This is a genomic window from Paraburkholderia sp. TE9906, assembly GCF_056279605.1.
Map to the genome: position 1 here is coordinate 342694 of NZ_JBWCCT010000001.1, position 459728 is coordinate 802421.

Genomic DNA, 459728 nt, shown 5'->3' on the forward strand with positions numbered 1-459728 from the left:
CGGCGCACCGGTGTCGTATTGGGCCGGCTGGCGCGGCAAGAATCCGATGCGCTATTCCGGCGGACTGCTCGGCGGTTCATGGCTCACCGCGCTGACCGGCGACCTCGGCGCCGGCCGCTTCGACGGAGCGTGGCTGGTGCAGAACTTCGAGAACATGAACCCGGCCAACACGCTGTGGCACAAGCAGTACAACCTCTACGCGAACATCGACAGCGAAGCGCAGCGCTATCTCGGCTTCGAGAAGTACTGGGGCGGCCATGTGTTCCTGAACGCGGCGGAAATGCAGTACATCGTCGATAACCTGTTCGTCGGCAACCGGCTCGTTCAGGGGGAAATCGTGACCTCGGACGGGATTCGCCTCGATCTGCGCAATATCCGTTCGCCGATCGTCGTGTTCTGCTCGTACGGCGACAACATCACGCCGCCGCCGCAAGCGCTCGGCTGGATCACCGACCTGTATCGCGACGACGCCGACGTCTTCGCCCACGACCAGACGATCGTGTATGCCACGCACGACAGCATCGGGCACCTCGGCATCTTTGTGTCCAGCAGCACGGGGCGCAAGGAGCATCACGAGTTCGTCAGCAATATCGATCTGATCGATATGCTTCCGTCGGGTGTGTATCAAGCGCAGATGGGCAAGAAAGCCGCCGCCACCCGTCACGCGGAACTCGTCGAAGGCGAGCATGTGCTGGCCGTCACGCGGCGCAGCGTCGACGACGTCCGCGCGATCGTGCAGCCCGACCCGGCGAGCGACCGCCGCTTCGCAACGGCCGCTTACGTGTCCAACCTCAATCTCGGCCTGTACCGCAGCTTCGTGCAGCCATGGCTGCACGCCTGCACGACGCCGTGGTCCGCCGATCTGGCCAGCCGGTTCCACCCGCTGCGTGTGCCCTACGAGTCCTGGTCCGACCGCAATCCGCTCGCATCGAGCGTCGCTCATCTCGCCGACAGCGTGAAGCAGGAGCGCAAGAGCGTCGCCGCCGACAATCCGTTCTGGCAGATGCAGACGTTGATGTCGAATGCGATCGAAGCCTCGCTCGATTACTACCGCGACATGCGCGACGCGGCGGTCGAGCAGACGTTCGAGACGATCTACGGCGCGCCCTGGCTACAGGCGATGGCGGGCCTTCCCGACGCGGGCGGCAAGGAAAATGCCGCCGCCGCGTCGTCGCCGGACACGGCACAGGAGCCCGACGCGGCGAGCGTGGCCGAGCACCAGCGCTTGCGCGCGGCGATGACGGCGGGCGGACTGATCGAAGCGAGCGTGCGCGCGTTGCTGTTCGTGCGCCGCACGCATGGGGAAGCCGACGAGCGGCGCTTCAATCTCGCGCGGGCGCTGCTCGGCACGCTCTCCGATCGCGGGATTCTGGCGTTCAAAAAGGTGGTGCGCGAGCAGGCCGCGTTGCTGCGCTTCGACAGCGAAGCCGCTATCGACGCGCTGCCCGGTATGCTGAAAGGCGCGCCATCGGCCAAAGTACGCTCCGCCGCCCGCCACCTCGAGCAGCTCTCCGCGACGCTCGTCCTCGATGAACACGAACGCGCGGACCTCGATCGTGTGCTGGCGATTTTCAGAGCCGCGGAGAAAGCGAAAACGACGCAGCCTGGCGAGGTTCGTCAGAAGGTCGAATGACGCGCGTCACTGTCTGTTCGCCCGGCGCCGCATCGTCGCCGGGCGCCTATCACGTTGAGACATCGAGGGTCCGTCATATGGAACACAAGCGCGAGAAATACGAGCGGCTCGTCTCGTTTGCCGCAACGCTGCCGCCTACGCCGACCGCGGTCGCGCATCCGGTCGATCACGATTCGCTGTCGGCGCTGATCGAAGCGGCGCGGCTGGGGCTGATCGCACCGATTCTCGTCGGACCGCGCGCGAAGATCATGGCCGCGGCGCAAGCCGGCGCTCTCGATCTCGGCGATCTGCCGATCGTCGATGCGCCGCACAGCCACGCCGCCGCGGCCGCCGCCGTGCAACTCGTGCACGAAGGCCAGGCACAGGCGCTGATGAAGGGCTCGCTGCACACCGACGAACTAATGGCCGAAGTGGTCGCGCGTGGCACCGGTCTGCGCACCGAACGCCGCGTGAGCCATTGCTTCGTGATGGACGTGCCGGGCCGCGAAGACGCGCTCATCATCACCGACGCGGCCGTCAACATCTCGCCGACGCTCGACGACAAGCGCGACATCGTGCAGAACGCGATCGACCTGGCCCACGCGCTGCGCTTTCCCGAGGCACGCGTCGCGATTCTCTCGGCGATGGAAACCATCAACTCGAAAGTGCCGTCGACCCTCGACGCGGCCGCGCTGTGCAAGATGGCCGACCGGCACCAGATCACCGGTGGCATCCTCGACGGCCCGCTCGCGCTCGATAACGCGATCAGCGTCGAGGCCGCGAAAATCAAGGGCATCGTGTCGCCGGTCGCGGGGCGCGCGAACGTCCTCGTGGTGCCGGATCTCGAAGCGGGCAACCTGCTCGCCAAGAGCCTGTCGTTTCTCGCGGGCGCGGACGCCGCCGGCATCGTGCTCGGCGCTAAAGTACCGATCATTCTGACGAGTCGCGCCGACTCGGTGATCACGCGGCTCGCGTCCTGCGCGGTGGCATCGCTCGTCGCGCTCGCGCGGCGCGAGGCGCTAGCCGCCGCCGTCGTCTGAGGCGGCGGCATGGACGTCATACTGGTCATCAACTCCGGCTCGTCGAGCATCAAGTTCCAGGCGTTCTCGGTGAACGGCGCCACGCTCGATCCGATCGCGGGCGGCAAGCTTGAAGAGCTTTACACGGCGCCGCGCCTGCTGGTGAAGCGGCAAGACGGCGAAGTGATCGACGATCGGCGCTGGCCGGCAGGCGAACTTCTCGCCCACGACGACGCGATCGCGTTCCTGTTCGACTGGCTGCGTGCGCACGCCGGCGCCTCGACTTTGGTGGCCGTCGGCCATCGCGTCGTGCATGGCGGCGACCGTTATGCCGAGCCGGTGCGAGTCGACCCGGAGGTGCTGGCCGCGCTCGAAGCGCTCGTGCCGCTCGCGCCGCTTCATCAACCGCACAATCTCGCGGCGATCCGGTCGATCACGGCGCGCAATCCTCTCGTGCCGCAGATCGCGTGCTTCGACACCGCGTTCCACCACACGCAACCGGCCGTCGCGACACGCTATGCGCTGCCGCCTGACATCACGAGCCGCGGCGTGCGGCGCTATGGCTTCCATGGTTTGTCGTACGAGTACGTGGCGAGCGTGCTGCCGCAATTCAGCGAGCGCGCGGCGCGAGGCAAGACGGTCGTGCTGCATCTGGGCAACGGCGCGAGCATGACGGCACTGGATCAAGGCAGGAGTGTCGCGAGCACGATGGGCTTCACCGCCGTCGAAGGACTCGTGATGGGTACCCGCTCGGGCAGTCTCGACCCCGGTGTCGTGTTGTGGATGATCGAAGAAGCGCGGATGGATGCGCAGGCGATCAGTTCGCTGCTGTACAAGCGCTCGGGACTGCTCGGCGTCTCCGGCATTTCGAGCGACATGCGCACGCTGCTCGCGAGCGACGCGCCCGCCGCGGCCGAAGCGGTCGATCTTTTCTGCTACCGGATTTCGCGCGAACTCGGGTCGCTCGCGGCCGCGCTCGGCGGACTCGATGCGATCGTGTTCACCGCGGGCATCGGCGAATATGCAGCGCCGGTGCGAGAACGCGTGTGCCGCGCGGCCGCGTGGCTCGGCGTGTCGCTCGATGCGGGCGCGAATGCGCGGCACGGACCGCGTATCAGCGATGCGCACAGCGCCGTCGACGTTTGGGTCATTCCGACCAACGAGGAACTGATGATTGCCCGGCACACGCTCGAACGACTGGAGGCATAAGTATGGACAAGCCATCCGCGCAGCTATTCGCGCAACGCAAGGTGCTGATCGTCGGCATCGCCAACGAACACTCGATCGCCTATGGCTGTGCGCGCGCATTCCGCGAGCTGGGTGCGGACCTCGCGATCACCTATCTGAACGACAAGGCGAAGGCCTACGTCGAGCCGCTCGCCGAAGAACTCGGCGCGTCGCTCCTGCTGCCGCTCGACGTCTCGAAGCCGGGCGAACTCGACAGCGTGTTCGACACGATCCGCGAACGCTGGGGGCGGCTCGACGTCGCCGTGCATTCGATCGCGTTTGCACCGAAGGAGGATCTGCAGGGCGGCCTGCTCAACAGTTCCGCCGAAGGATTCGCGAAGGCGATGGATATCTCGTGTCACTCGTTCATCCGGATGGCGCGGCTCGCGGCGCCGCTGATGAACGAAGGCGGCTCACTGTTCGCGATGAGCTACCTGGGCGCGACGCGCGTCGTGCCCAACTATGACTTGATGGGCCCGGTCAAGGCGGCGCTCGAAGCGTCGTGCCGCTATCTCGCGCACGAACTCGGGCCGAAGCACATTCGCGTGCATCCGATCTCGCCGGGGCCGTTGAAGACACGCGCGGCGTCGGGGCTCAAGGACTTCGATCTGCTGCTCAATGAGGCGGCGGAACGGGCGCCAATTGGCGAACTCGTGGATATCATGGACGTCGGCCATACCTGCGCGTTTCTTGCGACGCCTTATGCGCGGAGGATGACGGGCAATACGATTTTTGTCGACGGGGGCGTTAGCATCATGAATGGGTAGGGTCGTCAGAAAACGCGTCCGGGGAAAGACGCGCTGCGGGCCGGCGGGGCTTGTCGTTCCGGTCGCGCCACAAACCGCCGTTCACCACTGTCGGTCAAATCGCCGGCAATCGCACCACCTCCCTGACGTTAGCGCCGGGAACCCGGTAGTCGGCCCGCCCGACCGACCGCCCGGCCGACCGAGTCGAGCCTCCACCGAAGAGCCCATTGCAGATCGAGCAAGCGCGGCTAGGCGGAATGTTCCCGGCATCGGCGAACATGGCGCCAATCACACGATCCAGACCATGCAAGCTCACTCCGACGCCACGACCGTCTACGCGAAGCGCTTCGACGCCGTACTCGCGCATATCGACGCGAACCTCGAAGGCGATCTGTCGGTGGATGCGTTGAGCCGCATTGCGAACTTCTCGAAGTTCCATTTTCATCGACAGTTCGCCGCCTATGTGGGCGTGCCGGTCGCGCGCTACGTGCAACTGATGCGCTTGCGCCAGGCGGCCCGGCGCCTCGCCTCGCGCGAGTCCTGCTCGGTGCTCGATGCCGCGCTCGACGCGGGCTTCGACAGCCCCGAAGCCTTCAGCCGGGCGTTCAAGCGCTCGTTCGGCACGGCGCCCAGTTCGTTCCGGCAGCATCCGAGATGGCAGATCTGGAGTGCGACCTTCGTTGTCCCCTATCTTTCGAGGAAACTGACCATGCAAGTGAAAATTGTCGACTTTTCTGAAACCCGCGTCGCCGCGCTCGAACACTGCGGCCCGATTGGACTCGTCAACGGGAGCGTGCGCAAGTTCATCGACTGGCGCACGCAAAGCGGACAGTCTCCGCTGCCATCGAGCAGAACCTTCGGTATTCCGCACGGCAATCCGGATACGACACCGGCGGAGGAATTCCGCTTCGACATTTGCGGCGAGATCGACGAAGCTGTCGCGCCAAATAGCTACGGGGTCCGGGAACTCGTCATTGCGGGCGCTCGATGTGCCGTGGTTCGGCATACGGGTTCGACCGACCATATCGGCGAGACCATCTACCCGATCTATCGCGACTGGCTTCCCGCGAGCGGAGAGGAGCTACGGGACCAGCCGTTGTTCTTCCACTACCTGAGCGTCTTTCCGGAGACTGCGCAGGACCAGTGGCAGACCGATATCTACATTCCCCTGGTGTGACACGACGGATCCGGCGCGGCGTGATGCACACGCGCGTCGCACCCACGCGTCGAACCGCATCTCGACCGGTCGCGGGCTTTCAGCCCTGGCCCCTCGGCTTCACGCCTCGCAATCGTTAGCGTCCTGCGCGACGCGCCCCACAGCCGACATTGCGGCACAGCGCCCGCCGAACGCATCCGCCGCTTCGGCCTGACTAGCATTATGCTGTCGAAAATTTCGGCGTAAAATGCGCCTGCCGCCGCGATGCACCGGCGTGAAAGAGCCTTTACGTCAGCGATGCATGTCGATCTCATTACCCTTTATCTCCTAGCGATCGGAACGCTTCTCGCCAGTTCCGGGATGACGCTGTGGGAGAGTCGCACGCATCCCAAGCGCAGCAAGGAATTGAAAATACTGGCAGCGGGCTACGCCACGCTCGCCATCGGCTGTGTGGCGGCGCTGTTCCGGCGCGGCCTGCCCGGCTCGACGGGCTCTGCGTTGAGCAATCTCGTCATCGTCAGCGGCTATCTGTTGATCCTGCACGGCGTCGCACTGCTGAACCGGCGGCAATACCGCACCGGCTCGATCGTCATGCTCGGCATGCTGGCACTCGCGTGGGCGGTGGCGGGCACGCGGTGGCAAGGCATCATGTGGGACTACGTGAGTTCGATCCCGATCGTGGTGGCTTGCGGCATGACGTCTCTCGAACTGCTGCGCAACGACAGCATGAAGTCGCTGCAATCGCGGTATATCGCCGTGGTGGTGTCCGGGGTCCATGCGCTCTTTTATGCGTTCCGAGCCTTCATCCTGCCGTGGCTGGCGATGACCTACGGGCGAGACATACCGACGGTCGTCGGCAAGATCACGATGTACGAAGGCGTCCTGTACTCGGTCATTCTGCCGATGACCTTGCTCACGCTCGTGCGCGAGGAAGCCCACGGTCAGCTGTTGCGGGAATCGCAGACGGATTATCTGACCGGCCTCGGTAATCGCCGATGGTTTTTCGAACAGGGTGCGCGCGTCCTTCGCGACAGCGACGCGTCCCGGCCCGTTTCACTGCTTGCCTTCGACCTCGATCACTTCAAGACGATCAACGATCGATACGGTCACGAAACCGGGGACCAGGTCCTCAAGTCGTTCGGGGAAGTTGCTCGCGGCGCGTTGGGGCCCGACGCGATTCTCTCGCGCATCGGCGGAGAAGAATTTGCCGCCCTGCTGCCCGGTCATGACGGCCTGCATGCCAGAGAAACGGGCGAGGCGCTGCTCAGGCGGTTCGCCGAGACGGTCTCATACCGGACTGACGGAGCCGGGATACAGGCCACGGTCAGCATCGGCCTCGCGCATTCTGAAAGCGAAGCGACCACGCTTGCCGACCTGCTGGCCGCCGCCGATCAGGCGTTGTACAGCGCGAAATCGCTGGGCGGCAATCGGCTTGAATTGGCGCGGAGCGCTTCAGGCGGGCAGTCGCCGGATCAGAGCGTTGGCCGTCGCGATAGAAGCGCCGTGTAAGCGCGCGGGCGGCGTCGTGCATCCCGGCAAAGCGGCCATGCGCGACGCCTATTCATTGATCACAAAGCGTGGCTTGCTGCGCCGAGGTCGAGGGGTCGCGCGGTCTTCCCAGTCAGTGGGCCAGCTTGAACGCAGAGACCACCTGCTCCATCCGACGCGCCTGCTCCTTCAGAGACTCGCTTGCCGCCGCGGCTTCTTCAACGAGCGCCGCGTTCTGTTGAGTCACCTGGTCAAGCTGATTCACAGCGATATTGACCTGCTCGATGCCCTCGCCCTGCTGGGTGGATGCGCCGGCAATCTCATTGACGATCGTGTCGACGCCTGAAATCGAGTCGATCACGCTTCGGATGACCGAGTCCACGTCCTTGAACAGCCGTGCTCCCCCGTCGACACTGTCCGACGAGCGCTCGATCATCCCCTTCACGTCCTTGGCGGCAGTGGAAGTCCGGTGGGCAAGCGTGCGTACTTCACCCGCAACGACGGCAAATCCTTTTCCCTGCTCACCGGCTCGTGCGGCCTCGACGGCGGCATTCAGCGCCAGGATATTCGTTTGAAATGCAATGCTCTCGATGGTCGATATCATGTCGGCCATCTCTGCCGAGCGCTTGCCGATTTCATCCATCACCGTCGCCGCACGTGCGATGACCTGCCCGCTGTGACCGGCCTGTTCCGACGCCTCACGACTCAGAACGCTCGCGCGTTTCGCGTTGTCGGCGTTATGGCGCACGGTCGACGTCAACTCTTCCATGCTGGCCGCTGTCTGCTCGAGCGAAGCCGCCTGCGCCTCGGTTCTTCGGGAAAGATCGAGATTGCCTGAGGCAATCTCCTCGCTGCCGACAAGCACGGCCTCGGCGCTCGATCGGGTTGACGCGATGGCGGCGCTCAACGACGCGAGCAGCCTGTTCATCTGATCGCGCACGGACGCCAGTTCGTCGCGGCCGTCCACTGTCAGGCGACGTCGAAGGTCGCCGGCGCTCGCGAGGTTCATGCTTTCCGCGATCTCGGTAACGTCCCGGTTCGTCTGGTAAGCGAACGCGATGAACAGATAGAGCGCAAGGAACACGGACGTCGCACTGACGACGCACATGAGCGCGAAATGCGCCGCGTCGGACTTCGCTCGTTCCGTCAAAAGACTGCGCAACATCACGGCAAGCTTTTCGTGGGCCGCATAGATCGAGTCGACGGCGCGCGTTCCCATGGCGAAATAGCTTGCGGCGTCGAGAGACTCGGTATCGTGACCGTTGGCAGCGAGGTCGGCGAGCGCCTTTCCGAAGTCATCGAAGTCGCTAAAGTTCAGCGCCCGGACGTCCGCAGCCTGCGCTGTACTGCCCAATGCGCGTTGCGCGCGTTGCAGATCGCGCCGTACCGTTTCCATCTGATCGCGCAGAGAACCGGCATGCACACTGAGCGCGCCCTGGTCGGCCGGCCCCGGCTTTCCTTGACTGAGGGCCATGGCGCCTTTGCCGCGCGCGATCGCTGCCATCTCCGCTGCGTTGGGCAGCGAGAATACGACCGTGTTCATCAGATAGTAGGTGGCCGCTTTGGGATCGAGCGCCAGTTGGGACGCGTCGGCAAGATCGCCTGTGAAAGCGAAGACCGCGCGCACGAACGCCGTGTGTGCATCGAAGACGTCCTTGCCTGCGCCGGATAGCGGCATAGCCACGAGCTTCGCGTATTGCTCCGCGAGTGCATCGACCTGCTCATTGACCGAGAATGTTTTCGTCGACTTCGCCTGTTCTCGCAAGGCGGTCATCAACCGCGCCGAATCCGCGTTGGCCGCATCGAACGTCGGGCGCATGGCTTCATTGCCTGCGATCAAGGCGCCGCTCGCGCCACGCCGTTTCTGCACCGCCTTGATCAAGGCCTGACCTGTCTCGAGCAATGACACGCCCTCGAGTTCCTGCTCCGTCGAGCGGTGGGCGCTGGCATCTTCGCGCAGAATGGAGACGAGGCACACTGAGAGAGGCAGCAGGAAGAGAAGAGCAAGGACGACGAGCTTCCTCGACATCTTCATCCGACTCATCAGAGCCATGCCCGGGACAAACAATCGCATTTTTCTAAAATCCTTCGTTCAGCCAACGCGCCGGCGCGCCATCGTTTGGATCGTCTCGAACCTGAGACCCGAAGTACATATCGGCGCGCTCATGCGAATCTGAAGGATTCTTCGAAGATTGCTTGAAAATGCACTTTTGTGCAGCAAGAATTGCCCGACATCAGTGCATTAAATTTCTTTAACGCCAGGTTGGGGCACAATATTGGCGCTGTTCTTTTTTCGATAATGCACGCGGCGCGCAGGCCACATTTTCAACATGGATTCGGTGGCTGACGATGTCGACTGCTCGGACGCGATGCGCAATCCCGACTGACGTCAAAAGTCCTATGACCGCCGAAACTGGCGCAGTCGTTGTGAGAAAATCTTGATCTCACGTAAGTGAAGATAGCCTTTGGCCGATAGAACCTCTATTCGATCCTCGGCGCACTTACCGGCATTGCGTGTACGAGCGCAACATAGGACTTTGAATCGGGCCATTTGCCGCTACTGTACGGTGTCGCTCGAATGGAGGGAGACATGATATGAAGACCCCACCGATGAAGTGGCCGATGCTTGCCGCGTTGGTTTTACTGCAGGCCGGCTGCGCAGCGAGCGGCACGCCGGCAAGCACGACACACTTGAGCGCAGCGCAATGCCGCGACCTGGCCGCGCTCAGGAACAACGCGCCACCGACCGCGGAGCGAAACCGCAGCGAACTGGCGGCTTTAAGGCAGGCGGGCTACGACCCATCCAGGTGGTTCGACCCGAACTACCCGGAAGATCTGCAGGCGGCACAGCGTCAGGTCGACCGTTGGTTTGTGGCGGAATGCCAGCAGGTGCCGCCCGGTTGACGGCAAACTCATTTGAGCTGTAGCCCGCATGTCGCTTTTGCTCCGCCGGCCTGGCAGGGTGAAAAGTCTGGTGTGCCCTTTCGGTCGTTCACCTGAATCCACCGCCACTCACTTGCCGGCAAGCAGGAATGTCAAAGCCTGTCGTTCAGGAAGCTGCCGAGGGCGGACAACACCTCGTTTGGCGCATCCTCAGGCAGCAGATGACCGCCGGGCATTCCTCTGCCCGTCACATTCGCCGCCCACCTGGACCACGCGTCGAGGGGCGAGATATGCCTCCCTTTCTGTTCTCGCTCACTCCAAAGCACGAGCACCGGACAGGCAAGCGTTCGGCCCGCTGCAAAGTCGTTCGCGTCGTGTTCGAGATCCTTCGCCCAGGTGACCTGTGAGCCACATTAGCTCAACATTGCGTTGGCATTCACGCTCCAGGCGGCGACTCGACTGAACCCGGTTCAGATAGCCATAGATATATATCTTTAATAGCACGTTGGATGATAAGACGGGCGACCTGTAATCGATGGCATCGCTCCATTGAAGCCCAGCGATTCAAGGTCAAGGTCTTCAACGAACGCCTCGATGATCCTGACAGGATTGTCCTTGCCAACGAGTTCATCGAGGCATTCGGGAAGCAGCGTCACCTGCTTGCGATCCTCACCTTCTATGAATCGCTTCATCCGGTCACCCATGCTGAATGAGCTAATCCAGTTTAGGCGACCTACGCGTTTTCACACAGCCGTATATGGACACCGCCCGGTTTGGCAAGTTGATCTTATGTGATGCGTGAACGAGGTATTGGCTGCGGTCTTATATCCGGCCTTTTGCAGGCCGAAGTTGCGGCCCCTGATGGAATTCGCGAGGAACGTCCTCATCTCGGCCACGTGCTTGAAGCACAAGACTGTGCTCAGGTTTGCGTTTCTGCGGTCCGACCTGTCGCGCCATCACATTGAAATCAACCCAGGCCACCTACCAGTTCCTCAACGCTTCAAAGTGCTCATCCTGCTATGCACGTCTGTTGCTCACATGATGCGCTTCGTACGAAGTCCCGTGAGTAAGGATCGCCCAGGCGATTCTCGCCATTTCGTTAGCCAAGGGTGTGCGCCAGCGACAGACCGCGCTCAGGACGACCACTTCGCGATCTAAGTGGCAACCGTTGAGCAATCCGTGAATGTCTTCCAGCTTACGCATTGGCTCCTGCCCGTCGAAAACGCGAGCCTGACAGACCGGCGTATCCGAATTGCGCCACAACCATCGGACTCACCAGCAGGCACTGGCCGTAATCCAGGCGAGTCGGGCGTTTCGTCGTGCCCCCGACATCACGAAACTTGGCGTTGCTTCGGGCTTACGTCGCTTCGTAACAATCCGTTTGCGCGCTCAGGCGTGGCTTTTTGCGCAAGTCCTGGAGTCAATACACGGCGCAAGGTACTCCGAAGCGGCGCGACGAGTCTTTCCTGGAACACTATAGACGCAACGAGAATCATGGCCAGATAGACCGGATAGACCGACAAATGCGTTGGCACCCGGCTTGCCGCCGCGGCGCACACATGCAGTCTATGAACGCAGGACAAAAGTGGATAGGGAATGCCAAGCAACTTCTGTACTTTTAAAAACGCAATAAAGAGCGGGATTTGTAGAGCGAAAATCGACAGCGAAGCGTTACCGAACCGCCTCGTCCAACGGACGACTCGCGGTGACGCGCGTTGAAGCAAGCTCGCTGAAACAAATATCACCGCCACTTGGGCGGGCAACATCGCACCGTTGTGAAGAAGGACTTCCCAGAATGGCGGCCCGTGTGCGAACTGATAAGCAGCGCCGACGAAAAACGCTAGTAGCGTTCCTATCAGGATTCGCCGATGACGCCCGACGAATCCGGTGATTTGTTGAGCGTGCCCCGCGAATATGCCGTAGGCGAGAATGCCTGCCAAAAATTCCGGCAGCCGTATCAGCGGATTGATATGGAGCATGCCTATCGTCCAGACGTCATACCAGCCATTTGCGACGACGATGACCGCCGGGAGAAGACTTGCGACCCACATCGCAGTCAGCATCGACCACTTGCGGCGCATGGACAGCAAGCGAGGGGCGGCGGCTGGAAATAGCAGATAGAAAAAGAACAGCGTCGACAGCGACCACGTTGGAACATTGAACGACAGGTAAAAAGGATTCCACGCCTGAAGCAGCAGGATTTGCAAAATCGCATTGACTGCCACTTCCTCCACGCTCATCGTGTGGATTTTCTCCGCTGCGGAATCGAGATTACTTAGTTCGACATCAAATGGACGGGAACTAACGGTCATCAATGCCACCGTCAACACTAGCGTGATAATGTGGATCGGATAAAGATTGGTGAATCGGCTAATAAAGAATCTGGATGCCGAAACATTTTTCCGTTCCCCAGGCGTCATTTCCACCGAAACATGCGACAGAATAAATCCGGACAATATAAAGAAAATACTGGTCGCGCCGCACCCCAACTTGAATATGTCAGCCCAAAACATTGCCTGTGCTGCCGGATAGTAGACCAGCGTGTGGTAAATGACCAGATAGCAGGCCAGCAAAAACCGCAGAACGTCCAGACCCGGAAGCATGCCTTTCATTGTTATTTCTCGCCGCTTACGAAAAGTTATAAATCTCTACACTTCATTGATTTTCGTGATACATATTTCAGAAATGAAGGACTCGACGTCCACGAGAGATTTATCGATCATAAGCAGGCTGTATGTGCAGCTTCGCACCCTCCCAAATTGAAAACAGGATTGCATCGACCGGCTGAAGCAGGACATGACTGGCTGTCCCTTGAGAGGCGTTCGCACACATCGCCTGCAGCCGCTTCGATTGCGCGCCGGGTAGACTTCGGTGGCGGACGCACGACGCCCCTTCCGCTGTGCGAACCGGAGACGAGGCGCAACGAGTATTCCGTTCTGTTGTTAACCAATCTATGGTCACGTAGCATGTTGGAATCGCCAAGGCCACTGTTACTACATTTGCTGGACGTCGCAACTGTATTGCCTTTTGCCATGCAGTTGGTACCGCGCTGTGACACAGAACAGAGCGCGCCCCATGTATCAGCGCATACCGGGTTGCTGCACGGCGGTCCAGATTGCCCGGGCGTCCGCCGCGTCGGTCTGGTTCGTTTGCACGAAAGGTCGAATGAATTGAGCGTGTAATAGCACCGCCTCGTGCCCGAGCGCGCGGATCTTACGCGCCCACCCGTGAGCACTTCCGCACGCCTCGAGGGCGACGCGACCAGCGGGGCGCTGGGCCAGAAACGCAATTAAATCGTCGCGTCCGAACTTTCGATTCGCGACCTCGCCGGGCGGCGTGTGACACTGGCACCTGATTGTCTGCGCCGATAGTCGGTGTCCCGCGACGCGAGCCAGTAATACAGCGGCGATGTCAGAAGTAACCCGATGACCCATGAGAGATCCGCGCCGTCGAGATACTTCGGCACGGGACCCGTATACATCGGCGTGCTCATGAACGGAATCTGCACGACGATGCCGATCCCATAGGCAATCAGCGCCTGTGGATTGAAGCGGCCGTAGATGCCGCCGTCCACCTGGAAAATCGACTGGATGTCGTATTTCCCCTTGTGGATCACATAGAAGTCGATCAGGTTGATCGCGGTCCACGGCACAAGCACGACCAGCAGCGCGAGCACGAGATCGATCAGATTGCCGACGAAATTCGTCGAAGCGCCGATCGCTCCGTAGCAGGATGCGAGAAGAATCGCAGTCGACAGCACGGCACGCGCCTTCGCCGTGGGAATCCAGCGATAGGCGAATGTCTGCAGCGACGTGATGGCCGCGAGCACCGCGCCGTAAAGATTCAGCGCGTTATGGCTGATCACGCTCAGCAGGAAGAGGACGAGCATCGGCAGCCCGAGCGGTCCGGTGGCCTGCTTGACGGCGTCCATCGCGTCGGCGCCGGGCGGCACCGCGAGCACGGCTACCGCGCCGAAGACGAACGCGAGCGTCGAGCCGATCGTGCAGCCGAGGTAGGTCGCCCAGAACGTCGATGCGACGCGCACGTTCTCCGGCAGATAGCGCGAATAGTCGGAAACGTATGGGCGAAAGCAATTTGCCAGAGCGCCGACAGCGAAACGGTCGCGAGCCAGCCGGCGAAGTTGAACCCGCCGCGCGTCAGGAAATCGTCCGTGGAGATATGCGTGAGGATATAGCCGAAACCGATGAGAATGCCGATTCCGAGCACCCAGGTTCCGATGCGGTTCAGAATATGAATGAGCCGGTAACCGACAATCCCGATCAGCCCTGATCCCATCGCGCCGATCACGATGCCGACAGGAACCGGGATGCCATGTTCGATGCCATGAAGAGACTTGCCGGCAAGCACGATATTGGACGCGAAGAAGCCCACGTACATTACGCCTGCGATTACGGTGACGAGCAGCGCACCCCATGAACCGAACTGCGCGCGGCTCTGAATCATCTGCGGGACGCCCATCTGGGGGCCCTGCGCCGAATGCAACGCCATCAGCACGCCGCCGACGGCTTGACCGACGATGATCGCGAGGATGCCCCAGAGCAAGTTCAGGTGGAAGATCTGCACGCCGAGCGCACCCGTGACGATGGGCAATGGAGCGATGTTGCCGCCGAACCATAGCGTGAACAGATCGCGCACCGTGCCATGGCGATCCTCGGGCGGCACATAACCGATGGTGTGTTTCTCGATCAACGCCGAGGCGTCGCGTTCGGAAGTATTCAAGTTCGTCTCCTATGTCGGCGGAAGTTAGCGCTTCAGCGCCATACTCCGGTCCCATATGTGATCAGGCGTGTTCGGTCCACCGAATCGCCATGCCTGGCATTCGAAAGTATTTGAGTTGCGTGGTCTTGCAGATCAGCCAACTTTGGCGCGAGACAGTGGCCTCGCTATATAGGTCTCACGACGTGGCCGAAATGTAATCTCCCAGGCGAGCCAGCATCGCATCGCACTGGTGCAATTGCTCGAGGGTGACGAATTCGTCCGGCTTATGCCCTTGGTCCATGCTGCCGGGTCCGCAGACCACCGTTGGAATGCCCGCCTGATCGAAAAGCCCGCCCTCGGTGCCGAATGCGACCGTGCCGAACTCAATGGAACCGCTCAGCAGCGCCAAAAGACACGCCGCTTCGCTATCGGGCGAGGTGGCCAATCCCGGATAGGTGGAGAGCGGCTGAAGGCGGATGTCGGTGTCGGACTGCGCTGCGCGCATTTTCGGCAGCAGCTCAGCCTCGGCGTAGGTCAGCAACTCGTCGGCTACCTGGTTTGCGTCGAAGCCAGGCAGCGCGCGCACTTCGAAGTCGAATTCGCATTCGGCCGGCACGATGTTGAGCGCGCGGCCGCCTTTGATCACGCCCGTCTGCACGGTCGAGAACGGCGGATCGAATCGCTCATCGTGATGCTCGGGCTGCGCCAACTGCTCGCCGATCTCTTCCAGGCGGCCGATCATCCGCGCCGCGTATTGAATGGCGTTGACGCCATACGGCGCATAGGCCGAATGGCAAGGCGCGCCTTTCACCCGACAGCGCATCGCCAGCTTGCCCTTGTGACCCAGCACCGGCTTAAGCTCGGTCGGCTCGCCGATCAGGCACAGGGCCGGCTTGTGCGCACGCCGCTCCAGTTCCGCCAGCATCGGCCGCACGCCGAGGCAGCCGACTTCCTCGTCGTACGAAAAAGCGAGATGCACCGGCTGCGTCAGCTCGCGTTCGAGAAACCCGGGCACCGCCGCCAGCGCCGAAGCGATAAAGCCCTTCATGTCGGCCGTGCCGCGGCCATACAGCCGCCCGTTGCGTTCGGTGAGACGGAATGGATCGACGGTCCACGCCTGACCATCGACGGGCACGACGTCGGTGTGGCCGGACAGCACGATGCCGCCGTGCTCACGCGGACCAATGGTCGCGAACAGATTCGCCTTGGTGCGCTCAGCGTTATAGAACAACTCGCTCGCGACGCCGAGTCCCTCCAGGTAAAGCCGAATGAATTCGATCATGTCCAGATTGGAGTCCCGGCTGACCGTGGCGAAGCCGATCAGCCGCTCGAGCAGCGCACGGCTGGAACTGTCATTCATTGCCGGGCACTCCGTAGCTGGGCGCGGCGGTCGGATTCAACGCCCGGGTCAGGTAGTCCTGCATCTGCGGGCGATACGCCTGCCATAGACCGTCGAGCTGGTCGATGGGGTCGTCATCAACCCAATCGACCCGCAAATCGACAATCGGCCAGCTCACGTCGCCCACAATCTTGAGCGCCGCCGAATGCACGGGCCCCGCTTCGCCGCCGGCAGCCATCGCGGCATGCATAGCCGCGAGCAGGCGATCGGCAAGCGTGCCGGATGCCTGCTCGAACGCCGGAAGCATGGCCTCGATCACTTCGATGCCGGCCAGCATGTTGCCTGCGGCTACGCACTGCTTGCCGGCGACAGCGTGATACGTGCCGAGTGCTTCCTTGCCGCTGAAGAACGCCGTGCGCCCCTGGACATCGACCACCGTCACCTGGCGGTACTCGCTCCACTCGCTCGCGCCGAGCACACGGTCCAATGCGACGGCGGGGTCGAGTTGCCCGTTTTCCAGCAGATCGAGAATCTGCGGGCCGAGCGCGGGCAGGGTGACGTTCTGCGTCGCCACCGCGCCCACGCCGGCGCGCAACCATGGGCATCGAGCGCCTACCGCGATGCTGGACGAACTGATCGCGATTCCAAGCTGCCCGGATTCCGGGCAACGTCCTACGATAGAGAACGTCATATCTCGCTCCTCAGGCCTTCGGCGGGGTCCATCCATCCGGAATGACCGCGACAACGTCTATCTCCATCAACCACTGCGGCTGACCCAACGCGACAACGACCAGGCCGGTCGAAATAGGAAACACGCCCTTCAACCACTTGCCGACTTCCTGATAGACCGGCTCGCGGTAGCGGATGTCAGTCAGGAACGTCGTGGTCTTGACGATGTGCGACAGGTCGCTGCCCGCTTCTTCCAGCAATTGCTTGACGTTCTTCATCGCCTGCTCGGCCTGGGCACGCGGATCGCCGATGCCGACCAGGCGGCCTTCGAAATCCGTGCCCACCTGACCGCGCACATAGACCGTGTTGCCGGCGCGCACGGCCTGACAAAGATCGTTGTCGAGCGTCTGGTTCGGATATGTATCCTTCGTATTGAACATGCGGATACGGGTATGCGTAGGTTGGCTCATCAATGCACCTTAACGTTAGGAAGAAATGGATCGTGGATTAGAAAGGCGTACGCATCAATTCACGCCCATCTCGCTGACTTTGTGGACGCGTGAATCGGGGGATGTGTTTTCAACGCTTTCAATGCTGTTCGCGCGATGACTCTGTGCCGGATGTTGCGCGCCATCGTAATAAGCCAGGTATTTACGCTGCGTGACGATGTGGTCGGCGATGTGCTTCGCGTCGTGCCACACGCCCCAGATGAATGCTGAGCCACGGCGCGATAGCCAGGGCAGACCGAGAAAATAGATGCCCGGCTCCTTCGATACGCCGCGTTGATGTTTCGGCTTACCTTTTTCATCGAAGGCGTTGACGTGCAGCCAGCCGAAATCGACCGCATACCCGGTCGCCCAGACAATCGAGGTCACGCCGGCTTTCTCCAGATCGAGATCGTGCAACGGCTGCGTCACGCACTCCGGATCTGCGGGAATGATGCGGGCTTCGGGCTCTTCGGGAAGATCGAGGCCGTTGCGCTCGGCGTACGCGTCGGCCGCGTCCAGCAGCGACAGATAGTTCTCGTCGCCGCGAGCGATGTTCGCCGCGAGATCCGCTTCGAAGGTCACCACGCCGTCATCGAACGATTTCGTCAAACCCACGAGCGTGATGCCCTGATTCGCGAGACGCCGGAAATCCACCGTATGGCCGCCACGCGAGCCGCTTACCGCAATGGTGACGTGCTCCCTGCCGGGCTTCATGACCTCCGCATCCCATTCGCCGAGCACGCCGAGCCACCAGCAGAAGTCGCGGCCGCGATAGGCGCGCGGCGGACGATCGTGCGCTCCCACCGACAGGTAGACGCGTTTGCCCGCACGTTGCAACTCGTCCGCGATTTGCACGCCCGACGATCCCGCGCCCACCACAAGCACGCCCCCTTCGGGCAATTGAGCGGGATTGCGATAGTCGGCGGAGTGAATCTGCGCAAGGCTCGAAACTTGCGGCGCGATTGGCGGAATGACGGGACGCTGAAAGGGCCCGGTTGCGACCACCACGCGATTGGCCTCGATCGTGCCCTCCGATGTTTCGATCGTGAAGCCCTGCCGCCCCGCATTGCGCACGACCTTCTTCACTTCCACGCCGGTGCGGATCGGCGCTTCAAACTTCTTCGCATAAGCGACGAAATAGTCCGCGACTTGCTCCTTCGAAGCGAATGCATCGGGGTCGAAGTCCGCGAACTCCAGATTGGGGAAACGATCGTGCCACGCGGGGCCATTGGCAACCAGCGAATCCCAGCGTCCCGTGCGCCAGCGCTCGGCGATACGTGCGCGTTCCAGCACGAGATGCGGCACGCCAAGCTTGCTCAAATGTTCGCTCATGGCGACGCCGGCCTGACCGGCGCCGACTACGAGCGTGTCGATTGACGTTGTTTCCAGTGTCATGGCTGTGTCCTTCTGAAAAGGCGGAATGTTTCGATTCGATCGGGCCGTCGCAGCCTTTGAGCGCTCGCGATCGTTGCGGACCCGGTAGTGTTTTCCGACAGCGCGTCGCCGTCTGGTCCGTTCGTCTGCGTGAAAATCTACGCGCCCCTTGAGAATTTGAAAAATATATTTAAAAAATGCATGGCATCGGATTTACCTATGCAAGCCTTTTTGACCGCTTCACAATGCCGCCCATTGAAGGCCTTGAACACGGAGCGTCGTCGATGGAGAGTCAACCGTTACGCTACTCGTTGCGCCAGTTGCGTTACTTCGTGGTCACTGCGGAAGCACTGTCCTTCACCGCCGCCGCGAAGCGTCTGCACATCTCACAGCCGTCGATCTCGACGGCGCTCGCCGATCTCGAGGTGTCGTTCGGCGTGCAACTCTTCATACGACATCACGCGAGCGGTCTCTCGCTTACGCAAGCCGGTCGCGATCTGCTCGGCCAGGCGCGCAATCTTCTGAAGTTCGCGGAGGAATTGCAGACCACTGCGAAGGAAATGGACGGCGGCGTGACGGGGGCCATCGCGCTCGGCTGCCTCGTCTCGCTCGCGCCGCCGCTCATGCCAAGGCTGATCAGCCGATTCACGGGCGAGAACGCGGGCATCTCGTTTCGCACTGTCGAGGCGCATCAGGATGGCCTGCTGCGCGGCCTGCACGACGGCTCGCTCGACATTGCCCTCACCTACAGCCTCGACTTGACGGAGGACATCGCCTTCACGCCGCTGCTCTCGCTGCCGCCTTATGCGATCCTGCCGCGGACGCATCGTCTGGCACGTGCGCGCAAGATATCGCTCGCGGACCTCCTGCCAGAGCCGTATGTGATGCTGGACCTGCCGCACAGCCGCGAGTATTTCGCCGCACTCTTCGATGCGGTGGGCAGCCGTCCCGTGCCCGCATTCCGTTCGTCGCAGCCGGAGGTCGTGCGCGGCATGGTGGCCAACGGCCTCGGCTATAGCCTCCTGAACTTTCCGCTCAAATCGAATCGCACCGTGGATGGGGAAGAGTTCGTTATTAAACGCTTCAAAGACAACGTTAACGCAACGACACTCGGCATCGCGCAATCGCGCACAATGAAGCCGCGCCAGGTCGTGCATCGCTTCGCGACGTTCTGCGAGACCTATATCCGGCGGCTGCATATCGACGCATGATCAGGAAAGCGCGATCGTCTGCTTTAAGCCCGCGCACGCTGCATAGGCAAAAGCTTTACTTTGTATCTGAAAACAATATTTTGGCTTGCAATTTGGCTTGATAGATTGATGCCATGTTGAACGCCGCGCCGCAAAGCCTTGCGTCGCCGCGCTCTCACCGTGACGAATCAAGGGGACACCATGGCCAACCCGGTAAGGACGATCGCAGTGCAAGCACTTGTCGACGAACTGCAGACGGGTTGCGAACGGCCATTCGGCGACGCGCATGCGATGCCGCCCGGCGTCTATACGTCGCCCGAATTCCTCGCACTGGAAGAGCGCGCTATCTTCGAGCGTGAATGGCAATGCGTCGGCCGGGCCAGTGCGCTCAAAGTGCCCGGCGATTACGTAACGGCGCGGATCGGAGCGCAACCGATCGTCGTATTGCGCGACGAACAGATGCAACTCAAGGCGATGTCGAACGTGTGCCTGCATCGCATGTCGGTTCTGCTCGAAGGACGCGGCAACGTGCGTCGCATCGTCTGCCCTTATCACGCGTGGAACTATTCGCTGGACGGCACGCTGCAAGGCGCGCCGCTCATGGATCGGCAAGAGGGCTTCTGCAAGGAAAGCTACAAGCTGCCCGCCGTGCGCTGCGAAGAATGGCAAGGCTGGATCTATGTGACACTCGACGAAAACCCGCCGCCCGTTCACACGCAGCTCGCCGAACTGAGCGAGCTCATCGGCGCATACGGCATGTCGGACTACATCGAAACTTTCTATGAAGAGCACGTGTGGGACACGAACTGGAAGATCCTCGCGGAAAACTTCATGGAAAGCTACCACCTGCCCATGCTGCATCGCGCGACGGTAGGACCGCATTCACGGCTCGAGGAGATGGAATGCCCGCCCGGCTATCCCGCCTTCAACTATCACTGGATCACGAAGGAAGCGTCCTTGCCCATCGGCAACGCGCATCCGGACAACACGCGCCTCACGGGACATTGGCGCAAGACCACGGCGCTGCTCGCGATCTACCCGACGCATCTCGTCACACTTACGCCGGGTTACTTCTGGTATCTCGTGCTGCAGCCTCAAGGCGTGGAGCGCGTGCATATCCGCTTCGGCGGCGGGCTTGCACCGGAGTTCATCGCCGATCCCGAGGCCAATGCGCATATGACGACGTTGAAGAAGCTGCTTGACGAAGTCAACGCGGAAGACAAACGCGGCGTGCAAGCCGTGTTTCGCGGCGTGCACGCGCCGCTCGCGAAGCCCGGTCACTTGAGCCCTCTCGAACGCCCCAATTATGACTTCGCCCGCTATGTCGCTAGCAAAATCGCCGCAACGCAGCTCGGCGCGCATTGATTACGACGCATCATCGACAGGACGCGATCACGATGTCAAACCCTTCCTTCATTTCGTTCTCGGGCGTGAGCAAATCGTACGACGGCGCCCAATACGTCGTCGATGACTTGAACCTCGACGTGCGCAAGGGAGAATTCCTGTCGCTGCTGGGTCCGTCCGGCTCGGGCAAGACGACGACGCTCATGATGCTCGCGGGATTCGAATCGCCCACGCGCGGCGAGATACGCCTCGACGGACAGCGGCTCGACGACAAGCCGCCGCATCAGCGCGACATCGGCATGGTGTTTCAGAACTACGCGCTCTTTCCGCATCTGACGATTGCGGAGAACGTCGCGTTTCCGCTGTCCGTGCGGCGCGTGAGCCGCGCTGAGCAGAAGACGCGCGTGAAGCGTGCGCTCGAGATGATCGAACTGCCGCATCTGGCAAACCGGCGTCCCGCGCAGCTCTCCGGCGGACAGCAGCAGCGCGTGGCGCTCGCGCGCGCGCTCGTGTTCGAGCCGAGCGTCGTGCTGATGGACGAGCCGCTCGGCGCGCTCGACAAGCGCCTGCGCGAAACCATGCAATACGAAATCATGCGCCTGCATCGCGAGCTGTCGCTCACGATCGTTTACGTGACGCACGATCAGGCCGAAGCGCTGACGATGTCGGACCGCGTCGCCGTGTTCTCCGATGGCCGTATTCAGCAAGCCGCCACGCCCAGCGAACTCTACGAGAACGCGCAGAACGCCTTCGTCGCGAACTTCGTCGGCGAGAATAACGGTTTGACCGGGCGCGTTGTCACTGCCGGCGAGGAGTGGGCGACGCTTGCGCTCTCGGATGGCAGCGTCATTCGTGGCCGCTGCGAACCCGGCCTGCGCGTGGGCGACGAAGCAATGCTCGCGCTGCGCCCCGAACGCGCGCATATCCCGAGCGCCGAAGGCGCGTCCGTCGACGAACACAGCAACGTGGTGCGCGCACACGTCCAGGAACTGGTGTATTGCGGCGATCACCATCGCGTGCACCTCGCGCTCGGTTCGCGCGATTCCTTTGTCGTGAAAGTGCCTAATACGCAGCGCCATGCACTGCCTTCGCCGGGCAGCGCGATCGAGATCGCGTGGCGCCACGACGACTGCAAGATTCTCGCGATGAGCGCGCCGCGCAGCGCGCCCGTGATCCACGCTTCCACACCGCTCTCACCTTCCATCATCACGACCGCACCCGCAGGAGCCAACTGACATGCGCACCCTCATCAAAACACAAAGCGTCGCACTCGCAGTACTCGTCGCAGCCGCTTTCACCACCGTGACCACCCAGGCAGCGGAGACGCTCTCCGTCGTGACCTTCGGCGGTGCATACGAAGCCGCGGCCAAGAAAGCCTATTTCGAACCGTTCACGCAAGCCACCGGCATCGGCTTCTCGACCGAATCGTATGACGGCGGCCTCGCGAAGCTCTCCGCGATGGAGCAGGCGAAGAACACCACGTGGGACCTGATCGACCTCGAAACGAACGATGCGATCACCGCCTGCGACGAGGGCCTGCTGCAGAAGTTCGACAAGAAGACGCTCGGCAAGACGAGCGACTTCATCCCCGGCACGATCAGCGATTGTGCGGTTGCGAGCATGGTCTGGTCCACGGTCTATGCGTACGACACGAGCAAGCTGAAGACCGCTCCGACCACCGTCAACGACTTCTTCGATCTGCAGAAATTCCCCGGTAAGCGCGGCTTACGCAAGTCGCCGAAGGTCACGATGGAATGGGCGTTGATTGCGGACGGCGTCGCTCCGAAAGATGTCTACAAGGTGCTCGCTACGCCCGCCGGCGTGGATCGCGCGTTCAAAAAGCTCGACACGATCAAGCAGAACATCGTGTGGTGGGAGTCGGGTGCCCAGGCACCGCAGTTGCTCGCAGACGGCGCGGTCGTGATGACGCAGGCCTACAACGGCCGCATTTCCGACGCCGCGAAGAAGGACAACAAGCCATTCAAGACCGTCTGGGACGCGCAAGTTTACGACTTCGACTGGTGGGCCGTTCCGACGGGCGCGAAGCACGCCGACGCCGCCGCGAAATTCATCGTCTCCGCTTCGCAGCCGAAGGCGTATGCGGACTTGTCGAAATACATCGCCTACGCGCCGCCGCGCAAGGACGCCATCGCGCTTATCGACAAGCAACGCCTCGCCGATCTGCCGACCGCACCCGAGAACTTCAAGCGCGCCTTGCAGATCAACGCGAACTTCTGGGCCGACAACGCGGACCAGATCAATAAGCGCTTCCAGGTGTGGCTGACGCAGTAACACCATCGTCCGACGAGAGCCCAACTTGACTAGTCACATGCCCGCTTCGGCCCGAGCCACGGCCTCGGGCTCTCCGACGAGAGCCGACGGCCGCGCGTCGTTTCAAAAGGCGCGCCGCCGAGCGTCGGTGCAGGCGCTTTTGCTTGCGCTGCCGCTGATCGTGTTTCTGCTTTCGACGTTCATCGCGCCGATCGCGCTCCTGCTCGCGCGCAGCGTGGAAAATCACGAGGTGCCCGACAGCATGCCCGCGCTCACGCGCGCGCTCGATGCATGGGACGGGCGCGGCGTGCCGGACGAGCGCATGTTCGCCCTGCTCGCCGCGGGGCTCAGGGAGGCGCAGCAAAGCGGGCAACTCGGCACCGTCGCGCGGCGGCTGAACTTCGATCAGGCTGAGTTCCGCAGCCTGTTGATGCGCACCGCGCGCCAGCTGCCCGCCGATGCGCCGCCCGCGTGGAAACCGGCGCTCGTTGAACTCGACGAACGCTGGAATTCGCCGGAGACCTGGCGTCTGCTGAAGCGCGCCGCCATGTCGCCGACGCCGGACTATCTGCTCGCGGCCGTCGATGCGCACGTGACACCGCAAGGCTCAGTCGCGTTCGTGCCGGACAACGCTTCCGTCTATCGGCAGGCGTTCGTGCGCACGATCTCTATCAGCGCCACGGTCACGCTGCTGTGCCTTGTGCTCGGCTATCCGGTCGCATGGCTGCTCGCGAACCTGCCCGCGAGAACCAGCAACCGCTTGATGCTCCTGGTGATCGTGCCGTTCTGGACTTCGGTGCTCGTTCGCACAACCGCGTGGTACGTTTTGCTGCAACCGGGCGGCGTCATCAACAGCCTGCTGATGGGTCTCGGTCTCGCCACCCATCCGCTGCCGCTCATCTTCAACCGCGCGGGCGTGCTCATCGGCATGACGCATGTGCTCCTGCCCTACATGATTCTCGCGATCTATTCGGTGATGAAAAGCGTATCGCCCGTGTACGTACGGGCCGCCCAATCGCTTGGGGCGCACCCGTTCATCGCGTTCGTCCGGATCTACATGCCGCAGACACTGCCCGGCGTGGGGGCGGGCTGCTTCCTCGTGTTCGTGCTCGCGCTCGGCTACTACATCACGCCCGCGCTGCTCGGCGGCGCAGGCGACGAGATGATCAGCCAGCTCATCGCGATACAGACCAACACGCAACTCAACTGGGGCCTCGCCGGTGCGCTCTCAGCCTATCTCGTGATCTTCACGGCGATCTTTTATTTCCTGTTCAACCGCATCGTCGGCATCGACCGCTTGCGCTTCGGTTGAAACTCGATTGAAACACGCGGACACGACGAGGAAACGACATGCCAGATCAACGCAACAAGGTGCTGACGGAGCGTATCGCCGGCCGCTGGGTGCGGCTGCATACGGCGCTTGTACTGTTCTTCCTGATCGCGCCGATTCTCGCGATCATCCCGCTCTCGTTCAATTCAGGCTCGTACTTCTCCTACCCGTTGCAGGGCTTTTCGCTGCGCTGGTATGAACAGGCACTCACGAGCGCGGACTGGCGGCGCTCGCTTCTGAATAGCATCGGCATCGGCACGGCGTCGACGCTGATCGCCACGTGTCTCGGCACGCTCGCCGCGCTGGGCATTTCGCGCACGCAGTTTCCGCTACGCTCGCTGATCATGCCGATCATCATCTCGCCGATGATCGTGCCGATCGTCGTCGTTGCCGCGGGCTTCTATCTGATCTTCGCGCCGCTTGGCCTTGTGAACTCGTATCCCGGCGTGGTGCTGGCGCATGCGGCGCTCGGCACGCCATTCGTCGTGATCACCGTGACGGCGTCACTGCTTTCGTTCGATCAGAGTCTGTTGCGCGCCGCTTCCGGGCTCGGCGCGACGCCTTGGGTCACATTCAGGCGTGTGACCTTGCCGCTCATCACGCCGGCGGTCGCGACCGGCAGCGTCTTCGCTTTCGCGACCTCGTTCGACGAAGTCATCGTCATTCTGTTCATTGGCGGCCCGGATCAAACAACCGTGCCGCGGCAGATGTGGAGCGGCATTCGCGACTCGATCGACCCGTCGATCCTCGCCGTGGCGACGATGCTGATCGTGTTTGCAGTGCTGCTCTTTGCGAGCATTAACTGGCTGCGCGGCCGCACGGCCGCGGCCAGCAACGCTCTTATCTGACGCATCAAGGCCACCCCGGGCCGAGCTCTATAAGCTTCGCTTCGCGAGCGGGCTGCGTTCTCGGGCAGGAATTTGTCTTTACATCAGACAAGCGCACACGCTAGAGAAACGACATGTCTTGCTCGCGCTCAATGTCTTTCCAATGAGCAAGGGACGTTCGAGCGCACATTGGGTACACGAACCCAACGGCCGTAATTGGCCGGGTAGCGCCTGATGCAATGGGCGTGCGCTGCTTCAATCCTCGCCAAGCTGCGATCGGCAGCACGCCACTGCGGATTCAACCAGTCGTCGTCGGGCTCAGTTCGGCCATCAAGCGACACTCACCCCGTCACAATGAATGGGCGAAGACGAACGCAAAGCGGTCACTGTAGCTGGCCAGCTAACGTCACGCTTCATGCACATGTGGAGCCATTCCTTGCGGTGATCCGGGGGTGTGCTCTTCGTCGGTGAGTGACGTCTGCCCCATCCGCAGCGTGCTGTACTCGATAGAGCGGCCAAAAGCACGCGAGCACTTCATTGCTTCAGACTCGCTCGCCGCCCCACATCACCACCAATCTCCGTGGCGTCACTGCTTTAGACGCGGTAAGCGATGACTTCAAATGCCTCGTTCACGCCACCGTTGAAGCGTCGGGGTGCCTGCGGAGATCGACTACCACCGCTGACCGTACGCAGTTGGCCGGGGTTCTCTTCGGGCGCTAGTCGCCGCCGCACGCCATCGACTCTCCATGCGATTCGCGATCTCTGGGCCTGCTGCGTCGTCCGTTGCACTTAGGGACCACTCCGTCCATCAAAACAATGACGCTTTTTTCACGGAGAAAAAGCTTGCATTTTCTTTAGAAAAAACTACCTTCATTAAAACAAAACAATTCTTCGCTCGGCACCGGAGGAGACCCATGCCGGCTACTCGTACGATGATTGCGCGTCGGGCTGGCGTCAGCGTGGCCACGGTCGATCGTGTCCTGCGCGACGATCAGGCTGTGCGTCCGGAAACTGCTGAACGCGTGCATCTTGCACTCGCGAATCTGCGTGATGAGCGGGCGAGCCGCGGCCGGCCGGTAAAGGTCAGCTCATTCCGGGTCGCGTTCGTGCTACCGCAGGTGAACTCCCGTTTCCTCGATCACGTCGAGCGCGATATCGCGCTGTCCGCCAGCTTCTTTCGCGAGCACCGCATCACCCCTTCGTTTTACCGCTGCGATTTTTCCAGCCAACGCGAGACCGCGGCTTTCGCCGCTGAAGTGATCGACCACGACGCGCTCGTTCTCGCACCTCTCGACTATCCGTGGGTTGAGCGTCTCATCGAAGAGATGAGCGACGCTCACGTGCCGGTCGTCACAGTGTTCTCCGATTTACCCGCGAGCCGGCGCGCCGCGTACGTGGGTGTCGACAACCGGATTGCCGGACGCACGGCAGGACTACTGATGGGACGCTTCCTTTGCGCGAAGCTCGGCACTGTTGCCGTGCTATCGGGATCGTCGCGTCTGCATGATCAGGTGGAACGGCGCACCGGCTTCTCGCAAGTGTTGGAGGAGGACTTCCGCAACCTGCGCTGGGTCGCCGAACCGGACTTCACTGAAGACGACGACGGCGCCGGTCTTGCCGTGCAGGGCTTAAGTGCACGCCATGCGGACCTGGTCGGCGTGTATGTGACGGGCGGCGGCATTTCCGGCATTGCAGCGGCACTGCAGGAGTCCGGCGACAAGGCTCACCTCGTCCTGATCGGCCACGAATGCACTGCGGAGACCCGCGCCCAACTGTCGGAACGTGCGATCGACGTGATACTCGATCAGGACGTGCGCGGCATTGTTCATTGGGCCGGGCTCGCCGCGATTAATTTTCTTAACGACGTCCGGGGAGCGCTTGCCATCCCCACGCCGGAAACCCGGATTTATCTTCGTGAGAATGCGCATGCCTGACGCTCGCGACACGCGGACCGACTTCTGATCTGCCAGAGCCGAAATGCGGTGCCCGGCGCATGGGCGCTGAATGTCATCAGGTTGGAGACCCGAGAAAGACAAGGAGAAGAGACATGGTACGTCTAACGTCAGCGAGGGTAGTGGCGGCCACCCTCATATCGCTGGGGCTCGGCACTGCAACGGGCGCGCACGCACAGGACAAGCAGTTGACACTCTGCTGGGCGGCATGGGATCCCGCCAATGCACTGGTCGAACTGTCGAAGGATTTCACGGTCAAGACCGGCATCAAAATGAAGTTCGAGTTCGTACCGTGGACCAGCTATGCCGACCGCTTCCTCAATGAACTCAATTCGCACGGCAAGCTGTGTGACCTGATCATTGGCGACAGTCAGTGGATCGGCGGCGCAGCGGTCAATGGACATTACGTCAAGCTCAACGACTTCTTCACCAAGAACAAGATCTCGATGGACGACTTCGTGCCGGCAACCGTGGTGGGATATTCGGAGTGGCCGAAGAATACGCCGAACTATTGGGCCTTACCCGCGATGGCTGACGCGGTCGGATGGACCTACCGTAAGGATTGGTTTGCGCGTCCAGAGTTGCGCGCGGAATTCAAGCAGAAATACAACCGTGAGCTCGCGCCGCCCACTACGCTCGATGAACTCAAGCAGACTGCGCAATTCTTCCAGGGTCGAAAGATCGACGGCAAGACGGTCTATGGCGTGTATATCTTCACGGAGCGTGGATCCGAGGGGATCACGATGGGCGTGACCAACGCCCTGTACAACTTCGGCTTTGAGTATCAGGATCCCAGGAAGCCCTATCACCTCGATGGCTTCGTGAACTCGCCAGGCGCGGTGAAAGGGCTGGAATACTACAAAGCGCTCTACAAATGCTGCACGGCGCCGGGCATGACCAACGCCTACATGCAGGAAGGGCTCGACGCGTTCAAGTCGGGTCAGGTGGCGATGCAGATGAACTGGTTCGCGTTCTTTCCGGGGCTTTATAAAGACCCGAATGTCGGTGGCGACAAAATCGGCTTCTTCGTCAATCCGCGAGAGATGAAGCAATACACGCAGTTGGGTGGACAAGGCATCTCGGTCGTCTCCTACTCGGACCACAAAGAAGACGCGCTCGAATATATCAAGTGGTTTGCGCAGCCTGACGTGCAGAAGAAATGGTGGCAACTGGGCGGCTATTCGGCGGCCAAATCAGTGGTCGACGCACCGGACTTTCCGAACAGCGCGCCGTTCGCACCCGCGTTCCTGAAGTCGATGGCAATCGTCAAAGACTTCTGGGCAGAGCCCGCATATGCCGAACTGTTGCTCGACATGCAGAAGCGCGTGCACGACTACGTGGTGGCCGATAAGGGCACGGCCAAAGATGCATTGGATCTGCTGGTGAAAGACTGGACCAAGGTCTTCAAGCAAGAAGGAAAGTATTAGCTTTTAGCTGGACTTGACTGGACCGGCGACGGCTGAACCGGCTGTCTCCGGTCCGCTTAAAGGAGCCAGGCATGTTGGCAGATAAGCCTTTTTCTCCCGCGAGTCTCGAAGCGGGTGCGTCAACGCGCATCGCGAAGCGGCTAAGTGGACTGTCGGATCGAGCCATCGCGTGGCTCTTCATTCTTCCGACCATTCTGCTGCTGCTCGCGATCAACATCTTCCCGTTGATCTGGGCGCTTCGACTGTCGTTCACCAACTTCAAGTCGAACATGCCGAGTGTGCCGGCGCGTTTTGTCGGCATCGACAACTATGTCGACATCCTGACCGACGAAGACATCTGGTACGCGATGCAGGTGACGGCGCGCTTCGTATTCTGGTCGGTCGGGTTGGAAGTGTTGCTGGGTTTCGGCCTTGCATTGCTGATCAACCGGCAGTTCCGCGGACATAGCTTCTGGACCACGCTAATTCTGCTGCCGATGATGCTGTCGCCTGCGGTAGTGGGCAACTTCTGGACGTTCCTGCTGCAACCGCAGACGGGGCTTTTCAACGATATCGTCAGCTTCTTCACCGGCATCCCGCCGGGGTCGTTCCAGATGATCGGCGACGTAGCGCTCGCGCCGTGGACCATCGTGATCGTCGACACGTGGATGTGGACACCGTACGTCATGCTCATCTGCCTGGCGGGCTTGCGTTCAATTCCCGACTATATCTACGAAGCAGCGGAAGTGGACCGCGCGACGCCGTGGCGTCAGTTCTGGTCGATCACGTTGCCCATGACCATGCCGTTCCTGATGCTGGCGGTACTGTTTCGCGGCATCGAAAACTTCAAGATGTTCGATATGGTGAACCTGCTGACATCGGGCGGCCCAGGCTCGGTAACAGAAACGGTATCGATCACGCTCAAGCGTGCCGCGTTCGAAAAGTGGCAGACCGGTTATTCGTCCGCGCTTGCAATCATCCTGTTCGTGACGGTATTCGGTGCGGCGAATATTTACGTGAAGGCGCTTAACCGGATGAAACAGCGATGAGAGCGACTACGACACAACATTCCGTGGTGGCATCGTCTCCGCGCGCCAGGCGCTTCGCGGCTGCGATCGTTATCACGTATGCACTGATTGCTACGTTACCGATGGTCTGGATCTTCCTGACGAGCTTCAAAACGCAGGAAGATGCGATAGCGTATCCGCCCGTCGTGCTGTTTCAGCCTTCCATGGAAGGCTATGTGAACCTGTTGACGATCCGCTCGCGGCAGACACCTGAGTTTATTGCGAGCCTGCCACCCGCGCGGACCTGGTATGAACGTGAGGTACGCAAGCGCAACATGGTGATCGCCGGACCTTCGAAGGTTTTGCCGCGCTTCATGAATTCGCTTGTCATTGGATTCGGTTCGACGTTTCTAGCGGTATTTCTCGGCACGCTGGCGGCATACGCGTTTTCGCGTTTCAAGGTGCCGCTGTCCGACGATCTGCTGTTCTTCATTCTCTCCACACGGATGATGCCGCCCATTGCAGTCGCCATTCCGATCTACCTGATGTATCGCGCTCTGGGCTTGAGCGACAGCTATGTCGGCATGATCGTGCTGTACACAGCGGTGAATGTCTCGCTAGCGGTGTGGCTGCTCAAAGGTTTTATGGACGAGATCCCGCGCGAGTATGAAGAGGCTGCGCTGGTGGACGGTTACACGCGTTTGCAGGCCTTCGTGAAGGTGGTATTGCCGCAAGCGATGACGGGCATTGCCGCCACAGCGATCTTCTGCCTGATCTTTGCATGGAACGAGTACGCGTTTGCTTCGCTGCTGACAAGCGGCGATGCGCAGACCATGCCGCCATTCATTCCGTTCATCATCGGAGAAGGCGGTCAGGACTGGCCGGCCGTTGCGGCAGCGACAACATTATTCGTGCTGCCGATTCTCTTTTTCACCGTTCTGCTGCGCAAGCATCTGTTGCGGGGCATCACCTTCGGAGCCGTGCGCAAATGAACCGCGAAGTCATTCCGACGCACCGCCGGCTGTTTCGTCGCACTTACAGCGAGGGTGCGTCGACGGTACTGATCGGCTTAGGTGTGGCGATGCTTGTGCAGCCGTTTTCGTTGACGCTCTTCACCTGGTCGTTTCCGGTCCTTCTGGTCGGCGCGCTCGCGTTCGTCGTCACCAGCCATTTTCCGGACTGAACCATGTCCACGATCGTTCTCGCTCATCTCCACAAGCGCTTCGACGATTTTGTCGCGGTGCGCGACACCAGCCTGACCATCGGCGCGGGACGCTTCGTCGTGCTGCTCGGACCGTCAGGCTGCGGCAAGACCACAACGCTGCGGATGATTGCGGGGCTGGAGCTGCCGACTTCCGGGCAGATCCTGATCGATGGTGAGGACGTCACTGCGTTGCGCGCGCGGCAACGCGATATTGCCTTCGTGTTCCAAATGTTTGCGCTGTATCCACATATGACGGTGCGCAATAACATCGCGTTTCCGCTAAAGAACGAACACGTATCGCGCAGCGAGATTGCCGCCCGGGTCGATGCGGCGGCACATATGTTGCGCATCGAGAACATTCTCGATCGCAAGACCGGCGGCCTGTCCGGTGGCGACCGGCAACGCGTGGCGCTCGGCCGCGCGATCGTGCGGCAACCGAAAGCATTCTTGATGGACGAACCGCTGGGCACGCTCGATGCGGACTTTCGTGAACTGATGTGTCTGGAACTGCGCAAGCTGCACAACGCGCTCGCCGCCACGACGGTGTACGTCACACACGACCAGAGTGAGGCGATGGCCATGGCGGACGATATCGTCGTGATGAATCAGGGTGAAGTGCTGCAGGCGGCCTCACCCCATGAGATTTATCACTTCCCCGCGACAGTGTTCGTCGGCAACTTCATCGGCAGTCCACCCATGAATTTCCTGCGCGTCGACGGGGCGGTGATGGCGGGCCAGGAGCAGGTGAGCCTGCATGGCGCGGCGGTGTCCGTGCCGCGTTGCGACGCCGGTGCCGCGCGCGTGTTGCTGGGAATCAGACCGGAGCACGTCGTGATCGGCGAGCACGGTCCGCTGCGCGGTCACGTGATCGCCGACGAATACCTTGGCTCGCACCAGGTATTGGCGGTTGAAACCGCGCTCGGCGTCGTGCGCGTGCGCGCCAGCAAAGACGATGGTGTTGCCGCGGGCACGAGCGTCGGTCTGTCGTTTCGGAAAGAACGCACGCTGCTTTATGACGCCACTACTGAGCGCCTGCTGCCGGGCGCTGCTTCCACGCTTTCTGTCAACGGAGTCGGTCATGGCTGAAGTCCAGCTACGCAATGTATCGAAGCGCTTCGGCAACATCGTAGCGGTGGACGATCTGTCGATCGACGTGAAAGACGGCGAATTCGTCGTGCTGCTCGGACCGAGCGGCGCGGGCAAAACCACTACGCTACGGCTGATCGCGGGACTGGAACGCCCCGATGCCGGCGACGTGCTGATCGACGGAGCGCTCGCCACCGGCATGCATCCCTCCGATCGCGACGTCGCGTTTATCTTCCAGCAATACTCTTTGTATCCGCATCTGACTGTGTTCGGCAATCTGGCGTTTCCGCTTCGTTCGCCACGTCGTCGCAGCAGCGAGGAACAGGTCCGCGCGCGCGTGCATGCGGTCGCGCAGATGCTGCATATGGAAGCGAAGCTCGACAACATGGCAACGCATCTGTCGGGCGGCGAAATGCAGCGCGTCGCGATCGGGCGCGCGCTCGTGCGCGAGCCGAAAGTGTTTCTGATGGACGAGCCGCTGTCGTCGCTCGATGCAAAACTGCGTGAGGAATTGCGTATCGAGTTGAAGCGGCTGCATCGTACGATTGGCGCGACCATTCTCTATGTCACGCATGATCAGGTGGAGGCCACCACCCTGGCCGACCGCATCGGCATTCTTGAACACGGCCGTCTGGTGCAGCTCGGCACGCCACGCGAGGTCTACGGCAATCCGGTTTCATTGAGCGCGGCGCAGCGGCTCGGCTCGCCGCCGATCAACCTGCTGCCGCCCACGCTGTTCGATTCGGCAGCGGTGCCGGCCGGCACCGCGACCGTGGCGATTCGTCCTGAAGACGTGGTGCTGCACGAGGGCGACGCGCGTGATGCACCCGGCACCCATCATGCACGCGATGCACTCGAGCTGAACGTGCTCGAATACTCACCGCTGCGTCATCTGCTGATTCTGGAGCGCGCTGGAACCCCGGTTGTGGCGACCACGATGGCCGAGCGCAACTTCAGCCCCGGGCAGTCGGTGGGCGTGTCGCTGCCCGCTCGCAGCCTTTTATATTTCCGTGCAGACGGCAGGAGGATCCCGACATGAACGGCAAAACGGTCATGGAGTGTATCGACGCCGCATATGCAGCGCTGAAAGAGCACATGGACGAAATCGCCGTACTCGACCAGCAGATTGGCGATGGCGATCACATCTTCAATCTGCTGCGCGGCATGGAGGCCTTGCTCGCAGTGCGTGCGGACATCGAAGCGGAAACATTAGGGGCCGCGTTGGAACTCGCAGCGAACAAGGTGCTGTCGACGGTCGGCGGATCATCCGGGCCGCTATTCTTTTCGTTGCTGAACGGGATGGCGAAAGCATCGGCAAACAATCCGCTGGATGTAGCTGGCACCGCGCTCATGTTCGCAGCGGGCGTCGAAGCGGTCGGACAGCGAGGTAAGACGGGCGTAGGCAGCAAGACAATGATGGACGTGCTGATTCCCGTTGCCGCGCGCTTTAAGGAGCTCGCGACCATCGCATCGCCTACGTTGCGAACAACCGTGCTGGAGGAATTGCCGCAGGTGGCCGAGCGGAACATGCTCGCCACCCGCGATATGCTCGCGACCAAAGGGCGGGCATCGTTTCTGGGCGAACGCTCGCGCGGTCATATCGACCCTGGTGCGCGTTCGAGTCAGATCATGATCACCGCCGTATGCGCGCATCTGGCGCGCAACTGGGCGTGAAGGGAGACCAGGCCATGAAAAAATTCATCAACCACGTCGACGATTTCCTCACTGAAAGTCTGGCGGGATTTGCATCCGCGCATAGCGACCTGGTCGTACTCTACAACGAACCATTGTATGTGCGTCGCAAGACGCTCCAACCGGGCAAAGTGGCATTGATATCGGGAGGCGGGTCGGGGCATGAGCCGTTGCACTCCGGTTTTGTGGGCTATGGAATGCTCGACGCAGCCTGTCCCGGTCAAGTTTTCACATCACCTACGCCGGATCAGATGATGGCCGCCGCCGACGCTGTCGATACCGGTGCGGGTGTGATATTCATCGTGAAGAATTATTCAGGTGATCTGATGAACTTCGAAATGGCATCGGAGATGTCGGAGATCCCGAACGCGATGGTGCTGATCAACGATGACGTGGCGGTGGAAAACTCCAGCTACACGACCGGACGGCGTGGTGTAGCCGGCGCGGTGATCGTTGAGAAGCTGGTAGGCAGCATGGCCGAAAGCGGCGCCGACCTTGAACAGTGCAAGGCGTTCGGTGACCGGATCAACAAGCGCACCGCGTCGATGGGTGTAGCGTTCAGCAGTTGCACCGTGCCGGCCGCGGGAACGCTGACGTTCAAGATTGGCGACGACGAAATCGAAGTGGGCGTGGGCATTCACGGTGAACCGGGCCGGCGCCGCGCAAAGTTCGCAGGCGCCGATGCGATTGCGGGAGAGCTGCTCAAAGCGATCGTCGACGACCTCAAGCCCCAAGCCGGAGCTGAATTGCTGGTGCTGATCAACGGCCTTGGTGGAACACCGCTTGGCGAGCTTTACCTGCTCTTCAATTCGACGCACGCATGGCTTCAGCAACGCGACCTGAAGGTCGGCCGGGCCCAGGTGGGTGCGCTGACGACTTCACTCGAGATGGCGGGCGCGTCGATTACATTATGTGTGCTGGACGACGAAATGGCACGCCACTGGGACAGCCCGGTCCATACGCCGTCGTTGCGTTGGGGGATGTAGGACGCGCTGGCTGCGAGAAACGCGCGGGTGCCGTGATGGACTGTCGCTACTGTGATGGTTCGGTCACGCTACCGGCGTGGTCGGTGTTTTGTGCCCGGATCAGCAGTATGCAGCTGGCGTTCATCCCGCGTGTGTTCATCCGGCGGAGTTGGGATCGTGAGGCCGCGCGAAATCCTGACTCGTAACGCGGCGGCCCGCGCCGTTGCGAGTGGCTTGCCGCCCTCGATGCAATGAAGCAACTGGCTTCCACGACCGACTTTCCGCCTGGCGCAAAGTTGCGGCATTCGTCCCACTCGGTGTGCTAGCGCAAATTCACGTCGCGGCGGTTGAGATTTGCCGTTCGTGGCGTGCTTGCCTGAGGCACGAACAATGGAACACGCCGTGTTACTCCAGGATCGTGCGTGACAGGCTGCGAACGGCATGCATGAACTGGCGGATTTGTGCCTCGTCCTGCGGTGCGTGCTGCAGCAGCTCCGCTTCGAGGCGCTCGAGATTCGAGTAGATGTGCAGACTATTTCCGTCTTCGCTTTCTACACGCATCCATTCTTCCGGGTAGACGAAATGCAGGCGGTCGATATCGAACACTTCGCGCCATAATGCGTGCGTGGGGTCGTGCAAATTCGACCCGAGCAGCCAGTGCAGACAAGCGTCGAACGTATAGACGCCACGCTGCCAGCTGGTGGCGAGTCCGCCGGGACGTTCGTGCTGCTCTAACACGGTGACAGCGTATCCGCACTTGCGCGCATGAACCGCGGCGCACAGGCCAGCAATGCCGGCGCCGATGATGACGACCTTTCGGGGAATGGGGTTCATGGCTGCGACTCCAGCGGGATGAGGCGAGCGTATGGCGCGTATTACGACGCGTACGGTCCGTATGGAAACGTGTGGGACGTTGGATGGACGCGCGCCACACACATCAACTAATGTGCTGCGCGGTGCGGTACTGCTATTGATCTGTATCAAGTGTGGAGCGAACGACACCACGATCTGGCCGGCCGATGCAGTGCTCGTGTTGCACAGGCTGATTGCGCTCTTTATCGTCGGTGCGCTCGTCGCGATCTGGGTGGGCGTGGCGCTGGGCTGGCGGTGGGTGCATGAGCCGATCCTCCGGCTCATGCACCTTGGTCGCCATCGGCATGGCGGGCGGCTCATTACCTGCGGTCCTGATGGTGGCGCTCATCGGCGCGACCCGGTTGATCGTACCGGCCTTCATCCCTCAAACCGTACCGGTACTGTACCGGCCCACCTCGCTAGAATGTACTCCACCGTCCTCTCGCCGACACCGGAGCCATCATGTCTTACTTCACTCTCAGTGCGCTGCCCGCCGGCATTCTGTTCGCGCTCGTCACCACCATCACGCCCGGCCCGAACAACACCATGCTGCTCGCCTCGGGCGTCAACTTCGGCTTTCGCCGCACGCTGCCGCATCTTTCCGGCATCAGTCTCGGCGTCGTGCTCTTGATGCTGTCGGTCGGCATCGGTCTCGGCGAAGCCTTCGTCCATTTCCCCGTGCTGTACACGGTGCTCGAAGTCGCGAGCGTCGCGTATCTGCTGTACCTCGCGTGGAAAATCGGCACGTCGGGTGAATTGAAGGTGAAATCGGGCGAGCGCCGGCCGATGCGCTTTCACGAGGCGATCGCGTTCCAGTGGGTCAATCCGAAGGCATGGATGATGGTGCTGACCGCCGCCACGACGATCCATCTCAGCGAGAGCTACAGCATGAACGCCGTCGCGATGGCGGTGATCTTCTACGTGATCGGCTTTCCGTGCATCTGCCTGTGGGCCGGCTTCGGCACCGCGATGCGCGAGGTGCTGGCGGACCCGAAGCGCTTGCGCATCTTCAACGTGGCGATGGCGCTGTTGCTCGTGTTCTCGCTGTATCCGATCGCGCTGCGCCTGATCGGCGTCAGCGCCTGATCGGGCTAAACGGACCATCCTAGAGCATCCCTCGCCCGACTCGTTCGATGAAGCGCCACAGCGCGTCGTCGAGCGAGTATGGCGCATTGAAACGGAACCAGGCGCTCGGCGCATCGTCGGGACGGAAGTAGGAGCCCGGCGCGAGCCAGATGCCGTGCGACAGGGCGGCCGTCGCCACTTCGCCGGCCCGTTCGGCCTCGATCGGCAGACGCGCCCACAGAAAGAGCCCGGCGCGCGGCCGGTGGAACACCTCGAGACCGAGCGAATCGAGCCGCTCCTCGACGCTCGCGTGCGCGAGCTTGAGCCGCTCGTTGACCGCTTCGACATGACGCGCATAGCGCCCTTCGAGCAGCACCTTGTCGACGATCCGCTCGATCGCCTCCGACGACGTCAGCCCCACCGCCATTTTCGTGCGCGCCAGTTCGCGCAGCACGGCCTGTTCGGCAACCACGTAGCCGCAGCGCAGCCCCGGCGTCACCGTCTTCGAAAAACCGCCCACGTAGAGCACGCGCTGCAGGCCTTCCATCGCGGCAAAGAGCGGCGCGCCGGACGGCGCGAGTTCGCGGCTCACGTCGTCCTCGATCACCCACATGCGCTGGTGTTCAGCGATCTGCAGCAGCCGGAACGCCGCCGACATGCCGAACGTGGCGCCGGTCGGATTCTGCAGCGTGGTGTTCACGAAGATCGCCTTAGGCTTGTGCTCCGCGACCAGCGCTTCGAGCACGTCCGTATCGACGCCCGCCGGCGTGCGCGGCACGCCGTGCACGACCAGTCCCGCCAGCTTCAGAATCTGCAGCAGGTTGCAGTATCCAGGGTCTTCGACGATCACGACGTCGCCCGCGCGCAGCAACGTGCGCACGATCAGATCGAGCCCCTGGGTCGCACCCTGCGTGAGCAGCACATTCGAGACGTCGACGGGCAGGCCGCGCCGGTCGAGCTGTTCGGCGATCCGCTCGCGCAGCGGCGCGAAACCGTACGGATGCCCGTAATCGCCGAGACGCGCCGCCGGTACCCGGCTCGTCGCGCGCAACGCGTGCTGCAAGCCGGTCTCGTTGATCCACTCGTTCGGCAGCCACCCGCCGCCCGCCTTGATCGGCACCGAATGGTCGGCGAACACGTCGGACAGCAGCCAGGTCGCGGTGAGGCTCGGCGGCTGCCAGTCGGTGGCCGCCGTGCGCGTGGACGGCGCTCGCGCCGCCACGCGGTAGCCGGAGCCGCGCCGCGCGACCACGAGGCCCATCGACACCAGCCGGTTATACGCCTCGGTGACCGTGAAGGTGCTCAGTTGATGGCTCTGCGCGAGCTGCCGCACCGACGGCAACAACGCGCCAGCGCGCAGCGACTGCGCCTCGATGGCGCGCGCGAAGCCTTGCACCACCTGCTCGACGAGCGTGGGAGCGGCGCGCCGGTCGCGCGCAAGTTCTAGTTCGATCATGGTCAGCACGAAATAGGGGCGAAGAAGCGGGTCGCGGCAAGCATTCAGGCGGTCGACGGGGCGCCTTGCTGCCGTCGACACAGTTGGCGCCAATCCGCCAACACAGTTGGCATCACACCACGTCAACTGTTTATGCCGCCATTAAACCGCGAACGCTACAGTTTCGCTATGCCCCAACGGAAATCCCCCTGGGGGAGACCACTTCGAGGAGATGCTCCCATGACTTCGCGCCCCGTCATCGACGATCTGTCGTCCTTCTGGATGCCCTTCACCGCCAACCGCCAGTTCAAGGCCGCGCCGCGCCTGCTGGAATCGGCCAAGGGCATGTACTACCGCAGCACGGACGGCCGCGAAGTGCTCGACGGCTGCGCGGGTCTGTGGTGTGTGAACGCCGGCCACGGCCGCGACGAGATCGTCGCCGCGATCACTCAGCAACTGTCGACGCTCGACTTCGCGCCAACGTTCCAGATGGGCCACCCGCTCGCCTTCGAAGCGGCCACCAGGGTCGCAGAGCTGATGCCGGCCGGGCTCGACCGCATCTTCTTCACGAACTCGGGTTCGGAGTCGGTCGATACCGCGCTGAAAATCGCGCTCGCCTACCATCGTTCGCGCGGCGAAGCGCAGCGCACCCGGCTGATCGGACGCGAACGCGGCTATCACGGCGTGGGCTTCGGCGGCATTTCGGTCGGCGGCATCGCGCCGAATCGCAAGACCTTCTCCGGTGCGCTGCTGCCGGCGGTCGATCATCTGCCGCACACGCACAACCTCGAACACAACGCGTTCTCGAAGGGCCAGCCCGCGTGGGGCGCGCATCTGGCCGAGGAACTGGAGCGCATCGTCACGCTGCACGATGCGTCGACGATCGCCGCGGTGATCGTCGAACCGGTGGCCGGCTCGACCGGCGTGCTGATTCCGCCGCAAGGCTATCTGCAGAAGCTGCGTGAAATCTGCACGAAGCACGGCATCCTGCTGATTTTCGACGAAGTGATTACCGGTTTCGGCCGCGTCGGCAAGGCGACCGCCAGCGAATACTTCGGCGTCACACCCGACCTGATTACGATGGCGAAGGCCATCAACAACGCGTCGATTCCGATGGGCGCGGTCGCGGCCAGCCGCACGATCCACGACACGATCGTCAACAGCGGCGCGCAAGGCGCGATCGAGCTGTTTCACGGCTACACGTATTCGGCTCACCCGGCCGCAGCGGCCGCAGCGGTGGCGACGCTCGACCTGTATCGCCGCGAAGGCCTGTTCGAGCGGGCGGCCACGCTGGCCCCGACCTTCGAAGCGGCCGCTCATTCGCTGCGCGGCGCGAAGTACGTGAAGGACGTGCGCAACCTCGGCATGATCGCGGGTATCGAACTCGAATCACGCGACGGCGCACCGGGCGCGCGGGCTTACGAAGCGTTCGTCAAATGCTTCGAGGCGGGTGTGCTGGTGCGCTTTACGGGCGACATCCTCGCGTTTTCGCCGCCGCTCATCATCAACGAAGAGCAGATCGCGCATATCTTCAAGACCGTGGGTGACGTGCTGGCGACGGTGCAGTAAGCAGCGACCGCGCAGTATGCCCGGGGCTGGTATGAAAACGGGCGCACGCGTTTGCATGCGTCCGTTTTCTTTTGAAGGGACGCGCGGGCTTGCCGGCGGCTAGCACGTTGTGCACCCGAGCGAGCGTGCGTGAACGACGCGCGAGCGAAACCCGCGTATGCGTCGCATTCTTCAGCGATGCATGCGCAGCTCGCCCCTGCGCCGCCTTCTCAAGTGAGGCGCTGTCGAAGCCCGCCTCTTGCCCCACCTTCCTCAATGATGCGCCCGCGAAGCCCGCGTATGCGCCGCCTTCTTCGCCGCCGCCGAGCGACCCGCCGCACCCTTCGTCGCAGCAGCCTTCTTCGCCGCCGCTGACCGGCTTGCCGCCGGGCGTTTGGCCGCCGCCGATTTCGCCTGCTTCGACATCGCCGCCGGCGACGCCCCGGCGCTGCTTTCGCGCTTCAGCGCATTGGCGGAGGCGCGTGAGCGCTTCGCGCTCGGCTCCGTGCTCGCGCTCTTTCGCGCCGTGCTCTTGTGCTGCCCGGCGGCGTTGTCCTTGTCCGCTTTCTTGCGGGTCGCCTCGCTCGCCGCGCCTTTCTTCGGCGACTTCACGCTGACACCCGCGCGACGCGCTTCCGACAGGCCGATCGCGATCGCCTGCTTCGCCGACCTGACGCCGTGCTTGCCGGCGCGCACCTTGTCGACCTGCTCCTTGACGAACTCTCCTGCCTGGGTGCTCGCTGACTTGCCGGCGCGTTTGTCGGCGGCGGCACGCTTGAGGGTTTTCTGTTCCGGCATGACCGTTCTCCAGTTGGCTGTGGCATCCGTCATGCAGCAACCGCTGTGCCGGGGGCGGCGGATCTGCCGGTCGGATCGGCCGAATGCCCAAACTCCGGCATTTCAACCAGCGGGGCTCGCGCCCGTCAGCGGGACGGCGTATGGTGTCAGCAAGGGTTGGCGCCATGGTCCGGCCCGACGGGAGACGTCCATGAAGATACCTACCGTTCGCGCGGGAGCGCATATCGAAGGCGTGCACTGGGTCGCCGAATACGCGGAAGACGTTCACGAGATTCGCGTGTTCCGCGAAGGCCAGGAAGTGGATGTGCACAACGCGCCATCCACCCTCTTCGGCGATGAAGAGAATGCAGGGTCCAAGAGCACCGCCGATCATCGCGCAGTCGAAGCCGCGGTGCTGGCTTATCTGCGACGCTTCGTCATCGAGCACGACGCGGAGGAGTAGCGCCGTCGCTCGCATGCCGAGCGGCATGGTTTGGCTTTTTGCATGAGACGGAAGGGATAACCATGCCGTACGCGGCAATCATTTCCCTGCGCATGTCTCATGACGCGGCAAGGGGCGCGGCTTAGCCGCAAACACCCGCTCGCACCTTGTCCAAACGACATGTACTTCGCTGCGCATTGGTCGCCTCGCCCAACCGGCCACATCTGCACCTTCGACATGGCCGGCTAAATCATTGACAATCGATCGCCCGGCCCTGTGTCCTGCACGGTTTAACCGGTGGCTCTCAAACTGAACGAAGCCCGAATGGCCCTGGGGCGATGCTGCATAGGAAATTACATGAACCCAGTTAGCGATCTTTCTGTTCTATTAAAAACGTTGGAGCCTGCGCTTAACCCTGGCGTGTTTGTGTTTGCTTCGGTCAAGCACGGTCATGCCATTGACCCGGCCGTCATCGTCGCGTCAATCCGCGAGCCGGAGGGCTTGTCAGTCATTACGAGTGAGACGGATGCGGCGCTCAACGGTTTGAAACCGTTGTTCAAATGCGCCTGGATTACGTTGACCGTGAATTCAGCCTTGGATGCAGTGGGGTTGACCGCCGCGTTCGCCAGTGCATTGGGTCATTCCGGTATCAGTTGCAACGTGGTGGCGGGCGCGTATCACGATCATATTTTTGTTCCCCTCGAATCGGCACGGACGGCGATGCACGTACTTCATCAGTTGCAGACCGATGGAGGCATCGAATAACGACTGGCAAATGGTGTTGTTTTTTCGAATAGAGAATCAGGAAGGTCACCGACAGACGCAGACCGGCCGTTCGACACATCACAAAGAATCGCTGACAATCGACTGATCGCGGACTCAATGGACCGTTCAGCCCTATGAAGATAGCAGCCCTCTCGGACATTCACGGCAACCTGGCGGCATTGGATGCTGTTTTGAATGACGCGCATCGGCACGGCGTCGACGTGATCGTCAATCTCGGCGATATCCTTTCCGGCGCTCTCTATCCATGTCAAACAGCCGATCGGCTGAAGCCTCTCGGACTGCCTACGATCAGGGGCAACCATGAAAGACAAATCCTTTGCGGCGATCCGTCTCGAATGGGACTGTCAGACCGCTTTGCCCACCTCGCGCTACGGGATGATCAACTGGCCTGGATACGCGACTTGCCGGCAACACTGAGACTCGTCGAAGACGTCTTACTCGTGCACGGCACGCCGGAAAGCGATCTGGGCTACTTCCTCGAGACTGTGACGGAACAGGGTTGCAGGGTGGCTACGTACGATGAGGTCGAAAGCCGTGCCGGCGATACCAACGCTACCTTGATTCTCTGTGGACACACGCATCTGCAACGATCGATGCGACTCGACGATGGGCGTCTGATCGTGAACCCCGGCAGTGTCGGACTGCAAGCATACGAAGACCGTCTCCCGTTTCCACATCGTATGGAAACGGGATCACCGCACGCTCGTTATGCCCTGGTCACAAGGACAGTGTCGGGATGGGACGTCAAGTTTCGAGCGGTCGAATATGACTGGCATGAGGCTGCGAATGTCGCCGCACTGAACGGGCGGCCCGATTGGGAGGTGGCCCTTCGAAGCGGATATTGCTGAGCGTGTCCCCGCCGGTTTCGTGGCGCAATGACCGCTTTCGGCAGACGCCACGGTCGAGCCAACGGTGCCGTGGCGAAACTGCTCTACAGGGGTAGTCGCTCCATGACTAACACTGTGCACGCAACACGGTCGGAGCAAGTCGGATCGCGTTCTTCGTGCTCGTGCCGTCACTCAACATCGGCATTGCCGCGCTGACCAACGCGTAGCCGATCGGCATTGCCGAGGCCATCGGTTTCGCGTTCATCGACCTGGTGCAGTACGGCGCGCAGCGCAAAGACTGGGTTGCCTATGCGTTGTCGCAGTTCGCGGGGCTTAACGACAACGCCGCGGTCGATGCCAACACTAATCGAACTCGTCGCCTGCGTCGCCGTGCGCCGCTGACTGCCGATGCGACCTCTGACTCCGACATCGCTGCGCGTCCTGACCGACGCGCAGCGTCCGCTCGCTCGCTTTGCGTGCGCATGGACCCATCGAACGCACGGCTCACAGACTTGCCACAGCGGCATAAGTTACCTATAACTTGGTCACTGGCCAAGTCGAAGGCGAGGAATTTCCGGTCGGGTTGAACGCTCGCCAGCCATCGTTTGCATGGTTCGCCGTAACGAATACCAGGAGGTGGGGGAAACGCTCCTGGGGAATTTGAGCGTCGTCGATGTCGGCAAGGAGAACGTAATGAAACACCTGGGTGCTGCAGTGCTGAGCGGTTTGCTTGCCACGTTGAATGCTCCCTTGGCCTCGGCGCAGGGCAATACCGCAAGTAGCTCACCAGCCACAGAACATTCTGATCCGATAGTGAGAATGCACCGCCAGGTCGCCGCGGCTAATCGCGTATACGACCAGAAGGTTGCGGCCGCGAAAAAGGTCTACGACCACAAGAAGGCGGAAGCCAGAAAAGAACGCGACGCGGCTATCAAGGCCGCGCACGACGCAGCGGGCCAATAGAAGCTGCACTTCGTATGGTGAGCGTCCCGATCGCACAGGACGAACAGATGGGATAGAGGCGCTGTTGCCGCGGTACCTCCAGGGCTCTGCTGTTACACGGATGCGACCGGAATCGCACGTGCAATCTACGCATGACAACGTAGTAGGCGTTGACTACGTCTTTGGGCATTGTGACGAGAGATTGATTACAGCGAGTCCGCCAACAGGTGCGACGCTGCTGCCCGACAAATCTGCAATGGTGACCACGCAGCCAGTCGACGCAATCCTCGTACTCGGGATGAGGCTACATGTTCGGGAGACGTTGCTATGGGCCAGCGTTCCATTTCAGGTGCTGCACACCAGGACACAGTCGATTCCGATAAACCTGGACTGATCGACGCCCGGCGGCGCGCGTGGGATTACCTCCCGGTCGACATGATCTATCTGGTAGACAACCCCTGGTCGAAGGAGCTGCTGAAGGTTGAGCAGGTGAAGCAGCGTCTGCTTGGGCATTTGGGCGCGAGCCCAGCGCTTTTGTTTGTAAGGGCGCATCTGAATCGCGTCGTCAAGCGCGACGACCTCGACGTCATCTTGGTGGCCGGCCCCGGCCATGGCGCTCCCGGCGTGCTCGGCCCCGCCTGTCTGGAAGGCGCCTATTCGAAGGTGTATCCGGATCAGGGCGAAGACGCTGCGGGCATGCGGAAATGCTTCAAGCGGTGCTCGTTTCCAGGCCACATCGGCTCACATGTCACACCGGAGACGCCCGGCTCGATTCACGAAGGCGGCGAACCGGGCTATTGGAGCAAGGTACCTGATCGCGACAGCCGGAAATCTAGCCGCCTGGAGAATCCAATGATGGCTCACGTATCGCGCATTTCCTTTACCGCTACCGATCGCGTTTTTGAGGGTTCTGATGTGATGGCCGATACCCGGCCCTCGGGGTTCGGCATAGGCCAAAGTGAAGGAGTGGCGACCTCCACGGCAAAGGAGCGGATTCTGTCGCGATAACGCCCTGGGCGAAATTTCTTCTGTGGTAAGGATTCCTTAAACCAGAAAAAATTGGAGGCATGCGCATGACGTGCCTGAACGAACGGATAGTCGGCGCGATGTTTTTTTCGCTGAGCGGTCTTGCGTTTGCAGGCGACCTTGTCATCGACTCGCCCGTCGCGATGACGGTGACGAACATCGCGCCTCAGCCCTTGGAGGTTGTTTCATCCATTCCGGAACCGCAACGCTATTTGCAGCGCTATGAAATGGAATATCAATCGAGTCATGCAGCGCCAGCGCCGATTTATACCCAAATCGACAACTTCTACACCGCACGGCTGAATCATGACTTCCAGCCCGGCGCCGGGAAGGTCGCACCGGCGCTCGAACTCGCGCCGCAGCCGACAGCGAATTATCTCCATCTGGGCCCGTCCACGGCGCCGCAACTATCACTCGTCGATTTGAAGAACACGACATTAGCGCTCGGCACTCAACCGCAGCGAAGGCTTTCGTTGACTGTCGACGAGTGGGTGTTTTCCGCAACGGCGCGGGTCGCGATTTTACATTCACACAGTACGGGAGCAACGGTTTCTGTCCGGCGCGGATTTTAGTCCAGTGTCCGGCTTGGCTCAATCAAACGCACCGATTCATTCGGTATGGGAACGCTACAACATAATTTCACGGAAGGCGATGCGCTCCGCGGTCTGAATAAGACCAAGGCCCGGCGCCGATATCCGAACTGGTCGTCTAGTCTATTTTTTGGCACGAACGTCACGGCATCGAGTTGCGAAGGCGTTTAGCCGGCACTGCGCGTCCCTCGTCCTGCTGGGGCTCGCGCGGCAATATCCGGCGCTGGGGGCTTGACCTGTCGTCGAACGACCGGTTCGTCGATCTTGCAGAGAATGATTTCGATCTAGCCATCCGCACCGGCGATCTGAAGGATAAGGCTGGGGTGATAGCGCGTCGCGTCGCGTCACGCGCCTGCACATGGTCGTCTGCGCGTCGCCAACCTATCTCGATACGCCTCGTCGGCCGCATTGCCCAACTTCATGACGCGAGCGGTGGCAACGTCACCGGCGCATGCCCCGGTCCAGCTTGAGCTTGCCGAAGGACGGCCGCTTCGCAACCCGAGGAGCCTCAGATCGGTTGGCCGTTCCATTGCACTCCCCGAACTCAGGCCAACGATGCCCCAACGGACAATTGATTTCCGGGTTCGCCGGGAAGCGTCATTCGCTCGCGCTGTTGTGTGCGCCTTCTGACACGCGCAGGAGCGGCATTACAGACTCTTTAGTCAAGTGCCTCCAAGCAATTTCACCGATGAAATCCGTGTGATGCCCCAGCATTCTTTTTTTGTCAGTAGAATGCTGCAATCGCAAAGGTCCGGACTGTTCCGAAACCGGCGTTCAGGCCCACCAGGCTAACGCGTCTCGCTAAAACCGTGATGCAATTAGCATAGGTGCTGTCGCAAGGTGACGGGGATAAGCCAAATGCATAACTTGTCTGGCCGATGCGGTTCGGGGGGAAGCGGTACGCCGCCCAGAAAGAACGGGTTGCCATCAGGGCAACTGAAATACCGATGGCAACGCTTCGTCACCTGGACCAGGGAAACCATCGACGCTGAACTGGCCGACCTGCTGACCCGGGTACGGCACCAGATTTCAAACCCACTTGTCGTGGTACTTACCTAGCCACAATACTGTGTATTCCAAAACGCAAATCGATCCGGTAGTGAGCTTCCGCAACTCGCAGGGCGAGCAGGTGCGGGGCACGATCATCAATCTCCAGCGAAAGTCCCTGGTGATGGAGGTCTATAACCCGTACTCGATTGTCCAGGTCAGTGAGGTGTTGAACGACCTCTCGGTCAAGATGGGTGTGGAACACGCCTATTCGGGCAAGGCGGTTGTCATCAGTATGGTCAATACCGGCCTGACAGCCATTGTCTCGGTGACGCTGATCGCCGAGTGGCGGGAACTGAGTGGCGGGACCCTGGAAGCGCGCACGGTGGGGGAAGAAGCCCGCCGTTTCGCACAGGACTGGACCGAGCGTTTCCAGATCCGCCGTGACTACCAGATCGCGGTCAACCAGATCCGGGCTTTCCTCTCAGACATGTCGCGCTGGGTCGAACAGGCGGACCTGGCCGACACCATGCCGAAGGAAGGCAAAAGCCTGCGTGAGGACTTCTTCCTCGAACTGGCGTCGCCACTGATGGAAAGGACCAAGCTCTACTTCGACGAGTTCGAAGGCGAGGCGCGCCTGGTCGACGAAGAGCTGGCGCCGGCACACCGTGCCTTTGCCCAGGCTGCGCTCCATCCGCTGCTGCTGCGCTCGCCGTTCGTCTTCCGCACCTTCACGAAGCCGCTGGGTTATGCCGGTGACTACCAGATGGTCAACCAGATGCTCGACGATCCCCGCCAGGGCCCGAGCACGTATTTCCAGATCGTCAACGCGGCCTTCCTGCAGACGGCCGTGGCACGCGCGCACCGCAATCGCGTCGAACTGCTGGTGGACTACCTGACCCGGCTGGCCAATGAAGCGCGCGCCGCGCGGCGGCCGTTCCGGGTGCTGAACGTGGGTTGCGGCCCCGCTCAGGAAATCCAGCGTTTCATGCACGAATACGACGAACCGGAATGGCTGACGTTCGAACTGCTCGACTTCAGCCAGGAGACACTGGACTGGACGCGCGACCGTCTGGCGTCCATCGCACAGAAAACGGCCAGGCGCATGACCATTAGCTACACGCATGATTCGGTCCACCATCTGCTCAAGCGCCGGATGGATGCGGATGCACCGGACGTCCGCGAGTTCGACGCGGTCTATTGCGCGGGCCTCTTCGACTACCTGTCCGACAAGGTCTGTGCCCGGCTGAACCAGCATTTCGCGAGCCGCACCAGAGTAGGCGGCCGCCTGCTGGTCACCAATGTCCACGCCGACAACCCGGAGCGCTTCAGCATGGAGCACGTGCTGGAGTGGTACCTGATCTATCGCAACGAGGCACAGATGGCGGAAATCATGCCGGAGAACTGCGGCGAGCCGCGCCTGTACACGGACTCGACCGGGGTCAACGTGTTCGCCGAGGTGGTGATCGGCCAGCAACAAGTAGCCTGAGATGATGACATCCCTGGCTGGGCTACATTCGAACTATCGTGAAGAGTTGCGCGACTACCGGTTGCTCTGCAGCAAGGCCGGCGGCCTGACCGTGATCGCGCTCGTGCTGATGGGCGTGGCGCTGGACTATGTCGTGTATCCGGCTGAGCAGGAACGTTTTGCCATCGTTCGGGTGCTGACCAGCGCAGCGATCGGCCTCGCATTGCTCTCGCTTTACACGAAAACGGGCAAACGCCAGGTGCAGGTCATCACCTTCCTCTGGCTGCTGCTGCCGCAGGCAATGATCTCGTGGATGATTTATGTCACGCAGGGCGAGGAGTCGCTGTTCTATGCCGGGCTGATGCTGACGATCTTCGCGGTCGGGATCCTGTTCCCCTCCGGCTACCGGCAGACGCTGGCATTCGGCGTGGCCACGGTCGGCCTCTACTACATCGCCTGCATGGCACATCCGGGCGGCATACAGAACCCAAGCAAGTTTCAGTTCCAGCTGATTCTGATCTTCTTCTGCGCGTTGGCCAGCTCCATTTACACCTTCTTCAACGAGAAGGGCCGTTTCCAGCTTTTCCGGCTAAAGGATGAGCTGGCGCACAAGAACGACCAGCTCGCGCGCACCAATGAAAGCCTGGCGCAGATCAAGGGCCAGTTGCTGCAGCAGGAGAAGATGGCTGCAATTGGTACGTTGTCCGCAGGGCTGCTCCACGAAGTCAACAACCCGGTGAACTTCAGCCTGATGGCCATCGAAATAGCCATGGAGGAACCGCAGGCCCAGGACAGCCCGTCGATGCTGGAGTGCCTGACGGATGTCAAGCAGGGCATGCAGCGCATTCAGCATATCGTGTCGGACCTGAAGACCTTTGCGTACCGCAAACCCGGCGCGGCGGCAGACGATGTGCCGTTCCTGTTCGAGAAGGCGCTCGACTCGTCGACCCGGCTGAGCGCACATGAGCTGCGCGGCGTGAAGCTCACGCGCGAGCTGCCCGGCGACACCCTTGTGCTCGGCGACGAAGCCGCCATCATCGGCGTGCTCATCAACCTGTTCTCGAATGCCGCTCTGGCCATGCACAAGGCCGGCACCGTATCGCCGCAGGTTCATGTCACGGCGCAATGGCACGACGACCGGCTGCACGTGACAGTGCGCGACAACGGCCCGGGAATCGCCGCGGCGAATCTGGCGCGTGTGTTCGAACCATTCTTCACTACCCGCGAAGTCGGCCAGGGCCTCGGCCTTGGCCTGTCCATCAGCTATGCGGTGGTGGAGCGGCACGGCGGCACACTGTTTGCCGAAAGCGAGTTGGGCAAGTGGACCGCGTTCAACTTCGACCTGCCGCGTGTCGAGTGATGTCGAGATGAGAGAGATCCAGCAAGTACGGCAGACTGTCGTCTATGTCGATGATGAGGAATTGGCCCGCAAGTACTTTGCGCGTGCGGCCGGCAGCGACTATGAGGTGCTGCTCGCCGGCGGCGCGGACGAGGCCCTGTCGATCCTGCGCAGTGAAGGTGCACGGGTGGCCATACTGGTGACCGACTTCCGCATGCCGGGCCGGCATGGCGACGACCTGCTGCAGCAGGTCTCCGAGGAGTATCCGCATATCGTGCGGATTCTGGTGACAGCCTACGCGGACAACAACGCGCTGCTGGGAGCGGTCAATTCTGGCGAGGTGTTTCGAATCCTGGAGAAGCCGCTAGGCGTGGGCACAGTCCGCGAGGTGCTGGCGTCAGCAGCGACAGCTCCGCTATTGCGCCCGAGGTGATGCAGCGCTTGCTGGTCGCCCCAGTTATCACGACCGCCGGCATGAGCGGCTTCGGCATGATTTTCTGCAACCGCGTCATGCAGTCCTTCGGCAAGAGTATCAGGATTGCATCCGGCGCCGACAGGACCGTGACGCTGGAATTCCCAAATTTCAAGAATCGAATGCACAGGAGTGACCAATGAGCAATACGATTGCCGACCAGACGCCGGCCCCGGCGATTCTGTTCGTTGATGACGAAGCCACCGCGCTCAAATACTTCGAGCGCGCCATCGGCGCGATCGCGCCGGTGGTGACGGGCGCCTCCGTGGAGGACGGCAAGGCAATGCTGGATGCCCACGCCGCCAGCCTGGCCGTGCTGGTGTCCGACCAGCGTATGCCGGGCGAATATGGGAATGAACTTCTGCGCTATGCGCGCGAGCGCTATCCCCACATCGTCCGGATCCTGACGACGGCCTATTCGGAGCTGGACCAGACCGTCGAGGCCGTCAATCAAGGCCAGATACATCGCTATATCAAGAAGCCGTGGGACATCACCGCGCTGCGTATGGAGATGAAGCAGGCGCTGGAACTGTCGGGACTGCGCAAGGAACGCGACCAACTCGTGCGCGAGAAGCTGGGGGTGCTGCAGACGCAGACCGTCGCCACCCGCATCGGCATAGTGCACACACTGTGCGCCAGCCTGATCGGCCCGGGCCGCTTCCAACCGGTGGAAACCTACCTGGCCGGCACCGAGCTGGCCGGTGCGCGCAACGTGGAGCCGGACTGGCAGCGTATGGACTACGCCGACCTGGTGCGCGCCGAGAGCGAATGCAGCGGCAGCTTCGGCCACGCGGTCAGCACGCGCCTCGCGGCGCTGCGTACGCAGAATGCGGGACGCAGCGCTGCCGATGCGGTGCAGGTCTTCACTGAAGTCCTCGGCGCCACAGTACGCGGCGGTGGCGACGCGCTGATCTGGACTTCGCCGACCATACTGAACGAGTTCCTCACCCGGCCGGTGGGTCAGGCCGTATCGGCCGAGCACGCTGCCTGGCTGGCCTGCCTACTGTGGCTGGAAGAAGCGGGCGGTGCACTGCAGTTTGTGCGCGAAGGTGACACCATCGTCTGCCGCGGCGGCACACGCGCTGCCAGTTTTGCGGCCGACCGCCTGGCAGTCTGGATCGAGCGGTTCTCGGAGCGGGCGTTCGACTAGGCGAACGAGACGATCCGCGCCCAAAACGGGCGCAACGGCGGTGCTCGGCTCGTCGGGCCGCAGGGCGAGCGACCGCTGTACCTGAAGAAAAGACGTCGGGCCAGGCGAGACCCGACGGTTGCCGATACGGACGTTTCTGCCTGCGTGCCCGCGCCTGCTGCTAGCGGAGGCCCATTTCACGACACACCTATTGGCGCAGCATCGGCAACGAACCGGCCAGCCAGGTGCCGTGTGCGCTGAAATCCCACGTCGGGCCGTAGCTCGCCGGGTTCCTCAATTGTGCTTCCGTGAGTCCGCTCGCCGCGGCCACCGACGTGCCCGAGCCGACGCCCGCCGACGCCCCTGACGTCTCGCTGTTCCAGAACACGTCCGCGGCAATCGAGCCGCTGTTCGTGCCCGCGATGCCGCCCGTCGTCGAGTTCGCGCCAACCGGGAGATGCGACCAGGCATACGACTCGTTGATGGAGCCCGTATTGCTGCCAACCAGTCCACCGATGGTCGTCGCACCGCCGGTCAGAGGTTCCTGCGCATACGACCGGGAGATCGCGCCGTTGTTCGTACCGACGAGGCCGCCGACTGTGCTTTGCGCACCGGCTGTCACCGAACCGAGCGCATAAGACTTGTCGATGGACCCATCGTTGAGGCCGACGAGCCCACCAACCTGGCCCGCGCCGTGGATGTTCACGCCAGCCCACGCCTGCTCGATGCGTCCGAAGTTCTCGCCGACGAGCCCGCCGACCACCGTGCCCGTGTTGCCGATGGAATTGATGGTGCCCGTGGCACCGACATTGACCATGTACCCCCAGTTAATCCCGGCTAGCAGTCCGACCACTCCTCCCGAGGAGGTCGCGGTGCTATCTGCGAGCGTGAAATTTCTCACGACACCGGTTTTGCCGATTGCGCCAAAGAGTCCGGTATTGGCCGAAAGAGTCAAATCCGCAGGGAGGTGCCCCATGCCGTCGAACTGGCCGGTGAACGGATTCGCTGCGGTGCCGATGCCGCTGAAAGCTGGCGCCGCCGCGAACTCCAGCCCCCCGGCGCCCAATGCGTAATTGCCAGCGAGGTTGTTGTTCACCGCGATCAGGTCTCCCATGGAGTTGACAAGCTGATAAGCCGTGAACTGCGTGACGAGCCCGCTGAACGGCGCAGGGCTCCATGATGCGTTGGTGCGGACATCGCCACGCGTGTAGCTGCCGTTCCTGTCATAAAGCGCCGCGACGATACCCGTGCTACGCGACCAGTCGATCGTGCCGAGATTGACCACGCTGCCGCCGTTGTCAAACCCGTGACTATCGGCGGATAGCGTGAGAGAGCCGGTGCCCGTATTGGCGATGTTCGCATGCGGCGCGATAGTCAGCGAGTGCGCCGCATTGAGCGTCAGTGACGCCGCCCCTTGCCAGCGCACGCTCGACTGGACCGCAATGTCGCCCTCGCCGTTCGCACCATATTTGCCGTCGGCGCCGATCGCTTCCACGGTGATGGATGCGCCACGGCTCAGACTTGCGGCGAAGGTATTGGCCGTGCCGGCATCGGCAGTGAAATCGCCGCTGGTGATATTCCACGCTTTCGCCCGAACGTCTGCGCCACCGACCTTGACGCTCCCGGCGGACATATCGACGATGCCGCCGCTGCCGTCCGCATTGCGCGCACTGATCTGCGCCCCGCTCGCATCGACATGGCCGGCGACGCGGTTGCCGGTTTGGTCGAAGGTGCTCGCGACGAGCCACACGTGGCCGTCGCGCGTGGCAGTGCCGGTGGCCCGCAGCGCGGCCGAACGGCCCGCGAGCGCAAAGATGTTGCCGTCGGCCGCCTGCAGGTTGATCAGCGCCGCCTGCACGGCGCCACTGTTCGTCACCGTGCCGCCGCTTCCTACCCTCACGAAGACTTGCTGATACTTGCCATCCAGTAACGACACGCTACGACCCACGGCAAGTTCTGCATTGCCGTTCGGCGCATCGATTTTCCCTGCGTTCGTGACCTGGTTGGCCGATATGAGAAACACGTCCCCGCCCGACGAACTGATCTTGCCGAGATTGACCACATTCGCCGTGGAACTACCTGTGAACAACGCGCCACCGTACACAGGGGGATTGAGAAAATCATTGTTGGAAACATCCAGTGTCGAAGCGACGAAGCGCATGCCCGTCGACACCACGCCGCGTGGTCCGATAAGCACGCCATTCGGATTGACAAGATAGATGCTGCCGGTGCCCGTCAGTGAGCCATAGATTGCCGAGAGATCGGTACCGGTCACGCGATTCAGTGTGGCGCCCGTGCCGTTGTTGATCGACACCTTCTGGCCCTGTCCGATCGAAAAGCTGTTCCACTCGATGATGCCCCGCGAGCCAGATTGCGTGATGCTCAGGTCCGCACCGTGCTGAGCGATGCTTCCCGAACCGGCCACATAATGGCCGCCTTGTGGCAGGACGCCCGCCGCGAAACTCAGCTGTTCGGCGAAGAGCCCTGTCAACGAGAGGCCTATGACGAACCACGTGTTTCGGATCGGGCGACGGCGGCGGGGTGCGCGCTTAACGCGCACCGATCTGGCAGCATGGCTCATAGGTCACCTTTCTGCGTGAGTGCAAAGTGATGGGCCAACATATGCGAGGCAAACCGGGCCCGACCGCGTGCGCCCGTGTATGAAAAGTAGCACGCGGCGATGTCGAGACACGTCTAAATCTAGACGTATGGCGACCAAATACAAGCGCCCCCAAGAACCGGCCGCACGCACAACTGATCGTTTTGCGAGGCACGTCGAAGCGTTCGACCGCCTTTTGCCGCTGCCGCCAGCGGCGCATTTTCAAGATGTGCAGGTTGCTTCCTTGAAGGCTTGTTTACTGTGCGGTAACGCACACTCCCAGGCTTCCTTTATTTAAAGCCTCATTGCAAGTAACCCACCTTCCCTTGTAAAGCTGGACAAATCTCACGGTGCCCTGACAGGAAAGGCTCGCACCTTCCGAGGTCGAATTTGTGTACCCCGTTGTGTACCAACGTCCAACGAGCGCCGATGATCGCCCCTTAGCACGGAGCAGGTTGGACACTAGATGCCGCAGAAAGCGGCAGCTCGAGTTGGGCCATAAGTACGGCTTCTGCCGCTGCAGAATCATCATCAACATACGGCCGGCCAAGGGGTCACTCGCTGGCGCCTTATCGCCGCGACCCTTTGACGAGAAAAAAGGCCCGCACGGAGCGATCTGTGCGGGCCTTCTGGTGCGGTCAGGGCGGTGAGCCTATCGGTATTCGTCAATCTCGATGGTGCCGCCCATCGCTTCCATCAGCGCCCTAATGTCGTCAGGAACATCGGGGACGCGGTCGCCGCTCTCGTTATACCAATAGCAAAAGAAGCGCATATGCGCGTTGGTGCGCCTGAGTAGCTCGGGCAAGTCTGAGCGAGGAAGGGCCAGACGCTCGACCAGATACCGGAGATGAGGCTCCAGGAGATCGCTTTGGATATGCGGTTTGCTGCGTATGCCCCATACGCCGGTCCGGCGCGCCAACGCGCGGTTTTGCCCGGTAGGATCGGGAATAGGATCACCTTTACAAACGGCCGTATCGGGCCGGATGTTGAAATAGTTCGTCCAGAATTCAGGTGGCTCCGCGTCTTGATAGATGGAAAACGAGACATGGGCCATTTGATGTTCGTATGTCATGTGTTTTCTCAGGGTGCCCAACTGTGCATGTTGTCGATAATGCCGCCGTTAAAAGATACGTCGCCGTTGTCGTGCCAAATGACGTTGTCATCGCCCCGCAGCTTGTTGTAATCCTTCATCGCGTGGATCATGTCGCCGAAGGTCTTGCGGTCATAGCCGAGCATCTTGGCCGCGTAGTTCTCGTTGTTCGTGCTGGCTGCGAACTCTTCAACGTCGCCACCCACCGCATCCGGTATGTACTCGAACGGCTGCGCATCGCCGAGCGGCGTAGCGGTTTCCGTCAGATCACTCGCGGTGTCGGCCAGTGCGGACGCGGCCGTGTTCGCGGATCGTGCCAGCGCCGCATTGATGCGATCGACCGAAGCGTTGTAGCGCTCGATGTAGTCCGTCGCCGCATCGTATGACATCCCGTAGCTGGTCATTAACGATTCACGGAAGCTGGGAAGCCTTTCGGGTTCAGGTGCCGCATCAATCCCGGCGCCGCCTGTGCGCGATTGCTCGGCAATGAGTACCACGCTCTCACCACGAATCATCGACTGCAAGGTTTCTAACACCTCAAGGTCGGCGCCGGTCTTCACAAGCCGGTCGTGCCAGTAGAAGTGCTGCCCAAGGAACGTCCGCACGCGCTTGACCAGATGTGCGTCCTTGGCCCACACATCGGCATACGCGCGTTGGGCGAACTTCTTGCCCTCTTCAACTGCCTGTTTCTGCCCGGTAGTAAGAAAGATGCGCCCGCCTCCGTAGGCGTCCTTGCTGTACATCATCCACCGTTGCAGCGAATCCGTCTTCAGTTCAGTTCCACGCATTGCCAGATCCTTCGCTTGTGACGGCGTAAACCTAGCAGATCGCCCGGAGGCTATGTTTTTGGGATATCCATCAGCAACGAAAAAAACGACCATCGGGGGTCGGCTTCTTCGTGCCGGTCTTTCCCGGCTGTTCGTTCGTGCTACTGGGTGCGCCAGTATTTCCGGCCTGGCCGTCACCGACTGTCATCGACTGGTTGAATCCGCACTCGAATTCGAACCCGCAACGTTGCGTCCGAATGCAACAAAGCCGACTTGACGTCGGCTCTGTTGTAAAGCATATCCGTACAGTCGATGCAAAAAGACGCCTCCTGTTGCACGCATGCTGGCGGCGTCGAACGCCGCGAGACGCGGCACGCAAAAACACCGCGCCGCTCACGCAAGCCGTTCAGTCAGCGGGCCGCAGCTTCTTGACCTCGGCGTCCGGCGGCTGCACGCTCGCGCCGTCGATATACCGGTACGACGTCATCACGCCCTTGCCGTCCTTCATCCCCGTCACACCGACATATGCGCCCATGGTCGACTGATTGTCCTGCGCGCGATAGCTGATCGGCCCGAACGGCGTCTGCACGTTGAGGCCCTTGAACGCGGCGGCGAGCTTGTCGGAATCGACCGAGCCGGCTTTCTTGATGCCCTCGGCAATCGACATCAGCGCCGAGTAACCCACGACCGAGCCGAGCCGCGGATAGTCGTGATATTTGGCCTTATACGCATCGACGAACGTCTTGTTCGCCGCCGTATCGATCGAATACCACGGGTAGCCCGTGACGATCCAGCCGGTCGGCGCTTCCGCGCCCAGCGGATCGAGATAGTCCGGCTCGCCGGTCAGCAGCGACACCACGCTGCGGTCCTTGAAGAGTCCGCGCGTATTGCCCTCGCGCACGAACTTGCCGAGGTCCGCGCCGAACAGCACGTTGAAGATCGCGTCGGGCTTCGCATCGGCGATCGCCTGGGTGACGGCGCCCGCGTCGACGTTGCCGAGCGGGGTCGCCTGTTCGGCGACGAACTGCACGTCGGGCTGCGCGGCGCTCAGCAGCTTCTTGAACGTCGCCACCGCCGATTGCCCGTACTCATAGTTCGGATACACCAGCGCCCAGCGCTTCTTCTTCAGTTTGGCCGCTTCCGGCACCAGCATCGCGACCTGCATGTACGTGGAAGGACGCAGACGGTACGTGTATTTGTTGCCGTCGGCCCAGACGATCTTGTCGGTCAACGGCTCGGCGGCCAGGAAGAAAATCTTCTTCTGCTTCGCGAAGTCGGTCAATGCAAGACCGGTGTTCGACAGGAACCCGCCGAACAGCAGCTGCACCTGCTCACGCGCGATCAACTCCTGCGCGACGCGGATCGTGTCGCCGGGATTGCCGTTGTCGTCGCGCGACACGACTTCGAGCTGCTTGCCGAGCACGCCGCCCGCCGCGTTCACCTGCTCGAGCGCGAGATTCCAGCCGTTCTTGTAAGGCCCGAGAAAGGCGGGCTGCGCCTTGTAGCTGTTGATCTCGCCGATCTTGATGGTCTGCTCTGCGCTCGCGCCCAACGCGGCAAGCGAGCACACCGTCGACACCATCAGGCGAGAAATCCATCCTGCGCGCGTGGTCATGCGTTTCTCCGTTATCAGTGGGATTGTGTGAATGCTATTTCTCAGGCGTCCCGGCGTTCGGGCAGCCCGCGTGTCAATTTGCCTGTGACATCGTGCGGATGCGGGCCACGCTCGCCGCGACGTCCTGCCATGCCGGCTTGCCGCCTGCGAACTGCCGACGCAGATACGACACGAGTTCGGCGACCTGGGCGTCGTTGAAACTGTCGCGGTAAGCCGGCATCGTACCGAGTTCGGGCCGCGCAGGCGAGCCGATGCCGTCGAGAATCACGCGAATCAGGTTGTCCGGGCTCGCGCTGTGCAGATTCGTGTTGAGTGCGAGCGACGGATGCGCGCCGAACAGTTGCGGCCCGCTGCCGGTGTGATGACAGGCCGCGCAGGCGCCGTCGAAGAGCCGCGCGCCGAGCCCCGCCGGCGCACCCGTGATCGTGCTGGCCTGCTCGACCTGCCGCGCCATCGCGGCCGGATCGGCGTTGGGCTCCAGCGGATTGAGCGATGCCAGATACGCCGCCATCGCGCGGATATCGCTATCGGGCAGCGCCGCCAGATCGCTGACGACGGGCGCCATCGGCCCCGCCGCGACGCCATGCAACGGCGCGTGACCGAAGCGCAGATAGCCGAACAGTTCGTCCTCGCTCCAGGGCACCGGCGCATTCGACAAGGTGGAAAGCGCGGGCGCTTCCCAACCTTCCGCAACGCCGCCGCCCATGAAGGCCGCGCCGGTTTTCTCGGCGCCGAATGCGTTGCGCGGCGTGTGGCAGGCGCTGCAATGGCCGAGGCTGTTCACCAGATACGCACCGCGATTCCATTGCGCGCTTTGCGTCGCACTGGGCGTGAACGTGTTGCGGCCGAGAAAGAGACCATTCCACGCGGCCATCAGCGGACGCACGCTGAACGGAAACGCGAGCTTCGTTTCCGGCGCGCGCGAACGGACCGGCGTTTGCGACATCAGGTAGGCGTAAAGCGCTTTGAGATCGTCGTCGGAGGCGTTCCTGAACGACGTGTACGGGAACGCCGGATAAAGCCGATGACCGTCGCGGCTGATGCCTTGCCGCATCGCGCGAACGAACGCTTCCAGCGACCAGTTGCCGATTCCCGTCAGCCCATCGGGTGTGATGTTGGTGCTGTAGACGGTGCCGAACGGCGTATCGAGCGGCTTGCCGCCGGCGTTCGGCACACCGTTGTGCGCGGTATGGCAAACCGCGCAATTGCCGAGCGAGGCCAACAGCTTGCCGCGCGCGACGAGCTCGGGCGCGAACGCGCTGGCGAGCGGCGGCGTGATCGGCGCGAGCGCGGGCGGCGCGAAAGACAATGCGCCAAGCCAGCCGGCCGCGCCCGCGGCAAACGCGCCGAGAAATCCCAGGCGCCAGCGCTTCCTTTTGCGCGCCGCCGCGTCTTCGGCCTGCGCGTCGGCCAGCGCGGCGCGGATCGTCTCAGGCGTGAACGGCGGCCGCCGAAAGCGCACACCGGTCGCGTCGAACAGCGCATTGGCAATGGCGGCCGCGCCGGGGAGCGACGCAGATTCGCCCACGCCCATCGGCGGCTCGCCGTGGCGCGGCATCATCACCACGTCGATCACAGGCACTTCACGGAAGGTCAGGATCGGATACGCGCCCCACTCCTGGCTCGTCACCGCATTCCCGCCGAACGTCACGCGCTCTTTCAGCGCGCGGCTGGTCGCCTGGATCACGTTGCCGTGAATCTGATGACGCACGCCGTCGGGGTTCACCATCGTGCCGCTGTCCTGGCCGACCACCACGCGCGTCACCGCGAGTTCGCCGCTCTTTCGATTGACTTCGACGTCGGCGATCCACGCGGACCATGCCGCGCCGAAGCCGGGAAATTTGCTGTGCACGTAGCGTGCGTACGCGACGCCGCGGCCACGCGCGATGTCGCCGTCCTGCTGAGGTTGCGCTTGAGCTTCTTCTTGCGCGGCGCGGCGAGGCTCCCAGCCGGCCTTGTCGGCGACGGCCTTGAGCAGTTCGATCGCGCGCGGATCGGTAAGATGCTTCAGGCGGAATTCGACAGGATCGACGCCCGCTTGCGCCGCGAGTTCGTCGATGAAGGACTCGTGCGCGAACGTGTTCGGCAATGCGGACACGCCGCGCAGCCACGAGGCCCGCACGATCGGCGGCGTGTCGTCGCAGACGATGCGCATGCTGCGGTAGTCGTACGGCGGTACGGCCGTGCGGTCGCCCATCTCGAACACCTGCGGCTGCGCGGGAATCGTACCGGTCAACAGCAGTGCCAGCGTAGGCGCGTCGTTCGATGGATAGCGTGTCGCAAAGTCGTACGCGGCCAGCTCGCCCTCCGCGTTCAACGCGCCACGCACGTCCATCAGTTGCGCGGCGCCCTTCGGCTCCCACGCATGTTCATCTTCGCGCGAGAGCTGCACGCGCACCGGGGCACCCGTCGCACGCGAGAGCAGCGCGGCGTCGGCGGCGACATCGTCCGCGCAATTGCGGCCATAGCAGCCCGCCGCATCCATCCGCACGATCTCGATGTGCGCCTCTTCCATCGACATCAGCAGCGCGAGGTCGGCGCGCAGCGAATGCGGATTCTGCGTGCCCGACCAGACCTTCAACGCGCCGTCGCGATAGTCGGCCACCGCGCACGACGGTCCGATCGACGCATGCATCTGGAACGGCCACACGTAGGTGCGTTCGAGCGTGCGAGCGGGGTCCTGCGCGAGCGCCGCGTCCACGTCGCCGTCGATCACCAGGTCTCGCCGCGTGGCGGGATTCGCGCGCAACGCCGCTTCCACTTCGTCGCTGGTCTCCAGCGGCGGCAAGCCTTCGACCGCTTTCCATCGCACGTCGAGCCGTTTCACCGCTTGCTGCGCGACCTCCTCACGCTCCGCGACGATGCCGACAAAGTCGCGAATCACCACCGCCTTGACGATGCCGGGCAAATCGCCAATGGAGTCTTCGTCGACGTGCAGCAGGCTGTTGCCCATGAAGTCACCCTGCGCGATGCCTGCATAGGGCGGGCGCACCACGCGGCCATGCAGCATGCCGGGCACGCGCACGTCATGCACGAAACTCAGTTCGCCCGTCGCCTTCGCGGGAATATCGATGCGTGGTGCGCTCCTGCCGACGACCCGGTAGTCGTCCGGGGACTTCAACGGCGCATCGGTGGCGAGCTTCAATTCGACGCGCCGCCCTTTGATCAGGTCATCGTATTGAACGTGGTTTGCCGGATCGCCGCCGCTCTGGAACACGCGGCCGTCCTGCACCTCCAGTTGCTCGACGCCGACCTTGAAACGCGCCGCCGCCTCCGCGAGCAAATAGTGACGCGCTTGCGCCGCCGCATGCCGCAGCGGCACCGCCGAAATCTGGATCGTCGCGCTCGCGATCGTCGGTCCCTGGTTCGGCGCTTCGCCGGTGTGGCCGAGCACGATCGACACGCGCGTCAACGGCACGTCCAGTTCTTCCGCGACGATCTGCGCGAGCGCGGTGCCGATGCCGGTGCCGAGATCGACGTGACCGTTGAACGCGACCACGCTGCCGTCGTCGCGCACGACGAGAAACAGGTCAGCTTCGGTCGGCACGAACGACGAGCGCGAGCCCGGCTGACCGATCGCGGCCTTCACCGGCGCTTGCGGCGGCCGCGTGACGATCAGCACGCTCTGCGCGTCATAGAGCTGTTTGCGCGACGGCGGCGCAGCGCGTCGATCGACGCTGAAATCCGGCCCCGTCATGCGCGCGCTCCTTCTTGCGCGGCGAGCAATTCAGCGGCGCGCTGCACCGCGCGCACGATCTCAACATGCGTGCCGCAGCGGCACAGGTTGTGCGACAACTCGCGCTGGATCGTCGCGACGCTCGGCTGCGGATCGCGATCGAGCAAGGCCTTGGCCGTCATGATCATGCCATTCAGGCAATAGCCGCACTGCGCGGCCTGTTCCTCGATGAACGCCTGCTGCACCGGATGCAGCGCGGCGCGCGTGCCCAGTCCTTCGAGCGTCGTGATCTCGCGGCCCATCGCGACCCGCGCGGTGGTCACACAGGCGCGCGTCGGCATGCCGTCGAGCAATACGGTGCACGCGCCGCATTCGCCTAGCCCGCAGCCGAACTTCGGCCCATTCAGCGCGAGGTCGTTGCGCAGCAGGTAGAGCAGCGGCGTGTCGGCGGCGGCGCTGACCAGATGGGTCGCACCGTTCACCTTCAGCGCAAGCGGTGCCGTGCGGTTGATCACGATCCGTGCGCGCTCAGAACACGACCGGCACTTCCGTGGCCGGCGGCGTATTGCGGCTGCGGCGGCAGCGGATCAAACCGTCGATCATCACCATGCCCACACCCGGAATGTCGCCGAGTTGCACGCTTTCGAGCAGCGTATCGGCCGCCGTGTGTTGCGCGCGGTCCATGAATACGAGGTCGGCGGGACGGCCCACTTCGATCAACCCCTGGCGCAGGTTGCGTTGCCGCGCGGTGTTGCCGGTCGCGAAGCAGAACGCGATTTCGGCGGGCACGTCGGCGAGGCTCGCAATCAGCGCGATCATCCGTAGAATACCGAGCGGCTGCACGCCGGAACCGGCGGGGCTGTCCGTGCCGAGAATGATCCGGTGCGGACACTTCAGTTCGATCGCATGACGCGCTGTCAGCAAGGCGATCCGTTCGTTGCCGTTGTGGACGATCTCCAGCGCGCGGCTCGACTGCTCGCACAGATCGCACACATGCCGGTACGACAGCGACGTATGCCCGCCGTTGATGTGGCCGATCACGTCGGCGTCGGCGGCGAGCACCACGTCGCGATCGATCAGACCCGATCCGGGAATCGACGGCCCACCCGTGTGAATCGTGCTTTGAATGCCGTACTTGCGCGCCCACGCGACCATCTGCGCGGCTTCCTCGCCGCCCTTCACACTGCCGAGACCGACTTCGCCGAGCAGCTTCACGCCCGCTTCCGACAGCTCCTTGAAGTCCTGTTCCACCATGCCCTTCTCGATCACGGGCGCGCCCGCCATCACCTTCACGCCGCCGCCGACACCCGCGCCGCGCATCCCTTCGAACGACCGTTGCGCGGTAATTGCCAGCGCCTTCACGCCGAGCACATCTTTCGGACGGCCAGGCAAATGCACTTCGCCGGCGGAGATCATGGTCGTCACGCCGCCGTTCAGATTCGATTCGATCCAGCCCATCTGATTCTGGCGCGGCGTCCAGTCGCCGAATACCGGATGCACATGCGAGTCGATCAGGCCGGGCGCGACTGTCGTGCCTTTGCAATCGACCGTGGTGCGCGCGCCTTCGAGGTCGCAGTCCTTCTCCTTGCCGAGCGCGACGATCACGCCATCGTCGATCACCAGTGTGTTCGCGTCGAGAATCGGCTGGTCGATATCGCCGGATAACAGCAGCCCGATGTTCGTTACCGCGACCTTGCCCGACAAGCCTGTCAACGTCTCTGCTGCCATCTGCCTCTCCTTTCGCAACAATTGCCCGGCCACACGGACGTGCCTGACGCACGCCCCGCGCGCCGCTGGAATCACACGCTCAGATAAGCGCGCCTGACTGTTTCGTTCTGTGCGAGTTCGCCGATCGTGCCGCTGAAACGGATCTGCCCTTTTTCGAGCACGTACGCGCGGTCGCTGACCAGCTCGGCAAAGTGCAGGTTCTGTTCGGACAACAGAATCGACAGCCCTTCGCGCTTGAGTTCGAGAATCATGTTCGCCATCTGTTCGACGATCACGGGTGCCACGCCCTCCGACGGTTCGTCGAGCAACACCAGGTACGGATTACCCATCAAAGTGCGCGACACGGTCAGCATCTGCTGCTCGCCGCCGCTCATCTGGCCGCCTGGGCGACGCGGCATTTCGCCAAGGTTGGGAAACAGGCGAAACAGCTTGTCCGGCGTCCATTGCGGCGCGCCTTCGCGCGGCGGCTGGCGGCCGGTGTCGAGGTTCTCCATCACGGTGAGATCGGCGAATACGCGACGGTCTTCGGGCACGAAGCCCATGCCTATTCGCGCGATTTTGTACGGCGGCAACGCGGCGATGTTCTGCCCGCGAAACGTCACCTCGCCGTGACGGCGCGGCAGTAGGCCCATCACCGCTTTCATCGTCGTCGATTTGCCCGCGCCGTTGCGGCCCATCAGCGCGACGACTTCGCCTCGGCCGACTTCGAGACCGACGTCGAACAGGATATGGGCGCGGCCATAGAACGCATTGAGACCGGAGACTTTCAGCATCGGCTCGCTCATTGCTGTGCTCCTTGTCCTGCCTGTCTTGCCTCGCCACTCGCCGTGTCATGCAGCGGCGCGTGCGGGCGGAAAGTCTTGCCCGTGCCGAAATAGACTTCCTGCACGCGCGGGTCGTTGCGGATCGTGCCGGCATCGCCCTCGGCGATCAGCTTGCCGCGCGCGAGCACGATCATGCGATCGGCGTACGCGAATACGACGTCCATGCTGTGCTCGGTAAACAGCACGCCGATCCTGTGTTCGGTGACGAGCCGTTTGGTGAGCGCCATCAACTCGTTGCGCTCCTTCGGCGCCATCCCGGCGGTGGGTTCGTCCATCAGCAGCAGCTTCGGACGGTTGGCCAATGCAATGGCCAGTTCGACACGCTTCACGTCGCCATACGCGAGCACGCCGCACGCACGATACGCATCGGCGCCCATGCCGACCTGTTCGAGCAGCGCGAAGGCTTCGTCGGCGTAACGCGAGCCGGCGGACTTCCAGAGTCCGAAGGTTTTGCGTTCGCGCGAGACCAGCGCCGTCTGCACGTTTTCCAGCACGGTCATCGAATTAAACGTGGCGGCAATCTGGAACGTGCGGCCGACGCCGAGCCGCCAGATGTCGCGCGGACGCATGCCGACCAGTTCTTGACCGTCGAGGCGGATCGATCCTGAAGACGGTGGCAGTTGCCCGTTGACCATGTTGAAACAGGTCGACTTGCCTGCGCCGTTCGGGCCGAGCAGCGCGAGCAGCTGACCGGCTTCGAGATCGAACGAGACGTTGTCGACCGCCTTCAGGCCGCCGAACGATCGTGAGAGACCGGAGACGCGCAGCAGGCTCATAGCCCCTCCTTGATCGCGGCTGCGCGTTGCGACGGCTGCGCGGCGCCTGTATCTGCGGCGTCGGCGCTGTCGTCGCCGAAACGCTCGCGGATAAATCCGACGATTCCCTGCGGAAACGCGATCACCAGCAGCAGGATCGCGACGCCGAGCAGCGCCTGCCAGTAGTCGGTTTGCCGCGCGACGGTGTCCTGCAGCCACGTGAATACGGCCGCGCCGACGATCGGTCCGCTCAGGGTCTGCAAGCCGCCGAGCAGCACCATCACGAGGCCGTCTACCGAACGGCTCACGCTGATCACTTCCGGCGAGATCGTCCCCTTGGAAAACGCGTACAGCGAGCCGGCGAGCCCGCAGAACAGCGACGCGATCACGAATGCCGCCCACTGCACGCGCTTCACGTCGATGCCGATCGCCTCGGCGCGCAACACGGAATCGCGCGACGCGCGCATCGCATAACCCAGCGGCGAGAACAGCATCTTGCGCAGCAGCCACACGCCGATCACCGCGCACACGAGCGTCAAATAGTAAAACGCCACCGGCGACGACAACCAGTTGGACGGCCACAAGCCCAGCACACCATTGCTGCCGCCAGTCACATCGTCCCATTGAAAGACGACCGACCAGACGATCTGCGCGAATGCGAGCGTCAGCATCGCGAGGTAGACGCCCGAGAGGCGCACGCAGAACCAGCCGAACACCAGCGCGCCGCCGACCGCCAATAACGGGCCGAGCAGCAAGGCGGCCTCCATCGGCAGATTCAGCACTTTGAGGAACAACGCGGCGCCGTATGCACCGAGACCGAAGTAAGCCGCGTGGCCGAACGAATGCATGCCGCCCGGTCCCATGATGAAATGCAGGCTCGTCGCGAACAGCACGGCAATGAGTATCTCGACCAGCAGCACGGGCATGTAGGGAAACGCGTTAGCCGCGAGCGGCGCGAGCACGAGAAGCAGCAACACGAGCGCGGCCAGCCATTTGAGCCGTTTGCCCGCCGGACGCAATGGCGTTTCCGGCGCCGCCATGCCGCGCACCGCGGCGCCCGCACGGCCCAGCAGACCCCAGGGCCGCACCACCAGCACGACCGCCATCACGACGAATTCGGCCACCAGCGTAAAGCGGCTCAATGACAAGCCGACGCCGAAGATCGTCACGTGACCGATGCCGATGCACAGCGCCTTGATCTCCGCGATGATCAACGCGGCGACGAACGCACCCGGAATCGACCCCATGCCGCCGACCACCACCACCACGAACGCATTGCCGATCGTCTCCAGGTCCAGCGACAGATTCGCCGACATGCGCGGCCCTTGCAGCGCGCCGCCGAGACCCGCGAGAAACGCGCCGACAAAGAACACGCCGGTAAACAACCACGCCTGGTTGATGCCGAGCGCGCCGAGCATCTCGCGATCCTGAGTCGCGGCACGCACCAGCGTGCCCCAGCGCGTGCGCGTCAACGCATACCAGAGCAGCAGCAACACCACCGGCCCAATCACGATCAAGGCGATGTCGTAAGTCGGCAGCGGATGGCCGAGGAAATCGACCGCGCCGGCCAGATGCGGTGCGCGTGGCCCGAACAGGTCTTCCGGGCCCCACAGCCATAGCGCGGCGTCGCGAAAAATCAGCACCAGCGCGAAGGTGGCGAGCAGGTGGAACAACTCGGGCGCCTGGTAGATGCGCCGCAGTACGATCATCTCGACCAGCGCGCCGAGCACCGCGACCACCAGCGCGGCGGCCAGCACCGACAGCCAGAAGCCGGCCGCCGTCTGTCCGAAGCGGCTTGCGATGCTATACGCGACATAGATGCCGAACATATAGAACGAGCCATGCGCAAAATTGACGATGCGCGTCACGCCGAAGATCAGCGACAAACCAGCGGCGACGAGAAACAGCGTCGACGCATCGGCGAGTCCGTTGACCAGCTGTACCAGCAAATTCGAAAACATCGCGACCCTCGGCAGCTCGCCGGACGGCGCGTATGCGGCAAGCGCATTCGGCACGACCGGCAGACGTTGCAGCGCATGCGGCCCCATGCGCGCACACGTCAACGGCATCACACCCGTAGAAAGTCCCCTTCGGGGCCTGCGAAAATAACCGAAAGCAAAACTCAGCGCAAACCGTTCAGCGCAAACCGTCCTCGCCTTTGATCTCACTCACCTGCAATCCGCCGATGCGCGGCAGCGGCCGGCCCGACGCCGTCACCGCGACCGCCACGACGATTTCGTTGGCGCGCGGCGCGTCCGAAACACGCGCTTCGATCGCATCGAAATGACTGCGCACGAAAGCAGCGTCCTTGTGGCCGAGCGGCACGTCGATCGCGGTGCCAAGCGTGCCCATCTTTTTCGCCGACGGCACCAGCGCCGCGCCCTTCTCTACCGCCGCCCGCAGCGGTGCGCCGAGTTTCGGATGCAAAATCGCGGCGGCGTGCTCCAACTCCCCCGCTTCGCCGACGATCGCGGCCTTGCCATAGCTCTGCGCCTCGCCGGGCGCGATACCGAGCGCTTCGACGCAGCGCTTGCCGAGCAGCGCGCCCAACGCTTCACCGGCTTCGATCAGCGCGTCGAGTTTGGCCTCGTAGCGGCCCGCATACGGATTGTCGATCACCGCGATCGCGACCGCGCGACGCGCGGGCGGATCGATGCTCTGGCCCATTTCAATGCGTGTTTCGTCCACCTGCACGACCAGCTTGCGAAGCTTGATTGCCATTTCGCTCTCCGAGTTTCGATATTGCGGCGTTTTGCTGTGTGGATGCAATGCTTCAGCGCAAACCGTCCTGACCCACGATCGCCTCTTTCGCGAGACCGCCGACGCGCGCATGCACGCGCTGCCCGGTGCTCATCACGAGGATGTAGACCAGTTCGTCCGCGGCGGGCGCGCCCGGCACGCGCACTTCGATCGCATCGAAATGGCTGCGCACGTAGCTCGCGTTGACGTGCGTGAGCGGCACGTCGAGCGCGGTGGACGGCGCGCCGACTTTTTTCGTCGACGGCACGATGGCGTTGGTCGGCACGCCGTGCTTCTCCAGCAACTCGCGCATCGCATAGCCGCCGGGCACATGCCACAGCGCGCCATGCTCGAGTTCGCCCCGCGAGCCGACAATCGCGCCCTTGCCATAACTTTCGATCGACGCATGCGGCACATCCATCGCCGCCAGCAACCGCTGCGCCATATCGAAGCCGATCGGTTTGAGCGCTTCCATGGCGGGCTGGATGTTCGCTTCGTAGCGGCCGGCGAACGGGTTCGTCATCACCACGGCAATCGCGCCGCGTCTGAGCGGCTGCGCGGGCGCGGGGCCGAACTCGTGGAAGATATCTTCGACGTGCGTCAGCACGCGGCGTATTTCGAACACGGAGCCTCCGTTGTTGTAGGCGCGCGCGACGTGAGCCACGCGCCGGTCTCGTGAATCCCGGCGACGCGCGCCCGCCCTTGCAGGAACAGCGCGGCGCCTTCGATCAAGCCTTGCGCGCGCAGACGCTGCGCGGCCTCCACGCCGCGCGCGAGCGCGAGGTCGATCAGCGGCGCCGGCAATGCGGGGACGTCGACGGTGACGAGTTTGTCGCCGAGATCGCTATCGTCTTTCAACGACGAAGCAGGACGACGCACGATTCCAACGTATGTCAGGCCGTGCGTCAGTTCGTCGTCCAGATTCACGGCATTGGCGATCATCGTCGCGGCGGCGTCGGCGGTGGCGGCGTTGCGAGCGAGCACGGTCACGCTGTCGGCGATGCCGAGACTGAAGCTGCGGCCGCGCCAGCCGCTGGTCGCGACGCCGCGCACCGGCAGACCAGCGTCGAGCGTCAGTTCCGCGTCGAGCGCGTGATCGCGCGAGAGATGCGCGCCCGAGCAGTTCGCGAGATCGGCGAATACGCCGACGCGGTACTGCTGGCCTTGAGCCAGATGGAGCGCGATGTCGCCGCCGTTGTTGATGAACGCGCGCGCGATGCCTTCGCGCGCAAACGCCGCGATCAGTTCATCGGCGACGCTGCCCGCCACGGCCGCCATCGGCGTGATGTACCGCGCGCGATGAGGGTGGCACGCTGACCACATGCGGCGCGCCACCGGGCCATCCAATACGGTGTCGTTCAGTGCGTCATCGATGTGTATGGGCTGCCGAAGCAGCTTCAATTCGCCGACCAGTTCCGGTAAGACGTCGGAAAAACGCGCCCAGCACGCCTGATACGCAGCCTGCACCGCCGCGGGCTCGCCGTCCGCGCCGAGGATCAGATCGATCGGCCCGTGCTGCCAATGCCAGCGGCTTGCATCGAGCCGGGTGCGGGTGGGGGTCATCGGATGGATCGCGTTCTCGTGTGGGCGGAGTTCGTGTGATTCGTGCCGTTAGCCGAGCATCGGCGGCATCGCCGGCGGCCACGGATTGTCGGGATGGCGCGCCAGCGTGCGGCGCGAGAGCGGCGCCCCATCCGTGTGTTGCGGCCCGTTCGCGAGGACGCTCTCCAGTGAGCGCACCGCATCGAGATGGCCGCCGAGGTCGCGATACGCGTCATACGTCATCGTGAATTCGATCGGCGCGACGATCGCGGGCGTCGGCACCGTGCCGAACGAGTGGTCGGGCATGCGCGAGACATCCACCATCACGGTGATGCCCCCGCCTGGCCATACATAGGCCGGCGCGCCGCCACACGTCACGTTCACCAGCTTCTGTTTGATTGCGCGTGTGAGCAGCACCGGATTCTCGGTCGCACCCGCGCGCAGACTGCCGCCCGCGCCGCCGAGAAACAGCACGGTGGCGAGCGACGGCTCGCAGTTCTCGCCAATCCGCTCGACCGTGCGGCGCACCGCGTCCGGCATCGGTGCGATGCGCGGCACGAGATCCTGGTCGAGTTCGTACCATTGCGCGTGTTCGCCGGTTGTCGACACCATCAGCAAACGCAGGCCCGGCTTCGCAACGGCGGGATCGAAACCTTCGACGATCGCCAGCGGGTCCTGAATGTCGGTGCCGCCCCAGCCCGTGCCGGGATTCGCCACCTGAAAATAGCGGCCGGGCGTCGATTTGCGTCCGCGAATCTTCAGACCCGAACGCGTCATGCCGAGGCATCGGCCTGCCTGGTGTTCGGTGAGCACGCCGGTAATGTGATCGTCGACGACCACCACTTCATCGGCATGACCAAACCATTGCTTGGCGAAGATGCCGATGGTCGCGGAACCGCAACCCACGCGCATGCGCTGCTCCTCCACGCCGTCGACCATCGGCGCCGCGCCCGCGCGAATCACGAGACTCGCGCCGCCGTCGATGCTCAGCTCCACCGCTTCCTTGTTGCCGAGCGCGAGCATCATGTCGCACGTCACGCGGCCTTCCTTCTTGCTGCCGCCGGTCAGATGGTGCACGCCGCCCAGGCTCAGCATCTGCGAGCCGTACTCCGCCGTGCTCACGTGGCCGACAATCTCACCGTGGCAACGCACGTTCGATTGCTCCGGTCCGAGAAAGCGGTCGGTGTCGATCTTCACCTTGAAGCTGCAGTAGCTGAAAATGCCTTCGGTGACGACGGTGATCATATCGACGTCGTCGAGTTTCGAGGCGACGATGAAAGGCGCGGGCTTATAGTCGGGATAGGTGGACGAAGCGCCGACGCCCGTCACGAACAGGGCCTGTTCGGCGCCGGGATCATGCGCGGCGGACGAGGCGCCGAACTCGACCTCGGTTTCCTGCTTCTGATCCGCTTCGTCAGTTGATGGCGAGCGAGCGAGAAACACGACGGGATCGACGCGAATCAGCCGCCCGTCCGCATTCGCATAACGATCACACGCGCCGGTGCGTCCTTCGGAGATCTGGCACAGCACTGGGCATGCATTGCATTCGATCTTGTTCGACGCCATCCGCTCGCTGCGCGGCGCCGTCTTCTCGAGCACGGTCGGACCAGGCGTCGACGCGGTTTCGCCATCGACACCGTCCGCACCGAAATCGACCTTCGTATGTTCTGTCATGGTGGGGTTCCCATACGACGACATTACAAGCGGTCCTGCCCGGCCGACGAATCACCCTTGTTTCAGGGGACTTTCGTGTGACTCGCCAATTTTCATGTTGCGGTCACTCACCGTTCATGTAGTATCTTCTACACCAAACTTGATTGAAATCTACTCGATCAAAATTGAGTGTGCAACGAGTTTCCGGTCGGGTCGCGAATGCTGCAACGCGGCATCGTCACGCGAATCACGCTTCAATCTACGCCGATGCACGAGAAACGCGCAGCACGTGCGGCGGCGGCCACAGCGGGCTTATGATGGAGATGCGCCGCGCCCGGGCAGACTTGCCCGAACGGCCCGCGCGCACGCCGTTCGACAGACGCCAACAACGAGATTCGAGACCACCATGAGTCCCACCGCCGCCCGCAAGCCGGGCGCCACCGGCATCCGAGCGAAACAGGCGCAAGACACGCGCGCCAAGCTTCTGAAAGCGGCCATCAAGGTGTTCGCGAAACAAGGCTATGCCAGCGGCCGGGTCGAGAGTATTTCGAAGGCCGCGCGCTCGCACGACCGCATGATCTATTACTACTTCGGTAGCAAGGAGCAACTGTTCGTCGAAGTGCTGGAAACGATTTACACGCAATTCAACGAAGCGGAAAGCAAACTCGATCTCGATCTGGACGATCCGGTGCATGGTCTCGAACAGATGGTCGAATTCGTCTGGCAGTACTACCTCGATCATCCCGAGTTCGTCACGCTGCTGTCGAGCGAAAACCTGCACCAGGGCAAGCATGCGAAAAAATCGCTGAAGCTCAAGGAGATTTCGGGCTACGCGATTTCCGTCGTGCAAAAGTTATTGGACGCGGGGCATGCGCAAAACGTATTTCGTGCCGATATCAAGGCGCGCGACGTGTACCTGATGATCGCGTCGCTCGGCTATTTTTATAACGCCAATCAGTACACCCTGGGCGCGTTTCTCGGCGAGCCGTTGATGGAGAAGGCGGCGCTCGAACATTGGCGCGAGGTTATCAAGGATACGGTGTTGCGGGCGGTGCGGGTGGAGTTGTCGGTGAATGCGGTGGATAGCCGCGAACTCGGACGCAGCCCCGTGTGAAAACGCCCGCGGGGCGGCGGGCGTGGGCAGGCATAGTCGGGACAACGCGAAACGGTATCGATATCTTACTCGTCCTTTATTGGACCCCGTTGCAGCCCCTCGCTCGAAGTGGGAATACACTCTCCGCTGGCGGCTTGGGGCAAACGGACTTCGCTATAACGCATCCGGTTCAAGTTCCCAACCGACTCGATCAATCCTCTCGCGACCATCAACTTGATACGCTGCGCGTAAAAGACATCGATAATGTCCGGATAAAAACTTGTATCGGAACCCATACCGAGGGAAACGATCAGCGCAACCTTCCGGTAATTGCCGGTCAAATTCCGCAAAAGTGCGGCATCGATCGTTCGCAGATCGGCCTCGCTTAGACGATCTGCTGCCGCCTGTTGTGCGGCGGTCAGAGGCGGGTCGTCTGCATCGTCATCATCGAAATTGTCGTCGTGTTCGTCGGTCGATTCGTTCACTTAATTACCTCTTGCAGTTTTTTCAATGTAACCGTTAGACATCGGATGGCCTTCGCTCAGTTTCACGCTAACAGACTTCTGATGCATCGGAATAGCACCATGCTCTAGGATCCTGCGAAACCTTGATACGGATTGCCTCCACATCGGGCAGGCAAACAGCCAGCAAAACACTTATTAAAATTTCGATACCATATGTTTGGTTTTCTGAAATCTCCAGCGGCGTCGGAGCACGTGACCTTACAGGCTGCGCGCTCCGCGGCACATCCGTCGTCATGGCATTTGACGATTCCGCCATCTGTAGACGAATTCGAACCCAAAGGCGAATTCAATAGCGAGGACGAATAGACCACGGGCAGGCTGAGCAGCGATTGAACTGAAATATCCATCGGTCCGCCGGCCGTCAAGACGCCGGTTTGCGGATTGTAGAGTGCGCGAGGGTCCGGGCCAAGTACAGGCCACGCCTTGGCGAACACGTAACAGTCCATGCACACCGGTTCAACGTCCGTCTGGGAGCCGGTCGTTTGCGATCCCGCCACGCCAGCGGCTGGGACGATAGGTGTGACACCGTTTTCGTAATTATTCAACCATAGGTCGACGGCGTCGCTACTTATCGCGGTGGCCGTGCCGTTGTCCGTCTTCAAAGTACCAGTACGCGAAATCACCTTCCCATCCGGCGAGTAGCCGTATTCGACCTGGAGCGTACGTTTGACGTTACCGCTTTCAGGTACTGCGTTGGCGAAAATCCTGAAAGTGGTAACGCGTCCTCGAGCGTCATAAGCAGCGTCCGCGCTGAACTCATTCAGTGTTACGCCCGCAATCCGGTGCGCAGCGTCGCGCGCGATCACTGGCTGCACCCAGCCTGGGAAACGACTGGATACCGATCGAATATTGCCACTGTTGTCGAAGATCGTTCCCCACGCCCATCAACTTGATACACGGTGCGTAAAACGCGTCAATAATATCCAGACAAAGGCTCGTATCGGAACCCGTGCCGAGGGGAACGATCATCGCAAGCTCCCGCGAATGGCCAGTCGAATTCCGAAGAAGTACGGCATCGATCGTTCGCAGATCACTTCGCTTAGATGACCTGCTGCCGCCTGTTGTGCGGCGGTAAGAGGCGGGTCGTCCGCTTCGCCATCGAAACCTTCGTCGTTACGGAATTTCGGCCGACGGAGGATGGCACTGATTGCCAACGGGCGGCAAGCAGACTTCGCTGTATCCCATCCGGTTCAAGTCGCCCACCGCCAAAAGCAGCCCCTTCTCAACCATCAGCTTGATACGTTGGGCGTAGAACACGTCAACAAGGTCGGGATATAGCTTCTTGTCGGCATACGCGTTCATGGTCGTCCCTACGATCCGGGCCACTTTGCGCCAGTTATCGACGACGTTTGCGAGAATCGCTGCGTCGATGGCTTGCAAATCGGCCTCTGTCAGCCGGTCAACCGCTTGTTGTTGAGCAGCGGTGAGCGGCGGGTTGTCGGCCGCGGGGTCGTAATTGGCCGGATACTCGTGAACTGACTTGACCATTCGTTTAATCCCTCCAGATGCTGAGTAAAGTATTTTGGATCATTTGGCTAACGGTGTAGTACGAGCCCGGAACATCTCGCGATATTCCTTTGCAATCAAAAACCGCCACACCGAGCTGGCATGCAACTTCGCATACAGGTCGAAAATTTTCCGGTCCACACGTGCGGCTGGTTGAAATCGGTAGCGGCTCGAGCGCACGTTTCTGTGCAGGCCGCCTTTTCGGCCGCACATCCGTTGTCGTTGCACTTCACCATTCCCCCGGTGTTGCGCTTCACACTTGAAACCGCCCATCTAAAGCCGAATAGGCTGGCGGGGTATTTACCAAAGCCCAATTATCAATGCCCACTGGGCCGCCACCCGTCAACTGCCCCGTGCGTGGACTGTAAAGTGCGCGAGCATCAGGGCCGCCTGCCCGGGAGGAGCGTGCCGAACCCACAGGGGTGAGTGCGACGGGCGGTGACCGACAGATATCTTATCGACGGTCCTCATCACGGCCTATCGTACCGGTCCGGAAACGGGATTCAGTCCGCATCAACTTCATTGCGCTCGTTACTTTCGACAAGCCACTTGTCACGCGGATGGACTGACATCGGTTTCGCAAATGAAAACGCCCGCGCAGGGCGGGCGTCGCACGAACGTGCATATCAAGCCCACTTCCATCCGGGGCGATTACGGTTTTGACTCGTCAGCAGCGCCCTGATGCGGGTATCGCGTAAGAGTCATATATTGCTTGATTTCCGGCTGACCTAGCGCGAGCATGTTTAACATCGTTGCTCCAATCCCTTGGGCGCACAAGTCGTCAATCTTGAAATCTTGCATCTCCAGCGGAAGCGGCACCGCGAATTTCCCTGCCAATATTGGCTCCAACTTGCGGCGATCAATAGCTTGCAAAGCAAACTCCTGACTGTCTTCCAGGTAGCTTAGAACAATACAGTACGGCCGATGAGCCATCAGTAACCTCTGCAAGATTGATAGTTTTGAAAGGCTTTCTGCCTACACAAGGCCAGGCCGCTTGTCAGATTAAGCATGCAATATCCTGTCAACCTCACCGTTGGAGAAGCTGCGCGATAGCCTGGAATGGGTTTCGCAAATGAAAACGCCCGCGCAGGGCAGGCGTAGAACGAACGTGCATATCAAGTCCACATCCATCCGGAGCGATTACGGTGTAGTTTGGCGCTCACCGAACCCCTCTCCGTGAGCGCAACAACCGGTAGTCATTCTTCTGACGGTCTCTCAATTGGATGTTGAGTCAGCTTCAGATGCTTTTTGACTTCCGGTCGACCTGCTGCAATCAGATTCAGCATTGCAACTCCAAGCTGCCTCGCTATTTCGTCATCAAAACCGAATTCCTCGTCATCAAGAAAAAAAGGCACAGCCATTTTTCCCGCGACCAGCGGGGCTATTAACGCTGAATCGACTGCTTGTATTGATAACTGCCGTGGTTCATCGGAGTACGTCAGAACCACCGTGTAGGGCGGATGATTGACCATTAATATCCCCTGCATTGTTGATATCTGTCGAAGGCGTTGCTTTTACACAGCGCGTAGTTCCTATCTCCTCGGGGCTTCGCCACGAGTCTACAAAAATCCAAATCTGCCTCGTATTGGTCATGACATTGTGATTCGTGCTTCTCCCGCGAACTACACTTCACCATTCCACCGTCACCATTCCCGCTCCCGAAGACATTGCTGTAAAGCATTGACTTCTTGGCCGAGGCGGTCACGTCCGGTACAAGGGTCGGATAAGGAACCTGCGACTGATCACTCAGCATCAGCTCCGTTGTCTCGCCCCACTGCGGAAGTATATCGGTCAGTTCGCTACCAAATAGCTTGCCTGTCAGGTTGGCTTTCCACGCCATGTAGCACTCGACGCAGAGTGCCGGAGGCGAAGCAGTGGGGGCGGACTGTAGCCCGGTCAGGTTAGCGGGCGGCGAAACCGGATCATTACCCAATTCCCAGTTGGTAAGCCATACGTTCAGTTCGGCATCACTGATCGGTTGCCACCATGCGCCATTCGTTGACACCTGTCCAGTGCGCGTCGATACCGCACCGCCCGGACCATACTTGTAATCGACCTGCAACGTGCGGGCGAGACCGCCGTTAATAACTCCTGCCGGTTCACTATAGGTAAATTTCGATACGCGTCCGCGCTCATCGTAAGCAATGCCCGCCTGACCACTATTGCCTGCAATAGTTTGCGCACGACCTTCGTTGCTACGATCCACCGTCCGCATTTGCCAACCCGACACGGCATCCCGCGTCAATGCAATATCGCCCCTTAGGTCATACGTGTAGGTCCAGTCTTCAAGCGTCTTGCCATCCTGGGTGACGGTGGCTGACAGAAGGCGGCCAGCTCCGTCGTAGCTCGCGCCAACGGCGAGCTGGCTGCCTGTTCCGACCGCCTGCATCCCCTGTTCGCCTGTCAGGTCAGTCGTTTGCCGCTCTGCATAACCCGTGACGTTACCGCTTGAGTCATAGACGAACGCGCGGATTTTTCCGGGTGTAGCGACCAGATGAGGACGCAGGGAGCTGCTATCGGCATACTCAACTGTCGTGACCGTTTTGGTGCCGGAGACCGTGGCAAACGCTTTGGTTGGCCGGTTGACGCTGTCCCACGTGTACTGGATGTTTCCGGCGGGCGAGGTCCTCTGCTGCAGATTGCCGGCTGTATCCCACGTGCGCGATACCGTGCCCCCCGGTGTGGCAATCGAACGGGGGCGCAACGTGTCCGCGGCATCAAAGCTGAATGTACTGGTGCCGGACATGTCACTGACTGTCGTCGCGCCGGAACCGTAGCTCAGCGACGTATTCCGGGTGGTGTCGGGATGCGTGACTGAGGCTATGCGACCGCTGGCATCGTAACTCCACGTTGCAATCCGGGATCCAGACTCATCCTTTACGCCTGTCAATGCACTGGGGAAGCGCGCGTCCTCATACAGATATTGACGAACATACGCGATCGGTAGTGTTACCGAAGCAAGATTCCCTGTCGTGTCATACGCATAATGGACGGCATTCCCGCTAGGGGGCACCACAGAAAGGATGTGACCGCTACTGTCGTAAGTCAGGCTGAGCACCGTCCTGTTCTGTGCTGTGCTTGCTGTGCTATCGACCGGCCGCTGGGCAATCTGCGTTATCCGCTGCCCGACGTAAGTAACCTGGCGAAGCATACCCGTGCGTGTTTTCTCGGTATAGAACATACCCGTGGTGTCCGAATAGCTCTCGGTCGTTCCACGTTGCTCATCTCTCAGGTAGTAGAATCCATCACCCGCTTTCGTGAGGGTGAGACCAGGATTTCCTGATACAACCCACGCCCCGCCGCTCAACCTGAACGTCACCGGTTGCCAGAATCCCCGATAAGCGACAATTTGCGGCACACCCGCATTGACGCCCGTCAGATCAATCCGTCGCTGCCAGTTGTTGATCCAGTTGGTCCCCATCAACTTCTGGGTCGTGTCGTAGGGCTTCGACAGATAGACCCGTGTAAAGACGAGTGGCGACGCGTCACCGCTCTGAAAATCGGTTTCGGAAAGCGCGACAATCCCCTTTGCTGGCAGCACAGGATCCGCCACCGGACAGGAGTCATCCGGTGTAGCGTCGTCAGACGGGGTTGTCGGGGTGTTACACCACTGATCAATCTGCGCAAGGTCATTGATGCAGGCGTAATTGCCGAGACCACCTGGCGTGTTGCTGGCCACGGTAAGCTTGCAGCTCGGCGTACCCGGCGTTGCACCGGACTGCGCGTATAGCGAGAAGCAGTCAGTCGCATTTGCTCCGAACGCGAACATGAGAAGCATTAATGCAGCCAGCAGTCGGGTCACACCACCTGCTACCACGACTGTGGTTCCGTCTCTTTTCATAGTTATCCCTAATAGTTGTACTTAGTAATTTTCCAAGTACCTTATAGGGCACGCTCTATAACCCCGGCTATCAGGCAACTCCTAAAATTGCAAATCCCCTGCGGTCTACACCACCCGTCGCCTGTGTACCTGCACCCGTGACGGCGCGTTCACGTCCTCGTCCGCGGCCAGATGCGCGACATGCAGCGCAAGATACTGGAACGCCTCCACGACATGGCTCGTGGGTCCCTTGACTGGCTCGTTTGCATATTCCTGCGCGCCTGCCGTGGACACCACGCGCAGGCGACGGTGCACGTAGCTACGGCCCAGCCCGTCAATGAGCATCGTGCAGGCCGGGTCGATCACGCAGCCGTGACGACGGTTCAGCAGCCGAGCGACGGCCACCTTGCGCAGTGCGAAGCGGTTCGTCGCAGCGGGTAGCGCATTGATCTGGTAACGCTGCAGGAGCTGCACGGGCGTCAGACCCGTACGCGCATCACGCGGGTTCGACGGATCGCACACCGCCAGCAGCGGACAGCTGTGGTAACGCTTCGCGATCACCGGCAGCAGCACGTCCTGGATGAACTGTTCGAACGCCATGTCGGACGCGTAGCCTTCATCCATGACGGTGAGCGTACCGGCAGCGGCCTGAGCGAACACCGCACCGGGATGCAGGCCCGAGGTGTCGATGCCGACCAGCACGTCGGCCGCGCACGGGCGTGGTACGCAGCTTCCCCACATGGGCCGGTGCGGAGAACTCCGGATGCACGAGCTTGCCCAGGGCCGTGGGTGTCCAGCGCATCAACAGGTAGGAGCGGATTTCCGGCCACGTGAAGGTGGCGAGCTGGTTCGCGTAGTAGCCTTCGGGCAGATTGTGCAGGTTCTCCGCTTCGGAACTCAGACGGAAGCGCGGCGGCGCGCCATCGGCTTCCACGCTTTCCTCGTTGTCGCACACGACGGCGGCAGGCTGCAGGAACAGCGCCAGCTCCGGCTCGAAGGTGCGCCCGTCCGGCAGCTCGATCACGGGGAAAGGCTCGCGCTCCACGAACCGCCTGTAGAGCCAGTGCGAGGTGTCGGGCAGGTTGAAGTCCATCACGACGCCGGGTTCCGCGCAGGCCACGCCATGCTTCATCGACGGATAGCGCCCGACGCGCTGCACGGCGATACGCAGGATCGCCTCGGACAGTTCGGTGGCTTCATGCAGCCAGAAGGCCGACACCTCAAGAGACCTCATGTTCTCGATGTCCTTCTCGTCCTCCAGCGCAATGAACAGCAGCTCCAGGCGCACGTGCGTGCCGTCCGGCAGCGGGAACCTGAACAGACCTTCCATCGGCGCGGTGAGCTTCACGTCCCCGAGCGCGGAGGGCATCCAGTCCTGCACGGTTTTCAGCGTCGTGGTCTTGAGCTTCGGGTAGGTGGCACGCGCGATGCCGAGCCGCCAGCGCCGCACGCCGTCGCGACCCGGAGGCTGGCGCATGGCACGCAGGAGACCCCCATCCATGAATGCGCCCACGCTCTTACCGCCGCCCGGAGGACCGGCCACCGCCTTGATGAAGGCGCAGGAATTATGGACAGCGAGGATGGTCGGAGAGGGGCGGTAGTCGAGCGCCGCGCCTGCTGAAACATCAGGCATACTGTGGATTCCTCGAACAATCGGAATGGAGGCGTGTATGGTTAGTGAAGAACGAATTGCTACCCTTAACGAGCTTGCGACCGCGTTGCAGCCACTTTTCCCCGCTGACGCCAAGTTCTCACGTCATCCACAATCCGATTTCAATTTCTGCGTGCAGTCACAGGCCAGGATTTGGCGTTCATGTAACACTCCACGCATATCGGGTGTGCATCTGCCGATAACTCGATGCCGTTGCTTGACTTAGCCAGAGTGGCACCGGGGACAACAGGTGTCACGCCGTTTCATAATTATTCAACCATAGGTCGATTGTGTCGCTACTTATCGCTGTGGCCGCCCCATTGTTCGTCTCCAACGTACCAGTACGCGAAATCACCTTCCCATCTGGCGAGTATCCATATTGGACCTTGAGCGTACGCTTGACGTTGCCGCTTTCAGGTACTGCGTTGGCGAAAATTCTGAAACCGGTAACTCGCCCTCGAACGTCATAAGCAGCGTCCGCGCTAAACTCATTGACGCTTATGCCCGCAATTCGGTGCGCAGCGTCTCGCGCAATGATCACCGGCTGCACCCAGCCTGGAAAACGACTGGATACCGATCGAATATTGCCGCTGTTGTCGAAAATTGTCCCCCATGCTCCGGTCATTGCGTCGTTCCGGTACATCTCAAGATAGGAAAGGTTGTTGCCTACGTAGTACGCGCCGTATGTGGTTTTCTGGCCGTCAGTCGTATGCGCGTCAAAGCCGTTCTCCCCGGTCTGATCATCTGTTGTGAGGTCGCTGATACCGGTGACATTACCTTGCCCGTCATATGCGAACGCACGCATTTTTCCAGGCGAAGCAATCATGTACGGACGCAAGGTGGTCGCGTCCGCATAGCGCATGGATGTGACGGTCGTACCGTTGATACCACTTACGACAAGACGCACCGGTCGGCCCATCTCGTCGTAGGTGTAGCTGGAAGTGCCAACAGGATTTGTCTGTGTCAGCAAATTGCCCGACGCATCCCACGTCACACTGTTGGCTCCTTTGGGGGAGCTTCCGCTCAACGGGCGAAGCCTGTCCGCAAGCCAGGAATAATTCAACGTGTTCGAGCCTGTGCCATCAGTCACCGTAGTGATTCCACTGCTGTAGGACAACTGCACGTTACGCGTAGTGTCGGGATGCGTGACCGTGGTTGCACGACCCATTGCGTCATACATCCATGTCGCGATTCTCTTTCCCGTCTCGTCAATGACCCCAGTGAGTGCTCCGCCAAAACGAGAGTCGTCATAGACATAACGGCGCACATTGCCGTCTGGCCAGGTCACGGATACGAGGTTATTCAGCATGTCGTACGCGTATTTTGTGATTCCTCCGGTCGGGTCGGTCATCTGCGTAACGCGTCGCTTATGGTCATAGGCCAATTGAATGGCTATGTCGCCTGCCGGGTTGTAATCGACCGCATGCTCTGAAATCGCAACCAGCAAACCGACGACTGGGGAAACTGTCGATGGCGTTGTTGCATCGCTATAGGTCAGGGTGAACGTGCGTCCGTTATGTGTATTGACCGAAAGCAATACACCCTGCGGAGAGTATGACTCCGTAGTTTGGGTAGAGAGGTCAACGAGCGTCCAACCCGATCCATCCTGCGTAAGCGCTAGACTGCTAAAGCCGGCCGTGCGCCACGCGCCCGATGTTTTATTGAACGTGATGCGGCTGCCGTCCGCACGGTAGGCAAAGACCTGCGGCATGCTGCTGCCCGCACTCGCCACTCCGAGCTTCAACTGCCAATTATGAAGCCAAAGCGAACCGATGCCGGCGTCGTTGCGGGTCATTGGCTGTGCGTGGTAGGTGCGCCGGAACATCAAAGGTACGTCGTCACCGCTCACAAAATCGGTTTCGGTGAGCGTCATCGCGCCAGTAGCCGGATATACGGGATCGGCTACCGGACAAGTATCTTCAGGCGTTCCATCAGGCGGCGAATTGCACCACTGAGTAATCAGGTCAAGGTTTGCGGTGCATGAATAACTTCCGAGGCCGACCGGGGTGTTGGACGCAGCCGTAAGCCTGCATGACGAAGTACCTTGTACTGCTCCAGATTTCGGATAGAGCGATAGACATGTCGAGTCGCCACCATCCGCGTGGGCTGCATTAGCAAAGAAAAGCAATGCCGACAACACCAGGAACCGATCCAGTCTTCCGAATCGCCACTTTTTTGGTGCGAAGTTCTTCATACTTTCCTTCGGTAGACTTATTAATTTTTTTAATAGTCTGAACCAAGGTGCGTCTTTTACTGCTCAGAAATATCCCCTCAAAACTTGGAAATTTCCGCCAGTAGAAAAATCTTCGCTCGCTTGTGATTCAAGCGTTCGTACATACGATACCGAGATTGGCAGCACTGTCTGCTATTAAGCCTGCTAGGTACAGAAGCGTATCGGCGGACGTGGCCTAACGTCACAAATCGTTGCTGCCTCTATGACTCACGCTTTCATGAAACGACAGTTTGCTTTGTCCATCCTCGCTGTGAGGGCCAAGCGAATGATTGCCGGAGCAATTCCGACCTGCAACGTGTTTTGCGTGAGGGACGCCCCAAATAAAACACCCTACTGCGATACCCGCATGTAGGGTGGTGGGAAGTGTCAATCATCAAACGCGCCGATCGCTGGCGCGCGTTTTTTCATCGCAACATACACGAGAGCAGTCTTACGACTTCACCTCAGCCGCCGCATCATCCTCACGAAACAGCTTATCCGCGAGGTGAAACGCGGAATTAGCCGCCGGCACACCGCAATAGATCGCGGTTTGCAGCAGCACTTCCTTGATCTGCTCACGCGTCACACCGTTGTTCTTCGCGGCGCGCAGGTGCAGCGCGAGTTCTTCGCTGCGATTGAGGGCGACCATCATCGCGATGGTCAGCAGGCTGCGTGTGTGGCGCGGCAAGCCGTCGCGCGTCCAGATTTCACCCCACGCATAACGCGTGATGAGATTCTGGAATTCGTCCGTCAGCTCGGTGCGGTTCGCCAGCGAGCGATCGACGTGCGCGCTGCCCAGCACCGCGCGGCGTACGCCGAGTCCGGCTTCGTAGCGGTCTTCGTCGTTCATTTCGTCTCCGTCAGGAAGTCGAGCACGGTCTTCGTGAAAGCGTCGGCCTTCTCGATGTTCGAGATATGGGAGGCGTCGAGTTCGACATAACGCGCGCCGGGAATCGACTGCGCGAGCTCGCGGCCTTGCGCGGGCGTCGCGGCCAGATCGTGCGTGCCGCTGATCACCAGCGCGGGCACCTTGATGCCGGCGGTTTCAGGACGCAGATCGGTTGCGTCGATCGCGTCGCAATTCGATGCGTAGCCTTCTTTGTCCGTATGCACGAACACGTCGCGGATCATCGCCAGCACGACCGGTTCGCGGTCGAAGTAGTCGGCCGTGAACCAGCGCGGCAACACCGCATCGGCCAGCGCGAGCATGCCTTCGCTGCGAGCCTTCGCGGCGCGCGGCACCCACACTTCCGGCGACCCGATGCGCGCGGCCGTGTTGCAGAGCACGACACGTTCGAAACGGTCGCCGTGACGCGCGGCGAGTGCGACGCCGGTCAGGCCGCCCATCGACAGTCCGCAGAAATTCGCGCGGGCGATCTTCAGTGTATCCATCAGGCCGAGCACGTCGCCGGTCAGTTGATCGATCGTGTACGGACCCTTCGGTGCCTCCGAATGGCCGTGACCGCGTGTGTCGTAACGCAGCACGCGGAAATGTTTGGACAGCGCCGCGACTTGCGGCGTCCACATGGACAGATCGCTGCCGAGCGAATTCGACAACACGATCCACGGCGCGTTGCCGTGACGGTTGCCGTCGATTCGATAATGAAGCTCGGTGCCGTTGACTGCGGCGTAGGGCATGCCGGTTACTCCTTGGAATGGGCGCGCTCAGCGCGCGAGTTGTGAAGTGCCAGCGCGGCGTCCACATAAGCGTGTGCCTGGCCGACGTATTGAGCGGGATCGAGCAACTGCTTCAGGCGCTCGAGCGGCAGATGTTCGGTGACGGCGGCGTCGGCGGCGAGCACCTCGAAGAGCGTCTGCCCGTCGCGGATGGCGGCCTTCGACGCGCGTTCGACCAGATGATGCGCGTCGAGCCGGCCGATGCTGTCGCCGAGCGCGAGCATCACCGCTTCGCCGAGAATCAGGCCGTGCGTGACGTCGAGATTCGCGGCGAGGCGCGCCACGTTCACGTTCAACCCGGCGGCGATCTGTTCGATATTGGCGAGCGCGCCGCCCGCGAGTCGCGCGAGGTCCGGCAGCGCGTCCCACTCGGCCTGCCAGCCGCCGAGCGCGCGCTCGTGCTCCTGGACCATGCCGGCGAACACCGTGGCGACCAGCCCCGGCGCGCGCGTGGCGGCGGTCAGCACGGCCGCGCAGCCGACCGGATTGCGCTTGTGCGGCATTGTCGAGGAACCGCCCTTGCCGGCTGCGGCAGGCTCGGCGAGTTCATCGATTTCGGTTTGCATCTGCAACGAGATGTCGCGCGCGATCTTGCCGAGCGTGCCGATCAGCATGCCGAATGCCGCCGCCGTTTCGGCGATACGGTCTCGCTGCGTGTGCCACGGCAACGTGGGCACGGCAAGGCCGAGCTCCTTCGCGAGCGACTGGGTGACTTGCGGCGCGGCATCGCGCAGACTCGCGAGCGTGCCCGCCGCGCCGCCGAATTGCAGCACCAGCACGCGAGCGCGCAGCGCATCGAGCCGCTCGCGATGGCGCAGCAGCGCATCGAGCCATTGTGCGAATTTCAGGCCGAGCGTGATGGGCAGCGCCTGCTGCAACCAGGTGCGGCCGATCATCGGCGTCGCGCGATGCGCCGCCGCGAGTGTCGCCACGGCGTCGCAGGTGGCTTGCAGGCCGTTGTCGAGCAGATCGAAGGTGTCGCGCAGTTGCAGCACCGTCGCCGTGTCGATGATGTCCTGGCTCGTCGCGCCCCAATGCACGTATTTCGATGCTTCGGCGTCGGCCGCCTTGACGCGCGCGGTGAGTTGTTTGACGAGCGGAATCGCGAGGTTGCCGCCGAGCGCGGCGTCGCGCGCGAGCGCGTCGGCGTCGAGCTGGTCGGCGTGGCAGGCCGCTTCGATCGCGGGTACGGCGGATCGGGGAATCACCTGATGCGCAGCCGATGCGCGCGCGAGCGCCGCTTCCACGTCGAGCATCCGCTGCAGCGTCGCACGCGGCGCCCAGATGTCGTTCATCGGCTGTGTGCCGCAAAGAAGGCCGGTTAGACGGGCGCTGGAGTCGAGCATGATGACGTCGAGAGTCGAGGGAAACGGGAATGAAGGTTGGGCGCGGCTTGCCGAACATGCCGCGACATGCTGCGTTGGACGCAAGCGTCGAGTCGAGGCTCAACGCGACACATACCGCTCAGCGCCGCATGAACCGTAAACAACGTCGCGCGCACAGCGTTGCGGCGTATTGTGCGCCAAACGCGGCCGGCATGTCGTTCAAGTTGGCATGCCGGCGGGGATGAGGCTCTTGATTCATCCCCGTCTGGCGTCGTCCTGAGACGACGTCGTGGGCCGCGCCGCGTCGAGCCTGCGCGTTACCGCCCACTCGCCGTGGTGGCGCGCCGACAGCTTGCGGCGTACAACGCCCACGCGTTTCGCGTCAGGCCGCGCGAGCCGCTTGGGTGCCGTCGATCAGGGGCACGCCGGTCAGCTTGTGCAGCGCATCGAAATCGATGTCCGAGAAGATCTCGCGCACCACGAGGCCCTGCCCGGTGACGTCGATCATCGCGAGGTCGGTGTAGATGCGGTCGACGCAAGCCACACCCGTCACCGGATACGTACACTCGGCGGCGATCTTGCTTTCGCCCTGCTTGGTCAGGTGCTCCATCATCACATAAACCTGCTTCGCGCCGATCGCCAGATCCATCGCGCCGCCGACCGCCGGAATCGCGTCGGGCGCGCCGGTGTGCCAGTTCGCCAGATCGCCCTTGGCCGACACCTGGAACGCGCCGAGCACGCAGAAGTCCAGATGGCCGCCGCGCATCATCGCGAACGAATCCGCGTGATGGAAGTAAGCGCCGCCCGTGAGCAGCGTGACGTGCTGCTTGCCGGCGTTGATCAGTTCGTCGTCTTCCTCGCCTTTGGCCGGCGCGGGGCCCATGCCGAGCAGGCCGTTTTCGCTGTGCAGGAAGATTTCCTTGTCGGCGCCGAGGTGGTTGGCCACCAGCGTCGGCACGCCGATGCCGAGGTTCACGTAAGCGCCTTCGGGGATGTCGAGCGCAACGCGCTTGGCCATTTCATCGCGGGTCAGTTTTTTCATGTCGGGTCTCCGGTTCAGGCGGCAGCGTCGTGAGGATTGGGCATCGGCGCGTGTGCCGCTTGCGGCACTTCAATCACGCGTTGCACGAAAATGCCCGGCGTCACGATGTTTTCCGGGTCGAGCGCGCCGAGCGGCACCACTTGCGACACCTGCACGATCGCGGTTTTCGCCGCGCTCGCCATGATCGGGCCGAAGTTGCGCGCCGTCTTGCGATAAACCAGGTTGCCCCAGCGATCGCCCTTATACGCCTTGATCAGCGCGAAGTCCGCATGCAGCGGCGACTCCAGCACGTAATGCCGGCCGTCGATCAGACGGGTTTCCTTGCCTTCGGCGAGCTTGGTGCCGTAAGCGGTGGGCGTGAAGAAACCGCCGATGCCCGCGCCCGCCGCACGGATGCGTTCCGCGAGGTTGCCTTGCGGCACCAGTTCGAGTTCGATCTCTCCCGCGCGATACAGCGCGTCGAATACGTACGAGTCGGTCTGGCGCGGGAACGAGCAGATGATCTTGCGCACGCGCTTCGCCTTGAGCAGCGCCGCGAGGCCGATGTCGCCGTTGCCCGCATTGTTGTTGACGATGGTGAGGTCGCGCGCGCCCTGCTCGATGAGCGCGTCGATCAGCTCCGACGGCATGCCGGCCGTGCCGAAGCCGCCGATCATGACGGTCGCGCCGTCGTGGACATCGGCGACGGCCGATTGAAGTGACTCGAAAATCTTGTTGATCATGTCGAATTTCCTTTTGGGGCGCTGCGTGCCGCCGAGCTGGCCGCCGTGGAATGGCAGGGCTTGCGGGACGGTCTCCGGGCCAATGCTGGCGGCGGCTCGCCGATAGGGATGCGGGCTGGCGCCTTCGGTTGGTTCACTGCCGATTTGTTCGTTGTATGAACATGGATTCGTTTAGCGAACGCTCAGGCGATTATGGTTGCCCTTCGGGCGGGTTGTCAAGGCAGGGAAATCCCCTTAATCATAGGTTCTTGTCCGCGATATGGGCGGGTTCGCTGTATTCGGCGAACGTGTTCCCTGAGCGAGACGCGTGCCGCCGCTCGCCCCTCGGCGCGGAGGTAAAAGTAAAATCGCACTATCCGCAAAGTCGATTTTTCAACTACCCTTTATGCCAACGGCAGATAGCCACCCGCCAGCCCCCTCCGCACCGCCAGCCAAATAAAAGCATGTCCGAGACACATCTGGATCTGAACCTGATCCCTTATCTGGTCGCAATGGAAGACGCCCGCAACGTGAGCCGCGCCGCCGAGCAGCTCGGCGTCAGCCAGCCGCGCGTGAGCACCGCGCTGGGCCGCCTGCGCGAATACTTCGACGACCCGCTGTTCGTGCGCACGTCCAAAGGCATGGAGCCCACGCCGCGCGCGCTCGCGATCCTGCCTGCCGCGCGCGACGCGCTGCTGCGCATCGAGAAGGGCATGCTCGACGTGCAGGAGTTCGACCCCGCCACCAGCACCCATACCTTTTCGATCGCGCTGTCCGACGTCGGCGAAATCGTCTTCCTGCCGCGGCTTCTGCAACTCTTCGCCGAACGCGCGCCGTCCGCGAATCTGCGCTCGGTAACGCTGTCGCCCTCGCAGGTGGAGCGCGGGCTCGAATCGGGCGACGTCGATCTCGCGGTCGGCTATTTCCCGGACCTGGCGGGCAATAATTTCTTTCAGCAGCGGCTCTTCACCCACCGGTTCATCTGCCTGATGCGCTCGGGTCATCCGCTTTCGAAAGCGCCGCTCACGCTTGCCCAATACGTGGCGTCGGGCCATGCGGTCGTGCGCGCCGAGGGCCGCAGCCAGGAAGTCCTCGAACAGTACCTGGAGAAGAAGCGCATCAAGCGCCGCGCGGTGCTGGAAACGCCGCACTTCATGAGCCTGCCGTTCATCCTCGCGCGCAGCGATCTGATCGCGACTGTGCCGCACGCGATCGGCTTCGCGTATGTGACCGAGCATGCGTCGATCACGCTGGTCGAGCCGCCGCTGCCGTTGCCGCGCTTCGATCTGCGCCAGCACTGGCATCGCAAGTTTCATAACGATCCGCGCTTGAGCTGGCTGCGCGGCGTGGTCGCCGAACTCTTCAACGACGCGATGGACGAGTGGCCGAAGTAAAGCGCGCCCGCAGCAGCCCTGCTTCGGGCTGCTTCGCGCCAACGGCGGCCGCCGCCGGCGCGCCCCGACAGCTAAAGGGGACATCGGCACGATTGAACGCAAAACATGGAACAATGGCCGCACTCATTGACCCCGCGCGCCCGTGAGCGTCGACGCGCGATCCCGGAGGAACAACGCATGACCAGCAGCAAGGCAAACCAAACCAAATCCGCAGTGGAACGCCCGAGCCGCGACGAAGCCGAAGCCGCGGTGCGCGTGCTGTTGCGCTGGGCCGGCGACGATCCGCAACGCGAAGGCCTGCTCGACACCCCGGCGCGCGTGGTGCGCTCCTACGAGGAGTTCTACGCGGGCTACCAGGTCGACCCGCGCGAGATCCTTGCCCGCACTTTTTCCGAAGTGGACGGCTACGACGAAATGATCGTGCTGAAGGACATCCGCTTCGAAAGCTATTGCGAACACCACATGGTGCCGATCATCGGGCGCGCGCACGTCGCGTATCTGCCGCAGCATCGGGTGGTCGGCATCTCGAAGCTGGCGCGTCTCGTCGACGCGTTCGCGAAACGGCTGCAGATCCAGGAAAAGATGACAGTGCAGATCGCCGATACGTTGAACGAAGTACTGCAACCGGCCGGCGTCGGCGTGATCCTCGAAGCCGCGCATCAGTGCATGTCGACGCGCGGCGTGCACAAGGCCGGCGTCACGATGGTCACCTCGCGCATGCTCGGCACGTTTCGCTCGGACCCGTCGACGCGGCGCGAATTTCTGTCGATCGTCGGCAATCCGGGCGCGGTGGCAATCGCCAATACCTGAGCGCGGCGGCGTAGTCGCAACGGCCGAACGCGCGGCCGCTCACGCCGTGCCGCGCGGCATGCGCCTGCGGCCGAACGTGGCGAGCAGCACCGCGCCCAGCACGCACGCGACGCCCACGAGTTGCGCCACACGCACCGGCTCGCGCAGCACGAGCGCGGCAAACGCCACAGCGCTCACCGGCACGAGCGCGGTCGTCAGTCCGGCTTCCGCGCCGCTGATGCGCGCGGCGCCCGCATACCAGAGCAAGAAGCCCAGCACGGTCGGCACGAGCGCGTAATACAGCACGCCGCGCAACGCGGGCGCATCGACGGGCACACGCCACGGCGTTTCGAAGCAGGCCGGCACCAGCGCCACCGCGAGGCCGATCCCGCACATCAGCGCCGACAGCGGCAGCGGCGCGACCGGCGTGCGCAGCTTGCGATTGAGCAGGATAAACAGCGCCTCGCAGACCACCGCCGCGAACACCAGCGCGTTGCCTGTCAGTGAGCCGCCCGTGTGCGGCGCGGCGACCTCGCCGCCAGGCACGGTACACACCAGCACACCCGCGCTCGCGAGCACGATCGCGCCGAGCAGCGCGGGCGCGGGCCGCTCGCCGAGCGCGAGCATCGCGACGCCCGCCGATACGGCGGGCAAGGTGCCGGCGATCACACCGGCATCGGCGGCCGACGCGAGCCTCATCCCGCTGATGAGCAACACCGTATAGCCGACGCTGCCCGCGCCGGCCTGCGCGATCACGAGCAAGGTATCGCGCCGGTCGAGGCGCGGCCAGCGCACGCCGCGCCAGCGCATGATCAGCACGAACAGCGGAAATGCAATCGCGAAGCGCAGCGCGGTTGCGCTGAACGGCGGCAGTCCAGCCGCGATCGCCTTGCTGACCGCCACCGTGCTGCCGACGCCGAGCATCGCCAGCGCGCAAAACAGGTATCCCGCGTAGCGCGAGTTCATAGTGTTGTCCTGTCGGTTGAGAAGGTCGAGACGAGTCCAGATTAGGTGGCCTGGCGCCCACGGTCTTGAACGAAATTGCAGCGCCGCCCTGGGCTAACGGGCCGGCATGCGCCCGCAGCATCGCGTTCGAACGATGGCGGCAAGCTCGCTCTCCCCGCGCGCCGGCCTGCACAGAGCCTGGCTGGGCGGAATTGCCGGGCCGCCGCCAACGGCATCCCGCCGCGCGATCCATCGGGTATCCTCATCAGGGGACGCTTCGGGAACGTACTTTGCATCTACGCTACGCAGTCCTCGCAGCACGCCGGCCAACCGCACTAACAGGAGCGCCTCAATTGGTAGCATTTCCGTCTTCGGCGGTTTCAACCTGGGGCGGCGCAGTCGTATTCCTCAATGTCCTGCTGACGCGCCTCGGCGTGCCGATTCCGGCGGTTCCCGTGCTGCTGTTCGCGGGTTCGGCAATCGCTGCCGGTACCCTGTCCTTCTGGCCGATTCTCGGCGCGGCGGTGCTGGGCGCAGTGCTCGGCGACGGTGCCTGGTTCACCGCCGGCCGGCTCTATGGCCGCAAGCTGCTCGCCCTGCTTGGGCGTCTGTCGCCTGCGGTCGATTTCAGAGTCGAGACCGCGCGCTCGCTGTTCGAGCGCTTCGGCGTCCCGCTCGTGTCGATCTCGAAGTTCGTCCCCGGGCTCGGCTTCATCACGCCGCCGCTGATGGGCACGACCGCCGTCGACATTCGCATTTACGCGGTCTGGGATCTGGCCAGCGCGCTCGCCTGGGCGACTTTCTGGCTGCTCGGCGGCGCCGCCGCGCAGCGGGAACTGCACATGCTGCACGACTTCGTCGAATCACGCGGCGGGACGATCGCCGACATCCTCGTGGGCGCGGCGCTGATTTTTCTGCTCTACCGTCTGTATCAGCGACGCCGCGAACGGCGCCGGCTCGCAGACGCCGCATCGGCACACCACGCCGCCGGAGGGTGGCGTCGCATCGCGCCGTCGCGCGTGCTCGACGCGCGCCCGGACACCCCCGCGTTCGAGCCGCGCCGCATCCCCGGCGCGCTGGCGCTCGACCCCCACTCCCCCGAGCAGATCGACGGCGCACTGCGCGCGCATGACATGGTGATTTACTGCATCTGCCCGGATAGCGCGACCGCCGTCGAGGTCACGCAGCATATGCGCAGCAACGGCTATACGCGGATTCGCGCGCTGCGCGGCGGGCTCGATGCGTGGGAGCGGCGCGGCTTTCCCGTCGAGCCGCTCACGCCGGCTGACGAACCGGGTATCGGCAAACGAGCGCCGCCGCGCGGGGACGCACGTGGTGCGATCACGCTGCGCGGGTTTGCGCCGCGCAGCACTGCGGGGACGTGAAGGTCATGCAACGGTAGGCGCGGCCTCCCGCCTCCCGCCTCCCGCCACGAATGCCAGGCCAGGCCAACCTCACGCCGACGAGTCCTGCGCCATCGAAGGCGCCATCCCCTGTGCCGAACTGACGCGGTTGCGCCCGCCCGCTTTGGCCGCGTAAAGCTGCCGGTCGGCGGCGGCCAGCAGATCGAGTGCGCTCTCGCCCGCCGTCGGCACGCAGGTCGCGCAGCCGACGCTCACGGTCACCGTCACCCCTTCGCCGTGGCTTTGCACCACATGCAGGCCCTGCACCTTGCGGCGGATTTTCTCGGCGACACTCAGCGCGCCCTCGGCCGACGTCTGCGGCAACACCACCGCGAACTCCTCGCCGCCGTAGCGCGCCACCACGTCGACCGAACGCCGCACCGCCGCCGAGATGCACTCGGCCACCGTGGTCAACGCTTCGTCGCCACTTGCGTGACCGTACGCGTCATTGAAGTGCTTGAAGTGATCGATGTCGATGAACAGCACCGACAACGGCTGCCCGCTGCGCCGCGCGCGCCGCCACTCTTCGTCGAGCCGGTTGTCGAGCACGCGGCGATTGCCGAGGCCGGTCAGCGGATCGGTCGCCGCGAGGCGCATCAGCGCGGCCTGCGCACGCAGCTTGTCGCGCAACGCGAACGCCAGCAGCCACGAGACCATCACGAAGACCGCGCCGAATGCCAGCGTCAGCGCGCCGGCGATACGGCTGCGATGCCACCACAGTTCGAGCATTTCATCGACGGCGGGTGCCACCGCCGCGATCAGCGGCGTACCCGGCACGCGAGCGTAGGTGTACATGCGGCGCACACCGTCCATCGCCGACACCGCCTCGTACGTGCCGGCATCGTGCGCGGACATCCGTTCGAACGTCGGCCACTTCGCTATGCTCGAGCCGATATCACGCGCGGAAAACGGCTTGCGCGCGAGCAAGGTGCCGTCGTCCATCACGACGAACACCGAGCCCTGTTTGCCGGTATCGATGCGGTCCAGCAGATGCTGGAAATACTCGATGCGAATAGCCAGCAGCGCGACGCCGGCGAATGCGCCGTCGGCGCCGTCGATGCGCCGCGTGAGACCGATCGACAGTTTCCCGTCGCGCAGCCGCGAATGGAACGGGTGCGAGAAATACAGGCCGACGCTCGGGTTGCGCTGATGCGCCTGGAAATAGTCGCGATCGGCGAGGCGGACGGTGGCATTGACCTCGTCTTTCTGTGACGCGAGTATCTCGCCGTTGCGGCCGACCAGATAGGCGCCGCCGAGATAGGCCGCGGTGGTCGCGCGGTCGAACAGCACCTCGCGGCGCACCTCCGGGGGAAGCGCCAGCGCGGCCTCGTCGCGAGCGCCGTCCACCATCGACTGCAGCGACAAATCGTCGATTTCGACATTGCGTTCGAGGTCGCTGGAAATGATCGAAACGAGGTTCTGCGACGTTTGCCGCGCATGGTCGAGCGCATCGGCGCGGCCCATGCCGAGCGTGAGCAGCGTCAAGCCCGCCATCGCCACCGCGACCAGCGTGCCGGTCATCCCGACGACCAGCGGATGGTTGCCCACATACCGCATCACGCCGGCTCCGGCCGCGCGCAGTCTCTTGCGCAGCCGACCACGCAGCGAAAGCGTTTGACGTGCCACGTACGCAGCGCCTCCTTGACAAGTGATCCGCACGGCCTGGCGGGTGCGGGTGCACTGCCCATATCGTTTATTCAAGTTGCAAGGCACGTGCCGACGTCGCCCCGCTCTTCAGTCCTTCATCGTTTGCGCAGCAAGGCCGCCGCCGCGCGCATGCGGCGTTTGCGCTCCTGTCCGAGCCAATTCAGCACCGCTTCAGTATCGCCGGACCCGCCGAGCGACGCGGCATACTCTCGCAGCAGCCCCTCGCTTGCGACGACATCGTTCAGCGCACCGAAGCGTTTCTGAATCCGCTTCACACGCCTGGCGGTGCTTTTACAGCTGCCCTTCAGAACCGGTTCGAAAAAATCGAGCAGATAGCGCAGCTTCTTGCCCGCCTTCCTCACGTCGTGGTACGCGGTGTAATCGGAGCGCCTCGCACGGTTCGCGCGTTTCATGCGCTTCTTCAACGAGCGCTTCGCCGCGTCCACGCGCCGAGTGACGAATTTGCGCAACGGCATGCGCTCGTGCGCGGTGTTCAATTCTCTGGACGCACCGGCCAGCGCTTCGCGCAGCAGATGTTTGACGTCGGCGTTCGACAGCGTTTCGCGGCTGACCGCCAATGCGCTGCCGCGCGCTTCCTGGAGGCTGGGCATGAGGCCGTGTGCGCCACTGTCCTCCTGCGCCAGCAATTCGATCAGGATGTCCCAGTCGCGCGTCTTGCCGGCCGCCGTCGCGAGATATTTGAACAGCGCCCGCTGGTGGATGTTCTCGTCCTTCCCGAGCAAAGGCGCGAAGGCCCACCACAACGAGCGCAAGCGCCGCAGCGAGACGCGCAGTTTGTGCAGCGCTTCGGGCGACGCGTCTTCGCGCACCGCGCTCGCGAATTCGAGCGCATCAGCGACGAGCGGGGCCGCATACGAGGCGAAGGCCGCTTGCGCCGAGGGTGCCGTGCTGGCTGGATTGCCGGGCGGATCGCCGGTGGCGGATCGTTTGTCCATCTTCCCGCTGTCTCGCTTCATCGATGCTCCTTGAATCGGCTTTACTGGGGACGCCACTGTCAGCGTAGCAAAAATAGTTCCCTGGCGGCATCCGGAATTTTCTCTGCAAAGCCTGCGGCGGGAAAGCCGCGTGACGCGTTGCCGCTCGCCGCAGAGACCTTTTTCGCAATCGATGGCGTGCCGGGACCTGAGCCACTATGCTGAATATGCGGGTCCGTCATCCCTGCCTTACAGTGAGCGGACGCGTTTCCCCGTCAGGAGGATGTATGCGAGTACTTATCGTCGGTGCAACGGGTCTGCTCGGCGGCGAAGTCGTGAAGCTGCTTTCGCCCGAGCACGACATCGTCACCGCCAGCCGCAAGGGTTCCGATCTGCATGTGGATCTGTCGGACAAGGCAACGATCGAGTCGATGTACCGCCAGGCCGGCACGCTCGACGCCGTGATCTGCACGGCGGGCTCGGCGAAATTCGCGCCGTTCGCGTCGCTCTCCGACGACGACTTCTCGTTTAGTCTTGCCAACAAACTGATGGGGCAGATCAACCTGGTGCGTTGTGGCGCGGCCCACGTGTCGCAAGGGGGCTGCTTCACGCTGACGAGCGGGGTGCTCGCGCAACAGCCGATGGAAGGCAGCGCGGCGGTAAGCGTCGTCAATGCGGGTGTGGAAGCCTTCGTGCGTGCCGCGGCACTCGAATTGCGCGGCAAGGCTCGCGTCAATGCGGTGAGCCCGGGATGGGTCGCCGAAACGCTGGAGTCGATGGGCCGCGATCCGTCGCAAGGCGTGCCGGCCGCGATGGTCGCGCAAGCGTACAAACGCACGCTGGGGGGCAGTGAGAGCGGGGAAGTGATCGCGGCTTCGTAGCCGCGTTGTGCGCTCGCTTGATAACCGCTCCTGGCCGCTGCTTCGCAAAAGCTGAAATCCGGTAGCGCTTTTCGGCTATCCAACCACTGTTATCCGCCATCCGGCAAGCGTTCAACCGATACGGCGCGCCGCCAGAACCCGCGCCATTCCCCGCGCTGACGTCTCGCGCCGCGCGCTCACGCCCCTGTCATCATTGCGACACACCGCCCCCGCAGCATCGGAAGTTCCGCGACAAACTTCAGGGCTTACGTCATGCCGGAACTTTCGTATCCGCAGCCAGCCGCTGCAAGCGGTAAAGGGCGCAATCTCAGCCTGTTCATCTTCCTCGCCGTCATCGCGGTCGGCGCCGTCTACTGCGCCATACATTTACTGGACGATTTGCAGCCGGTCCGCGAAAGCTCGTTTCTTCCCTACCTGCTGCTCGGCGTCGCGCTGCTGATCGCGCTCGGCTTCGAATTCGTCAACGGCTTCCATGACACCGCCAACGCGGTCGCCACCGTCATCTACACGCACTCGCTGACGCCGAATCTCGCGGTCGTGTGGTCCGGCGCGTGGAATTTCCTCGGCGTGCTGACGTCGAGCGGCGCGGTCGCCTTCGGCATCCTGCAGTTGCTGCCGGTCGAACTGATTCTGCAGGTGGGCAGCAGCGCCGGTTTCGCGATGGTGTTCGCGCTGCTGATCGCCGCGATCATCTGGAATCTCGGCACCTGGTACTTCGGACTGCCGTCGTCGAGCTCGCATACGCTGATCGGCTCGATCATCGGCGTAGGGTTGATGAACCAGCTGATGCACGGCACCGACGGGACGAGCGGGGTCGACTGGACTCAGGCGCTCGGCGTCGGCAAGTCCTTGCTGTTTTCGCCGCTGGTGGGCTTTCTTGCGGCCGGTTTGCTGCTGCTGATCCTGAAAGCCGTGGTGCGCGTGCCCGCGCTCTATGCCGAACCGAAAGGCAAGGAACCGCCGCCGTTCTGGATTCGCTGCCTGCTGATTCTGACCTGTACGGGCGTGTCGTTCGCGCACGGCTCGAACGACGGCCAGAAAGGCATGGGCCTCATCATGCTGATCCTGATCGGCACGGTGCCGACCGCTTATGCGCTGAACAAGGCGGTCACGCCCGCCGAAACGCAAACCTTCGTCGCGGTCGCGCAGCAAACTGCGGCGACCCTCGCCCACTACACGCAGGGCGCCGCGCCTTCCACGAATCCGCGCGCCGATGTCGAAGCGTTCGTGCGCACGCGCCAGCTGACGCCCGCCACGCTGCCGGCGTTGCAGCAATTGACCGAACAGATCGGCTCCCAGGTCGGCGCGTCGGGTTCGATGGCCGCCGTGCCGCAAGGCAGCGTCGATAACGTGCGCAACAACATGTATGTCGCGTCCGAAGCGATCCGTCTGATGCTGAAAGCGCAACAGCCGGCTTTCGCGCCGGAGCACGCCAAAATCATCGGCAACTTCAAGACACAAACCGATCACGCGACCAAGTTCATCCCGACGTGGGTCAAGGTCGCGGTGGCCATCGCGCTGGGGCTGGGCACGATGGTCGGCTGGAAACGCATCGTCGTCACGGTCGGCGAAAAGATCGGCAAGCAGCATCTGACGTATGGACAGGGCGCCTCGGCCGAACTGGTCGCGATGGTCACGATCGGCGCCGCCGACATGTACGGCATGCCGGTCTCCACGACGCACGTGCTGTCCTCAGGCGTGGCGGGCACGATGGCCGCTAACGGCTCAGGCCTGCAATGGGCCACCGTGCGCAGCCTGATCCTCGCGTGGGTGCTGACGCTGCCGGTGTCGATCGCCCTGGCGGCGGGCTTGTACTGGGTGTTCCGGGCGGTGTTCTAGATTCGCCGAGCCGGGTGGCCAGTCTCGCGGCTGGCCGCCCGGAACGAAAAAAGCGCGGCCCAGCCGCGCTTTTTTCATTGAACCGGAGAGGGTCCGCTCAATACACCTCGGGCACGATCATCGATTCGGGCACGGGCTGACGGCTGTACTCGTCGTGATAAACGCGCGCCGGCAATTCGATGCCCGGATGCTCGATCTCGTGATACGGCACCTGGCTCAACAGATGTTGAATACAGTTCAGCCGCGCACGCTTCTTGTCGACGGCCTGCACGACCCACCACGGCGCCTCGGGAATATGCGAGCGCTGCAGCATCACCTCTTTCGCCTGCGTATAGGCTTCCCAGCGGCGCCGGCTCTCCAGATCCATCGGGCTCAGCTTCCACTGCTTCAGCGGATCGTGAATGCGGTTCTGAAAGCGGATTTCCTGCTCTTCGTCGGTAATCGAAAACCAGTACTTGAGAATCTGCACGCCGCTGCGCGCCAGCATCTTTTCGAATTCCGGCACCGAGCGGAAAAACTCTTCGTACTCTTCGTCGCTGCAAAAATTCATCACGCGTTCGACGCCCGCGCGGTTGTACCAGCTACGGTCGAACAGCACCATTTCGCCGCCCGCCGGCAGATGCGACACGTAGCGCTGGAAGTACCACTGCGTGCGCTCGCGATTGTTCGGCGCGGGCAGCGCCGCCACGCGGCACACACGCGGATTGAGCCGCTGCGTGATGCGCTTGATCGCGCCGCCCTTGCCCGCCGCGTCGCGTCCTTCGAAAATGACCACGAGCCGATGACCGGTTTGCACGATCCAGTCCTGCAGTTTGACCAGTTCGCCCTGCAGGCGGAACAGCTCGCGGAAGTACATCTTGCGCGCTTCGCGATGCTCGGGCGTGAAGCCGTCCGCCCCGTCGATGATGCGGTCGTCGACCTCCATCTCGAGTTCCTCGTCGTACGCATCGATGAGATCTTCCTCGAAACGGCGTTGCCGCTCTGCCAGCCATTCGGCTTCAGGTCTCGGGTCCTGCTCTTTCATTGCGGCTCTCCTGGCAACAGAAATGGTTAGGCGCGCGGCGGCACTCGCGACGCGGACGCGTTCGATTATCGAAGCGCCAGGTGTCAGCCGTGTTACCGCTGCGGCCATCCGGACGGCTGCGCGGCGGCGGGCGCGTGCGCTGCACGCGTGCGATCGGCACGCGTCATGGATAGTGACGATGATAGCGAGTTTCGCGCGCGCACCCGGCGCTAACGCAGGGGCCGCGCGAAGCTGAGCTCGTGGCCGTCCGGATCGGTGAGATGGAAATAGCGCTCGCCCCACGGCGCGTCGGATGGTTCGAGCGACGGCCTCAGGCCTGCGGCCAGTGCCTTGCGGTAAAGCGCATCGACGTCGGAGACGTAGAAGATCACGCGTCCCCACCAGTTGACCGGCGCGCGCGTATCGACGATCAGGTTCAGGTACGCGCCGCCGAACGCGAAAGATGTAAACGCCTCCTGCGGACCGCCGTATTTCATCGGGAAACCGAGCGCTTCATAGAACGCTACGGCACGCGGCATATCGCCGGTGGCGAGCGTGATGGCGCTGAGCGATTCGATGCGCGGTTCTGTCGGCGCGTCGGACGAGGATGAGGGTGTGGATGCGGGCATACGTGTCTCCTTCTCGGCGTAGTCGGAACGCGGGCGGCGGCTGATGACGCGGCGCCGGTGGGCGGTGGCGCCGGCAGCATCGACGGCAGCCGCCACGTTGATCACGTCGGCTCGCCACGCGCGTCGTCCGCCGCATCGCTCACCCCACCCACGCACGAGGGAAGTGTCTCACAGCGGGCCGACCACCCCGCCCCCGCGCGCGCCCTTGAAAACCCCAATCGCGCCCTGCATGTGCGATTCCGTTTATCCGGAGCATCGCCATGGGAAGCCGTCCACGCTTCATCGATGACCTGTCGCGCGCCGCATCCGACGCCCCCGGGCCCCACTCGCTCAACCCCTTATCCGACGACGCCCTGCTCGACGCCTATTCCCGCACCGTGATCGCTGCCCTGGAACGCGTCCAGCAGGCGGTCGCCTTCATCTCCGTCGAACGCCGGCTGCCCGGCGAGCCGTCCGGGCGCGGCCGAGGCGCGCGCGGCGGCACCGGCTCGGGTTTTCTGTTCACGCCCGACGGCTATCTGCTCACCAACAGCCACGTCGTCCACGGCGCCACACATATTCGGGTGACGCTCGCCGACGGTGCGAAGTTCGACGCCGATCTGGTCGGCGACGACCCCGGCAGCGATCTGGCCGTGCTGCGGATCGGCTCGCCGGAGCCGCTGCCGCACGTCGAACTCGGTGAATCGTCGAAGCTGCGCGTCGGGCAGATAGCGATCGCCGTCGGCAATCCGCTCGGCCTCGCGCAAACGGTGACGACCGGCGTGGTGTCGGCGCTCGGCCGCTCGCTGCGCTCGAACTCCGGCCGCATGATCTACGACGTGATCCAGACCGACGCCGCGCTCAATCCCGGTAACTCAGGCGGTCCGCTGATCAATTCGACGGGCCAGGTGATCGGCGTGAATACCGCGATCATCCCCGGCGCGCAGGCGATCTGCTTCGCGACCGCTATCGATACGGCCAAGTGGGTGATCATGCAGATCTTCGCGCACGGCCGCGTGCGGCGCGCGTATGTCGGGGTGGCGGGCACCACGACGCCGCTGTCGCGGCGCGTGCAGCGGTATTTCGGCTTGAATTCGGAGAGCGGCGTGCACGTGATGGAGATCGTCAAAGGCAGCCCGGCCGCGCTCGGCGGTCTGCGCACCGACGATACGATCGTCGCGATCGATGGGCTGAGCGTGCAGGATGTGGATGGCCTGCAACGCACGCTCGACGCTTCGCGGATCGACAAGCCGGTCGGCGTGACCGTGCTGCGCGGTGCGCAGCGGCTCGAACTGACGTTGACGCCGGTCGAGCAGGTGAGTTGAGGAAAGCGGCCGCCGCCAACACCCGGCGGCCCCAAACCCCAACGCTTACTGAATCACCCGCGTCACCCCACGGCCACGCGGATCAGCAGCCGCTTGCGGCGTATCGCCGTTGACCTTGATCGCCTGGATGTCGCCGCTGAAATCCTGCCCCTTCAGCGTGTAGCCCTTCGCTTCGATCTGCTGCGCGAGTTCACCGTCGATCGGCTTGTACGGCTCCCAGAAGATCGTGTTCGGCGGCAACAGCTGATGATGAAAGCGCATCGCGCCGACGGCTTCCGGCAACGGCATGTCGTAGTCGTACACGTTGTTGATCACCTGGAAGATCGACGTGAAGATGCGCGAGCCGCCCGGCGTGCCGATCACGAGCGCGACCTTGCCGTCCTTCGTCAGAATCGTCGGGCTCATTGACGAGAGCGGGCGCTTTTTCGGTTCGATCGAATTCGCGTCGCTGCCCACCACACCGAACATGTTCGCGACGCCCGGCTTCGCGGAGAAGTCGTCCATCTCGTCGTTCAGCACGATGCCAGTGCGGTCCGCCACCACGCCCGAGCCGAAATAGCCGTTGATGGTGTACGTGTTCGAGACCGCGTTGCCCCACTTGTCGATCACCGAAAAGTGCGTGGTCTCCGCTTTCTCCGGCATGTTGGTGCCGAGACCCGGCTGCACGCTCTTCGTGTCCGACGGTGCGTTCGGATTGACTTCGGCGGCGCGCCGGGCGATGTACGCGTCGCTCGTCAATTGCGCGACCGGCACCTTGTAGAAGTCGGGGTCGCCGAGATACTGCGCGCGGTCGGCGAACACGCGCTTCTCGATCTCGGCGATCAAGTGCACGTATTGCGGCGAATTGAGCGGCACGTCCTTGAAGTCGGGCGCGAGGTCGGCCTTCATCTTCAACAGTTGCACGAGGCCGATGCCGCCCGAACTCGGCGGCGGCGCGGTGTACACGCGATAGCCGTTCCAGTCGGCCTGGATCGGTTCACGCCACACGGCTTTGTACTGCTGCAGATCGGCCTTCGTGATGAGCCCATGACCGCGCATCGACGCGGCTATCAGATCGGCCGTCTTGCCCGAGTAGAAATCCTTCGCGCCCTGATCCGAAATGCGCTGCAGCACCGCGGCGAGATCCGGCTGCTTGAAGTTGACGCCCTGTTTCAGATTGGCGAAGTACGTGTCGAAGTTGGTCTTGCCCGCGAAGTCTTTCGCGGCCGCGTCACGACGCTCCTGCAATTGCTCGCTGACTTCGAAGCCGTCGCGCGCGTAGTGAATCGCCGGCGCGAGCACCTGCTTCCACTTGAGCTTGCCGAAGCGGCGCTGCGCCTGCCACATGCCATCGACGGTGCCCGGCACGCCCACCGCGCGATAGCCGAACAGGCTCATGCCCTTGATGACCTCACCCTTATCGTCGAGGTACATGTTCTTCGTCGCGGCGAGCGGCGCGCGCTCGCGATAGTCGAGGAAGTACGGTTTGCCGTCGACATAGAGCGTCATGAAACCGCCGCCGCCGATGTTGCCCGCTTCCGGATACGTCACGGCAAGCGTGAAGGCGATCGCGACGGCTGCGTCGACGGCATTGCCGCCTTGCTTGAAGATCTGCTCGGCGGCGTCGGCGCTGTACTTGTCGGCCACCGCGATCGCGGAGGCGGTGAGAATAGCGGGCTGCGCTTTCTCGGGCGCCTTCGCAATGGCCGGCGTGGCCTCGAGGAAACCAGCCGATACGGTAACGAGTGCGACCAGCGCGAATCCGCTGGCTGAAGCTTTGGCGTTGCGGAACAACCTCATTGAATACCCCCAGGACGACTGTTTCATCTGACGACGATTCAAGCTGCCTTGGGCTTATAACATGCGAAGTGACGCTTTGCGAAGTCGCAACAATTCGTAGGGCGCATGTTGCGGTACACAAAAAAGGGATACCGCGAGCGCATCGCAGGGGGTGACGGCGGCGTGACTCCGGGAGAGACGAAGTAGCGGACGCATCGATCATCGGCGGCAACGCTGAGGCGTCGATGCGGCCGGAAACGCAACGCCATCGCCAATGACCACGTCACCCGTTCACCCTTCACGCACGCCCGCGACTACCCCGTGCGATTTCATCGCCGGCATCTCGCGGCAAACGCGCGGTGACCGGAATCGACATGACCGAGAACAGGCCGACCACGAGAAACGCTGGCCAGAAGTCCGAGAACACGATGCTCGAATGGCCCTGCACGTTGTGCGAAATCTGCAGCACGATACCCGCAATCGTCACGCCGAGTCCCAATGAAATCTGCTGGATCACGCTCGCCACACTCGTCGCGCGGCCGACGTCGCTGCTCGGAATATCCGCATACGCCAACGTGTTCAGCGACGTGAACTGCAACGACGGAAAGAAGCCGCCGAACAGCACGACACACCAGATCAGCCAGTGCGGCGTGCCGGGAAAGAACAACCCGTACACGGCGATGGCTGCGCCCGCGCAAGCCGCGTTGAACATCAGCACGGTGCGAAAGCCGAAACGTCCGAGAATGCGCGACGCCGCCGCCTTCATGAAAATCGATCCGAACGCGGATGCGCAGGTGATCGACCCCGCTCTGAACGCGGTCATGCCCAGACCTTCCTGCAACGCGAGCGGCAATAGAAACGGCACCGCCCCGAGCCCGATGCGAAACAGCGAACCGCCCAGCACGCTTGCATGAAAACTCGGAATGCGCAGCAGCCGCAGATCGAGCACCGGCAATTCGACACGGCTCGCGTATAGCGCGTACAGCAACAGCAGCACCACACCGGCCACGCACATGCCGATCGACGCGCTCGTCGGCACCAGTTCGCCGCCCACCAGCGAGAGCCCCAGCATGAACAGCGACGCGCCGCTCGCGGACAGCAGGAAGCCGGTCCAGTCGAGCCGGCCCGGATGCGCTTCGCGCACGTTGGCGATGTGCCTGTTCGCGAGCCAGATGCCCAGCAGACCGATTGGAATATTGATGACGAAGATCAGACGCCAGTGCAGATACGTCGTGATGAAGCCGCCGAGCGGCGGTCCGACCACCGGCCCGAGCAAGGCCGGCACCGTCAGATAGTTGACCGCGCGAATGAACTCGGACTTCGGCACCGAACGAAAAATGATGATGCGGCCCACCGGCACCATCATCGCGCCGCCGATACCCTGCACGAAGCGCGCGACCACGAAGGTGCCGAGCGACGTGGAGGCCGCGCACATCAGCGAGCCGGCCATGAAAACGCCGATCGCCGTGCGAAACACCGTGCGCGAACCGAAGCGGTCGGCCACCCAGCCGCAGATCGGGATGAACACGCCGAGGCCGATCACATAGGCCGTGACCGCGAGCTTGAGGGTGATGGGATCCTGGCCGAGATCGCGCGCCAGAACCGGCAGCGACGTCACGATGACCGTGCCGTCCACGTTTTCCATGAACATCGCGCACGCAACGATCAGCGGAACGATGAAGGCGCCTAAAGCGAGAGGCATTGGCATGACGACGGGCTGCTAGGCCGTCGAGGTAAAGCGTCGATTATGGCATTGCAGCGGCGACATGGGGTGGTGCGCGAGGGCTTTCGTGCAGTTACGCAGCGCACGTGCGCAACTGCGTCGTGCGTCCTGCGGCGGGTGGGCACAACGCAACGAAGGTGAAGCGGCGTACAGCCGGTTCACCTTCGCGATACAGCGGGATGCAGCGGGCTACCGGCGCAAGCCGCTTAGCGCGACGCGCTGACGAGCGGTTGCAGTTGCGGCAGGATCTCAGTGCCCGCGCGGGCAACATCGTTCGGGAAGTCGATTTCGATCCACGGCGCGCCGGTCACGTCGGCGGTATCGAACACCTGGCTGCGCTCCAGCAACAGGTCGCGCACGGCTTCCTCGTGCGGCATGTTGGCCCGGCCGCTGTCGATATAGCCCGCGACGATCTCGGCGAAACGTTGCGCGGTTTCCTGGCGGAAGCGGAAGAAGCCGACCGACTCGCCGATCGTGTCGTACTCGAGATTGACCGCGAGCTGCTTGCGCAATTCGACCGGCACGCCGTCTTTCAGACACAGCTTGACGGGCTCGTCGCCAGCCTCGAAATCACGGTCGATCAGCAGGCGGTTGACCGTTTCTCCCGCCACCAGCGCGCTCAGAATGCGTTCGTCGTAGAGCACGTCGGCGTCCATCAGCAGCACGTCGCCACCGCGCGTGAGCGCGTCGGCCACCGTATGCACCGTCAGCACGCTGCCCAGATCGAAGCGCGGGTTCAGCACGGTTTCCACCTTGTGCGGCCAGTTGATGCGCTCCAGTTCCGCCTGCACCGATTCCGGCTGAAAGCCGAGCGCCAGCACGACGTCGGTCACGCCGGCGGTTTCGAGCATCTGCAGATGCCGTTCGAGCAGGCTCATGCCGTCGAACTGCAACAGACACTTCGGGAACTGAGCTTGCGGCGGTTGCTGAAGACGCAGGCCGAGGCCCGCCGCGAGGATGATGGCACGCATGCGCGGTCCTTTGAAAAAATACGGAGATTAATCGGCAACCGGCACGCGCGCCGTGGCGCGCCGCCGTTGCCAGCTTCTTTCGCTGAAGTGCAAAACCACCAGCCCCGGCAAGCCGAGCAGGATTTCGCGCGCACGCTTGGCGAGCGACAACGCCAGCGCCGCATCCGGCGGCAATCCGACCAGCGGCGCGAGCAGGAGATAGCCGCCCTCCTGCACGCCGAGCGAGCCCGGAATCATGAACGCCGCGCCGCGAATCGCCTGCCCGATGCTCTCGAGCAACAGCGCGTCGATCCAGTCGACCGGATGGCCGAGAAAGCGCAGCGCGAGCCACACTTCGACCGTGCCGACGATCCAGCCCACGAGACTCAACGCGAAACTCGCCGCCACCTTGCAACGCTCGCGGTACAACGCCTGCACGGCGGCGTCGACGGCTTCCGCGCGCGTCATCAGCGAGGACCAGTCGCGCTTGCCGAAGACCTTCGAGACCACGCCGAGCAGCCGGCCGAACAGGCCGCGCCGCTGCGCATAGTAGAAGCCGGCGATCATCGCGCCGAGCACGCCGGTGGCGATCAGCGTCGCGGTTTGCAGGTCGTGCAGCGCGCCGTTCGCGGCATACGCGCCGAACAGCAGCAGCCCGCCCAGTGCGAAGACGATTTGCGCGAGCGCCTGCGCGGTCGTGCTGACAGTGATCGCTGCGGCGGCATCGCGCATGCGCATGCCGCGTTGCGAGAGTTGCCGCACCATGACGACCGGGCCGCCGATCTGTCCGGCCGGCAACAGGCTATTCACCGATTCGCCGATCCAGCGCGCGAACAGCGCGTCGCCCAACGACAGATCGCGATGCGCGCCATCGCGGCGGCGCTCGAACAACACGGAGATCGCGGCGGCGTCGAGCACCAGCGGCACGACGTGGAACGCCGCGACGAGCGCGAGCCCCCAGCCGGCCGCGAGCAGCGTCGAGGCCACTGAGCCGAAGCCCTGCCAGGCGAGCAGGCCGACGAACAGCGCCGTGCCGATCGACAGCAGAAGCAGGGCCGCGCGGCTCATGCGCGGTCCTTGCCGCGCGCGGCGAGTTGACGGAACACCTGGCGGAAACCGAAGTACGCGATGGCGTCCTTCATGTTCGAGATGAAGCGGCGCCACGGCCGCATGTTCGGGTCCGTGACGTATTCGAACGTAAGCGACACGCGCATCTCGTTCGCGCCGGCCGGCGTGACGCGGTGGCGCAGCTTGTCGCCGTCGAAAAACACGAGGCCGCCCGGCGGAATCTGCACCGAGCCCGGCTGATCCGGCACGTCCGGATTGCGCGTGTGCAATTCGTAGTCGAGCCGGCAGGACGAGTCGTCGATCACGCCGAGCAGCAGCGTGTAGCGGCGGCCGTCATAGTACGAAGTATCGTAGTGCCAGCCGATGTGGTCGCCCGGCCGCGTGTAGTAGTACAGCGCGTACGCATGCGGGTCGTCGAGCGGCGAGACCTGCAGCTTGTCGCCGCTCAGTTGTTCGAGCCAGCCGATCAGCTCCTTCGAGCGATACAACTCGGCGATGAACGGCGCGAGGCGGTCGATCGTGTGCCGGCTGACGCTGCCGCCCTGCTTGTGACCCGGCAGGTAGTTGCGGTTCACCTCGTCGAGCAGCGCACGCGCGCTGTGGATGAGCTGCGCCGTGACTTCCGGCGCGAGAAAGTCTTCCAGATAGAGGAACGCGTCCTGAGCGGCGAAGTCTTTGCGCAGACGCGGGGTGTCGAACGTGCGCGTGCGGTTCGCGACCGCGCGGTCGGCATTCGGCGCGCCCGGCGCCGCAGCGCAAGCAGCGTCGGCGGAGACCGCTGCGATCACGTCGTCTTCGGCGTGCGTACTCATTCGCTAGCCCACATTTGACTGGTTTCGGAAGCCCCCGCGGTGCGGCGCGCAACGCGCCAGTAGTCGATCACGACCCACGCGGCGAAGAGCGGCGCGCCGATCGAGGCAACCACCACGAAGGGCATCACGACGTTCGTCAGGGTGACGATCGGCAGCAGGTACAGCACGTCTTCCGTTTCGAAGCCGCCGGCCGATGCCTGCCTGGTGCCCGCCTTGCCCGCCATTTCCTCGATGCGCATGCGCAGGAAAAAGATCAGCGCGACCGCCACGCCGGCCACGGCACCGAGCACACCCGGCGCGACCTTCAACCCACCGATCTGCGAGGCGCCCACGCCGACGCCCATGCCGACAAACAGCATGACGGTGACGAGCGCGTCGCACGCGAGGTCGTAAAAATGACCGATCCGGCTCGACTTGCCGCCGATGCGCGCGAGTTCGCCGTCCGTGTGATCGACGAAATTCGACAACACGATCAGCAGCGCGCCCGCATTCGCCCACGCGAATTCGCCATGAGCGAGGCACAGCGCGCCTGCCACGCCGATCAGCAGACGCAGCGTGGTAAGGTGATTCGGCGTAACCCAGGTGTTCACCAGCGGAGTCACGAGCCGGCGGGCGAGCCGGGCGTCCCACGTGCGAGGCGGCGGGACGTTATTTGGAGTTTGGGGTTGCGAAGTCATAACCCGGAAATATATACGGGATCATAAAATATTGCTTTCATCCCGTACGTTTCTTTGAGACGCGTTCGTTACCGGCGTGTGTCCAACGCAAAGCAAGATTTGCCGAATCGCGATACAGTGCGAATCCAGTTGCGCCTGTCACGCGGAATCCCTTCGATACGCAACGTCTTTCGGTCTAAACCCCGCGCCGCCCCGCGTTGCAAAACCACGACATCGAACCCGGCGCGACTCACCGCTTATGAAACGTTTTATTTCTTCTGCACTTCTGCTTCTGGCGGCCGCGCTGCCGATGCGCGGTTTCGCGGCGTCGCTCGACACCGCGCTCACCTGCAATCAGAGCGGCCATCAGTTCATCGCCGACCTCGCGCAGCAGGAACTCATCGACCCGAAACCAACGCGCGTTGAACCGAATTCGATCAACGCATTCTCGCCGGCGTCCGGCGCCGATCTGAGCGCGTTCGGTTTTCATGTGTTCGCGGTGGTCGGCTTCGAAAAGGACGATCCGCTGTTTCGCGTCGGCGATGGCGAGCCGCTCGCACGCTCGGCCTACGGCGTCGTGGTGTTCGGCAGCGAAGCCAAAGTGCGCAACGCGCTGGCCGGAACCGGCAGCACGGCGATCGTGCATCACGTGGCGCCGCTCATCACGGCGATTTTCTGCAAGCGGAGTTGAGGTTCGAGCGCGGCAACCGCGGCCGAACCGCGCGCCCCTAGCCCGGACGACGAAACTCGTTTTCGACCCACGCCGCCGCGCTCGCCTTGCTGAGCTTGAAGTTGGGCGCGACCTGCACCTGCGCGAGCTGTTCGCCGAACGCATCGAGCGCGGTCAGCAGCGCGTACGGCTCGAGTTCATCGGGGACGATGTCCAGCGTGATGTCGAGTTCGTCATTCCCGTCGGCGCTCGCGACCCGCACTTCTTTATGCAATTGCGCGCGCAGTTGCTGCTCATGACGGCGCAGCACTTCCGACGCGGTCTTCACTAGCGTGTTGAACGCCGAGGTGTCGAGCGGCTTCGGATCTTTCTTGTTGCGGCCCATCGTCCACGGTCCGACGAGCGCGGGTTCCGCTTCGCCGTCCTTGATCATTTCGACGGCCCAGCCTTCGTCGTCTTCATTCTTGATGACGCGCGCGGTCCAGCCGTCGTCGCGCCACAGACGCGCTTCATGGACGCTTTCGTCCAGCCCGGGCGAGCCTTCCGTCGTGAAATCGGCAGCGGCGTCGGACGATGGAAGGGGTGTATCGGTCATTACAGGTTCACTCAGGTTCGCGGGGCAAAAACACATCTCAAGCACGCGATTCTACCTGCCCTGCGCGCGCTGGCCGCGCCCCTCTGACGAACGGACAAGTCGTGGCGAACCCATTGTCCAGCGAAATACATTACTTCCTTATTCGCCGGACCTTATTAAGCCATTATAAAAAGCTTATAAAAAAAGACGCGACCCGAAAGCCGCGCGTAGAAATGAAAAAAGACACCCTTGGTCAGAGGGATACGGAATTGTAGAGCCGCAATCGATCAAGATAGACCATGCAATCCGGAAGAGTTCATTGCAGAAAAAGGAATAAATCATCATTCATTCGGCAATACGTTGTAATACCCGCCAGGACAGGCTGAGCGGACGCGTCGCGAGCCAGCAACACCACTGCTATTGACCTGCCCATTTCAATTTCCTAAACAGGAAGTTTTTCTTTTATTTTTCCCGCACTTATGCAAATCCAGATCGGCCATTACGGATTTGAGAATTCATTGTTGTGTCTTATGAGATTAAAGATCTGAATGGCAGGAATACACTTCGCTGCGAATCGTCAGGCAGCCGGCGCCATCGGCTGTAAGTACTCGAATGCGATTCTCCACGCACTGTCCCGGAGTTATCTGAACATGAAAAAAACCCTCATCGCAGCCGGCCTCATGGGCGCGTTCGCGGTCACCGCGCACGCACAGAGCAGCGTCACGTTGTATGGCTCGCTGGACGCCGGCCTCGTGTATTCGAACAACCAGGGCGGCCACAGCAATTGGCAACAAGGCAGCAGCTCGATGTCGAACACCTATTTCGGTCTGCGCGGCAGCGAAGACCTCGGCGGCGGTCTGCACGCGATCTTCACCTTGGAAAGCGGCTTCAATCTGAACAACGGCCAGAACTCGGAAAGCGGCACGCTGTTCAATCGCAAGGCTTTCGTTGGGCTGCAGAGCGATCAGTACGGCACGCTGACACTCGGCCGTCAATATGATTCGATGGTCGACTACCTGTCGCCGCTGTCCGCTACGGGCGCGGGCTACGGCAACAACCTCGCCGCTCACCCGTTCGACAACGACAATCTGGACGCGTCCTTCTCGGTCAAGAACGCGGTGAAATACACGAGCGCGAATTACGCGGGGCTGACGTTCGGCGGCCTGTATGGCTTCAGCAATGCGGCTGGCCAGTTCGCGAACAACCGTGCATGGAGCGCCGGCGCTTCGTACGACAACGGCCCGTTGAACTTCGCGGCCTCGTACCTGCAACTGAACAATTCGGGCAGCTCGAACCTGGGCGGCGCCGTATCGCAAGGCAACGGCACCGCGGCGATCGCCGCGAACCTGCAGCGCTCGTTCGGCGCGGGCCTCAACTATACGTACGGCCCGGCCACCGCCGGCTTCGTGTACACGCACACGCAACTGGACGGCATCAGCGGCGTGAATGTGGGCGGCGTCACGCTGCCGGGCGTAGCGGGCACCAACCTGCGCCTCGACAACTACGAGTTGAACGGCCGTTATGCACTGACGCCGGCGCTGAGCCTCGCGGCGGCGTACACGTTCACCGACGGTAGAATGACGGGCTCGAACGGCACCGGCGATCCGAAGTGGCACACGGTGTCGCTGCAAAGCGACTACGCGCTGAGCAAGCGTACCGACGTGTATGTGGAAGGCGTGTACCAGCATGCGTCGGGCGAGCTCGGCAACTTCGGCGCGAACGTCGCGGCAATCAATACGCTGGCGCCGTCGTCGACGGGCAATCAGGTCGCCGCGGCCGTCGGTCTGCGTCACCGCTTCTAAGTTCTCCACGCAGTACCCGCGGCGCGAATCTATCCTTTCCCGCTGCATTTCGACCCGCGCGTGACACGATCACATCGCGGGTTTTTTTATCGCACTAACGATTCGACATCGTGGCGATCAACGGGTCTCGCCACCGCGCGAAATGACGACGCCGGCGCGCGGTGGGTATACTGGCGCACGCCGCCCCGGCCACCGCGATGTCGCTGCGGTAGCCCGGCGGCTTCGTCGCGAAGCATCACGTTGTGCTGAAAATGCATGGCGCTTCGCCCGCGCCTCAAGTCCCCACGAACGACCGGGGACGCCGACGATCGGACCATGAAAAGACTTCTCCTGTTAGCACCCGCTGTTGCCGTCATTGCTGCTCTCGCCGCTTGCGGTACGTCCAGGGGCCCTGCCCGCGACGCATCCGTGCCGCTGCTGTACGTGTCGTCGCAACGCGCCCCCGCCTCTATCGCCCAATGCCTCAAGGACCGTTTGCCGCGCGTGCGCGTGTCGCAAGTCGGCTCGGCGACTGAGCTCGCCGTCGGCTCGGATTCGAACAACTCGTATTTCGTCACACTGACGCCGCTCAACGCGGGTTCGGTCATCAAGGTGATGCGCCCCGCGAACGCGCCGGACGATCCGCCGGAAGAAGAGATGCGCTTCGACATCGCACGCTGCGCCACCTGACATTCCGCTCACGCATTCGGGTTGTGAAGGCCACGCCGCCACGCGAATTTTTTATCTCGCGCGGCGGCTATTTTTTTGTCGGCTCATCTGCGAACATAGCCGCCCTTCGTCTTTGACGCGGCGCGGCGCGCCGCGAGTTTCATGGCCTCCAGCAACGCACATCACGCGACCGGTTTTGCAGCCGGTGTCATCGCGGCGGCAATCGTCGCGCACATCGGCGAGGGTGATCCGTATCATCTCGGCGTGCTGTCGAGCTTCCTCGCCGGGCTCGCCGGCAGCACCGCGCCGGACTGGCTGGAGGTGGCGTGGTGGTCGCGCGCGCGGCGTCTGTGGATCACGCATCGCACGTTGACGCATTGGGGTGTGGGGTGGCTCGCGCTGCTCGCGATTTCCTATCATTGGCTCGGACATTCGATCTATGCCGCGCCCGCATTCGGCTTCGCGTGCGGCGGCCTCATGCATCTGCTGGCCGACTGGCCGAATCCGCTAGGCGTGCCGTGGATTGCCGGACGGCATTCGCTGAATCTGTGGAAGAGCGGGCACTGCGACCTGATCGTGGTAGCGGCTTCGTGGGCCGCGGCCTGGTTTATCGGCGAGCATGTCTGGTGGCATGGCGCGCATGAGCTGTCACTGCTGCGCTATCTGCGCACGGGCTAAGCGTCACCGCATCGCAGCCGCATAGTTCGCGGGCGTCACGCCCAGCAGGCGCACAAAGGCCCGCGTCATGTGGCTCTGATCGGCAAAGCCGGCCGCTGCCGCCGCATCGGCGAGCGTCGCGCCCCGCGCGATCGAGCGCCTCGCGAGCGCGATGCGCCGCTGCATCCGGTAAGCGTGCGGCGGCAAGCCCATCTCGTGCGCGAAGCCACGCAACAACTGGAAACGGCTCAGGCCGGTGTCGGCGGCAAGGTCGGCCAAGGTGAGCGTGGCAGCAGGATCATCGTCGATGCGCGCTTTCGCTCGCGCAATCGGCCCGTGCGCATGAACGGCGGGCGTATGCGCCGGCCGGGTCGCGTGGGTGTGGACCAGATACCCGAGGAGTTCGAGCAACGCCTCTTCCGTCAGCAGATTGTCGGGCGCCGACTGCGCCTGCACCGACACCGCAAATAACCGCTCGAACAAATGCCTGAGCAGCGGATCGTGAACCACCGGCTGCGTGAGTTCGATCTCACGCGCCGCTGCGCCCGTCAACTCGGTCGCGGCGCACGTCAGCATCGACGGTTCGAAATACAACATGCGCCACGCGCGGCCACGCTCGTCGAGGGGGCTGCCGTCGTGGACCTCGCCTGGATTGACCGTGATCGCGTCGTTCGCGCGCGCTTCGACGACGCCGCGCCCGCTCGCCGACCGATGTCCGCCACGCACGATCACGCCGACGCCGAAGCGGTCGTGCGAATGGCGCGGAAACGAATGCGCCGTATCGGCCAGCGTCGCTTCGACGCCGGCAATCGCGCAGCGAGGCATGTGAACGCGGCCGCGCGGCATGAGTCGTGCCTCAGTTGTTGTGGCTGGAGCCGCACGAGCCGCAGGGGCCATCCCCCGCGCGCATCATCGCCGGCTCTCGTCGGTGCGCTCGCCTTCACGCACTTTGCCTTGCGACACGCTGCTGCCCGGCGGCACGCTGTGCGTGAGCCACACATTGCCGCCGATCACCGAGCCGCGTCCGATCGTCACCCGCCCGAGGATGGTCGCGCCGGCGTAGATCACGACGTCGTCCTCGACGATCGGATGGCGCGCATTGCCCTTGATCAGCGCGCCGTCGCCATCGGCGGCGAAGCTCTTCGCGCCGAGCGTGACCGCCTGATACACCCGCACACGCTCGCCGATGATCGCGGTCTCGCCGATCACCACGCCCGTGCCGTGGTCGATGAAGAAGCTCGGCCCGATCGTGGCGCCCGGGTGAATGTCGATACCGGTCGCCGAGTGCGCGATCTCGTTGATGAAACGCGCCAGCAACGGCACGCCGAGCCGATGCAGCGCATGCGCGAGCCGGTGGTGAGTCATCGCCCACACGCCCGGATAGCACAGCAGAATTTCGGTGATGTGCTGCGCGGCCGGGTCGCCGGTGAAGGCTGCCTGAATGTCGCTGACCAGCAGCGCGCGAATCCCCGGTAACTGCGTGCCGAATTCGCGCGCGACACCGAACGCTTGCTCCCGCAGCTCCGCATCGGAGGTTGCGGCGTACTCTGGCAGAAATCGCAGCGCGCGGCGAATCTGTTCGGCGAGCAAACGCAAGGTGCTCTCGAGCGTGTGGCCGACGTAGTAATCGACGGTTTCATCGGTCAGATCGGGCGCGCCGTAGTGCGTGGGGAACAGCGACGCGCGCAGGCCGGCGACGATGTTGACCACCGCGTCGCGCGAAGGCAGCTCGCGAATGCCGAGCGGATGCCGCGTGCGATGCAATTGTTCACGCGAGGCGCGCAGGTCCGCGACGATCTGTTCGAGACCCCAGTTGTGGGAAGGCACGTTAGGCATAGAAGAACGACGCCATGCGGCGAGCACGGTTCGAGGTGATGGATTATGCCGAGAGATTACCGCGTTTTGCCGCGGCCCGCGCAGCGTGGCGCGCTGGCTGGCATGCGGCTCGCGTGCGCTCATGCCGCGCGGTGCCGTGCCATGCATGCGCTTCTTCAGATGGTCACGCTGCTCGCGTCGATCCAGCGCACCGCCCAGTCGCGCGCATGGGCGATGGCGGCGCCTTCGTCGGGGAAGCGCAGCTCGTTAGGGAAGAATCGGTTGGCGACCAGCTCGCCGTCGCTCGACCGCGAGATCACCACATACGGTTGCCAAGTGCCATCGCCGGCGCGCGCAGGCGCGCAATTCAACAAGTAGCCGCGATGTGTGAATGCAGCATCGAAGTGCATGAGTCACCCGCCCTGACGCCCCGTAAAAATGTTTTGAATAGCGCGGCCTTTCATTCGTTGTTTCCGACCATGAAGAGTTAGTCGGGGCCCTTTCGTCAATTTAACCGCGCTTCGCTCGTCGGAGTAAGATCATACTCTGTAGAAAATACGCGTCCATTAAAAAAAACGAAAAGAATCGCCGACGCAATCGCCAGGTGAAATGTCCTCACATGCATCGCCTTGCAAGCGTGGCGTATGCGCATTGCAAGTCACGTGCACACAGGCGTCGTGCCGGGCGGTATGGGTTTTGCTGACCTTCAACCATGTCCTCTTCAAGGAGAACGCATGATGAACAGCGATATCGACAAGCCAGCAGACGTCGCGAAGCAAGCGGCCGCAAGCGGCCCGAGCTCGGCGGAATTGCACAACGACCGTACGCACGACAGCACGGTCGACACCGACGGCAAAAACCTCGAAGCCGCGCGCATCGCGGGTTACCGCCCGATTTCGCCCGACGAGATCACCACCAGTAACGCATCGCTGGACAATAGCGTGCCCGAGGCGCTCGACGGCATGGCCGGCTTCGACAGCCGGGTTGGCGGCAACCACCTGCTGCTCGCGCTCGAACCCGGCTACACCGTGATCGACAAAGGCATGATCGAACCACAAGGCGCCTACTCGGCCGATCATCAATTCGACGATCCACGTCCCGTGGGCAGCCGCCAGGATCGCGGCCGCATCCATTACGCGCTGAATCATTTTCGGCCCACACGCGTGATCGAATTGCATCGGGTGAAATAAACGCGGGCAGGGAGTCCCCTGGCGTTTGAATCCACGCGCTTATTCCTATTAATCATTGAATATCATCGCGCGCACCGTTTGAAATAATGGTGCGCGCCTTGCTTTACGTCGATTCGAAACTCAGGGTTGCGGGACCTGGGCGCCAGCGCAGCTTTTTCTCCACGCCGATCCCCGCCACAATCGAGCCACATCAACCACGCTCAACGGAGCAGCAGATGAAAAAAATCGTCGTGATCGGTGCGACCGGCACGCTGGGCCAAGCCGTCAGCGCGGCGTTGCAGGCGCGTCACCGGGTGATCGAAGTGGGCGCGACGCGCGGGCAGTATCGCGCCGACATCACGGACCCGGCGAGCGTCGAGCGGCTCTTTCGCGAAATCGGCAAGGTGGACGGCGTGGTCACCGCGACCGGCAAGGTGCACTTCGGGCCGCTGCCGGATATGAGCATCGAACAGTTCTGGGTCGGTCTGCGCGACAAGCTGATGGGCCAGATCAACGTGGTGCTGGCCGCACAGCAATACGTGAACGACGGCGGCTCGTTCACGCTGACGAGCGGCATCATCGCCGACGAACCGATTCGCCTCGGCGCCAGCGCGACCACGGTCAACATGGCGCTCGAAGGATTCGTGCGCGGCGCGGCGATCGAATTGCCGCGCGGCATCCGCATCAACGTGGTGAGCCCGACCGTGCTGACCGAAGCCATGGACGCTTACGCGCCCTACTTCCGCGGCTTCGAGCCGGTGACGGCACAACGCGCCGCGCTCGCCTACGTGCGCAGCGTGGAAGGCGCGCAGACGGGGCGGGTGTATCGCGTGGGGTATTGAACGTCGGGGGAATCACGCGATGCGGTCTCGCCGCATCGCGCGTCCCTCTCGAAGTGTTGCCGCTCTGTGGCGGCTGCACTGCTCTGCCGACAGCCCTCGATAAAGCCGTTGCATTGCGACCCGCCTGCCAGATCCTCAGTGAATCTCCGGCTCGCCCGGCTTGTCCGCTTGCGGCGCGGCAAGCGCGCCGCCGCGTTGCAGGAAGTCGAAGTCGCAGCCCTGATTCGCCTGCATTACATGCACCTGATACATCGCGCCATAGCCGCGCGTGAAACGCGGCGCGGGTCTGACCCACGCGGCCTGGCGGCGCGCCAGTTCCTCGTCCGACACCAGCAGGTTGAGTCTGCGCCCGGGCACGTCCAGCTCGATCGTGTCGCCGTTTTGCACCAGCGCAAACGGCCCGCCGACGAACGACTCCGGCGCGACGTGCAACACGCACGCGCCGTAACTCGTGCCGCTCATCCGCGCATCCGAGATGCGCACCATGTCGCGTACGCCCTTTTGCAGCAGCTTGCGCGGGATCGGCAGTTGCCCCCACTCGGGCATGCCCGGCGCGCCCACCGGCCCCGCATGCTGGAGCACGATCACACAGGTCTCGTCGATGTCGAGCGCTTCGTCGTCGATGCGTGCGGCCAGGTCGTTATAGTCCTGGAACACCACCGCGCGGCCGGTATGCACGAGCAGATGCGGCTCGGCCGCGCCGGGTTTGATCACCGCGCCGTCGGGCGCGATATTGCCGCGCAGCACCGCGAGTCCGCTGTCAGGCAGGAGCGGCTTGTCGCGGCGGCGAATCACTTCGTCGTTGAAAATCCGCGCGCCTGCGAGGTTCTCGCCGAGCGTGCGGCCGTTCACGGTTCTCTGCGAACCGTCGATCAGCTCGCCCAGCTCCGCGAGCAGCGCCCGCAGACCGCCCGCGTAGAAAAAGTCCTCCATCAGATACGCGCCGGTCGGCCGGATGTTGGCCAATACCGGCGTGCGGCGCGAGATGTCGTCGTAGCGATCGAGCGTCAGCGCGATGCCCGCGCGGCGCGCGAGCGCGATCATGTGGACGATCGCGTTGGTCGAACCGGACAGCGCGAGACAGGTGGTCACGGCGTTATCGACCGAGCCGGCTGTGATGAGGTCGGAAGGCTTGAGATCCTCCCACACCATGTCGACGATGCGCATGCCGGTCTGCACCGCCATCTGCGCATGACGCGAATCCGCTGCGGGAATCGACGCGAAACCGGGCAGCGTGAAGCCGAGCGCCTCGGCCGCGCTCGTCATCGTCGAGGCGGTGCCCATCGTCATGCAATGCCCCGGCGAGCGCGCAATGCCGCCTTCGATGCCCTGCCAGTCGTCCTGCGTGATCGTCCCGGCACGCAGTTCGGCCCAGTACTTCCAGACGTCCGAGCCGGAGCCGAGCGTCACGCCATGCCAGTTGCCGCGCAGCATCGGGCCGGCGGGCAGGAAGATCGCGGGCAGGTCCATCGAGATCGCGCCCATCAGCAAAGCGGGCGTGGTCTTGTCGCAGCCGCCCATCAGCACGACGCCGTCGGCGGGATAGGAGCGCAACGTCTCCTCGGCTTCCATCGCGAGGAAGTTGCGGTACAGCATCGTGGTGGGCTTCTGGAACGGCTCGGACAGCGTCTGCACCGGCAGCTCGATCGGAAAGCCGCCGGCCTGCCAGATGCCGCGCTTCACTTCCTCGACGCGCTGCTTGAAATGCGTGTGGCACGCGTTGATCTCGCTCCACGTGTTGAGAATCGCGATGACCGGCTTGCCCGCGTATTCCTCCCGGTTGTAGCCCATCTGCGCGGTGCGCGAGCGGTGACCGAACGAACGCATATCGTTCGCGCCGTACCAGCGGTGGCTGCGCAGCTCCTCGGGGGTCTTTCTCTTCGTCAACGTCGGCTCCACGAATAGCGTCGGGAGTGCTTCAGCGCTTCTGCTCCTTCACGCGCGACACGATTTGCGTCGGACTGACAAATTGCAGCGCGATCAGCACCCAGATCAGCGTGATCGCCATGTAGATCATCGCCATCGCATCGATCGATTGCGGAGCGCGCACGCCGGTTGAAAATACAGCGTAGTACAACGCGACCACCAGCGTCTGCGTAGCGGGCCCCGCGGTGAAGAAAGTCAGTTCGAACATGCCGATGGTGCGCACCAGCACCAGCAACCCCGCTGCGAGCATGCCGGGCACCAGCAGCGGCAGCAGTACGTAGCGGAAGTAGCGGAACGTGTTGGCGCCGAAAATGCGCGCCGCCGCTTCAAGATTGGGGTCGATCTGCTCGATGAACGGTGTCATCACCAGAATCACGAACGGCAGCGCAGGCACCAGGTTCGCGAGAATCACGCCGCTCAGCGTACCGGCGAGACCGATCTTGTACATCACGGTCGCCATCGGAATGCCGTAGGTGACGGGCGGCACCATCAACGGCAGCAGGAAGATCAGCATCACGAGGCGCTTGCCGCGAAACTGCACGCGGGCGAGCGCGTATGCCGCCGGCACGCCTAGCAGCACCGACAGCAGCACGACCGCGCCGACCACCTCGACGGTCACCCACAGCACGCTCGCGAGCTGGAAATCGCTCCACGCCTGGGCATACCAGTGCAGCGTGAAGCCTTGTGGCAACAGGGTGCCGAACCAGCGCGTCGCCACCGAATTGACCGCGACGGTCGCGATCAGCAGCACCACGTTGAGCAGGAAAAACACCATCACGGCCCACACCAGCACCCGCCACACGCGGCCCGCCACGCCGGCGCGCTGCGTTGCGCGCTTGACGGGCTCGCGCGCGCCGTCGCCGTGGTCTTTCGAAGCGGAGCCGGACCACGCGGGCTGTGCCGCACGACGTTCGCTCGTCATCAGCCTTTGCCTCCGCTTGCCGGTCCGCTGTAGAAGAAGCGGCGCGCGCCCAGCAGCGCGGCGACCACCAGCAATTGCACGAAGCCCATCACCATCGCGATCGCGGAGGCGAGCGAATAGTCGTAGCTTTCGAACGCGGCTTCGGCGGCGGCGATCGACATCACGCGCGTCGGACCCGCGGGCGCGCCGAGCAGCACCGCCGACGGAAACACCGAGAACGCCTGCACGAACGACAGACACGCCGCCATTGTCAGCCCCGGCACCAGCAGCGGCAGATAGATGCGGCGAAACTGCTGCCACGGACTCGCGCCGAGCGTCGCCGCCGCGCTCGCGAGCGTCGGGTCGATGCCGGTCACGTACGACAGCGTCAACAGAAACGCGAACGGAAAGCCCGAGACGATCAGCGAGATCAGCACGCCCCAGAAGTTGTGCGTGAGGCGCACTTCGCGCGTGTACAGATGCAGGCCTTGCAGCGCTTGCGGGAACCAGCCGTTGGGGCCGAAGTAGGTCAACATGCCGTCGGCGATCAGCACGGTGCCGAGCGTGACGGGAATCACCAGCAGCGTCGTGACGATCTTCTGATAGCGCGAGTAGCGGCGCAGTGCAAACGCTACCGGCACCGACACGCCGACGTTGATCAGCGTCGCGGGCACCGCGAGCTTGAGGGTGACGAGAATCGTCGGCCACATCGACGTGTCGGTGAAGAACGTCAGATAGTTGGCCCATAAGCCGCCGCCGTTCATCGGCCGGAACGACAGCACGAGGCCGTACGCGAACGGATAGATGAACATCGCGACGATGAACAGCAACGCCGGCGTAACCAGCCATGCCTTGGCGTCGCGCGACGCGAGCGGCGGCGAAGCAGGCGGCGACAACGTCGGCGTGTTCATGCGGCCTCGGCGTCGTACACCAGCACACGCGACGGCGCCACGCGCAAACTGATGTGCTCGCCCGCCACGAATTCGCCGACGATGCGCGCCCACACGTCGCCGAATGCGGTCTTCACACGCAGCAGCGAATCGTGGCCGCCGTATTCGACCGCGTCGACCAGCGCGTCGAACGCGTTGTCCGCGCCGGGCGCGGCGCGCTCCATATCCTCGGGACGCAGCGCGACGCTTACGCGTTTGCTGTCGAAGCCCGACATCGGCGTGCCGATCAGACGCACGCCGTTCGCGCTCACCGCGACGCCCTCGCCCTGCGTGCCTTCGAGCGTGAATTCGGCCACGTTGCGATAACCCATGAAACGCGCGACATGCAGATTGTGCGGCCGCGTGTAGACCTCTTTCGGTGTGGCGACCTGCTGCACCACGCCCTCCTTCATCACGACGATGCGGTCCGCCATCGACAGCGCTTCGTCCTGATCGTGCGTCACGTAGAGCGTCGCGCGGTCGAGCTGGCTATGAATGCGGCGAATTTCAGCGCGCATCTCGATGCGCAGTTTCGTGTCGAGATTCGACAGCGGTTCGTCCATCAGGATCAGGGGCGGCTCGATCACGATCGCGCGCGCAATCGCCACGCGCTGTTGCTGGCCGCCGGACAGTTGGCCGGGCAGCTTGTGCTCGTGCCCGACCAGTTGCACGAGCTGCAATGCCTCGCGCACGCGGCGCGTCGTTTCGCTTCTGCCGACGCCGCGCATCTTCAAACCGAAACCGACGTTGTCGAGCACGCTCATGTGCGGAAACAGCGCGTAGTTCTGAAACACCATGCCGAAGCCGCGCTTTTCCGGCGGCAGCACGTCGATGCGTTTGTCGTCGAGCCAGATGCCGCCGCCCGTCAACGGCTGCAAGCCGGCAATGCAATTGAGCGCCGTCGATTTACCGCAGCCGGATGGCCCGAGCAATGCGATAAATTCGCCACGCTGGATCGTCAGATCGAGTTCCTGAAGCGCCGCGATCGCGTGGCCTTGCGCATTCGTGAAACTGCGGCTCACCGAGTCGAGCCGCAACCGCTCAAAGTGATGCTTCATGGAGGTTTCCTGGTACACGTGACGTGTCGGTGAATGCTCCTCCCGACATGTCACGCGCGAATCGCGACGGCATGCATGGCTGGATGCGCGGACTACTTGGTCTTCTGTGCGCCGACCTCGGCATCCCACTTCCTGAAGGCCGCAACCATCGCGGACGCATTCAACGGCAACGCATGCGGACGGTCAGCCAGCAGCTTCGCGTATTCCGGGCGGCCGTACTTCTTCAGCACCTCCTGGCTGTGCGCGGGCGCCTGTTCGATGCTCACGCCCTTGATCGCCGGGCCGGGATAGAAATAGCCGTCGTCATAGGTCATGGCCTGCTGCGCCGGTTCGAGCATGAAGTTCATCATCTTGTAGATGACGTCGAGCTTTTCCTTCGGCACGCCCTTCGGAATCACCATGTAGTGCGCGTCGTTCACCCATGTCATGTTGTCGAACGCCTGCACGCGGAATTCAGCCGGCACGATGCCGAGCGCACGTGGGTTGATGTCCCAGCCCGTCACCGTGACGGTCATGTCGCGCGTACCCTCGCCGAGTTCCTTCATCACCGCCGAGGTGCCGCCAGGATAGTAAGGAATGCAATCGTTCAGCTGCTTGAGAAAGGCCCACGTCTTGTCCCAGCCGTGAATCGGGTCCTGCGGGTCCTTGTCGCCGAGGACGTATGGCAAGCCCATCAGGAACGTACGGCCCGGACCGGAGTTCGCCGGCCGTGCGTAGATCAGCTTGTCCGGATGCGCCTTGCACCATTGGAGAAGCTGCTCGGGCGTCTTCGGCGGATCGCTGACTTTGGCGGGGTTGTATTCGAGCAGCGGACCGGCCGGCATATACGCGACCGTGAGGCCATAGCCTTGGGCGAGGTCCTGCATCTTGCGCGGACCCGGCGCGTATTTGTCGAGCACGCCGGGAAACTGCGCCGCGTTGTCGGGCAGCAGCTTGATCCACAGATTCTGTTCGATGCCGGCCGCGAGCGCGTCGGTGCCGGTCAGTACGAGATCGATATCGGAGCGGCCCGCGCCCTGCATCGCCTTGATCTTGCCGGGCAATTGCGGAGCGGGCGCGTTGGTGAACGTGAGATTGGCGACGAGGTTCGGATACTTCGCCTTGAAGGCCTCGAAACCCTTTTGCGTGAGTTGGAGATCGCCGGCCACGTCGACGATGTTGATCGTGACGGGATCGGCCGCGTGCGCGGCGGATGCGAATGCGGCGCTAGCCGCGAGACATACGGACACCAGCTTGAGCGACAACCCGTGCGAAACAGTCATTGCGTCTCCTCGCTTCTTGGTATGGAAGTCCGCCCGTCAGGTGCGCCGCGGGCGGTGTCTCTCTACCAACGCAACATAGCGAAGCGGAACAGCCGATGTCAAGCAAATACTCGCGAGGGCGCGCAGTGCGTGAAAACCGCCGTTTTTGCGGGGAATCCTTATCGATTAAAGCAGAGCGCGCCGCATCCAGGGGCAAACCCGAAGCCGGTGACGAGATCGGACGATTCGTTGTCAAGCAACCGGAGAATGCGTGGCGCGCTCGCCGGCGCCCACGCGCGTCTGCTCACACCGATTCGCACTCAGCCGCCTTGCACGCCCTGCGTATTCACATAGAGCGAATACAGGCCGTGGCTCGCCGCCATGAACAGCCGGTTGCGATGACGCCCGCCGAAGCACACGTTCGCGCAACGCTCCGGCAACGCAATGTGGCCGAGCGGCTCGCCTTGCGCGGTGAAGACACGTACGCCGTCGAGTTCGTCGATGCCCATGCCCCAGCCGCACCACAGATTGCCGTGGACGTCGACGCGAAAGCCGTCCGGCGTGCCTGGACCCGCGTCGATCAGCACACGGTTGTTCGACAGTGCAGCGCCATCGACGCCCACATCGAACGCGCGAATCTTGCGCGGCTCGCCGCGCGATTCGACGATGTACAGCACCGCCTCGTCCGGCGAGAACGCGAGGCCGTTTGGGCCGAGCACGCCGTCGGCGACCATCGACACCTCACCGGACTGGCCGTCGACGCGGTACACGCACGTCGGCAGCTCCGACGTCTGACGCTCGCCTTCGTAGAAGCCGTCGATGCCGAAGGTCGGATCGGTAAACCAGATCGAGCCGTCCGACTTCACGATCACGTCGTTCGGCGAATTGAAACGCTTGCCTTGATAACGGTCGGCGAGCACGGTGATCGAGCCGTCGTATTCGGTGCGCGTCACGCGGCGCGTGAGGTGCTCGCAACTGACGAGGCGTCCCTCGCGATCGCGCGTGTGGCCGTTCGCATTGTTCGACGACTGCCGGAACGTGCTGACGGTGCCGCTCGATTCGTCCCAGCGCAGGATGCGATCGTTGGGAATGTCGCTCCACAGCAGATAGCGGCCATCGCCGAACCAGACCGGGCCTTCCGACCAGCGCGCGCCCTGGTACAGACACTCGACTGAAGCGGAGGCAAGAATCAACGACTTGAAGCGCGGATCGAATACGCGGATGGAAGGATCGGGATAGCGTCGGCTGTTGTCGGTCATGCTGGTGAGTGGGGTTCGGAGATTGATGAAGGGGGTTGGGCAAACTCGCGCTCCAGCGCAAGCAGTGCTCGCGCGCCAGCGTCGATCTTCGCATGATGTTGGGGCGGCGTCGAACTTAGCAGTGGCAGGATCGGGCCCATGTCGGCGATTTGCGCGAACGTGACGGCATCGTGAAGCACGCGGATCAGCGAGATGTCGTCGCGCAGGGTTTCGAGCGGCAAGAGGGCGTCGTATAGCCGTTGCGCGGTCTCGTGAGCGCCGCCTCGACGCCCTCGGGCGTCGTGAAGCCGCCGAACGGCAGCACCATCGCGGTCCGATACCGGGTTTGCGCGAGGATGCGCGCCTGATCGAGCATTTTCCCGAAGTCTGGGCCGATGGCCGGGATCACGCGCGTGCGGGGGCTCGCGGCGTCGGCAAGTAGGTCCAGCAGGTCCCGCTATTCGCTGACGGCGGTGTGATAGAGGTTCGCGTTGCCGCCATATAGCAAGTGCGCACGCCGCCGGCTTCTATATGGCGCGGATGAGCGAGAGATTCGCAGCAGGATCGAGCGTATAGTCCGCGCGGCGCGCCAGCGGCGGCACCGCCATGACCGAGGCGGCGAATTCGGCGTCAAGCAGAGAGGCTACGTTCATGACGCCTCCTGCCTGGCGAGCGCAATGGGGCGCTCACGGTAGCATCGGCCTCGCCATGTTGTCAAACAACTTGAACCGACGACGCCCGACCGAACTTGCCGCTCGTGTCTCGAAATCACTGCGAACTGTCACTTTTATATGACAATGGAGCCTGATGGATCGATGCCCCACCTTGCCCGATCGTGGACAGTCGCGCGTCATTGCGGACGAATGCGCGGTTGGATCCGCCAGTCGCGGCCTCGTGCTTATTAAAATCAGCGGGGTAATAATATTGCCAATGAAAGGCTTCAAAATGGCGACGACGAGGGAATTACCTATTTCGGGAGCCAGCAACTCTCAATCGGGCTAAACAGACTTAGATGGCAGTTCGCTCGTTTTCTTCGCAGTGGCGCCCGTCATGCCGTTCGACAGCGTTCGGCGCTGCGCAAGTTTTTTTAGTGTTAGATTGTGACGATTAAAACCGCCGGGCGGATTACCGTTCCGCGACGAAACGCAACGGGATGTTTGCGAGCCTGAGAGAGTTAAGCAATTGTCGCTACATTTTATCGAGCAGATGGCACCGCTACTGGACGCCGCCGACGAAGCGGAATGGTTCCGTGCGATTGCGGGCCTTGCCGAGACATGGGGCTTCGACAGAATTTTGATCGCCATGCTACCGCGCCCGACCATGCGTCTGGAAGATGCGTACATACGCAGCACCTACGCGCCGGCATGGCGACAGACGTATGACAAAGAGGGATTGGTTCACATCGACCCGACCGTCGAACATTGCATGGCGCGCGCCGCACCGCTGATCTGGTCGCCGGCAATCTTCTCGACGACAGCGCAGCAATCCTTGTACGAAGAAGCGCGCTCATACGGGCTGCGCGCCGGGGTGACGGTACCGATTCACGGACCGAACCAGGAAGCCGGCATGATGTGCTTCGTCAATGACAACAGTTCGAGCGAAGATTTCCAGCGCCACGTCAACGCAGCGCTGCCGAATCTGGCGTTATTGCGCGACCTGGTTATCGATACCAGCCAGCGCCATCTGGATACGCACGCTCAGACCGTCTTGCCCAAGCTCACGCCGCGCGAACGCGAGTGCCTGAAATGGACCGCACGCGGCAAATCCACTTGGGAAATCTCCCATATCCTGAACTGTTCGGAAGCCGTAGTGAACTTCCACATGAAAAACATCAGGACGAAATTCGGTGTGAATTCGCGGCGTGCGGCAGCCGTGATCGCGGCGCAACTCGGGCTTATTGACCCGGGTTGAGAAACGCGGCGGCGTCGCGGCTATAGAGCACCCGCTCGGCACGGCCCAGATCGGCATCGGAAACGGTTTTCGTGAAGTACAAGCCCAACAGGATCGACACCGGCGCCGGGATTTCGGCACCGGATTCGAACCGGCTGCCGCGCGACTGAGTGACGCCGAACCGTGCCCAGAAGCGGCGCTGGCTTTCTTTTTTCTTCTTGCGGTACGCAATGATCAGCACACGATCCACCGCCGTGGAGGCCTCCGCCGGGCGCGTTTGGAGGCCAGTCTGCGGTTGCCAGTGATTTTCGAGAAGTTCCATTTTCGTGCCTTGTCGGTTGGATGCGGATACGTGTCTCGAATTCTGCGTTACCCGATAAGCATGCACACCTATCCAGGTAGGTAGGTGGCAGAACAATTCAATATGCATAAGTTTTCCTGGTATTGGTTTCTCAACTCGTTCAGGAGAACGGCATGCAAACAGCGATCCGGATTGGAATGCGGCAGGATTTCGACAACTCGGACATCAACGAGATGTACCGCCTGCGGGCACGGGTGTTTCACGGGCGGCTCGGCTGGGATGTCCCAACCATAGCGGGCATGGAGATCGACGGCTACGACGCCCTCGGGCCGTACTACATGCTGATTCAGAGCGAAGACCGGAAGTTGCGCGGCTGTTGGCGCATGATGCCGACCGAAGGTCCCAACATGCTGAAAGACACCTTCCCCCAGCTGCTGCACGGCGAGCAGGCGCCGGTCGGGCGGCACATCTGGGAGTTGAGCCGGTTTGCGATCGAAACCGGTGGCGAGGAGCAGTCGTTCGGCTTCACGGACATGACGATCCAGGCGATTCAGGAAGTCATGAAATTCGCGCAGCGGATGGGTATCACGCGGTACGTCACCGTGACCACCACGCCGATCGAGCGGCTCCTGCGCAGGACCGGCATCGACATCAGCCGGCTCGGCGCGCCGGTGCAAATCGGCGTGGAGCGGGCGGTGGCGCTGAATGTCGCGGTGAGTCCGAAGACCCTTACGGCCTTGTTCGGCCCGATTGCGGTTGCGGCTTAGTCCGGACGCTCGTTCGCGCCTGGCGTCGGTTCAGGGAAATTTGTCCCGGTTTGATTGCGGGCCATGGGGGGCCGGGACAAGCGCTTTCCCGTGGCTGGGCCGTGTTGAGTCGCTACGCGGAACTCAGGAGCCGAACATCCGTTCGAGCGCATTCTCGAGATGCGCGCGCATCGCCGCGCCGGCAGCTGCGGCGTCCTTGCGGCGAATCGCATCGAGCACCGCCATGTGCTCGGCCTGGACAAGCCGCTGACGCTCCACCGTCTTGACGAGCGACAGGTTGCGCGACAGGTTCATGCTGAACAGTATCTGTTCCTCGATGAACGACATGACCGTGATGAAAAACGGGTTTTTCGACGCGCGCGCCACGGCCAGATGGAACAGGAAGTCGTCCTGCGCGCCGATCCCGCGGGTTTCGATGATGCGCTCCAGTTCGTCCCAGGCGTGCTGAATCGCGGCGATGTCGTCGGCATCGGCTTTGAGCGCCGCCTGCGCGGCCGCGCCGGCTTCGGTCACGATGCGAAATTCGTAGCATCGGCGAATATCGGACAGCGTTTCGAGCGGCGCGAAACGGCGCACGTCCGGATCGGGCCGCCGCGCGACCGTGGTACCCGACCCGTGCCGCGTCATGATGATGCCGTCCGCCCGCAGACGCGCCAGTGCTTCGCGCACGGTCGGCCGCGAGGTCGCAAAACGTTCGGCCAGCGCGTGCTCGGTTGGCAAGCGCTCACCTTCCTTGTACTCGCCTTCGAGAATGCGATTGAGGATGTCGCCGTAGATCTTCTCGGGCAGGCCCGTGGTTTTGCGCTCGTTCATCGGCGGGCTGAAACAGCTTGTCTGAATATCATTTAATTGTAAGGCCAACTTTGGCCGTTCCTTACGGAAATATGCGCCCTGAATCGAGCAGCGGGGCGCCGCCCCGCGCGCTATCAAGCTTGGCGACAAGGACACCGGACCCATGAATTTGATAAGAGTTTGATTTACATCCCGGTTGAGTGCATCTTTTTCGGCCATCATCTAAGCTTCGTTGGTATAAAAGACCAAGGAGCCGGGCCGTGAGAACGGCTACGGCATACGGATTTTTCAGACGCGGAGTCGCCATGTACACACGCATCCTGGTAGCGGTCGACGGCAGCAACACTTCCCGCCGTGCATTCGAGGCAGCCCTCGCGCTCGCCAAATCCAACGGCGCCGTTCTGCGGCCTTTCTACGTTGTCGAAAACACGCCCATGTACTTCGAAGCGCCCGGCTACGACCCGTCGATCCTGCGCAACCGGTTGATCGAAGAAGGCAGGGAGTTGCGCGCGGAATTCGCGCAGACGATGGCCGAACAAGGCGTCAAGGGGGACCCGGCCGTCAGCGAAGCATCGTCGCTCGGCGATGTTTCGGACATCGTGCTGAAGGCCGCCGCCGAATTCGACGCCGACCTGCTGGTAATGGGCACACATGGCCGGCGCGGTTTTCAACGGCTGATTCTCGGCAGCGTCGCCGAGCGTTGCGTGCGCCAGGCGACCATCCCCGTGTTGCTGATTCCGTCCGCCGCGGGCCAGGACAAGGAAGCCGCCGCCCAATAACAGCGCTTCGCGCGACCGCCGTTTGCCATGTGTGGAACGGCGTCGCGCAATGGCGGCTCATTCGTGGGCCCCGCACCGATGGAAGCGCTCAGGAAATACCTGGCAGTCCAGCCACCCACGACCGTGCCACAACGCTCAAGATGCCTCACCGACTGAACGCGTCACTTTGCCGCCAAATCGCGTCCAGGGTGGGTGGGACAATCGCCACTACTCTGACAATCGGCTGCAGAACATGCTCACTCCTTCCGCTATAACGCACTCCACCGGCATCGACGGCCCCTCCGCAAGTTCGTTGCCGGCGCGCAGCGGCCGCCGGGCTGCACCGGTGCGGGCGACCGCGCGCACCGCCGCCCGCTGTTCGAGTTGTTCGATGCGGCAACTCTGCATGCCTCAAGGCCTGTCCGCCGAGGAACTCGCGAAACTGGAAACGCTCATCTGCTCTGCGCGCCCGGTGCAGCGCGGTGAAGCGCTCTATCGCAGCGGCGACCGTTTCGACAACGTCTACGCCGTCCGTTCCGGGTCGATGAAAACCGTGATGGCGCACCGCGACGGCCGCGAGCAGGTCACCGGCCTGCGGCTCGCCGGCGAGGCGCTCGGGCTAGACGGCATCAGCGAAGACGTCCACGCGTGCAGCGCCGTCGCGCTCGAGGACAGCACCGTTTGCATCGTCCCCTACAGCGCGCTCAAACGCCTGTGCCGCGAAATCAGTTCGATGCAGGAGCGCATGCACAAACTGCTGGGCGCGCAAATCGTTCGCGAAGCCACGCAGATGATGATGCTCGGCTCACTGTCCGCGGACGAACGCGTCGCCGCCTTCTTGCTGGACGTGTCGGAGCGCAATGCGCAACGCGGCTATTCGTCGGCGGAATTCAACCTGCGCATGACGCGAGAGGACATGGGCAGCTACCTCGGCATGACGCTCGAAACCGTGAGCCGCACCTTGTCAAGATTTCAAAAGCGCGGCCTGATCGACACACAGGGGAAGCACATCCGCATCGTCGATCTGGCCGGACTGCGCCAGGTCTGAGCCGTTTGCCGGGGCTGGCCGGCGCCCGCCTACGCTCGTTCGGCGCGCTTTCGCCTTGGCATGGCTCCTGCGACCGGGTACAGTCTTTAGTCCCTCCCCCGCAAGGAGACCCGGCGAAATGAATCGCGACCCCGCCCCACGTCACCCGCTCGTCCAGCGTCTGATCGACGCGCGTCAGGTCACTGACGCATTGTTTGCCATCGTCAAACCCGAATTTCTGTATGAACGGCCGATCCGTGAACGCCACCGGATCGTGTTTTACATCGGCCATCTGGAAGCGTTCGATCGCAATCTCTTCGATCGGCGTGTATGCGACCTGCCCGCGTTCGCCCCGGAACTCGACCAGCTCTTTGCTTTCGGCATCGATCCGGTCGACGGCGGCTTTCCGACCGATCAACCCGGCGACTGGCCGTCGCTCGACGCCGTACGCGCGTATGTCGCGCGTGCGCGCAGGCAGATCGACGACGCGCTCGCCGGTCTCGCGGACGCCGCCAGGTTCGGCCGCGACGGCGCGCAAGCCGACACCTGCCGGCAGTTGCTGAACGTCGCGATCGAGCATCGGCTGATGCATGCCGAAACGCTCGCGTACATGCTCCATCAGTTGCCGCTTGCACAAAAGGTCACCGAACTGCGCGAGTCCGTGGTCACGCATCCCGAACGCCCGGACGCGTTGGCGTCGATGGTCCGGGTGCCGGCCGGGTCGGCGGTGCTCGGCATGCCGCGCGACGCCGGCCAGTTCGGTTGGGACAACGAGTTCGGCGAATTACGCGTGGACGTGCCCGCCTTCGAGATAGACCGGTACATGGTGACGAACAGCGCGTTTGGCGAGTTCATCGAGGCCGGCGGCTATCGCGAATCCGAATGGTGGTCGGAGAAAGATTGGGCATGGAAGGAAGCCGAGCACATCGAGCACCCGGCCTGCTGGTCGCGACGCGAGGCGAGCGGCGAAACAGGCGGCAACGCGAGTGAATGGATGCTACGCACGATGTTCGACGAAGTGCCGCTGCCGCTCGACTGGCCCGCCTATGTGAGCCACGCCGAAGCCAGCGCTTACGCGCGCTGGGCCGGCAAGTCGCTGCCCACCGAAGCGCAATGGCAACGTGCGGCGCAAGGTGTGCCGCACGCCGGGTCAGGCAACTTCGATTTCCGCAGTTGGGACCCGAAGCCGGTTGATGCGTATCCGCAGAACGTCAGCACGTTTGGCGTCGAAGGTCAGTTCGGCAATGGCTGGGAATGGACTTCGACGGTATTCGATGCGCTGCCGGGCTTCGAAGCGTTTCCGTTCTATCTGGGTTACTCGGCCAATTTCTTCGATGGGCAGCATTACGTGCTCAAAGGCGGCTCGGCACGCACCGCGCAGTGCATGCTGCGGCCCGCTTTCCGCAACTGGTTTCAAGCGCATTATCAGTACGTGTATGCGGGGTTTCGCTGTGTGAGGGCGACAAATAAAGAATAAGTTGACGCGAAATATCGCCTTAGCCCACGCCTCCTGGCCCAACACCGCGTTCCGCCGGCGCGGGTGGAAGAAATGGCTTCATTTACGATGACATGGGGCACGTCGTCGCTTGCAACGAAGATCCGGCGCGGCGGCACATGACGGTGCCCGATTCCTTCAGCAGGAACCGTCAGGACTGGGCACTCCGCGTCGCAGGCGAGAGTGACAGGTCCGCCGCAATCCGACATCAACTGGTTCGTGCAGGGCGAAGGCGACGCCGGAGCGGATACCACGCTCGGCGACTTCCGGCGTTTTCCGACGTGGATGTGGCGCAATCGTGAAATGCGCGACTTCATCGTCTGGCTGCGTGCACACAGCGCCGGACTGCCGCCCGAAGAGCGAGTCGGTGTTTATGGACTCGACCTGTACAGCATGCACCAGTCGGCAGATGCAGCGATCCGCTATCTGGAGCAGCTCGATCCCCAGCGGGCCGCGATGGCGCGTGAGCGTTACGCTGCGCTCGACCATGTTCGCGAGCCTCAAGCCTATGGCTATGCCACTGCAGTTGGCGCCCGCCCTGACGCGCGCGAAGGCGTCGTCGCGCAATTGCTGCCACTGCGCACCGACGCGCTGCTCCACCTCGCGCAAGATGGCCTCGCGGCACTCGACGCACAGTTCTTCGCACAACAAAACGCCAAAGTCGTCGTGAATGCGGAAAACTATTACCGCTCGATGTTCGGGCGACGCCTGAACACATGGAATTTGCGTGACGCGCACATGTACCGCACGTTAGCCGCCCAGCGGGAGGTGGTCGAAATGACTTATGTGATAATATCATTACCATAATCTGCAAATCAGGTTAGCCATGCAACATGGCTGCCGGCCGAGCGGAAGCGGAGCGAAGGCGCTCCCGATTATCACGAGGCTGAAGAGCCAGACATACACGCTGCCCAGGCAACTGCATGGATCACTCGCACGCGTCCTTCAACGCCTATATGAAGTTTCTTGCCGGGCCGCCCGCGGACGGTACGCCCGTTGTGCTGGAAACGGCCAATGCGCTGTCGCTGCACTTCGATCTACTGGCCACGCAGAGCTTCATGTCCCGACGCGATCCGCACAAGCTGATGCTCGGCTATACCCGGACAATGATGGGCTTCCTTTTGCTGAAGCCCACGCCCAGCAGAATTTCCATGATCGGTCTGGGTGGAGGGTCGCTGGCCAAGTTCTGTTACCGGCATCTTCCGCACACACGGATCGTGGCCATCGAAATCGACCCGGCAGTCATCGCGCTGCGCAACACATTCCATATTCCGCCGGATGACGAGCGATTCGAGGTGATCTGTGCGGACGGAGCGGAATACGTCAAGCGCGACGACGCGCCTCCTGACGTGATTCTGGTGGATGGCTTTCTGGCACACGGCATGCCCGTGCAGTTGGGTAACGCAGCGTTTTACGCGGCTTGCCACGCGCAGCTCGCGGACGATGGAGTGCTTGTCGCCAATTTCGTCGAGGACGATCCGCTTATTCCCTATTATCTGGAAGAGGCGCGTTCGGCGTTCGGTAACTCGCTCTCCATTCTTATGGCAGAGGATAGTTGTAACTACACGATGTTTGCATGGAAAGGTGCGCCAAAGCTTCCGTCCCGGGATGCGCTACTCACACGCGCACGCACACTTGCAATGACGCATCCGCTGAACTTGCTCGCGACCGCGCGTCGACTGAAGCAAGGCACGAGCTTCGCCATGAATTGGAGATCTGAACAGAATCCGGAGCCGGGCGAGAGCTGACAGCAATTGTGCAGCCGCCACCCGCGTGCAACGACGCGCAGCAACTCTCAAGGACTAGGGTGGGGACTTGAAAACTGCCCTGGTTCAGGCAGTTTTGCGGCGCGGACGCGCACCAATGGCGCTCTTTGTCTTGTAGCTGACGCCGTGCTGCTCAAGGTAATCGCGGATCAATTGCCGAACCACCTGTGAGGGCGTCAGGTCCTGCGCTGCGCACAGTTTCTCGAACGCTTCCTTCTTCACAGGATCGATTAAAATCGTGAGCCGAGCGCTTTTCGTTTCCATGACGGGCAGAGTCCAGATATGTTAATTTGATTATAATACATGGCGGCTCCCGAGTCATCCTCGCGCCATCAATGCGCCACCCTCGTTGCGCATTCTGCCGTCGCCTTCCTTCCTCGCGTGCACACCCGCTCGAACCGTCCGGTCCATAGAGATGAAACCGTCTGCAGATAGCGGACCACTTCACTCAATCCGTCCATATCGGCTCCAGTTCAATTTTTTGCCGTATTCAATGCGCGTGGCCGTGGCGTGGAGACTGACCGCGTGCCGCGCCTGAAGCGCGCGCGCCCGATCGAGCATCGCTGTGAATGACGGAAGTCCGCCCGCTCCTTTCCACGCAAAAACGGTGACGTTGTGCTCACTACCTTCCGACCGCGCCAGCGCAACCGCGCCGGCAAAAATTTCCCGGAGCGAGCAGAGGTAGCGGTGGAAGTCAGGTTCGTCCGTCATCAGATCGGCACGAGCATGGTCCGCGTATGGCCCAGTGCGAGCGCATAAGGATCGTGCCGCAACATCGTGCTCTAAACGCCACGCGCGTCGAAGTACAACGACACCACCTGGTCGTTTTCAATCACCAACGGCTTGTTCGGATTTCTCTTTCCTATGTTGAGCATGATCGGGGGCGAGTCGTGGCGTGATCAGTTGGCGAGTGCGCGTAGAGTGGGGTGCCCTGCCTGAAGCGGATCAGGAGGACACCTGCGCATGCAGAACCGCCGACAGGGCATCCATCGCGGCGCTTTCGTCGGGCCCCGTAATCAGGATGCGTACGAGCGTACCTCGCCTCACCCGAAGGGACATGACAGACATGACGTCCTTGGCGTTAACGGACCGGCCGTTCGCGATGCAGACGATATCGCTCCCAAAGCGGGCAGCACTCACCGCAAGCCTCGCCGATTCGTGCCCGTTCAGCCCCCACCGGCCATTTATCTGAATCAATGCCTCGACCAACCCACTCCCCTTTGCACGTAAATCGTCACAGCGGCGCGCTACGCCCGGACATAGCCACACAGCACTCAATGCATGGAACTTGCGGCCCTCTGCGCAAGGAAAGCGCGTAATTGCCGGTCCCATTCGTCAACCCGCACCGCAATGTCGACCGTGCCGAGTCGCTTCATATCCTGATCCAGATGAACCGCCCTAAGCGATTTTGGACGCAGTGGAGCACGAAAGAACTTCCCGTCGTCGTCCAGAAACAGACAGGGCCGCTGCCGGTATCGCGCCCCGAAAAGCGAGGTTGTGTCGTGGACATGGCGGGCCGATTCCTTCTGATAGACGAAGATGACATTGATCCCGCAGTCTTCCAGGCTGTCGCAGATGTCGGAGAACCGGTACAGCATCTGGAATCCCCGCTCGCCCGCCCTGCCCACACCGATGACAATCAGTCCGTGACGGCCCATCAGGTCTCGCAAGAACCGGTGCGTGTAGTCATGGGACAAAAGCGAAATACTGGTGTCAATCACGTCAATCTCCCGTCCAACGCAGCTCCCCCGTTTCGCACGATCCCCGAATTCAGGTTCGGAAACACCAAGGGCGCCGGTCAATAACCTTCGTTATCATTGAAGCGACTCAAATGATGGTCTTATTATCATACTATGTGCGTCTACGTCAGGCAGACCGTTTCCACCCTGACGGTGACTTCGGGCGCGGCGAGCGGGGGCGTCAGGCAGCCGCAGCCAGCTACTGCCCTAGCGGTCGAGCCGGCAGATCCGTCCGCGCAGATCGTCGATCAGCGGCACGATCGCCAGCGCGATCAACAGTGCCGCGAGTGGAGTTGTCGCCTCGTACCCGACATGACGGAAACCAACCGCGCCCGTTAGTCCACCAACAAGGAACAGGGCCAGCATGGTCCCGTGCACTTTCAGCTTCGCACGATTGGCCAGCACGCCGGGCGCGGCGATGTCATCGCGCGAGGAATTCCAGTAGAAGAGCTTGCCGAGCTCGATGCCGATATCGGTCACGATTCCCGTCATGTGGGTGGTACGGATTTCCGCACCGGACAGTTTGGTGATCATGGCGTTTTGCAAACCCATGATGAAGCAAAGGAGTACGACCGTTGCCGGCACAAACAGCGTTTCCCACAAGGCGAGGTGACTGCCAAGCAGGCCGAAACACAGGAGCAGGCAGGCTTCGACCAGCAGCGGCAAAGCATACTGGCTATTCAGCCGCTTGCGCCGGCCCCAGTTGACGAGCACCGCCGAACAGGCGGCACCCAACAGGAACGAGGTCAGCGATCCGGCGCCTGCGAGGACCAGTGAAAAGTCGCCCAGCGCAGTCTGGTCGGCAATCGCGGATACCACGCCGCTCATATGCGACGTGTATTGCTTGACCGCGAGAAAACCGCCGGCATTCGTCGCGCCTGCCACGAACGCAAGCGAAAAACCGAGCTGCCGGTCGCCCCTGACAGTCCGGTCCTTCCCCGTGAGGGTCCGGAAATAGTCTGCTGGCATCAGGTATCGACTCCTGTGTTTGCATGCGCCGCGCCGGCGCATGCAGGAGCCGGTGCGGCAAGCAGTTTCTGGAATTCCATGCGTTATGTGAGGCTCGCGTTGCCAATGCCCCGGAAGGACGCGGCGCCGTCTTTCCGCGGATGTCGCCGGAGCGGCATCAGTGGAACCATCTCGATAAAGCTGCCAGGATGATAACGCCATTATCATAAACTGGTAACTCGATGCACCTTCCGGTCTGGCAGGTTCAATGCACACACACCCGGCCCAGGCAGTTTCCGGAGACGATTGATTTGTCGGCCAATCACCATCATTTCAGGCAGGCGCTGGCGGAACTGTTGAAAGGGCCGCCCGGAAATCCCGCGCCCGTGGTAAGCGACAGGTTGCGTACACGGTCGCTGCGCTTCGGTCCATTGGGCATACAAAGCTCGATGCGCACATGCGATCCGTTCGAGCTCGACCTCCCGTACACACGGGCCATGATGACCTTCGGGCTCTTCCACCACGCCCCACGAGGCATCCTGATCGTGGGGCTGGGCGGAGGATCGTTGCCGAAATACTGCTTCCAGAGGTTTCCATCGGCGCGGGTCACTACGGTCGAAATCGACGCGAATGTGATCGCGTGAGCACGGGCGTGAGCGCGTTCTCCGCCGGCTATTTCCGCAAGGGTGAAGGCACGCCGCCCGGCTTACTCTGCTTCGAATATCACGTGTGCCTGGCGAGCATGGCGACACTGTTACTCGCGGACGATGCATACAGCTTCATGGTCGCATGGGAAACGATGACCGTGTCGGCAGTTTTTCTTGTTATGACCAATCACCGCATCGCGGAGATCCGTCGAGCCGCTTACCTCTACTTCCTGATCTCCCATGTCGGCGCGCTGGCGCTCCTGTTGTGTTTCGGCCTGCTGCAAGCCAATACCGGCGACTACGTTTGCCAACATGCGCCAACAGCATCTCGACGTATTCTGAGCCTCCGCCGCATTCCTGCTTGCGCTATTCGGCTTCGGCGCAAAGGCGGGTGTCTTCCCCTTGCATGTGTGGCTGCCCGAAGCCCATCCGGCTGCGCCGTCACCCGTGTCCGCCCTCATGAGCGGCTTTGTCCTGAAGGCGGGTCTGTACGGCATTCTGCGCACGGTGTTCGACTTGCTGCATGTCCAGTTGTGGTGGCGGGAAGTCTTCGTGCTGGCGCTCGGACTCTTCACCGCCCTGTTCGGCGTCGTGTTCAGCGCGATCCAGACAGACATGAAACGGCTGCTCGCGTATTCGTCGATCGACAACCTCGGGCTGATGTTCGTCAGCATGGGACTGGCGATCCTGTTTCGCGCGTACGGCATGAACACGCTCGCCGCGCTCTCGTTGACCGCGCTGTTCTACCAGATGGCAAGCCACGCGACGTTCAAAAGCCTGTTGTTTCTCGGCACGGGTTCCGTGCTGCATGCCACCGGCGAACGCAATCTCGGCCGTCTGGGCGGATTGATCCGCGTGATGCCGTGGACCGCCGGGGCGGCGCTCGTGGGCGCATTTGCGAGCGCCGGACTGCCGCCGTTGAGCGGGTTCGTCTCCGAATGGCTGTTGCTGCAGAGCTTTCTGTTCACGCCGGGCTTGCCGAACCCGTTCCTGAATATGGTGGTGCCGCTGGTCGCAGCGCTGATCGCGCTGGTGGCCGCGCTGGCGGGCTATACGATGGTGAAGTTCTTCGGCATCGTCTTTCTGGGTTAGCCGTGCGCGACTGAATGTCAGCTGGTGGCAGCGGACATTCGAGGGATGAGATCGCTGACGGATTCTCGGCCGAACCTCAATTTGGACACCGAAGGACAGCGGGCGGCATTTCCGCTGCGGCTATCGACGCGCTGATCGACGAGGATCGAGCAGGTGTCGCCATAGCTACCCGACGATTTTCCGATGGACGTGGCCGGCGCGGTGTTCGTCAGGACACGCCGCCCGAAGAGCAAACTCGCGGAGTAAGCCGTCAGTGAAAGTTGGCGATGAAATTGCGCAGTAAAAGTTGTCAGTGAAGGTAAGCACCAAAAAAGCCGCGCATTCAATGGGCTATGCTTACCTCGATGCGACTCAAGTTTCTTGCAAAATAATGAATAACTTCGATTCTTCTATTGAAACATATCTGTCCAACTTACAGTTGGGTCATTTCGCGGCCCAATCCATAGAAATCATCGCCGACCTCTACACCTTCAAAGGCCTCGTACTCATTCCCGTGCTGTGGTGGATGTGGTTTCAGCAGGACGAGCGCCGCGAATGGCGGCGAGAAATGGTTCTCGCGACGCTTCTCAGTGGCCTCGTGGCCCTCTTCGTCGGAAGACTGCTGACTCACTGGTTGCCGTTCAGAGTGCGCCCCGTCTATAGCGCCGACCTGCATCTGCACTTTGCAGGTAGCGATATCAAGGACGCACTGCTGACAAGTTGGAGTTCCTTCCCAAGCGATCACGCGATGCTATGGATGGCGGTCGCCACCGGCATCTTCCTGGTGTGGCGGGGTATCGGTGTGCTGGCGATTCTCTATACCGTGCTGTTCATTTGCGTTCCGCGCGCCTATCTCGGCTTTCACTATCCAACCGATTTGCTGGTGGGCGCCGCTGCGGGAACCGGAATCGCCTATGTCATGACGCGACCGGCGATCCGCGTGCGCTACGCGACTCCGGCGCTGCAATGGATCGAACGCTGCCCGGGGCCTTCAGCGATGCTGGCCTTTATTCTGTGCCTCGAACTCGTTACGCAGTTCGACGAACTGCGCAAGGTAGCGAGCGGTGTGCTCAAACTTCTATGAACCACGCGTTGCGGTGCGGCGCTGGGAGCGTGTCGGTGGTGGCGCCGCCCGAGCGAGTGATTTTATCGAAGCCACGTTCATCGCCGCGACACGCGTCATTGTGACCGAAAGGGCCGCTCAGAAAACGGAGCAGTCGCACGAATGTCCATGTGACGTTCTGGCTGAACGTCGCTTCCTGGGCCGTGCACTGCCTCATCTGACCGGCAGAGCGCGACCCGAACCCGTTCTGCGGCCGCTCTAATTCGAATGGCCGCTTCGCGTCGCGTACAGCGCTCACTTACGCCTTCGAATTGCACAGCAGGCCCTCTTCCGTTGTGGGCGCACAAACCCGCTGAAAACGACCATCCGTGATTGACTGCTTTCATAACAGCGCCGACCACAACTCGATCGATGCACGCCGGAACAGACCTGTTCCGCACTCGTCGTCTGTATTTTCGAGACGAAACAGCGATTGACGCGATCTGACCGGAGTCCTCCACTGCGTGAGCACTTACGGGGCCGCTTCGGTCACTGACACATTTTGTGCACCGCACCTGGAGCGCGAGCAAAAAGTATCAGCGTCTTCCGCCTTTTGCAGTGGCTGGCCATTGGCCGCGACCACTACAGTTCTCGTCACCGTACGCTTGGTCTGCTCTCAATCGCAGCGCCCCGTATGGCAATGCCAAAGAACATTCCAAAAGCGGAGACGAGAGTGAAACCAATTCAATTGTTGACAGTTTGCACGGCCCTGGGCGCAAGCCTCCCCATGCTGGCGACGGCACAGACCTGCAACGTTCCCGCGCTTAAAGTGCTTGCCCAGAAGAGCCTCGGCCTGACAGTCATGGAGAAGTCACTGCCCGACTATGAAAAGCGCAGCGGCACCAGGATTGAAATCAACTACTTCGGTGAAAACGACCGTCGCTCGAAATCGCGACTCGACGCGTCAACGGGCGCGGGATCCTATCAAATTTATTATGTCGATGAGGCGAACGTCGCGGAGTTTGCATCGGCAGGCTGGGTCGTACCGCTGCTGAAGTACTACCCCAAAGACGCCGACTACGACGACTTCCTGCCGGGCCGACGCGCGGTGGCGAGCTATAAGGGCGTCGCGTATTTTGCCCCGCTGATTGGCGGCGGCGACTTCCTGTTCTACCGTCGCGACTTGCTCGAGAAGGCCCATCTCCCGGTGCCGAAAACGCTCGACGAACTCGTTGCGGACATCAAGAAGCTCAATGCCCCGCCCAACATGTACGGCTGGGTTGCACGCGGACAGCGCGGCTCCGGTATGAACGTGTGGCGCTGGGCGCCGTTCATGCTCGCCGAGGGCGGCACCTGGACCGACAAGAGCCAGGCGCCGGACTTCAATTCGCCGGCCGCGGTGAAGGCGACGCAACTGTATCGTGACCTCTTCAAATACGCGCCTCCCGGTTCGGCGACGTACGACTGGAGCAACGCGCTCGAAGCGTTCCGTTCCGGCAAGGTCGCGTTCATGATCGAATCGACGCCGTTCGCCGACTGGATGGAAGATCCGACCAAGTCGAGCGTCGCTGACAAAGTCGGATACGTCAGGCCGCCGGCCCCGTTGCCCTCGGCTGCCTATGGTCATGGCCTTGCGATTTCCTCGGTCGGCGCCAAGGACGAATGCACGCGTCAAGCAGCAGGGAAGTTCATTGCCTGGGCGACGGGCAAGGATCAGGAGCAGGCCCGCCTGCGCGACAACGTCTTTAGCGACTACAACCGCTCGAGCACGATCAAGAGCGATTACTTTCAGAAGCACGTCAAGCCGCAGATTCTTGCCGGCCTGAACGATACCAACCCGGTGACGAAGGTCACGATCTGGTCAAGCCCACAGTGGCCGGACATTGGCGACAACCTTGGTATCGCGCTGGAGGAAGTGTTCACGGGTACGCAGCCCGATGTTCAGGCCACGCTGAACGACGCCGTTCAGTACGCCCAGGACGCGATGGAGCACGGCGCGAAGAAGTAGTGCGCACGCCCCTTGCAGCACGGGTTGTGCTGCAAGGGGCGCCGCCGGTTCATTCGTGCTCTCACAGGAACACTGAGTTCGCGGATTCTAAGTTGTTGGAGAAGTCAATGTTCAATCGGGGTAAAACCAGTCTTCCGTTCGTATTTCTTGGACCGCCTCTCGCCTTGATGGCGGTCCTCGGTCTAGTTCCCACTATCGCCGCAATCAACCTCGCATTGAAAAATCGCGTACTGCGCTACCCGGATAGCGAGTACGTCTGGCTGCGCAATTTCGTCCGGTTGTTCTCGGACAGACGGTTTCTCAATTCCATCGAGGTATCGGCGATCTGGGAAATCACGACGGTGGTCGGTGCGGTCGTGGTCGGCGTTCTGGTTGCGACGTATCTCTTCGAGCAGATACACGGCAGGATGCGCAGCGTCATTTCGCTGTTGCTAATCGTGCCCGTGCTTCTACCGCGAGTCTCGGCGGCCTTCATCTGGAAGTTCATGTATTCGCCTCTGACGGGCATTCTCAGCTGGTTTCTCGGTCTGCTGGGAGTCGAGAACACGGCTTTTCTGTCCGATCCGCACCTGGCGTTGTATGCGGTGGCGCTCGTCGATATCTGGCAGTGGGGATTGTTCTTCGCGGTCGTCATATTGAAACTGCTCGAAACGCTGCCGCCCGAGCCGCTCGAAGCCGCGCGTCTCGACTACGCGCGCACCTGGCAGGTCTACGCCTATATCGCATTGCCGATGCTGAAAGTGCCGATCATGAGTCTGGTGTTCATCAAGATGGTCGAGTCGCTGCGCTCATTCGATCTGGTCTATGTGATGACCAAGGGCGGCCCCGGGATCACGACTGAAACGCTCGACATGTATGCGTATTCGCAAGGCATCGGGTTGTCCGGGAAGGTCTCGTATGCCTCGAGCATGGCCGTGCTGATGATGGTCGCGACCACACTGATTTTCACCTTCATCTGGAAGCGGGTGAACAAATGGGAAGACTGATCTCGCGAAGCGCCAGTTGGTCGTTCGGCACGGTGCTCGCCATAGTGGCCGTGTTTCCGATCTTCTGGGCGTTTCTCAATTCGTTGAAAAACCTGCTCGACATCGTTACGCCGACGCCGCGCTTCTTTTTTACGCCGACACTCGACAACTACCGGCAGGTCGTGTCGAGCCCCGAGGTACTTACCGGACTCGCCAACAGCCTTTCTATCGTCGGTTCTGCCGTCGTGCTGGGCGCGCTGCTCGGCGTACCTGCGGCCTATGTCATCGCGCGCTATCACCTGCCGGCCAAGCGCGACATCCAGTTCTTTCTGTTGTCGCTGCGGTTTCTGCCACCGGTCGCAATCGCCGTCCCGTTGATCGCTATCTGGGTCGATGTCGGGCTGTACGACACGAAGCTGTCGATGGTGGTGACCTATCTGCTGGTCACGCTGTCGACCATCACATGGTTGTCCATTCCGGTATTTCAGCGCCTGCCGCGTGAAGTCGAAGAAGCCGCGACGCTGGACGGGTACGGCCCGTACGGGGTGTTCTGGCGGATTGCATTGCCGCTCAGCGCAACCACGCTGATGGGCGGCATCGTGTTCAGCTTCGTACTGGTCTGGAACGAACTGATGATCGCACTCGCCCTGACGTCGTCGAGAAGCGCGACGCTGCCGGTCGTTGCCTCAGCGTTCACTTCGCTCGGGCAGGAGGTGCCGTGGGGCGTGATCAACGCGTCCACGGTCCTGCTCGCGCTTCCTCCGATTATCTTCGTCGGCATCCTGAGCCGGCTGTTGAATTCAATGCTCAAAGGCAAGTAAGGAGATCGTTTTGAAAGCCCTCGTACTCGAAGAAGCGCGCCAACTTGCACTGCGCGATATCGACTTGCCGCTCGAAGTCGGCCCTCGCGACGTCAAGATCAAGATTCATACGGTTGGCGTTTGCGGTAGCGACATCCATTACTACACGCACGGACGCATCGGACCATTCAAGGTCGACGCGCCGATGGTGCTCGGTCACGAAGCGTCCGGCACGGTGGTCGAAACCGGCAGCGAGATCACCCACCTGCGTGTGGGCGACCGCGTTTGCATGGAGCCGGGCATTCCGCAATTCGACTCACCGGCAACGATGCGCGGCCTGTACAACCTCGACCCTGCAGTGCGCTTCTGGGCAACGCCGCCCATTCACGGTTGCCTGACGCCTTACGTCGTGCATCCGGCGGCATTCACCTTCCGGCTTCCCGACAATGTGTCCTTCGCGGAGGGTGCGATTGTCGAGCCGCTATCGATCGGGCTACAGGCCGCCAAGAAAGCTGCGATGAAACCCGGGGATGTCGCGGTCGTGATCGGTGCGGGGACAATCGGCGCGATGACCGCCCTGGCTGCACTGGCGGGCGGCGCATCGCGCGTCATTCTGGCCGACATGGTCAAGGAAAAACTGGCGCTCTTTGCCAACAATCCCGCGGTGACAACCGTAGATGTGCGCGAGCAACGGCTCGCCGATGTCGTTCGTGAAATCACCACGGGCTGGGGCGCCGACGTCGTATTCGAAGCGAGCGGCAGCGCGAAGGTCTACGATGACCTGTTCGACCTGCTTTGCCCAGGTGGCTGCGCGGTCCTCGTCGGCATGCCGGTCGACCGCGTGCCGCTCGATGTTGTCGCCATGCAGGCGAAGGAAGCGCGCCTCGAATCGGTGTTCCGCTACGCGAATGTGTTCCCGCGCGCGCTGGCGCTGATCAGCTCGGGCATGATCGACGTCAAGCCGTTCATCTCGCGCAAGTTCGCGTTCGCTGACGGCCTCACGGCGTTCGAAGAGGCTGCAGCAGGTCGCCCGAACGATGTCAAAATCCAGATAGAGATGGACTGAGCCATGGCCAAAATCGTCTGCAGAGGTCTCACGAAACGTTACGACGGCGGTCCACCGGTGTTGCACCCACTCGATATGGAAATTACCAATGGTGAGTTCGTGGTGTTGCTCGGCCCATCCGGATGTGGCAAGTCCACGATGCTTCGCATGATTGCGGGTCTCGAAGGCATCACCGGCGGTGACCTCGCGATCGGCGACACCATCGTGAACGACTTGCCGGCACGCGAGCGCAACGTCGCGATGGTGTTTCAGAACTACGCTCTGTACCCGCATATGACCGTGTATGACAACATCGCGTTTGGTTTGCGCCGATTGAAGGTACCGGCTGCGGAGATCGATCGCCGCGTGCGAGAAGTTGCCGCGCTGCTGAACCTCGACGCGTTGCTCGATCGCAAACCGCGCGCCATGTCCGGCGGCCAGCAGCAGCGCGCGGCGATCGCCCGGGCGATGATCAAGACACCTGAGGTGTTCCTCTTCGATGAGCCGCTGTCCAACCTCGACGCGAAACTGCGGGCGCAACTACGAGGCGATATCAAGCGGCTACACCTGCGCCTGAAGACCACGACGGTCTATGTGACGCACGACCAGCTCGAGGCCATGACGCTCGCCGACCGCGTGATCCTGATGCGAGGGGGGCGGATTGAGCAGGCCGGCACGCCATCTGATCTCTACCATTTCCCGCAGACGCTGTTCGCCGCAGGTTTCATTGGTACACCCGCCATGAATTTACTGTCCGGGACAGCCGAGCGAACCGGTGAAGCCTGTTTCGTGAAGGTACAGGACCAGCGCTGGGCGCTCGCCGGGCCGCGTTTCGCAGGACTGCAGGCCGGTCAGGCGGTGAAGCTTGCAATCCGGCCGAACTATCTGAAGCTGGCGTCTGCAGACAACGAGACCGGCTCGCTAAGGTTTCGCGGCAAAGTGGAGCTGATCGAACTGCTGGGCGCGGAGGCGCTGGTCACGTTCGAATTCGCCGGCGAACGCCTGGCCGCCCTGGTGCCGGCGGAGGACCTGCCCGAACTGGATAGCGTGGTAACTTTCCAGTTCAAAACCGCCGACCTGCACGTCTTCGATGCCCAGACGGAGCAAAACGTTTCATTGCCCGTTCCTCCGAGCAGCAGAACGACACTCGCCAACTCGCCACATCAAGGCGCAGGCGTACAGGGAGCGGCTTTGCATTAACACAAGAGGCGGCGTCGAGACAGCCGGGAAGGAGAAGCGGTATGAATCCAGATCTGGAATTGGTGCACACACGACGGGACGAGTCGTTCCGAGCTTGGGCGCACGACTATCCGCATACAGTGGCGAAATGGCACTTTCATCCGGAGTATGAGATTCACGTCATCCGGGCGTCTTCCGGCAAGTTTTTTGTCGGCGATTTCATCGGCGACTTCACGCCGGGCAACCTGGTCATCACCGGGCCGAATTTACCGCACAACTGGATCAGCGAAATCGGCGAGCGCGAAACCGTGCCGTCACGCGACGTGGTTCTGCAGTTTTCGCGCGACGCGGTTGAACGCATGGTGGCCGCGTTCACCGAGTTGCACGCGATTGTCGGTCTGATCGACGACGCGGCGCGCGGGATACAGTTTCCGGACTCGGTGGGTCTGGCCATCGCGCCCATGATGCTCGAGCTTGTCGTGTCACACGGTTGCCGCCGCGTCGAGTTGTTGATGTCGATCTTCGACAGGTTGTCATCGTGCACCGAGCGCACTTTGCTGGCGGGACCCGCATACGATGTCAATGCGCACCGCTATATGCAATCCACGATCAACCAGGTGCTCTCGTACATTCAGCAGAATCTTCCGGGTACATTGCGCGAAGCTGACGTCGCCGAACTTGCCGGCATGAGCGTGAGCACGTTCACACGTTTTTTCCGGCGACATACGGGGTGTACGTTCGTGCAGTACCAGAACCGGCTCCGGATTAACGAAGCGTGTGAACTGTTGATGTGCTCGACGCTTAGCGTAACGGAGATCTGCTATCGCGTTGGCTTTAACAATCTGTCGAACTTCAATCGTCAATTCCTTTCAACGAAGGCAATGCCGCCCTCGAAGTTTCGCGCGCTGCATCAGCTTAACGAACACATGATCGCGGCTTGACGGTTTGCTTCGGCAAGACGAGCAGGCCGCAAGAACCAGGACGACATCTTGACTTTCCTTGGAATCGACCTTGGGACCTCCGAGGTCAAAGCGTTACTGACAGACGACGAATCGCACACAATTGCCACCGGCAGCGCGCGACTCGAAGTCGAGAAAATTCATCCCCACTGGTCCGAACAGAGCCCGCAGGCATGGTGGCACGCCACGCTAGACGCAATCGCTCAAGTGCGAGCGTCTCATCCCGCCGGCTTCTCGGCGCTGCGCGGCATTGGGTTATCTGGACAGATGCATGGTGCGACGCTGCTCGATCGCGCAGGCCAGGTGTTACGCCCGGCGATCCTGTGGAACGACACCCGGGCGGCTGCCGAATGTGTGGAACTCGAAGCGCTGGTTCCAGAGTCGCGCTCGATTACCGGCAACCTGGCGATGCCGGGTTTCACCGCGCCGAAACTGCTCTGGCTGTCCAAATACGAACCGGCCGTGTTCCGCGCGGCGCACAAGGTGCTGTTGCCGAAGGACTACGTGGCGTGGCGGCTAACTGGCGAGTTCGTCTCCGACATGTCCGATGCGTCGGGCACCCTGTGGCTCGACGTCGCGAAGCGTGACTGGTCGGACAGGATGCTCTCCGCGACCGGCCTTTCGCGTGAACATATGCCGAGGCTGGTGGAAGGCAGTGAGGCTGCCGCACAGTTGACCGAACCATTGCGGCGCGAATGGGGCATTGCTGGCCCTGTGCTTCTGTGCGGCGGTGCGGGGGATAACGCGGCCAGTGCAATCGGCATGGGTGTCGCCGAGGCCGGGAGCGCGTTCCTGTCATTGGGTACGTCCGGCGTGCTGTTCGCCGGGACCGACCGGTTCGCACCGAATCCCGCGCAGGCGGTGCACGCGTTCTGCCATTGCTTGCCCGAGCGCTGGCACCAGATGAGCGTCATCCTGTCCGCGGCTTCCAGTCTCGCGTGGCTGTCCGACGTGCTCAAGACAAATGTCGCCGAGCTTGCCGGCCTTGCCGAGACGGCCGACGCGCAGCGTGCGCCGCTGTTCCTGCCGTACCTGAGCGGTGAGCGTACGCCTCACAATGACGCGAATGCAAAGGGTGTGTTCTGGGGGCTCACCGGCGCTCACGATCAGGCCGACCTTGCATACAGTGTGATGGAAGGCGTCGCTTTCGCGATGGCCGACGGCTATGCGGCGCTACAAGGTGCCGGGACGACACTGGACACCGCGTCTTTCATTGGAGGCGGCTCGCGTAGCCGTTTCTGGGCGAAGCTTTGTGCAACAGCCACTGGCGTTGCAATGCGCCGCCATCATGGTGGAGATGTCGGCGCCGCTTTGGGCGCTGCACGGCTCGCGCGGTTGGCCGTTGCAAAGGAGCACGTCTCGCAGGTATGCACGTCTGCGGCAACGATCGAAGTATGCGAGCCCGACGTAGCGCAACGGACCGTGACCGGGGACCGGCTGGCACGCTATCGCAGAATATACGCGGCGCTTAAAGACGAATTTCCCAGATAGCTGTTCATCCAGATCCGCGTATCCCGGAGTTCCGAATTGAGATTGTGATGTCTTGGGCCGCCTTCCCGTCGCGCTGTTGCTTCTTTCCGTGTCCATGGCCAGGATTGCTGGCGACGGTGCGCGAGGCGTCGTGAAGATCGCGGCGTGCGATCCCAATTTGCCTGCGGGATATCAGGACGAGCCTTGCACCTGACTGTGGGCGGATTACGTCAGGCCGTATGCAGTCGTCTGGACAACCTCGGTCCGACGATACTCGCGATTGCTAGCGGACATTCACAGACGCCCACTTCTTTGTCCGGCTGTCGGACCTGGCTGACGATCTGCCTGCGGTCACGCCCCAACGAATGACCGCTGTCTGGGAGCGACGCAGACGTTCAAACGTCCGCTCCACGCAGTGGCTGAACGGCCGGAAATGGCCGGTAGTACGTGTTCGCGGAAACCACAGGTAAAGAGCCGCCGAGGATTCCAATGCCCGGTCCTGGGACGATCCTCGAACTGGTGCCATCGGCCAGGACCGGTCGCTCGCACTCCACTGGCGAACGCCCGCTGACGAGTGACGAACCGTCATTCGGTAAGGCGGCGACCGATGTTTCGTCGAACGATCCGGCTCCAATCTCATGTGCTGCGTGCAGCGGCTAAGCCGCCGGATTCAGCGAAAAGATTTCGTCACGAAGCCGTATCGCCCGGCATTGCGGCGTGGGATCTCACCGGGAACACCCGTCTACCACCCGGCGGTGCATATAACGGTTCAAGCGTATGATCGGAGCACGACTGGCGCGCTGACGGTCGTGAGCTCTTCGTTGCAGGCAGGTGGAGCACATACCCCACGATCTTGGTAGTGTCGGCCGCAATGAATTCAAAGCAGTCAGTTTGTTCCGACGGAGCTGTAGTGGCGTTATAGGCTGAACGCTTCCACAATCATGGTCTGTGACAAATCGGCTTCGCTATCGAGATAGGTGGGAGAACAACGGCGCTTTGAATTCCAACTCGTCGTACGCGTATTTCACACACCGTCTGCTCAGATAACTCAGTCGCTACAGATGCAAAGTGGCCCGCTAGCGCGGCCACTTTGCTCATGCCGTTTGCGAAAATCCCAATGACCTGGTTTCGGAGTCCGGGAAGAAATTAGGGATCACAGAAGTATTCTGAAAGACATCCATCTGGCCGCCAGAAAGCGTCTTGCCGGATGTCGAAACGAAGTTTGATGTACCGTTTTCAAAAGCCTGCGCACTTTTGGCGAACAGCAGAAAGCCAGCTGCGGTGGTCGGATCCTGACCGAGATCCATCTTGCTCCCATCCGCCAACTTGTAATCGCCGTCCTTCATCTGATATTTCTGCGCATCCTGCCCAAGCGACTTGAAAAGCGACATGAAACCCCCAAGCCCGTCCGCTTTCTGGCTAACCGCATCTGACTGCGATGCGGTTAGCGGCGTTCCATCCGCTTCCGACCACTTCGCATAGCCGCCGACGGCGTCATCATGAAAAGCCTTTACAGAGGCGACGAGTGAAGTATTGCCGTTCAGCTTACCTTGAAGCCACGATATATCGCTTGCACTCAGGTCTTTCGATGTGACCTGAATCGAGCCGTTGCTCGAATGGAAATCAAAATGTGCATTGGCGAGGTCCGGCCGCTCGGACACTACTGACTGCATTGTGGAAGTTAAGGCGTTAGCGATGTTTCGCGCGTCGTTCCCCATCTTCAACGGTGCGCCTAGAGCATCCAGATACTTTGCGACGCGAGCCGCTGTCGCAGACGGGTCGGCGACGCTCACCGTGGCTTGCGCCGGCGACGCTTCCTTAGCTGGCACAGACTGCATCAACCCGGCAGAACTCAGCGCGAACGGGTTCAATGTCGCCGCGTTTGAACTTGTCGAACCGATTGATGGGCTCATTCGTTCCTCTCTCTTTGTCCCCTAAGCTGACTGACGGCTATTTTCCGAAAAACTTGAGTTTGAAAGCGTCGAATGAACGTTTTGAGTTGAATGGAGCCCCGACAGGATGCTGGCACCGGTCCGCATGGGCAGGCCTTCCCCGGCTGGCCGGGTAGCGTTATCACGATACGCGTCGAGCCTCGCTCTTGGGGGGCTTCAATGCCCGATGCATCCGTTCGCAAAAGGTCGGCCGCCTAACTGGCCATAAAGCTGATCTCCGCAGGCGGCCTCCTGCTGTGGCTGCTTTTGAGCGCCGTGATGACATTTGAAGAAACTAACCGAAGGGCAGAAACGGGTCGAAAGTACGCGTTCGCCGATATCACAGTGGCTGTTCCGTGACTGCCGCTGTCGAAGGACTGCTGTGATGCAGTGAGCGGGCATGCGAACGGCGGCTTAGGCCCGAACAACCGGCCGATCGGCCACCTGCATAGCCAAGGCCTCCCGTCTCAACTTCTACTTAATCCAACGCCGCGCACCATCTCCAAGCGATTTCTATAGGGCAGGAATTCAACTTTTTCTTTATTCCGCCAACCTTCTCGCGCCACACCTCAATACAATCAATGAATTATCGGCAGCTGAAATTAAATTCAACTTCCGGCTTACTGCGGCGAAATTCCATCGCCTTTTGGTTTAAACAAACGCACTACAACGAAGATCTAGCCGCAGCTTACGGTTCACCTCTTCCTTTATTTTTCTCCAACTTATACCTTATTCGACAGGCGTTGGAAATTAACGCAAAAGATGAGTCGACAGGTCGTCTTCTGCGCTAACGAAAGCGACGAACGGCTATTGCTTTAACATGCCGGCGTAAGCTGCTCTCACGCCGACAACTGATTTTGCACGAATGCTCTCATAGAGTGCCTCAACCTTCTACCACCCTATTTGCAGTCCGAAGTATCTATCCGGGTTGTTCTTATTGAACAACACAGTCGGCTCGACCGGTCCATCGCCGTCAGTGGCTCTCCTGGTGGCAGAACTGCTGATACAACAACTGCCAGAGGACCGACCGCCGTGCATCCGCCTGTTGCTTCGACGACCCTTTACTTGCCCTGCGCGTTGAACCAGCCCGGACCTATCGGTGCGTATCCCCCGCTGCCCGCAGCGGCAGCCGCTGCCATCGCGCCGAAATTAGGCCATGCGGGGTAGTACTGACTCGACGGCGCGTGAGAACTCCCAGCGATCTTCGCCGCACCCTGGTTGCCCGTCGAGCCGGTCGTCGAACTCATCGTCACGATGCCGAAGTACGGTTCGTAGACGTTGGTGCTGCTCGGTAACCACAATGCCTGGTCTGAATAGCTGTACACGTAGACCGGACCGTACATCCCCTTCGGCTGGCGCCCAACCCAGGCCATCAGTGCACTGTATTCGCGTGCCTGGTTGGCCTGCGTCAGGTAATACGAGAGGTCCGTCCAGACTTGAAAATTGGCGTTCGTGTACGTGGTCGGGTCGTCGCCTAAATAACCCGTGAAATTTGTCGCGCCATCCGAACCCGTGGTCGGCACGCCGAACTCGGTAAGGGCGATCGCCTTCGCTCCGTCGCCGTGCGCGCTCATCTGCTCGCGCAGGCTCGTGCCCGTATAGCTCGCGAATGTATTTCCTCCGTCGCTTTCCGGCCAACCGTACGATGGCGACGAAAACGTATGCCACATCACGTTGAACGCATTCGAGTATTGCGGGAACATCGAGTTGAGCGTCGTACTCGGGCACTGATCGGGCGCCGACTGCCAGTCGTCACTGTAACAGTAGGGGTGGTGGGCAAGCGCATCGAAATATCCCTGGGCGCCCTTCGCGTACATCACTGCCAGCCAGTCACGCGGGTTCCACTGCATTGGCGCCGGGTAGCTTGGGTTGGTCGAATTGACGAGGCCCGCGATGCCAGTCGACGGCAGAGCACCGGTCGTGTTATTCGGCCACGTAGTACAGCCTGAACTACCGCCAGCGTATACATAGGCGCCCGGATTTGCCTGCTTGATAGCCGGGTAGACGCTCTTCAGGATCGTCGTGTAGAGGGCGGGATCATGAGGCATGAAATCATCGCCGCAGTTGGGCTCGTTCCAGATCTCCCATGCATCGACCTGGCCACCGTAACTATCGCTGCTGTAATGCTTGGCCGCGGCCCGCGCAAAATTGGTATAGAGAGTGGGATCCGGCGCGCACAGCCAGAATGGAACGTAGTTCGTTTGCTGATAGCTGCTGGAACACGCTGAACTTCCTGCCCATGGAGGGGTCAGCAAAATGACGCCCAGCACCCTCAAGCCGTTGTTGCGGGCGGCCCGGATAATCGTGTCCGCTACTCCCCAGGTCAACCCACTGCTTGCGCCCGGATTAGGATCGCTGTCATTGATCGTCGTTGGCGAGGGTTGGGTTTGCTCCCAGTTGATGACAATCCGAATCCAGTGGGCTTTTGTCGCCGCCAGGCCGGCCATGTAATTGTTGATTGCCTGAGTCGGATTGTCGGGGTTCCGGTAGATGATGTCGCTGATTTCGCTGCCCAGGTTAATGCCAGGCACGGGCGTATTGGTCTGCCCGAGTGCAACCCGGCACCCGAACAGCGCCATAATGAGCACACTCCAGCCGAGCCCGACCCTTGCTAGATTCAATGGAGTGAACAGGAATTTTTCCACGATGGACCGTATCTGGCCGCAGAGAAATCTGGATTGTATTCCAATCGTTACGCGTACTGCGTTTATCTTTTGCCAGGCAAAAATAGCACTATATTTTTATGCAGTACGTGAGATTTTTAAGTAAATAACGACATTTGACTATTAAGGAAACCGTAGTAGTTCGGCGGTTACCGCCAGTATGAAGGGCTTGGCCTAAAGACCTTGCGCGGCCGAACGCGACCGGATGCCGCGCGCGCCGGAACTCTCGAACCGCGCATCACGCAGAGGATCGTCTACCTTTCGGCCTCTCTATTATTTGTCCCGAATTCTGCTTTATTCGCCAGGGCGTGACAAATAAGGCGGAATTTGAAACCCGATTCCGGCTTCCGCTTTGACGCAACCTCATTCGAGCAAATGCGTTAAAGAATCATTGAGGCGGCGCAGCGATGCGCCATCTCACTACAGGCATGAATGAGTGAGATTCATCAGGGACGGTCATTGTCATTCAACCCTATGGCCTGTATTCGCTGAAAGTCTTCCCCACCTGAAAGCAGGCGGGCATCCATCGCATCGATGCACGCCCGCCGCCGCGCCCCATCCGCTGCCGCCGATCAAGCGCAATGCCCCACTACCGTTAATGATCCAGCTGCTGAATGCCGGCCAGTCGCCATGCCGGGTCGCCATGCGCGGCGCGAACGATGTTCCAGACCTCCTGGAACGGCTGGGCGGTCTGAGCGCCGTCTTCCCGCATCTGACCGTAAAAGCGCACGCTGACCAGCGTCTCATCCGCATGGGTCTCCACGCCCAGCACCTCGGCATCGAGTTGCGGTACCTCCGTGCGGCTCGGCTGGCTGCCTCGAACTTCCAGATCCTGCTTGATTCGCGCGAACATCTCGGGCGTGGTCAATTCGAACAGGTCACCCTGCTCGTTGCGGTCCCATGCGCCCTGAAGACGCATGAACATGGTCTTCGCAGATGCCAGCAACGCGGCTTGATCCAACCCGAGCGCAGTGGCCGGGGTTTTCACGCTGCCCGCAGTTCCGGCCGGATCCATCGCAGCGCGCTGCGAGCCGAAGAAATTTGTTTCGGGCCGCGCCTGGCCTGTCTGACTACCGAACGGCGAGCCGTTCGTCTGCCCTCGGTTCGCGGCACCATGCCCATAAGCCAGATCCGGACGACGCCGGTTGGCGATGAAACGAAATAGCAGCACGCCCGCAAAAATCACGAGGCCGATCAGCAACGCATTCGACAGCATTTGCGCAAGGCCAGCACCCAGACCCAGAGAAGACAGCAGCGCGGCAATGCCGAGGCCGGCTGCAAGACCGGCGAGCGGCCCCATCCAGCCGTTGCGCGCCGGTGCGGCAGCAGGCGCTTGCGCGGCCTGCTGCGCAGGTTGAGCTTGCTGGCTTCGTTGTCCTTGACCCGACGGCGACGCCATCTGCGACTGGCGTCCGATACTTTGGCTTCCGCCCATCCGCTTCGCTTCGGCGTCGTTCGACGCCACTGCGCCAAGGGCGAGCACGCCCGCGAGACCCAGCGCCGCACCCCCGCGCGTAACCTTTCCGGCAGCCCATCGCAGCTGATTGATGATTTGCGTGTACATATGAAACCTCTCTTGATGACTCAGGGGCCGCCCGCACCGCGCGTCCGGCATTTCGCACTGAAACATTACGGACAGTAATATTTTACGGCCGTCAAATCTGCCATCGGTCAGCCTGTAATCGGTCGCGCGCGGCCTGCAAACCATTGCCGTGGATGTAATGCTCCAGTTGCTGGATCGTGTGTTCCTGCTCCGACATCTGGTTCTTGATCAGATCGCCGATCGACACCATTCCGATCAGTTGCCCCGCGGTAATCACCGGCAGATAACGTATCCGGTGCGCGGTCATGAGCGCCATGCATTCCTCCGTCGTCTGCTCCGGGCCCACGTAGCGCACCGCCGTCGACATGATGTCCCGCACCGGCGTATCCCGCGAAGAACGGTCCATCAGCACGACTTTGCGGGCGTAGTCGCGTTCGGTAACGATGCCGACGATGCGCCCCTCGTGTGCCACGATGAGTGCCCCTACCTGCCGGTGCGCCATGATCGCTATCGCGTCGTACACCGACGCCGATGCCTGAGTCGACCACACGGTCTGGGAAGTCTTCGAACGCAGAAACTGTGCAACCGATGTCATTTGTCACCTCTGTCAGCTGTCATGAGACGCCCGCTGACGCCTCGGGCCGAGGTTTGAATCTAACTGAACTTGAGACAACGGAAAATTCGAATTTTCATTGCTGATATTTCGAGAAAAACGTAACGTGGGAGGGTCGACGGAGGCACAGTGAACTTCAAGCATCTGTATTACTTCTGGGTCGCGGCGCATGCGGGCGGAATCGTCCGCGCCGGCGAGCAACTGCACATCACGCCGCAAACGCTGAGCGGCCAGATCAAGCTGCTCGAAGAAGCGCTGGATAAGAAGCTGCTCAAGAAGAGCGGCCGCTCTACCGAACTCACCGATGCGGGCCGGCTGGCGCTCGATTACGCCGACGAAATCTTCTCGCTCGGCTCGGAGCTCGAAAGCGCGGTGCGGCGCGAAAAAGAAGTCGGCACGCAGTCGCGGTTTCGCGTCGGCATCGCGGATTCGGTGCCGAAGGCGATCGCGTACCGGCTGCTGGAACCGGCACTAGGCGCGCCCGTGTCGCTGCGCGTGATCTGTCATGAAGGCAAGCTACACGCGTTGCTCGCGCAACTGGCCGTGCACCGCCTCGACCTCATCATCGCGGACGCCCCGATTCCGGCCGACGTCAACATCAAGGCTTTCAATCACCGGCTCGGCCGTTCGACGCTGAGTTGCTTCGGCGCAGAGGCGCTGCTGCAAGGCGGGCTGAAACGCTTTCCGATGTCGCTTAGCCAATTGCCTCTGCTGCTGCCGGGCACGGAATCAGCGGTGCGCCGCAAGCTCGATCATTGGCTGGCGTCGCGCGCAATCTCGCCGCGCATCGTCGGCGAATTCGACGATGGAGCCATGGCCCTGGCGTTCGGCCGTGAAGGCCGCGGGCTGCTGTTCGCCCCAACCGTGCTGGCGGACCAGTTACAGGCGGAGCATAAGCTGACGATGGTCGGGCAGATCAACACCATCGTCGAGGAGTTCTTTGCGATCTCCATCGAACGTCGTATCAGTCATCCCGCGGTCGCAACGATCATCGACGCGGCACGTAGTGAACTGTTCAACGCTTAGACGATTCCGGCTTCTTCGTTGCAAGCCGATGTGCGCGTAGTCGAAAGCGCGTTCGGCGTGGCATGGCTTAACGGCGACGGATACGTTTACCGCACACGGCCGTTGTCATCGGGGCCACGGCGCGTGCACCCAGGCCGGCTCACGAACCGCGTGGGCGCGTGGCCGCGGCAAGGAGTTGCCGCACAGGCCGGCTCAGGCGCCAGAACAGAGACTCCTGCAAACTGGCAAGTTGCTGCCGGACGTTCGCGAGCGCCGTCCGTGTCACAGCGAGTTCGCTTGCCACCGCCGTATCGATATCCGCTCCATCGATCAGCGCTACGTTGACGATGCGAACGCCGTGGTGCAATGCCGCCTGCGCCTGCGGCCAGTTCACCTCGGCGCCGAACGCCAGAACCTGCGTGGCCTGCGCAAGCTTGCTGGCCCACAATGAATAGGTATCCGGATGCGCGGCGCCGCTCCTGACGAGCTCTTTGCACAGGTGCATGGCTTCAAGATGAATCTTCAATCCCTGCACCGCGTCGAAGCCGCTGTGACGTTCCTCCGTCTTTGCGCGCCGTGACGTGCCGAACGACGGCGTCAATCCGGTGAGATCGGCAACCCATCCTTCCGCGGCCAGCGCATACGCGGACGAGTGAACGGCGAGATCGCAGTCGAACACCGCATGCGCGTGCGTGGCGGCATGTCGCAACGTGAGCAGCCAATGCGCGAGAAACGCGCGATACATCATGGTCGGCGCAATCTCCCCCACGTACTGCTTGAAAAACGCGAGGCGCCGCTCGAACGGCTGCTCCGCCAGTTCCGTCGGCAGGTGCGGAAGCTCGACGCGAAGCGCCTCGAGAACGCGGGCCACCGTCGGCACATGGCGGTTCGATACCAGCACGGCGTAGGGAATCGCTACGAAATGCGCATTGCCATGTAACGCAAACAGATCCCAACAGGATTGCCACTGGGAGATCGGGTTCTTCTCAACCACGATATGCACCGCGTCAGCGAAGGTGCTGCGAAACCACGGAAGCCGCCCTAGCGAGCGGCAGAACTTGAAGACAGGCACCTTGCCCCGCGCGTGCGCCGAGTCGATGAGACGGCGCACATAGCCTTCGATCCGATCCGCGTCGTCCGGTGCTTCGCCCGTGAAGCTGTCGATGGCAAAGCGCTCGTCAAATCCCGCGATCCCTCGCCCGCCGGGTTCGAGCAGCGCGGCGTATTCCGCAAAATAGGGCCGCTCCAGTTCGGGATGGCCCGAAGGCCAGCTATCCGCCGTGCTTTTTTCGAGCGTGTCGGAATCGATGCTTGCCAGCATCTCGTGCAACGGTTCGTAGTACGCAACGACTTCCTCGATACGGCGAAAGCGCGACCATAACCACGTGCCTGCGGTCCGGTATCCGCTGTGCAGGAACACCGCGTTCGGTTTTGATGTCATGAGATGGGGAGAAGCCTGGTTGGTCAACGGGTCGTCGGATTCACACTGCGCGGCGCGCTCGTCGCGCTGGAGTCATCCTGCTTCGCACTCGCGAACCATCCGATGGAATCCAGCAAGTACCCGGGCGCAAGTGAGCGTTTGCCGCCAGAGCTTTTCCTTCAGCCATGCGCCGGGCACCCATTGCCACGGCAGAACGACATGGCCGGCGCCCCACCCTGGTCGCCAACGCTGCGCGACGCGCCGCCGCCTGAACAGGCTGAGCGTAGGAATACCGAGGTTCGACGCCAGATGCCCGACCCCCGAGTCGTTGCCGATGAACCAGCCCGATTCATACAGCCAGCACGCGAGTTCGTGCAGGTCATGGAACGTCGCTGCGTGAAGCGCTGACGTCCCGAGTTCTTTCCAACGCTCACGCTCGTGAGGGGCAACGACGAAGTGCACGTCGTAACCGTGCTCGCGCAACCGGTGCGCCAGTTTGATGAACCGCGCGCGCCGCCAGCGTTTGTCGTCGGTGCTCGCTTCGGGATGTATCGCAACGCGACGCCGATGCCGCCGGTGTTGCAATGAAGGCGGAGGCGTAATGCCGTTATCTGTCCCCACGTGAGATAGCCCCAGCTCGTCACGGCAGAAGCCGGCGAAGCGTTCGGCCATACAACCGGGCCGATCGCCGAGTTCGACGCTATCCAGGTACAGGACATTCGGGTGAGCCGCCGTCAGATCCGGCACTGGCTGATGCCGGTGCATCTGGATAACGACGTCGTAGCACACCAGCCATGCCGCGCCATGTTCGTGGTGCGGTATCGGGTGAATCGTTACGCCGGGAAACCAGCGCCGCAATGCGCAGGCTTGCCGTCCGAACACCGTGATGTCGATGCCGTTACGCAGACAGTTCTGAACGGCGACCATCAGAACGAGTGTGTCACCGAGGGCATTCGACATCACGACGGCAACGCGTGGAGAACGGCCATCGACGGTGGCGCTCAGCGGCATCGGCGTCATGTGAAACTCGCGCGCAGTTGCTCGAATGCCCGAGCCACTTTGCCGACCGACAGCATGTATTTCCAGTAGCGCTCTTTCAGACGTCCGGTCGGTAGATAGGTACTGCCGATCAACACCTGCCCCGCGCCCCAGCCTGGCCGCCAGGTATGCGCGAGTCCGCGCCGCATGAACAGGGAAAGCGTAGGAATCTGCAGGCTCGAAGCGAGATGGCCGATACCCGAATCATTGCCGATGAACCAGCCCGATTCGAAAAGCCATGCGGCGACGTTGTCCAGCGAGCCGAGACTGACCGATGTCAGGCCCAGACGCTCCACGTGCGTCCAGTCGTCGCGCTCTTCCGGCGCAACGACGAACTGCGGATCGAACCCGCGATCGCGCAAGGTGACGGCTAGCCGGACATAGCGCGAAGCCAGCCAGCACTTGTCAATCGTACTCGCTGTCGGGTGTATCGCGACGCGCAGGGGATGCCTACGATGCACGAGCCCTGCCGGCGCGGTGATGCCGTTGCTTTTGTCGGCATTCGTCAGATTCAGCTCATCACGACAGAATCGCGCGAGCCTGACTGCCATTGAATCGGGAGAGCGCGCCCGGCAGACGCGATCGAGCAGAACGACTCGGGGGTGCAATCGGTGCAGCCCGTCGAACGGCCTGTCCGAATGCATCTGGATGACGAGGTCGAACCTGGCCAGATTGTCCGCAAGACCCGCTTCGCCCAGGTTCGCCCGGATATCGACTCCGGGAAACCACCCGTGAAGCGCGCTCGCATGACGGCCGAACACCGTGACCGCGATGCGTTCGAGGCAGAGATTGCGCGCGATCGTCATCATCAGTAACGAGTCGCCGACTGCCGGCGAAAGAATCAACGCGACGTGCTTTATCGGCTTTAGTAACTGTGGCATAAGTCGCCCCCGCTGACACGCCTTCGAATGGCAAGGCGCTGACCCCGCTCATTGACGAGCGTTCTCCGCTAAAACGATTCGGAGTCTAGGCGGGGGCGGCATTATTTGCGTTACAGCGCGAATTACCACGCCTTACGCGGATAAAGTGGCGGACCGTTGGCAACATGAACCGCGTACGCATGCCTGTACAAAGCCTGTTCCTGTCGGCGGCGAATTCCGTAAAAATTCCGGAAGCGCATGACACGATAGCGACGCATTCGCTATTCGGAACCTCTCCGTCTGATCAATCAACGTGATGATGTTGCTCGATAAGATCGAGAAAAAGGTTGAGCGCACGCGTTCTCGGTCTTGAGATCTCGGTGATCGCGCTGATCGTATTTTCATAGACCGGACCGGAGCGCACCTTCACGAGTGCCCGCCGTTTTGCGAAAGACGCCGCGTAATATTGCGGCAACAAGCCCACATAATGCCCGGAGAGCACCAGCATCGCGACGGCCTCCAGCCCTGATGCCGTCGGACCTCGCTGCATGCCGAGCGTGTTCAAGACTTCATAGACGAACGGCTGCGGACGATAGACGAGCGGCAACTTCGACGCTTCACGTATCCGATGACCCGCGACATACAGCCCTTGCCGCTCGATGAAAAGCGGCAGGTATTGGAATCCCGCTTCGCGACGGTACATGCCTCGAATCGCAACGTGAACCTGACGCTCCCGTAACGCCGAGTTGAGTTCGCTGAAGGTCATGACCCTCAGCTCGACGTTCACGTCGGGCGCCAGTTCCTTGAACGCGGCCAGGACCTCGGGCAAATGACAGCCTTCGTCGCTGACGATGTGCTCCACCATTCCGATCGATAACGAGCCCGACAGCACGCCGCGTACGGCGTCGATCTCCGGCCGAATCCGCTCAAGCGATCTGAGCGCGTCGCGTGCCAGATCGAGCGCCACCTTGCCCGCATGCGTCAGCACGAATCCCGCTGGACCGCGCTCGCACAGCCGTGCGCCGAGCGTGTCCTCGACTTCGCGGATGTGCCGGCTGATCGACGTCTTCGACATATTCAACTGCTTCTCGGCCGCGGCAAATCCGTTCGCCTGCGCGACCGCGCAGAAGATGCGCAGCGAGCGCAGGCCGCGTTCATCGAAATCGGGGCGGCTCATGGAGGCGGTCCTCGGCGTGGGGTGGTCGGTCATGGTCGGCGCTTGAAAGGTTTCATTTTCCGGAACCATACCGCTAAAAAAATCATTTTTCACGATCTTTATGGCGGCATACATTCGGTCGCCAGGGTCATCGTGCGAAGCCGTAGCGTGCACGATGCACCGGTCCATCACCCACACGTCCCCTCACGCGGAGAGCGCAATGCAAAACTGGACCCGACGATCCTTCATCAAGACCACGCTCGCCTCGGGCGCAGCATTGGCGCTGCCGCGGCTCGCACTCGCGGAGGGCGGCACGCTCGCCGACATCAAGAAACGCGGCAAGCTGACGGTCGGCACGGAAGCCGCCTATGAGCCGTTCGAATTCGTCGAGAACGGGCAGATTACCGGCTATGGCCACGACGTGCTGGAGTTGATGGCGGCCAAACTGGGCGTGCAGCTCGAACAGATGAACCTGCCGTTCCAGGGCCTGCTGCCCGGCCTGATGTCGCACAAGTTCGACTTCGTCGCGACCAGCGTCGGCATCACGCCGGAGCGCGCCAAGCGTTTCGCCTTCAGTGAGCCGGTAGGTGTGGTGCGCTCGGTGCTGATGGTGCGCGCCGACGACGGGTCGATCAAACGCGATCTCGACATCGCCGGCAAGACCATCGGTACGCAGATGGGCTCGTCGTCCCAGCCGGTCGCCACCGAGTTCGAAAAGGAACTCAAGGAAAAGGCCGGCAAAGGCTACGCGGATACCAAACTGTTCCAGGCGTATCCGGACGTGTCCAATGCGCTCGCGAACAAGACGATCGACGTGGCGCTGATGCCGTCGAACATCGCCGCCGTTCAGATGCGCAAACAGCCGGGCGCGTTTCGTATTGCCGGCACGATCGGGCAACCGAAACTGCTCGCCTGGGTGGCGAATCCGAACGACCTCGAAATCCGCAAGTTCATCAACGACTCGCTCGACGAATTCAGGGCGAACGGCAAACTGGCCGCATTGCAGACGAAATGGTTCGGTGCACCGATGGATACGCCGCGCATGAACTATCTGCCGACCGGCTCGATCTGACGCCCCCGCCATGCTCGACTGGATCGACAAAGGTGGCGTCATCGCGCCGTTTCTCGATGGCGTCGTCTCGGGCACCGCGCTCACGCTGGTCGCCTCCGCGTGCGCGTTCGCGATCGGCCTCGCGCTCGGCATCGTCTTGCTGCTCGCGCGCATCTCGCCGATCGGCCCCTTGCGCGCGCTGGTGGTGCTGTGGGTGAGCCTGATTCGCGGCACGCCGGCGCTGATTCACATGTTGATCGCGTATTACCTGGTGCCGGCGTTACTCGACATTTCCATTTCGCCGATCACCGCCGGCATCGCCGCGCTCGCCTTCAACACGAGCGCGTACATCGTCGAGATCCTGCGCGGCGCGCTCGGCACGATTTCGTGGGGGCAGCGCGCCGCCGCGTATGCGATGGGTATGCGCACGTCGCAGGTCTGGCGGCACGTGCTGCTGCCCCAGGTCATCTATCGGGCGATTCCGCCGCTCACGAGCGAATTTACGATTCTGCTGAAGGCGTCGTCGCTGATGTCGATCATCGCCGTGCCCGAACTCGCAACGGTGGCACGCAACGCGACGCTGCAAACGGATCTGCCATTGCAGGTCTTCACGATCACCGCGGCCGTCTACTTCGTGATCCTGTTCTGCATCTCGGCTGCATCGCGACTCTGCGAGCGCCGGGTCTCGAGGATGCTTCCCCATGGCCATTGACTTCTCGATCGTCCGCGAAGCGATCCCTGTGCTGATCGAGGGATTGCGCATCACCGCGCTCGTCAGTGCGATCGGCATTCCGGTCGGTATCGTCGCGGGCATCGTCGCGGCTTACGCGGCACAGTCGCGCACCTGGCTGCGGCCAGTGGCGCTCACATACGTCGAACTCGTCCGCAACATCCCGTACCTGATCCTCGTCTATCTGTCGTTCTTCGGCTTGCCGAAGCTCGGCGTGAGCGCCTCGGCGATGACGGTCGCAGTGGGTTGCACGGCCTTCTACACGGGCGGCTACTTCTGCGAAATTCTGCGCGCCGCGCTGCGCAGCGTGGCGCGTGGCCAGACGCATGCCGCTTTTTCGCTGGGCATGACCTTCTGGCAGGCGCAGCGCCACGTGATCGCGCCACAACTGTTCGGCTTCATCACACCGCCGACGACGAGCCTCGTCATCATGATGTTCAAGGACTCGGCGATTTTTTCCGTGATGAGCCTGCCGGAAATGACGTACCAGAGCAATCTGCTTACAGCCAACACGTTTGCCTATGTCGAAGTGCTAGGCACGACGGCGTTGATCTACTGGGTCTGCAGCGTCCTGCTGGCCGGCGTCGGCCGCCGTCTCGAAACGGCGATCGGACGCCGCGGCCGTCACGCGTGACACGCCTCCCCCCCATCCAACTGAGGACACCCGCATGAGTCACTACACCGTTGCGCCGCGTACCGGCCACCCCACGCTGCTGTATTCGGAACTCGACCTCGACATCGACAATCTTAAGGCCGACATCGCGGTGCTCGGCATGCCTTACGGTGCACCGTATTCGCCCTCCGATTTCAGCAACGACCAGACCAATGCGCCGTCCGCGATCCGCCAGGCCACGGACCGCGTCGCGCGCAAACCGCACCACTACGATTTCGATATCGATGGCCCGCTGCTGCAAGGCCGCACGGATATCCGCTTCGTCGATTGCGGCGACATCCTTCCCGATCTGACCCAACCCGGTGAGCACTACGCCCGCGCCGAAGCGGCCGTGCGCCGCATTGCGGCCGGTGGTGCGATGCCGATCGTGCTGGGCGGCGATCACGGCATCACGACGCCCGTGCTGCGCGGTCTCGACCAGAAAGGTCCGATTACGCTCGTGCATATCGACGCGCACCTCGACTGGCGCGATGAAGTGAACGGCGTACGCGAAGGCCTGTCGAGCCCGATTCGCCGCGCGTCGGAGATGGCGCACGTCGAGCGGATCATCCAGATCGGCCTGCGCGCACAAGGCAGCGGCCGCGCCGAGGAATTGACCGTGGCGCGCGCGTATGGCGCAGAGCTGATCACCGCCTATGAACTGCACGACATCGGTATGGACGCCGTGCTCGAACGCATCCCCGATGGCGGTAACTACTACCTCACGATCGACGCCGACGGTCTCGATCCGTCGACGATGCCGGCCGTCGCAGGTCCGGCGCCCGGCGGCGTCACCTTCGTGCAGGCGCGCAAACTGATTCACGGTCTGGTCCGCAAGGGCCGCGTTGTCGGCATGGACATCGTCGAGATCCAGCCGGAAAAGGACGATGCCAATCTGATCTCGTGCGTGACCGCCGGCCGGCTGATTCTCAACCTGATCGGTGCGTCGATTCGCGCGGGCTACTTCGACAAATGAGCGCGGACATGAGCGCAACGCAGATCGTCATCGACATTCGCGGCATCGACAAATGGTACGGCAGCCATCACGTGCTCAAGCAGTGCTCGACGCAAGTGAGCAAGGGCGAGATCGTCGTCGTGTGCGGGCCGTCGGGTTCCGGCAAGTCGACGCTGATCAAGACCGTCAACGCGCTGGAGCCCTTCCAGAACGGCGACATTCTGGTCGACGGCACCTCGCTTGGCGCGAAATCCACGAACCTGCCGAAGCTGCGCAGCCGCGTCGGCATGGTGTTCCAGCACTTCGAGCTGTTCCCGCATCTCGATCTGACGCGCAACCTCACGCTGGCGCAGCGCATCGTGCTCGGCCGTGACGAAGGCAGCGCGCGCAACAAGGCGCGCGAACTGCTCGATCGCGTCGGTCTGTCGGCGCACGCGCACAAGTATCCCGGGCAGTTGTCGGGCGGGCAGCAGCAACGCGTGGCGATTGCGCGAGCGTTGTCGATGGACCCGGCGGCGATGCTGTTCGACGAGCCGACGTCGGCGCTCGACCCCGAAATGGTCAATGAAGTGCTCGACGTGATGGTCGAACTCGCACGCGAAGGCATGACGATGATGGTGGTGACCCACGAAATGGGATTCGCGAAGCGTGTTGCGCATCGCGTGGTCTTCATGGAAGACGGCGCGATCATCGAAGACAGTCCGACCGGCGAGTTCTTTCAGGACGCGGCAAGCCCCTCGGCCAAGCGCTTCCTTTCCAGGATTCTTGCTCATTGAACCTGCGCCGGTGCGCGCTCGCACGCATCGGCCGCTCACACTTTCCGGAGATCCCAACGCCATGACGACCCACACGCGCATCCGCAAATTCAACACGCGCGAAACCTATCCCGAGCAAAAGCTCGACAATGACCTGTGCCAGGCAGTGATCGCCGGCGATACGGTCTACCTGCGCGGCCAGATCGGCCAGGATCTCGACACGCGCGAATCGGTAGGCATCGGCGACGTCACTGCGCAGGCCGAAAAAGCGATGGCCAACGTCGCGATGCTGCTCGAAGAATGCGGCAGCAAGCTCGAGGACATCTGCAAGGTCACGGTCTATCTCATCGACCCGCGCTATCGCGAGGCGGTCTATAACGTGATGGGCCGCTGGCTCAAAGGCGTGTTTCCCGTCTCGACCGGTCTCGTCGTGCAGGCACTCGCGCGCCCGGAATGGCTGGTGGAAATCGACGTCATTGCCGTCAAGCCGCGTGCGTAAGCTGCGTTGCATAATGTCACCGGGCGGCCCCGGTGTGCGTTAATGGAGTCCGCTGCAGTCACCGCAATGCCGATCTGGACGAACATTCTCAAAGGGATTTCCTATCACTATGCCGCTCAGTCGCAGTGCCGAACTGCTGAAGGCGCTGATCGCCTTCCCCACCGTTTCACGCACGCCGAATCTCGCCCTGATCGAACACGTCGCCCGCTTGCTCGGCGCGGCGGGAATTGCCTGCACGCTCGTCAAGGACGAAGCGGGAACCTGTGCCAACCTGTTCGCCAGCACGGGGCCGGCGAACGTGCCCGGCGTCCTGCTGTCGGGACATACCGATGTCGTGCCGGTCGACGGGCAACCGTGGACGATGCCGCCGTTCGAAGCGACACTGCGCGACGAGCGGCTGTACGGACGCGGCACCGCCGACATGAAGGGCTTCGTCGCCTGCGCGGTCGTCGCCATGATCGACGCTTCGGCGCGTACGCTGCGCAAGCCGCTGCAATTGGCGCTGTCGTATGACGAGGAGATCGGATGCGTCGGCGTGCGGCGTCTGATCGACGTGCTGGAGATCGCGCCGGTACGGCCGGAGTTGTGTGTCGTCGGCGAGCCCACGATGATGCAGATCGCCACCGGACATAAGGGCAAGGCCGCGTATCGTGCGTTCTGTTGCGGACAGGAAGGACACTCGGCGCTCGCGCCGAAGTACCTGAACGCGATTCACGTCGCCGCCGACTGGATCGCGGGAATCCGCGCGGCACAGCAGCGCCTCGCACAAACCGGCGCGCGCGACGACGACTACGACGTTCCCTATTCGACGATTCACGTCGGCACGATTCGCGGCGGCAAAGCACTCAACATCGTGCCGAACGAATGCACGCTCGATTTCGAAATCCGTACGCTTGCGGCGGATCGTGCCCAGCCTATCCTCGATGACATCCGTCGCCATGCCGAGACGGCGAGCGCGGCAGGTCACGGCGGACCGGTGTATCTGCCCCGGGTCGAAGAAGTCAACGCCTACCCCGGGCTCGACACGCATGTGGCGAGCGATGCCGTGCAGTTTCTCGAATCCTTGCTGCCGTCGGAGACGTCAAAACGAAAGGTCGCGTTCGGCACGGAAGGCGGCCTGTTCTCAACGCGACTCTCGGTGCCGACGCTGGTATGCGGTCCCGGCGATATCGACGTCGCACACAAGCCGGATGAATACGTTGCGTTGGCGCAGCTAGACGCGTGCGATGCGTTTCTTGCGCGGCTGGTCGATTGTTTGCACTGACAGCCACGAGTCTGCCAGGCATCCTCAACGACTAGGGCACCATCAGCTCATCCACTCTCGTCAGAAAGAACGCCAGCGTAGGTGAAGCGTTTGAGCGGCTATAACCGATAACGAGATCGACGGTCGGCGCCTCGCCTTCCAGCGGCCGGCTCACCACCGACCACGGCAGCAGATTGTTCGCGTACTCCGGCATCAGCGCGAGCCCACGCGTGGAGGCCACGAGCGACATCGCCATCGCGAGATTGTCGACGTGGTGCTCGGCGGCGATATCGACATGATTGATCAGCAGATATTGCTCGATCACGTCGTGCAGCACCTTGGCCTTGTTCGAGGCCAGGATGAATGGCTCGCCGATCAGATCCTGCGCGCGGATCGCCGCGCGCCCGGTCAGCCGGTGATCGCTCGGCATCAACACCAGCAGCTTCTCGCGGCTCACCACACGATATTCCAGATCGAAGCCCGGCTCGGCGCGCAGAAATGCGAGGTCGAGCTTGCCGCGCGCCAGCGCGTCGGCCAGGTCGGGCGAATAGTGGCTCGAGACCGTTACGTCGACGTTTGGCAGTTCTTCGCGCAGGACCTGCATTGCCCGCGGCAGCCACGTCATTTCTTGCCCTGTCAGGAAGCCTAGCGCGAACACCTTCCTCGCCGGCGTCGACGCGCGCCGGGCGGCTTCCTTTGCCGCGTCGACCTGCGCGAGCGCGAGCCGCGCGTGGTCGAGAAACGCCTTGCCCGCAGCCGTCAATTCGACGCCGCGCGCGCTGCGGCTGAAAAGCTCCGCGCCGACTTCGTCCTCCAGATCGCGGATCTGGCGGCTCAGCGAAGGCTGAGACGTATGCAGCCGCTGCTCGGCCGCCACCGTCAGGCTGCCGGTCTCGGCGACCGCCACGAAGTACTTCAGGTGACGCAACTCCATTCGCTCCTCCTGCTGCCCCATGCTTCTGAGGCATGCCCATCAGCCTACAAAGTCTTTTTCGTCCGTGCAAGTGCCATCTACATTGCTGAACAGGCAAGGACGAAACGCAACAACCGTTTGAGCCATACCTTACATCTATATCTGAAGGAGTTTGAAAATGGACAAGCCAGTCATCCTGATCACCGGCGCGCTGACCGGAATAGGCCGCGCCACCGCGTTCGCATTCGCCGAAAGCGGCGCGCGTCTGGTCGTCTCGGGCCGCCGTGAAGCCGAAGGCCGCGCGCTCGAAGCCGAACTGCGCCAACGCGGCGCCGATGCCGTCTTCATTCGCGCCGACGTCCGTCACGACGACGAAGTGCGCGACCTGGTCGATGCGGCGGTCGCACGCTTCGGCCGTATCGACGCGGCGGTCAACAACGCGGGGACCGAAGGCCAACCGGGCTCGATTCTCGACCAGAGCGCCGAGAGCTACGCAGCGACCTTCGACACCAACGTTCTCGGCACGTTGCTGAGCCTCAAGCACGAGTTGCGGGTCATGCAGGCGCAGAAGCACGGCAGCATCGTCAACGTGTCGTCGACATATGGACATGAAGGCGCGGCGTATGCGTCGGTCTATGCGGGCAGCAAGCACGCGGTGGAAGGCATCACGAAGTCGGCGGCGCTTGAAGTCGCTTCGTCGGGCGTGCGCGTGAACGCCGTCGCGCCGGGACCGACCGACACCGGCATGCTCGAGCGCTTCACCGGCACCGCCGAGCGCAAGGCCGCGCTTGCCGCGTCCGTGCCACTCGGTCGGGTCGGGCAGCCCAACGACATCGCCCGCGCGATCACGTTTCTCGCTTCCGACGCAGCGTCGTTCGTGACGGGTCAGATCGTCACCGTCGACGGCGGCAAGACTGCCGGCTAAGCGCAACACTGCCCCTGCGGAGAAAAGGCCATGACCCACCACACCCACCAGAACGCGCCGACGCAATTCGTCGAAACGAACGGCATTCGCTTCGCGTACCGCCGCTTCGGCAAGCGCGATACCGTTCCGCTCGTGTTTAACATTCACTTCACCGGCACCATGGATCACTGGGATCCCGCCATCACCGACGGTTTTGCCAGGGACCGCGAAGTGATTCTCTTCAACAACGCGGGCATCGCCAGTTCGTCGGGCGAGGTGCCGGAGTCCATCGAGGAGATGGCCGCCAACGCCGCAGCGTTCATCAAGGCACTCAGGTTGCAGCAGGTCGACGTCCTCGGCTTTTCGATGGGCGGCTTGATCGCCCAGACGCTCGCGCTCGCCGAACCCGAGCTGGTGCGCCGCGTGGTGCTCGTCGGAACGGGACCGCGCAGCGGCGAAGGCATGGCAACGCTCACGCCCGAGGCGCAGCAGATCTTCGGCGCGACCTACGACGAACCCGACGAGTTATGGCTGAAGGTGCACTTCTCGCCGTCGGCGCAAAGCCAGACGGCCGGACGCCGGTTTCTCGAACGATTCCGCCTGCGCCAGGAGAACCGCGATCCGCAAGCCGGCGAGAAGGTCGCGCCCGCTCAGCTCGCGGCCCTCGCGAAGTGGGGCGCGCCGCGCGCGAACCCGTACGCGTATCTGCACGCGCTGGAACAGCCGACGCTCGTGGTCAACGGCGACAACGACGTGATCATCTATTCGATCAACTCGTGGATCCTGCAGCAGAACATCCCCAACGCGCAGCTGATCCTGTATCCCGATGCCAACCACGGCTCGCTTTATCAATACCCGGAGCGGTTCGTCTCGCACGTCACACAGTTTCTTTCGGAATGCCAGGCGCATCACGAACAGAAATGACCTTTCTCATCACTTCTGGAGTCTCGTCATGAACAACCTTACTGGAAAGACCGCGCTCGTTACGGGCGCATCGCGCGGCATCGGCCGCGCCAGCGCGCTCGCACTCGCTCGCGCAGGTGCTCAGGTGCTCGTCCACTACAGCACCGGCGAAAAGGAAGCGGAGGCCGTCGTTGCGGAGATTCGCGCGGCAGGCGGCACCGCGCAGAAAGTCGCAGCCGACCTGCGTGACGCGGACGGTGCGCATCTGCTCGCGAAACGCGTGCGCGAAGTGATCGGCCATCGTCTGGACATTCTCGTGGCGAACGCGGGCGTTTCCCGAGCCGCGAGCATCGAAGAGACCACCGTCGAAGCCTTCGACACGCTGTTTGCCGTGAACGTGCGCGCGCCCTATTTTCTCGTCCAGCAACTGCTGCCGGTGATGTGCAAGGGCAGCAGCATCGTCATGATCTCGTCGCTTGCGGCACGCGCGGCGGTTGGCACGCTATCGGCCTATGCGGCGACCAAGGGTGCGGTCGATACCCTCGTCACGCATTTCGCCTCGGCGCTCGGAGAACGGGGCATCCGGGTGAATGCCGTCGCGCCGGGCGTCGTTGAAACCGATATGTCGAACTTCACGAAAACCGACGAAGGACGCGCGGCCACGCTCGGCATGCAGGCGCTGAAGCGTCTCGCCCAGCCCGATGAAATCGGCGATGCGGTCGCTTTTCTTGCATCCGACGCCGCACGCTGGATCACGGGCGAAACGCTACGAGTCGATGGAGGCTCGAAGCTCTGACGCATCGCGCGAAGCGCCGAATTCTCGCCGCCTTTGCAACATCGGCCAACGCCAGATTCCGGAGTTCAATGTCGTTCGTTGATTGTCAAGCGCGTCGCCTTGCAGGCATCAGGCCACACATGCCTGCTCGCGCGCCGTGCGCGACGCCTTCACTGTCGCTGTCGCATAGCGTCATTGGACGACCCGAGCGATGCGCCAGGATGAACCTCTCACCCCGCAAAACCCACTACTGCTGCACGCCCCATCTCCGCACCGTGACACGCTCCAGCGTATCGAACACCAGATGTTCGATCAGCAAACCGATTACGATCACTGCCGCCAGCCCCGCGAAAACCCGGTCGGTGTATAGCTCATTGCGATTCTGGAAGATATACCAGCCAAGTCCGCCGTTGCCTGAACTCGCGCCGAACACCAGTTCCGCCGCGATCAGCGTCCGCCACGCAAACGCCCAGCCCACCCGCAAACCCGCCAGAATCGACGGCAGCGCCGCGGGCACCAGAATCAGCAGCACGTGGCGCAGGCCTGTCAGGCCGTAGTTGCGGCCAGTCATCCGCAGCGTCGCCGGCACGGACTGAAAGCCGGAGTAGGTGTTGAGCGCGAGCGGCCACAGCACCGCATGCACCAGCACGAACAGCAGGCTGCCGGTGCCGAGACCGAACCACAGCAACGCGAGCGGCAAGAGCGCGATCGACGGCAACGGGTTGAACATCGCGGTCAGCATCGACAGAAAATCGCGCCCTACGCGCGTCGACACGGCAAGCGAGGTCAGCACGAAGGCGAGTGCCGCGCCGAGCAGATAACCGCGCAGCAGCACCGACATCGATACCGCGGTTTTTTGCAGCAATTCGCCGGACCAGATGCCTTGCACGAACGCGCTGAACGTCGCACCGAACGTCGGCAGCAGCAAATCGTTGTCGACCATGCGCGCGGCGACCTCCCATCCGGCGATCAGCACAAGCGCAATCAGCGTCTTGCGCAACCAGCCCTGCGCAAAGACACGTTTGGCGAGCGGCAACGGCGCTTCGAGAACGAGTTCGCCGAGTGGTTCGAGCGAGCGTTCGTACTCCTCGCGAACCGGCGGCAGCAATGTGACAGGCGAGCTCATTGAACGGTCTCCGTCTGCTCGAACAACAGGTGATGAATACGCGCGACACTGCGCTGAAAATCGCTGCGCCCGAAACTGTCCTGCGAATACTGATGGCTGTTGAGTTCGGCGCGTACGCGGCCGGGATGCGGCGACAGCAGCAGAATCCGGTTGCCGACCACCAACGCTTCCTCGATCGAATGCGTGACGAAGAGCAGCGTGAAGTTCACCTCTTCCCATAGCCGCAGCAGTTCCTCCTGCATCTTGCGGCGCGTAAGCGCATCGAGCGCGGCAAACGGTTCGTCCATCAGCAGCACGCGTGGCTGCATCGCCAACGCGCGGGCAATCGCAACCCGCTGCTTCATGCCGCCTGACAGCGTATGCGGATAAGCATTCGCAAACGAAGCCAGTCCGACCTTCTCCAGATAGTGCAGCGCGCGCTCGTTCGCTTCCGCGCGAGAGAGCTTCTTCGCGACGCGCAGCGGGAACGCAACGTTCTGCAGCACCGTCTTCCACGGCGGCAACTGATCGAACTCCTGGAACACGACGATGCGATCGGCGCCGGGGCCGCGCACGGCCTGCCCGTCGAGCGAAATGCTGCCCGAGGTCGGCTGGATGAAGCCGGCCACCGCTTTGAGCAACGTCGACTTGCCGCAGCCCGACGGCCCGAGCAGTACGAAGCGATCGCCGCCGTAGACGTCGAAGCTGACGTCGTGCGTCGCGCGCACGATGCGCTCACGTGTGCGGTATTCGAGGTTGACGTTTTCGACCGCGAGCAGTCGTTCGCTGGTCGCCGCGCCGGTCTGCCCGTCGCGGTTCGGAAACAGAAGCGTGGGATTGGCCACCATCAGATTGCTCCGTGTGTGCGGACTAAACGCGCCGGCAAATGTCGCGCAATGCTGAACATGTTCAACTCCCCGTCGCCGTCGCGGGGTCGTCGAAGAAGTAGTCCTTCCACGACTTCGGCTCGTTCCTGATCACGCCGACGCGATACATGAACTGCGCGAGCCCGAACGTGTTCTGCGGCGCGACCTTGAATTGCACCTGCGGATTCTTGATGACCTTCACGAGCAGAGTGCGGTCGATCTTCGATTGATTCGTGCGGATGTAGATATCGGCAGCGGCTTCTGGATTGGCCGTGACGAAACGCGCGGCGTCGGCCAATGCATCGACGAATGCGCGATACGTCTTCGGATTGTTGTCGCGGAATTTTTCGGTGGCGTAAAGCACGGTCGCCGAACTCGGTCCACCGAGCACATCGTAGGAATTCAGCACGATATGCGCTTTCGGATTGCCCGCCAGTTCCTGCTCCTGAAACGGCGGATTGCCGAAGTGCCCGGTGATTTCCGTGCCGCCCGCAATGATCGCAGCGGCCGCATCGGGATGCGGCAACGCCTGGGTGAATTTGTCGAGACGGTTGTAATCCTTGTCGCCCCAGCGCTTGGCCGCCGCGTATTGCAGCACGCGCGATTGCACCGACACGTTGACGGCGGGCACCGCGATGCGGTCCTTCTCGGTGAAGTCGGCAATCGTCTTCACGTTGGGATCGTTGCTGACGAGGTAGTACGGCAGATTGCCGAGCGACGCAACGCCCTTGACGTTCTGCTTGCCGTGCGTGCGGTCCCAGATCGTCAGCAGCGGACCGACGCCGGCACCCGCGATGTCCACGGCACCGGACAGCAGCGCGTCGTTGACCGCGGCGCCGCCCGAGAGCTTCACCCAATCCACCTTGATATCGAGCCCCTGCTTACGCCCTTCTTTCTCGACGAATTGCTGGTCACGCGCCACGTTCAGCAGCAGATAGACAATGCCGAACTGCTCGGCGACGCGAATCTGCCCCTCGGCGTGCGCGGGCGCGATGGCGGCAAAGCCCGCGACGCCCATCGATACGGTCAGCAGAGTCGCGGTAAAACGGCGGGCAAACGACGGCCGCGCGGCGGTCGGGCGAAACCTGGCAAGCATTGGAACTCCGGTCAGCGTGTAGTGTGGTCTAAGCGGGCAACGGTGCCGTCAGAACGGCGCGTCGCCTTCGATCGTCGTGCGATACAGTTTGCGGCGCAGATGGTCCGGCGTGCCGGCCGCGAGATGCATCAGCGAGCGGTTGTCCCAGAACACCATGTCGTGCTCTTGCCACTGATGCCGGTACAGATGTTCTGGGCGAACGCTATGGGCGAATATTTCGTCGAGCAGCGCCTTGCTCTCGTCTTCCGGCAAACCGATCACGCGGGTCGTGAAATGCTCGCTGACGAACAGCGCCTTGCGGCCGGTCTCGGGATGCGTGCGTACGATCGGCTGCACGACGGGTTTCACCGAGGCGATCTGTTCAGCGGACAGATTGGGCCGCCACGGACTGCGCTTCTGCAGTTCCGCGTACTTGGCGAGATACGTGTGCTCGGCCTGACGCCCTTCCACGGCGGCGCGCAAATGCGCGGGCAAGGTGTCCCACGCGAGGTGCATGTTGGCGAACAGCGTGTCGCCGCCTTCGGCGGGCAATTCCTGCGCATGCAGCAGCGAACCGAGACTCGGCTTTTCCTTGTACGACAGATCGGAATGCCAGTAATGACCCGCATCGCCGAGACCGATCGGCTTGCCGTTCTCGACGATGTTCGAGACCACCAGCACTTCCGGATAGCCCGTCAACTGGAATTGATGCAGCACATGAATCTGCAGCGGGCCGAATCGGCGGCTGAAGGCAATCTGCTGATCCGGCGTGATGCGTTGGTCGCGGAACACGAGCACATGGTGATCGAGGTGAGCGCGATGAATGCGCGCGAAATCGTCCTGGCTAAGCGGCTTGCCGAGATCGAGTCCGAGGACTTCCGCGCCGACGGGACCGTCGAACGCGCGAATCTCGAAGGGCTGGGCTTCAATGGCGTGGCCGTCATGGCCGGCAGCAGTGGGGGCAAAGGCAGTCGTCACAGGAAACTCGTCGTTGATCTGTTCGGAGAACGCCGTCGAGGGCGCAGTCCGACGAATGTACCGGCGCAGGCGCGCGGCGACAACGAAGCAAATCCGATACGTTTATCTGCTGGAGTGATAAACCCGATGCTTTAACGCATTCCGGGCGGCCGCGACGCTTTACTCGCGTGTGCCGCTTCGGCCTTCGTGTCGGCGAACCTGCGCGTCATAGCCGTCCGGGGCGCGGATCGGCCACGAAACCCTGCCGGTTGGGCATCACCACTCGCGGCAGGGACGCCGCGTCGAGGCGCGCATCGGCTGCAACGATGCCGTTCTGGTTCAGCAGGAACGCGCTGAGCGCATAGACCTCGTCGGCGGACAGCGATTCGGGCGCGTTGTAGGGCATCGCGCGGCGGATATAGTCGAACAGCGTCGTCGCATAGGGCCAGTAACTGCCCACGGTGCGCTTCGGCTTTGCGCTGGTCAGCGTGCCCTGCCCGCCGACCAGCGGATCGCCAAGCCCGCCCTGGCCTTGCGCGCCGTGGCACGCGGCGCACTTCGCGGCGAACAGATGCGCGCCCGTGGCGACGTCGCCGCTGCCCGCGGGCAAACCGCGGCCATCCGGCGCGATGTCGATGTTCCAGGCGGCCAGCTCCTGCTCGGTGAGCGGCGTGCCGATGCCGTGGCCGGGCGCCACGCTCTGAACGATGGACGCGTCCGGTGCGATCGACGAACAGGAGACCAGCGCGCATAGCGAGAGCCCTGCGGCCAACGCCGTGCGCACTCGCCAGCGTGTCGAACAGGCGTCACGCATTACGCACCTCGCCGCTCGCGTCGACCCGCCATTGCTGGATCGCGTTGTAGTGGTACTGCGAGTTCAGCCCGCGAGCGGCAACGAGTTCCGCGCGAGTGGGTTGCACGTAGCCGGTCGAATCGGTCGCGCGCGAGAGAATCGCGGCGGGGCCGCCGTCCCAGCGCCAGTCCGCCTGAAAGCGCGTGAGCGCGCGATCGTGAATGGCGCCATCGAGACGCGCAAGACGCCAGGTCGCGCCGCCATCGGTCGATACTTCGACCTTGCGAACGGTGCCGCGCCCGGACCAGGCAAGCCCGGTAATCGGGTAGTAACCGTGTGTGGTGAGGCGATGCCCCGGCGAGGGCCGCGTGATTACCGACTTCGCATCCATCTCGAACGCGAACTGACGGGCGGTGCCGTTCGCGAGCAGGCTCGTGTACTTCGAAGTTTCCTCGCGCGTTTGCAAGGGCGCATCGACTACCTTCAGACGACGCAGCCACTTGACGTTCGTATTGCCCTCGAAGCCGGGGACGATCAAACGCAACGGATAACCGTTCTCCGGCCGCAGACGTTCGCCGTTTTGCGCGTACACGACGAGCGCGCGTTCGAGTATCCGTTCGAGCGGCAAACTGCGCGTCATCACGGCGGCATCCGCGCCTTCGGCGAGCAGCCAGCCACGCGCCGGATCGATCTGATTCGACAGACCGCCCACCTCTTCCAGCAAGGTCGACAAGCGCACGCCGGTCCATTCACAGCATGAGAGCAGGCCATGCGTGAGTTGCACCGGCAGGCCGCTCGGCCCGTTCCACTCGTTGCCGGTATTGCCCGAGCATTCGAGAAAATGGATGCGCGATTCGGACGGCAGGCGCAGCAGATCGTCCATCGTGAACAGCTTCGGCGTACGCACCAGTCCGTGAATCGCGAGCCGATGCTGAGCCGGGTCGATGTCGGGTACGCCACCGTGATGACGTTCGTAGACCAGACCGTTCGGCGTGAGCGTGCCGTGCAGATCGGCGAGCGGGGTCATCGATGAAGCCGCGCCGGGCAGCGGCCACGCCCGCGCGCTGCGCCGCACGACATCCACCTCGTGCGGCGACGGCACGCCGTACGGATGCTCGAGTATGGGCGCGCCTGGCACGCGGCTCGACGGCGCGATGTCGAGCGGCTTGAGCAGTTCGGCGGCCGCCGCTGCGTGCGAGGCAACGAGGCCGCCCGCGGCGAGACGCCTGAGCAGGCGGCGGCGAGTGCGCGATGGCGGCGGATGCAGCGGCTGGGTGCGGGCATTCATGATGGCGGCGGCGCTTTGTCGTACTGGTGGGCTCGTGGGCAAGCCTGCGATGCTAGCAACGGCGCGCACGCTCGCCAAACAATCAATCGTGATATCGATCGCAGCATGGCTGATGCGGGCGCGTCATACGCAACACAGCACGCGGCCCCGACGAAGGCCGGCTATCGAGCGCGATGCGCAGGCCGCCGCAGCCCGAGGTTTTCGCGCAACGTGCGCCCTTCGTACTCGCTGCGGAACAAGCCGCGTCTGCGCAACTCGGGCAACACGAGTTCGACGAAATCGGTCAGGCCGTTCGGCAACACCGGCGGCATGACATTGAAACCGTCTGCGCCGTAGTTCACGAAGCGCTCTTCGAGTTGATCGACGATCTGCTCCGGAGTTCCGACGAGTTGCCAGTGACCGCGCGCACCCGCTACCCGCAAATAGAGTTGGCGGATCGTCAGGTTCTCGCGACGCGCCAACTCGATCGTCAACGACTGCCGGCTCTTGCTTGCATTCGTTTCCGGCAACTCGGGAATCGGCCCGTCGAGCGGATAGTCCGACAGATCGAAGCCGCCGGTGAGTCCGGACACCAGCGCGAGCCCCACTTTCGGATCGAGGAGCGACTGCAACTGGTCGAACTTTTCGTTCGCCTCGCTCGCGGTGCGTCCGACAATCGGGAACACACCCGGCATGATCTTCAGATCGTCGGGCTCGCGGCCATAAGCCCGCATGCGTCCCTTCACGTCGGCGTAAAAGGCCACTGCGTCCGCGAGCGTTTGCTGCGCGGTGAAGATCACCTCGGCCGTGCTGGCCGCCAATTCCCTGCCCGCTTCCGACGATCCCGCCTGCACGACGACCGGATGCCCTTGCGGAGAACGCGCGACGTTCAGCGGGCCTCGGACCTGAAAGAAACGTCCCTTATGGTCGAGCACATGCCGCTTTTGCGGGTCGAAGAAACGGCCGTTGGGTTTGTCGCGGACAAACGCATCGTCTTCCCAACTGTCCCAGAGCCCTTGCGTGACTTGCGCAAACTCGGTCGCGCGTGCGTAACGCTCGGCGTGATCGAAATGTTTGTCGCGATTGAAGTTCTTCGCCTCGTGCTCGCTCGACGACGTGACCAGATTCCAGCCGGCACGTCCGCCGCTGATGTGATCGAGCGACGCAAACTTGCGCGCGATGTGATACGGCTCGTTGAAGCTCGTCGAGGCCGTTCCGACCAGGCCGATGCGCTCGGTCACCGCCGCCAGCGCCGACAGCAGCGTGATGGGCTCGAACTGCGCGACATAGCTGTGTGCGGTGCGGCTCAGAAAGTCGACGTTGTCGCCGCGCGTACCCACACCGTCGGCCAGAAACACCAGGTCGAACTTCGCGGCTTCGGCCCCCTGGGCAAGCTGTACGTAATGGCGGAAATTGACGCCGGCATCCGCCTGCGCCTCGGCATGCCGCCATGCCGCGATGTGATGTCCCGACGGATAAAGAAAGGCGCCGAGGTGCAAGTGCCCGCTACGTCTGCTCATAGAGGTCCGCGAAAGAGGGTTAGCGAGGTGAGCGTGCCGCGGCGGCTCTGAATCTGCTGGAGCCAAGGTGCTCGCGGGTGATCTGGATGGCTAAAGAGCCGACGTTAGCGGTGCGGGCGACGAATGGCAACGAAGCGAAACTCATAACGTTATGAGCACGGCGTGTTCGCCATGCTTACGCTCTGCGCGCGAGGAACCGTCGAATTGATCGCATCAGGAATCAGCTAAGAATAGCAATTATTGTTCGTTGTCCGTCTTCAATCTTCTTCGCATAATTTTTGACGTTTCCGACACCTCGAAGCAGCGAGTCGCGCTTCATGAGCGCCGATATTGCTGTTCAACACGATCCCGAGCGGATCGCTCCGGAGCCCTTAATGCCCACTCAAACGTCGAACGCCGCGTTCGCCGACCCTGCCGCGCCCCGCTCCAACAAACCGGCTCACGCCATCAAGTCCGACGCCGAGGCGATCGCCACCGCGCAGCACCTCGCCAGCCGCTTCGCCGCCGATGCCGCGCGCCGCGACAGAGACCGCAGCCTGCCGCACGAAGAACTCGATGCCGCATCGAACGCCGGCCTGTGGGCGATGACCGTACCTGAAGCGTACGGTGGTGCGCAGGTTTCCTACGTGACGGTCGGGCGGGTCTTCGCCATCCTCGCCGCGGCCGATCCGTCGATCGCGCAGATCCAGCAGAACCATAACAGCGCCGTATTCTGGCTCTGGAAAACCGGCACGGAGCAGCAACGCGCGTTCTTCCTCGGCGAGATTCTGCGCGGCGCACGCTTTGGCAACGCCAACGTCGACGTCGGTGGGCGACGCCCCGCCGGCTCCGCCATGACCATCGCCGCCGACGACGGCGGCTTCCGGCTGTCCGGCCGCAAGATCTATTCGACCGGCGCGCTGTTTGCCGACTACGTCTCGACCATCGGCCAGGACACGCAGGGGCGCCGCGTCGTGGCAATTGTGCCCACGGGGCACCCGGGCATGAAAATCGTTGACGACTGGGAGAGCTTCGGCCAGAAAACCACCGCGAGCGGCACGGTGATCTTCGACAACGTGTGGGTGCCCGCGCTAAATGTCTTGCCGATCTACCGCAGCTACGAAGAATGGCCGCAAAACGCCATTTCGCAGATCAGTCACGTCGGCATCGACGCGGGCATTGCGCGCGGCGCAATCGACGCGACGATCGCTTTCATCCGGCAGCGTGACGCCGACTCCGCGCCGTCCACGGCTGCCCTCGGCGCCGACCCTTACGTGATCTACCAGCTAGGCGAACTGAAAACGCGCCTGCATGCGGCCGAAGCCATGATGGACCGCGCCGGCCACGCGATCGACGGTTGCCTCGCCGCCCCAAGCGAGGACACGATTGCCGAGGCGTCGATCGCGGTCGCCGAAGCCAAAGCATTGACGACCGAAATCGCCATCGAAGCCAGCAACAAGCTATTCGAACTCGCAGGCACGCGGTCCACGCATCCGTCGTTCAATCTCGACCGGTATTGGCGCAATGCTCGCGTACATACATTGCACGACGCCGCGCGCTGGAAATACGCGGCAGTCGGCAACTTCTATCTCAACGGCGAACGGCCACCCACTAGCGGGCAGACCTGAGGTGGCTGCCGTGCCCCTTAACCGTGTGACATCCCCCGCTTCACCATCCACCCATTCTCCAGGAGATGCCTGCATGCCAGGACGTCGTCAATTTCTCGCCGCCGGCGCTGCGGCACTCGCCGGCGCGGCCTTCGCCACGTCGACGCGCAAAGCCTCGGCGGCGACATCCGATACGATCAGTCTAGGCTTTCAGAAGACCGGCATTCCCCTCGTTGCGCGGCAACTCAAGGTATTCGAAAAGCGCTTCGAGCCACGCGGCATTCGCGTCAAATGGATCGAGTTCCCCTCCGGACTGACGCTATTGCAGGCGCTCGATATGGGCGTGATTGCATTCGGCAATTCCGGCAACGTCGGCTGTATCTTCTTGCAGGCGTCGGGAGGTCATGTCAACTACATCGCCGCGCAGCCGACAGGTGCGAAAAGCGAAGGCATTCTGGTCAAGGCAGACTCCGGCATACACACGCTCGCCGATCTGCGCGGCAAGAAAGTCGGCTATGCAAAAGGCTCCAGTTCGCACGATCTGATCGCCGCCGCACTCGAAAAGGCCGGGGTGAAATTGTCGGAGATCGAAACCTTCTCGCTCAGCGCCGCAGATGCCGCGTTCGCGTACGAAGGCGGAAATATCGACGCGTGGGTGATCTGGGACCCGTATTTCACGCTCGCGCAAAAGCACACGCCTTCGCGTGTGCTTGCCTATAGCGGCGACATCGAATCGAGTTCCGGCTTTCTGCTGGCGAACAGCACGTTTGCCGCGGCGCATCCCGAGCTGGTCAACGAGTACATCGAAGGATCGAAACAAGCGGCCGAGTGGGCCAAAGCACACCCGGGGGACGTGACTGAAGTACTGGCGAGCGCCACCGGCATCGCGCCCGATGTGATGGCGGCCGTGAACCGCAATGCGAGCTTCGACGTGACAGCACTCAGCGCGCGGCTGCTCGACAACCAGCAGGCGACAGCAGACCGCCTGTTCGCACTCGGGCTAATTCCGAAGAAGGTCGATGTGCGCGACATCGTCTGGAAAGCATAGAACGCAAACCATGCTCATGCGTGGAAACAGGCCGCTAAAGCGGCACTTTCACGCATCGCCTGGCACTTCAGATTAAAAGCAGTTTTCGTTGTTTGGCGTTCCGGATAACGACGTGCTTTACTGTTTGCACCCCCAGGTTTTGCCGCCGCGCCGCGTGCGATCTCGCGGACAACGCGTACGTTCATACTTGCATCGCAAGGAATTTCACCGTGCCCGAATCAGTCGTTACCCCACCATCACGCACATCGGCACCTCCTGCCGACGGTGCCCGCGATGCGTCGCCTTTCGTCGCAGTCCGTTCGCCCACCGCCTTTACGGATAGTCCGGTTTCGCGCGCCTTTGAACAGCCCTTGCTGCTTGGCCTGTTCCTGCCGATTCAGGCCGGCGGCTGGAGCGCATCCACCTTGCCCCGCACGACGGACTGGAACTTCGAGTACAACCTGGAGCTGGTGCAGAAAGCGGAATCGTTCGGCTTCGACCTGGTCTTCGCCCTGTCGCAATGGTTGCCCAAGGGCGGCTACGGCGGCGTATTCAACGGAGAAGCACTCGATTCGTTCATGTCGCTCGCGGCGATGACCGCGCGCACCGAACGCATCATCCTTGTCGCCACCAGTCACGTGTTGTATGGCCCGTGGCATCCTCTGCATTTCGCCAAATTCACCGCGACGCTCGATCACATCTCGAAGGGGCGCTGGGGCATCAACGTCGTCACCGGTCATCGTGCGATCGAGCACGAGATGTTCGGCTGGCATCGCATCGATCACGACCGGCGCTATCAACTGGCGGCCGAATTTCTCGACGCCGTACAGCAATTGTGGTCGCAGCCCGATAACTTCAGTTTCGCGCCCGAACTGTCGAGCTGGAAACTGGACAAGGCCTTCGTCACGCCGAAGCCGCGCTACGGACGCCCGCTCCTCGTCAACGCGACCGGCTCGGACGCGGGCATCGACTTCGCCGCGCGCTATTCCGATGTGGTGTTCATCACGAGCCCGGCCGGTTCGGAAATCGAAGCGGCGCTCGCCGCGCTGCCGGCGCACACCGCTCGCGTGAAAGCCGCCGCCCAGGCACATGGCCGCAAGATTCGTACGTTGCTCAACCCGATGGTGATCTGCCGCGAGACGCCCGCTGAAGCACGCGCCTACCACGATGCGATCGTCGCACACGGCGACGAAGGCAGTTTCCATCGCTTCGACAGCGACGCGCACGCGTGGCGCGGAGGCGCCGAGCAACGCAATTCGGCGGCAGCGCGCGCGGTGGGCGGCAACATTTCGATCGTCGGCTCGCCGCAGCAGATTGCCGACTACATCGTGCGACTGCATCGCGCCGGTGTCGACGGCGTGCAACTGAGCTTCTTCGATTTCAAACCCGACCTCGAATTTTTCGGCGAGTGCGTGCTGCCGTTACTGCGCGAAGCCGGCTTGCGCTATTGATTGCGTCAGCGCGCCGCGTTCGTCGAACGCGGCAACCATCCCAACAAAATTCCACTCAACCACGCAGGTGATCCGCATGAGCCGAATCTGGTACACGCGCTGCCCGGCACCGACCCCGTTCGGCATCGCGGCGCAAAAAGGCTGGCTGCAACAGGAATTCGCAGCCGACGGTATCGACGTCAAAGCACTGCAGGATGCCGACGATGTGCTGATCCGCCGCTCGCACTTCACCCATAGCCAGCCATGGTCGTTTCGCCAGGGCGGCAATATTCCGGCACTGTGGGCGCGCGCTCAGGGCAGCGACACACGCCTGATCGGTCTGAGCTGGGTCGACGAGTTCCAGGCGCTGATCACGCTCGACCGGCAACTCGACGCCACACCGCACGCGCTCGCCGGGCGTCGCTTCGGTTTGCCGCGTAATACGCGTGCGAACGTGGTCGATTTCCATCGCGCCACCGCGCTGCGCGGGTTTTCGTCGCTGCTCGATGTGGTCGGCGCGCAGTTCGAGGATATCGATCTGGTCGAACTGCCGCACACGCCTCGCGGACTCGAAGACGCGAAGCCCGCTAGCGGCGCCCCGCTCGGCGTGTGGCTCGACGCGCAACGTTCGCACGAATTCGCCCGCGAAGCAGAGGCGCTTCTGCGCGGCGAGGCCGATGTCGTGTTCGTCAAAGGTGCGACCGGACTCGATATCGCGAATCTTCTCGGTGCGAAAGTCCTCGTGGAGATCGGCGCGCAATCCAATCGCGCGCTGCACGCGAACAATGGCACACCGCGTCCGTTGACCGTGGACGCGCAACTGCTGCGCGAGCGTCCCGACCTTGTGGAACGCGTGCTGGCTCGCACCCTCGCCGCCGGCGACTGGGCCGAGACGCACGCGGCCGAAGTGGCGAGTTACGTCGCCCGCGAGGTTCGCAGCGCCGAGCATTGGGTCGAACGCGCGTATCCGGGTGGCCTGCACCGGCAGTTGGCGATCGGCCTCGATCCGCAGGCGCTTGCCGCGCTCGCCGATTTCAAGCAGTTCCTGTTCAAGTGGGGCTTCGTTGCGACGGATTTCGACTTCGACGCATGGGTCGATCCGGTTCCGCTCGCCGCGGCACTCGAGCGACGCAATGCGCTCGCCGGATCGGCAGTCTGACCCGTCTCCGCTTTCTCCTTCTCTCCTCTTCTCCCATAACAAAAGATGGCACATGTCACCACGCAGGCCACACTGCGTCGCTACGGCAAGCGGGTCTTCAGCGGAGCGTTCGCATTTGCAGTGACACTCGCCGTCGCGCTCAACGCCCACACGGCGCAAGCGCAGACGCGCGGCGGTACGCTCAATTTCATCGTCACGCCGGAGCCGACCGCCCTCGTCGATCTGGCGACCACCGCGACCAACGTGCTGAAGGTCAGCGGCAAAGTCACCGAAGGTCTGCTGGAATACGACTTCAAGTTCGAGCCGAAACCCTCGCTCGCGACCTCATGGGAAATCAGCGACGACAGCCGCAAATACGTTTTCCATTTGCGCCACGGCGTGAAATGGCACGACGGCAAACCCTTCACGTCAGCCGACGTCGCGTACTCGATCCAGACGCTCAGGCAAGTCCACCCGCGTGCGAAAACCACCTTCGCCAATGTCACCGATATTTCGACGCCCGATCCGTACACGGTCGTCATTACGTTGTCGAGATCTGCGCCGTGGCTGATCAAAGCGTTTTCGTCGTCGGAAACGCCGATCGTGCCGAAGCATATCTACGACGGCACCGACGTCCTCACCAATCCGGCCAACAACGCGCCGATCGGCACGGGCCCCTTCCGGTTCATCAAGTGGGTGCGCGGCAGCTACATCGAATACGCGCGCAATGACGACTACTGGGACAAAGGCAAGCCCTGGCTCGACAGGATCGTCGTCAAGGTCATCAACGATCCGGCTGCGCGCACCGTCGCGTTCGAAGACGGCTCGGTCGATCTAAGCGGCGATACGCCGGTGCCGCTGTCCGACCTTGCGCGGCTGAAGGCCAACCCGAAGCTCGGAATCGAGTCGCGCGGCTACGAATTCCAGGCGGGCGTGGCGCGCATCGAATTCAATCTCGACAATCCGGTGCTGAAGAATCCGAAAGTGCGCCAGGCTATCGCATCGGCGCTCGATCGCGAGGTGATCCGCAAAGTCATCTATTACGGCTACGCCACGCCGCTCGCGAGTCCGATCATTCCGTCGAGTCCGTATCACGATCCGGCGCCTACGCCCTATCCGTTCAACGTCGAGCACGCGAACGCATTGCTCGACCAAGCCGGCTATCCGCGCAATGCCGACGGCACCCGCTTTGCGCTGACAGTCGATCCGCTGCCGATCGGCGATCTGCCCGCGCGCACCGCCGCCTACGTCAAGTCCGCGTTAGCGCGCACGGGCATTGCCGTGACGGTTCGCAGTCAGGATTTGCCGGCCTACCTGAAGCGAATCTATACCGACCGCGATTTCGACTTCAGCATCAACGGCATGAGCAATCTGTTCGATCCGGTGGTCGGCGTCGCGCGGCTCTATACGACCGGCAACTTCCGGCGCGGCGTGCCGTTCACCAACGGCTCGCACTATAGCAATCCAGAGATCGACCAGTTGTTCTCGCGCGTGGCCGAAGAAACCGACGAAGCCACGCGCAAGCAGCTGTTCTCGCAGATCCAGCGCATCCTCGCGCGCGACCTCCCGGACATCAATCTGGTGTCGCCGCAATACATCACGGTGTACTCGCGCGCGGTGCACAACCATACGACGTCGCCCGACGGCGTATCGGCGAGTTTCGCCGATCTCTGGCTGCAGCGTTGAACCGCCTCACCCTCTACACTTTCACGGAATCCGTAAAACATGGAATACAGACAGCTCGGCCGCAGCGGCATCAAGGTCTCGACACTGACGCTCGGCACGATGATGTTCGGCGGCCCCACCGACGAGGCCACTGCGGCCCGCATCATCGATCTGGCTCAGGAACAGGGCATCAATTCGATCGACACCGCCGACGTCTACGTCAAAGGCGAATCGGAACGCGTGGTGGGCCGCAGCATTGCCGCGCAGCGCGAGCGCTGGGTGCTTGCGACCAAGTTCGCCAATCCGCTGCAAGACGGCGACGTCAATGCAAGCGGCGCGTCGCGCAAACATATCGTGCGTGCGGTAGACGCAAGTCTGAAGCGCCTGAACACCGATTACATCGATCTGCTCTACATTCATCGCGAAGATCACCAGACGCCGGTGGAGGAAACGGTGCGTGCGCTGAACGATCTGATCCGGGCAGGCAAGCTGCGCTACTACGGGTTGTCGAATCATCGCGCGTGGAAGATAGCCGAATTCAGCCATACAGCGCAGGCGCTCGGGCTGGATGCGCCGGTCGCGAGTCAGCCGCTCTACAACATCGCCAATCGCCAGGCTGAGGCAGAACAGTTGGGCGCGGCGCACCGCTATGGGCTCGGCGTGATTTCGTACAGCCCGCTTGCGCGCGGCGTGCTGACCGGCAAGTACGAACCGGGCGCGACGCCCGCCGCCGACTCGCGCGCGGGCCGCAGCGACCGGCGCATGCAGCAGACCGAATGGCGGCCGGAATCGCTGGAACTGGCGCGGCGCGTACGCGAGCACGCCGAAGCGCGCGGCCTCACAGCCGGGCAATTCGCGCTCGCGTGGGTGCTCAATAGCCGTTATATCAGTTCGACTATTGCGGGGCCGCGCACCGAAACGCAATGGCGTGACTACCTGCCGGCGTTGCGCTATCGACTCACTTCCGAAGACGAAGCGTTTGTCGATTCCCTCGTGACGAGCGGCCATCCGTCCACGCCGGGCTTCAACGATCCGGGCCATCCGTTCTTCGGCCGGATTGCACGCCACGGGTCGCCGCAGGACTGAGTTGGGTCGAGCCAGACGGCTATAAAGACGAACCATCGGAAAGAGGCGGCGCAAGCCGCCTCTTTCCGCATCGCTTTAAGCCGCTTGCGCGTCGAAACGTCTGCCGGGAATCGCGTCGAGCAGCGTACGCGTGTAGGCATGCTGCGGCGCGCGCCAGATCTCGCGATGATCGCCGCTTTCGACGATGCGCCCCGCCTGCATCACATGCACGCGGTCCGCGATATAGCGCACCACGGAAAGATCGTGCGAGATGAACAGATAGGCAAGCCCGAGATCGCGTTTGAGTTCCACCAGCAGATTGAGGATTTGCGCCTGGATCGACACATCCAGAGCGGACACCGGTTCGTCGCAGATCAGCAGGTCCGGTTCGAGCACCAGCGCCCGCGCGATGCCGATGCGCTGACGTTGCCCGCCCGAGAATTCATGCGGAAAGCGCTGTGGTGCGGAACTGGGCAGTCCAACGCGGTCCAGTATCGCGGCGATGCGCGAGCGGCGTTGCCGCGCGTCGTTCACACCGTCGACCACCAGCACCGTATCCAGAATCTCGCCAACCGTACGGCGCGGATTGAGCGACGCATAGGGATCCTGAAACACCATCTGTACGTGACGGCGCAACGGCCGCAACTCGTGCTCGCGCAGCGGCACCAGATCAGTGCCGCGCAGGCGAATCTGGCCGCCCGCAGCCGGTACGAGCCGCAGGATCGCTTTCGACAGAGTCGATTTCCCACAACCGGATTCGCCGACAAGGCCAACCGTTTCGCCACGCGCGATCTGCAGCGACACACCGTCGACCGCGCGTAGCGTCGTCTTGCCATCACGATGCGGATAGTCGATGCGCAGGTCGTGCAGCGCGAGCAGCGGCGCGTCGTCTGTTGCGCGTCGCGCGGCAGCCGGTTCGTCGTGCTGTCCGGTACGCGGCGAAAGGGGGACGACCGCAAAGTTCGGCTGGCCGTCATCGTCGATACCGTGGCGGATTTCCGGCAGTTTCCAGCCTCGATAGTGCAGGTCGTCGGCGAGATTCAACGACGCGCCGAGCAGGCCGCGCGTGTATGCGTGCCTCGGTTGCGTGAAGAGTTGCGCGACCGGCGCCTGCTCCACCATCTCGCCCGCCAGCATCACCGCGACGCGGTCCGCGTGTTGCGCGACCACGCCGAGATCGTGCGTGATCAGCAGCAGTGACATCGACAACTCGCGCCGCAGACCATCGAGCAGTTCGAGAATCCGCGCCTGAATCGTGACGTCGAGCGCCGTGGTCGGCTCGTCCGCGATCAGCAGACGCGGCCGGCACGCGACCGCCATTGCGATCATCACGCGTTGCCGCTGGCCGCCGGACAGCTCGTGCGGATAATCGAACACGCGCCGCTGCGGTTCGGGAATGCGCACCAACTCAAGCAGTTCGATTGCGCGCTTCCACGCGGCAACTTTGGAAAGACTCTCGTGCTGGCGCAACGTCTCGACGATCTGCGCGCCTATTGACAGCACCGGGTTCAGCGAGGTCATCGGCTCCTGGAAAATCATCGACATCTGCCGGCCGCGCACCGCGCGCATGTCCCGCTCCGACAAATCGAGGAGTTCGCGGCCGTCGAAACGCAGGCTGCCACTCACGCGCCCCGGCACCGGCACGAGCCGCATCAGCGACAGCGCGGTGGCGGATTTGCCGCACCCCGATTCACCGACCAGCGCCAGCGTCTCGCCTTGCGCAACATCGAAATTCAGCCCGCGCACCGCTTCATGCGCGCCGAAACTGACGCGCAGATCGCGCACTTCCAGCAGGTTTGCCGATCTAGTCACTTCGTGAGTCCCCGGTTTCATGATCAGGTGCGTTCCCGCAGACGCGGGTTAAGCGCGTCGTTCAGGCCGTCGCCGAGCAGATTCAGCGCCAGCACCGCGACGACGATCGCGGCGCCGGGAATGGCGGTCAGATACCAGGCGGTGCGCAGCGAATCGCGTCCCGCGCCGATCATGCCGCCCCAACTGACGACGTTCGGGTCGCCCATGCCGAGAAACGACAGTGACGACTCGATCAGAATCGCGCTCGCCACCATCACCGACGCGGTGACGATCACCGGCGGCAGCGCATTCGGCAAAATCTCGCCGAAGATGATGCGCGCATTGCTGAACCCCTGGCTGCGCGCCGCGAGCACGAAGTCCGCCTCGCGTAGCGTGCGAAATTCGGCGCGCACGATTCGCGCGACGGTCGGCCACGACGCGATGCCGATCGCCAGCGCAATCACCGTGACGCTCGGCCGGCCAATCGCGACAATCACGATCACCAGCAGAAACGACGGAATGGTTTGAAAGAGTTCGGTCACGCGCACCAGCACGTTGTCGATGACACCACCGAAGAAGCCGCCCGCCGCGCCGACCAGCGTGCCGATCACGAGACCGATTCCCGCCGCCGCCGCGCCAATCATCAAGGACACGCGCGTGCCGTGCGCAATGCCGGCAGCGACATCGCGTCCGAGCGAATCGGTGCCGAGCCGGTACTGCGGATCGGCGCCCGGCCACTCGAAAGGAGCGGCGACCATGTCGAGCGGATCGCCGGGAAACAGATGTCCCGCACCGAAGGCGAGCGCGATGAACCCGGCGAGCAGCACGAGTCCGGTCAGCGCCGACGGATTGCGCAGCAGCGCCCGCCACACGCCGCGCCCGCTGCGCGGCGCAGCGGGCGCGGTGCCGGTGCGGCCCTGGCCGAACAGCGCACCGGCCAGTTGACGGCGCCACGTTGAAACCGCCGGTTCGGGCGAGGTGGAGATCAGATTGGAAGAGTCGGAAGCCATTGCATCTCTCTGGTGAACAACGGGTCGGCGCAAGCGTGAAGAGTCACGCAATACGTGGATCGAGCCAGGCCTGAAGCAGATCGACCAGCACGTTGGCGACGATCACAAGCAGCGACGACAGCAGCAGAACGCCGAGCAACACGCTGAAATCACGCGCCATTACGGCGTCGAGCGCGAGCCGCCCGAGACCGGGCCAACTGAACACGGTCTCCGTCACCGCCGCGCCGCCGAGCAGCGTGCCGAAATGAATGCCGACCATTGTCGTCAGCGGCATCAGCGCGTTGCGCAACACATGCCGCACCGTCACGCGCCACGGATGCAGGCCCTTCGCTTGCGCGGTTCGCACGAAGTCCTGGCGTTGCACTTCGAGCATCGCGGCGCGGGTGAGCCGCGCATAGATCGCGATAAAGAACGTCGCCAGCGTCGCGGCGGGCAGCAGCACGTGCTGCGCCGCGTCGGCGAATAACGCAAAGCCATGCAGTTGCACGCCGAGCGTCACGTTGCCGCCGCTCGGCAACCAGCCGAGGTGCACCGAGAACAGCACGATGGCGAGCAAGCCGATCCAGAAGCCCGGCGTCGAATAGAACAGCAATGCGAGCACCGACAACACGCGGTCCGGCCACTTGCCGGCCCAATGCGCCATCACCGCACCGAGCGTCACGCCGATCACGATCGCCAGTGTCAACGCCACGCCCATGAGCAGCAACGTATTCGGCAAACGCGACAGGATCAACTGCATGACAGGCATGTCGTAACGCGGCGAATAGCCAAGGCTGAAGTGAGCCAGATGCGTCAGGTACGACCACAATTGATGCAGCAGCGGCTGGTCGAGGCCGAACTTCGCGCGCAGCACTTGCATCGTTTCCGCCGTGGCCGAGCCCGATTCTCCAGCGAGCACGTCGGCGGCATCGCCCGGCATCAGTTTCAGCAGAAAGAAGTTCAGGATCACGATGCCAACCACCGTCGGCAGGACCTGCCATGCGGTGCGCCGCGCTATCGCGCCGAAACCCAGACTTCGGCTCATCGTCGATCTCCTGTCAGGCGCTCAGATAGACATCCGCGAGATTGCCTTCGAGGCCCTGCGCGGACACGGTGTGGTTGTGCACGCGCCGGTTCGCCAACGTGACCATGCGCGGCGCGACGAGGTTGAGAATCGGCAGATCGCGATAGACGATCTGCTGGAACTGCTGATACAACGCGACGCGTTTGCTTTCGTCGATTTCGACAGAGGCGCTTTCGAGCAGGCGGTCGACTTCGGCGTTGCTGTAGTGCGGCGCATTCGAAAACGGCACGCCTGGGCGAATGTTCTTCGACCAGTAGAGACGCTGGACGCCGACGCTCGGATCGAACAGCGTGTTCACGCCGATGCTCGTGAAGTCGAACTGGCGGTCCGCGTAGACGCGCTTCAGGAACGCGGGCAGGTCTTGCGAGCGCACGGTGACGTCGATGCCCACGCGCGCAAGTGCCGACTTCACGTAGTCGGCCTGACGGCGGTACAGGTCGCCATAGGGCAGGAAATCGTGCGTCAGCTGGAAGCGCACGCCGCCGTCCTTGCGCGGGTAGCCCGCTGCGTCGAGCAGCTTTTCCGCGCTTGCGATATCGAATGCGTAGGCTGCGAGCTTCGCATCGTGATACGGCGAGCCCGGCGTGATCGGCGTGGGCGACAGATCGGCGTAGCCGTACGCAATCGTGCGTTGCACGACTTGCGGATTGATCGCGTGGGCAATCGCCTGACGCACTCGCAAGTCCTTGAGAATCGGGTGATCGAGATTGAAGTCGATCTCGGACAACGGTTCCAGAAAACGGTAGCCGCGCGTTTCGACGGCCAGTTGCGGCAATTGCGTGAGGCGCTGCAGATCGGTCAACGGCACCGGGTTTTCACCGCCCAGATCGAGCGCGCCGGTTTCGAAGGCCGCCGAGCGAGCGGCCGCGTCGGGGATCACCTTGAATACCAGGGCGTCGATATAGGGCTTGCCCGCGTCCCAGTAGTCGGGGTTGCGCTCGTAGACGATATTGGCGCCGCGCGTCCATGACTTGAAACGGAACGGCCCCGTTCCGATTGGGGCGTTGTTGTGCGGGTTCGTCAGCGGATCGCCGGACGCGTACAGATGCTTCGGCACGATCGGCGATTCGCCGGCCGACCACGCCTTCAGCAGATACGGCGCCGGTTTCGACAATTCGATGATCGCGGTGCGTGCGTCGGGTGTGCTGACGCGCGTCACGTTGGCGAACGTGCTGCGTCCACGCGGATGCACCGCTTTGAGCAGGTCGATCGAAAACGCGACATCCGCCGATGTGAACGGCTGGCCGTCATGCCACTTGACGTTCTGGCGCAGCGTAAAGGTGTATTTCAAGCCGTCCGGGCTGACCGTCCACGCCGTGGCAAGCTGCGGCTTCGGCCGCAAATCGAAGTCGTACGCGAGCAGACCTTCGAGCACTTTCGAACTCGCGACGAGCGCAGGCCCCGTGGTCTGGAAGATCGACACGAGTACCGGCGGCTCCGGGTTGATCAGCATGTTCAAGGTGCCGCCTCGTTTCGGCACGGCGGCGTCGCCCTGTGCGAGCGCCAATGCCGGCATGCCCGTCGCGGCGAGCGCTGCGCCCGTTGAAATCAGAAAGTCGCGTCGATTCAGTCCTGCCATGTGATCCAGACCCTGGTTGCCGACGACCCGGCCGGCGTGAGTTGCCTGTCGAGTCGTCGTGATGTCGTCGTGATGTCGTCGTGATGTCGTCGTGGTGTCGTCGTGGTGTCGTCGTGGTGTCGCGGTCGTGTCGCCGGCCGTGCTGCTGCCGCAACGCTCACGATAAAGCCGCTGCGGCGCCAAAAGAACCAATGGTTCCGCATATGCAAAGCACGAGACGGACGAAAGACCCCGCAGCACCGGCCATCTCCCGAGTCACGCGATGAACACGTCGGCGAGATTGCCGTCCAGGCCGTCGGCGGTCACGGTATGGTTGTGCACGCGGCGGTTGTAGAGCGTGACCTGTTTCAGCGTGACGAGATCGATGATCGGCAGATCGCGTCCCACCACCTGCTGGAATTGCCGGAAGTATTTGACGCGCGTCGCGGGATCGTTCTCCACCGCCGCCGCTTCGAGCAGACGATCGACCTCCGGGTTGTCGTAGTGCGACGCGTTGGAGAACGGCACGCCTTTTCTGAAATTGCGCGACCAGTAGAGCCGCTGCACGCCCACGGTGGGATCGAACGTATTGCCGAGGAAGTTGGCGTCGAGGTCGAAATCACGGTCGGTATAGATACGCTTCACGTAGGCGCCGAAATCCTGCGAACGCACAGTCGATTCGATCCCGATGCGGCGCAGTGTTTGCCGCAGATATTCGGCGAGCCGCGCGAACGTCGGGTCGTAGGGGTTGTAGTCGATCGTCAGCGGAAAACGGAAGCCGTTGGATTGACGCGGCAACCCGGCCTCGTCGAGCAGCCGCCCGGCTTGGGCGAGATCGAATGGCGACGACGGCGCCTGCGGATCGTAGAACTGCGTGAGCAGCGGACTGATCGGCGACGGCGCAACGATCCCGTAGCCGTACCACACCGATTGCAGAATGGCCTTCCGGTCGATGCTGTGGGCAATCGCCTGGCGCACCTTTAGTTGCGACAGATACCGGTTGTCGAGATTGAACTGCAACTGCGTCTGCGCTGCGTCGTAGCTGTATCCGCGCGTTTCCAGTGCAAGATGGGGCAATGCCTGCAGCCGTTGTATATCGACGAGCGGCACCGGGTTCTCGCCGGCCAGATCCAGCTCACCTGTTTCAAGCGCGACCGCGCGAGCCGCCGCATCGCCGATGAAACGCACGACCAGTTCGTCGACATACGGCTTCGGTGCATCCCAGTAGTCCGGATTGCGCACAAACACCGCATGACTGCCGCGCTCCCAGCTTTTGAAGCGATAAGGACCGGTCCCTATCGGTTCGATATTGTGAGGATTGTTAAGGGGATCGCCACTGCCATAAAGATGCGCGGGCACGATCGGCGACTCGGACGCGGCGAGCGCATAGATCAGATACGGTGCGGGCTTCGATAGCTTCAGCACCGCCGTATGCACATCGGGCGTGCGCACTTCGACCACGTTGGCAAATGTCGAACGGCCGCGCGAGTGATACTGCTTCAGCAATCCGATCGACACTGCCACGTCTTTCGACGTGAACGGTTGACCGTCGTGCCAGCGTACGCCGTCGCGCAACCTGAACGTGTACTGCAGACCATCTCCGCTGATCGACCAACCGGTCGCGAGTTGCGCACGCGGTTGCACGTTGAAGTCGTAGCTCAGCAACCCTTCGGTCACTTTCGGACTGATCTTCTGTTCCGCACCTGCCGTCGTGGCGAAATTGACTAGCACGTTCGGCTCGGGATTCACGAGCAAGGTCAACCGGCCACCGTGACGCGGCGCCACGGTGCCGTTCTGCACAGCCGCGTGCGCCAGCGATCCGAACGCGCCGAATGTCAGGCCGGCCGCACTTCCCGCAAGCCCGATCAACGCACTGCGACGTCCCGAATCAAACTCGTTGCGATCACTCATGCCCGCTCCTTTTGAATCCGCCTGACACGGCAGACGATGCTTATCGGAAGCGTCGCAAGATATCAATCAACGGCATGAACAAGAACGAATTAATTGAGGATTGCATAGATAAATCGTGCGCCTTGGTGCTATCGCTTTCAGATCAGCAACGCAACGTCTGTTCGCTTGAATCGTCGATATATATATCGAGTTTGGTTGGTTTGCCGTTCGGTTCGCGTTGCTTATCTTTACTGGCCTTTTCACTTCTCTGCACTGGCAACCATCCCTCTTACATTCAAACAATCCGCTTCAATAGAACATGAAAAAACTGATTTTATTTTTTGGCCTTTCGCCTTTTCTCACCGCTGCAGTCCATGCTCAAAGCAGCGTGACGTTATACGGCATCGTGACTGGCAACGTAACGTATTCGAACAACGCTCAAACCGCCGCCACGGCAAATGGCGGGCGGCCGGCAGGCGGCGCACAAGTCGCGCAGTTCGACAGCGGCACGTCGGGTCTTGCATCGAGCCGCTGGGGACTGAAAGGCACCGAGGATCTCGGCGGCGGGTTGAAGGCGATCTTCCAACTGGAAAGCGGCTTCAGCGTGAATAACGGCGCGCTCGGACAAGGCGGTACGGAGTTCGGCCGCCAGGCATGGGTCGGCATCAACGCGGACCGTTACGGCACCCTCACGTTGGGACGTCAGGGCGACACCTCGGTCGAGTTCGTGTCGGCATTGTCGTACGGATGGTATTGGGGCAATCTCGCGATCCATCCCGCCGATTACGATAATCTGAACTTCACACACCGCATCAACAACTCGATCAAGTATCTGTCGGATTCGTTCAGGGGATTCCGCTTCGGCGGCCTGTATAGCGTCGGCGGCGTGGCCGGCAATGTCACGCAGAATCAGGTGTGGTCGACGGGTATCAGCTATACCGGTGGCGCGTTCGCCATCGCGGCGTCGATCATCAACGCGCGCAACCCGAACACGTCGCTATACGGCACCAATGCGAACGCGAGCGCGACCGGCAACAATCTGGGCTCCGCCGGATCAGCCACCGCACCGGAGTCGAATCCGGTCATTGCCGGATTCGCATCGGCACGCACTCAGCAGACCGTCTCCGTTGCAACCACATACACGACGGGCGGGGCGATCTTCGGCGTAGCCTATTCGAATACACAGTTCCGCGGACTCGGCTCGAACCCCTCGCTCAACACGTTCAACTATAGCGGTTCGACGACACTCAGCACGGTGGGCGCGAGCTTGCGCTACCAGGCCACACCTTTCCTGCGCTTCGGCACGTCGTTCGACTATACGGAAGGTGGCAGCGTCGGCAACAAAGGCGGCGCGAAATACGAGCAGCTCAATCTCGGTACTGCGTATTCGCTATCGAAATCGACCGAGGTGTACGTGACGGGCGCCTACCAGCACGCCAGCGGCACGGACTCGCTGGGACGTCCGGCGGTTGCCGCAATCGGTTACCTGACGCCTTCCACGACCAACAAGCAGGTCGCGGTATCGGCGGGCGTCAAGCATCTGTTCTGATGCGAGGGAGCTGCCTGGCTCCTTCAGAGCGCGCCAGTTGCACGAGCAGCGGGCGCGGCGCTCGACATCACGCCGCGCCGCTGCATTCAATGTACTTTTGGAAAACCGTGACGCTGGGCCAGCAGATCGAGTATCCGACGCGTATCGGTCACGAAGCGCTTTTCTCCCAACACCTCAGCATCAGCAGGCGCCAGTTGTTCATCGCCGAAAATCAGCACCGGCAAACTCTGATGTTCGGCGTCCAGCGCTTCGACGACCGCCGCGCGTGGACGCGCAAACGGCAGACGGCGGATGTCCAGACGTGCATTGAGCGCCACGTCGCTCGCCAGCAAGCCCTCAATCGGCGCGCCGTCCGGGCAGATGAAACGCTCGCCTGGATGGTTCGGATCGGTGAAGCCCGGCTCCAGCAACAACAGCAGATCTCGTCGGCCCATAATTTTCCGTGATGGATGGTGAGGGAATGGATGGATGGCGCGGTACTGGTCAGAACACGCGTCCTTCGGTGAGATGCGTCGTCGCTCCGTTCAACTCGTAGTCGCCGATTACGCGCGCCTTGTGCAGCAGCGGGTTGTGACTGAAGATGGTGCGTAGATTGCGCCAATGGCGATCGAAATTGTGCGAGCGTGCAGTCGCCGACGCGCCGCCGATCTCGAACAGCCGCTCGCCCGCATGCAGCGCCAATTTGCTGACCACCAGTTGTGTCTTGGCGGTTGCAAGCGCGCCTTGGAGCACCAGATCTTCGGCATTCGCCGCGCCGTTGCGAATCGCAACCGCCGAGCGATCGAGGGTCCGAGCGTTCTGCTGCACCAATGCGTCGATCGAAAGGCTATGTGCGGCGAGATCGCCCACCACCTGCTGCACGAAGCCATCTTCGCGCGCGGACGGCGCCGGGCTGTGCAGTACCGGGCGGCCGTGTTGAACCACGTAACGCCGCGCGTCCGCGAGAATATTGCGTACGATGCCAGCCGCTACGGCGACCAGATGCAATTGCCGCACCGCGCTGCCGTGACGGCCTGCCAGACTCGTATAGCCGCGCGTCGCGACTTCGTGTGCGAAAACCTGCACGTTGTCGAGCACGAGACTGCCGCTCGCCGTCATGCGCTGGCCCATGCCGTCCCAGTCGTCGAGTACTTGCAGACCCTCACGAGCCACCGGAATCACGATGGAAACCTTCTCGTCGTTCTCATCCTGCACGTTGATTCGCGCATAGTCCGAAAAGGCCGTGCCGGTCGAATAGTACTTCTTGCCTGTGACTCGAAAGTGCTCGCCGTCACGCACGAGTTGCGTGACGATTTCTCCCGGACGCGAAGTGCCGAGTTCCGTCGACGCGCCACCAAATATCGCCCCCTGGCGCACACGCTCGATCTGCGTATCGTTGAAATCCGAGCGAGGCGATAACAGCAATTGCTCGGTCAGGTCGTAATGAATCCGCAGAGCGTGGGCTACATTCGATTCATGGGCAGCCAGCGTCGCGACGACATGAAAGAGATCGTCGAGCGACCCGCCAAGGCCGCCCCACTCGACGGGAAAGCGCAGTAAGCCGAGCCCCGACTCGCGGAACAACGCAAAGCGGTCGAACGGCAATTCGCGTCGTGCCTCTCGTTGCGCGGCGTCTTCGCCGATTGCCTGGGCCAGCGCCGGCAAGCCAGCCAGCGCTGCATCGAGCGTCGCGGGCGCCGCTGTGTCGAGAGATACCTGCATGCCAATATTCCTTTTTGAATGCGTGCGGATCGAAGCGACCCGGCTGTTTAAGTTGTTTTGAGCTGGATGAGTCGTGAGTGAGGACTGGCCGCGCCGGGCCCCCGCACCGCCGAGCGTCACGCAGTCAGCACGTTCGAGAAGACCCGATCCGCGAGACGATTCGAATCGGTCCCGTTGTTGAGCACGCCAACTGCCTTCAGATCGTCGGCGTACAGCGAGATCTCTTTCTTGAACGCGTCACCCACCGGATGATGATGGTCCGTATGGCTCTTGAGCATTGCGGCCAGTTGGCCCACGTCCGCCGACGGCGTATGCACCGAGAAGATCGCGGCCGCCTCCTCCGGATGATTGGCGGTCCACTCGGTCGCTTCGAGCAACGCCTGCGTCAGCTTCTGCGCGCTCGCGCGATCCTTGCGCACCAGCGAGCCGCGCACGCCCAGCACGCAGCATGAACGCGTCTGGTACTCGCCGCACAGATTGTTCGACACCTCATGCAGATGATCCGATTCGCGGATCGACCAGATGGTCGGGTCGCCGTCCGCGATGGCCTGAACTTCGCCCTTCTTCAGCGCCGCGCCCAGCAGGTTCGCCGGATACTGGCGCCAATTCACGTCGCGCTCGGGATCGACGCCGATCTTCTTCAATACGATCGCAAAGAAGTTCTTGGTGGGACTCGCCATATCGCTGACGCCGATCGTGCGGCCCTTCAGACCGGCCACGTCGACGATGCCCGACGCGCGCGTGGCCAGCAAGCGCATGCAGCCGCCGTGAATGCCGGCAGTCAGTTTCACATCGAAGCCCTGCTCCAGTGGTTTGATCCAGCGCAGCGCCATGCCGACGCCCGCGTCGGACTTGCCTGTCGCAATCGCCTCGAGCAGTTGATCGGTCGAGCCCGAGAAGTTCACGAGTTCGACCTGCAAGCCGTGCTGCTCGAAAAAGCCCTGCTTCACCGCGACGGCCACGGGCGCGGTGCAAATCGATCCCGCGTTCCACGAGAGCTTGAGCTGCTTCAAAGGCGCGGACGGCGTTTGCGCGAACGCGAGCGAGCCCGGCAGGCTCAGCGCCGCGCCACCGAGTGCGGCGGCGCCCGCGCTCCAGGCCGTCTTGCGCAGCCATGCGCGGCGGGCCGGGCTTAGCGGCGCTTCATCATAGGGATTCATGGTTGATTGCTCCTCAGGTCGCGATGGATTGTTCTAGTCGTTCAGGTGTCGAGTCCGAGTTGCGCGAGTACCTCGCGGCGCAGCGCCACTAGTTTCGGATCGTCGCGATGACGCGGATACGGCGCGTCGTTACGCACCTCGGCGACGACTCGCGCCGGGCGCTCGCTGAAAACGATTACGCGATTCGCGAGCAGCAGCGCCTCTTCCACGTCGTGCGTCACCAGCAGTACGGAAAAACGCGCGTCCTGCCACAGTCGCGCGAGCTCGCCCTGCATGCGGATGCGCGTGAGCGAATCGAGCTTGCCGAACGGTTCGTCCAGCACCAATAGCGCCGGATCGTTGACGAGCGCGCGGGCCAACGCCACGCGCTGCGCCATGCCGCCCGACAGTTGATGCGGAAACGCTTCGGCGAATTCGCTCAAGCCGACCAGTTCCAGCGCGGCGTCGATTCTGTTCTGCGCCTGTTCTTCCTGTGCCGGGTCGCGTCGCGCAAGGCGTCGCCGCTGCGCCTGCGGACCGATCGCAACGTTGCCGCGCACCGTTCGCCACGGATACAGCGTCGGGTCCTGGAACACAACCACGCGCGAAGGATCAGGACCCGCGATCGCAGCGCCGTCCGCATTCAGGCTGCCTTCGGTCGGCGCATCGAGCCCCGCCACGAGCCGCAGCAAGGTGGACTTGCCGCAACCGCTCGGGCCGAGCAGCGCGACGAATTCGCCTGGTTCGACCGAGAAGCTGACGTCCTGCAACACCGGCAACGCGGCGCCGTGCAATGCAAATCGATGGCTCACGTGACGCACGTCGATACGCGCGCCGTTGCGGACCCGCGCTTGATCGGCGGCTTGATTCAGCACTTCGGGTACGGCTACCATTTGAGCAATCCTTTTTGCCAGGCCAGCAGACGGTCACGCACACGGAACAGCAAGGTAATCAGACCGGAGCACATCAGCGCCATCACAAGCAACGCGGCATACATGTTCGAATACGCCGCCCACCCCTGGGCCCACTGCAGATACCAGCCAAGCCCTGCTTTGACGCCCATCATCTCCGCGACGATCAGCACCGAGAACGACGCGCCAAGTCCCATGAACAGTCCGACGAACACCGACGGCAGCGCCGCCGGAATCGCGACGCGCAGAATGAGAAAGGCGGGCCGCGCGCCGAGCGTGCGCGCGATGTCGTAATAGGCCGGATTGACGCCGGCGACACCGGACCACGTCAGCACGGCGACCGGAAAGGCCGTCGCCAGAGCAATCAGGAACACGCTCGCGCTGAAGCTCGACGGAAAGAAGAAGAACGCGAGCGGCAACCATGCGGTGGCCGGCAACGGTCCGATGAGACGCAGCACCGGATGGACCCAGTAACTCACGGCCTGCGACCAGCCGATGCTCACGCCCGTCACGAAGCCAGCCAGCGCGCCGAGCACGTACCCATAGGCAAGCAGTCCGAACGAGTGCACGACACTCGTGCCGAGCCTCGGATAGTCTTCGGCAAAGACGCCGATCAGCGCTTGCGGTGGCGCAAAGAACGGCCGTGGCAGCCACTCCAGTTGCGCGGTGACGGCCTCCCATGCGCTGACGCCAAATGCCAACGCCAGCAGCCAGGGCATCGCGCGTAGACCTGCGCTCGTGCGCGAAGGCATGTTCGACGCAGCTGACGTGCTGCGCCATCCCGCGACACCTGCTGCGACGGCGAAAACTGCGAGCACCAGCTTGAGCGCGATGAATTCCCGCGTGTACGGCCAGTCATCGAGACTCGGCCACCATGCGGTCTGCGCGGCACTCGCGAGCCAGGCGATCGCGGCGAGCCCGGCGATCGGCACACCGCGAGAAAGCCCGCGCCGGGAGGCGACACGTGTGCCGTCGCCGGGGTCCGCGCCGCTCGCCGGAGCGCGGGTTGCGATCGATTCAAATTGACTGGACATATCGATTTCGTCCTCCTGACTGATTGAGTTGACGTGAGCGCGTGCGTGAAAAAGCCGTTACGCGACGTCGGCCTTATCGTGTTGCCAGACGCTGTGTGCGTAGAACGAAACGTCGAAGTCGGCGGCGATGTCGCCGTTGATGCGCGCTTCATGCGCAGGCAGATCGGCGAGAAAGAGATCGCGGCTGATGCGCTGGACGACAGCGGGAATATCGCGCTTCATACTCGGCACGTCGCCGACCGGCAGGCCGAAACTCACGAACGCGCCCGGGTTGTAGACGTGGATATGTTTCAAATAAGGCGCATCCGCGTCCGTCTTTTCCAGGTATTCGAGCGCGGCGCCGAGATAAGGATGCGCGCCAAGCGCATCGTCGTGATCGTTTTCAGCAGGCACGTATTGATCACGCCATAGACGGATATGCTGGGCGACCTGCTTAAGCTCGGGCCGCAGCGCCGGGTCGACAACGTAGCCCGTTGCGGCGATCACGAAGTCGAATGCAAACGACTCGCCCGCCACGCTGGCTTCGACACGTTCGCTCCTGACGCTCGCATCGGTCCACGACGCACCCAGGTGCAGATGAAAATTCGGAAAACGGGTGACACGCTCGACCGCGTCGACGGGCGGCGTCGAACCGGCCCGGCGAAAACGCCGCGCCTGGGCCCAGCGAATCGCGTCGGGCAGATGAAAGTAGTTGTCGTAGGCGCCGGGATAAGCACGCGCACGCGTCACCGGTACGGACGCGATACGCTCGCGCCGCGCGAATAGATGGACCTCCGCGGCGCCGGCTTCGAGCGCCGTTGCCGCAGCGTCGAACGCAGACGCCGCGCCGCCGATCACCGCCACCGATTTGCCGCGCAGGGCCGCGAAATCGATCGCGTCGGCAGTGTGTGCAAGATGGCCAGGCGGCAGGCTCTTGAGCACGGCAGGAACGAAAGGCGCGCCATTGCCCGCGACGCCGTTGCCAAGCACGATCTTGCGCGCCGTCTCGACGACGCTGCGCACCGTACCGCCGTCGCGCACTTCCAGATGCAAACGGAAATGCTCGCCCACCGGCTCGATCAGCGTGAGGCGTGTGCCGTAGCGAATCGGAATGTCGAGAAAATGCCGGTACCACGCGAGATATTCCGCCCAGCGCGTGCGTGGAATCCGGTCTATTTCCGCGTACGAGACAGCGCCAAAACGCGCTTCGTACCACGCCTGAAAGCTCAACCCCGGCAGCCCCGCTTCGGGGCCGGCCAGCGTCTTCGGCGTACGCAACCTGTTCATGCGCGCGCGATTCAACCACACCCCCGCGTGCGCTTCATCGGGCGCGGCGTCGATCACGCTCACCTGACCGATGCCGGCGCGCCGCAGTGCAAAGGCGAACGCCGCACCGGTCTGCCCACCGCCGACGATCACCACGTTGTGATCGATACCGTCTCGCGGTGGCACCCAGTTTTCCGGCGCGGGGCCAATCAGGCGCAACGTGTCGAGTGCCTGCTGATCGGGGTGAGTCGATTGCGTCATGGTGTGGGGCTCGGCCAGGTAGTTGAACGGCGGGCGAATACGTCGGCAGCGAATCGCGCTTTCATTAGGGAAACCAGTATCGCGGCGCGGGAGTTCCAGCCAAACCAACAAATTTCGCTTTACTTATTTGTCTGTCCGCACACGGCGTTTGCGCTCTCCTCGATTGCACGCGCCGAGGTTCGCACGTGCGCTGATTTTCTTATGTGCAAAGATTGGTTGGATTCGAGCACCGGCGAATTTAACGTGAGAGCCGACGGCCTGTGAGCCGGCATCGGACACGTTTCTTTTCGCGAGGAGCCTTGCATGAGCGCAGCCGCATTGCATGAAGCACAGTCGATTGAAGTCAAGCCGCTTTCGGCGCATATCGGCGCCGAGATTCACGGTGTCGATCTGACGCGCAAACTGGACCCGAGCGAGGTCGCGCAGATTCGCGCGGCATTGCTGAAGTGGCGGGTCGTGTTCTTTCGCGAGCAGTTTCTGACGCACGAGCAGCACGTCGCGTTCTCCGCTCAATTCGGCGAATTGACGCTGGGGCATCCGGTGTTCGGTCATGTCGACGGACATCCCGAGGTCTATTCCATTTCGAAGTACCGCAAGGCGACGCGTTTCGAGGGCCAGGCATTGCTGCGTCCATGGACCGGTTGGCATACGGATGTGACCGCTGCGGTCAATCCGCCGTGGGCGTCGATTCTGCGTGGCGTGACGATTCCGCCGTACGGCGGCGATACGCAGTGGACCAATCTGGTGAGCGCCTATCAGAAGCTCTCCGCGCCGTTGCGCGCTTTCGTCGATGGCTTGCGCGGCATTCACCGATTCACGCCGCCGGCCGGCGCGAGCGGCACGCAGGAGTTCGTCAAAGCCGTCGAACAGCGCGCGCTCGTCACCGAGCATCCGCTCGTCAGGGTCCATCCGGAAACGGGCGAACGTGCGCTCTACGTGAGCCCGAGCTTTCTGAAATCGATTGTCGACGTGACGCCGCGTGAGAGCCAGGCGCTGCTCGAACTGCTCTGGGAACACGTGACGCGGCCGGAATTCACGGTGCGTTTCAAGTGGGAAGCGGGCAGCGTCGCGTTCTGGGACAACCGCGCGACCGCGCATCTCGCGCCCACCGATATCTTCGATCTCGACTTCGACCGCCAGTTGTATCGCACGACGCTCGTCGGCGATGTGCCGGTCGGGCCGGATGGGCGGCAATCGGTGGCGGTGGAAGGGTCGCCGGTGAGCGCGGCGGCAGCGGTGGCATTGAACTGAGTGTGGGGCGCGCGGGTCTCGCTCACAGCGTCCAGACCCGCCCTTACCGCCGTGCGTCGAGTGCCGGTCCGGTTCGATGCGATCCCGTACAATGAACCGTTTCTCATTCGTCGACAGATCGCATTCCGCGCCGCATTCCTCGCCATGAATCACGCCATTGAACTCACGCTCGCCGCCGCGCAAAAGAGCTTTAACGCCGGTCAATTCGACGAGGCCGCCAGTCTGCTGCACAGCATTCTGGCGAGCGTTCCCGATCACGGCGAAGCGCTGGCAGGTCTCGGCGCCATCGCCGCGAGACAGGGCGATCATATACGCGCAGCGGAGTATCTGACGCAACCATCGGCGACCACATCCATGTCCGTGGATCAACTGAATTTCGCCGCGCAAGTGTGCCAGTCGGCGCAACGTCACGATGATGCGATAGCGCTGTTCGAACGCAGCCTCGCTCAATTTCCGAACCATGCCGCTTCGTTGTATGGCGCCGCCATGTCGCTGATCCAGCGTGGCGAATTGCAGCGGGCACTTGCGATGCTCGACCATCTGTGCAAAATCCAGCCGCTGTCCGCCGAAGCGCATTACAACCGGGGCGCACTGCTCGGCACGATGGAGCGCTATGACGACGAACTCGCTGCCTACCGGCAGGCGATCGCGCTCAAGCCGCGTTTCGTGCGCGCCTACGTCAATCTCGGCGTGGCGTTGCGAGACCTGTCGCGTTTCGATGAGGCCTTGCTGCAGTTCAAGAAGGCGCTTTCGCTCGATCCGAACGATGCCGGCGCGCGCACCAATCGCGCTCAGACCAACCTGCTGCTCGGCGAATTCGAACACGGCTGGCGCGAGTACGAATGGCGCTGGCGCGATGGCACCGGCAGCCATGGCTTTGCGCAGAACACGCTGTGGACCGGCGCCCAACCGATAGCCGGCAAGACCGTGTTCGTTCATCACGAGCAGGGCTTCGGCGACACGCTGCAATTCGTGCGCTTCGTGGATCGACTCGGCGCAACCGGTGCTCACGTCGTGTTGCGTGTTCAGGATGCTTTGCTGCCGCTGCTGCAACATTATCGCGGCGCAGCCGAAGTCATCGGTGAAGCAGCGCCGGTACCGCATTTCGATTATCACATTCCGATCATGAGCCTGCCGTTCGCGCTCAAGCTTCGCGCGGCCGATCTCGCTGTGCTCGCACCGTATGTGCATGCGGACGACGCGCTTACCCGTGAGTGGGACAATCTTTTTGACGACTCCGATCGCCAACTCAAGATTGGAATCGTGTGGTCGGGCAGTACGACGCATCTGAATGATCGCAACCGCTCCATACCACTCGAACAATTGAAGCCGCTGCTGGATGCCGACGCCAGATTCTTCGCGCTGCAACAGGAAGTGCGGGAAAGTGACCGTGCTTGCTTCGCACAACTGGAACAGCGCGGGCGGTTGCACGATGTTTCCGCGCGGCTCACCACGTTCGCGCAGACTGCTGCGCTGATCGCGCGCCTCGATCTCGTCATCAGCGTCGACACGGCTGTCGCGCATCTGGCGGGCGCGCTCGGGAAACCCGTATGGGTTGCTCTGCCGTTCATGCCGGATTGGCGATGGCAACTCGAACGAAACGATAGTCCATGGTACGCACAGGCGCGGCTCTTCCGACAAACCACACGAGGTGATTGGACCGGCGTCGCAGCCGCGCTTCGCACGGAAATCGACGCTTTGCGGAACGCCTGAACCCCGCGTGCCGTACAGCGGGCGCGTCGCGGCGTCCCCGTGCGCGCTGCGGGTTCGAGCCACAAGCGTGATCTTGGCGCATTGAAAACATGCGCCAGGGTTCGTCCCGATGCATGTTCGGTGGCACGCTGAACTAATCTTCACCGGCCGACCGCGCAAATTCGACGCGCATCGCCCCCACCATCCGGCTGCTCGAATGACGCACGCAAACTCGCGTGCGTCAACACGGCGAGGTGAAGCATGGCTACCACCAGGAAGAAGGCATCCTCACGGAACGATCTGCTGATGGGCCCGGTGCTCGGCTTGCGGCCCGCCACCGCTGATGCGCCCACTCTGTGGCGCATCACCGTGCTGATCGTCATTCGCGCGGACGCCGCGCAGCCCACGCTCACAGTCGACGGCAAGGCCGACCCGGCCGCACCACGCGTGCTGCGCAAGACGAACGACGCGCAAGTGTTGCGCTACGCGATGCCGGTCAAGCAATCGGCGGAAGAACAGGTCATCACGTATTCGTTCGGCGACAACGCGCAGTGGCGCTTTATCGTGCCTGCCGCCGGTCAGACGCCGCGCTTCACGTATGTGTCGTGCAATGGGTTTTCGTCGGTGAAGGTCATCAAGGATCTTCAGCACGACGCGAGCAATGTCTGGTCCGATCTGATCACGAATCACGACGGCGCCCTGCTTAAAGCCCATGAATCCGACTGGGACGAGCATCAGGCGTGGGTCGATTCCACGCTCTTTCAGAAGGGCACCCCGCTGCGATTTCACGCGATGCTGATGGGCGGCGACCAGATCTACATGGATTCGATCTGGGAAGACATGGAAGCGCTCAAGACCTGGAGCAATCTGCCGGTGGCGGACCAGCCGGGCGTCGCCGTCAGCGCGACACTCGCCGACGAGATCGAGCGCTACTACTTCGGGCTATACATCGACCGCTGGCGCTATGCGCGCGGCAAAGCACCGTGGCCCGCGAACGCGTACGACGGCACACTCGACGACGCCTGCGCGTTCGCGACGATCCCCTCGCTGATCATGTGGGACGACCACGATATCTTCGACGGCTGGGGCTCCTATAGCCCCGAATTGCAGGCGAGTCCCGTGTTTCGCGCACTGTTTGCCGCGGCGCGCCGCAACTTCTGGGTGTATCAGTTGCAGATGCCGGAGGAACTGCTGCCGCCGCAAACGCTGCCCGATCAGCCGACCCGTCTGCCGCGTTTCGATCCGATCGACTGGGATGCGCTGGTGAAGCAAGACCCGCTTGCGCCAGCGTTCCTGCCCCACCAGCCCGGGTTTTCGCATGCGGGCGTGTTCGGGTCGCTCGCCATTCTCATACCGGACTTGCGCAGCGAGCGCTCGCAATTGCAGGTGATCGGCGAAGCAACATGGGACGCGATGACGCAATGGCTCACGACGCTGCCCGACACCGTCGAACATCTGCTGTTCATCAGCAGCGTGCCGGTTGCGCATCCGAAAATCCGCATCGCCGAGGCGGTCTATAGTTTTGGCCTGCTGCGCGAGCACGTCACCAAAAGCCTGTCCGACGACATCCACGATCACTGGTCCAACGACGATCACGAAGGCCAGCGCAAACGCCTCGTTCGCAACCTCGTCGCTTTCGCGGACGGCCCGCGCAAGCGCCGCGTAACCATGGTGTCCGGCGACGTGCACGTGGCCGCGTGGGGCATCATCGAAGCGAACGGCGCCGCCGGGAATAACGCCCGCAGACTCAATCAGCTGACGAGTTCGGCTGTCGTCCATCCGGCGCCGTCAGGCGTGGCGGATTTCTTCTTTCTGTTCTACATGGAGCAGAACGCAAAAGCCGGCGAAACGATCGACACCGAGCATCGGCTGCAAATGATGGAACTGCCCGGTGCGGGCATGCGCCTCGCGCCACGCCGTAACTGGCTCGCCATCGAACTCGACGAGCCGGCCAGGCGTCTATGGGCGACGTGGCGGCTCGAACAGGACAAGGGGTTTTCGAGCCACATGCTGGCGGTTCATCCCGCGCAGGCGGCGGCCGCCGATGACGGCGCGCCCTGATGCGACCGGCTCGTATATCGCTTGTCTTGCCTGAACCGGCCGGTCTCTGAGCTTGCCCTCATGACGACGCCGAACGGCTGGACGTCGTCAACGACCGGTGCGTTTCACGAATTGGCCTGCCCGGCGTTGCGACAGGCAAACCAGCGCCGCGACGTCTTCGGCGCATCGACGGTCTCGACGACCTTGCGCCACCAGCGCTCGCCTCGATGCGGCGCGCCGAGGTCCAACCGCTCGCCCATGCGCGGCGTCGACAGGGTGATGCCGCGCGCGGCGGCCAAGCCGATCACGCGTTCGAACGGCTCGTGCCAATGGTGCATCGCCAGATCGAAGGTGCCGTTGTGAATCGGTATGAGCCAGTCACCGCGTAAATCGACATGTGCCTGCACGGTGTCTTCGGGCTGCATGTGCACGTACGGCCATTGCGCGTCGTAAGCGCCTGTCTCGATGAGCGTTATGTCGAACGGACCGAGCCGCTCGCCGATTGCCTTGAAACCATCGAAGTAGCCCGTATCGCCGCTGAAAAACACGCGCAGATCGTCATCGACGATCACCCACGATGCCCACAACGTACTGTTGCCGTCGAACAGGCTGCGTCCGGAGAAATGCTGGCCGGGGGTCGCCGTGAATTCCAGTCCGTCGATCTGCACGCCCTGCCACCAATCGAACTGGCGCACCTTGCGCGCGTCGATACCCCATTCGATCAACCGGTCACCCACACCGAGCGGCGTGAGAAACACGGCCGTGCTCGCGGCAAGCGCGAGCACGGTGTCGCGATCGAGGTGGTCGTAATGGTCGTGCGAGAGAATCACGCCGCGCAGCGGCGGCAAATCGGCGAGCGCGATGGGCGGCGCATGAAATCGCTTGGGGCCGAAATTCCGGAACGGCGAGGCGCGTTCGGCGAACACCGGATCGGTCAGCCAGAACTGGCCGCGCAGCTTGAGCAGCATCGTCGAATGCCCGAGCCGATACAGACTGCGATCGGGCGCGGCGTCGAGCTGTTCGCGGGTCAGCGCATCGACGGGCAGCGCGCCGGACGGCACCGTGCCCGAAGGCTTGTTGAGCACGACGTTCCACGCAATGCGCAGGGTCTTGCCGAACCCTTCCGCGGGACGCGGCTTGACGTTGCGAAAGCGCTCGCCGTCATGCTGCGCCGACGAACCGGACAACTCGCGCCCGCGTTTCGCCGCGGTGAGACCCAAAGCACGGCTGATGGAACCGATGAACGATGTCATAGGAAATGCCTGGATGCAGAAAGTAGACTGGATAGTGTAGTTTATTATCCTGAAAAGTAAACTACCCGGTGTAAAATTCTGCGATGGACCCGAATGTCACGCCCCAACGCCTCACCGATCGCAAGCGCCTCGCCGTCATCAGCGCGGCCATCGAAGAATTTCTCGCAGCCGGTTTCGATGCGACCAGCATGGACCGCATTGCCGCTCGCGCAGGCGTTTCCAAGCGCACGGTCTACAACCATTTCCCCAGCAAGGAAGCGCTGTTCGCGGAGATCCTGCGGCAGTTGTGGGACGCCAGTCATATGGGACCCGCGCCGGCTTATCGCGCCGACCAGCCGTTGCGCGCGCAGTTGCTCGAACTGCTGTCGCGCAAGCTGACGCTGATGAACGACGAAGCATTCCTGTCGCTCGCACGCGTGGCCATCGCGGCGGGCATTCATTCGCCGGAGCGTGCGCGGGACATGGTGACGCGCCTGGGCGAACGCGAGGAAGACCTGACCGTATGGGTGCGCGCGGCCGCCGCCGACGGACGTCTCAGCACATCGGACCCGGTGTTCGCCGCACATCAGTTGCAAGGTCTCGTGAAGGCGTTCGCGTTCTGGCCGCAGGTGACGATGGGGCAGCCTTCTCTCAGTCAGGACGAACAGAAGCAGGTGGCGGAGTCGGCGGCGGATATGTTTCTGGCGCGTTATGCGAGGGCTGGGGCGGGTTGAGGGCGGTTATCTTGTGTGCGGCCGGTGAGCGTGTCGAGCGGCCTTACGGTCTGTGCAGAGATTGCGCCGTGCTAATGAGATTTTGCGGCACGACACGGATGATGCCGTTGCGCGGAGTATCGATGTCCGCAATCAACATGAACGAGATAGACACGGTCAACGGCATGATCATCAGGAAGCGGGCTTTGCCGCTCCGGTTTTTCGCCCCATAGCCCACCAGTACGTTGGCGAACACGCCGATCAGCATCATCATTATCCAGGCCGCCACGGGGATGCGATTCGACCATGCCGCCTGGGTATAGCCCTGGGTGTTGATCACGTCGTTCATGCCCGCAACGGCGAGCGCGACGACGGGGTTCGGCTGGGCGACGGCGCCACTCCTCGCTGCGGACCACAACTTGTCTTGCAGTTCAGAGGTGGCGGCATTGATCTTCTCGACGCGTTGCGTGTCGCGAGTCTGGTAGTACTCGATGCGCAATTCGACATACCTGGCGAGGTCCGAGCGGATCGCGGCGGCCGCCGCTTCCGGCAAGAGATCCGCGCGAATGAACTCTGTGCCGATCGCGTTGGCTTCTTCCTCTTCGTAGTTCTTTCGCTGATCGTAACGACCTACCGCCATCGACAAGCTGAAACCGATGACCAGCGCGAGCAGCGTCAACGTGGCTCCCTGAACGGTTTTGAAGTCGTCGCGCGTGTCTTCATCGAGCGCCATACGTTTTCGCAGAACCGAGTGCCCGAACCAGGCCGCCAGCGACATGATCACGAACGAAACGACCAGCAGGACAAGGGGATGCCTGATGACTTGATGCATGTATCGCTCCCTATGAAGGCACACGCTGGCCACGTGGCAGCCACGACGCGAAACGGCGGATGCACGACATTGAACCCGTGGCACCTCGCAAGTTGCTAATCATGAGGTATCCGCACCGGACCGAAAAACAGGGTCCTGAACCTGTGACGGCTGATCAATGTTGCCCGCTCGGCGATCACACAATACCTGAGGACCCTGTGTCACGGGCCCGCAAGCACGGGCAGTTTGTTGCCGGACTCAGGGCGTGCTTCGTGGCGATCAGTTCATTACACATGGTGCGTTCCGCCCTGCTCGCGCAGGGATCAATGTAGCGGTCATCCGCGCGAAAGAAAAGGGCCAAATCTTGTATTGCCCTCAAGGGTCCAGGGCGCCGTACCCGCTCCCATACAAATAAAATGAGCGGTAGCCCAGGCATGGCTACCGCTCAAGGACGCATCCGCCCACCACACGCGCTATTTGCGCCCGCTAGCGAGCCATGCTCGCCAGCCGCCGAACTCCGTAATGTCGGTCCCGACTTCCAGGCCATAACCTTCGCACACAAAGCCGGTCACCCACGTACCATTCGCCAGTTCGACCTTCCCTAGCGCAAGCGGAGAGGGAATCGTCGTGAGGAACGAGCCCAATTCCAGACTGGGCATCTCCCAGACTTCGATCGCGATCGCCGCGCCGCCGTCCGGCACGCGCCGCATGCCGGGCCGCCTCGTGCCATCCGGCGTGGCCGCCAGCGCGGACAAGCGATAGCGCGGCGCGGTTTGCGTCGCCTCTACGAGGCGTGCGCCGCGGCAGACCAGATCGCGATTGAGCGGCAAACCCTGCATGTGGGCGCCGCACACCGCGACACGTACCCGATCGTTGGCCGCCGTCGTCGGTCGCTCGCTCGCCTCGGGTTTGCCGCCCCCGACACATTCGACACCGCTTGCTCGCTGCAGCAGATCGGCCACACTCAACAGATACTGATCCGTGAACGCGCGGCCGAACACGGTTACGCCCCATGGCAGGCCATTCGTCATGAACGCGGTCGGTGTCGCGACGGCCGCGTAGTCGAGCAGATTCACGAAGTTGGTGTAGTAGCCAAGCAACGAGTTCGGCCCGATGGGGTCGCGCTCCAACTCTGCCAGCGTGACGGGACGCGGATAAGTCGGCGTGAGAACGAAGTCCAGTGATTCGAGCGCGGCGTCGCAGACGGCCTTCAGCGCTTGCAGCCGGTATTGCGCGCGAAACAGTTCGACTGCCGTGGCGCCCGGCGCCTTCGCCAGCACGTCGCGGATGACCGGCAACACGGCCTCCTTGTTCGCTTCCATCAACTCGCCCGCCACGCTGTAGCGCTCCGCGACCCATGGGCCTTGATAAAGCAGGTTCGCCGCTTCGCCGAACGGCGCGAAGTCGATCTCGACCGCCTCGCCGCCCGCCGCTTGGAGCAGCGCACGGGCCTTCGCAAACAACGCCGGACTTTCGGCACAGCCCGCGAATTCGAGTTGCGACGGCACGCCGAAGCGGAAAGCCGCGAGCTTGCCGAATGCACGCGCGTCGTTCCATTGCGGGTTCTCGCGGCTGTATGCATCGCGGGGATCGGCTTGCGCTGTGAGTGCGAGCAGGTCGCTCGCTTCGCGCGCGGTCGCCGTGAAGTAGGTCACGCAATCGAGCGTGCGGCAGGCCGGCACGACGCCGCCGGTGGACAGCACACCTTTGGTCGCCTTGAGTCCTACGAGGTTATTGAGCCCTGCCGGCACGCGGCCGGAGCCCGCCGTGTCGGTGCCGAGCGCAAAGCTCGCGACGCCCAGCGCGACGGCCAGAGACGACCCGGCACTCGATCCGCCCGACGGATAGTCGGGATGCACGCTGTTGCGGCACTTGCCGTACGGTGAACGCGTGCCGTTCAGGCCGGTGGCGAACTGGTCGAGATTGGTCTTGCCGAGCGGCACGGCGCCCAGCGCGATCAGCCGCGCGACGAGCGTCGCCGACTCGCCTGGCGTATAGGCGAACGCGGGACAGGCGGCGGTGGTCGGAATCCCGGCCAGGTCGATGTTGTCCTTGATCGCGAACGGTATGCCATACAGCGGCAATGCTTCGATATCCTGTGTTTCCAGCCAGTCCAGATACGGCGCGACTTCCGCTTCGCCCAGAAGGTGGATGAACAGATGAAACTCGGGATTCAGTGCAGCGGCTTTTTCCCGCAGCTCGCCAACCAACTGGCGCGGCGTGAGCGTCCCGGCACGGTAAGCGGCGCGTAGCGTAGACAAACGCAGATCGAATGAAGACATGGATGTTTTCCCCGGAAAATCAAAGACGTTCGATGACGGCAACGCGCTGCCCCGCGCGCACCGCGGAGCCAGGCGCCACGTGAATTTCGCCGACGGTTCCCGCACACGGCGCGCATACGGAGATTTCCATCTTCATCGACTCGATGACAAGCAGCACGTCGCCTGCCTCGACCGTGTCGCCAGAGTTCACGCGCACTTGCCAAAGGCTGCCGGCAATCTCGCTGTCTACCGCTATTTCGCCATCTTTCAGCGGCGCCAGTTCCGCGTCCTCGGCAACCGGCGCATCAAAGCTCTCTTCCACCGTGCCCGCTGCGCGCCAGCGCTCACGTTCGGCCTGAAACGCGGCCTGCTGACGCGCGCGGAATTGCTCGATGCCCGCCGATTCGCGCGTGAGGAACGTTTGATAGTCGGCCAGCGACAACTCGGTTTCCTCGATCTTCAACGGATAGCGCCCCAGCGGAAAGTCCGCGCGAATCCGCAGCAACTCGTCGGCAGGGACTTCATAGAAGCGAATCTGATCGAAGAAGCGCAACAGGTAGGGCCGTCCCGCGAAATCCGCGACTTCGCGATAGCGGTTCCACATCTGCAACGTGCGGCCGACGAACTGATAACCGCCTGGCCCCTCCATCCCATACACGCACAGATACGCGCCGCCGATGCCGACCGAGTTTTCCGCCGTCCACGTGCGCGCCGGGTTGTATTTGGTCGTCACGAGCCGATGGCGCGGGTCGAGCGGCGTCGCGACGGGCGCACCGAGATACACGTCGCCGAGCCCCATCACGAGATAGCTGGCATCGAACACGATCTGTTTGACGGCATCGATCGAGTCGAGATCGTTGATGCGGCGGATGAACTCGAGATTGCTCGGGCACCACGGCGCATCCTTGCGCACCGTGGTCATGTATTTGTCGATCGCCAGCCGGCACGCGGGATCGTCCCACGACAGCGGCAAATGCACGATCCGCGACGGCGCGCGCAAGTCCTTCTCCAACAGGACGTGCTGCCACGCGCGCTCGACGATTGCAAGCAACTGCGACAGCGGTAGCGTCTCCGGCTGATAGTGAATCTGCAGCGAGCGGATGCCGGGCGTCAGATCGATTACGCCAGGCAGCGCCATCGATTCGAGCGACTGCATGAGCGCATGGCCGCGAAAGCGCAGCACGAGATCGAGTTCCGCCGGGCCGATTTCGAGCAATAGATGCGTGTCGCCGGAAACACGCGCGACGAGCCGTTCGCGATCCGCACCGGTATCGAGAACGATCGGCGAGACAAGCGCGGCGGGCTCGGTGAATTGCGGTGTTGCGTCGAATTCGAGCGTCTGCAATTCACGCAGACGTTGACGCGCCGCCTCACGCGCCGCATCGATGTGCACCGGCACGAAGCGCACCTTGTCGCCCGCTTTTAACTGGCCGATCTGCCACAGATCCGCCTCGATGATCGTCACCGGACAAACGAAGCCGCCCAGGCTCGGGCCATCGGGTCCGAGAATCACAGGCATGTCGCCGGTGAAATCGACGGCGCCGACCGCATACGGGTTATCGTGAATGTTCGACGGATGCAGCCCCGCCTCGCCGCCGTCCTCGCGCGCCCATTCCGGCTTCGGTCCGATCAGACGCACCCCGGTGCGGCTGGAGTTGAAATGGATCTCCCATTCGGTGTCGAAAAACTGCTCGATATAACGCGGGCTGAAGTACTCCGGCGAGCCGTGCGGACCATAAATCACGCGCAGCGTCCGCACCGTTTCCAGCTCGGGCACGTTGGCGAGCGCCGCGCCCGCTTCCTCGTCCTGCAGCGGGTGAAGATGCAGGACATCGCCCGCGCGCAGCGCCCGCCCGCCATGTCCGCCGAACTGGCCGAGCGTGAAGGTGCTACGGCTGCCAAGATACACGGCGACATCGAAGCCGCCGCGCACGCACAGATAGGCACGCGCACCCGCGCCGCGAATCGTGCCGAGCGCGAGCGTCGAACCGGCGGCGACAAAGAGCGTCGTGTCCAACGGCTGTTCGATATCGTCGAGCAGCACCGACAGACGCGCGCCCGTCACCGTGACGACCGCATCCGTGTTGAAGCGCAAGGTCGGCCCGCTCATGGTGATTTCGAGCGCGGCGGCGTCTGCGGCATTGCCGAGCAGCCGGTTGCCGAGCCGCAACGCGCGGTCATCCATCGGACCGGAAGGCGGAATGCCGACCGCCCAGTAGCCGAGACGGCCCGGATGATCCTGCACGGTCGTCTGCGTGCCGCCGCTGACCACTTCGATCGTGCTCGCGCGATACTTGAGCCCTTCGAGACAGCGCGTCCACGGTTCGCCCGACGCAAACGGGTGATCGTCGAGAATCTGCCGCAAGTAGTCGCGGTTCGTCTCCACGCCGTAGATGCGCGTGTTCCGCAGCGCGTCGTTGAGCGCCTGGCGCGCCGCGTCGCGCGTCGGCGACCATGCAATCACTTTCGCCAGCATCGGGTCGAAGTAAGGCGGCACTTCGCAGCCCGCTTCCACCCACGTATCGATGCGCAGTGCGCGGCCGTCCGCGTGCGCAAACGCGACATCGGTCAGCAAGCCGGGACTCGGCTTGAAATCGCGGCCCGGGTCTTCGGCATAGAGCCGTGCCTGAATCGCGTGTCCCCGCGGCTGCAAACCCGCGGCGAGTTCCTGCAACGGCGCGAGCGAGCCCGCCGCCAGTTCGATCATCCAACGCACGAGATCGACGCCCCAGACCTGCTCGGTCACGCCATGCTCGACCTGCAGGCGCGTATTCACCTCGAGGAAATAGAACTGCTGCGCGGCGCTGTCGTAGACGAATTCGACGGTGCCGGCCGAGCGGTAATTCACCGCCTTCGCGAGTCTCACGGCGGCGGCGCACAAGGCGGCCGACATGCCGTCGGGCAAACAGGGCGCCGGGGTTTCTTCGAGCACCTTCTGGTTGCGCCGCTGCACCGAGCAATCGCGCACGCCGAGCGCAATCGCATCGCCCTGGCCGTCGCCGAAAACTTGCACTTCCAGATGCCGTGCCCGCTCGATGTACTTTTCGAGGAACACGCCGGCGTCGCTGAAGTTGTTCTGGCCCAGACGCTTGACCACGTCGAAATGCGCGCCCAGTTCCTCGACGCTCCAGCACACCCGCATGCCAATGCCGCCGCCGCCCGCCGTGCTTTTCAGCATCACCGGATAGCCGATCGCGGCTGCCGCATCGAGCGCGGCGGCGAGGTCATCGAGCAAGCCGGTGCCTTCGAGCATCGGCACGCCCTCTTGCGCCGCGATGGCACGCGCCGTGTGCTTCAGACCGAAGGCGCGCAATTGCGCCGGCGTCGGTCCGATGAACGCAATGCCCGCCGCTTCGCACGCTTCGCCGAAACTGGCGTTCTCCGACAAAAACCCGTAACCCGGATGGATCGCCTGCACGTTCTCGCGGCGGGCGATCGCCAGAATCTTTTCCGTATCGAGGTAGGTGGCCGACGCGGCGCCATCGCCGAGACCGTGCGCGATGGGCGCCTCGCTCACATGAAGGCTCGCGCGATCCGCTTCCGCGTAAACAGCCACACCGGTAACGTCGAGTTCGCGCAGCGTTCTAAGGATGCGGCACGCAATCGCGCCGCGATTGGCGATCAGGATTTTCTCGAACATGAAAGGGATCTTGATTCATGGGCGGGCCGTCCCGCCACGTGGGAATGCATGCCGCGGTCGTCCGCGGCAGAGGTCCGTGTCAGCGATCTGCGTGAGTCAGTTGTTCGCGCGTGCAGGTGCAGCAGCGTCCCGAGCGAACCAGCATAACGAAGTAAAACCAGTTGCGGATACGCTTCAGTTCCATATCAGCAACTCCGCGGGCGTCGGGTTGTAGGCATTGCACGGATTGTTCAGCTGCGGGCAGTTGGAGATCAGCACGATCACGTCCATTTCCGCGCGCAATTCGACGTACTTGCCCGGTGCCGAAATGCCGTCTTCGAAAGTCAGGCCCCCTTCGGACGTCACCGGCACGTTCATGAAGAAGTTGATGTTCGCGCCGATGTCCTGCTTCGACAAACGTCCGTCGTGTGCACAGGCGCGCAGGTAGTTATCGCGGCAGCTATGCATGTAGCGCTTTTCCAGCGCGTAGCGCACGGTGTTGCTCTCCTGCGCGCACGCGCCGCCGAGCGTGTCGTGACGCCCGCAGGTGTCGGCGACGATCGTCAGCATCGGCTTGCCGAGGTTCGAATAGAGCACGGTGCCCGTCGTCAGGTACAGGCTTTTCTGCCGGCGCAGCGTGCGTTGCGGGTCGAAACGCTCACGCGGATCGGCGAGGCTGAAGAACAGCGTGTCGACGGCCTGATTGCCTTCCAGATCGAGAATGCGCAGCGTCTGGCCGGCCTTCAGTTCGTGCAGCCACGGTTCACCGGCCGCGAGTGTCTCGCGAAAGACCGCGTGTTCGGCGCGTTTGTCGCTAGCTGTCAGCGTCGTTGTCATGATGTCGGGCTCCGCTCAAAGAAAGAAGCGATCGGTGTTGATGAAACCGCGCACGTTTTCCTCACATGCGGTTCGGCACAGTTCGGCGACGTCGCGCTCCGCGTGGCTCAAAGCAAGCTTGACCGGCTTGGGCGCATATTCAGGATTCGGATCGAGCGGATGCTGGATCGCGGTGAGCACGACGAGCGTGTTCATCGGCGCATACAGGTCGACGTAGTCGCCGGCCTTCGAATTGCCGGGCACGAAATTCAGCGCGCCTGCGTCCGTGACGTCGACACGGCTGAAGAGGTTGAGCGTCATCAGCAGGTCCGAGATGCCGAGCCCCCACTTGCCCATCTCGACGAGCAGATTGTCGGTGCCGTTGCGATAGAACGCGTTGCGCAGTTCCTGATAGCGGCCCGCTCCGTAGCGTTCGTGCACTTCTTCCGCGTTCGATACGCCGCCGATGCTGTCGTGCCAGCCGCAGGTGTCCGCCACGATCGCGGCCAGCACACGGCCCATATCGGAGTACAGGCAATGACCGGCCGTGAGTTTCGCCGTGTGCTGGCACTTCAGCGTGTCGGGCAGGTTGAGCCGTTCGCTCTTCTCGTTTGCGTTGATCAGCATCACGCTGACGTTCGCGCCGCCGCGCAGGTCGGTAATGCGCAGCGACTGGCCGCGCTTGACGATCAGTGAGGCATGGCCGCCGCCGGGGACGGTTTCTTCGAGTAGCAGATCCATGAGGTTAAGACTCCTGTCAGGCTGAGACCGCTTCGACACGGGACGCGCCTTCCACCACGGCCTGGGCCATGTGAAGGGACGACGCGGAACCGCGGCTATGGTCGAGCGGAATGTTGTAGGTGATGCGCGCGCCGTAGGCGCCGGGTGCTTGCGGATCGACACGGACCTTGTCGAACACCAGCACGCGGCTGCCCAGCGTGAAGCCTTCCTTCAGGTCGTGTGTGACCATGAAGATCGTCAGCTTCGATTCGCGCCACAGGCTCAGCAGCAATTCGTGCATGTCCTTGCGGATACCGGGATCGAGCGCGCCGAATGGCTCATCGAGCAACAGGACGCGCGGCTTCATCATCAGCGCCTGAGCAATCGCGAGGCGCTGTTGCATGCCGCCCGAGAGTTGCTGCGGATATTTGTCCAAGGCCGCGCCGAGCCCCACGCGCTCCAGCATCGCGGCGGCCTCGTCGCGCGCCGCACGGCGTCGCGCACCGAACAGACGGCCCGTGAATTTCGCGCGCGGCAATTCGAGTCCCAGCATCACGTTGCGAATCACCGTGAGATGGTCGAACACCGAATAGCGCTGAAACACCACGCCGCGATGCTCATCGGGTTCGCCGGGCAACGGTTCGCCGTCCAGCAGAATCTCGCCGCGCGTCGCGCGCTCCTGGCCGAGCAGCAGCCGCAGGAACGTGGACTTGCCGCAGCCCGATGCGCCGACCATCGAACAGAACTCGCCTTCTTCGATGCGCAGGTTCAATCGTTCGAGCACGACCTGATCGCCGTATTCCTTCCAGACGTTGCGAACTTCGATCATCGTGCGCCTCCGCCATACCAGGGAAACGACCATTGCGTGAGGCGGCGCAGCAGTTCGTCGGTAAGCCACGCAAGCAGCGTGATCCACGCCACGTACGGCAGGATCACATCCATTGCGAGGTAGCGGCGCACCAGAAAGATGCGGTAGCCGAGGCCGTCCGTCGAAGCAATCGCCTCCGCCGCGATCAGAAAGAGCCACGCCGCGCCGAGCGACAGACGCATCGCCACCAATAGACGCGGCAGCAATTGCGGCAGCACGAGACGCAGAATCAACGTCCAACTGGTCGCACCGAGCGTCTGCGCCTTGACCCATAACTCGGTGGGGATTTCACGGGCCCGCGAATGCAGATCGCGGATGATCATCGGCGTAATGCCGACCACGATCAGCACCACCTTCGACAATTCGTCGAGCCCGAACACGATGAACAGAATCGGCAGCACCGCGAGCGGCGGGATCATCGAGATCACCGTGATGAACGGTGAAAACGTTGCGCTCACCAGCGGAAACGAGCCGGTCGCGATAGCCGCCACGAGAGCAATCACCGCACTCACGACGAGGCCGATGCCGAGCCGCCGCAAGCTCGATACCGTATCGGCCCACAGCAGATACTCGCCCGTGCGCTTGTCCTCGGTAAAGGCGACCTGCTTGATGGCGTCGCTCATTTGCGTCGCGCCCGGCAGCAGCTTGTCGTCGGGGTTGAGCTGAAGCCGCATCGACGACCCGGTGAAATAAATCGCTATCAGCACGATGAACGGCAGCAACAGCAGCATCAAGCCGCCGCTTCGGCTGGGATATCGATTGATGAGTCGCATGGCTGCCCGCCTTGTGAAATGCGTGGGTGTGTGCGTCAGAGCTTGCCCGCCGCCGCCATCTCGACGTAGGTCGGATCGAAACGCAGCTTGACGTTGCTCTTGTTGCCGATCACGACGCCCTTGTCGAACGCCATGCCGACCACGTCCGCGCTTTTGGCATCCTGTCCGAGCAGACCGTGATCGAACGAGAATTTCGCGACGCGCGTCATGATCTTCGGCATGTCGGGGCTGGTGACGAAATCGAGTGCGGCTTGCGGCGTGTAGAAAAGCGCGGTGGTCGACAGTTGGCCCTTGAAGCCCGCGAGATCGGTGCCCGATGCCTTGGCCATCGCAGTGAGCGCGGTGGTGCTGTCGGCGTTATTGGCGTGCATCAATGCGACCATTTCGAACCATGCGCCCGTCAGCGCTTTGCCGAGTGCGGGGTTGTCGTGCAGGGTCTTGGTGTTGACCACCATCATGTCCATGATCTCGCCGGGGATCTTGCTCGAATCGAAGACTTCGGTGACGTTCGGCTGTGCCTTCAGGTCGGCAAGCATCGGGTTCCACGTCACCGCGTTGTGGACCGCGGGCGTCGCGAACGCGCCGGCGATGTCGGCATCGGACGTGTTCACCACTTTGAGGTCGCGCTCGCTCATATGGGCGCTTTCGAGCGCGCGCGCCAGCAGATAGTGCGAAACGGAGAACTGAACCAGATTGATCTGCTGGCCCTTCAGGTCGGCGAGCTGCTTGCCCTTGCCCTTGATGAGCACGCCGTCGTTGCCGTTCGAATAGTCGCTGACGATCAGCGCCGTCGAATCCACGCCGCCCGAGGCGGGGATGGTCAACGCATCCATATTGGTCATCGCGCAGCCATCGAACTTGCCGGCGGTGTACTGGTTGATGGATTCGACGTAGTCGTTCAGTTGCACGACATCGACGTTGATGCCGTATTTCTTCGCCCACTTCGAGACGATGCCCTGGGTTTTGGCCTGCCCCCACGGCATCCAGCCCGCGTAGATGGTCCAGCAAACCTTGAAGTCGGTACGGCCCGCGGCAAACGCGGAGGTGGAGGCGAACGTGGCGAGGGAAACGGCGGCGATGCCGAGAAAGCGAACGAGCTTGCGCATGAGGTTGACCTCGGAAGGGACAGTTAGCGACGGCAGGGAGCAGCGCAAACATCGCGTTCTCTCCCGGGCTTTTGTCCCGCCGTGTAACCTCGCCTGAGGTCGACAGCTCTCGGACCAGCGCCTGCGTGAAGCAGGCCGGAACCCTAGCCATCCATTTCCAGATTGTGTTTTGAACCGGATGATGCGCCGGCTCCTTGCCCTTTCTGTTAAGCGAGAAGTGTGCCAAATAGGAACAGGTGCGTTTTCTGCACGGCGCTGCGGGTGCCTGCCCCGCCTGGGTGACGGCGTGCACGTTGGCGTGCTGAACTGGCACCTTATTCGTGCATGGCTATTGGGCCTTCAGCATGATTGATGCGCGCTGGATTGGGAAATGGTCGTGCTTCTGACGCCGCAGGTGGTCCGATTCAAAGATAAGCATACCGAAGAAATTACCGTGAAACCCACCGCCCTCGTCTCGGGCGCCACCGGCTCGACCGGCAGCGCCGCCGCAAATCGCGGCAATCGTCAGTCAAACGCTCGGCAAGAAAGTCCGCTACAGGCAGATCACGCCCGAAGAGTGGGTGCAGACCGTATTCGGTAGTGAGTTTCCGTTCGGCGCGCAGCACCTCCATGGCATTGTCCAGGCGCATGCGGCAGGCCACATGGCCGGCATCAATGGGACACGATGGAGAAGCTCACGGCCCACAGGCCGGAGTCCGTAGCGGAATTCGTCGAGAGGAACCGCGACGCTTTCAAATAAGGTCGGCAACAGCTCGCCACAATAACGTGGTCTCGCTTGCTGCCGCTCCCGTTCACCGGCCGATTAGCTGGACCGGTGTCAAGTGGGCGGAGGACGGCGGCCAACCGCCGCCGGTTTTCAATTGGATACTGTGGTCCGCAAGGGCGCCGGCCGGGCATCCCCGCTGGCTGCCCTCAGCTGTCATTCATCCAGACATTCAGGCTCGATCTGGATGTTCTTTTCGCCCGCGGCCTTCTTTTCCCAGTAACGTCTGACCCAGTTTTCGAAGGTCTTTCCGGCCGCCGTGTCCTTGCCGGTGAAGGCGATGGAGCCGATCTCCGCGTACGGGATCACGTCTTTGGTCTGCTTGCCGGTCGGAATGATCCGAACGAAGCAATCCTTGAAGGCCGCGCCGTATTGGCGGTCGTACAGATAGCCGGCGACAGTCGAGCCATCTTTGCGGGTGATCGTGACGTCGCCACGATAATCGAAGGCCTTTTCCATCGCCTCTCGAACGGCCGCTTCAGTCGTTAGTTCCGGCGTCCAGCCCTCGAGATGCTCGTGCTCGGTACCAGCGGCCGTCTCCATCTGATCCGGAGCGACTGCAGCGGCCGTCGGCGCGGCGGCGTGGGCCGCTTCGCCCTTCGCGGCTTCCGCGCGCGGCGCCGTGGGGACGAACACCATCGGCACTTCGTGCGACGTCTTCTTCCATCCTGCGAGTATTTCGGTGGCCTCGCGATCCTCATAGCGATCGAACAGCATCGCCTTGACCGTCTGGAACAGGCCCTTGAACGAGCCAAACGTGTAATTCACGCCGCTCGCCTCGTAGCCCGAGTGCACCATGCAGTTCGCGCACTTCGGATTGCCGCTCTCGGTGCCGTACTCGGACCACTTCACGCTTTCCATCAGTTCGTCGAAGCTGTCGGCGTAGCCATCCTGGAGCAGATAGCACGGCTTTTGCCAACCGAAGATGCTGTAGGTGGGCATGCCCCACGGCGTGCAGGTGAGGTCCTTCTTGCCCATCAGGAATTCCATGAAGATCGGCGACGCGTTGAAGCGCCAGCTCTTCTTCCGGTTCGACAGGATCGAGCGGAACAGTTTCTTCGAACGCGCGCGGCCAAGGAAGTGCTTCTGGTCGGGCGCCTTGTCGTACGTATAGCCGGGAGACACCATCATGCTTTCGACGCCCGCTTCCATCATTTCATCGAAGTGCAGGCGGACGCTGTTCGGGTCTGCGCCGTCGAACAGCGTCGTGTTGGTGGTGACGCGAAACCCTGCCGCGACTGCGGCCCGCACGCCTTCCATCGCGATGTCGTAGCCGCCTTCACGGCACACCGCAAAATCGTGGTGCTCGCGCTGGCCGTCCACGTGCACCGAGAAGGACAGATACTTGCTGGGCTTGAAAAGGTGCAGGTTCTTGGCAAGCAGCAAGGCGTTCGTGCACATATAGACATACTTCTTGCGCGCGACGAGGCCGGCGACGATCTCCGGCATCTGCGGATGCAAAAGCGGCTCACCGCCCGGAATCGCGACCATCGGCGTGCCGCATTCCTCGACCGCCCGGAAGCATTGCTCAGGCGTAAGCTCCGACTTCAGCACGTGCGCCGGATATTGAATTTTCCCGCACCCGGCACACGCCAGATTGCAGCGCATGAGCGGCTCAAGCATGAGGACGAGCGGATAACGGCTTCGCCGCATCAGCTTCTGTTTCAGAACGTAGGTAGCGACTGTCCACGCCTGCGAAATTGGGACTCCCATGCTGCAAATACTCCTAGATAACCGGGTTACCGTGCGGCCGACCCGCACTGTGCTCAAGAAAAAGCTGAATGTTTGATTCGGAAGCGATCATGTGCCGAATCATGTCGAACGCGTCCGCGCGCTCAGCGTCGGTGCCGGCCGGGATAAGTTCGACTTTGCGCGCAATGATCGCACAAACTGCGCCGCCGGGTTGGAAGCGGCCGCAGACGGCTTGTAACGCCCGCGGGCACCCGAAGCGACCCGGCGCGGCAGTGAGGTTGAATGGGCCCGCTCCGGAGCGTTGCGACCGGCGCATGCGGGTCGATCTTTGAGCCGTGGTCGTGCGGCTCATATCAGCCGGGAATGACGCTTCGACCCTATGCCCCGCGTCGCCGCAAGCGGATTCCGCATCGGGCGGCATGCCGACAGGATTGCCGCGTGGTCAGGCCGGTTCCGCCAACAGCCGCCGCGCGACGTAGCCGACTGCGCGGCCGAACCGACAGCTGACCGCCCGCCTCGAGCCTTCAAGTCGCGGGGGATAGCACGAACTTCACCACCGCGTCGACGAATTCCTGCGGAAACTCGATGTTCGAGAGATGGACCGCGGGCAGCACGAGCAATTGCGCGCCTGGAATCGTCTTTGCCATCTCCACGCCGTAGCTCGCCGCCGTCACCGTATCGTGCTCGCCCGCGATGACCAGCGTAGGCCGTGTGATGCGCGCGATATCCTGGCGCATGTCGGCTTCCTGCACGGCGCGCCATGACCCAACCAGACCATGACGGTTGGTCGCGAGCAGCATCGCACGGAATGTCCCCACCGTCGCGCCAGGCGCCTCTAGCATGCTCGCCGGAAACCAGTTGCGCAGGAATGCCTCGGCCGTGGCGGTCATGTCTTCGCCCTGGAGTGCCTCGGCGATCGGTGCCTCGAATCTGTCCGCAGGCCCGAGATAGGACGCTGTATTGCTGAGCACGAGCCGGTCAATCCGTGTCGGCGCGTGTATGCCCAGCCACTGCCCGACAATGCCTCCCAGCGAGAGCCCCAGGAAATGCGCCTGCCCGATGCCAAGCGTATCCATCAGTTCGAGAACATCCTGCCCCAGCCGCGCAAGCGGATACGCTCCGCCAGGAACGCTCGACGCGCCATGTCCGCGGGCGTCGTAGCGCAGCACTGAGAAATGACGGCTCAGTTCGGCAATTTGCCCGTCCCACATGCGCATCGTCGTACCGATGGAATTCGACAGCACCAGCACCGGCTTGTTGTCGCGCCTCTCCATCCGGTAGGCAATGCATGCGCCATCGGAGGCCGGGAAATAAGAGAAATTGTCCATCAAGCTCTCGCAAAAGAAACGCCGCGTTACGCGGCCACCCCGGCCGCGGGCCGTCACGGCGCAGGCCCAAGCGCTGGAGTATGGGCAAGGTCGGGATCCGATAAAATTACAAAGTCCGGATATTCTTTGTCAGGAAAAGTGATATGTCCGATTTCGCCCTGCACGATCTCAAATGCTTCGATGCCGTCATTCGTACGGGCAGCTTCCAGGCTGCGGCGGCCGCCTTGCATCGATCCCATCCGGCAGTGTTCGCTGCGGTGGCGAGGCTCGAACACCAGGCGGGGCTGAACCTGCTCGATCGAGGCGGCTACCGCGTGAAGCTAAGCGATGCGGGGCGCTCATTCCACGAACGCATGAAGCGACTTCTGTGCGAAGCCGAGGGTTTGCGTCAATACGCGACACAACTGGCCATGGGCGAGGAGAGCGAACTGCATGTGGTGTTGGGCGACCTGTGCCCACGCCCGGCCGTGCTCGGGCTGCTTGCGCGCTTCTTCTCGACGTGCCGGCACACGCGACTGAATCTGCATTTCGAGACGGTCGGCGGTCCGCTCGAACGCCTCAAGGCACGCGACGCCGACCTCATGTTTCACCGCGTCGACACCACAGACCCGTTACTGGAGTGGATCGCGCTTTGCAAAGTCCGGCTGATTCCCGTGGCCGCTCCGAGCCTGTTACCGGCGTCGCTAGCCAGAGCGCTACGCCCAGAAGATCTTCGCGACTACACGCAATGTGTCATGCGCGATTCGGCCCGCGCGCCACGTGACGAGCATTTTCTGGTCATCGAGGGAGCGCACCAGATCACGGTTGCGGACCAGTTCATGAAGAAGGATGTGATTCTGCAGGGCCTCGCCTGGGGGCATTTGCCGGATTTCCTGATCGGTGAGGAAATCCGTAGCGGCGCACTGAAGTCCATTGCCGGCCGGTCCTTTCCCGGTCATACGGAAACGGTCGTTGCTGCTCGACGCAGCGACGGGATTCACGGTCCGGTCGCCGAGCGACTGTGGGCTTATTTGCAGGCGAATGCGCCGATTGCCGCCTCTGCGCCATGAACGAGTGCAATGGTGAACGGACTGCCGATGAGCGGGCAATGGGCCGATGGCCGTTCAACGGACGTCTTTGGTGAGTTCGGCTGCCACGGGGCAACCGCCGAACACTGAGTCGGCGCGCTATATGACGATCCACGAAAAATTGCCGCGCGCATGCCCGTTGATCAACTTTGTTAATGGCTCGAACGGTCTACCTGAGCCGGTCGTGTCCGGCTCGTTGCAGCCATGAAGCGCCCATGGCGAAAAAGGATCGAAAGTCTGCATCGGGTTGAACAGAAGACTGACACGCACATCCTCTGGCGCACCTGGACAAGTTGACTCGACTCGATCAGCGGCGGTCCAACTCTTAGTGGCTATGTCGGTGGTGTATGTCAGGAAAGTGCGCGTGCGAATGGGTAATCGCTGTATGTTGATGAGGGTGCGTGTGAGGCTCGACGCCGTCCCACTCGAAATCGTGCGTATGCTGGTGATGTTCGTCGTGCTTGTGGGGATGGTTGTGAGCAAGAGGCTCGTGCGTGTGCGTGTGCTGGTGCCGCTCGCGGATATGAAGCCAGATACCCACGGCCATGAGCGCGGCAGCAATCCAGAAGTTCAGCGACGGCAATTCAGGCCAGATGAACAGCGATAGCATCACGCCAAATATCGGAGCGACGGAGAAATACGCACCGGTGCGAGCAGTACCCAGATTCCGCAGAGCGACGACGAACAGAACGAGACTCACGCCGTAGCCCGCGAAGCCGGTCAGCATCGCCGTCAGCGTTGTGCCGAAGGCCGGCAAATGTGCGCCCAGCAGCAGAGCGATGATGAGGTTGACCGATCCTGCGACCAGACCTTTCAGACAGGCAATGACCATCGCATCATTCGTCGACACTTTCCGCGTCAGATTGTTATCGATGGCCCACGCAGCACAGGCCGCTACGACAAGGAGTGCGCCTGGTGCAACGCCTCCATTGCCGGCTTGCCACGACAGCAGCCCCCCTCCTGCAACGATCGCGACCATTCCGAGAAATATTTGAACATCGACGTTTTCGCGGAATACGACCCATGCGAGCACTGCGGTGAATACGCCTTCGAGGTTCAGCAACAGCGAACTCGTGGCAGCGGCGGTTGTGCCAAGGCCGACCATGAGAAGCGCGGGACCTGCGACGCCGCCCGCTACGATTGCGCCGAGAAGCCAGGGAATCTCTTCCCTCTTGATCCTGCTTTCATTTTTGCGCTCACCGGCAGACTGCAACAATCGTCGAACGATGATTGCGATGGCAAGCCCGACGCCACTTCCAAGGTAAAACAGGCCAGCAACCATGAAAGGGGAAACGCTGCCGAGGAGCGTCTTCGCGAGCGGCGTCGTGACACCGAAAAGCGCGGCAGCGAGAAGCGCCGTAGAGGCCGCGTTGTGACGAGCGTGCATGAGAAAGGAAAGTTGTGGGTTGGGTCGCAGTCTGTTTGCAACGGGCAGGCTGTTCGGCTGGCGCGGGAAACGGGAAATAGCGAACCATCTATCCTAGCAGCCTCCCGGTAAACGGAAGGCGAGCCACCCGTCCCGGGCGCACTTCCCCTTGTTTCAGCAATGCCGAAGTGACCATCTCGACGTGACCATGGCAATCGAAAAGCGGCTGCGATAACCTCCAGCGTGCGCGCCGGATCGACCGTCGCTGCCGAACAGGTTTGGGAATATAACGAGGGGACCGTTTCACGATGTCGGACCAAACCGGTAGCCAATCTGTCACGGTCCCTGACCGAGCTGGCGGTAGATCCGCATTGCGCCAGGTTGCAGCGTCGAGGTTTTTTCTCGGCGCAACGATTGCCATGTTTCTGTCGGGCCTCGGCACATCAGCCGCCGCACCGCAGATCGTTCTGTTCCTCGTGAAGGAACTCGGCGCCTCGCTGCCGTTGGCGGGATTTTATTACCTGACCAGCCTTGCAGCTCCAGTCGCGGGTTATCTGATCGGCCGCTACTCCGATCGCACAGGCAATCGCCTCGGTCTTTTTCGCCTGTGTGCCGTGGCCGGCTTTCTGGGCTGGGCGGGGTTGGCCCTCTCCGCACTGCGACCGCCCTCACAAGGACCAGCGTTGGCGACGGCCTGAACCTGCGTGACGGTCTCGCTGTCCTTCACCCGCAGCCTGCCGTGGTGTCCATAAGCTGTTGCCCGTCAGTTGTTGTGCCGGATGATCACGAGCGGTCCGTAGGCCGAGATCGCGATACCGGCATACACCACGTCGCCGGCAGCGGCTGCGCTGACGGCCTCACCTGCCGTAGTGCGGATCAGTACGCCGTGTGACTTGCCCGCTACAAACGGGCTGATGACACTTCCCTGCGCAGACCAGATGAAATCTGTCGGTTCTGGTTTTGCGGGCACACCCTGCCTCCTGTTACGTTCATCCCCTCACGATCGCATTTCAGGCGCTTGCCAGACTTCTTCGAACGCTCGAGGGTCACGCACAGCGGACACCGGCAACCTCCAAGCTCGATCAAGGGCTTCGTTGACCAGATATGTCCGAGCCGGCACTGCCACTCCAGCGGATGCTTCGCTGCCCTGTACACATCCGACAGACAGCGGCCGCCGCGGCTACCCATCCAATGCCTTATTGCTGGATCGACGCATTCTTCATCTGGTTTCCCGTGAACTGCGCGGCGGCCTTCTCCATCTCCAGCGTTTCCAGCTGTTTGCGCATTGCATCCTTCGCCGGGTCGAACGGCGGCACCTGCGTTGGACGCTTCGCATCGAGCTTCACGATCGTCCAGACATTCCCCACCTGAACTGGCTGCGGCGTCATGCCGCCGACCGGCAACTGCGAGATAGTCTTCGCCAGCACCGCCGGCAAACCTTGCGTCCGGCCCTCGGTCACCGGCACGGGGAAGCTGAGCCATGGCATCTCGCCACCGCTTGCCTTGCTAGGTGCGATGCTGTATTCCTTCGCCAATGCCTCGAACGCACCGCCCGCTTTCGCCTTGTCCAGCACCTGCTTCGCCGTCACCTCATCGCCCACGGTGATGATGCGCGGCTTGAACTCGTCCTTGCCGAGCGAAGAGACAATGTCGTCATAACGTGCCTTCACCTGCGCGTCGGTGACCGGCTCCGGATGAATGCTGTCCTTCAGGTACAACTGGATTTCGGTGCCGACCTTCGCAGCAGCAGGCGCCTGCTGTACTTCCGGCTTCTGATCGTAGTGGGCCTTCTCTGCGCTCTGCCGCAGTACCTCGCGTGCAACCAGGCCGCTTCTGAGCATCTGGCGCAACTGCGGTGTGTCTGGCTGGCCGGTCTTTGCCGTCACCATCCGCACGGCATCGTCGAGCTGCTTCTGCAGCACCGTCACGCCATTGACGACGGCCACCGCCCCGGTAGGCAGGCTCGACGCGGACACGTCGGCGGCGTGTGCGAACGACGACGTGAACGTGCTGAGCGCAACTGAGGCAAATGCGGTCACACACGCGGCGCGAATCATGCTGTTGAGTCGGAACATTGGGTACACCCTTTGATAAAAATTGCTAGAAAGTCCAGTTGATCGTGCCAAGCGCGAGCGTCGACTTTGGCCCGATGGCTGCGGGCCGGCAGAGCTGCCGCCCGACCAGCCCTTCGGCCGAGAACTGCTGACGGTGCCACTGCCATTGCGCACGCAGGCCCGCGCCCATACCTGCCAGCGCGGCAAAGCCCGGCACCGCGATGAGATTGGCCTTGCCCGCGTCGAGGAAGACATAGGGTTCAATGCGCCCGTCATGCCATACCGGCACGTTCACCCACGCCAGTTCGTTGCGAGAATAGATGCCCCGATCGCCCGCGATGTCACCCGAGCGGAAACCTCGGATCGTGTCCATACCGCCAAGATAGAGCTGGTCGGTGCCGTAGAGCGCGACGTTCGTGTACTGGCCGCCGAGCGCACCGCGATAGGCCAGCGCGGCGCGGCCCAGCTTCGGCAGTGGGACGGTCCAGGTCGCCGTCGCGTCGAACTTGGTGAACTGGGCGTGCGCGTCAGTGCGCTGTGTATCCGCGCCGTCATGATTCGCGCCGAACCACGGCAGGCCCTGCGAGATACCCGTGTCGAGCGTGACGTTGCCCTGCGCATCGTTCAGTACGAAGCGGTGTAGCCAGTTTCCACCCACGCGCAAAACCGCTACACGCTGGGGATCGAGATCGTTGTTGTTGATGTCCCGGTCGGTGCGTCGCCACCAGAGCGTTGCGTCGAGCGCCGTGAGGTCGGATGCAGTACGTCCGAGCTGATAGTTCCAGCCAAAAATATGACTGAGCGTGCGGCCGTATTCGAGCGCCGTCGTGCCGGCAAGCTGCTGGTATTCGGAGTCCGACAGCGTGTAGCTGAACGTGTTGCGGCCCCACGGAATCGCAAACGAGCCGACGAGCGCATTGCTCTCGAGGCTGTCGATATAGTTCAGGCTCAGGGACTCTTGCAGACCAATCAGGTTGTCCACCTCGAAGCCCGCGCGGTAGCGCGTGACACCCGTCGATTCGGCGCCATAGTTGTCCACGCCCAGCGTGTAGTAGGTGCGGTCGCCGGGCGCATTGTTGATCGCGATCACCGAGTCGCCCACGGCCTGTCCCGGCAGCACCTGCACGCTCGCCTGGTTGCGCCGCAGGCGGTTGATCTGCGCGACGCCCTGGTCGATGTCGGAGAGCCGCAGCGGATCGCCTGGGCCCGTCGGGAATGCGTTCTGGTAGCCAGCATCGGTCAACCACCCGCCTCCAGCGGATTGCTCGTTCATGGCCAGTCGGCGAATGGGCTTGCCGTTGACCGTGAAGGCTTCAATCATCCCTGTCTGGATCACGACCGTCAGCGTGCCTGAACCGATGTTCTGCGGCCCGAGCACTGCGCGGGTCGTCACGTATCCGGCGGATACATATGCGTCGGTGAGACGTCGTAGCAGCAAGTTCAGGCGGTGCGAACCGATCTCGCGACCGGCAAACGCCGCCGTGATTGCGTCCAGCGTGGACTGCGATACGGTGGTTTGAACAAACGGTCTGCCTTCCGGTCCCGTCAGAACGATATGCCTGACCTGGAATGCCGGACCGGGTTCGGGAATCTGGTCGACCGGCGTGTCTAGCGGGATGTTCAGCGAGGTGTCGCTGCCGGACGGCGCGACACTGATCTGTGACGGCGGCTCGGCAAGCTGTCGCTGGCGCGCGGCCTCGCGCTGCTGGTCGATCAGTTGCTGCGCGGGGTCCTGCACCGGGCGCGGCGCGACCGGTGGCGGCGTCTGCGCACAGACGTTCGTTACAACGGCGATCGTCGCAGGTAGTGCGGCGAGCCGCCAGGCATTCTTCATCTGCATCTTCAGTACCACAGCCACGTCATCAGGCCCAGGTGCTGGCCAATCTGCACCGGCGTTCTCGACGGCGCACGCAGGGTCGTGATCTGACCGCTAACACTCTGGCCCTGGCCGCCCGAGATATAGCCACCGTTGATAATCGCGTCGCCCGTGAGGGTCACGAGCCCGTCCGCCGTGAAGCCTCCGCCGATATCCATCGCGATCAGCTGTGCCCAGGTCGAGCCGAAGAACGCCTTGAAGCCACGGTCCTGGTTGATCGACGAGTAGCCCGTCACGCCCGTGGCGTAGGTGAGTGGCGCGTCAACGGACAGGTCGCCATGTGCGTAGACGTTCCCCCCGATGTTGGCCGCGCTCGAGCCGGCATTGATCGCAACGTTGCCGCCTGCCTGGATCGTGCCGCCCCACGGCGTCACGGTGCTCGACGCACTGCCGTGGCAGAAAATGAAGCAGCTATGCGAGTAGCTGGCCTGACCCGAAAACACCGCCGCGTTAGTGAAGGTGTCCTGTGCGGTGATGTTCACATCGCCATCGTTGGACTGGACGACGCCTCCCGAATTGGTGACGTTGCGGCCGGTGATCGTCACGTTGCCGCCGCTCGAGGCGATCGTCGCGAGTTGATCCGCTTCGGTGACCGTGCCGTAGTCAACGTTAAAACCGCTCGACGTATGCTGGAAGAACAGGAAGCGGCCGCCCTCATCGGAGTACGCTACCGGCGTGCCGCCGTTGACGCCGCCGGTATGGTCGATCACGTTGTTCACGTCGCCGTGGGCCGCGAGCGTCACGTTGCCGTTGGCGAGAATGCGCGCGTTGTCGTTGGTGATATCGCCTTTCGCGCTAAGGAGCGCCTGGCCGTTGGCTGAAAACAGGATGCCGGGATTGGCGGCGTCCGAGCGGTTCGTGATGCTGCCGCCCGCGTTCAGGGACAGGTCTCCACCCGAAAGCGTGCCGTCCGGCTGTACGAGGCCCGCCTGGATCAGGCTGCCGGTGTTGCTGATATCACCCGCGGCAGTCAGCGTGACCGCGTTGCCCGCGGCGATCGTCGCTGGACTGGCGGCACCGTCCGACATCGCCATACTGCCGGCGTTGATGCTGACGTCGTCATTCGCAACGATATTCGCGCCCTGAACCGATACGGCGCCGGGCGTCGTCATCGTCACGTCATTGGCCGCCATCACCGAGCCGCCCGCGACCGTGATGTCGCCATCGGCCTGTATCACCGCATCGCCCGCTGTGGCGTTGAGCGTACCGGTGCTGCGCACGCCGGCCCCCTGATCCGTGACGATGAGCTGCACGCGGCCCGCGGTGAGACCGCCCACCTGCGTGATATCGACCGCATAGCCCGTTCCCTGCCCACCGGGCGAAGTCAGGCCAGCGAGCCAGTCGTGGCCGTTGTCCGAGGGCGACAGGCCCGGGTCCCACGTTGTCGTGCTGCTGCCGGTGATCACGCGGATGCCGCCGGTCGAACTCGAAAAGTCGTTTGTGACCGGGCCGTTGACCGCGAGCTGCTTCGAGACGAGGTCAAGGTTGATAAGCGTGCCCGTGAGTCCGCCTGCGCCGATAGTGATTGCACCGCCGTTTGTGGTCAGCACGACGTTGCGCTGGATCTGTCCCGGCGCGAGTGTGATGTCACTGAAGCTGACCTGACCGGTGGACAGCACGACGTGGCCCGCGTTCACGAACGAACCGCCATCGACGGTGATGCCGTTGGGGTTCGCCAGGATCACGTTTGCACGAGGACCCAGCACATTGACTGCGCCTTGGATCAGAGAGGGATTCGTGCTCGTGACCTGGTTGACGATCGTGCGCGCATTGATGCCCGCGTTGTTCAGGTCTGCTCCCGCCGTCGATACGTTGAAGGAGCGGTACGTGTTGTTCGACACGCCACCCACGGCAGGGGCGATGGCGACCGTCTGGTGGCCGTTGCCAGCGGTCGAGACAGTTGTCGCTGTGCCTCCATCGACGACAATGTTTGCGGCGAACACGATGCCACGCCACGTGAAGCCTGCCATCATTAGGAGTATTGAAATAGACGAAGCGCGCACGAACCAGCTGAATTTAGTCAATTCTTTCACGGGATTTTATAAATTGTTACTTTTGACCGTCGCCAAGTGATTGAGCCACTCCTCTGCCTGCCAGCAATGCAGAGTGAAACTGTGGCACAAAGCTGAGTAGTGTTTCGTCAAGCCCTTGAATGGCATGAGGCAAATCGTTTATAAGATCAGAATAAAACTGATAGCTGTAAGGATCCGGGCGTTTGTCATCCCGACCGGACCGAGATGTCATATTTACACCGTCGTCCCTGTTTCCGATTGGATTGACATGGCAAGGAGCGTTGTAAAAAAAATTCTGGGAAAAGATAGGCTTGAACGTGTCTGATGCGAAAATTCGAATCTGGCTGTTGATCGCCCGGACATAGGGGCAACCCACTCCGTTCGCACCGTAGCCGGTATTAACAGGGGCAATCATGATCGCGTCAGCCGCCGTAAAGGCTTGACCTTTCAGAACTGGCTGAAACCGGTCACCTGAAATTTTCGGCATGTCGTCCTGATCGAGATTGATTTCCTTCACCTGATAGCCCTGATCTCGTAATTCCTTTTCAAGACTATCGACATATCTACGATTCAACCCGGTGTCGCCTAAGCGATCTCTGACCAGGCCGTCGAAATCATTGTTGGTCCGGTTCGATGCCGCTGCCGTTCCTCCTGCGATGGCTCCTCCAATAGCTGCCGCCAATACACCCGCCCCCGGAATGGGAACGAAAATCGGGCCGCCTGCGGTGACAGCGGAATACCTCGTTGGCTTTGGAACCGCAACTGCAATAGTCTTGATCGAAGTCATTTTTTGCGTGTCGACTTCGATCAAAGGTGTCGATGTGCATGCGCTCAGTAGCGCCAATAGACAAAGTAGTGCAGCTCTTTCTATAGTATCCATACTTTCCTCAATGGCACTTTGTTTCTCCTCTTAATTTTCTGAGCAAGTCAATCACTAAATCTGCAATCGCGTGGCGATTGATCGCGTGCCCATTCCCAATCCACTCTGCAGCCAGTTGGCTATAAAGTCGTGCTAGCGGCGGCATCCGCTGTACTGTCCACGCCGCGTTCGTAATATCTTGCGGACTCCATGTAGCTGGAAACTCCAATTTTCCCGGGTTACCGACTCCTGAGACGTGACCACCAGAAGTTGGCCCATCGCCATAGAGCACATGGTTCTCCGCCTTGGGATCGAGGAGTGAGTTGCTTCCAGTGTCTGTGGCAACACTACATTTTGACGAAGACTACAAAATCAACCCCAAGTTCTCTTTGCAATTGCTCGGCGAGCTCGACTCCCTTTTCTTTGAAAGCGGTCTCTGCTTCCGAGCCTTAAAACCAGAGCTTGCGGAATTTGTGCTGGCGACACGCCCATGTGTCGCGAACTCCGGGCCATGTTCTTCGATGATGTGTTGCAAGCCAGCGCTTGAACTGCCAGTTTCAAGGCACACAAATTCCGCAGTTGACTAACGCTGCTCGATCCAGCTCCGGGCCGTCGATGTGCATGCCATTCAATATGAGCTGATTGCCGCTCTGCGTCATTTCTGTTACGACAGACAAGTCCCCGTTCGCCCCAGGTATATTGAACTGGTAGATGTTCCCATCCTGCTCCACAAGCTTGACGCTGTTTGTGGCAACAAATTCTTAAGACACGACCAGCCGTCCGTCCTCCCCAATCCACATCACGCGTTCGGCAACTGCTTCAATGGCGAGAAATCAACCTTCCATATATCAAGCTCGTAGAGATCGCCATGCTCGTCCAAGTTGATGGCAACCATAATTGGTATGCCATCGCTATCGATGAATTCCTTTTCGACCAACTGCACGCCGAGACGGCGAGGCCTCGCATCGGTGGCGCAAAAGCGCAGGCTCCCCATTCCACCGTCGTTCATTTCTTCAACGCGGGCGCCAACAAGAGAGTCGAGAAGCTGCGCTGCTTGGGGCTTCCCCGCGATCAGCGCAGTTAGCAGCGCCCTCTCATCATCTTTCAACGATCTCACAGTGCCCATGTTCATCTCGGTGGCGTAATTCGCCCTACGTTAATCGTGCCGTTGGGGAGCTTGTAGGCACTGTAGTTGAAGGTCGTCCCATTCACAACGACAGTGCCTGTGTACTGCCCCTGAGGCAACGATGCTCCAATATTGTTTAGGTCGCCTGTCACGGCATTTTGAACCGCGGTTGCGTCGTAGCCGCCGCTGATTACGTGGCGGAAGGTATGGCTGCTCTGGTTGTCGTTGGCCCCGAACTGAATGGTTGGATTGCCCTCTGCTGCCGTGTTTGTGGCAGCCCCTTGACCAGTCGAAGTGCTTTCGCTGTCATTACCCCCGCCCCCACTCGACAGGATTGGTGCGCCCGGAACCACTACTGGCGGGATGGTCGCCATCGCGCCACCGGGCAACGGAACGGAAATACTTGGTGTCACCACGGCGCCGGCCGTCCCGCTCGGCGTATCGTTCCCTTCGTTTGACTCGAGTTGCTTGTTCGGGTCAGAAGGAGGCTGTTGTTGACGATTGCCATTGGCGACAAGTGCAAACTGGTTGACCAGCCACGCCCCGCCCTGATCAGCCAGTCCAGCCGCCACTACAGCGAGGTTCCACGCCGCGCCCGCAACGCCACCGTTTTTGACAGCCGCAGCCGTGTGCCCTGGACTTCCTGCGTCATTGTTCAACGCCTCGTTCTGTGCAGCACTCGTCGCCCCCTGGACGTTCAGCCCGGTCAGTGCCGCTGAACCACCGCCCATCGCCGTTGCGAATGCCGCCAGTACAGCCAGTTGCCCCGGGTCGAGTGGAGCTCCGGACGGATCGATTCTGCTGATGAAGTCAGGAGAGAACGCGGCGCTCGCAGCCGCACCGACTGCCCCGGCAGCGCATCCGGTGCCCACCGCCGCTGAAGCCGCACATCCAAGTGCCGCATGCGCCGCGATGTACTCGCCTTCATTGAGATACCCGGCTTCGCCGGCATTGCCGATCGCGAATGCCCCGGCTGCAGCCAGATTGGCTATCCCGTCGTTGCGCAGATCGGTCAGGAAGCTACTGCCCTCGATGAGGCTCTGTGTGCCGGCCTGGATGCCCGTAATCGCCGCCAGCGCCAGTACTGTTTGCAGCGTGTTGCCCGTGGCCGCCGTTGCACCCGGCAGGATGACGTTGCCCACAGCCTGCACGCCCGCGAGCGCCGCCAGGCTGTTCGACGATGCTGTGGTCGTGAAGCCAAGCGCGCCATTCGCATAGGTGATGCCGTTGGTCAGCCCCGCCGTCACGAACGCCGTCGCCCCCGCCTCGAACATATGGCCCAGATTGAACCCGTCGCCGGACAGCGACTGGCCCATCGCGCTGTTCACCATTCCGCCCACGGCCGCCGCCAAGGCAGCATTACCGACACCCGCACCCAGTGCACCTGCTGTCGTACCCGCAGCCGCAAATGTCGCCCCCGAGCCAGCCGCCGCGCCCGCCATCGCACCGATCGCCGCTGAGGCCGCACCCGCCGACCCGATCGAGATGATCACCATGTCCACCATCATGAACACGGTGCCCCATGTGCTCATGCTCTGGTCAGCCACGACCGAGGTCTGCAGGTTGTCGCTCACTGAAGACTGAGTGAAGTTGCCGCCGAGCTGGTCCTTCAGGTTTGCCAGCAGCTGTGCGGTCGCCGCATCATTTGCACTTCCGTCCGCGTTGACCTGTTGCAACGCACCGCCGATCTGGTTGAGCGTATCGACGTTGAGCTGGTAGTTCGCAGCGCTCATCAGGCCGCCCTGCTGCACCACCGTACCAGTCGTCTCCGTCACGCCGGCGCCGCCGGCCAGTTTTGCGTAGATGTCGCCGACGTTGGTCGATCGTTGTTCGTTGGTCAGCGAGCCGGTATTGACGGTCAGGTTTTCCGCGTTGACCGATCCTGTATTGAGAATGCTGTTCGCGTAGTTCAGTGCGACGTTCGTGCCAGTAATGGTGCCGTCTGCATTCACGGTCGCGAAATTCTGCGGCAGCAGCACTTCAGGCATCAGCGCCTGCACGGTCGGGCATGCGCCGTTACCCGTTGCCGTACAGCCCGGCTCGGGCACCGTCTCCTCGACGTACCAGAGCATCGGCGCATTGATCTGCGCAAGCTGCGACTGGCTCAGCTGCGTGCCGAGCGCGATGTTGTTCTGCTCGGCATACTGCAGCGCCGCGCCATACAGCGCCGCCGTGTCCAGGTTGTTGACCGTCTGCTGGGTCTGGCTGTCGGTCTGCGCTGGCAGCGCATAGAAGCTCGACTGGCCCGTCGCCTGGAGCGCCGCCTGCTCGACCTGCTGCGCCTGCGTGTACGGGTCGTAGTAGAACTGCGTGGTATCCGGTTGCAGGCTCGCGGGCAACTGCGCGAGCAACGCTGCAGGCGACAGATCGCCCGTTACAGCCGACGCGGGGCTATTGAGCAGATACGTTACGTTCAGCGTCTGGCCACCCACCGTCGTCACGGTCGTGCCCGCCGGAGCGCTGGCACTGCCAACGGACGGCGCAACCGGCCTGCCCACGGTCGTCACGCCAATGGGCGAGTTCGACGGCAGACCTGCGGCACCCGTCACCGAGACCGGCTGACCCGCCAGATTGGTCACCAGCCCTGCCGCGTTGACGGCCGTCGTCGCGGTCGAAGGCACGGAGGGTGGTCCGAGCGTAATCACCTGGCCCGCGACGGCGGGCGGCGGCGTATAGGCGTTCGGGTTCGTCAGGCCATTGACGAGCGTCGAACCCGTGAGATTCACCGTCTGTCCAATCACGTTACCCGTGTTAGTCAGCGTCGGCGAGTTCACTGCCAGCGTGTTTCCCGCCTGGATCGTGCCTGCCACAAAGTCGGGGAGACCCACTGCGTCAAGCAACCCGGCCGGACCCTGAGCCTGCGCGCTCTGATAAGCGCTACCGTAAAGCGACGCGCACTGCGCGGCATTGCCCGCGCATCCCCATGCCGGGAAGTTCGCATCGTAGTACGACAGGTTGGCGTGCCAGTACGCGTTCAGGTACTGGTTATCGCTCGACGCGCTTGCCGTCGCATTGATCGTGACGTTGTTCAGGCCGGTCACGAGACTGCCCGTATTCGCGAACGTACCCGCTTTCAGGTTGACATCATGATTCGCCGTGATCGTGGAAGGGCTCGCCGACTGCACATCGACATACGCCTCGCAGTTCGACGAGCAGCCGGTAAACGGTGTTGAACTGCCGTAGTTCTCATGCACCTGCACGGGCGCCGCGATGGTATTCACGAGGTTCGACGCATTGATATCCATGTCGTTGCCCGCCGCGATCGCGCCCGAGGTGTTCGTCACGCTCGCGGCCTGCGTCAGGTTCGTGGGCGTGACCGAACCATCGCTCGCGCTCGTACCCGCACCGCCGATCACGACGTTGCGTCCCGCCACCAGGTTGCCGTAGGTATTGCTGACCGCGTTTGCGGCGATGACGATATCGTTGCCCGCCGTGACGTTCGCATTGATCTGCTGGTAGCTGTACGTCTGCGAGTTGTTGCTGCTCGTGGCGCCTGCGGTGCAGCCGCTATAACCGGCCGCGCAGCCCGCCGTGGTCGTCATCGTCCCGCTATTGATGCCCTGGTTCGTGAAGCTGTTCGCGGTGATGTTCACGTCGTTCGCGGCAGCAATGGTGCCCGCGTTCGTGAGGTCGCCACCCGCGAGATTCACGTTATGACCGGCAACGATCTGACCGGTCGCGCCTTGCACCGCCATCGACGAAGAAGTGGAAACCGGCGTAACGGTGCCTGGCGAGTCCAGCCTGATGCCTGGTGGGGCAATGTAGGTGCCCACCGTATAAGGCCCGACCGCCATATCCCCGTAGTAGTTGTTCCAGATCGAAATCGTCGACGGCGCAGCCGCGAGAAACCCATTCAGTGAGGTGAGATCGACACCGTCCGTCACCGTCGAGGTATACGTCGAGCCGCTGTTGTTGAGCGACTGCACGTTGAGGTTGGCGTCGTTGCCGGCGCTGACCGTGCCGCCCTGATTATTCAGGCTGCCCGTGGTCAGGCTGAGATCACGGCCTGCTGCAATCACCGAACTGGCACCCGCTGCGCCGCCAGCCGTGGTCGTCGTTTCGGTCACCGTGGGCAACGCGATGGTCTTTCTGGCGATGGCCTGGCTTGCGTTATCCGACGTCTCGACAAACCACAGCTTCTGCGTGCCGCCCGATGCCGTGGGAACCGCAACCTCGACGAACGTCACCGTGCCCGATGTTGTCACCGGCGGACTGCCCGGCAGCAGGGTAAGGACGCCCTCCGTGACGCCTGCCGCCGTACCGTCAGGCGATAGTGCATCCGCGAGCGTCACTTTCTGCGACGTCGAGGTGATGTCGCAGCAGAAGCCATTCTCAGCGCCATAAATCGTCGCGGTGTCAAGCGTGTCGGTGCCGACCAGCAGCGCCATGAGCAGGGCCGGATTGTCGATGACGGTGGTCGTGGTGGTGGTCGCGCCGGAACCCGACGCGCCCGAGTTGATCACGTTCGCCGCGCTCAGCGTGAGGTCATTGGTCGCCGTGATCGTGCCACCCGCATTCGTGAGATCGCCCGACAGGTTGATCGCCATGTTGCCGATGCCTGCCGAGCCGGTACCGGCCTTCGTGGTGCCGTTCGAATTGTCGTAGCTCGTGCCGGTGATCGTGAGGTTGTTCAGCGCCTCGACGGTGCCCGCATTCGTGGCCGAGCCGTTCAACGTGAAGGCGTCTCCCGCCTGTACGGTCGCCCCCACCTGATTGGCAAGACTTCCATTGACCGTGAGGTCCTGCGCGGCGATCGTGCCGCTGTTGGTGACGGCGCCGTTGAACGCTAGCGAGCCTGCCGCCTGCCCCATTGTGCCGGTGTTCGTGATCCCCTGGGATGCCGAAACAGTCACATTCGTGCCCGGCAGCGTCCAGGTTCCGCTGTTGGTGATGGCCGCCGCCAACAGGTTCAGCGCATGGCCGCCGTTGACCGTCCCGAATGCGGGCGACGACGGATCAATCGTCTGCTGCGGCAGATTCAGCGTCACGCTGTTCTGCCCAAGGATCTTCCCGTTCGCGTTGCGGAAGCTGCCGTCGGCGCCCGTCACGTTGACCGTCGCGTCACCCGTGGCCGCTGTCGGATCGTTCACGTCGCCCGCGAAGATCACACCGTTGCCGTTGTCCAGCGCGCCTGTCGTCAGTGTGAACGCACGGGTTGCCATCAGCGCGCCGCTGTTGGTCGTGCTGTTCGCGACCGACACGTTCTCGGTCTGCCCATACACCGTACCGCTGTTGACGAGGTCCGCTGCATTGATGTTCGCCGCGGTCAACCCTGAGAGGGCGCCGGAATTCGTCACTGTCGAGCCCGAGATGGTCAGCGTACCCGCAGCCATCTGCTTGCCGCTGGAAGTCACCGCACCGCCCGCGAGGGTCGCATCGCCGAGATAGGCCCCCGTGCCAGTGGTGGTGAGGCTTTGCGAGCCGCTGGCGCTGTACGTGCCACCGATGAGCGCATTGCCAGTCGTCACCGTCGCGCCAGTGAGCGTCGCGGTACCGTTCACGCTGAGGGTACCTGACGAGGTGTCGAGGTTCTGCGTCGCAGTAGCCGTGAAATTGCCGCCCACGCCTACATCCTGCGTCGTGATGTTCGTGCCCGTGAGCGCCGCGTTACCCGACACGCTGGTCTGGCCGTTGAGCGCGAGATTCTGTCCCGCGTTCAGCGTCGCGTTACCTCCGGCCGACACCGGGCCGCTGGCCGTCAGGTTGCCACCCTGTGCGTTCAGATTCAGATCGCCCAACGCCGTGACACTGCCCGGCGCATTCACATCGGTACCGGCGATCACGCCCAGGTTGCCGCCCGTGAGTACATCTCCGCCGAGTGTCGCGCTGCCATTCGTAGCCGTCACGCTCGCATTGCCCACCGCGGTGACCGCAGCCGTCGTCACGTTCTGCGCCGCCGTGGCGCTGAGGTCGTTGCCGGTCTGGAGCGCGCCGGTCAGTGTGATGCTGTTGCCCGCAGTCAGCGTGGTGGTGTTGGCGACATTGAGCGCTCCGCTCCCCGTGATGTTTCCACCCGCCGTCACGCTCGCGTTGCCGCTGCCGTCGGCTTCGAGGCCGCCATTCAGCGCCACGTTGCCGCCGGCGTCGACGGTCGTGTCGCTGCCGCTGTGGACCGCGCCCGCAACTGTCGCATCCTGCGCCGCGTTCACCGTGATTGCGCCGGGGCTCGATACGGTCCCACCTACCGTCACCGCGCCGGCGCCCGAGCGGATCGACGCGTTGCCCTGACTGTAGACGGTGCCACCCAGATTCACGCCCTGCTGGCCGCTCGCGTTGAGCGTGCCGAGGCTGACCACATCACCCGTCGTAGCAAGCGTGCCTGCCGCCGCCGACAACGCCATGTTGCCGAGCGATGCCACCGTACCATCAATCGAAGCATGACGGCCTGCGCTAACAGTGAGAGCCGTACCCGAGGTCGCCGCACCGGCCAGCGTGGCGTCCTGCCCCGCCGTCACGGTGACTGCGCCCGGCGCCGTCACCGTACCGACAAGCGTCGCGTCGGCGCCCGCGCGTACGCTCAGGTCTGTGCCCGCCTGCAGGCTGCCACCCGTCTGCACATTCTGGCCCGCTGTGAGCGACACCGCCTCGTTCGACGAGGCGACATTGCCCTGCCCAACAATGGAGCCGTTCGTTGCGGTAACCGACACCGGCCCCTGCGCCTGCACGGTGCCGCCGAGGGCCACGTCCTGGCCTGCCGTCGCCGTGAGCGCCCCGTTGCTCTGCGCATTGCCCGAGACGGATACGAAACCGGTCCGGGCCGTGATCGTCGTGTCGCCGACCGCCGTCACCGCTCCGTTGACCGTCACGTTACGCGCGCCCGTGAGCGCCACCGTACTGCCGCCCTGCACCGTTCCGTTGATCGTCACGTCACGGCCGGCAGCCGCCGCAATCGTGCCCGGTGCGGAGAGCGCCGAATTGACGGTCAGGTCGCCGGTTCCCGTCTGCAGGTTGATCGCATTGGCCGAGAGCGAACCGAGAGTGATTGAGTTGCCCGCCACAAGGCTCGCCTGCCCGTTTGCGGCCACCGACGCCGCATTCAGGTTGTTACTCGCCGTGAGCGAAACATCCTGTCCGGCCGACACGCTGCCGGTCGCATTGATGTCGCCTGCGGCGTTGACGGTGTAGTTCTGGTTCGCCTGGCCGGTATCGGCGACCGAGACCTTACCGGCACTGGTAAGGGCGACGTTCTGATTCGCGTAGGTTTGTCCAACGGTGATATCGCCGTTCGAATTCACGGTCAGGTTGCCAGCCGTCGCCGCCAGCGGCCCCTGCATATTGACGCCCTGCCCCGCCGCGGTTGAGACGATATAGACCTGGCCGGCCGTGACGGAGCCATACTGGCTCGCATCGACCGCGATCGCACCCGGCGTACCAGCCGCCACGTTCGAGACACCGTAGGTCGTGCCCGAGGCACCTGTAGAGGTGGGCGTGACGCTCTGGTTGCCCGTGATGACGTTGACGGCCTGGTTCGCATAGAGAGGCGCGGCCAGATTCACTGAGTGGCCAATCAGGTCGATATTTCCGACCGTCCCCTCGATACCCGCGCCGGGGCCGTTCACGCCTGCGGGGCCGTTGATCGTGATGTTGCCCGACGAGACGGCGTACGAGACGGCACCAGCATTGGCAAAGGCCGTCGGCGTTCCGCCTGGTCCGGTGATGAACTGCGGCTCGCCAGTAGTTAGCACGAGGTTTGACGCGTTCGTCAACGAAAGACCATTAACGCTGATTCCATTTGGATTGCTGATGATGACGGCGGCCGGAGACCCGAACACCTCGAGCGGACCCGCGAGCGTCGAGGGCGCGGTCGAGGTGACCTGATTGAGAATCGTGGTGGCTGCCCGTCCGTTAAGGTTCGGGTTCGCGCCGAGCGTGCCACCGAGCAGCGGCGTGCCCGCGATGAGGCTGTTATTGAGCTCGAGACCCGTGCTGTCAACATTGAATGAGCTGTACTGGTTCGCGCTGAGGCCGTTTGCATTCGCTGGCGCTATATTGACGACCGGAACTCCGGTCCTGGTCTGCGTGACCGTCGGCTGGAAGGTCACCGGTGCGCGTGGATCGACGATCGGTGCGGCGTGTGCGGTCTGGTCGACGAGCAGCACCGCAGGCGCGAAATACATCACCACCGTCATCACCACAGCGGTCACGCGCATCCATAGCGGACGGTCAGCTGCCGCCCGTTCCCCGAACAGGCGGATGAAGCGGCGGCGTGCAATTGCTGCTTGGTGCGTGGTGAGTTGTTGCGAAAAGCCTGTGGTTCTTGCCATCGTTTTTGTAGCTGCACCGGATCGTCCGGTCCGAAATCTATCACCGCTGGCAATCCCTTTCTTTCAATGATCGTCAAATATGCGTTTCGATTTTTTGAGATGGACTGCGAAATAATGCAATGTGAAACCGCCCGTAGAAACAGATTCATCGCGAGTGGTACAAAGCGGCGCGACCGGCTCGCGCGACACAGCCCCGATTGGAGAGCGCCCCTCAAAACTGACGCTGCCGAATCCTGAGATCCGCTAGCGACCTTACGGCACCGGTTGGTCGCCATCCGTTCGGCGCGAACACGCGACGGTCTCCTGAAAGCCCTATCTCAGCCTTGCGAGCAGTCAAGGAGAAAGTGCAGTAGATCCGAGAATACCCATTAGCGTCCGCGCGTTCCGCGGCCCCTGATCCTCGAAATTGTTGATCTATACACCGACAGCAGTTACCGGCGACAGCGAAGGTCCGAGGTCGACCCGAAGCAGGCCTTCGTACATGGCCCGAAGCGGCCCTTCAATTCACTTGTGCGCGGGTATTATTGAGACGCACCTAACTTTGTCGCGCAGAGCTTTTCTCTTACGATGAGGTCTCTCAAGAAAGTGGACTTTCTTTTCGTAAAGGTTCGGAGATCCTTGCGGAGTCTGTAAAGTAGCGCGTGCCTGATCAACTGGCACGAGCCGTGGGAGCCAGGGGCGCGGTATGTCCGCCGCTGGTGATTCCAAGGGGCTACTGATGAAGCGCTTGGTCGATCGAACGCGGCAACCCTCACGAGTTATAGCTATGTGCAGGTTTTTCACGAGTCGGAGTGAGTTTGTCTCGACTCTCACAACTGCGCTGCATTTTCTTTCCTGTATTTCTTTTGTAGCATGGGCCGCTTTGAGTTTTGTCATCTACGTTTTTGGCGTTCCTCGCACAATAGATGCAGATCGGGTAGCGCTCATGGGTCTTCCAGCGATCGGTGGAATCTCGTTTTTTCACGCGTTGCGCATACGACTGCTGCGGCGGCCATGTAGAACACGATACGGAACAATCGCTCCACTCGAACCCGGTTTGGTCAACTTTTGTGAACGCCCAACTATTTGCAGGCGTCGTCCTCTTCGCGTTCGGGATAATCGTAATTCTTTGAGCAAAGAACTACAGCGTCACGGACCAAATCGGCCTTGCCCAGATAGGCTAACGCATCCGTTTGTACTCGCGAACGTCCTTTACCAGTTGATAAGTAATCGCAAGGAACAACGTGACGTACAGGGGCATTCCTGCCAAGGCGGGCCTCCAGTCGGCTCCCTGCATTTCCGACACAAGTACGACGGCACCCACGACACTGATCGCGAAAACGTACGCTTTCAGGTAGCGCCGAACAATACCAATCTTGTCGTCCATTTGTCGTCTGATTACAAGGCTTCTACTGGATTCGGCAAAAGGTCGAGTATTTACAAAATATCGGGCCGATTGTCACATTTGAATGATGCGCCGTACTCCATGCCCGCGCTAGTCCGATGCCCCCGCAGCGCCCCAGCCCGCGCAGCACCGACCGCCGTCGAAGCCCCTGCAATCCAACGGCGGCCCTTCCCTATCGAGGACCAAGCTTCAACCCTCAATGCGTCGCGGTATTCCCCACCATCTGCGCATCGCTATCGTTCAAGGTCTTGAGGAACGCGATCACGTCGCGAATATCGCCTTCCGACCAGACCGGCTTGCCACCCTTGTGATTCGTCATCGGCGCATTGATATGGTCAACGTTCCTCTGGTACTTCACTGGCAGGTCGTCAAACTGCTGCTTGCCGCCCGGATGCGGATACCACTTCTGCGGGTTAGTGTCCCGTTGCACATAAAAACGCAAGGAGTCTTCCAGCGTGTGGAAGCGGCCGTTGTGAAAGAACGCCCGGCGCGTCGCGACATTGCGCAGAGTAGGTGTCCTGAACATACCGCAATACCAGTCGGTGGCGGTCTTGTCGGTCCGGATCGGGCCGCACAATCCCATGTCGTAGTACTTCGGATCCGCGTTCGCCGGGATCTCCGGATTGCGCGGCACGCCGAGCGTCTGAAAGTTGTAGTCGGTGAAGGTCGGATGCGCACCTGCAGCGCCCTTTTCGACGAGGTGGCAGGATGCGCAGTTGCCGCGATCGGGGTCGTTGAAAAGCGCGAAGCCACGCGCCTCCTGGGTGCTGAACTGCGCCTTGCCGTCCAGTACCTTGTCGAACTTGCTGTCGAATGGCTGGAAGCTGGGATCGTCGAACTGAAAGCGCTCGAGCGCCTTGCCTAGTGCGGCGAGCGCATCGGCAGGGCGGGAGAAAATATCCCGGCCGAACACTGCGCTAAAACGCGCGGCATAAGCACTCCTGCTCAATTTAGCCGTGACGTCGGCAGCGTCCGTATTGGCCATCTCGTCGGGGTTCAACAGAGGGAAGGCCGCCTGGGCGGCAGGGCTGTCGAAGCGCCCGTCCCAGGTGTAGCCGCCGGACGGCATGTTGTCGCCGTCCTCGAGACGTTCTTTGAAGCTGCTCGCGTACGTGTGTGTCCAGATCGGCACGCGGCGCAGATAGCGCAACGAAGGCACAGCGCGTGTGCCGTGATGCGTCATATCGGCGCCGCCCAGTTGCACGGCGAGGCCGTTGGGTGGCCCGTAGGCGTTCGTTGGGCTGTGACAGCTCGCGCACGACTGTTTGCCGGAAGCCGACAGCGACGGATCGAAAAAAGCCAGCTTGCCGATCTCGGCCATATCCTTATTGGAAGGCGCCGCGGAAACCGTAGTGACGGCGGGGGCGCCGAGGGCTTCTTCCTGGCGGCCGCATGCCGTCAGCAAGAGACTTGAAATGAAAAAAAGGGCCGCCCCCCGGGCGGTCCCTTTAGTACAGAGAAAAAGCATCTATCTTTATTGGTTGAAGATGTCGGAACCGAAAGTCGCGAGGTTCGAATCGTCCGCATAACCCAGATACTCGGGAATACCGAAACGGTTCTCCAGGCTCTTGAGTAGCGAGTAGTGGTTGTAGCCGGTATCGGAGGTGGTGCCCGCCTTGATGAACGGCGACAGCAGCACTGCACCCGTGCGGTCGCCGCCAACACCGTCGTAATGCATGCCGATCTGGATCAGCTGAACGGTCGACGGAAGCAGCGCGGTGTTGATACCCAGCGTCGATGCGTAGGCAATCGGGAGCGTCGACATGACCTGATCTTCAGGACGCTTGACGTTCGGACCAACCTGCTGCGTGCAGCACGAAGCGCCCGTCAGATTGATCGTGAGATTCATCTGCGAGTAGCTGGCGTTGAACGACGTGGTCATCGGCGAGCTGGCCGCATTCGATTCGTCGAAGTTGATGATGATGAGACCGTCCTGCTTGTAAGCTGCCGAAGCCTGGATAATCGGAACCCATTTCTTCAGGAACGCGTCGATCGACGTCAGGCCGCCGGGCGCACCGCTCTTGCAACCCTTGCCTGCCGCTCCAGTGCCGTCGCCGTCGTGGCCGTCATCGCACAGGTTCGGCGTGATGAACACGAAGTTCGGCGTGGTATCGATCGACTTCAGATCGTTGACCAGGTTGTCGTCGAGATTCACGACGTGCTGGTCGCAATAGTTGATGTCGTCGATGATCGAGTGGAAGTACACGAACGGATTGTGACGGGTCGCGTAGGCATCGCCCTTGACGTCGCCGGACGCGGAACCCGCCTGGGCAGACTGCGTACCGTCGACCGTCTTCGCCGGATCCGAGCCTGCCAGCTTCGCGGTACGGGTCGGGAAGCTGCACGTCTTCGTGCCGTCGCGGTTCAGGTCATTGCCCATATCGCCCATGTAACCCTTCCAGGTGAACTTGGCGTTATCGAGCTGGTTGGCCAGCGTCTTGACGCGGGCCGGATACACACATCCGCCGCCGGCATGGCCGTTCGCATCCGTACCGGCCTTGAGGACCTTCGAATTGCTGCTGTCGTTGCCTGCGTCGACGATGTCGGACCATACGCTGAAGCAGTCGGTCTCGGTGTCGACCGTCGAAGGCTGGCCGCTCATCATCGAGATGTAGTTGTCCAGGCTGACGTGGCCGGTGCCGTAGTAGTTGGTCAGCAGCGCGCCTTGCGGAGCGAGCGACTTGAGATACGGGTCCTGGCCGCTAGTCGCCGAACCCGTACCAAAGGATTCGTCGTAGTTCTTGTTCTCGAGCGTGATCACGAAGACGTGACGCACAGCCTTCGAACCGACGACCGTCTTGATGTAGTCGTCGCTGGCCGCCTTCACGCTGGCAAGGCTGCTGTCGGTGTTGAAGTCGCCCAGCAGCTTGTCGGCGGACACTCCGCCGTATTTGGCTGCCAGCGTGTTCTTTGCGTCGCTCAGCGCCGCGCCGCCTGTCACCAGTTGAGCCAATTGCGTGGTGATGGCGCTCACCGTGCCGCTCGCGCCCTTGGGCGCGAGAAAGAACGCGCCGGAACCGAACGTGGTGCCCATGTCTTTGCCGTTGGCGTCGTTTTCGCGGGCGTTGGTCAGATCGGCGACCACATTCTTCCAGCTGCCGTTGTTCTTGTCGCCGATGGAGAATTTGCCTTTGGCGTCGCTCACTGTATACGGCTCGTCGCTGTCGCACTTGCCGTTGTCATTGAGGTCGAGACAGACCTTGGCGTTCTGGATGTAGCTGCCGAGCACCTGCCCGGAAACCTGGGGCGTCGTGTCCTGAGGAGTACTGTCAACGTTCCCACCACAGGCGCTCAAACCCGCCGCGAGGCCGATACTGGCCAGTAGGGCTAATGCACCTTTCCGACATATCAGGTTCTTGTTTATCGAAAAAATCACGTGGGGGCTCCCGTCGCACGCCGGGCAGGCAGCATCTTCACGCCGGCTCGCCCGATTGTTGGATTTATTACATCGGCGCAGGAGCTTAAGATAGTTATGTGAAAGTTCAGTTACATCGGTGTAATGAACTGGGCTGAGCGCGGCGCCGCGAAGTTCACGCACGCTGGAAGCAGACGTCGTGAGTTTGCAGGCGCCATTGCTCGCACATCGTTGGGCTGGAGCAAGTGGATCGTCGAGAGTGCCGCGCGGACATTCGGATGGCTGCTATATCGACTTTCTTCTTCGTGGGAAGGTGATTGGCTCGAGGCATACGCGCCGATTGTGTGCAAATCGCGTACGCGTATCCGTGGTAGCGGATGGGGGTGAAGACAACAGCAAAAGCACCTCAGTGCTCTTGCACCCTACGAAGCGCCATCCATGCCAGCCAAGGCCTGCTTATTCCTGTTGAAAATCCGTCACACGCGGCGTGAACGGCAAGTCCGTTGCGTGTGCCCTATCTGCAAGATGCGCCAGCGCATGGCTCCCGTCGGCGCGCGCGGCCGCTTCGAGCGAAAAAGAGCTTTCGCTGAAGGCAATCAGTTTGAATCCGCTTCCCGCCACGCGCGGGACGGTGATACCCCAATGCCAACCTCCCTCCTGCTCGAAAACGTGCAATTCAGGGACGGTTGGGCGGTGTGAAGCCGGGAAAGTCGGCATGTCGCTCTCCGTCGTATCAAAGCAAACCTTATGGCTGTAGACGTTCATGACCTAGTCTATACGTAAATTGCTGCAATGCAATATCAAACTCCGAGAAAAAGGAACATCGCTGACCGGCAGGTTCTGAAAAACGCACGCCTGCGACGGCGCCCGATTCGGTTTCACCCTCATGACACGAAAGTTACCCACACTTTCGATGGCTCTGCGTAAGCCCATGAAAGCCGCCTTTTGCGGCTACCTGACGATGCTCTGTCGAAACAACTGAAAGGAGATATCCGTGCTGAAATTTAGACCGCTCGTGCTCACCGTGATTGCATCATCGCTCTTCGCGATGGCGAACGCTCACGCTACCGTCGATCTAATCGCCAAAGGTCAGATTAGCGGCACGATCTCCGACCTGTCCCGCGAGACGGCGGCGCCGCTCGAAAACGGTGCGCCGGGTAATCTGCTCGGCGGTATCGGCTCCGGCATGAGCTTCGCGGGCTGCAACACTTTCGTCGCGTTGCCTGATCGCGGCCCCAACGCAATTTCGTATAACGCGGCGATCGACGATACGGTGTCGTACATCAACCGCTTCCAGACGTTCCAACTGTCGCTCGTCGCCGCACCCACAGGTTCGGCTCTGCCTTACTCACTCACGCCGAAGCTGGTCGACACGACGCTCCTGCACACCGCCGAGCGGCTCGTGTACGGCAACGGCGCAGCGGCCGGCGTGGCGGACGGTGCGCCCGACTTGAACCGCCAGAACCACACGCACTACTTCACGGGGCGCTCGGATAACTTCGACCCGACGCACCTTTCGACGAATCCCCTCGATGCACGCCTCGATCCTGAAAGCATCCGGGTGACCAATGATGGACAGAGCGTATTCATTTCCGATGAATACGGTCCGTACATCTATCGTTTCGATCGCCGCACGGGGCGTCGGCTCGATGTGATCAAGCTGCCTGACTCGTTCGCCGTGTCGATGCTCAGTTCGGTAGGCAACACCGAAATCAGTGCGAACACGTCCGGTCGCGTGGCTAACAAGGGTATGGAAGGGCTGGCGATCTCGCCCGACGGCAAAACACTGTTCGGCGCGATGCAGAGTCCGCTGCTGCAGGACGGCGGTACCAGCGGCGGCTTCAGCCGCATCATCCGTATCGACCTGCGCACCGGCAAGACCCAGCAGTTTGCGTATCCGCTGACGAACATTGGGACTTCATCGAAGCCGAACTATCCGACCATCAGCGACGTCGTGGCGGTCAACGACCGCGTGCTCCTGATGGATGAGCGCGATGGCAAAGGCCTCGGCGATGATTCGACCGCGGCGTTCAAGAAAGTGTTTCGCGTCGACCTCGACGGCGCGCAGGACGTCAGCCAGGCAAGCGGCGAATCCGGCCTCGCACCTTATGCTCTCCAGAAGTCGCTCTTTCTCGATGTGGTTGCCGTGCTGACCGCTCACGGCTTCAGTGCGCAAGACATTCCCGCGAAACTCGAAAGCCTGACGTTCGGCCCTGACATCGTGATGAACGGCGTGCACAAGCACACCTTCCTCATCGCGAACGACAATGACTTTATCGGCAATGTCACCGACTCGAATCACCCGGCCGGCATGGCGAATCCGAACCAGTTCTTTGTCTTCGCAATGGACAAGGACGATCTGCCCGATTACGTGCCTCAGCAGTTCGCCGGTGTTCAGCGGCTTTCAGGCCATGCCGGCGAGTGCAGCTTCGTGAAAGATGACCGGGACGAGCATGGGCATTCGGGACATCGGCCTTTCGGATTCTGATTGGTTGTCTGTGATTGGTCGGTGTTCTGGAGATGAAGTCTGCGTGTGTTGCGCTTACCGGTGCAATATACGCAGGCGCGAGCGGCGGAGTCTCAGATAGTCGAACCAGGTCTATGTGGTTATCTCTCCGCGGTGGGCCAAGGTCGTTTCGCGTCGGGTCGAATTCGGGCCGAGAGGGCCATTCGTTCGTTGAATCGCTCGGGCATTCAGAGGATCACTCTATGTGATGGACTGCGTCGAAACGGAGGCCGTCACACAAGTCGTCGACCTGCGTCATCAGCAGTCATTTCGAAGCCTCGCCCAATTGAATACCAATCGCACTCCTGATTAAATACGCACTTGATCGATTTTTTACCGCATACCTTACTTTCTGGATCAGTTACATTCCCTGAATATCAACGACCCTTCTTTGGTGATCTCAATAGGCAACAGAACATCATCTCGCGCCCCCCATTTTAAACGGTGCGTACCGTTGGCTCGTATGGCACCGGTTACAAACCGTATTGGAATAGTAATCGTTAGAGGAAAATTGGATTCGACATCTTCTCGCTTTATCAGCGACATATACAACGATTCAGCATCCCTTTTTGTCGCGCGATATGCGTGCAGGCCCATCAAGATAGAGTCCCAAAGTTGGCAAATTTCGATCAAATCTTCCAGGAGCGAAAGATTTCCAAGCTCAAAGACTGCGGGTTCCGACAGGAGGCGCAGCAGCGCTACGCCCAAGTCAATAGTCGGTGAAAAATATGGCGCCTCATAGCATAGGCGGTCTAGGAAAATACGTAGTCGCTGTGGATTCGGAAATCCAGAAGGCTCAAAATTCAAGAGAAGTGTGGCAAATAGCGCTTCGGGAGCCGTCGACAAAGCGACAGCAACGGCCACAGGAGCGGGGTTAATTTCGAAGTAATCTGCAAGGGCTTTGTTTGATGGCTCCCTTGTTATGTATTCTGCGCACAGAAACTCCTGGAGCGACAAATGAGAGAATTCGACTGCCTCCAGGGAAGAACGCAGTAAGAGACCCGTATGTGCTTCAAGTTCGCGCAGCACTTCCTCCGCCTCGGCGGCAGGTAAGCGAAAGCGCCGACGAACTCGCTCGTACGAGTCTTGAATCATGCGTCGCTCGAATACCTTCGCCTTGTGCCTGTACGTAAGCTGATAGGCCATTGACGCCAAAAAACGCAATTTGGCGTCGACCCCGAACGAGCCGTACTTTGACCGTCGCAGTATCCCTTGATCCTTCGCCCATAGCTCTATGCTCAAACGCACAACTCGCTCGTACACCAAAATTGCCGACGACGGCAGATCTTGCTCCGCCAAATAAATCAGAAGCAGTTGAGTGATGAACAATGGCCGATTGGCAAGATCGTGGTAAGGCTTCTCCTTGAGCATTTTTATAAAGACAGATCCGTCTCCGAGCCAGCAATTGCAGATAAGTGTTATCCCATCCCAATCAAGCGGCCTTACTTCCAACGCAATAATATTTTCAAATGTTCGATCATAATCCCCCTTTCGCAAGGACACGATCACCTTACTTTGTTTCAGCATGTAGAGGAGCTTCTGTATTTCACCATCGAGCTTGGCTCTCAGTTTCCCGTCGGCTTCGTCTAAACCGTCGATAAACAGTACTGCCTGGCTAGCATCCAACACTGCCGCTACGGCGTCCAGTAAAGGCATCCCCCCGGACTCGAGGAGATGTTCTTTCACTCCGCCAACCAAAGTCTCTTTAAGCTCATATTTGATTCCGATTTGATCTGCGATGACGGCGGCAAGAGGCATAGGCCGTGAAATGTCGCGGACTCTCACGAGAATTGGATATTGATATGCAGGACTGCCGTCTACCGCAACAGGTGCTTCCGAAGTTAGCAGGTGATAGCAAAGCCGCTTGACAGTCGTAGTTTTTCCCGCGCCTGGACTTCCTAAAATCAGAAAATTCCCCCAGGTAGTGAGCAAGGACTTTTCAGTATAGTCAAACTGACTATTTTCAAGTTCCGCCATGCGTACATCTTTGGCTCGCGAAAGGGCGCGACCAGGGACGAAAGACGCCGGTTGCATGGAGTCAAGATTGGGGCGTCTGTCGATAAACTTTAACGGTATTGTCCCCGACTCAATGCTGCGAGGGCTGTTCATCCCGAGAATCTGAAACGTTTGGCACCAGCCACTCACGAAATCAAGGTGACTAGCCAATTTCTCGCTACTCCAGTCGGTCTCAGCGTCACTGATCTCTAATGCCGATGATATCCGTTTGCTCGCAATGTCAACGGTCGCCTTTACCAACGCTGCAATCACGGCTTCAGAAATCGGCATAGGTCTCTCCCAGTGCTCGCCGGTCACCCAAAGGGCACTTGTTGCACTGTAGCGCCCAAGTATTTTTCAGCCAAACCGATTGCCAAATTGGCCGGAAGCGAGGTTGCATTCAAGCTCCAGACAGAAACGTGGCTCACTTTCGCCACTTTTGGTGGCCAAATTCATTATTGCGCCATGCGAAAGCATCCACAAGTCGAAGACAGGGTTTTCTGTGCGACAGGCGGAGGGAACGGCACCCGACAGCCCATAGTGGCGCATGGAATGACCGTGTACGTTGCGAATGACCATCGCGATCACGTTCGCTCCAAAAGCCGATGTGGATCGAAAGTAAGCATCTAGTGGATGTCCCATCGGCCGTTCGCTACCGATTGAGAATGATCGTCAGTAGCCTGCAACTGCCCCCCTCGACTCATTTGAGCGAGCAGCAGGTCAGGCCGAAGCGTGTCGACGGTCGACGACGGGTCGACTCAGGTAAGCGGCAAAGGCCTCACCCTCAAGCGCAGCAAAGCAGTCGACGGCACCCTCCGCATCATCGACAATTGACCTTCCCTCCACGCACGACCAATGACTCATGCTGCGAAGAAAAGTCTCCATCGCACTTCTATGCATCGCTTTATCAGCAGGCTCTGCAGCTTCAGAACAGCCAACGCGGCCCCCAGGCCCCGTCATGATGGTCCATTTCGACTACTACCCCAAAGACCTGGCGGGCATTCATGTTCTCGAACATCGGTTGGAAAGCGCAATAAAGCGTGCGGGTGTCGGCGAACTCGGCGAGACCGAATTTCACATCGATGGCAACGACGGCTATCTATACATGTACGGCCCCGATCCCGACCGACTGTATGCGGCGGTGGCTCCCATCCTCAAGTCGTCAAAACTGATGACCGAAGCCGAAGTCACGAAGCACTATGGTTCCCGCACCGAAACGTTCGTGATGCACCACAACGGTGTCCGATAACGACCAGGCCTGCGCTTACGCACGAGATTCACCCTCCAGAATCTCGTGCCGCAGCTTCCCCGCGACACGACAAGCGGCAAGCGCCCCGCTCCCTTCGCAAAGCACCTGCCGCACGTCTTGATTAACGACTCAAACCGCCGCGGTCACAATAATCTCCACGCGAATGTCCGGCGAAGCCAACGCCGCTTCGCAGGTCGCGCGAGCGGGCGTCGCGTCGGCCGGAACCCATGCTTCCCATGCGGCGTTCATCGGCCCGAAGTCGCGCGCCATATCGGCCACCCAGATCTGCACGGAAAGCAAACGGGTTTTATCGGTGCCGGCGGTTTTCAGATGCCCATCCAGCTTGCTCAGGATTTCTTCGGTTTGCGCCTTGGCATCACCGTCGCGCGAAGTCGCGGTCAGGCCGGCGACGTACACCGTGCCGTTGTGAATGACGATGCGCGAGAGGCGCGGATTGGTTTCGAAACGCTGAATATCGCTCATGGTTCGTATGTCGAGTGAGTGGGTGAAAGAAGTAACGAAAGAGTCAGTGAGTTGCACGAGGCAGATGAGTCGCGCCCGCGAAGCGCCCAATTCGAAATGCGTCGATGTCATGCGTGCTGCGGCCGTCGCAAACCAGTTCGGCGACCACGCTGCCGACAATCGGTCCCAACTCGAACCCATGCGCCGAAAAGCCGAACGCGTGCACGAGACCATCGTGTACGCCGCTGCGGCCAATAACCGGAATGCCATCCGGCATGAAGCCTTCAATACCGGCCCATGCACGATTGACTACTACGTGCTGCAAATGCGGAAACAGGTCCGTGACCGTGCGGGCGCTTCTGCCCAATTGCGCGAAGTCGAGCCGGCATTGCCGCGCGTCCATATCGGCCGCACATTCGAGCGCGCCGCCGATCACCACCGTGCCGTTGCTGAACTGCTTGAACGACAGCGGCCGGCCCGTTGCCCCGAGCACGGGATTCACAAACGCGGGTACGGCTTGCGTCACCATCAACATCAGGCCGCGCGGTTCGACCGGAACGGGTTCGCCGACCTGCCGCGCGAATTCCCCGCCCCATGCGCCCGCCGCATTCACCACATGGGGTGCGCGCCAGCGGCGCCCGGCAGTCTCGATGTCCCACTGTCCGTCACGGCGCGCAACATTACGGACCGCGCATTGCTCGTGAATCCCGACGCCCGCGCGTTGCGCCGCGCGCCGGAACGCCGTCACCGCGCGAAACGGCAACGCGTGACCATCGTGCTCGACCCACACACCGCCGGTGACGTGCCGCGCAAGACTCGGCACCAACTCGCGAACGGCGCGCGCGTCGATCATCACCTCGTGTGTAAAGCCAAGCGTGTTCAAATACGCGACGCGCGCGCGGCACTCACCGAGTTCCGCTTCGTTCTCCGCGATTTTCAACTGACCGGACGGGACGAAGCCCGCATCGTCGTCGACGAGTTCGTGAAGCTTGAACCACAGTTCGCGCGATGCAAGCGACAACGCAATCTCCGCATCGTGCCGTCCCAGGGTGCGGACTCCCCCTGCATTGACGCCCGATGCATGCCGTCCGCACACGTCGCGCTCCAGCACGGCCACACGCGCACCGCGTCGCGCGAGATGCAGCGCGCTCGACAGGCCGTGCAAGCCCCCGCCGATCACGACGACATCGGCGCCCGCCGGTTCGTTGACGCCGCTCATCGCGCGGCGGTGTCGTGCGATTCGGCAACGGCTTGGACAGGCTGCTGCGTGTCGTCGCGCCGCAACGCCGCTTCGTGCGCTGCCGCAAGCTCGGCCAGCGTCACCGGCTTGATCGGCGGACGCACACGGTAATAACCGACTTCGGCAGGCGGCACACCGCGCGCATCGGCGATCACCTCGGTGACGGTCAAGCCGCACAGACGTCCCTGGCACGGCCCCATGCCGCAACGGCCGAACGACTTCGCCTGATTCGGCCCGAGGCAACCGAGCTTCACGAACTCGCGCAACTGCCCAGCGGTGACTTCTTCGCAGCGGCACACGGTGACGCCGTCCGCGGGAATACGGTTGGCGTCTTTCGGCCGGTACAGCGCATCGAGAAACGGCCGGATGTGCAGCATCTCGCGCAACGCGCGATGCACCGGCGCCGCCAGCGTGTCACGCATGGCCCGGTCGATACGGCCGGCGCGATGCACGATCTCCAGCGCGGCGAGCCGGCCCTGTTCGGCGGCGGCCTGCGCGCCGCCGATACCACGGCTGTCGCCCGCAACGTAGATGTCCGCCACGTCGAGTTCGCCCCACGCATCGGTCTCGGGCACCCAGCACAATTGCGCGTCGTCCCAGCGATGCCGCGCGCGCAACGACCAGCTGACCTGCGTATTCGGCACCACACCCTGATGCAGCAGCACGAGCGTAGCCGGCAAACGCTGCACGCGGCCAGCGACGCTGAAGCGGATTGCCTCGAGCGCGTCCGTGCCTTCGAGCGCGAGGTCCGTTGCGCCCTGATGAAACGGCACGCCCGCGCGCTTTAACGCACGCATGAGCTTCAGCCCCTTCGCGAGTTGCCGCCAGCCCTTGAGCGCACCGCCCAGATGCGTGAGTGCACGGCGATAGTCGGCGCTGTCCGTCGTATCGACGATCGCGCGGATCGGCACACCCGCTCGCAAATACTGCCAGCCGAGCAGGTACAGCAGCGGCCCGCAGCCCGCGAGCACCACCGGCTGCGACGGCACCACCTCGGCACTCTTCAACAGGATCTGCGCGGCCCCGGCGGTCAAGACGCCGGGCAGCGTCCAGCCCGGAATCGGAAACGGCCGCTCCATCGCGCCGCTGCACAGGATGATGGAACCCGCCCGCAGCGACTTCACCACACCGTCCTGCACATAGTCGACGGTACGCTCCGCCGTCACCTGCCACACCGACGCGCCGCGTTCGTGCTTCGCGCCGCTCGCCGCAAAGGCGCGCGCCAGTTCGCCGCCCGCCGCATAGTCGGGGCCGAGAATCTGCAGACGCCGCGCACTGGTCTGCGTGATCGCGCGATAAATCTGTCCGCCCGGCGCGGCCTGCTCGTCGAGCACGGTCACGCTCAGGCCGCGTTGCGCCGCGACGTTCGCCGCCGCCATGCCCGCCGGTCCCGCGCCGACGATCACCACATCCACTCGATTAGCGTTCATCGCGTGCGTCTCCTGCAAGCGTGGCGGGTTCGTGCAGCTCGCGCATGCCAAGCTGCGAGCGGATCGTCATGCCTTCGGCAACCGGCACGAGACAACTTTGCCGGTTCGCCACGCCGTCGATTTCGACGAGACACTCGAAGCAGACGCCCATCATGCAGAACGGCGCACGCGACGCGCCGCTGACCGGCGTGGTCCGAAACCGCTGCACGCCGGCAGCGAGCAACGCGGCGGCGACGCTCGCTCCGCGCGGCACGCGCAGCGCACGCCCATCGAACGTGATGGCGACGGTCGCCGCGTTCCCTTGCACGCCGTCCGGCGGCAATACCTTGAAAAGAGTGTCAGTGGCCATGCGTCAATACCTTGTCGGTCTGCAAGAAGCGCTCGCCGGAAAAATGTTCGATGCCGGCGGGCGCGAGATCCTTTGCGATCCACGGTGCGACGCGCAGCGCGTGCGCGGCCGCGAGCGTGACGCCGCTATGGCAGGTCACGACGTACGCGCCGGGACAGGTCGCCGATTGCTGATAGATCGGAAAGCCGTCCGGGCTCATCACGCGCAATGCGCCCCATGCGCGCACCAGCTTCACGTCGCCGAGCGCCGGAAAACTGCGCACGCCCCGCCACGCGATGTGGCTCACGACATCGGCGGTCACGCCGTCGTCAAAGCCGACGTCTTCCATCGAATCGCCGATCTGCACGGTGCCTTCGTCGGTTTGCCTGACGTACGTGGTCGGGTAGTCGAGGAAGTGCGCGACGCGTTCGGCGATCAGCACCTGTCCGCGATTCGGCGCAACCGGCGCATGAATGCCGACCTGTTCGGCGAGCGCCCGGTTGCCGAGCCCCGCGGCGAGCACCACACGTCCCGCGTGAAAACGCTGACCGCCCGCCTCGACCACGAAGCCGCTACCGCTGCGTTCGATGCGCTGTGCGCGCATGCCCGCGCTCATCTGCACGCCGCGTTTGCGGCACGCGGTATGCAGCGCACGCAGCAGCTTCAGCGGATTCGCGTGGCCGTCCATCGGCGAATAGCTTGCGCCGATCACCTGTGGGCCGACGCCGGGCAGACGCCGCTTCACCTCCGCGTGGTCGATCATCTCGAACGGATAGTCGCCGTTCAGATCGTCGCGGATCGCCTGCAAACGCGTGGCACGCTCGTGCCACTCCGTTTCGCTGAAGCAGAAATGGAAGCCGCCCGGCTGCGTTAGCTGCACGTCGATATCGGTCTCGCTCAGCAGGTGGTCGCGCAGCATCGGCCAGCGCGTGGCGGAGCCGCGCGTCCACGTCGCATACGGCGTCTTGCCGTAGCCCTTGCCCTGCACCCACACGAGGCCGAAGTTGCCGCGCGACGCGCGAAACGCGTCGTCGCCTTCGTCGAGCACGCCGACCTTCAGCCCCTCACGGGCGAGTCCATAGGCGACGGCGGTGCCGACCAGGCCGCCGCCGATCACGAGTACATCGGAAGAGTTCATCATCTGTTTCAGTTTTTGCCGATCAACACGCGATCGAGTCCGACGATGCGGTCCATCACCACCATCAGGATCGCCGTGCCGATGATCAGCACCGTCGACACCGACGCGACGAGCGGATCGATGGTTTGCGCAATCTGGTTGTACATCGCCACGGGCAGCGTGGTGGTGCCAGGTGTCGCGACGAAGACGGTCATCGTTAGTTCGTCGAAGCTCTGGATGAATGCGAGCATCCAGCCGGCGGCAACGCCTGGCAGGATCATCGGCAGAATCACGCGTCGGAACGTGGTGAAGCGTTTCGCGCCGAGCGACAAGGCCGCGCGTTCGGCGTCGCGGTCGAGCCCGGTGGCCGCCGCCAGCGTCAAACGCAATGCGTACGGAAAAATCACCGTGACGTGCGTCAGCGTGAGCCAGAAGAACGAGCCCGACATGCCGGCCGTGGTGAAGAAACGCAGGAACGCGACGCCGAGCACCACGTTCGGAATCATCAGCGGCGACAGGAAGAACGCCGACACCGCGCCACGGCCCGGAAAGCGATAGCGTGTGAGCGCCAATGCGCCGGGCACCGCGAACAGCACTGCCACGCTCGCCGATGCGACGCCGAGACGCAACGACAGCCAGAACGCGTCGATGATGTCCGGCGCGTCGGCGATCGCGCGGAACCAGCGCAACGACAAACCGTTGGTGGGCATCGAGATGTAGCCCTTGTCGGTGAACGACACGGCGATTACGACCAGCAGCGGCGCCACGATGAAGATCACGAACAGCGTGTGGTAACACAGCGCGAGCCAATTGTTTTTTCGCATGACGTCAGCCCTCGAAGACCGCGCGGAAGCGCCGTTCGATCCAGCGGTTGCAGCCGAGAATGATCGCGATGTTCGCGATCAGCAGCAGCACGGCGATGGTCGCGCCGAGCGGCCAGTTCAACGTGTTCAGAAACTCGTCGTAGGCAGCGGTGGCGGCGACTTTCAAACGCCGGCCGCCGAGCAGCGCGGGCGTTGCGAACGCGGAGGCGGCCAGCGCGAACACGATGATCGAACCGGACAGCACGCCCGGCAGCAATTGCGGCAACACTACGCGGCGAAACACCGCGAACGGGTGCGCGCCGAGCGAGCGCGCGGCGTTTTCCACTTGCAGATCGAGCTTTTGCAGCGTGGCCCACACCGAGATCACCATGAACGGCACCAGTACATGCGTGAGACCGATGATCACGCCGGTCATCGTGAACACGAGTTTGATCGGCTCGCTCGTCACGCCGAGCGCCTGCAACGCATCGTTGAGCAGACCGTTATTGCCGAGCAGGATCGCCCAGCCGAGCGTGCGCACCACCACCGAAATCAGCAGCGGCCCGAGAATCACGATCAGAAAGATCGAGCGCCACGGGCTTTTCATGCGCGCGAGGATGATCGTCTCCGGCACGCCGAGCACCACGCACAGCAGCGTGACCGCGAGCGCCATGCCGGCCGTGCGCAGAAAGATCTCGTGGTAATAGCCGTCGCTCAATACTTCGACGTAGTTGGACAGCGTGAACGTCGGCAACACGCCTTGCGTGCCGTCGAACGCATGAAACGACAGCACGGCGGTCAACAGCAGCGGCACCAGCAGCAGCCCGCAAAACAGCAGCAGCGCGGGGCCGGCGAGCAGCCACGGCGCGGCGCTCGCACGCGTGTCACTCGTGCGGGGTGCTGCATGGGACGGTACGGGCAGCGGGGAAGGAGAAGACTCAGCCATGTGCGCTCTCCGCGAGAATCCGTACCGCGTCGTCGGACCAATGCACGCCGACCGTGTCGCCTTCACGCGGCGGCGTCGTGCCGAGATTGGGCAGGCTCGCGCGGACCATGCCGAGCGGCGTGTCGATCTGCAGCATCCAGTGATTGCCGAGAAAGAGGCACGTCGACACCCGTCCTTGCAGCGTTGCGTCGGCGGCGGACGAATCCGTCAGCGAGACCCGTTCGGGCCGCACGTAAAGCTGCACGTCGCCATCGAAACGGCGGCCGCCATGAGGCACCTTCATCACGCTCGCGCCGACCCGCACTTCCGCGCACCGCTCGTTCAACCGTTCGACGGTGCCGCGCAACGCATTGGTCTTGCCGAGAAAGCCCGACGCGAATACCGACTCGGGCTTCTCGTAAGCATCGAACGGCGAACCTGTCTGCACGATATGGCCGCCGTGCATCACCGCGATGCGGTCGCTCATCGTCATCGCCTCGACCTGATCGTGCGTGACGAGGATCGTCGTGATGCCGAGCTTCTTCTGGATCGCGCGCAATTCGACGTGCATGTCCTCGCGCAGCTTCGCGTCGAGATTCGACATCGGCTCGTCGAGCAACAGCACTTGCGGACGGATTGCGAGCGCACGCGCAATCGCCACACGCTGCCGCTGACCACCGGACAGTTCGCGCGGGTAGCGCTTGTCGAGGCCCGTGAGCCGCACCATCTCCAGCACTTCGGCAATGCGCGTGGCGCGTTCGCCGCGCGTCACGTTGCGCATGTCGAGGCCGAAGCCGACGTTATTGCCGACCGTCATGTGCGGGAATAGCGCGTAGCTCTGGAACACGATGCCCATGCCACGCTTCTCGGGCCGCTCGCGTGTAATGTCCGCACCATTGAGCAGTATGCGGCCGCGCGTCGGTTCGACGAAGCCCGCGACCATCTGCAGCGTGGTGGTTTTGCCGCAGCCTGACGGACCGAGCAGCGAGACGAATTCTCCGCGTTCGATCGACAGGTTGATGCTCTCGACCGCATTGAATTCGCCGTAGGCCTTGCCGAGGCCATCCAGTGTGAGGAAGCTCATGTTGTAGTGTCCTGATGCACGACCAATGGCAACGCATAGATACAGGCCGCCGCGCAACACGGCGGCGCCGATCAACGTTCGACGGTGCGGTTCCAGCGGTTGGTCCAGTCGGAGCGCTTGTCGTTGACGAAGGTCCAATCGGTCTTCACGAGCCGGTTGATCTGATCCGGCGTGTACGGCACGGTCGCGGCGACGGCCGGCGAGAGCTTCGTATTCTTGTTGACCGGCCCCCAGCCCTGCCCTTCGGCAAGCCATGCCTGCACTTGCGGCGACAGCAGGAATTGCACGAACTGTTGCGATAGCGCGGCGACGTCGCTATGCACGACCGGACACGCGGCGGTGAACATTGCCGGAGCGCCCTCTTTCGGATAGATGAACTCGACCGGGAAACCGGTCGCCTTCAGTGCCGCGACGCGGCCGCTGCCCCACACGGCGAGCGTCACGTCGCCGTTCTGGAACATCTCCGTCATCTTGCCCGGCGACGGTTCCCACGCCAGCACGTTCGGGCCGACTTCCTTCGCAAGCGCCGTCATGCCGGGATCGATGTTGTGATCGCTGCCGTGGCGCAGCCGCGCGTAGGTCAGCAGCGTTTGCAGGCCATACGTGTTGTTGATCGGCGGAATCGCGATCTTCTGGCGCAGGCGTTTGTCGGTCAGCACTTCCCACGAGTCGGGCTTCGGCAGGCCGGCCTTTTTGAACGCCTCCGTGTTGTAGACGAGACCCGTCGCCACCACGCCCACCGAGGTCGCGTTCGCGTTCATCTTGCCGATGTCGTACACGTCCTTGTAGACCGGGCCGTCCTGCAGCTTGTCGCAGAAGCCGAACTGGGTCGCCTGGTACATCGGGCCGTCGTCGAGCAGCACCACGTCGAGTTCTTCCTTCGCCTTCTGCGCTTGCAGCTTCGCGAGCGTGTCCGTGGAATTGCCCGGCACGTAGACGATTTTCACGTCGTGATTCGCTTCGAACGCGGGAATGATCTTCTTCTGAAACAGGTCCTGCGTCGAACCGCCATATGAGCCGAGATACAGCGTCGGCGCCGCCAGTGCCGGCAACGCGCAGCCGGCGGCCAGCACGCCGGCTGCACCCAGTAACCACCTCGAACGTCCAGCCATCTTCGTCTCTCCTCGAGAAGCGCCCCGCAGCGCGGTTGAGTCAATGAGGGATATCACCCGGTTATTGGCATGTATCGTAAACAATGCGCCGCATATCCCGCAGTAAAGTCAGCTTATTTGGAAAAAAAAGCAGCGGATAATCGAATTTTTTTGGTGTCGTATAACATTCGCTTATACCAATTGGAGAGACCCGCCGTGAAGATCCGTCAGCTCGAAGCCTTCAACGCCGTGATGGTGTGCCGCACGGTCACGCGCGCGGCGCAAATGCTGCACATCTCGCAGCCCGCGGTGACGCGGCTCATCAACGACCTCGAAGAGAACACCGGGTTCGCGCTGTTCGACCGCACGCTGGGCCGTCTTCAGCCGACACCGGAGGCCTTCGCGCTGCATGAGGAAGTGCAGCGCTCGCTGGTCGGCGTCGAGCGGATCGAACGGGCGGCGCTGGAGATTCGCGCGTCGCAGCGCGGCATGTTGCAGATCGCGAGTGCCCCGGCGCTGGCGCTGTCGTTCCTGCCGCGCGCGATCGCCGGGTTCAGCGCGCTGCATACGGGGGTGGAGATATCGCTGGCGTCGCACGCGTCGCGCACCGTGCTCGACATGGTCGTCGAGCATCGCTGCGATGTCGGGTTCGTGATTCTGGCGCTGACCACACCGAGCGCACACGGCGAGTTGCTGATGTCCACGCGGATGGTGTGCGCGGTGCCGGCCGCGCATCCGCTGGCGGCCAAAAGCACACTCGTGCCGGAGGATTTGCGCAATGAGCCGTTCGTGTCTCATTGGCGCGGCTTGCAGTCGCGTTATGAAATCGACGCGCTGTTCGCGTCGCACGGTATCGAGCGCAAGCTGATGGTGGAGACGCAGACGTCGGCGGGCATTTGTTCGTTCGTCGCCGCGGGCATGGGCATCGCGATTATCGATCCGGTCGCCGCGCTCGAATATCGCGGCAAGGACGTGGTGTTTCGCCGTTTCGAGCCGGCCATCGGAACGGATTTTTCGGTGCTGCTGCCGTCGCAGCGGCCGCCTTCATTGCTGGTGAAGAAATTCGTACAGCACGTGCGGGCGTTTGCGCATGCGCAGTTGCCGGAGGATGCGTGGCTTCGATGAGGATGAGGTCAATGGCGCGAATCGGCTAAACCGTCGCATCAGAAAAAGATGCGCGAGCCTGCGCCTATGGTTTGAAGTCGGCCAGCTGCACGCCTTCACGAATGCGTTCGAGCGCATTGGCCACGTAGTCGACGGTCGGCGCGGGAGGGTTGTCCAGTTTCGCCCATACGAAGCCGGCGCATTTGTGCGGCTCCATGTTGGTCAGGACGCCTTGCCATGCCCGGCACGACAGAAAGAAGCTGATGCGGTTCTGTTCCGAATCGCGCCTCATCACCAGCGAGAATTCAAGCGTCCCTGGTGCAATCGTGACGCCCGCTTCTTCCTTCGATTCGCGGATCGCACACGCCTCGATGGATTCGCCCGGTTCAAGGTGGCCGGCCACCAGCGAGTACTGCCCGTCTCGATGTCCGGTATTGGCTCTCTGGATGAAGAGGCATTCGTCGTTGTCGTTCAGGAACAGAACATGCACATCGACGACACTTTGCATTCGGGTCATTTTGTCGGGCCCCGGGGACCAATGGCGAGAGTAGCCGGATGCGGTATTTCATGCCGGGAGGTTCCGGCTTCAAATAAATGCACCGATGCCGGCCAATGCATGGGCGCAACCCCGTCAATACACACGCAAAACACGGTCTCCGGCGCGACACCCATCCAGTATCGCGCCTGCTCTTTCAAAGAGACCTCAACCAGCCATAGCCCGTTAATCGCGCAACTTCACAGGCGTCATCCGCGGCATCAACAAATGAATGATGCCGAGCGCCACCAGATAAGCCGACGCCCCCACAGCGAAGAGCGCCCAATACTGACCGGTGCGCTGCAACGTCTCGCCGATCACGCCCGAGAAGAAGAACGAACCGATCATCCCCGCCACGCCGCCGATACCGACCACCGTGCCCACCATCCGGCGCGGAAACACATCGCCAACGGTAGTGACGAGATTCGCCGACCACCCCTGGTGAGCCGCCGCGGCCAGACCGACAGCGAAAACCGCGTACCAGAGGCTCTGAAAATGCGACAGCGTGGCAATCGGCAGCACGCACAGCGCGCAGATACCCATCGTGACCTTGCGCGCGATATTGGGTTTGTGGGCACGCTGCATCAGTCGCGATGACAGCCAGCCGCCCGCCACGCTGCCGACGGATGCCATCGTGTAAATGGCGATCAACGGCAGGCCCATATTGCTGATGTCGATATGCCGCGATTCATTGAGCCATTTGGGCAGCCAGAACAGATAGAACCACCACACCGGATCGGTCAGCAGCTTGCCAAAGACGAACGCCCACGTTTCGCGGTACTTCAGCACCGAAAGCCAGCTCACGGGTTGCTCGACGCTTTCGTCGCGGTCCGAATTGATGTAATCCAGCTCAGCCTTCGATACCGACGCATGCTCCGCGGGAGGACGGTACACCAGCATCCACACCGCCAGCCACACGAAACCTGCCGCCCCGCCCGCAATGAACGTCGCGCGCCAACCCCACGTGACGGCGGCGATCGGTACGAATGCAGGTGCCACGATCCCGCCGATGGTAGCGCCCATGTTCCATAAGCCCGTGGCCAACGCGCGCTCCTTCTTCGGGAACCAGGTGGCCGTGGTGCGGATAGCGACCGGGAAATTGGCCGCCTCGCCGAACCCGAGCAAACCACGCACGGCCGCGAAGCCCGGGACGCTCGCCGCCACCGCATGCAGCATCGCGGCGAGGCTCCACATCGCCATCGCACTGCCGTAGACCACCTTGGTGCTGATCTTGTCCGCGATGCGCCCGAACGTCGCGAGACCTACTGCATAGGCGACCGTGAACACCATCACGGTTTGCGCGTACTGGACCTGCGTCCAGCCAATGTCTTTTTGCAGCAGCGGCGCGAGCAGCCCGAGCATCTGACGATCCATGTAGTTGATCGTCGTCGCGAAGAAGATCAGCGCGCAGATCGTCCATCGGTATCGTCCGACTGCCGTTTGATCGGCGGCGGATTGGGTTCCTATCATTTTCATCGTGTGTCCCCAACGTTGGTATGAATGGCCGCGATATCCTCGTGAATACGACGGACACCGGGACCTGAATGTCAATATGAAATGCCCGGCAAAGCGATCCGTACGCCGTCTATAGCGCGAGGGCGCGCCGGCCCTCGCGAGGCGTCATGCGGGCAAAGAAAACCACCCCGGCGGCCACCACCGACATCACGGCCAGCCCCGTGAGCCCGCCTTCGATCGAGCCGGTCTTCTGCTCGAGCAAGCCGAAGGTCGCCGGCGCGACGAAGCCGCCCAGGTTGCCGATCGAATTGATCAGCGCCAGCACCGCCGCGGAAATCCGCGCGTCCAGATAGCCCTGCGGAATCGGCCAGAACAGGGCGGATGCGGCTTTGAAACCGATCGCCGCAAAGCAGATCGCGACGAACGAGAATGTCGGGCTGCCCTTGCCTGCTGCATACATGCCGAGCGCGGCGATCAACAGCACGCACGCAACCCATGCCTGCTGGAACTTGAAGCGCGCGGCGAGCATGGCGAAGAAGTACATCGCCACGATCGAGATCAGCCACGGGATCGAATTGAAGAGCCCGACCTGGAAGTCGTTGAAGTGGCCCATCTTGCGAATGATGCTGGGCAGCCAGAAGGTCGCACCGTAGATCGTCAGCGAAACCGAGAAATAGATCAGGCAGAAGATCAGGATCTGCGGGTCGCGCAGCAGGCTCCACGCCGACGGCGCGACCGCGTGCGCCGCATCGCGCCGGCGCTGCTCGTCCTCGATCTCGGCAACGACCGCATCCTGCTCGGCACGGCTCAGCCATCGGGCGTCGCGCGGATTCGAGTCGAGCCAGAACCAGATGAAGCCGGCCAGCACCACCGAGGCCATGCCTTCGATCACGAACATCCACTGCCAGCCGTGCAAGCCGCCGCCGCTGATCAGCATCAGCGCGCCGGAGATCGGCCCGGAGAGCACCGAGGCGAGCGCCGAGCCGCTGAGAAAGATCGCCATTGCCTTGCCGCGCTCGTCGCGCGGCAGCCATTTGGTGAAATAGAACACCACGCCGGGAAAGAAGCCGGCCTCTGCCGCGCCGAGCACGAGCCGCATCGCGTAGAACGACATCTCGCCGCGCACGAAGGCCATGCCGACCGCGGCCAGCCCCCACGTGAACATGATGCGCGTGAGCCACGCCTTCGCGCCGTAGCGTTGCAACAGCATGTTCGACGGCACTTCGAAGACCGCATAGCTGACGAAGAAAAGCCCCGCGCCGAGCCCGTACGCCGCCGCGCCGATGCCAAGATCGGCGCTCAGGTGCTGGCGGACGAAGCCAATATTCACGCGGTCGATGTAGTTGACGATGAACATCACGACGAAGAGCGGCAACACATGCCACTTGATCTTCCGGACGGCAGTTGCCAGCGCGTCGACTCGGTCCACGCCGGCCGTGGCCGGATTGGATCTGCTCATGGGTTGTCTCCTTGGTTGGCAATGCGCGTTGCGGATCCGCTGTCCGCGCGGTTCAGAAGCGCGGGTTCTTGCCGGTGAAGCTGGGGTCGTACTTTTGCATCTGCTTCAGGTCGTCGCGATTGCGCACACCGCATGACAGATACTGGGCATGCAATTCGGCCAGCCGGTCGCGGTCGAGCTCGACGCCAAGGCCCGGCGTGGCCGGCACGCGCACCGCACCGTTATCGAAGCTCACGCGGCCGCCCTTGATGACTTCTTCCTCCTGCCACGGGTAGTGGGTGTCGCAGGCGTAGGTCAGATTGGGGATGCTCGCCGCGACGTGCGTCATCGCCATCAGGCTGATGCCGAGGTGCGAGTTGGAGTGCATCGACATGCCCAGGTCCCACAGCTTGCACATGCGTGCGAGAGTCTGGGTCGCGCGCAGGCCGCCCCAGTAATGGTGATCCGAGAGCAAGACCTTGACCGAACCCATCTCGGCGCCGCGGCGGAAGTCGTCCATGGTCGTGATCACCATGTTGGTCGCGAGCGGCAGGCGGGTGTGCTTCGCCAGCTCGGCCATACCGGCCAGCCCCGGACACGGGTCTTCGTAGTACTCGAGCAGTTCGTCGAGTTCTGGCGCGGCCTTGATGCTCGTTTCGAGCGTCCAGTTGGCGTTCGGATCGAGGCGCAGCGGCACACCGGGGAAGGCCTGATGCAACGCGCGCATGCACGCGATTTCGTGCGCCGGCTCGAACACGCCGCCCTTGAGCTTGATGCTCTGGAAGCCGTACAGCTCGATCATGCGGCGCGCCTGCGCGACGATCTGCTCAGCGCTCAGGCCTTCGCCCCAGGCATCAGGCGCATACGGCTTGTCGACGTGCTCCGCGTACTTGAAGAAGAGGTAAGCGCTGTAGGGCACCGCGTCGCGAACCTTGCCGCCGAGCAGGTCGACGATCGGCGCGCCGACGATTTGCCCCTGCAAATCGAGCATCGCGACTTCGAGCGTGCTGATGACTTTCGGCGCGTTCTTCGCCGCGTGCGAGCCGGGCGCGAGTTCGAATTCGACCGCGCCTGGCGCCGCCTTGATCGACGCGCGCACGCGCTCTTCCATCCGGTTGAGATCGAACGGCGACAGGCCGATCACCAGCGCCTTGGCCTGTTCGAGCACGCGCAGCATCGGTTCGTCGCCGTAAGTCTCGGAGATGCCGACGCGGCCGTCGCTCGTCTCCAGTTCCACAATCGCGCGCAAGGCCCACGGCTCGTGGATGCCGGCTGCGTTGAGGAGCGGGCCGTCGCGGAAAGCGATCGGAGTAATTCGCACTTGGGTGACGGTGATGTCCCGAGTCATGGTGGCAATCCGGCAGATAAGGGGGTGGAAATTGATGGACGCATAGTAAAGCACTAATGTATTAGTGCGTTAGTGGGGTAAATACCCACCTCCGCCTGGCCGGAAAATGGTTGCACGATCGCAGAAGGCGTGCGGGCGTCGGCTATAGTATTAATATTTCAGCGGGTCGGATCAGCCTTTCCGTCCGCGTCCACGCATTGCGCTCCGCCATGAAAACCAACGCTTCCCCGCCGACGGCGTGCCGGCTCGACCGGTCCCGCCACGCCGCGCCGCAAGTATTCGAACGACTGCGCGAAATGATCCTGTCGCTCGAACTGGCGCCCGGCACGGTGCTCTCGCGCGCCGATCTGGCCACGCAGTACGGCCTGAGCCAGACGCCCGTGCGCGATGCGTTGATGAAGCTCGGCGAGGAAGGCCTCGTCGACATCTTTCCGCAACACGCCACCGTCGTGAGCCAGATCAGCGTGACGTCGGCGTTGCAGGCGCACTTCCTGCGTCGTTCGATCGAACTGGAGGTCGTGCGCACGCTCACGGAGCAGCGCGATGCCGCATTGATCGCCCAGTTGCGCGCCACGATCGCGGGGCAGATGGAACTGCGTGATCTCAAGAACTACGAGCAGTTCTCGCTGCTCGACCAGCGCTTTCATCGACAGATGTACGAGGCGGCGGGCGTGCCGCAACTGTGGGATCTGGTGCGCAGACTGAGCGGCCACATCGATCGGCTGCGGCGCCTGCACCTGCCGGTGGAGGGTAAGACGATGGCGGTGGTGCGCGATCACACCGAGATCGTCGATGCGATCGACAAGGGCGACGTCGCGGCCGCGCAGGCGGCGCTGCGCAAGCATCTGTCCGGTACGCTCAATCAGGTGGATCAGATCCGCACGAGTCATCCGAACTTCCTCTCGGACGACTGAAGACGCCTGGTGACATGTGGGCGACCGCCGTTGTTGCAAGCCGCCCCACATCGCGTGAATGGCGTACCGGCAACCGACCTGATCCGCCCTCACCACCTGACAAAGAAACTGCTTCAACCGCGCACTGCGAGGATGATCGAACACCGCCCGCGGCGTGACGGTCTCGATGATCTCGCCCTGATCCATAAACACCACGCGGTCCGCAACCTGCCTCGCGATTCCCATCTCGTGGGTCACGCAGATCATCGTCATGCCGGAGTCCGCCAGCCTGATCATGGTTTCAAGCACTTCTTTGATCATTTCGGGATCGAGCGCCGAAGTCGGCTCGTCGAACAGCATGATCTGCGGCTCCATGGTCGACGAGCCGGTCTATAACGACCTCAACGACAAGATCGGCAGCATCGATGACGTGATCGTTTCGCCGGACCGTCAGGCGACTTTCGCGGTCGTGTCGGTCGGCGGCTTTCTCGGCATGGGCAAGCATTATGTCGCGATCCCGATCGATCACTTCGAGATTCGCGACGGCAATCTGTTCCTCGCGGGCGCCACGAAGGAAGCGTTGAAGTCGGTGCCCAGTTTCGTGTACAACAAGCTCGAAAAGGCGACCAAGTCGCGCAAGGTGAAGGCGGAATAGACAAAGGGCCGGCGAGCGCCGGCGCTCAATGACCTGCGGCGGTGACGAGTTGCAGCGGCGTTTCGATCAGTCTCGACAGTTCTTTCTGCTTCTTGTGCTCGGTCACCGCCTTTAACGCCACATCGATTCCGAAGATGGCTTGCCGGTCGGCAAACTGATTGATCGTCGCGAGCACGCGGCCGTCGGCGAGAAGCGGTTTGATGGCTTCGACTGCGTTATAGCCGGTGACATACACGCCGCCGCTTCGGCCCGCGTCGCGAATCGCATCGACCGCGCCCATCGCCATGTTGTCGTTGCCGCACAGCAGCGCGCGAATCTGCGGATGCTCGTTGAGCATGTTCGTGGCCACGTCGCGGCCCTTGCCGTAGTCCCAGTTGCCGGCCTGAATCGCGACGACCTTGATACCGGCGGCGTCCATGGCGTCCTTGCTGCCGGCCGTGCGTTGCTGCGCATTGCGATCCACCGCGATGCCTTCGATGATCCCCACCTGATCGCCCGCCTTCAGCCGCCCGGCCAGATAGTGGCCCACTTGCGCGGCGCCTTTGCGATTGTTCGGACCGACGAACGGCACCGAAATGCCGGCGGCCACCTGCGAGGCATCGTCGAGTGGATTGTCGATCGTGATCATGATGATGCCGGCCCTGATGCCACGCGCCACCACCGCCGTGAGCGCCTTCGAATCGGTGGGCGCAATCACGATCGCGTCCATCTTCGCCTTGATCATCTCCTCGACCATCCGGATCTGCGCGGCCGTGTCGGTCTCTCTCGCCGTGCCCCGAACAGTCAGCGCGAATTGCGCTGCGTAATGCTGCTGATGATTGCGCGCGGCGTCGGCCATCGCCACCGTGAACGGATCGGCGAGCGACTTCAGCACGAGCGCGACCTTCGGCTTGCCGCCTTGCGCGTCGACACGGGCTGCCCCGCTCAGTCCGGCAGCGGCGAGCGCGCCGGCAAACAGTACGCGGCGGCGCATGGTCTGCTTCATCGGTTCTCTCCTTGCGGGCCGGCTCGGCGCATCGGCGCGCCGCGTTCGAACGAAAGCGGATCGCGACGCCGACAACGTGCGGAGCCGTGCATGCGGTTCATTGATCGCCCTTCAACGCGAGCACACAGGCCGCGATTTCGTCGAACAGCGGACGGCTGCCGACCGCTTCGGTGAGGCAGGCATCCTTCAATGCGGTGAGCTTCGCCGCGATGTCCGTGTGTGCATCCAGAGCGTCGCAGCGTTCGATCAATTCTTCGAGCAGGCAGCCATACGCCCTGATTTCCACGCGCTGCAACGCGGCGCCGGAGTCGCGATCGTCCGCGGCATAGAACGACGCTGCGCCGAAATCGCCCAATAGCGCGCGCCCCGTGCCGTCATACAAAATATTGTGCGCATAGAGATCGCCGTGCATCACGCCACGCCGATGCAAATGATTTGCCGCCGCTGCAATCCCGTATGCGATATCCAATGCCGAGTCGAGATCGAAGCGCGTGCCGGCGACGTAGATGTCGCGCGTGCAGGACGCGAGGCTCGGCGGACCGGCGAGGTTCCTGAATTGCGGATCGATCAGTTCCATCACGAGACCATGCGTGTCCGCCGGATGGTCCTGCACTTTTCCCGCCACGGGGATCAGGTTCGCATGGTCGCCGCCTCGAATGCAAGCGGCCATTTCGCAGTCGGGCAAACCGTCGCTGGTCACGGCGCCCTTGAACAGCTTCACGGCGACGGCACGCGACGCGTGCTCCGGGTCCGCGAAAAGCTGCGCGCGATAGATGACACCGGAAGCGCCTTCGCCCAATGGCTGTTCGAGTGTCAACCGATCCCATCGAATCCCGGCGATCGGCGTGTCGCGCAATGCCGCCGCTTCCAGCGCCTCGCTGAACGGATTGCCCGCATAAGCCAGCCATGCGAGCCGCGGCAGACGCAGCAGCCAGCCCGGCAATCCGTCGAGCCGGTTCGCCGCGAGACGCAGCAATTCGAGCCGCGAGCACGCGGCCAGTTGGTCGGGAAGCGTGCGCAAACGGTTGCCGGCCAGCATCAGCTTCTGCAATTGCGTACAGCCGCCTATCTCCGGCGGCAACGCTTCGATCTCGTTGTCGGTCAGGATCAGCCAACGCAATTGCGGTGCGAGCGCGTTCCCCGGCACCGTCCGAATGCGGTTCGCCTTGAAGCCGACCATGCTCAATTGCGAGCATTCGCCCAGCACTTCCGGCAGTTCGGTGAACGGGTTGTCGGACGCGAAAAGAATGCGCAGATTGCGCAGTCGCGGCAAATCGTCGGGCAACGAGGTGAGCGCATTGCCCGAGAGGTCGAGTACTTCCAGCGTGTCGGCGAGATCGAAAATTTCGCGCGGGAATTCGTTCAGGCCGCATGTCAGTTTGAGCTGGCGTGCGCCCGTGAGTTGCCCGGCCCGCAGTTGTTCTAGTGTCGTCGTCACAGTGAGGAGAAGGCGGTGAGCATCGTATCGAAGGTATCGATTCTACTGAGTCGCGGGCCGGATGCGCGCGCGGGCCATTCGCCGGAGCTTGTCGATGCGGTGCGGGCTGAGCGTGTCCGATCGGATGGCAATGCCCGCGACCTGCTATGAAGAGACGCGCAAAGAGCGGTACAGTGACAGCCCTGCGTGCTTTCCCGCCAAGGTGCGGGAACATCGATGCCGGGCACGAATCAGATAGCAAGATCTGGAGCGTCTTCAGAAGCAGCGAGGCTCACACTGTCGAATATAGGCGCGCTTTCAGCGCGGATTCGCCGGCCGGCCTCGTTTGCCTCGGCCTCCAACCAGTCAGGAGCAAGCAAAGTGACGTACGCATACAAGTTGATGGATTCGCCTGTCGGTCAGTTGAAGCTCGTCGCCAACGGCGAGCGCCTGGCCGCGATTCTGTGGGAAAACGACAAGCCGAACCGGGTGCGTCTCGGCGAGCTCATCGAAGCGAATGACCGTGGCGTGCTGATCGAAACCGAGCGGCAATTGCAGGAGTATTTCGCCGGCACGCGCCACGCGTTCGACCTCGCGCTCGATTTTCAAGGCACCGAGTTCCAGAAGAAAGTCTGGCACGCACTGTTGACGATCCCGTTCGGCCAGACGCGCAGCTACGCGGAAATCGCGCAGCAGATCGGCAACGTCAATGCGGTGCGGGCAGTCGGCGCGGCAAACGGCAGGAACCCGATCTCGATCGTCGCGCCGTGCCATCGCGTGATCGGCGCGTCCGGCGAGCTGACCGGTTTTGCGGGCGGGCTGGCCAACAAGATGCTGCTGCTGTCGCTCGAAGCCGGGCAGACTTCGCTGGAGGCGGCGGCCGATACGCAAGGAAAGACGCAAGCGCACGCGCCGGCAATCGCCGGCACGGAGCGCAAGGCTCAGGCGAAGCCCGCACGCTATGCGCCGAGCCACGGAACGCAAGCATCGCTGTTCGGCAACTGAGCGCAAGTGCGGACTAGTAGCGGCGCATAAAGCACCTATCCTTAAGAAGCCTTTGGACTTCAACCAGGAGGATGACATGCGCATGCTTCTCAACATACGAATCCCGCACGAACCGTTCAACACGATGGTGCGCGACGGCAGCATCGGCGAAGTCATGGCGAAGATACTCGACGAGACGAAACCGGAGACGGTCTACTTCACCGAACAGAGCGGGCACCGCGGAGCGGTGCTCGCGGTGAACATCGACGACGCGTCCGCGATTCCGTCGCTCGCGGAACCCTGGTTCCTGAAGTTCAACGCCGACTGCGAATTGCGCATTGCGATGTTGCCGGAAGACCTGATGAAAGCCGGATTGGACAAGCTCGGCTCGAAATGGAAATAGTGCCTGCGGCGCGCGTGGCGCGTGAAGCGTCGTGGCGGTTCATCTGACGTAACGCCACGGCGCCCGTGCGCGTCACGCATGCTTCGTCCACTGTTCCCGCAAGATAGCGGCGGCCGCCGTGGCCGCGACCTGGCAACCGAGGACGATGTGCTCCTCGGCCGTATCTTCGATGAAGTCGTGGCTCACGCCGCCGATGCTCGGCACGAACATCATGCAGGCCGGCATGCAGCGCGCAATCACCTGCGCGTCGTGCGCCGCCCCGCTCGGCATGCGAATCCATTGCCGTGGCGCGATCGCGTCGGCGGCCTGGGCGAGATGCTCCGCGAGCGCCGACGACATGCTGACCGGTTCCATCGGCTCGTCGATGGCCGTCAATTCCACGTGCACGCCGTTTCGCGCATTGAATTCCCGTACCAGCCCGGCGAGTCTGCTTTCCATCGCCTGCAAGCGCGCGGCATTGGCATCGCGGAATTGCAGATACATATCGGCCGCGCCCGGCACGACGCTCAGCGAGCCCGGGTCGAGATCGATGCGGCCCACGGTCCAGACGGTGTCGGCATCCGCGAGTTGCGCGAACGCGTCGTTCATCGTGGCAATAAAGGCGACCAGCGCCGCGCCGGCATCGCGCCGGATCGCCATCGGCGTGGTGCCGGCATGGTTGCGCTGGCCCGTGAAGCGCAGACGCAACTCGCGCAGCCCAACGATCGTCGTGACGACGCCGATCGATTTCGCCGCCGCTTCCAGCCGGCCGCCCTGTTCGATGTGCGGCTCCAGATAGGCGACCTGACGGCCGGGCTCGAAGCGCGCACGCGGCCGTCCCGCGAGACCCGCGGCTTCGAGCACGTCTTCGAGGCGCTCGCCTTGCCGGTTCGTCGCACCGTGAATCGCGTCGTCGACAGCATCGCCCACGAAGCTGCGGCTGCCGAGCAAGCCGGAAAACGTGCCCTCTTCGTCGATCCACGAAGCCACGTCCACGGCGAGATGCTTCGTATCGTCGTGTTCCGCCAGCGCGCGGGCAATCTCCAGACCGTAGATCACGCCCATCGCGCCGTCGAGCCAGCCGCCGGTCGGTTGCGTGTCGGTATGTGAGCCGATCACGAGCGCGGGACCGCTGTTGCGCGAGCGCCCGAACACCGTACCCACTCCGTCGATGCGCGCGTCGAGTCCCGCCTCCGTCATGCGTGCCGCGAGCCACTCGCGCGACGCCAGATCCACCGGCGAGAGCGCAAGCCGGACCACACCCGGTCCAGTCGCGCCGAAACTGCGCAGCCGCTTGAGGTCGGCCAGCAACCGGTCCGGATTGATCTTCACCACGTTTTGCTCTCCTTTGATTGATTACCCACGCTGCGTGGGTTCGGTTGCGACGCGCGTTCATGCCACGCGAGCGCTAAGCATGCCATAAGCTTGGGCCGCTAATATCGGTCGGCACAACTCAACTGAAACGCACTGCCCCGAAAAACTCACGGCATGAATACACTCGAAGCGTTCAATCAGACGCTCTTCCTGGCGATCAACGCCACGCCTTCGACATCGGCATCGCTGCTCGACGTCGCGCGTTTGATCGCCGATTACGTGATCTATCTCGTGCCGCTGTCGTTGACCGCGATGTGGTTATCGGGCGACGCGCATCGCCGCGAAACCGCGTTGCATGCGTGCTGCGCGGCCCTGCTCGCGCTCGGCATCAATCAGGTGATCGGCTTGCTCTGGCCGCATCCACGGCCGTTCGTGCTGGGCATCGGCTACACCTTTCTCGATCATGCGCCTGATTCGTCTTTTCCCAGCGACCACGGGACGATATTCGCTTGCGTCGCGCTGACGTTGCTGCTGAACGGGGTGAGGCGCCTTGGCGTCGCTATCGTGCTGGCAGGTCTCGCGGTGGCGTGGGCGCGCGTCTTTGTCGGCGTCCATTTTCCACTCGACATGGTGGGCGCCGTCGTCGTGGCGAGCGTGGCCATTTGCCTGCTCGCGCCGTTCTGGCAGTTGCTTGGCACGAGCGCGACGCGCGGGTTGGTCGCGGTGTATCGCAGGCTGCTGGCGTGGCCGATCGGGCGGGGCTGGGTACCCCTGTAGTGCGGCATGACGCGCGCGGTTTGGCCGGCGCGCAACGCGCCTAACGCGTCAGCGCACGGAAATCGCTCGGCGACATGTCATACGCGCGACGAAACGCGCGATTGAAATCCGACGCGCTATTGAAGCCCCAACCATAAGCGACTTCGATAACCGCCTTGTGCGGGTAGCGGCGCAGTTCATCGGCCGCTTCGCGCAAACGGCGGTTGCGAATATAAGCGGCGAGGCCGCCCTCGGATTCGAACAGCCGGTACAGCGTGGGCCGCGAAAGTTGCGAGACGGCAAGTACGTTATCGAGCGTGAGATCCAGTTGCCCGAGATTGGTGTCGATGTAACGGCGCGCCGTCGCGAACATCGCGGCGCGCGCCGCCGCACGCGCACTGCCGCTAAGTCCGGTCTGCTTGCCGAAGGCCGCCGCGATCAGCATCGCGCAGGTGTGCATTGCGTCGTGGGCTTCGGGCCCGCTCATCGTCGGCAGTCTCGTGCACAGGTGGGCAAGATGCGTCGGAATCATTCGCGCGAGCGGCGAATGATAGTCGATCACGCGGCCATGGATCGACTCCGCCTCGGGCAGGACGGATTCCACCAGTTCGCGCGACAGGAAAAACGCGAGTACGCGGCAGGCGCTGCGCGTCATCTGCATCGGCTGATTCATATCGAGCGCGAGGATGCCCGGCTCGGACTGGACTGCGATGCGTTTCGGGTACAGCCCCGAGCCGGTTTCGATCGTGCCTTCGACGGCGACGTGAAACACCAGTTGGCGTACCGAATCCGTGGAAATACGCGCCACCGATCGCGATTGCGAAATCGGATCGGTCCTGCAGTCCATAAAAGTCAGATTGCCGGCGCGGTAGCTGTCGATACTGCCGCTGAAGCCATCGGCCAGTTGCCGGCGCGAGATCGGCACATCGAGAAAGTGACCCAGCCGGTCTCGCCATGCGAGTAGTTGCGCGCGTGGTGCTTCGTGATGCGTATCGAAGTGGCTATAGACGCAAGGCGTGGCGGCATGCGTCGTCAAGGAGTCGGTCCTCAAGATTTTTTCCGCCGGTCGCAATTTGCGAATCATAGCCGCACACGGCGAAAACTTCACGACCGGGCGAGGCGGCGGCGCAACACTCGCACTCGAATGCGAAAGCGGGCGAACGGCCCCGCCACGGCGAGAGGAGTATCGGCCGACGCGCTGACCTCAACGGACCATCGTATAACCTGCCGCCCTGCCGCTTACTTCCACATCGTGCGGCCAAAGAAGGTCAGCGTGCGGTCCCACGCAAGCTGCGACCACGCCGGATCGAACTGCGTCTTCGCGATACGGCCCGGGCCCACCGCCGTTTCGTTCGCGAACGCGTGATGCGCCAGGTAACGATGGAACTCGAAATCGACGTTGGCGTCGGTCAGTTTCTTCTCCAACGCGTCGACCGTTTCGGCGGGGAAGAATTCGTCCTGCGATGCCCAGTGGCCGATCACCGGCACCTTGATCTTCGACGCGTCGATGTAGTCGAGCGGCGGGAAGCCATACCACACTACACCGGCCGCCACGTCAGGAACATTGCACAGCGAGAGCCAGGTGAGCGCGCCACCCATGCAATAGCCGGTCACGGCGACCTTCGCCGCATGCTGCTTCAGATACTGGACCGCGCCGTGCACGTCCTGAGTGGCGGCGTCGCCGAAATCGAGTCCGCTCATCAGGTGGTGCGCCTCTTCTTCCTCGACCGTCGTTTTGCCGCGGTAGAGATCGGGCACGAGCGCCAGATAACCGGCCTGCGCGAGCCGGTCGGCCACGCCGCGAATCTGCTCGTTCACACCCCACCATTCCTGAATTACGACAATGGCGGGCGCGCCTTCCAGCTTCTGCGGTTTGGCCAGATAGCCCTGGAGCTGCTGGCCATCGGGGCGGCTAAAAGTGATCATCGATCCTGCTGGGTTTTTCATCGCTTGCTCCTCGGGTTAGACGAAGCTGCTAGCATAAACCCAGCGCAGCTGGTTCTGCGAAGGCCGACGCCGATCGCGGACGACACGCACGACGCTAGCCGGCACAGACACGCGGAGCGCGCACTGCCTGCGGCACAATCAATACGACTTGTAAGGCAGGAACTTGCCGCTGAGCACCACCTGCACGCGGTCGCCATTCGCGTTCGGCTCGCGCTGGATATCCATCGAGAAATCGATTGCGCTCATGATGCCGTCGCCGAACTCCTCGTGAATCAACTCCTTGATCGTGGTCCCATACACGTTCACGATTTCGTACCAGCGATAGATCAGCGGATCGGTCGGCACCGCGCCCGGCAGCGAGCCCTTGTACGGAACGATTTGCAGCCATGCGGTTTCTTCGTCGGTCAGATCGAACAGCTCGCGGGCGACGCCGGCCTGCTTCGCATCGAGCGTCATCTGACCGAGCAGCGCCGCGGTCGTCCACTCCTTGCTTTTGCCGATCTTGCCGGCAATCTCGGTCCACGTCAGCTTGCGGGCCACCTTGGCGGCGACAATTTTCTTCGTGACTTCATTGCGGTCCATAATCGCGTCCTTTTGAAAAGTCGGGCAACAAACGTTGCATGGCATGTACGGATAGTATCCGGAATCGGATCGATCAAAAAAACAGTCTGGCGCCCTCTCACCACTGATTCGTGACTCAATCCGGCATCGCGCCTTCTTTAATAGGGATTGATCAAGGTCATACAAATACTATAAATACTTCTGAATTTTCTGATCATTAACAAGAATTGTTCGGCTGACAAAGTTTATAGAACTGGTTATGCTTCGATCCATGCTGTTTGGTTTAAAGTGACGATCACGAAGGCGACCATTCTGCGCTGCCGCCTGACTGCCGTCGTTAGAAGCTACTCCGCGTGATAACCGCGAATTCCGGTATCAGGCAAACAGTCCCGCATACTGAAGGCTAATTGCAAGATTAGCCTGACTCAATGTCTCTCAGGTTCTGGCAAGCAATCCTCGGACGCCAGAATCTTTAGGCCGACACATCGTGTCGGCCTTTTTTATTGGCGAATTCTTACAAAATAGAACCATACGGCGCCGAATCAAAAAACCGGCATCCAAATGTCAAATTAATATCACCATTGCCGCGGGAGATTGATGAGCCGCGTCTGAACCCGGTTATCGGATTGAATCCCCGGCGCAATCGGATTACGAAAAAATCAATTGACTTTTGGGGGAGATATTGGCGGACGGTTCGGTCGTCATCGCCACGGCGTTGACGCCGCGCGGCGTCGAGCGAGGGGTCTGCTTCGAACGCCCGCAGTCAAACAGGCCGATAATCGCGAGACCGACAGCAGGAGACAAGACGGTCATGCGCAATCTCGACGAGGACACGATCACCGACGCAGTACTGGCGCGCCACGCCCACGCCGATGACGAACGACTGAAGACCATCGTCACGAGCCTCGTGCGGCATCTGCATGCGTTCGCCCGCGAGGAGACAGATTCGCCTTCGGCTCGCCCCTGATCGCAGAACCACGCCGAGTCCCCAAGCCCTTCTTTTTACGACTTCACTCTCATGGAAAAACGAGCACTCATCATTGGCGCAAGCGGCATTGTCGGCAGCAATCTCGCGGACCGGCTGCTCTCGAGCGGCTGGCAGGTAGCGGGACTCTCGCGCGGCCGCACGCCGGTCTCACCGGCAGTCGAATCGATCACCGCCGACCTGGGTTCGGCCGACTCCGTCAGCGGCGCGTTAAGCGGCAAGTCGTTCAGTCACGTCTTCTTCACCGCGTGGTCGCGCCAGGCCACGGAGAAGGAGAACATTCGCGTGAACGGCGCGATGGTTCGTCACGTGATGGACGCCGTGGGTCCGGCGGGCACGCTCACGCATGCCGCGCTCGTGACCGGCCTGAAGCATTACCTCGGCCCCTTCGAAGCGTATGCGACCGGCGCGGTGCCGATCACGCCGTTTCGCGAGGAGCAAGGCCGCCAGCCCGTCGACAACTTCTACTATGAACAGGAAGACCGTCTGTTCGAAGCGGCGCAGCGCTATGGGTTCGGTTGGAGCGTGCATCGTCCGCATACGATCATCGGCTATGCGCTCGGCAACGCGATGAACATGGGCGTGACGCTCGCAGTTTATGCAACGCTCTGCAAACAGACCGGCCAGCCGTTTGTCTTCCCGGGCTCGGCCGCGCAGTGGAACAGCCTCACCGACATGACCGATGCCCGCCTGCTCGCGCGCCATCTCGAATGGGCCGCCACCTCCGCGACTGCGCGTAACGAGGACTTCAACGTGGTGAACGGCGACGTGTTCCGCTGGAAGTGGATGTGGTCGCGCATCGCCGGGTACTTCGGCATCGAAGCCGCGCCGTTCGATGGCGAACTGCGTCCGCTGGAAGGGCGGATGCAGGACGCCGGGCAGACATGGGCCGCGATCGCGGCGCGCTTCGATCTGAAGGAAGCGGACATCGGCAGGCTCGCCTCGTGGTGGCACACCGACGCGGACCTCGGCCGTCCGATGGAAGTGCTGACGGACATGACGAAGAGCCGCCAGGCGGGCTTCCTCGATTATCAAAGCACGCCCGATGCGTTCTTCGCGCTATTCGACCGGCTGAAGGCGGAGCGGGTCATTCCGCAATGAGCGGGGGCGCGGACAGCCGCTTCCTTCGGCCTTCGATCTTCTCGCTCGCGGGCGGCTAACGCCCGCGATTGAACAACGGCGACGCGTGACTCGCGGCGGCGAGTTCCGCGGCCGCCGCGAGCAGCGTCGGGCCCAGTGTCTCCATGCGTTTTTCGTCGAGCCGCACGAGGGGACCAGCGATACTGATCACCCCCATCGCGGCATAGCCGCGCCGCTGCAAGGGCGCGGCCATCGCCGTCATGCCGGGCGCGAACACCTCGTTGATAGTCGCGTAGCCTCGCTCACGCGCGGCATGCACGAACTTCAACAAGCCGTTGATCGTGGTCGGCGCGTTCGGCCCGTATTGTTTCGGCTGTCCAAAGCCTTGCCGCGAGACGAGTTCGAGCGCGCGTTCGTCGGTCATCGTCATCATCCACGCGTGGCCTGTTGCGCTGCACGAGAGGATCGTGTCCATGCCCATGTCCGGGTCGTAGCGCAATCCCTTTAGCGCGCCTTGCGACTTTGCGACCCATGTCAGTCTGTCGCCGTCCACGATCGCGAGCCGCACCAGTTCGCCGGACTTCTCGGCGACCCGGTCGAGTATCGTCTGCGCGATATCGACGATGCCCGACGTCGCGAGAAAGCCGAGGCCCAGCCCGACGAGCTTGGTGGTGAGCACGTAGTCGCCGTGTTCGCGCAACTGCCGCACATAGCCGCATTGCTTCAGATCGACCAGCAGCCGATGACACGCGCTGCGCGGAATATCGAGCTGGTCGGCGATCATCGCGAGCGGCGTGCCCTCCATCTGCGTGGCGAGAAATTCGAGTACCGCGAGGGTGCGTTCGGTGACGCCGGGCATATCCGTCTCCCACGAAAAGCTGCCTTTTTTTCCTGTGCCGCAAACGCGGCAGCAGCCCGCAGCTTTGCACATTGTGAGATCAAATTCCACCCTGGAATGGCATCCCACCTTCGGATGCTAAGCTGTTTTCAAGGCTGCGATGCCGGATGCCGACAGCGCAATCGCCGAGTCAAGCGATCAGACAAGAGAGCGAAAGCGAGGGCATGGCAAGGCGTCAGGACTCCGCCCTCCCCAGCATTTCGCACGACAGACGGACAAAAGGAGACAACATGATTCAGGATGCACAAGCCGGCGCGCACGCCGCGATGCGCACGCGAGCGGTGACCGCCGCCGCCATCGGCACGGCGCTCGAATGGTTCGATTTCACGCTGTACGGCGCGCTCGCCGCGACGATTTTGCCGCGGCTGTTTTTCCCCTCGATGGACCCGACCTCCGCGCTGCTCGCCTCGCTCGCGACCTTCGGCGTAGGGCTCGCCGCGCGCCCGCTCGGCGCGATCATCTGCGGGCATCTGGGCGACAAGCTTGGGCGCCGCAACCTGATGCTGGGCACCGTCACGGTGATGGGCCTCGCGTCGATGGCGATGGGTCTGTTGCCGACCTACGCGAGCATCGGCGTATGGGCGCCGGTCATCCTCGTGCTGCTGCGCATTCTGCAGGGCTTCGCGCTGGGCGGCGAATCGACCGGCGCGCAATTGATGGCGATCGAACATGCGAGCGCCGATAAACGCGGCAAGTACTCGGGCCTGCTCGGGCTGTGCTCGCCGCTCAGCCAGATCATGGCCAACGGCGTGCTGCTTCTGCTGTCGTCCGTGATGTCGGCGCAGGCATTCGATTCGTACGGCTGGCGCATCCCCTTCGTGCTGAGCTTTATTCTCGTGATCGTGGGCGTCTATATCCGTTTGCGCGTCAGCGAAACGCCCGCGTTCGAGGCGCTGCGTAAAACGGAAGTCGTGCACGTAGGTAGCCCGTTGCGCGATGCGCTGCGTCTGCACTGGCGCACCGTGCTGCGCTGGATGCTGTTCTTTTGCGGCCCGGCGGCGATCTTCTATCTGATCGTGGTGTTCTCGCTCAGCTACATCACGAAGACGCTCGCCATTCCGAAGCAAACCGGTTTCCTGCTGCTGATGGGCGCCAATGTCTGCGCGATCGTCGGCGCGCTCGCGGGCGGCATGTTGAGCGACCGCATCGGCCGCAAGAAGGCGCTCGCGATCGGCTCGACGGCGACCCTGCTGATGCTGTTCTTCTACTTCCAGATTCTCGATACCAAAAGCTTCCTGCCGATGCTGGCCGCGATGGGGTTTTTTCTCGGCTTCACGCAGTTTCAAAGCGGCATTCAACCGGTGGCTTTCGCGGAAGCGTTTCCGACCAACGTCCGCTACTCCGGCTCAGCGCTCGCCTACACGGGTGCGAACCTGGTCGCGGGCGGCCCGATGCCGGTACTGGCCGTGTGGCTGTTCGCCGTATGCAACGGCTCGCCGTGGGGAGTCGTCGCGGTGTGCGTGGTCTTCAACGTGATCTCGCTCGTGATGATTCTGACGGCACGCGAGACGCGCGGCATCGACATGAATCGCACGGATTCGGCCGCGGCCGTGACCGGCGAAGCAGACTTTGCGGCGGCCGGCGTGGGTAACGGCCACCGCACGTGAACACCAATGTGAGCACCGACGTAGGCACGACGGCATGCCGGCGACAGACTGAATTTTGCAAACAGGCGACTGAATAATGACTGAACTCGTTTATGTATTGAATGGCTCGAATCTCAACATGCTCGGTAAGCGCGAGCCGCATCTGTACGGCACGACCACGCTCGCGCAAATCGAACAACAGGTGCAAGCGCTAGCGACGAAGCTCGAACTCACCTGCGAGTTCCGCCAGACCAACAGCGAGGCGGCCATGGTCGACTGGCTGCAGGAAGCGTTCGAACGCGATGCCGCGGTGATCATCAACCCGGCGGGCTTTTCGTTCGCGTCGGTGCCGGTGTTCGATGCGGTTAAGCTGATCGAGCGTCCGTTGATCGAGCTGCACGTCACCAACATTCACAAGCGCGATGAAACCTACCGCCATTCGTTGATCTCACGCGCGGCGACCGGCGTGATCTGCGGGCTCGGCGCGAACGGCTATCTGGTCGCGTTGCAGGCCATGGCGATGGCGCTCGGCAAGAGCCCGCATTTCGGCTGACGTGTGATGTGCCCGGAGGGCGGCAGAGATCGTACGTCCCCCTCCCCCAGCATGCCGTGCCCGCGTGGCGCGGCATTTTTTTGCCTGCCAATCGCAAGAAATTGTTTTGCCTAGGGGAAAACCCGTATAATTCCCACCAAGAGGTCAGACAACTAGAGGATGTAGCCGTCAAGACCCTGGCCCGCGCTCCAGCGCGCGACGCCCACCCTGAACAGCCCTTTGCCAGCTCCGTGAATCCGACTGCCACTGCACTGCCTTTCCGAAACGCCCTCTTTGCGATGCTCGGCATCGGTCTCGTCAACATGCTGGTCGCGCTCGACCAGACGGTCGTCAGCACCGCGCTGCCGTCCATCGTCGCCGAATTGCACGGCTTTGAATATTTCGCGTGGATCGCCAGCGCGTACCTGCTGGCGTCGGTGGTGACGGTGCCGGTGTTCGGGCGGCTCGGCGACTACTTCGGCCGCAAGCGTTTCGTGATCGCCGCCGTGATCACGTTCACCGTCGCGTCGGTGCTGTGCGGCCTCGCCAACGACATGCTGTTTCTCGTCATCGCGCGCGGCCTCCAAGGCGTCGGCGGCGGGATGATGGTCGGCACGGCGTTCGCATCGATACCGGATCTGTTTCCCGATGCCCGCACCCGCGTGCGCTGGCAAGTGGTGCTGGCCGCCGCGTATGGCATCGGCACGGCCGCGGGCCCGTCGCTGGGCGGCTGGATGAGCGAGCACTGGGGCTGGCGCTCGACCTTCCTCGTCAACCTGCCGGTCGGCGCCGCCGCGCTGTATTTCATCTGGGCGCATCTGCCGAGTTTCCGTCGTCCGCAAGAGGGCGAGGTCAAGATCGACTGGCTCGGCGCGGCACTCGTCGCGGCGGTGCTCGCCGGCTTGCAGACGTTCATCGAAGCGGTGCCGAAAAGCGGGCTGACCACCGGCAACGTCGTATTGGCGGTGTGCGTGGTCGCCGGCGCGATTGCGTTGTTCATCTGCGAAAAGCGCGCCACGCATCCGATCATTCCACTTGACCTGTTCAAGGACGCGCAGCTCGTGACGCTGTTTACGCTCGGCATGTTGTCCGGCTTCGTGATGTTCTCGCTGATCTTCTTCGCGCCGCTTTTGCTGCAAGGCGGCTTTGGCCTGTCGCCCCAACAGGCCGGCCTGCTCGCGACGCCGATCGCCGCGTGCATCGCGCTCGGCAGTCTGCTGAACACGCGCATCGTGATTCACATGAAGAAGCCCACGCGGATTCTGACGATCGGCTTCGCGCTGCTGATGTTCGCCTCGATCGCACTGGCGTTCGCGAATCCCGATACGCCGCATCTGCGCATCGTCGTGCCGATGGCGGCGGTCGGCATCGGTCTCGGGTTCATCCTCAACAATCTGAATGTGTTCGCGCAGGAAATCGCCGGGCGGGAGCGCTTCGGCATCACGACCGCGCTGCTGCAGTCCACGCGGATGGTGGGCGGCATGCTCGGCACGAGCATCGTCGCGACCGTCGTGTCGCATCACTACCGCAACGTCGTCACGCGCACGATCAGCGTGCTCGGCGAACCGGCCGCGTCGCAATGGCGGCCGCGCTTCGTCGACCTGCGCATTCTCATCGACGAAGCGTCGAGAACGAAGCTGATCGCGGATATGAAAACGTCAGGGCTCGATACGCTCGCGCTGCTCGATACGGCGCGCGATGCGCTGGTGCAGTCGATTCATATCGGTGTGTGGTTGACGGCGGTGGCGTCGCTGGCGGCGGCATTGCTGGTGCAGCGGATTTCGCACGTGGTGTTTCGGCGCAGCTGATGCTGCTGTGGGGTCGCCTGTGGCAGCGGTCGCAGTTGGCGTGGTGAACGACGCGCGGACTTTCTTGATGGTGCCGCCATGGCGCGCAGTCACTCGGTCCAGCGATCCGCTACGCGTCGTAGTTTGCTGATCGGCGCCGTGGATGGCGCGATCTCGTGGTCGGCGTCATGCTACGCGGGCCGCGACGGCATCGTGATGATCACTGCCTAACCTGCGCAATGATTGGTATTGCCACGTGCGCGTTGAAGCGAAGCACGCACGCGGCGTCGAACAACGGCAGGCGCCGCGCGGTTTCCCGCCCCGCCGCCCGCTTCAGTCAAGCTTTATTCAAGCATCAACGCACGAGGCACGGACGCTTGTTGTCGAACTTCCAGTTCGGGATCAGGTATTGCATCGCCACGCCGTCGTCACGCGCGCCGAGACCATGCTGCTGATACAGCGCGTGCGCCTTCTCGATCTCGTCCATATCCAGCTCGACACCCAGCCCCGGCGCTTGCGGCACCTTCACCTTGCCGCCGACGATCTGCAACGGATCGCGCGTCAGACGCTGGCCGTCCTGCCAGATCCAGTGCGTGTCGATCGCGGTGATCTTGCCCGGTGCCGCGGCGGCCACGTGCGTGAACATCGCGAGAGAAATGTCGAAGTGATTGTTCGAATGTGAGCCCCATGTCAGGCCCCAGTCGTTGCACATCTGCGCGACGCGCACCGAGCCCTGCATGGTCCAGAAATGCGGATCGGCGAGCGGAATGTCCACCGACTGCAACTGGATCGCGTGACCCATCTGGCGCCAGTCGGTGGCGATCATGTTGGTCGCCGTGGGCAGGCCGGTCGCGCGGCGGAATTCGGCCATCACCTCGCGGCCCGAGTAGCCGTTTTCCGCGCCGCACGGGTCTTCCGCGTAGGCGAGCACGTCATGCTGGTCGCGGCACAGACGGATCGCTTCGGCAAGCGACCATGCGCCGTTCGGGTCGAGCGTCACGCGTGCATGGGGGAAGCGCTCGGCGAGCGCGGTGACCGCTTCGATTTCGGCGTCGCCGGGCAGCACGCCGCCCTTCAGCTTGAAGTCGTTGAAGCCATAGCGCGCCTGGGCGGCTTCGGCGAGACGCACGACGGCTTCGGGCGTCATCGCTTCTTCGGTGCGCACGCGGTCCCAGTCGTCGCGGCCATCGGCGCCGCTCGCGTACGGCAGATCGGTTTTGTTGCGATCGCCGATGTAGAACAGATAGCCGAGCATCTCCACTTCGTCGCGCTGCTGGCCTTCGCCGAGCAACGCCGCAACCGGCACGTTCAGATGCTGGCCGAGCAGATCGAGCAATGCGGCTTCGAGCGCGGTCACCGCGTGAATCGTGGTGCGCAGATCGAAAGTCTGCAAGCCACGGCCACCCGCGTCACGGTCGGCGAACTGCGTGCGCGCCTTGTTCAGGATCGCCTGCAGATTGCCGATCGACTGGCCGACGACGAACGGACGCGCGTCGTCGATCGTCTTGCGGATGCTCTCGCCGCCCGGCACTTCGCCGACACCGGTATGGCCGGCGCTGTCACGCAGAATGACGATGTTGCGGGTGAAGAACGGACCATGTGCGCCGCTCAGATTCATCAACATGCTGTCGCGGCCGGCGACCGGCACGACGCGCAGCTCGGTGACGATCGGCGTGGCGTTCGATTCAGAGAGATTCGTGGACATGTAAATAGGATCTGTTGAGTGAGTAAAGCCGGCGGGTGGAAATCATCGCGACTCGAGATCGCGTTCGACACCGATACCGGGTGGAAATTGAAAACCACGTGAGCAGCCCGTGGTTCGTCATTCGTGATTGAAAGTAGTGAACGTCAGTGTAGTCAATGTACTTCGCTGCGCAACGCCTCGGGCCGCTCGCTGTGAGCGCCCCGGCGATTGCGCGTCAGGAAGCCGGCGGCCGCCGCGATCAGCGAGGCCACACCCAGCGCATACAGGCCGCCGGTGATCGAACCGGTGTGCTGCTGCAGATAACCGAACGTGGCCGGCGCGAAAAAGCCGCCGAGATTGCCCACCGAGTTGATCAGCGCGATCACGCCGGCCGCCACGCGGGCGTCCAGATAGCCCTGCGGAATCGGCCAGAACAGCGAAGACGCCGCCTTGAAACCGATCGCCGAAAAGCAGATCGCCACGAACGACAGCACCGGATTGCCCGAAGTCGACGCAAATAGGCCGCACGCCGCGATGACGAGCGCTACCGCGAGCCATGCCTGCTGGAAGCGCCATTTCGCCGACAGCACCGCGAAGCAGTACATCGCGACCATCGCGATCAGCCACGGAATCGCGTTGAGCATGCCGACCTGGAAGTCGGACAGGCCGCCCATCTTGCGGATGATCGTCGGCAGCCAGAAGGTGGCCGCGTAAATGGTCAACTGGATCGCGAAGTAGAGGAAGCAGAACAGCAGAATCTGCGGGTCCTTCAACAGTTTTATCGTTGGCAGATGCGCGCCGCCTTGCGCTTCGCGTTCGGCCTGTTCCGCCGCGATCGAGCGTTCGAGCACGCTCTGCTCCTCCCGGGTGAGCCACGTCGCGTCGCGGATATGCGACTTCAGCAACATCCAGCTGACCCCGCACAGCACGATCGAAAAGCCGCCTTCGATCAGGAACATCCACTGCCAGCCTTGCAGGCCGAAGCCGCGAATGGACAGCAGGCTGCCCGTGATCGGACCGGACAACACCGACGCGAGCGCCGAGCCGGACAGGAAAACCGCCACGGCCTTGCCGCGCTCTTTCTGCGGCAGCCATTGCGTGAAGTAATAGACCACGCCCGGGAAAAAGCCCGCTTCGGCCACGCCGAGCAGGAAACGCAACACGTAGAACGAGGTGTCGTTCCACACGAACGCCATGGCCCCCGCGACCAGCCCCCACGTGCCCATGATGCGGGTCAGCCACGCGCGTGCGCCGTACTTCTGCATCAACACGTTCGACGGCACCTCGAACAGCGCATAGCCGATGAAGAACAGCCCGCTACCCAGCCCGTACGCCGCGGCGCCGATGCCCAGGTCCGTCTGCATGTGCGAATTGACGAAGCCGATGTTCACGCGATCGATGTAGTTCGCGATGAACATGATCAGAAAGAGCGGCAGCACGTGTCGCTTGACCTTTGAAACCGCGGAATCCAGCGGGTTGACTGCGGTGGTGAGGGCTGATGTCAAGGTTGTCTCCGGGATCGGCCACGCGCTGGCAGCCTGCTCGAACAAAACATCGCGCAGCGCGCATTCGGGCAGAGTAAAACTATCCTATCACGCGTGATACGTTGTCTGATGACAGTCTACCTTGCAGCGCGCAGGTTTGAATTGGGTGTTTACCCTGTTTTCTCGCTTGCGACAAGCTCGAAGGCGGTGATCATTCCACCGTTTGGCGGTGGCAAAATGGCAAGGCGCAACTGAACTAGGACGTCTGATGACAAGGTAGCGCGGCCCCTTAAACGGCAATCGACACTCGCTCGCCCAACTGATAAACATTGGAGCAGCGAGTCCATGAAAGCGCGCCAATCCGGCATGCATCGTCGGCAAAATAGCCGACGCCGGGGCCGCCGGGCGCGCGAGAATCGAGTAAAGTCCTGTGCGATACTTTGCAGCAAGTCCAGCCACGGCGTCGCTCCCGATGCCGGCCGGCTCCATGATGATGGCCGGTCGGTCCGAACCGTCCGACGCCGTCACTCGCTCCCGCGAGCGTGCGCATTCCAGCCGATTAGTCAACGACCCACAAAAATGAGCAGCCTAACTGAGAAGGTGGTGGCCACCCTTTCCGATGAAATTCGTCGCGGCGCCCTGAGGCCGGGAGACCGCATTCCCACCGAAGTCGCGATGATGAAGCAGCTCTCCGTGAGCCGCTCCGTGGTGCGCGAAGCCATCTCACGCCTGCAGGCGGCCAAGGTGGTCGAGACGCGTCACGGCATCGGCACATTCGTGCTCGCGCCCGCCGCCGAAAAGCCGATGCAACTGCCCGCCGCCGATCTGTCGAGCATGCTCGACGTCATGGCGATCATCGAATTCCGCATCGACGTCGAGGCTGCCTCGGCCGCGCTCGCCGCCGCAAGGCGCACCGAGCAGAATCTCAAGCAGATTCGTGCGGCGCTGGAGCGCTTCGAGTCCGAACTCGAACGAGGCAGCACGGATACGCTCGCGCACGACATCGAGTTCCATCTGCAGATCGCGCGCGCCAGCGGCAATCGCTATTTCTTCGACGTGCTCAGCCAGCTCGGCCGCGCGGTGAGCCCGCGCACGCGGCTCGGTTCCGCCGAGATCGCGGAACTCGACCATATCGAGCATCTGCGCAACGTGCTCGGGGAACATCAACTAATTTATCGTGCGATCGAGCGGCAGGACGCGGACGACGCGCGCGCGGCGATGCGCATGCACTTGAGCAATAGCCGCGAACGGCTACGGCGTGCGCATGAGTTGAGTAAAGCGGGCGGATGAGTTTTTTCCGCTCGAATCGACGAGCGGGGGGTTGAGCGCTGCGTATTGATCAGGCGCGTGCCGCGTGCCGCGCGAGGCTCGCTCAACGCCCCATGACGGCCTCAAAAACGGGACGCTACACCGCGTACTCCCCGACTCGATGAGACCGACCGATATCCCAGCCCCAAGGACGCGAAGCCGAACACATCGCGCTCATCTTCGTGACGCCATGAATACGATCATGCGTAGCGAATTCACGGAAAGCCATGCCTGCGCCAGCGCATCAAACTCGATTGACCCCCAGACGAATTCGGTGATCCAATCACCGGGCACGCACGGACTGCCGCCGCTACATCGACGACGCCGGCTTTGAATCAGCAATGCCACCGCTTGAAACGAAGGATAAAGGCAAGCCACACGCCACCTAAGGAGCGACCAGCATGAGCGTATCGAAACCCGAAGCTCCGTCCGCACCAGGTTCCGCTCCGGCCAAGCGTGGTGTGCCGATCGGTTTGATCGCGAGCGTGGTCGCGATGATCGTCGTTCTGATGCTGCCGTTGCCCGATACGCTGCCGCCGGCCGGGCACCGCATGCTCGCCATTCTCGCGTTCGCGGTGGTCGTCTGGCTGACCGAAGCCGTCTCGTACGAAGCGAGCGCGATCATCATCACCTCGCTGATCGCGTTTCTCATCGGTACCGCACCGACCATCAAAGACCCGAGCGTGACGTACGGCACGTCGGCGGGAATCAGCATGGGGCTCGCCGGCTTTTCGAATTCGGCGCTCGCGCTCGTGACCGGCGCACTGTTCATCTCCGCGGCGATGACCATCACGGGACTCGACAAGCGCATTGCACTCGTGACGTTGTCGCTGATCGGCACCACCACGCGGCGCATTCTGATCGGCTCGATCGCCGTGACGATCGTTCTTTCACTGGTGGTGCCGAGCGCCACCGCGCGCAGCGCCTGCGTCGTGCCGATCATGGTCGGCGTGATCTCGGCGTTCGGCGTGGACAAACGCTCCAATATCGCGGCCGGCATCATGATCGTGGTCGCCCAGGCCACCAGCATCTGGAACGTCGGCATCCTGACGGCGGCTGCGCAAAATCTGCTGACGGTCGGCTTTATGGACAAGATGCTCGGCGCGCGCGTCACGTGGCTCGAATGGCTGATCGCCGGCACGCCTTGGGCCATCATCATGTCGGCCGCGCTGCTGATCATCGTGCTGAAGATGTTGCCGCCCGAGACCGACAGCATTGCCGGCGGCAAGGAAGCGGTCGCGCGCTCGCTGCGCGAACTCGGTCCGATGACGGGGCCGCAAAAGCGCCTGCTCGGCGTCGCCGTCGGGCTGCTGTTCTTCTGGGCGACGGAGGGCAAGCTGCACCCGTTCGACACCACCTCCGTCACCTACGTGGGCCTCGTGATCCTGATGCTGCCGCGCGTCGGCGTGATGGACTGGAAGACGGTGCAGAGCCGCATTCCGTGGGGGACGGTGATCGTCTTCGGGGTCGGCATCAGTCTCGGCACGGCCTTGCTCACGACCACCGCGGGTCAGTGGCTCGGCGACCTCGTCGCGCATCACACCGGTCTCGATCAGGCGAGCGCGTTCACCGCGTTTGCGATTCTCTCCGCGTTCCTGATCGTCATTCACCTGGGGTTCGCCAGCGCGACCGCGTTGACCTCCGCGATGCTCCCGATCCTGATCGCCGTGTTGCAGTCCATGCAAGGCGACTTCAGCCGGCTCGGCATGACGATGCTGCTCGGCTACGTGGTCAGCTTCGGCTTCGTGCTGCCGATCAACGCGCCGCAAAACATGGTGTGCCTCGCCACCGACACGTTCAACGCGCGCCAGTTCGCGCGCGTCGGCATCGTGCTGACGATTGTTGGATATTTGCTGCTTCTACTGTTCGCCGCGACGTGGTGGAAATGGCTCGGGTGGCTGTGAAGAGCCTAGCCATGCTTCGTGAAGAGGGAGGCCGCGCGCCCCCTCTCACACGCCCAATGCTTCAAGACGACGCCGACCCCGGCAAAATTTCACGATGCGGGACGATGCGTTGCTTCGTAAAAAATCGTGGTGCGTGGCACAAATCAGGCATTTCGCAATGTCGCCCCACGTTGCACATCGCAAAATGAAACGCGTAAACCTTTATTTTTAAACGATAATTTTTAATAGATCGAACTGTCCAACCCCCACTTGCGACGCGGTTCGCTAACGTAGACTCTTTTACAAGAGCAGCGGCTTCAGGCAGTCGAGTTTGAATGGGTCAGAAAAGACGCAGTCTGCCCAGCAGTCAAATCGACGCACGAAGCCGCTCAGGCACCGCGGTTTTTAATTGGCAATTGGGAGACAAAAAATGAAAGGCTTTCGCTTTAGTTCGACCCAGGGAGCGTTCTATATTCTGCCGGGCCATGACGGCTGGGAGGCAACCTACGGCAACGACACGCTCGGTGAATTTTCCACCCCGCAACAGGCTGCCGACGACCTCGCGCGCGGCCTGACCTGCCCGCATCTGTCCGAGAGCGACGACACGTCGACGCTTGAAATTCCAGAGAAACTGGCTGATTGGGAAATCGTCCACGTGTGAGGGCGGGCATGACCGCTGGTCACGCGGATGTAGAAACGGCGATGGCGCTTGTGAGCGCCATCGCCGTCTTTACAGCTTACTTCGCTGCTTGCGTGGGAACTTCAGTGGATGCTTCAGGCCACCGAGTCCACGATCTGGTTCAGCGTCGCGCTCGGGCGCATCGCCTGGCTCGTCAGTTCGACATTCGGACGGTAGTAACCGCCGATGTTCACCGGCTTGCCCTGCGCCGCACCCAGTTCTTCGACGATCTTCGCTTCGTTGTCGGCCATCGCCTTCGCGACACCGGCGAACTGCGCCTGCAGCGCGGCGTCGTCAGTTTGCGCGGCCAGTGCTTCGGCCCAGTACATCGCGAGGTAGAAGTGGCTGCCGCGGTTGTCGATACCACCGACCTTGCGCGCCGGCGACTTGTCGTTGTCGAGGAATTTGCCGGTAGCTTGATCCAGCGTCTTGGCCAGAACCTGCGCCTTCGGGTTGTGGTACGCATTGCTCAGGTGTTCGAGCGACGCGGCCAGCGCCAGGAATTCACCCAGCGAGTCCCAACGCAGAAAACCTTCTTCGACCAGTTGCTGAACGTGCTTCGGCGCCGAACCGCCCGCGCCGGTTTCGAACAGGCCGCCACCTTCCATCAGCGGGACGATCGACAGCATCTTCGCGCTGGTGCCCAGTTCCATGATCGGGAACAGGTCGGTCAGGTAGTCGCGCAGCACGTTGCCGGTGACGGAGATCGTGTCCTTGCCCGCGCGGATGCGCTCGATCGAGAACTTCGTCGCTTCGACCGGCGTCATCACGCGGATGTCGAGACCGCTGGTGTCGTGGTCCTTCAGATACTGCTCGACCTTCTTGATGATCTGCGCGTCGTGTGCACGACCCGCGTCCAGCCAGAACACCGCAGGCGTGTTGCTCGCGCGGGCGCGGTTGACCGCCAGCTTGACCCAGTCCTGGACCGGCGCGTCCTTGGTCTGGCACATGCGCCAGATGTCGCCCGCTTCCACCGGCTGTTCGATCAGCACCGTGCCGGCTGCGTCGGTCACGCGGACCACGCCGTTCGCCGGAATCTGGAACGTCTTGTCGTGTGAGCCGTATTCTTCGGCGGCTTGCGCCATCAGGCCGACGTTCGGCACCGTGCCCATCGTGACCGGGTCGAATGCGCCGTGCTTCTTGCAGTCTTCGATCACCGCCTGATACACGTCCGCGTAGCAGCGGTCCGGAATCACGGCCTTGGCGTCGTGCAGCGCGCCGTCCGCGCCCCACATCTTGCCCGACTCGCGGATCATCGCCGGCATCGATGCGTCGACGATCACGTCGCTCGGCACGTGCAGGCTGGTGATGCCCTTGTCCGAATTGACCATGGCGAGTTGCGGGCGCTGTTCGTATTGCGCCTTGATGTCGGCTTCGATCGCCGCAGCCGTTTCAGCCGGCAGATCCTTCAGACGCGCGTACAGGTCGCCGATACCGTTGTTCGGGTTGAAGCCGACTTGCGCCAGCGCCTCGGCATGCTTGGTCAACACGTCCTTGTAGAACACCGACACCACTTGACCGAAGATGATCGGGTCCGAGACCTTCATCATCGTCGCTTTCAGGTGCACCGAGAACAGCACGCCCTTGTTCTTCGCGTCGGCGATTTCCGCTTCGATGAAGCTGCGCAGCGCGTTCTTGCTCAGCACCGATGCGTCGATGATCTCGCCCGCCTGCACGGCCGTCTTTTCCTTCAGCACCGTCTTCGTGCCGTCGGCGGCCGTCAGTTCGATCTTCACGGCGCCCGCTGCCGCGATCAGCGCCGACTTTTCGCTACCGTAGAAATCGCCGCTGCTCATGTGCGCGACATGCGACTTCGAGTCCGCGCTCCACGCGCCCATCTTGTGCGGGTGCTTGCGCGCGTAGTTCTTCACCGACAGCGGCGCGCGGCGATCCGAATTGCCTTCGCGCAGCACCGGGTTGACCGCGCTGCCCTTGATCTTGTCGTAGCGAGCCTTGACGTCTTTTTCGGCGTCGGTCGTGGCGACGTCCGGGTAGGCCGGCAGCTTGTAGCCCTGATCGCGCAATTCCGTGATCGCGGCCTTCAGTTGCGGCACCGACGCGCTGATGTTCGGCAGCTTGATGATGTTCGCTTCCGGACGCGTGGTGAGTCCACCGAGTTCCGCCAGATCGTCGGAACCCTTCTGCTCCGCGGTCAGGTAGTCCGGAAATGCAGCAATGATCCGGCCGGCGAGCGAGATGTCGCGCGTTTCGACGATCACGTCGGACGAGCGCGTGAACGCCTTGACGATCGGCAGCAGCGAGTAAGTCGCCAGAGCAGGCGCTTCGTCGGTCAGGGTGTAGATGATCTTCGGCGGTGTGGACATGTTCGATGCTTTGCTAGATGAAGTGATAGACAGAGCGTTGGTAGCGCTGAGCCAGCGAAGTTGCGACGAAGCAGCAAAAACGCAGCGCAACCTACGGCACTACTTTTTACGGCCTGACCGTGAGTATATGCGCGTTTTCCTCTATTCGCTGCTAAACAAACAGGTCCGGAAACACCCCTCAACAGGGCCGAGTCCCGCCAGATAAGGCTTTGGTGGCAATGAGGGCTGTCTTAAGACAGATGTCTTATACATGACTCAATGTTTCTCATGTTTGTAAATGCGAATTAGATGCATTAATATTCATGCTCTTTGAAGGTTTGAAACATCTGTTTAACAACCACTCGCTCGAACGCGCGCCGCCGCGCCCGACTTTGGTGCGTAGCTGCGTCACCCTGCCTAACTCAAACAAACATGCAGAAATCCTTTATCGCCGGCCGTCCGGCGTTTGCGCGCGCTCCGCGCCGCACCCCTTCGCTGCTGAGCGCGGGGCTTCTGGTCAGCGTGGGCCTGTCGCTTTCCACGCTGTCATCGTCGGGGTGGGCGCAGGCCGCGGCTAGCGATGCGGCCGCCACGCTGCCGGCCGTGAGCGTGTCGGCAGCGAAAGATACGACCGTGGCGCAGGCCGATACCGTCAGCGCCGGCGCGCTGGGTTCGCGCAAGCAGGTGGACACGCCGTTCTCGACGCGGGTCGTGACGAGCGAGGAAGCGCAGGATCTGTTCGCGACGACCGCCAACGACCTGTTCAAGTACGACCCGGCCGTGACCGTCAGCAGCGAAAACTCGGTCAGCGAAAACTCGATGTTCAACGTGCGCGGCATGCCGATCGACACGCTGAACAGCATCAAGGTGGACGGCCAGACCTTCCCGTCGTGGGACACCGACCTGTCGCTCGAACCGTTCGAGCAGGTCGAACTGCTCAAGGGCCTGTCCGGCTTCATGTACGGCTTCGGCGCGCCCGGCGGCATCGTCAACTACGTGCTGAAGCGTCCCACCGACGACCCGTACCGCAGCTTCACGCTCGGCTACGAGTCGTCGAGCGTGTTCACGCAGGCGGTGGACCTGGGCGGACGCTTCGGCAATGACAACCGCTTCGGCTACCGCCTGAACCTCGCCAACGAATACGGCAACACCGCCGAGGAAAACGGGCACGTGAGCCGCCAGGTCGCGTCGCTCGCGTTCGACTTCCGCATTACGCCGGACCTCGTGCTGAGCGCCGACGCGCTCTACCAGAAACGCAAAACCGAAGGCACGCTCTTCGGCCTGATGTTCGCGGGCGGCATTCCCGACGCGAGCAAAGTCAGCGGCACGCTCACGCAGCCGCAGAACTACTACATGACCGAGATGGCCTCGTTCGGCACGGGCCTCGACTATCGCCTCTCCGACAACTGGCACGCGAGTGTGAAGTACCGCTTCGCCAAGGAGAACCGTACCAACTCGGACAGCTTCCTGTATGTGTCCGACGACGCGGGCAACTACTCCAACACGCTCTATGCGGCGATGACGCGCTACTTCTACCAGAACGTCGACGCGATGGTGCAGGGCAAATTCAACACCGGCTTCATCAAGCACGACGTGGTGCTCGGCGCGGGCTACCAGACGCAAACCAGCGAGTACAGCAACAGCGTCGGCTGGAACGAAGGCTACTTCCTCGGCAACGGCAATCTGTACAGCACCACGCTGCTGACCAACGACGAAGTCAGCATCGGCTCGGACCTCTATCGTGAGCAGCGCACCACGCAGGCCGCCGTGTATGCGAGCGACACGCTGCAGTTCACCTCGCGCCTGTCCGCGCTGCTCGGCGTGCGTTACACGCAATACCGCCAGAACGTGTACGACCCGAGCGGCGCGGTCACGTCGCAATACAGCGCGAACCCGGTCACGCCGACCTTCGCGCTGATGTTCAAGACCGATCCGTATTCGACGGTGTACGCGAGCTACGTCGAGTCGCTGGAACAGGGCGGCGCGGCGTCGAACCTCAACCTCAACTATCCGGCGACTTTCGGCCCGCTGCGCAGCAAGCAGTATGAAGTGGGCTTCAAGTCCGACCACAGCAGGTGGGGCGCCAACCTCGCGCTGTTCCGTGTCGATCAGGGCTACAACTACACGAACACCGCGAACGTCTTCGTGCAGGACGGCACCAAGCGTTACACCGGCATCGACGCGAGCGGCTGGCTCGCGCTGACCAGCGAATGGCGCGTGATGGGCGGCGTGATGTGGCTCGACACGAAGGCCGTCGACATCGACGATCCGGCCATCGAGGGCAAGCGCATTTATGGCGCGCCGCGCTTTACGGTGACGGGCCGTGTCGAATACAACCCGGCGTATCTGCGTCCGTTGACGCTGGCGTTCGGCGGCAAGTACGTGGGCAACCAGGCGGTCAACGCGGCCAACACGCAGTTTGTGCCGGCCTACACCACGTTCGATCTGAGCGGCAGGTACGAAGCGAAGATCGCCGGCAAGGACGTCACGTTCCGGGCGGGCATCAACAACCTGTTCAATCGCCGCTACTGGACCACCGCCTGGGGCTATTACGTATCGCCGTCGCCGACTCGCACCGCGGTAGCGAGCGCTACTTTGCAATTCTAACTATTGCGTGACCGAGGGGCGGCCCGCCCGGGCGCCCCGATCATCGTGGGTATCTCCGCCACCAGCGCGTCGATGGCGCAGCGCGTTTTCAGCGCGAGATAGCGGCTCTTCGGCCACACCGCGTGGATCTCCTGCGAAGGGCGGAAACAGTTCTCCATGACGGTCACGAGTTCGCCGCTTTGCTCGTACCGCGCCAGTAGCCAACTCGGCAGCCAGGCCAGACCAAATCCGGCGAGTGCGGCATCGAGAATGCCCTGCATGTCGTCGAAACCGAGTTGCGGCTCGACCTGCGCGCGGCGAATCTGTCCGTCGACGTCGACCACGTCCCAAGGTTGCGCGACACCCGCGCGCAGATACGCGATCACCGCGTGCCCGCGCAGTTCATCGACGTTGCGCGGCGTGCCGTGCCGCGCCAGGTACGCAGGCGCCGCGCCGATGCTCGCGTGCTGCATGCCGAGCTTGCGCGCGGCCAGACTCGTGCTGTCGGCGAGCGGCCCCACCCGCACCACGAGATCGAAGCCCTCCTCCACCACATCGACGAAGCGGTCGCTGATCGATATGTCGATCTTCAATTGCGGATGCTTGCGCGCGAGGCCGAGCAGCACCGGCGCCACGCAGTAGTGGCCGAAGGCTTGCGGCACGCTCACGCGCAGGCGCCCTTTCGGCTCGCGCCGCCCCGAATCCAGATCGGCTTCGGCAGCTTCGAGTTCGGCCAGCGCGCGCACGCAGCGGTCGTAATAGGCCTGGCCGTCCTCCGTGAGACTCTGACTGCGCGTCGTGCGATTGATGAGACGCACGCCGAGCCGCTTTTCGAGCCGCACAATCACCTTGCCGACCGCCGAGCGCGTGAGGTTCATGCGCTCGGCCGCCAGCGCGAAGCTGCCTGTTTCGACGACACGCACAAACGTCGTCACACCATCGAGGATGTCGCTCATACCTTCACCTGATTGGTTCCACCGTGGACACATTGATGGGATTTTTGTGTGCCAATAGGGACACTGATTCCCCCTATATTACCCATTCCATGATGGCCAAGCCCATCGTCCAATGAGGTGAAAGTCCATGTCCAGTCATCCGCACGCGCCGCCACGGCGCGACGAACGTGAAAAGCCTGAAACAACCGCGCGTGACTCACAAAGCGCACGAACCAGCGCAAGCGAGGCCGCCACCTCCCCACCGCGCGCCGCGCGCCTCCCCAAGAACACGCTTGCGCTCGGCGCCGTTTGCCTCGCGTCGCTGATGTTCGGTCTGGAGATCTCCAGCGTGCCGGTCATCCTGCCCACGCTCGAGCACGTGCTGCACGGCGACTTCAAAGGCATGCAGTGGATCATGAACGCCTACACGCTCGCGGTGACCACCGTGCTGATGGCAACCGGCACGCTCGCGGACCGCTTTGGGCGCCGCAGGATTTTCGTCGTCGGCATCGCACTATTCGGCATCACGTCGTTGCTCTGCGGCTTCGCGCAGAGCGTGCCGATGCTGATCGCCGCGCGCCTGTTGCAGGGCGCGAGCGGCGGCGCGATGCTGATCTGCCAGGTCGCCGTGCTCTCGCATCAGTTCAGCGACGGCCCAGAGCGCGCCCGCGCATTCAGCGCGTGGGGCATCATCTTCGGCATCGGGCTGGGTTTCGGGCCGATCATCGGCGGGATAATCGTCGCGGTGTCGAGTTGGCAGTGGGTCTTCTGGGTGCACGCGCTGCTTGCCGTCGTCACGTTGACGCTGGTTTTCGGCGGCGTACAGGAATCGCGCGATCCGCATGCGGATACGCTCGACGTCGCCGGCATCGTCACGCTTTCGCTGGCGGTTTTCGGCCTCGTGTACTTCATCACCCAGGTCCCGGCGCTGGGCTTTACGAATCCGCGCGCGCTCTTCATCATCACTGCGACCGTGCTCGCCTTCGTGGCCTTTCTCTACGCGGAGAACCTAAGCGCGCGGCCGATGTTCGATTTTTCGGTCTTCAGGATTCCGCAATTTTCGGGCGCGCTGATGGGCTCGGCGGGCATGAACTTCAGCTTCTGGCCGTTCATGATCTATCTGCCTATCTATTTCCAGATCGGCCTCGGCTACGACAGCGTGAGCGCGGGCCTCGCGCTGCTCGCGTACACGTTGCCGACGCTGCTGTTCCCGCCGCTCGGCGAACGGCTCTCGCTGCGTTACGGTTCGGGCATCGCGATACCCGTGGGCCTGTTGACGATCGGCCTCGGCTTCATGCTGATGAAACTCGGCAGCGGCGCCGCGCATCCGGGCGTGTCGAGCATGCTGCCCGGCTGCGTGATTGCAGGCGCGGGCCTCGGCCTCACCAACACGCCCGTCACCAATACGACGACCGCCGCGGTGCCCACGCAGCGCGCGGGCATGGCATCCGGCATCGACATGAGCGCGCGGATGATCACGCTCGCCATCAATATCGCGTTGATGGGAGCGATCCTGGTCGGCGGCATTCTCTACCATCTGAAGACGAACCTGCCGGCCACGCTCGACATCGCGGAACTCGGCCGGCTGGCGGAAAAAGTGGCGGCAGGCGATGTCGATGCGATCCGCGCGGGCATCCCGTCGCTCACGCGAATCGATCCGTCCGGCAGCATCGTGCATGCTGCGCTGATGCGGGGTTTCGGCTGGGTGATGCTTTACGGCGGAATCGGCGTGTGGGTGCTCGCGGCCCTCAGCTTCGTGATCTCGGGGAGCGCTTCGAGGAGGCTGATCAAAGTGCCCGCCTCGAAGCAAACGTCGCCCGCTACACGGCAGAACGCTCGCTGCGATTCATGCTAAACCGCCGGTGCCTGGCAAGCCGTCATCGCGACTTGCCGGACACCCATGAGCCAACAGACTCAACGGCCCAGGAACTCGACAACCATGCTGTTGAACTTGTCCGCATGCTCCCACTGCGCCCAATGACCGCAGCGGCTAAAGATATGCATGTCCGCATTCTGCATCCCGGCGACGAGGCGCAGACCCACGTCCATCGGCACGAAACGATCGTCACGCCCCCAGACCACCAGCGTTTGCGCGCACACTTCGCCGAGACGCGGACCGAAGTCGTTGAACTGCTTCGGATTCGCCGCGAGGCTCGCGACGAAATTCTCCAGGTGGTCGCGGCGCGCGAGAATGTTGTCGAGCCGCGCCTTCATCAGATCTTCGGTCAGCGCTTTCGCGTCGAACACGAAGATGTTCATCATGCGCTGCAGGTTCCCGATCGTCGGCTCCTTGTACACCCCTTGCAGCAGCTTGATGCCTTCGGTCGGCATCGGTACGAACTGACTCGGGCCGCCCGTGCCGCCGCCCATCAACACGAGCTTGCCGACGCGCTTCGGTTCGGCCAGCGCGAACGCCACCGCGCTATGCCCGCCCATCGAGTTGCCGATGATATGCACGCGCTCGATATCGAGCGCGTCGAGCAGGCTCTTCAAGGAGCGCGCGTTGAGTTCCGAGCGTGAGCCCTTGCATACGATCGGATCGCTCTTGCCCCAGCCGAGGCAATCCATCAGGATGACCCGGTAGCCCGCGGCGACGAGCGGCTCGACGTTGCGATTGAAGTTCGCCCAACCGGTCGCGCCCGGCCCCGAGCCGTGCAGCATCACCACGGTTTCCGCGCCCTGCCCCACGTCGTTGTAGTGGAGTTGCATGTCGCGCCCGTCTTCCGTGATGCGAACGAAACGGCTGGTCGATGCTTCGGTGAATGCCGGTGCTTGTGAGCTCATGTTGAATCCCTTTCTTTCACGAGTTGGGTAAGCGGACCGCCTTCGATGACGCGTCCGCACGGTTTTTCTTGCCGCGCATCTATTGCACGGATTGCACGGCGCTCGCGCTATAACGAGACGCGGACTTGCTGACCACGAGCCATGCCGCGACTGCCGCGACGGCGATCAACGGAATGCTCGCGCCCAACAGCACGGAAGCGCCTTGACCAATGGCAAGCAACTGCCCGGCGATCAACGGTCCGAGAATCGAGCCCATGCGACCCACCGCCACGGCGGCGCCCACGCCGGTGCCGCGAACTTCGGTCGGATAAAGACTGCTGGCGAGCGCATACAACACCGATTGCCCGCCGACGAGAAACAGCCCCGCCAGCAAACCGCCCCACGCCATCGAGGTGCCGCCGTTCGCGCTCAGCAACGCCGCCAGCGCGACGACGATGCCCAGATACATGCCGCCGACCGTGCGGCGGCGGCCGATGCGGTCCATCAGGCTCGCGATCACGATCGCGCCGATCCCGCCGCCGACGTTGAACATCATCTGCACGACGCCCGACTGCACGCGCGTGAGACCGCGACTCAACACCAGCGAAGGCAGCCAGTTGATGAGGAAGTACAGCACGATCAACGTGCCCAGATAGCTGACCCACAAGGCGATGGTCGTACCGGCGCGGCCCTCCTGCCACAGTGTGCGCGCGACGCCGCCCGACGCCTCGCGCGAAACATTGCTCGGTGAACTGACCGCTACGAACTCCGCCGACTCGCGCAGGAACAGCGCCAGCAGCGGCAGAACCAGAAGCGGCCCGATACCGCCGACATAAAAAATATGCCGCCACCCTTCATCGCCTGGACTGACGATGCCAATCACCGCCGCGAGCGCCGCACCGAACGGCATGCCGCAATACATTGCTCCCACCGCCGTGTTGCGCTGATGAGGCCGCGCGGCTTCCGAACACAGCGCGATCAGATTCGGCATCGCGGCGCCGAGACCGAGCCCGGTGAGAAAGCGCGCCGCCAGCAAACTGTTGAGGTCCCACACCTGAGTGGTCGCGATCGAGAAAATACCGAACAGCGCCACCGAAATCATCAGCACGCGCTTGCGGCCCAGCTTGTCGGCGAGACGCCCGCCGAGCGCCGCGCCTGGCAAAAGCCCCAGCGCGCCGATGCTGAACGCCCAGCCCATCTGCGCGACGGCCAGATGAAATTCACGCGCCATGCGCGGCGCGGCGACGCCGGTCGATTGCAGATCCAGCCCCTCCAGCAACGCGACGATGAGACATAGCCCGATGGTCAGGGCACCACTTTCCGACGCTTTCGTTGATTGCCGCATACAAGTCTCCAATATTGAATCGGCGTCGCTCTAACGGCGATATGGCCGGGGTATCGACAATGCACGGACAGCGCGCGACGCCGCCGTGCAACGTCAGGTCATGAAGCAACAGCGTCCTTCTCATGCGCGCGTGCGAGATCCAGCGCGACGTCGACGATCATGTCCTCCTGGCCGCCGACCATCCCGCGCCGGCCCAGCTCGACCAGGATGTCGACCGTCTTGAGCCCATACTTTTTCGCGGCGACTTCCGCGTGCCGCAGGAAGCTCGAATACACGCCCGCATAGCCGAGCGCGAGCGTCTCGCGATCGACGCGCACGGGCCGGTCCTGCAACGGCCGCACGATGTCGTCGGCGGCGTCCATCAGCGTGTACAGATCGGTGCCGTGATTCCAGCCGGCGCGCTCCGCCGCGGCGATGAACACTTCGAGCGGCGCATTGCCCGCGCCCGCGCCCATGCCGGCGAGTGAAGCGTCAATGCGGTCGCAGCCCTCTTCCACCGCGACCATCGAATTCGCCACACCCAACGACAGGTTGTGATGCGCGTGCATGCCTGTGTGCGTTTCAGGTTTGAGCACGGCTTTCAAGGCGCGAAAACGTGCACGCACGTCGTTCATCGTCAATGCGCCGCCCGAGTCCACCACGTAGATGCAGGTCGCGCCGTAGCTTTCCATCTTCTTCGCTTCGCTAGCGAGGTTGTTCGGCGTGGTCATGTGGCTCATCATCAGGAAGCCGACCGTATCCATGCCGAGTTCGCGCGCATATTCGATGTGCTGCTTCGAAATGTCCGCTTCGGTGCAATGCGTCGCGACTCGCACGATGCGCGCGCCCGCCTGGTACGCCGCCTTCAGATCGTGAATCGTGCCGATGCCGGGCAGCAGCAGCGTCGCGATCTGCGCGTGCTCGAGCACGTCGGCCGCCGCCTCGATCCATTCGAGGTCGCTATGCGCGCCGAAGCCGTAGTTGAAGCTCGACCCTTGCAGCCCGTCGCCGTGCGCGACTTCGATGCTGTCGACCTTGGCCATGTCCAGCGCGCGGGCGATGTCCTGCACATTGCGGATCGAGTACTGATGGCGGATCGCGTGGCTGCCGTCGCGCAGCGTCACATCGGAGATATACAGTTTCTTGTCCATGCGAAAGTCTCCTTATGCCTGCACGAGCGATTGCGCCATACGTTCCGCCGTGGCGAGCGCGGCGGAAGTCATGATGTCGAGATTGCCCGCGTATGCAGGCAGGTAATGCGCGGCGCCTTCCACCTCGATGAACACCGAGGTCTTCAGGCCGCTGAACTTGCCGAGGCCCGGAATGTTCAACGGGGCAACGGTGCGGATCTCGTCGAACTGCACTTTCTGCTTGAGGCGGTAGCCCGGCACGTACGCATGCACGGCGGCGGCCATCGCTTCGATCGATGCCTCCACCTTCGCGCGATCGGCGAGTTCGGACAGCACGTAGACGGTGTCGCGCATCATTACCGGCGGCTCGGCCGGGTTAAGCACGATGATCGCCTTGCCCTTCGCCGCGCCGCCCACCACTTCAATTGCCTTCGAGGTGGTTTCGGTGAACTCGTCGATGTTCGCGCGCGTGCCTGGACCCGCCGATTTGCTGCTGATCGCCGCAACGATTTCCGCGTAGTGCACCTTCGCCACGCGCGACACGGCCGCGACCATCGGAATCGTCGCCTGTCCGCCGCACGTGACCATGTTCACGTTGAGCGCGTCGAGCTGTGCGTCGAGATTCACGACCGGCACGCAGTACGGGCCGATCGCCGCCGGCGTGAGGTCGATCAGGCGGATGCCCGGCTTGAGCGCGCGCAGGAACGCGTCGTTCTTCACGTGCGCGCCCGCCGACGTCGCGTCGAACACGAAGTCGATGTCGTCGAACACCGGCAGACGCGTCAGTCCTTCGACGCCCTCGTGCGTGGTCGCGACACCGAGCCGAGCGGCGCGCGCAAGGCCGTCGGAGGCTGCGTCGATGCCGACCATCGCCGCCACTTCGAGATGCTTGCCGTGACGCAGGATCTTGATCATCAGATCGGTGCCGATGTTGCCCGAGCCGATGATCGCGGCCTTGAGTTTTTCGCTTGCCATGTCAGTCCTCAATCGAGTGCTTGCTTATGCGGAGAAAGTCGCGCGGACGCCGCCGAGACCGTCGATCTGCGCGCTGAAGGTGCCCGGTCGCGTCACCGCGACCATCGGACCGAGTGCGCCGGTCATCAGGACATCGCCGGCACGCAGCGGCGTGCCCAGTTGAACCAGGCGGTCCGCGAGCCAGACGGCGGCGTTCAGCGGATTGCCGAGGCACGCCGAGCCGTTGCCGCGCGACAGCACTTCGGCATCGTTCGTTAGCGTCATGGCGCAGGCCGCGAGGTCCACGTCGCGCAGCAACACCGGGCGGCTGCCGAGCACGAAGCGCGCGCTCGACGCGTTGTCCGCCACCGTGTCGACGAAGCGGATGTTCCAGCCCTCGATGCGGCTATCCACCACTTCGATCGCCGCGACCGCGTAGGCCGTCGCGCGGATCAGATCGGCATAGGTGTGGCGCTCGTGCGTGAGGTCGTGGTCGAGCACCAGCGCGGTCTCCGCTTCGACCTTCGGCTGGATCAACTCGCCGAGCGGAATCGGCTGGTTGTCGCCGAAAGCCATCGAGGCGAACAGCGCGCCGAAATCCGGCTGATCGACGCCGAGCTGGCGCTGCACCGCAGGCGAGGTCAGCCCGATCTTGCGGCCGACGACGCGCTCGCCCGCGGCCACGCGCGCCGCCACGTTGACCTGCTGCACGGCGTAGGCGAGTTGCGCGGCATCGGCGGCATCGTTCAGATCGGCGAAGCGCGCGTCGTCGCGCAACGGTGCGATGGCCTGGCGCGTGCGCTCGGATTCGCGCAGCCGCAGGGCCAGCGCTTCGGCATGGCTGGAATGGTTCATAGCGATTTCCTCGTTCGGTTAGGCGTTGGCGGCAACAGGACGCGCGTGCATCGCGCCGAAGCCTGCAATCCACTCGGGGATCGGCCGGTAGTAGTCGAGCGTCGCGCGATATGACCCGCCCGCGTTCAGCGCGCCGAACGCAGCGACCCACGTGCGGATCTCGTGAGCGGATTTGCCGGCGGCCCGTGTGATCGCTGGGTCGGTCAGGCCGTCGAGCGCCTTCAGATCACCGTCTTCGAGCAGCTTCAGGAACGACCGGTCCCACTCGGGATTAAGCGGATGCAAGCGGCTGTCGCCTGCCGTGAAGGCACGCGCCGCCGCGACCGTGCGCGCCTGGCGCGCCGCCCGCGACTCGGCCGAAGGATTGCGGCCCGCGATCAGCCGTTGCGCGACTTCATCGCTGGCGCCGGCCAGTTCGGGCACCGGCGGCTCATGTGAGATGCCGCCCGACCCGATCAGCAGCACGCGTTTGTCCATGCGTGCGAGCGCGCGGCCGAACGCATCGCCAAGCAGGCGCGCACGGCGGCACGAGGCCATCGGCGGCGCCACCGAGTTGATGAACACAGGGACGACCGGATAGCGATCGAGGCTGCCGGTGAGCAGTTCCAGCGCTTGTGCGCAGCCGTGATCGACCTGCATGCGGTACGACACTGCCAAGTCGATGTCGCTATCGAGCACGGCTTCGGCGAGTTCGAGCGCGATCCCGCCGGGCACGTCGAGCGGCCCGGCAAGACTTTTGAAGTCGCCGACCGCAGTGGCCGCCGCACCGATGCAGAACGGCGGCATCAGGTCATAGAAGAAACCGTTGTAGTGATCCGGCGCGAACACCACCACCAGTTCAGGATCGAACGCGGCGACACGCGCGCGCGCCGCCGCGTGAACCTGCTCGACTTGCCCGACGACTTCCGCCGGCGGGTCGTAGTAGCCGGCGAGCGGCGTGTGCGACAGGCACTCCAATAACATCGGCATATCAGGCTCCGGTTGCAACAGCGGCGACTGCAGCGGCGTGCGCGACGTTGCCGCGCGCCATGACCGGTTCGCCGGCGACCGCAGCGCCGCCGACATCGGCGCTGCGCGGCGCGGCCGCATTGAGATTGAGCTTCGCGGCAAGCTCGACGATGTACGACGAGACCTGCTGCGGCGTACACATGCCTGCGACGAAACGGTCCGGGCGCAGCAACACGACGGACTCCGGCACACGCGAGAACCAGTCTTTCAGCCGGCCATTCACGTCGCCGATCGCGATCACGTCGGCGGGCACGTCGTCCTGAAACGCGAGTTGTGTATCGGGCTTCGCGACCACGAAACAGCCGCCCAGGCGCCGCCAGATTTCGCGTGCCGCAGGCGACAGGCCGAAGGTCGGATCGGCGCCCCAGCCGAGGATCGCGAAGCGGTTGCCGAGCGCATCGTCCAGCCGCACGACATCGCCCGCCACCGTGCGCACGCGCGGCTGAATGAACATGCGGCCCACCGGCGAATGACAGTGCGGATCGCGGCCATACACGAGGCGACCGAGGCGCGACTCGCGCTTCTCGCTCATCAGCCCGAGCAAACGTCCCGGCGCCGAATGGCCTGAGCGCTCCAGCACGCGAGCGAGCCAGCCATGCTTGCGTTCGCTGCGTGCGAGCAGCACCACGCCCGTTTCATAGCGCGGCATCGGCTTGAAACGCATTTCGACGAAATAGCGTTTGACCGCGGGAAACAGGTTGAACGTGCGCACGAACGCGTCGCGGAACCTGATGCCGAAGCGGCTCGTCGGCGCGAAGATGTCGCCGGCCACTTCCGAGAGATGGATCATCGAGCGGGCATGCGCGCGGCGCTCGGCGGTGTAGGTATCGAGCAGCGCGTCGCCGGCGAGACCCTTGACCACCATCGCGAGTTTCCAGCCAAGGTTGCTCGCGTCGCGAATGCCGCTGTTGTAGCCCTGGCCTTGCCACACCGGCATGATGTGCGCGGCGTCGCCCGCCAATAACACGCGTTCGACGCGGAAACGGCTGGCAAGCCGCGCATTGTGCGTATAGACGCGCTTGCGGATGTAGTCGACCTTCTCCGGATCGGCGACGACCTTGCGGATCAACGCCGCCATGTTCTCCGGCTTCGACAGTTCTTCTTCCGTCTCGCCCGGCATCACCATGAATTCGAAGCGGCGGATGCCGTGCGGCAGCGCAGCCGACACATAGGGCCGCTGCGGATCGCAATGCATGTAGACATGCGGCGAGCCGATCGGATCATTACGCACATCGACGACGATCCATTGATTCGGCTTGGTCCTTCCTTCGAACGGCACGTCGAGCGCGCGCCGCACGAAGCTGTTGCCGCCATCGGCGCCGACCATGTACGACGCGCGAATCGTGCGGCGCCCGCCTCTCGCGTCTTCCGTCTCGATCGTGACGCCGCTCGGGTCCTGCGTGAATGCGCCGACGCTGTTGCCGAACAGCACCTCGACATGCGCAAAGCGGCGCAAGCCTTCGAACAGCACACGGTCCGCGAGCGGTTGGATGAAAGCGTTGCGGCGCGACCAGCCGAATTCGTCGGTGCGCGGTTCGATCGACGCGAAGCAATGGCCGGTGCGCGTGACGAAACGCATCCAGTGATCGGGCGTGGTGTGGGGCAACAACGCGTCGGTGAGGCCGACAGATTGGAATACGCGCAGCGCTTCGTCGTCCAGACCGATGGCGCGCGGATAATCGATGATCTGTTCGAGCTTTTCCAGCAGCACGACGCGCACGCCCTGCAAGCCGAGATAGTTGGCGATCATCAGACCAACCGGGCCGGCGCCGATAATCGCCACGTCGGCGTGCAGGGTCTCGGTGTGACCGTGGGCGGCCACCGGATCAAAAGGTGGGGGCATGCTGTCTCCTTTCTCGCGCGCGGCGCAAACCGCCTTCGCTTCAGATAACGAACCGGGTCGAAATGATCAGGAGCGCGGCGAGCGGGTAACGCCTTCGGCCGCAGCGAAAAACTCGCGCACGGACAACTGCTTGCGTCTCCATGAATCGATTTGATTTGTTCGCAGTCTAGGACCGCCCACCTGCTCGTTCAACAAATTGTGCAAATTGTGCATAGAATGCACATAGTTGAATTCATTGAGGTTTTGCGTGACCAAATACACCAGTGTGAGAGGTCTCTCGCGTGGGCTGCAGGTCTTGCAGGCGCTCAATTCGCTGGACAGCGGCCGCGCCACGAGCCAGCAGATCAGCGAGCTGACCGGCCTGCATCGCACCACCGCACGGCGGCTGCTGGAAACGCTGATGGAAGAAGGCTTCGTGCGACGCAGCGCGTCGGACGACAGTTTCCGGTTGACGTTGAAAGTGCGCGCATTGAGCGAGGGTTTTACGGACGACGAACGAATCGCGACGATCGCGCCGCCGATCATGGGACGGCTGCTCCAGCGCGTCGCATGGCCCTCGGATCTGACGACGCCCGACGGCGACGCGATGATCATCCGCGAGACGACCCACCGGTTCAGCACGCTGTCGTTTCACCGCGCGATGGTCGGCCGCCGTCTGCCCATTCTGTTGACGGCAGCAGGGCGCGCGTACTTTGCGATGTGTCCCGACGGCGAGCGCGAGGACATTCTCGACTTGCTGCGCTCAGGCGCGGGCGGCGAAGAGCAAAAAGCGCTGGCGTCCAACGACGCGCTCATTCGCAGTCTCGTGCGGCGTGTGCGCGCGGACGGGTTTGGCTCCAATCACGGCGACTGGTCCGCGCAAAGCAAGATCGGCGCAGTGGCCGTCGCGATCGTGTCGGAGCAGCGCGTGCTGGCGAGTCTGAACGTGGTGTTTCTTTCGCGCGCCGTCACGCTCGCGGAAGCGAAGCGACGGTTCGTGCCTGAGCTTCAAACGGCTGCGCGTGAAATGATCGAAGGGTTGGAAGCGCAGGTGTCCGCGGGTGGCAAAGCCAGGCCGCGCGGGGGACGTGAGCGGCGTTCGTGAGAGGTGATGAGCGAGTTGCGCAGTGGTGGAACGGTGGCGCGGCTGGTAGCTGACGGTTCGGCCAGCAAATGAACTGGCGCGAAGCACGACCTGGTGCTCGCCGGTATAGCGGGCAACAGCGCGACATTTCGCTCGCGCACCGCGCCTCGATCCCGCCGACGTTCGATAGCCGCGTGCCTATCGACGGCGCGCACGGCCGCTGCAATACGCCGAACCCGCCGCGCTGCGATTGCCCCCGTCGATGCAAGCGGCGCAATGCTTCTTGGCGTCGCGCACGAGGCAATGCACCTGCGACTGCGAAACGTCGAGCGCGCGCGCCGTGCTTTGCAGCGTTTCTTCACGTACCCGCACCATTTCGAATGCGGCGCGACTGCGCGGCGGCAATTGTTCGAGCGCGTGATACACGTGACGCAGCGTGTCGCGCACGAGCAGCGCCGCTTCGGGCGAAGGCGCCGGCGACGGCACGAGCAGCGCGTCGTCCGCATCGTCGTGATAGGTGTCTTCCACGCTCTGGCGGCGAGTGACGTCGATCGACGCGTTGCGCACCATGCGCGTGACGTAGGCCACCGGTTGACGCACGGCGTTCTGATCCCGGAAGTCGACGAGCTTGATGAAGACGTCGTGCACCACGTCCTCTGCAAGGCTGGCGCAACCCACGATGCCATGCGCCAGCTCGACGAGCATCGGCCGGTTCGCGACCAGCACGTCGAGCAGCGTGCCCTTCTCCCAATCGATAGCGCGCTCAAGGCCGCGCGAGCGTCGCACGACGGGCGCACAGGCGGCGACGGCATTGAGCACCGGCATCGGCATTGGCATTGGCATTGGCATCGGCATTGCTGTTGAAGGCGCCTGCCGGACGAGCACCTCGGACATGATTCGCTCCGTTTTCGCAAAGGTCAGCCCAACAATTTAACGTAAACGCGAATCATTCTCAACAAACGCGAGATTAACCTTACTCGTCGGACGGGTTGACCAGAGGATTCATCGCCGATGCGGGGTACCCGCCCATGCTTGGGCGTGCCACTCCGGATCGAAGCGTCATCACGTGGGAACGTCAATCCTTGACTGAATCGCACCTCACACGCCGCCCGCGTTATGCAGCGTGAAGGCATGCGGGCAAAGCGGTCCTAATCTGGTACAACTGATGTCCGTGTCGATGCTCGCCGCGGCCCGCGCAAGATTTTCGCCGCGATCGTCACGCCGGGCCTCCTCCGCAAAAGGCCGGCGTTCCCGAGCGACGACAGCGAATGATGAGATCCCGATTCCGAATGCGCAAACGTTGACATACCCGTCTTGATGGAGTGATCGATGGCTGATGTTTACCTGCAGGTGATCGCGCATTACTTTGCCAAACCCGGCAACGGCGACGCGCTGGTGAAGCCCCTCACGGAGCTTGCCGCGGCAACCCGAGCCGAGCCCGCCAACCTGTACTACGAATTCTTCCGCTCGCCGCTCGATCCCGACCACTTCGTGATCATGGAGCAGTACAGCCACGCCGATGGTCTCGCCGTGCACCGTGAGACCGAGCACTTTCAGCGCATCGGCGTCGGCATCATCATTCCGCTGCTCGAGCGGCGCGAAGTGTCGAGCCATCTGGTATCCGGAGATACAGCATGATGAGCGCATTCAAATTCCAAACGGTGCCGACGCTGGTCGTGGAGTTCGGCGCCGCGCGTCGCCTCGGCGCGCTGCTGCGCGTGCAATTTCCGGCGCTCACGCGCTTGTGTGTCGTCACCGATGGTTTTCTGCATACGAGCGGCCTGCTGAATCCCGCGCTCGCCGATCTCGCCTCGCACGGCTGGAACGCGACCGTGATCGACGACGTGATCGCCGATCCGCCCGAACATATCGTGCTCGAAGCGACGTCGCGCGCGCGGCAAGCCGGCGCGGAAATCGTGCTGGGGCTCGGCGGCGGATCGTCGATGGACGTCGCGAAGCTGATCGCGGTGCTCGCGCCGCAGCAGGAGCAGGCGCTCGGCGAGATGTATGGCGTGAACAAGGTGAGCGTCGCGCGCTTGCCGCTCGTGCAGATGCCGACCACTGCCGGCACCGGTTCCGAAGTGACGGCCGTGTCGATCGTGACGGTGGGGGAAGCGAAGAAAATGGGCGTGGTCGCGCCACAACTGATCGCCGACCTCGCGATCCTCGATGCGGAGCTCACGCTCGGCCTGCCCGTGGCCGCGACCGCGGCAACCGGCATCGACGCGATGGTTCATGCGATCGAGGCGTACACGTCCGCGCATCTGAAGAATCCCGTTTCCGACATGCTCGCGGTGAAGGCCCTCGAACTGCTGTCGCGCAGCCTCCTGCCCGCCTGCGAAAACGGCCAGAACCGCGAGGCTCGCGAAGCGATGCTGCTCGGCGCGACCTTCGCGGGGCAGGCGTTCGCCAATGCGCCGGTGGCGGCGGTGCATGCGCTCGCGTATCCGATCGGCGGCATTTATCACGTGCCGCATGGCCTTTCGAATGCGCTCGTGCTGCCGCACGTGTTGCGCTTCAACGCCGGGGCGGCGGCTCATCTGTACGCGGAACTCGCGGATGTGATCGTGCCGGAGGCGACCGGCAGCGACGCGAGCAAGACTCAGGCGCTGATCGAACGGCTCGAGCAGATGATCGCCGCAACCGCGATTCCGGCGCGGCTGCGCGATGTCGGCATTGCACGCGACGGGCTCGAACGGATGGCAAGCGATGCGATGTTGCAGACGCGGTTGCTGGTGAACAATCCGCGGCCGGTTAGCGAGAGCGATGCGTTGGGGATTTATGTCGCGGCGTTTTAAGGGTGGCACCAGGGGGTGAAGCCGAGCTGTCGAGAAGTTGATTCAGACAGCCAGTTTGCTTCGGATACCCTATCGATCACGAAGCTGCATAGCCGCGCGCGGGAACGACACGCTGATGTGCACGCCCTTACCGCCGCCCCCTGGCTTGAGTGCTATCTCGCCGTGATGCGTATCGGCAATTTCACGCACGATTGCGAGACCCAGGCCGGTACCCTCGGTATCCGGCGACGCCCGGAAGAAAGGTTCGAACACGCGGCTGCGCGACTCGGCCGGAATGCCGGGACCATCGTCGAGCACACTCACGGTGACCGTATCGGCGCCGGCGCTAACGGCAACCGTGACGTGGCCGCCGCTGCCGGTATAGCGAATCGCGTTTTCCGCGAGATTCGCGATCAGCGCCTGAAGCAGACCCCGATGCCCGGTCACCGGCGCGATGCCCTTTAGCTCGGCGCCCAGATCGATCTCTCGTGCCTGCGCGAGCAGGGCGAGATCTTCGACGACTTCCATCGCAAGCGGCACCAGGTCCACGGTTTCCGTCGCGAGCTGCGTGTTGTCGGTGGCTTCGGCCTGTGCCAGTAACAGCAGCTTGTTGGTGAGCGCGACCATCGAACGATTGCTCCGATGCATCGCGGCAAGCGCTTCGTCGAGCGCGGGATGAATGCCGTCCTGCTGCCGCGCGAACTGCAACTGCGTGCCAAGCAGCGTAAGCGGCGTGCGCAACTGATGCGCGGCGTCGGCGATGAAACGTCGTTGCGCCGCCACCTGTACACCGAGCCGCGCGATGCATTGATTGATCGCTTCGACGATCGGGCGCAACTCGGTGTGCAGCCGTTCGACGCGAATCGGTTCGAGCTGCATGGGATCGCGGTCGGTGACATCCTCTTTGACTTTCATCAGCGGCCGCAATTCGAACGTCAGTCCGATGCACACCAGCGCCACCGCGAGCGCGATCATCGCGATCTGCCGCACGAGTTGCGGCTGCCACAATTGCTGAGCCATGGCGTCGCGAGAACGCAAGGTTTTGCCCACCGTGACTCGCACGCGGCGCGTCGCGCCATTGTCGTACATGAGACGCACGAGCCCGACCGCACGCACCGGCTGGCCTCGCAGCTCGGTGTCGTAATGGTCGGGCGTGTCGGCCGCCCGCAGCGGACGCGGCGGAAAGTCCGGCGTGCCGGCGAGCAGCCGCCCATCGTCGACGCGCACGCTGTAGAACACCTGATCGCGATAGGGCGACGCGAATACTTCGAGCGCGGCGGGCGGCACGTCGACGCGCAGGAAGCCATCCACCCACTCCACTTCGCCGGCGATCATGCGCGCCGACGAGATCAACTGATTGTCCTGCACGAGATCGGCCGTGCGCCGCGCGTTGTCGTATTCGGCCTTGCCGGTGACGAACACATAGAGAGCGAGCGGCACCAGCAGCCACCACAACAGACGTACCCGCAGGCTATTGGTCATCGTCTTTCTTACGCAGCAGATAGCCGAGCCCGCGCAGCGTGACGATCGCCGCCGAGCTGCCGTCCAGTTTCTTGCGCAAACGTGAGATGTAGATTTCGACCGCGTCCTCGCTCGGTTCGTCGGCGAGCGTGAAGATCGCGTCGACCAGCGCGGGCTTGGTCACTGTTTTGCCGAGGCGCAGGATCAACGCTTCGAGTACCGAGCGCTCGCGCGGTGTGACGTTCAGCGGTGCGCCCTTCAACGTGAACTGGCGGGTGTCGATATCGAACGCGAGATCGCCGCACGCCACCTCGCTCGCCCTCGACGGCGACTGACGGCGGATCGCCACCTTGATCCGTGCGATCAGCTCGCGCACTTCGAATGGCTTGACGAGATAATCGTCCGCGCCGGCGCCAAGCAGTTCCACCTTTTCGTCGATCGAACCGCTCGCGGTCAGAATCAGCACCGGCGTCGCGTCGCCGCGTTGACGCAAGCGGCGCAGCACGTTTTTGCCCGACAGCTTCGGCAGATTCAGGTCGAGCAGGATCACGTCGTAATGATTGGTGCGCAGTAGCTGGTCGGCCGCGTCGCCATCCTGCACGGCGTCGAGCGCGAACGCCTCCTGCTCCAGCATTTTCGCGAGCCAGTGCGCGAGCGTGGGATTGTCTTCGATGAGCAGCAGCTTCATGGCAGGGACGGCAAAAGTCAGGCCGTCGATTGTGCCGTAAAACAAAGGATTTGCGCGCGCCCCGTTTGATCCGCAGCATACCGGACGCGCGCTGGCGCGCCGGACCGCACTGGGGTTTTCGCGCAGTACGGGGTTAACACCCATGCTTTGTCCAGGCCTCAGAAAGCTACCAGAAGGTTTCGGATTTCTATAATCGCCGTCATTCACCCAGAAAGCGCCGCGTGCCATACCCGCGGCGACCAAACCTAAGGAGACTGCTTCATGCGTACCTTGCGCCAGATTGCCGCTGTGTCAGGTGTTGCGTTTACCCTTGCCGCCGCTTCGGCTGCCGCACACGCCGAAAAACTCACGATCATGGTCGGCGGCGCCACCAAGATCATCTATCTGCCGGCCAAGCTCACCGAACAGCTCGGCTACTTCAAGGACGAGGGTCTCGACGTCGAGATCCTCTCGCAACCGGCGGGCGTCGACGCGGAAAACGAACTGCTCGCGGGCGCGGTGCAAGGCGTGGTGGGCTTCTACGATCACACGATCGATCTGCAAAGCAAGGGCAAGGAAGTTCAGGCGTTGGTGATCTTTGGCCAGGTGCCGGGCGAAGTGGAAATGGTGTCCACCAAAGCGGCCGGCACGTTCAAAAGCATGGGCGACGCGAAGGGCAAGACCCTCGGCGTGACCGGCCTGGGCTCGTCGACGAGCTTCCTCACGCAATACCTCGCGCAACGCGCGGGCGTGCCGTCCACGCAATACACGCTGCTGCCGGTCGGCGCGGACAACAGCTTCATCGCGGCCATCAAGCAAAGCCGTATCGACGCCGGCATGACGACCGAGCCGACCGTTTCGCAACTTCTGAAGACCGGCGACGCCAAGGTGCTGGTCGACATGCGCACGCTGGAAGGCACGCGCGCCGCGCTCGGCGGCACGTATCCGGCTTCGAGCTTCTACGTGCAGCGCGCATGGGCCGAGTCGCACAAGGACGATGCGGCGAAACTCTCGCACGCTTTCGCCAGAACGCTGAACTTCATTTCGACGCACAGCGCCGAAGAGATCGCCGCGAAAATGCCGAAGGACTACTACGGCAACAACAAGGACCTGTACGTCGGCGCGCTGAAGGCATCGCTGCCGATGTTCACGAAGGACGGCAAGATGCCCGCCGACGGCCCGGACACCGTGCTGAAGGTGTTGTCCGCATTCAATCCTTCGGTGAAGGGTAAGCACATCGATCTCGCCAGGACCTACAGCAACGACTACCTGTCGGCGCCGGTCAAGACCGCGGCGAAGTAAGGCCTTTTTCAACATCACGAGCACTGCGAGGCACCAGCCGATGAATCAACCTATGTCACGCGATACGCCAGCGATCGAAATGCGCAACGTGTCGTGCCGTTTCATTTCGCCGGATGGCAAGGCGACGGTCGCGTTGCGCGACTTCAGCATGTCGGTGGCGCGCGGCGAATTCGTCGCGGTGGTCGGCCCGACGGGTTGCGGCAAGTCCACCACGCTCAGCATGATTACCGGCTTGCTGAAGCCCACCACCGGCGAAGTGCGCGTGATGGGCGCGCCGGTGGACGGCATCGACCCGCGCATCGGCTTCGTGTTCCAGGCCGACGCCGTGTTCCCGTGGCGCACGGTGCTCGACAACGTGGCCGCCGGTCCGCTGTATCGCGGCCGCTCGAAGTCGGCCGCGTACGACGAGGCCAACGAATGGCTGCGCCGCGTGGGCCTCGACAAGTTCGGCAAGCACTATCCGCATCAACTGTCGGGCGGCATGCGCAAGCGCGTCGCGCTCGCGCAGACCTTCATCAACAAGCCCGAAATCCTGCTGATGGACGAGCCCTTCTCGGCGCTCGACATGCAAACGCGCACGTTGATGCAGGACGAACTGCTGCAATTGTGGGGCGGTGCCGGCTCGGTGGTGTTCGTTACGCACGATCTGGAAGAAGCGATTGCGCTCGCCGACCGCGTGTTCGTGCTGACCGCGCGCCCCGCGACGCTGAAGAAGGTGTACGAAATCGATTTGCCGCGTCCGCGTGTCACCTCGGAGGTTCGCTACGACCCGCGTTTCATCGAAATCTCGCGCGACATCTGGCATGACCTGCGCGAAGAAGTGCAGATCGGATAATCAAGGAACGGCACACATGTCTACTACCTCTCAACAGATGATGCCCTCGGGCATCGACGCCGCGTCGCTCGCGCATGTCGAACGCGTCGCGCAAAAACGCATCCGGCAACGTCATGCGCTGGTGATCACGCTGCGCGTACTCGTGCTCGTGGTCGTGCTCGGCGGATGGGAACTGTCCGCGCGCCTGAAGTGGATCGACCCGTTCTTCTTCTCGATGCCCACCGCCATTTTCGATCAGATCGTCGACTGGTTCGTGAACGGTACGTCGCAAGGTCCGTTGCTGACCCAGGTGTGGGTCACGCTCGAAGAAACCGGGCTCGGCTTCATCATCGGCTCGGTGGCGGGCATCTTCTGCGGCATCGTGCTCGGCCGCAACAAACTGCTCTCCGACGTGTTCAGCCTCTACATCAAGATCGCCAACTCGATTCCGCGCGTGGTGCTCGGCTCGGTGTTCGTGATTGCGTTGGGCCTCGGGATGGCGTCGAAGGTGGCGCTGGCGGTGGTGATGGTGTTCTTCGTCGTGTTCGCCAATGCTTTCCAGGGCGTGCGTGAAGCCGATCGCTACATGATCGCGAATGCACAGATTCTCGGCGCGTCGCGTCGCCAGGTGACGACGTCGGTGGTGATTCCGTCGGCGCTGAGCTGGATTCTCGCCAGCTTGCACGTGAGCTTCGGCTTTGCGCTGGTCGGCGCGGTGGTTGGCGAGTTTCTCGGGTCGAAGCAGGGTATCGGTCTGTTGATCTCCACGGCGCAGGGCGCATTCAATGCGAGCGGCGTGTTCGCGGCGATGATCGTGCTGGCCGTGGTCGCGCTGGCGGCCGACTATCTGTTGACCGCAATCGAGCGGCGTCTGTTGAAATGGCGTCCCGCTGCGGTTTGAGCGAAACGGATGCGGCCGTGTAGCACATGGCCTCGGAGTATCTTGCCGTTCAGTCCGGGACTGAACGGCATTTTTCTTTCTGCCGCGAGAAAGCGAGCAATGAAGCGACGACGCGCTGCGTCGCTTGAATAACGCCCTACTTGCTTCGTTCTCAGTTCAGGAAGCGAAAGCGGCGTGTCTCGCAGCCGTTCTTCCCGGATCACGCGCCTTTCTGTCTGCCGTGGCCTTCGTCCCACGCAATGTCCTCTGCCGGCCAACTTCCCATCGGAATGCGTTGGCTTGCGCACAACACTTTTCGCGCTCTCGACCTCTGCGTTAACCCCCACACGCCCCTCGCACAAGGGCCGGTGCCCCTATGGCACGGTCAATGCGTTATTGCGCCCAGGCAAGTCGCGCGGTGACCAACAACGCATTGAAACGAGGTACGTCATGTCGAGTATGCAGAGTCCACGCCGGCCAATGAATTGGCGCAGCCGGCCATTTCGTTCAGGCAGCGCCGCGCCGAGGCGCCATAGTCGCCAAACCCGCGGTTTCGCCGGATTCCTGCCGCTCGGGTGGCGCGCCATCGGCTTCATCGGCAGGGGTCCGAAGCGTGTGTGGCCGTACATCTTGCCGTGGTTCTTCATCGTGCTTGCGATCGGCTTTTCCTGCCTCGTCGTACGTGGCGTGCTTAACCGGCAATTGCTGGTGCCCCCCGTCGAAACACCGCAATCACTCTCACAGCGCGGCTACACGTCGAGCTTTCTCGCAGAGCGAATCATGTCCTCCATGCGGGATATCGCTCAGGATGCCGATTCGATTCCTCACGACACGATGACCGACACCGACTCCCAACCCGACATCCAGCTTCCTGGCCAGGATATGTCGTATGCGTCGACGGTCCGCTTCATCAAAGGGGTCATCAAGCGCACGGACGTGGTCGTTCATGTCGGCATCACGAAAATCAACGAAAGCGCCGACTCGTACGTTGCCCACGTGCAGATAGAAGGCGGCCCGTTCAATTCCCGCGAAAGCATCGTGCCGTTCGAAGGACGTGACCTGGAAGATTTCGTGCACGGGATCGCTGTCGAAGCGATGCGCCTCGCAGAGCCGAATATCCTCGCCAGTCATCTCTATTCGCAGGTCCGGAAAACCAGATGCCATCCGGAAGAGTGCCGCTACAACGAGATCATCGCGATCTACGACAAGGTACTCACCCTGCCCTCACCTGAGCAAAGAGAATGGGCGCTCGCGGGCAAAGCGTGGTTGCTGACCGATCAAGGAGAGTCGAAAGCGGAAGAGGCGGAACGGCAAACCCGCGAAGCGCTAACCGTCTACAAGCATTCGGCCATTCTGCACGCGAGTCTCGGCCGTGCGCTCGCCCAGCAGGAACGCCTCGACGACGCACTCGAAGCATTGCGTGCCGGCGCGAGGGAGAAATCGAAGACGGCTGAAAATCTGCGTCTTCTCGGCGACGTGCTGTTGCGCGCCCATCGCAACGAAGAAGCACTCGACGCGTTCAGGCAGGCCGACGAAATGAATCCGAGTTCCGTCGACAATCTGCACGACTGGGGCGAAGCGCTCGACAAGGTCGGCCGATACGACGAAGCGATCGACAAACTCTCTCGCGCCATCTCGCTGCGCCCCGACCTTGCGCCGTCCTACGCGGAAATGGGCCGGGCACTCGATCACAAGGGTGATCTGCGTGGCGCCTCGCGCAAATATGCAGAAGCGCTGGAACGCGATGCGGGTACGTTGAGCGCCCACGAGACGCAACTGGCGCGACTCGCCAACGCAGTAGAGGGCGGCAGCGCACCGGGGGCGCCGAGTCCCAATACGCGCACCCGACCCGTTTCGAATCCACGCCCAGCAGTTCCGTTTCAAGCATCACTTGAAGTACCACCCAACGCCGAAGCGTAACCGCAGAAGCACCCCATGTTCCTGTCGTAGATACAGCTGAAGAGGAGAAGTCGATGGACAACTTTGAAGACGCATTCAGGGCTCTGATCGGAAACGAAGGCGGTTACTGCTTCAATCCGGCCGATCCCGGTGGCGAAACGATGTGGGGCGTGACTGCTCGCGTCGCGCGCAGCCAGGGCTACAACGGCGCGATGAAAGATCTGCCGCTGGAAACCGCGAAGGAAATTGCCAAGCAGAAGTACTGGGATCCGCTGCATCTCGACGAACTCGATCCGCGCGTGGCCTTCCAGATCTTCGATGCGAACTACAACGGCGGCCTCGTGGTGTTGTGGATGCAAAAAGCGTCCGGTGCGAAGGAAGACGGCAAGTTCGGTCCGGACACCCTGAATGCGGTCAAAAGCACCGACGCGATGAAGTTCGTCATGCGCTTCGCCGCCTATCGCCTGCGCTACCTGCGCAACCTTCACACGTGGCCTCACTTCAGCCGTGGCTGGACCGAACGGATGGCCGCGAATCTTCTTCTGGGAGCAGCATGATGGACTGGTCAAAAGTAGCGTCGAACATTGGCAGCACCGCCCCGCTTCTCGCCGGGCTCGTAGGCGGCCCGGTCGGACTGGGCGTGACGGCTGCCGCGGCGATCATTTCGCATGCGCTCGGCACGCCGAGCGATCCGGCCTTCGTCGAACCGGCGTTGAACGATCCCAGCGCGCTCGAAAAGATCAGGCAGGCAGAGAGTGCGAACTCTCTGCAATTGCAGCAACTAGTCGTGACCGCGGCCCAGGCGAGACTCGCGCACGAAACCGACATGGCGCGTATCGAAGCCGACGATCGGGCCAATGCGCGCGCGATGGCGACCAGCAATCGCGACTGGGTGCCGAAGGTACTCGCGATGGCGGTCACCACGGGCTTCTTCGGCATTTTGATGTTGATGGCGTTCCAGCCGTTACCGGGGAGCAACAAGGACCTCGTCAACGTGATCGTCGGCGCGTTGGGCACTGCGTGGATCAGCATCATCGGCTACTACTTCGGCACCTCGGTTGGGTCGATGCGGAAAACCGAACTGCTCGCCAAGCCTAGTGTGCCCATCACGCCGGATAGCGCGCTCACACTGCGCGAACCGGCATCGACACCGGCCGCGCGTGCGCAAGGCGGCCCGGCCCCGGTGCCGCACGAAGTGCTCCAACCGTTCACGCCGGGCGGACAAGGCCCGATTTTCTCGGGCAGTTGATAAGCCGTTCGTCACTGATGCAAAGCACGCGGGGAGATCGCAGCTCGCTGCGTGCTTTGCGGGTTTGACTGTGCGTGAGTTTCGGTGGAATGCCGTGGCATTGACGGCGTCGCCGGACTCCGGCGCCCGCACCGCCCCACGAAGTTCCCCGTTTTTGTCTCAAAATTCGCAACAAACAATACCTGAAGCGGTGATTACTCTGTCCAGATCGCAAAACTACAATGTAATCACTGACTACGAACAAGAACGTTCGCAGCAAGACAAAATCCGAACTGGAGGTAGTTCATCATGAAATCGCTCATTCAAGCTGTTGTTATCGCCACTGTGCTGGCCGCTCCTGTTGCTTCGTTTGCGCAGTCCAACCAGCCCGTGACCCGCGCCCAGGTGCGCGCCGAACTGGTCCAACTCGAAAAGGCCGGCTATCAACCGGGTCACGCCGACCCGCACTACCCGGCTGACGTTCAAGCCGCGCAAGCTCGTGTCGATGCGCAAAACGGCACCGCGCAAGCAGCGGCAAGTGGCTTCGGCGGTGTGTCGAGCGGCTCCTCGCAGTCGGGTCACGCTGTGACGGCCAACGGTCAGAAGTCGATCTACTTCGGCCAGTAAGGCGCCATCAAGCGGACAGTAAGCAGCCGATAGACGGCTGTTAGCCGATCGGCGGCATGATTGACCGGTTGTGCCACGCCGTCGTGCGTCGATCTGCCGCTCAGCGCGTTGTTGAGACGCGCTCCCCGATTCAAATGAACTGGCCCGCGGCCGGGTATCCCCGAGCGCGGGCCAGTTTTGTATTCGTTACCTCCGTCATCGGGCTCCCGGTGACTTCGCCCGGACCTTCACGGTCTGGGCGCTTTTTCAGCGCTTTCGGCACGCCGCTTTTTATTCGGCGCCCTGATGGTGCGCCCTCGTCAATATGGCAACACGGGCGACCACGTCAATCGCGCGCGATGAGATCGCCCACCTGACCACGGCCAGTGACCAGACAGCTCGACAGAAAGTTTTCTCCCTGACTGCTGGCTGCAATGTCTCCAAACCCCTTCTTCAACGCGTTCGATTTGACCAGCTGCGCGCCCTGGTGGCACGTGATGGTCCCGACCTCTCCCGCCTGCGCGCGCATCAACGCCCTATCCGCCATCAGATATCCAAGCAACAGCACCACGGCAATATTGAACGCTTGTCTCATGGGTCGCCTCCTCTTTAGAAGAGACTAACGCGAACCGGAGACGCACGGTCCTAGGGGTTTCCCGATTGATCGCTATTCAATGATGCAGATTAAATCGGGTAGTACTACCAGAGTTACTAGCATGTGGGATACGGCATCCGGCTTTGCGCAGTAAAGTCGACCTGGCGCTGCGCTCCCAGCCTGCCTCGCGCCCTGCCCGACTGGCGGCTATGCCGCGCAAGGCCGCTCATCCAGCAACATCTTCAGCGGCATTTACAGCCGCGCTTCGATCTGCCCGATGCGTTTTTCGATCGCCTTGCGCACCAGTCCGTTCGACGGCACCAGTAGCAGCGACGATGCGATGATCCGATACACCGTATTGCGCTGCACCTTGGAAACCTTCTGCGGATCGAGCCACGCGTCGTTATCGACCAGCAGCAACAGCGTCTCGAGCCCAATCAGAATCGGCCACAAACACGCGAGACGCAAACGCACGGAAAACGCCGGAATCGCCAGGGTGTAGTCCAGAGCCTCACGGAAATGATCGAGCGTCTTGCGCAGAAGCTCGACCAGCAGCGGCCGCGCACGCAGCGAATTGGCCGGCACCAGCAGGTCTCGCGCGGCGAGACCGTATTCGTCGAGCATGCTCTGCGGCAGATAGCAGCGGCCGATCCGCAAGTCCTTGCCGCAATCGCGCAGCACGTTGGTCATTTGCAGCGCCTTGCCGAAGCGCACACCACGGTGCGCCATCGTGCCGGGCTGCTCCTTCAGCGTGCCCGGCATGTGCGCATAGGTCATCGTGGTCCAGAACTCGCCGACACACCCCGCCACCAGATACGTATAGCGGTCGAGATCGTCGTATCCCGAGAGCGCCGCGATCTGGCCGGAACGTTCGTCGGGAAAGGCGCGCAGATCGAACTCCATGCCCTCGGTCAGCGTCGTGACGATCTCGCGCACGGCCTTACGGTCCGCTTCGCTCAATTGCGACAACACGTCGAGAGCGGGACCGAGCGATTCGAGCAAAACCTTTTCATCCGACTGGATCTGCTGACTCGCCACTTCGTCGGCCATGCGTCGCAGCAGCGCTGCGTCGTCCGTGGCGCCGTTCACCTGATCGCGCAGCGACAGCAGCAGCGCGAGGCGTTGTTCGGGCGGGATCAGCGAGGTGTCGGCGATTGTATCGGCCGCGCGCGCCAGCAGGTACGCGAGGCCGATCGGATCGCGCATGCCGGCGGGCAGCACGCGCAGCGTGAGATAGAAGGAGCGTGAAACGCCTTTCAGGAGCGGGCCGAGAAGGAAGGCCCGGGTCGGATTCGGCATGGATCGGATAGGGTCGGTATGGGGCAGGTAATGGGCAAAAAACGGGCAAAAAAGCGGGCAAAAAACCGGCAAAAAAACCGGCAAAAGTCAGGCGCAGCCGAATTGTATACGGCGCGCGCCTTTGCCATGCGCGAGCATTTCACGCTTGCCTCACATCGACCGCCGATCGGCCCCACTCCCCCTCAGGCCCGGTCGCCCAGCCCCAGCAGCCCGATCGCGTTCTGCTTGAGAATCAGCGGCTGCACTTCCTCCCTGAAACCGACCTGCCTGAAATCCTCCAGCCAGCGGTCAGGCTGAATCAGCGGGAAGTCGGAGCCGAACAGCATTTTCCGCTTCAGCACCGTGTTGGCATGACGGATCAATTCGGGCGAAAAGTACTTCGGCGACCAGCCGGACAGATCGATATACACATTGGGCTTATGCAATGCGATCGACAACGCCTGCTCCTGCCACGGCCACGACGGATGCGCGATCACGATATTCATATCGGGGAAATCCGCGGCGACGTCGTCGAGATGAATCGGCTCCGAGTACTTCAGCCTCAACCCGCCGCCGCCCCGCATGCCGGATCCCATGCCGGAATGACCGCTGTGGAAAACGGCCGTGAGCTTGTACTCGGCGATCAGTTCGTAAAGCGGATACGCCAGGCGGTCGTTGGCGAAAAACGCCTGCATGGTCGGGTGGAACTTGAAGCCGCGCACGCCATATTCTTCGATCAGCGTGCGCGCCTCCCGCACGCCCATCTTGCCCTTGTGCGGATCGATGCTCGCGAAGGCGATCATGATGTCGCTGTTCTTCTGCGCGAACTCGGCGATCTCCTCGTTCGGAATGCGCCGCCGGCCGAGATTCGCTTCGCAGTCGACGGTGAACATCACGAAGCCGATCTTGCGCTCGCGATAATGTTCGATGGTCTCGGGAATCGTCGGCCGCCTGCCGAGCTTCAGCACGGTGCCGAAGTACTTGTCGGCGGCATCGTCGAACTCCTTGCCGAACAGATCCGGCGGCTGGCAGCACGAGACTTCCGCGTGCACGTGCGTGTCGATTGCGACGAGTTGGTCGAGGTTCATCTACAGGTTTCCTGTCGGTGCCCGCGTTCGGGCGTCACGCATTACAGCGCGCCGCACGCGCTCGCGACGATCACTGCGGGATCGCGCTGCGCCGTGTCGTACATCGCCTCGACGAGCGCGGCCCGATGAGTCAATACCGCGCGCTGATTGATCGAGCCCTTGTCGGTGATCTCGCCGAGGTCGAGCGAAGGCACGACGTCCATCAGCCGCATGCGCGCGATGGTGGTTGCGCTGCCGGTCGCGCCGCGATTGAGCGTGTCGAGCAACGACGCGAAGTGTGCCCGCACGGCGGGCGCATCGACCACCTCGCGCGAGCTCGTCGAGGCAGGCAGACCCGCGAGGCGCCTGCAATCGTCGAGTCGCGGAAACACCAGCAAACCGACGTCGTCGCGATTCATGCCCGCGACCACCACATCCTGCACGTACGGCGCGCCTTCGGAAATGACCCGCGCACGCATCGGCCCGACGCTGACGAAGGTGCCCGAACTCAGCTTGAAATCCTCGGCGACACGCCCGTCGAACAGCAGCCCCAACTCGGGCCGCGCGACGTCGACAAAGCGCACCGCGTCACCGCTGCAAAAATAGCCTTCCTCGTCGAACGCATTGGCCCGCTCCGTTTCGTTCGCGCGCCAGTAACCGGGCATCACATGAGGGCCGCGATAACGCGCTTCGAGCTTGTCGCCGACCGGCGCGAGCTTGACCTCGCAGCCATGCGCGGGCAGGCCCACGTATCCCGCGCTCATGATGGGCCCGGTGGTGAACAGGCACGATGGCGACGTCTCCGTCATCCCGAGTCCGGCCATGATGCGAATGCGCTCGCCGCAGTACTTTTCCGTGACGCGTTCAAGCCGGTCCCAGGCCGCTTGCGACAACCCCGCGCCCGAGAAGAAATACACCTTCACGCGTGAGAAGAACGTCCCGCGCAACTGCGCGTCCTGTTCCAACGCGATCGTCAGTTCTTCCCAGCCTTTGGGCACATTGAAGTAGATGGTCGGGGCAATGTCGCGCAGATTGCGCAGCGTGTCGCCGAACTTGCCGTTGACCGGCTTGCCGTCGTCGATATAAAGCGTGCCGCCGTTATAGAGCGCGATGCCCACGTTGTGGCTGCCGCCGAACGTATGGTTCCAGGGCAGCCAGTCGACCAGCACCGGCGGCTCCTTGGCGAACTCGGGAAACGTTTCGAGCAGCATCTGCTGGTTGCTGCACAGCATGCGGTGCGTGGTCGGCACCGCCTTCGGCAGTTTGGTCGAACCCGACGTGAACAGAAACTTGGCGATCGCGTCCGGGCTCACCGCCGCGTGAGCGGTATCGACCGTGGTGGGCGGGGTGCGCAACAGTTCGCTGAACGCCGTCACCTGGCGCCCGCTTTGCGACTCGCGCGGCAACGTTGCGGCGACGACCTCGACATCGGCCGGCACAACCGCGTCGATCGCCTTGGCGAACGTGTCATAGCCGCTCACGAAAACCAGGCCGGGCGTCAGCAGCTCGATCGTATGGCGCAGCTTGCCGTAGTCGCCGGATGCCAATGCATAGGCCGGAGAAATCGCCGCATACGGAATGCCGGCCCACATCGCGCCGAGCGCGAGTTGCAAATGGTCGAGATCATTGCCCGACAGAATCGCGACGGGACGTTCAGCGGACAGATTGCGCGCCAGCAACGCCTGGCCGATAGCGCGTGCGCTTTGCAACGCGTGCGCATAGCTCAGGCCGACCCATTGACCGTCGCTGCCGCGGCGCGCCGCCAGCCAGCGCTCGGGATGCGCCTGCGCGCCGCTCGCGAGCCGCTGCGTCAACCGCTGCGGATGCTCGCCGAGCGCTTCAGACGCTTGCAGATACCACGTATCTCCCTGCTGCCGCGTGCGCAACGACGAAGCGCCGATCGTCGTCGCCCGGTACCGCGTCGGCGCGCCGGCGGTGTTCGTTTGTGTCGGCTCGGAATGCAAAGCCTGTCTCCTGGAAAGGTGCCTGCGCGCCGTCTCGCGACGGCATCGGGCGCTCCGCCGATGCGGCGGAGCAACCTTCTCTACTGTGTCGATCAACCTGCGATGCGCGGACGATCAGATCGGATAGTGACGCGGTCCGGTCTGAATCGTGATCCAGCGCAGATCGGTGAACTCGGCAATCGACGCCTTGCTGCCAAAGCGCCCATAGCCGCTCTTCTTCACGCCGCCGAACGGCATCTGCGCTTCGTCGTGCACGGTCGGACCGTTGATGTGGCAGATGCCCGATTCGATCCGCTTCGCCACGTTCAAGGCGCGCGACACGTCACGGCTAAATACGGCGGCCGAAAGGCCGTACTCGCTATCGTTAGCAACCCGAATCGCTTCTTCGTCGCCGTCCACGCGCTGCACCGTGACCACCGGGCCGAAGGACTCATCCGCATACAGCTTCATGGCGGGCGTGATGCCGTCGACGATCACCGGTTGCATCACCGCACCCTCGACCGTGCAGCCGACCGGCAGTTGCGCGCCCTTGCCGCATGCGTCGTCGATCAACGCCTTGATGCGCCGCGCCGATGCCTCGCTTTCCAGCACGCCGAGCACCGAGTCCGCGGCTGCCGGGTCGCCCGCCTTCAAGGTACGCGCTTTGGCCGCGAGCTTCTCTACCAGCGCGTCGGCAATCTTGCGATCGACGATCACCCTCTCCGTCGACATGCAGATTTGCCCCTGGTTGAAGAACGCACCGAACGCGATGCCGGCCACGGCCGCATCGAGATCGGCGTCGTCGAGCACGACCACGGGTGCTTTACCGCCCAGTTCGAGCAAAGCCGGTTTCAGATGCTGCGCCGCATGTTGCGCGACGATGCGCCCCACGCGCGTCGAGCCGGTGAAGTTGACGCGCCGCACCGCAGGATGCGCGATCAGGCGTTCGACGATAGCCGGCGCATCTTCAGCGGCATGCGTGACGACGTTCACGACGCCATCGCCGAGGCCGGCCTCGTGCAACACGCTGCCAATCAGCCGATGCACGCCCGGACAGCCTTCGGACGCCTTGAACACGACCGTGTTGCCGCAAGCGAGCGGCATCGCGAGCGCCCGCGTGCCGAGGATGACCGGCGCGTTCCACGGCGCCATGCCGAGCACCACGCCGCACGGCTGGCGCACGGCCATCGCGAGACTGCCGGGCACGTCGGAAGGAATCACATCGCCGTCGATCTGCGTGGTCATGGCGGCGGCTTCGCGCAGCATGTTCGCCGCGAGCATCACGTTGAAGCCGTACCAGTTCGGCATCGCGCCGGTTTCGGCCACGCCGGTTTCGATGAACTGCGCGGTACGCGCGTCCATCAGGTCGGCTGCGGCGAGCAGCCGCTTGCGGCGCTCGGTGGGCGCCAGCGCCGACCATGCCGGGAACGCACGCGCCGCGGCTTCGACCGCCGCGTCCGCATCGGCCAGCGTCGCGGCGGGCGCGCGCGAAGCGGCCTGGCCGCTCGCCGGATTGATCCGCTCGAACGTCTTGCCGTCCGATGCGCCGCGGCTCTCGCCGTCGATCAACAAAGTCACTTCATGCATAGGTGTCGTCTCCTCGCGTGTCTGTTTCGCTCGAACCTGGGTTCTGCGCAAGCGCTCAGCGTTTATAGGCTTGCAGGCCCGGCTTGATCGCCTTGTCGTCGAGGAACTGCTTCAGGCCCTGTTCGCGGCCATGCTCGGGATCGCGCAGTTGCGCCTGGTCGAGCTTGGCGTACAGGTAATCTTCGTTCTGCTCCCACGTCAATTCGCGGCTGCGCTTGAAGCCGTGCTTGGCCGCGCGCAACACCACCGGGTTCTTCTCCAGCAGCTTGCCGGCAAGCGCGCGCGTCGCTTCACGCAATTCGGCGCGCGGCACGCTGCTGTTGACGAGGCCCATTTGCGCCGCCTGCTGGCCCGTGAAAGTCTCGCCCGTCATGATGTAATACAGCGCCTGACGATGCCCGACCGTATCGGCCATCGCCTTGCTCACCAGATTGCCCGGCGGAATGCCCCAGTTGATTTCGGAGAGGCCGAACACCGCTTCGTCCGCGGCGATGGCGAGATCGCACGCCACCAGCGGCGAGAAGCCGCCACCAAAACACCAGCCGTTGACCATCGCGATGGTCGGCTTCGAGTACATGCGCAGCAGTTGCCATTGCCAGCGCGACGCGTCGCGGCGAATCTTTTCCTGCAGGATTTCCGGACCCGCATCGATCTCGCGGAAATATTCCTTCAGGTCCATGCCGGCGGTCCACGCATCGCCCTCGCCGCTCAGCACGAGAACCTGCGCTTCGGCGTCGAGCTCGACCGCCTCCAGCACCTCGATCATTTCCTTGTTCAGCGTCGGGCTCATCGCGTTGCGCTTCTCGGGACGGTTCAACGTCACCCATGCGATACCCTCGAGAACATCGACCTTGACGGTTTTCCAACGGCCTTCGTAATTCATCTGTTTTCTCCGTGAATGTCGACCGGCGTAGCGGCCTGATGGACACATTTAATATCAGGTTGCCTGATATGTAAAGCGGAAATTCGCGGGCTCGGTGCAAACCCCTAGCGACGGTTTCGGGGGTCCGGCGCGCTAAGATGCGGGATAGACCGAACCTCCTGTCCATCATGAGCAAAAATCAAAAGCCAGCCGCCGAACCCACCGCCGCACGCACCCGCCGTTCAAGCCTGCGCCTGACCTATGTGATCGGCAGCCTGGATCGCATTCTGCGGCGCCGCATGAGTGAAGCGCTCGCGCCGCTCGGTCTTACGCTCGCGCAATTCACGGCGCTTTCCGTGCTGGAGGCGAAGGGGCAGGCGTCCAATGCGCAAGTCGCCGAGCGCTCGTTCATCACGCCGCAATCGGCCAACGAAGTGATGAACGCGATGGCAAGCCGCAACTGGGTCAGCCGCGAGCCGGACCCGACGCACGGTCGCATCGTGCTGCTGCAATTGACGGACGAAGGGCGCGCCGTGCTGCGCGAATGCGAACTGGCCGTCAAGGCCATCGAGAAACAGATGATGGAAGGCATCGAGCTCGACGCGGCCGGCGCGCTTCAGACTCACCTCGAAACTTTCGTTCGGAATCTGCGCGGCTAGATTCTCCGCGCCGCTAGAGTGCTAGGTGTTTTCACCGAAGGATTTGCACTTGTTTTATCAGCCTACCTGATATTAAATCCACACCACGATGCGGCGTGTGGAGAGACGCCGCATTGCCGCGTAGCACACGCGCCATCACGCGGACATCGACCCGATGCGCCGCGCGCCGCGGTGTGGCGAGGCGTCCCATCACGCGCCTGATGCCGATCTGACTACCGTTTTGCCGAGGCCGTCCGTCAACCCGGACGGCTCGGGCCTGCACGCGCGTTGGCGCCGGGCCGGCATCTGCCGTACTTCATCGAAACCGGAAAACCACGCATTTTAATAAGGATCACTAACGTGAAAAGAACCGGAACATTGGCTCCGACGCAAGGCGTTTCGGCCCCGGCGGCATCCGGCCGATCGGGCGCCGCGATCACGCTCGGATTGTGTTTTGCGATTGCGCTGCTCGAAGGGCTCGACCTGCAGTCGGTCGGCGTGGCCGCACCGCGCATGGCGCGCGAGTTCGGCCTGTCGGTCGCACAGATGGGCCTCGCGTTCAGCGCCGGCACGTTCGGCTTGCTGCCGGGCGCCATGTTCGGCGGACGACTCGCCGACCGGATCGGCCGCAAGCGCGTGCTGGTGATTTCCGCGTGCCTGTTCGGCCTGCTCTCGATCATGACCGCGCTGGTCAGCGACTTTCACATGCTGGTGATCGTGCGCGTGCTGACGGGAATCGGGCTCGGCGGTGCGCTGCCGAACCTGATTGCTTTGTCGTCGGAAGCGATCGAGCCGCGTTCGCGCAGCACCGCCGTCAGCGTGATGTATTGCGGCATTCCGTTCGGCGGCGTGATTGCGTCGGTGATCGGCGTGATGAGCGCGGGCGACGCCGAGTGGCGCCATATCTTCTATGTGGGCGGTGCGGGGCCTTTGCTGCTGGTGCCGCTGCTGCTCCTGTTTCTCGCGGATTCGAAGGCATTCACCCAGGCCTCGCACGAAGGACGGATCAAGCCCGCGCCAGTCGGCGAAATCCTGTTCGGCGGCACGCGTGGACTCTCCACCGTACAGATCTGGGTCAGCTACTTCTGCACGCTGATCGTCCTCTACTTCCTGCTCAACTGGCTGCCTTCGCTGATGGCCGCAAGCGGTCTGTCGCGCGCGCAGGTCGGCTATGTGCAGATCTTCTTCAACGTGGGCGGCGGGATCGGCGCGCTGTGCATCGGCATGTTGATGGATCGGATGCGCTCGGGCGTCGTGGTGGCGGGCATGTACGTCGGCATCATCGCGTCGCTCGCTGCGCTCTCGATGGCACCCGGCTTCGGTGCGCTTGCGGCCGCCGCGTTCTTCGCGGGGATGTTCGTGATCGGCGGGCAATCGGTGTTGTACGCGCTGTCCGCCGCGTTCTACCCGACCGCGATGCGCGGCACCGGCGTCGGCGCGGCGGTGGCCGTGGGCCGCGTCGGCTCGGTGGTCGGGCCGCTGGCCGCCGGTCAATTGCTGGCGATGGGGCGCAGTTCGTCGACCGTGATCGGCGCAAGCATTCCCGTGACGGTGATCGCCGCCGCGGCCGCTTTGCTGCTGCTGCGCCGCCCGCGCGCCGACGACTGAGCGCAGCGCCGCAAGAAGACCCGACAACAACAACACGTACGTTCAATCAAACGGTTTGGAGACATCCTTCATGCAAGCATCCGCACGCCTTCTACTCTGCGGCGCCCTGTGCGCGGTCAGCGGCGCCGCCGCAGCGCAATCGAGCGTGACACTGTACGGCATCGTCGACACCGGCATCGAATACGTTTCGCACGCGAACGCAGCGGGCAAGAGCGTATTCCGCATGCCGGCCGTCACCGGCGAGTATCCGTCACGCTGGGGACTGCGCGGCAACGAAGACCTCGGCGGCGGCTATAGCGCGGTCTTCACGCTGGAAAGCGGCTTCAATGTGCGCGCCGGCGATCTCGGCCAGGGCGGGCGGCTGTTCGGCCGTCAGGCGTTCGTCGGCATCAAGAGCCCGTACGGCACGCTCACGTTCGGGCGCCAGTACACGATGACCTATCTCGCGCTGATGGGCGCGGACCTGATCGGACCGGACATCTACGGGCTGGGCTCGCTCGACGCGTATGTGCCGAACGCGCGCGCCGACAACTCCATGACCTACCTCGGCAGCTACGCAGGGGTGACGCTCGGCGCGAATTATTCGTTCGGCCGCGACGCCGCGGGCACCGGCAACTCGCCGGGCCAGGGCACCTGCACCGGTTCGGTTCCCGGTCATGCCACGGAATGCCGTGAATGGTCAGTCATGCTGAAGTACGACGCGCCCTTGTTCGGCGTCGCGGCTTCATACGAAGAACAGCGCGGCGGCAGCACCGCAGCAGCGAATTTTTTCGACGGCGTGGCGCCGACTCCGCTGATCAACGCGGCCGACAAGGACATCCGCACGCACGTGAGCGCCTACGCGAACCTCGGCAGCAAGGCCAAGCTCGGTGTGGGCTGGCTGAATCGCCGTGTCGACACGGCGTCCGCCGCGCTCGCCGATGTGCGCTCGAATCTGTTCTTCGTCGCCGCATCGTATTTCGTGACGCCCGCTTTCATCGTCGACGGCGAGGTCTATCACATCACCAATAGCGACCACGACACGCGTGCCACGATGGGCACGCTGCGCACCACCTATCTGCTGTCGAAGCGCACCGCCGTCTACGCGCAAGGCTCGTATCTCGCCAACAGCGCGAAGGCGCGCTACTCGGTCAGCGGCGGAGGCGGCGGCACGACCCCTTCCGCAGGCACCGGTCAGACCGGCGTGATGCTCGGCATTCGTCATTCGTTCTAGGAGATCCCGCATGAACATGAAGCGCACGTCTATCGCGCTCGCAGCGGCTGCCGCTCTCGGCCTCGCCGCATGCGGCGGCAATGACGCCGACAGTGCCAGCAACGGCGGCGGTAACAGCAGCGCCAATGCGTTGCCGCAACTGAGCGCGGCCAAGCCCGGCACGCTCGCGGGCAATTGCGCGGCGCTTGCCGCGAAACTCGCATTCGCCAACACGGTTTTCACCACGGTGACGGACGTGGCGGCCGGCACGCTGAAAGTGGCCGGCAAACCGATCGCCGAACACTGCCTGATCCAGGGCAACTTGAACCAGCGCGTGAGCAGCGTCGACGGCAAGACGTATGCGATCGGCTTCGAGATGCGCTTGCCGCTGGCATGGAACGGCCGCTTCTTCTACCAGGCCAATGGCGGCCTGGACGGTAACGTGCTAACCGCCACCGGCGAGATCGGCGGCGGCGGTCCGACCAACGACGCGCTCAACATGGGCTTCGCGGTCATCAGCTCGGATGCGGGGCATAGTGCTTCGCAGAATCCACTGTTCGGGCTCGACCCGCAGGCGCGCATCGACTACGGCTACAACGCGGTCGCCACGCTCACGCCGATGGCCAAGCAGGTGATCAAGCTCGCCTACGGCAAAGCGCCGGACCGCAGCTATTTCGACGGCTGCTCCAACGGCGGCCGTCACGCGCTGGTCGCGGCAGCGCGTTCATCGGCCGAATACGACCGCATCATTGCGGGCGATCCCGGCTTCCACCTGCCGAAGGCCGCGATCGGCGAGATGTGGAGCGCGCAACAACTGGCGAAAGTGGCGACCGCGACCACGGCCAATGGCCTGCCCGACATCACGACCGGTTTTACCGCCGCCGAACGTCAACTGGTCGCCTCGAAGATACTCGCCAAATGTGACGCCCTCGACGGCGCGAGTGACGGCCTCATTCAGGATATCAAGGCATGCCAGGCAAATTTCAGCCTGGCCAGCGACGTCCCCACCTGCGCGAACGACGCGCGCGACGGAAGCTGTCTGACGAGCGCGCAAAAAGACGCGATCGGCAACGTGTTCTCGGGCGCGCGCAACAGCGCGGGCACGGCGCTGTACGCAAGTTTTCCGTACGACGCGGGTCTCGGCCAGGGCTGGTCGGCATGGAAGCAGGCTAATTCGATCACGCTCGATCCGGCCGCGGCGGCGTTCACGTTCACCACGCCGCCGCAAAGCGCCGCCGTGTTGAGCCAGTTGTCCGCCTACGCGCTGAACTTCAGCATGGACACCGACGCGCCGAAGATCTTCGCCATCAGCGGCGCGTACAGCGAGTCGGCCTGGTCGTTCATGACGCCGCCCGACGAAACCAGTCTGGGCGCATTGAAGCAACGCGGCGCGAAGCTGATGGTTTATCACGGCACGAGCGACCCGGTGTTTTCATCGAACGACACGACCGACTGGTATCAGCGCCTGAGCGCGGCCAACGGCGGCGACGCGTCGAACTTCGCGCGGCTCTACACGATCGCCGGCATGAACCATTGCAGCGGCGGCCCGAGCACCGACCAGTTCGACCTGCTCACGCCGATGATCGCGTGGGTCGAACAGGGCAAGGCGCCGGACGGCGTGCTCGCGAGCGCACGCGACGCGAGCAGCGTCACGCCCAACGCGGACGTTCCCGCCGGCTGGGGCACGGGACGCACGCGGCCACTCTGCGCGTATCCGAAAGTGGCCCGCTACCAGGGCGGCGACGTCAACGCGGCGAGCAGCTTCGTGTGTAGCTGAGCCGCACGGAGCGCGCGGACCGGGACCCGGACCCGCCCGCGCTCTGCGTCGCTCGCCGCCCCGCGCGTGAGCATCGCCTGCGCCTCGCGCATGCATGTCGTTTTTGCATGCGCGAGGCGACATCGTTACATCGGGTTGAAGACAGACCCGCCCATCGCACGTCGATAAGCCTCGACCACCGCGTCTCCTCCCCGTCCGCCACATTCATGCAGAGCCCGGTCCACGCCAGCGTTTCATTCCCGAGGCGCCCGATGGCCGGATAGAATCACGGACGTTCGATTCCGATGTGCGTCACCGCGCCAGCGGGAATGCGAATTGCTGGCCATGTTCAATTCGAGCACAAGACGGTTCCGGCAGGCACCGTCGCTTTTCCGCACTCTGGATGACAGATCGACAATGACTATCCCCGAATCTCAACCGTTCTCCCGGCCTGGGGCGACTCCTTCGAGCGCGATCTCTTCTCACGGCGTCCGGGCCAACGTGGAAACGGGTGTGCCCGGTTTCGACGAGATCCTGGGCGGGGGTCTGGTCCGCGGCGGCGTCTATCTGCTCGAAGGGATGGCCGGGGCCGGCAAGACGATCCTGTCGAGCCAGATCGGCTTTCATCGTGTAAGCCGGGGCGAGAAGGTGCTGTACATGACCCTGATCGCCGAGTCGCACGACAAGCTGCTGGGACACCTCAAAGGCCTGAGCTTCTTCGACGAGACCGCCGTCGCGCAGCAAATGCTGTTCGTCTCCGGCTATCACGAGCTGATGCAGGACGGTCTCGACGGCTTCCTCAAGCTGATTGCGTCGAGCATCTACGACTACCGGCCGAGCCTGATGATCATCGACGGTTTTCGCAGCGCGCGTGAGTTCAGCGAAACCGAGCTGTCGTTGTCGAAGTTCATTCACGAGCTCAATGCGCTGGTCGCGGCCATGGATTGCACCACGTTGCTGCTCGCGCCGCTCTCCGGCAACGAACCGCATCCCGAGCACACGCTGGTCGACGGTCTGATCGAGCTGAACCGCTACAACGACGGCATGCGCCGCGCCCGCGAAATCGAAGTGCACAAGATGCGCGCGCGCAATCATCTGATGGGCAAGCACTTCTTCCGCATCGCCGAAAGCGGGCTGCTGATGTACCCGCGCCTCGAAGCGCAATGCGCGATGAAGCCAGGTCCGGTGGATCTCTCCACGCGCCTCGGCTTCGGCTTGCGGCATCTGGACGATCTGCTCGGCGGCGGCTTCGCGCAAGGCTCGACGACCACGCTGATCGGGCCTTCGGGCGTCGGCAAGACCCTGCTTTGTTTGCAGTTCCTCGCGGCCGGCGTGGCGCGCGGCGAACGCTGCGTGTACCTCGGCTTTTACGAAGGACCGCAGCGGCTGATCGGCAAAGCCGAAGCGGTCTCGGTCGCGCTGACCGAGGCGTACGAAGACGGCCGCCTCATCGTCCAATGGCAACCGGCCATCGAACTGGCCGTTGACGAACTCGCCGCCAACGCGCTCGCCACCGTCAAGAGGATCGGCGCGTCGCGCATCGTGATCGACGGTGTGGAGGGCTTCCGCGATTCGGCGTTGCGCACCGAGCGCTTCGGCCTGTTCCTGAACGCGCTGCTGCATCAGCTTCGCGAAGTCGGTGTCACGACGCTGCTGACCGAAGAACTGCCGCTTTACGCCGACCCCGGTTACGCGAAGAGCGTGCGGGTCTCGGCGTTGACCGAGAACCTCGTGCTGCTGCGCTATGCGGAGTTCGAGACCGGTCTGCGGCGCATGATTTCCGTGGTCAAGCAGCGCGAAAGCGCGCATGACACTTCGCTGCGCGAACTGGTGATCTCGTCGCAAGGCCTCGACGTGATCGACAGCGGCGTGTCGGCCAACGCGTCCGCGGCGCAGGGCTTGTCGGCCACGCTGCAGCCGCGGCGCACGACGTAGCCGCTCATGAAAACCATTCTGGTCGTGGACGACGAGTTCGACATCCTCACGGTCTGGCGGCTGCTGCTGGAGCGGCACGGCTATACCGTGATGACGGCGTCGAACGGGGCCGCCGCGCTCGAACAGATACGCAGGGCGCGGCCCGACATCATCGTATCGGACTGCATGATGCCGGTCATGTCGGGACTGCAGTTGTGCGCGGCGCTGTATGCCGACCCCGCTCTGCGCGACATTCCGATCATCCTGTGCAGCGCCGCGTCGGACATTCCGGTGCAGCCCAATCCCACCATCGCCTACGCGCGCAAGCCGCTTTCTTTCGACGCGCTGCTCGCGATGCTCGAACGCATGTCGGCCTGACGGCCGCCGTCGCGACCCGGCGGCGGGCGAATGCCGCGCCGCGTGCGTTCAACCCTCCATCCTTCGAGACACCCCTCGCCAACCGCCATGAAACGGCGGCCCGCGCAGATTGAGACGATCGCGCCATTTGTCGAGCTTTTGCCGCGTTCACCGGTTGGCCGCCGCCTTTTACAGTGAGCCATCGATCGCGCAACACCGGAACATCGGAGCGCGTCGCAACTTTCGGAGGCTCGGTGATGAACAGCAATCGTGGTGCGGTTCCAGTTGCTTTCTTCGGGATCGCGGTGGGCGCGCTGGCGTTCGCCAATTTGTGGCGTGTGGCGATCAGGGTGTGGCACCTGCCCGCCGTGGCGGGAACCCTGCTGACGATCGCGGCGCTCGCCGTGTGGCTAGTGGTTATGGTCGCGTACGGGCATAAGTGGCTGACGCAGGCCGCCGACGCCCGTGCGGAAATGCAGCATCCGGTGCAATCGTCGTTTGCGGCGCTCGGGCCGGTGTCCAGCCTGCTCGCCGCGCAGTTGCTGGAGCCGTATGCGCATACCCTGGCGCTCGGCCTGTTCGGCGTGGCCGCGCTCGCGCAACTGGCGCTCGGCGTGTATCTCCATGGACGGTTCTGGCAAGGCGGACGCAAGCCTGAACTGATCACGCCGGCCATTTATCTGCCGACCGTCGCGCCGAGCTTCGTCGCCGGGACGGCTGCCGCCGCCTTCGGGTTTCATCAGCTGGGCGAGCTGCTTTTCGGCGCCGGCGTGTTGTCATGGCTCGCACTCGAATCGCTGACCCTGCACCGCGCCGCCGTCCATGAGCCGCTGCCCGAAGCGCTGCGTCCGATCCTCGGCGTGCAGCTCGCGCCGCCGGTCGTCGGTGGCGTGACGTACCTGAGCCTGAGCAGCGGCACGCCTGATCTGTTCGCGCTGGCCCTGCTCGGTTACGGGCTGTATCAGGCTTTGCTGCTGTTGCGCCTGCTGCCGTGGATCCGCCAGCAAGCCTTCGTGCCAGGTTACTGGGCCTTCAGCTTCGGCGTGGCCGCGCTGCCGACGATGGTTCTGCGGATGCTCGAACGCGGCGCCGCCGGTCCGCTCGAATGGGCCGCACCGGTTCTGTTCATCGCGGCGAATGTGATCATCGGCGTTCTGGTGGTGAAGACGGTGGGCTTGCTGGTGCAAGGCAAGCTGCTGCCCGCAAGCGCCACCCCGGCGGCACCCGTCAGGCAAGCGCCCGCCGGTTCGCGGGTTCCGCAGGCGAGCTGATGGGTGAAAGCGGGGAGATGCGTCTCCCCGCTTTCACGTCAAAGCACCCAAGCCTCAATGCATCGACGCATCACGGCATCACGGCATCAACAGCGCCATCAAAACCCGTGCAACGACACCACGATCAACGCGGCCCCCGCCACCGCCACGACATCCTCGATCAGCGCCGCCGGCGCATCCCGTCCGAACGTGCGAGCCAATGCGCTGCGCACCTTCGCACCGGCGAGCGTGCCGATCACCGCGCCTGCCGCACCGACCACCGCACCGAGCACCCCCACGATCCAGCCGCCCGCCAAACCGCCGTGCGCGCCGCTGATCGCCGCGCCGCTCAACGCGCCCGCCACGATGCGCGCGCCGAATTGCAGCGGCACTTTGCGGCTGGGCGTTTCCGGCAGTTGATCCGTAATCAGTTCGACGACCGCCAGCAACGTGAAGATGTACGGCGTCGCGGTGAAGCCGAGAAACGCGAGCGGCGTGCCTTGCAGCGGCAGCCATCCGAGATGCGCCGCCCAGCTGACGGCGGCGGGAGCGGTCATCGCGCGAAGGCCGGCGACGACGCCGATGAGCAAGGCCAGGACGTACACGGACATAGTGGACTCCGAATCAGGGCAATGATGCACGGTTGGACAAGCCGACGGCTTACCTGGACGAACGTCGGCAGAATGTGTCGAGCATTTCACCTGGACAGTCAACTTCTCACCGCATCCATCGAGACGATCCGCCGTTGCCGGAGCGGTTGCCCCCGGGGGTTGCCCCCTTTCGGTGTGACCCTAGTGTCGCACAATTCGACTGGCGAAAACGCGGGCGAGCGCCTGCGCCGGCATCGACCTCGTTCGGGTCATGCACGCCGGATAGACTGCGCCACCAGCGCGCCGACGTTCGCAATCGCCGCATTGCTGCGGGTCGCGTCGCCGTCCGTTTCGGTCAGATAGACGGTCACCAGTACCGGTCCACGGCCGGGTGGCCACAGGATCGCGATGTCGTTGGCGGTGCCGCGCTCGCCGGTGCCGGTTTTATCGCCGACGCCCCAGTCCTCGGGCAGCTTCGCGCGCAGCCGTGAGCCGCCGGTCTGGTTGGCCGCGAGCCACGCCAGCAATTGCGCCCGCGATGCGGCCGAAAGATGCTCGCCCAGCACGAGTTCGCGCAGGTTGCCGAGCATCGCGTTGGGCGTGGTGGTGTCGCGCGGATCGCCGGGAATCGCTTCGTTCAGTGCGGGTTCGATACGGTCCAGCCGCGTCATGCCGTCGCCCAGGCTGCGCGCGAATGCGGTGACCGCCGCCGGGCCGCCGAAGCTCGCGAGCAGCAGATTGGCCGCCGTGTTGTCGCTGAGCGTGAGCGCCGCCTTGCACAATTCGCCGATGCTCATGCCCGCGTCGCCGGTCAGTTCGCGGGTATGCCGGCTCGTGCCCGGCGAGTTCGGCACGAGATCGCTGGCGGAGAACACCACGCGCCGCTGCAAATCCTCCTGCCCGCGGTCCACGCGCGTCAGCACCGCGCCCGCCGCCAGCAGCTTGAAGGTGCTGCACATCGGGAAGCGCTCGTCCGCGCGTAACCCGGCGTGCAAACTGGTGGTCGTATCGACGATCGATACGCCCAAGCGCCCGCCGCTTGCCGCCTCGATCCGCGCGAGCCGCTCGCGGATCGCCTCGGCGTCGGCCAGCTCGCTCCCACGCGCGGGACCGCCTGCCTTCATCGTCTTTCCCAGCGCGCCCGTGCTGCCAAGCGCAACTCCAGCTATCGAAACACCCAGCACCGCACCCGCGAACTTCCGTCTCGTGATCATCGCCGCTCCTTGTGTGAAGCCGCCACTATCGGTTTTCCCCCCGGCGCTGACAAACGATGATAAGTTAGCCGACTCACAAGAAAATCTTATGCCTTCACCATGAGACCGCATCTTCCGCTGAACGCTTTGCGCGCGTTCGAATCGTCCGCGAGACACCTGAGCTTCACGCGCGCCGCGCTCGAACTGAACGTCACCCAGGCCGCCGTCAGCCAGCAGGTCCGCACGCTCGAGGAACGGCTGGGCACCGCGCTTTTCAAGCGTCTGCCGCGCGGCCTTGCGATGACCGACGAAGGCCTCGCGCTGCGCCCGGTTCTGAGCGACGCGTTCGACCGCATCGAAGCGGTGCTCAAGCAGTTCGAAGGCGGGCATTTTCATGAGGTGCTGACAGTCGGCGTGGTCGGCACGTTCGCGGTGGGCTGGCTGATGCCGCGCCTCAAATCGTTTCGCGAGGCGCATCCGTTCGTCGAACTGCGGCTGCTGACGAACAACAACCTCGTCGATCTCGCCACCGAAGGGCTCGACTTCGCGATCCGCTTCGGCGACGGCACGTGGCCCGGCTCGCTCGCCACCCGGCTGCTCGATGCGCCGCTCGCGCTGCTGTGCACGCCGGAGATCGCCGCGCGTCTGTCGAAGCCCGACGATCTGGCGGGAGAGACCCTCCTGCGTTCGTATCGCGCGGACGACTGGATGAACTGGTTCAACGCCGCCGGTATTCCGCCGCGGCCGGTTCGCGGGCCGGTGTTCGATTCGTCACGCCTGATGGTGGAAGCGGCGATGCAAGGCGCGGGAATCGCGCTCGCGCCGGCGCTGATGTTCGATCACGAGGTCAATACGGGGCGCCTCGTGCGCCCGTTCGATGTGGAAGTCCACGCCGGCAGCTACTGGTTGACCTATCTGAAGGGCAAGCCGATGACGCCGGCGATGCTGCTGTTCAGTCAATGGATCGTCAACGAAGCGGGACAGCGTTCGCCGGACTAGCACAGCGCGCTGCGGCGATGACCGTTCATCGCGGGCCGTTCGGCTTGCGGCGGGAATACGTTCCACGAACCGTCGCCGTGACGGAAGAAGAAGATCGATAGCAGGCCGCCGGGCCGCAGCGCTTCGACGCACACATAGCGTTGCGATGCGCGGTGGTAGAACCGCACGACGCGCGCGGGCATCGACGGGGTGGGTGCGAGCCATTTGTCGACGGCCCAGTGCAAGGTTTTTTCTGCGGCAACCATGATGTTCTCCTTGAATCCTGTCGCGTTTGAATCGTTAAACCGTTGAGTCGTTGACAGCGCCGTTGCGCTTTCACGCCAGTTGCGCAGCCACCTCGGCGCCCTTCGCACCGCTTTCGACGAAAGCCTTCACCAGACACACCAGCGCAAGCACGCCGGCACTCGGATGACGCAGGCAGCCATGCACCTGTTCGCTGCGGCTTTCGCCGAGCAGGCACCATGCGCAGAAGTGTTCGCAGTTGTTGGTCAGCAGGCGGTAGCGGTTTTCGCCGAGACGGGAGCGCGCGCGGCGCACGGCTTCGTCGCCGATGTAGCGGGCGCTCGGGGTCGAGCGGATTGACAGCGGCTGGCCGGCGGCGAAGCGCGCCAGTTCCACTTCCTCGACCGGGCCGCGATGCGCGGAACTCGCGAAGCCCGCGTAATGGACCACGCGGCCATTACCCACATAGATGCCGTGATGTTCGTAGCCGCGCCGTTGCGTGACGAGATGCGCGCCGATCGGCAGGTCGATGGTGGACGGTGCAGCCTGGCGCGCTTCGTTGCCGGTACTGTTCGTCTGAAGAAGAGGGGTGTTCATGGCTGGCCTCGTTTCGATTTCCAACACTGTTGCGAGGTCATGTGCATCATCCGGGCCATGCGCGCGAAAGCCTTTATTTAAGGCACTTTCGGGTTGTTGGGTGGGATACGGGACGGTCCGTGTGTCAGCGGTGAGCCGACAGAATTCGCCCCGATGTGTTGGTGCGCGACGCTCTTTACGGGGTTCCAGCCATGCCGCTTTCTGCTGTTGTTCCGTGCATCGGCGCGTGACCGCAAGCTGCCCGCATGTGTTGGGTCATACACCGCCGCGCGTGGGCGTTTGTTGGCTGCAAACCGACCGATCAGCGCCCGTGTAAGCCGACGCTGCGTGCGCAGGCGCGCGGAATCGCCGTGCAATCAACGCGTTACGACAATGCCGGGGATGGGGCCGCAAAGTGGCATGGCACTTGCACTATCACGTCCAGATCCTTTTAAACCGCGCGCGTAACCGGCGCGGCAACCGGAGAACGTCATGGCTTGCATCACAGTAAACGACCTCACGCTGAACCTCGCGCTCGACCGTAAAGCGATGGCGGCGATTCGCGGCGGCGGTGGCGCGCCATGGGTCTATGGCTGGATTCAGCCGTATGTGCGCAATACGCCGAGCATGGGACCTGTCGTGAACCTGTACGAGGTGTCCAACAACTTCTATGCTAACCAGATGATCAACCAGTTCCAGTCGGTCGACGTCTACAACACGGGCGCGAACTCGAACATCGCTGTCTCTCCCGACGCACGCAGCAGAAACGATACGGTGTAGCCGTTGTGACTTGTGCGAGCCAATTTCGCTGGACGTCGTGCGCGCGTTCCGACGCCGGACGCGTCCGCGAGATCAACGAAGATGCCTGCCTCGACCAGCCCGCCCCCGGGCGCTGGGCCGTCGCCGATGGCATGGGCGGGCACGCGGTCGGCGATCTGGCGAGCCGTCTCGTGATCGATGCGTTGAGCCGGCTCGCTGCGCCGCTCAGCATGAAAACGCTGATCGCCGATGCCCGCACCCGGCTGCAAACCGCCAATCGTCAACTACGCGACGAAGCCGCGCGCCGCCAGGTGCAGCGCATTGGCAGCACCGTCGTCGTGCTGCTCGCTTGCGACCGCTTCTGCGGCTATCTGTGGGCGGGCGACAGCCGTATCTATCTGTACCGCGCAGGACAGCTGCGGCAACTCACGCGCGATCACAGTCAGGTGGAAGAACTCAAGTCGCTCGGCGTAATCACCGACGAAGAGGCGCGGCATCATCCGGCGCAGCATATGATCACGCGCGCGGTGGGCGCGACGGACCGGCTCGAACTCGACGACGATGCGATCGAAGTCGCCGACGGCGACGTCTTCCTGCTCTGCAGCGACGGCTTGAGCAACGAGCTGAGCGACGACGAAATCATCTCGGTGCTGACCTCGGCGCAACGCGAGAACGCGTCCGAGGAACTGGTCGAACTGGCGCTCGCGCGCGGCGGTCGCGACAATATCACCGCAGTGGTCGTGCAGGCGGAAGACCCGAATGCGTCCGACAAAACCTTGCTGAATCCGTCGCCCTGAAGTCACCGCTTTGACGCCACGTTTGGCCGGCATCAAGTCTCGCCGTCTTCCTCGTCGCGCTCCCGCTCGTCTTCCGAGCCGTTCCTGCTGGCGGCCGGCGCATTGCGATTGCGGAAGTCCTTCGAGTGCAGACCATGCTTCTTCAGCAGCATCTGCAAATGCGAGCGGTTCATGTCGATCCGCCGCGCGAGTTCGGCCACGGTGCCGCTCACCTCGCGAAGGCCACGCTCCAGGAAGGCTTTCTCCGCGTCGTCGCTGGCGGCCCGTTTCGCGTCGCTCAGCGACATCAGATTCGCCACGCTGATCGGCTCCTGCCCGCTCGCGGGCGCACCGCTCGACACAGCCGCCGCCCCCGGCGCCGTCGGCCGCATGTCCTGCGGCAGATGATCGACGTCCGCCATATCGCTCGCGAGACACGACACGCGATACATCACGTTGCGCAACTCGCGAATATTTCCGGGGTACGCGTAGTTCAGCAGAAAGTCGCGCAAACGCGGCGTCAGTCTGACGGGCCTGCGTTTCAAGGTGCCGGCCGCTTCGTCGCCGAACCACGCTATCAGCAGCGGGATTTCATCGCGGCGCTCGCGCAACGGCGGCAGCGTCACGTGAATCACGCTGAGCCGGTAGAACAGATCCTCGCGGAATTTGCCCTCTTCGCTCAGTTGCCGCAGATTGCGATTGGTCGCCGCGACGATGCGCGTATCGACGGCGACGGTTTCATCGGAGCCCACGCGTTGAATCTCGTGCGCTTCGAGCACGCGCAGCAGTTTGACCTGGCCGGCGAGCGGCAACTCGCCGATCTCGTCGAGAAAGATCGTCCCCGTATGCGCGCTTTCGAATTTGCCCTTGCGATCATTCGACGCCCCGGTGAACGCGCCCTTGCGATGCCCGAACAATTCGGACTCCAGCAGGTTGTCCGGAATCGCGCCGCAGTTCACGGAGATGAACGGCTTGTCCGCGCGCGAGCCGTTCGCGTGAATCACTTTCGCCATCAGTTCCTTGCCGGTGCCGCTTTCGCCGTCGATCAGCACGGGCAAATCGGTGGGCGCCGCTTTCTCGGCGATTTCGAGCGATTCCAGCAGACGCGCATTGTCGCCGAAGGTCCCTTCGAAAATGAAGCTGCGTTCGAGCAACGCCTTTCTGCGCGCGCCGCGCGATTGATCGACCGGCGTCTGCGGCTCGGCGGCCACCGCCGCCTGCACGAAGCGCTCCTTGTGCGAAAGCTGCATCACTTCGTCTCGCAACGAGGTGGCTTGCCTGAGGAGCTTGTCGATATCCGCGCGTTCGAGGCGCGACGACCAGCGCAACGTCGAGCGCAAAATCTCGATCCGCTCGATCAGGCCCGCGTAGGAAATCGCGGGGCTGGCCTCTTCAATCTGGTCGAGTATCTTCATCATTACGCGCTCAACTGTTTCTGGACCAGTTGGTAATACATCCCGCCACGCTGAATCAGCTCATCGTGACGGCCCTGTTCGACAATCGCCCCTTCGTACAGCACGAGAATCTTGTCCGCGCGCATGATGGTGCTGAGCCGGTGCGCGATGATCACCGCCGTACGGCCCTTCAGAATGTCATGCATATTGCCGAGGATATTGCTTTCCGACTGCGAATCGAGCGCCGACGTCGCTTCGTCGAACACGAGCAGACGCGGGTCGTGATACAGCGCGCGGGCGATGCACAGCCGCTGGATCTGTCCGCCCGACAAACCGATCCCACGCTCGCCGACAATCTGTTCATAGCCGAGCGGCATCTTGCTGATGAACGCGTGCGCGTCGGCCATCTTGGCAACTTCCTCGATGCGGCGCCGGTCGGGCGCATCGTCGCCGCTCGCGATGTTCTCCGCGATCGTGCCGGAGAACAGCAGATTGCTTTGCATCACATAGCCTATCTGCGCGCGGTAATAGGCTTTGTCGACCACACCGAGATCGTAGCCGTCGATGCTCATTTTCCCGTCGGTAGGCGTGTAAAAGCCGACCAGCAACTTCGCGAGCGTGGTCTTGCCCGAGCCGCTTCGCCCGACTATCGCCACCAGCTCGCCGGGCTTGATGTCGAAGCTGATATTTTCGAGCACATAGGCCGAGTCGTTGTCTCCATAGCGGAAATAGACGCCGCTGAAACTGATCTCGCCTTGCAGTTCCGGCAGCATCACGCGCGAGGGCAAATCCTGCGGCTTCTGTTCGGGCTCGATGTCGAGCACGTCGCCGAGCCGTTCCATCGCGACGCCCGCGTCGTTCAACATGCTCCATAAACCGACGAGCCCCATCAGCGGACCCATTACGCTGCCCATGAACGCATTGAATGCGATCAACTGACCGATCGTCATTTCGCGCGCCAGCACCAGATTCGCGCCGACCCAGAGAATCGCAATGGTCGTCGCGGCGTTCAGCAACTGACTGCCGAATCCGACCAGAATGTTGAACGCGTGGGCGCGATACTGCACTTCGAGCGCCTTCGCGTACTTCTTCTCCCAGCGCAAACGCACCGGCCGCTCGATGCCCATGCCCTTGATGGTCTCCACGCCCGCAAGCGCCTCCATCAGAAACGACTTCGAATCGGTCGACGCGGTAAACACCTCGCGCGCGTAGCCTTTGATCTTCGGCGTGACGATCGCGGTCAATGCCATGATCGGAATCACGAACGCGATCAACACCAGCGTCATCTTCACGTTGTAGACGAACATGATCGTGAAGTAGATGAACACCATCAGCAGATTCAACGTGGTGGTGACGGTGGACTCAGTGAGGAACGCCCGGATAGTCTGGTTCTCCTGAAAGCGCGCGAAGATGTCGCCGGTCTTGCGCTTCGCGAAGAACGAGAACGGCAGCGACATGGTGTGCTTGAAGAACTGCGACATCATCGCGAAGTCCATGTTGCGCACCATGAAGTTGGCGAGATACGCGCGGATCGTCGACATCAATTGCGAAAACACGTTCGCGATGATCAAGCCGCCTATCAGCAGATGCAGCAGGCTGACGTTCTGATGCACGATCACGCCGTCGAGAATGTTCTGGATGATCAGCGGTGGAATCACGCCCAACACCTGAATCACGAAGGTGGCAAGAAACAGATGGCCGAGTATCTTCTTGTACGGCTTCAAATAACCGACAAAACGTATCCACGGCGAACGCGCCGCCGACATTTGCACCAGATGCGGGCCGCCGGTGAACAGCAGACACGTGCCGCTCCAGCCGCGCTCGAAATCCTCGACGGTCAATTTCCGGAAGCCGAGCGCCGGGTCCGCGATCCACACGTAATCCTTCGAGAGCCCGTACACCACGACGTAGTGATAGCCCTCCCAGTGGATGATGAACGGCAGATCGAAACCGCGCAACGAATCGAACGTGCATTGCACACCGCGCGCCGTGAAGCCGAGCGATTCGCCGGCGCGCGCGAGGCTGTCGAGTGTCGCGCCCTGGGTCGTGACGTTGGCGAGTTCGCGCAATTTGCCGAGCGTCATCGGAATACTGTAGTGGCGGCACACCATCGCGAGACACGCGGCGCCGCAGTCCATCTCCTCCGCCTGTTCGACCAGCGCGAAGCGTTTGATGACCTTCTCGCCGAACTCGGGCTTGCTTTGCAAGTCGAGCATCAGCGGTAACTTGCGGCGCTGTTCGAGCCGCTTTTGCCGCTGCAATTCGCGGTCGCCGTAGCGGATGCGCTCGTCGAGCACTTCGCGCAGCTTCGGATTGCGTTCGAGGATGAAGTGAACCGTGCGCTCCGGAATCACCAGCAGCCGCGTATCGGTCGTCGCCACGACGGAGGCCATCTGCTCCTGGCGCATCAAACACGCTTTTTCGCCGAATATCTCGCCTTCGCCGAGGGTCGCGAGCGTATAGTCGTGGCCCTCCTCGTGCCGCACGATACGCACCTGGCCCTGCCGCACCACGTAGAGCCGCCGGTCGTCGCGCCCGTCCTGCTTCAGAATCTCCTTGCCCGCGGCAACCCGTTTCACGCCGACGCTGCGCACATACTCTTCCAGCTCGGCCTTGTTCAGCTTGCCGCGCAGATCGAACAACTGCGCGACGAAGCCGCCCGCCGAGCTGATCGCCACATAGCTCGCGACGAACGCCAGCGCGGCCGGATTGCCGGCCATCACCGGTTCAATCGCGGCGCGCGGAATGAACAGCAACTCGGTTTTCGCCGATGACCGCACCGACGCTTCGTGCATGTACGTGCGCAACATCGCGATGTCGGCGAAGATTTCGCCCGACTTGCGCACGCCCATGCTGGTTTCCTTGCCGTGCTCCTCCGTGAAAATGCGCACCGAACCCGAACGCACCACGTAGAGCCCGTCGGCCATCTCGCCCGCGGAGCAGACCGTTTCGCCAAACGAATAGAAGCGCGCTTGCGCGTAGTCGGCAAGACGCTCGATTTCATCGCGCGAGAACGGCGAGAGAATTTCCACCGAGGCGAGAAACTCGGCGGCGGAAGGCGCGGCCTGGGGTGCGTCCATGTACTACGGACCTCCGTTCGGCTGACTGCGTTGGGTTGGTTCGAGTGGTACAACTGCGCTGTGGCGCGAATGAAGCAAAGCGCGCAAAGGGTACAGACCTGTTAGCGCGCTTCGATCACATGCTCCTGGGCGCGCGCGATCAGCCAGCTTTCGCGCAGCAGCCGCCTGACTTCGGCGGCCACGTCCGCATCCAGCGTCGCCGGATACTTGGCCGTCACCGCGAAAATCTCGAAGCACGAGCGATCCGCCGACGCAAACGGCCCCAGCAGATCGCCCACCGCCGCATTGAAAATCTTCGCTTCGATGTCCGGCTTCAACGAGCCGCGCAGCACCTTGCCGATCACGCCGCCCGCCTCACGCGTATCGGCAATCGAATGTTCGCGCGCCATGTCGGCGAAACTGTCGGGGTCGTCGTGCAGATACGAGATCATTTCCTTCGCCTTGCCCTCGCTGTCGAGCACGATATGGCTCACTTCGATCGCGTCGAACTTCGGCGAATTGAGTGCGAAGTAGTCGCGGATCGCAGCTTCGTTGCCGACCTCGTCGAGCATCTTCTCCTGGTACAGCCCGTCGGTAATGAACGCTTCGAACTCGTCGAGGCTCACGTGCAGCACGTCGAGGTATTGGTTCATGTCGGTCGCGCGATGCAGGCCGCGCACGCGGCGGAACTGATCGGCGCGCTGCTGGATCTCGTCGGCAGTCACCGCAACGCCGTGCTTTTTCGCTGCGTGCACCGTGAGCTTGTCGCGCACGATCTGTTCGATCAGGCTTTCGAACTGGCCGGTCAGTTTCAGAAGACGAATGAACTCGGACACGTCCACGACTTCATCATCGATACGCACTATCGCGGTCATTTCACTCGCTCCTTTGATTGGGGATATTCAGCATGCTCAACCCGCCACCTGCCTGAATGGATCGAGACCCAGATCGATCAGGCGGCGCTCACGCACCACAATCTCCGCGCTTGCCGTCATGCCGTAGCGCAACGGGTAACGGGTGTCGGCGATCTGGTAGTAGTTCTTGTCGAGCGTGACGCGGCCCTCGTAGACCGGCTGCTTGTCCTGCGCCGACGGTTTGGTGGCGGGCGAAATATAGGCGAGCGTGCCGCTGATCAGCCCATAACGCTGATACGGAAACGCATTGAATTTCAGCTTCACCGGCAGGCCTTCATGTAGAAACGCACGGTCATGTTCGGCGATTTCGATCTTCAGCACGGGCCGTGCATCTTTCGGCGCGATGCCGCCGAGCGGCGCGTTCGCCTGGATCTTGTCGCCGCGCTGCGTCGACGTCACATCGGTAATGACGCCCGAGACCGGCGCGAGAATCAGCAGGAAGTTGTCCTTGTCGATATTCTCGAAGCGGATTCGCGCGGCGGCCTCCGACACGAGACGGGCGCTCTGCAATTGCAGACGCACCTTGTCTTCCGCATCGGTGATATCGCGCACCGCCGAATCGTATTGGAGTTGCAGGTCGGTGGTCTGCTGGCCGCTGGTTTCGAGTTGCGCATTCGCCTGCGTGTATTCATGACTCAGGCGAAAGTCCAGTTCGGCGAGCTTCGATTGTGCGACGCGGTAGGCGTTGTCCGCTTCCAGCGCGGCCGTCCGTTTCTGCTCGACCTGCAATTCGGCAATGCCGCCGCCACCCGGCTGCGCAAACAGCTTCGAATAGCGGTCCAGTTCCTGACGCGCCGCCTCGCGCGTGCGGCGGGCGTTGTCGAGAATGCTGCGCGCTTCGTCGAGTTCCGCCTTCTGCCCTTCGGCGAGCTTGGTGGTGCCCTCCGACACCCGGTTTTCGTGCAGACGGGACTCCACTTCCATTTGAGCCTTCAGCGCCGCCGCTTTACGCTCCATGAACGCTTTCTTTTCCGGAAACTGCTTCGAGTCGCGCTCCGCATCTTCGAGTTTGAGTTGCGCTTGCAGCGCGTTGCTCGCCGCTTCGATCGCGCCGCGTGCATTCAGCCGCGCCAGCACGTCGCCCTTCGACACCGGCTGTCCCTCGGCGATATACAGGTCGGCCAGTTCGCCGTCGATCGGCGCATAAATGCGGCGCACTTCCGATTCGGGCGACAGCGTTCCCTGCGCGGTGACGATCACATCCGCGCGGCCGACGAACGACCACAGCAGGCCGGCCACCACCAGCGCGACCATTGCCCAGATCAGCGCACGCGCGATCCGCACGGGCTCGACCGTCAGAATCGCAATGCCTTCGACACTGTGGTCCTCCAGCGCCTCGGACAACGGCCTAGGGTGATTGTCGCGCTTCACTCTGCTCGCCTCCGATCAATGCCAGCTTCGCCTTCAACAGTCCCGGGTCCAGCACCATGCGCAACTCCGTCAGCGAGCGGCGCTGCAAATCCGCTTCGGCTTCGATGTCCGCGAGGAGGCGGTCGAAGTCGGCGGGATGATCGGCCTTCAATTGCGTGTAGATGCGCATGCCCTGCTGCGCCGCCGTTTGCGCGTCGGACAGCAAACGCGCCTCACTGCGAAAGCCCGACGAGATGCCCGCTTCGAGCCGTTGCGCGCCGCCGATCGAACCGCTCGCGCGATATTGCTTCCACACACTCTGCGCGCGCAGCAGCAGATCTTGCGCACGCGCGAGCGCTTTATCGTGCAGCGCGGCGACGTCTTTTTCGATCGACTGCGCGAACCATGCGTCCGCCTGCGGATCGAGACTCGCGTAGAACGACAGCAGGCGCTGGTCGTAATCCTTGCCGCCGCGCGTCTTCTGCAAATCGGTGTACTGGTCGAGCAGCGCTTTCTTGTGCACTGCTTCGGCCGCGAGCACGTCGGACCACGGGCCGGCGGGCATCGCCTGCAAACCGGCCAGCGCCTGCTGCGCGTCGCCGCGCAGCCACGCCGCATTCACCGCGTCGTGACGCTGGATCACGTCGGCGGACGGCAAACGGCTCGCCGCCAGTTGCTGAAACTGCGCCTGAAATGGTGGCGTGCCGAAATGCACCGACTTCAGCATCGCGAGCAATGGTGTCAGTTGGCGGCTCAGTGCGGCATTGAGCAACGCGGAGTACTGGCGCAAATCCTCGCGTACCCGGTCGAGGCCGGCGAGACGCGGATAGCGCTGCGCGTAATCGTCGAGCACGGGTGGCAGCGCGTCGGGTTTATCGCGCGCCAGCTCGGTGCGGATCACGCCATTGAGCCGGTCGATCGCGGCGACATACACCGAATCGTCGCTTTCCAGCTTGCGCAGATGACTCAGCGCCCTCGCGTAGGGCTCGGCAAATACCGGCACATAGGACGCGATCCGGTCGAGCGCGCGCTGATGGCTTTTTGCGTCGTCTTCCCAGCGTTGCAGCAGGTTGTTGATCGTCGACTCGTCCGCGTACATGCGGATCGGCGCATCCGCGCCGCCGCGCCCGGCCACGAAGCGCTCCAGATCGCCCACCCACTGCAGTTCGCCGGCCAGCGATGTGGCGTCCGCGTTGTTCGCGCTCAACGCTCTCATCTCCGTCAGCAAAGCATCGGCCTGATCGAATTGAGCCTTCTGCAATGCGTTCAACCAGCCGGGCAGTGTCGCCTTCAGCAACGCTTCGCTGGCGAGCGCACTGACTTTGGTGTCCGCCGGATGACTCGCCAGATAGCCTTTCGCCGCCGTGACCGCACTCGTGTAATCGCCGCTCGCCAGCAGGTCTTTCAATTCACGCTCCGACGAGCCATGCAGGTAAAGCGCCACCGCGATCGCCGCCAGAACGGCGACGCCCGCGCCGCCCCATCCCGCGATGCGTTTGACGTTCGGACGGTCGTCGTCCGCAAAGGCCTTGCCGAGTTCGCTCGCGACGAGGCGCCAGCGCCGCGGCTTGCCCTTCGCGCTCGCCGCGGGGCCCGAGGCGTGGGCGCCGCGCGCACTAGCGCCGCTCTTCGCGCCATGCGCGCCGTTCGTACCGTTCGTCCCGCTGATGCCATTCACGCCTTTTGCGCCGCTCTGCGCATCGCGCTTCGCCTGTGCCGACACGGCCGATGCCGCTTCGTTGACTTCGTCTTCACGTTGTAGGCCCGGGTCGACGCAAAAGATATCGAGGAACGAATGCGCGGCGCCGACGAACGTGGTCTTGTCGTTATCGGCCGCATCGTCGACGGCTGGATTGAGGAATAGCTGGGTCACGGTGGGCTCGACATCAGGGGCTTTCTGCAGCGACACCCTGTAGACGAAGTGGTCGCCGCCAAATGCAACGACGTCGCCTTCCACCAGCGGCAGCGCGGATTCGTCCAGGCGTTTTCCGCCAACGAAGGTGCCGTTGGTGCTGCCGAGATCCTCGACGTAGAGGTCTCCGCTCTTCAGAAAAATGTGCGCGTGGCGCCGCGAGATGTAATTGACCTGATGTGGAAAGCGCTCTTTGTAGCGCGAAAAAACGTCGTCCGCCTTGCTGACGAGAAATGGGAACGCCTGCACCTCGATCGGCTGCAAGCCGAGGTCGTCGCGCTGCGGCACCAGCAGCAGGCCCGGCGGGGGCGGCGTGCCGGTGGCCGCCACGATGCGTGCGCGCGGCTCGATACTCACCCGGTAGCACAGCTCGCCGCCGAAGCACAATTCGTCGCCGGCCCGCGCGCGCGCCGGCATTTGCCGCACAGCGATACCGTTCAGCGCCGTGCCGTTCTTACTGCCGAGATCGGCGACATAAACCGCGCCGTGCTCCGTGAAAATGCGCGCATGCCGGCGCGACAGACGCGAGGTTCGCTCGGGAGGATAGTCGGAGAATGGCGCTTCGCTGCGGCCGATCGCAAACAGGTTGTCGACAATCCGGATCGCGTCGAGCGGAGGACGTTGCGCGGACGCAACCGGTGACAACACCACGTCGAACGCAGCGTCCACTGTCGCGCGCATTTCAGCAATCGGAGCTTCGCCGGTGGCCATTTTATCTGGATCACTAAGCGTTTACCCGCTGCGCAGAGCGCGCAACGGGAACGGGACGATGGACAACGGCGAAACGATCTTGTTGTAATGAGCCGTATGAAATAGGGCCCCTCAACGATTGTAAGTCACGCATGGCGAGTGTCAATTTTCAGATCATCAGTTGTGAAGGCGGCGCGCGTCGTCGAGAGCCGAAACATCCGCGCGGCGCTCCGTCTTGCGATTAGCTCAGTGTTCCTTTACTTCTCTTTTATCTGCCACATATTCTCTGCCTACTGGCTATTCACTTGCGCCTGCACGTCCACGCTCGGCCAGCCGCCGCCCAGCGCCTTGTACAGCAGAACCGTGTCGGACAGAATCAGTTGATGGTTGGCGAGAAGGCCTTGCTGCGCTTCGAGCAAGGTCCGTTCAGTTTCGAATACCTCCAGTTGCGACACCACGCCAAGGCGCAATTGCGACTGAATCTGATCGGCGACGATTTGCAGGCGCGACACCTCCTCCTGCAATTCCACGCGTTGCGCCTTATGGGAGTTCAGATTGACCAGCGCGTTCTCCACTTCCTCGAACGCACCCATCACGGCCACGCGGTATTGCTGCTCGGCTACCGTCGATTGCGCCTGGGTCGTCTTCACGTGAGCTCGCGTACCGGGGTCGAGCAACGGGATGTTGATGCTCGGCATCAAGCCGAACGTGAACGATTTCAGCAGGTTGTTCAGCGCGGCGCTCGCCGTGCCGCCGTGTGCCGTGAGACCGATGGTCGGCAATTGCGCGAGCTTGGCCTGGCCCACGAGGTCGTAAGCCTCCAGTACTCTGAACTCCGCCGCCACCACGTCGGGGCGCCGCGCAAGCAGCTGCGCGGGCAAGCCGTCCGGCACCGCGGGCAATTGCACGCGTTCCTGCAGATGGCCCTGCGGCAATTGAAACTCGCCTGCCGGTACGCCCATCAGTGTACAGAGCGCATTGTTGGCCAGCGCGCGCGAACGGCGCAAGTCGAGCAGCTCGTTGGTCAGCCGGTTGATTTCCGCCTGCTGGCGCAGCACCTGGGTTTGCGGTACGAGGCCGCTGCGCCGCTGGCCGTCGTAGATCGTGAGTATCTGTCTGTTCGTGACGAGCGTCCTCTGCTGCTGCTCGATCTGATCGTCGAATTGGAGAATCTGAAAGTAGGTGCTGGCGACGTTCGCCACCAGTTCGAGATAACCGGCGCGCCAATCCGCCTCGCTGGCGTGAAATTCCGCCTTCTGGGCCTGCACGCCCTTTTCGACCTTGCCCCAGATGTCGATATCCCAGTTCACCTGGGCCGCGACGTTGTACTGCTTCGCAAAGGTCTGGCCCGTGGTCTTTTCGAAATCGGCGCCGACGCCAAGGTCCATCGTGGGCAACGCGCCTGCTTTCGCCTCGGTAATCTGCGTCCCCGCGACATCGATACGCGCGGCCAGCACTCTGATATCGAAGTTGCCCGCAATCGCTTTGGCGATGAGCGTGTCGAGATACGGATCGTGGAAGCCTTTCCACCAGTCGGGCTCGATGGTCGCGGTGGCCGACACCGCCGCGCCCTTCTGATCCGACCATGACGCTTTGGCAGGCGTGTCGGGGCGCTTGTAGTCGGCCATGCGAAAGTCGACGCACGCACCGAGCGACAGCGCGCATGCCGTTGCCGCACATACGCCGCGCAACACGGCGCCGACGCGCCGCCCGCCGCTTGCGCGCACCCGCGTGCACCGTGCCGATGTCACGAGGAAGAAGCGCTGACAGATCAGTGAATCAAGCAACGCTGACACGATTGTCTCCGATGACGCCCGCTTCGCTGCACACACTGCACGACCGGAGCGCCCTTCAGGTAAAGCCTCTCCCACGCGGCTTCACCATCGAAGGAGCGGGCGGGCAGGTTGGCGCGGGGATCGGACGGTGACGCGAGGGGTGCGTGAAAAGAACGATTGAACTGGAAACCTTTTTGAGTCACTAGCCGATACGCGGCCAACGGGAGATCGATGCTCGACCACGGCGGAGCGGGCCCCGCAGAGACCGGCAGGCCTCCGCGGGGGACGCGCCGCTCAGGACACGTAGATGTTGTTGGCCGAGCTCACATGCGGAGCGATCGTGGTCGTGGTGCCCGCGACGAACGCTGCGTTGTTGCCGTTCGCGCTCTGGATGTTCATCGTCGTGTTGATGAGCTGCGTAGCGTCGACGGTCTTGCTGTTGTTCGGCGCATACACCGGCGCATAGGTGAAATACGATGACGAGGGATAGCCGAAGCCACCGCGCACGGCGCTCATCGCCTTGCTGTCGAGTTGTTCGGTGATGGACAGGTCTTTGATCATCAGCGTGTTCATGGTAAATCTCCTGGAAAGGGAAGCTGCACAGTCCTGCGTTTGGGTTCGAGCAATTTGTCTGCTCGGGTGTCACTAATGCATGGGCTGTGCCAGAGTTAATTTCCGATCCTAATAAATATCCAGAAAGGCCGCAGATAAAGGGCTTTAGCGATGACTAGCGAGCCGGGGGGAAGTGCACGCGACGATACGGCGAACAGAGGATGACGGATTGCAGCCAACAGACGGCGTAAGGTTGTTGGCTGCTTCGTGACACTGGCATGCACGAGCTGCGCCGAGCAAGATCTCAGCGCGCAATGACGGTGATCTTCTTCGAGTACACCGGCGGATTGTGCGGGACATGCATATCGTCGCCCATCAGCAACTGCAACGTGTGCTTGCCCGGCGGCAATTGAATCATCGTTTCCGTTTCGCCCGCGCCGAAATGCAGATGGTTGCGGTCCGAAGGAATTTCCTGGTCCATCGGCGGCAGATCGGTGTCGATCAGCAGATGATGGTGGCCCGTATTCGGATACTTGACGCCCTTGGGCGCCACGCCCATGAAGCGCAAGCCGAACCACACGCGAAACGGCTTGTTGGCGGGCACCACCTGGCCGTCGTTCGGATAGCCGATATAGGCGTACGCGCCGGGCGGCGCTGGTGTCGTGCCGGCCATGGCGAAGCCAGGCAGGGCCAATGCCGCCGATGTCACGAGCGCCGCGACCACAAAGATCTTGTACATGAGGTCTCTCCGTCCTGATGGACCCGCGTGAAACGAACGGATCGCGCTAGTCTTTTTGCACGGTAATGGTGATCTTCTTCGAATAGACGGGCGGCACGAACGGCACGTGATTCTGGTCGCCGAGAAGCAGTTGCAGCGTGTGCTTGCCCGGCGGCAACTCGATACGCGCGTCCGTCTCGCCCGCACCGAAGTGCAGGTGATTGCGGTCCGACGGAATTTCCTGGTCGAGCGCCGGCAGATCGGTATCGATCAATAGATGATGATGCCCGCAGTTCGGGCGCGCGACGCCCTTTGGACACACCCCCATGTTGCGCAGACCCATGCGCACCCAGAGCTTGCCGCCATGAATCACCGCGCCATCCGACGGCCAGATGATGTATTCCTCGGCGCCCGGCGGCGATGCGGTCTGTTCGGCCAGCGCGATATTGAAAGGCGCCATACAGCCGAGTGCGAAGAGAAGCGTGGCGCACGCTGCCGCGCGCCCCACGCCGACGCGTGTTTTCATTGCATGACGCCAATCGGAAACAACGGGGGTGAGGGTTCTTCTTCGCATAGCGCACTCTCCCGAAGAGGGGACATGGCCGTCTCGGCTGCGCAAAGCAGGCCGAGCGCTCCGGCTGGATATCGCGGGTGCGAGTGACGGGACGGCCGCCAAGTTAAAACGACTGTGCGGCGTTACTTTGTGAAATTAGCTTAGGACGTAACTTGCCAAAAAGATACGCCACACTCGTTAACCGTATGACGCATTGAGTTGTGGCGCGCAAAGCGCGTGCTATCGTTATTAACAGGTTGCAGACGGATGGTCGTAGAAAGCGGCATCGATGCTTCGCCGGAAGTACTGCAGCGAATGCAGCACGCAGCGCGGTCCTCGAATGCCTAGATTCTGTCCGGTACAAACAGGATACAAAGATGTGGCGAATATTCCTGCTGGTCTGCATGGCCGGAGCAATCCAGGCGCAGTGGAGTATGGCTCATGCCGCTATCTCGACATTGGCGAGCACTGCAATTCCTGCGCCCATTGCAACGGGTACGCATGTGGCGGCGATGACCGATACGGCGGTCTCGCCATTCACGTCAGTGCGCGAGCCTGCACTTTCTCCACGTATTGCGCTCGTCATCGGCAATGGCGCATACGGCGATCCCGCCGCCCCCATCCGCCCCAACGCGCCGCGCGACGCCGAAGCAATGCGCGATACGCTCCAGGCGCTCGGCTTCGCCGTCATCATGCGCACGAATGCGACGCCACTGGACATGCAGGAGGCGATCAGCGAATTCCAGCGGCGTTTGCAAGGGGGCGGCGTCGGCCTCTTCTATTTCGCGGGCCATGGCATGCAAATGGGCCGGCAGACGTTGCTCATGCCTGCCGGACTCGATGCACGCTTGCCGGTGTCGCTGGTGAATAGCGGCATCGATCTGAATAGCGTGTTGCGGGCGATGTCTGCACCGCGTGCGGGCCGGCTCAATGTCGTGATTCTCGATACGTGCCTGAACAATCCGTTCTCGCCGGGCGCGACGAGCAATACTCCAACGCCGGGTGCCGATACCGTGATCGCCTATGCCGCCGCCCCCGGCGGCTTTGCGGCGGACGGCGCGCGCCACGGCGTCTACACGAACGCTTTGCTGCACGCGCTGGAAAGCGCCTCGTCGACAACATTCGACGCGCTGTTCGAGCGCGTCGCCGCGCAAGTGCGCGATGCAACCGGTGGCGAGCAAAAGCCGTGGATTGCTACGACGCTGGCTTCCTCGCCTCAGTTGAACGAAACCGCTGGGCGCTATCGCGAGGCGTCTGTGCCGGTCGTCGCGTGGGCGCGCCAGGAGGGTCCGCTCGTCGCGCTGCACAGCAGGGGCATTCTTCCGAAAGACAGCAGCGAGCAATACGAAATCACGTTCTGGAATTCGATCAAGGACAGCAACTATCCCGCCGATTACGAGGCCTATTTGAAGGCCTATCCGAATGGCCGCTTCGCTACGCTCGCTCATGCGCGCATCGATCGTCTGCGCGCGGCGGCGAGTGCGCCTGCGCCTGCGCCGACACCTGCACCTGCACCTGCGCCGCAAGCCGCTCACCCCGCCGCGCCAACGAGTGCCCCGGCGCCGGAGCACCCGCGCACAGCGTCGGCGCCAAATCCAACCCCCACGCCAAGCGCCGCCGCACCCGCCGCGCCGGCTGCCCCACCCGCCGCCGCAGTCGCACAGAAACCCGTCACGCGTCCGCTCGCCGCCGGTGAAAGCCGCGACTGCGCCGCCTGCCCGATCATGGTCCCCGTCCCCCCCGGCTCATTCTCAATGGGCAGCAACTCGGACGATCCATCGGAGAAGCCGGTCCATCACGTGAGCATCGGTGTGCCGTTCGCGATCGGCAAATACGAGGTGACGGTCGAGCAATGGAACGCGTGCGTCGCCGCCAATGCCTGTCAGAAAGCGACGCCCGAAAGCAATACGAACAAGGCCGCACCGGCGCGCGACCTGAGTTGGGACGACGCGCAGCAGTACGTGAAATGGCTCACCAAAGTCACCGGCAAGCCCTACCGTCTGCCCACCGAAGCGGAATGGGAATTCGCGGACAGAGGCGGCACGACGACCGCCTACTGGTGGGGCGATCAGATGCGCAAGGGCACCGCCAATTGCAAGGATTGCGGCGACCCATGGCACAAGGAAGGCCCGGAGTCCGCCGGTTCGTTCGCGCCGAATCCGCTCGGCCTGTACGACATGAACGGCAGCGTATGGGAATGGACCGCCGACTGCTGGCACAACAACTATCAGGGCGCGCCCGCCGACGGCCACGCATGGGACAGCCCCGGCTGCGACATGCGCGTGATTCGCGGCGGTTCATGGCGCGAAGGCGGCAATTACATGCTCAGCGCGACGCGCTTCAAATACAGCGCGGGCGTACGCCAATCGCAGGATGGCTTTCGGGTCGTCAAAGATCTCAAATGAAGCGCGTGGTCTCGCTGCGAGATCATGAGCGGTTCATGCCGTCGAGTTCAGACATGGTGGTTGACGCCCGCACCGCATTCAAGGCGCGCGCGGCTTCGTCGTGATCGATGCGAAGTCGGCCACGATGTGGTCCTGGCCGTATTTGCCGCGGATCTGCGTGAGCCGCGTGTCGAGCGCGCGCAGATAGTCGGCGCGCGATTCGCTTTCCGGACGCGGCTTGTCGAATAGCGGCACCGGCGTAATCAGCAGCACCACCATCTCCGCGCCGAACGGTTTCGAAATGATCCAGTCGCCGCCGCTGCCGATTGTCGCGGCGTAGTGCGGCGGCGCCTGATTGTCCTTCGCGCGCGGGCTCGGCACCAAATGCACGACGCTGCCGTCGAGCTGGAAGTAGTCGAGGTTCACATACGAGTCGAAGCCAGGCGTCGTCACGTCGACGACCAGCGCGTCGCCCTCGCTCAACTGACCGCCGGGCGGCCGCACATGCAAAGCCGCGATGCGCCCCGCTTGCCAGTTGCGAACCCAGTAGGGAGCGAGCGCGTTGACGGTATCGCATTTGCCGTCGGCGATGGGTTCGACGTCGAGCGTCAACGTATCGACGCCCGGCAAGGCCGCCAATGTGTCCTTCAGATGCGCCGCGCCGTAGCGCTGCGAGACGAAGCCGCGCACCGTCAGCGAATGATCCTGGACGGCTGCGGAGAGCGCCGAACACGGCACTTGCGCCAACGTGGGGGCGATGGCGGCGAGCGTCAGTGCGGGCTTGGGCGCGGGCGGCGTGGCGACTGGCGCCGACACGGCCGCGGCGCTCGCAGCAGCCGGTGCGGAGTTTGATGCGGCGGATGCCGTCACGGTCGGCGGCACGGCCGCCACCACATTCGCCTCCGACGCTGCATCCGCCCGATCCGCCAATGCCTGCGACGCCCCCACCGCCGCCGGCGTACTGCCCTGCCGGCTCGGCCCCGAGCGCAGCGCAAACACGCCGACCGCCGCCGCGCACACCGCGGCAAAGCTCGCGAGTCCGGCCTTCGCCAACGTACCCGACTTCTCCGCGCGCGCCTCGTTGTCGAACTCGGCAATGAAGCGCACCACGCTCGGCATGCGCGTGGCACGATCGAACGACAGCGCAGCACGCAACGCGCGCCACTGCTTCGAATCGAGATTCTGCGGCCGCTGCAGCTTGAAATCGGCATTGCGCGCCTGAGTCGCCGACAAACGGTCGAACGGATGGTGACCGGTCAGCAACTCGTAGGTGATGCAGCCGAGCGCGTAGATATCGTCGCGCGGATCGGGCTCGCGGTGCTCGATCATCTCCGGGCTCGCATACGCGGGCGTCATCGCACCGAGGCTGCCGGGATCGAACACCGTCGCGTCGCTCTCCTCTTCAGGGCGCTGAAACACGCGGGCAATGCCGAAGTCGATCACTTTCACTTCGGCGTTGGTGGTCAGAAACACGTTGGCCGGCTTGAAGTCGCAATGGACGAAGCCGCGCTCATGCGCGTAGGCGAGCGCGGCACACATGCCGCGCACGATCGGCAGCGCCGCGCGCACCGGCATGCCCTGATAGCCCGGCGTACGCAGCAACTGGCTGAGCGGTTTGCCGCTCAGATACTCCATCGTCAGATAGACGATCGGCCCGTCGCGGTCGAAGTCGTACACCGTGATGATGTTGCGATGCGCGAGAACCTGCGCCTTGCGCGCCTCGCGCTGCAAGGCGACGAGCGAATTCGGATTGCCGCGAAACTGGACGTTGAGCACCTTGATCGCGAGATAGGGCTTGCGATCCGATGCTTCGAGCTTGCGCAAGTCGAGCGCCTTGTACACCGTGCCCATGCCGCCCACGCCCAGACATTCCTCGAGGACGAAGCGGTTATTCAGCGTGTCGCCGGTGCCTTTGCTCTGATCGTGTCCCGCGCCGTCCGGCGCGTTGCTGGCGTTGCTGGCGTTGCTGGCGTTGCTGGCGTTGCTCGCACTACCTGCACTGGCGGAACGCACCGATGGAATCTCCACCGTGGTCTGAATGCCGGTTTCCTCGCCGCCGGCCGCCACGTTCGACACGCGCAGCTGCTCGATGCGCCGGCGCACTTCGAGGTAGAGATCGTCGGGTAACGGGGTTTTATGATGCGCCGCGCCAAGCATCTCCAGCAGCTGCGTGGGACCGAGTCCTTCGGTCGTCAACGTACTGTCGAGTTGAGCGACGAACTCGTCACGCGACAGCTCGCCGCTCTGAAAGTCGTGAATCACACGTGCAAGGCTAGCCATTTGTGCGAAGCGCCGCCGCTGCCGTTGGGCCCGATCTCATGTGACCGAAGGCACTCGGGCTGATGGAAAACCTGTCGTAACCAGTTACATGTGCCGCTTCGATACTAGCTCCCGGTCCGTGCTTTCGCAAACCAGGATTGGCCCGCGCCGCGCTTCGCAAGCGTGGCGCGCGAGTGTCGTCCGGCAGCCGACAGCATGCGGCCGTGTGTCGGCCATACGCCACCGCTCCCGTATCGCCCGAGCAGGTCATGCCGCTGCGGCCGACCGGTAGGTGCATTGCGAAAGCCTTGTGCAGCAAGGCTCCGTCAACTTTATTAGGAACCTTGAATAAAACTGGCACAGCCCATGCGTTAGTGACACCCGAGCAGACAAATTGCTCGAACCCAATCGCAACACCGCGATACTTTTTTCCAGGAGACTCACCATGAACACGCTGATGATCAAAGACCTGTCCATCACCGAACAACTCGACAGCAAGGCGATGAGCGCCGTGCGCGGCGGCTTCGGCCCGTCGGTCTCGTACTACAACTTCAGCCCGGTCTACGCGCCGAACAACAGCAAGCACGTCGATGCAACGCAACTGATCAACACCCAGATGGACCTTCAGAACGCCAACGGCAACAACGTTGCGTTCGCGGCCGGCATCGCCTCGTCGTTCAGCCCGAGCATCTCGTCGAACAACAACATCCACGTGTAAAGCGTGACGAGGCGAAGCGCCCGCGACAGCGGGCCGCTTCGCCTCACGCCGATCACGCCCGTCTTCCGCGCACCTTTGGAGAATCACCATGTCATCCCTCTTGATTCGCGATCTATCCCGCACCCGCGAGCTCGACCGCCGCGCAATGTCGGCGGTGGCCGGCGGCACCGGCGCGCCCGGCCTGCCGTCGGTGGCCGGGCTCGGCGGCATTGCCAACGTCAATGTCTCGATCAACCAGAACCTCAACCAGCTGCAATACGTGAACGTCGCCGCGCTCAACAACGTCGGCGTGATCGGTGCCGGGTTCGTGCCGCTGCATCTGGACGTCAGCCCGTCGCTGTGGGGCGCCAACTACGCTGCAGCCTAAGCACGGGAAGCAGCGCAGGAACGGGGGTTCATTCAGTGCCGCTTTATCGTTACCGACAGGCAAGCTGCAAACAGATTTCCTATACTGATAGTGCGACGAGACCTCTCTACATCGAACGACAGACAGTAGCGGCGGCCGGACCAGTTCATGGACCGGCCGCCCAATTTCTTTTCGGGAGCCGTCATGGCGAAACTCATCATCAAGGACCTTGCTGCCAGCGTCGAACTCGACCGCGAGGCGATGGCCGCCATCATCGGCGGTGCGCGCGTCGGCGCGCGAGCGAGTGTGGCCGCGCCGCTGGTGCCGGCTGCCACGCGCGTCGTCGAATATCCGCCCGGTTTTCCTGCCGCGCATCGGATGATTATCGAAGCGGCGCTGCCGCGTAATCGCCAGCGCGAATAGAATCGAGTTCGAACAGGCATCGCAACGGCATGCGGTACAATCGCATGCCGTTTGTTTTTTGGGCGCGGAGTGTGCCGCACTTTGCAGCGGAATGTGCGGCCAACGCGTCACACCGCTCGCCGCATGAATTCGCGCCGCAATCATCCACTGCTTTTTCGCGCCAAATCCGCACGCATGGCCATATCTGCAGCAAAAGCAAAGCCGCACACCGCATGGTGCGCGCTCGCCTGCTTCAGTAAGGATTGCCACGAAATCCTCTGTCATGATCATGAGACCTGCCGCGTCGCGCGGATCATGCACATCACGAAGCGCCGCTCACCGCCGAACAGGTGAAGACACGGCGCGCGGCGAACCGGCGTCGGCGACTCCGCAATCGTCGAACGCCCTTTGGAAGGGGCCTATTTGTAGGACGCACGAGATATCCGCAATTGGAAACGCGGCGTCCCGTTAGCGCTCTCGCCGCAACGACGACGCCGGTTCAATTGACCTGGCGAATGTCTGCTCACGGCGACATCGGCGGTCGTGCGCTCTCCTATGATGCTTAGGACGCCACGTGGTTTTTTGCCTGCCGCCCGCCAATAGCCTGTGCTATCCGGACGGCTCGATGGCGCAGCGGCGTGCGTGGCGCACGGCAGACGAAGCGCCGCCACCCAGACGACGAGCGCGGCGCGCCACGAGCCGGCATCGCCAATCCAGATTGGAGACACGCAATGAAATTCATCGTGGAATGGAATGGTCAGCCGACCGCCGAGAATGCCGTCATTGAACGCTTCATGAAAACCGGCGGGCGCCCGCCCGATGGCATCACCATGCTGGGGCGCTGGCATGCGATCGGCGGCCTGCATGGCTTCGCGGTCGTCGAGGCCGCCGATACCGGGAGCATAGCGGCGCTGTCGCTCGAATGGGGTGACCTGCTGACGATCACCATCTTCCCCGCGCTAACCGACGAAGATCTGGGAGCCGCGCTCGGAAAACTGATGGCGGCCCGGCAATAGGGCGTTTCTGACCGCTTGCGGCGTCAGGCAAGTTCAAACGTATCCGACAGGCCGTGCTGCCATGCAGCGAAGCGGTCTCCCCGGCGGGTTCACATCGGCACGCTGATCGCCGGCCGCCGCAGCGCTGATCGGCTCTCCGCCGGGGGCTCGTACGACCCGCGACGCACGGCGGATTGGGCGTCGGGGCCCCCGCCGCGGGCCGGTTTCCGCCCGCCAGGCCTCTCTTCACATCCCCCGCCATCGCCCCAAACTTCCCCTTGCATTCTATATCGGTCGATATATAATCGCGTTCTATATCGACCGATATAGAACGGTCGCCGATCACGCATGAAGGACAGTTACCATGGCACGACCTCGCGGATTCGACGAGCACGCCGTGCTCGAAGCGGCCAGCGCAGCGTTCTGGAGCAAGGGCTACGAAGCGACCTCCACGCGCGATCTGGTCAAATCGACCGGTCTCACGCAGCCCAGCCTCTACAACGCGTTCGGTGACAAGCGCGGCCTCTATCTGCGCGCGCTCGAACATTATCTGGAGCACATCCTGCACGAGCGGATCGAGCGGCTTGAGAAAACCGCGTCGCCAGCGCAGAGCATCACCTTGTTCTTCCACGAAGTGATCGAGCGCGCGATTGCCGATCCCGACATGCGCGGCTGCATGCTGGTCAACTCGGCGCTCGAAGTTTCATCGGACGACGAAGCATTTCGCGAAATGGTCGCGGCGGAAATGGCGGAGATCCGCGCGTTTTTCCATCGAGGCCTGGTCGCAGCGCAGCAAAGCGGTGAAATCACCGTCGCCGTGCCACTCGAAGACGCCGCCTCTCATCTGCTCGCCACGCTGATCGGCATTCGCGTTCTCGCGCGAGTCACGCCGCAATACGTGCTGCTATGCGGCTCTGTGTCGCCGGCTTTGACGCTGCTCGGCTTGCCTGCGCTGCCGCCGCCGTCGGCGCCACCCGCTTCACCTGCGTAAGACGGCCGCGTCCGATCCGCGCGTCCGACCGGGCGCATTGCCTGGCTTTCTCACCGACATCCGGCAGCGCCCCCATAGGCATGCGCACCGGTAAAGGAATCGTCATGTCCGCAGCACCGTCTTCTTTAAGCTCCGCACCACCCGCCTCGCTCGATGCCCGCGCGCTCTTTGCGACCTTCGCTGGGCTGTGCGGCAGTCTCGTCGCCATTGGTCTCGCGCGTTTTGCGTATACGCCGCTGATTCCTTCGCTGATCCAGGCGCACTGGTTCACGTCGTCGCAAGCAGTGACCCTCGGCGCGGCGAATTTCGCCGGCTATCTGATCGGCGCGCTGATCGGCCGTCCGCTTGCGTCGGCAATGTCGAACCGCAGCGCGTTGCGTCTGCTGATGGCGGTCGTGACCGCAGCGTTCTTCGCCTGCGCGTATCCGCTGTCGATCAGCTGGTTCTTTGCATGGCGCCTGCTGTCGGGTGTCTCGGGCGGCGCCATCATGGTGCTGGTAGCGACGTCGATTCTTCCGCACATCCCGCCGCCGCGCCGCGGCTTCGTCAGCGGGATGATCTTTCTCGGACTCGGTCTCGGCATCGCGGCCTCCGGCACACTGATTCCCCAGCTGCTGCGCTTCGGTTTGCAAACCACCTGGATCGGTCTCGGCGTGGTCGCGCTGGTCCTGACCGCGGCGAGCTGGTTCGGCTGGCCGTCGACGAATCCGCCCGCTCCGGTGACACCCGCCGGCACGCATCACGCCACGCATACTCATAACCTGAAGCTGCGCCTGCTGTATGCGCAATACGCGGCGAACGCACTCGGCCTCGTGCCCGCGATGGTGCTGCTCGTCGACTACGTGGCGCGCGGCCTGGGACACGGCGCGGCGATCGGCGCCGAATACTGGGTGCTGTACGGCCTCGCGGCGATTGCGGGTCCGCTCATCTGCGGCAACGTGGCCGATCGCATCGGCTTTGGCAACGCGTATCGGATCGCGCTGTTTCTGCAGTCCGCGGCGGTGGCGTTGCTGGCGCTCTCGGGCCGCACGCTGGCGGTGGCGACGGCGACCGTGATCCTCGGCATCTTCACGCCGGGCATCGTGCCGCTCGCGCTCGGCCGCATCCACGAACTCGTGCCGCACGATCACATCGAACAGCGGGCCGCATGGAGCCGCGCGACCACGGCATTCGCACTCTTCCAGGCACTAGGCGGCTATGGGTATTCGTTTCTGTTCTCCCATACGCATAACAACTACGCGCTGATTTTCATCTGCGGCGCGACCGCGCTCGCCATTGCGTTCCTCGCCGATATCGTGGTTGCGCGAATCGGCACGGCGCGTGGGGTGACGGCGTGATCGGAGGAATACGGCTAAAGCGGTTCGATTCTCCGCGTTGGGCATGCGGCTTGCTCAATAGAAACACCGTCGCTGTCTTCGCACGGCAGCCGCGAAGTTAGCGCGGCCGTCGTGCCAAGGCAGGTCCTTATCAACCAGCGGAGGTCATTGATATGTTGGGAACTATTCTTCTGATCGTGCTGATTCTGCTCCTCATCGGCGCGTTTCCGTCCTGGCCGCACAGCCGTTCGTGGGGCTATGGTCCTACCGGAGGACTCGGTGTCGTCCTGATCGTGGTGATCGTGCTGCTGGTTGCCGGCGTCATATAGCCCATGTGCGCAAACGCGAACCGACTCGATCCACGCGGATGAGAGAACGCTCGTCGTAACGAAGTTCGAACGAAGGCGGCCGCCGGATAGCAATATCCGGCGGCCTTGTCATGTCGATGGTCGGGAAAGTCTCGCTGGTCGAAGCTCGTTCGCTCATTGTCATCCGGGACTGGACGATGGAAAAGTTACTCGCCTGGCTGGGGTCGAACGATCTCGCTGAATGGCGCTAACGGTGCACCGATCGGCCTTAGCGCTGGATGTCCTGACCGACTGCATAGCCATCGACCAGTTGCTCGAACAGTCCCGCATCGCCCATCTGACCGCCCTTGAGCATGATTTCCATGCCGTCGAGTTCCGCGCGGTCCGCATGAAGACGACACACGGTCACGCCCGCCGATAGCGGCGCGAGATACGACAGACCCCACGCGTCGAGCGCACGCACGGCGAAGCTCGACGTGTCGCCGCCTGCTATGCCGATGCGTTGCAATCGCACCGCGTCGAGCACCTGCCGCAGCAGCGTTGCGCAAGCATGCGCGAGTGACGGCAGCGCCGTGTCCGCTGCGTTCGTCGCGCTTGCGGCGTTCACCGCACGGCGCGCGGTAAAGGCAAGCACGTTGCGGCCATCTCGCAACGGCCCCGCAATCGCCGCCACGCGTTCCGCCAGATAGACGGACGCGGCATCGCCGGTCATTCGCTGCGGGTCCAGCTCCACCCGCAGATACGAATGCGCGGCGCCAATCTGCACCTCGGTCAACGGCGACAGACTGCCGGCCAGCACGAACACCGGGCCTCGCGCGCGAGTCAGCGGTACAGCCTCATTCCCCGCCGACGAATCAGCCCGTTCCTCAAGCGCCGACGCATAAGCCTGAGCAACACTGCTCGCGCCGACCGCAAGCAGCGGCGCCACCGCCGCGCGCCGCACGAGCACCCGGCCGATCGCTTGCAGATGCGCGTCGTCGAGCACGTCGAACAGCAACGCATCCGGCTGCGCTTCGAGCCGGCGCCGCACTTCGGATTGCAGCGCGGCGTCGCCCGCCGCGTAGCATCGCCAATCGATCGATTGCACATGCTCGACGCCCTGGCGTTGCAGATGCACACGCAAGTCCGCTTCGTTCATCGGCGTGACCGGATGACGGCTCATCGTCGGATGACGGTCGATCCGATAGACCGCCTGTCGATGATCGTCCGCCCCGGCCGCGGCGAACAGTTGACCGAACACGCAGTAGCGCCGCAAATTCGGCTGACCGCCGATCACCGCGACCAGCTCGTTCGCGCAATGCTCGCGCAACGTGCGAATCGCCACGCCGATGCTGCCGGTTTGCGGCGCGCTATCGAAAGTCGAGCACACCTTGTAGTGCATCACGCGCACACCGAGCGCGGCGAACGCGGCGCCGACCCGCGCGAGTTCCTGCTGCTGCGCGAGCGGCTCCATGGTCCGCGCGGCGCCTGCTACGCCGAGCGCGTCGAGTTGGCCGAGCGTCGCAAGACGCGCGGCATCCGGGGGCGCGAACAACAGCATCGTGCGCAAGCCGGCGCGCGCGAGATGCGCGAGCGTATCGGTCGCGCCGGTGAAGTCGTCGCCGTAGAACGCGTACGCGGGACGCGTGTCGCGCGATTCGCCTATGCCTCGGCGGCTGGGATCGTCCATGTCGCTCATGTCCCGATTCGCTCAGGCGCGTTGGCCGAAAAACGCCAGCGCGCGCCGCAACTCCGGCATCTGCGCGGCGTACACCGGCAACGGCGTGCCGGCCTGCACGGCCGCCCATGCCTGGCGCACGCTCGTCACACCCGCGCACGGTCCATCCGGATGCGCGAGAATGCCGCCGCCGGACATGAACAGCAGATCGGTGGAGCGCACCGCGTCGAAGGTCGCTGGCGCGGTGCCGGCCCACTGCCCCGACGAAAATGCCGGTAGCACGGTGTCGTCGCAACCGGACGCGAGCGGTGTCGCGCAATCGTGCGCCGATTCGACGACTTCCACATCGCTCTGCGCGAATTTGCCGCCGAGGCCGTGTACGTGCATATGATCGACGCCGGTCAAACGCCATAACGTTTGATACGCCTGGAACGACATGCCGAGCGCCGGATCGCGCGACATCATCCCGTAGCCGTTGCGATGCGCGTGCAGCACGAGCGGTGTCGCGCGGCGCAGTGTCTGGATGGCGGAGAAGCCGCACCAGTTGATGCTCGCCATCACGCAGTGGCCGCCTTCGTGCTCGACCAGTTCAGCATGACGGCGCATCGCGTCGAGGTCGTCGGTGATGTTGAACGCGACCATCACGGAACGGCCGCTGCGTTCGCGGTAGCCGCGCACTTCGGACATGACCGCCCGCACGCGTTCGGCAAGCGGCGCATGCGCGGGATTCGCGCATACTTCGTCGTCCTTGATGAAATCGACGCCCGCTTCGCACAGCTCGCGCACCAGCGCCGCCGTTTCCGTCGCGCTCAGACCGACGTTCGGCTTGATGATGGTGCCGATCAGCGGACGGTCCGCTACTTGCGTCAACACGCGCGTGCCCGCCACGCCATGACGCGGCAATTCGAAACGCGCGCGATAGGAAGCCGGCAAGCGCAACGACAGCAACCGCATGCCGGTGACTTCGCCGAGATCGTACAGATTGCCCGCGATGGTGGCGGCCAGCGTCGGCAGATTCGCGCCGATGTTGGCGAGCGGAAACGACAGCGTGACGCGCGCGCGCCGCCACGGCCCCGGCATGCCTTGCCGGATGAGCCACGCGCTCGGCAGACTGGGCTGCGCCACGGCTTCGAGTTCCGCGATACGCAGCACGCTCGCGCGGCTGCGTGCGCGCAGCGCATCGGTCTCGTTGGCGACGCGCACGAACGTGCCGCTCGACTGCTCGCCGGCCATCACCTCGGCGACCTGGGCGGGATCGAGCGGCGTCTCGATCAGATAGTCGGCTTCGAGCGTGTCGTCGTTGGCCGCTTGCGCCTGCTGCATCGCGCTCATAGCGTGCCCAGATCGGGAAAGCGGCGTACCGGCTCGCGGCCGTCCCAATCGCGCGACGCCGCGTAGATCATGTCGAACAGCTTGCCCTTGGGCCCCGCGATCTCCGAGAGTTCGATCACGGTGCCCGGATGATTTTCCGTATCGAAATAGACGAAGCGCCCGTTGCGCCCCACCTCGCCGCTCATCGCCACCTTGAAGCCCTGCTCCTGAAGACGCGCGAGATCCGCGTCGAACGAGGTGGTCCAGTAGGCGTTGTGCTGCAAGCCGGTATGGCCCGCGGCCAGGAAGTCGCGATACATCGACGGCGCGTCGTTGCGCGTCTGGATCAATTCGACCTGCAGCGGCCCCGAGTTCGCCAGCGCGACCGAGTTGTGCACTTCATACGTTTGCCCGCGATACGTGTAGTTTTCGATCGGCACGCGTTCGTTGTAGAACCACGGACCCACGCCGAGCACGCGGCTCCAGTAGTCCATCGCGGCTTCGATATCACGCACCACATAGCCTGCCTGCCGGATTTCGCCAAAGAAACGACTCATGAAACTCTCCCGATGCTGCGGGTTTTGAAGGACGAGCGACGCCCCGGCGCGGCAGGAATGCAGCGCCCGAAGGTCGAACCTGTGAAGAAAACTTAGAGGAAGCCGATCGAAATCCAGGGAATCGCCGCGACCAGCAGCAGGCCCACGATCAGCGCGCCCATATACCCGACGATCGGACGAATGCCCGCATCGGGATTCACTTTGCTGATCGCGCACGCCGAGTAGTAGCCGACGCCGAACGGCGGCGAGAAGAGCCCGACGCCCATCGACAGGATCACGACGATCGCGTAATGCACTTCATGCACGCCCGCGAGCCGCGCAATCGGAAACAGCAGCGGTCCGAACAGCACGATCGCGGGAATGCCTTCGAGCACGCTGCCGAGCATCACGAACACGACGATCGACACGGCGAGAAAGCCGTACGCGCCGCCGGGCATCGAGCCCATCAATTGCGCGAGATCCTGCGAAAAGCCGGATTGCGTGAGCGCCCAGGCCATCGCGGTCGCGCAGCCGATGATGAACAGGATCGCGCCCGACAGAGTCGCCGCATCCACCAGCATGCGGCCGAGCCGCCGCCATTCGAAGCGGCGATACACCAGCAGGCCGATCAGCATCGAATACGCGATGCCGATGGTCGACACTTCGGTCGCCGTCGCCACGCCCTCGACCACCGCCATGCGAATCACGAACGGCAACGCCAGGGCCGGAAGCGACACGATGAACAGCCGGCCGATCTGCCGCCTGGTAAACCGCTGCGCGCCGCTCAGGTCTTCCTTGCGATAACGCCACCACACCACCACGCACAGAATCAGCGCGAGCACCGCGCCCGGCAACATCCCGGCGGTAAACAGCGCGGAGATCGACAGCCCCGTGACCGAGCCGATCGTGATCAGCACGATGCTCGGCGGAATGGTTTCGCTTTGCGCGCCCGTTGTGGCGAGCAGCGCGACCAGATCGCCTTCGGACGCACCGCGCTTTTTCATCTCGGGAAACAGCACCGGGGCGATCGCCGCCATATCCGCGACTTTCGAGCCGGAAATGCCCGACACCAGATACATCGCGCCGATCAGCACGAACGACAGGCCGCCATGCATGTGACCGACGAGGCTCGCGAGAAACTCGATCATCGCGCGCGCCATGCCGGTCATTTCGATCAGCAAGCCGAGAAAGACGAACAGCGGCACGGCGAGCAGCACGAGATGCGACATGCCCTCGTCCATCCGTCCGACCACTACTTCGAGTGGCGTGAAAGTGGAGAGGCCTAGATAGCCGAACGTCGCGAGTGCGAAAGAGAAGCCGATGGGCACGCCCGAAAAGATGCCGATAGCCACCACGCCGACAAAGAAGATCACCAGGTTGAGCTTGCCGAGCGTTTGGAACCACGGCCCGGCGAATACGCACACCACGCCGAGCAGCGCGGCGACGGCGAGCACGATGACGACGTCGCGCACGCGGCTCACCTGAGCGAGCCGGATCAGGCCGACCAGCAGCATCAGCGCGGCGCCGATCGGCAGCGCGAGCGCGCGCCAGGCGTTGCTGATCTGCAGCGCGGGCGTGACGATCGCCGCCTCGCCGGCCGCATAGTCGTACGCGGGCGCGATCAACAACGCGAGCAAGGCGATCGACGCGGCAATCGCGAGCGTGTCGACGAAGGCGCGCCGTTGCGGCGACAACCGGCTGACGAGCGCCGTCATCCGCATATGTTCGCCGCGTCGTAGCGCAAGCACCGCGCCGAGCATCGCGAGCCACAGGAACAGAATGCCGGCCAGTTCATCCGACCACACGAGCGGCTGATGCAGCACGTAACGCGACACCACCCCCGCCAGCATCACGACGATCTCCACCGCCAGCAGCGCCGCCGCGCACACTTCGACCAGTGCAATCAGGCCGCGGTCCAAGGTTCGCAGCCAGCGGCGCGGCGTGCTGGCCGCGTGCAACGGCACGGCCGCCGCCTCTGCCGCATTCAATGCGTGATTCGACATCCTGCGGTCTCCTCGCGGCTCTTCGCCGCGCGTCTTCTGATGCTCACCGGACTGCCGCACGCTCAGGCCAGCTTGCCGACCGATTGTTCGAGCAGATCCCACGCTTCGTTGCCGAACTTGCTCTTCCACGCGCCATAGAAGCCCGCTTGACGCAGCGCGACGCGGAACGTGTCCGGCGCGGGCCGGTTGATCGTGAGCCCCTTGCTTTGCAGATCGGCGACGGCTGCGTCGTTGAGCTTGCGGACATCCTCACGCTGCTTGAGCGCCGACTGATTGAACGCGTCGCTGGCAATGCCTTGCAGGTCTTTCGGCAGACGCTGCCACGCGCGCGGGTTCAGCACGAACCAGTAGCCGTCCCACATGTGATTGGTCAGCGAGCAGTACTTCTGCACTTCGTAGAGCTTCGCGACCTGCACGATCGGCAGCGGGTTCTCCTGCGCATCGACGATATGCGTTTGCAGCGACGAATAGACTTCGCTGAATTGCAGGCTGGTCGGCGCGGCGCCGAGGCCCTTGAACATGTCGATGCTGAGCGGGCTCACCGGCACGCGAATCTTCAGACCGCGCATGTTCTGCGCGCTCGTGATCGGCCCGTTGCTGGTGGTGGTCTGACGAAAACCGTTGTCCCACATCTTTTCGAACGATTCGAGCCCGGCCTTCTGCATGGCCGCGCGCACATAGGCGCCGAGCTTGCCGTCCATCGCGCCCCACACCTGGTTGTAATCGCTGAACGCAAAGCCGACCGCATTGATCGCCACCGACGGCGCAAGCGTCGACACCACCAGCGCCGACGGCGTGAACATTTCGATGCCGCCGCTGCGCACCTGCGCGAGCATGTCGGTGTCGCCGCCCAACTGGTTGTTAGGGAATATCCGGATCTCCATGCGTCCCTTCGACGCCTCGCGAATCTGGTTGGCCGCCTCCTGCGAACGCACGTTCAGCGGATGCGTGAGCGGCAGGTTGTTGCCGTACTTGAACACGAACTCCGGGCCGGACGCCGCGCGTACGATCGCCGGAAAGCCCAGCGTACTGGCCACCGGCACGGCGGCCGCGGCACGCAGCAACGTGCGTCTCGCGAGGTTGGTCATTTGAGCGTCTCCTTGCTTATAATTGATGTGACTGTCGAATCCATCAAAATCCATCATCACCCGATTCAACGCGTTGATTTTCCGGTCATCACAGTTGAGTCGCCGCGCGATAGCTGCAAGACTAGGCGTGCGCGGCAACTGCGTCAAACCGCGGACTTGATGTTTTTTGATGGATTCCCAATCTGTGAAGGACGGCCATGTCCGAACCGGCTCACCTCACCGCCGCCGCGCGCGCACGCATTCCGGACATAGCGCGCGTCGCCGGCGTGTCGACCGCTACGGTGGATCGCGTGCTCAATGCGCGCGAAGGCGTGCGCGCCGTCACCGCACAACGCGTGCTGCAAGCGGCCGCGCAACTGGGCTATCTGCTCACGCCCGCCGCGCCTGCGGCGAGCGCGTCGAAGCCGATGCGCGTCGCGTTTCTGCTGCCGGCCGGCACCAATCGCTACCTGCACATGCTCGGCGACTACATCGACTTCGCACACGATCAATGGAGTGCGTTGGACATGAAGTGCCGCGTCCATTACGTCGAGAGTTTCAACCCGAAAGAACTGGCCGACCGTCTGTTGCATTACGGACAGCGTGCGGACGGCGTCGTGTTCATGGCGCTGGAGCATCCCGTGGTGCGCGACGCCGTCAATGCGCTGGCCGACCAGGGCGTGCCGGCCATCACGCTGATTTCGGATCTGTCGAATGCGCGGCGGCTGGCTTATGTGGGTATCGACAATCGTTCGGCCGGGCGCACGGCTGCCTTGTTGCTGGGGCGCTTCATGGGACCGCGGCCCAGCGGCAAGATCGCGATGCTCGCGGGTAGTCTGAACTATCGCGGACACGAGGAGCGCGAGATCGGCTTTCTGCATCTGATCGAATCGACGTTTCCGCAAGTGCGCGTGATCGGACTGCGCGAGGGTCACGACGACAGCGAGCGCAACTATATGCAAACCCGCAAACTGCTGGAGCAACATCCCGACCTCGCAGGCATTTATAACAGCGGCGGCGGATCGGATGGCGTCGCCCGCGCGATTGTCGAGGCGCGCTCGGAGCAGAAGATTCTGTTCGTCGGGCATGGCTTGACGCCCGACACGCGCGCGCTGCTGATCGACGGGACGATGGATGCGCTGATTACTCAAACGCCGCAAGCGATGGTGGGCAACTGTCTGCGGATTTTCCGCAACGTACGCGAGAAACGCGACGCGATGAGCGATGTGAAACCTGTGCAGTTCAGTATCGTGCTGCGGGAAAATTTGCCTTGAATAAAGGCTGTTTTGTGCGCGGCAAGTGCCCGCGAATAACGCTGCAGCTTCCATTCAGGCCTGTGTCTGGCGCACCGTAGGCGCCGCTGTCCACCACTGCGATCCGGGTCAGGCACGGCGGATGCTCGATCACTTTCGTATTCGCACTTCACCACGAAAGGAGATCACATCATGCCTTATCTACTTGGTTGGCTGCTCGGCGTCCCGTTGATCGTATTGGTCATCCTGTACCTGATCTTCCATTGATCCTTTGCAACAAGACAGGCGGCGTCCAGAACTGGGCGCCGCCTTCGCGCGTCGGTGCAGCGCGCGCATCGACGCTTCGGCGGAATCAGCGCACGGCCGCCATCAATGCGCCCATGCCGACCAGCAGGCTGCCCATCATCCGGTTCATGACGCGTAGTCGTTTCGGCCGTTGCAAGACGGTGCGCAAGCGATGCGAAAAAATCGCCGTCGACGCGACGCCCAACGCAAACACCACTGCAAACGTAGAGGCCAGCAACAGGTATTGCTGATTCGCAGACCAGTGGGCTTCATTCGAAGACGTGCTGATGAACTGCGGAAAGAACGACGGAAAGAACAGCAAGGTTTTTGGATTGAGTCCCGAAGTAGCGAAGCCGCGCCAGAACATGCTGCGTTGTTGCGAGCTGTCGGTGGAAACCGCGAGACTGCCGCTGCGCCACTGCTTGCAGCCGAGATAAACCAGATAGATTGCGCCGGCCCAACGCAGCGCGACCAACGCACGCTCGTCGATCAGCAACAGCGAGTTCAGACACAGCGCGGTGAACGCCAGTTGCAGAAGCACGGCGCATGTGCCACCCCAGACGCATGGCAACGCGGCACGCCAGCCGGCGCTGAGCGCCTGACTCATGGTCAGCACATTGACCGGACCGGGGGAATAGACGAGAACTAGAGCAGCAAGAAGAAACGACACGTACAGCTGGATCGACATCGGCGGGCAAGTGGGCAAGGAGGCAAGGGTTGCTGCATGGCCGGTGCATGACGTCTCAAGGCACGCAGTCGCAGCCCCGGCAACACGGACGATCATGCTGGCAAGCATCGGTCAGGAACATGCCTCCACGCCCGGCGAGCGCGCTTTCCAGCGCGGGTGGCGCCGGAATTCGCCCGCGTGCCGCCTTCCTGTGAAAGCGGCGAGACACCGGATGGCGGCTTGTGGCCGCATAAGACCGCGAGGCGCGAGGCCTGCGGGCCGGACGGTTGTCCCGGGCATGAATGCATGGTGAAAATATACCCGGACGCAGGCTGGATAGGCTTCTTAAAGGCATGGCCTTGTCGACCTCATCAGGGACAATATTCCGGTAAAATCCATTCATACAGAACAACCTTCCCATCCCCTCATGACCGCCCGCAACCGCCCGCTCGACAATCAGGATCGCAAGATCATGCGCGAACTGCAAAAGAACGCCCGGCTGAGCAATGCCGAGTTGGCCGAACTGGTCGGCATGTCGACCACCGCGTGCTGGAATCGCACGCGTCAATTGGAAACCGAAGGGTATATCCGCGGCTATGTCGCGTTGCTCGATCAGCAGAAGCTCGGTTTCGCCGACGTGGTATTGCTCGAAGTCACGCTCGACCGCCACGACGACGACGCGCTCGCCCGCTTCGGCGCCGAACTCGCGACCCTGTCCGAGGTGCTCGAAGCCTATCTGGTGTCGGGCGACTACGACTATCTGGTGAAGGTGGCGGTCGACGGCACCGCGGGTTACGAGCGGTTCCTGCGCGAGAAGCTCTACAAGATCGCCGGCATTCGTCACAGCCGGTCGATGTTCGCGCTGCGATGCATGAAGAGCATTCCGTCCATCGCTATCTAGCGGGCCGGCGCGATCAGCGCACTGTTGCGGCGGACCGTCGTCGCATGACCGGGCCACCGCTCATATCCAGTGTTACTGCACAGCGCGCGAGGCGGCGATGATCGCATCGGCCACCGCCTTCGGCTGGCTCACCATCGCAACGTGACTCGCGTTGACGCGCGTCACTGTTGCGTCGATGTTCCTGGCCATCGTCTGCTGCAAATTCGGATCGATCATGCGGTCCTGACCGGTCACCACAAAGTACGAAGGCTTGTCATGCCAGGCCGCCTTCGTCACCTTTTCGTCGAGGCAGCCGGAAGCCCACGGCCCTTGCGTCGCCGCGATCAACCGTCTCTCGGGCAGCGGCACGTCCTGAGCGAAATCCTCGAGCACCGCTTTCGTCGAAAGCGTCAGGTAGCCCGCGTCGTCCTTGCGCAGCTCGCTCGCCCAGACCGGCGCCGGTGCGCCCTTCGTTATGTCCGCAATGGACTGGCCGCTGTCGGGCGCGAACGCCGCCACATAGACGAGACTCTTGACCTTGTCGTCGTTGCCCGCTTCGCTGACCACGACGCCGCCCCACGAATGGCCGACCAGAATCACCGGGCCCTTCTGTTGATCGATCACCCGTTTGGTCGCCGACACGTCATCGGCCAGCGAACTCAGCGGGTTCTGGACCGCCACCACGTGAAGCCCGCGCGCTTCGAGCAGCGGAATCACTTTGTCCCAGCTGGAACCGTCGGCGAATGCGCCATGCACGAGCACGACGTTCTTACCCTTCAGGTCCTGCGGGGGAGCAGCATGCGCGGCCTGCAATGCGAACAGTCCGCCGAGCAGCAATGCTGATCCGAGGCACTTCTTGAGAAACGTGGTCATTGTTTATGTCTTGATAGGTAGGAATGCAGATGGGATGACCGTCCGCGCGACAACACGCGGACGGTCATGGCGTTGCGTCGATCACGAATGCGCGTAGATCGGGCCGAGGCCGATGACTTCCGACTCGGTCGCCGGGGCATGGCTCATCGGTGCGTGACTCTTCGTCGCGCGGGAGCCCGACGCCGCACGGGTCTGCACGACGCCGCCGTATGCCGCCGCAGCCGAACCGTTATCGGCCTGGACGCGTGCCAACGCGGCCTCGATGTTCTGCGGGTATTGCGTGTTGTCGCTGGACGGGTTGTAGCCGGCCTTCTGAAGCTGGACCAACTCCGCGCGCACTGCGGCGCGGGTCAGCGGTTGTTGCTGCGACTGTGCGAACGATGCGACGGGAACGGCGATCAACGCGGCGACGATGAGGGATTGAACGAGTTTCATGAGTATTCTCCAGATATCAAAGGCATTCAAAGGTTGGGTGGAACGCGACGCCGTTGCTGCATGCAAACCGCCATGTCCCGCCTGATTCAAACGCACTGTTGTGAATCAACCTTGCGTGTAGGTATTAAAACGCGCCGACGTATCTGGAATGTTTTCGTTGAGCCGCTTAATGCAAGCTTGTTTGTCTGAGTACGGTGTAGATACGTTGCGATACAAAAAAGCCGCTCCCGGGATGCGGAGCGGCTCGTCTGTCGCCGGCGTGCGCCGACGTGTCATGCAAGGCGGGTCACGTCGATGATCGCGTCGGCAAAGGCCTTGGGCGCCTCCTGCGGCAGGTTGTGTCCGATGCCGCCCGTGATGTTCCGGTGCTGGTACTTGCCCGTGAACTTCTTCGCATAGGCAGCCGGATCGGGATGCGCCGCGCCGTTCGCGTCGCCTTCGAGTGTGATGGTCGGCACCGAAATGGTCGGCGCCATTGCCAGGCGCCTTTCCAGTTCGTCGTATTGCGGCTCACCCTTGACCAGCCCCAGGCGCCAGCGGTAGTTGTGAATCACCACCGCCACGTGGTCCGGATTCTTGAACGACTCCGCCGAGCGCTCGAACGTCGCATCGTCGAAGTTCCACTTCGGCGACGCCGTATGCCAGATCAGCTTGTTGAAGTCGTGACGGTTCGCGTCGTAACCCGCCTGGCCGCGCTCGGTGGCGAAATAGAACTGATACCACCACGTCAGCTCCGCCTTCGGTGGCAGCGGCGCACGGTTGGCCTCCTGACTGCCGATCAGATAGCCGCTCACCGACACCATCGCCTTGCAGCGTTCGGGCCACAACGCCGCCATGATGTTCACCGTACGCGCGCCCCAGTCGAAGCCGCCGAGCACCGCCTTGTCGATTCTCAGCGCGTCCATGAGCGCGATGATGTCGACCGCGACCACCGCCTGCTGACCATTGCGCGGCGTGTCCGCCGACAGCAAGCGCGTCGAGCCATAACCCCGCAGATACGGCACGATCACGCGGTAGCCCGCGGCGACCAGCAGCGGCGTGACGTCGGCGAACGCGTAGATGTCGTACGGCCAGCCGTGCAGCAGGATGACGACCGGGCCGTTCTGCGGGCCTGCCTCTGCATAGCCGATGCTCAGCGTTCCGGCGTTGATCTGCCGGAGGTTCTCGAACGAGGCAAGACGCGTAGTCGCCTTCGCGCCACCCGTCGTCTCAGCGGACTGCGCGTGCGCGAGTCCGCTCAGTCCCAACTCCAGCAAACTGAAACCCGCAACCGTGGTCCCTAGCAAACGGCGACGCCGCGTATTAATCTGTTCCGACATGACGATTCTCCTTAACGATGGGCGCGCTGCGATGCACGCGCTCCCGATGCACGAAAAGAAACATCAGCCCGACTCCCGCGCGGCTGCACTTGCGCACGGTGCCGTTCAGGCTGTGTCCAGACAAACCAGAGTCGAAGTCAGAGAGCAACCGCGCGGAGCGATTCGAACGACGGCCCCATCGGCCGCACGCGGATGTCCGGATGCAGACGCTCCCACGGCAGGTCGACGGGATCGGCGGCCATCGGTCCCGGCGCTTTTGCCACGAGAATTGTATCGGCGATTGCTTCGAAGTCCGCACGAAAATGAACCGAACTCTTGAGCACGAGGATCTTCATCTGCTCGGGCTCGATGCCCGCCACGCGGAACAGGTTGCGATCGAACACCTGCATCTTGATAGCGCTGACCGCAATCCTGACCCCCTCGATCCGCAGACAGGCAACCTGACCCAACTCGCCTTGCATGCCATTGAGCATCGGGCCGTCAAAACGGAAGCGCCCATCCGACAGGTGTTCGACTTCGAAGACCGCTTCGAGCGGCGCATCGCCCGGTACGCCGGAACGACCGCCCAACGCCGCCGAAATGCGCGCGCCGACGCCCGCACGATGCGCCGCCGCCGCGACCTCCGCATCCCAGATCACGCCAACTGCCGCCTGCGTCGCGCCGTTGCGCAGCAGCGCCCGCACCATGCCCATCGTGTTCGAATCGCCGCCCACGCCGGGGTTGTCCTGCGTATCGGCGATGATGACCGGCTTCGTCGCGGCGCGGCTCACGGCGACGGCCTCCTGCGCCGCTTCGTCAGGACTCAGGAAGAGCACGTCCCATTGCGCTTCGTCGCCGACGAGCTTCGAATACAACGCGTCGGCCGCGCGATTCGCTTCATCCTGGCTGAACGAATAGGCCCAGACCGTCGGCCCGCATTCGGGGAAATCGGCGGCCGGAAAACCCGGCGCGAACGACACAGACACCACGTCTTTTGCTTCGAGCGCCGCCAGCGTGCCGTACATGTCGCTTGCGGGCGCGACCAGCGTACACATGCCGTTCACGGGAATGAGAAACGGCGCGCGGCGAAACGCACAATGCAGCGGACGGCCTTGCGCCACCAGTTGTTCGAGAATCCATGCGGCGCGCTCTCCCGTTTCGGCCATGTCGACGTGAGGATAGGTGCGATACGCGACCAGCGCGCTCGCATGCTCGACCATGCGCGCAGTGACGTTCGCATGCAGGTCCAGCGAAACGACCACCGGCATGCGGTCGCCGACGATCCGGCGCACCCGCTCCAGAAGCTCGCCTTCACCGTCGTCGAACTGCTCGGTCACCATCGCGCCGTGCAGGTCGAGATAGATCGCATCGAAGCCGCCCTTCGCCACGGCGTCGAGAATCTCTCCGCCGATGCGTTCGAACGCATCGGTCGTCACATGCGCGGAGGCGCTTGCGCCCGCCCAGATCACCGGAATCAGATCGTGCCCGTTCGTCCGCGCCGCCTTGATGAATCCGCCGATCGGCACGTTGACGTCGCGCAGCGCCATCACGTCGGTGCCGCGCGCCAGCGGCGGGAAGCCCTCGCCCTGAACGAAGCTCGTATAAGCGGCCTTGGTCGGTGCGAATGTGTTGGTCTCATGCTGGAAACCGGCGATCAGGATTTTCATGTTCTTCACTCTCTATATGGGGAAGGGGAAGGCGGTCAAACCGGCTTTTTGTCGAGCGTCAGCTTGCCCGTCAGAATCAGCGTGGCCGACACCACCGCCGTACATGCCATGACGACGAGGCCCAGATGCATGCTCCCCGTCCACGTCTTGGTCCAGCCGAACACGGCAGGACCCCAGAATCCGCCCGACAATCCGACCGTGTTGATCAGCGCGATGCCGCCGGCCGCCGCGGTCCCCTCGATCAGCTGCGAAGGAATCGCCCAGAAGACCGTGTAGGCCATCCACAAGCAGGCAGTGGCCGCGGTCATCGCGACAAGGGTCAGCGTCAGACTTCCATCGGCGAGAATCGCGGCGATCAGGCAGGTCGCGGCACCGAGCGCCGGAATCGCGCAGTGGTAGCGGCGCTCGCCCACGCGGTCCGAGCGGCGACCCGCGAGGTACATGCCGAGCGCGGCCGCCACATAAGGAATCGCGACGTACCAGCCAAGACGGATCGTGTCGTTGACGCCCTGGTCTTTCAGCAGCGTCGGCAGCCAGAAGCTGATCGCGTAGATCGGGAAAATGAGGCAGAAGTACGCGATAGCGAGCACATAGACGCGCGGGCTGCGCAGCACGTCCCTGAATGAATGCGCACGATGCTGGGCGGGCGCGGTCTCGCTATGCAGCAGCAGCTTTTCGTCGTCGCTCAGCCAGTTCGCGTCCGCCGGACGGTCCGACAGAACGCGCAGCGTGAGCAGACCCAGCGCCACGCACGGCAGTCCTTCGACGAGGAACATCCACTGCCAGCCGGCCAGACCCCACACGCCGGAGAGCGTCGTCATCAGCCAGGCCGATGTCGGGCCGCCGACGATGCCACCCAGCGGCCCGGCCACGAACACGAGCGCAATCGCCCGCGCCATGCGCGCCGGTCCGTACCAGCACGACAGGTAATAGATCATGCCCGGTGCAAAGCCGGCTTCGAAGACGCCGAGCAGGAAGCGCATCGCGTAAAAGGCCGTCACGTTCTGGACGAACAGCATGCAGGCCGACGTGATGCCCCATAGCACGAGAATCCGGCTGAACGTCAGACGCGCGCCGACCTTCGGCAGCATCAGATTGCTGGGGATTTCGAACAGCACGTACCCGAGAAAGAAGATGCCCGCACCGACGCCATACGCCGCATCGGAGAAACCCAGATCGCTTTGCATCTGGAGCTTGGCGAACCCGACGTTCACACGGTCCAGGTACGCAAACATGTAGCAGGCCACCAGAAGCGGCAGCAGCCGCCAGTTGAGCTTGCTATAGAGCGCTGAAGCGGCGTCGCGGGCTGTCGAGGGGTGAATTGCTGACATGTTTGTCTCCGGTTCCCTTGGGTGGACCTGTCGTCAGGGTTGAATCGATAGTGGCAGGGCAAAACACTGATAGCAAGAGCAACTAAGTTCACGTATCGTTGCTCTGTGAGCAACGCAAACAGCGCACGGGAGCGAGGGAATGCGAGAGATCAATCAGCAGCGCCTGCGGTATTTCAACGAAGTGCTGACGCATGGCACGATTCGCGGCGCAGCGGAAAGCATCAATACGTCGCCGTCCGTGATTACGCGGCAGATCAAGCTGCTCGAAGAGGAATTGGGGGCGACGCTATTCGAGCGCCAGGCGCGCGGCGTCAAGCCGACGGAAGCCGCGGCGCACCTTCTGGAGTTCTGGCGCGGCTACCGGTCGCAGCAGGAAAAGTTCGAAGACCAGTTGCACGCGCTGAAAGGCCTTCAGCAAGGGCATATTCAACTGGCCGTCAGCGAAGGCTATGTCGATACGCTGATCGACGACGTGCTGGCGCCGTTCTGTGCCCGCTATCCGAAGCTGGACATCGGCATGGAGATGCTCGCGGTCGACGCGATCCAGCATGAAGTCGCGGAAAGCCGCGCCCATATCGGGCTCGCGTACAACCCGCCGCCGCATCCGCGCATCGAATATCGGGCGAGTTCGCCGCAACCCGTCGTGCTGCTGTTGCGAAGCGATCATCCGCTGGCGAAAAGAAAAGGACCGGCGAGCCTCGACGACCTCCAGGCGTACCCGCTCGCATTGATGCCGCCGACATTCGGGATCGGCCATGTCGTGAAGATGGCGGAACTGGCCGAGAACGTCACAATCCGCGCGACCCTGACGACGAACTCGCTGAGCGCGTTAAAGCGTTTCGTGACGGTGGAGAACTTCATGACGCTGATCGGCGAGTTCGCTGCGTACCGTGAACTGGCGAGCGGCGAACTGACGACGGTGCCGATCGCGCATCCGCTATTCGAAGGGGCGCAAGCGCGCGTGCTGGTCAAGACCGACAGGCCGCTTGCGCCGGGCCCGCTTGAATTGCTCAAGTGGATTCAGGAGCGCATGCCGATGTTCTCGGCGCCCAGAGAAGCGAATGACGCGCGTAAGCGCAAGACGCGTCAGCGAGGTAGGGGTTGAGTGGAGCGGCGGCGGTGCAAACATGGAACTGTGCCGCCGCCCGGTCGGCTCGCGATCTAAGTCAGATTCCGGAGCGTCAATCTTGCTTCGAGCCCGCCGCTCGAACGGTTATGCAGCGAAAGCGTTGCATCCATCGCCAGCGCGAGTTGCCGCGCGATGGCGAGACCGAGCCCCGTGCCGCCCGTATGGCGATTGCGCGATGTTTCCACCCGGTAGAACGGCTCGAACACCGCTTCCAGCGACTCGGCCGGTATGCCGGGGCCACTGTCGAGCACGCTGATCGTGGTCTGTCCATCATGCAAGGCCGCCACGACAATCTCCGCCGAGCCGCCGAACTTCAGCGCATTGTCGACAAGGTTGCCGACGATGCGGCGCAAGGCCTGCGGACGCGTGGTCAGCGATGTGCCGAAGCGGCCCTGCAACGACACGTCCTTGCCTGCGTCGACGTAATCGCAGACGAGGCTGTCGAACAGCGCATCTGGATCGATGCGGCATGGCACTTCGGTCGTGCCGTGCATGGTCCGCGCGTACGTCACGCCTTCTTTGACGAGCGCCTCCATTTCCTGCAGGTCTTGCCGCAGTTTTGCGCCTTCCGCTTCGCCCTCCATCACGTCGACGCGCAAGCGCATACGCGTGATCGGCGTTTGCAGGTCGTGCGAAATTGCCGCGAGAATCTGCATGCGTTCGGTCATATACGTCGCGATCCGGTCCTGCATCGCGTTGAACGCACGCGCGGCGCGTGCCACTTCGGAGGGTCCGTCTTCCGGCAGGCGGTCCGCTTTCAGATCGGGGCCCAGCGTGTCGGCCGCCAGCGCCAGCTGATGCAGCGGACGCGTCGCGAGCCGCACCGCGAGCCAGCAGCACGCAGCGAGCACCACGAGTTGCAATAGCAGTACCAGCGGCAGCCAGCGCGATAACGGCGCGCCCGACATCGGACGCATATCGATCGTCAGCGGCGTGCCGTCGCTCAACTTCAGATGCACCTGCAGGCGTTCGCGGTCGCCGGGGACCGCGTTCACCGTCAGCGGATAGCGGCTGCCGATGCCGTCGTCAATCGAGCGCGCGACACGCTCCGAGAGACTCGCATCGACAGGCGCGCCTGAAATGCCCGGCCCGAGAACGAACTCGTAGCTGCGCCGCGCGAGACGCGGCAGCCACTGGGCCCGCTCGTCGGGCGGCAAATGATCGAGCAACGCGACCGAACTCACGACCTCGCGTTCGATGTAGCCCATCATTACATTGGTCATCGTCTGGTCGCGTTCGGTCATCGTGAGCCAGAACGACAGCGTCTGCGCGAGCGCCAGTCCGACGAACAGGATCACGGCGAGTCGCGCGAACAGGGTGCGCGGCCAATGTGTCGGCCAACGCGCCCAGGAGTGCAGGCTCATGGCTTGTCCTCGATCTCGTTCACGGCGGCGGAAAACACATAACCTTCGCTGCGCAGCGTCTTGATGTAACGCGGCTCACGCGCGACATCCCTCAGGCGTTGACGCAGACGGCTCACCATCAGATCGATCGAACGGTCGAACTGATCGGCCTGGCGGCCTTGGGTCAGGTTGAGCAGTTGATCGCGCGTCAGCACCCGCTGCGGATGATCGAGGAACACGCGCAGCAAACGGTACTCGGCGCCGCTCAGCGCGACCATCGTGCCTTCCGCATCGAGCAGATGACGCGCGGTGGTATCGAGCCGCCAGTCGCCGAACGCCAGCATTTGCACCGACTCCGTCACCTGCATGCCGGGCGGCAGCATCCTGGCGCGGCGCAGCACCGAGCGAATTCGCGCGAGCAGCTCACGCGCGGCAAACGGCTTGGTCAGGTAGTCGTCGGCGCCCATTTCCAGACCGACGATCCGGTCCGCTTCTTCGTTACGCGCCGTGAGCATCAGCACGGGCACGGTGCGGAACTTGCCGGCGCGCAGTTCACGGCACAGCACCAGACCGTCTTCGTCCGGCAGCATCAGGTCCAGCACGATCAGATCGGGTGCGCCCTGCTCCAGCGCGGCGCGCATCTGCCGTCCGTTGGCCGCGAGCGACACGCGCATGCCGTTTTTCTCGAGGTAGCCGGCGAGCAGTTCGCGGATGCCGCGGTCGTCGTCGACGATCAATACGTGGTCGGTCGTTTCCATTACTCGGGTCTCGTACAGGAAGTTGCTGGCGTTTTCGACTGCACCCGGCTCGTATGAGGAAGCGAATCACGTACCGGCTGCACCCTGTTTCTGGCGATGCCCGCTTTATAGCCTGCCTCGTACGGCGAATTGTGTCGCAGTGTATCCCGAGCTTCGCCAGACACAAAACATTGCAAGCGCGCGACATTGCCGACATAAGCCAGATACGTGCGGACGTTCCAATACGGCCATACCAGCTCACGGAGTGTCCACCATGCACAGCCCCTTCGAAACGCCGCTCGCCTTGCTGGCCGGGCTGCTGACCATCGCGTCGCCCTGCATTCTGCCGGTCATGCCGATTCTGCTCGGCACCTCGGTCGAACGGCCTAGCCGCGTGCGTCCGCTCTTCATTATCGCCGGCTTCATTCTGACCTTCGCGTCCTTCGCGATGCTGCTGGGCGCCGTGTCCAGCACGGTGCACGTCGCCCAGCAGGCATTGCGCAATACCGGCATCGCGTTGCTCGCGCTGTCGGGTCTGCTACGTCTGTGGCCGCGCCCTTATGACTGGCTCGTCGCGCAATTGCAGGCGCCGCTCGCGCGCATCGGCGCGGTGATTGCGCCGGGCGGGCAGCCCGGCAGCGGCAACGCGGGCGGCTTCCTGCTCGGCATGTCGTTGGGCGCGGTCTGGACCCCTTGCGCGGGGCCGGTGCTGGCTTCGATCCTGGTGCTGGTAGTCAAGGCGCAGGACCTCGGATGGTCGGCGCTGCTGCTCACCTCGTATGCGATCGGCGCGGCCATTCCGATGCTCGCGATCATCTACGGCGGCCACTACGTGACGCAACGCGTGCGCGTGGTGGCTCGTCACGCCCAACTGCTGCAACAGATATTCGGCGTACTGGTGATGCTGACTGCGCTCGCCATCTATCTGCAATACGACGTTCTGGTCTATGCCCGGATCGCCGCGATTTTCCCTTCTCTCAAAGGACTTTGACATGCTCTCCCAACTCAAGACACTCGCTATCGCCGCGACTTTCGCCGCTACGGCCGCCACCGGCACCGCCGCCCTCGCCGCGCCGTTGCAGAGCGGGCCGCCCGCACCGGAATTCACCGGCATCAACCAATGGCTCAACAGCGAGCCGCTCACGCTTCAGCAATTGAAGGGCAAGGTGGTGCTGGTCGATTTCTGGACCTACACCTGTATCAACTGCATCAACACGCTACCGTACGTGAAAAGCTGGAACCAGAAATACAAGGATCAAGGACTGACGGTGGTTGGCGTACACACGCCCGAATATCCGTTCGAGCGCAACACCGATAACGTCAAGACCGCGATCAAGCGCTTCGGCATCACCTATCCGGTCGCGCAGGACAACCAGTACGCGACGTGGAGCGCTTACAACAACCAGTACTGGCCCGCGTTCTATCTGCTCAACAAGAAAGGGCAGGTCGTGTACACGCACTTCGGCGAAGGCGACTATGCGCAGACGGAAGCGGCGATTCAGGCGCTGCTCGCGCAGAAGGATTGATGCGGTACTTTTTTGATGGCATGCCTGGACGGGCCGCGGTAATGCGAAGACATTGCCGCGGCCTGTGTTCTGTATGACGAAAGATGTGAAAGCGACGGTTTGTGTACACGTATTCGACCGCTGCAAATGATTGAAAGACGCTCGCCATCGTTTTGTATCGCAATGTATATGTCGATCGGGTTGATACACAGCATTGCAATAGTCCGATCTCCCGACACAAGCCAGATACCTCCGCCGGTTTTAATACATCAACGACGGAACACTGATGAAGATCTTGCCGCAGACCTCACCTGAGCGCGGCGCACTTCGCAGATCAACCGACGGATTCTCTTCACTAATCCAGCTTCAGGAGTACGACATGAAAGTATCGATGATCGCTTTGGCCTTCGCCGCATTCGCCACGACGGCTTCCGCTTACGCAGTCCCTTCAGCCGACGCCAACGCAGTCACGCACGACGCTCAGCAAACACACCAGTGGACGCCCGGCCAGGCCAACGCGACGGGCAAGACCCGCAAGGAAGTTCGTCAGGAACTGGTGCGCGCGCAGCACGACGGTCAGCTTGCCGCGCTCAACAAGTTCTATCAGGGAAGCTGATCGCTACGCGAACTTATCGCGCCGCCGCTCCGGTTAAGGCCCTGTGCCCCGGATGTCCGGCGCGATTCGCAAGGCACCGTCTCTTTCAAACTTATCGTTTCGAGGTTCCATCATGATCAAGCGTCTCGTCGTCGCCGCACTTCTTTCCGCGGGCGCCGCCATCGTATCGCCCGCTTTCGCCAGCAGCGGCTACGGCCCCGCGCCGCATTACGACCCGCTCGCGGGCGCACCGGCATCGCAACGCGGCCAGAGTGCGCAGACGGTTCGCACCGAGCAGGCGCAGGCCATCGCCAACGCCGAGACGGCGACGCAGTCTTACGGCGGCGTGCGCGATACGGCTTCCGAATCGGGAGCACGCGTTGCACTGAACGCACCGCTTTCCACCTACTCGCATCACTAAACCCACCACGCAAGGATATCGATCATGACCCGTATCGAAAAAGTGCTTTACACCGCCAACACCCACACAACCGGCGGCCGCGACGGCGCGTCGCGCAGTAACGACGGTCGACTGGACGTCAAGCTGTCCCCTCCGGGCAGTTCCGCCGCCGGCACGAATCCGGAGCAGATGCTGGCCGCCGGCTGGTCGGCGTGCTTCATCGGCGCAATGGGAATCGCCGCGAAACAGTTGAAAGTCGCGCTACCCGCCGATACCGCCGTCGACACAGAAGTCGATCTGGGCATGAATGGCGATGCATACCTCCTGCAGGCTCGCCTGAACGTCAGCCTGCCGGGTCTCGACCGCGAAGTCGCGCAAGAGCTGGCGAACAGGGCTCATCAAACGTGTCCGTATTCGAAAGCGACGCGCGGCAATATCGACGTCGTCATTACCGTTGTCTAAGCCGCGCTGCCTCGCGCTATTGCCTGACGCCCACCGAATGGTCACGCGCCCAGTGCAATAGCGCTTGATCTTCGCAAGCCAGGCCGGCGCATTCCGATAAGGTGCGCCGGCTTTTTTTTCGCTGGGCTGTCATCATCGCCGCCAAACTGAACGAGTGCGCCGATGCGGATGACGGATAGATCTATCTTCCCGACCGGATTCGACCGACGTCATACATACCGATCTTCGTCGCCCCCGGAAAGCCAGCTATACGACATCAAACAAGGAACAACGTCGATGACTGGAGCAGACTTGGCCAGCATGCTTCCAGGCATGCTGCCGCGATTATGGGCGTTCGCGTTGCGCCTCTCGGGCGATCAGCACGACGCGGAAGACCTCGTGCAGCGCGCCTGCGTACGGGCACTGGAACGCACGCATCAGTTGCGACCGGGCTCCGCGCCGCTTAGCTGGATGTTCTCGATCGTCCAGTCCATATGGATCAACGAACAGCGCGCGCGCAACGTGCGCAGCCGCGGCAATGTGGATTGTGACCGCGAGTTTCTGGAGACGGTCGCAGCCGTTGGCCGCCACGCCGGAACAGCATGCAATGGACCGGCAGATCGTCTGCGCCGTGCAGGCATTGCCCGAAGCCCAACGTGCGGTCGTACTGCTGGTCGGTGTCGAGGGACTGAGCTACCACGAGGCAGCCGACGCGCTCGGTGTGCCTATCGGCACGATCATGAGCCGGCTCTCACGAGCTCGCCGGGCCATCGGCGCCCTGTTCAAAGACTAGGTCGGGGAACAGTCCGGCAACGACCCTGCTTCGCGCTCCCGCCATCGTGACATTGCCGCCGGCTTGGGCCACACTTCGTGTTCCCACCGTTTCAGGAGAAATCGCAGATGGACGCCGCACAGCGACGCACGGAAACGAGCCTGCGCACCGATCCCGGCTTTTTCAAACTACTGTCAAACAGCTACTCGCGCCTGCTCGGCAAGCCGCTCGTCCCCGAGCACGTGTCGATCGAAGACGCGCCGCGCTGGCTTTACGAGAGCGCGCCGTTCGGCCTGCTCGCGCACAACACCATGGCGGACCCGGTGTTCGTGTACGGCAACATGACGGCGCAAAAACTGTTCGAATACGATTGGGACGAACTGACCGGGTTGCCTTCCCGCTTGTCAGCGGAAGCGCCCGATCGCGACGAACGCCGGGCCTTTCTGGAGCAGGTGGAACGCGATGGTTTTGTCTCCGCGTATCGTGGCATGCGTGTGACGAAGTCGGGCAAGCGCTTCTGGATCGATAACGTGGTGGTCTGGCAATTGCACGATGATGCCGGCGTTTACTGCGGCCAGGCGGCGCTCATTCCGTCGACATCCGGCGTGTGAGATCGCGTCGTAGCCGGCACGAACAGAAGCGCGATGATCGAAGGTATCGATCATCGCGCTCAGTTCCCGCCAACCTCATGTGGCCGCGTGCGTGCCTGCAATCAAACGCAACATCACGGCGCGAAATGCGTGAAAACGTAGTCGCGGCTTTTCACGCGTGCTTCGTGACACGCAAAACACGTTTGATGCTGTGCGAGATCGGCGGGCTGTCCGTTAATGAAGCGGCCATAACCCCAGCCGCCCGTCGAGGCATATCGGCGTGAGTCTTTCACCATCACCTGCACCGTCGTCGCCTGACCCGGGACAGTCGCCGTTTCGAATTCCGGAGACTGCTTCCGCTTATATGCGAGCTTGACCAGAATAGCGCCGTCCGGAAACGGCATTGTCGAGTTCTCGATCGCCTTCACGGCCGCGGGATTGCCGAGGACAACGCGAAGTTCGTCGAGTGGCGCGGCTTCTTCGGCAGGTGCGATCATTTCCCACTTCCGGTAGCCTTCGGGAATCGTCACGCCGTAAATCGGCGAGCGCGCCGCATGAGCATCCTGCGCCATGACCTGACTGGGTAATGCAGAAAGCAGGAGCGCCATTTGCGCTAACGCGCATGCTGTCCGGATCGTTCGCATCCAGGTTTCCTCGAGATCAGTGGACTATGTGAAGACTTTCTTGCATGAGGACGAGGGTCTAGAGACGCACGACGTCGATGATCGCGTCGGCAAAGGCCTTGGGCGCCTCCTGCGGCAGGTTGTGTCCGATGCCGCCCGTGATGTTCCGGTGCTGGTACTTGCCCGTGAACTTCTTCGCATAGGCAGCCGGATCGGGATGCGCCGCGCCGTTCGCGTCGCCTTCGAGTGTGATGGTCGGCACCGAAATGGCCGGCGCCATTGCCAGGCGCCTTTCCAGTTCGTCGTATTGCGGCTCACCCTTGACCAGCCCCAGGCGCCAGCGATAGTTGTGAATCACCACCGCCACGTGGTCCGGATTCTTGAACGACTCCGCCGAGCGCTCGAACGTCGCATCGTCGAAATTCCACTTCGGTGACGCCGTATGCCAGATCAGCTTGTTGAAGTCGTGACGGTTCGCGTCGTAACCCGCCTGGCCGCGCTCGGTGGCGAAATAGAACTGATACCACCACGCCAGCTCCGCCTTCGGTGGCAGCGGCGCACGGTTGGCCTCCTGACTGCCGATCAGATAGCCGCTCACCGACACCATCGCCTTGCAGCGTTCGGGCCACAACGCCGCCATGATGTTCACCGTACGCGCGCCCCAGTCGAAGCCGCCGAGCACCGCCTTGTCGATTTTCAGCGCGTCCATGAGCGCGATGATGTCGACCGCGACCACCGCCTGCTGACCATTGCGCGGCGTGTCCGCCGACAGCAAGCGCGTCGAGCCATAACCCCGCAGATACGGCACGATCACGCGGTAGCCCGCGGCGACCAGCAGCGGCGTGACGTCGGCGAACGCGTAGATGTCGTACGGCCAGCCGTGCAGCAGGATGACGACCGGGCCGTTCTGCGGGCCTGCCTCTGCATAGCCGATGCTCAGCGTTCCGGCGTTGATCTGCCGGAGGTTCTCGAACGAGGCAAGACGCGTCGCCGTCTTCGCACCACCCGTCGTCTCAGCGGACTGCGCGTGCGCGAGTCCGCTCAGTCCCAATTCCAGCAAACTGAAACCCGCAACCGTGGTCCCTAGCAAACGGCGACGCCGCGTATTAATCTGGTCCGACATGATCATTCTCCTTATTCTGGGTCAGGCGAGATTGACTGAGTTCGTGCGAAAGGGAAGCGGGCTCGCGTCGCGAGGCCCGGCATGGCGCACCGCGGTCGGTGCCGCGATGCAAATCGATAGGGCCGTCTGGCGCCTCGATTGACGTAGTCAACCGGCTCACTGCTCAGGGCTTTGCGTAGATCGGACCGAGGCCGATAACGTCCGCTTGCGCATCACGCGAGCCCGCTGCCGACGTACCGGCAGTGGATGGACCATACGACGACGCCGACACGTTCTTCTGTGCACTCAGGCGCGCCTCGGCTGCTTCGATATTCTTCGGGTATTGCGTTTCGTCGCTAGCGGGGTTGTAGCCGACGCTTTGCAACTCAACCAGTTGCGCGCGCACTTCGGCGCGAGTCAGCGGCTGGTTCGATTGCGCGAACGACAAAGCCGGCACGGCGAGGACAGCGGCAACGACGAGTGATTGAATCAGTTTCATGATGTCCAGCTCAAAGAGAATTTGATTTCCGCAAACACCTGTCTGCGTTCTGGTCTGCTAGCCAGGTCGTCTGGCTTGGAAGTATTAGACCTCGCTGACGTATCTGGCGTGTGTCGGCGAATACCGGCTGTGCAACGTTATGTACCCGTGCATGGCGCAGATACTTTGCGATACAAAAGAGCGCCGCCGCTGTCGCGAGACTTCTCTGTGCATGCGTCGCGGGTACAGTGGAATAAACGGGCTTGCCGGGTGTTATGGGTGGTTAAACCCGGTGCTTAAACCGGGCATCGCCGTCGATCGACTTGCTGGAGCATCAGGACACAATGAACTTCACATTCCGTCCGCCGACGGCACCGAACTCGGCGCGGCGGCGAGCCGCCTCGTCTCGGCATTCGACCTTGCACCGCTCAACGAGTCTATGCTCGCCGAAGCGAACGAAGCCGTGTCGACGCTCGAACGGTATTTTCAGCAGGTGATCGAACAACGGCGCCTCAATCCCGGGGATGACCTCATCTCCGCGCTCGTAAGCGTCGATGACGACGGCGTGACACTGAAAGACGACGAGATCATCTCGAACACGATCCTGCTGTTCATTGCCGGCCACGAGACCACCTCGAACATGATCGGCAATGCGATGGTGGCGCTGTTCCGTCAACCTGCCCGCAACGCCGAGTTGAAGCGCGATCCGGCCTTGATCCCGCAGGCGGTCACGGAATGCATGCGTTATGACGGTTCGGTGCAGATGGTCGTGCGCACGGCGCTCGAAGAAGTGGTGATCGACGGCGAGACGCTTTCGCCCGGCACGATCGTGTTCATGCTGATCGGCGCGGCCAATCGCGATCCGGCCGTTTTCTCCCATCCGGATCAGCTCGATTTTCATCGTGGAAGTAGCACGGCGTCGTTGTCGTTCGGCGGAGGCATTTATTATTGCCTCGGCGCGCGGCTTGCGCTGCTCGAAATGGAAGCGGCAATGACGTGCCTGCTCGCGCGTTTCCCCGATATGCGGCCCGTCAACCTCGATCAGCTGGTCTGGCACAAACGCAATAATCTGCGAGGCGTGCAGTCGTTGCAGATTGCCGTGGCCGCGAACTAGCCCCTGACATCGGTCCGGTCGGCGCCTCGGGAAAGCGAGGCGCGCGACTATCGCATCGAACTCGTTCGAATCAGGGACTACAGGTTGGAATAGGCGAACGGAATCCCGCTTCAATTGAGCGGATTTCAGGCGGACGACAGCGTACTATCCGGCGACAACCAACGGCGACGTAAGCCCGGGTGCCGTCAGTTAACGCCGTGCAGACACCGGCTCACGCGCCACGCAACGGCTTCTGACAAGCGGCCAACACCGCACCGAGCCCGAGCAGGAACGCGGAATAAACCAGCCCGCGCGCCAGCCCCGCTCCATCCGATACCCACCCGATCACCATAGGCCCGACGATCTGCCCAAACGCGAACACGATCGTGAATGCGCTGATCCCCTTGGCCCAGTGACTCACGGGCAAGTTGTGGCGCACGAACGCCGTCGTCGAAGCCACCGCCGACAGAAACGTCGCGCCAAACAGCACGCCGGACACGAACGCTACCCACGGCTGCGTGAACAGCGCGGGCAGCAGCGTCGCCACCGCGAGCAAGGCGTTGAGCACCGCGAGCGCCTGGCCGCCGCGCATCCGGTCGAGCAGCCCGGACCACACGCGAGCCGACACCACCGTCGCCACACCGAGCAGCAGATAGAAACCCGTTACGACCGCCGCGCTCATGCCGGCATTGCGCAGCAGCGCAACGATGAAGGTCATGTAGCCGATATAACCGACGCCGAACAATCCATAGCCCGTCAGTGCCGCACTGAAACGCGGCCAACGTGGCGCGTCGTCGGAGGCGCTCGCGCGTGCGGCCGACACCCCGCTCGCATGCACGCTCTCGATTTTGCGCGCAGCGCCGATCGCCACCGCGGAGAACGCCGCGCACGCCACCGCCAGTGCGAACCACGCGAATTGCCAGCCATGCGCGACGTTGAAGATGGTCAACGGCACCAGCACCGATGACGCCACGATGCCCCATCCCGTGCCGCCGTAGTACAGGCCGAGCACGAGCCCTGCGTCGTGCGGACTCGCCGACGCCAGCCGCGCGGCCAGCACGCCGCCGCTAATGAAGATCGCCGCGCTGCTCGCACCGGTGATCACGCGCAAGACGAGCAGGGAATTCGTGTCGGCGAGCAGTCCGCTGCCGGCCATCAGCAGCGCAGTGGCCGCGCAGCCGCCGCCGAACAGCGCACCGGCCGACCAGCGGCGCGCGAGTCGCGGGAAAGCCAGCGCGCCGAGCAGGTAACCCAGCGCATTGGCGGTGTTCATCGCGCCGGCTTGCGCGAAGCTCCAGCCGAGGTCGAGTTTCATCGACGGCAACAGCAGCGCGTACGCGAAGCGCGCAAGCCCCAACGCGATCGCGCTTCCTAGCGACAGCGCGGCGGCGAGCATCAAGGTGGGCAGGCGTTGCGCCGCGTCGGTGGAACTGGAGTGCGAGGCGGTGTCGAGTGAACTGGGCGGCATTGGCTGGCGTGAGTGGGCTGAAAATCCTGCGAGACGGTTTGGCGATAAGGCTTCATGCGGCACGTCGCCATCATATCCGGGAGTGGCTGGCGCGTCTGACCGTTAGTTGCTTTATTGGACACGGGTACGCGGCCCGTCCTCAGACTGCGGGCATCTCACGCCCCTAGCCGACGATCTTCCGGGCGAAGAGCGACGCCGCGCCGCCGCCGCGTTCCAGGCATGAGGCCAAACTAACCGCACCGATCTAAATGCGAATGATTTGCATTTACTAGCGATTTGGCTCATGATTCACCCCATGCCATTTGCCGAACAAGAAATCATGACGACGCTCGACCTCAGCCGCGCCGAGACCGAAACCGCCTGCTCAACGACGGCCTCGCCCGCCATCGCGACTTCGCCCGATGCGCCCGCAGCGCTCGACGTACTGCTCTCGCGCCAATCCCATTGGCCGCTCACCGAACCCGGCCCGCGCGACGCCGAGCTCGACCTGATCGTCGATGCCGCCTTGCGCGCGCCCGATCACAGCAATCTGCGCCCATGGCGATTCGTGACGATTCGCGGCGACGCACGCGGCCCTCTCGGTGATCTGCTGGTCGACCTCGCGTGCGGCCGCGCGCCTGGCGAGCCGCGCTCCGCGCACGCGCATCGTCGGCAGAAGGCGTTCGCCGCGCCGCTGATAATCGCGCTCGGCGCGGCGCTTAGGCCGCATCCGAAAGTGCCCGAAGTCGAGCAGTTGCTCTCGGCAGGCGCGGCGGCGATGAACATGCTGAACGCCATTCACGCGCTCGGCTATGGCGGTTTCTGGGCCACGGGGCCGGACAGCTACGAAGCGCGTCTGCACGACGCGCTGGGCTTCGCATCGAACGAGCGCCTGCTGGGCTTCCTGTTCGTCGGTACGCCGAAATCGCCGGGACAGACTCCCACGCGAGCCTCACGCCGCAACCATGTGCGCGAATGGCGGCCGCCGCAGCCAGCCTGACCGATGAGCGCACCCGATCGCACGGGCATCACGCCGAGGCAGGCCGTGCGCTCCAGGCATCCGATATGACGCACGCTTGCGTCATCGCCGATCCGTCGCACGCGACATGCGCTGGCCTGCGACGCGGCACCGTTCCATCTGGCCGGCGCGACGCTTTGGACTGTGTCCATTCAGGAGCATCGATGAACTTTCGCTCTCAATTCAGCAGCCGTCCCGAACTGATCGACGATCATCAGCCCGACACCACCGACGCGCCCGAGCGCACAGTGCTGAGCGCCGTGCGCACCTGGCTGCGACCGGCCTGCGAGACCGCGCGCGGCGGCGCCGTGCACTGGCGCGACATTCTGAGCGGCGTCGGCTTGCGTCAGGACGGCATCGAACATTTCGATCTGCTGATGCGTTCGCTGATGCACGTGTCGTACCGTCCGCTCGACATGCGTTGCCGTTGCGCGAGCGATCTCGGCAAGGACGAAGCGGTGATTCTGCAAACCATCGCCTTGCTGCAGAAGACGCATAGCGGCGCGGCTTTGCGCATGCTGGCCGAATGGCTGCCCGCGCCCGCGGTGAGCGGCGTGCTGAAGCTGATTCGCTGGTTCGCCATCGATCTGCTCGACGCGGGTGTGGAACTCGACGTGCAAGCGCGACGCGTCACGTATATGCATTGAGGACGCAAGCCCATGCCATTGGAACTGGATCTGGCTGCACTGGCGGCTTCATCCGCGCCGGTGCGTGACAGCGGCGACGCATGCGCGATTGAAGACGCGATTGAGTTCCCGGCAGCACGCGCGCTCGCCGAACACGTTCAGCAGCCTGCTCGCGTCGAGCACGCCATCGTCGCTGCAGCGGCCCCCACCTTCCTGTCGCATCCGCTGACGCGCCACTATCCGCGCAAAACCGCCGCGCCGCGTGCCGGCGAACTGCATCTATGGCGCTTTCGTTGCGAATGGTTGCCCGTACCGGTACAGGAAGGCGAGAGCTGGCTTTCGAAGACAGAGCGCGAGCGCGCGCGGTTGCATCCGAACGCCGCACTGCGCAAACGCTTTATCGGCGGGCGCGTGGTAGCGCGCTGGATCGTCGGCCATCTGTTCGAGTGCGAGCCGCGCGTCGTTGATCTGCAAGACGACGGCAGCGAGAAACTGCACGCTCGCCATCCTCATGATGGTCACGGCGTCACCATTGATATCGCGTATGGCGGAATCTGGATCGTGATCGGAATGGCGTCGGTGACGCTCGGCCTGAGCGTCGTCGTGCCATCGCCCGGCGCAGCGCCCGACGAGACGCCGGAAAAATCGCGCCGCCGCGCTCGCTATGGCAGCCTCTGCAATGCGCTGCGTTATGCGCCGGTCGATATCGACGGCGATCTGCTGTCGAGCGATATCGCGAGTTGCGCATTCGATCTCGCGGAACACGGCCGTTGGCATGTGCTCGATCTGCCGATGAGCGGCAAGATTCGCGCGGCAGTCGCGCTCGCGCAGCCGCTCACGCTGGTGCGCACGTTCGGGTGGCCGAAGGGTTTGGCATTGGGGCAATTGACGGATTAGCGCATGGAAAACGCCTGTCATTGTTTAGGCATGCAAACATGTCGTCCAGCGGCACATCGAAATCAAAACCGATCCTGACGGCGCGGACGGCCTACGAGGATTTGCGGAAAAACAAGCGCGACTCGGCTGCCACGCGTGCGGCTTTCCTCGCGCTGCCTCAAGCCGCCAGCGAATGCGCCTGCGCGCCCCGCACCGAAACACCCGCCGCGCCTTCACGCGCATGCTGCATCGCTTCGATCAGCGTCGCGTGATCGCCGATATGATTGGCGAGCAGCAGGATCAATTGCGCATTGGCCGACTGACTCTGCGCGTCATCCAGATCGCGATGCATGTCGATCAGCGCCTCGTAGAAATCATCGGGGTGAGCGAGGTTCGGTTGCGTGTTCAGTGCCATGTCTGTCTCCTGCTTTTTTGCTGATTCGCTCAGGCGGTGCCTGCGACACACAGCGCTCGCTTCAGCGCATGTCCTACGGCGTCCACATCGACTTGCCGCCAACGCGCACACACATGCTGATCCGGCCGAATCAGATAGAACGTCCCATGCGTCGCGTCGTAGCGCGCGCTAGCGAAACCTTCGGTGTCGTGGACCACCCCCAAACCCCGCCACGCCCCAGCTTGCGCATCACCGCGAGTCACCACGACGAGCTTCAACGGAATCGGTCCCGCACGCAGCACATCCAACGCGGCCAGCGTCGCCGGATCGACGCCCTGCTCGCCGCAAAACAGCACACCGGTGAATTGCTGCCCGACTTGCTGCAGCAGCCAGCCCGGCTGCCCGCCCACCTGAACCGGCGCATCGACGCACGACGCACCCGGCACCATCGCGCCGTCGAAGCTGTCACGGTCCGCTGTATTCAGCGGGGAATCGCGCAACACAGCCGGCACCGAGAGACGGCCGCTATTGGCCAACTGACGCGCGAACGGATGATGCCGCGACAGCTTTAGCACGGCATCGCGGAACACGCGGCTCACTGGACTCTTCGGCGTAATGAAATCGGTGGAGCGCGTCGAGTTGCGGATGTTTTCATCGGCGGCGAATTCGCGTTCGCTTGCATACGTGTCGAGCAATCCGTCGGATGCTTTGCCGGCGAGCACCATCGCCAGCTTCCATGCGAGGTTTTCCGCGTCCTGCACGCCACTATTCGCGCCACGCGCGCCGAACGGCGACACGCCATGCGCCGAGTCGCCGGCAAACAATACGTTGCCGTGGCGGAAGCGCTCCATCCGCGAACACGAGAAGGTGTAGACGCTGACCCATTCCAGTTCGAACTTCGCGTCCTGCCCGAGCAGTGCGCGCACTCGCGGAATCACACGTTCCGGCGTTTTTTCCAGCACGGGATCGGCGTCCCATCCCAACTGGAAATCGATTCGCCACACGTTGTCCGGCTGACGATGCAGCAACACGGACTGATTCGGATGAAACGGCGGATCGAACCAGAACCAGCGCTCGGTCGGAAAGTCCGCTTCCATCTTCACGTCGGCGATCAGGAAGCGGTCCTTGAACGTCACCCCCTTGCTATCGAGTCCCATCAGCTTGCGCATCGGGCTGCGCGAGCCGTCGGCGGCGACCACGTAACGGCCGTGCAACGGATACTGTCCGCTGGGCGTTTCGACCGTCAACGTCACGCCGGCCTCGCACGTGCCGGCCGTGCCGCTCTGCTCGACGCCGACCACTTTGCTCTTCCAGCGAATCTCGAGGTTCGGCATTTCCTGCGCGCGTTCGAGCAGGAACCCTTCGACGTAGTACTGCTGCAGATTGATGAACGCGGGCCGGTGGTGCCCCGCTTCCGGTTGCAGATTGAACGTGTACACCAGCTCGTCTTTCAGGAACACCTTGCCGACGTTCCAGCTAATGCCTTTGTCGACCATCCGCTGACCGCATCCCAGGCGATCGAAAATATCGAGCGAGCGCTTCGAAAAGCAGATCGCCCGCGATCCCGTGGACAACGAACAATCGTCGTCGACCAGCACGACCGGCACGCCCTGCTGCGCGACATCGATGGCGGTAGCGAGGCCCACCGGTCCCGCGCCGACCACGATCACCGGGTGGAGCGCCTGCTGCGCAGCAGATTGTTCGCGCTGTTCGCGGCACGGCTGGTATTCGAACGACAGCGTCTGGTAGTTGATGCTCATGTCATGTCTCCGTCCATCTCTCCGTGGCCGTCAGGCTTGCAGTGCGTCCCACATCTCCTTGTCGCGTTGCGCGGTCCAGATGCGCGGATGCGTGATGCCGCTCGCTTCGTCGAAAGCACGCGATACATCGAACGGCAGGCAATGCTCGTAGATGAACACGTGGCCGAACTTCGGATCCATCGCCTGACGCGTGAGCGCCATCGCAGCCTTCAGATCCAGTTTCTGCGCGACGGCTTCACGGCCCTGTTGCAGCAGCGTGGTGACGAAGTCCGTCGTGTAATCGAGACCCTTGTCGACGTCTTCCGGCGTCGTCAGCGCAGGGCCGCGCCCCGGCACCAGCTTGTCGGCCTTCAACGCGCGCAATGCTTCGAGCGTCGCCGGCCATTGTTCGAGCTGCGCGTCGCCGCAATAGCAGGCTGCGTCGTACTCGACGAGGTCGCCGGAAAACAGCACCTTCTGCGACGGCAGCCACACCACGGTGTCGCCCTTCGTGTGACCCGCGCCGAGATGCGCGATGCGCACTTCGAGCTCGCCGAGAAACAGCGTGATTTCCTTCTCGAACACGAGCGTCGGCCAGGTCAGGCCCGGCACCGTTTCGACGCCGGCGAACAGACGCGGGAAGCGTTCGATCTCCGACTTCATATCGGCCTCGCCGCGCTCGACGATCATCTCGTACGTGCCGCGGCTCGCGATCACCTGCTGCGCGCCCTCCGCAAAATAGGCCGACGCGCCGAGCACGCGCACCGCGTGGTAGTGCGACAGCACGACGTATTTGATCGGCTTGTCGGTCACGCCGCGAATTTTGGCGATGAGGTCTTGCGCCATGGCCGGCGTCGCGGTGGTGTCGACGATCAACACGCCGTCGTCGCCGATGATCACGCCCGAGTTCGGGTCGCCCTCCGCGGTGTACGCGTAGGCGTTCTCGGACAGCTTGGTCCACGTGACTTGCTTGACTTCCAGGTCGGCCTGGGATGCGAATGCCTTTGCCATGCTTGTCTCCCTCAAAAGTTGGACGTGAGGCGAGACGACGGCCGGCTGCGCACGGAAAGCGCGGGCTGACGGTAATGGAGGATTGTCTCGCCCCGTTTTTGACTCTGTGACTGCGTCGGTGTGTCGGGGTGAATGCATCTTATGGCGCGCCGCGTTTTTTTGTCAATAGCGAAATGTATCGCTATACGCAAATTTCAAGACGCCTAAGATGAAAGCTGGGAGGGACGATCATTCGATTAAGATGGACCCTTTTTACGGACGAGCGCAGGTGTGAGCAAAGCAGCGAAACCGGCCACGGGCAAAGGCGCGCGCGGCGACGAGCCGGCGCACGGCGGTAAAACGCAGCGCGGCATTCAGAGCGTCGAAGTGGGCGGCCGGGTGTTGCTCGCGCTCGCCCAGGCACGCACGCCACTGGCGCTCTCCGATCTCGCCGGCGCCGCGCAAATCGCACCGGGACAGGCTCACGCCTATCTGGTGAGCCTGAGCCGTCTGGGTCTCATCAAGCGCGATGAACTGTCGGGCCGTTATGAACCCGGACCGCTGTCGCTGCGGCTCGGCTTGCTGCACCTCGAAAATCAGCCGGCGTTTCGCGCCGCCGTGCCGCGCGTCGCGGCGCTGGCGGAAACGATCGGATTCAGCGTCGCCATCTGTATTGCCGGGCCGCAGGGGCCGACCATCGTCCGTTATGAGCACGCGGGGTTTCCGCTGCACGTCAATCTGCATGTGGGCACGGTGATGTCGCTGCCGGCCACGTCGACGGGACGCGTGTTTTGCGCGTTTTCGCCGCGCGACGCGCTGGCCGGGATGTGGGCGAATCAGTCGGGCACGGCCGACGGCGCGATGACGCCACCCAGCGAAAGCGCCGCTTTCGCGGCGGCGTTGAACGGGATTCGCCAGCGCGGGTTGGAATCGAGCGTGGATGCGCCGAGCCCTGGCATCAGCAGCCTGAGCGCGCCGGTGCTGGACGGCGACGGCCGCTTGCTGCTCGCGCTGACGGTGATCGGCTCGACCGGCGCAATCGATGTCGCCGTCGAAGGCCCGACCGCTCGCGCACTGCTTGCCGCGGCCCACGATATCGGCGCCGAACTGGCGACCGCACCTTCTCTGACAGCTTCTTCCGCATCGTGACCGACTCTGCCGACCGCTCGCCCCATTCAGCCGCCGATGCGAAACCGCAGCGCGGCATCCAGTCGCTCGATAGCACGGGCGAGTTGCTGACTGCGCTGGTCACCGCGGCGCGGCCGTTGAGCTTGCGCGATCTGGCGGCGGCGGCCGACATGCCGCCGGCGAAGGCATTTCCGCACCTGGTGAGCCTGCTGAAAATCGGCCTGCTCAATCGCGACGCGGCCGGCTGTTTCGAAGCCGGACCGCTCGCGCTGGAGTTGGGTTTGATCGGCTTGCAAAGGCTGTCGCCGACGCGCGAAGCGGAGCCCGAAGTGGTCGAGCTGGCGGCGTCGACGGCAATGAGCGTGGCGATGGCGGTGCTCGGGCCGCTCGGGCCGACCGTCGTGCGGCTGGAGGAATCCGCGCGCCCGTTGCATGTGAGCTTGCGGGTCGGCACGGTGCTGTCGCTGGTGAACACGGCGATCGGCCGCGTGTTCGCAGCGTATGTCGCGGATGATGTTCGCACGGGTCTGCTCGCGCAGGATCATTTGCGACTGGCGGGAGTGGGGACTGGCGCCCCCGTTGCGGACAAACCGGAATTCGCGCCGGCGAGCCCAACCTACGCGCAACGACTCGCGCAGATCCGCGCGGACGGCATCGATACGGCATTGAGCCGCCCCGTGCCCGGCATCAGCACCCTGGCTGCGCCGGTGTTCGACCACACCGGCAGCATCTGTCTCGTGCTGGCGTTAATGGGACCGAGCGGGAGTTTCGATAGCGAGCTGGCGGGCGGCCCTGCGCAGACGTTGCGTGCAGCGGCGTCGAGGTTGTCGCGCAGGTTTGGCTGGATGCCCGCAACTGACGGGGGCTGAAGAAGCACTCAATTGCCCGCATCCTCCGGCCCATGCGATGCGAGCCTCGCCTTCGCATGCCGCATCTTCTCGAGCGTCTTCGGTCCCGCCTTCAGCGCGACGCCAATCGCGAGCGCGTCCATGATGCACAGATGCACGAGCCGCGACACGCCCGGCGTATTCGGATCGACCGGACTCGGCACACGCAGCAGCAGCGGAATATCGACGAGCCACGCAAGCCGGGAACCGACGTTGGTCAATGCAATCGTGGTCGCGCCGCGCTCCTTGGCAATCTGAATGCTCTCGTTCACTTCGACGCTGCGGCCCGAATGCGAAATCGCAAAGGCCACGTCGCCCGGTTCCATCAGGCCCGCGTACAGCCGCTGCAAATGACCGTCGGTAAACGCCGTGGACGCGATATCGATTCGCAAGAACCGCAACGCCGCATCTTGCGCGACGAGCCCCGAGCCGGAACCCACGCCGAAGAAAAACACCCGCCCCGCACTCGACAACGCCGCAATCGCACTCTCGACCACCGCCGGGTCCAGCGCGCCGCAAGCATGCGTAATGCCGTCGATCGCCGCCTCGCCGACCTTGTCCATCAAGGTCTGCACGTCGTCGTCACGCGCCACCGCCGTCGATGCGTACGGCAGACCGCCCGCCACGCTCTGCGCCAGTTGCATCTTGAAGTCGCGCAGCCCATGCGCGCCGATCGCGCGGCAAAAGCGCGTGACGGAAGGCTCGGACACCTCCGCGCGCTGCGCGAGTTCGGTGATGCTCGCGCGCATCGCGAAGTCGACGTCGCTCAACACCATGTCGGCGACCTTGCGTTCGGCGGGCCGCAAACTGGCAAGTGCGCTGCGGATGTGGGGAATCAAGTTCGGTGCGGACACCCGGTGTTCCTTGAGGGTTAAATGAATCCGCGTCGCTCGCAGCTTCGATCAGCTTCAATCGGCTTGAATGGCATTCAAGCGGCAACACGCGGTTCAGACCAGCCTGCGTCCACTCTCCGTATCGAACAGATGAATATGCCCGGCCGGCAAGCGCAGCGTCACGCGCTGGCCAGGCTCGACTTGCGAGCGCTGGCGCGTCGTCACGCACCACGTGTTGCCGCCTATTTTCCCGTACAAGTGCGTCTCCGCGCCAGTCGGCTCGACCACTTCGACTTCGAGCACGGCGTCCGGCGTCTGCGTGACGGTTTCGATATGTTCGGGCCGCACACCGAGCGTGACCTTCGCGCCGGGCGTGGCCGTCGCGGGCACGCTCTCCAGAACGATCTCGGCGCCGTCAGCGAGTTTCAATGCGAGACCCTGCCCTTGCGCGCGATTCACGATCACGCCTTCGGCAAAATTCATCGACGGCGAGCCGAGGAAGCTCGCGACAAACAGATTCGCCGGATGGTCGTACAGTTCCAGCGGACGCCCGATCTGCTCGATACGCCCCGCGTTCATCACGACGATGCGGTCGGCCATCGTCATCGCTTCGATCTGATCGTGCGTGACGTAGATCACCGTATTCTTCAGCCGCTGATGCAGCGCCTTGATTTCCGTGCGCATCTGCACACGCAGTTTGGCGTCGAGATTCGACAGCGGTTCGTCGAACAGAAACAGCGACGGCTCGCGCACCACCGCGCGGCCCATCGCCACGCGTTGCCGTTGACCACCGGACAGCGCACGCGGCAAGCGGTCCAGATAGTCGCCGAGGTTCAGCATTTTCGCGGCGGCTTCGATGCGCGGCTTGAAACTCGCCGAGGATTCCTTACGAATACGCGGACCGAACGCAATGTTCTCGTAGACGGACAGATGCGGATAGAGCGCGTAGCTCTGAAACACCATCGAGATATTGCGCTGCTGCGGCGCGAGCGCATTCGCCCGCGTGCCGCCGATCATCAGATCGCCGCCGCTGATCTCTTCGAGTCCGGCCACCATCCGCATCAGCGTGCTCTTGCCGCAGCCCGACGGCCCGACCAGTACGACGAACTCGCCGTCGTCGATGTCGAGATCGATGCCGTGCACCACTTGCGTGTCGCCGTAGCGCTTGAAGATGCCGCTCAGTTGCACTGCTGCCATGCTGTCCTCATTGTCTTGCTGCGTTGATCCGGGTGTGAGTAGCGGTTCAAAGCGATTCAAGCGTCAGTTCTTCCGCCATCAGACGATTGCCCGCCATCAGACCGCCGTCGACCGGCAACGCGACGCCGGTAATGACGCGCGCCATCGGCGACGCGAGAAACAGCACCGCATCGGCGATGTCGTCGGGTGTCGCGAAGTCGCGCAATGGGTACCACTTCTTCAGATCCTCGAAGACCTGCGGATTCTTGTCGACACGCGCCTGCCAGGCCTGCGTCTTCACGGTGCCCGGACACACGATGTTGGCGCGAACGCCATAACGGCCCAGCTCGATCGCGAGTGACTTCGTGTAGCTGATCAATCCGGCCTTCGCCGCGCTGTACGCCGGATGACCGAGCGCCGCCATGCCGTTCACCGAACCGATCAGCACCAGCGCGCCGCGCTGCCGTTCGATCATCGACGCCCGTACCGCCTCCACCGTGTGATACGTGCCGTTCAGATTCAGATGGATGTCGCGCTGCCAGCTTGCGGCATCCGTGGCGCCGAGCGTCGTGCCCAACGCCGCGCCGGCGTTCGCGACCAGCACGTCCACCGGGCCGCGCGTCCTGACCGCGGCGGCCACTGCTTGCTGCACCGCGGCGGCATCGCCGAGATCGACGGCGATCGGCGTGACGTGCGCCGCGCCGAGTTGCGCGGTCAACGCGCTCAGCGCGGCCGCGTCGATGTCGAGCGCGAGCACCGTATCGCCCGCCTCCACGAAGCGCTTGCACAACACGCTGCCGATGCCGCCGCAAGCGCCCGTTACCAACACCACACGATCCATGTCCGCCTCGCTCCTCGATCTCGCCGCCCGGCAGCTTCGCAGCGTGTAAATTTCCTACAAACCTGACGGCAACGCAGTTGTCTAGTCATCCCGAAGATTGGGTATCCGTGACATCGCGTGATAAGAATACCCCTGTTTTACAGCATCATATGCACAAAACCAGCCGGGAAAAAATATCGCAGACCCTACGTGACAAGCAATTTTGCGTCATGTAGGATTTTTTCAAACAATTCAACCCAAGCGGCCGGCGACGGCAGCAGACCACCCCACCATCGTAGGATGGGACCGGAGCAAACGCGAAAGCGCCAACTCCGTTCGACACAGGAGAGAGAAATGTCGTTGCATGCCCGTGCTTCCCTCGCGCTCGGCAAAGTTGCCGTGGCGCTCGCGTTTGCAGGTATCGCCGTCGCGGCTCACGCCGACACGGTCCGCGTCACTGTCGCCCACTACAGCGATGCGACCGCGCCGTACTTCGAAAAAATGGCCCGCAACTTCGAAAAGGCCAACCCCGGCACGACCATCAAGATCGAAGACGTGAACTGGGACACGCTGCAACAGAAGCTGCAAACGGACATCTCCGGCAACGCCAACGCCGACCTCGCGATCGTCGGCACGCGCTGGCTGCTCGACTTCGTGAAGGACGACGTGGCCGAGCCGCTCGACGGCTATATGGACGCGAACTTCAAGGGCCGCTTCATCGGCCCGTTCCTGGCGCCGGGTCAGATCAACGGCAAGACCTACGGCCTGCCGATCGCCGCGTCCGCGCGCGCGCTGTACTACAACAAGGATCTGCTCGCGAAGGTCGGCTACCCCGACGGTCCGAAGACCTGGGACGACGTGATCGACGCGTCGAAGAAACTGAAAGCGCAGGGCATCGCCGGCTTCGGTCTGCAAGGCAAGGAAATCGAAACCGACGTCTACTATTACTACGCGCTGTGGACCAACGGCGGCGACGTGGTCGGCAAGGACGGCAAGGCGGCGTTCAATTCGCCGGCCGGCATCAAGGCGGCCACGCTGTACAAGACCATGATCGACCAGGGTCTCACGCAGCCGGGCGTGACCGGCTACAGCCGCGAAGACGTGCAGAACCTGTTCAAGCAGGGCCGCGTCGCGATGATGATTTCGGCACCGTTTCTCGCGAAGCAGATCAAGAAGGAAGCGCCGAATCTGAAGTACGGTATCGATCCGATTCCGATGGGCACCACGCACGCCACCTATGCCGTCACCGACTCGATCGTGATGTTCAAGAACTCGAAGGTGAAGAAGTCGGCATGGAAGTTCCTCGACTATCTGTTCACGAAGGAACCGCGCGTCGAGTTCACGACGACCGAAGGCTTCCTGCCGACCACGAAGGCCGAAGCGACCGATCCGGCGTTCAACGATCCGGATACCAAAGCATTCGTCGCACTGCTGCCGACGGCCCACTTCGCGCCGACTGTGACCGGCTGGGAAGACACCGCGAAGGCCGTGACCGACTCGATGCAGTCGATCTACCTCGGCAAGGCGCAGCCGGCTGCCGCGCTGAATGCGGCGGCCGCGCAAGCGAACAAGTCGCTCGGTCATTGATAGCGTCGTAGCTTCGTGGTGATTTGCTGAACCCGGAACGCGCGCCGCCGTTGCCAAAGGCGGCGCGCGTTCCGGTCGTGGTGCACCTGATTGCACCTGATTACACCTGATGTATCCGGCCCATCCCGTCGCGCCCGCTGCATAACGCGGACGCGTCTTACGATCGAGCACGCATGAGCCGTTCCGCTTCTTCGCGCTTGCAAGCGCCCTGGTTGCTGATTGCGCCGAGTCTGATACTGGCGCTTTTCATCATCAGCTATCCGATTTTCAACATCGTGTGGCAATCGCTGCACGAAGTTTCACGGTTCGGTGCGATTCGCGATTTCACCGGCCTGCAGAATTTCTATACGGTTTTCAACGACCCCGTGTTCATCGCGTCGACCCGGCGCACGATCGTCTGGACAGTCTGCGTGGTCGGCGGCACGGTGCTGATTTCGGTGCCGGTCGCTCTGGTGCTGAATCAGGATTTTCATGGACGCGGCGTGGCGCGCACCATCGTGATGCTGCCGTGGTCCGTCTCGCTGACGATGACCGCCGTGGTCTGGCGCTGGGCCTTCAACGACGACTACGGCATGGTCAACGTCACGTTGCAACGGCTCGGCTTGATCGGCGGGCCAATCCATTGGCTCGCGACGCCGGAGCTCGCGTTCCCAGTGGAAATCGCCGTCGGCATTCTGGTGTCGATTCCCTTCACCGTGACGATCTTGCTGGGCGGCTTGTCGTCGGTGCCCGGCGACATCTACGAAGCCGCGCGAATCGACGGCGCGAGCGCATGGCAACAGTTCCGCAAGCTGACGATGCCGCTGCTGCGCCCGTTCATCAACATGACGATCCTGCTGAACGTGATCTACGTGTTCAACTCGTTCCCGATCATCTGGGTGATGACACAAGGCGGCCCCGACAACAGCACGCACATCCTCGTCACGTACCTGTATGAACTGGGCTTCCGGCTCGGACGTCCCGGCGAAGCCGCCGCCGTCTCGCTGATCATGCTCGTCATGCTGTTCCTTTTCTCGATCGCCTATCTGCGCCTGCAGCCCGCGAAAGAAGGAGATCCGTCATGAGTTTCGACGCGAAGATGAAGCGCTCGCTGTGGTGCTGGCTGGCGCTGTCGCCGCTGGTGGTGGTCGTGCTGTTTCCGTTCGCCGTCATGTTCTTCACGGCGTTGAAGCCGGCTTCGGAGATCTTTGTCTATCCGGCGCGCTGGCTGCCTGTGCAGTGGCAGTGGCGCAATTTCATCGACATGTGGGAAGCAGCCAACTTCGGCGTGGCCCTGCGCAACAGCACGATCATCAGCTTGCTGTCGACGATGCTCGCGCTGGCGGTGAGCCTGCCTGCCGCTTATGCGCTGGCCCGCTTTCCGTTTCGCGGACGTGGCCTGTATCGGCAGTTCCTGCTCGTCACGCAGATGCTGTCGCCCATTCTGCTCGTGGTCGGTCTGTTCCGGCTCGCCGCGATGATCCCGTTCGGCGACGGCAACCTGGTCGACTCGAAGATCGGTGTGATTGTTTCGTATGCGGCCTTCAACATCGCGTTTGCGGTGTGGATGCTGTCTTCGTATTTTCAGACGGTGCCGCGCGATCTGGAAGAGTCAGCCTGGCTCGAGGGATGTGGGCGCACCAAGGCCGTGTTCAAGGTGTTCCTGCCACTGGCGGTGCCGGCGATCGTCGTGACGGCGATCTTCACGTTCATCAATGCGTGGAACGAGTTCGCAGTGGTCTATACGTTGATCCGCTCGCCGGAGAACAAGACGCTCACCGTGCAGGTGACGGACATGGTCGCCGGGAAATACGTCGTGCAGTGGCACCTGGTGATGGCTGCAACGCTCTGCGCGACACTGCCGGTTTCGATCGTGTTCGCGTGGTTGCAGAGGTATCTGGTGAAGGGGCTGGCGTTGGGGGCGGTGAAGTAAGTTGGCGTGGGTCGAATGGACGGTGACGGCCTGCTCACGCGGCGAGCCGTCAACCCCAATTCTGTATTGACGGCCCAACGCCTTACTACTGCATTTCAGTGCGATAGGGCATTGACTTGCCCACCGCATCCACTGCGTTACTCCGTGCCGCGAACAATGCGCAGATCGCGCTCGACGCCGTCGCCCAGCGCTTCGAGCGCTTTCTTGTAGGCTTCGCTTTCGTAAGCGGCGACCGCCTGCTCGTAAGTCGCAAACTCGATGACGACGGTGCGCTCCTTCAAGCCCTGCTCGCGCGCCTCTTCGGCCACACCGCGCACGATGAACTTGCCGCCGGCAGCCGCCACGGCGGGCGCGGCGAGTTGCGCGTACGCGGCCAGCTTCGACGCGTCGTTGGTCTTGCGGTAACTCGATACCCAATATCCTTTGCTCATTTGCCTCTCCTTGTTCTACGGTTCAAAAGCGCTCGCGGGCTTACATAGTAGCAAAGAGAGATCGTAACGTTGGTCGGCGAAAGCGTCCATCGGTGCGCGCGGCTCGTTGCCCTCAAATGAGCCGTGCTGCTCAAGCGTGGCGTTTCGCACTTGCCGCTACCGAAGCAGCCGGTCGCGACCGACTACTGCAAAACTGAGCGCGACCGAGCCTGCGCGCGCAACCCTTGGCGCGTCGGCGATTATCGACGCCTGACCAGATGTGTGGGCCAATGGCCCATAAAGGCTCGGGCGGCGGCGCATGAGCCACTGCCGGCCAATGCTTTGGTCGATCAGCGCTGAATCCAGATCCGCTGAAACGATTTTGCGTGAGTCGCAAGTGCCTTGGGCCAGAATGCGCCCGCGGGGGTCCAGAATCATTGCTGCCTCCGCAGGAAGCTGTGCGCTTTCGTTGTTGAAATCGATTCCCTCGCTGAACGCGACGAACATACCGTTGTCTCCGGCGCGAGCCGGTAGCCATCGACGCAAGCAGCTTGTTGGGTCATTTTGTTCACCGACCTCTGCGTTCGCGCTTGCGTTTGCGACACGCCGCCCTGATTTGCCACCGGGCCCCCGTTTCCTCGATACCGCGTGAATCCGCTCTTCGCTCTCGCGGCCCACTCCATCTCTTCGATGTGGGGCGACAAGCAGCGTCGCGCCCATCAACGCAGTCATGCGCACGTTCTCGATCAGATAGTTATCAGCGCCGATCAGGATGCCGATGCGCATGCCCCATACCGTATCGAAAACGGTGAACCGTTCTCCACATTCGATCCGCCGATGCTCGAACGCATACAGCTTGCGATGACAATAACGCTGCCCATCCGGCATGCAGATCACGTAGCTGTTGAATAGCCGCCCATCCTGCGCACGCTCGATCAAGCCGACGCCCGCGGCCACACCTGTGCGCTCGACAGCATCGGTGATCGCGCTGAGCGCAGGTCCATCGAGCGGCTCCGCCAGCGCTTCAAGTTCACGCCGATGGAGCGACGCGAGAGTCACCCCTCCGACGAGACAGGTTTCCGGAAACACCGCGAGGTCGATTTGCTCGCGAGCGGCAAGCGCGAGCCACGCCTCCACTCGTTCGACGTTCTGCGACACCTCACCCCGAAGCGATATCAGCGGGATGGTTGCAACGCACAGCATTGAAGCGGACACAATGAATACCTCATGACAGGAATCGATGAAACACCTCCATTGGACCGCTTGTCATTCAATACGTAAAATGAATGTTTCGACGCATTCAATAGGCTGGTGGAATGGAACTTAAACTGCTCCGTGCTTTCCTGACCGTCGCCGAATTGCGTCATTTCGGTCGCGCGGCCGACAATCTCTGTGTCAGCCAGCCCGCGCTCAGCAAGCAGATCGTGGCGTTGGAGTCGAGCCTCGGCGCCCGCCTGTTCGAGCGCGGCAGACATGGCGCCGAACTCACGACATTCGGCGGGGGGTTTCTCGCCGATGCAACGATGCTAGTACGGGATGCGGATGAGATCCTCGCGCGCGCCCGCGAAGCAAGCGGCGGAAAACGCGGCTATTTGCGCATTGGTCTCGGGCTCTCCACTCTCAACTTCGCGCCGCCGTTGATCGCTGAATTCCGCAGGCGCTATCCGAACGTCAGCGTCACACTCAACGACCTGTCTTCGGCTGAACAGACTCGCCGGCTGCTCGGCGGCAAGCTCGACGTCGGCTTTCTGCGTCTGCCGGCCGACGCCGCGCTGTCCACGTTTGCCGTACTCGATGAGCAACTCGCGCTGGCGGTGCCACAACAGTCGCGCTGGAAACGCATTCCCGCCGATCTGAATGAACTGAACGAGCCGGGATTCATTGCGCTGGCACGCGGACGCGGCCCGGGGTTGGCCGCACAAATCGGTCACTGGTGTGGCGCGCATGGCTTCACGCCGCGCGTGATACAGCAAACCGACGATATCCAGTCGGTCCTCGCGGCCGTCGCCGCTGGCGTCGGCGCGGCGTTTCTGCCATCGCGCGTGCAGTATCTGCTGCGCGACGCGAAGGTCATGCCGCTGCGGGATGCGGCGGCGCAGTGGCGTGTCGGTCTGGCGTGGCAGTCCACGCGCGACGATCCGGTGACGGCGCGTTTCGTTGAATTCGTGCGAAGTGCGGCGCGGTCGGCGGGTCGAGGGTCAAAGGGAAAGTGACCGGGTGGCGGGATAACACCTCTCATGCGCTCACGAATGCAGTCACGCAGCAAAGTGACTGACTCCGCGCGGCCCTGACACGGCTACAGCCCTGTCCGTTTCTGGCCCGCTTCTTTCATATTCATTACTCGCGTGCGCGCTGCAACCGTCCGCGAGGGATGCCTTGCGCGCCTCCTCATCGTCAATTGCCCGTATGTCCCCCATTTCAGCGGAATGTAAGATTCGCCGTCACACCTTCGCCTGAAAAAATTTTGGAATAAGCGGCGGCTCGACGTGTTTGCCTCTACAAGAACGGCTGCTGATGCCTGCGACGTGAATACCGAACCAAGTACGTCTGCGCGCTTCAATCGCATACGGTTCGCACACGCAGGCAGGTAGACATAGACGTATCTTTTGTCACCCACGCAGGCTTCTTCATTTATCCAGTACTTAGGCATCCGTATTAAAAAGATCTTTCGTTGATCATCTTTGCATCGGCCAGCGGCGGCACTCAAGTCTCCGACGGCAAGTTAAGAATCGCAACCATGACCTGTCGGGTCATCACATTCATCAAAAGGAATTTTCATCATGAACAAGACTCTTGCTGGCATCGCTCTCGTTATCGGCACATTGGCCGCCCCCGCACTGAGCTTCGCACAATCTAATGCTCCGTTGACTCGCGCCGAGGTGCGCGCCGATCTGGTTCGCGTCGAGCAGGCCGGCTACAGCACCTCGGCTAGCAGCGACACCACCTACCCGGCCAACATTCAGGCTGCCGAAGCGAAGGTCGCCGCACAAACCGCTTCGCAAACGACCCAATCAGCGTACGGCGGTGTGCCGCAGAACGGCAGTACTTCATCAGGCGCACACGCACACAAGTCGATGGCCTCCGACTGCGTCGGTCCGGTCAGCTTTTGCAACCTCTTTTTCGGCAGTTGAACAGTGCGCGTACGGATGCCAATCCAATCGTCCATGAAGAGCGGCATCCCGACTGTTACTGGTTGATCACCTGGATCTGTTCAAACGTAATCTCTAATCGCATATCGGAGTTTGTCATGAAGTTTCTGCCCCTCGCCGCCACGGCCCTGTCATTGTCGGCGTCGCTCTTTGCATCGACTGCCGCGATGGCGCAAGACACCCAGTCCCACAACACGCCTGTGCACAACATCGTTCTCGTTCATGGCGCATGGGTGGACGGGTCGGGTTGGCAGCCGGTTTACAACCGGCTGACCAAAGACGGCTACCACGTCACCATCGTGCAGGAACCGCTGAGCTCGCTCGACGACGACGTCGCTGCGACCAAACGCGTTCTCGACCAGCAAAGCGGTCCCACGATTCTCGTGGCGCACAGTTACGGCGGCTCCGTGATTACCGAGGCCGGCGTGCATCCGAACGTCGTCGGCCTCGTGTACGTGGCCGCCCACGCGCCCGCCGTCGGCGAAGATGAAAGCGACCTCGGCAAAGGCATGCCGAGTTATACGTCGAAGCAACCAGGCGCGATCATGAAGACCGCCGATGGCTACACCTCGCTGAATCCCGCGGACTTCCCGAAAGATTTCGCGGCCGACCTGCCGCTCAAGCAGGCTCAATTCGAATCGCACGCGCAGATTCTGACGGCGGCAAAGGTCTTCTCGACGCCGCTCACGGCTGCCGCATGGACCAGCAAGCCGAGCTGGGGCATCGTCGCAGCGGACGACAAGATCATCAGTCCCGACCTCGAACGCTGGTACTACACGCGGGCACACAGTCACACGACCGTGCTTGCAGGTGCAAGCCATTCGGTCTATGAATCGCGCCCGAAAGAAGTGGTGGCTGTGATCGAAGATGCGGCGAAGCATGCCGAACAATGAACCACCGGTATCGCCCGCGAGTGCGAGCGATGCCGGCACACAACCCGGAACACGTAACACCGCGCCCCACTCTCCTGGCACGAAACGACGACTTAGCTATTAAGCGTTTTGTGCACTACGATTGCGTTTGCACGTTTCGAGCTTGACGACGTGACTACCAGGCCGATCACATAGGAGACACCGAATGAGCGAGCAATATGGGGCGTTTTGTCCGTGCTGTGGCAGCGCGGAGCATCGGGCAATGAGTCGTCGAATGTTCATGAGTCTTATCGCCGGCACGGCGGCCGGACTCGCGATGCCGGCGGCATTCGCGGACACACAAGACGTGCCGTCCGTTGCTTACGATTCGGTTGCCAATCCCGTTCATTTACCTAAAGACACCTATTTCGGCGAATGCTCCGGCGTCGCGCTCAACTCGCACGGACACATCTTCGTGCTGTCGCGCGGCAACACCAATGGCCCCGCCTATGGCGCGGCCGCCGCGCAATTGCTGGAGTTCGCCCCTGACGGGCGCTTCGTCCGCGAGATCGGCCACAACTTGTATGCGTGGTCGTTCGCGCACACGGTCAAGGTGGACCGGCAGGACAACATCTGGGTGACGGACAAAGGCTCCGACATGGTGATCAAGTTCACACCGGATGGACGGGTTGCCATGGTATTCGGCCGCAAGCAGGAAGCCGCCGACGAGGAAACCGGCCCGCTCAAGCATCCCAATCCGCCGCTGCCCTCCGAACCCGGGCGCTTTCGCCAGGTGACGGACGTCGCGTGGGACGCGGCGGGCAACACGTACATCAGCGACGGCTATATCAACTCGCGCGTGGCAAAAGTCGATCGGGACGGCAACTGGATCAAGTCGTGGGGTGACCGTGGCACGGGTCCGGGCCAGTTTCATACGCCGCACAGCATCGCCGTGGATGCGCACGACAACGTCTACGTCGCCGACCGCAGCAACCGCCGCATTCAGGTATTCGACACCGAAGGCACTTTCCTGCGGCAATTCACCATCGACGTGCCGGTGCCACCGGATGCGCGTCCGGCGATCGGCAACATGCCCGACGAAGCGACGATCGCAGCCGGCACGTTCGCGCCCGGCTCGCCGTGGGCCATCTGCATTTCGCCGGGGCCGAACCAGGTGCTTTATAGCGCCGATGCCTTTCCGGGGCGCATCTACAAGATGACGCTCGATGGGAAAGTACTCGGCGTGCTCGGCAAGGCGGGCAAACAGCCGAAGCAGTTCGGCTGGATTCATCAGATGGCGTGTCCATCGGAGAATGTGCTGTTCGTCGCGGAACTGCTGAACTGGCGCGTGCAGAAACTGATTCTGCACGCGTGAGCGACGACGGTCGCATCGCATCCAGGCGAGTGTCTGACTGACACGCGGCCAGCGTGACAGCAGACACCGCGTGCCAATCCGCTGCCATTCGCTACTCACCCTTCCCGGCGGCGTCAGGCCACATCACCGATATCATTGACGACATCGGCCACAGCCCGTTCGTCGCCGCCCACTCCACCGCGCCCATCCCTTCGATCAAGATAAAGTCTGGAGTTAGGTTTGAAATTCGACACGACAACCGTTCGGCTGGTCCTCGCCATCATCGAGGAAGGCAGCATCTCCCGCGCCGCCGACAAGCTCAATCTGGCCGTGGCCGCCGCGTCGCGGCGCGTGTCGGACTTCGAAGAGCAACTCGGCGCGAAGCTGTTCAACCGCGTGCCGCACGGCGTCGAAATCACCGAATCGGGCGCCAAGCTGCTGCAATACGTCCGGCAGATCGACAACCTGATCGACCGGCTCGAAGGCGACGCGCTGGCGCTCAATCATGGGCTCGACGGCCGCATCATCATCGGCGCGCCAAAGGCCGTCGTGATCCAGTTCCTCGCCCGCGAGATTGCCGGCATCCAGCGCAAGTACCCGGGCATCACGCTGAAGATCGTCGAAGAGAACAGCAAGATCGTGCAACAACTGCTGCGCGACAAAGTAATCGACGTGGGCATCTACGAGAAGAAGAGCGGCTTTCTCGATCTCGCCAAATCACCGTACCGCGACGACCGGCTCGTGCTCGTCTATAGCCGTGCGCACTTCCGGTTTCGTGACGAACCGGTCGGGATCGACGACATTCTCGATCTGCCTATCGTGAGCCTGGGCAAAGGCTCCGCGGTCCTCTCAGCGGTACAGCGCGCGTATCGCAGCCGCGGACGGCTGTTCGCCAACAACTTCACCGCCAGCGGCTTCGACACCATGCTCGCGATGGTGCGCCATGGGCTCGGCGTCGGCCTGATGCCGCCGGAGGTGCTGCGCAGTTTTCATCCCGAGAAAGCGCTCGCGTCGGCCGAGTTGCAGGGGGACTGGCATCAGCGCAGCTACGTGCTTTCGTGTGCCGAAGGACACGCGCAGGAACAGACGCTGCGCAACGTGGTGACCGAATTGCTCGGCCAGCCGGTGTAATCGTTCGATTCCCTCCGGTTTCGCCGCTCGCGAAACCAGACATGACGCGGTCATTCTTGCGGCGGCCTTTGCAGTCGGCGACAGTGGGGCATAACGATTAGCCGGAGACAAATCATGCCCCGAGGCCCTGACGCGACCGCCCACAGCATCGCGCGATGCACTCCCGCGAAAGGCGGTCAATGCACCGCGTCGCGGACTCCCCAAACGTCCTCATTCGCGCTTGCGAATCCCAGGCAGCGTTCGGCAGCCATCCGTCTCAGCCTCTCGCGCTGACACCGAAACCCGTCATCCCCACACGCCTCGTCACACGTTGACGCGAGCGGGCAATCCGCCCACCACTTCGAAACGACGAATCAACGCACCAAAGGAACCTCGATATGACCGAATCGAAACATCTGCCGCTGCAAGGCATCCGCGTGCTGGACGTGAGCCAGGTCATGGCGGGCCCGTTCGCCTGCATGCTGCTGGCCGACCTGGGCGCGGACGTGATCAAGGTCGAGCCGCTGGAAGGCGATCAGACTCGCGGCGCGATGGGCTTCAAGATGAAGGGCCCCGACAGCATGGGCTTCCTGAACATGAACCGCAACAAGCGTTCGCTGACGCTGGACCTCAAGAGCGACGAAGGCCGAGCGTTCTTCTACAAGCTCGCGAAGACCGCCGACGTGATCGTCGAAAACTACCGTCCCGGCGTTGTGCAGCGTCTGCATATCGACTACGAGTCGATCAAGGCAATCAATCCGAAGATCGTCTACGTGAGCATCTCCGGCTTCGGGCAAAGCGGGCCCTGGGCCTCGCGCCCGGGCTTCGATCTGATGGCGCAGGCGATGTCCGGCGTGATGAGCGTGACCGGCTACAAGGGCGGCAAGCCCGTGAAGGCGGGCGTGCCGGTGGCCGATATCGGCTGCGCGCTGTTTGCGGTGTACGGCCTGCTGTCGGCCTACATCGGCGCGCAGAAAAGCGGCGAGGGTCAGCACATCGACGCGTCACTGTTCGATTCGGTGATGGCCTTTTCGATCTGGGACATGTCGGAGTACTGGGGCACGGGTGTGCCGCCGACGCCGCTCGGCACCAGCAACAAGATGAGCGCGCCCTATCAGGCAGTGAAAGCGCGCGACGGCTACTTCGTGATGGGCGCAACCAACCAGAAGCTGTGGACGAAGCTGTGCGAATTGCTACAGCGGCCAGACCTCGTCGCTCACGCGGACTATGCAACCGTCTCGCTGCGCCTGAAGAACCGCGAAGCGATGATCGAAATACTGGAGCAGGAATTTGCGAAGCGCGACAGCGCCGAGTGGGTCGAGGCGATGCTCGCGACCGGCATTCCGGCCGGCCCGATCCTGTCCTATCCGGAAGCGTTCGAAAGCGAACATGCCACGCACCGGCGCATGTGCATGGAGATCGACCATCCGCATGAAGGCAAGGTCAGGAACATCGGCTTTCCGGTCAAGATGCTCGGCACGCCGCAAACGGTGCGCCGCCACCCGCCGCTGCTCGGCGAACACAACGACGAAATCTTCGCTGAAATCAACGGGACCGCATCATGAACGAACCCGTCACCCTCACGGTACATGCTTCGGGCGCGGCGGAGATCGTGATCGACCGCCCCGAGCGGCACAACGCCATGACGCTCGACATGTACGAGTCGTTGCTCACGCTCGTCGCCCAGTGTGAACACACCAGCGGCGTGCGCTGCATCCTGTTTCGCGGCGCGGGCGGCAAGTCCTTCATTGCCGGCACGGATATCGCGTATTTCAAGGACTTCCGTGACGGCCGCGATGGCGTGGCCTACGAGGCCTTCGTCGAACGCGTCATCGATACGGTCGAGCGCATCTCGATGCCCACCATCGCCGTGATCGACGGCTGGGCCGTGGGCGGCGGCCTCGCGCTCGCGACGGCTTGCGACTTCAGACTGTGCAGCGATGCATCGCGCTTCGGCGCACCGATCGCGAAGACGCTGTCGAACACGCTGTCCTCGCGCAACATCGCGCGGCTTCAGGCTGCCCTCGGCGTGCCGCGCGTCAAGAAGATGCTGATGCTCGCCGACTACCTCGGTGCCGCCGACATGCTGGAATGCGGCTACGTCCATGAAGTTTGCTCGCCCGGCGCGTTGCAAGAAGCGGCGCATGCACTCGCGCAACGGCTCATGGCGTTGTCGCCGGTCACGCAGAAAGCAGTGAAGGAGAGCTTGCGCCGCATCGTCGTTGAACAGCGGCTCGACGACGAAGACCTGATCGACGAGGTGTACGGCAGCGCCCGCTTCAGGGACGCCGTGATCGCCTTCACCTCGGGTGCGTCGAAATAACAAATAAATGAACAACGTGGAGTGAGACATGAAACGATTGCAACTCAAGGCGACCACCACCGTCCTGCTGATGTTGTGCCTGATGTACTTCATCACCTACGTCGACCGCGTCAACATCAGCACCGCCGCCGGGCAATTCAAGTCCGAACTCGGACTGAGCAACACGCAGCTCGGCTTCATCTTCTCGGCGTTCGCGTATCCGTACGTGGTGTTCCAGTTCATCGGCGGCTGGGTGAGCGACCGCTTCGGCGCGAAGCGCACGCTCATCGCCTGCGCGTTCATCTGGGCGGTGGCGACCACGCTGACGGGACTCGCGGGCGGCTTCGCGACGCTCGTCGCGGCGCGCCTGCTGCTGGGTCTCGGTGAAGGCGCGACGTTCCCCGCCTCCACCAGCGCGATGGCGTCGTGGGTGAAGAAGGACCGGCGCGGTTTCGCACAAGGCATCACGCATTCGTCGGCGCGGCTTGGCAACGCCATCGCGCCGATACTCGTGCTGGCGCTGATGACCGCGTTCGACTGGCGCTTTGCGTTCTATCTGCTCGGCGCGCTGAGTTTCGGCTGGCTCGTGCTGTGGTACATCACGTACACCGAGACGCCCGCGGATCACCCGCGCATCACCGCCGACGAAATTCATAGCCTGCCGCCGCCGAGAGTTCGTCCGGTGGAAGCGCCCGGCACCTGGGCGCGGCTTTATCGGCGCCTGTTGCCGGTCTCCGCCGTGTACTTCTGCTACAACTGGATTCTCTGGCTGATGCTGGACTGGATGCCGCTCTACTTCATGCACAGCTTCCATCTGAACATCAAGAAGGCGGTCATCTTCACATCGGGTGTGTTCATTGCGGGCGTGTTCGGTGATCTGGTCGGCGGTCTGATCAGCGATCGGCTGTTGCGCCGCACCGGCAATCTGAAACTCGCGCGCAGCGCCCTCGTCGCATTCTGCATGACGATGACCGGTCTCTCGCTGATCCCCGTCGTGCTGATTCACGACCCGATGTACTCGCTGGTCTTCCTCGCCGCCGCGATGTTCTTCAATGAAATGAATATCGGCCCGATGTGGGCCATTCCGATGGACATCGCCTATGACCGCTCGGGCACGGCGAGCGGCATCATGAGCGGCACGGGCTTCACGGCGGCGATCGTGAGTCCGGTGGTGGCCGGTTATCTGATCGATCGTCTGGGCAACTGGAACGTCACCTTTATGTTGTCGATCTGCGTGATGGCTTGCGGGGTGCTGCTGACTTTCGTCATGAAGCCGGATGCGCCGTTTATCGACAGTCTGAAGCCTGCGACGCCTTCGCCGCGTACGGCTCGCGACACTGCGTTTCCACTCGCGGACAAGTAGCAAAAGCGCCTTATCGGATCTTCGCTTCGCGAGCACGGCCGAATCGACGCCGCGCTCGCGAAGTCACGCTATCCAGCGCTGTAGTCAATTCCCGGGCGAGCGGCCGAGCACCTTATCGAAATCGACATCCAGCTTCGCCAGCGATCCGTCGATATGCGCCCGGTTTTCCTTGATCCACTGATCCTGCTGCGCCACGCGCGCGTTCGCTTCCTTCAGCATGCGCGCCATTTCAGCCGGTTGCGGACCGCCGGTCGTCGCGCGATTGTTCACGATCGACACCGGATTGAGCGTCGCACGGAACTCGGCTTCGCTCATGGGCAGATCGCCGGCGTACGGCGTGCCCGCCACCGTCTCCCGGTAGATGCGCTGCGCGTCGGCGTACGGAAAGTCGAGCGGCTTGATGTCCTTCTGCCGCGCGTACTCCACGACGTTCGACGCAAAGTGATGGCCGACCCGGAACGGCAATTTGTATTTGCGCATCAAGACGTCGGCGACTTCCTGCGACGCGGTCCAGTCGCTATTCAGTTCTTCGAGCGCGCGTTCGGGGTTGATCACGAGCGCGTTCATGACCGTCTGCCAGCCTTTGAGCGCGGCTATGCCGGTGTCGATCATCTCCGTGTTCGCCTTCACGTCCTTAGGATCGCTCATGCCGGGCGGCAGATTGTGCGCCTCCAGCACGACACCCTCGGCTTGCGCCAATGCGGTGGACGCGTCCGTGCGCGTGCGGATCAGCAGGCCGGGGTTGCGCTTTTGGGGCATCGCGCTCGACACGTAAGTGTTGACGCCGCCTTCCTGCAACAGAATCCACGGCCGCGACTCGGCGTATTGCGTCATCACGTCCTGAATGAAACTGCCGGTGTGCAGCGCCACGCTCGTGACGATCGCGCTGGCTTCGACTGGTTCATCGACGGAAGAGATTTGCGACGCGTCATACGCGTTGTCCACGATCGCATTGAAGCCGAGGTAATGCGCCATCCGTTCGCGATTCAACGGCCAGCTCGTGCTGTTGAGCACCGTCGTGCCCATCGACGACCGATCGACACGCTTGTACGCTTCACGAATGCGCTGCGCGTCGCGATCCAGTCCCGCGGCAAAGCCCAGCAAGTAGTGGCCGTAGCTGTTCGGCTGCGCCGCCACGCCATTCGTGTAGTTGGGCACGATGGTCGCCGAGTATTGGCCGGCGAGACGCACCAGCGTCGCGGTCGTGCGGTTCAGTTGATCGGCGAGATTCAGCAGATCGCCGCGCAGAATCGCCGAGCGATACGTGGCGTGCATGTCCTGGCTGGAGCGCCCTGCGTGCAATAGCGTCACGTCTTCGCCGGCCGCTTTGATCAGCAGCGGCTCGAACGTGATTACCGTGGCCGGACGTTTCGCGCCGGGCTGATTGCCGTCGGCAATGACCTTCGCCACACCCGCGGCGAGACGCGGGGCCATCGCCTTGTCGAGCAACCCTTCGTCGGTGTTGATGACGACCGTGGCCTTGTTGATTTCGCCGAGCCAGAAGAATTCGTCGCGCGGCGGCGTCGATTGGGCGAAGGCGGGAGAAGCGGTAAGAAGAACGACAGCGGGGAAAGTCCAGGCGAGGAGTCTCATGTCGGGCGCGCGTGAGTTCAAATGCGCCTGATTATATGATCGCCGCGGGTTCGGTATGAATCGGAAGACCAGGTTCCGATTCACGCATCCTGATGACTGCGAGGTCGTGCTCGCGCCTGAGTGAATTCAAGCGCGAGCGTCGCGCGTTCAGTCGTAGTGGCGATGCTTGTGATGACGCTTGCCCGAATGGTAGCCGTGCGAATAGTCGTCGGCGTACGAGTTGGAACGCGAGACGTTGCCGCCGAGCGCCGAGCCCGCGCCACCGCCCACCGCCGCGCCGATGAGGCCGCCCGAACGGCCGCCCATCGCATTGCCGGCTGCCGTGCCCGCACCGCCGCCCAGCGCGCCGCCGATGATCGCACCCGTGCGCTCGCGGCGATTCGACGTCACCGCGCCGCCGGCGCCGCCGCCCACCGCACCGCCGATCACCGCGCCCGTGCTGCCGCCCACTGCGCCACCGAGCGCCGCGCCGGCCACACCGCCGAGCGCGCCGCCCAGCATGTTGTTCATATCGCCGGCCACTGCCGACAAAGACGCCGCAGCGGTCAACGCAGCAACGGCAACCATCTGGATGATTTTCTTCGACATAACTGGTGTTTTGTTTTCTTGAGACGGCGCCGAGTATAACCGGCCTTACGAAAGGCTTTTGTAACCGCTCAGACCAGGCTCGTAAGACGTGTAACAAAATGACCGGGCGGTTGAGAGATTGGCCTATGCCGTCGTGGAGGGATCGAAGCTGATGGCTGCAACGTCCATGGAAATAGGCCGCATTGGGTACGACCTGCTCAAGAACAGCGCAGGGAAGAGGCGAAGACTGGCGTGCGGACGTTATCCGAACTGCACCGAGCCGTCTTGTATTTCAGGCCGGTCGCGGGTCGACGAATCACCCTGCTCCGATGTCTCGCCGACCCGCCGCTCATGCTCGTTCAGCGCTCAACCACGGCGCTTCTTCTTCAACTCGATCGTCTCGAACAACTCGTAGTTCGGCGTGGGCGTCTGATCCGCACCGGGCGCGTGATAGTAGTTCATCGTGATCGTCGTTTCGCCGCCGCGATGCCCCGGATCGTGATCGAACACGGCAATACCGTAGCCCGTGCCGGTGTCGCGTTGCGCCGACCAGATCGCGTCCTCGACGGCGTCCGCGCTAGCGCGCGCGAACGTCCCCGCCGTCGTCCCCGCAACCGGGCGATTGGGCCGCGTGAAAATCCGCGCTTGCGGCAGCCCCGTGCCGATATCCACACCGTACACATCGAGCGGCGCGCTCGTGCCGCCACCGCCGAGAATCAGGTGAATCGTGCCGTGGCTCGTGTCGAACGTCGACGCGCCCGACGATACCGCCGACATGACCGGCTTCGGCTGCAACGTATCGACCGGCCGGCCAGTCGCGATGTCGGTGCCCTTGTGGTGATTGCAGCCGCGCACGGGATAGCTGCGCTCGTAGTCGTGATCGTGGCCGCACAACACCAGGTCGACGCCGTAGCGGTCGAACAACGGCAGCCAGGCTTCGCGGATGCCCTTATCCGAACCGTTGCCGGTCTGCGACGAACTCAGCGCGTCCTGATGCATCTGGACGATGATCCAGTCCACTTCGTCATCCTGCGCCGCGTGGTGCAGGACTTTTTCGAGCCAGCGGGTCTGCTCGCCATCGCTATATCCGCGCACGTATAACGAGGTGCCCGGTTGAATCGGCGGATTGCCGGTGCTCGCGACCGGCACCAGCGGCGCCGGACCCGCCACGAACGCGGCGGCATCCTGATAGACGACGTCGTCCGCATCGAGCGAGATGAAGAGCACCGAACTCACGCGGAAGCTGTACCAGCGGCCCTGGAAGCGCGAATGATTATCCGGCAGCGTATAGCGCGCGAGATACGACGCCAGCCCCTGCTCGCCGTTGTTGAATTCGAGTTCGTGATTGCCGGGACAGGGCATCCAGGGCCGGTTCGACGCCGACGTCTGCGCGTTGTTGCCGAAGTCGCGCCACACCGCCGGCTGTTGCAGCGGATTCAGGTTGGCATAGCAAAGGTCGCCGTTGAGCAGATGGAACAGCGGCTGGAAGCGCTCGACCGCCTGCACCGCAAAGCGGCTCTGCGGCGACGACAACACCCAGCCGGTATTCGGCGTCGCGAGGTCGCCATAGCTCGTCCAGCGAAACGGCGCGCGGCCGCGCGGCGCCGTGCGAAAGCTCGCGGAAAACGGCTGGGCCGCGTTGCCGTCGTTCTCGGCCGTTACCTCGTACTGGTAATTCGTATCGGCCTTCAGATCGCGCAGGCGCGCGTGATAGGCGAACACGACCTCGCCGTTGATGCCGTCGGTGTAAGTGCTTTGCACCGCGTGCACGGTGTGCCGCTTCGAGTCCGCGCCGCTGAAACGCACCTGCGGATTCACCGCCGGCGCAAGCGACGCCCACGACACCGTGACCTCGCTCGTCGGATCGTTGCCCCAGGTCAGGTGGACCTGCTCCGGCGTACCGTCCGGCGGATTGCCGTTGGCGGCCCGCGCCGCCGATGCCAGTGTGCCCGCCGCCGTGGCGAGGCTGGAGGCGCCGGCAAACTTCAGAAACCCACGACGCGAGACGATGGAAGCGCCCTGATCATCGGGCGGTGAGGCCTTGACGATTTTTTTGTTCGACATGTCCGGTGGTGTTGTATGGGGGATGGAAGAACGCCGGCGCCGATGCCCGGGCGCGCGTGGCTACCCGCGCTGAAGTGCGCGCTGCCGGCGCAGTGCGTGACGGATGCGAGCATCGATCCTAGCCGTGAAGCTGTGACAACCGGATGAAAGGATGGGCTGTGCGCGGACGGTTTCGCGGTCGTTGCGCGTGGCACGAAGAAGATAACGTGGAGGACGGCGCGCGGCAGAAAGGCCTGCCATGTGCGGACTGACTGCAGCGGGTTGACTTTCTCTGCCGCGTCAGCGGCGACTAAGCGCAACCGCTAGCGTGCGGGCGGCTGCGGATTATTCGCCGGATTCGTATCGAATCTTGAAACGCGGCTAATGCCATTGGCATCGACCAGTTTCAATAATTCGGTTTCCATTGCATCCGCGACGTCCTTGCCATAGACCTCGTCGCCGTTCACATAGATCGTGAAAGACCGCAGATACTTCGCTTTCTTCTCCGGGTTCTCGATGGTGTCCCGCGTCCATTGATAGAGCGGATAGTTTTCCGTCCCCAGTCTTTCCGCTTCGTTGACGTAATCGGCGAATGCATCGAACTGGCACTTCAACGTCGCGTCGTGCCTGCGCAGAATGTCACGAAGCGTGGCATGCGCGGCGCTCGTCCGGTCGCTGCGCAATGCGTCCGCGAGTTCAGGCGAGACGGTAATCCGCAGCTGGAATTGCAGTGTAACGTCCATATTCACCTCGTTGCCGGTCTTCAGGAACGCGCGCTCGCGGTCAGTTGCCCATCGATCTGCTCGATCTCACTGCCGCGCAGCGGCTTACCCAACAGAAAGCCCTGGGCGTGCGTGCAGCCGCACACGCGCACGAAATCCAGCTGCTCCTGCGTTTCGATACCTTCCGCCGTGGTCGGCATGCCGATTTCGCGGGCCAGCGCGACGATCCCGCGCACCACCGCCGCGGATTCGCGTCCGTGCACGGACTCCTTGACGAACGAACTGTCGATCTTCAGCTTGTCGAACGAAAAACGCACGAGCGTCGACATGGTGGAGAAGCCGGTGCCGAAATCGTCGAGCGCCATTCCGATGCCTAGCGCACGCAGCCTCGCGACGTTGCGCTGTGTGACGGCATCGTCGTTCAGCAACACCGTTTCCGTGACTTCGAGATTCAGCCGCGTGGGCGGCAGCCTCGTTTTCCGAAGAATCGCCGCAACCGTCGACGCAAACGACTCCTCGCGCAACTGCACCGGCGAGACATTGACGGCGACGGCGACCTTGTCCCGCCACGTCACCGCTTCCGTGCACGACTGCAGCAATGCCCATTCACCCAGCGCGAGAATCAGGCCGGTGCGTTCGGCAGTCGGGATGAATGCGGACGGCGAAAGCTCGCCGCGGCTCGGATGGGTCCAGCGAATCAGCGCCTCGCGGCCGGAAATTGTGCCGTCGCTGAGATCGATGATCGGCTGATACTCCATGCGCAGGCCGTTGAACGACTTCAGCGCGCCTTCGAGGTCGCTGCGCAGCAGGCTCAGGCTTTCGTCGGAAACATGCTTGTCGGTATCGAAGATCACGAACGCGCTTTTACCGCTGCGTTTGACCGCATATAACGCCCGGTCAGCGCAGATCAGCAATTGCGGCCCCGTGTTCGCGTGCTCCGGATAAAGCGAAACCCCCACGCTCGCGCCGATATGCACGAGCGCCTCGCTCAACACGAACGGGCGCGCGAGCGTCTTGACGATGCGATCGGCCAGCACGCGAATGTCGCGGATCTCGGCTACACCGTCGGAAATCGCGACGAATTCGTCACCCGCGAGGCGGCCGACCTGATCACCGCCCGGCAGGATTTCACGCAAGCGGGTCGCCGCTTCCTGAAGAATCTGATCGCCCGCGGCATGGCCAAGGCTGTCGTTGATCGCCTTGAAACCGTCCAGATCGATCAGTAGAACAGCGAACGACTGACTCTCACGCGACGCGCCCTGCCCGGTTCGCTCCAGCAGCAATTCGCTGATACGCGCGCGATTGGGCAGGCCGGTGAGGCTGTCCTGACGCGCGAGACGGTGGGCGGTTTCACGCGTCAGCAACAGGGCGACGGTGTCGCGATTGCTGCGCAGCGCGACGGTGAAGAAACCGGCGGCACAGAAAGGCGCCTGAAACAACAGCACGAGCTTGCCGTTACCAGGCGACATCGCCGCGCCGAGACCCAACAGGCTCAGGATGAAGGAGATCTGCAGCATCGCGAGCCTGGGCGTGCCGGCATTGCGGCCGGCCAATCCACCGATCACACCGACCGCGCAAACGTTGCCGAGCAGGAATAGCGTCGGATCCCCACTGATATTGCACAACAACGTGCCGAAACCGAACAGTACGCTCCACAGCAGACTCGCCAGCAAAAACGCGGAGGTCGGCGTCGGCCGATTTTGCGCGCTGCGCTTGCGGCACAGCCAGATCAGCGCGAGACGCGCGAACAGGAGCGCGACGACGGCGCTGCCCCACGCGGCATATAGGGGGATCGGATAAAGATAGAAAGCGGTGGCGCAAACGCTGATTTCGCAGATCGACGCGAATATGATCGACGACGTTCGCGTGAATAGATGAGCGAGCAGGATTTGGCGATTTTCCGGGCTCAGTTCCTGAGCGGAAGACACGACCCACTTGAAAAATGGAGACCTTGGTTCGCTGAAAGCCATGACCTGCACATTTGACGGTTAGTGGAATTCAAACGGGGGCGTGCACAGCAATTATTACGTAAACTTCAATTACTTAACCTCGAAATCTCAGCTTATTCTGGAAAAAAGCGCTATGCACGACGATTCCGCCCGCTGTCTGCATGAGCAAATAACCAATATGGATTTGTGCGGCCAGGATGTCCAGCGTACGATGGCGCCTTTTTGCCGGTCGTCTTTGCATGTCAACTACCTTTGCGCCCACTCCGTCCGCTGTGTCCACAACCGGGCCCGCAAAGCCTGTCATCCGTTCGGCTTCTGATGTTTCCGACCTCGTCAACCGCGGCGCGGCGGCCGGAAGCGATGCCCGCATCGTCGTGGCGATCGCGCTCGGCGGCGTGTTTCTCGATGCCTATGATCTCGGCGCGCTCGCGTTCGGCCTCAAGGATGTCTCGCGCGAATTTTCGCTAACGCCTGCGGGCACCGGGCTCGTCGCGTCGGCAATTACGTTCGGCGCGATTTTCGGCGCTTTTTTCGGGGGCTTTCTCACCGACAAGATCGGCCGTTATCGCGTCTTCATGGCCGACATGTTTTTCTTCGTGGTCGCGGCGCTGGCGTGTGCATTTGCGCCCAACGCCTGGGTGCTCGGAGGCGCGCGCTTCGTCATGGGGCTCGGCGTGGGTATCGATCTGCCTGTTGCGATGGCTTTTCTGGCCGAGTTCTCGCGCCTGTCGGGACGCGGCAACAAGGCCGCGCGCATCGCCACGTGGTGCCCCGTCTGGTACGCGGCGATCAGCATCTCGTACCTGCTCGTGCTGGGCTTCTATTCGACACTGCCGGCCAGCCACTCGGGCCTGCTATGGCGTCTGATTCTCGGTTTCGGCGCGGTGCCGGCAATCATCATCATTGCCGTTCGCAGCCGATACATCAGCGAATCGCCCGTTTGGGCCGCGAACCAGGGCGACCTGGAAGCTGCAGCGCGCATTCTGAAGCGCTCGTACGGTATCGATGCGGAGGTCGCGCCGGAAGTTGGTACCGGGACCGATCGCGCGCCCGTGCGCACAGGTTCGTGGCGCAATTACGGCGCGCTGCTGCGCGGCGTCTATCTGCGGCGAACGGTTCTCGCGACCGTCACCGGCATTGCTTCGGCTTTCGCCTATAACGCCGTCGCGTTCGGATTGCCCGTCATCATTTCGAGCTTCCTTGCACAGTCGATGCTCACGACGATTCTCGCCTCGCTCACGCTGAATCTCTGCTTTGCTTTCGTCGGCGGGCTAATTGCGGTGCGCATCGTGCCCGCGGTCGGCGCGTGGAAATTGACTGTGTTCGGCTACGCACTCCAGTTGATCGCGCTGCTGGGTCTTGCCGTCGTGGGCCGTCCGTCGTCGGTGCCCGAGGTGGTCGCGGCCGTTGCATTGCTCGCCTTGTTCCTGCTGGGCCAGGGCATCGGACCCGGATCGCACACCATGACCTTCGCGTCGTTGAGCTACCCGACGTCGCTGCGCGGGGTCGGCGTGGGCTTCAATCAGACGCTGATGCGCGCCAGTTCTGCCGCGTCGCTCTTTCTCTTTCCGGTGCTAGCTGCCGCGCTGAGCACGCGTGTTTTCTGGGTCATCGCGTTTGCACCGTTGTGCGGATTGCTGGCGTTGCTCGCCATCCGCTGGGAACCGTCGGGGTATGACGTCGATGCGGAGGATTTCCGCAGCGGGGTGTGAATCCGGGGACGGGTGCTGAGTAGTTCAACGCCCCGTCCCATCCTCCTCCTCCACGGCATCGACCTGAACAGCGGGCAGCCCGGAAGGCACGGCGGTCTCTCCCACCCGGCCCGTCACATGCACGAGCCGGCCCTGCAAGCGAAGCGCCGTCGCGCGTTCCACGCCCACGAGTTGCCACACCGTCCTGCCGTCGGAAACGACGGGATACGTAAACGGCTCATTGCCGCGAAGCACCAACGTACCGCGCAGATCGACCGGATCGCCGGGACGCGCTACGCCTGCGCACGCAACACCGGCACAAAGAACGAATGCAGACAGTAGAAGTGTTCGAAGCATGGCGGCAGCAGAGTCAAACCGTACGTGTGCAGTGGTTATCAACTTCAATCAGCCAGCAGCATGCGCGAAAAAAGCCGTCCCGGAAAGGGGACGGCTTCGCGAATCAACCCGACGCGATGCCGCCGCGCGACCAGGTTACTGCACGATGACCGACAGCGTCACGCCAGGAGGCAGCGTCACCGTTTCCTGGTAAGTACTCGCGACGTTCGAACGCGCCACCGGAAAACTCGCGTAGCCCAATAGAATGCCCGGCGAGGCCGACGGCAGCAAACGGACCATGGTCGAAGGATCGATGGACGGCAGCGTGAAGCCACCTTCCGCCCGCGACGGGAAGCTGTACTGCGCCATGTTCGCCGTGAGCGGCACCTGAGCGCTCGCGGCAGCAGTGAAGTGGCGCAGCTCCTGAGCGACGCTCGAATCCGGACGAACCTGCTTGATGGCGTCGTTCAGAATAGCCATCGACGTCGTCGCATTCTTGTCGTTCAACAGGGCCTTGTAAAACGCGAGGCCGAGTTGCCGGTTCAGGAAGCCGCCAAACGAGCCGTTGGTCGTGTAGCTGTCGCACGTCGTGTCGCCCACGTCCCACGTCGTCAGACCGCAGCTATAGCTGCCGTGGTTGTTGTACGTGAGATAGCTGATGAAGCGGTTGTCGCGGATGGCGTTGTAGGTGGAGTCGATATTGAAACTGACCCAATCCTCCATCATCATCGCGGTCGTTTCTTCGAGCCACGTGTCGTACGCGTACTGCGTCCCCATCAGCATGTCGCGTCGGTAGAAGTTCTGCATGTGGGTGCTTTCGTGCGCCATCACCGTCTGCATCGACTTCATGCCGGCCGCGCCGGCCAGATACAGCGTCTCCGAATCCAGATACAGCGACAGGTCCGCATTGCTGTAAGCCGTCTGGCCGCTGCCCTGGTTGACGAAGTTGTTCAGCGCCCAGAAGTAGCCCACCATGCCGTACGGCTGCGCATTGTGATCGAAGTTCGCGACGACGAGGTCGACCGGTTGCGATGCGCCAATCATGCCGGCCGTGCCGACCGTGCCCCAGAAGGGACCGCCTACGCCCGTGACCATGTCGTATATGCCGCCCGTGCCCGCGTAGTTCTGCAAAAGACTGCTGACGATTGCCGGCGTGATCTTGCCCGTGCCGTATTCGGAGGTCTCGACCCAGATATTGACCTTCGTGCCATCTGTGGTCGTGCCCACAGCCTGAAGCGTCATGTGGCGCTGCGTGTAGTCCGCCAGCCAGAAGTCGCGCGTATCGCCGATGTTGTAGGTCACCACCGAGCGCTGCACGCGCCCGACGACGTCAGCGGACAAACCCGAAGCAGCCGACGAGGCCGCGCTCTGCTGCACGAGCGTCTTCCAGCCGGTCGAGTTGAATTCGTGAATCCTTTGCACGAGCGGGTCTTCTCCGCCCGTCGATGCCGCCGAGGCCTGCGCCTTCATGGCAACGACGTCGGCCGTCGGCGCCGTCACGCTTGCGTTGAAGGCCACCGGCGTTGCCAGCTCATTGGTAAAAACGAGCGTGACGTTGCGGCCCGTCGTGCCTTTGAGCGATACATTGACGGTGTCGGACTGCGCGCCCGTGTTGAGCGCTTGCCACAGGCCTACGCCGCTGCCCGTATAGGTCGAGTCATCGGCCGCGCCGCAGTTCGAGCAGGCCGCGTGCAATTGGCCGTCGTCAGTCGGTGTCTGGGTGATGATCGGCGTGTTGCCGGCGGTGTTCGTGCCGGTGTTGGTGTTGGTGCCGCTGTTCGTGTTCGTGTTGTTGTTGGCCGTGCTGTTAGAGCCGCCATCGCCGCCGCCACCGCCACCGCCACATGCAGCCAGACTCGCGGCCAGAGAGAGCGCAACGATTACCCCGAACGCCGATTTCCGGCGCTTGATTCGCATATTCTTTTTCTCCACTACCGGTTCAGTGCCGTGAAAAACTCCTTGGCCGTGTTGTGCGCCGGATCCAGACGACCTCCAGGCCAGCGCAAAAAACACACTGCTTGTTATCGGCAAAAAGATCTGGAAATTTAGGGTAATGAATTCGACTCGATTCGAATTGCATATTTCTTCGGCGATAGCCGGCTGGCGCAACCAGATAGCGTTCGGTCGCCGCCTCGCTGGAGATAAGTTGCATCGCTTCTGTCCGCGCTTAGCGACGCTTTTATTATGAACAACGGCTTACTGAACAGATCTCCTGGCGTGTGGAATTACGCTTACGAATGGATGCAAAGGTTCATGGTTTTGCCCACACGAAACACGAAAGGTTGTGATTAATCCGGCTTCGAAAAAACTCCCCTCTCGTGTCGAGATACTCCTATCGCGCGTCGACATATATGCCAATTGGACTAAATAGTTCCGAGCGAGCATTACACCTCTCGTAGCCGTACACGACGGCTCCGGCACCGTCTGTTCGGCGTGCCATAACAAAACGCCCGACGTGCGGTTCCACGTAAATTTACTTGACACCTAAACTATCAAGACCTAAATTACCCCCAAGGCAGAGTCCACATTTGGGGAGCAAGCATGCGCATTGTCTGTATCGGCGGCGGCCCGGCCGGGTTGTACTTCGGCTTGTTGATGAAAAGCCGCAACCCGGATTACGAAGTCACGGTCGTTGAGCGCAACCGTCCCTATGACACTTTCGGCTGGGGCGTCGTGTTCTCCGACCAGACGCTCGGCAACCTGCGCGCCGCCGACGCCCCGAGCGCCGACGCGATCCTCGACGCGTTCAACCACTGGGACGACATCGAGATCAATTTCCGCGGCCGGCAAATCCGCTCGTCGGGTCATGGCTTCTGCGGCATCGGCCGTAAGCGCCTGCTGAACATCCTCCAGGCCCGCTGCGAAGAACTCGGCGTCAAGCTGGTGTTCGAAACCCAGGTGACGGACGACAACGTCTACGAAGCCGACCTGATCATCGCCTGCGACGGCCTGAACAGCGCGATCCGGCAAAAATACGCAGCCACGTATCAGCCGGACATCGACACGCGCGACTGCCGCTTCGTCTGGCTCGGTACAAAGAAACTCTTCGACGCATTCACCTTCGCGTTCGAAGAAACCGAATTTGGCTGGTTCCAGGCGCACGCTTACCGTTTCGACGATCAGACTTCCACCTTCATCGTCGAGACGCCCGAGCGCGTGTGGCGCGCCGCCGGTCTCGACGAGATGAGCAAGGAAGACAGCATCGCCTTCTGCGAAAAGCTGTTCGCGAAGTACCTCGACGGCCACGCGCTGATGTCGAACGCCGCGCATTTGCGCGGCTCGTCGCAATGGATTCGTTTTCCGCGCGTGGTCAACGGTGAATGGGTGCATTGGCGCGGCAACGCCGACGGTTCGCACACGCCGATCGTGCTGATGGGCGACGCCGCGCATACCGCGCACTTCTCGATCGGCTCGGGCACCAAGCTCGCGCTCGAAGACGCGATCGAACTCGCCAACAGCATCGGCGCCCATCCCGGCGATCTGCCCGCCGCGCTGCAGCATTACACGGAAGTGCGCAGCATCGGCGTGCTGCGCATCCAGAACGCCGCGCGCAATTCGACGGAATGGTTCGAGCACGTCGATCGCTACACGTCGTTCGAGCCGGAACAGTTCGCGTATTCGCTGCTCACGCGCTCGCAGCGCATTTCGCACGAAAATCTGCGCGAGCGCGACGCGCGCTATCTGTCGGGTTTCGAAGACTGGCTCGCGCAGCGCTCGGGTGTCGAGCGCGCGCCGGACCAACACTCGGTCCCGCCGATGTTCACGCCGTTTACGCTGCGCGGCGTCACGCTAAAAAACCGCGTAGTGGTCTCCCCGATGGCGCAATACTCGGCGGTGGACGGCATCGCCGGCGACTATCACCTGATGCACCTCGGCGCGCGCGCCATGGGCGGCGCCGGGCTCGTGATGACCGAGATGACCTGCGTGTCGCCGCAAGCGCGCATCACGCCCGCGTGTCCCGGCATGTATGCGCCCGAGCATCTGAGCGCGTGGAAGCGGATCGTCGATCTCGTGCATCGTCAGTCGGACGCGAAAATCGGCATTCAGCTCGGCCATTCGGGCGCCAAAGGTTCGACGCGCGTCGCGTGGGAAGGCATCGACCAGCCGCTCGCCGAAGGCAACTGGCCGCTCGTCTCGGCCTCGCCGCAACAATATCTGCGCGGCGTCAGCCAGCATTCGCGCGAAGCCACGCATGAAGAGTTGCGCGAGATCGAAGCGCAATTCGTCAACGCGACGCGCATGTCGGCGCAAGCCGGCTTCGACTGGCTCGAACTGCACTGCGCGCACGGCTATTTCCTGTCGAGCTTCCTGTCGCCGCTGACCAATCAGCGCACCGACGAATACGGCGGCTCGCTCGAAAACCGTTTGCGCTATCCGCTGCAGGTTTTCAAGGCGATCCGCGCGGTATGGCCGCAAGACAAGCCGATTTCCGTGCGTATCTCCGCGAACGATTGGGTCGAAGGCGGCACCACGCCGGACGACGCCGTGCAGATCGCCCGCGCCTTCAAGGCGGCCGGCGCGGACATGATCGACGTATCGTCGGGTCAGGTCAGCAAGGAAGAGAAGCCCGTGTACGGCCGCATGTTCCAGACGCCGTTCGCGGACCGCGTGCGCAACGAAGCCGGCATCGCGACGATCGCGGTCGGCGCGATATCGGAAGCGGATCACGTGAACAGCATCATCGCCGCGGGCCGTGCGGATCTGTGCGCGATTGCGCGCCCGCACCTGGCGAATCCGTCGTGGACGCTGAACGAAGCGGCGAAGATCGGCTATTTCGATGTCGCGTGGCCGAAGCCCTACACCGCCGCGAAGTCGCAACTCGAACGCAATCTGGAACGCGAGCGCGCTCAGGCCATCGCGAACGCGGGTCTGTCGCCGCAAGAACGCGCGCAACGCGCAGAAGGAACCACGTGAGCCACGTGAATATGCCCCCCTCCCCGCTCGCAGGCCAGCACGCCGTCGTCACCGGTGGCGGCAGCGGCATCGGCGCGGCCGTCGCGGAAGCACTGTTGCGCGCTGGCGCACGCGTTACCTTGATGGGCCGCAACGTGCAGCGGCTCGCGATGCAGCAGGAAAAATGCAACGCGCTGGGCGACGTGACGTATCTCGGCGTGGACGTGACGCAGGAAGCGTCGGTCGCGAACGCATTCAGCCAGGCGGGTACGATCGATATCCTCGTCAATAACGCGGGTCAGGCGCAAGCCGCGCCGTTCATGCACACCGACATGGCGCTGTGGCAGCGCATGCTCGACGTGAACCTGACCGGCGTCTTTCTCGGCACGCGCGCGGTATTGCCCGGCATGCTCGAACGCGGACATGGACGCATCGTCAACGTCGCGAGCACGGCGGGGCAAATCGGTTACGCGTACGTCGCCGCGTATTGCGCCGCCAAACACGGCGTGATCGGTCTTACGCGTTCGCTCGCGCTTGAAGTCGCGACGAAGGGCATCACGGTCAACGCCGTGTGCCCCGGCTACACGGAAACCGAACTGCTGCACGCATCGCTCGAACGGATCACCAGCAAGACCTCGCGCACCGAACAGCAGGCGCGCGAAACCTTGCTGCGCTCGAATCCGCAACATCGCTTCGTGAGTCCCGAGCAGGTCGCCAACAGCGTGCTGTGGCTGTGCCAACCCGGCTCGGATGCCATCACGGGGCAATCCATTTCCATCTCCGGTGGAGAAGTAATGTGACCAGGTCATCGAACACGAAAAAGCCCGCTGCGACGGGTGAAACGAAGCCGACACGCAAAGGCGTGGCCAAACCCGCGGAGAACGTCGTGGACCTCGAAATGAGCACTGGCGCGGACAGTCACATGGGCTTGCGCCTGTGGTTGCGCATGCTGACCACGACGAACCTCGTGCAAGCCGAGTTGCGCAAGCGTCTGCGAAACGAATTCGACACGACGTTGCCGCGTTTCGATCTGATGGCGCAGCTCGAACGTCATCCCGAAGGGCTGAAGATGACGGAACTGTCGCGGCGCTTGATGGTGACGGGCGGCAACGTCACCGGCATTACCGATCAGCTCGAAAAAGAAGGGCTGGTATCGCGCGACACGGACCCGAACGATCGCCGTTCGATCAGCGTGTGTTTGACGCCTGTCGGCCGCAAGGCGTTCGACAAGATGGCGGCCGCGCACGAGCAATGGGTCGTCGAACTGTTCGGCGGGCTGAGCCTCGAGGAAAAGTCGCGCACACATCAACGGCTTGGGAAACTCAAGCAACATTTGCTCGACAGTCTGAAAGATTGAGACTGTCTGAGAGATTGAAACGTACCGAACCGCAGGAGACACCATGACACGATCCAACGCCGACGCACTGCTGGCCGGCAATCGCCTGACACTCGCCGGTTATGAGGCGCGCCACTTCGGCTGGTCGGTGACCAGCAAGGTCGCAACCATCACGCTGAACCGCCCCGAGCGCAAGAACCCGCTCACCTTCGAATCGTACGCAGAGCTGCGCGACCTGTTCCGGCAACTCGCCTATGCGACCGATGTGAAAGCGGTCGTGATCCACGGCGCGGGCGACAACTTCTGTTCCGGCGGCGACGTGCACGACATCATCGCGCCGCTCATCGACCTGCCGATGCCCGAACTGCTGCTCTTCACGCGCATGACCGGCGATCTCGTCAAGGCCATGCGCCATTGCCCGCAACCCATCATCGCAGCCGTCGACGGCGTCTGTGCCGGCGCGGGCGCAATTCTCGCGATGTCCTCGGACATGCGCCTCGGCACCGCGCGCAGCAAGCTCGCCTTCCTGTTCTCCCGCGTGGGTCTCGCGGGCTGCGATATGGGCGCTTGCGCGATCCTGCCGCGCATCATCGGCCAGGGCCGCGCCGCCGAACTGCTCTTCACGGGCCGTTCGGCAAGCGGCGATGAAGGCCACGCGTGGGGCTTCTACAACCGCCTGTGCGAACCGGCCGCCCTCGTCGAAGAAGCGCAGAAGCTCGCCGCCGATCTCGTCGCCGGTCCGACGTTCGCGCACGGCATCACGAAGACGATGCTGCACCAGGAGTGGAGCATGAGCATCGACGAAGCGATCGAATCGGAAGCGCAGGCGCAGGCGATCTGCATGAGCACGCGCGATTTCGAGCGTGCATACAGCGCGTTCGCCGGGAAGTCGCGTCCGGTGTTCGAAGGAGACTGAGTTGAGCGTCGATAACACACTGGATTGGCATAGCGCGCTCGCGTGGCCGTTCTTCGAGCCGCGTCATCGCGAACTGGCCGCCGGCATCCAAGCATGGTGCAGCGCGAATCTCGGACACGAAGATCACGCAGACACCGACGCAACCTGCCGGCGCCTCGTGCGTGAACTCGGCGCCGCGGGCTGGTTGAAATACGGCGTAGGCGGCGTTGCCTACGGCGGCCACGGCGACACGATCGATACGCGCGCCGTGTGCCTGCTGCGCGAAACGCTCGCCAGGCACTCGGGCCTCGCCGATTTCGCGCTGGCGATGCAAGGCCTCGGCTCGGGCGCGATCTCGCTCGGCGGCACGCATGAACAGAAGACCCGCTATCTGCCGCGCGTTGCAAACGGCACGGCGCTTGCCGCGTTCGCGCTGTCGGAACCGGAAGCGGGCTCGGACGTCGCCGCGATGGCACTGTCCGCCCGGGAAGATGGCGACGCCTACGTGCTCGACGGCGACAAGACGTGGATCTCCAATGGCGGCATCGCCGACTTCTACGTCGTGTTCGCGAGAACCGGCGAAGCGCCGGGCGCGCGCGGCATCAGCGCATTCATCGTCGATGCCGATACGCCCGGGCTCGACATCGCCGAACGCATCGACGTAATCGCGCCGCACCCGCTCGCGCGGCTGCACTTTGCAGACGCTCGCGTGCCGCGCAGCCAGATGCTCGGCGCACCCGGTGAAGGCTTCAAGCTCGCCATGCGCACGCTGGATATTTTCCGCACGTCGGTCGCGGCCGCGTCGCTGGGATTCGCGCGTCACGCGATGGCCGAAGGTCTCGCGCGCGCCGCGTCACGCAAGATGTTCGGGCAGACGCTCGGGGACTTCCAGCTCACGCAGGCCAAGCTCGCGCAAATGGCGTTGACCATCGACAGCAGCGCGTTGCTCGTCTATCGCGCCGCATGGCTTCGCGATCAGGGCGAAAGCGTCACACGTGAAGCGGCGATGGCGAAGTGGCACGCCAGCGAAGGCGCGCAGCAGGTGATCGACGCCGCCGTGCAGCTCTTCGGCGGCATGGGCGTGCAAAGCGGCACCGCCGTCGAGATGCTGTATCGCGAGATTCGTGCGCTGCGCATTTACGAAGGCGCGACGGAAGTGCAGCAGTTGATCATCGGCCGCGATCTGCTGAAGGCGCATGCCGCCGCCGCGGAGCAACGCTGATGAGCGCGACCTTCGAAAGGCCCGTGCGCATCCGCTTCTCGCACTGCGACCCGGCGGGCATCGTGTTCTTTCCGCAATATCTGGTGATGACCAACGCCCTGGTCGAAGACTGGTTCAACGAAGGCCTGCACGTCGACTACGCGCACATGATCGCGCAGCGCCGGGTCGGCTTGCCGATCGTCAAACTCGACTGCGAATTCTCACGGCCGAGCCAGATGGGCGAAACGATCGCGCTGACGCTGAGCGTGAGCGCGATTGGCCGGCGCTCGATCAGCATCGACATCGTCGGCCATTGCGGCGGCGAAACCCGCTTTCGCGCGAAGCAGGTGCTCGTGACCACGTCGTTCGACAGCGGCAAATCCATCGACATTCCCGCCGACATCGCGAGCGCGCTCGCGAAGTTCGCACCCCAAACCGAATCCATCGAGGCGCATCGCTCATGAAACAGGCTCTCCTTCCCGCTGGCTGGATCAAACCGCGTGGCTACGCGAACGGCGTCGCGGCCCACGGCACGCAGGTCTTCATTGCCGGCCAGATCGGCTGGGACGAACAGGCGACATTCCAGACCGCCGACTTCGCCGCGCAAGCCATTCAGGCGCTCAAGAACGTGGTGGCCGTGCTGCTCGAAGCAGGCGGCCAACCCGAGCACCTCGTGCGAATGACGTGGTATGTCACCGACAAACGCGAGTATCTCGCGGCGCTGAAAGATATCGGCCGCGCGTTTCGCGAGCTGATCGGCAACTACGACATCGCAATGAGTGCGGTGCAGGTCGTCGCGCTGATCGAGGACGAAGCGAAAGTCGAGATCGAAGCGACCGCGGTGATTCCGCAGTAAGCATCGAACGAACGCAGCCCACGCCACTACTCACGCCAACCGAAGCGCATTTAGCCGGCTCAACGCCCGGGAGACCCAGATGGAACCGTCAGCACACGTTGATACTTTCGCGCGCGACAATCTTCCGCCGCAGGAGCAATGGCCCGTCTTCCTGCTCGACAACCAGGACGTGGCCTACCCGGCGCGCCTGAACTGCGCGACCGAGCTGCTCGAGCGCACCATCGAAGCGGGCCATCGCGACCGTCCGGCGATCTGGTCCGATGTGGACGGCGCGCCGCGCGCCACCACCTATGGCGAACTGCTTGCGCTGGTCAACCGCAGCGCGCACGTGCTGGTCGATGAAATGGGTTTGCAACCAGGCAACCGCGTACTGCTGCGCGGGCCCAATACGCTGCAGATGGCCGTCGCCGCGCTCGCCGCGCTGAAGGCCGGACTGGTCGTGGTGCCGACCATGCCCTTGCTGCGTGCGAAGGAACTGAAGCAGATCATCGACAAGGCACAGATCAGCGCGGCATTGTGCGACGCGCGCCTGACCGAAGAGCTGGCACGCTGCGCGAATTCGCAGGACGAGTTCTACTGCGCGAGCCTGAAGCAAACGCGCCTCTTTCACGACGACGCCGCCGATTCGCTCGACACCCTCGCGATCAACAAGCCCGAGCACTTCACCGCGTGCGACACCGCCGCCGACGACGTCTGCCTGATCGCCTTCACCAGCGGCACGACCGGTGAGCCGAAGGGCTGCATGCACTTTCACCGCGACGTGCTGGCGATGTGCGATCTGTTCCCGCGTCACGTGCTCAAGCCGTCGTCGAGCGATGTGTTCTGCGGCACGCCGCCGCTCGCGTTCACGTTCGGCCTCGGCGGCCTGCTGTGCTTTCCGCTGCGGGTGGGAGCATCCACGGTGCTGATCGAGAAGCTCACGCCCGAGACCTTGCTGCAAACGGTCGAACGATTTCACGCGACCATCATGTTCACCGCGCCGACCTTCTATCGGCAAATGGCGCCGCTCGTCGCGCGTCATGACCTGTCGAGCCTGAAGAAGACCGTGTCGGCAGGCGAAGCGCTGCCCGATTCCACGCGGCGTCTGTGGCGCGACGCGAGCGGCATCGACATGATCGACGGCATCGGCGGCACCGAGCTGATCCATATTTTCATTGCCGCGCAGGGCGAGGAGATTCGTCCGCACGCAATCGGCCGAGCGGTGCCGGGCTACGTCGTGCAGGCCGTGGATGACGCAATGCAACCGGTGCCGCCCGGCACGATCGGCAAACTCGCGGTGCGCGGCCCGACCGGCTGCCGCTATCTCGCCGACGAGCGGCAAGCGAAGTTCGTGCGCGATGGCTGGAATCTGCCGGGCGATTCGGTGTATCTCGACGCGGACGGCTACGTGTTCTACCAGGCACGCGCCGACGACATGATCGTCTCGGCCGGCTACAACATCTCCGGTCCCGAAGTGGAAAGCGTGCTGCTGCAACACGACGCGGTGGCCGAATGCGGCGTCATCGGTCTGCCGGACGAGACGCGCGGACAGATCGTCAAGGCGTTCGTCGTGCTCAACCCGGGCTATGCCCCGGATGACAAACTGGTCGCGCAATTGCAGGATTTCGTGAAAAATAGCGTGGCGCCGTATAAATACCCACGCGTCATCACATTCGTCGATGCGTTGCCGCGTACTGAAACCGGCAAGCTCAAACGCTTCGAGTTGCGCACGATGGCGTAACCCACACTACAAGATTGGAGGCATACCGCATGGCTGGCTCTTTCATCGAAGTCGTCGCCCAGGATGGCGGCCGTTTCAACGCCTACGTCGCGCGTCCGGCGCAAGGGTCGGGCCCGGGGCTCGTCCTGTTGCAGGAGATCTTCGGCGTCAACGACTCGATGAAGGCCACCGCCGAGCGCTACGCTGAGGAAGGTTATGTGGTGCTGGTGCCCGATCTGTTCTGGCGCATCAAACCGGGCATCGAGCTCGGTTACAGTGAAGCCGATATGCAGCAAGCGCTCGGCTATCTCGGGCAGTTCAACGTCGACCTCGCTGTGGACGACATCGCCGCGACCATGGCCACATTGCGCACGCTGCCCGAACAGGCCGGCAAGGTCGGCACGGTGGGCTACTGCCTCGGCGGCAAGCTCGCGTTCCTGAGCGCGGCGCGCACCGATGTCGACTGCGCGGTCAGCTACTACGGCGTAGGCCTCGACGCGCATCTGGACGAAGTGTCCGCCGTGCGCTGCCCGATGGTGTTCCATTTCCCGGAGAATGACGCGCACTGCCCGCCGCAAACGCGCGAGCAGATCAGCGCCGCCCTGCGCACGCGTGCGCAAATCGAGCAATACGTGTACCCCGGTTGCGATCACGCGTTCGCGGCGCCCGCACGTGCGCAGTACGACAAGCCCGCCGCGATGATGGCGTATTCGCGCACACTCGCGCTGCTGCGCAAAGTGCTGGGCCCGGTCTACGATCTGAACGCGTTGTGGGAAGCGCACTGCTACCACGAGTTCGCCACGCGCGACGTGGACGCGGTCATGCCAACCATGGTCGCCGAGCCCTACGTCAATCACGTGCCGACGATGACCGGCGGCGTCGGCCATGACCGGCTCAAACGCTTCTACACGCATCACTTCGTCAACTCGAATCCGCCCGACACGAAGCTGATCCCGATTTCACGCACGATCGGCGCGGACCGCATCGTCGACGAGTTCGTTTTCAGTTGCACGCATAGCTGCGAAATCGACTGGCTGTTGCCGGGCGTCGCACCGACCGGCAAGTATTTCGAAGTGCCGATGCTGGCGGTGGTGTGCTTCCGTGGCGACAAGCTCTATAACGAGCACATCTATTGGGATCAGGCGTCGGTGCTGGTGCAGGTGGGCCTGCTGAATCCCGAGGGACTGCCGGTGGCCGGGATCGAAAGCGCGCGCAAGCTGCTCGATGAAACCTTGCCGTCGAATCAACTGATGGGCAGCAAGGCGCAGGTCTGATTCGTGCCGGTGGGCAGGGGCCACGAGGTGCGACTAGAGTCACACCTCGGCACAACATCCCTATGATCTGAAGCTCCACTGTCCAACGCCCATCGACCCATGCTCACCGTCCATCATCTGAACAACTCCCGCTCGCAACGCGTGTTATGGCTGCTCGAAGAACTCGGCGTGCCATATGAGATCAAGCGTTACGAGCGCGATCCGAAAACGATGCTGGCGCCGCCCGAACTGCGCGCGGTCCATCCGCTCGGCAAGTCGCCGGTGATAACCGATGACGGCCTCACCATCGCCGAGTCGGGTGCGATCGTCGAGTATCTGGTCGGCAAGTACGGTGAGGGGCGTTTCGCTCCGGCGCCCGGCACGCCCGAACGGCTGCGATACACGTACTGGCTGCACTATGCGGAAGGCTCGGCCATGCCGCCGCTGCTGCTGAAGCTGGTGGCGCTGCGCATTGCCAGCGCGCCGATGCCGTTCTTCGCGAGGCCTATCGCGCGCAAGATCGCAGCGACGCTGCAAGCGAGCTTCGTCGATCCGCAACTGAAATTGCACCTTGGCTATATCGACAAGGAACTGAGCGCAACCGGCTGGTTCGTCGGCAACGACTTCACCGCCGCGGACGTGCAGATGAGCTTCCCGCTCGAAGCCGCGACGGCGCGCGGCGGGTTGAACGGCCAGATTCCCGCGATAGCGGGCTTCCTGCAACGCATTCACGCGCGGCCGGCCTATCAGCGCGCGCTCGACCGCGGCGGCAAGTACGACATACTCGGCGGCGACTGACGCGGCTCGCGGTTTGCAGACCCGGGGTTTCGTAGTGTGCCGCGAAACGCGCGAGTGCTAGACTCAAAAGCTCATTGGCTTCGACGAATTCGCGCCGCCGGTGTCCACCCCGGCGGCGGCACATCCGGCAACGGCTCACATCCTCGAATCCGCTGGATTCCGCCCCGAACCGAGCCCGCTCGATCGCGGCACAGGAGCGCCCGCATGACCCATCATTCCATTCACGGCAAGCAACGCTGGCTGGCGCTCATCGTGCTGTGCCTGGGCGTCTTGATGATCGTGCTCGACACCACCATCGTCAACGTCGCGCTGCCGTCCATCGCGGCGGACCTCGGCTTTACCGAAACTTCGCTGGTCTGGGTCGTCAACGCCTACATGCTCACGTTCGGCGGCTGTCTGCTGCTCGGCGGACGGCTCGGCGATCTGTATGGACACCGCAAGCTGTTCCTCGGCGGCATTACGCTCTTCACGCTGGCGTCGCTCGCGTGCGGCATGGCGAACTCGCAAATCCTGCTCGTCGCCGCACGCGCCGTGCAGGGTTTGGGCGGCGCCATCGTTTCGGCCGTGTCGTTGTCGCTGATCATGAATCTGTTCACCGAACCCAGCGAGCGCGCAAAAGCCATGGGCGTGTACGGCTTCGTCTGCGCGGGCGGCGGCAGCATCGGCGTGCTGCTCGGCGGCCTGCTCACCAACCTGCTGAGCTGGCATTGGATCTTTCTCGTCAACCTGCCTATCGGCATCGCCGTGTACGCACTGTGTGTCGCGCTACTGCCGTCCGCGCGCGGGCACGCGCACGGCGAGCGGCTCGACGTGGCCGGCGCGGTCACGGTCACCGCGTCGCTGATGCTCGCCGTCTACGCGGTGGTCAACGGCAACGAAGCAGGCTGGACCTCGGCGCAAACGCTCGGCTTGCTGTTCGTCGCGCTCGCGTTGATGGCCGCGTTCCTGACGATCGAAGCGCGGGTCCAACATCCGCTGATGCCGCTCGGCCTGTTCCGGCTGCGCAATGTCGCGACCGCGAATGTAGTTGGCGTGCTGTGGGCCGCCGCGATGTTCGCCTGGTTCTTTATCTCCGCGCTGTACCTGCAGCGGGTGCTCGGCTACCGGCCGTTGCAGGTCGGGCTCGCGTTCCTGCCCGCCAATCTGATCATGGGATTCTTTTCGCTCGGCCTGTCGGCGCGCGTGGTGATGCGCTTCGGTTTGCGTCGTCCGTTAGCTGTCGGTCTGCTGGTCGCCGCGTGCGGTCTCGCGTGGTTCGCGCGCGCGCCGGTCGACGGCAGCTTCGTGCCCGACGTGCTGCCCGGCATGATCCTGCTCGGCTTCGGCGCGGGCATCGCGTTCAATCCGATGCTGCTCGCCGCGATGAGCGACGTCGATCCCGCCGATTCGGGCCTCGCGTCCGGCATCGTCAACACGTCCTTCATGATGGGCGGCGCGCTCGGCCTCGCGGTGCTCGCGAGTCTCGCCGCCGCGCGCAGCGACGCGCTGCAAGCCTCGGCCGGCGCGATAGCGGCGCTCAACAGCGGCTATCACGTGGCGTTTCTGTTCGGGGCGATTTTCGCGGCGGCGGCCGGCGTGCTCGGCGGCTTGCTGCTGCGGCCAGGCCAAGCCGGCGGTGCGGGCGCTCATGGCGCGCCGGCATCGTCGGACCCCTCGGCACCCCCGCGCGCCGCGGGCAACGAGGCGGCGACAGAAAACTACTGAGCCGCGCGCTGCGACGCGCAATCGAGCGGGACAGGGTGCAAAACCGCAAGCGCGATCAAACGACGCGGTTCACCGCAGGCTATGCTGGCTTCATGCTCACGTGAGAGCCGATATGAACCCGGTTGGAAAAGCGCTCTGGTTTATCGAAAGCCATTTTGCCGACGAGTTGACGCTCGACGAGATCGCCCGCTCTGGATGCGTGTCGCGCTTTCACATGGCACGCGCGTTCGAAGCGGCCACCGGGCGCCCGGTCATGCGCTACGTTCGCGCGCGCCGTCTGAGCGAAGCCGCGCGACGTCTCGCCGATGGCGCGCCCGACATCCTCGCGGTCGCGATCGACGCCGGTTACGGCTCTCACGAAGCATTCACGCGCGCGTTTCGCGAGCAATTCGGGCTCACGCCGGAAGCGCTGCGCGCGCGTGGCCAACTCGACCACCTCGCCATCGTGGAGCCGATCAAAATGGACGAAACCATTCTCACGCATCTGGAGCCGCCGCGCTTCGAAGACGGCAAGCCGTTTCTCGTCGCGGGTTTGAGCGAGCGATATTCGTGCGACACCAGCAAGGCAATTCCATCGCAATGGCAGCGCTTTGGCGCGTACTTCGGCAAGGTGCCGGGGCAAGTGGGCGGCGTGGCTTACGGCGTGTGCTACAACGCCGACGACGCCGGCAATTTCGACTATCTGTGCGGCGTCGAAGTCAGCGATTTTTCGGCGTTGCCGGAACAACTGAGCCGTGTGCGGATTGCCGCGCAAAGGTACGCGGTGTTCAGCCATCGCGAGCATATTTCGACGATTCGCCGTACGTTGAATACGATCTGGAATCAGTGGCTGCCGGCGTCGGGGCATGTGCCCGCGGATGCGCCGAACTTCGAGCGCTACGACGAGAAGTTCGATCCGGTCAGCGGCATGGGCGGGCTGGAGATCTGGTTGCCGTTGAAGAGTTGATTCGGCGCGGGCCGTTGCTGCCTGCGGTTCATTGCTAACGTCACGGCACTTTTCATCGACGGGCTCTCCGTGCGAAGCACGACTGCAAGAGCGGCGTTACGCTGACTCGGGCCGGGAGCGGCCCGATCATGAGACGAACCCACCGGTCAGCCGATCACACACCGCCCTTCGACAGGGTAGTTCGGGTCCGTATAGCCGGGCGTCGACGCATGGCCCGGGGGAACCAGGCTATCGACGAACTTTTCGTCGTCCGGTCCAAGTTGCAGTGTCAGCGCTTCGAGATAGCTGTCCCAGTGCGCTTCCGTACGCGGGCCCGCGATGGCGGAACTCACGAGCCTGTTCTTCAGCACCCAGGCAATCGCGAACGCAATCGACGTCGTACCGCGTTCAGCAGCATGCGCCGCCACTTTCTGCGCGATGGCCAGCGACTCGGGCCGCCACTCGGTCTGCTGGATACGTTTGTCGCCGCGCCCAGCGCGGGAGTCGGCGGGCGGCGCGCCGTCGAGCGCATATTTACCCGTGAGCACCCCACGCGCGAGCGGACTGTAGGGCACCACACCGATGCCATAGTGTCCGGCCGCGGGCATCAACTCGACTTCAGCCGTGCGATCGACCATGTTGTAGACCGGCTCGATCGCCACAGGGCGATCCATTCCAAGCTGATCGGCAAGGCGCACAATCTCCGCAATGCGCCAGGCGCGGAAGTTGGACAGGCCGAAATAGCGCACCTTGCCCTCGCGGATCAGATCGCCGATAGCACGCACGCCTTCCGCGAGCGGCGCATCGACGAGCGACCGATGGAAGTAAAGGACATCGATGTAGTCGGTGCCAAGCCGCCTCAGGCTCGCATCGACCGTCTGGAAAATCCACTTGCGCGATTGGCCCTGCTGGTTCGGACGCGCGTCAGCCGAAGCGGGATAGCCGAACTTCGTCGCGACGACCCAGTCGTCACGTCGTTGCGCAAGCGCGCGGCCGACGATTTCTTCGGAGCGCCCGGCGTGATAAACGTCGGCGGTATCCAGGAAGTTCACGCCCTGATCGTACGCCTTGTCGATAATCCGGCGGGACGTGGCCTCATCCGTTTCGCCGCCGAACATCATCGCGCCCAGACACAGAGGCGAAACCTTGAGGGCGCTGCGGCCGAGATATCGATAGTCCATCATCTTCTCCATGCAGGCCGGGCCTGCGGTTGCTATTGGAGAGATGATAGGCAAACGGCATCTAGCGATACAGTCCCTAAAACCGCAAAGCTTTATGAATGGCGATCATCAATGAAACAGGCCTTACTGTTTGGTGTCCTCGGGGCGGTAACGCAATGCGTCGATGACAACGGTCATCGCTCGCGAAAACTCCCGGCGATTCGCGTAGTACGCATGCAGACCGGGGAAAGTCGGACACCAGTCCTCCAGCACCCGGATGAGGCGCCCCGCCGCGACATGAGCCTGCACCAGATCAGCCGGCACATACGCGAGACCGCATCCCGACAAGGCCGCATCCAGCATCTGATAGGTTCCATTGAAAGCAAACTGACCTTCCACCCGCGCCTGAACCGCACGAGTGCCCTTTTTCAGTTCCCACGGATAAAAGCCGCCAAGGGTCGGCAAGCGGAGATTGATGCAGTTATGCGCGGTCAGGTCCTGCGGCTTTCGCGGCAATTCCCGCTCTGCCAGATACCCAGGCGAGCCGACGATCGCCATGCGCATATCCGGCGCAATGCGGACCGCGATCATGTCCCTGGCGACCTGATCGCCGTTGCGAACGCCGATGTCGTAACGATCGGCCACGATATCGGACAGGCCGTAGTCCGTCATGATCTCGACCTTGATCTCCGGATACTTGCGCAGGACTTTCGACAAGCGCGGCCACAGGACGGTTTTGGTCGCATAGTCGGTGGCGGTGATGCGAATGGTGCCCGCGGGTTTGTCACGAAACTCGGTCACGGCCGCCAGTTCGGATTCGATCTCTTCGAAACGCGGCGCGACGGTCAGCAGGAGACGCTCGCCCGCCTCGGTCGGCGCGACGCTGCGCGTGGTGCGGGTCAGCAGGCGCAGTCCGAGCCGGGATTCGAGTGAGCGAATCGTGTGGCTCAAAGCGGATTGCGACACGCCCAGTTGCGCCGAGGCCCGCGTAAAACTGCGCTCGCGCGCGACGGCGATGAAGGCGAGCAGGTCGTTATAGTTTTCGCGGCGCATTAATGAACTCGTTTCATAGGTGTTTGCCGATTTTAGCGTCTAGTCGCGAGAGGCCGCGAAAGTTAGATTGGTCAATGTCGCGAAACCTCGCTCGCGCCAACGTCGCACGGAAGCGGCTCATGGCGCGGCGGAGCATCGCAGGCTTGTCAGAAGAGACATTCGGGCAAGAAGGTCGTTTAACGCCGCCCGCGCGCCGCTGAGGGAAATGATCCATGAAAACTGTCGCTCTGGCGATGCTGGTGCTTTCTCTCGGTTTCGCGGGCTGCTCGCCAATCGAAAGGAAACCAGCTATGCAATCCGATTCCCATTCTCCCGCCAACGTGCTCGACGGCATGCGTGCGGTATCACCGGCCCTTGAACGCTATACGACCGAAGTCGTGCTGGGCGATCTGTGGAAGCGTCCCCAACTGTCCGCGCGAGACCGCAGTATCGTCACGCTTTCGGTCCTGATTGCACGCGATCAGAGCGCGGAGATGCCGTATTACCTCGACCTCGCGCTCGACAGCGGCCTCAAACCCAGCGAGATTTCCGAAATCATCACGCATCTGGCGTTCTACTCCGGTTGGGCGAATGCGACGTCGGCGGTGAAGGTGACGAATGCCGTCTTCGAGCGGCGCGGCATCACGGCGGCGCAACTCCCGCCCGCCTCCGGCGAGCTTCTCCCGCTCGACGAAGCCGCCGAAGCGCAGCGCGATAGAACGGTCGCGCAGAACTTCGGCTCAGTGGCGCCGGGCGTCGTCCAATTCACGCGAGACGCGCTGTTTCTCGACCTGTGGCTGAGGCCCGGACTCGCGCCGCGAGATCGCAGTCTCGTGACCGTCAGCGCGCTGGTTGCCGCGGGTCAGGTCGCGCAACTGACGTATCACCTGAACCGGGCCATGGATAACGGACTGACCCAGGCACAGGCTTCGGAAGTCATGACGCAACTGGCGTTCTATACAGGTTGGCCCAACGTGTTTACCGCGCTGCCCGTCGTCAAGGAGGTCCTGGAGAAGCGGCCCGGTTGACGGGTCGACCGGTAGTTGAAAGATGAATTGGATGCGATCGTCATTAACGAAGACCTGCCCGTTACACCGTTTTGCGAAGTCGAGGGGGTGGCGACCGACTGTCTGACGTTCAACTTTTGGAAAGGATCATTTCCTCGCGTCGGCGTCTTTTGTCGCGACCTTACCTGTCGCTCAAGCGCGTCAGGACGATGGTAGTCGGCTGGGCCCAGTAACAACCCAGCCGACCACTGCACGACTACGAATCGAAGTATCCCGTTGAGTTCAACGGCGTTTCATCTTGATCACACGCGAAATCTGCGCGAGCGTAAAGCTGGTGTTCTGCACGTATCTCGCATACTCCATCGGAGCAGTCAGCGATTCATCGGTGACGTATTCACCCACGTAACGGAATCGATCCGTCGCGGTTCGGATAAAAACAGGAATGGGGTCGGTCTGTCGCGCGAGCGTTCGACCGGCCGCTCGCGCAGCCGCGCTGCCATCGCACACGATGACTTCCGGTGCGTGCGGATTGAGATCCTGACGCAATCGTGCGGCAACGACCTTTCCGCCTTTCACCGCCAGGAATGCCTGTTTGCATCCTCCCGTCACCCGATGAATTTCTTCCCTCGAATACTCTTTGCCAGTTTCAAACATGATGTTGCTCCTAATAGTGACGCGTGGCTGTCAGGCAGCAGCGTCAAGCGGAGCGATGATATCGACCCTCAGCTAAATGCCTCGTAAAAAGCTCTGGATTCTTAATAAAAGCGGCATGCGAATGTCAAACCGGCGCACGGGCCGAGCTTCTGCAAAGGCGTGATCGTCGTCGCCCATAAAAGCATCGTTACCGGGCTCGCAACTCCACCGGCACACACTACACTTGGAAACGGATCGACCCTATTGATCGTCGGCGCGCCGCGTCGAGTCGAGCTTATTCACCCGTCACGGAGGAAGAATATGTGCCCGGTATTCGTCGATGTAGCGGAGCAAAAGCGCCTGAACGACTCGCGAGAGTCGCACGTACCGTGGAAGAAATGGGGGCCCTACCTCAGCGAGCGGCAATGGGGAACGGTGCGCGAAGACTACAGCGACAACGGCGATGCCTGGAACTACTTCACCCATGACCATTCGCGCTCCCGCGCCTACAAGTGGGGCGAAGACGGGCTCGGCGGACTGTGCGACGACCAGCAGCGGCTGTGCTTCGCGCTCGCGTTATGGAACGAGCGCGACCCGATACTGAAGGAGCGGCTCTTCGGCCTCACCAACAGCGAAGGCAATCATGGCGAGGACGTGAAGGAGTATTACTTCTACGTCGACAGTACGCCGACGCATTCGTACATGAAGTACCTCTATAAATATCCGCAGCGGGAATATCCATACCGGGATCTGGTCGAGACCAACCGGACGCGATCGCGCGAGGAGATGGAATACGAACTGCTCGACACCGGCATCTTCGACGACGACCGCTATTTCGACGTGTTCGTGGAATACGCGAAGGCCGCCCCGGAAGACGTCCTCGTGCGGATTACCGTGCACAACCGCGGACCACAGGCGGCGCGGCTGCAGGTTTTGCCGACGCTCTGGTTCCGCAACACATGGGCGTGGGGCGAGGACGATCGCAAGCCGTCGCTGCACGACGCGGGCGCCGGCGTCATTCGGGCCACCCATCATGATCTGGGCGAATACTGGCTCCATTGCGAAGGCGCGCCACAGACGCTCTTCACCGACAACGAAAGCAATGCGCACCGCCTGTGGAATCAGCCCAACACTTCGCCCTTCGTGAAGGACGCATTCCACGATTACGTGATCTCGGGACAGCGCGACGCCGTCAATCCCGCCGGTACGGGCACCAAGGCAGCGGCGCATTACACCTGCGACGTACCCGGCGGCGGCAGCGCGATCATCCGCTTGCGCCTCGCGCCATCCCGGCTCGATGGCGCCTTCGGCGACTTCGAACAGATCTTCGATAGCCGCCTCGCCGATGCGAACGAGTTCTACGAGCGCATTACCCCCAGATCGCTGACCGAAGATCAGCGCCGCGTGCATCGACAGGCGTTGGCGGGCATGCTGTGGGGCAAGCAGTACTACTACTTCGATCTCGAACTCTGGCTGCGCGAACACGGCAGTCACCCGTTGCTCGACTCCGCGCGGCGCGATGTGCGCAACACGGAGTGGTTCCACATGTTGAATGCCGACGTGATCTCCATGCCGGACAAGTGGGAGTATCCGTGGTACGCGGCCTGGGACCTGGCCTTCCACACGATCGCGCTCGCGCAGGTCGATTTCGACTTCGCCAAAGAGCAGTTGCTGCTGATGCTGCGCACCCTGTACGTGCATCCGAGCGGCCAGATTCCCGCCTACGAGTGGAACTTCAGCGATGTGAATCCGCCGGTCCATGCCGCCGCTACCCTTTGGCTGTACAAGTACGAGAAAGAACTGGGACGAGCCGACCCGCGTTTCCTCGAGCGCTCGTTCCAGGGGCTGATGCTCAACTTCAACTGGTGGGTGAATCGCAAGGACCCGACGGGCCGCAACGTGTTCGCCGGCGGCTTTCTGGGTCTCGACAACATCGGCGTGTTCGACCGCAGCGCGCAGCTTCCCACCGGCGGTTCGCTCGAGCAGGCGGACGGGACGGCGTGGATGGCGTTCTATTGCCAGACCATGCTGGAGATGGCCATCAATCTGACCGACTACGACCCGATCTACGAGGAAGTCGCGTTCAAGTTCGTGCAGCATTTCATGTGGATCGCCTACGCGATGGACCGGCGCGGTGAACACGAGGACGAGATGTGGGACGAGCAGGACGGCTTTTTCTATGACCTGCTGCGTCTTCCCGACGGAAAGACCCAACGCCTGAAGATCAGGTCGCTGGTGGGGCTGCTGCCGCTGTGCGCGTCGACGGTATTCGAAGCGCATTCCCTGACGCGCTATCCGAAGCTGGTGGAGCTGATCGCGCAGTTTCGCAAACGCTACCCCGAGCTGATCGCCCAGGTTGCCCCGACCGACGCGGGTTTCGTCGGCTACAACGAACGCAGGCTTCTGTCGATCCTGAACAAACGCAAACTCGAACGGGTGCTCGCGTACATGCTCGACGAGAAGGAGTTCCTCGGGCCGCACGGCATCCGTTCGCTCTCGCTGTATCACCTGGAACATCCGTACGTGATTCACCTCGGCGGGCAGGACTACACGGTGCAGTACCTGCCGGCCGAATCGAATACGGGCATGTTCGGCGGCAACTCCAACTGGCGCGGACCGGTGTGGATGCCGGTCAATCTGTTGATCGTCCGCGCGCTGGTGAACCTGTACGCCTTTTTCGGCGACGACTTCAAGGTCGAATGCCCGACCGGCTCGGGCCAGCACATGACGCTCTTCGAAGTGGCGCAGGAACTCGTGCGCCGCCTGACCAGCACGTTCCTGCGCGGTGCCGACGGCAAACGGCCGGTCTATGGCGGCACGGAGAAATTCCAGAACGATCCGCACTGGCGCGATCTGATCCTGTTCTACGAGTACTTCCACGGCGATAACGGCGCGGGACTCGGCGCCAGTCATCAGACGGGCTGGACGGGTCTTGTCGCACCGATGCTCGACCTGTTCGGGCGCGTCGACGCAAAAACCGCGCTGGAAACCGATCGCGGCCGCGTGATGTCCCGAGTCGTCAGGGAACAGGTGGGCGGAGAAGACAGCGGCCAGAAATGAGGAATGCAAATGTCCGACGTACGCTACCCGTCGCTGTACCAGATCAACACGCGCGTCTGGTTGACCGAGTTGTCTCGCGCGCTCGGCAGGCGCGCGACGCTCGACGATATTCCGGATACCGAACTGGATCGCCTTGCCGAGCTGGGCTTCGACTGGGTCTGGCTGCTGAGCGTCTGGCAAACCGGTCAGGTGGCCCAGGCGATCTCGCGGACGCATGCCGGATGGCGCCGCGAATTCGCCGATACGCTGCCGGATCTCGCGGACGACGACATCGCCGGCTCCGGGTTCGCAATCCAGGCCTACACGGTTCATCGTGATCTGGGCGGCGCCGAGGCGCTCGCCCGCTTGCGGCAGCGTATGCAGCAACGCGGCCTGAGGTTGATGCTCGACTTCGTGCCGAATCACATGGCGCCGGATCACGACTGGATCGACACGCATCCGGACTATTTCGTCCCCGGCAGCGAGGAGGATCTGGCCCGCGCACCGCACAACTATTGCCGGGTGGGGACGAGGAACGGGCCGCTGATACTCGCGCACGGCAGGGACCCCTACTTCGACGGATGGCCCGACACGCTGCAGCTCAACTACGGCAATCCGGCGTTGCAGCAGGCGATGATCGACGAGCTGAAAAGCATCGCCAGCCAATGCGACGGCGTGCGCTGCGACATGGCGATGCTGGTTCTACCCGAAGTGTTCGAGCGGACCTGGCGCATCCGCACCGAGCCCTTCTGGCCGAAGGCGACCGAAGCCGTGCGACGCGAGCATCCGCACTTCCTGTTCATGGCGGAGGTGTATTGGGATCTCGAATGGACGATGCAGCAGCTGGGTTTCGATTATGCCTACGACAAGCAGCTGTACGACCGCCTGCGCGAAACGCATGCACGACCGGTGCGCGAGCACTTGCACGCCGGGCTCGACTACCAGGACAAACTGGCCCGTTTCCTCGAAAACCACGACGAGCCCCGCACCGCAGCGACCTTCGATCCCGCCATGCATGAGGCAGGCGCCATCATCACGTTTCTTTCGCCCGGTTTGCGCTTCTTTCACCAGGGGCAGTTCGAGGGCCGCAAGAAGCGGATTTCGCCGCATCTGGTGCGCGCGCCGCAGGAACCCTTCGACGCAAGCCTGCAGGGGTTCTACGAGAAGCTGCTGACGGTGCTGCGGCAGCCGGTCTTCCGGGACGGCACGTGGAGCCTGATCGAACTCGTGCCGGCGTGGGACGGCAATTGGACTTCGGATTGCTTCATTGCATGGTGCTGGCAGCGGGACGACGGCGAACGGCGGCTCGTCGTGGTCAACTACGCCGGCAACCAGAGCCAGTGCTATATCCGAATTCCGTTTGTCGACTTGATCGGCCGCAAGGTGCGGCTAAGAGACTTGATGGGATCGGCGAGTTTTGATCGCGATGGCAACGAAGTCGCCTCGCGTGGCCTCTATCTGGATCTGCCGCCTTGGGGATATCACGTCTTCGAGCTGACTGCCGCATGAAGCGCTCGGCGCCTGAACAGGAAACAGACGTCCGCCATCAGGGATTCCGCCTAAAGATAGTTGCGCCGATAACGCAAATGCTATCGGCCCATACAGTTTCGGCATTGGAGTCGAAACGCTTCCGTCCGTACACTTGCCATTCAGCACTTACGTAAGCGGGCGTCGCGCAACGTGAGGCAGGCAACCCTAACGATGAATGGCCGCCCAAGGCCATCTGGACGGAGACACGCGTTGGACAAACCCACCCTTTCCGTATCGGCCACCGCGACGCAACCCGCTCGCATCGGCTACCGCTGGCATGTCCTGTTCTGGCTGCTCGTCGGCGGGATCATCAACTATCTCGATCGTGCAAGCCTGTCGATCGCCGCACCCGGCATGATTCAGGAACTTGGCCTGACGCGCACCCAGATCGGACTGCTGGGGAGCGTGTTCGCGTGGACCTATGCATTGATGCAACTGCCCGCAGGATGGTTGATCGATCGATTCGGCGCGAAGCGTGCGTACGCGCTCGGCATGATCTGGTGGAGTGTCGCCACCTGGTTGACCGGTGTGGTGGGTTCGATCTCCGCATTGCTGGTGATGCGCGCGTTGCTTGCCGTCGGCGAGGCGCCTTGCTGGCCGACCGCGGCAAAGATCACCGCGGCGTGGTTCCCGGCCAAAGAGCGCGGTTTCGCGACGGGCATCTGGGACTCGTCCTCGAAGTGGGGACCCGCGCTCGCGCCCGCCGTGCTCGTCGCGCTGATGATCGCGTTCGGCTGGCGCTCGCTATTTCATGTGACGGGTGCATTCGGGATCGCGTTTGCGCTGCTATTTCTCGTGCTGTATCGCAATCCACGCGACAGCAAACGTTTATCGAAAGGGGAACACGCGTATATCGAGGCGGGCGGCGGCGGTCACGAGCGCTCGCTGGCGAGTTCTTCACTCAAGTGGCGCTGGCTATTCGTGCGCCGCAGCGTGTGGGGCATGATTCTCGGCTATTTCTGCGTGATCTGGCTTTGGAACATCTTCCTCGTGTTCCTGCCTCTGTATCTTCTCGATCGCTTTCATATCTCGTTCGCGCAACTCGGCGTCGTCGCGGGCATTCCCTGGGTGGGTGGTGCGCTGGGCGAGATCGCGGTCGGCTATCTGGCGAAGAAGCTCGTCGATCGCCAGCTTGCGTCGCCGATCGGCGCGAAGCGGGCATTGATCGTGTGCTGCGCGGTGGGTGCCGGCGTGTGCGCGATGGCGCTGCCCTTTTCCCATTCGCTGAATGTGACGCTCGTGCTGTTCACCGTAGGCCTCGCATTCCTTGCCGCGATGATCGGCTCGGCATGGGCGCTCGCGGCAGATATCGCGCCGTCGTCGATGGTTGCGTCGGTGAGCGCGATCCAGAACTTCGGCGGCTATTTCGGCGGCGCGTTTTCGCCTCTCGTCGCGGGCTTTATCGTCGACACGACGGGCTCTTATGCGCTCGCCTTCATTTCGGGCGGCATCATCGTCGCATGTGCGGCGCCGTTCTACTGGTTCATGGCTCGCAAGCCGATCGTTGAAGATATCACCGTGCCGGAAGGCTGACACTTCAGCATGGCGCCATCGGATTTTGTGCATAGCGGCGGCGCTCACTAGGGCAATCATGGGGCGGCGCTCCATCGGCGCATAACGTGTGCTTCGCGCGCGCAGCAATCGCGGCGAAGCACACGGCCTCATACTTTCGATGCCACTGCCGGCGGCAATGCAGCCAGCCTCAAATACTCGACACCGTCCGCGAACGCCAACGTCGACTGACGTCCATCGCGCAGCCGAACACTGATCGTCCGATCACGCTCATCGCGCGAGCCCAGCACGACGAGGATCGGCACCTGCTTCTCGCGCGCGTCGACGATCTTTTTTTCCAGACGCTCCGGGCGGCTGTCGAGCAGCACTCTGATACCTGCGTCGTCGAGCGCTTGCATGACTTCTTCGGCGTAGGCGAGGTTTGCATCGCTAATCGTCGCGATCGCCACCTGTTCAGGCGCAAGCCATACCGGCAGCCAGCCTTCGTGATGTTCGAGCAGCATCGCGATGAACCGCTCCATGCTGCCGAGCACCGCGTGATGGATCATCACGGGCCGCTCGCGTTCATTGCGCTCGTTGACGAATTCCGCGTCGAGCCGCTCGGGCAGCACGAAGTCGAGCTGGATCGTGCCGCATTGCCAGCTTCTCGCGCGGCTGTCCGTCAGATGAAACTCCAGTTTCGGCCCGTAAAAAGCGCCCTCTCCTGCGCGCACGTCGAACTCCAGACCGGCCGCGCGCGCCGCCTTAGCCAGCGCTTCTTCCGCGCGATCCCACGTTGCATCGCTGCCCGCTCGCAATGACGGCCGCGTCGCAAGCGCAACCTTGAAAGCCGGAAAACCGAGATCCGCGTAAACGGCTCGCAACAGCGAACAAAAACGCCCCACTTCGGCTTCGATATGCGAATGCGCGCAGAACACATGCGCATCGTCCTGAACGAAGGCGCGCGTACGCTTCAAGCCTTCGAGCGATCCGGAAGGTTCGTCGCGATGGCAGGCGCCGAACTCGCTATAGCGAACCGGCAACTCGCGGTACGAGCGCACGCGCTGATTGAACACCTGCACATGGCAAGGACAGCTCATCGGTTTCAGACAGAGCGCGCGAGCTTCCTGCGCATCGTCGAGCGAATACATCGCCGCACCGAACTTCTCCCAATGCCCGCTCTTTTCCCACAGCGAACGCGCGAGCAATTGCGGCGTGCGAATCTCGCGAAAGCCGGCGCGCCGCATGCGCACGCGCACATACTCTTCCAGCACGCGATACAGCGCCCAGCCGCGCGGATGCCAGAAAACCATGCCGGCGCCCTCTTCCTGCTGATGGAAAAGGTCGAGTTTGTTGCCTAGTACACGATGATCGATGTCGTTCACAGTCCTGCTCCGTTTTCTCGAATACCGTCGATGAATGCCGCAAACGGAGGCTCAGAAATGCAAAGGCCCCGTCCGTTTCCGGCGGGGCCTTTGGTGGTTTGCCACTGCTCTTCTACTGCTAGCGCGTGCAACCTCCAGACGACCCGCCTGTGAAGGTGGTCGTCGTGGTGGGGACGGCAGCGAGGAAAATCGGGTGGAAGTCCATGGGCTCACAGTAAACCATCCTGCGACGGCGCGTCAATCGCCATCGCGGCACGCGCTGGCCACAACCATGCGATAGACGCTACGATATGCGTTTGATCCGCCATCCCACTCACTTCATCGAGCGTTGCCTTGACTATCCACATCCGCCCCGCGACCGCAGCCGACGCTGCCCTGATTCTTCGTTTCATCACCGAACTCGCGGTGTACGAGAAGGCCGAACACGAAGTCGTCGCCAACGTCAAAGATATCGAAGCGAGTCTGTTCTGCGCCGACGCGCCGGCGAAGTCGCTCATTTGCGAAATGAACGGCGAGCCAGTCGGCTTTTGCGTCTACTTCCTGTCGTACTCCACGTGGCTCGGCAAGCAGGGACTTTATCTGGAAGACCTTTACGTATCGCCGGCATCACGCGGCAGCGGCGCGGGCAAACAGATGCTGCGCCACCTCGCGCAGATCGCGTGCGACACCGGCTGCGGCCGCTTCGAATGGAGTGTGCTCGACTGGAACGAGCCGGCCATCGGCTTCTATGAATCGATCGGCGCGAGCGCGCAAAGCGAATGGGTGCGCTACCGCCTGGCCGGCGATGCGTTGAAGGCGTTCGCCGAAGGCAACGCGTAGCACAAGACGGGAACGTTTCTTCGATGCAAACAGGCGGCGAGTCAGCGCCGCCTGTCGGCCATCATTGCGCCGACCCGCTCGCCGGCGTCACTTCGAACGCGTCGCCAGTGGCGAAGAACGTTCCGCCGGCCACGTAATGGCAGGTGCGCAGATCGGGGTCGTCGCCGAAATGCCAGCGGTTGTTCGAATATACGCGGCTGTCCGCATACGCGGCGACCACTTCGCCGATGATCAGATCGTGCCGTTGGCTATCGTCCGGAATCACCTTGCATTCCATCCACGTGATGCAGCCGGCCAGCATCGGCACGTCGATGTTTTGCGCGGGGAAGGTGTCGAGATCGAACGCGGAAAACTTGTCGAGCTCGGCGCCCGCATTGCTGCCCACCGCCAGCGTCTGCGCGGCGAATCCGCGGCTCGGCAATTGCAGCCCGAACACGCCGCTCGCTTCGATCAATTGCCGCGTGAGCGTGCGGCTGTCGACCACCACCACTACCTTGGGCGGGTTGAAGTCGAGCGGCATCGCCCACGACGCCGCCATCACGTTGGAACGGCCGCCGTGCGCGCTGGTGATGATCGTGACCGGTCCATGATTGAGCAACTGCGTGGCCCGCGACAACGCCACGGGTTCTCGGGTGACTTTCATACGTCCTTGTTTGGGTCGACTGGGATGAGGGGAATTGTAGCGGGGTCAAGGAGGGCGGGTGTGGCGCGCTAGATCGTCTGCCGAGCCGGCTTCAAGTTTCCAGGCTGCCCGGTTCCAGGCGAGAATGTGCCACCATCGAAAACCAGGGAGAAGCCGTGCGCATCGCCTGCCTGCATACCGCCGACAGCCATATCGCCCTGTTCGACGCGGCCGCGCGCGCCGTCTCGCCCAGGCTCGAATTGACGCATGAGGTCCGCGCGGACCTGCTCGCAGCCGCCGAGCAAGCCGGCGGCCTCACCGAAGCCATCGCGATGCAAACACGGGCATCGCTGCTCGCGCTGCGCGGCGGCTCGCACGCCGTCTTGCTCACCTGCTCGACGCTCGGTCCAGCCGTGGATGATGCGCTTGCCAAACACTGCGCGCCGGTGCCCGTTTTACGGACCGATGCGGCCCTCGCGCAGCGCGCGGCCGCACACGGCGGCAAAGTCGTCGTGCTATGCACGGCACCGGCCACGTTCGACCCCACTGCGAGCCTTTTTCTCGAGGCCGCAAAGCGTACCGCCGCGAAGGTCGACGTTCGCCTGATAAGCGGTGCCTGGGGGCTCTTCAAGGAAGGAGATTTGCCGGCGTATTTCTCGGCGATCGCCGCCGCAGCGGACGCCGCTTACGCAGACGGCGCGGATGTCGTCGCGCTGGCACAAGCATCGATGACAGGTGCGGCGCAGCGCGTCACCCGCGGCGCGATACCGCTCACCAGTCCGCAATCGGGCCTCGCCGCCGCCGTCGCAGCAGCCGCGCTTGCCGCCGAAGCAGTCGAACGGAAGTAAAGACAAGCCAAACCGCTCAGGACGGCAGCCCGCGAGCCGCCGCCCCGCGCGTTCATCAATGCGGCGCTTTCCCGTTGGGCACGGCGTCCAGCGGTTTGTGCTGTTCTTCGCCGAGTCCCGGGAAGAACGCGTTCCATGCGGCACGCACGCCTTGGGCCGCCGTGGCTTCGGCGGCGATCGATTCGGTCTCGCCCTCGGCGGCGCCCGATGGGTCCGCGGACAAGCCGCGCCAGTGCGTAAACACCAGCAGCGGCTTTTCTGTCCACGTGCCTTCGCCAAATTTCGCAAACGCCGTGTCCCCGCTCGTCAGCTGAACCTCGTACCAGCCATCACGGACGGGTGCGTGGGCGGCAAGCTCAAACCACGGGGTCGGTTCGATTTCCTTCATGTCGTCTCCGGTCAGATGAATCGTCAAAGATAACCCACAACAATAGCTTTCTTCATGCCCGGGCCTGACGGCGGCCCGCGACGCGCCTCTCGCGCGATGGTGCAGTGCGGCGCACCAGGCATGCGCTGCGGGCGATCCGCCAAGTCCGGCAGTATCGGACGCATCGAAATCGCCGCGCATAAACGACACGATAGCGCGACATGGGGCGCGCGGACAAACCTAAAAACTTACTCGCGCGACACGGCGGCCGGCGCGACCGTCGAGAGGCCCGTCAGGTGGCTTTCGACACGGCTTTCGGACCGCGTTTCGCCTCGCGTCGCGCCTCGCCCTCCAGCTCGCGGGCGAGTGCGGCCAACGTGTCGACAGCGGGCGCCAGCCGCTCCGCGGCCGTGTTGCCGTAGCCGATCACCAGTCCGTTTGTTTCAGCCCGCTGCTGCAACGCGAAACCGGATAGGGCGCGCGGATTGAGCCCCCTGGCGAGCGCGCGTTCGACGAGGGTTCGATCGGCCACCTGCGCAGGCAAGCGCAACGTCAGATGCATGCCGCAATCGCCGCCCAGAATCCGTGCCGGCGCGAAGTGCGCGGTGAGCGCATCGCGCAGCGCCTGCTGACGCTCGCGGTACAGACGCCGCATGCGCCCGAGATGGCGCCCGAACTCGCCGCTGTCGATGAAATGCGCGAGCGCCAACTGCTCCAGCCGATGCCCGCCGCGCAGCATCTCCTGCAACGCGACGGCGGTGTGCTCGGCAATCGCCCGCGGCAAGACGACGAAGCCGATGCGCAGCGCCGGAAACATCGTCTTGCTGAACGAGCCGACGTACAACACCGGCGCGTCATCGACGAGCCCTTGCATGCTGGCGATCGGCTCGCCGGTGTGGCGGAATTCGCCGTCGTAGTCGTCCTCGATCAGCCACGCGCCGCAGCGCCGCGCCTGCGCGATCAACTCCAGACGGCGCGCCACCGACAACACCGCCCCTGTCGGATACTGATGCGCGGGCGACGTGTAGATCAGCTTCGGCGGCTGCGCGAGCCACGCGTCGGCAGGCGCGGCCATGCCTTCGGCGTCGACCGGCATCGGCAGCGTGCGCAGATCGCCGAGATTGAACGCGGCCTTGGCGCCGCGATAGCCGGGGTCCTCGACCCACGCGAGGTCACCGGGATTGGCGAAGAGCCGCACGCACAGGTTCAGCGCTTCCTGCGCGCCCTCGGTGATCACCACCTGTGCGCCGTCGCAGCGCACGCCGCGCGCCATGCGCAGATGCGCGGCGATCGCGTCGCGCAACGCCGGTTCGCCGGCCGGCGTGCCGTAGCCGAGGGCGAGCGGCAATGCGCGCTCCATCGAACGTTCGAGCGCGCGCCGCCACGCGCCCAGCGGGAAGCGGTCCAGCGCGGGCGTGCCGGGCGTCAGCGGAAAAGTGTTGTCGGCATGGGTCTGGGTCGCCGCGAACTGCGCAACGCGCGCCGCGTAGGCCACTTCGGGCGCGGCCGATCGAACCGGCACTTCGCCGCGCGCGGCCGGGCTGGAAAGCGGGCTCACGCGGGTGCCGTTCCTGTCCGCGATCACGTAGCCGACGGCGGCCAGATGCTCGTAAGCGATCACTACCGTGTTGCGCGACACGCCCATTTCCGCGGCGAGCAAGCGCGACGAAGGCAGCAGCGAGCCGGCGGGCAAGCGCCCCGTGAGGATCGCCTGCTGCAAACGCTCGATCAACTGCTTTTGCAGCGGCGCGGGCTTCGTCGCACCGCCGTCGGCAGTGCCTGCTTCGAGCGGGTGAGCAAGCGGGCCTATGATCTCGATCATCGCGGGCTGGATCTATCGAATGGGGTTGTCCTGGATCTTTTGAACATACCACGTTTGCCGTATCGTTCATGATCATTGACGCGCATTCACGAACCTTCACGAACCACGGAGAGCAGACATGGAACCCAGACGTAACGCGTTCGACCAACCGATCGGCACGCCCGTGCCGAACTGGAACGGCGCCCAGGCGCCCGGCCGCGAACCGCTGGTGGGCCGCTATTGCCGGATCGAACCGGTGGACGTCGAGCGTCATGCCGAAGATCTGTACGACGCGTACAGTTCGGCCGCCGATGGCCGCGACTGGACCTACCTCGCGGTGGGTCCGTTCGACAGTCTCGCCGCGTACCGCGAGCATCTGACGCGCGCCGCCGCGTCGACGGACCCGCTGCATTACGCGGTCATCGACCTCGCGACCGGCAAGGCGGTCGGCACGCTGGCGCTGATGCGCATCGACCGGGCGAACGGCGTGATCGAAGTCGGCCACGTCACGTATTCGCCGCGCCTGAAGCGCACGCGCATTGCCACCGAAGCGATGTTCCTGCTGATGAACCACGTGTTCGACGCGCTCGGCTACCGGCGCTTCGAATGGAAATGCGATTCGCTGAACGAGCCGTCGCGCGCCGCCGCGCTGCGCTACGGCTTCACGTTCGAGGGGATCTTTCGCCAGGCGATCGTGTATCGCGAACGCAATCGCGATACCGCGTGGTTCTCGATCATCGATGATGAATGGCCCGCGCTGCGTGCCAGCTATACGCGTTGGCTCGACGCGGGTAATTTCGATGCGCAGGGGCGGCAAGCCGAGCGGCTGGTGGATCTCATCGGGCGGGAAAGGGCGGCGGGTGGCTGAGCGTTGAGGCACGCGGTGGTCATGCCGGCGTGACAGGCGGCGCACGCTGCACGCGGCAAAGCATGACAGGCGAACAGACTTCGCCCTACACTGCGCTGATACGTTTGCACGAGTTTGCATGAGTGCGCCTCCCGCATCCTTGCCACCCCGTCACCACCCAGCCGATGAAACCCCGCCTGCGCTACCTCAGCGCACTGCTCATCAACGTCGCCCTGCCCTGGCTCGCCTACCGGCTCGCGCTCCCGCACTGGGGCCAGCTCGGTGCGCTGAGCGCGTCGGCGCTGCCGCTGATCGCCTGGATGAGCGTAGACCTGCTGCGCTACCGCCATTTCGACGCGCTCAGCGCGCTCGTGCTGGTGGGCATCGCGATGTCCCTGCTGGTGCGGCTCGTCGGCGGCGATGCGCGCATGCAGTTGATCGAAGACCCGATGGTGTCGGGACTCGTCGGCGCGTCGTTCCTCGCATCGCTCGCATTGCGGCGGCCGCTGGTGTTCTATCTGGCCCGCTCGACGATGTCGCGCGAAGACCATCGCAGCGCCGAGAGCTTCGAGCGGCACTGGCGCGAGCGCCCGACGCTCGCCGCCTATATCCACCTGATGACGCTCGTGTGGGGCATCGGCATGGTCGGCGAGAACCTCTTGCGCAGTGCCATCGTCTGGCACTCGCCGAACGACCCGCGCTCAGCGCTCGCCTCCAACCTGCTGCGCTACGGTGTCTATGCCGCGCTGACGCTGTGGACCTTCTGGCTGCGCCGCCGCATCAAGCAGGACGCGCTGCGCTATCCGAGCGATGACGAAGCCCCCGCCAACCCGCTCGCCAGCCCATGAGCTTTTCCATCACGCCAGTTCAAGAAACCGCGCGAGACAAGGATTGCGATTCGCGGGCGACCACGCCAACACCTGTTCGATGAGCGGCGCGTCGGCCAGCGGCCTGAACACCACGCCCGCGAGTTGCGCCTTGCGCATCGACGACGGCACCAGTGCGACGCCCACCCCTTCATCGACGAGACTCAGCACCGTCTGCTGCAATTGCACCTCGAAGCGGATGTCCGGCTCGAAGCCGCCCAAGCGGCAATGGTCGAGGATCGTCGCACGCAGACTCGGCGCGACTTCCTCGGACGCGAGCACGAACGGCTCGCCCGCCAGTTGCCCGATCTTCAGACGCCGCGCGCGGGCGCGCGGATGGCTGCGCGACAGCGCGACGCACAGCGGCTCGCTGAGAATCGTGCGGGTGGCGAGGCCCTTGTCGGGCACGTTCGGGAACATGATGGCCGCGTCGATCTGACCGGCGAGCACCTGCGCGGCGAGATCGTTCGACACGACTTCGCGCAGATTCAACGTCACCTCCGGATACGCGACGCCGAAGACCCGCGCATAGCCGGGCACGACGCTATACGCGGAACACATCGTGAAGCCGATCGAGAGCTTGCCGGCGTCGCCGTGCGCGGCGGCCTGCGCATTGCTGACCGCCTGCTCCACCGACGCGAGAATCGCCTTCGCGTCGGCATAAAAGCGCTCGCCGGCCGCGGTCAGCGTGACGCTGCGCGGGCTGCGCTCGATCAACGTGACGCCGAGGTTCGCCTCCAGCGCCGCCAGTTGCCGGCTCAACGGCGGCTGCGACAGGTTCAGACGCGCCGCCGCACGGCCGAAATGGCGCGTCTCGGCCAGCGTCACGAAATAGCGCAGCGGCTTGATATCGATCACGATGCACTCCCGCCGGATGGACGATGCAAAAAAGGTATTATCGAAGCCAAAAAACAGTATTGGATTGTATCAACGCGAGCCACTACGCTGGCGGGTTGTCTGTCCGCTCACACTTTTCCCACCGATGTTAGCCACCCTCGAGATTCTGCTTCCCGTCTTCGGCCTGATTTTCGCGGGCTTTGCGTGCCGCCGCAGCGGCGTGCTCGGACCGAACTCCGCGTCGGAACTGAATCGCTTCGTGGTCTGGCTCGCACTGCCCGCCCTGCTGTTCGACACGATGGCGCACGCCACCTGGCGGCAGTTGTATCAGCCCGCGTTCGTCGCGACCTTTTCGATTGCGTGCGTCGGCGTGTTCGTGCTGATCCTCACGACACGGCTGCTGAGCGGCCAGCATCTCGCCGACGCCAGCGTCGATGCGATTGCGGCGTCGTATCCGAACACCGGCTACATCGGCTTTCCGCTCGGCATGATCGCGTTCGGCCAGGCGAGCCTGACGCCGACCACGATCGCGACGATTCTCGTCGCCTGTGTGCTGTTCGCGTTGGCGATCGTGCTGATCGAAGTCGGCTTGCAGACCGAACGCACGCCGCACAAGCTCGGCCTGAAAGTGCTGGGCTCGCTCGCGCGCAATCCGCTGATCGTGTCGCCGATCGCGGGCGTGCTGTTTGCGAGCCTGCACGTCCCGATGCCGGCGAGCGCGGAGACGTTTCTGAAACTGCTGGCAGGCGCGGCGAGTCCGTGCGCGCTGGTGAGCCTCGGCCTGTTCCTCGCGGAGAAGCGACCGTCGGGTGCAGGTGCTGGTAGTGCTGGTGGCGTTTCGCTGCTGCTGACCGGCGTCAAGCTGCTGGTGCAGCCCGCGCTGACATGGTGGCTCGCCGCGCGCGTGTTCGGCCTCGCGCCGATGCTCGTGGAAATGGCAGTCGTGCTGGCCGCGCTGCCGACCGGCACGGGACCTTTCATGCTCGCGGAGTTTTACCGGCGTGAAGCGCACATCACGTCGCGGACCATCTTGCTGTCGACGGTAGGGTCGGTGGTGACGTTGTCGTTGCTGCTGTTGTTGATGGGCCATCGCACCTGAGCCGCAGCGTACGGCGCGTGAATCTTGATCGCCGTGAATCGAGGCACGGCTAGATCCGATATGCAGGTCGGCGGCACGCGCCTTTAAGCACACCGCCGACTCTATCGTCCTCGCGCTCCCGCCGGCACACGCCGCGCGGCGCCTGCGACGACACACGCCTGCCCCCACCTCGCGCTATGCTTCGCAAACGGGCCGGTCAGGCCCGCGATCCCGACATACGAAGCGAGACCACCCCGACCCGCCGTGCCCAAAGCCCGCCCACCCGAACTTCACGACGACGCCGACGCCCGCTCGCTCGCGCGTCGCTATCCGCGCGGCCTGCGCATCGACCCGCACTCGCACACATGGGCACAAGTGCTGTATGCGGTATCCGGCGTGATGTGGGTCGAAGCCGGCCGCGAAGCGCTCGTCGTGCCGCCGCAGCGCGCGGTCTGGTTGCCGGCCGGCACGCTCCACTCGATCCACATGATGAGCGACGTGGAGATGCGCAATCTCTATCTGCATGAGCGCAATGTCGGTCATCTGAGCCGGCGCAGCGACGTGTTCGAGGTCAACGGCCTGCTGCGCGAACTGATCACGTCGATTGCCGAACATGAGCGCACCCGCGCGCGCGATCAAACCTATCTCGATGCCGCCTACCGTCTCGCCATGCTGGAACTCACGCACGCGCCGCGTTCGTCGCTGCGCATCGCGCTGCCCGATGCGTCGGACCGGCGGCTCGAAGCGCTATGCCGCGCGGTGATCGACAATCCGTCGATCGCAATCAGCTTCGAGCAGCACGCGGCATCGGTGGGCGCGAGCGTGCGCACGCTCGCGCGGCTCTTCATGCGTGAACTCGGCGTAGGCTTTGCGCAATGGCGACGCCAGGTGCAGCTGGCGGTGGCCGTGTCGGGGCTCGCCGAGGGACGCCCGGTCAGCAGCATCGCGCGCTCGCTTGGATTCCAGCCGAGCAGCTTCAGCGACATGTTCCGGCGGGAACTGGGCGCGCCGCCGACCGGCTTCGATCCTGGCGGGACGCTGAGCGAGGCGGCGGCCGATGAACCGCGGGAAGCGACGGGTAATAGCAGGCGTTGAAGAGGCCGCGCCCTGCACACAGCCACAGCCACAGCCACAGCCACAGCCACAGCCACAGCCACAGCCACCCATTGTCCGAAATTCGAAAGCTCTTGTCCTGACGCCCGCATGCCAGTCACCTAGACTACCCTCATCCCGCCACACGGCGCAGCACAAGAATCCACCTGGAGCGACTCACGATGAAAGCGATTCAGTTCAAGTCTTTTGGCAACCCCGAGGTGCTCGAGTACATCGACCTGCCGACGCCGCAGGCCGACGCAGGCAGCGCCGTCGTGCGCATCATGGCGGCCTCGGTGAATCCGAGCGACGTCAAGAACGTGTCCGGACATTTCGAGCACACGGTCCTGCCGCGCACGCCGGGGCGCGACTTCAGCGGTGTGGTGGTCGACGGTCCGCCGGCGTGGCTCGGCGCCGACGTGTGGGGCACCGGCGGCGACATCGGCTTCACGCGCGACGGCACGCACGCGGAGTTCATCCGCATCCCGCTCGCCGGGCTGTCGCGCAAACCGGCCACGCTGACTCATGCCGAAGCGTCCGCGATCGGCGTGAACTTCGTGGTCGCATGGCTCGGCACCGTCGAGTACGCGCAACTGCGGGCCGGCGAAACCATTGCTGTGATCGGCGCGGGCGGCGGCGTCGGCGGCGCGGTGGCACAGATCGCGAAGGCGCGCGGCGCGCGCGTGATCGCCGTCGATCGCCATCCGCTCGATCCGAACACGCCGGCAGGCCGCCTGACCGACGACTACGTGCCGTTCGACGAACACGTCACCGAGCGCCTGCGTGAATTGACCGGCGGCGCGGGCGCGGACGTGGTCTACGACACGGTCGGCGGCGTCGCGTTCGAGACGGCGCTGAGCTTCGTCAAACGGCGCGGCCGGGTGCTGGAAATCAGCGCGACGGGCAAGCGTCGCGTCGAGTTCGATCTGATCGACTTCTATCACAACGAGACCCAATTGCTCGGCGTGGACAGCGCGAAGCTGGGTGTCGCGGAATCGGCGCCGTTGATGACGGCGCTGGTCGAAGGCTTCGAAAGCGGCAAGCTGAGCGGGCCGGCCATCGCGCAGGAGTTTCCGCTCGAACGGGCGCGCGAAGCCTATCAGGCAGTGGCCGGCGGCACGCGCGGCCGCGTCGTCATCCGCATGTGAGTGCCATTGAGGCCCGCCTCCCACAGAAGGACAACGGACATGAAAGCCTATTTGCTCTCGCTCGCCGCCGGGGTGGTGGTCGGGCTGCTCTACAGCGTGATGGAAGTGAAGTCGCCCGCGCCGCCGGCCGTCGCGCTGGTCGGGCTGCTCGGCATGCTCGGCGGCGAACATGTGCTTCCACTCGTGCGCACGTGGCTCGCGTCGGGCATTCACTGAAGCGCCTGCGGCTCTGCTGACACCCGTCCCTTTTCCGTCGCCGCGCGCCACACGTTAAGATTGAGCCCCTCGCGCCGACGCACGGCCCGGTGACGAAGAAGAAGCATTGCCTCGGAGAATTGGATGTCATCAGAATATGAAGTGCATGGTCCGCACGACCATGCCGTCGAACACGCCGGCCGCCACGACGCGGACCCGTTTGCAAGCCGCATGGCCGTGATGACCGCGATCCTCGCGACAATCGGCGCGCTGTGTGCGTACCAGAGCGGCAACAGCGAAAACCTCGCCCTGTTCTACAAGAACGAAGCCGCGATCAAAAAGACCGAAGCGTCGAACCAGTGGAATTACTACCAGGCGAAGGGCGAGAAACAGAACCTCGCCGAACTCGGCGCGGCGCTGTCCGCGGGCAATAGCGACGCCCACGCGAAATTCCTCGCCGACGTCGACAAATACAAGCAGCAGAAAGCGCCGATCCGCGAGAAGGCCGAAGCAATCGAAAAGGAAGTCGTGGACAATGACAGCCGCAGCGAAACGCTGCTGCACGGCCATCATCGCTGGGCGCAGGCTACCCTGCTGATCCAGGTGGCGATTGCGCTGTCCGCGATCACCTTGCTGACGCGCAAGAACTGGCTGCGCAATCTGTCGTTCGCCGTGGCGGCGGCGGGTGTGGTGACTGCGGGCGTCGCGTTTCTGGCGGCTTGAATTTCACACGGGCATCCGCCGCGCGCGCGTTGTTCGCTCACCGCGCCGTGCCGCAGATGCGCAATCGGGAGTGTCGTATGGTTGATGGCTCCGCCGTTCTCGGCGTTTTCTCGGTGTACATCGCCGGCGTGGTGATTCCCGGCCCGAACTTCGTCGCGGTCGCGCACAAGGCCGCATCGGCGACGCGTCTCGAAGCGCTTGCGGTGGTCGCCGGCATCGTGCTGGTGAATCTGTTCTGGGCGACTTGCGCGATCCTCGGCGTCGGCATCGTGTTCGCCGCGTTCCCGTGGCTCGCGCTCGCGGTCAAGGTGACCGGCGCCGCTTATCTGATCTGGTTCGGCGGGCGGTTGATCGCCAATGCGTCGGCCGGCAAGCCGGCCCCCACGGTGGATGCGCCGGCAGGCGGTTTCCGGCAGGCGTTCGCGCAAGGCTTCGCGACCAACATCGCGAATCCGAAATCGATGGCGTTCTTCGCCGCGGTGTTCTCGTCGGCGGCGCCCGCGCATGTCAGCGTCGGCACGTTTGCCGCGATGCTCGGCATGGTGTGCGTCGTCGCGAGCAGCTGGTACGGCTTCGTCGCGCTGACGCTGTCGCATGCGCGGATCGCATTGGCGTACCGGCGCAGCAAGGCGTGGGTCGATCGCGTGTGCGGCGGTCTGATCGTTGCACTGGGCGTGCGTCAGCTGATCCGCTAGCGCGCTCGCTGACGTTTCAACGCGGTTTCAATGCGGTTTCAATGCGGTGTCAATGCGGTGTCAATGCGCGAGGCCCCGCGCGCGTTCGAGCAGCAAGTCGCGCTCGCGTGCGTTGCGCGTCATCGCGGCGGCGCGTTCGAACTCGGCGCGCGCTTCTTCAACGCGCCCGAGTTTCATCAGCAGATCGCCGCGCACGCTGGGCAGCCAGTGATAGTTCGCGAGCGCCGCATCGGCGGCGAGCGCGTCGACGATCTCAAGACCTGCAGCCGGGCCGAACGCCATCCCCACCGCCACCGCGCGGTTCAACTCGACCACCGGCGACGGCGCCACCTGCGCAAGCGCGTCGTATAGCGCGACGATCTGCGCCCAATCGGTATCTTCGGCGCGGCGCGCGCGCGCATGACATGCGGCCAGCGCGGCCTGCAACGCGTACGGACCGCTCGCGCCGCCCAGCGCGTGCGACTGGTCGAGCGCGGCGAGTCCACGGCGGATCAGCAGCGGATCCCAGCGGCTGCGATCCTGATCGAGCAACAGCACCGGACGGCCCTGCGCATCGGTGCGCGCATGCGTGCGCGAGGCCTGAATCTCCATCAACGCGACGAGGCCGTACACCTCGCTCTCGCCGGGCACGAGCCCGACGAGCACGCGTCCGAGCCGCAAAGCTTCCTCGCATAACGCCGGACGCATCCAGTCGTCACCGGCCGTGGCCGAATAGCCTTCGTTGAAAACCAGGTAGATCACCTGCAGCACCGACGCGAGCCGCGGCGCGCGCGCGTCCGCCTGGGGCACCTCGAACGGCACCTTCGCCGCGGACAGCGTGCGCTTCGCGCGCACGATCCGCTGGGCGATGGTCGGCTCGGGCACCAGAAACGCGCGCGCGATTTCGTCGGTGGTGAGGCCGCCGAGCAGGCGCAGCGTGAGCGCGACGCGCGCATCCGTCGACAGCACCGGATGGCACGCGGTGAACACCAGCCGCAGCAGATCGTCGCCGATATCGTCGGCGCGCGCGGCATCGAGGCTATCGACGAAATCCGGCACGAGGTGCGCCTCGCGCGCATCGAGATCGTGGCCCAGCTCCTCGCGCTTGCGGGCATGCAGCGCTTCCTGCCGCAAGCGGTCGAGCGCACGGTTCTTCGCGGTCGCCATCAGCCACGCTCCCGGATTGTCGGGCACGCCCGCAGCGGGCCAATGTTCGAGCGCGGCCACGAGCGCGTCCTGCGCGAGTTCTTCGGCAAGGCCCACGTCGCGTACGATCCGCGCGACGTGGGCGATGACCTTGGCGGACTCGATCCGCCAGACTGCCTCGATGGCACGATGGGTGGCCTGCGTCGTCACGGCCTCAACCCGCTGCCTGCGCGTTCGGGTCCATGCAGATCAGCTCCCAGATATGCCCGTCGATGTCTTCGAAGCCGTGCCCATACATGAAGCCGTAGTCGTGTGGCGCGCGCGGCACGGTGCCGCCGGCGGCGAGTGCTCTCGCGACCAGCGCATCCACCTCGCCGCGGCTCTCGCACGACAGACCCACCAGCGCTTCGGTGCTTTCCTTTGGATTGCAAAGCGACTTGCGCGTGAAGGACTTGAATAGGTCCTTGACCAGCAGCATCGCGTAGATGTTTTCGCCGAGGATCAGACAGGCCGCCTGCTCGTTGGTGAACTGCGGCTCGAAGCTGAAGCCGATCGTGCTGAAGAAGGCTTTCGACCGTTCGAGATCGTCGACGGCGAGATTCACGTAAAGCTGCTTGTGCATGACGAAGTCCCTTTAATGCGTTGTGGACGGGGCGCTCAGCGCCGCGCGAATCAGCCAGCCGGTTCGCCTCAACTCGCCTCGGCCAGCGTCTTCAGATGGCTCAGGCCGTCTTCGAAGTCCTTGCCGACCATCCGGTCCATGCTGACGAACACCTGCGCCAGCTTCGACAGATACGGCGCGGGACCGTGCATCGCCCAGGTCACCTCGGTGGCGTCGCCCTGCGGCTTCAATGCGAACTCGGCCATTTTGTGCGCTTCGAACGGCGTGATGATATCGAGCTTCATCGTCACGCTCGACGCGGCCGTCGTATCGACGATTTCCATCTGCCCCTCGCCGAGCTTTTCGCCCTGCCACGCATAGCGCGCACCCTTGCCGTCCGGCCTGCCGCTGTACGTGCCTTGCGCTGTGGGGTCCTTGCGCAGAAACGGATTCCACAGGTTGAACCGGTGCAGGTCGTCGATCAGCGCATAGATCCGCTCGGGCGGCGCCTGAATGCGCACGCTGCGTTCAATCCGGAAGCTGTCGGGCCGGGTCGCCGCATAAGCGAGCAGCAGGGCCACCGCCACTAGTACGACGAGCGCCGAGTTCTTGAGCATGATGGTTCCTTTCGGAGGCGTTGTTCGGCTCGATGCGGGATGCGCATGGAAGCGGCGTGCCGGTCGGCAAGCACGCCGGCTCGCGGCTCATCGCCGCGACGCTTCCAGATTTCGAAACCGCTCCACCTCGGGACCGGGCTCGAAATCGTCGAGTTCGAACAGTTGCCGCACTTCGATTTCACCATCGGCCTGCTCGCCGAACGGCGCGGGAAAACGCCGCGCCCATTCCATTGCCTCTTCTCGCGAGCGCACCTGGATCAGCGTATAGCCTGCGATCAGTTCCTTGCTCTCGGTGAACGGCCCGTCGACGACCGTGCGCCTGCCGCCGCTGTAGCGGATCCGCCAGCCTTTGGAACTCGGCTGCAAACCGGTGGCGTCGAGCAGCACACCGGCTTTGGCGAGTTCTTCGTGATACGCGCCCATCGCGGCCATCAGGGACGCTTCCGGCATGTCGCCCGCTTCGCTGGCGGCCGTCGCTTTAACCAGGATCATGAATCGCATCGCCATTGCTCCTTTTTGTCGAGTGAAGAGCCTTGTGCATGGCCGGCTCCTTACACACACGACGAGCAATGCGCGGCAAGATCGACACGGCTGCCAGCGCCCCAGGGAAAACCCGGGCGCCCCGCAACCGCGAGACGTTGTCGATTACATGAAACACGGTCCGAGCTTGCGCACTTCGACCGTACACCACGACGCCGCCGGGCAGGCTTGCGCGATCGCCACCGCTTCTTCGCGGGTTTCACAATTGAGCAGGAAGAAGCCGCCGATCATTTCCTTCGCTTCGGCGAACGGGCCGTCGAGCAGTTTCGGCTGTCCGTCACGGACCTGCACGCGCACGGCATCGCTCTGGGAAGTGAGGGATTCGACCGCGAGCAGTTTGCCGCGCTCCTTGAGGTCGGCGGCGAAATGCACCATCTGGTCATAGACTTCGCGCCCCGCGGCTTCACCGCGCTCGACGCGCTGATTCGGGGGTTCGACGATGAGCAACATGTAAGACATGGTGTCTCCGATTGATCGCACCGCTCACGGCACCCTCCGGCGGGAGCCGGACGGCAACACACGCGCTGGCGGCAAAGAGGGGAGAGCCAGTCTAGCAAGCGTGAATGACGTCGGCAAACCCGATGCGCCGCGCGCGCCGCCGTTCGGCGTGCTCCTTACGGAGAC

General features: G+C 62.9%; 402 protein-coding genes, 9 pseudogenes and 1 riboswitch (1 of these 412 running past the window's edge). Of the genes and pseudogenes, 189 read left to right on the forward strand and 222 right to left on the reverse strand.

The window, feature by feature from the left end:
• The 6 genes from ACZ9H4_RS01530 to ACZ9H4_RS01555 form a co-directional block, all read left to right on the forward strand.
• Positions 1-1633, forward strand: partial view of a DUF3141 domain-containing protein gene (locus ACZ9H4_RS01530; RefSeq protein ID WP_476118083.1) — the 3' portion only. Its footprint begins 641 nt before the window's first position; the window shows 1633 of its 2274 coding nt (coding positions 642-2274); the start codon falls outside the window, past its left edge; its stop codon occupies positions 1631-1633.
• 77 nt (positions 1634-1710) lie between these two features.
• Positions 1711-2652 (forward strand): phosphate acetyltransferase, encoded by a 942-nt coding sequence (locus ACZ9H4_RS01535; RefSeq protein ID WP_408139205.1) that lies wholly within the window; start codon positions 1711-1713, stop codon positions 2650-2652.
• A 9-nt stretch (positions 2653-2661) separates the two neighbouring features.
• A complete protein-coding gene (locus ACZ9H4_RS01540; protein WP_408323837.1) occupies positions 2662-3840 on the forward strand; it encodes an acetate/propionate family kinase in 1179 nt (392 codons plus the stop codon).
• Between the two features lie 2 nt (positions 3841-3842).
• Complete coding sequence (gene fabI, locus ACZ9H4_RS01545; protein ID WP_408139207.1) at positions 3843-4625, forward strand: enoyl-ACP reductase FabI; 783 nt, start codon at positions 3843-3845, stop codon at positions 4623-4625.
• A gap of 283 nt (positions 4626-4908) precedes the next feature.
• Positions 4909-5781, forward strand: a complete 873-nt coding sequence (locus tag ACZ9H4_RS01550) for an AraC family transcriptional regulator (RefSeq protein ID WP_476118084.1) — start codon at positions 4909-4911, stop codon at positions 5779-5781.
• Between the two features lie 276 nt (positions 5782-6057).
• The gene (locus tag ACZ9H4_RS01555; protein ID WP_476118085.1) at positions 6058-7269 is read left to right on the forward strand and encodes a GGDEF domain-containing protein; all 1212 of its coding nucleotides are present in this window, start codon (positions 6058-6060) and stop codon (positions 7267-7269) included.
• Positions 7270-7381: 112 nt separating this feature from the next.
• Here the strand turns inward: ACZ9H4_RS01555 and ACZ9H4_RS01560 are convergent, their stop codons facing one another.
• Positions 7382-9322, reverse strand: coding sequence for a methyl-accepting chemotaxis protein (locus ACZ9H4_RS01560; protein WP_408323833.1), 1941 nt, complete (start codon positions 9320-9322; stop codon positions 7382-7384).
• Between the two features lie 521 nt (positions 9323-9843).
• Between ACZ9H4_RS01560 and ACZ9H4_RS01565 the strand changes: the two genes are divergently transcribed.
• Positions 9844-10152 (forward strand): DUF4148 domain-containing protein, encoded by a 309-nt coding sequence (locus tag ACZ9H4_RS01565; RefSeq protein ID WP_408139213.1) that lies wholly within the window; start codon positions 9844-9846, stop codon positions 10150-10152.
• A 131-nt stretch (positions 10153-10283) separates the two neighbouring features.
• On the opposite strand, the pseudogene ACZ9H4_RS01570 reads toward ACZ9H4_RS01565, so the two are convergent.
• The 9 genes and pseudogenes from ACZ9H4_RS01570 to ACZ9H4_RS01610 form a co-directional block, all read right to left on the reverse strand.
• A pseudogene (locus ACZ9H4_RS01570) lies at positions 10284-10523 on the reverse strand (alpha/beta fold hydrolase); the annotation flags it as partial.
• Positions 10524-10823: pseudogene (locus ACZ9H4_RS01575) on the reverse strand (transposase); the annotation flags it as partial.
• Between the two features lie 639 nt (positions 10824-11462).
• On the reverse strand, positions 11463-12743 hold the full coding sequence (locus ACZ9H4_RS01580) for an acyltransferase family protein (RefSeq protein ID WP_476118086.1): 1281 nt from the start codon (positions 12741-12743) through the stop codon (positions 11463-11465).
• A 471-nt stretch (positions 12744-13214) separates the two neighbouring features.
• Positions 13215-13466 (reverse strand): annotated as a pseudogene (locus tag ACZ9H4_RS01585) (IS110 family transposase); the annotation flags it as partial.
• A pseudogene (locus ACZ9H4_RS01590) lies at positions 13421-14871 on the reverse strand (purine-cytosine permease family protein). The pseudogenes ACZ9H4_RS01585 and ACZ9H4_RS01590, both read right to left, overlap by 46 nt.
• A 175-nt stretch (positions 14872-15046) precedes the next feature.
• Positions 15047-16210 (reverse strand): acetylornithine deacetylase, encoded by a 1164-nt coding sequence (argE, locus tag ACZ9H4_RS01595; protein ID WP_476118087.1) that lies wholly within the window; start codon positions 16208-16210, stop codon positions 15047-15049.
• On the reverse strand, positions 16203-16880 hold the full coding sequence (locus ACZ9H4_RS01600; protein ID WP_408139218.1) for a DUF1028 domain-containing protein: 678 nt from the start codon (positions 16878-16880) through the stop codon (positions 16203-16205). The genes argE (ACZ9H4_RS01595) and ACZ9H4_RS01600 overlap by 8 nt, the downstream gene beginning before the upstream one ends.
• Before the next feature lie 10 nt (positions 16881-16890).
• On the reverse strand, positions 16891-17328 hold the full coding sequence (locus tag ACZ9H4_RS01605) for a RidA family protein (protein WP_408139219.1): 438 nt from the start codon (positions 17326-17328) through the stop codon (positions 16891-16893).
• A 54-nt stretch (positions 17329-17382) separates the two neighbouring features.
• Positions 17383-18741 (reverse strand): flavin-containing monooxygenase, encoded by a 1359-nt coding sequence (locus tag ACZ9H4_RS01610; protein WP_476118088.1) that lies wholly within the window; start codon positions 18739-18741, stop codon positions 17383-17385.
• A 263-nt stretch (positions 18742-19004) separates the two neighbouring features.
• Between ACZ9H4_RS01610 and ACZ9H4_RS01615 the strand changes: the two genes are divergently transcribed.
• From ACZ9H4_RS01615 to dhaK, 15 genes are all read left to right on the forward strand, one after another.
• Positions 19005-19931 (forward strand): LysR family transcriptional regulator, encoded by a 927-nt coding sequence (locus ACZ9H4_RS01615; RefSeq protein WP_408139223.1) that lies wholly within the window; start codon positions 19005-19007, stop codon positions 19929-19931.
• 180 nt (positions 19932-20111) lie between these two features.
• Entirely contained in the window at positions 20112-21275 is a 1164-nt protein-coding gene (locus ACZ9H4_RS01620; protein ID WP_408151926.1) for an SRPBCC family protein, read from the forward strand.
• A 32-nt stretch (positions 21276-21307) separates the two neighbouring features.
• Positions 21308-22489, forward strand: coding sequence for an ABC transporter ATP-binding protein (locus tag ACZ9H4_RS01625; RefSeq protein ID WP_476118089.1), 1182 nt, complete (start codon positions 21308-21310; stop codon positions 22487-22489).
• Position 22490: 1 nt separating this feature from the next.
• Positions 22491-23546, forward strand: coding sequence for an ABC transporter substrate-binding protein (locus ACZ9H4_RS01630; protein WP_408151924.1), 1056 nt, complete (start codon positions 22491-22493; stop codon positions 23544-23546).
• A gap of 37 nt (positions 23547-23583) precedes the next feature.
• Positions 23584-24837: an ABC transporter permease gene (locus ACZ9H4_RS01635; RefSeq protein ID WP_476118090.1), complete on the forward strand. Its 1254-nt coding sequence runs from the start codon at positions 23584-23586 to the stop codon at positions 24835-24837.
• Between the two features lie 38 nt (positions 24838-24875).
• Entirely contained in the window at positions 24876-25703 is an 828-nt protein-coding gene (locus ACZ9H4_RS01640) for an ABC transporter permease (RefSeq protein ID WP_408139230.1), read from the forward strand.
• An 893-nt stretch (positions 25704-26596) separates the two neighbouring features.
• The gene (locus tag ACZ9H4_RS01645) at positions 26597-27616 is read left to right on the forward strand and encodes a LacI family DNA-binding transcriptional regulator (protein WP_408139558.1); all 1020 of its coding nucleotides are present in this window, start codon (positions 26597-26599) and stop codon (positions 27614-27616) included.
• A gap of 113 nt (positions 27617-27729) precedes the next feature.
• Positions 27730-29061, forward strand: a complete 1332-nt coding sequence (locus ACZ9H4_RS01650) for an ABC transporter substrate-binding protein (RefSeq protein ID WP_408139232.1) — start codon at positions 27730-27732, stop codon at positions 29059-29061.
• A gap of 71 nt (positions 29062-29132) precedes the next feature.
• Positions 29133-30089, forward strand: a complete 957-nt coding sequence (locus ACZ9H4_RS01655) for a carbohydrate ABC transporter permease (protein ID WP_408139233.1) — start codon at positions 29133-29135, stop codon at positions 30087-30089.
• Positions 30086-31039, forward strand: coding sequence for a carbohydrate ABC transporter permease (locus ACZ9H4_RS01660; protein WP_408139234.1), 954 nt, complete (start codon positions 30086-30088; stop codon positions 31037-31039). Before ACZ9H4_RS01655 ends, ACZ9H4_RS01660 begins: the two co-directional genes overlap by 4 nt.
• The gene (locus tag ACZ9H4_RS01665) at positions 31036-31230 is read left to right on the forward strand and encodes a hypothetical protein (RefSeq protein ID WP_408139236.1); all 195 of its coding nucleotides are present in this window, start codon (positions 31036-31038) and stop codon (positions 31228-31230) included. Before ACZ9H4_RS01660 ends, ACZ9H4_RS01665 begins: the two co-directional genes overlap by 4 nt.
• 3 nt (positions 31231-31233) lie before the next feature.
• Positions 31234-32337, forward strand: coding sequence for an ABC transporter ATP-binding protein (locus ACZ9H4_RS01670; RefSeq protein ID WP_408151920.1), 1104 nt, complete (start codon positions 31234-31236; stop codon positions 32335-32337).
• Positions 32330-33376, forward strand: coding sequence for an ABC transporter ATP-binding protein (locus ACZ9H4_RS01675; protein WP_408139240.1), 1047 nt, complete (start codon positions 32330-32332; stop codon positions 33374-33376). Before ACZ9H4_RS01670 ends, ACZ9H4_RS01675 begins: the two co-directional genes overlap by 8 nt.
• Positions 33373-34011 carry a dihydroxyacetone kinase subunit DhaL gene (gene dhaL / locus ACZ9H4_RS01680; RefSeq protein WP_408323814.1) on the forward strand — a complete coding sequence of 213 codons (639 nt, stop codon included), beginning with the start codon at positions 33373-33375 and terminating at the stop codon, positions 34009-34011. The genes ACZ9H4_RS01675 and dhaL overlap by 4 nt, the downstream gene beginning before the upstream one ends.
• 14 nt (positions 34012-34025) lie before the next feature.
• Positions 34026-35015 (forward strand): dihydroxyacetone kinase subunit DhaK, encoded by a 990-nt coding sequence (dhaK, locus tag ACZ9H4_RS01685; protein ID WP_408323812.1) that lies wholly within the window; start codon positions 34026-34028, stop codon positions 35013-35015.
• A 384-nt stretch (positions 35016-35399) separates the two neighbouring features.
• Here the strand turns inward: dhaK and ACZ9H4_RS01690 are convergent, their stop codons facing one another.
• Together ACZ9H4_RS01690 and ACZ9H4_RS01695 are read right to left on the reverse strand one after the other, a co-directional pair.
• Positions 35400-35828, reverse strand: a complete 429-nt coding sequence (locus tag ACZ9H4_RS01690) for a phytoene desaturase family protein (RefSeq protein WP_476118091.1) — start codon at positions 35826-35828, stop codon at positions 35400-35402.
• A gap of 133 nt (positions 35829-35961) precedes the next feature.
• Positions 35962-36228, reverse strand: coding sequence for a hypothetical protein (locus ACZ9H4_RS01695; RefSeq protein ID WP_476118092.1), 267 nt, complete (start codon positions 36226-36228; stop codon positions 35962-35964).
• 80 nt (positions 36229-36308) lie between these two features.
• Between ACZ9H4_RS01695 and ACZ9H4_RS01700 the strand changes: the two genes are divergently transcribed.
• Positions 36309-36932 carry a LysE family translocator gene (locus ACZ9H4_RS01700; protein ID WP_408139246.1) on the forward strand — a complete coding sequence of 208 codons (624 nt, stop codon included), beginning with the start codon at positions 36309-36311 and terminating at the stop codon, positions 36930-36932.
• A gap of 19 nt (positions 36933-36951) precedes the next feature.
• Here ACZ9H4_RS01700 and ACZ9H4_RS01705 read toward each other — a convergent pair whose 3' ends face one another.
• Positions 36952-38367, reverse strand: coding sequence for an aminotransferase-like domain-containing protein (locus tag ACZ9H4_RS01705; RefSeq protein WP_476118093.1), 1416 nt, complete (start codon positions 38365-38367; stop codon positions 36952-36954).
• A gap of 219 nt (positions 38368-38586) precedes the next feature.
• On the opposite strand from ACZ9H4_RS01705, the gene aptA reads away from it, so the two are divergent.
• Positions 38587-39915, forward strand: coding sequence for an omega-aminotransferase AptA (gene aptA / locus ACZ9H4_RS01710; RefSeq protein WP_476118094.1), 1329 nt, complete (start codon positions 38587-38589; stop codon positions 39913-39915).
• A gap of 252 nt (positions 39916-40167) precedes the next feature.
• Here the strand turns inward: aptA and ACZ9H4_RS01715 are convergent, their stop codons facing one another.
• Positions 40168-40692: a DUF6496 domain-containing protein gene (locus ACZ9H4_RS01715; RefSeq protein WP_476118095.1), complete on the reverse strand. Its 525-nt coding sequence runs from the start codon at positions 40690-40692 to the stop codon at positions 40168-40170.
• Between the two features lie 190 nt (positions 40693-40882).
• Here ACZ9H4_RS01715 and ACZ9H4_RS01720 point away from each other — a divergent pair, with 190 nt between their 5' ends.
• From ACZ9H4_RS01720 to ACZ9H4_RS01770, 11 genes are all read left to right on the forward strand, one after another.
• Positions 40883-41134 carry a hypothetical protein gene (locus tag ACZ9H4_RS01720; RefSeq protein WP_042326185.1) on the forward strand — a complete coding sequence of 84 codons (252 nt, stop codon included), beginning with the start codon at positions 40883-40885 and terminating at the stop codon, positions 41132-41134.
• A 336-nt stretch (positions 41135-41470) separates the two neighbouring features.
• On the forward strand, positions 41471-41878 hold the full coding sequence (locus ACZ9H4_RS01725; RefSeq protein WP_408323805.1) for an ACT domain-containing protein: 408 nt from the start codon (positions 41471-41473) through the stop codon (positions 41876-41878).
• 134 nt (positions 41879-42012) lie between these two features.
• Positions 42013-42747 (forward strand): metallophosphoesterase family protein, encoded by a 735-nt coding sequence (locus ACZ9H4_RS01730; RefSeq protein ID WP_476118096.1) that lies wholly within the window; start codon positions 42013-42015, stop codon positions 42745-42747.
• Between the two features lie 672 nt (positions 42748-43419).
• Positions 43420-43689, forward strand: coding sequence for a hypothetical protein (locus ACZ9H4_RS01735; protein ID WP_476118097.1), 270 nt, complete (start codon positions 43420-43422; stop codon positions 43687-43689).
• A 306-nt stretch (positions 43690-43995) separates the two neighbouring features.
• Entirely contained in the window at positions 43996-44676 is a 681-nt protein-coding gene (locus ACZ9H4_RS01740) for a phosphoketolase family protein (protein WP_476118098.1), read from the forward strand.
• A gap of 65 nt (positions 44677-44741) precedes the next feature.
• The gene (locus ACZ9H4_RS01745; RefSeq protein ID WP_408139260.1) at positions 44742-45266 is read left to right on the forward strand and encodes a hypothetical protein; all 525 of its coding nucleotides are present in this window, start codon (positions 44742-44744) and stop codon (positions 45264-45266) included.
• A 1087-nt stretch (positions 45267-46353) separates the two neighbouring features.
• Entirely contained in the window at positions 46354-47760 is a 1407-nt protein-coding gene (locus ACZ9H4_RS01750) for a class I SAM-dependent methyltransferase (RefSeq protein WP_408139262.1), read from the forward strand.
• A gap of 1 nt (position 47761) precedes the next feature.
• Positions 47762-49099 (forward strand): sensor histidine kinase, encoded by a 1338-nt coding sequence (locus ACZ9H4_RS01755; protein WP_408139263.1) that lies wholly within the window; start codon positions 47762-47764, stop codon positions 49097-49099.
• Positions 49100-49106: 7 nt separating this feature from the next.
• Positions 49107-49511, forward strand: coding sequence for a response regulator (locus tag ACZ9H4_RS01760; protein ID WP_476118099.1), 405 nt, complete (start codon positions 49107-49109; stop codon positions 49509-49511).
• Positions 49511-49693: an ATP-binding protein gene (locus ACZ9H4_RS01765; protein ID WP_408139267.1), complete on the forward strand. Its 183-nt coding sequence runs from the start codon at positions 49511-49513 to the stop codon at positions 49691-49693. Before ACZ9H4_RS01760 ends, ACZ9H4_RS01765 begins: the two co-directional genes overlap by 1 nt.
• Entirely contained in the window at positions 49690-50700 is a 1011-nt protein-coding gene (locus ACZ9H4_RS01770; protein WP_476118100.1) for a response regulator, read from the forward strand. The genes ACZ9H4_RS01765 and ACZ9H4_RS01770 overlap by 4 nt, the downstream gene beginning before the upstream one ends.
• A gap of 187 nt (positions 50701-50887) precedes the next feature.
• Here ACZ9H4_RS01770 and ACZ9H4_RS01775 read toward each other — a convergent pair whose 3' ends face one another.
• From ACZ9H4_RS01775 to ACZ9H4_RS01840, 14 genes are all read right to left on the reverse strand, one after another.
• Positions 50888-53170 (reverse strand): filamentous hemagglutinin N-terminal domain-containing protein, encoded by a 2283-nt coding sequence (locus tag ACZ9H4_RS01775; protein ID WP_476118101.1) that lies wholly within the window; start codon positions 53168-53170, stop codon positions 50888-50890.
• A gap of 760 nt (positions 53171-53930) precedes the next feature.
• The gene (locus ACZ9H4_RS01780; protein ID WP_408151913.1) at positions 53931-54350 is read right to left on the reverse strand and encodes a DUF4279 domain-containing protein; all 420 of its coding nucleotides are present in this window, start codon (positions 54348-54350) and stop codon (positions 53931-53933) included.
• Between the two features lie 8 nt (positions 54351-54358).
• Positions 54359-55156 carry a hypothetical protein gene (locus tag ACZ9H4_RS01785; protein WP_408151912.1) on the reverse strand — a complete coding sequence of 266 codons (798 nt, stop codon included), beginning with the start codon at positions 55154-55156 and terminating at the stop codon, positions 54359-54361.
• A gap of 385 nt (positions 55157-55541) precedes the next feature.
• Positions 55542-56750 carry an ABC transporter substrate-binding protein gene (locus tag ACZ9H4_RS01790; RefSeq protein WP_408151911.1) on the reverse strand — a complete coding sequence of 403 codons (1209 nt, stop codon included), beginning with the start codon at positions 56748-56750 and terminating at the stop codon, positions 55542-55544.
• Positions 56751-56823: 73 nt separating this feature from the next.
• Positions 56824-60447 carry a molybdopterin cofactor-binding domain-containing protein gene (locus tag ACZ9H4_RS01795; protein ID WP_476118102.1) on the reverse strand — a complete coding sequence of 1208 codons (3624 nt, stop codon included), beginning with the start codon at positions 60445-60447 and terminating at the stop codon, positions 56824-56826.
• Positions 60444-60938, reverse strand: a complete 495-nt coding sequence (locus tag ACZ9H4_RS01800) for a (2Fe-2S)-binding protein (RefSeq protein ID WP_476118270.1) — start codon at positions 60936-60938, stop codon at positions 60444-60446. Before ACZ9H4_RS01800 ends, ACZ9H4_RS01795 begins: the two co-directional genes overlap by 4 nt.
• Before the next feature lie 16 nt (positions 60939-60954).
• Positions 60955-62154: an amidohydrolase family protein gene (locus tag ACZ9H4_RS01805; protein WP_408139281.1), complete on the reverse strand. Its 1200-nt coding sequence runs from the start codon at positions 62152-62154 to the stop codon at positions 60955-60957.
• A gap of 71 nt (positions 62155-62225) precedes the next feature.
• Entirely contained in the window at positions 62226-62939 is a 714-nt protein-coding gene (locus tag ACZ9H4_RS01810; RefSeq protein WP_476118103.1) for an ABC transporter ATP-binding protein, read from the reverse strand.
• Complete coding sequence (locus ACZ9H4_RS01815; protein ID WP_476118104.1) at positions 62936-63754, reverse strand: ABC transporter ATP-binding protein; 819 nt, start codon at positions 63752-63754, stop codon at positions 62936-62938. Before ACZ9H4_RS01815 ends, ACZ9H4_RS01810 begins: the two co-directional genes overlap by 4 nt.
• Positions 63751-65694 (reverse strand): ABC transporter permease, encoded by a 1944-nt coding sequence (locus ACZ9H4_RS01820; protein ID WP_408152123.1) that lies wholly within the window; start codon positions 65692-65694, stop codon positions 63751-63753. Before ACZ9H4_RS01820 ends, ACZ9H4_RS01815 begins: the two co-directional genes overlap by 4 nt.
• A 175-nt stretch (positions 65695-65869) precedes the next feature.
• Positions 65870-66454 (reverse strand): amino acid synthesis family protein, encoded by a 585-nt coding sequence (locus tag ACZ9H4_RS01825; protein ID WP_408139287.1) that lies wholly within the window; start codon positions 66452-66454, stop codon positions 65870-65872.
• A 52-nt stretch (positions 66455-66506) separates the two neighbouring features.
• Positions 66507-67097 (reverse strand): amino acid synthesis family protein, encoded by a 591-nt coding sequence (locus ACZ9H4_RS01830; protein ID WP_408151907.1) that lies wholly within the window; start codon positions 67095-67097, stop codon positions 66507-66509.
• Positions 67073-68035, reverse strand: a complete 963-nt coding sequence (locus tag ACZ9H4_RS01835) for a UPF0280 family protein (protein ID WP_408139291.1) — start codon at positions 68033-68035, stop codon at positions 67073-67075. Before ACZ9H4_RS01835 ends, ACZ9H4_RS01830 begins: the two co-directional genes overlap by 25 nt.
• Positions 68036-68083: 48 nt before the next feature.
• Positions 68084-69688: a 6-hydroxynicotinate reductase gene (locus tag ACZ9H4_RS01840; RefSeq protein WP_476118105.1), complete on the reverse strand. Its 1605-nt coding sequence runs from the start codon at positions 69686-69688 to the stop codon at positions 68084-68086.
• Between the two features lie 385 nt (positions 69689-70073).
• Between ACZ9H4_RS01840 and ACZ9H4_RS01845 the strand changes: the two genes are divergently transcribed.
• On the forward strand, positions 70074-70781 hold the full coding sequence (locus ACZ9H4_RS01845) for a TetR family transcriptional regulator (RefSeq protein ID WP_408139294.1): 708 nt from the start codon (positions 70074-70076) through the stop codon (positions 70779-70781).
• Between the two features lie 65 nt (positions 70782-70846).
• Here the strand turns inward: ACZ9H4_RS01845 and ACZ9H4_RS01850 are convergent, their stop codons facing one another.
• The 14 genes from ACZ9H4_RS01850 to ACZ9H4_RS01915 form a co-directional block, all read right to left on the reverse strand.
• A complete protein-coding gene (locus ACZ9H4_RS01850) occupies positions 70847-71245 on the reverse strand; it encodes a DUF3658 domain-containing protein (RefSeq protein ID WP_476118106.1) in 399 nt (132 codons plus the stop codon).
• 104 nt (positions 71246-71349) lie between these two features.
• Complete coding sequence (locus ACZ9H4_RS01855) at positions 71350-72090, reverse strand: hypothetical protein (protein WP_408323788.1); 741 nt, start codon at positions 72088-72090, stop codon at positions 71350-71352.
• A gap of 307 nt (positions 72091-72397) precedes the next feature.
• Positions 72398-72772, reverse strand: a complete 375-nt coding sequence (locus ACZ9H4_RS01860) for a DUF3658 domain-containing protein (protein WP_408323786.1) — start codon at positions 72770-72772, stop codon at positions 72398-72400.
• A gap of 669 nt (positions 72773-73441) precedes the next feature.
• Positions 73442-73663 (reverse strand): hypothetical protein, encoded by a 222-nt coding sequence (locus ACZ9H4_RS01865; protein ID WP_408323784.1) that lies wholly within the window; start codon positions 73661-73663, stop codon positions 73442-73444.
• Between the two features lie 323 nt (positions 73664-73986).
• Complete coding sequence (locus tag ACZ9H4_RS01870) at positions 73987-74262, reverse strand: hypothetical protein (RefSeq protein WP_408323782.1); 276 nt, start codon at positions 74260-74262, stop codon at positions 73987-73989.
• The gene (locus ACZ9H4_RS01875; RefSeq protein ID WP_408323780.1) at positions 74262-76592 is read right to left on the reverse strand and encodes a DUF6531 domain-containing protein; all 2331 of its coding nucleotides are present in this window, start codon (positions 76590-76592) and stop codon (positions 74262-74264) included. The genes ACZ9H4_RS01870 and ACZ9H4_RS01875 overlap by 1 nt, the downstream gene beginning before the upstream one ends.
• A 144-nt stretch (positions 76593-76736) precedes the next feature.
• A complete protein-coding gene (locus ACZ9H4_RS01880; RefSeq protein WP_408323778.1) occupies positions 76737-77312 on the reverse strand; it encodes a hypothetical protein in 576 nt (191 codons plus the stop codon).
• A complete protein-coding gene (locus ACZ9H4_RS01885; RefSeq protein ID WP_408323776.1) occupies positions 77227-78243 on the reverse strand; it encodes a hypothetical protein in 1017 nt (338 codons plus the stop codon). The genes ACZ9H4_RS01880 and ACZ9H4_RS01885 overlap by 86 nt, the downstream gene beginning before the upstream one ends.
• Positions 78244-78514: 271 nt before the next feature.
• On the reverse strand, positions 78515-80455 hold the full coding sequence (locus ACZ9H4_RS01890) for a DUF6531 domain-containing protein (RefSeq protein WP_408323774.1): 1941 nt from the start codon (positions 80453-80455) through the stop codon (positions 78515-78517).
• Positions 80456-80924: 469 nt separating this feature from the next.
• The gene (gene pcaC / locus ACZ9H4_RS01895) at positions 80925-81323 is read right to left on the reverse strand and encodes a 4-carboxymuconolactone decarboxylase (RefSeq protein WP_408323772.1); all 399 of its coding nucleotides are present in this window, start codon (positions 81321-81323) and stop codon (positions 80925-80927) included.
• The gene (pcaD, locus tag ACZ9H4_RS01900; protein WP_408323770.1) at positions 81320-82111 is read right to left on the reverse strand and encodes a 3-oxoadipate enol-lactonase; all 792 of its coding nucleotides are present in this window, start codon (positions 82109-82111) and stop codon (positions 81320-81322) included. The genes pcaC and pcaD overlap by 4 nt, the downstream gene beginning before the upstream one ends.
• 5 nt (positions 82112-82116) lie before the next feature.
• Complete coding sequence (locus tag ACZ9H4_RS01905) at positions 82117-83496, reverse strand: 3-carboxy-cis,cis-muconate cycloisomerase (RefSeq protein ID WP_476118107.1); 1380 nt, start codon at positions 83494-83496, stop codon at positions 82117-82119.
• A 361-nt stretch (positions 83497-83857) separates the two neighbouring features.
• On the reverse strand, positions 83858-84517 hold the full coding sequence (locus tag ACZ9H4_RS01910; RefSeq protein ID WP_408139305.1) for a 3-oxoacid CoA-transferase subunit B: 660 nt from the start codon (positions 84515-84517) through the stop codon (positions 83858-83860).
• Between the two features lie 14 nt (positions 84518-84531).
• Positions 84532-85239: a 3-oxoacid CoA-transferase subunit A gene (locus tag ACZ9H4_RS01915; protein WP_408139307.1), complete on the reverse strand. Its 708-nt coding sequence runs from the start codon at positions 85237-85239 to the stop codon at positions 84532-84534.
• Between the two features lie 443 nt (positions 85240-85682).
• Between ACZ9H4_RS01915 and ACZ9H4_RS01920 the strand changes: the two genes are divergently transcribed.
• Entirely contained in the window at positions 85683-86612 is a 930-nt protein-coding gene (locus ACZ9H4_RS01920) for a LysR family transcriptional regulator (protein WP_408323764.1), read from the forward strand.
• Positions 86613-86789: 177 nt separating this feature from the next.
• A complete protein-coding gene (gene folE, locus ACZ9H4_RS01925; protein ID WP_408139309.1) occupies positions 86790-87422 on the forward strand; it encodes a GTP cyclohydrolase I FolE in 633 nt (210 codons plus the stop codon).
• 39 nt (positions 87423-87461) lie between these two features.
• Here folE and ACZ9H4_RS01930 read toward each other — a convergent pair whose 3' ends face one another.
• Positions 87462-88367: a DMT family transporter gene (locus tag ACZ9H4_RS01930; RefSeq protein WP_408151900.1), complete on the reverse strand. Its 906-nt coding sequence runs from the start codon at positions 88365-88367 to the stop codon at positions 87462-87464.
• Positions 88368-88699: 332 nt separating this feature from the next.
• On the opposite strand from ACZ9H4_RS01930, the gene ACZ9H4_RS01935 reads away from it, so the two are divergent.
• The gene (locus ACZ9H4_RS01935) at positions 88700-89731 is read left to right on the forward strand and encodes a VTT domain-containing protein (RefSeq protein ID WP_408139313.1); all 1032 of its coding nucleotides are present in this window, start codon (positions 88700-88702) and stop codon (positions 89729-89731) included.
• Between the two features lie 69 nt (positions 89732-89800).
• Here ACZ9H4_RS01935 and ACZ9H4_RS01940 read toward each other — a convergent pair whose 3' ends face one another.
• Together ACZ9H4_RS01940 and ACZ9H4_RS01945 are read right to left on the reverse strand one after the other, a co-directional pair.
• Positions 89801-91375 (reverse strand): sensor domain-containing diguanylate cyclase, encoded by a 1575-nt coding sequence (locus ACZ9H4_RS01940; RefSeq protein ID WP_476118108.1) that lies wholly within the window; start codon positions 91373-91375, stop codon positions 89801-89803.
• Between the two features lie 116 nt (positions 91376-91491).
• Positions 91492-92373, reverse strand: coding sequence for a CHAD domain-containing protein (locus ACZ9H4_RS01945; RefSeq protein ID WP_408151897.1), 882 nt, complete (start codon positions 92371-92373; stop codon positions 91492-91494).
• Between the two features lie 245 nt (positions 92374-92618).
• On the opposite strand from ACZ9H4_RS01945, the gene ACZ9H4_RS01950 reads away from it, so the two are divergent.
• Together ACZ9H4_RS01950 and ACZ9H4_RS01955 are read left to right on the forward strand one after the other, a co-directional pair.
• Positions 92619-93212 carry a short chain dehydrogenase gene (locus ACZ9H4_RS01950; protein ID WP_408139319.1) on the forward strand — a complete coding sequence of 198 codons (594 nt, stop codon included), beginning with the start codon at positions 92619-92621 and terminating at the stop codon, positions 93210-93212.
• Between the two features lie 252 nt (positions 93213-93464).
• Positions 93465-95051: an inorganic phosphate transporter gene (locus ACZ9H4_RS01955; protein ID WP_476118109.1), complete on the forward strand. Its 1587-nt coding sequence runs from the start codon at positions 93465-93467 to the stop codon at positions 95049-95051.
• 97 nt (positions 95052-95148) lie between these two features.
• Here ACZ9H4_RS01955 and ppk2 read toward each other — a convergent pair whose 3' ends face one another.
• Both ppk2 and ACZ9H4_RS01965 read right to left on the reverse strand, forming a co-directional pair.
• Positions 95149-96075 carry a polyphosphate kinase 2 gene (gene ppk2, locus ACZ9H4_RS01960; RefSeq protein ID WP_408139322.1) on the reverse strand — a complete coding sequence of 309 codons (927 nt, stop codon included), beginning with the start codon at positions 96073-96075 and terminating at the stop codon, positions 95149-95151.
• 209 nt (positions 96076-96284) lie between these two features.
• The gene (locus ACZ9H4_RS01965) at positions 96285-96683 is read right to left on the reverse strand and encodes a VOC family protein (RefSeq protein ID WP_408139324.1); all 399 of its coding nucleotides are present in this window, start codon (positions 96681-96683) and stop codon (positions 96285-96287) included.
• A 260-nt stretch (positions 96684-96943) separates the two neighbouring features.
• Between ACZ9H4_RS01965 and ACZ9H4_RS01970 the strand changes: the two genes are divergently transcribed.
• Positions 96944-97987: a S1C family serine protease gene (locus ACZ9H4_RS01970; protein WP_476118110.1), complete on the forward strand. Its 1044-nt coding sequence runs from the start codon at positions 96944-96946 to the stop codon at positions 97985-97987.
• A gap of 45 nt (positions 97988-98032) precedes the next feature.
• Here ACZ9H4_RS01970 and ggt read toward each other — a convergent pair whose 3' ends face one another.
• The 6 genes from ggt to ACZ9H4_RS02000 form a co-directional block, all read right to left on the reverse strand.
• Positions 98033-99766 carry a gamma-glutamyltransferase gene (gene ggt / locus ACZ9H4_RS01975; RefSeq protein ID WP_408139327.1) on the reverse strand — a complete coding sequence of 578 codons (1734 nt, stop codon included), beginning with the start codon at positions 99764-99766 and terminating at the stop codon, positions 98033-98035.
• 277 nt (positions 99767-100043) lie between these two features.
• Positions 100044-101447, reverse strand: coding sequence for an MFS transporter (locus ACZ9H4_RS01980; protein ID WP_408152122.1), 1404 nt, complete (start codon positions 101445-101447; stop codon positions 100044-100046).
• Positions 101448-101674: 227 nt separating this feature from the next.
• A complete protein-coding gene (locus ACZ9H4_RS01985) occupies positions 101675-102439 on the reverse strand; it encodes a phosphocholine cytidylyltransferase family protein (RefSeq protein WP_408139329.1) in 765 nt (254 codons plus the stop codon).
• A gap of 27 nt (positions 102440-102466) precedes the next feature.
• Entirely contained in the window at positions 102467-103486 is a 1020-nt protein-coding gene (locus ACZ9H4_RS01990; RefSeq protein WP_408139331.1) for a lysylphosphatidylglycerol synthase domain-containing protein, read from the reverse strand.
• Positions 103483-104298, reverse strand: coding sequence for a HalD/BesD family halogenase (locus tag ACZ9H4_RS01995; protein WP_408151891.1), 816 nt, complete (start codon positions 104296-104298; stop codon positions 103483-103485). Before ACZ9H4_RS01995 ends, ACZ9H4_RS01990 begins: the two co-directional genes overlap by 4 nt.
• Positions 104295-104975, reverse strand: a complete 681-nt coding sequence (locus tag ACZ9H4_RS02000) for a CDP-alcohol phosphatidyltransferase family protein (RefSeq protein ID WP_408323752.1) — start codon at positions 104973-104975, stop codon at positions 104295-104297. The genes ACZ9H4_RS01995 and ACZ9H4_RS02000 overlap by 4 nt, the downstream gene beginning before the upstream one ends.
• A 238-nt stretch (positions 104976-105213) precedes the next feature.
• Here ACZ9H4_RS02000 and ACZ9H4_RS02005 point away from each other — a divergent pair, with 238 nt between their 5' ends.
• Positions 105214-105645: a hypothetical protein gene (locus ACZ9H4_RS02005; protein WP_408139337.1), complete on the forward strand. Its 432-nt coding sequence runs from the start codon at positions 105214-105216 to the stop codon at positions 105643-105645.
• A 37-nt stretch (positions 105646-105682) separates the two neighbouring features.
• Here the strand turns inward: ACZ9H4_RS02005 and ACZ9H4_RS02010 are convergent, their stop codons facing one another.
• Complete coding sequence (locus tag ACZ9H4_RS02010; RefSeq protein ID WP_121323551.1) at positions 105683-106219, reverse strand: hypothetical protein; 537 nt, start codon at positions 106217-106219, stop codon at positions 105683-105685.
• Between the two features lie 629 nt (positions 106220-106848).
• Between ACZ9H4_RS02010 and ACZ9H4_RS02015 the strand changes: the two genes are divergently transcribed.
• From ACZ9H4_RS02015 to ACZ9H4_RS02025, 3 genes are all read left to right on the forward strand, one after another.
• Positions 106849-108000: a porin gene (locus tag ACZ9H4_RS02015; protein ID WP_408139339.1), complete on the forward strand. Its 1152-nt coding sequence runs from the start codon at positions 106849-106851 to the stop codon at positions 107998-108000.
• 315 nt (positions 108001-108315) lie between these two features.
• Complete coding sequence (locus ACZ9H4_RS02020; RefSeq protein WP_476118111.1) at positions 108316-108669, forward strand: sugar ABC transporter ATPase; 354 nt, start codon at positions 108316-108318, stop codon at positions 108667-108669.
• A gap of 141 nt (positions 108670-108810) precedes the next feature.
• Positions 108811-109326 (forward strand): metal-dependent hydrolase, encoded by a 516-nt coding sequence (locus tag ACZ9H4_RS02025; protein ID WP_476118112.1) that lies wholly within the window; start codon positions 108811-108813, stop codon positions 109324-109326.
• A gap of 3 nt (positions 109327-109329) precedes the next feature.
• Here ACZ9H4_RS02025 and ACZ9H4_RS02030 read toward each other — a convergent pair whose 3' ends face one another.
• The 3 genes from ACZ9H4_RS02030 to ACZ9H4_RS02040 form a co-directional block, all read right to left on the reverse strand.
• Positions 109330-110151: an AraC family transcriptional regulator gene (locus ACZ9H4_RS02030; RefSeq protein WP_476118113.1), complete on the reverse strand. Its 822-nt coding sequence runs from the start codon at positions 110149-110151 to the stop codon at positions 109330-109332.
• Positions 110152-110214: 63 nt separating this feature from the next.
• Positions 110215-111141 carry a serine O-acetyltransferase EpsC gene (epsC, locus tag ACZ9H4_RS02035; RefSeq protein WP_476118114.1) on the reverse strand — a complete coding sequence of 309 codons (927 nt, stop codon included), beginning with the start codon at positions 111139-111141 and terminating at the stop codon, positions 110215-110217.
• A 155-nt stretch (positions 111142-111296) separates the two neighbouring features.
• Positions 111297-111530, reverse strand: a complete 234-nt coding sequence (locus ACZ9H4_RS02040) for a hypothetical protein (RefSeq protein WP_121323556.1) — start codon at positions 111528-111530, stop codon at positions 111297-111299.
• A gap of 327 nt (positions 111531-111857) precedes the next feature.
• On the opposite strand from ACZ9H4_RS02040, the gene ACZ9H4_RS02045 reads away from it, so the two are divergent.
• The gene (locus ACZ9H4_RS02045; RefSeq protein WP_408139564.1) at positions 111858-112310 is read left to right on the forward strand and encodes a DUF3005 domain-containing protein; all 453 of its coding nucleotides are present in this window, start codon (positions 111858-111860) and stop codon (positions 112308-112310) included.
• Between the two features lie 215 nt (positions 112311-112525).
• On the forward strand, positions 112526-113131 hold the full coding sequence (locus tag ACZ9H4_RS02050) for a short chain dehydrogenase (RefSeq protein ID WP_476118115.1): 606 nt from the start codon (positions 112526-112528) through the stop codon (positions 113129-113131).
• Positions 113132-113266: 135 nt separating this feature from the next.
• On the opposite strand, the gene araD is transcribed toward ACZ9H4_RS02050, so the two are convergent.
• The 7 genes and pseudogenes from araD to ACZ9H4_RS02085 all read right to left on the reverse strand — a co-directional run bounded on the left by araD (position 113267) and on the right by ACZ9H4_RS02085 (position 121077).
• Positions 113267-115018: an L-arabinonate dehydratase gene (araD, locus tag ACZ9H4_RS02055; RefSeq protein ID WP_476118116.1), complete on the reverse strand. Its 1752-nt coding sequence runs from the start codon at positions 115016-115018 to the stop codon at positions 113267-113269.
• Positions 115019-115049: 31 nt separating this feature from the next.
• Positions 115050-115979, reverse strand: a complete 930-nt coding sequence (locus ACZ9H4_RS02060) for an ABC transporter permease (RefSeq protein WP_408323746.1) — start codon at positions 115977-115979, stop codon at positions 115050-115052.
• Positions 115979-116869, reverse strand: a complete 891-nt coding sequence (locus ACZ9H4_RS02065; protein WP_408139355.1) for an ABC transporter permease — start codon at positions 116867-116869, stop codon at positions 115979-115981. Before ACZ9H4_RS02065 ends, ACZ9H4_RS02060 begins: the two co-directional genes overlap by 1 nt.
• Positions 116866-117945, reverse strand: a complete 1080-nt coding sequence (locus ACZ9H4_RS02070; RefSeq protein WP_476118117.1) for an ABC transporter ATP-binding protein — start codon at positions 117943-117945, stop codon at positions 116866-116868. The genes ACZ9H4_RS02065 and ACZ9H4_RS02070 overlap by 4 nt, the downstream gene beginning before the upstream one ends.
• 92 nt (positions 117946-118037) lie before the next feature.
• The gene (locus ACZ9H4_RS02075) at positions 118038-119207 is read right to left on the reverse strand and encodes an extracellular solute-binding protein (protein ID WP_408139359.1); all 1170 of its coding nucleotides are present in this window, start codon (positions 119205-119207) and stop codon (positions 118038-118040) included.
• A gap of 299 nt (positions 119208-119506) precedes the next feature.
• Entirely contained in the window at positions 119507-120445 is a 939-nt protein-coding gene (locus tag ACZ9H4_RS02080) for an SMP-30/gluconolactonase/LRE family protein (RefSeq protein ID WP_476118118.1), read from the reverse strand.
• Positions 120442-121077 (reverse strand): annotated as a pseudogene (locus ACZ9H4_RS02085) (hypothetical protein). Before ACZ9H4_RS02085 ends, ACZ9H4_RS02080 begins: the two are co-directional and overlap by 4 nt.
• A gap of 553 nt (positions 121078-121630) precedes the next feature.
• Here ACZ9H4_RS02085 and ACZ9H4_RS02090 point away from each other — a divergent pair.
• Complete coding sequence (locus tag ACZ9H4_RS02090; protein ID WP_408139363.1) at positions 121631-122335, forward strand: helix-turn-helix transcriptional regulator; 705 nt, start codon at positions 121631-121633, stop codon at positions 122333-122335.
• On the opposite strand, the gene ACZ9H4_RS02095 is transcribed toward ACZ9H4_RS02090, so the two are convergent.
• A complete protein-coding gene (locus tag ACZ9H4_RS02095; RefSeq protein ID WP_408139365.1) occupies positions 122319-122636 on the reverse strand; it encodes a helix-turn-helix domain-containing protein in 318 nt (105 codons plus the stop codon). The genes ACZ9H4_RS02090 and ACZ9H4_RS02095 overlap by 17 nt on opposite strands.
• Positions 122637-122788: 152 nt before the next feature.
• Here ACZ9H4_RS02095 and ACZ9H4_RS02100 point away from each other — a divergent pair, with 152 nt between their 5' ends.
• Entirely contained in the window at positions 122789-123382 is a 594-nt protein-coding gene (locus tag ACZ9H4_RS02100; protein WP_408139366.1) for an acyl-homoserine-lactone synthase, read from the forward strand.
• A gap of 123 nt (positions 123383-123505) precedes the next feature.
• Here the strand turns inward: ACZ9H4_RS02100 and ACZ9H4_RS02105 are convergent, their stop codons facing one another.
• A complete protein-coding gene (locus ACZ9H4_RS02105) occupies positions 123506-124195 on the reverse strand; it encodes a FadR/GntR family transcriptional regulator (protein ID WP_408139566.1) in 690 nt (229 codons plus the stop codon).
• 284 nt (positions 124196-124479) lie between these two features.
• On the opposite strand from ACZ9H4_RS02105, the gene ACZ9H4_RS02110 reads away from it, so the two are divergent.
• From ACZ9H4_RS02110 to ACZ9H4_RS02130, 5 genes are all read left to right on the forward strand, one after another.
• Positions 124480-124953, forward strand: a complete 474-nt coding sequence (locus ACZ9H4_RS02110; RefSeq protein ID WP_408139368.1) for a universal stress protein — start codon at positions 124480-124482, stop codon at positions 124951-124953.
• A 232-nt stretch (positions 124954-125185) separates the two neighbouring features.
• Positions 125186-125980 carry a fumarate/nitrate reduction transcriptional regulator Fnr gene (fnr, locus tag ACZ9H4_RS02115; protein WP_408139370.1) on the forward strand — a complete coding sequence of 265 codons (795 nt, stop codon included), beginning with the start codon at positions 125186-125188 and terminating at the stop codon, positions 125978-125980.
• Positions 125981-126098: 118 nt separating this feature from the next.
• On the forward strand, positions 126099-127436 hold the full coding sequence (locus ACZ9H4_RS02120; RefSeq protein ID WP_476118119.1) for an SUMF1/EgtB/PvdO family nonheme iron enzyme: 1338 nt from the start codon (positions 126099-126101) through the stop codon (positions 127434-127436).
• Positions 127437-127673: 237 nt separating this feature from the next.
• Entirely contained in the window at positions 127674-128261 is a 588-nt protein-coding gene (locus tag ACZ9H4_RS02125) for an erythromycin esterase family protein (protein ID WP_476118120.1), read from the forward strand.
• A gap of 116 nt (positions 128262-128377) precedes the next feature.
• On the forward strand, positions 128378-129202 hold the full coding sequence (locus ACZ9H4_RS02130; protein ID WP_408151879.1) for a fused MFS/spermidine synthase: 825 nt from the start codon (positions 128378-128380) through the stop codon (positions 129200-129202).
• Between the two features lie 84 nt (positions 129203-129286).
• Here ACZ9H4_RS02130 and ACZ9H4_RS02135 read toward each other — a convergent pair whose 3' ends face one another.
• The 5 genes from ACZ9H4_RS02135 to ACZ9H4_RS02155 all read right to left on the reverse strand — a co-directional run bounded on the left by ACZ9H4_RS02135 (position 129287) and on the right by ACZ9H4_RS02155 (position 131928).
• The gene (locus tag ACZ9H4_RS02135) at positions 129287-129484 is read right to left on the reverse strand and encodes a ribbon-helix-helix protein, CopG family (protein WP_007178408.1); all 198 of its coding nucleotides are present in this window, start codon (positions 129482-129484) and stop codon (positions 129287-129289) included.
• 180 nt (positions 129485-129664) lie between these two features.
• A complete protein-coding gene (locus ACZ9H4_RS02140; RefSeq protein WP_408151878.1) occupies positions 129665-129931 on the reverse strand; it encodes a class I SAM-dependent methyltransferase in 267 nt (88 codons plus the stop codon).
• 234 nt (positions 129932-130165) lie between these two features.
• A complete protein-coding gene (locus ACZ9H4_RS02145) occupies positions 130166-130429 on the reverse strand; it encodes an HPr family phosphocarrier protein (RefSeq protein ID WP_408139378.1) in 264 nt (87 codons plus the stop codon).
• A gap of 65 nt (positions 130430-130494) precedes the next feature.
• On the reverse strand, positions 130495-130941 hold the full coding sequence (locus ACZ9H4_RS02150; protein ID WP_476118121.1) for a hypothetical protein: 447 nt from the start codon (positions 130939-130941) through the stop codon (positions 130495-130497).
• Between the two features lie 225 nt (positions 130942-131166).
• A complete protein-coding gene (locus ACZ9H4_RS02155) occupies positions 131167-131928 on the reverse strand; it encodes a YoaK family protein (protein WP_476118271.1) in 762 nt (253 codons plus the stop codon).
• A 290-nt stretch (positions 131929-132218) separates the two neighbouring features.
• Between ACZ9H4_RS02155 and ACZ9H4_RS02160 the strand changes: the two genes are divergently transcribed.
• The 10 genes and pseudogenes from ACZ9H4_RS02160 (at position 132219) to xylB (ending at position 143114) form a co-directional block, all read left to right on the forward strand.
• Positions 132219-132551, forward strand: a complete 333-nt coding sequence (locus ACZ9H4_RS02160) for a class I SAM-dependent methyltransferase (protein ID WP_476118122.1) — start codon at positions 132219-132221, stop codon at positions 132549-132551.
• Positions 132548-133643: pseudogene (locus tag ACZ9H4_RS02165) on the forward strand (proton-conducting transporter transmembrane domain-containing protein); the annotation flags it as partial. The gene ACZ9H4_RS02160 and the pseudogene ACZ9H4_RS02165, both read left to right, overlap by 4 nt.
• Positions 133644-134016: 373 nt before the next feature.
• Positions 134017-134709, forward strand: a complete 693-nt coding sequence (locus ACZ9H4_RS02170) for a phosphatase PAP2 family protein (RefSeq protein WP_476118123.1) — start codon at positions 134017-134019, stop codon at positions 134707-134709.
• A gap of 745 nt (positions 134710-135454) precedes the next feature.
• Positions 135455-136675, forward strand: coding sequence for an ABC transporter substrate-binding protein (locus ACZ9H4_RS02175; RefSeq protein WP_476118272.1), 1221 nt, complete (start codon positions 135455-135457; stop codon positions 136673-136675).
• Positions 136676-136782: 107 nt separating this feature from the next.
• Positions 136783-137661, forward strand: a complete 879-nt coding sequence (locus tag ACZ9H4_RS02180) for a carbohydrate ABC transporter permease (protein WP_476118124.1) — start codon at positions 136783-136785, stop codon at positions 137659-137661.
• Entirely contained in the window at positions 137649-138461 is an 813-nt protein-coding gene (locus tag ACZ9H4_RS02185) for a carbohydrate ABC transporter permease (RefSeq protein WP_408139400.1), read from the forward strand. Before ACZ9H4_RS02180 ends, ACZ9H4_RS02185 begins: the two co-directional genes overlap by 13 nt.
• Positions 138462-138471: 10 nt before the next feature.
• Entirely contained in the window at positions 138472-139506 is a 1035-nt protein-coding gene (locus ACZ9H4_RS02190; RefSeq protein WP_408139402.1) for an NAD(P)-dependent alcohol dehydrogenase, read from the forward strand.
• A gap of 3 nt (positions 139507-139509) precedes the next feature.
• Positions 139510-140685 (forward strand): ABC transporter ATP-binding protein, encoded by a 1176-nt coding sequence (locus ACZ9H4_RS02195; RefSeq protein WP_476118125.1) that lies wholly within the window; start codon positions 139510-139512, stop codon positions 140683-140685.
• Positions 140686-140726: 41 nt separating this feature from the next.
• Complete coding sequence (locus ACZ9H4_RS02200) at positions 140727-141605, forward strand: AraC family transcriptional regulator (RefSeq protein ID WP_408139405.1); 879 nt, start codon at positions 140727-140729, stop codon at positions 141603-141605.
• A gap of 48 nt (positions 141606-141653) precedes the next feature.
• Complete coding sequence (gene xylB, locus ACZ9H4_RS02205; RefSeq protein WP_476118126.1) at positions 141654-143114, forward strand: xylulokinase; 1461 nt, start codon at positions 141654-141656, stop codon at positions 143112-143114.
• 1073 nt (positions 143115-144187) lie between these two features.
• On the opposite strand, the gene ACZ9H4_RS02210 is transcribed toward xylB, so the two are convergent.
• The 4 genes from ACZ9H4_RS02210 to ACZ9H4_RS02225 all read right to left on the reverse strand — a co-directional run bounded on the left by ACZ9H4_RS02210 (position 144188) and on the right by ACZ9H4_RS02225 (position 149825).
• Complete coding sequence (locus tag ACZ9H4_RS02210; protein WP_476118127.1) at positions 144188-145006, reverse strand: hypothetical protein; 819 nt, start codon at positions 145004-145006, stop codon at positions 144188-144190.
• 1079 nt (positions 145007-146085) lie between these two features.
• Positions 146086-147603 (reverse strand): glycoside hydrolase 5 family protein, encoded by a 1518-nt coding sequence (locus ACZ9H4_RS02215; RefSeq protein WP_408139572.1) that lies wholly within the window; start codon positions 147601-147603, stop codon positions 146086-146088.
• Between the two features lie 679 nt (positions 147604-148282).
• Complete coding sequence (locus tag ACZ9H4_RS02220) at positions 148283-149251, reverse strand: Tim44 domain-containing protein (protein ID WP_408151865.1); 969 nt, start codon at positions 149249-149251, stop codon at positions 148283-148285.
• Positions 149252-149342: 91 nt separating this feature from the next.
• Positions 149343-149825 carry a CBS domain-containing protein gene (locus tag ACZ9H4_RS02225; RefSeq protein WP_408139412.1) on the reverse strand — a complete coding sequence of 161 codons (483 nt, stop codon included), beginning with the start codon at positions 149823-149825 and terminating at the stop codon, positions 149343-149345.
• A 147-nt stretch (positions 149826-149972) separates the two neighbouring features.
• Between ACZ9H4_RS02225 and nhaR the strand changes: the two genes are divergently transcribed.
• Positions 149973-150869 carry a transcriptional activator NhaR gene (gene nhaR / locus ACZ9H4_RS02230; protein ID WP_408139414.1) on the forward strand — a complete coding sequence of 299 codons (897 nt, stop codon included), beginning with the start codon at positions 149973-149975 and terminating at the stop codon, positions 150867-150869.
• A gap of 139 nt (positions 150870-151008) precedes the next feature.
• Here the strand turns inward: nhaR and ACZ9H4_RS02235 are convergent, their stop codons facing one another.
• From ACZ9H4_RS02235 to ACZ9H4_RS02250, 4 genes are all read right to left on the reverse strand, one after another.
• A complete protein-coding gene (locus ACZ9H4_RS02235; protein WP_476118129.1) occupies positions 151009-152289 on the reverse strand; it encodes a hypothetical protein in 1281 nt (426 codons plus the stop codon).
• Positions 152290-152361: 72 nt separating this feature from the next.
• On the reverse strand, positions 152362-153288 hold the full coding sequence (locus ACZ9H4_RS02240) for a glycosyltransferase family 9 protein (protein ID WP_476118130.1): 927 nt from the start codon (positions 153286-153288) through the stop codon (positions 152362-152364).
• A complete protein-coding gene (locus ACZ9H4_RS02245) occupies positions 153285-154187 on the reverse strand; it encodes a glycosyltransferase family 9 protein (RefSeq protein ID WP_408139419.1) in 903 nt (300 codons plus the stop codon). The genes ACZ9H4_RS02240 and ACZ9H4_RS02245 overlap by 4 nt, the downstream gene beginning before the upstream one ends.
• Before the next feature lie 283 nt (positions 154188-154470).
• On the reverse strand, positions 154471-155343 hold the full coding sequence (locus tag ACZ9H4_RS02250) for a LysR family transcriptional regulator (RefSeq protein WP_408139574.1): 873 nt from the start codon (positions 155341-155343) through the stop codon (positions 154471-154473).
• A 199-nt stretch (positions 155344-155542) separates the two neighbouring features.
• Here ACZ9H4_RS02250 and ACZ9H4_RS02255 point away from each other — a divergent pair, with 199 nt between their 5' ends.
• From ACZ9H4_RS02255 to argE (ACZ9H4_RS02285), 7 genes are all read left to right on the forward strand, one after another.
• Positions 155543-156394 (forward strand): transporter substrate-binding domain-containing protein, encoded by an 852-nt coding sequence (locus tag ACZ9H4_RS02255; protein ID WP_408139421.1) that lies wholly within the window; start codon positions 155543-155545, stop codon positions 156392-156394.
• Between the two features lie 10 nt (positions 156395-156404).
• Entirely contained in the window at positions 156405-157085 is a 681-nt protein-coding gene (locus ACZ9H4_RS02260; RefSeq protein ID WP_476118131.1) for an amino acid ABC transporter permease, read from the forward strand.
• Positions 157075-157737, forward strand: coding sequence for an amino acid ABC transporter permease (locus ACZ9H4_RS02265; protein ID WP_408139425.1), 663 nt, complete (start codon positions 157075-157077; stop codon positions 157735-157737). Before ACZ9H4_RS02260 ends, ACZ9H4_RS02265 begins: the two co-directional genes overlap by 11 nt.
• Positions 157738-157771: 34 nt before the next feature.
• Positions 157772-158731 (forward strand): agmatinase, encoded by a 960-nt coding sequence (locus tag ACZ9H4_RS02270; RefSeq protein ID WP_408151861.1) that lies wholly within the window; start codon positions 157772-157774, stop codon positions 158729-158731.
• Positions 158732-158739: 8 nt separating this feature from the next.
• Positions 158740-159486 carry an amino acid ABC transporter ATP-binding protein gene (locus ACZ9H4_RS02275; RefSeq protein WP_408151860.1) on the forward strand — a complete coding sequence of 249 codons (747 nt, stop codon included), beginning with the start codon at positions 158740-158742 and terminating at the stop codon, positions 159484-159486.
• Positions 159487-159547: 61 nt separating this feature from the next.
• Positions 159548-159964 carry a RidA family protein gene (locus ACZ9H4_RS02280; protein ID WP_408139431.1) on the forward strand — a complete coding sequence of 139 codons (417 nt, stop codon included), beginning with the start codon at positions 159548-159550 and terminating at the stop codon, positions 159962-159964.
• Positions 159965-160073: 109 nt separating this feature from the next.
• Positions 160074-161228: an acetylornithine deacetylase gene (gene argE / locus ACZ9H4_RS02285; protein ID WP_476118132.1), complete on the forward strand. Its 1155-nt coding sequence runs from the start codon at positions 160074-160076 to the stop codon at positions 161226-161228.
• A gap of 31 nt (positions 161229-161259) precedes the next feature.
• Here the strand turns inward: argE (ACZ9H4_RS02285) and ACZ9H4_RS02290 are convergent, their stop codons facing one another.
• Positions 161260-162141 carry a LysR substrate-binding domain-containing protein gene (locus ACZ9H4_RS02290; protein ID WP_408139435.1) on the reverse strand — a complete coding sequence of 294 codons (882 nt, stop codon included), beginning with the start codon at positions 162139-162141 and terminating at the stop codon, positions 161260-161262.
• A 157-nt stretch (positions 162142-162298) separates the two neighbouring features.
• Here ACZ9H4_RS02290 and ACZ9H4_RS02295 point away from each other — a divergent pair, with 157 nt between their 5' ends.
• The 3 genes from ACZ9H4_RS02295 to ACZ9H4_RS02305 are packed head-to-tail and all read left to right on the forward strand — an operon-like array spanning position 162299 to position 164723.
• Positions 162299-163045, forward strand: a complete 747-nt coding sequence (locus ACZ9H4_RS02295; protein ID WP_408151858.1) for an SDR family NAD(P)-dependent oxidoreductase — start codon at positions 162299-162301, stop codon at positions 163043-163045.
• Between the two features lie 30 nt (positions 163046-163075).
• Complete coding sequence (locus ACZ9H4_RS02300; RefSeq protein ID WP_476118133.1) at positions 163076-163948, forward strand: alpha/beta fold hydrolase; 873 nt, start codon at positions 163076-163078, stop codon at positions 163946-163948.
• A 28-nt stretch (positions 163949-163976) separates the two neighbouring features.
• Positions 163977-164723 (forward strand): SDR family NAD(P)-dependent oxidoreductase, encoded by a 747-nt coding sequence (locus ACZ9H4_RS02305; protein ID WP_408139441.1) that lies wholly within the window; start codon positions 163977-163979, stop codon positions 164721-164723.
• A 226-nt stretch (positions 164724-164949) separates the two neighbouring features.
• Here the strand turns inward: ACZ9H4_RS02305 and ACZ9H4_RS02310 are convergent, their stop codons facing one another.
• The 7 genes from ACZ9H4_RS02310 to ACZ9H4_RS02340 all read right to left on the reverse strand — a co-directional run bounded on the left by ACZ9H4_RS02310 (position 164950) and on the right by ACZ9H4_RS02340 (position 172285).
• Positions 164950-165828, reverse strand: coding sequence for an ABC transporter permease (locus tag ACZ9H4_RS02310; RefSeq protein WP_408151855.1), 879 nt, complete (start codon positions 165826-165828; stop codon positions 164950-164952).
• On the reverse strand, positions 165825-166655 hold the full coding sequence (locus tag ACZ9H4_RS02315; RefSeq protein ID WP_408139445.1) for an ABC transporter ATP-binding protein: 831 nt from the start codon (positions 166653-166655) through the stop codon (positions 165825-165827). The genes ACZ9H4_RS02310 and ACZ9H4_RS02315 overlap by 4 nt, the downstream gene beginning before the upstream one ends.
• A gap of 61 nt (positions 166656-166716) precedes the next feature.
• Positions 166717-167769 carry an ABC transporter substrate-binding protein gene (locus ACZ9H4_RS02320; protein ID WP_408151853.1) on the reverse strand — a complete coding sequence of 351 codons (1053 nt, stop codon included), beginning with the start codon at positions 167767-167769 and terminating at the stop codon, positions 166717-166719.
• A gap of 48 nt (positions 167770-167817) precedes the next feature.
• Positions 167818-168726 (reverse strand): TauD/TfdA dioxygenase family protein, encoded by a 909-nt coding sequence (locus ACZ9H4_RS02325; protein WP_476118134.1) that lies wholly within the window; start codon positions 168724-168726, stop codon positions 167818-167820.
• 205 nt (positions 168727-168931) lie between these two features.
• Positions 168932-169519, reverse strand: a complete 588-nt coding sequence (locus ACZ9H4_RS02330) for a c-type cytochrome (RefSeq protein WP_476118135.1) — start codon at positions 169517-169519, stop codon at positions 168932-168934.
• Complete coding sequence (soxC, locus tag ACZ9H4_RS02335) at positions 169512-170786, reverse strand: sulfite dehydrogenase (RefSeq protein WP_476118136.1); 1275 nt, start codon at positions 170784-170786, stop codon at positions 169512-169514. Before soxC ends, ACZ9H4_RS02330 begins: the two co-directional genes overlap by 8 nt.
• Positions 170787-170947: 161 nt before the next feature.
• A complete protein-coding gene (locus tag ACZ9H4_RS02340; protein ID WP_476118137.1) occupies positions 170948-172285 on the reverse strand; it encodes an LLM class flavin-dependent oxidoreductase in 1338 nt (445 codons plus the stop codon).
• A 374-nt stretch (positions 172286-172659) separates the two neighbouring features.
• Here ACZ9H4_RS02340 and ACZ9H4_RS02345 point away from each other — a divergent pair, with 374 nt between their 5' ends.
• The 6 genes from ACZ9H4_RS02345 (at position 172660) to ACZ9H4_RS02370 (ending at position 180217) form a co-directional block, all read left to right on the forward strand.
• Entirely contained in the window at positions 172660-173892 is a 1233-nt protein-coding gene (locus ACZ9H4_RS02345; RefSeq protein WP_476118138.1) for an SfnB family sulfur acquisition oxidoreductase, read from the forward strand.
• A 73-nt stretch (positions 173893-173965) separates the two neighbouring features.
• Positions 173966-174919, forward strand: a complete 954-nt coding sequence (locus ACZ9H4_RS02350; RefSeq protein WP_476118139.1) for an aliphatic sulfonate ABC transporter substrate-binding protein — start codon at positions 173966-173968, stop codon at positions 174917-174919.
• 209 nt (positions 174920-175128) lie between these two features.
• On the forward strand, positions 175129-176349 hold the full coding sequence (locus tag ACZ9H4_RS02355; RefSeq protein WP_476118140.1) for an LLM class flavin-dependent oxidoreductase: 1221 nt from the start codon (positions 175129-175131) through the stop codon (positions 176347-176349).
• A 76-nt stretch (positions 176350-176425) separates the two neighbouring features.
• The gene (locus tag ACZ9H4_RS02360) at positions 176426-177487 is read left to right on the forward strand and encodes an ABC transporter substrate-binding protein (RefSeq protein WP_476118141.1); all 1062 of its coding nucleotides are present in this window, start codon (positions 176426-176428) and stop codon (positions 177485-177487) included.
• A 45-nt stretch (positions 177488-177532) separates the two neighbouring features.
• Entirely contained in the window at positions 177533-179152 is a 1620-nt protein-coding gene (locus ACZ9H4_RS02365; RefSeq protein ID WP_408139462.1) for an ABC transporter substrate-binding protein, read from the forward strand.
• Between the two features lie 39 nt (positions 179153-179191).
• The gene (locus ACZ9H4_RS02370; protein WP_476118142.1) at positions 179192-180217 is read left to right on the forward strand and encodes an aldo/keto reductase; all 1026 of its coding nucleotides are present in this window, start codon (positions 179192-179194) and stop codon (positions 180215-180217) included.
• Between the two features lie 75 nt (positions 180218-180292).
• Here ACZ9H4_RS02370 and ACZ9H4_RS02375 read toward each other — a convergent pair whose 3' ends face one another.
• The 5 genes from ACZ9H4_RS02375 to ACZ9H4_RS02395 all read right to left on the reverse strand — a co-directional run bounded on the left by ACZ9H4_RS02375 (position 180293) and on the right by ACZ9H4_RS02395 (position 187529).
• Positions 180293-182029, reverse strand: coding sequence for an ABC transporter ATP-binding protein (locus tag ACZ9H4_RS02375; protein ID WP_408323705.1), 1737 nt, complete (start codon positions 182027-182029; stop codon positions 180293-180295).
• Between the two features lie 2 nt (positions 182030-182031).
• Entirely contained in the window at positions 182032-182997 is a 966-nt protein-coding gene (locus tag ACZ9H4_RS02380) for an ABC transporter permease (RefSeq protein ID WP_408139465.1), read from the reverse strand.
• A gap of 43 nt (positions 182998-183040) precedes the next feature.
• Positions 183041-184021 carry an ABC transporter permease gene (locus tag ACZ9H4_RS02385; RefSeq protein ID WP_408139467.1) on the reverse strand — a complete coding sequence of 327 codons (981 nt, stop codon included), beginning with the start codon at positions 184019-184021 and terminating at the stop codon, positions 183041-183043.
• 13 nt (positions 184022-184034) lie between these two features.
• Entirely contained in the window at positions 184035-185639 is a 1605-nt protein-coding gene (locus tag ACZ9H4_RS02390) for an ABC transporter substrate-binding protein (RefSeq protein ID WP_476118143.1), read from the reverse strand.
• A gap of 255 nt (positions 185640-185894) precedes the next feature.
• The gene (locus tag ACZ9H4_RS02395; protein ID WP_408323699.1) at positions 185895-187529 is read right to left on the reverse strand and encodes an ABC transporter substrate-binding protein; all 1635 of its coding nucleotides are present in this window, start codon (positions 187527-187529) and stop codon (positions 185895-185897) included.
• 298 nt (positions 187530-187827) lie between these two features.
• Here ACZ9H4_RS02395 and ACZ9H4_RS02400 point away from each other — a divergent pair, with 298 nt between their 5' ends.
• Positions 187828-189057, forward strand: coding sequence for a porin (locus ACZ9H4_RS02400; protein ID WP_476118144.1), 1230 nt, complete (start codon positions 187828-187830; stop codon positions 189055-189057).
• An 86-nt stretch (positions 189058-189143) separates the two neighbouring features.
• Here the strand turns inward: ACZ9H4_RS02400 and ACZ9H4_RS02405 are convergent, their stop codons facing one another.
• From ACZ9H4_RS02405 to ACZ9H4_RS02430, 6 genes are all read right to left on the reverse strand, one after another.
• Positions 189144-189491 carry a DUF3088 domain-containing protein gene (locus ACZ9H4_RS02405; protein WP_408139473.1) on the reverse strand — a complete coding sequence of 116 codons (348 nt, stop codon included), beginning with the start codon at positions 189489-189491 and terminating at the stop codon, positions 189144-189146.
• 49 nt (positions 189492-189540) lie between these two features.
• Complete coding sequence (locus tag ACZ9H4_RS02410) at positions 189541-190758, reverse strand: acyl-CoA dehydrogenase family protein (RefSeq protein WP_408139475.1); 1218 nt, start codon at positions 190756-190758, stop codon at positions 189541-189543.
• Positions 190759-190874: 116 nt separating this feature from the next.
• Positions 190875-191918, reverse strand: a complete 1044-nt coding sequence (locus tag ACZ9H4_RS02415; protein ID WP_476118145.1) for an ABC transporter substrate-binding protein — start codon at positions 191916-191918, stop codon at positions 190875-190877.
• Positions 191919-191959: 41 nt separating this feature from the next.
• Positions 191960-192790 carry an ABC transporter ATP-binding protein gene (locus tag ACZ9H4_RS02420; protein ID WP_408323695.1) on the reverse strand — a complete coding sequence of 277 codons (831 nt, stop codon included), beginning with the start codon at positions 192788-192790 and terminating at the stop codon, positions 191960-191962.
• Positions 192784-193842, reverse strand: coding sequence for an ABC transporter permease (locus ACZ9H4_RS02425; RefSeq protein WP_408323693.1), 1059 nt, complete (start codon positions 193840-193842; stop codon positions 192784-192786). The genes ACZ9H4_RS02420 and ACZ9H4_RS02425 overlap by 7 nt, the downstream gene beginning before the upstream one ends.
• A gap of 57 nt (positions 193843-193899) precedes the next feature.
• A complete protein-coding gene (locus ACZ9H4_RS02430) occupies positions 193900-195348 on the reverse strand; it encodes a SidA/IucD/PvdA family monooxygenase (protein ID WP_408139483.1) in 1449 nt (482 codons plus the stop codon).
• A 303-nt stretch (positions 195349-195651) separates the two neighbouring features.
• Between ACZ9H4_RS02430 and ACZ9H4_RS02435 the strand changes: the two genes are divergently transcribed.
• The 3 genes from ACZ9H4_RS02435 to ACZ9H4_RS02445 all read left to right on the forward strand — a co-directional run bounded on the left by ACZ9H4_RS02435 (position 195652) and on the right by ACZ9H4_RS02445 (position 200352).
• A complete protein-coding gene (locus ACZ9H4_RS02435) occupies positions 195652-196599 on the forward strand; it encodes a TauD/TfdA dioxygenase family protein (protein ID WP_408151838.1) in 948 nt (315 codons plus the stop codon).
• Positions 196600-196743: 144 nt separating this feature from the next.
• Entirely contained in the window at positions 196744-198312 is a 1569-nt protein-coding gene (locus ACZ9H4_RS02440) for a tetratricopeptide repeat protein (RefSeq protein WP_476118147.1), read from the forward strand.
• A gap of 240 nt (positions 198313-198552) precedes the next feature.
• Entirely contained in the window at positions 198553-200352 is a 1800-nt protein-coding gene (locus ACZ9H4_RS02445) for an alkaline phosphatase D family protein (protein WP_408151836.1), read from the forward strand.
• A 104-nt stretch (positions 200353-200456) separates the two neighbouring features.
• Here the strand turns inward: ACZ9H4_RS02445 and ACZ9H4_RS02450 are convergent, their stop codons facing one another.
• Positions 200457-201584, reverse strand: coding sequence for an MBL fold metallo-hydrolase (locus ACZ9H4_RS02450; protein ID WP_476118148.1), 1128 nt, complete (start codon positions 201582-201584; stop codon positions 200457-200459).
• Between the two features lie 83 nt (positions 201585-201667).
• Between ACZ9H4_RS02450 and ACZ9H4_RS02455 the strand changes: the two genes are divergently transcribed.
• The gene (locus ACZ9H4_RS02455; RefSeq protein ID WP_408139493.1) at positions 201668-202297 is read left to right on the forward strand and encodes a TetR/AcrR family transcriptional regulator; all 630 of its coding nucleotides are present in this window, start codon (positions 201668-201670) and stop codon (positions 202295-202297) included.
• 43 nt (positions 202298-202340) lie between these two features.
• Here ACZ9H4_RS02455 and ACZ9H4_RS02460 read toward each other — a convergent pair whose 3' ends face one another.
• The 10 genes from ACZ9H4_RS02460 to ACZ9H4_RS02505 form a co-directional block, all read right to left on the reverse strand.
• Positions 202341-203108: a bestrophin-like domain gene (locus ACZ9H4_RS02460; protein WP_408139495.1), complete on the reverse strand. Its 768-nt coding sequence runs from the start codon at positions 203106-203108 to the stop codon at positions 202341-202343.
• Positions 203109-203560: 452 nt separating this feature from the next.
• Positions 203561-205369, reverse strand: coding sequence for an allophanate hydrolase (gene atzF / locus ACZ9H4_RS02465; RefSeq protein WP_476118149.1), 1809 nt, complete (start codon positions 205367-205369; stop codon positions 203561-203563).
• A 19-nt stretch (positions 205370-205388) separates the two neighbouring features.
• On the reverse strand, positions 205389-208988 hold the full coding sequence (uca, locus tag ACZ9H4_RS02470) for an urea carboxylase (protein WP_476118150.1): 3600 nt from the start codon (positions 208986-208988) through the stop codon (positions 205389-205391).
• 174 nt (positions 208989-209162) lie between these two features.
• Positions 209163-209804 (reverse strand): urea amidolyase associated protein UAAP2, encoded by a 642-nt coding sequence (locus tag ACZ9H4_RS02475; RefSeq protein ID WP_121323585.1) that lies wholly within the window; start codon positions 209802-209804, stop codon positions 209163-209165.
• Between the two features lie 15 nt (positions 209805-209819).
• The gene (locus tag ACZ9H4_RS02480) at positions 209820-210524 is read right to left on the reverse strand and encodes an urea amidolyase associated protein UAAP1 (RefSeq protein ID WP_408151832.1); all 705 of its coding nucleotides are present in this window, start codon (positions 210522-210524) and stop codon (positions 209820-209822) included.
• 16 nt (positions 210525-210540) lie between these two features.
• The gene (locus ACZ9H4_RS02485; RefSeq protein ID WP_408139502.1) at positions 210541-211332 is read right to left on the reverse strand and encodes an ABC transporter ATP-binding protein; all 792 of its coding nucleotides are present in this window, start codon (positions 211330-211332) and stop codon (positions 210541-210543) included.
• Positions 211329-212144: an ABC transporter permease gene (locus tag ACZ9H4_RS02490; protein WP_408139504.1), complete on the reverse strand. Its 816-nt coding sequence runs from the start codon at positions 212142-212144 to the stop codon at positions 211329-211331. The genes ACZ9H4_RS02485 and ACZ9H4_RS02490 overlap by 4 nt, the downstream gene beginning before the upstream one ends.
• A gap of 35 nt (positions 212145-212179) precedes the next feature.
• Positions 212180-213250, reverse strand: coding sequence for a putative urea ABC transporter substrate-binding protein (locus ACZ9H4_RS02495; protein WP_408139506.1), 1071 nt, complete (start codon positions 213248-213250; stop codon positions 212180-212182).
• A 58-nt stretch (positions 213251-213308) separates the two neighbouring features.
• Positions 213309-213408: riboswitch (guanidine-I (ykkC/yxkD leader) on the reverse strand.
• 761 nt (positions 213409-214169) lie between these two features.
• On the reverse strand, positions 214170-215774 hold the full coding sequence (hpnH, locus tag ACZ9H4_RS02500) for an adenosyl-hopene transferase HpnH (RefSeq protein WP_408152118.1): 1605 nt from the start codon (positions 215772-215774) through the stop codon (positions 214170-214172).
• A gap of 455 nt (positions 215775-216229) precedes the next feature.
• Positions 216230-217033 carry an alpha/beta fold hydrolase gene (locus ACZ9H4_RS02505; protein ID WP_476118151.1) on the reverse strand — a complete coding sequence of 268 codons (804 nt, stop codon included), beginning with the start codon at positions 217031-217033 and terminating at the stop codon, positions 216230-216232.
• Between the two features lie 143 nt (positions 217034-217176).
• On the opposite strand from ACZ9H4_RS02505, the gene ACZ9H4_RS02510 reads away from it, so the two are divergent.
• Entirely contained in the window at positions 217177-218082 is a 906-nt protein-coding gene (locus tag ACZ9H4_RS02510) for a LysR family transcriptional regulator (RefSeq protein WP_408139514.1), read from the forward strand.
• Between the two features lie 343 nt (positions 218083-218425).
• Here the strand turns inward: ACZ9H4_RS02510 and ACZ9H4_RS02515 are convergent, their stop codons facing one another.
• Complete coding sequence (locus tag ACZ9H4_RS02515) at positions 218426-219487, reverse strand: DMT family transporter (RefSeq protein WP_476118152.1); 1062 nt, start codon at positions 219485-219487, stop codon at positions 218426-218428.
• 398 nt (positions 219488-219885) lie between these two features.
• Here ACZ9H4_RS02515 and ACZ9H4_RS02520 point away from each other — a divergent pair, with 398 nt between their 5' ends.
• Complete coding sequence (locus ACZ9H4_RS02520) at positions 219886-220164, forward strand: hypothetical protein (protein WP_476118153.1); 279 nt, start codon at positions 219886-219888, stop codon at positions 220162-220164.
• Between the two features lie 65 nt (positions 220165-220229).
• Here ACZ9H4_RS02520 and ACZ9H4_RS02525 read toward each other — a convergent pair whose 3' ends face one another.
• The 11 genes from ACZ9H4_RS02525 to ACZ9H4_RS02575 form a co-directional block, all read right to left on the reverse strand.
• Entirely contained in the window at positions 220230-220436 is a 207-nt protein-coding gene (locus ACZ9H4_RS02525) for a hypothetical protein (protein WP_408323671.1), read from the reverse strand.
• Between the two features lie 226 nt (positions 220437-220662).
• Positions 220663-221541, reverse strand: coding sequence for a peptidyl-prolyl cis-trans isomerase (locus ACZ9H4_RS02530; RefSeq protein WP_408323669.1), 879 nt, complete (start codon positions 221539-221541; stop codon positions 220663-220665).
• Positions 221542-221566: 25 nt separating this feature from the next.
• The gene (locus tag ACZ9H4_RS02535) at positions 221567-223354 is read right to left on the reverse strand and encodes a ShlB/FhaC/HecB family hemolysin secretion/activation protein (protein ID WP_476118154.1); all 1788 of its coding nucleotides are present in this window, start codon (positions 223352-223354) and stop codon (positions 221567-221569) included.
• Positions 223355-223362: 8 nt separating this feature from the next.
• The gene (locus tag ACZ9H4_RS02540; RefSeq protein WP_476118155.1) at positions 223363-225369 is read right to left on the reverse strand and encodes a two-partner secretion domain-containing protein; all 2007 of its coding nucleotides are present in this window, start codon (positions 225367-225369) and stop codon (positions 223363-223365) included.
• A gap of 76 nt (positions 225370-225445) precedes the next feature.
• A complete protein-coding gene (locus ACZ9H4_RS02545; RefSeq protein ID WP_476118156.1) occupies positions 225446-226288 on the reverse strand; it encodes a hypothetical protein in 843 nt (280 codons plus the stop codon).
• Between the two features lie 778 nt (positions 226289-227066).
• Complete coding sequence (locus ACZ9H4_RS02550; protein ID WP_408151819.1) at positions 227067-227393, reverse strand: DUF6984 family protein; 327 nt, start codon at positions 227391-227393, stop codon at positions 227067-227069.
• 2 nt (positions 227394-227395) lie between these two features.
• The gene (locus ACZ9H4_RS02555) at positions 227396-235657 is read right to left on the reverse strand and encodes a beta strand repeat-containing protein (RefSeq protein WP_476118157.1); all 8262 of its coding nucleotides are present in this window, start codon (positions 235655-235657) and stop codon (positions 227396-227398) included.
• A 1159-nt stretch (positions 235658-236816) separates the two neighbouring features.
• A complete protein-coding gene (locus ACZ9H4_RS02560) occupies positions 236817-237023 on the reverse strand; it encodes a hypothetical protein (RefSeq protein ID WP_476118158.1) in 207 nt (68 codons plus the stop codon).
• Between the two features lie 214 nt (positions 237024-237237).
• Complete coding sequence (locus ACZ9H4_RS02565) at positions 237238-238509, reverse strand: cytochrome-c peroxidase (RefSeq protein WP_476118159.1); 1272 nt, start codon at positions 238507-238509, stop codon at positions 237238-237240.
• Between the two features lie 6 nt (positions 238510-238515).
• Entirely contained in the window at positions 238516-240270 is a 1755-nt protein-coding gene (locus ACZ9H4_RS02570; protein ID WP_476118160.1) for an alkaline phosphatase family protein, read from the reverse strand.
• Positions 240271-240852: 582 nt separating this feature from the next.
• On the reverse strand, positions 240853-241161 hold the full coding sequence (locus tag ACZ9H4_RS02575) for a hypothetical protein (RefSeq protein ID WP_408149355.1): 309 nt from the start codon (positions 241159-241161) through the stop codon (positions 240853-240855).
• A gap of 229 nt (positions 241162-241390) precedes the next feature.
• Here ACZ9H4_RS02575 and ACZ9H4_RS02580 point away from each other — a divergent pair, with 229 nt between their 5' ends.
• Positions 241391-242884 carry an esterase-like activity of phytase family protein gene (locus ACZ9H4_RS02580; RefSeq protein ID WP_408327223.1) on the forward strand — a complete coding sequence of 498 codons (1494 nt, stop codon included), beginning with the start codon at positions 241391-241393 and terminating at the stop codon, positions 242882-242884.
• 375 nt (positions 242885-243259) lie between these two features.
• Here ACZ9H4_RS02580 and ACZ9H4_RS02585 read toward each other — a convergent pair whose 3' ends face one another.
• Complete coding sequence (locus ACZ9H4_RS02585) at positions 243260-245188, reverse strand: NACHT domain-containing protein (RefSeq protein WP_408327220.1); 1929 nt, start codon at positions 245186-245188, stop codon at positions 243260-243262.
• A 667-nt stretch (positions 245189-245855) separates the two neighbouring features.
• On the opposite strand from ACZ9H4_RS02585, the gene ACZ9H4_RS02590 reads away from it, so the two are divergent.
• Positions 245856-246146: a hypothetical protein gene (locus tag ACZ9H4_RS02590; RefSeq protein WP_408151810.1), complete on the forward strand. Its 291-nt coding sequence runs from the start codon at positions 245856-245858 to the stop codon at positions 246144-246146.
• A gap of 129 nt (positions 246147-246275) precedes the next feature.
• On the opposite strand, the gene ACZ9H4_RS02595 is transcribed toward ACZ9H4_RS02590, so the two are convergent.
• The 9 genes from ACZ9H4_RS02595 to ACZ9H4_RS02635 all read right to left on the reverse strand — a co-directional run bounded on the left by ACZ9H4_RS02595 (position 246276) and on the right by ACZ9H4_RS02635 (position 254647).
• Positions 246276-246629 (reverse strand): RidA family protein, encoded by a 354-nt coding sequence (locus tag ACZ9H4_RS02595; protein WP_408149347.1) that lies wholly within the window; start codon positions 246627-246629, stop codon positions 246276-246278.
• Between the two features lie 43 nt (positions 246630-246672).
• Positions 246673-247827, reverse strand: coding sequence for an NAD(P)/FAD-dependent oxidoreductase (locus ACZ9H4_RS02600; protein ID WP_408327217.1), 1155 nt, complete (start codon positions 247825-247827; stop codon positions 246673-246675).
• A complete protein-coding gene (locus ACZ9H4_RS02605) occupies positions 247824-249278 on the reverse strand; it encodes an FAD/NAD(P)-dependent oxidoreductase (RefSeq protein WP_408327214.1) in 1455 nt (484 codons plus the stop codon). The genes ACZ9H4_RS02600 and ACZ9H4_RS02605 overlap by 4 nt, the downstream gene beginning before the upstream one ends.
• Positions 249268-249627 carry a (2Fe-2S)-binding protein gene (locus ACZ9H4_RS02610; RefSeq protein ID WP_408149341.1) on the reverse strand — a complete coding sequence of 120 codons (360 nt, stop codon included), beginning with the start codon at positions 249625-249627 and terminating at the stop codon, positions 249268-249270. The genes ACZ9H4_RS02605 and ACZ9H4_RS02610 overlap by 11 nt, the downstream gene beginning before the upstream one ends.
• Entirely contained in the window at positions 249617-250744 is a 1128-nt protein-coding gene (locus tag ACZ9H4_RS02615; RefSeq protein ID WP_476118273.1) for an NAD(P)/FAD-dependent oxidoreductase, read from the reverse strand. Before ACZ9H4_RS02615 ends, ACZ9H4_RS02610 begins: the two co-directional genes overlap by 11 nt.
• 8 nt (positions 250745-250752) lie before the next feature.
• Positions 250753-251547 (reverse strand): ABC transporter permease, encoded by a 795-nt coding sequence (locus ACZ9H4_RS02620; protein WP_476118161.1) that lies wholly within the window; start codon positions 251545-251547, stop codon positions 250753-250755.
• 4 nt (positions 251548-251551) lie between these two features.
• On the reverse strand, positions 251552-252472 hold the full coding sequence (locus tag ACZ9H4_RS02625) for an ABC transporter permease (protein WP_476118162.1): 921 nt from the start codon (positions 252470-252472) through the stop codon (positions 251552-251554).
• A complete protein-coding gene (locus tag ACZ9H4_RS02630; protein ID WP_408149333.1) occupies positions 252465-253535 on the reverse strand; it encodes an ABC transporter ATP-binding protein in 1071 nt (356 codons plus the stop codon). Before ACZ9H4_RS02630 ends, ACZ9H4_RS02625 begins: the two co-directional genes overlap by 8 nt.
• Positions 253536-253606: 71 nt before the next feature.
• A complete protein-coding gene (locus ACZ9H4_RS02635) occupies positions 253607-254647 on the reverse strand; it encodes an ABC transporter substrate-binding protein (protein WP_408149331.1) in 1041 nt (346 codons plus the stop codon).
• 195 nt (positions 254648-254842) lie between these two features.
• Here ACZ9H4_RS02635 and ACZ9H4_RS02640 point away from each other — a divergent pair, with 195 nt between their 5' ends.
• Positions 254843-255751: a LysR substrate-binding domain-containing protein gene (locus tag ACZ9H4_RS02640; RefSeq protein ID WP_408149329.1), complete on the forward strand. Its 909-nt coding sequence runs from the start codon at positions 254843-254845 to the stop codon at positions 255749-255751.
• Between the two features lie 64 nt (positions 255752-255815).
• Here ACZ9H4_RS02640 and ACZ9H4_RS02645 read toward each other — a convergent pair whose 3' ends face one another.
• From ACZ9H4_RS02645 to ACZ9H4_RS02660, 4 genes are all read right to left on the reverse strand, one after another.
• Complete coding sequence (locus ACZ9H4_RS02645) at positions 255816-256247, reverse strand: NUDIX hydrolase (RefSeq protein WP_408151806.1); 432 nt, start codon at positions 256245-256247, stop codon at positions 255816-255818.
• 204 nt (positions 256248-256451) lie between these two features.
• On the reverse strand, positions 256452-257741 hold the full coding sequence (locus ACZ9H4_RS02650) for an MFS transporter (protein ID WP_408151805.1): 1290 nt from the start codon (positions 257739-257741) through the stop codon (positions 256452-256454).
• Between the two features lie 109 nt (positions 257742-257850).
• Complete coding sequence (locus ACZ9H4_RS02655) at positions 257851-259179, reverse strand: MFS transporter (protein WP_408327208.1); 1329 nt, start codon at positions 259177-259179, stop codon at positions 257851-257853.
• Positions 259180-259231: 52 nt separating this feature from the next.
• The gene (locus ACZ9H4_RS02660) at positions 259232-260506 is read right to left on the reverse strand and encodes a glucarate dehydratase family protein (RefSeq protein ID WP_408149321.1); all 1275 of its coding nucleotides are present in this window, start codon (positions 260504-260506) and stop codon (positions 259232-259234) included.
• 209 nt (positions 260507-260715) lie between these two features.
• On the opposite strand from ACZ9H4_RS02660, the gene ACZ9H4_RS02665 reads away from it, so the two are divergent.
• A complete protein-coding gene (locus ACZ9H4_RS02665) occupies positions 260716-261420 on the forward strand; it encodes a GntR family transcriptional regulator (protein WP_408149319.1) in 705 nt (234 codons plus the stop codon).
• Between the two features lie 90 nt (positions 261421-261510).
• On the opposite strand, the pseudogene ACZ9H4_RS02670 reads toward ACZ9H4_RS02665, so the two are convergent.
• Positions 261511-261783, reverse strand: a pseudogene (locus tag ACZ9H4_RS02670) (AAA family ATPase); the annotation flags it as partial.
• Between ACZ9H4_RS02670 and ACZ9H4_RS02675 the strand changes: the two are divergent.
• Complete coding sequence (locus ACZ9H4_RS02675; protein ID WP_408149317.1) at positions 261695-262054, forward strand: PRC-barrel domain-containing protein; 360 nt, start codon at positions 261695-261697, stop codon at positions 262052-262054. The pseudogene ACZ9H4_RS02670 and the gene ACZ9H4_RS02675 sit on opposite strands and share 89 nt — an antisense overlap.
• A gap of 25 nt (positions 262055-262079) precedes the next feature.
• Here ACZ9H4_RS02675 and ACZ9H4_RS02680 read toward each other — a convergent pair whose 3' ends face one another.
• Both ACZ9H4_RS02680 and ACZ9H4_RS02685 read right to left on the reverse strand, forming a co-directional pair.
• Complete coding sequence (locus ACZ9H4_RS02680) at positions 262080-263039, reverse strand: substrate-binding domain-containing protein (protein WP_408149315.1); 960 nt, start codon at positions 263037-263039, stop codon at positions 262080-262082.
• 97 nt (positions 263040-263136) lie between these two features.
• Complete coding sequence (locus ACZ9H4_RS02685; RefSeq protein WP_476118163.1) at positions 263137-264477, reverse strand: leucine-rich repeat-containing protein kinase family protein; 1341 nt, start codon at positions 264475-264477, stop codon at positions 263137-263139.
• 360 nt (positions 264478-264837) lie between these two features.
• On the opposite strand from ACZ9H4_RS02685, the gene ACZ9H4_RS02690 reads away from it, so the two are divergent.
• Positions 264838-265461 carry a methylated-DNA--[protein]-cysteine S-methyltransferase gene (locus tag ACZ9H4_RS02690; RefSeq protein ID WP_476118164.1) on the forward strand — a complete coding sequence of 208 codons (624 nt, stop codon included), beginning with the start codon at positions 264838-264840 and terminating at the stop codon, positions 265459-265461.
• Positions 265462-265537: 76 nt separating this feature from the next.
• Complete coding sequence (locus ACZ9H4_RS02695; RefSeq protein ID WP_476118165.1) at positions 265538-265843, forward strand: panthothenate synthetase; 306 nt, start codon at positions 265538-265540, stop codon at positions 265841-265843.
• Positions 265844-265915: 72 nt separating this feature from the next.
• Here ACZ9H4_RS02695 and ACZ9H4_RS02700 read toward each other — a convergent pair whose 3' ends face one another.
• Complete coding sequence (locus ACZ9H4_RS02700; RefSeq protein WP_476118166.1) at positions 265916-267157, reverse strand: Zn-dependent hydrolase; 1242 nt, start codon at positions 267155-267157, stop codon at positions 265916-265918.
• A 153-nt stretch (positions 267158-267310) separates the two neighbouring features.
• On the opposite strand from ACZ9H4_RS02700, the gene ACZ9H4_RS02705 reads away from it, so the two are divergent.
• Complete coding sequence (locus tag ACZ9H4_RS02705) at positions 267311-267913, forward strand: phosphatase PAP2 family protein (protein WP_476118167.1); 603 nt, start codon at positions 267311-267313, stop codon at positions 267911-267913.
• A gap of 40 nt (positions 267914-267953) precedes the next feature.
• Here the strand turns inward: ACZ9H4_RS02705 and ACZ9H4_RS02710 are convergent, their stop codons facing one another.
• The 4 genes from ACZ9H4_RS02710 to ACZ9H4_RS02725 all read right to left on the reverse strand — a co-directional run bounded on the left by ACZ9H4_RS02710 (position 267954) and on the right by ACZ9H4_RS02725 (position 271213).
• Positions 267954-268943: a helix-turn-helix domain-containing protein gene (locus ACZ9H4_RS02710; RefSeq protein WP_476118168.1), complete on the reverse strand. Its 990-nt coding sequence runs from the start codon at positions 268941-268943 to the stop codon at positions 267954-267956.
• Between the two features lie 188 nt (positions 268944-269131).
• Positions 269132-269839, reverse strand: coding sequence for a dienelactone hydrolase family protein (locus tag ACZ9H4_RS02715; RefSeq protein ID WP_476118169.1), 708 nt, complete (start codon positions 269837-269839; stop codon positions 269132-269134).
• 138 nt (positions 269840-269977) lie between these two features.
• The gene (gene cynS, locus ACZ9H4_RS02720; protein ID WP_408149299.1) at positions 269978-270421 is read right to left on the reverse strand and encodes a cyanase; all 444 of its coding nucleotides are present in this window, start codon (positions 270419-270421) and stop codon (positions 269978-269980) included.
• A 627-nt stretch (positions 270422-271048) separates the two neighbouring features.
• A complete protein-coding gene (locus tag ACZ9H4_RS02725) occupies positions 271049-271213 on the reverse strand; it encodes a hypothetical protein (protein WP_408149297.1) in 165 nt (54 codons plus the stop codon).
• Here ACZ9H4_RS02725 and ACZ9H4_RS02730 point away from each other — a divergent pair.
• Together ACZ9H4_RS02730 and ACZ9H4_RS02735 are read left to right on the forward strand one after the other, a co-directional pair.
• Positions 271212-271337 (forward strand): annotated as a pseudogene (locus ACZ9H4_RS02730) (hydroxyquinol 1,2-dioxygenase); the annotation flags it as partial. The gene ACZ9H4_RS02725 and the pseudogene ACZ9H4_RS02730 overlap by 2 nt on opposite strands.
• Before the next feature lie 81 nt (positions 271338-271418).
• The gene (locus tag ACZ9H4_RS02735) at positions 271419-272486 is read left to right on the forward strand and encodes an SDR family oxidoreductase (protein ID WP_408327189.1); all 1068 of its coding nucleotides are present in this window, start codon (positions 271419-271421) and stop codon (positions 272484-272486) included.
• A gap of 55 nt (positions 272487-272541) precedes the next feature.
• Here ACZ9H4_RS02735 and ACZ9H4_RS02740 read toward each other — a convergent pair whose 3' ends face one another.
• Complete coding sequence (locus ACZ9H4_RS02740) at positions 272542-273324, reverse strand: IclR family transcriptional regulator (protein WP_476118170.1); 783 nt, start codon at positions 273322-273324, stop codon at positions 272542-272544.
• Between the two features lie 269 nt (positions 273325-273593).
• Between ACZ9H4_RS02740 and ACZ9H4_RS02745 the strand changes: the two genes are divergently transcribed.
• The 3 genes from ACZ9H4_RS02745 (at position 273594) to ACZ9H4_RS02755 (ending at position 277289) form a co-directional block, all read left to right on the forward strand.
• Positions 273594-274970, forward strand: a complete 1377-nt coding sequence (locus ACZ9H4_RS02745) for an MFS transporter (protein ID WP_408149292.1) — start codon at positions 273594-273596, stop codon at positions 274968-274970.
• Positions 274971-275046: 76 nt separating this feature from the next.
• Complete coding sequence (locus ACZ9H4_RS02750) at positions 275047-275502, forward strand: type II 3-dehydroquinate dehydratase (RefSeq protein ID WP_408149290.1); 456 nt, start codon at positions 275047-275049, stop codon at positions 275500-275502.
• Between the two features lie 278 nt (positions 275503-275780).
• Positions 275781-277289, forward strand: coding sequence for an MFS transporter (locus tag ACZ9H4_RS02755; RefSeq protein WP_408149288.1), 1509 nt, complete (start codon positions 275781-275783; stop codon positions 277287-277289).
• A 334-nt stretch (positions 277290-277623) separates the two neighbouring features.
• On the opposite strand, the gene gudD is transcribed toward ACZ9H4_RS02755, so the two are convergent.
• Both gudD and ACZ9H4_RS02765 read right to left on the reverse strand, forming a co-directional pair.
• The gene (gene gudD / locus ACZ9H4_RS02760) at positions 277624-278973 is read right to left on the reverse strand and encodes a glucarate dehydratase (protein WP_408327186.1); all 1350 of its coding nucleotides are present in this window, start codon (positions 278971-278973) and stop codon (positions 277624-277626) included.
• A 152-nt stretch (positions 278974-279125) separates the two neighbouring features.
• Entirely contained in the window at positions 279126-280457 is a 1332-nt protein-coding gene (locus tag ACZ9H4_RS02765) for an MFS transporter (protein ID WP_476118171.1), read from the reverse strand.
• A 558-nt stretch (positions 280458-281015) separates the two neighbouring features.
• On the opposite strand from ACZ9H4_RS02765, the gene ACZ9H4_RS02770 reads away from it, so the two are divergent.
• From ACZ9H4_RS02770 to ACZ9H4_RS02780, 3 genes are all read left to right on the forward strand, one after another.
• The gene (locus ACZ9H4_RS02770) at positions 281016-281726 is read left to right on the forward strand and encodes a FadR/GntR family transcriptional regulator (RefSeq protein ID WP_408149282.1); all 711 of its coding nucleotides are present in this window, start codon (positions 281016-281018) and stop codon (positions 281724-281726) included.
• A 419-nt stretch (positions 281727-282145) separates the two neighbouring features.
• Positions 282146-283648: a DASS family sodium-coupled anion symporter gene (locus ACZ9H4_RS02775; RefSeq protein WP_408149280.1), complete on the forward strand. Its 1503-nt coding sequence runs from the start codon at positions 282146-282148 to the stop codon at positions 283646-283648.
• Positions 283649-284057: 409 nt separating this feature from the next.
• The gene (locus ACZ9H4_RS02780) at positions 284058-284288 is read left to right on the forward strand and encodes a hypothetical protein (RefSeq protein ID WP_168667352.1); all 231 of its coding nucleotides are present in this window, start codon (positions 284058-284060) and stop codon (positions 284286-284288) included.
• 113 nt (positions 284289-284401) lie between these two features.
• Here ACZ9H4_RS02780 and ACZ9H4_RS02785 read toward each other — a convergent pair whose 3' ends face one another.
• Positions 284402-286630: an NADP-dependent isocitrate dehydrogenase gene (locus tag ACZ9H4_RS02785; RefSeq protein WP_476118172.1), complete on the reverse strand. Its 2229-nt coding sequence runs from the start codon at positions 286628-286630 to the stop codon at positions 284402-284404.
• 411 nt (positions 286631-287041) lie between these two features.
• Here ACZ9H4_RS02785 and ACZ9H4_RS02790 point away from each other — a divergent pair, with 411 nt between their 5' ends.
• Positions 287042-289216, forward strand: a complete 2175-nt coding sequence (locus ACZ9H4_RS02790) for a TonB-dependent siderophore receptor (protein WP_476118173.1) — start codon at positions 287042-287044, stop codon at positions 289214-289216.
• Here ACZ9H4_RS02790 and ACZ9H4_RS02795 read toward each other — a convergent pair.
• Complete coding sequence (locus ACZ9H4_RS02795) at positions 289213-290151, reverse strand: LysR family transcriptional regulator (protein WP_408151791.1); 939 nt, start codon at positions 290149-290151, stop codon at positions 289213-289215. The two genes, ACZ9H4_RS02790 and ACZ9H4_RS02795, sit on opposite strands and share 4 nt — an antisense overlap.
• Positions 290152-290455: 304 nt before the next feature.
• Between ACZ9H4_RS02795 and ACZ9H4_RS02800 the strand changes: the two genes are divergently transcribed.
• On the forward strand, positions 290456-291985 hold the full coding sequence (locus ACZ9H4_RS02800; protein WP_476118274.1) for an MFS transporter: 1530 nt from the start codon (positions 290456-290458) through the stop codon (positions 291983-291985).
• A gap of 59 nt (positions 291986-292044) precedes the next feature.
• Here ACZ9H4_RS02800 and ACZ9H4_RS02805 read toward each other — a convergent pair whose 3' ends face one another.
• The 7 genes from ACZ9H4_RS02805 to ACZ9H4_RS02835 all read right to left on the reverse strand — a co-directional run bounded on the left by ACZ9H4_RS02805 (position 292045) and on the right by ACZ9H4_RS02835 (position 300007).
• Positions 292045-292914, reverse strand: a complete 870-nt coding sequence (locus ACZ9H4_RS02805) for an alpha/beta fold hydrolase (RefSeq protein WP_408327173.1) — start codon at positions 292912-292914, stop codon at positions 292045-292047.
• Between the two features lie 79 nt (positions 292915-292993).
• The gene (mhpT, locus tag ACZ9H4_RS02810) at positions 292994-294238 is read right to left on the reverse strand and encodes a 3-(3-hydroxy-phenyl)propionate transporter MhpT (protein WP_476118174.1); all 1245 of its coding nucleotides are present in this window, start codon (positions 294236-294238) and stop codon (positions 292994-292996) included.
• A 98-nt stretch (positions 294239-294336) separates the two neighbouring features.
• Entirely contained in the window at positions 294337-295368 is a 1032-nt protein-coding gene (dmpG, locus tag ACZ9H4_RS02815; protein WP_476118175.1) for a 4-hydroxy-2-oxovalerate aldolase, read from the reverse strand.
• Between the two features lie 12 nt (positions 295369-295380).
• On the reverse strand, positions 295381-296322 hold the full coding sequence (locus ACZ9H4_RS02820) for an acetaldehyde dehydrogenase (acetylating) (RefSeq protein ID WP_476118176.1): 942 nt from the start codon (positions 296320-296322) through the stop codon (positions 295381-295383).
• 24 nt (positions 296323-296346) lie between these two features.
• On the reverse strand, positions 296347-297156 hold the full coding sequence (locus ACZ9H4_RS02825; protein WP_476118177.1) for a fumarylacetoacetate hydrolase family protein: 810 nt from the start codon (positions 297154-297156) through the stop codon (positions 296347-296349).
• A gap of 18 nt (positions 297157-297174) precedes the next feature.
• A complete protein-coding gene (locus ACZ9H4_RS02830) occupies positions 297175-298125 on the reverse strand; it encodes a 3-carboxyethylcatechol 2,3-dioxygenase (protein WP_476118178.1) in 951 nt (316 codons plus the stop codon).
• A 1-nt stretch (position 298126) separates the two neighbouring features.
• Complete coding sequence (locus ACZ9H4_RS02835; protein WP_476118179.1) at positions 298127-300007, reverse strand: bifunctional 3-(3-hydroxy-phenyl)propionate/3-hydroxycinnamic acid hydroxylase; 1881 nt, start codon at positions 300005-300007, stop codon at positions 298127-298129.
• Between the two features lie 247 nt (positions 300008-300254).
• Between ACZ9H4_RS02835 and ACZ9H4_RS02840 the strand changes: the two genes are divergently transcribed.
• A complete protein-coding gene (locus ACZ9H4_RS02840) occupies positions 300255-301091 on the forward strand; it encodes a DNA-binding transcriptional regulator (RefSeq protein ID WP_408151783.1) in 837 nt (278 codons plus the stop codon).
• 177 nt (positions 301092-301268) lie between these two features.
• Here the strand turns inward: ACZ9H4_RS02840 and ACZ9H4_RS02845 are convergent, their stop codons facing one another.
• Positions 301269-301964 carry an RNA polymerase factor sigma-70 gene (locus ACZ9H4_RS02845; protein ID WP_476118180.1) on the reverse strand — a complete coding sequence of 232 codons (696 nt, stop codon included), beginning with the start codon at positions 301962-301964 and terminating at the stop codon, positions 301269-301271.
• Between the two features lie 435 nt (positions 301965-302399).
• Between ACZ9H4_RS02845 and ACZ9H4_RS02850 the strand changes: the two genes are divergently transcribed.
• Together ACZ9H4_RS02850 and ACZ9H4_RS02855 are read left to right on the forward strand one after the other, a co-directional pair.
• Positions 302400-302708: a putative quinol monooxygenase gene (locus tag ACZ9H4_RS02850; RefSeq protein ID WP_408147508.1), complete on the forward strand. Its 309-nt coding sequence runs from the start codon at positions 302400-302402 to the stop codon at positions 302706-302708.
• Positions 302708-303868, forward strand: coding sequence for an iron-containing alcohol dehydrogenase (locus ACZ9H4_RS02855; protein WP_476118275.1), 1161 nt, complete (start codon positions 302708-302710; stop codon positions 303866-303868). The genes ACZ9H4_RS02850 and ACZ9H4_RS02855 overlap by 1 nt, the downstream gene beginning before the upstream one ends.
• A 69-nt stretch (positions 303869-303937) precedes the next feature.
• Here ACZ9H4_RS02855 and ACZ9H4_RS02860 read toward each other — a convergent pair whose 3' ends face one another.
• On the reverse strand, positions 303938-305329 hold the full coding sequence (locus tag ACZ9H4_RS02860; protein ID WP_476118181.1) for a sensor histidine kinase: 1392 nt from the start codon (positions 305327-305329) through the stop codon (positions 303938-303940).
• On the reverse strand, positions 305319-305996 hold the full coding sequence (locus tag ACZ9H4_RS02865; protein ID WP_408147505.1) for a response regulator: 678 nt from the start codon (positions 305994-305996) through the stop codon (positions 305319-305321). Before ACZ9H4_RS02865 ends, ACZ9H4_RS02860 begins: the two co-directional genes overlap by 11 nt.
• A gap of 261 nt (positions 305997-306257) precedes the next feature.
• On the opposite strand from ACZ9H4_RS02865, the gene ACZ9H4_RS02870 reads away from it, so the two are divergent.
• The 7 genes from ACZ9H4_RS02870 to ACZ9H4_RS02900 all read left to right on the forward strand — a co-directional run bounded on the left by ACZ9H4_RS02870 (position 306258) and on the right by ACZ9H4_RS02900 (position 312725).
• Complete coding sequence (locus tag ACZ9H4_RS02870; RefSeq protein WP_408151780.1) at positions 306258-307277, forward strand: ABC transporter substrate-binding protein; 1020 nt, start codon at positions 306258-306260, stop codon at positions 307275-307277.
• A 40-nt stretch (positions 307278-307317) separates the two neighbouring features.
• On the forward strand, positions 307318-308112 hold the full coding sequence (locus ACZ9H4_RS02875; RefSeq protein ID WP_121323624.1) for an ABC transporter ATP-binding protein: 795 nt from the start codon (positions 307318-307320) through the stop codon (positions 308110-308112).
• Positions 308113-308128: 16 nt separating this feature from the next.
• A complete protein-coding gene (locus ACZ9H4_RS02880) occupies positions 308129-308992 on the forward strand; it encodes an ABC transporter permease (protein ID WP_408147500.1) in 864 nt (287 codons plus the stop codon).
• 429 nt (positions 308993-309421) lie between these two features.
• Positions 309422-310891 carry a tetratricopeptide repeat protein gene (locus tag ACZ9H4_RS02885; RefSeq protein WP_476118182.1) on the forward strand — a complete coding sequence of 490 codons (1470 nt, stop codon included), beginning with the start codon at positions 309422-309424 and terminating at the stop codon, positions 310889-310891.
• Between the two features lie 53 nt (positions 310892-310944).
• Complete coding sequence (locus tag ACZ9H4_RS02890) at positions 310945-311427, forward strand: glycoside hydrolase family 108 protein (RefSeq protein WP_408147495.1); 483 nt, start codon at positions 310945-310947, stop codon at positions 311425-311427.
• A complete protein-coding gene (locus ACZ9H4_RS02895) occupies positions 311427-312119 on the forward strand; it encodes a hypothetical protein (protein WP_408147493.1) in 693 nt (230 codons plus the stop codon). The genes ACZ9H4_RS02890 and ACZ9H4_RS02895 overlap by 1 nt, the downstream gene beginning before the upstream one ends.
• A gap of 288 nt (positions 312120-312407) precedes the next feature.
• Positions 312408-312725: a DUF4148 domain-containing protein gene (locus ACZ9H4_RS02900; protein ID WP_408147491.1), complete on the forward strand. Its 318-nt coding sequence runs from the start codon at positions 312408-312410 to the stop codon at positions 312723-312725.
• A 325-nt stretch (positions 312726-313050) separates the two neighbouring features.
• Here ACZ9H4_RS02900 and ACZ9H4_RS02905 read toward each other — a convergent pair whose 3' ends face one another.
• The 6 genes from ACZ9H4_RS02905 to ACZ9H4_RS02930 all read right to left on the reverse strand — a co-directional run bounded on the left by ACZ9H4_RS02905 (position 313051) and on the right by ACZ9H4_RS02930 (position 320057).
• Positions 313051-313299 carry a hypothetical protein gene (locus ACZ9H4_RS02905; protein ID WP_408147489.1) on the reverse strand — a complete coding sequence of 83 codons (249 nt, stop codon included), beginning with the start codon at positions 313297-313299 and terminating at the stop codon, positions 313051-313053.
• Between the two features lie 252 nt (positions 313300-313551).
• Positions 313552-314598 (reverse strand): phytoene/squalene synthase family protein, encoded by a 1047-nt coding sequence (locus ACZ9H4_RS02910; protein ID WP_476118183.1) that lies wholly within the window; start codon positions 314596-314598, stop codon positions 313552-313554.
• A 182-nt stretch (positions 314599-314780) separates the two neighbouring features.
• The gene (locus ACZ9H4_RS02915) at positions 314781-315665 is read right to left on the reverse strand and encodes an amidohydrolase family protein (protein ID WP_408151777.1); all 885 of its coding nucleotides are present in this window, start codon (positions 315663-315665) and stop codon (positions 314781-314783) included.
• Between the two features lie 41 nt (positions 315666-315706).
• Positions 315707-317608, reverse strand: coding sequence for a feruloyl-CoA synthase (locus ACZ9H4_RS02920; protein WP_476118184.1), 1902 nt, complete (start codon positions 317606-317608; stop codon positions 315707-315709).
• Between the two features lie 114 nt (positions 317609-317722).
• Entirely contained in the window at positions 317723-319174 is a 1452-nt protein-coding gene (locus tag ACZ9H4_RS02925; protein WP_408147481.1) for an aldehyde dehydrogenase, read from the reverse strand.
• A gap of 55 nt (positions 319175-319229) precedes the next feature.
• On the reverse strand, positions 319230-320057 hold the full coding sequence (locus tag ACZ9H4_RS02930; protein WP_476118185.1) for a p-hydroxycinnamoyl CoA hydratase/lyase: 828 nt from the start codon (positions 320055-320057) through the stop codon (positions 319230-319232).
• Positions 320058-320194: 137 nt separating this feature from the next.
• On the opposite strand from ACZ9H4_RS02930, the gene ACZ9H4_RS02935 reads away from it, so the two are divergent.
• The 7 genes from ACZ9H4_RS02935 (at position 320195) to tehA (ending at position 328772) form a co-directional block, all read left to right on the forward strand.
• The gene (locus ACZ9H4_RS02935) at positions 320195-320695 is read left to right on the forward strand and encodes a MarR family winged helix-turn-helix transcriptional regulator (RefSeq protein ID WP_408151775.1); all 501 of its coding nucleotides are present in this window, start codon (positions 320195-320197) and stop codon (positions 320693-320695) included.
• Positions 320696-321034: 339 nt separating this feature from the next.
• The gene (gene mhpT, locus ACZ9H4_RS02940; protein WP_476118186.1) at positions 321035-322282 is read left to right on the forward strand and encodes a 3-(3-hydroxy-phenyl)propionate transporter MhpT; all 1248 of its coding nucleotides are present in this window, start codon (positions 321035-321037) and stop codon (positions 322280-322282) included.
• A gap of 70 nt (positions 322283-322352) precedes the next feature.
• Complete coding sequence (locus ACZ9H4_RS02945; protein WP_476118187.1) at positions 322353-323495, forward strand: porin; 1143 nt, start codon at positions 322353-322355, stop codon at positions 323493-323495.
• A 16-nt stretch (positions 323496-323511) separates the two neighbouring features.
• The gene (locus ACZ9H4_RS02950; protein ID WP_476118276.1) at positions 323512-325251 is read left to right on the forward strand and encodes a tannase/feruloyl esterase family alpha/beta hydrolase; all 1740 of its coding nucleotides are present in this window, start codon (positions 323512-323514) and stop codon (positions 325249-325251) included.
• Positions 325252-325647: 396 nt separating this feature from the next.
• Positions 325648-327165, forward strand: coding sequence for an ATPase domain-containing protein (locus tag ACZ9H4_RS02955; protein ID WP_476118188.1), 1518 nt, complete (start codon positions 325648-325650; stop codon positions 327163-327165).
• Between the two features lie 6 nt (positions 327166-327171).
• Positions 327172-327522 carry a response regulator gene (locus tag ACZ9H4_RS02960; protein ID WP_408147469.1) on the forward strand — a complete coding sequence of 117 codons (351 nt, stop codon included), beginning with the start codon at positions 327172-327174 and terminating at the stop codon, positions 327520-327522.
• A gap of 236 nt (positions 327523-327758) precedes the next feature.
• Positions 327759-328772 (forward strand): dicarboxylate transporter/tellurite-resistance protein TehA, encoded by a 1014-nt coding sequence (tehA, locus tag ACZ9H4_RS02965; protein WP_476118189.1) that lies wholly within the window; start codon positions 327759-327761, stop codon positions 328770-328772.
• A 98-nt stretch (positions 328773-328870) separates the two neighbouring features.
• Here tehA and ACZ9H4_RS02970 read toward each other — a convergent pair whose 3' ends face one another.
• Positions 328871-329362 (reverse strand): DUF4126 family protein, encoded by a 492-nt coding sequence (locus ACZ9H4_RS02970; RefSeq protein WP_408147465.1) that lies wholly within the window; start codon positions 329360-329362, stop codon positions 328871-328873.
• 248 nt (positions 329363-329610) lie between these two features.
• Complete coding sequence (gene bla, locus ACZ9H4_RS02975) at positions 329611-330555, reverse strand: class A beta-lactamase (RefSeq protein WP_476118190.1); 945 nt, start codon at positions 330553-330555, stop codon at positions 329611-329613.
• 99 nt (positions 330556-330654) lie between these two features.
• On the opposite strand from bla, the gene ACZ9H4_RS02980 reads away from it, so the two are divergent.
• A complete protein-coding gene (locus ACZ9H4_RS02980) occupies positions 330655-331533 on the forward strand; it encodes a LysR family transcriptional regulator (RefSeq protein WP_408151769.1) in 879 nt (292 codons plus the stop codon).
• Here the strand turns inward: ACZ9H4_RS02980 and ACZ9H4_RS02985 are convergent.
• Both ACZ9H4_RS02985 and ACZ9H4_RS02990 read right to left on the reverse strand, forming a co-directional pair.
• The gene (locus ACZ9H4_RS02985) at positions 331530-331778 is read right to left on the reverse strand and encodes a hypothetical protein (protein WP_408147459.1); all 249 of its coding nucleotides are present in this window, start codon (positions 331776-331778) and stop codon (positions 331530-331532) included. The genes ACZ9H4_RS02980 and ACZ9H4_RS02985 overlap by 4 nt on opposite strands.
• Positions 331779-331848: 70 nt before the next feature.
• A complete protein-coding gene (locus ACZ9H4_RS02990; RefSeq protein WP_408147457.1) occupies positions 331849-332352 on the reverse strand; it encodes a lecithin retinol acyltransferase family protein in 504 nt (167 codons plus the stop codon).
• A 471-nt stretch (positions 332353-332823) separates the two neighbouring features.
• Here ACZ9H4_RS02990 and ACZ9H4_RS02995 point away from each other — a divergent pair, with 471 nt between their 5' ends.
• Positions 332824-333111 carry a hypothetical protein gene (locus ACZ9H4_RS02995; RefSeq protein ID WP_168667506.1) on the forward strand — a complete coding sequence of 96 codons (288 nt, stop codon included), beginning with the start codon at positions 332824-332826 and terminating at the stop codon, positions 333109-333111.
• A gap of 5 nt (positions 333112-333116) precedes the next feature.
• Positions 333117-333887 carry a PP2C family protein-serine/threonine phosphatase gene (locus ACZ9H4_RS03000; RefSeq protein ID WP_408327116.1) on the forward strand — a complete coding sequence of 257 codons (771 nt, stop codon included), beginning with the start codon at positions 333117-333119 and terminating at the stop codon, positions 333885-333887.
• Positions 333888-333919: 32 nt separating this feature from the next.
• On the opposite strand, the gene ACZ9H4_RS03005 is transcribed toward ACZ9H4_RS03000, so the two are convergent.
• From ACZ9H4_RS03005 to ACZ9H4_RS03045, 9 genes are all read right to left on the reverse strand, one after another.
• A complete protein-coding gene (locus tag ACZ9H4_RS03005; RefSeq protein ID WP_408327113.1) occupies positions 333920-335284 on the reverse strand; it encodes a sigma-54 interaction domain-containing protein in 1365 nt (454 codons plus the stop codon).
• Positions 335284-338340, reverse strand: coding sequence for a peptidase domain-containing ABC transporter (locus ACZ9H4_RS03010; protein ID WP_408151763.1), 3057 nt, complete (start codon positions 338338-338340; stop codon positions 335284-335286). Before ACZ9H4_RS03010 ends, ACZ9H4_RS03005 begins: the two co-directional genes overlap by 1 nt.
• Before the next feature lie 101 nt (positions 338341-338441).
• Complete coding sequence (locus ACZ9H4_RS03015; RefSeq protein ID WP_408327108.1) at positions 338442-339194, reverse strand: peptidylprolyl isomerase; 753 nt, start codon at positions 339192-339194, stop codon at positions 338442-338444.
• Positions 339195-339230: 36 nt separating this feature from the next.
• Entirely contained in the window at positions 339231-340604 is a 1374-nt protein-coding gene (locus ACZ9H4_RS03020) for a beta-barrel domain-containing protein (RefSeq protein ID WP_476118191.1), read from the reverse strand.
• The gene (locus ACZ9H4_RS03025; RefSeq protein WP_476118192.1) at positions 340582-343206 is read right to left on the reverse strand and encodes an FHA domain-containing protein; all 2625 of its coding nucleotides are present in this window, start codon (positions 343204-343206) and stop codon (positions 340582-340584) included. Before ACZ9H4_RS03025 ends, ACZ9H4_RS03020 begins: the two co-directional genes overlap by 23 nt.
• Before the next feature lie 269 nt (positions 343207-343475).
• The gene (locus ACZ9H4_RS03030) at positions 343476-344936 is read right to left on the reverse strand and encodes an efflux transporter outer membrane subunit (protein WP_476118277.1); all 1461 of its coding nucleotides are present in this window, start codon (positions 344934-344936) and stop codon (positions 343476-343478) included.
• 318 nt (positions 344937-345254) lie between these two features.
• Positions 345255-345533: a hypothetical protein gene (locus tag ACZ9H4_RS03035; RefSeq protein WP_408147445.1), complete on the reverse strand. Its 279-nt coding sequence runs from the start codon at positions 345531-345533 to the stop codon at positions 345255-345257.
• A gap of 283 nt (positions 345534-345816) precedes the next feature.
• Positions 345817-346251: a DUF4399 domain-containing protein gene (locus tag ACZ9H4_RS03040; protein WP_408147444.1), complete on the reverse strand. Its 435-nt coding sequence runs from the start codon at positions 346249-346251 to the stop codon at positions 345817-345819.
• A 46-nt stretch (positions 346252-346297) separates the two neighbouring features.
• The gene (locus ACZ9H4_RS03045; RefSeq protein WP_476118193.1) at positions 346298-346756 is read right to left on the reverse strand and encodes a DUF4399 domain-containing protein; all 459 of its coding nucleotides are present in this window, start codon (positions 346754-346756) and stop codon (positions 346298-346300) included.
• A gap of 404 nt (positions 346757-347160) precedes the next feature.
• On the opposite strand from ACZ9H4_RS03045, the gene ACZ9H4_RS03050 reads away from it, so the two are divergent.
• Entirely contained in the window at positions 347161-349188 is a 2028-nt protein-coding gene (locus ACZ9H4_RS03050) for an SUMF1/EgtB/PvdO family nonheme iron enzyme (RefSeq protein ID WP_476118194.1), read from the forward strand.
• Positions 349189-349266: 78 nt separating this feature from the next.
• On the opposite strand, the gene ACZ9H4_RS03055 is transcribed toward ACZ9H4_RS03050, so the two are convergent.
• Positions 349267-351447, reverse strand: coding sequence for a serine/threonine protein kinase (locus ACZ9H4_RS03055; protein ID WP_476118195.1), 2181 nt, complete (start codon positions 351445-351447; stop codon positions 349267-349269).
• A 424-nt stretch (positions 351448-351871) separates the two neighbouring features.
• On the opposite strand from ACZ9H4_RS03055, the gene ACZ9H4_RS03060 reads away from it, so the two are divergent.
• The 7 genes from ACZ9H4_RS03060 (at position 351872) to ACZ9H4_RS03090 (ending at position 356523) form a co-directional block, all read left to right on the forward strand.
• Positions 351872-352144 (forward strand): hypothetical protein, encoded by a 273-nt coding sequence (locus ACZ9H4_RS03060; protein ID WP_121323659.1) that lies wholly within the window; start codon positions 351872-351874, stop codon positions 352142-352144.
• 88 nt (positions 352145-352232) lie between these two features.
• Complete coding sequence (locus tag ACZ9H4_RS03065) at positions 352233-352511, forward strand: hypothetical protein (RefSeq protein WP_408147438.1); 279 nt, start codon at positions 352233-352235, stop codon at positions 352509-352511.
• Positions 352512-352694: 183 nt separating this feature from the next.
• On the forward strand, positions 352695-352913 hold the full coding sequence (locus tag ACZ9H4_RS03070) for a hypothetical protein (protein ID WP_476118196.1): 219 nt from the start codon (positions 352695-352697) through the stop codon (positions 352911-352913).
• Positions 352914-353623: 710 nt separating this feature from the next.
• A complete protein-coding gene (locus ACZ9H4_RS03075) occupies positions 353624-353908 on the forward strand; it encodes a DUF3303 domain-containing protein (RefSeq protein ID WP_408147434.1) in 285 nt (94 codons plus the stop codon).
• 343 nt (positions 353909-354251) lie between these two features.
• Positions 354252-354878, forward strand: coding sequence for a TetR/AcrR family transcriptional regulator (locus ACZ9H4_RS03080; RefSeq protein ID WP_476118197.1), 627 nt, complete (start codon positions 354252-354254; stop codon positions 354876-354878).
• Between the two features lie 104 nt (positions 354879-354982).
• The gene (locus ACZ9H4_RS03085; RefSeq protein WP_476118198.1) at positions 354983-356215 is read left to right on the forward strand and encodes a YbfB/YjiJ family MFS transporter; all 1233 of its coding nucleotides are present in this window, start codon (positions 354983-354985) and stop codon (positions 356213-356215) included.
• Between the two features lie 152 nt (positions 356216-356367).
• Positions 356368-356523, forward strand: a complete 156-nt coding sequence (locus ACZ9H4_RS03090; RefSeq protein WP_168668593.1) for a DUF3309 family protein — start codon at positions 356368-356370, stop codon at positions 356521-356523.
• A 247-nt stretch (positions 356524-356770) separates the two neighbouring features.
• On the opposite strand, the gene ACZ9H4_RS03095 is transcribed toward ACZ9H4_RS03090, so the two are convergent.
• From ACZ9H4_RS03095 to ACZ9H4_RS03115, 5 genes are all read right to left on the reverse strand, one after another.
• Positions 356771-358180, reverse strand: a complete 1410-nt coding sequence (locus ACZ9H4_RS03095; protein WP_476118199.1) for a four-carbon acid sugar kinase family protein — start codon at positions 358178-358180, stop codon at positions 356771-356773.
• A gap of 12 nt (positions 358181-358192) precedes the next feature.
• The gene (locus tag ACZ9H4_RS03100; protein ID WP_476118200.1) at positions 358193-359491 is read right to left on the reverse strand and encodes a ribulose-bisphosphate carboxylase large subunit family protein; all 1299 of its coding nucleotides are present in this window, start codon (positions 359489-359491) and stop codon (positions 358193-358195) included.
• Positions 359488-360027 (reverse strand): VOC family protein, encoded by a 540-nt coding sequence (locus ACZ9H4_RS03105; RefSeq protein WP_007178289.1) that lies wholly within the window; start codon positions 360025-360027, stop codon positions 359488-359490. Before ACZ9H4_RS03105 ends, ACZ9H4_RS03100 begins: the two co-directional genes overlap by 4 nt.
• A 92-nt stretch (positions 360028-360119) precedes the next feature.
• Positions 360120-362009 carry a TRAP transporter large permease gene (locus ACZ9H4_RS03110; RefSeq protein WP_476118201.1) on the reverse strand — a complete coding sequence of 630 codons (1890 nt, stop codon included), beginning with the start codon at positions 362007-362009 and terminating at the stop codon, positions 360120-360122.
• 62 nt (positions 362010-362071) lie between these two features.
• Positions 362072-363097, reverse strand: coding sequence for a TRAP transporter substrate-binding protein (locus ACZ9H4_RS03115; protein WP_476118202.1), 1026 nt, complete (start codon positions 363095-363097; stop codon positions 362072-362074).
• Between the two features lie 197 nt (positions 363098-363294).
• Between ACZ9H4_RS03115 and ACZ9H4_RS03120 the strand changes: the two genes are divergently transcribed.
• Positions 363295-364350: a LacI family DNA-binding transcriptional regulator gene (locus tag ACZ9H4_RS03120; RefSeq protein ID WP_476118203.1), complete on the forward strand. Its 1056-nt coding sequence runs from the start codon at positions 363295-363297 to the stop codon at positions 364348-364350.
• A gap of 331 nt (positions 364351-364681) precedes the next feature.
• Here ACZ9H4_RS03120 and ACZ9H4_RS03125 read toward each other — a convergent pair whose 3' ends face one another.
• Positions 364682-365302 carry a LysE family translocator gene (locus ACZ9H4_RS03125; protein ID WP_408151754.1) on the reverse strand — a complete coding sequence of 207 codons (621 nt, stop codon included), beginning with the start codon at positions 365300-365302 and terminating at the stop codon, positions 364682-364684.
• A gap of 406 nt (positions 365303-365708) precedes the next feature.
• Between ACZ9H4_RS03125 and ACZ9H4_RS03130 the strand changes: the two genes are divergently transcribed.
• Positions 365709-366182, forward strand: coding sequence for an Lrp/AsnC family transcriptional regulator (locus ACZ9H4_RS03130; protein ID WP_121323672.1), 474 nt, complete (start codon positions 365709-365711; stop codon positions 366180-366182).
• A 72-nt stretch (positions 366183-366254) separates the two neighbouring features.
• Here the strand turns inward: ACZ9H4_RS03130 and ACZ9H4_RS03135 are convergent, their stop codons facing one another.
• The 5 genes from ACZ9H4_RS03135 to ACZ9H4_RS03155 all read right to left on the reverse strand — a co-directional run bounded on the left by ACZ9H4_RS03135 (position 366255) and on the right by ACZ9H4_RS03155 (position 371765).
• Positions 366255-367034 carry an alpha/beta fold hydrolase gene (locus ACZ9H4_RS03135; protein WP_408151753.1) on the reverse strand — a complete coding sequence of 260 codons (780 nt, stop codon included), beginning with the start codon at positions 367032-367034 and terminating at the stop codon, positions 366255-366257.
• A gap of 81 nt (positions 367035-367115) precedes the next feature.
• Positions 367116-367469, reverse strand: a complete 354-nt coding sequence (locus ACZ9H4_RS03140; RefSeq protein WP_476118204.1) for a DUF4148 domain-containing protein — start codon at positions 367467-367469, stop codon at positions 367116-367118.
• Between the two features lie 272 nt (positions 367470-367741).
• Entirely contained in the window at positions 367742-368788 is a 1047-nt protein-coding gene (locus ACZ9H4_RS03145) for an alpha/beta fold hydrolase (RefSeq protein WP_476118205.1), read from the reverse strand.
• A 137-nt stretch (positions 368789-368925) separates the two neighbouring features.
• Positions 368926-370434, reverse strand: a complete 1509-nt coding sequence (locus ACZ9H4_RS03150; RefSeq protein WP_476118206.1) for a M81 family metallopeptidase — start codon at positions 370432-370434, stop codon at positions 368926-368928.
• 35 nt (positions 370435-370469) lie between these two features.
• On the reverse strand, positions 370470-371765 hold the full coding sequence (locus ACZ9H4_RS03155; protein ID WP_408158129.1) for an MFS transporter: 1296 nt from the start codon (positions 371763-371765) through the stop codon (positions 370470-370472).
• Between the two features lie 139 nt (positions 371766-371904).
• On the opposite strand from ACZ9H4_RS03155, the gene ACZ9H4_RS03160 reads away from it, so the two are divergent.
• Positions 371905-372870, forward strand: coding sequence for a LysR family transcriptional regulator (locus ACZ9H4_RS03160; protein ID WP_408158127.1), 966 nt, complete (start codon positions 371905-371907; stop codon positions 372868-372870).
• Between the two features lie 56 nt (positions 372871-372926).
• Here ACZ9H4_RS03160 and ACZ9H4_RS03165 read toward each other — a convergent pair whose 3' ends face one another.
• Together ACZ9H4_RS03165 and ACZ9H4_RS03170 are read right to left on the reverse strand one after the other, a co-directional pair.
• On the reverse strand, positions 372927-374258 hold the full coding sequence (locus ACZ9H4_RS03165; RefSeq protein ID WP_476118207.1) for an ATP-binding protein: 1332 nt from the start codon (positions 374256-374258) through the stop codon (positions 372927-372929).
• Entirely contained in the window at positions 374255-374995 is a 741-nt protein-coding gene (locus ACZ9H4_RS03170; protein ID WP_408158123.1) for a response regulator, read from the reverse strand. Before ACZ9H4_RS03170 ends, ACZ9H4_RS03165 begins: the two co-directional genes overlap by 4 nt.
• 253 nt (positions 374996-375248) lie before the next feature.
• Here ACZ9H4_RS03170 and ACZ9H4_RS03175 point away from each other — a divergent pair, with 253 nt between their 5' ends.
• The 7 genes and pseudogenes from ACZ9H4_RS03175 (at position 375249) to ACZ9H4_RS03205 (ending at position 379298) form a co-directional block, all read left to right on the forward strand.
• A complete protein-coding gene (locus tag ACZ9H4_RS03175; protein WP_121323680.1) occupies positions 375249-375965 on the forward strand; it encodes a cytochrome c biogenesis CcdA family protein in 717 nt (238 codons plus the stop codon).
• Between the two features lies 1 nt (position 375966).
• Positions 375967-376500, forward strand: coding sequence for a thioredoxin family protein (locus ACZ9H4_RS03180; RefSeq protein WP_408150862.1), 534 nt, complete (start codon positions 375967-375969; stop codon positions 376498-376500).
• A 358-nt stretch (positions 376501-376858) separates the two neighbouring features.
• Complete coding sequence (locus tag ACZ9H4_RS03185) at positions 376859-377095, forward strand: DUF4148 domain-containing protein (RefSeq protein WP_476118208.1); 237 nt, start codon at positions 376859-376861, stop codon at positions 377093-377095.
• Between the two features lie 112 nt (positions 377096-377207).
• Entirely contained in the window at positions 377208-377495 is a 288-nt protein-coding gene (locus tag ACZ9H4_RS03190) for a hypothetical protein (protein WP_476118209.1), read from the forward strand.
• Positions 377496-377519: 24 nt separating this feature from the next.
• Positions 377520-377936, forward strand: a complete 417-nt coding sequence (locus ACZ9H4_RS03195; protein ID WP_408150857.1) for an organic hydroperoxide resistance protein — start codon at positions 377520-377522, stop codon at positions 377934-377936.
• 276 nt (positions 377937-378212) lie between these two features.
• Positions 378213-378708: pseudogene (locus tag ACZ9H4_RS03200) on the forward strand (RNA polymerase sigma factor).
• 107 nt (positions 378709-378815) lie between these two features.
• Positions 378816-379298 carry an MEKHLA domain-containing protein gene (locus ACZ9H4_RS03205; protein ID WP_476118210.1) on the forward strand — a complete coding sequence of 161 codons (483 nt, stop codon included), beginning with the start codon at positions 378816-378818 and terminating at the stop codon, positions 379296-379298.
• Positions 379299-379411: 113 nt separating this feature from the next.
• On the opposite strand, the gene ACZ9H4_RS03210 is transcribed toward ACZ9H4_RS03205, so the two are convergent.
• From ACZ9H4_RS03210 to ACZ9H4_RS03220, 3 genes are all read right to left on the reverse strand, one after another.
• On the reverse strand, positions 379412-379885 hold the full coding sequence (locus ACZ9H4_RS03210; protein WP_408329219.1) for a cytochrome P460 family protein: 474 nt from the start codon (positions 379883-379885) through the stop codon (positions 379412-379414).
• 94 nt (positions 379886-379979) lie between these two features.
• Positions 379980-381023, reverse strand: coding sequence for an alpha/beta fold hydrolase (locus ACZ9H4_RS03215; RefSeq protein ID WP_476118211.1), 1044 nt, complete (start codon positions 381021-381023; stop codon positions 379980-379982).
• Positions 381024-381186: 163 nt separating this feature from the next.
• On the reverse strand, positions 381187-381501 hold the full coding sequence (locus tag ACZ9H4_RS03220) for a DUF4148 domain-containing protein (RefSeq protein ID WP_476118212.1): 315 nt from the start codon (positions 381499-381501) through the stop codon (positions 381187-381189).
• Between the two features lie 271 nt (positions 381502-381772).
• Here ACZ9H4_RS03220 and ACZ9H4_RS03225 point away from each other — a divergent pair, with 271 nt between their 5' ends.
• On the forward strand, positions 381773-382594 hold the full coding sequence (locus ACZ9H4_RS03225; RefSeq protein WP_476118213.1) for a cytochrome P450: 822 nt from the start codon (positions 381773-381775) through the stop codon (positions 382592-382594).
• Between the two features lie 211 nt (positions 382595-382805).
• On the opposite strand, the gene ACZ9H4_RS03230 is transcribed toward ACZ9H4_RS03225, so the two are convergent.
• The gene (locus tag ACZ9H4_RS03230) at positions 382806-384041 is read right to left on the reverse strand and encodes a YbfB/YjiJ family MFS transporter (protein WP_408329132.1); all 1236 of its coding nucleotides are present in this window, start codon (positions 384039-384041) and stop codon (positions 382806-382808) included.
• A 319-nt stretch (positions 384042-384360) separates the two neighbouring features.
• On the opposite strand from ACZ9H4_RS03230, the gene ACZ9H4_RS03235 reads away from it, so the two are divergent.
• The 3 genes from ACZ9H4_RS03235 (at position 384361) to ACZ9H4_RS03245 (ending at position 386561) form a co-directional block, all read left to right on the forward strand.
• Entirely contained in the window at positions 384361-385020 is a 660-nt protein-coding gene (locus ACZ9H4_RS03235) for a nitroreductase family protein (protein ID WP_476118278.1), read from the forward strand.
• Between the two features lie 182 nt (positions 385021-385202).
• Complete coding sequence (locus ACZ9H4_RS03240; RefSeq protein ID WP_476118214.1) at positions 385203-385685, forward strand: hypothetical protein; 483 nt, start codon at positions 385203-385205, stop codon at positions 385683-385685.
• A 12-nt stretch (positions 385686-385697) separates the two neighbouring features.
• Positions 385698-386561 (forward strand): 4'-phosphopantetheinyl transferase family protein, encoded by an 864-nt coding sequence (locus ACZ9H4_RS03245; protein WP_408147403.1) that lies wholly within the window; start codon positions 385698-385700, stop codon positions 386559-386561.
• 157 nt (positions 386562-386718) lie between these two features.
• Here the strand turns inward: ACZ9H4_RS03245 and ACZ9H4_RS03250 are convergent, their stop codons facing one another.
• Genes ACZ9H4_RS03250 through ACZ9H4_RS03260 form a run of 3 tightly spaced genes read right to left on the reverse strand, consistent with a single transcriptional unit; the run spans position 386719 to position 389684 of the window.
• On the reverse strand, positions 386719-386955 hold the full coding sequence (locus ACZ9H4_RS03250; RefSeq protein ID WP_476118215.1) for a DUF2783 domain-containing protein: 237 nt from the start codon (positions 386953-386955) through the stop codon (positions 386719-386721).
• A 29-nt stretch (positions 386956-386984) separates the two neighbouring features.
• On the reverse strand, positions 386985-388694 hold the full coding sequence (locus ACZ9H4_RS03255; RefSeq protein ID WP_476118216.1) for an FAD-dependent oxidoreductase: 1710 nt from the start codon (positions 388692-388694) through the stop codon (positions 386985-386987).
• A gap of 30 nt (positions 388695-388724) precedes the next feature.
• On the reverse strand, positions 388725-389684 hold the full coding sequence (locus ACZ9H4_RS03260) for an MBL fold metallo-hydrolase (protein ID WP_408329123.1): 960 nt from the start codon (positions 389682-389684) through the stop codon (positions 388725-388727).
• A gap of 270 nt (positions 389685-389954) precedes the next feature.
• Here ACZ9H4_RS03260 and ACZ9H4_RS03265 point away from each other — a divergent pair, with 270 nt between their 5' ends.
• A complete protein-coding gene (locus tag ACZ9H4_RS03265; protein ID WP_408157977.1) occupies positions 389955-390812 on the forward strand; it encodes an IclR family transcriptional regulator in 858 nt (285 codons plus the stop codon).
• Positions 390809-391660, forward strand: coding sequence for an IclR family transcriptional regulator (locus ACZ9H4_RS03270; protein ID WP_408147386.1), 852 nt, complete (start codon positions 390809-390811; stop codon positions 391658-391660). The genes ACZ9H4_RS03265 and ACZ9H4_RS03270 overlap by 4 nt, the downstream gene beginning before the upstream one ends.
• Before the next feature lie 8 nt (positions 391661-391668).
• Here ACZ9H4_RS03270 and ACZ9H4_RS03275 read toward each other — a convergent pair whose 3' ends face one another.
• From ACZ9H4_RS03275 to ACZ9H4_RS03285, 3 genes are all read right to left on the reverse strand, one after another.
• Entirely contained in the window at positions 391669-392532 is an 864-nt protein-coding gene (locus tag ACZ9H4_RS03275; RefSeq protein WP_408147384.1) for a MurR/RpiR family transcriptional regulator, read from the reverse strand.
• A gap of 93 nt (positions 392533-392625) precedes the next feature.
• A complete protein-coding gene (locus ACZ9H4_RS03280) occupies positions 392626-393708 on the reverse strand; it encodes an ABC transporter ATP-binding protein (RefSeq protein WP_408147382.1) in 1083 nt (360 codons plus the stop codon).
• A gap of 46 nt (positions 393709-393754) precedes the next feature.
• Complete coding sequence (locus ACZ9H4_RS03285; protein ID WP_476118217.1) at positions 393755-394528, reverse strand: SDR family oxidoreductase; 774 nt, start codon at positions 394526-394528, stop codon at positions 393755-393757.
• Between the two features lie 333 nt (positions 394529-394861).
• On the opposite strand from ACZ9H4_RS03285, the gene ACZ9H4_RS03290 reads away from it, so the two are divergent.
• From ACZ9H4_RS03290 to ACZ9H4_RS03300, 3 genes are all read left to right on the forward strand, one after another.
• The gene (locus tag ACZ9H4_RS03290; protein ID WP_408147378.1) at positions 394862-396094 is read left to right on the forward strand and encodes an ABC transporter substrate-binding protein; all 1233 of its coding nucleotides are present in this window, start codon (positions 394862-394864) and stop codon (positions 396092-396094) included.
• Between the two features lie 173 nt (positions 396095-396267).
• On the forward strand, positions 396268-397158 hold the full coding sequence (locus tag ACZ9H4_RS03295) for a carbohydrate ABC transporter permease (RefSeq protein WP_408149568.1): 891 nt from the start codon (positions 396268-396270) through the stop codon (positions 397156-397158).
• Positions 397155-398006 (forward strand): carbohydrate ABC transporter permease, encoded by an 852-nt coding sequence (locus tag ACZ9H4_RS03300; protein ID WP_121323698.1) that lies wholly within the window; start codon positions 397155-397157, stop codon positions 398004-398006. Before ACZ9H4_RS03295 ends, ACZ9H4_RS03300 begins: the two co-directional genes overlap by 4 nt.
• A 137-nt stretch (positions 398007-398143) precedes the next feature.
• Here ACZ9H4_RS03300 and ACZ9H4_RS03305 read toward each other — a convergent pair whose 3' ends face one another.
• Together ACZ9H4_RS03305 and ACZ9H4_RS03310 are read right to left on the reverse strand one after the other, a co-directional pair.
• The gene (locus ACZ9H4_RS03305) at positions 398144-398437 is read right to left on the reverse strand and encodes a DUF1330 domain-containing protein (RefSeq protein WP_408154291.1); all 294 of its coding nucleotides are present in this window, start codon (positions 398435-398437) and stop codon (positions 398144-398146) included.
• A 156-nt stretch (positions 398438-398593) separates the two neighbouring features.
• Positions 398594-399631, reverse strand: a complete 1038-nt coding sequence (locus ACZ9H4_RS03310) for a nitrilase-related carbon-nitrogen hydrolase (protein WP_476118218.1) — start codon at positions 399629-399631, stop codon at positions 398594-398596.
• A 101-nt stretch (positions 399632-399732) separates the two neighbouring features.
• Between ACZ9H4_RS03310 and ACZ9H4_RS03315 the strand changes: the two genes are divergently transcribed.
• The 8 genes from ACZ9H4_RS03315 to ACZ9H4_RS03350 all read left to right on the forward strand — a co-directional run bounded on the left by ACZ9H4_RS03315 (position 399733) and on the right by ACZ9H4_RS03350 (position 408545).
• On the forward strand, positions 399733-400629 hold the full coding sequence (locus tag ACZ9H4_RS03315; protein ID WP_408154289.1) for a LysR family transcriptional regulator: 897 nt from the start codon (positions 399733-399735) through the stop codon (positions 400627-400629).
• A 567-nt stretch (positions 400630-401196) separates the two neighbouring features.
• The gene (locus ACZ9H4_RS03320; RefSeq protein ID WP_408154287.1) at positions 401197-401547 is read left to right on the forward strand and encodes a DUF4148 domain-containing protein; all 351 of its coding nucleotides are present in this window, start codon (positions 401197-401199) and stop codon (positions 401545-401547) included.
• Between the two features lie 116 nt (positions 401548-401663).
• Complete coding sequence (locus tag ACZ9H4_RS03325) at positions 401664-402458, forward strand: alpha/beta hydrolase (RefSeq protein ID WP_408149579.1); 795 nt, start codon at positions 401664-401666, stop codon at positions 402456-402458.
• A 184-nt stretch (positions 402459-402642) separates the two neighbouring features.
• Positions 402643-403791, forward strand: a complete 1149-nt coding sequence (locus ACZ9H4_RS03330) for a peptidyl-alpha-hydroxyglycine alpha-amidating lyase family protein (RefSeq protein ID WP_408328108.1) — start codon at positions 402643-402645, stop codon at positions 403789-403791.
• Between the two features lie 219 nt (positions 403792-404010).
• On the forward strand, positions 404011-404901 hold the full coding sequence (locus ACZ9H4_RS03335) for a LysR family transcriptional regulator (protein WP_408149582.1): 891 nt from the start codon (positions 404011-404013) through the stop codon (positions 404899-404901).
• A 377-nt stretch (positions 404902-405278) separates the two neighbouring features.
• Positions 405279-406445: a CaiB/BaiF CoA transferase family protein gene (locus ACZ9H4_RS03340; protein ID WP_408149584.1), complete on the forward strand. Its 1167-nt coding sequence runs from the start codon at positions 405279-405281 to the stop codon at positions 406443-406445.
• Complete coding sequence (locus ACZ9H4_RS03345) at positions 406442-407203, forward strand: enoyl-CoA hydratase (RefSeq protein WP_476118219.1); 762 nt, start codon at positions 406442-406444, stop codon at positions 407201-407203. The genes ACZ9H4_RS03340 and ACZ9H4_RS03345 overlap by 4 nt, the downstream gene beginning before the upstream one ends.
• 28 nt (positions 407204-407231) lie before the next feature.
• Positions 407232-408545: an MFS transporter gene (locus ACZ9H4_RS03350; RefSeq protein WP_476118220.1), complete on the forward strand. Its 1314-nt coding sequence runs from the start codon at positions 407232-407234 to the stop codon at positions 408543-408545.
• A gap of 84 nt (positions 408546-408629) precedes the next feature.
• Here the strand turns inward: ACZ9H4_RS03350 and ACZ9H4_RS03355 are convergent, their stop codons facing one another.
• From ACZ9H4_RS03355 to ACZ9H4_RS03375, 5 genes are all read right to left on the reverse strand, one after another.
• A complete protein-coding gene (locus tag ACZ9H4_RS03355; protein WP_476118221.1) occupies positions 408630-410138 on the reverse strand; it encodes an argininosuccinate lyase in 1509 nt (502 codons plus the stop codon).
• Positions 410139-410285: 147 nt separating this feature from the next.
• A complete protein-coding gene (locus tag ACZ9H4_RS03360) occupies positions 410286-410726 on the reverse strand; it encodes a hypothetical protein (RefSeq protein ID WP_476118222.1) in 441 nt (146 codons plus the stop codon).
• 345 nt (positions 410727-411071) lie between these two features.
• Entirely contained in the window at positions 411072-412769 is a 1698-nt protein-coding gene (locus ACZ9H4_RS03365; protein WP_408149594.1) for a purple acid phosphatase family protein, read from the reverse strand.
• Positions 412770-413071: 302 nt separating this feature from the next.
• Positions 413072-413491, reverse strand: a complete 420-nt coding sequence (locus tag ACZ9H4_RS03370) for a hypothetical protein (RefSeq protein ID WP_408149595.1) — start codon at positions 413489-413491, stop codon at positions 413072-413074.
• Positions 413492-413511: 20 nt separating this feature from the next.
• Positions 413512-415440, reverse strand: coding sequence for a putative bifunctional diguanylate cyclase/phosphodiesterase (locus ACZ9H4_RS03375; protein WP_408149597.1), 1929 nt, complete (start codon positions 415438-415440; stop codon positions 413512-413514).
• A gap of 218 nt (positions 415441-415658) precedes the next feature.
• On the opposite strand from ACZ9H4_RS03375, the gene ACZ9H4_RS03380 reads away from it, so the two are divergent.
• Positions 415659-417131, forward strand: a complete 1473-nt coding sequence (locus ACZ9H4_RS03380; protein ID WP_476118223.1) for an MFS transporter — start codon at positions 415659-415661, stop codon at positions 417129-417131.
• 471 nt (positions 417132-417602) lie between these two features.
• Here ACZ9H4_RS03380 and ACZ9H4_RS03385 read toward each other — a convergent pair whose 3' ends face one another.
• The gene (locus ACZ9H4_RS03385) at positions 417603-419363 is read right to left on the reverse strand and encodes a M30 family zinc metallopeptidase (RefSeq protein WP_476118224.1); all 1761 of its coding nucleotides are present in this window, start codon (positions 419361-419363) and stop codon (positions 417603-417605) included.
• A 624-nt stretch (positions 419364-419987) separates the two neighbouring features.
• Between ACZ9H4_RS03385 and ACZ9H4_RS03390 the strand changes: the two genes are divergently transcribed.
• The 12 genes from ACZ9H4_RS03390 to ACZ9H4_RS03445 all read left to right on the forward strand — a co-directional run bounded on the left by ACZ9H4_RS03390 (position 419988) and on the right by ACZ9H4_RS03445 (position 433027).
• Positions 419988-422360 carry a bifunctional salicylyl-CoA 5-hydroxylase/oxidoreductase gene (locus tag ACZ9H4_RS03390; RefSeq protein ID WP_476118225.1) on the forward strand — a complete coding sequence of 791 codons (2373 nt, stop codon included), beginning with the start codon at positions 419988-419990 and terminating at the stop codon, positions 422358-422360.
• An 11-nt stretch (positions 422361-422371) separates the two neighbouring features.
• Positions 422372-423139, forward strand: coding sequence for an SDR family NAD(P)-dependent oxidoreductase (locus ACZ9H4_RS03395; RefSeq protein WP_476118279.1), 768 nt, complete (start codon positions 422372-422374; stop codon positions 423137-423139).
• Positions 423136-423696 (forward strand): MarR family winged helix-turn-helix transcriptional regulator, encoded by a 561-nt coding sequence (locus tag ACZ9H4_RS03400; protein ID WP_408149606.1) that lies wholly within the window; start codon positions 423136-423138, stop codon positions 423694-423696. The genes ACZ9H4_RS03395 and ACZ9H4_RS03400 overlap by 4 nt, the downstream gene beginning before the upstream one ends.
• A 43-nt stretch (positions 423697-423739) precedes the next feature.
• Positions 423740-424591, forward strand: coding sequence for an enoyl-CoA hydratase family protein (locus ACZ9H4_RS03405; RefSeq protein WP_408154269.1), 852 nt, complete (start codon positions 423740-423742; stop codon positions 424589-424591).
• 1 nt (position 424592) lies between these two features.
• Positions 424593-425792, forward strand: a complete 1200-nt coding sequence (locus tag ACZ9H4_RS03410; protein WP_476118226.1) for an acyl-CoA dehydrogenase family protein — start codon at positions 424593-424595, stop codon at positions 425790-425792.
• On the forward strand, positions 425792-426235 hold the full coding sequence (locus ACZ9H4_RS03415) for an acyl-CoA thioesterase (RefSeq protein ID WP_476118227.1): 444 nt from the start codon (positions 425792-425794) through the stop codon (positions 426233-426235). The genes ACZ9H4_RS03410 and ACZ9H4_RS03415 overlap by 1 nt, the downstream gene beginning before the upstream one ends.
• On the forward strand, positions 426232-426627 hold the full coding sequence (locus ACZ9H4_RS03420) for a RidA family protein (protein WP_476118228.1): 396 nt from the start codon (positions 426232-426234) through the stop codon (positions 426625-426627). The genes ACZ9H4_RS03415 and ACZ9H4_RS03420 overlap by 4 nt, the downstream gene beginning before the upstream one ends.
• Positions 426628-426706: 79 nt before the next feature.
• A complete protein-coding gene (locus tag ACZ9H4_RS03425; protein WP_476118229.1) occupies positions 426707-428347 on the forward strand; it encodes an AMP-binding protein in 1641 nt (546 codons plus the stop codon).
• Between the two features lie 29 nt (positions 428348-428376).
• Entirely contained in the window at positions 428377-429600 is a 1224-nt protein-coding gene (locus ACZ9H4_RS03430; RefSeq protein ID WP_476118230.1) for a dienelactone hydrolase family protein, read from the forward strand.
• Positions 429601-429699: 99 nt separating this feature from the next.
• Complete coding sequence (locus ACZ9H4_RS03435) at positions 429700-430377, forward strand: glutathione S-transferase (RefSeq protein WP_408154261.1); 678 nt, start codon at positions 429700-429702, stop codon at positions 430375-430377.
• Between the two features lie 204 nt (positions 430378-430581).
• The gene (locus ACZ9H4_RS03440) at positions 430582-432081 is read left to right on the forward strand and encodes a DHA2 family efflux MFS transporter permease subunit (protein WP_408149620.1); all 1500 of its coding nucleotides are present in this window, start codon (positions 430582-430584) and stop codon (positions 432079-432081) included.
• A gap of 112 nt (positions 432082-432193) precedes the next feature.
• A complete protein-coding gene (locus tag ACZ9H4_RS03445) occupies positions 432194-433027 on the forward strand; it encodes an AraC family transcriptional regulator (protein ID WP_476118231.1) in 834 nt (277 codons plus the stop codon).
• Positions 433028-433173: 146 nt separating this feature from the next.
• Here the strand turns inward: ACZ9H4_RS03445 and ACZ9H4_RS03450 are convergent, their stop codons facing one another.
• Positions 433174-434187, reverse strand: a complete 1014-nt coding sequence (locus tag ACZ9H4_RS03450) for an aldo/keto reductase (RefSeq protein ID WP_476118280.1) — start codon at positions 434185-434187, stop codon at positions 433174-433176.
• Positions 434188-434310: 123 nt separating this feature from the next.
• Positions 434311-435219: a LysR family transcriptional regulator gene (locus ACZ9H4_RS03455; RefSeq protein ID WP_476118232.1), complete on the reverse strand. Its 909-nt coding sequence runs from the start codon at positions 435217-435219 to the stop codon at positions 434311-434313.
• A gap of 290 nt (positions 435220-435509) precedes the next feature.
• Between ACZ9H4_RS03455 and ACZ9H4_RS03460 the strand changes: the two genes are divergently transcribed.
• The gene (locus tag ACZ9H4_RS03460; RefSeq protein WP_408149628.1) at positions 435510-436226 is read left to right on the forward strand and encodes a carboxymuconolactone decarboxylase family protein; all 717 of its coding nucleotides are present in this window, start codon (positions 435510-435512) and stop codon (positions 436224-436226) included.
• A 261-nt stretch (positions 436227-436487) separates the two neighbouring features.
• On the opposite strand, the gene ACZ9H4_RS03465 is transcribed toward ACZ9H4_RS03460, so the two are convergent.
• On the reverse strand, positions 436488-436859 hold the full coding sequence (locus ACZ9H4_RS03465) for a DUF6697 family protein (RefSeq protein ID WP_476118233.1): 372 nt from the start codon (positions 436857-436859) through the stop codon (positions 436488-436490).
• A 300-nt stretch (positions 436860-437159) separates the two neighbouring features.
• On the opposite strand from ACZ9H4_RS03465, the gene ACZ9H4_RS03470 reads away from it, so the two are divergent.
• The 3 genes from ACZ9H4_RS03470 (at position 437160) to ACZ9H4_RS03480 (ending at position 442940) form a co-directional block, all read left to right on the forward strand.
• On the forward strand, positions 437160-439898 hold the full coding sequence (locus tag ACZ9H4_RS03470; protein WP_476118234.1) for an MGH1-like glycoside hydrolase domain-containing protein: 2739 nt from the start codon (positions 437160-437162) through the stop codon (positions 439896-439898).
• A gap of 9 nt (positions 439899-439907) precedes the next feature.
• Positions 439908-441386: an alpha-amylase family glycosyl hydrolase gene (locus ACZ9H4_RS03475; RefSeq protein WP_476118235.1), complete on the forward strand. Its 1479-nt coding sequence runs from the start codon at positions 439908-439910 to the stop codon at positions 441384-441386.
• Positions 441387-441617: 231 nt separating this feature from the next.
• Positions 441618-442940, forward strand: coding sequence for an MFS transporter (locus tag ACZ9H4_RS03480; RefSeq protein ID WP_476118236.1), 1323 nt, complete (start codon positions 441618-441620; stop codon positions 442938-442940).
• Positions 442941-443068: 128 nt separating this feature from the next.
• Here ACZ9H4_RS03480 and thrS read toward each other — a convergent pair whose 3' ends face one another.
• Positions 443069-444319 (reverse strand): threonine--tRNA ligase, encoded by a 1251-nt coding sequence (gene thrS / locus ACZ9H4_RS03485; protein ID WP_408328121.1) that lies wholly within the window; start codon positions 444317-444319, stop codon positions 443069-443071.
• A 297-nt stretch (positions 444320-444616) separates the two neighbouring features.
• On the opposite strand from thrS, the gene ACZ9H4_RS03490 reads away from it, so the two are divergent.
• Positions 444617-445102 (forward strand): GNAT family N-acetyltransferase, encoded by a 486-nt coding sequence (locus ACZ9H4_RS03490; protein WP_408149637.1) that lies wholly within the window; start codon positions 444617-444619, stop codon positions 445100-445102.
• Positions 445103-445163: 61 nt separating this feature from the next.
• Here ACZ9H4_RS03490 and ACZ9H4_RS03495 read toward each other — a convergent pair whose 3' ends face one another.
• Positions 445164-445745 carry a flavin reductase family protein gene (locus tag ACZ9H4_RS03495; protein WP_476118237.1) on the reverse strand — a complete coding sequence of 194 codons (582 nt, stop codon included), beginning with the start codon at positions 445743-445745 and terminating at the stop codon, positions 445164-445166.
• Between the two features lie 155 nt (positions 445746-445900).
• On the opposite strand from ACZ9H4_RS03495, the gene ACZ9H4_RS03500 reads away from it, so the two are divergent.
• The gene (locus ACZ9H4_RS03500; protein ID WP_476118238.1) at positions 445901-446572 is read left to right on the forward strand and encodes an aspartate/glutamate racemase family protein; all 672 of its coding nucleotides are present in this window, start codon (positions 445901-445903) and stop codon (positions 446570-446572) included.
• A gap of 55 nt (positions 446573-446627) precedes the next feature.
• On the opposite strand, the gene ACZ9H4_RS03505 is transcribed toward ACZ9H4_RS03500, so the two are convergent.
• Both ACZ9H4_RS03505 and pdxR read right to left on the reverse strand, forming a co-directional pair.
• Positions 446628-446960, reverse strand: a complete 333-nt coding sequence (locus ACZ9H4_RS03505; protein WP_121323754.1) for a hypothetical protein — start codon at positions 446958-446960, stop codon at positions 446628-446630.
• A gap of 271 nt (positions 446961-447231) precedes the next feature.
• Positions 447232-448761, reverse strand: a complete 1530-nt coding sequence (pdxR, locus tag ACZ9H4_RS03510; protein ID WP_476118239.1) for a MocR-like pyridoxine biosynthesis transcription factor PdxR — start codon at positions 448759-448761, stop codon at positions 447232-447234.
• 118 nt (positions 448762-448879) lie between these two features.
• On the opposite strand from pdxR, the gene ACZ9H4_RS03515 reads away from it, so the two are divergent.
• Together ACZ9H4_RS03515 and ACZ9H4_RS03520 are read left to right on the forward strand one after the other, a co-directional pair.
• The gene (locus tag ACZ9H4_RS03515) at positions 448880-449608 is read left to right on the forward strand and encodes a GNAT family N-acetyltransferase (protein WP_476118240.1); all 729 of its coding nucleotides are present in this window, start codon (positions 448880-448882) and stop codon (positions 449606-449608) included.
• Between the two features lie 164 nt (positions 449609-449772).
• Positions 449773-450435: a VC0807 family protein gene (locus ACZ9H4_RS03520; RefSeq protein WP_476118241.1), complete on the forward strand. Its 663-nt coding sequence runs from the start codon at positions 449773-449775 to the stop codon at positions 450433-450435.
• A gap of 9 nt (positions 450436-450444) precedes the next feature.
• On the opposite strand, the gene ACZ9H4_RS03525 is transcribed toward ACZ9H4_RS03520, so the two are convergent.
• Positions 450445-451311 (reverse strand): LysR family transcriptional regulator, encoded by an 867-nt coding sequence (locus tag ACZ9H4_RS03525; protein ID WP_476118242.1) that lies wholly within the window; start codon positions 451309-451311, stop codon positions 450445-450447.
• A 124-nt stretch (positions 451312-451435) separates the two neighbouring features.
• Here ACZ9H4_RS03525 and ACZ9H4_RS03530 point away from each other — a divergent pair, with 124 nt between their 5' ends.
• The 6 genes from ACZ9H4_RS03530 (at position 451436) to ACZ9H4_RS03555 (ending at position 456221) form a co-directional block, all read left to right on the forward strand.
• Complete coding sequence (locus tag ACZ9H4_RS03530) at positions 451436-452389, forward strand: AEC family transporter (RefSeq protein WP_408149651.1); 954 nt, start codon at positions 451436-451438, stop codon at positions 452387-452389.
• Between the two features lie 243 nt (positions 452390-452632).
• Positions 452633-453463, forward strand: a complete 831-nt coding sequence (locus ACZ9H4_RS03535) for a helix-turn-helix domain-containing protein (RefSeq protein WP_476118243.1) — start codon at positions 452633-452635, stop codon at positions 453461-453463.
• Positions 453464-453642: 179 nt separating this feature from the next.
• A complete protein-coding gene (locus ACZ9H4_RS03540; protein ID WP_476118244.1) occupies positions 453643-454608 on the forward strand; it encodes a quinone oxidoreductase family protein in 966 nt (321 codons plus the stop codon).
• A gap of 39 nt (positions 454609-454647) precedes the next feature.
• Positions 454648-454824, forward strand: coding sequence for a DUF1427 family protein (locus ACZ9H4_RS03545; RefSeq protein WP_408142064.1), 177 nt, complete (start codon positions 454648-454650; stop codon positions 454822-454824).
• Between the two features lie 123 nt (positions 454825-454947).
• Positions 454948-455526 (forward strand): DUF4337 domain-containing protein, encoded by a 579-nt coding sequence (locus tag ACZ9H4_RS03550; protein WP_408142062.1) that lies wholly within the window; start codon positions 454948-454950, stop codon positions 455524-455526.
• Positions 455527-455603: 77 nt separating this feature from the next.
• Entirely contained in the window at positions 455604-456221 is a 618-nt protein-coding gene (locus ACZ9H4_RS03555; RefSeq protein ID WP_408142060.1) for a LysE family translocator, read from the forward strand.
• 60 nt (positions 456222-456281) lie between these two features.
• Here ACZ9H4_RS03555 and ACZ9H4_RS03560 read toward each other — a convergent pair whose 3' ends face one another.
• The 5 genes from ACZ9H4_RS03560 to ACZ9H4_RS03580 all read right to left on the reverse strand — a co-directional run bounded on the left by ACZ9H4_RS03560 (position 456282) and on the right by ACZ9H4_RS03580 (position 459563).
• Positions 456282-457556: an RNA polymerase sigma factor gene (locus tag ACZ9H4_RS03560; protein WP_408142058.1), complete on the reverse strand. Its 1275-nt coding sequence runs from the start codon at positions 457554-457556 to the stop codon at positions 456282-456284.
• A gap of 4 nt (positions 457557-457560) precedes the next feature.
• Positions 457561-457968, reverse strand: coding sequence for a VOC family protein (locus tag ACZ9H4_RS03565; protein ID WP_476118245.1), 408 nt, complete (start codon positions 457966-457968; stop codon positions 457561-457563).
• Between the two features lie 68 nt (positions 457969-458036).
• Positions 458037-458564: an SRPBCC family protein gene (locus ACZ9H4_RS03570; RefSeq protein WP_476118246.1), complete on the reverse strand. Its 528-nt coding sequence runs from the start codon at positions 458562-458564 to the stop codon at positions 458037-458039.
• Between the two features lie 87 nt (positions 458565-458651).
• Positions 458652-459065, reverse strand: coding sequence for a YciI family protein (locus ACZ9H4_RS03575; protein WP_408142052.1), 414 nt, complete (start codon positions 459063-459065; stop codon positions 458652-458654).
• Between the two features lie 144 nt (positions 459066-459209).
• A complete protein-coding gene (locus ACZ9H4_RS03580) occupies positions 459210-459563 on the reverse strand; it encodes a YciI family protein (protein ID WP_408142051.1) in 354 nt (117 codons plus the stop codon).
• Positions 459564-459728 lie beyond the last annotated feature (165 nt).

Bases quoted from the DNA above. Each gene is read 5' to 3' on its own strand.
- ACZ9H4_RS02435 (WP_408151838.1), top strand. From the start codon at position 195,652: ATGAGCGCAGCCGCATTGCATGAAGCACAGTCGATTGAAGTCAAGCCG.
- ACZ9H4_RS02520 (WP_476118153.1), top strand. From the start codon at position 219,886: ATGTTTCTGTCGGGCCTCGGCACATCAGCCGCCGCACCGCAGATCGTT.
- ACZ9H4_RS03370 (WP_408149595.1), bottom strand. From the start codon at position 413,491: ATGGACGTTACACTGCAATTCCAGCTGCGGATTACCGTCTCGCCTGAA.
- ACZ9H4_RS03095 (WP_476118199.1), bottom strand. From the start codon at position 358,180: ATGAGCGACATGGACGATCCCAGCCGCCGAGGCATAGGCGAATCGCGC.
- ACZ9H4_RS03315 (WP_408154289.1), top strand. From the start codon at position 399,733: ATGGAACTTAAACTGCTCCGTGCTTTCCTGACCGTCGCCGAATTGCGT.
- ACZ9H4_RS03570 (WP_476118246.1), bottom strand. From the start codon at position 458,564: ATGCTCAAGAACTCGGCGCTCGTCGTACTAGTGGCGGTGGCCCTGCTG.
- ACZ9H4_RS01670 (WP_408151920.1), top strand. From the start codon at position 31,234: ATGTCCACGATCGTTCTCGCTCATCTCCACAAGCGCTTCGACGATTTT.
- ACZ9H4_RS01615 (WP_408139223.1), top strand. From the start codon at position 19,005: ATGGAGAGTCAACCGTTACGCTACTCGTTGCGCCAGTTGCGTTACTTC.
- ACZ9H4_RS02725 (WP_408149297.1), bottom strand. From the start codon at position 271,213: ATGACCGTCTTGTCTCCTGCTGTCGGTCTCGCGATTATCGGCCTGTTT.
- ACZ9H4_RS02750 (WP_408149290.1), top strand. From the start codon at position 275,047: ATGACTGAACTCGTTTATGTATTGAATGGCTCGAATCTCAACATGCTC.
- ACZ9H4_RS03220 (WP_476118212.1), bottom strand. From the start codon at position 381,501: ATGAAACTGATTCAATCACTCGTCGTTGCCGCTGTCCTCGCCGTGCCG.
- ACZ9H4_RS02110 (WP_408139368.1), top strand. From the start codon at position 124,480: ATGTACACACGCATCCTGGTAGCGGTCGACGGCAGCAACACTTCCCGC.
- ACZ9H4_RS02040 (WP_121323556.1), bottom strand. From the start codon at position 111,530: ATGCACTTCGATGCTGCATTCACACATCGCGGCTACTTGTTGAATTGC.
- ACZ9H4_RS01840 (WP_476118105.1), bottom strand. From the start codon at position 69,688: ATGACAGAACATACGAAGGTCGATTTCGGTGCGGACGGTGTCGATGGC.
- ACZ9H4_RS02065 (WP_408139355.1), bottom strand. From the start codon at position 116,869: ATGAACACGCCGACGTTGTCGCCGCCTGCTTCGCCGCCGCTCGCGTCG.
- ACZ9H4_RS01965 (WP_408139324.1), bottom strand. From the start codon at position 96,683: ATGCCCGCATCCACACCCTCATCCTCGTCCGACGCGCCGACAGAACCG.
- ACZ9H4_RS03445 (WP_476118231.1), top strand. From the start codon at position 432,194: ATGAACCCGGTTGGAAAAGCGCTCTGGTTTATCGAAAGCCATTTTGCC.
- ACZ9H4_RS01835 (WP_408139291.1), bottom strand. From the start codon at position 68,035: ATGACCCCCACCCGCACCCGGCTCGATGCAAGCCGCTGGCATTGGCAG.
- ACZ9H4_RS02980 (WP_408151769.1), top strand. From the start codon at position 330,655: ATGAGACCGCATCTTCCGCTGAACGCTTTGCGCGCGTTCGAATCGTCC.
- ACZ9H4_RS03550 (WP_408142062.1), top strand. From the start codon at position 454,948: ATGTCATCAGAATATGAAGTGCATGGTCCGCACGACCATGCCGTCGAA.
- ACZ9H4_RS02695 (WP_476118165.1), top strand. From the start codon at position 265,538: ATGCGCATGCTTCTCAACATACGAATCCCGCACGAACCGTTCAACACG.
- ACZ9H4_RS03050 (WP_476118194.1), top strand. From the start codon at position 347,161: ATGTGGCGAATATTCCTGCTGGTCTGCATGGCCGGAGCAATCCAGGCG.
- ACZ9H4_RS03035 (WP_408147445.1), bottom strand. From the start codon at position 345,533: ATGAACACGCTGATGATCAAAGACCTGTCCATCACCGAACAACTCGAC.
- ACZ9H4_RS02430 (WP_408139483.1), bottom strand. From the start codon at position 195,348: ATGACGCAATCGACTCACCCCGATCAGCAGGCACTCGACACGTTGCGC.
- ACZ9H4_RS02250 (WP_408139574.1), bottom strand. From the start codon at position 155,343: ATGAGCCGCCCCGATTTCGATGAACGCGGCCTGCGCTCGCTGCGCATC.
- ACZ9H4_RS01755 (WP_408139263.1), top strand. From the start codon at position 47,762: ATGATGACATCCCTGGCTGGGCTACATTCGAACTATCGTGAAGAGTTG.
- pcaC (WP_408323772.1), bottom strand. From the start codon at position 81,323: ATGAACGACGAAGACCGCTACGAAGCCGGACTCGGCGTACGCCGCGCG.
- ACZ9H4_RS01970 (WP_476118110.1), top strand. From the start codon at position 96,944: ATGGGAAGCCGTCCACGCTTCATCGATGACCTGTCGCGCGCCGCATCC.
- ACZ9H4_RS01620 (WP_408151926.1), top strand. From the start codon at position 20,112: ATGGCCAACCCGGTAAGGACGATCGCAGTGCAAGCACTTGTCGACGAA.
- ACZ9H4_RS03580 (WP_408142051.1), bottom strand. From the start codon at position 459,563: ATGTCTTACATGTTGCTCATCGTCGAACCCCCGAATCAGCGCGTCGAG.
- ACZ9H4_RS02425 (WP_408323693.1), bottom strand. From the start codon at position 193,842: ATGTCCAGTCAATTTGAATCGATCGCAACCCGCGCTCCGGCGAGCGGC.
- ACZ9H4_RS02185 (WP_408139400.1), top strand. From the start codon at position 137,649: ATGGGAAGACTGATCTCGCGAAGCGCCAGTTGGTCGTTCGGCACGGTG.
- ACZ9H4_RS01990 (WP_408139331.1), bottom strand. From the start codon at position 103,486: ATGAGCCGCGCGGCCCTGCTTCTGCTGTCGATCGGCACGGCGCTGTTC.
- ACZ9H4_RS02905 (WP_408147489.1), bottom strand. From the start codon at position 313,299: ATGAGACAAGCGTTCAATATTGCCGTGGTGCTGTTGCTTGGATATCTG.
- ACZ9H4_RS03060 (WP_121323659.1), top strand. From the start codon at position 351,872: ATGAACACGCTGATGATCAAAGACCTGTCCATCACCGAACAACTCGAC.
- ACZ9H4_RS03105 (WP_007178289.1), bottom strand. From the start codon at position 360,027: ATGAGTCGTTTCTTTGGCGAAATCCGGCAGGCAGGCTATGTGGTGCGT.
- ACZ9H4_RS02515 (WP_476118152.1), bottom strand. From the start codon at position 219,487: ATGCACGCTCGTCACAACGCGGCCTCTACGGCGCTTCTCGCTGCCGCG.
- ACZ9H4_RS02855 (WP_476118275.1), top strand. From the start codon at position 302,708: ATGAGCGCATTCAAATTCCAAACGGTGCCGACGCTGGTCGTGGAGTTC.
- ACZ9H4_RS01985 (WP_408139329.1), bottom strand. From the start codon at position 102,439: ATGCGTGCCATCATCCTCGCGGCGGGCCTCGGCCTGCGTCTTCAGCAA.
- argE (WP_476118087.1), bottom strand. From the start codon at position 16,210: ATGAATGACAGTTCCAGCCGTGCGCTGCTCGAGCGGCTGATCGGCTTC.
- ACZ9H4_RS02180 (WP_476118124.1), top strand. From the start codon at position 136,783: ATGTTCAATCGGGGTAAAACCAGTCTTCCGTTCGTATTTCTTGGACCG.
- ACZ9H4_RS02360 (WP_476118141.1), top strand. From the start codon at position 176,426: ATGAGCCGAATCTGGTACACGCGCTGCCCGGCACCGACCCCGTTCGGC.
- ACZ9H4_RS03290 (WP_408147378.1), top strand. From the start codon at position 394,862: ATGTCGTTGCATGCCCGTGCTTCCCTCGCGCTCGGCAAAGTTGCCGTG.
- ACZ9H4_RS02350 (WP_476118139.1), top strand. From the start codon at position 173,966: ATGCCAGGACGTCGTCAATTTCTCGCCGCCGGCGCTGCGGCACTCGCC.
- ACZ9H4_RS03505 (WP_121323754.1), bottom strand. From the start codon at position 446,960: ATGAAGGAAATCGAACCGACCCCGTGGTTTGAGCTTGCCGCCCACGCA.
- ACZ9H4_RS03415 (WP_476118227.1), top strand. From the start codon at position 425,792: ATGAGCGCGACCTTCGAAAGGCCCGTGCGCATCCGCTTCTCGCACTGC.
- fnr (WP_408139370.1), top strand. From the start codon at position 125,186: ATGCTCACTCCTTCCGCTATAACGCACTCCACCGGCATCGACGGCCCC.
- pdxR (WP_476118239.1), bottom strand. From the start codon at position 448,761: ATGATCGAGATCATAGGCCCGCTTGCTCACCCGCTCGAAGCAGGCACT.
- ACZ9H4_RS02215 (WP_408139572.1), bottom strand. From the start codon at position 147,603: ATGGCGCTGTTCGGGTGCCGGGTTGCACTCGGGCAGACCAATACGCCC.
- ACZ9H4_RS02195 (WP_476118125.1), top strand. From the start codon at position 139,510: ATGGCCAAAATCGTCTGCAGAGGTCTCACGAAACGTTACGACGGCGGT.
- ACZ9H4_RS02005 (WP_408139337.1), top strand. From the start codon at position 105,214: ATGAAACGTTTTATTTCTTCTGCACTTCTGCTTCTGGCGGCCGCGCTG.
- ACZ9H4_RS02270 (WP_408151861.1), top strand. From the start codon at position 157,772: ATGAGTCACTACACCGTTGCGCCGCGTACCGGCCACCCCACGCTGCTG.
- ACZ9H4_RS02225 (WP_408139412.1), bottom strand. From the start codon at position 149,825: ATGACATCGGTTGCACAGTTTCTGCGTTCGAAGACTTCCCAGACCGTG.
- ACZ9H4_RS01665 (WP_408139236.1), top strand. From the start codon at position 31,036: ATGAACCGCGAAGTCATTCCGACGCACCGCCGGCTGTTTCGTCGCACT.
- ACZ9H4_RS02015 (WP_408139339.1), top strand. From the start codon at position 106,849: ATGAAAAAAACCCTCATCGCAGCCGGCCTCATGGGCGCGTTCGCGGTC.
- ACZ9H4_RS03260 (WP_408329123.1), bottom strand. From the start codon at position 389,684: ATGGCAAAGGCATTCGCATCCCAGGCCGACCTGGAAGTCAAGCAAGTC.
- dhaL (WP_408323814.1), top strand. From the start codon at position 33,373: ATGAACGGCAAAACGGTCATGGAGTGTATCGACGCCGCATATGCAGCG.
- ACZ9H4_RS03185 (WP_476118208.1), top strand. From the start codon at position 376,859: ATGAAAGTATCGATGATCGCTTTGGCCTTCGCCGCATTCGCCACGACG.
- ACZ9H4_RS01795 (WP_476118102.1), bottom strand. From the start codon at position 60,447: ATGACGGGGCCGGATTTCAGCGTCGATCGACGCGCTGCGCCGCCGTCG.
- ACZ9H4_RS02970 (WP_408147465.1), bottom strand. From the start codon at position 329,362: ATGTCCGTGTACGTCCTGGCCTTGCTCATCGGCGTCGTCGCCGGCCTT.
- ACZ9H4_RS01605 (WP_408139219.1), bottom strand. From the start codon at position 17,328: ATGAGCCAACCTACGCATACCCGTATCCGCATGTTCAATACGAAGGAT.
- ACZ9H4_RS03160 (WP_408158127.1), top strand. From the start codon at position 371,905: ATGCGAGAGATCAATCAGCAGCGCCTGCGGTATTTCAACGAAGTGCTG.
- ACZ9H4_RS01635 (WP_476118090.1), top strand. From the start codon at position 23,584: ATGCCCGCTTCGGCCCGAGCCACGGCCTCGGGCTCTCCGACGAGAGCC.
- ACZ9H4_RS02310 (WP_408151855.1), bottom strand. From the start codon at position 165,828: ATGAGCTCGCCTGTCACATTGCTGCCGCCGGTTCGCGAGGAGTACGAA.
- ACZ9H4_RS02550 (WP_408151819.1), bottom strand. From the start codon at position 227,393: ATGGGCACTGTGAGATCGTTGAAAGATGATGAGAGGGCGCTGCTAACT.
- ACZ9H4_RS03285 (WP_476118217.1), bottom strand. From the start codon at position 394,528: ATGGATCGTGTGGTGTTGGTAACGGGCGCTTGCGGCGGCATCGGCAGC.
- ACZ9H4_RS02400 (WP_476118144.1), top strand. From the start codon at position 187,828: ATGAAAAAACTGATTTTATTTTTTGGCCTTTCGCCTTTTCTCACCGCT.
- ACZ9H4_RS02490 (WP_408139504.1), bottom strand. From the start codon at position 212,144: ATGCGACTCATCAATCGATATCCCAGCCGAAGCGGCGGCTTGATGCTG.
- ACZ9H4_RS01655 (WP_408139233.1), top strand. From the start codon at position 29,133: ATGTTGGCAGATAAGCCTTTTTCTCCCGCGAGTCTCGAAGCGGGTGCG.
- ACZ9H4_RS03215 (WP_476118211.1), bottom strand. From the start codon at position 381,023: ATGTCGGACCAGATTAATACGCGGCGTCGCCGTTTGCTAGGGACCACG.
- ACZ9H4_RS01790 (WP_408151911.1), bottom strand. From the start codon at position 56,750: ATGACCACGCGCGCAGGATGGATTTCTCGCCTGATGGTGTCGACGGTG.
- ACZ9H4_RS02645 (WP_408151806.1), bottom strand. From the start codon at position 256,247: ATGACCCGAATGCAAAGTGTCGTCGATGTGCATGTTCTGTTCCTGAAC.
- ACZ9H4_RS03515 (WP_476118240.1), top strand. From the start codon at position 448,880: ATGGAACCCAGACGTAACGCGTTCGACCAACCGATCGGCACGCCCGTG.
- ACZ9H4_RS02105 (WP_408139566.1), bottom strand. From the start codon at position 124,195: ATGAACGAGCGCAAAACCACGGGCCTGCCCGAGAAGATCTACGGCGAC.
- ACZ9H4_RS01735 (WP_476118097.1), top strand. From the start codon at position 43,420: ATGAAACACCTGGGTGCTGCAGTGCTGAGCGGTTTGCTTGCCACGTTG.
- ACZ9H4_RS02420 (WP_408323695.1), bottom strand. From the start codon at position 192,790: ATGGTAGCCGTACCCGAAGTGCTGAATCAAGCCGCCGATCAAGCGCGG.
- ACZ9H4_RS03325 (WP_408149579.1), top strand. From the start codon at position 401,664: ATGAAGTTTCTGCCCCTCGCCGCCACGGCCCTGTCATTGTCGGCGTCG.
- ACZ9H4_RS02445 (WP_408151836.1), top strand. From the start codon at position 198,553: ATGGCTACCACCAGGAAGAAGGCATCCTCACGGAACGATCTGCTGATG.
- ACZ9H4_RS01730 (WP_476118096.1), top strand. From the start codon at position 42,013: ATGAAGATAGCAGCCCTCTCGGACATTCACGGCAACCTGGCGGCATTG.
- ACZ9H4_RS01630 (WP_408151924.1), top strand. From the start codon at position 22,491: ATGCGCACCCTCATCAAAACACAAAGCGTCGCACTCGCAGTACTCGTC.
- ACZ9H4_RS01580 (WP_476118086.1), bottom strand. From the start codon at position 12,743: ATGAAAGGCATGCTTCCGGGTCTGGACGTTCTGCGGTTTTTGCTGGCC.
- ACZ9H4_RS02380 (WP_408139465.1), bottom strand. From the start codon at position 182,997: ATGGCTTCCGACTCTTCCAATCTGATCTCCACCTCGCCCGAACCGGCG.
- ACZ9H4_RS02010 (WP_121323551.1), bottom strand. From the start codon at position 106,219: ATGACCGATACACCCCTTCCATCGTCCGACGCCGCTGCCGATTTCACG.
- ACZ9H4_RS02990 (WP_408147457.1), bottom strand. From the start codon at position 332,352: ATGAACACCCCTCTTCTTCAGACGAACAGTACCGGCAACGAAGCGCGC.
- ACZ9H4_RS02260 (WP_476118131.1), top strand. From the start codon at position 156,405: ATGCTCGACTGGATCGACAAAGGTGGCGTCATCGCGCCGTTTCTCGAT.
- ACZ9H4_RS03145 (WP_476118205.1), bottom strand. From the start codon at position 368,788: ATGTCGGAACAGATTAATACGCGGCGTCGCCGTTTGCTAGGGACCACG.
- ACZ9H4_RS02345 (WP_476118138.1), top strand. From the start codon at position 172,660: ATGCCCACTCAAACGTCGAACGCCGCGTTCGCCGACCCTGCCGCGCCC.
- ACZ9H4_RS03300 (WP_121323698.1), top strand. From the start codon at position 397,155: ATGAGTTTCGACGCGAAGATGAAGCGCTCGCTGTGGTGCTGGCTGGCG.
- ACZ9H4_RS03170 (WP_408158123.1), bottom strand. From the start codon at position 374,995: ATGGAAACGACCGACCACGTATTGATCGTCGACGACGACCGCGGCATC.
- ACZ9H4_RS03295 (WP_408149568.1), top strand. From the start codon at position 396,268: ATGAGCCGTTCCGCTTCTTCGCGCTTGCAAGCGCCCTGGTTGCTGATT.
- ACZ9H4_RS02850 (WP_408147508.1), top strand. From the start codon at position 302,400: ATGGCTGATGTTTACCTGCAGGTGATCGCGCATTACTTTGCCAAACCC.
- ACZ9H4_RS03130 (WP_121323672.1), top strand. From the start codon at position 365,709: ATGACCGCCCGCAACCGCCCGCTCGACAATCAGGATCGCAAGATCATG.
- pcaD (WP_408323770.1), bottom strand. From the start codon at position 82,111: ATGCCCTACGCCGCAGTCAACGGCACCGAGCTTCATTATCGAATCGAC.
- ACZ9H4_RS02485 (WP_408139502.1), bottom strand. From the start codon at position 211,332: ATGATCGAAGTTCGCAACGTCTGGAAGGAATACGGCGATCAGGTCGTG.
- ACZ9H4_RS02340 (WP_476118137.1), bottom strand. From the start codon at position 172,285: ATGAGCAGACGTAGCGGGCACTTGCACCTCGGCGCCTTTCTTTATCCG.
- ACZ9H4_RS01725 (WP_408323805.1), top strand. From the start codon at position 41,471: ATGAACCCAGTTAGCGATCTTTCTGTTCTATTAAAAACGTTGGAGCCT.
- ACZ9H4_RS01645 (WP_408139558.1), top strand. From the start codon at position 26,597: ATGCCGGCTACTCGTACGATGATTGCGCGTCGGGCTGGCGTCAGCGTG.
- ACZ9H4_RS02170 (WP_476118123.1), top strand. From the start codon at position 134,017: ATGAATAACTTCGATTCTTCTATTGAAACATATCTGTCCAACTTACAG.
- ACZ9H4_RS03150 (WP_476118206.1), bottom strand. From the start codon at position 370,434: ATGAAAATCCTGATCGCCGGTTTCCAGCATGAGACCAACACATTCGCA.
- ACZ9H4_RS02775 (WP_408149280.1), top strand. From the start codon at position 282,146: ATGAGCGTATCGAAACCCGAAGCTCCGTCCGCACCAGGTTCCGCTCCG.
- ACZ9H4_RS03375 (WP_408149597.1), bottom strand. From the start codon at position 415,440: ATGGCTTTCAGCGAACCAAGGTCTCCATTTTTCAAGTGGGTCGTGTCT.
- ACZ9H4_RS01625 (WP_476118089.1), top strand. From the start codon at position 21,308: ATGTCAAACCCTTCCTTCATTTCGTTCTCGGGCGTGAGCAAATCGTAC.
- mhpT (WP_476118174.1), bottom strand. From the start codon at position 294,238: ATGCGGCAATCAACGAAAGCGTCGGAAAGTGGTGCCCTGACCATCGGG.
- ACZ9H4_RS02885 (WP_476118182.1), top strand. From the start codon at position 309,422: ATGTCGAGTATGCAGAGTCCACGCCGGCCAATGAATTGGCGCAGCCGG.
- ACZ9H4_RS03175 (WP_121323680.1), top strand. From the start codon at position 375,249: ATGCACAGCCCCTTCGAAACGCCGCTCGCCTTGCTGGCCGGGCTGCTG.
- ACZ9H4_RS02715 (WP_476118169.1), bottom strand. From the start codon at position 269,839: ATGAAAAACCCAGCAGGATCGATGATCACTTTTAGCCGCCCCGATGGC.
- ACZ9H4_RS02950 (WP_476118276.1), top strand. From the start codon at position 323,512: ATGAAGCGCACGTCTATCGCGCTCGCAGCGGCTGCCGCTCTCGGCCTC.
- ACZ9H4_RS03440 (WP_408149620.1), top strand. From the start codon at position 430,582: ATGACCCATCATTCCATTCACGGCAAGCAACGCTGGCTGGCGCTCATC.
- ACZ9H4_RS03465 (WP_476118233.1), bottom strand. From the start codon at position 436,859: ATGTTTGAAACTGGCAAAGAGTATTCGAGGGAAGAAATTCATCGGGTG.
- atzF (WP_476118149.1), bottom strand. From the start codon at position 205,369: ATGTCTTCATTCGATCTGCGTTTGTCTACGCTACGCGCCGCTTACCGT.
- ACZ9H4_RS03230 (WP_408329132.1), bottom strand. From the start codon at position 384,041: ATGCCGCCCAGTTCACTCGACACCGCCTCGCACTCCAGTTCCACCGAC.
- ACZ9H4_RS03045 (WP_476118193.1), bottom strand. From the start codon at position 346,756: ATGAAAACACGCGTCGGCGTGGGGCGCGCGGCAGCGTGCGCCACGCTT.
- ACZ9H4_RS02075 (WP_408139359.1), bottom strand. From the start codon at position 119,207: ATGACTGTTTCGCACGGGTTGTCGCTCAAGCTGGTGTCCGTATGTCTC.
- ACZ9H4_RS02130 (WP_408151879.1), top strand. From the start codon at position 128,378: ATGGATCACTCGCACGCGTCCTTCAACGCCTATATGAAGTTTCTTGCC.
- ACZ9H4_RS02590 (WP_408151810.1), top strand. From the start codon at position 245,856: ATGATGGTCCATTTCGACTACTACCCCAAAGACCTGGCGGGCATTCAT.
- ACZ9H4_RS02800 (WP_476118274.1), top strand. From the start codon at position 290,456: ATGTTCGGTCTGGAGATCTCCAGCGTGCCGGTCATCCTGCCCACGCTC.
- ACZ9H4_RS02480 (WP_408151832.1), bottom strand. From the start codon at position 210,524: ATGGATCTGCTACTCGAAGAAACCGTCCCCGGCGGCGGCCATGCCTCA.
- ACZ9H4_RS01920 (WP_408323764.1), top strand. From the start codon at position 85,683: ATGTCCGAGACACATCTGGATCTGAACCTGATCCCTTATCTGGTCGCA.
- ACZ9H4_RS03190 (WP_476118209.1), top strand. From the start codon at position 377,208: ATGATCAAGCGTCTCGTCGTCGCCGCACTTCTTTCCGCGGGCGCCGCC.
- ACZ9H4_RS02210 (WP_476118127.1), bottom strand. From the start codon at position 145,006: ATGAGCCCATCAATCGGTTCGACAAGTTCAAACGCGGCGACATTGAAC.
- ACZ9H4_RS02825 (WP_476118177.1), bottom strand. From the start codon at position 297,156: ATGAACCATTCCAGCCATGCCGAAGCGCTGGCCCTGCGGCTGCGCGAA.
- ACZ9H4_RS02805 (WP_408327173.1), bottom strand. From the start codon at position 292,914: ATGAGCTCACAAGCACCGGCATTCACCGAAGCATCGACCAGCCGTTTC.
- ACZ9H4_RS03085 (WP_476118198.1), top strand. From the start codon at position 354,983: ATGTCCGCAGCACCGTCTTCTTTAAGCTCCGCACCACCCGCCTCGCTC.
- ACZ9H4_RS01740 (WP_476118098.1), top strand. From the start codon at position 43,996: ATGGGCCAGCGTTCCATTTCAGGTGCTGCACACCAGGACACAGTCGAT.
- ACZ9H4_RS03540 (WP_476118244.1), top strand. From the start codon at position 453,643: ATGAAAGCGATTCAGTTCAAGTCTTTTGGCAACCCCGAGGTGCTCGAG.
- ACZ9H4_RS01700 (WP_408139246.1), top strand. From the start codon at position 36,309: ATGTCTTACTTCACTCTCAGTGCGCTGCCCGCCGGCATTCTGTTCGCG.
- ACZ9H4_RS03545 (WP_408142064.1), top strand. From the start codon at position 454,648: ATGAAAGCCTATTTGCTCTCGCTCGCCGCCGGGGTGGTGGTCGGGCTG.
- ACZ9H4_RS03205 (WP_476118210.1), top strand. From the start codon at position 378,816: ATGGACGCCGCACAGCGACGCACGGAAACGAGCCTGCGCACCGATCCC.
- ACZ9H4_RS02930 (WP_476118185.1), bottom strand. From the start codon at position 320,057: ATGAATTACGAAGGCCGTTGGAAAACCGTCAAGGTCGATGTTCTCGAG.
- ACZ9H4_RS02440 (WP_476118147.1), top strand. From the start codon at position 196,744: ATGAATCACGCCATTGAACTCACGCTCGCCGCCGCGCAAAAGAGCTTT.
- ACZ9H4_RS01705 (WP_476118093.1), bottom strand. From the start codon at position 38,367: ATGATCGAACTAGAACTTGCGCGCGACCGGCGCGCCGCTCCCACGCTC.
- ACZ9H4_RS03420 (WP_476118228.1), top strand. From the start codon at position 426,232: ATGAAACAGGCTCTCCTTCCCGCTGGCTGGATCAAACCGCGTGGCTAC.
- ACZ9H4_RS03070 (WP_476118196.1), top strand. From the start codon at position 352,695: ATGGCGAAACTCATCATCAAGGACCTTGCTGCCAGCGTCGAACTCGAC.
- ACZ9H4_RS03040 (WP_408147444.1), bottom strand. From the start codon at position 346,251: ATGTACAAGATCTTTGTGGTCGCGGCGCTCGTGACATCGGCGGCATTG.
- ACZ9H4_RS02280 (WP_408139431.1), top strand. From the start codon at position 159,548: ATGACGACCCACACGCGCATCCGCAAATTCAACACGCGCGAAACCTAT.
- ACZ9H4_RS03075 (WP_408147434.1), top strand. From the start codon at position 353,624: ATGAAATTCATCGTGGAATGGAATGGTCAGCCGACCGCCGAGAATGCC.
- ACZ9H4_RS02635 (WP_408149331.1), bottom strand. From the start codon at position 254,647: ATGGCTGGACGTTCGAGGTGGTTACTGGGTGCAGCCGGCGTGCTGGCC.
- ACZ9H4_RS02675 (WP_408149317.1), top strand. From the start codon at position 261,695: ATGGTTTCAAGCACTTCTTTGATCATTTCGGGATCGAGCGCCGAAGTC.
- ACZ9H4_RS03460 (WP_408149628.1), top strand. From the start codon at position 435,510: ATGCAATCCGATTCCCATTCTCCCGCCAACGTGCTCGACGGCATGCGT.
- ACZ9H4_RS02615 (WP_476118273.1), bottom strand. From the start codon at position 250,744: ATGAACTCTTCCGATGTACTCGTGATCGGCGGCGGCCTGGTCGGCACC.
- ACZ9H4_RS03195 (WP_408150857.1), top strand. From the start codon at position 377,520: ATGACCCGTATCGAAAAAGTGCTTTACACCGCCAACACCCACACAACC.
- ACZ9H4_RS03350 (WP_476118220.1), top strand. From the start codon at position 407,232: ATGAAACGATTGCAACTCAAGGCGACCACCACCGTCCTGCTGATGTTG.
- ACZ9H4_RS03140 (WP_476118204.1), bottom strand. From the start codon at position 367,469: ATGAAACTCGTTCAATCCCTCATCGTCGCCGCGTTGATCGCCGTTCCC.
- ACZ9H4_RS02865 (WP_408147505.1), bottom strand. From the start codon at position 305,996: ATGAAGCTGCTGCTCATCGAAGACAATCCCACGCTCGCGCACTGGCTC.
- ACZ9H4_RS01805 (WP_408139281.1), bottom strand. From the start codon at position 62,154: ATGGCAGCAGAGACGTTGACAGGCTTGTCGGGCAAGGTCGCGGTAACG.
- ACZ9H4_RS02740 (WP_476118170.1), bottom strand. From the start codon at position 273,324: ATGCCCGGCGTCACCGAACGCACCCTCGCGGTACTCGAATTTCTCGCC.
- ACZ9H4_RS01695 (WP_476118092.1), bottom strand. From the start codon at position 36,228: ATGAAGGCCGGTACGATCAACCGGGTCGCGCCGATGAGCGCCACCATC.
- ACZ9H4_RS03475 (WP_476118235.1), top strand. From the start codon at position 439,908: ATGTCCGACGTACGCTACCCGTCGCTGTACCAGATCAACACGCGCGTC.
- ACZ9H4_RS03120 (WP_476118203.1), top strand. From the start codon at position 363,295: ATGTCCGAACCGGCTCACCTCACCGCCGCCGCGCGCGCACGCATTCCG.
- ACZ9H4_RS02275 (WP_408151860.1), top strand. From the start codon at position 158,740: ATGAGCGCAACGCAGATCGTCATCGACATTCGCGGCATCGACAAATGG.
- ACZ9H4_RS02655 (WP_408327208.1), bottom strand. From the start codon at position 259,179: ATGAGCAGATCCAATCCGGCCACGGCCGGCGTGGACCGAGTCGACGCG.
- ACZ9H4_RS01760 (WP_476118099.1), top strand. From the start codon at position 49,107: ATGAGAGAGATCCAGCAAGTACGGCAGACTGTCGTCTATGTCGATGAT.
- ACZ9H4_RS01540 (WP_408323837.1), top strand. From the start codon at position 2,662: ATGGACGTCATACTGGTCATCAACTCCGGCTCGTCGAGCATCAAGTTC.
- ACZ9H4_RS03495 (WP_476118237.1), bottom strand. From the start codon at position 445,745: ATGAAAGTCACCCGAGAACCCGTGGCGTTGTCGCGGGCCACGCAGTTG.
- ACZ9H4_RS03065 (WP_408147438.1), top strand. From the start codon at position 352,233: ATGTCATCCCTCTTGATTCGCGATCTATCCCGCACCCGCGAGCTCGAC.
- ACZ9H4_RS02050 (WP_476118115.1), top strand. From the start codon at position 112,526: ATGAAAAAAATCGTCGTGATCGGTGCGACCGGCACGCTGGGCCAAGCC.
- ACZ9H4_RS02680 (WP_408149315.1), bottom strand. From the start codon at position 263,039: ATGAAGCAGACCATGCGCCGCCGCGTACTGTTTGCCGGCGCGCTCGCC.
- gudD (WP_408327186.1), bottom strand. From the start codon at position 278,973: ATGTCCACGAATCTCTCTGAATCGAACGCCACGCCGATCGTCACCGAG.
- ACZ9H4_RS02405 (WP_408139473.1), bottom strand. From the start codon at position 189,491: ATGGGCCGACGAGATCTGCTGTTGTTGCTGGAGCCGGGCTTCACCGAT.
- ACZ9H4_RS02625 (WP_476118162.1), bottom strand. From the start codon at position 252,472: ATGGCTGAGTCTTCTCCTTCCCCGCTGCCCGTACCGTCCCATGCAGCA.
- ACZ9H4_RS03365 (WP_408149594.1), bottom strand. From the start codon at position 412,769: ATGTCGAACAAAAAAATCGTCAAGGCCTCACCGCCCGATGATCAGGGC.
- ACZ9H4_RS02780 (WP_168667352.1), top strand. From the start codon at position 284,058: ATGAAAGGCTTTCGCTTTAGTTCGACCCAGGGAGCGTTCTATATTCTG.
- ACZ9H4_RS02220 (WP_408151865.1), bottom strand. From the start codon at position 149,251: ATGTACACGCAAATCATCAATCAGCTGCGATGGGCTGCCGGAAAGGTT.
- ACZ9H4_RS02000 (WP_408323752.1), bottom strand. From the start codon at position 104,975: ATGACTTCGCAACCCCAAACTCCAAATAACGTCCCGCCGCCTCGCACG.
- ACZ9H4_RS01555 (WP_476118085.1), top strand. From the start codon at position 6,058: ATGCATGTCGATCTCATTACCCTTTATCTCCTAGCGATCGGAACGCTT.
- ACZ9H4_RS02900 (WP_408147491.1), top strand. From the start codon at position 312,408: ATGAAATCGCTCATTCAAGCTGTTGTTATCGCCACTGTGCTGGCCGCT.
- ACZ9H4_RS02305 (WP_408139441.1), top strand. From the start codon at position 163,977: ATGAACAACCTTACTGGAAAGACCGCGCTCGTTACGGGCGCATCGCGC.
- ACZ9H4_RS02875 (WP_121323624.1), top strand. From the start codon at position 307,318: ATGAATCAACCTATGTCACGCGATACGCCAGCGATCGAAATGCGCAAC.
- ACZ9H4_RS03380 (WP_476118223.1), top strand. From the start codon at position 415,659: ATGTCAACTACCTTTGCGCCCACTCCGTCCGCTGTGTCCACAACCGGG.
- ACZ9H4_RS02575 (WP_408149355.1), bottom strand. From the start codon at position 241,161: ATGAACGTCTACAGCCATAAGGTTTGCTTTGATACGACGGAGAGCGAC.
- ACZ9H4_RS02660 (WP_408149321.1), bottom strand. From the start codon at position 260,506: ATGACTCGGGACATCACCGTCACCCAAGTGCGAATTACTCCGATCGCT.
- ACZ9H4_RS02025 (WP_476118112.1), top strand. From the start codon at position 108,811: ATGGCCTCCAGCAACGCACATCACGCGACCGGTTTTGCAGCCGGTGTC.
- dhaK (WP_408323812.1), top strand. From the start codon at position 34,026: ATGAAAAAATTCATCAACCACGTCGACGATTTCCTCACTGAAAGTCTG.
- bla (WP_476118190.1), bottom strand. From the start codon at position 330,555: ATGATCACGAGACGGAAGTTCGCGGGTGCGGTGCTGGGTGTTTCGATA.
- ACZ9H4_RS03425 (WP_476118229.1), top strand. From the start codon at position 426,707: ATGGAACCGTCAGCACACGTTGATACTTTCGCGCGCGACAATCTTCCG.
- ACZ9H4_RS02460 (WP_408139495.1), bottom strand. From the start codon at position 203,108: ATGCATCAAGTCATCAGGCATCCCCTTGTCCTGCTGGTCGTTTCGTTC.
- ACZ9H4_RS01690 (WP_476118091.1), bottom strand. From the start codon at position 35,828: ATGAACCCCATTCCCCGAAAGGTCGTCATCATCGGCGCCGGCATTGCT.
- ACZ9H4_RS01950 (WP_408139319.1), top strand. From the start codon at position 92,619: ATGCGAGTACTTATCGTCGGTGCAACGGGTCTGCTCGGCGGCGAAGTC.
- ACZ9H4_RS01610 (WP_476118088.1), bottom strand. From the start codon at position 18,741: ATGACACTGGAAACAACGTCAATCGACACGCTCGTAGTCGGCGCCGGT.
- ACZ9H4_RS01870 (WP_408323782.1), bottom strand. From the start codon at position 74,262: ATGGTCAATCATCCGCCCTACACGGTGGTTCTGACGTACTCCGATGAA.
- ACZ9H4_RS03245 (WP_408147403.1), top strand. From the start codon at position 385,698: ATGCCATTGGAACTGGATCTGGCTGCACTGGCGGCTTCATCCGCGCCG.
- ACZ9H4_RS03055 (WP_476118195.1), bottom strand. From the start codon at position 351,447: ATGGCTAGCCTTGCACGTGTGATTCACGACTTTCAGAGCGGCGAGCTG.
- ACZ9H4_RS01995 (WP_408151891.1), bottom strand. From the start codon at position 104,298: ATGAGTACGCACGCCGAAGACGACGTGATCGCAGCGGTCTCCGCCGAC.
- ACZ9H4_RS02365 (WP_408139462.1), top strand. From the start codon at position 177,533: ATGGCACATGTCACCACGCAGGCCACACTGCGTCGCTACGGCAAGCGG.
- ACZ9H4_RS02390 (WP_476118143.1), bottom strand. From the start codon at position 185,639: ATGGCAGGACTGAATCGACGCGACTTTCTGATTTCAACGGGCGCAGCG.
- ACZ9H4_RS03435 (WP_408154261.1), top strand. From the start codon at position 429,700: ATGCTCACCGTCCATCATCTGAACAACTCCCGCTCGCAACGCGTGTTA.
- ACZ9H4_RS02095 (WP_408139365.1), bottom strand. From the start codon at position 122,636: ATGGAACTTCTCGAAAATCACTGGCAACCGCAGACTGGCCTCCAAACG.
- ACZ9H4_RS03455 (WP_476118232.1), bottom strand. From the start codon at position 435,219: ATGCGCCGCGAAAACTATAACGACCTGCTCGCCTTCATCGCCGTCGCG.
- ACZ9H4_RS02735 (WP_408327189.1), top strand. From the start codon at position 271,419: ATGGAAAAACGAGCACTCATCATTGGCGCAAGCGGCATTGTCGGCAGC.
- ACZ9H4_RS02835 (WP_476118179.1), bottom strand. From the start codon at position 300,007: ATGCCCCCACCTTTTGATCCGGTGGCCGCCCACGGTCACACCGAGACC.
- ACZ9H4_RS01785 (WP_408151912.1), bottom strand. From the start codon at position 55,156: ATGCGTGGAACTGAACTGAAGACGGATTCGCTGCAACGGTGGATGATG.
- ACZ9H4_RS02555 (WP_476118157.1), bottom strand. From the start codon at position 235,657: ATGGCAAGAACCACAGGCTTTTCGCAACAACTCACCACGCACCAAGCA.
- ACZ9H4_RS02610 (WP_408149341.1), bottom strand. From the start codon at position 249,627: ATGGCCACTGACACTCTTTTCAAGGTATTGCCGCCGGACGGCGTGCAA.
- ACZ9H4_RS02120 (WP_476118119.1), top strand. From the start codon at position 126,099: ATGAATCGCGACCCCGCCCCACGTCACCCGCTCGTCCAGCGTCTGATC.
- ACZ9H4_RS02385 (WP_408139467.1), bottom strand. From the start codon at position 184,021: ATGAGCCGAAGTCTGGGTTTCGGCGCGATAGCGCGGCGCACCGCATGG.
- ACZ9H4_RS01910 (WP_408139305.1), bottom strand. From the start codon at position 84,517: ATGAAAAAACTGACCCGCGATGAAATGGCCAAGCGCGTTGCGCTCGAC.
- folE (WP_408139309.1), top strand. From the start codon at position 86,790: ATGACCAGCAGCAAGGCAAACCAAACCAAATCCGCAGTGGAACGCCCG.
- cynS (WP_408149299.1), bottom strand. From the start codon at position 270,421: ATGGACCGCAATGAAGTCACGAAGAAAATTGTCGCCGCCAAGGTGGCC.
- ACZ9H4_RS02045 (WP_408139564.1), top strand. From the start codon at position 111,858: ATGAACAGCGATATCGACAAGCCAGCAGACGTCGCGAAGCAAGCGGCC.
- ACZ9H4_RS02070 (WP_476118117.1), bottom strand. From the start codon at position 117,945: ATGAAGCATCACTTTGAGCGGTTGCGGCTCGACTCGGTGAGCCGCAGT.
- ACZ9H4_RS02530 (WP_408323669.1), bottom strand. From the start codon at position 221,541: ATGTTCCGACTCAACAGCATGATTCGCGCCGCGTGTGTGACCGCATTT.
- ACZ9H4_RS03125 (WP_408151754.1), bottom strand. From the start codon at position 365,302: ATGTCGATCCAGCTGTACGTGTCGTTTCTTCTTGCTGCTCTAGTTCTC.
- ACZ9H4_RS02910 (WP_476118183.1), bottom strand. From the start codon at position 314,598: ATGCCGAATCCGACCCGGGCCTTCCTTCTCGGCCCGCTCCTGAAAGGC.
- ACZ9H4_RS02880 (WP_408147500.1), top strand. From the start codon at position 308,129: ATGTCTACTACCTCTCAACAGATGATGCCCTCGGGCATCGACGCCGCG.
- ACZ9H4_RS01745 (WP_408139260.1), top strand. From the start codon at position 44,742: ATGACGTGCCTGAACGAACGGATAGTCGGCGCGATGTTTTTTTCGCTG.
- aptA (WP_476118094.1), top strand. From the start codon at position 38,587: ATGACTTCGCGCCCCGTCATCGACGATCTGTCGTCCTTCTGGATGCCC.
- ACZ9H4_RS02510 (WP_408139514.1), top strand. From the start codon at position 217,177: ATGTCCGATTTCGCCCTGCACGATCTCAAATGCTTCGATGCCGTCATT.
- ACZ9H4_RS01715 (WP_476118095.1), bottom strand. From the start codon at position 40,692: ATGCCGGAACAGAAAACCCTCAAGCGTGCCGCCGCCGACAAACGCGCC.
- ACZ9H4_RS02915 (WP_408151777.1), bottom strand. From the start codon at position 315,665: ATGAACCTCGACCAACTCGTCGCAATCGACACGCACGTGCACGCGGAA.
- ACZ9H4_RS02790 (WP_476118173.1), top strand. From the start codon at position 287,042: ATGCAGAAATCCTTTATCGCCGGCCGTCCGGCGTTTGCGCGCGCTCCG.
- ACZ9H4_RS02020 (WP_476118111.1), top strand. From the start codon at position 108,316: ATGAAAAGACTTCTCCTGTTAGCACCCGCTGTTGCCGTCATTGCTGCT.
- ACZ9H4_RS03330 (WP_408328108.1), top strand. From the start codon at position 402,643: ATGAGCGAGCAATATGGGGCGTTTTGTCCGTGCTGTGGCAGCGCGGAG.
- ACZ9H4_RS02600 (WP_408327217.1), bottom strand. From the start codon at position 247,827: ATGAGCGGCGTCAACGAACCGGCGGGCGCCGATGTCGTCGTGATCGGC.
- ACZ9H4_RS03240 (WP_476118214.1), top strand. From the start codon at position 385,203: ATGAACTTTCGCTCTCAATTCAGCAGCCGTCCCGAACTGATCGACGAT.
- ACZ9H4_RS02255 (WP_408139421.1), top strand. From the start codon at position 155,543: ATGCAAAACTGGACCCGACGATCCTTCATCAAGACCACGCTCGCCTCG.
- ACZ9H4_RS01765 (WP_408139267.1), top strand. From the start codon at position 49,511: ATGCAGCGCTTGCTGGTCGCCCCAGTTATCACGACCGCCGGCATGAGC.
- ACZ9H4_RS03360 (WP_476118222.1), bottom strand. From the start codon at position 410,726: ATGTCGAAGAAAATCATCCAGATGGTTGCCGTTGCTGCGTTGACCGCT.
- ACZ9H4_RS03430 (WP_476118230.1), top strand. From the start codon at position 428,377: ATGGCTGGCTCTTTCATCGAAGTCGTCGCCCAGGATGGCGGCCGTTTC.
- soxC (WP_476118136.1), bottom strand. From the start codon at position 170,786: ATGAATGCCCGCACCCAGCCGCTGCATCCGCCGCCATCGCGCACTCGC.
- ACZ9H4_RS02060 (WP_408323746.1), bottom strand. From the start codon at position 115,979: ATGACGAGCGAACGTCGTGCGGCACAGCCCGCGTGGTCCGGCTCCGCT.
- ACZ9H4_RS02630 (WP_408149333.1), bottom strand. From the start codon at position 253,535: ATGAGCTTCCTCACACTGGATGGCCTCGGCAAGGCCTACGGCGAATTC.
- ACZ9H4_RS02535 (WP_476118154.1), bottom strand. From the start codon at position 223,354: ATGAAGAATGCCTGGCGGCTCGCCGCACTACCTGCGACGATCGCCGTT.
- ACZ9H4_RS03305 (WP_408154291.1), bottom strand. From the start codon at position 398,437: ATGAGCAAAGGATATTGGGTATCGAGTTACCGCAAGACCAACGACGCG.
- ACZ9H4_RS03390 (WP_476118225.1), top strand. From the start codon at position 419,988: ATGCGCATTGTCTGTATCGGCGGCGGCCCGGCCGGGTTGTACTTCGGC.
- ACZ9H4_RS01535 (WP_408139205.1), top strand. From the start codon at position 1,711: ATGGAACACAAGCGCGAGAAATACGAGCGGCTCGTCTCGTTTGCCGCA.
- ACZ9H4_RS01675 (WP_408139240.1), top strand. From the start codon at position 32,330: ATGGCTGAAGTCCAGCTACGCAATGTATCGAAGCGCTTCGGCAACATC.
- ACZ9H4_RS03450 (WP_476118280.1), bottom strand. From the start codon at position 434,187: ATGGACTATCGATATCTCGGCCGCAGCGCCCTCAAGGTTTCGCCTCTG.
- ACZ9H4_RS03165 (WP_476118207.1), bottom strand. From the start codon at position 374,258: ATGAGCCTGCACTCCTGGGCGCGTTGGCCGACACATTGGCCGCGCACC.
- ACZ9H4_RS03025 (WP_476118192.1), bottom strand. From the start codon at position 343,206: ATGGCCACCGGCGAAGCTCCGATTGCTGAAATGCGCGCGACAGTGGAC.
- ACZ9H4_RS03080 (WP_476118197.1), top strand. From the start codon at position 354,252: ATGGCACGACCTCGCGGATTCGACGAGCACGCCGTGCTCGAAGCGGCC.
- ACZ9H4_RS02560 (WP_476118158.1), bottom strand. From the start codon at position 237,023: ATGGACGACAAGATTGGTATTGTTCGGCGCTACCTGAAAGCGTACGTT.
- ACZ9H4_RS03015 (WP_408327108.1), bottom strand. From the start codon at position 339,194: ATGACCGCGATAGTGCGTATCGATGATGAAGTCGTGGACGTGTCCGAG.
- ACZ9H4_RS02870 (WP_408151780.1), top strand. From the start codon at position 306,258: ATGCGTACCTTGCGCCAGATTGCCGCTGTGTCAGGTGTTGCGTTTACC.
- ppk2 (WP_408139322.1), bottom strand. From the start codon at position 96,075: ATGAAAGAGCAGGACCCGAGACCTGAAGCCGAATGGCTGGCAGAGCGG.
- ACZ9H4_RS02585 (WP_408327220.1), bottom strand. From the start codon at position 245,188: ATGCCGATTTCTGAAGCCGTGATTGCAGCGTTGGTAAAGGCGACCGTT.
- ACZ9H4_RS01550 (WP_476118084.1), top strand. From the start codon at position 4,909: ATGCAAGCTCACTCCGACGCCACGACCGTCTACGCGAAGCGCTTCGAC.
- tehA (WP_476118189.1), top strand. From the start codon at position 327,759: ATGAACAGCAATCGTGGTGCGGTTCCAGTTGCTTTCTTCGGGATCGCG.
- ACZ9H4_RS01650 (WP_408139232.1), top strand. From the start codon at position 27,730: ATGGTACGTCTAACGTCAGCGAGGGTAGTGGCGGCCACCCTCATATCG.
- ACZ9H4_RS03340 (WP_408149584.1), top strand. From the start codon at position 405,279: ATGACCGAATCGAAACATCTGCCGCTGCAAGGCATCCGCGTGCTGGAC.
- ACZ9H4_RS01770 (WP_476118100.1), top strand. From the start codon at position 49,690: ATGAGCAATACGATTGCCGACCAGACGCCGGCCCCGGCGATTCTGTTC.
- ACZ9H4_RS02995 (WP_168667506.1), top strand. From the start codon at position 332,824: ATGGCTTGCATCACAGTAAACGACCTCACGCTGAACCTCGCGCTCGAC.
- ACZ9H4_RS02565 (WP_476118159.1), bottom strand. From the start codon at position 238,509: ATGCTTTTTCTCTGTACTAAAGGGACCGCCCGGGGGGCGGCCCTTTTT.
- ACZ9H4_RS03555 (WP_408142060.1), top strand. From the start codon at position 455,604: ATGGTTGATGGCTCCGCCGTTCTCGGCGTTTTCTCGGTGTACATCGCC.
- ggt (WP_408139327.1), bottom strand. From the start codon at position 99,766: ATGAGGTTGTTCCGCAACGCCAAAGCTTCAGCCAGCGGATTCGCGCTG.
- ACZ9H4_RS03405 (WP_408154269.1), top strand. From the start codon at position 423,740: ATGACACGATCCAACGCCGACGCACTGCTGGCCGGCAATCGCCTGACA.
- ACZ9H4_RS02895 (WP_408147493.1), top strand. From the start codon at position 311,427: ATGGACTGGTCAAAAGTAGCGTCGAACATTGGCAGCACCGCCCCGCTT.
- dmpG (WP_476118175.1), bottom strand. From the start codon at position 295,368: ATGGACAAGAAACTGTATATCTCCGATGTGACGCTGCGCGACGGCAGC.
- ACZ9H4_RS03385 (WP_476118224.1), bottom strand. From the start codon at position 419,363: ATGCGAATCAAGCGCCGGAAATCGGCGTTCGGGGTAATCGTTGCGCTC.
- ACZ9H4_RS02785 (WP_476118172.1), bottom strand. From the start codon at position 286,630: ATGTCCACACCGCCGAAGATCATCTACACCCTGACCGACGAAGCGCCT.
- ACZ9H4_RS02505 (WP_476118151.1), bottom strand. From the start codon at position 217,033: ATGGACAATTTCTCTTATTTCCCGGCCTCCGATGGCGCATGCATTGCC.
- ACZ9H4_RS02955 (WP_476118188.1), top strand. From the start codon at position 325,648: ATGACTATCCCCGAATCTCAACCGTTCTCCCGGCCTGGGGCGACTCCT.
- ACZ9H4_RS01905 (WP_476118107.1), bottom strand. From the start codon at position 83,496: ATGCTCGACTCCAGCGCCCGTCTAACCGGCCTTCTTTGCGGCACACAG.
- ACZ9H4_RS02650 (WP_408151805.1), bottom strand. From the start codon at position 257,741: ATGAAAATGATAGGAACCCAATCCGCCGCCGATCAAACGGCAGTCGGA.
- ACZ9H4_RS02945 (WP_476118187.1), top strand. From the start codon at position 322,353: ATGCAAGCATCCGCACGCCTTCTACTCTGCGGCGCCCTGTGCGCGGTC.
- ACZ9H4_RS01780 (WP_408151913.1), bottom strand. From the start codon at position 54,350: ATGACATACGAACATCAAATGGCCCATGTCTCGTTTTCCATCTATCAA.
- ACZ9H4_RS01560 (WP_408323833.1), bottom strand. From the start codon at position 9,322: ATGCGATTGTTTGTCCCGGGCATGGCTCTGATGAGTCGGATGAAGATG.
- ACZ9H4_RS02795 (WP_408151791.1), bottom strand. From the start codon at position 290,151: ATGAGCGACATCCTCGATGGTGTGACGACGTTTGTGCGTGTCGTCGAA.
- ACZ9H4_RS02595 (WP_408149347.1), bottom strand. From the start codon at position 246,629: ATGAGCGATATTCAGCGTTTCGAAACCAATCCGCGCCTCTCGCGCATC.
- ACZ9H4_RS02605 (WP_408327214.1), bottom strand. From the start codon at position 249,278: ATGAACGCTAATCGAGTGGATGTGGTGATCGTCGGCGCGGGACCGGCG.
- ACZ9H4_RS02200 (WP_408139405.1), top strand. From the start codon at position 140,727: ATGAATCCAGATCTGGAATTGGTGCACACACGACGGGACGAGTCGTTC.
- epsC (WP_476118114.1), bottom strand. From the start codon at position 111,141: ATGCCTAACGTGCCTTCCCACAACTGGGGTCTCGAACAGATCGTCGCG.
- ACZ9H4_RS02100 (WP_408139366.1), top strand. From the start codon at position 122,789: ATGCAAACAGCGATCCGGATTGGAATGCGGCAGGATTTCGACAACTCG.
- ACZ9H4_RS03320 (WP_408154287.1), top strand. From the start codon at position 401,197: ATGAACAAGACTCTTGCTGGCATCGCTCTCGTTATCGGCACATTGGCC.
- ACZ9H4_RS01825 (WP_408139287.1), bottom strand. From the start codon at position 66,454: ATGGCAATCAAGCTTCGCAAGCTGGTCGTGCAGGTGGACGAAACACGC.
- ACZ9H4_RS02495 (WP_408139506.1), bottom strand. From the start codon at position 213,250: ATGCGCAAGCTCGTTCGCTTTCTCGGCATCGCCGCCGTTTCCCTCGCC.
- ACZ9H4_RS02330 (WP_476118135.1), bottom strand. From the start codon at position 169,519: ATGCGTGACGCCTGTTCGACACGCTGGCGAGTGCGCACGGCGTTGGCC.
- ACZ9H4_RS02475 (WP_121323585.1), bottom strand. From the start codon at position 209,804: ATGACAACGACGCTGACAGCTAGCGACAAACGCGCCGAACACGCGGTC.
- ACZ9H4_RS02830 (WP_476118178.1), bottom strand. From the start codon at position 298,125: ATGCCGATGTTATTGGAGTGCCTGTCGCACACGCCGCTCGCCGGCTAC.
- ACZ9H4_RS02745 (WP_408149292.1), top strand. From the start codon at position 273,594: ATGATTCAGGATGCACAAGCCGGCGCGCACGCCGCGATGCGCACGCGA.
- ACZ9H4_RS02545 (WP_476118156.1), bottom strand. From the start codon at position 226,288: ATGGATACTATAGAAAGAGCTGCACTACTTTGTCTATTGGCGCTACTG.
- ACZ9H4_RS02665 (WP_408149319.1), top strand. From the start codon at position 260,716: ATGAAAACCAACGCTTCCCCGCCGACGGCGTGCCGGCTCGACCGGTCC.
- ACZ9H4_RS02540 (WP_476118155.1), bottom strand. From the start codon at position 225,369: ATGATGGCAGGCTTCACGTGGCGTGGCATCGTGTTCGCCGCAAACATT.
- ACZ9H4_RS02315 (WP_408139445.1), bottom strand. From the start codon at position 166,655: ATGGTGGCCAATCCCACGCTTCTGTTTCCGAACCGCGACGGGCAGACC.
- ACZ9H4_RS02770 (WP_408149282.1), top strand. From the start codon at position 281,016: ATGAGCAGCCTAACTGAGAAGGTGGTGGCCACCCTTTCCGATGAAATT.
- ACZ9H4_RS03575 (WP_408142052.1), bottom strand. From the start codon at position 459,065: ATGCGATTCATGATCCTGGTTAAAGCGACGGCCGCCAGCGAAGCGGGC.
- ACZ9H4_RS01955 (WP_476118109.1), top strand. From the start codon at position 93,465: ATGCCGGAACTTTCGTATCCGCAGCCAGCCGCTGCAAGCGGTAAAGGG.
- ACZ9H4_RS01640 (WP_408139230.1), top strand. From the start codon at position 24,876: ATGCCAGATCAACGCAACAAGGTGCTGACGGAGCGTATCGCCGGCCGC.
- ACZ9H4_RS03345 (WP_476118219.1), top strand. From the start codon at position 406,442: ATGAACGAACCCGTCACCCTCACGGTACATGCTTCGGGCGCGGCGGAG.
- ACZ9H4_RS02375 (WP_408323705.1), bottom strand. From the start codon at position 182,029: ATGAAACCGGGGACTCACGAAGTGACTAGATCGGCAAACCTGCTGGAA.
- uca (WP_476118150.1), bottom strand. From the start codon at position 208,988: ATGTTCGAGAAAATCCTGATCGCCAATCGCGGCGCGATTGCGTGCCGC.
- ACZ9H4_RS02620 (WP_476118161.1), bottom strand. From the start codon at position 251,547: ATGCGAAAAAACAATTGGCTCGCGCTGTGTTACCACACGCTGTTCGTG.
- ACZ9H4_RS03250 (WP_476118215.1), bottom strand. From the start codon at position 386,955: ATGGCACTGAACACGCAACCGAACCTCGCTCACCCCGATGATTTCTAC.
- ACZ9H4_RS01820 (WP_408152123.1), bottom strand. From the start codon at position 65,694: ATGTTTTCGAATTTGCTGGTACAGCTGGTCAACGGACTCGCCGATGCG.
- ACZ9H4_RS02240 (WP_476118130.1), bottom strand. From the start codon at position 153,288: ATGACGCCGATGCCGCTGAGCGCCACCGTCGATGGCCGTTCTCCACGC.
- ACZ9H4_RS01815 (WP_476118104.1), bottom strand. From the start codon at position 63,754: ATGAGCCTGCTGCGCGTCTCCGGTCTCTCACGATCGTTCGGCGGCCTG.
- ACZ9H4_RS02985 (WP_408147459.1), bottom strand. From the start codon at position 331,778: ATGGTTGCCGCAGAAAAAACCTTGCACTGGGCCGTCGACAAATGGCTC.
- ACZ9H4_RS03005 (WP_408327113.1), bottom strand. From the start codon at position 335,284: ATGATGAAGATACTCGACCAGATTGAAGAGGCCAGCCCCGCGATTTCC.
- ACZ9H4_RS02245 (WP_408139419.1), bottom strand. From the start codon at position 154,187: ATGCCACAGTTACTAAAGCCGATAAAGCACGTCGCGTTGATTCTTTCG.
- ACZ9H4_RS02320 (WP_408151853.1), bottom strand. From the start codon at position 167,769: ATGCTTGCCAGGTTTCGCCCGACCGCCGCGCGGCCGTCGTTTGCCCGC.
- ACZ9H4_RS02370 (WP_476118142.1), top strand. From the start codon at position 179,192: ATGGAATACAGACAGCTCGGCCGCAGCGGCATCAAGGTCTCGACACTG.
- ACZ9H4_RS02395 (WP_408323699.1), bottom strand. From the start codon at position 187,529: ATGAGTGATCGCAACGAGTTTGATTCGGGACGTCGCAGTGCGTTGATC.
- ACZ9H4_RS02080 (WP_476118118.1), bottom strand. From the start codon at position 120,445: ATGACCGACAACAGCCGACGCTATCCCGATCCTTCCATCCGCGTATTC.
- ACZ9H4_RS01930 (WP_408151900.1), bottom strand. From the start codon at position 88,367: ATGAACTCGCGCTACGCGGGATACCTGTTTTGCGCGCTGGCGATGCTC.
- ACZ9H4_RS02845 (WP_476118180.1), bottom strand. From the start codon at position 301,964: ATGTCCGAGGTGCTCGTCCGGCAGGCGCCTTCAACAGCAATGCCGATG.
- ACZ9H4_RS02455 (WP_408139493.1), top strand. From the start codon at position 201,668: ATGGACCCGAATGTCACGCCCCAACGCCTCACCGATCGCAAGCGCCTC.
- ACZ9H4_RS03100 (WP_476118200.1), bottom strand. From the start codon at position 359,491: ATGAGCGCGATGCAGCAGGCGCAAGCGGCCAACGACGACACGCTCGAA.
- ACZ9H4_RS03235 (WP_476118278.1), top strand. From the start codon at position 384,361: ATGACGACGCTCGACCTCAGCCGCGCCGAGACCGAAACCGCCTGCTCA.
- ACZ9H4_RS02030 (WP_476118113.1), bottom strand. From the start codon at position 110,151: ATGCCGCGCGGCCGCGTTCACATGCCTCGCTGCGCGATTGCCGGCGTC.
- ACZ9H4_RS03470 (WP_476118234.1), top strand. From the start codon at position 437,160: ATGTGCCCGGTATTCGTCGATGTAGCGGAGCAAAAGCGCCTGAACGAC.
- ACZ9H4_RS02415 (WP_476118145.1), bottom strand. From the start codon at position 191,918: ATGAATCCCTATGATGAAGCGCCGCTAAGCCCGGCCCGCCGCGCATGG.
- ACZ9H4_RS02820 (WP_476118176.1), bottom strand. From the start codon at position 296,322: ATGGCAAGCGAAAAACTCAAGGCCGCGATCATCGGCTCGGGCAACATC.
- ACZ9H4_RS02290 (WP_408139435.1), bottom strand. From the start codon at position 162,141: ATGGAGTTGCGTCACCTGAAGTACTTCGTGGCGGTCGCCGAGACCGGC.
- ACZ9H4_RS02140 (WP_408151878.1), bottom strand. From the start codon at position 129,931: ATGACGGACGAACCTGACTTCCACCGCTACCTCTGCTCGCTCCGGGAA.
- ACZ9H4_RS01980 (WP_408152122.1), bottom strand. From the start codon at position 101,447: ATGCCTCTCGCTTTAGGCGCCTTCATCGTTCCGCTGATCGTTGCGTGC.
- ACZ9H4_RS01890 (WP_408323774.1), bottom strand. From the start codon at position 80,455: ATGAAGAACTTCGCACCAAAAAAGTGGCGATTCGGAAGACTGGATCGG.
- ACZ9H4_RS03280 (WP_408147382.1), bottom strand. From the start codon at position 393,708: ATGGCAGCAGTGCAACTGAGCGGCATCTTCAAGCGCTACGGCGACACG.
- ACZ9H4_RS03115 (WP_476118202.1), bottom strand. From the start codon at position 363,097: ATGACCAACCTCGCGAGACGCACGTTGCTGCGTGCCGCGGCCGCCGTG.
- ACZ9H4_RS02235 (WP_476118129.1), bottom strand. From the start codon at position 152,289: ATGACATCAAAACCGAACGCGGTGTTCCTGCACAGCGGATACCGGACC.
- ACZ9H4_RS02890 (WP_408147495.1), top strand. From the start codon at position 310,945: ATGGACAACTTTGAAGACGCATTCAGGGCTCTGATCGGAAACGAAGGC.
- ACZ9H4_RS02410 (WP_408139475.1), bottom strand. From the start codon at position 190,758: ATGCAGGTATCTCTCGACACAGCGGCGCCCGCGACGCTCGATGCAGCG.
- ACZ9H4_RS03135 (WP_408151753.1), bottom strand. From the start codon at position 367,034: ATGACCACGTTTCTCAAGAAGTGCCTCGGATCAGCATTGCTGCTCGGC.
- ACZ9H4_RS01565 (WP_408139213.1), top strand. From the start codon at position 9,844: ATGAAGACCCCACCGATGAAGTGGCCGATGCTTGCCGCGTTGGTTTTA.
- ACZ9H4_RS01860 (WP_408323786.1), bottom strand. From the start codon at position 72,772: ATGGTCAAGTCAGTTCACGAGTATCCGGCCAATTACGACCCCGCGGCC.
- ACZ9H4_RS03565 (WP_476118245.1), bottom strand. From the start codon at position 457,968: ATGCACAAGCAGCTTTACGTGAATCTCGCCGTCGACGATCTCGAACGG.
- ACZ9H4_RS02300 (WP_476118133.1), top strand. From the start codon at position 163,076: ATGACCCACCACACCCACCAGAACGCGCCGACGCAATTCGTCGAAACG.
- ACZ9H4_RS01660 (WP_408139234.1), top strand. From the start codon at position 30,086: ATGAGAGCGACTACGACACAACATTCCGTGGTGGCATCGTCTCCGCGC.
- ACZ9H4_RS03520 (WP_476118241.1), top strand. From the start codon at position 449,773: ATGAAACCCCGCCTGCGCTACCTCAGCGCACTGCTCATCAACGTCGCC.
- ACZ9H4_RS03010 (WP_408151763.1), bottom strand. From the start codon at position 338,340: ATGGACGCACCCCAGGCCGCGCCTTCCGCCGCCGAGTTTCTCGCCTCG.
- ACZ9H4_RS01885 (WP_408323776.1), bottom strand. From the start codon at position 78,243: ATGCCTGATGTTTCAGCAGGCGCGGCGCTCGACTACCGCCCCTCTCCG.
- ACZ9H4_RS01810 (WP_476118103.1), bottom strand. From the start codon at position 62,939: ATGAGCGAGCCGATGCTGAAAGTCTCCGGTCTCAATGCGTTCTATGGC.
- ACZ9H4_RS01945 (WP_408151897.1), bottom strand. From the start codon at position 92,373: ATGAAGCGAGACAGCGGGAAGATGGACAAACGATCCGCCACCGGCGAT.
- ACZ9H4_RS02155 (WP_476118271.1), bottom strand. From the start codon at position 131,928: ATGCCAGCAGACTATTTCCGGACCCTCACGGGGAAGGACCGGACTGTC.
- ACZ9H4_RS02090 (WP_408139363.1), top strand. From the start codon at position 121,631: ATGGCACCGCTACTGGACGCCGCCGACGAAGCGGAATGGTTCCGTGCG.
- ACZ9H4_RS03110 (WP_476118201.1), bottom strand. From the start codon at position 362,009: ATGTCGAATCACGCATTGAATGCGGCAGAGGCGGCGGCCGTGCCGTTG.
- ACZ9H4_RS02860 (WP_476118181.1), bottom strand. From the start codon at position 305,329: ATGACCAATAGCCTGCGGGTACGTCTGTTGTGGTGGCTGCTGGTGCCG.
- ACZ9H4_RS02265 (WP_408139425.1), top strand. From the start codon at position 157,075: ATGGCCATTGACTTCTCGATCGTCCGCGAAGCGATCCCTGTGCTGATC.
- ACZ9H4_RS03180 (WP_408150862.1), top strand. From the start codon at position 375,967: ATGCTCTCCCAACTCAAGACACTCGCTATCGCCGCGACTTTCGCCGCT.
- ACZ9H4_RS02135 (WP_007178408.1), bottom strand. From the start codon at position 129,484: ATGGAAACGAAAAGCGCTCGGCTCACGATTTTAATCGATCCTGTGAAG.
- ACZ9H4_RS02295 (WP_408151858.1), top strand. From the start codon at position 162,299: ATGGACAAGCCAGTCATCCTGATCACCGGCGCGCTGACCGGAATAGGC.
- argE (WP_476118132.1), top strand. From the start codon at position 160,074: ATGCCGCTCAGTCGCAGTGCCGAACTGCTGAAGGCGCTGATCGCCTTC.
- ACZ9H4_RS02755 (WP_408149288.1), top strand. From the start codon at position 275,781: ATGCTCGGCATCGGTCTCGTCAACATGCTGGTCGCGCTCGACCAGACG.
- ACZ9H4_RS03155 (WP_408158129.1), bottom strand. From the start codon at position 371,765: ATGTCAGCAATTCACCCCTCGACAGCCCGCGACGCCGCTTCAGCGCTC.
- ACZ9H4_RS02925 (WP_408147481.1), bottom strand. From the start codon at position 319,174: ATGCATGAAGTGACTTTGTTGATCGACGGCGAGAGCCGCGGCGCATCG.
- ACZ9H4_RS03090 (WP_168668593.1), top strand. From the start codon at position 356,368: ATGTTGGGAACTATTCTTCTGATCGTGCTGATTCTGCTCCTCATCGGC.
- ACZ9H4_RS03255 (WP_476118216.1), bottom strand. From the start codon at position 388,694: ATGAGCATCAACTACCAGACGCTGTCGTTCGAATACCAGCCGTGCCGC.
- ACZ9H4_RS02935 (WP_408151775.1), top strand. From the start codon at position 320,195: ATGCGGGATAGACCGAACCTCCTGTCCATCATGAGCAAAAATCAAAAG.
- ACZ9H4_RS01915 (WP_408139307.1), bottom strand. From the start codon at position 85,239: ATGATCAACAAGATTTTCGAGTCACTTCAATCGGCCGTCGCCGATGTC.
- fabI (WP_408139207.1), top strand. From the start codon at position 3,843: ATGGACAAGCCATCCGCGCAGCTATTCGCGCAACGCAAGGTGCTGATC.
- ACZ9H4_RS03530 (WP_408149651.1), top strand. From the start codon at position 451,436: ATGTTAGCCACCCTCGAGATTCTGCTTCCCGTCTTCGGCCTGATTTTC.
- ACZ9H4_RS02175 (WP_476118272.1), top strand. From the start codon at position 135,455: ATGCTGGCGACGGCACAGACCTGCAACGTTCCCGCGCTTAAAGTGCTT.
- ACZ9H4_RS01845 (WP_408139294.1), top strand. From the start codon at position 70,074: ATGAGTCCCACCGCCGCCCGCAAGCCGGGCGCCACCGGCATCCGAGCG.
- ACZ9H4_RS01600 (WP_408139218.1), bottom strand. From the start codon at position 16,880: ATGACGTTCTCTATCGTAGGACGTTGCCCGGAATCCGGGCAGCTTGGA.
- ACZ9H4_RS03395 (WP_476118279.1), top strand. From the start codon at position 422,372: ATGCCCCCCTCCCCGCTCGCAGGCCAGCACGCCGTCGTCACCGGTGGC.
- ACZ9H4_RS02960 (WP_408147469.1), top strand. From the start codon at position 327,172: ATGAAAACCATTCTGGTCGTGGACGACGAGTTCGACATCCTCACGGTC.
- ACZ9H4_RS03210 (WP_408329219.1), bottom strand. From the start codon at position 379,885: ATGGCGCTCCTGCTTTCTGCATTACCCAGTCAGGTCATGGCGCAGGAT.
- ACZ9H4_RS02705 (WP_476118167.1), top strand. From the start codon at position 267,311: ATGAATACACTCGAAGCGTTCAATCAGACGCTCTTCCTGGCGATCAAC.
- ACZ9H4_RS01720 (WP_042326185.1), top strand. From the start codon at position 40,883: ATGAAGATACCTACCGTTCGCGCGGGAGCGCATATCGAAGGCGTGCAC.
- ACZ9H4_RS03355 (WP_476118221.1), bottom strand. From the start codon at position 410,138: ATGAGACTCCTCGCCTGGACTTTCCCCGCTGTCGTTCTTCTTACCGCT.
- ACZ9H4_RS02450 (WP_476118148.1), bottom strand. From the start codon at position 201,584: ATGACATCGTTCATCGGTTCCATCAGCCGTGCTTTGGGTCTCACCGCG.